Genomic DNA, 461,373 nt, shown 5'->3' on the forward strand with positions numbered 1-461,373 from the left:
TTTTTAAAGAACATCAGCTTTTCGCTGTTTTCGTTACCGTTATTTCGTAACGAGGTGCGCATTATACAGAGGTTTTTCGTTCGGTCAAGCATCAAATTCATTTAACTTTAAAACGACTTTTTTGCTTGGTTGCGGGAACAGGATTTGAACCTGTGACCTTCGGGTTATGAGCCCGACGAGCTGCCAGACTGCTCCATCCCGCGTCCGAATCGACTAGTAAAACTTGTGTTGCGTCGAGAGGTGAGACTATAGCAAAGTTTCAAAAACAGTGTCAACAGTTATTTGCTAATTTCATGCATATTGTAGAGTGCGGCGTATTTGCCGCCAGCCTGCATGAGTTGCTCGTGCTGTCCCTCTTCCACGATTTGACCTTGATCCATCACAATAATTCGACTGGCATGTTGTATGGTCGTTAAGCGGTGGGCGATCATGATGGTGGTTTTGCCCTGCATGAGCTGGTTTAAAGCCGCCTGCACTTTGTGCTCGGATTCGTTGTCCAGTGCTGAGGTCGCTTCGTCCAGAATTAATATAGGTGCATTTTTGAGCATCGCACGCGCAATCGAGAGCCGCTGCCGCTGGCCGCCTGACAGGCGCAGGCCGCGGTCACCAATATGGGTATCCAATTGTTGCGGCAGCTTTTCGATAAACTCCCAGGCATACGCTGCCTTGGCCGCAGCAATCACCGCCTCTTTCGTGACTCCACGCAAACTACCGTAAGCAATATTGTTATATATCGTGTCGTTAAACAGCACAGTGTCCTGACTGACCAGTGCAAATTGTTGCCGCAAATGTGGCAATGGCAGTTGCTGAATGTCGATACCATTGATCGTGATCTTGCCTTGCTGTATTTCGTGGAAGCGCGGCAACAGATTGACCAGCGTGGATTTCCCCCCGCCCGACATGCCCACCAGCGCAATACTTTCCCCCGCCAGGATCGTCAGATTGAGTTGCTTCAATGCCGCATGTTGCCCATAAGGATATTTAAAAGCCACATTCTGCAATTGAATCTCTTTAATGGGCGCCCCCAATAGCAACTGCCCCTGATTGCTTTCTGCCGGGGTATCCAGCACGGCAAATACACTCTGGCAGGCGGTCACCGCAATTTGTACATCTTCGTTGACAGAAGCAATGGCTTTCACCGGGCCAATCAACATCAGCAAGGCACCGATAAAGGCGGCGAACTCGCCGGCGGTGAACTCGCCGGCGGCATAATAAATGACCGTCCCCAACGCAATCGCTGCCAACACTTCGACAAACATACTATTCAAGCCGGAAATGCGCCCCAGCCTCACCATCATCTGTCGATTTGTTGCGGAAATATTACTGAAGCGCTGATATTCATAGGCTTGGCCATTAAATACCTTGACCACACGCTGGCCGCTAGCGGCTTCTTCAATGACTTGCGTCATATCAGTCATACTGGCTTGCACCTGCTTGCCGGAGTTGCGCAGCTTGGGCGTCATTTTCTTCAGGTAGCGGGTAATCAGCGGCGCCAGCATTAAAAACACCATGGTCAGCTTCCAGTCCAGGTACAACATATAAGCCACGATGCCGAGTATGGTCAGACTATCGCGGATGGAGGAAATAATGACTTTGGTGACCGCACTATATAGTTGCTCACAATCAAAGGTCATTTTGGTAGTGATGTTGGCGATGGCATGCTGATCAAAAAAACTGGCGGGCAGCGTGAGCATATGGCCAAACACATGATTGCGTACATCTTCAATCACTCGCCGCCCGACGATACGCATCAGGTAATTGGAACCAAACCCGGCCAGCGCCCGCACAAATAACAGGCCACACAGCATGGCAGCCAGATAAATGCGTGAATTATTTTCTGCGTGACCGGCAAAGCCTTCATCTGTCACATGCTTGATCGTACTCAAAAAGCCAGTATTACTGGCGGAGAGCACCACCAGGCACACCAAGGCCATGGCAAATGTCAGCCAATAAGGCTTGATATAGGCCATCAGCCTGGCTAATTGTGTGTAAGCGCTCTGCGTATGATTCATGAGGATTATTTATACCTGTTGTAGCTTTACATAGATGCTGGCCATGCACTTATTTGCCTGTTTGAAGCAGCAATGTGTGCAATCTATCCACCACTTCTTGCACGGTGATGCCAGAAATACTCTGTTGCGGATCCTGGATAAAATACGCCTGCGTGGACCACGGCAAGTAGCGCCCAGGGGAGCCTGGCCCGAACAGGGTGAAGGTAGGCAGCCCAGCGGCAGCAGCCATATGGCCTAGGCCAGAATCATTGCCCAGATACACATGGCATTGTTTAAGCAGTGCGTAGGATTGCGGCAGGCTCAAACGACCACACGCATCGTAGACCGGCAGGGTAGCCTGCGCAGTAAAGTGCTTTGCCAGTGAGCGATCAGCCGCACTGCCCAGCAAAACGATGCCATCAATGTGCGCAGCCAAGGCATTGGCGACGGCCACATAACGTTCAACTGGCCAGATTTTTCCGGCAAAATTTGCCCCGGGCCCAATCGCCAGCCAGCGCCCTGGTGTTGAAAACTGCGCGGCCACGGTTTGCTGATCTTGCTCGCTGGCCCATAACTGCACAGGCGACGTGCGACAGCCAACCAAGCCGTGTATGGCTGCCAGGTGTTTTTCTGCCGAATGTACATGCAAGGTATTTTGATTGGATAACTTTTTGAATTTCTGCTTTCCGCGTAGCAAATACAGCAGAAAGTCGGTGCGTAAATCCACAATGACGTCGTAATTCGTTTGCCTTAACGCAGCAATCAGTTGCCAATAGCCTTTCCAGCCGCTCTTTTTGTCCCGTTTAAACAGTCGGCCCATATAAGGGCATGGTTCAAACAAGGCTGATGAGCGGACATCACAGACCAGATCTATCCGCGCATCAGGATATTGGGCATGCAAGGAAGCCAGTACTGGCGTAGTCATGATGGCATCGCCTATATTCGAGAGTGTCACAACAAGGATGCGTGCGCAGGTCATAAAGGGACGTCCAACATCATGCAACCGGCAAACCGATGGCGTTAAGCGCTGACATGAGCTGCTGACGCAAACGGGTTTCTGAAAAATGCATTTGATACCAACCATGCGCAGCCTGCCCCTGGTCACGTGCACAACGCGACCACTGCACCACAGCCTCGGCCAGCGCAACCGGATTAGCGGCTTCAATTTGCCACAACCCTCGCGGCCTGTCATGGCTTAACTCAACCGGATAAGCCGCGCTTGCACGAGTAATCACCGGTTTTGCACAAGCCAGTGCTTGGAATACTTTATTGGGAATCACTTGTGCAGCTTTCTCCGAATCCCCAAACACGCCCAGCACAATATCCGCTTGCGCGATGCGGTGTGGCAGTTGCGTATAAGGAATACCCGCCTCAAACCGCACATTCGCCATGCCCACCGCCTGTTGTTGTGCACCGGCCTTTTCTGGCCCATCTCCCAGCAACACCCATTGAATATGGGACTGGCCAGCGGTCATTTTGGCGGCATTGATCACGGTTGCGACCCCATGCAAGGCAATAAAGCTGCCATAAAACAATACTTCAATCGCCGCCGGGCACGGCTCAACTTCCACCGGGGTAAACAAGGGCTGCTCAGCGCCTACATAAACACAAGCCGTTTTTGCCGGTGACAACATGAAGCGCTGCGTAAACATGTGCTGTTGTGGCTCGGTATCCAGCAATACCATATCCACCGCTTGCAGCCACTGTAACTCGCGGCGCAATAGTTGTTGGGCCTGCCTGCTATCAACCGCAAACTTCCGCCGCTCATACACCTGCTTTTGCCAGGCGCTAATTAGAGGGTCAAACAACACAGGAATATTTTTCTTGCGCGCCCATCGCGTGGCAGCTGCCACATCGCGATGCCGGAAACAGGGCACCCACACTAGGTCTGCGCGCAGGCCTTTTAACTGTGCCTCAATATCGGCCAGGGCACTGATGCGCGGTGAAAAATCAATCAGCTCATAGCCCATAGATTGCAGCAATTGCCGACAAATCCGGTTGCGCGAATAATTGCGGTCTGACCGCCCCCACCAAATCACCTTAGGCATGCCTGGCCTCAGCCAAATAAGGTAGGATGCGTTGCGGGGTGAGTTGTTGCATACAGCTATGATGGCTGCACTGCTTGGCATAACAGTTCTTGCACGGGAGGTCCAGTTGCACGGCCTGCACCTGCTGGCCTGGTGGTTTCACCCGCAAGGGATTGGTCGGGCCACAGATCACCGTCATGGGCGTGTGCGTCGCCGCGGCCAGATGCGCGGTCCCTGTATCATTAGCCATAATCGCGCTGGCATGCGCGCAGATGACGGGGACTTCAAGCAAACGGGTCTGCCCGCATAAGTTCACCACTTGTTGCGGATATGGGCTGGCAATTGCCAGGCACTCTTCCGCCTCATCACGTCCGCCAAGCAAAACCACGCGTTGGCCCTGCTGCAGATAATACTCAACTAAGGCGCCATAATTGGCAGCCCCCCAACGCTTGGTCAGGCCACTGGCATGGCTACCACACAAAAAAACCACAAACGATTTGGATTGCAAACCATGTTGCGACAACAACTGCTCGGCAGCCGTCACTGAAGATGGCGCAATATGTAACTTGGGACCATGCGTGTGCAAAGGAATACCGGCCGCCAGCAAGGTTTGCTGCATGATTTGGAAGCTGTGTGCCTGTGGCAGGCGCTGCGGCTGACGAATGGTGTAAGGGAAACGCGGGTGATTACCCAATAACCAAATTGGAGCCTTGCCCATCAAACGGAGCATCGCCAGCAAACCACGGCTTTTATCGTTGGTTTGCAGGTCAATAATCAAATCGTATTGCATAGAAACTACTTCTGCCAGCCACTGTTTGTAAGCGCGCCAGCGGCCTGGCGTTTGCTGCAAGTTCACGCACCACACCCGCTGAAACCTGGGATCATCCGCAAATAGTGATTGCCAGGCTGGCATGGTGTTCAAATGCAATTCGGCCTGTGGAAAAGCCTGACGGATATCCTCCATGATGGCGGTACTGATGACGATATCTCCCATACCGCCCCACTTCATAATGAGGACGCGCCTAATGGCCGGGTCGCGTGGCAAGTCGCGCACGACGGTGTGATCCAGCGTAGCGCTCAAACAATCAGCATCCTGGTATGACATCAACCTAGGTTGGATGGTCATCTTGGCTCCGCTCCAAGCTGGCAATAAACGCGCAAGCCAGTAACAGTAATACCGGAAACCACCACGGCACCAGCATTGGCTGTGTGGTATTGACCGGGAAGTAAAGCACCATCAACGGCAAGGCGTAAGGCCAGGCCTGAGATTGATCAGCGACTGTTGCCTGCCTGAACCAGCGTACACATAACACCACAATCGCCACCAACCCCAAACCGCCAACCAGTCCGGTTTCTGCCAGCCATTCGACATAAATATTATGGCTATGGGTAGGATTGTGGGCAAAAGGATCATCGGCCCGGCTGGTGTATTGTGCATAGGCACGCTTGTAGTTATTGCTGCCTATGCCGGTGATCGGTTCGGCTTGCCACATACGCAATCCGGTTTCCCACAAGTTCAGGCGATAACTGAGTGCATGATTCACCCGCTCAAAAGCGGATTGCTCAGCGGCAGCGATGGCCTGTGTATTCTGCAGTTTATATTTGGCTAACTGTGGATTTAGAAAGCTAGAACACAGAGTTACGACCAGTGGCACTGCCAAGACAAGCAGCCAGACTTTCCAGCTAGGCTGGCTACGCCATAGCCCCAGTAGCAACATCAGAAGATAAATATAGACATAACCACGTGCACCAGACAGCGCCACCACCACCCCGGCGCCCAGCAGCATTGCCCAGGCCAGCCAACCATATTTAGGCTGCCAGTGATAAAAAATAAGGGGTAACACAGCCAACATCAGGATGCCTTGGTGCAAATCGCTGAACATGCCGGTAATCCGGCCCTCAGGCGTTTTGGGCATGCCCAGCACATCCACCCCAAACAGGTATTGAATAGCACTATCCATTATCCACAGGGCAATGACCCAACTCAGCCAGCGCGCAAGTAATGGCCTAACCGTAGCCTGCTGCAATAGCATAATCAGGGCAAGTCCTGCCAGATACATCAGGCTAAACCAGGCAATAGCCGCTAATGTGGCTTTGACATCAAACGCATGCAGTAATGATAGCCACATAGGCAGCCATAACAGCAAAAAAACCGCTGTCCAGCGGCACACTGCGCGATGCTTGCGTAAATCTGAGAACCTCGCCAGCAACAATCCCGCACCAACAATAGCCAGTAACAAAGTAGGCAACCTCGCACCCCCAGAAAAAGGGCTCCAGGCGATGATCATCACAGCCAGCAATAAGCAAATGTGTGCTAAAGCCTGCGGTATGCCGAGGGGCTTATCCTGATGTAAAGACGCAATGGCATGCATGATTAATTCCCCTGCCCGGCATCGGCCATCACATCATGATAGACCGCCAGTGTTTTCTGCTGCATCACCGGCAATGAAAACTGTGTGTTTGGCAACACGGTAGGGGGGTGTGCCAACCAGTTCAGTGTCAGCATGGCGACTTCGGCCACATTGCCCACCGGCACTGCCCCTTCCGGCAATAGCGCGGCCAACTGCTCAGCCACACCTCCATGCTGGTAACCAATCACCGGCACGCCCAAACTCAATGCTTCCACTGTCGTCCGTCCAAAGGCTTCCGGCTCGGTAGATAAGGAGTAAACGATCTTGGATATGGCCATAATCTGTTTTACATCGCGGCGGTGGCCGGTCAGCGTGACGCACTCGGACAATCCGGCTACGTGTATCTTCTGCTGCAAACCAGTGGCAAAGGCCTGCTTGTCAGCGGCCACCTCGCCCACCAGCAAAGCGTGTACATCCTGATGCTGCTGGCAAACAATGCGCAACATGTCTATAAAATCTGCACCGCCTTTCCAGCGTGAGACCCTGGCAGGCAACACCAACAAGCGCTTGCCGCGTGTCTGCGGATATTCGGCAAACCACGCCTGTTGCCAGTTCACATCTGGCGCATAGCCAGGGGAGTACTGGGCGGTATCCACCCCGCGGTAAATCAGCTGCAATTTGCGCACATCTGCCTGATACTCGCGCTGTGCATAGGCCTGTATTGTTTTAGAAATGACGATAACCCGCTCACCACAAGTCATGATGCGGCTATACCAGCCAGGCCGGTAATAGCCATGTACCGTCGTCACCATGCGTGGTCGCTGCTCAGGAGGCAGGCCTTTCCAGGCCAGATATACTACCCAGGCCGGAAAGCGCGAACGCACATGCACAATGTCCACTTGCTCACGCCGCCATAGCGCCCGCAATTTAGGAATCAATCCTAATGTCAGCAACGACTTGCGGCCAATGGGAAAGGTGAAATGGGTACTGCCTGCCGCCTCTAGCTCAGCCACCATACGGCCACCCGCCGACATCACCAGCGAGCGGTGCCCTTGCGCAACCAGATGCGCTGCGACCTCCAGCGTGCCCCGCTCTACCCCGCCCGATTGCAAGGCAGGTAATACCTGTAAAACTGTCAGTCTACGCAAAACAGAACTTCAACCACTAGGTTAATCGTGATACCAGGCGACGCCTTGTAGAAGGTCGATGGAAATAAGCCAGCAAGGCATCGCTGCAACGGCTGGCCTCATTAAAGCCAATCACTGGCCGCATATATTGACGATACAAACCATAAGGGTCATACCTGGTCACCAGTTGACGATCTATTAATTTTTCCATGCCCCGACTGACGCGGCTCTTGCCTTTGGCTGAGAGGTTAATCAGCCCCACCGCGACTTGTGCCGTGAGCGCTTCATACACCATAGAAACAGAATCCTCGGTCACCCAGGCCGTAGACACGCGTGACAAGGTAGTTTGCACCCAGTCTTTATCGGTGTCGGCAATCGGGATAATAGTCAGGTTAGTTAACCTCACACGCTGCATGGCAGACACAAAGCTGGCTGGCGTGCGTCTGGAAGTGGTCAGGATGTAATTGACTTCAGTATGCTTGCGCACTAAGTCATAGACTTGCGCAACCACACCCAATTCATCCCAGTGAAAATGCTTGCTGGGCCCACCTATCATGATCAAAACGTCACTACTCTCTTTGGCGGCAGTACTGGGCTGAATATGATTAATGACACCGCGCGTCTCGATAAAACTGGAGAAACCACGGTATTGGTCGTGCTCAGGAATCAAACAAACATCAAACATTTCGGCAGGCAGGCTAGGCTGCATCATGCACACCGTTTGCCCACCATAAGCACGTTTGGCGGCCAGCATATGTCCGTGCGTGGCATGACCCGCGCCAATAATCATATCCGGTTTGGATAAGTGTTTGCCAGCTGGCCACACACCCGCAGCCAGGTATAACCAGCCTGCGCCACCACGGCCCACTGGCACATCGACCACTTGAACCAACATGCGTTGCTGCATGGCATTGACCAGACCAAGAGACTGATGCTCATGACCGGGTTTGCCGTCTAACAGACGCCAAACCACTAGCGCATTGCTTGAAGCCGGGGAATTGTTTGAGCGATTTTGACTAATCATGGGCATCACCTGCATATGCCGTGCAGGTTAAATGCCTATGATGACAAAATCATTAAAGTAAAAAGAAAGAATTATGTCGACACACCCGCGCCGACGCGCGGGTGCAATGTAGAAGCTGATGAGAGTCGGCTACTTGGCAGCACCAAATACCTTTTTGAGCAGATTACTGGCCTGGCCCATCGGGTCCTGGCGAATGGCAGCTTCTTCTTTGGCAATCATCAGGTATACACCATCCAGTGCTTTCTGCGTCACATACTGGTTAATATTGGCATCCTCTTTTTTAATCACGCCAAACTTGCTGCCCATCTCGGCATATTTATTATAAGTGTCTGCCAGTTGCACATTGGCCGTGGCTTTTTGCACGATAGGCAGGAACTTGGCCGCCATATCGGTAGAAGTCGTTTTCTTGAAATATTGCGTGGCGGCATCTTGCGGACCGGTGAGAATATTTTTGGCATCGGTCACACTCATTTGCTTAACCGAATTCACCAATAACGTTTTGGCCTCAGGCACGGCCTGTTCAGCGGCGCGGTTCATTTTTAAGATCAACTCATCGGCCTGGCTGCCCATGCCCACCATGCGCATGCCTTTTTCAATTTTCTTCAAAGAATCCGGCAACGGGATTTTGACCTCTTTATTGCCCATAAAACCATCGGTCGTGCCCAACAGGCCAACGGCTTTACTCACGCCCTGGTTAAGCGCTTGCTTGAGGCCGTCGCTGGTTTCCTGTTCGCTCAAGTTACTGACTGCGCTACTATTACCACCACTGCTACTGGACGAGCTACCACCGACTTTTTCAACAATATCGCCCAAGCCCTTGAGGTCCAACGCCTGTGCATCTGTGATTAATAAACCGGCCAACAATACCCATGCTGTGTTTTTCATGATAACGCTCTTTAACAAGTTAAATGCAGTGTACCCATAAAGCACAAAGCAAGTCCAGATGGACTTGCTTTGTTGACGCTGTCAGATAAAAAATCAGGCTTTAAATGGTGAAACCTGCCAGATACGTTGTGCGTAATCAGCAATCGTGCGGTCACTGGAGAATTTTGCCATGCGCGCCACATTTAAAATCGCCATGCGTGACCAAGCCTCTTCATCCTGATACAAGGCAGCCACTTTTTCCTGTGTGGTGACATAGGCAGCATAATCCGCCAGCAACAGGTATTGGTCACCCTTATGCAACAAGGTGTCGACGATGGCCTGGTAACGGCTAGGCTCTTCTACCGAGAAAAAGCCGTTACCTATCATGTCTATGACTTGTTTCAGCTCGCTGTTGCCATGGTAATAATCCCACGGGTTATAGTTGCTGGCTTTGAGTTGCGCGACTTCAGGCGTGGTCAGGCCAAAAATAAAGATATTCTCGTCGCCAACCTCTTCCTTGATCTCCACATTAGCACCATCCAGCGTGCCTATGGTCAACGCGCCATTCAACGCCATTTTCATATTACCGGTGCCGCTGGCCTCGGTGCCTGCGGTTGAAATCTGCTCAGACAAATCCGCCCCCGGGAAGAGGATTTCTGCCGCACTGACTTCATAGTTGGGGTAGAACACCACCTTCAACTTGTCATTCACGGCCGGGTCATTATTGATCATGGTCGCTACATCGTTAATGAGGCGGATAATCTGCTTGGCCAGCCAATAGCCTGGCGCAGCCTTACCGGCAAAAATGACCACACGCGGCGTGTGCTGGCTCACTTGTCCGCTACGGATACGGTTATACAAAGTAATGACGTGCAAGACATTTAATAACTGCCGCTTGTATTCGTGGATGCGTTTAATTTGCACATCAAACAAAGCATTGGTATTAATGGCGATGCCTGTTTTTTGCAGGATTTTGTCGGCCAGGCGTTGCTTGTTGGCTTTTTTAACCTCACGGAACGCTTTTCTGAACGCAGCATTATCAGCAAGCGGCTCAACCTTTTTGATCAAACTCAGGTCTTTCTGAAAACCAGCGCCAATATGCTTGGTTAACAATTCCGTCAGCAAAGGATTGGCCTGGTTTAACCAGCGACGCGGTGTAATACCATTGGTCACATTGGTAAACTTGCCCGGGTAGATTTTATTAAAATCAGCAAACAAGGTGGTTTTCAATAACTCACTATGCAGCTCGGCCACGCCGTTGACGGTATGGCTACCGACAATCGCCAGGTGCGCCATACGCACGCGACGGCCATGCGTTTCATCAATAATAGAAACGCGTTGCAACAAGGCAGTATCGCCAGGAAAATGCTGGTTAACCATCTGCAAGAACTGATGGTTTATTTCGTAAATGATTTCCAGGTGACGTGGCAATAACTGCGCGAATAAATCGACCGACCAGGTTTCTAGTGCCTCGGGCATCAGCGTGTGGTTAGTATAAGCAAACATTTTGGTGATCAACTTCCAGGCTTTGTCCCATGGCAAGTGATAGTGATCTACCAGTTGATGCATCATTTCCGCAACCGCAATCGCCGGATGCGTATCGTTTAACTGGATCGCCACTTTTTCCGGCAAGGTATTCCAGTCAGCGTTGTAGTTGGTGAAGCGGTGCAGAATATCCTGCGTTGAGGCAGAGACAAAGAAGTATTGTTGCTTCAGGCGCAATGCCTTGCCAGACTCAGAAGTATCGTTGGGATACAGCACTTGTGAAATGGTCTCGGCGCTATGGCGGCCTTCAACCGACTTCTCGTAATTACCTTCATTAAAGTGTGCCAGGTCAAACTCGTTCGTCGCCTTGGCCGACCATAACCGCAGATTGTTCACGGTTTGCGTGCCATAGCCAGGCACCGGCACATCATACGGCATGGCCACCACGGTTTCGTGGTCTACCCAGTGATGCTCAATGCCATGTTCGGTATGCACATGCAACACGCGGCCATAAAACTTCACCTCACAGGTATGCTCAGGGCGCTGTACTTCCCAAATGTTCTGGTAGCGCAACCAGTTGTCCGGGTTTTCTTTCTGCTGGCCGTTCTCAATCGTTTGTCTGAACATGCCATAGTCATAACGAATGCCATAGCCGGTCGCCGGAATATCCATAGTCGCCATTGAGTCGACAAAGCACGCGGCCAGTCTGCCCAGGCCACCGTTACCTAAAGCAGCATCCGGCTCCAGCTCGGCCACACCTTCGAGCTTTTGGCCAATCTCCTGCAAGCCCTCGCTTAGTTCCGGTGCAATGCCCAAATTAAGTGCGGCGTTAGACAGCATGCGGCCAATCAAAAACTCCAGTGAAAGGTAATACACGCGTTTGGTATTAGCATCACGGTAAGCATCGCGCGTATTCACCCAGCGGCTCATCAAGTGGTCACGCACGGTAAAGGCCGCAGTCTGGTACCAGTCGCGTGTCGTCGCCCATGAGTTGGACTTGCCTAATGAAAAAGTGAGATGGTTACGTAATGCTTGTGGGATAGGTAATTGTTCGAGTACGAATTCGTCAGCCGCTTGGGCACTGTCAGGTTGTTGAGCGTTTTTACGTGTTTTTTTCACATTGGCAGTCATACATCTTCCCCTGGGGTGTTGATCACAAATTTGCTTTAAGTGAGTCAAAAGCAAAAAGCAAGCCTACAACAAGAATGTGTCAGACATAAAAAAGGCCACAAAATTCATGTTGTGGCCTTTGATTATAACGCCCGAAAGCGGCGTCAATAAAAAAGTTTTACAGTTTCCAGGTATAGGCAATGCCCAGTGCATCCTGATACATCTTCAAATTAGCCTCACCACCACCAAAGGCAGCAGGAATCGAACCACTTCCATCCACTTTGTTTTCAAACGCATGCGTATAAGAGAATGACAGTTCAGATTGCGGGCTTAATACCCAAGTCGCGCCAAGTGATACGTGATCTTTCACCACTCCTGGCGCCAGGATATTGAGCAAGGTATCGCCACGGCGGATAGGCTGGTCGACATGGTTAAACCCTGCACGCAAGGTCAAGCTTGGGCTATATTGATACAAAGCACCAATCTTATACACCTTGGCGTCCTGCCAGTTAAAACCGGCACCATTGTCATTACCCAGGCCATTAAACAAATTCGTCAGCGAAGCATTACCCACCGCATCCACTTCACTATAGTTAATGCGCTGAAAGTCTGCCGCCAGCGTCAACGCCGGGGTCGCTTTCACTGCGATCCCCACGCCATAGGTAGATGGAATATCAAAGTCACCCTGTTCGGCAAACAGGCCTTTGTATTTATCAAACTTACTCATATAAGTACGGCTCTGGTAAGTCGCACCCAAAGTCACGGTATCGGTGATTTCACCCAACCAGCCAATATGCACGCCTGCCCCATATGAATTGTCATGCCCGTTATTGGTCACCCGCCCTGGTGCGGCGCTAAAGCTTGCATTATCAAAACCTTGCAAGCCTTTGGCCTCAAAGCGCTGATAAGCCAGATTTAATGACGCACCGATAATATGTTTTTCAGACACTTTCCAGGTAGCCGTTGGTGCCACAAATACCTGGATCAAGTCTACCCCGGCACGGCCCTGGCTTTGGAACAGTGGAATACCGTTTTTGTAATCCGTATTCATACCACCATTGCCATACACGCTCACACCCAGCGTCACGTCGTCAGAATATTGCTTGTTGTAGCCAAACTCAGGGATCAAGAAATTCTGCGTATCATTGCCTTTGTAAGTGCCATTGGCGCCCGGTGAAGGGCTGCCTTCCAGCTCAGACTCACGTACTGGCCTGAACCAGGTCACCCCTGCATCAATACGGTCACCAACTTTCCCCAGACCCGCCGGGTTAGCTGCAGCAGCCAGTGCATCCTGCGGCAAGGCAATACCTACACCCGCCACGCCCTGTGAACGCACGCCATAACCATGCGCAAAATAGCCGTCGGTTGCCCAAGCACTACCAAATGAAAACGAAACCAATAATGGAATCACTGCGGCCACACTGCGTATCATGACATTCACCTCTGTTTATACGGTTCTCGCCATGTACTCTAGCAAAGCCATTTAATATCAATAAATAATAAATATAAATATATTTATAACTTTTAGATATAAAAAATAAAGCCCGCCAAGGCGGGCTTTATCAAAGCTCATAACAAAACTACAAAATCAGGCTGTTCATGCGTTTGACAAAACTGGCCGGATCTTCCAGTTGCCCGCCCTCAGCTAACAAGGCCTGGTCAAACAACACATGCGCGTAGTCGGCAAATTTGGTGTCGTCAGCTTCGGCCTTGAGTTTTTCAACCAGCCTGTGACCAGGGTTAATCTCGAGGATAGGTTTGCTGTCTGGCGCTTTCTGGCCTGCAGCCTTCAGGATACGCGCCAAATTACCGGACAAATCATGCTCGCCAGCCACCAGACACGCTGGTGAGTCGGTCAGGCGATGCGTCACTTTGACTTCTTTGACACTCTCGCCCAGCGCGGTTTTAATGCGCTCAACTAAATCCTTAGCCTGCTCTTCAACCTGCTTTTGTGCTTCTTTGTCGGCTTCGTCTTCCAGTTTGCCCAAATCCAAATCGCCTTTGGCAATCGACTGCAGTTTCTTGCCTTCAAACTCGGTCAAGCCGCCCAGCAACCATTCATCTACCTTGTCCGACATCAGCAACACTTCAATGCCTTTTTTACGGAAGATTTCCAGGTGCGGTGAGTTTTTGGCGGCAGCAAACGTATCGGCCGTGATGTAGTAAATCGCTTCCTGCTCGGGTTTCATGCGCTCAATATAGGCCTTGAGCGACACCTCTTGTGCTTCAGTATCCGCATGGGTAGAAGCAAAGCGCAATAAACCAGCAATCTTGTCCTTATTGGCAAAATCTTCGCCCGGACCTTCTTTGAGCACGCGGCCAAACTCGCCCCAGAACTTGGCGTAATCTTCCGGTTTGTTTTCAGCCACATCTTCCAGCAAGCTCAATACTTTTTTCACTGAGCCATTTTTAATCGCTTCCACGTCGCGGCTGTCCTGCAAAATTTCACGCGACACGTTCAACGGCAAATCGGCTGAGTCAATCACGCCGCGCACAAAGCGCAGGTATTGCGGCATCAGCTTTTCCGCGTCTTCAAGGATAAATACGCGCTTCACATATAACTTGATGCCCTGACGGCGATCGCGGTCGTATAAATCAAACGGTGCCTTGCCCGGTACATATAGCAATGAAATATATTCCTGCTTGCCCTCTACGCGGCTATGCGTATACGCCAGCGGGTTTTCGTAATCATGCGAAACGTGTTTGTAAAACTCGTTGTACTCTTCTTCAGTGATGTCGCTTTTGCTGCGTGCCCACAACGCTGAGGCCTTGTTGATGGTTTCGTCTTCATTGGTGGTCACCATCTGGCCGCCTTCGCCGTTCTCGCCATCTTTCCATTCGGATTTCTTCATGACAATTGGCAAAGTAATATGGTCAGAATACTTGCGGATGATGGTTTTCAGTTTCCAGTCGTTGAGGAACTCATCTTCACCTTCGCGCAGATGCAAAATGACCTCAGTACCACGACCAGCTTTTTCAGTGGTTTCAATGGTGAAATCACCTTCACCGCCAGATTCCCATTTAATGGCTTCGGTTTCACCGGCACGGCGCGTAATCAGCGTCACTTTGTCGGCAATGATAAAGCTGGAGTAAAAACCCACGCCAAACTGGCCAATCAGGTTGGCATCTTTGGCTTGATCACCGGTCAGGTTCTGGAAGAACTCTTTGGTACCGGATTTGGCAATGGTGCCGATGTTGTTAATCACCTCTTCGCGGCGCATGCCGATACCGTTATCGGCAATGGTCAGCGTACGTGCGTCTTTATCAAACGTGATGTTGATCTTTAACTCGCTGTCGTTTTCATACAGGCTGCCGTTAGAGATAGCCTCAAAACGCAACTTGTCAGCCGCGTCCGATGCGTTGGAAATCAGCTCGCGCAACACGATCTCTTTGTTGCTATAGAGCGAGTGAATCATCAATTGTAGTAATTGTTTGACCTCGGCTTGAAAGCCCATGGTCTGTTTAAATTGCGATTCTGCTGTCGCTGTCGTCATGACAATTTCTCCAAAAACGGGTTGAACACAAAAATTTACGTTTAGATGGGGAAATAAAAACCGTTTTTCAAGAGGGGGATTTGAAGAGATTGCTTGAATGCAGCCTAACCTGTGATTAAAGCATACCGCCATTGCGTGCATAGAGACCACAACGCACGCCATTGGCTGCTTGTTCACCCATTCAAACTGGTCGATTCAGCACACTTTTTGCTAGCTATTTGTTAAAGCAGCATTCTTTGTTCAGATGTCAGGTTAGGAGAGTAGGTATGAATCTCTTTCACACGCTAATCGAGCAAATGCAGGTCATGAAACTGCCACTGTATGCAGTCACACTGACCGCCGTCCCGCGCGCAGATACACCTTTGCTACTCATGCTGCACTGGCATGGCTTCCGCAAACAGCCCACACCCGCCCTGCCCATGCTCAAACCCATCCTACAGCCCGTGCCCGGCTCAGCCTTGCAGATCAATGACCGCTGGCGGCAGCCAGAAGTGGTCGAAGAAGCCATACTCGACGCCGCCTGGCAATTAGGTGCTTGGGACGTGCAACGCGAAGAACACCGCGCCTGCACCTATGTCGGCGCCAGTGAACATGAAGCCCTCGCCTGCAAACAGGCGTTTGGCAAGTATGACGAAGAACTCGAAAGTGAACTACTGGTCAGTGAAGCGCCGGACCGTGACGAAATGTTGCAACTGGGTGCCAAAGTTGGGTATATCCGCTGGCAGTTTAGGCCAGTAAATGGCGGTGTCTGGCAATCGACGGCAGAGGATGACACCCTGCTAGAAGATGGTCGGCGTATCCCGCCCTGCCCGATTCGGCCATTGGCACTAAAAGGGGGCAAATTAACTAAGACGGCGTTTAGGTTGGGGCAGATTAATCGGATTATTTTGTTGAAATAGGTTTGATGACCAGATTGGAATGCTGGCGATTTTAGGAAACATTTCTTTTCGCCCTTTCGGCGAGTGACTTTTCTTTGCTTGCACAAAGAATAAGTAACCAAAAGAAATGCACCCCAGCTTCCGCTTGTTTCCTGCGTTGCTCGTCAAAATAAGCGGTCACGAAACTCAACCTGGTAGCTCACACAGAACGTGAGCTACTGCGGGATTCGAACAGTCGCTCCCTTCACCTTATTTTGCCTGCGCTACTCGGCGCGGCAGATGGGGACCCCGAACACCATGCGACTGCAACCATTCGCGAATTGAAGAAAAAGAATCTGGTTTTGGAACCGTCCAAACTTCTACTATGTGAGTTTGGCGAGAATAATCCCATCCCATCACGCTGAGTAGCGGAGACAAAATAAGAGTAGAGGGAGCGACTGTCTGAGCTCCGCAACAAGCCACGAAGTGTGTGGCTTGTCAGGGCGAGTTTCGTGACCGGCTTATTTTGTTGAGCAACGCAAGGGAGCCGCAGGCCGTGATGGCTGGGTGCCCTCCTCTTTGGTTACTTTCTGGGGGCAAGCACCAGAAAGTGACTCGCCAACAAGGCGAAAAAATACGACTAATAAAGAACCACCCGCTATGGCGTCCACCTCACCCCAATCGACAACCACTGTGTCTGACTATTGCCATTCACCTGCTGCCCGACCGTGCCATCAATCTGAAACACCTCCGGCACCAGCGAGTAACGCAAGCCCACTTGGTAGAAAGGATTTTGCGTATGGTCACCAAACACTTCAGCCACGCCTTTGAAGTTTCCACCCAATTTAAACTCGGAGCCGACACCCATATTGACCTTGTTGCGATCTTCCTGCCGGTCGCGCAGCATGCCAACGTTGACATGCACAATCACATCGTCATCACGCAGCGAGAAAGAAACCGGCACATAAAAATAGGTATTCCCCAACTGGTTGGGCCCAGGCTGAATATCCGGATGCATGACGCGCCCGGCGGCAAAGCCTATGCCCCAGCCATTGGTTTCCAGCGGTTTAAACAGGGTTTTAAACTGGGCGACCCAGTCTTCGGTGTGATAGTTGTCATCGCTGTTACGATAGCTACCGCCGCCCAGGGTAATTTCAAAATTCTCGCCGAGGTTGCATGCAGGCAGTGCCCATAGTTCATGACCGCCCTGATAACTGCGCATCCAGCTTTCCAACTGGCAGCCATGGGCATTGGTCAAACGGGCATCATCCGTGACCAATGGGCGTGCAGCATTGGCATTGTGGGCAATGCAAAGTAAGCATACGAGGTAAAATAAGTGACGCATAAATAGTATCTTAGAGTTTTTTGATGTTATTTTTTTGACATGACGATTTGATGAAATCAAGCCTGCCTATGCGGTTTCATTTTCATATTAGTTTCACTGGCCTCTGCCAACATAACGATTTATACTGTTTGCAGCATTTGTCTGGGGAGGCAAGCATGGCGACTATTGAGGTGACTGAAACCAGTCCGAACTCGTTTTCTGTCACGGTACATGGGTCGCACATCACTACGCATCAAGTCAGTGTCAAACCTGATTATGCGGATCCGTTGCTCGATGCCAAGCACAACGTTGCCGAATTGGTGGCGGCTTCTTTCCAGTTTTTGCTCGACCGCGAGTCCAATACCAGTATTTTGAGAAGCTTTGATTTAAGCGTGATTGAACGCTACTTTCCAGAATACCCCAAGGCCATTAACCGCTACCTTAAGTAACCTACCCGTATTATCGCATGCTAAATATTACTCATGACACCCAACTCGCTGCCGTAGATTTGGGTTCCAACAGTTTTCGCCTCGAAATCGGGCGCGTTGTGGACGGCCAGATTCTACGTGTCGACTATTTAAAAGAAGCTGTGCGACAAGGCGGCGACCTGGATGAAGAACGCAACCTGAAACCGCAGGCGTTTGAGCGCGGCCTGAAATGCCTGGCCCGTTTTGGCGAGCGCCTGAAAGGGTTTGCACCTGAGCATGTACGCGCGGTTGCCACGCAAACCTTGCGTGAAGCCGCCAACAGCGACGAGTTTATCAAGCAGGCACAAAAAGTACTCGGCTACCCAATTGAGATTATCTCCGGCGTGGAAGAAGCGCGCCTGATTTACCAGGGCGTGAGCCGCATGCTGCCGCAATCAGACGAAAAACGCCTGGTAGTGGATATCGGCGGGCGCTCTACCGAATTTATCCTCGGCCAGCATTTCAAGGCCAATGTTACGGAGTCGTTACGCTTAGGCTCTGTTGGCTGGTCACAAAAATATTTTGCCGATGGCCAGTTCAGTGAGCGCAACTTTGAGCGCGCCGAAATTGCCGCCGAGTCCATTATCGACATGATTGCCAACCGCTACGTCGGCCAGTCCGAAGTGGCCTATGGCGCCTCTGGCACCGTGGGTGCCGTCGCTGATGTATTGGCGGGTGCCGGTTTTGCTACAGACCGCATCGAACGGGCACAACTGGAATGGCTGAAGCAAATTTTAATTAAGGCCAAATCTGCTGACCGCCTGAATATGGAAGGCCTTAAGGACGACAGGCGTGCCGTGATTGGTGGCGGGCTGGCGGTATTGACCGCGGTGTTTGACACCCTGAAACTGGACACACTGATGGTGGCGAACGGCGCCTTACGTCATGGCGTGCTATATGACATGCTGAGCTCTGACCATGCGACCGAAGATTTACGCACGGCATCGATTGCGCGGCTGTGTAAACGCTTTGGCGTCGAAATGGACCACGCCAACAATGTGAGCAAGCTGGCCTTGTATTTTTATGACGCCATGCAGGCTTGCGATAGCCAAAAACCACTGTTGCACTGGGCTGCATTGTGTCATGAAATCGGCTGGGCCATTTCGCACACCGACTGCAATAAACACGGCGCCTACATCCTGGACAACACAGAACTGATGGGTTTTGCACAAAGTGAGTTGCATACCATCAGCCTGCTGGTACTTGGCCATCAGGGTAAATTACGCAAACTGGCCGCCGACTTTGACAACCAGGACCTGGTCTGCCAGTTGATGGCCTTGCGGTTAGCAGTGATTTTCTGCCATTCGCGCCGCCTGCCAGCGCTCAAACACTTGCAACTGGAGCGTCATAAACAGCAATTTATCCTGGCACTGTCGTCACAATGGGCCAGCCAGCACCCGCAAACCCATTACCTGCTGGAAGAGGAATGCCTGTTATGGCAAAAACTGGGCTGGCAGCTAGAGATCAGGCATAGCTAAATAAAATAGTTAAATAAAAAACGGGCATGTATGCCCGTTTTTTATTGTGTTGATGACAACTCAGTCTTTTTTCTTCTTGTCGCGTTTTTCGTCTTCTTCACGCAGCTTGACCACTTTATCGCGCCACTCCTGCAATTGCTCATCTTCAATCTCAAGCTGCAAGGCCAGTGCTTCTTCCTGGCTTAGTTTTTCCTTGATAAAACGCTTAGGCAATTTACCACCCATGCGTGACAGAATGCGTTCAGCCTCATCAGCGCTCAATTGTTTTACTTTATCCAGATACACCGGATTTACCTTGTCTTTCATAGCACTCCCTTTGATTCCCTGTTTGTCACAGGCTCGCTTTAACTGTTTTGCAGAATCCAGTCGGTGACCGGATTCCACTGCGCAATGTCGACCTCTTTCAAGCTGTTCGACAATTCAAAAATACTTAAGCCTTCCTCCGCTGCCGTCACATAAATTTGTGATGAACGCAGCATGGAAAGCACGGCAAAGCCTGATTCATCCATAAATGCTAGCAGGCGCTCTGCTGAGCGCGTGCGAGGCATCACACGCATGCCCACCAGGCCAACAAATGTCTTGTGCTTGCGCACGGCTTTTTCTTCAGCCAGCAGCTCCAAAAAGTCTTGCGTGGCCCCAATATCAAATGCAGATGGCGCAATAGGCACCAACACCAGGTCAGCCTCGGTCACCGCATCAGAAATCTTTTTGTCCCGCAGCCCGCCCGGCGAGTCAGTAATCACCCAATCTGCTTTCTGCAAGGCAGATTTACCAAGGTCTTCGGCATTAAACACGGTGGCAACATGCGATGGGCGGCGCGCCAGCCAGTCAGCTGAAGACTGCTGGCGGTCAATATCTTCCAGCACGATTTTGTGCCCCAGTTGCGCCAGATAGCCAGCAAGATTGGTGGCCAGAGTGGTTTTGCCGCAGCCTCCTTTGGTATTTGCCACCAATACCCTGCGCATCTCATACTCCCTGATTAAAGGTGCTGCATTTTGTCATGAAAAACAGCCTCTATAACACCACAAAAATATGAAATATTTATGACAATTGACGTCAGCAAAAAACGGTATAAACTGTTTTCACAATATCAATTCAGGAGAACCACATGGCCAGCAAACCAGTCGCCAAACCCTTGAGCACCAATAAACCAGCCACAGCAAAAACTAGCAACCCAGCCAAGCCAGTCGCAACCAAACCGGTTGCTGCCACGCCTGCCAGCGCGAAACCTGTTGCTGCAAAGCCCTCTACTGTAAAACCAGCCACGGCCAAACCTGCCATTAAGCCGATTGCCAAAGCCGTTGCAAAAACAGCGGCCGCTACGAAAAAAGTGGCTCCTGCCAGCTCAGCCATTAAAGTGGTGAACAAAACAGCGACAACGACTGAAAAGGACAAACCCAAAACCAGCAAGGTAAAAATGGAGCGCGATAGCTTCACCATGCCAAAAGAAGAGTATGCGCAAATCGCTACCTTGAAAAAACGCCTCGAAGGCCTGGCCAAACCAGCCAAGAAGAGCGAACTGTTGAGGGCAGGCTTGAAGCTGCTATCAGCAATGGATGACGCCTCTTTGAAAGCAGCGATGGCGGCCGTGCCAACGATTAAAACCGGCAGACCAAAGAAATAAGCCTGCATGCACCTGACTTAAAATAGCCAGGTCATAGCCACCGCTTACTCAATCAAATCGGGGCTTTGCACACTATATAATTTATAGGGTGGCCCCGATTTTGGTAGCCGCAACCACCACACGGCACCTTTCTTAATACTGATCTGCCCGTCTGGCATGCCCAGGCTTTGCGCTGCCAGTTCCCCTATCCAGGGCTGGTGGCCGACCAGCATCACAGTCTCAAACGGACTTTGCGCCAGCAACTGCAATAAAGGCTCCAATGGCCTTTCGGGCGCCAGCCGACTATCCTCCTGCCAATCATCGCCCCAATAAGCCACGGTTTCACGCGTACGCACCGCAGGGCTCACCAGCACATACGTCTGTTTTGGCAGATACTTCTTGAGCCAGCTCGCCATTTGCTTGGCCTGTTTATGCCCTTTTTTGGTCAGCGCGCGCTCAAGGTCAGAGGCGCCGTGCAATAACACTTCGGCTTCGGCATGACGCCATAAAATCAAATTTTTCACTGACATCGCGCGGCACTACATGGAATGATATTGTTGCAATAACAGGTTCTGGCAAGACAGCGGCTCGGCATCCTGCGCCAATTGTGCCACAGGCACATACTGGCCTTTTTCTGCCAATTGCCAGGCATCCTTGTTGTCTTGCAGGTAAAGCTGCAGGCTTTCCTGGTAAATGCGGCTTTGCATGGCCGGGTCTTTAATAGGCCAGGCGAGCTCAACCCGCCGCATCATATTGCGGCTCATCCAGTCAGCGCTGGATAGCCACATCTGCACTTGCCCATCCAGCTCAAAATAAAACACGCGTGAATGCTCCAGCAAGCGACCGACGATAGAACGCACGCGGATCCGACCTTTGACTGCGGGTGAGTCGACCGGCAAGATGCAGGCACCGCGCACAATCAAGTCAATCTCCACGCCTGCGCTGGCAGCCTTCATCAAAGCGGCCACCAACGGCACATCTGTCAGGGCGTTCATTTTGGCAATCACCCTGGCTGGTTTGCCCTGTTTCGCCAGGCGCTGGGCCTTCTCCAGCTGCTTGATCATGCTGTTTTGCAGGGTAAATGGTGCCACCAGCAAATGTTTCAGGGCCGGAATCGGCAACTCGCTGGTCAGGTGGCGGAACACCGTTTCCATTTCGCGCGTCAGGTTGGCATCCGCAGTCAGCATGCTCCAGTCTGTGTATAAACGCGTGGTTTTCGGATTGTAGTTACCGGTAGAAAGGTGGCCGTAACGGTGAATCACTTTGCCTTCGCGACGCATAATCAGCAACATTTTTGCGTGCGTTTTCAAGCCCACAACACCATATACCACTTGCGCGCCGACTGACTCCAAGGCCTCCGCCCAGTTAATGTTTGCCTCTTCGTCAAAGCGCGCTTTGAGCTCCACCACCACCAGCACTTCTTTGCCACGACGCACGGCCTCTTGCAGCAAGCGCAACATGCGTGGATCCGCACCGGTACGGTAAATCGTCATACGGATAGCAAGCACCTGATCGTCTTTGACCGCTTCTTCCAGTAATTGGATGACCACCTCAAAACTCTCGTAAGGCTGGTGAATCAGCAGGTCTTTTTCACGCATTTGTGCCAGCAAGGAGGTATTACGTTTGATATGTCGTGGCCAGTGCGGTTGGAAAGGCACAAACTTGAGGTGGTCGCCCTTGGCCATGTCTGGCAACTGGATCAAACGCCCCAGGTTTACCGGCCCGTTAACGCGATAAAGCGCGAGCGGCGGCAGGTTAAACTGCTTAAGCAGAAACTCGGCCAGCGTGTCATCACATTCCTGTGTGACCTCCAGGCGCACGGCTTCACCATATTGACGATGCGCCAGCTCTTCACGCAAGGCCGTACGCAAGTTGATCACATCATCCTCATCTACCTCAAGGTCACTATTACGCGTGACGCGGAACTGGGAGAAATGCAGGATGCTGGCGCCCTGGAACAGCACTTCCAGATTGGCGCGGATAATACTGGTCAAGGATACAAAGCATTGTTCGCCTTTGCTGATGGACGGCGGCAACTGCACCAGCCGCGGCACCACACGCGGCACACGTACAATCGCAATTTTCTCTTCGTCATCAACAGCAATGCGCACAATAAAATTGAGAGACTTATTGGCAACTTGCGGGAACGGATGCGATGGATCCAGCGAGACTGGCATTAAAAACGGCAGCACTTCACGCTTGAAGTAATTAGACACCCAAGTGGTTTGCTCTGGTGTACGCACACCACCAGAGACCAGGTGCACGCTTTCTTTCGCCAGCGCTGGCATCAGCGCATCATTAAACAACTGGTATTGTTGCGCCACCAGCGCCTGTGCCATGGTAGCCACTTGTTCACAGGTCGTGGCTGACACTGGCCCGCTGGTCACACCTTGCTGATACGCCTCCATCTGCAAGGGCATGCGCACCTCAAAGAACTCATCAAGATTGTTAGAGACGATACATAAAAAACGTAAACGCTCGAGTAGGGGATAGTCCTCTCGCTGCGCTAAAGACAGTACACGGGCATTAAAACTGAGAATGCTAAGGTCTCTGTCAAGCAGAGCAGGCGTGGTATTTTTCATGGCGATTATTGTATCGACTCAACCTGTGTCAAATGTGACAGTTTTATGAAATTAAACAAACGTGTTATTACAAATACGCCAATTGCTGCAACCGTTGCTCAGCAAGTGTGCCAAGCGCTACCCGCTCATCTGTAGTCATCTTGGCAATATGTTTGACCATGAGCCGCGTACGTGGATTGCTCGCCAGCCAAGCCTCATGTTTGATTAAAAACGCCCAATACAACGTCGTCAACGGACAGGCACGCTCCCCTGTTTTTTGCTTGGGGTCGTATTTGCAACCCGCACAATAATTGCTCATGCGCTGAATATAAGCGCCACTCGCCACATACGGCTTGCTGGTAAAACGGCCACCATTGGCAAACAAAGCCATGCCTACCACATTCGGCAACTCGACCCACTCGACGGCATCCACATACACCGCCAAAAACCAGTCAGAGACCTGCTGTGGCGACAGTTGCGCCAGGGTCGAGAATAGCCCAATGACCATCAGCCGCTGAATATGGTGGGCATAGCCCGTTTGCAAGGTTTGACTGATGCACTGCGACAAACATTGCATCTGCGTCTCACCAGTCCAAAACCAGCCTGGCAAATCCCGCGTATGCTGAAAATAATTGGCTGACTTTAGCCCCGGCATCTCCAGCCAATAAACCCCACGCACAAACTCGCGCCACCCCAATATCTGGCGAATAAAGCCTTCAACACTGCCCAATGGCGCCTGACCGCTCACATAGGCTTGCTCGGCAGCGGCAATCACTTCGCGCGGATTGAGCAATTTAAGGTTAAGCGCTGAGGCCAGCAGTGAATGCCATAAATATGGCGTGTTTTGCCACATGGCGTCTTGATATGGGCCAAATTGAGGTAATTTCTCGGTGATAAAGTGCGTAAGCAAGGTGAGTGCTTGCTCACGCGTGACTGGCCAGGCAAAAGCCTCCAGTTGGCCCGGGTGATCTGCAAAACGCGCCTTGACCAGCGCGAATACTTCCAGGGTGATTGCATCTGGTGTAAACCCCGGCGCTGGCACCAGCGCTTGCGGGCCTTGCCTGCCTAGTGGTTGCCGATTGTCATGGTCGTAATTCCAGTCACCGCCCGCAGGCGCATCGCCAGCCATTAAAATATTGTATTTTTTACGCATGCCGCGATAAAAAAACTCCATGCGCAAAGAAGTATTTTTTTCGCCATACTTCGCGGCCCAGCGTTTGAACTGGTCTATGCTGCACATAAAATGCGTGTCTTGCAGCACTTGTAAGGGCGTTGCATGTTGCTTAGCCACAGCCTGCAGGCTTTGCCAGACACGCCAATCACCGGGTTCACATACTTTGATTGCCTGTGGTTGATGCTGCTGCAACATGCGCTGCCAAATCGCAGGCAAATCCGGGTAGTCATGCGACGCGAGGCTAAAATAAGTGAGCGGGAATTGTTGGGCGCGCAACTGGTGGGCGAAGTGACGCATGGCAGATAAAAATAGTGTAATGCGCTGCCGGTGCGACCACACATGCTGAGACTCGTGAGCGACCTCTGCCATGACGATATGATCTTGCATGGGGTCAAACCCCTGTAATGCAGGGTTATCCAGCGTCAGCTGGTCGCCAAGAATAATGACAAGGTTTCTCATTTGACGTGTTTTGATGGCGTGCGGCGACAACGTTCAGAACAATATTTGACTTGATCCCAATTGTTAGCCCATGCTTTACGCCAAGTCATGGGTCTGCCGCATTGCTGGCAAAGCTTGGTGGGTAGATGGCTTTTATTCCCTTTATAGTTGCCAGTCATGCCTCAAACACGGGGACCGCTCGCGATGACTCACGCACAGCTGTTTTTTGCTGGTAGCAACGGCTGGCAATCTTGCAGATATCGACAAAATCTTCAGCAACCAGCGCGGCACGGCCCAATAAGCCACCATCTATATCTGGCATGCTGAGTAAACTGTAGGCATTTTTAGGCGCCATACTGCCGCCATAGACAATACGAATCTGCTCGGCAAACTCGCGGTCGCGCTCAGCAATCATCATACGGATAAACGCGTGCATGCGCTGTGCCTGCTCAGGCGTGGCATGCTCGCCGGTGCCAATCGCCCACACAGGCTCATAGGCAATGACCATATTGAATTTTTTGGCTAGCGCGAAGGCTTCATCATCCAGGCCATACACTACATTCAGCATCTGGTTGCGCACGATCAGTTCGGCCATATTGCCATCGCGCTCATCCTGGGTCTCACCGACACAAAAAATAGGCGTCAGCCCGGCATGCAAAGCATTGAGCAGGCGCTTGGTAGCGACCTGGTTACTTTCTAGTTTGAGGGCACGGCGTTCAGAATGGCCGATAATGGTATAGGTGCAGCCAAACTCGGCCACCATTTTGGCGGAAATACAGGAGGTAAACGCACCCTCTGTGAACTGGCTGACATTTTGCGCGCCCCAGGCAATCGTGGAGTCTTGCAGCAAGTCTTGCGCCTGATACAAGTACACATAAGGCAAGCAGACGGCAGTGGCTACGCCATCGAGGTCGTGCAACTCTTGCTTGAGCCTGTTCAGCAAGCCTTGATTTTCAAGCAAGCCGCCGTGCAGCTTCCAGTTACCAATGACTAGTTTTTCTCGCATGATGGGATTCCTTTGCTCATGCCCCCTCGATTTATAATTGCTTTTTTAGGCTGTTTATCTCATGTTGCTAATAGATAGCTGCCATTTTTTCCAGCGAAATTACTTTTATCTTACTCGCTTGTCCGGCACTACCAAAGGCCTCAAAGCGTTCTTTACACAAATGCTGTGCTGCCGTGGTTGCTTCTTTGAAATATTTGCGTGGATCGAACTCCTCAGGATGCTCAACCATATAGGCACGAATCGCCGCCGTCATCGCCAGGCGAATATCAGTATCAATATTAACCTTACGCACGCCATTTTTAATGCCTTCTACAATCTGTGACACCGGCACGCCATAGGTTTCCTTGATATTGCCGCCATAATGCCGAATTTGCTCCAGCAGGGATTGCGGCACACTGGATGAACCGTGCATGACCAGATGCGTGTTAGGGATTTTGGCATGGATTTCGCGAATACGTTCAATCGAAAGCGTATCGTCTGAAGGTGGCCGTGTGAATTTATACGCGCCATGACTGGTCCCAATGGCAATCGCCAGTGCATCGACCTTGGTCGCCTCGACAAACGCAGCGGCCTCATCCGGGTCAGTCAATAATTGTGACTCATCCAGCTTGCCTTCTGCGCCTACGCCATCTTCTTCGCCTGCCATACCGGTTTCCAGTGAGCCCAGCACGCCCAGTTCACCCTCAACCGACACGCCAACTGCATGCGCGAACTCGACGACACGACGTGTCACCTCAACGTTATATTCATAACTCGCAGGCGTTTTTCCATCTTCCCGCAGCGAGCCATCCATCATCACGCTGGAGAACCCACTGCGAATCGCCATCTGGCAGACCTTGGGTGACGCGCCATGATCCTGATGCATGCAAATGGGAATATGCGGATATTGTTCAATCGCCGCTTCAACCATTTTGCGCAAAAAAGACTCCCCGGCATAACCACGTGCGCCTGCTGAGGCTTGCAAAATCACCGGACTGTCGACTTCGTCGGCAGCCTTCATAATGGAGAGAATCTGCTCCATATTGTTGATATTAAACGCAGGCAGGCCATAGCTGTGTTCTGCGGCGTGGTCGAGTAATTGCCTGAGCGAAATCAATGCCATGTCATACTCCTTTATTATTTTGAAACTTGCTGATGATAATCACGCAAGCGCTGGATTTCCTGTTTAGCGCCTAACAAGACCGGCACACGCTGATGACATGCCGTCGGCTGAATCGCCAGCACATCCTCCAGCCCGTCTATACTTGCCCCACCGGCCTGCGTCACCAGCAAACTCATGGGGTTAGCCTCATATAATAATCTCAAGCGACCTGCCTTGACTGGCTGCTTGCTATCGCGCGGATACAGAAACACGCCGCCACGCGTCAGGATACGATGTACATCCATCACCATACTGGCGCACCAGCGCATATTAAAATCGCGCCCACGCGGGCCTTCGCTGCCTTGCAGGCATTCAACAATATAGCGCTGAACGGCAGGTTGCCAATAGCGCTGATTACTGGCATTAATGGCAAACTCAGACGTTTCCTCGCTCATCTGCACGGTTTGTTGCGTTAATACAAATGATTGAGTCGTTTGGTCCAGCGTAAATACATCCGTGCCCTGGCCAATGCTGAGCACCAGCAAGGTAGCAGGACCATACATGATATAAGCCGCGGCACGCTGGTCCTGCCCCGGTTGCAAAAAGGCCTGATCACCCAGCGTAGCCACGCCGAGATTAGGAATCACCGAGAAAATACTACCGACGACCCCGTTAATCGCCAGGTTGGAAGACCCATCCAGAGGATCCATGCTGACCAGGAATGGTGCATCCAGCGTCTCGAACAATACCGGCGCATCCACCTCTTCTGACAACACACCCGCCACCACCGCCGAAGCCCGCAAATGAGCCACAGCCACCTCGTGACTGCGAATGTCCAGTTGCATCTGCGTTTCGCCCTGCACATTGGTACTGGTCATTTTTTCAGTGACGCCTTCCAATGCACCCTGCTTGATCAGGGCAGCAATTTCAATCCCCGCCTCGGCAATATGCCAGACCAGCACATTCAAGGCATGGTTGATAGAAACCTTCTTTAAAAACACATCCAATTGCATGGCAATCACCTTTAATGGATTAAGCGTACTTGGGCCATATGACACTGTAACGGATAGCACCGTCGCTTGAAGTCATGATGACAAGCTGAAAACCAGCGCATTTAAAAGTTAAGTCTGGATGGTTTCCGCGCGGTTAATGCACGAAAACATGCAATGTTTATGCCTGGCTTTTTAAAATAGACGCCACCATGCCCACATTGTTCAACCTGATTGGCCGATGGCGTGCCGCGAGCACTGAATAGACTTAAGTGCGTTAAAGCGCAATCAATTGCTGAATCGCTTGTTGTGCCGCGACAAACCCGGCACTGGCCGTCACGCAGATACTGGAGCCATAGCCCGCACAGTTGAGGCCAGTCAGCCCTGCCGACGACGTTTCACAAGCCTCTTCAGGCCGCTCTACCGGCTCATCCGAATACACGGCCACAATGCCAAATTTGGCTGATTTTTTATGATCCGATGCTTTAGGGAATCCATGGTCTCGTCGCAACTGGTTGCGGACCTTGGCCAGCATGCGATCTCCCTGTACATGTGCCAGGTCAGCCAGGCGTATGCGCGTCGCATCCAGCTTGCCGCCTGCACTGCCCACCATAATCAACGCCAATTGCTGCTGTTTGCAATAAGCTGCCAAGGCAATTTTGGCCTTGGTGTCATCCATGCAATCCACCACCACATCCGGTCGTTCGGCCAACATCGAGGCAAGATTTTCGGGGGTTACAAAATCCTCAATCTCAACCACCTCACAAAGCGGATTAATCGCAGCAATCCGCTCGCGCATGGCAGTCACCTTGGCCTTGCCCAACGTATCTTCCAGCGCATGAATCTGGCGATTCATATTCGACTCGGCAATATTATCTAAATCGACCAGGGTTAACTTGCCAACCGCATTACGCGCCAGCGCTTCAACCGCCCACGAGCCGACACCACCAATACCAATCACCAGCACATGCGCTTGCTGCAAACGGGCCACCCCTTGCTCGCCATACAAACGGCGTACGCCACTAAAGCGGCGCTGAATATCCACTAACTGATCTGCGGTCATGCTGTTTGGGTCGTTTCCAGCACGACATAGGCCAGTGCCAGATTTTTTTCATCACTGATGCTGATATGCGATTGGTAAATATGATGCTGTTTGAGAAAAGCTTGCAGTGTCGATGACAGCTGTAACAAAGGACGCCCTAGCGCATCATGGGTGACAGCAATATTCTGAAAGCTGACATCACCGCGGATGCCGGTACCAATAGCCTTGGCAAACGCTTCTTTTGCGGCAAAGCGTTTGGCCAGAAAACGGGCTTTGAGTTTGCTGGCTTCATAATCTGCCCATTCACTGCTAGCCAGAATCCGTTTGGCAAAGCTATCACCGAACTGATCCAGTGAGGCCTCGATCCGTTCAACTTCGACAATATCTGTGCCTATGCCGTAAATCATTGATGTTCTCCACAATGATTGTGTAATTGCATCATTTAGGTGAAAACTCTTTCATCAGCGCCTTCATCTCACGCACGGCGCTATCCCAGCCTACAAACAAAGCATGCGCTACAATGGCGTGACCAATATTGAGTTCCTCAAAGCCTGGCAGACGCGCAATATGGTGCACATTGTGATAATGCAAACCATGTCCGGCATTGACGACCAGACCCGCCGCTTTCGCATGCTTGAGTGCAGCGTCAATTTTTTCCAGTTCATCCAACTGATCTTTTTCTGTTTCAGCATCGGCAAAAGTCCCCGTATGCAGTTCAATCACCGGCGCCCCCATTTTTGCCGCTGCATCAATCTGCGCCAAATCTGGCGCGATAAACAGTGACACGCGTATGCCTTGGTCAGACAGTTTCTTCACCGCATGCTCTACTTTGGCGTAGTGTGTGAGCACATCCAAACCACCCTCAGTTGTACGCTCTTCGCGGCGCTCAGGCACCAGGCAGACGTCCTGCGGGTTCACCTGAATCGCAATATCAATCATCTCACTGGTGACAGCGCACTCGAGGTTCATTTTGGTTTGCAGCAAGGGCCGTAAAGCAAAAATATCTGCATCCTGCATATGGCGACGGTCTTCGCGCAAATGCAAGGTAATACTGTCTGCACCAGACTGCTCAGCGCGCAGTGCGGCCTGCACCACGCTGGGATATTTAGTGCCACGCGCCTGACGAATGGTTGCGACGTGATCAATATTAACGCCTAGTTTTAACATAGCTCTCTTTGTAATTGGGTGAATGACGATATTTTAACTGTTGATGATGGTAAACCAAATTAATCGCGCGAAAAATAGAAAGATATTCCTGTTTAGACTTAAAGGCTTCCAGACAAACAGACATGCCTCTCCCAAATCCATGTTTGTTTACCAGTTGCTTGAAAGTATCTTCGCGTTTAAAGGTGGATATTCTTTCCCCTCTTGGCGAGTCACTTTCTGGTGCTTGTCCCTCAGAAAGTAACCAAAGAAGAGGGCATCCAGCCATCACGGCCTGCGGCTCCCTTGCGTTGCTCAACAAAATAAGCCGGTCACGAAACTCAACCTGGCAGCTCACACAAAACGTGAGCTGCTGCGGGATTCGAACAGTCGCTCCCTCTACTCTTATTTTGTCTCCGCTACTCAGCGTGATGGGATGGGACTTATCTCGCCAAACTCATATAGTTGAAGTTCGGAAGGTTTGAAAACCAGATTCGTTTATTTAAATTATCAAACGTTGCGCTCACTTGGGTTTCGGGGTCCCCATCTGCCGCGCCGAGCAACGCAGGGTTGACGGGAGTCTTCGGCCATCGGCTGTCCGAGTTCCGCAACAAGCCACGTTCTGTGTGGCTTGTCAGGGCGAGTTTCGATGGACGCCCGGCAATTCGAGTAGCGCAGGATACAAGCGGAAGCTGGGGTGCATTTCTTTTGGTTACTTATTCTTTGTGCAAGCAAAGAAAAGTAACTCGCCTAAAGGCGAAAAGAAACGCTCAGACAATTAAACGCCTTTAAAACCCCTGCAAATCCACCAATAACTGCCTAGTATGCAACGGCTTCTCACCCAAATAATGCTGCAACAAATAGCGCATCAATTGCTTGCTTTGTGACTGCGTCGTCACATTCGAGTAGTTACCCCGCGCCATTTCCAGCAGCGTTGCACCTTGTATCAACAAACCATTGCGGGTTGCCGATGGCGAGCAGGCGCCATAATCCGCTTCAAAACGATAGGTTTCATCCGCATGGATAATTTCACCGTTTTCGTCATGTGTGAGCGGGACGGCATAGCCTAGCTCTTGCAACATTTTGAGTTCAAACCGACGCAGAATTTCGGCGAGCTGACCACTCCCTACATCCTGTTGCAAGGTCGAGAGTAATTGTATGGTTTGTGCGTAATATTCGAATAGTTGCGCATGAGCGTCATCGCGTGGCAGCAAGCGCAGCAGTAACTCGTTCATGTAAAAGCCGCACATGAGCGCATCACCGCGCAGCAGCGTAAGGCCGGTCATCCATTCTAATTCATGCAGGGTTTTGAGTTCGTTTTTACCTGACCAGGTGCCAGCCAGTTGCTGAAAAGATTGCAACATGCCGCGCATGGCAGAAAGTGGCCGCCGTGCACCTTTGGCCACAGCGGCAATGCGCCCGAGGTCGCGGCTGAACATTTCAACCACGAGACTGGTTTCTTTAAAAGGATAGGTGTGGAGAATGAAAACCGGTTGCTGCGATTGCTTGTGGCTACCGGAATCGGGGGATTTTACTGCCATAAAATGCCAGTAGTGAATCTGCTATTAGAAGCCCAGACTTTTCAGTGCACGCGCATCGTCTGCCCAGCCGCCTTTTACCTTGACCCATGTTTCCAGGTAGACTTTGGAGCCGAACAGCTTTTCCATGTCCTGGCGGGCTTCGGTGGAAATTTGCTTGAGCTTTTCGCCACCTTTGCCAATGATCATCGGCTTCTGGCTATCTTTGTCGACAATAATGGCGGCAAAAATACGGCGCAGGTTTTTAACCGTTTCAAACTTCTCGATCTCTACCGTCACAGAGTATGGCACTTCGTCACCCAGCAGACGGAAGACTTTTTCACGCACCAGCTCGGCGGCCAGGAAGCGTTCATTCTTGTCGGTCAATTCATCTTCAGCATAGATGGCAGGCTGTTGCGGCAAGTGCTCGCGCACGGCTGACAGCAACTCATCGAGGTATAAACTCTTTTTGGCGCTAACCGGGACAATGCCGGCAAAGTCAAACAGCAGGTCAAAGTCCTGAATTAAAGGCAGCAAATTACCTTTGTCGCCCATCAAGTCAGCCTTATTCACGACCAGTAATACCGGTTTATTTTTAGGCAGCAGTTTGAGGACGATTTCATCTGCTTCACCCAATTTCATCGGCTCAATCACAAACAGCACTACATCTACTTCAGTGAGTACCTGAGTGACGGTTTTGTTGAGCGTTTTATTCAGCGCGTTGATATGTTTTTGCTGGAAGCCAGGCGTATCCACAAACAAAAACTGCGTATCGTCTGTGGTATGAATGCCCAGCAGCCGATGGCGCGTGGTCTGCGCCTTGCGTGAGGTGATCGCCAGCTTCATGCCTAAAATATGATTTAGCAGTGTGGATTTACCGACATTGGGGCGACCCACAATGGCAACGGTACCACAACGAAAATCGTCTGTAGCGGGGGTAATTTCTTCTGTCATGATTGAATCTCGTCCATGGCCAATTTGGCCGCTTGTTGCTCCGCCACACGGCGACTGGTGCCCACGCCAGTGGTGGTCAGCTTGAGCTTTTTAATAAAACACTGCACGGTGAAGGTTTGCGCATGCGCCTCACCTTCAATAGAAACGACCTGATACTCCGGCAGATCCATTTTCTTGCTTTGCAGATATTCTTGTAATTGTGATTTGGCGTCTTTGTCGATCGCTTTGGGGTCTATGGTTTGCAGCTTGTCGCGATACAACAATGCTACCACTTGTTGGGCAGCGTCAAAACCGCCATCCAGGTAGACCGCGCCGACAATCGCTTCCAGCGCATCAGCCAGAATAGAAGGACGGCGCCAACCAGCGCTTTTGAGTTCGCCCTCCCCTAGCTTCAGTGCGTCACCCAAGTGCAGGTCGGTCGCAATTTCAGCCAGACTGGCTTCACGCACCAGCTTGGCGCGCAAACGGCTTAAATCGCCTTCTGGCAAATGCGGAAACAAATTAAACAGCTGGTGCGCAATAATAAAGTTGAGCACGCTATCACCTAAAAACTCCAGGCGCTCGTTATTCGTGGCAGAAAAACTGCGGTGGGTAAGCGCTTGTTGCAGTAAGGCAGGCTGCGTAAAGCTATAACTAATTCTGGTTTGTAGTACCGGGAGTGCGTTCATTTAAATACGATCAAGCCAGCCATTAAGGCTTGCTGGCGGCATCAAAGTCGATCAACAACGTCATGGTGTCTGTCAGTGGGATTTTTTTCTGGTAGCGCATGGCCACCGTACCGCCACTGATGTCCAAATCACGGCCAGTCACCTCACGGATGCTGTCGACTTGCATCTGATGATCAAACGCAGTGCGCATATCACTGTCGCTTTGCAGCAAAGGATCATGTGCAATACGATTCACGGTCGCCTGGATGGAATAGTACTCCATATAAGATGGCAATGCCTTCAAGGCGACGGTGCCCAGGATGCCAAACGCCGTTAATACCAGCAAAAAGCCGATCAAGCCGATACCGTGTTGGTGAGCGCTCTTTGAGTCATTCATTATACGATCCCTCAAGAAGATGTCTGTTTCCACACGGTTCACCGTGCACTTAACCAATACTTTGCCCGATACGGCGCCATTGGTCAAAGTTAAACCAGATAAAGAATGCGCGGCCAACCAGGTGCTTTTCTGCGACAAAGCCCCAGACACGACTGTCTGAACTGTTATCACGGTTGTCGCCCATGGCAAAGTACTCACCTTCTGGCACGATGATGGTTTCCCCTTGCATCAGGCGGTCACCCGCGCTGCCAGGGCTATACTGGTTCATGATGTCATGAATCAATACATCGTGTTTCACGTCGCCCAATTGCTCGCTCAAGCGGGATGCAGTCACATCCACGGCGCGCGCATTACCGCTTTCGTCATTCACATTCAGTGCATATTGATACGGCTGCACAAAATCCAGGTTGATGACTTTACCGTTAATAGTTAACTGCTTGTCTTTATATTGAATCTTGTCGCCTGGCAGGCCAATGACGCGCTTGATATAGTCAATCGAGGTGTCGGGCGGATAATGAAACACGAATACATCGCCACGCTTAGGCAGGCTCACCGGGTAAAACACATTATTGAGGATAGGCACGCGCAAACCATAAGTGAATTTATTCACCAGGATGTAATCGCCTGCCAGCAGGGTTGGCATCATGGAACCGGAAGGAATCTTGAATGGCTCGACCACAAAAGAACGCACCATGAATACCAGCAAGATAACAGGGAAAAAGCTTTTACTGTATTCCACATACCATGGGTCGGCAACATCGCCCAAGGCACCTGCCTGGCGTTGTTTGCGCAAGACTAGAATATCGAGCAGCCAGATCACGCCTGAGACCAGCAAAATCACCAACATAAAGATTGCAAAATACATGCTTGTTTCCTGAGTAAGCTATTGCACTAAAAGTGACTATTTATCTTCTACACGCAAGATGGCAAGGAAGGCCTCTTGTGGAATTTCCACGTTACCCACCTGCTTCATACGCTTTTTACCTTCTTTTTGTTTTTCCAGCAACTTGCGCTTACGCGTAATATCACCGCCATAACATTTGGCAATCACGTTTTTACGCATGGCCTTCACTGTTTCACGCGCAATAATGTTGGCACCAATCGACGCCTGAATCGCGATATCAAACATCTGGCGCGGAATCAATTCGCGCATTTTAGACACCAGTTCACGGCCGCGATACAGGCTATTGGCGCGGTGCACAATCAGGCTCAATGCATCGACACGCTCGCCGTTGACCATAATATCCAGCTTGACCAGGTCCGCAGCACGGAACTCAAGAAACTCGTAGTCCATGGAGGCATAGCCACGTGACACTGACTTCAGCTTATCAAAGAAATCCAGCACCACCTCATTCAACGGCATCTCGTAGCTCAACATGACCTGGCGGCCCATGTATTGCATATTGCGCTGGATACCACGCTTGTTATTACACAAGGTCATCACCGGTCCCACATAGTCTTGTGGCATCAGCAAGTTCACCACAATCATGGGCTCACGAATTTCTTCCACCCGCGAAGGCTCAGGCAAACGTGACGGGTTCTCTATTTGTACTACTTCACCACTTCTAAGTAACAGCTCATAAATCACTGTAGGCGCAGTGGTGATCAAATCCATGTCGTACTCGCGCTCCAGGCGCTCCTGTACGATCTCCATATGCAGCAAACCCAAAAAGCCGCAGCGGAAGCCAAAACCCAGCGCAGTCGAGTTTTCCGGCTCAAACTGCAAGCTGGAGTCATTCAACCTCAGCTTTTCCAGTGCAGTACGCAAGGATTCGAACTGGTTGGACTCCACCGGATACAAACCCGCAAACACTTGTGGCTTCACTTCTTTAAAGCCAGGCAGTGGCTCAGCAGCAGGTTTACCTGCCAGCGTTACCGTATCACCCACTTTAGCCGCTGCCAGCTCTTTAATACCGGCAATCACAAAACCCACTTCACCCGCGCTTAATTGCGTACGCTGTAGTGATTTAGGTGTAAACACACCGACTTGCTCACACAAGTATTCAGCACCCGTCGCCATCAAGCGGATTTTTTCTTTGGCTTTTAGAGCACCATCCACCACACGCACCAGCATCACTACGCCCACATAGTTATCAAACCAGGCGTCAATCACCAGGGCTTTCAACGGCGCATCAATATCACCGACTGGCGGTGGTACCTTGGCAACCACCTCTTCCAGCACATCGCGCACGCCTTCACCAGTTTTGGCGGAACAACGTACGGCGTCAGTCGCATCCACACCGATGACGTCTTCAATTTCTTGCGAAACGCGCGCTGGGTCGGCAGATGGCAAATCAATCTTGTTGAGGACAGGCGTCACTTCGACACCCAGGTCAATCGCGGTGTAGCAGTTGGCCACACTTTGCGCTTCCACCCCTTGCGAGGCATCCACTACCAGCAAAGCCCCTTCACAAGCAGACAGCGAGCGGCTCACTTCGTAGCTAAAGTCGACGTGACCGGGGGTATCAATCAGGTTGAGCTGATAAATTTCACCGTTATTGGCCTTGTATTGCAGGGCCGCCGTTTGTGCCTTGATGGTGATGCCGCGCTCACGCTCGATATCCATGCTGTCCAGCACTTGTGCTTCCATTTCACGGTCGGCCAAACCACCGCACAATTGAATAATGCGGTCTGCCAGTGTCGATTTGCCGTGGTCAATGTGAGCAATAATCGAAAAATTACGAATATTTTTCATGTTCAGTTATGCGTTATTTACAAGCAAGAAAGGCGCTTGAAGCGCCTTTCAAATGGGGTGCATTTTACAACAAATGCATGAATATCAGTGATTTATTTTCCGTCCAAGCCCAGGCAGGCAACGTTAATCTCGACCTTTAAAAAAACAAAAAGACAGGCTGACCTGTCTTTTTGTAACATCAAAACAGCCCTTACTTGATTTTAATCGGCACGTACAAGGTATTTTCACCTCGTTGTACCAGCACGGCCACGGTTTTACCTGCAGCCACGGCATTGATCTGTTTGTTAAATGCATCCACGCTTTGGCTTTCATTGTTATTCAAACCAAGAATGACATCACCACGGCGAATACCGGCTTGTGCCGCCGCACCGCTACTTTCAATCACCAGCAGGCCATTTTTGCCATTTAGCTTCTTCTTCTGCAACGCAGTCAGCTCGCGCAACGTCAGGCCAATTTTATTTGCCTCAGGCTTGACCGGCTCTTTACTGGATGCAACCACTTCTGGTTGCTCGCTAGGCATTTCGCCCACCCCCAATTGCAGCGTTTTGTTGGCACCTTTGCGCACAATCTCCACGGGCACCACTTTGCCTGGCTTGGTGGTCGCCACCACACGCGGCAAATCACTTGAAGTCGTAATTGGCTTGCCATCAAACTTGAGAATAATATCGCCCGCTTCCAAGCCGCCCTTGTCTGCCGGGCTGTTTTTCTCAATGCCTGCGATCAAAGCACCGCTGGTTTGCTTGAGACCAAACGAATCAGCCAGGTCTTTGGTCACTTCCTGGATACCGATACCTAACCAGCCACGCGCAATGCGGCCAGTCGCCTTGAGCTGATTGGAAATATCAATCGCAACATCAATCGGGATACTGAAAGACAAGCCCATGGAACCGCCACTCTTACTGTAAATCTGCGAGTTCACGCCCACCACTTCGCCACGCAGGTTAAACAACGGGCCACCTGAGTTACCCGGGTTAATCGCCACATCGGTTTGAATAAATGGTACATAGTTTTCTTGCGGCAGCGCACGACCCTTGGCACTGACAATACCGGCGGTCATGGTGTTTTCAAGGCCAAAAGGCGAGCCAATCGCTGCCACCCACTCACCGACCTTCAATGCGTTCGGATCGCCAACAGTCACCTTGGGCAAGCCAGTCGCTTCAATCTTGATCAAAGCGACGTCGGTACGCTTATCTGCACCAATGATTTTTGCCTTGAATTCACGCTTGTCATACAGCTTGACCAACACTTCATCTGCTTCATTCACCACATGTGCGTTAGTGAGAATGTAACCATCGGCACTGATAATAAAACCAGAACCCAATGACTGCGTTTTATAGTCCTGACCACCGTCCTGGCCTTGCCCACCAGGCATGCCGGGGATACCAAAGCGACGCAGAAACTCTTGCAGATTTTCGTCATTTGGCATGCCAGGAAAGCCAATATTGCCACCATGCACCACAGAGGTAATGCTGATATTGACCACCGCAGGCCCTTGCTTTTCTGCCAGCTCAGTGAAGTCCGGCAAATCCTTGGCCTCTACGGCCACCACTGGCATAGCGATGGTGATTGCACATGCCAACATCACGCCAGAAATCCATTGTTTCATCATGATTATCCTACCATTTAATGATTAAAAAAATCGTTTACGCCATCCTGCTAAATGCAGCACGGGAATATTGATACTTGAAAGCGTCACCATCATTACATGGCGACGTTGTAGAGAAATACAAGTTGCGGAGAGATTGGATGCGCACCATATCATTGAACTGGCTGAATGATTGTTCACCAGGATGAAAATTATTTTTTAAATGTCACCTGCTGTGCGATTTGTTCAACCGTTTGCGCAGGCACTTCGCCCACCACGACCAACTGGTAACCATTCAATACATGCGCATAGACATTGGTTGACCCCATGGTTTTCTTACCAACGCGGGGCTGCATGCCCTTCGCCATGGGCTCCACAAACAGCGATACGGACGCCAGGCCATCAGAGAAAATCAACTGTTGCACCGGCGCAGTCCTGCCGGGTACTCTCAACTGGATTTGATCGACTTTTTTGTAGCCCGTGGGCAAATTTGCCACCACTAGATTATCCACGGTATGCGTCAAATCAGTGGTGTCATCCATGACATATGGTTTGGTCGCATCGATCTTGGGCTGAAACCAGTCCAGGTCTTTGGTGTGCAGCATGGCCACCTGGTTAAAACCTATCTGCTCCAGCGTATGGCCTTGCATATCAAGCATGCTCATTTTGAGCAACAAACCATATTCGGCATCCGACCAGATGCGATACTGATAACGCAGATTATCATTCGGCACCATATCGATGACTTGCGCCAGCCGCCCGGCAATGCGCTCCTGGCCGACAAATTTCAGCTTGTAATTTTGCTTGAGGGGGTATAACTGTGTGGGCAACATGGCCGGAAACAGATTCTGGCCACGCCGTTTCTCGATCACGACTTTGTCATTTTTGGCATTGAAGATGACGATATCATCGCCTTCACTGAAGACCTCGCGCGGCCTGCCATCCAGCACCACATTGCGGGTAAACTCGCGCCCACCTTCATAAATATGGGTAATCTGCACCGAGCGTATCATCGCCCCATTGTGATACACAAACAGGCCCTGGTAATTCAATTCACGGGCAGCAGAAGCGGTTTTCTGCATGGTTGCCCAGAGGTCCTCTTCGGCAAATGCTGGCAGGCTGATCGCAGCCAGACACAAGACAGGCAGAAGTGCCCGCAGGAAATCATTCTTAGGTGACATACAGTAACGACAGTAAGGTTATTCGCCAGCGTTGTAAGCTACATTGTGCATGTAATAAGTGGCACTATTGGGCGCATAATTATGATGCGCGACGACATACTGGTCGGTGTCGTTATCCGCAATTTGTGTTGGTGCACCAACCTCAGGCTGATTGAGCACGAACATGCCGACAAAGAAAGCGGCAGCCACAGAAGCGGCAATTGACCAGCTATATTTACTGAAACGCGGGCGGATATGGGTCACTTTGTCAGAGACAGTCACGGCTTGCGGCACCAGCATGGTTGGCTCGTCATCCAGCTGCGCCATAATGCGGCTGGTCATATCAGATTCCACCCAACACTCTTCACGAAGCACATCACGAATCACATGATAGTCACGCCAGGCCTGGGCAACCTCGCCCGTAGATTTGGCTGCGAGAAAAATATGTTCGCAGCGTTCAACATCGACTTCACCGTCGACCAATGCAGATAATTGCTGCTTCATAATAACCCCAAGTCAATCAATGTTTTTATGTTAGCATTTAACAAAAAATTTGTCATAACACCTACACACCCGCTACCGTTTTGTAGCAAATATCGCGCGATTACCAACGTTTATGCTGAGGCGTATCCAACAATGGTCTCAGCTTTGCTGCAATCGTTTCGCGCGCCCTAAAAATACGTGAACGTACGGTACCAATCGGACACTGCATCACGTTTGCAATGTCTTCATAACTCAAGCCTTCCAACTCGCGCAAAGTAATTGCGGTGCGTAACTCTTCAGGCAATGCGGCAATCGCATCGTTCACCGTTTGCGCAATTTCTTTTGTCATCAGCGAGGTCTCAGGCGTTTCCATCGTACGCATATCATCGCCTTCATCGAAGTTTTCTACATCTTCGATTTCCACATCCTGCATCACCTGTGGCTTGCGCCCCAAAGACACCAGATAATTTTTGGCCGTGTTAATACCAATGCGGTATAACCAGGTATAGAACGCGCTATCGCCCCTAAAACTGTGCAATGCACGATAAGCCTTGATAAAAGACTCCTGCACCACATCTTCAACTTCGGCCTGGTCACGAATCATGCGCGACAACAGGCGTCCAAGCTTACGGTGGTATTTTTCTACCAACAATCCAAAGGCGCGTTTATCGCCTTGCTGAGCGCGCTCAACCAGCATTTGGTCAAACTCTTTATTCTCTTGCTGTTTGGCGTTCGCCGCCTGAACAGTCATATCGCGATGACTCCCTTGGGTAATTTTATGATTGGGAGTAGTATACGCTTTTGTGTTATTTTCGACGAACCCGGTGCGCGTTAACGCCTCTAAATTTGCTGTGTGTAACATCGCCTCATCCCTTATTTTTGCCTGCCACTGCAACACGCAATACAGACAATTATGTGACCCTGCATTCCCTTCAAAGTTCCATTGATCTCAAAACAATATGAATAAAGTGTTTGATGTCCTGATTATTGGCAGCGGGCTGGCGGGTCAATCGCTGGCGTTACGCTTGGCCGATCAACACCGGGTATGCATCTTAAGCAAGCGCGAACTCACCTTGAGTGCCAGCAACTGGGCACAAGGTGGCATTGCTGCGGTACACAACAGCGAAGACTCCATAGAAGCACACATTAAAGACACCCTGGATGCAGGCGCCGGACTGTGTGACAGCGAAGTGACCCGCATGGTGGTGACCAATGGCCGCGCCAGTATTGAGTGGTTACTAGAGCAAGGCGTAAATTTCACCCGTGAAGCCGACGATGACCGCTTGCACCTGACGCGCGAAGGTGGCCACAGCCACCGACGCGTGGTGCATGTCGCTGACGCGACGGGTCAGGCAGTACAAACCACGCTGACAGATCGCGTGCGCGAACATCCAAACATCACCATCCTTGAACACCATATCGCGGTTGACCTCATCACCACGCACAAACTGTTCAAACAAACCGCCAGCGATGGCCCCAACCGCTGCCTAGGCGCCTACGTGCTCAACAACCAGACCGGCAAAGTGATCACACTGTCTGCACAATATACCGTCACAGCGACAGGCGGCGCGGGCAAAGTTTACTTGTATACCACCAACCCGGACATCAGCACCGGTGACGGCATCGCCATGGCCTGGCGCGCAGGCTGTCGGGTGGCAAATATGGAGTTCGTGCAATTTCACCCGACCTGCCTCTACCACCCGCATGCCAAATCGTTTTTGATCTCAGAAGTATTGCGTGGTGAAGGCGGCTTATTGCTGTTGCCTGATGGCACGCGCTTTATGCCGTGGCATGACGAACGCGCTGAACTGGCGCCACGTGATGTCGTCGCGCGCGCGATTGACTTTGAAATGAAAAAGCGCGGCCTGGATTGCGTTTACCTGGATATCAGCCACAAACCAGCCGAATTTATTCAATCGCATTTCCCCAATATTTATCAACGTTGCCTGCAATTGGGCATTGATATCACCAAGCAACCAATTCCCGTGGTCCCTGCCGCGCACTACACCTGTGGCGGCGTGATGACTGACATGCATGGCCGCACCGACATTGATTGCCTGTATGCAATTGGTGAAACGGCGTGCACCGGCCTGCACGGGGCGAACCGCCTGGCGAGCAACTCATTACTGGAATGCCTGGCCTTTAGTCAAAGCTGCGCACTGGACATAGAAGCGCAAGGCTTGCAGCCAACCATTTCATTGCCTGACTGGGATGAAAGCCGCGTCACCGATGCCGACGAAGAGGTTTTGATTACCCACACCTGGGATGAGCTACGCCGCTTTATGTGGAACTACGTTGGCATTGTGCGCACCACCAAGCGCCTGAGCCGCGCCCTGCATCGCATCCACATGCTCAGGGACGAAGTGGGTGAGTTTTACAGCAATTTTAAAGTCAGCCACGACCTCATCGAACTGCGTAACTTGCTACAAGTGGCCGAGCTGATTGTGCGATGTGCCATTGACCGCCATGAAAGTCGCGGTTTGCATTTCAGCAAAGACTACCCTGACTTGTTGCCAGAGGCGATTCCCAGCGTACTGACGCCAGACAACTACACCAGCTTGCTGGATTAGCGTGCCATGATAAAAACCTGGCTGCCAATTGGCCTGCTGCTGGCAAGCGCTTATGTCCATGCAGCGCCTGCGCTGGTCAACGTCATTGATGGTGACACAGTTATCATTCGTGACAACAGCCTCACCTACCACTTACGCCTGCTGGATATAGACGCCCCCGAGCGGCAACAGGCCTTCGGCATCCAGTCCAGGCGTAGCCTGAAACAACTCTGCGAACACGCAAACATCGCCGTCCACCTGCAAGGCCGTGATATGTATGGCAGGACACTGGGGCATTTGCATTGCAACAACACTGACGCCAGCCAAGCACAAATTGCGCTAGGCATGGCCTGGTTTAACGCACGTTATTCAAAACGTTTTGAGCTGGATGCGCTACAACACCAGGCGCAGCAACAGGGCCTAGGCCTATGGCAAGATGCCCAGCCCATGCCGCCCTGGCAATGGCGAAAACTTTATGGTCAATATTATCGTCGGCAAGAATGACACATGCCGACAATATCCTTTAGAATACTGTTTTACCAAAGAACTTTAGGACTTTAGACATGCAAGTAGCGATGAACACCGTGGTCACCATGACCTATAAACTGCAAAATAGCGATGGCGACACCTTGGAAGAAAGCAAGGATCCGGTTGCCTATCTGCATGGCGGTTATGACAATATTTTCCCGAAAGTGGAAGAAGCCATGCACGGCAAAAACGTGGGTGACGTGGTGGAAGTGAGCCTGGATCCGGAAGATGCTTTTGGTGAATACGACGATGCCTTGGTGCAAATCGAACCAGCCAGCGCATTCCCAAGCAAAGACCTGAAAGTGGGTATGCAGTTTGAAGGTGAAGACGAGACTGGCGACGTGATTTTGTACACCATCACTGACATTGCAGATGGCAAAGTCGTGGTTGACGGCAACCATCCATGGGCTGGTCAACGCCTGCTGTTTACTGCAACTATCGCCAGCGTACGCTCAGCGAACCAGGAAGAAATTTCTCACCAGCACGTGCATGGTGCCGGTGGTCATCACCACTAACTTTTCGCGTTAGTTATAAACACAGCATTACTGAGCGAGCGGGATGAAGTACCAGGCGCACGGCACGCAGAAACCGGAATGTACTCGAAGTACATGAGGATTTCGAGTACCGTGCAACGCCGTGATTCGCCCGCGCAGCCACTAATCAACAACCTGGCGCAAGACTCCTTGCGCCAGCGTTAACACCTCATCGGCGACCTCCGCCACTTCATCCCCCACATGGCTGACGTACAGCGTTGGCAAACCAAACGTTGCAATCACCTGCTTGATATAAGGTAAGACTTGTTGTTTGAGCTGATCATCCAGGCCACTCAATGGCTCGTCCATCAACAGTACCGACGGCTGGCGCAACAAAGCACGCCCGATGGCCACCCGCTGTTTTTCACCGCCAGACAACTGGCTGGGCTTGCGTTTAAGCAAGGGCTGGATAGCGAGTACATCCACCACCTCGGGTAACACGATCCGGGCCATGCCTGCGGGCATGCCATAGCGTAAATTCTGCTCTACGCTCATATGCGGAAACAAGCGGCCATCCTGGAACACCAAGCCCACCGGGCGTTGCCATGGCGGTAATTGAATCGCCTGTTTATGATCGAACCAGAGATGATCACCACTGCGGATCACGCCGGAAGACGGCATCAACAACCCAGCAATACTATGCAGTAAAGTGGTTTTTCCTGAACCTGATGCGCCCATGATTCCCAGGCATTGACCTGGCGCCAGCGCGAAGCTTGCCTGCAGGTTAAATGCAGTGCTTGCCGCATAAGGCTGCTGTATCTGGATATCCACCGTAAACATCAGCGCTGACTCCTGAGTAGACGGCGCTCCAGCCACTGGCTTGCCAGCAAAGCGAATACAGAGACCAGCACACTCAATATCACCAGTCGCAGGGCGGCAGCATCCCCTTCGGGTGACTGGGTAAGGCTATAAATCGCCAATGGCAAGGTACGGGTTTCACCTTCGAGGTTACCCGCAAAGGTAATCGTGGCACCAAATTCACCCAGACTACGGCTAAATGCCAGAATACCGCCAGTGAGTACACCGTGATAAGAAAGCGGCAGGGTAATTGAAAAAAATGTCTTGATGGGTGTGGCACCCAACGTCTGCGCGGCCTGCTCCAATAAAGGATTTACCTGCATCAGCGCCTGGCGAATAGCACGCACCATCAGCGGAAATGCCATCACGGCAGAGGCAATTACCGCCCCCCACCAGTGGAAGGTCAGCTGTATGTGAAACTGCTCATACAGCCAGCTGCCAATCCAGCCGCGCCGTCCCAGCAATACCAGTAACATATAGCCCAGCACCACCGGCGGCAAGACCATGGGAAGATGCACCAGCGCATCCACAACAGCATGTCCCCAGAACTGCTTTCTGGCCAGCAGCCAGGCCATGGCGATGGCTGGCAACAACAACACCAGCACACAGCAGGCAGCCACTTTCAGTGACAACAGCACGATGTCGATTTCAACAGGAGACAACGACCACATAACAGTCACAAACAGCTTGCAGATTAATCGTTGAACAAGGGTTTAAAACCGTAAGAGAGTAACAGTTTTTTAGCTTCGGCAGATTGCAGGTAGTGGTAAAAAGCATTGGTTTCTGCTGTCGCCTGTGGCAACAATGCCATCGGGTAAATAATCGGCACATGACTGCTTTCAGCAAACTCCCCAGCCACTTTAACCTTGCTGGACGATTGCGCATCGCTGGCATAGACAATGCCCACATCGCATTCATCACGCTCAACCAGGCTCAGGGTTGCTCGCACGTCCTGTGTGCTCACCAGGCGGGTTTTCAGCTTGTCCCACCAGCCCAGAGCGGTCAGTGACTGTTTGGCATAAATTCCCACCGGCACCGACAAGGTATCACCCGTGCACCAATAGCCCGGAGCTTGCTGGTTCACATCTACATTGGCATCAGCCTTGATCGTTAACGGTTTGTTTTGCGGCGTAATCATCACCAGGCGGTTACCCAGCCATGGTTTGATCGTTGAGATCTGCACCAATTGCTTATCCTTCAGGTATTGCATCCACTTTTCGTCTGCGGAAATAAACAGGTCACCTGGTGCGCCCTGCTCCAGCTGTTTGGCCAACGTGCCCGAGCCTCCATAGACAGGCACGACCTGCACACCGGTTTGCTGGCCATATTGCTTGACCAGCACGTTCATCACATCGGTCAAACTTGCCGCAGCAAATACCTTGATTTTCTTGTCTTCCGCCTGCGCCAATACGCTGATCAGGCACAACCCCAGCCACACCCACTTTTTCATTACGATCACCCAGTTATCAATTCATCATACATATGCGATGCTACCATCGTTATACCCACATATGCATTACGATAATTAAAAAAATCAGTCTTTCTTCAAATGCTGTGTAATTAAATGCAATTCGTCCGCAGCCGCTTGCGCTGACTTTTGCAGAATCTGCTGATAAGCCCCTATCAGTGCCTGGCCAAACTCGGTCACTTGCGCGCCACCGCCATGAGAACCACCCGCTGAACTCACCACCACCGCCTGGTCAAAACAGCGGTTCATCATGTCTACCAACTCCCAGGCACGGCGATAAGACATGCGCATCTGTTTGGCGGCCGCGGAGATTGAACCATGCTGCGCAATATGTTGCAAAAGCTCGATCTTGCCCGGCCCGAGCGCAGTGTTGCCTTCGTGGTTGATTCTGATTTTAAGTAGCGACGCTTGCATAATCTATCTTACTCCAGCGGGATTTCTGTTTGCGCAAACGCTTCAAAAGGCGGCAATTCCGCCAGCGAACGCAAGTTCAAGTCATCCAAAAAATGTTTGGTGGTTGCATACAACGAAGGCCTGCCCGGCACTTCACGTTGCCCGACCACATCTATCCAGTCACGTTCCTGCAGTTGGCGGATCACATTGGGATTCACGGCCACGCCACGAATCTGCTCAATATCACCGCGTGTGACGGGTTGCCTGTAGGCAATAATCGCCAGCGTTTCCATCACCGCCCGCGAATATTTTGGCTGACGCTCAGGGTTCAAGCGCGACAAATATTCGCCGTACTCCGCTTTGGCCTGAAAGCGGTAACCACTGGCCACCTGCACCAGATCCAGCGTTTTCTCTACCCAGTCCGCTTTCAGTTCATCCAGCAACATGCGCAAGGTCGCACGCTCCATGCGACCAGCAAATAACTTGAGCAAGTCGTCTAGCGCCAATGGTTGCGGCGATGTCAGCAATGCAGCCTCCAGAATACGCTTCATCTCTTCTATGCTGTCAGGTTCACGCATGCAATCGCCTTCTAGCCTGTACTATTGGCTTGCACATAAATAGTGCCAAACGCTTCTTGCTGCGTGATACGCACCAGGCCCTCTTTGGCCAGCTCCAGCATGGCCAGGAAATTGACCACCAACTTAGGTACACCCTCGGTTTCAAGGTCGAATAACTCATCAAACCGCAGCACCTGCACGCTACTTAACCTGCGCAATAGCAAGCTCATATGCTCACGCACAGAAAGCTCGGCACGCCCCAGCTTGTGGTGCTGATTCAACTTGGCGCGTTTGAGCACATTGCGCCAGGCTTCCACCAGATCGTCCAGGCTCACTTCCGGCGGCTTCACCAGGCTGATCTGCTGGTAATACGCTGCCGCCACATCAATCTCTTCACCCACTTTGGGCATCGCATCCAGCCGCTGTGCCGCCAGTTTGATCGCCTCGTACTCCATCAAGCGCCTGACCAGTTCCGCGCGCGGGTCCTCTTCCTCTTCCACCTCAGCCGGTTTGGGTAACAACATGCGCGACTTGATCTCAATCAGCATGGCAGACATCAATAAATATTCTGCTGCCAGCTCGAGGTTGACCGCTTTCATCTTATCCACATACGCCATGTACTGCACCGTCAGGTCAGCCATGGGAATATCCAGGATATCCAGATTGTGCTTGCGGATCAGGTATAGCAACAAATCCAGCGGGCCTTCAAAGGTCTCCAGGTAGACTTCCAGCGCGTCCGGTGGAATATACAAATCCTGCGGCAGCGCCGACAGCGGCTCGCCTTTAATTTTGACAGGACTGTGAGTGGTAAACTCCATGCAAGGATTGTAACGATTTGCCGCTTGGGGTTAAAGGTTATTCTGCATAAGGATTCACAAAGCCCAGCTTTTGCATGACGGCGACTTCCATCGCTTCCATCAAATCGGCCTGCGCATCCACCTCATGGTCATAACCGTGCAGATGCAGTACGCCATGCACGGTCATGTGGGCATAATGGGCAAGCAGCGGCTTGCCCTGCTCCATTGCCTCTCTGGCAACGACGGGCGCGCAAATCACAATATCGCCCATCAGCATAGGCTCTTCAGTAAGCGGGAAAGTCAGCACATTAGTGGCATAATCCCGACCGCGGTATGCGGCGTTTAACTGCCGCCCTTCTGCCTCATCCACGATCCGGATAGTCAGACTGGTATCCACCCGCAGTGCGGTACGCACCCAGCGCTTAAATTGCGCAGCCGCAGGAATATCCGCTGCGTCCGAGGCCAGTTGTAAGGAAAAATCTAATGCGGGCATAAGGTCAAGTTTTCTGTAGAATATCCGTCATTATAGAAAGAAAACCCGCAAAGGAAACGGTGTGATGACAAATCGCCCCAAGCTGGTGGTTGCCAACCGCAAAATGCACGGCAACTTGCCAGACAACCAGCAATTCATGCAAAGCCTGTTGCAACAGACACGGCATCACCGCGCCCGTTATGCGGTATGCCCGCCACACCCTTATTTGTACCAAGCCCAGCAAGTGCTGCAAAACAGCCATATTAGCTGGGGCGGACAAAACATGAGCCGCTATGAAAAAGGGGCTTACACAGGCTCAGTATCACCGCTCATGCTGAAGGAGTTTGGCTGCACCTATGTGATTATTGGCCATTCTGAGCGTAGGCAGCGCGGTCATGATAGCGATGAAACCTGTGGTGAGCGCTTTGAGGCTGCCTTAAAAGCCGGGCTAACGCCTATTTTGTGCATAGGTGAAACACTGGATGAATACGAACAGGGCGAAACTGACCTGGTAGTGGTACGGCAACTAAACCCGGTGATTGCCCATGTGGGTATCCATGCCTTATCAAAAGGGGTGATTGCCTATGAACCGGTATGGGCCATCGGTACTGGCAAGGCCGCCACACCGCAACATGCACAGGCTATTCTGTCTTTTATTCGCGGCCATATTGAATTGCTGGATGCACAGGCAGCGGAAGAGATTTCCTTGTTATATGGCGGCAGCATGAACCCTGGTAATGCTGCGCAATTACTCAGCATGCCAGATGTCGATGGCGGATTGATTGGCGGAGCGGCATTGGTCGCAGAAGACTTTATCCGTATTTGCCAGATTGCAAATGAGTTAACCCCACTCAAAAGCGCTGCCTGACAGGCCACCATTTTTAGCTGTGATTGCAGCACAAATAAAAAAGCCGACTTTCGTCGGCTTTTCTACATCTAAGCAAGCTTGGATTTTAAGTGAATCTTTTAAGTAAACCAGATCTAATTAAAACCAGATTACTCAAGTCTGAATTACTTAGCTTCTTCAGCTGGAGCAGCTTCAGCAGGTGCAGCTTCAGCAGGTGCAGCTTCAGCAGGAGCAGCTTCAGCAGGAGCGGCTTCAGCAGCAGGTGCCTCAGCTGGAGCTTCAGCAGCTGGAGCTTCAGCAGCAGGTGCCTCAGCAGCAGGCGCTTCTTCAGCTGGTTTTTCACCACAAGCAGTCAAAGCCAAAGCCAACAATGCAGCCAACAATGCAGAACGTGTCATCTTTATTTCCTTAGTATGTATGAGCAAAAAATTATGTACGGTCAATCCCCTAAACGCAGAACCAGCCGAGTGAAAAAATTGTATCAGTAATTTATTAAAAAAAGAACGTAAATCCAGTGAAAAACAAAGGATTTTTTTGTGCAAGAACAACATCCCTGTGTTTTTTTCACAAAAATCCAGCCTAAATCATTTGTTACCAATGCAATTAAGCCGCATTTTCTGCCAAATGTACATAACCTGACAGGTACATGTCATGCAGCCACGGCAACAGGCAAGTAACCGCCGGGGCCTGGCACAAAGTGACGGCCAACTGACGCTGATTGGCCAATACATTGAGCAAGGACGCGCCCTCGACAGGCGCAGCAACCGCCTCACCATTGATAAAATATTGCCCTTGCCAATGCAGCATCTGCGTTTGCAAGTCCATCACTACCCCATGCTGTGCCACTCGCTGCGTAAACTTGTCCAGGCTAAGTTTACGATTAGGCGAAAAAACCACATATGCCTTGGGCTCAGAAAAATACTTGGCCAAAAAAGGCCCTAATTGTTCAGTTTGCCACGGTAAACGGCGCAACATGGCGGCCACATTGCCAACCATGTCAGCATCTACCGCGGCGGCATCTGCCACTGGCTGCAATTGAGGGTCACGATATAACTCGTCCGGCAGGCTATCCTGGCGGCATGCCTCGAGAAACTCTACCGCCAGTTCCCGGGCAGCTGGCGCGCGGAAGCCTATCGAATACGTCATGCAATCATCATCTTCGGCGATCCCCCAGTGCGCTACATTGGGCGGCAGGTAAAGCATGTCACCGGGCTCCAGCACCCACTCCTGCTCACTCACAAAATGCGACAGGATGCGTAAGGGTGCATCAGGAATCAAGCGTAAGTCGGTTTGCTGGCTGATGCGCCAGCGACGCTTGCCCGCGCCTTGCAGCAAGAACACATCATAACTATCAATATGCGGCCCGACGCCACCGCCGGTAGGCGCGTAACTAACCATGACGTCATCCAGCCTGGCCGTCGGGATAAAGTTAAACTGGGACAGCAAGGCTTGTGCTTCCGGCAGGAGATGGTTCATGCCCTGCACCAGCAGCGTCCAATGCTGCGCTGGCAATGCCGTAAAATCATCGTCTTCAAACGGTCCTTGTCTGACTTTCCAGCCATCCCCGTGCTGTGCCCGATCAGGATCAAACTGTATCAACCTGGCAGGCACGTCGCTATCGCAGGCAATCCCGGCTAATTCTGCAGGATCAAGCAGGCCCTGGAAGCCCGGCATTGCGCCACGAATCAACAATGGTTTTTTTTGCCAGTATTCCGCCATAAACTCGGCGGGGGTTAAGCCATTAAGTAAGGTCAGTGCTTGTTGCATGATTCAATTTATCTAAAAGGGAGAAAAGGCGCCGTGGTAATACTTTGCGTCAGGCGCGAAATAAAGCGTTGCGATTTTTCAGCCAGGGTCAGCGCCAGTAAATCGGTGCGGGCAATCAACTTGCTAAACTCGCGCTCAAAACTGAGATTTTGCACCTCACCGGGCTGGCTGTTGGTGAGCAGCAATAAGTCGCCTTGCGCATTTCTGGCATTGGTCAGCTTCCATACTGCAATTTCAATATTCCTGGCCGCATTATACAAACTTTGCGGCTCTATGCTGTCGGTGAGGAAAAAAGCTGATTTATTACCATGGGCGCGGAACAGCATGGACTGGATGCCAACCACCAGCGCCAACACGCGGTCTCCACTATATTGCGCATTGAGTGCGAGTTTAATCGCCGCGGTGTCTTGCGCGCCACTCAGCGCATCAAACCGCCAGTGATGCACACCTGTTTGCTCAAACACATAGCTGGCAATTTGCTCTGGCGACCCCAGCCCTGATTTTTGTGCTTCGGCCGGGTTGCGCTTGTACATTTTGAGCATGAGCAAGCGCAAGGTGCTGACATTTTCACTATATTCAATATCGGCCAGGCGATCGAGGTCAGTCTTGGCCAGTTGATGCAAGGTATTGCGGTCTTGCCGCACAGGCACCGGCCGCCCGTTAGGCGAATCCACATAGCCGCCATCCGGCGTCGTGCTGCATCCGGCCAGCAGTAAAATGATCACCCACCAGCCGGGACACCTCATGCAGGCAATACCCGCTGGGCTGGAAACACAATCTGGAAGCGACTACCTTGCCCTGGCTCACTTTCAACCTGCAAGCTGGCCTGATGATGATGCAAAATATGCTTGACGATGGACAAACCCAAGCCGGTGCCGCCGGTGTCACGGCTGCGGCCGCTGTCGACACGGTAAAAGCGTTCAGTTAACCGCGGCAAATGATGTGACTCGATACCAATGCCGGTATCTTGCACGCTGAATACAGCATCTTCACCGCGCATTTGCCAGTAAATATCAATACGGCCTTGCGCCGGTGTGTAGCGTACCGCGTTGCTGGTCAGGTTACTCAGGGCACTCAATAGTTCATTGTAGCTGCCACGAATATTGACCCCGGTTTCCATATGCAGCGTCACTGTATGCTGGCCCTGGCTCAGCGCCTGCGCATCTTTCTGCAACTGCTGCAGCATGGCAGGCATGGCAATATCGGTTTCATCTTTAAGCGTGACGTTATTTTCCAGGCGCGACAAGGTCAACAAGTCTTCAATAATGCGGCGCATACGTGTCGTTTGTGACTGCATCATGTCGAAATAAGGCTGGATATCCGGTGAGACCTCACCTTGCATGTCGCTAATGGTTTCGAGGAAGCCGCCAATGACCGTCAGCGGCGTGCGCAACTCATGCGACACATTGGCTATAAAATCGCGGCGCATGACTTCGGTTTTTTCAATGGCCGACACATCGCGGCAGATCAGCAAACGCTGTTTGCTGGCAAACGGAATAATCTGTAACTCCAGCGTCACGTCCGGGCTACGCCAGGACTTGAGTTTCAGCGGCTCGCTGTAATCCTCTGCCTGCAAATAGGTGACAAACTCGGCTTGCCGCAGCAAGTAATAAATCGGCTGATTTTCATCATGATGCCGCTTTAAGCCTAAGCGTTGAATCGCGGGTTCGTTAAACCATTCAATTTCGTTACGGTTGTTGAGCACCACCACGCCATCCGGCAATGCACTGGTGGCATGACGCAGCCGTTCCAGCGTGCTGCTCAGTTGGCTTTGGCTGCGCGAATGACGGCGCATTTCATGATAGAGATTGGCAAAGATGTCTTCCCAGATGCCTTTGCCGTTCGGCATAAAATTAAGGCTGGGTTTAAGTGCCCACTGATACAGGCGGTGTATCCAGTAAATATGCGCAGCCAGATAGGCCAATGCACCGACTGTAAATAATAGCCATGCTGTTTCCGCACCGCAGAACCAGCCAACCATCAGGCAGCAAAATGCCCAAAACAGCAGGCTCCAGAACGCTTTCCAACGAATATCTTGCACAAGCCATTCTCAACACATCAATGTCGGCGATTATACGACACATCTGCGCGCAGGCAATGACAGGATGATGACAGCAGCCCAGAGGCCCGCAAACCAGTTACTCAGCCATGACCGGAGCACTTCTGGCATAGGGCTTGGCCAGCGGCTCGCCGACAAATACACCTTGCATCGGCCATTTGACGCTCTTCCAATAGGCCTCAATCAAGGTTTCACCTGACAGGTAATGCGCAATCACAATTTGCGGATTGGGAAATTTTTGCCAGTAATTACAGGGCTCGGAAACCGTGCCATAACTGCCGGTGACGCCAGCATCCAGCCAGCGTGACGCTGGCATCTGGCCGTTATAACTCGCCAACACGCCACCCGCAGAAGTCAGGTGATCGGCAATCGCGCCCGGCAAGTAGGTATTGGTCAGCATGAAATCCACCTGCTTCTGCCCGGTAAAATAAAACATCACCGAGCCCTGGTTTTCAATCGACTCCTGGGGCAAGGTATGCAGGGTGAGTTTCTTGGATTTAATGGTCATGCCATCTTGCGGGAAAAATGGCTCACGCGGTTTGGAGCGCGCAACATCGCGCGTTTTGAGGAAGTAACCATCGGCGTCATTTAAGCTAAACTCACTCAGCACACCACGGTCAATCAAGGCCTTGGCGGCCTCTACGCTGCTAATCGGCAGCAACATGGACAAGCGGATATGATGATCTGCCCATGGCCGCAATGACAGGCTATTAAAGTAAGGGCTATCACGGCCGGGGTCACAGGTTTTGCGGCACTGATTTAAATCCAGCCCCAAGGTCAGCGCACTGGTGATGCTGTTGCACTGCACGGCAAACGGCGTGCGCCACACCAGCAACAATACTTGCTGATTGCCCAGCTTGGCATCTAGCTGCGCTTTTAACGACTCAAACTCCGGCACGGTCAACGCATCCTTGGCATGCCTGGGCAGCTCCACGCCAATCAGGTTTTCTGCAGGCACTTGCCTCGCTTGTAAATAATACCGGGCAATTTCTTCACTCTGCGCATCATTGACGTTGTAAACCACTGCGACATCTTCTGGCTTTAATAAAGAAGGCCTGAGCGGAATTCTTTTACTGACATCAACAGCGCCCGCCATCGCCTGTGTGACCAGCAACATGCAACACAACCCAATCCAGACTCGCACCTGACTCAAACGATGACTAACACCCATCCACTCAACACTCCGTTGCAATTGCAAAAATACCACCCTGGCAAACAAACCAGCGTAAAATTCAATCATATCCCAGATTCAATGGATTCAAGAAAACGAGGCAAATAATGACGACACAAACGATTTTAATCACAGGTGCCAACCGTGGCATTGGGCTAGAATACGTCAAACAATATGCTGAAAGCGGTCAACAGGTATATGCCACCGTGCGCGACCCGGCCAAGGCGACCGCGTTGCAGCAATTGGCGGCCAAACACACGAACATCCAGGTATTGGCGCTGGACGTAAGCGATGTGAGTGCCATTCGTGATCTGGCTGGGCAATTATCGGCAGTCACCATCGATATTTTAATCAGTAACGCTGGCACCTACCCTGATAGTGCCTTCGGTAAAACCGACCCACAAGCCTGGCTGCACGCGTTCCAGGTCAATACGCTGACCACTTACTATCTTGCAGAAGCCTTTTTACCGCAACTACGCCGCGCCAACCAGGCGAAACTGATCGCCATGACCAGCAAAATGGGCAGCATAGAAGACAATGGCAGCGGAGGGGAATATATTTACCGTAGCAGCAAAACTGCTTTGAATATGGTGGTGAAAAGCCTGGCGCTAGACCTGCGCGAATTCAATATTCAGGTAGCAGCTTTGCACCCGGGCTGGGTGCGTACGGATATGGGTGGGCCGAATGGATTGATTGATGCGGAAACCAGTGTGCGTGGGTTACGGCAGGTGATTGAAGGCTTAAACAGTGCGCAATCGGGTGAGTTTATTGCTTATGATGGGAAAAGGATTCCTTGGTGATTGGTGGTGAGTGGCAACTCGTAGGATTGCCTTTCGCCTGTAGGCGAGTTACTTTTCTTTGCTTGCACAAAGAATAAGTAACCAAAAGAAATGCACCCCAGCTTCCGCTTGTTCCCTGCGTTGCTCGTCAAAATAAGCGGTCACGAAACTCAACCTAGTAGCTCACACACAACGTGAGCTACTGCGGGATTCGGACAGTCGCTCCCTTTCTCCTTATTTTGCCTGCGCTACTCGGCGCGGCAGATGGGGCCCGAAAGAGGCACCGTTAGAGCGCTTAAGTGGCATCTGGATACTTAATCTTATCGGCGTTCATCTGTGTTTATCGGCGGTCAACTAGCCTTGTAAGGACTACGCTCTTCAAGCTCATCGACATAGTCCTGCATGGTGCTGGCTTCGCGAACCAAAAAGCGTGCCACGCTCTGGTGAAAATCGGGGTGACTTAGCCAGTGATAGGAGCAGGTCGTATACGGGGTGAAACCGCGTGCCAGTTTGTGTACGCCTTGCGCACCACCTTCAAAATAGCGGATGCCGTGGCTGATGCAGAACTGTTGCGGCTGGTAGTAACACAACTCGAAATGCAGGCACGAAATATCACGCAGGCTGCCCCAGTAACGGCCATACAAGGTGTCTTCACCCCAAATACAGACACTAGCAGCGACATCTTCACCCTCTTGCGCGGCAATAAACAGCCTGAACTGTTCAGGCATGTCACGGCTGATTTGCTCAAAAAATGCCAATGATAAATAAGGGCTGCTGCCATGCCGGTGATAGGTATTGCAATAACATTGATAAAACAACGCTAGTTCTGCCGGGCTGACGTCATGCCCGCTCAGTACGCGGCAATGCACTCCTTGCTGGGCGACCTTGTTGCGCTCCTGACGTATTTTTTTACGCTTGTCGCGGCTAAGCACGGCTAAAAACGCCTCCCAATCGGCGTAACCAGGATTCTCCCAGCGAAACTGCACGCCATGCCGACGCAAGCCATCTGCTTCGGCGCATGCACGCGCCGAAGTGGCATCCGGGAACAACACATGCAGCCCGGACCAGGCCTGCGCCTGACAGACGTCACGCATTTGCGACAACATCGCCGTTGCCAAAACCTGCGGCTCAGCGCAATCAGGGTGAATTAACAGCCGGGGCCCTGTGACCGGCGAAAAAGGAATCGCTGAAATCAGTTTGGGGTAGTACTGGCCGCCCGCCTGTTCATAAGCATCGGCCCACGACCAGTCAAACACATATTCGCCATAGGAGTGGGTTTTAATATAACAAGGCGCTACAGCAAGCAGTTGCTCGCCATTAAACACTGCTAAATGATAGGGAATCCAGCCCGTTTGATGATCCACGGCTGCCGACAACTCGAATGCCCGCAAAAACCGGTAATCCAGCATAGGGTGAGATCCAGCCAATGCCTGCCAGGCCACGGCGGGGATATCCTTTAAGCCGCGATACCAGACAAACGATAATTGGCTGATATCCATATGGCGTTAAGCACCGATGAGACGCAGATGAGAAAAAAGACACGCCGGGGCTGAGGTTGGCATGTAGATAGACATAGAACAGCGGCTTAGCTATTGTTAGCTAGGGCGTTTGCGTATGACCGAAACGTCTTTGCCGGTGGAGTTCACCGTACTGTTGGCAGGAATCACTGCAGAAGGGGATTTAGATTTATTTTTGGATTTATCCGTGTCTGAATCCGACACAATAGCTTGCTGTGCCTGAGTTTTCGCCTCAGCTTCGCGTTGCCGCTCCACCATCTGCGCATAAGCATTCTCCAGCTCATCCAGGGTGATGACACCATTGCCATCAAGATCAACATAAGAGAAATGTCGCGCGACCTGCGGCAAACAGAGGGTGGCTTCTTCGCGATCCAGCGAGTCATCGTTGTCGCGGTTACACTCATTAAATCGCTGGGAAATACTGTCGTGCATCACCTTGCGCTTTTGCAGCATGAGTTGGTGATCAGGGTCGGTGTTACGGGCATAATCAGACAGTGCCTTGCGTAAACGCGCACGGTCTTCAGGACTGAAATTATGTTCCAGGGTTTTGGAGAGGCCCGCATCATCATTATCGATCATGCGATTATCCGTCAGCCGAATAGGTAACTTAAGGTCGGCAGACACAGGCGATGCCAGCAACATGGTCGTTGTTAGCAAAAAAACCTCTTTCAAATGTTTGTTCGCTTTACACATCCACATCCAAACGTAATACCTTCATTCTTGTTTCACTAATTCTTGCTTCACTTAAAGCTTTTTGAAACACAAGCTTTTGAAAAACACTCTTTTTCAAGTAGAACCAAGCACGATTAACATGACAGATATTGCCTGACTTTAAAATCAGGCTGCCTAACATAACGCAACTCTGGTCGCGGCATCAACTGATTTAACAAAAAATAGCGATTCTTTCATCGCCATGACTGTCAATTTCAGGCAGTCATCTTGCAACAGGATTGTAAATGCAATATTTCATCCCCCGCGCTATTTGTAACCAAGTTGTAACTACCCCACTTCATGCAAGATACGGCTTGGAGTATAATGATGAAGATAAGTTTTATGGCTGAGCCGTTTTAGCATTTGATGTCAGGTCATCCTGATCACGGCCAGACGCGTTAACAAAACGCACGCTTCTGTGTAAAAAGGTACGTATGGCAGAACAGTTAAAAAAAATATTGATGGTTGATGATGATTTGCGTATGCGCGAACTTTTACAGCGCTACCTGACTGAACAGGGATTCAATATCAAATCCGTGTCCGATGGCAAAGAGCTGGATAAAGCCATGTCTGCCGAAAGCTTTGACCTGCTGATTCTAGACCTGATGTTGCCTGGCGAAGATGGCCTGGCCATTTGCCGCCGCCTGCGCGGCGCCAACCACATGACGCCGATTATCATGCTGACCGCACGTGGCGATGAAGTGGACCGCATTGTTGGCCTGGAAATGGGGGCTGACGACTACCTGCCCAAACCATTTAATCCACGCGAATTACTGGCCAGGATCAATGCCGTATTGCGTCGCCATGAAATCACCCCTAAACAGGCGGTTGAAGAAAAAAGTGCTGCGTTTCAGTTTGGTGAATTTGTGTTTGACATCAACACACGTAGCCTGACCAAAAACGGCGCGCCGATCACCATTACCAGTGGCGAATTCACGTTATTAAAAGTATTTACCGAGCATCCGCGCCAGCCACTGTCGCGTGACCGTCTGATGCAACTGGCACGCGGCCGCGAACTGGATGTATTCGACCGCAGTATTGATGTGCAAGTATCGCGCTTGCGCCGCATTATCGAGCCAGATCCGGCACATCCACGCTACCTGCAAACCATGTGGGGCTTTGGTTATGTGTTTATTCCAGATGGCGAAGCGCCGCAATAAGCGACCTGCCTAAGCCTCATTCACGTGCGCTTACTGCCTCGCCGACTATTGTCCCGCATCATGTTACTGATTGCCATTTTGTTGGCCGTCAGTATCTATGCCTCGCTCAAAATCTTTGATTATTTTGACCGCGAACCACGCGCAACAGCGGCCGCCTTACAGGCAGTCACCATCGTCAACTACACCCGCGCCTCGCTGATTGCCTCGCATGAAAATCGCCGCCTGGCCTTACTATCAGAACTGTCCGGACGCGAAGGCGTACGCGTCTATGCGGCCGACTTCCTCGAAGACATTGAGCCGCTGCCGCTAGACCCGTTTATCAACCTGGTCGCACAAAAAATCCGCGAACGCCTGGGTGAAGAAACCATTATCACCGTCAATCATTACGACATTCCCGGCCTCTGGATCAGCTTTAATGTTGGCCAGGATGACTTTTGGGTGGTGATTCCCAAAATCCAGGTTGACCGCCCTTTCCCTTGGCACTGGCTGGGCTGGGCCGCCGTGGTAGGCTTGCTGTCACTGGTCGGCGCCTACCTGCTGACTGCGCGTATTAACCGTCCACTGACCATGCTGGTGCATGCAGCCGAGCGTTTGCGCAATGGCGAACCAGCGCCCAAACTGCCGGAAGACAGCGTGGAAGAGTTGCGTGAAGTGACGCATACTTTTAACGAAATGGCCGAATCACTGGCGCGACTGGATGCAGAGCGCACCTTATTATTGGCGGGGGTGTCGCATGATATCCGTACGCCTTTGGCACGCTTGCGGCTGGCGGTAGAAATGTTGCCGCCTGATGCTGACTATATGAAACACGGCATGATTGAAGATATTTCCGACATGGACAATATCATTCACCAGTTCCTGGATTTTGTGCGAGGCGTGGAAGGTGAACCCACCCGCATGATGGACATCAACGACTTGTTACATGCGCTGGCTGAGCGTCAACGCCGCGCAGGACGTGAGTTAAAAGTATCCCTGGGGCCTAAATATTTTATTCCTATCCGGCCGCTGGCCATGCAGCGCCTGCTCGACAACCTGGTCGGCAACGCCTACAACTATGGTAAAGGCAAGGTGGAAGTGCGCAGCCAGGTCATGGCAGACAAGATCGTGATCAGCGTACTCGACAACGGCCCCGGCATTCCACCAGAACATGCAGAACGTTTGCTGCGCCCGTTTGAACGCATGGATAGCGCGCGCAACAAATATGAAGGTGGCAGCGGCTTGGGGCTCGCCATTTGCAACCGCATTGCTACCCTGCATGGCGGCCAGCTGGCGCTACTTAACCGTAGCGAAGGCGGCCTGGAAGCCAGATTATCACTCCCTATCCTACCTAACGCCTGATTTATTCGCCGTCTGGCGTAAACCAGTTCAGGCGTGAGCGTAGCTGCACGACTTCACCAATAATGGTCAGACTGGGTGGCTTCAACCCGGCCGCGGCCACATCGGCTGCCAGGTTTTTCAAGGTAGACTCCACCACACGTTGCTTTTGCGTGGTGCCCTGTTGAATCACCGCTGCAGGCATCTCAGGTGACACGCCTTGCGCTATCAATTTGGCACAAATTTGCTCCAGCCCCACCAGGCCCATGTAAATCACGACTGTTTGCCTCGGGCGCGCCATGGCCTGCCAATCCAGGTCTATGGTGCCGTCTTTGAGATGGCCAGTAATAAACAAACAGGCTTGCGCATAATCGCGGTGCGTCAGCGGGATGCCCGCATAGCTTGAAACTCCGTTTGCCGCCGTGATGCCAGGCACCACCTGGAAGGGGACGCCATGCTGCATCAGGGTTTCAATCTCTTCGCCGCCGCGACCAAAAATAAACGGGTCGCCGCCCTTGAGGCGCAACACACGCTTGCCTTCTAGCGCCAGCCTGGCCAGCAATTGGTTAATTTCCTCTTGCGGCAAGGTATGCTGGTCGCGTGATTTACCCACATAAATCAGCTCCGCATCACGGCGCACCAACTCCATCACCTCTTTACTGACCAGCTTGTCATAGACACAGACATCACATTGCTGCATCAGGCGTAACGCGCGGAACGTCAGCAAGTCAGGATCTCCTGGGCCGCCGCCCACCAGATACACTTCGCCGCGTGTGGGCGCATCTTCGCTTTGGCTTAATAACTCACAGAGCAACTCACGCGCTGCCTGCTCCTGGCCAGACAACACACGCTCAACCAAGGGACCGTTGAGCACATCCTCCCAAAAACGGCGGCGCGCAGGCATATTGCTGAATTTGGCTTTCACCTGCTCGCGAAACTCACCCGCAATCGCCGCAATCCGTCCATAGGCCGCAGGCAACATGGTTTCAATCTTGCTGCGGATATGCCGCGCCAATACCGGCGCATTCCCTTCACTAGAAACAGCAATCACCACCGGGCTGCGGTCTATGATAGAACCCATGGTAAACGTGCATAATGCCGGTGCATCGACCACATTGACCGGGATATTCAAGCGTTTGGCGGCAACAGACACCGCTTCATTGACGGATTCATCATCAGTCGCCGCAATCACCAAACAGGCACTAGTCAGTTGCTCAGGCTGAAACTCAGTCTCCACATAATCAATCTCGCCCTGCTCAAACAACACGCGCAATTCATCACACAAAACAGGTGAAATCACCGTGACCTGACCTTGCGCTTTGCGCAGCATCAGCACCTTGCGTGTCGCCACATCACCGCCGCCAATGACGATACACAGGCGTTGCGCAATATTGAAAAAAATCGGTAAGGCTTGCATGAAACAACGCTCAAATGAAAGATGTCTATTTTACCGCAGTCGCCAAGCGCGCTGGGGTTTCATCTACAAATACGCTAAAATACTGTTTTTGTGAGAAATTTAGCGTGCAATGAAGCAGGACAGCGGTAAAAAAATATTCATCAAGTCGTTTGGTTGCCAGATGAACGAATACGATGCCTCACGCATGGTGGACTTGATGCGTGAGCACGACGGCATGACCCAGACCGACAACATGGAAGAAGCCGATGTCATCCTGCTCAACACCTGCTCGGTACGCGAAAAAGCCGAAGAAAAAGTATTCAGCCACCTCGGCCGCATGATTCCGCTTAAGGAAAAAAACCCCAACCTGGTGATTGGTGTCGGCGGCTGCGTCGCCAGCCAGGAAGGCGACGCCATTATCAAACGCGCGCCTTATGTGGACGTGGTATTCGGCCCACAAACCCTGCACCGCCTGCCAGACCTGATTAAAGCCAAACAGACCGAAAACAAGCCGCAAGTCGACATCACCTTCCCCGAGATTGAAAAATTTGACCACTTGCCGCCACCACGCATCGAAGGCGCGACTGCATTCTTGAGCATTATGGAAGGCTGCAGCAAGTATTGCAGCTTTTGTGTGGTGCCTTACACCCGCGGCGAGGAGTTCTCGCGCCCGTTTGAAGACATCCTGACCGAAGCCATCCAACTGGCCGAACAAGGCGTCAAGGAAATCACACTGCTGGGACAAAACGTCAACGCTTACCGCGTACAGTATCAAGGCATAGAGGCCGACCTCGCCATGCTGATTGAAACCGTGGCTGAGATTCCGCAAATCGAGCGCATCCGCTATACCACCAGCCACCCCAACGAGATGAACGAACGCCTGATTGCCTGCCATGCCAATGTGCCCAAACTGGCTAATCAATTACATTTACCAGTACAAGCTGGTAGCGACCGCATTTTGATGGCGATGAAACGCAACTACACGGCGCTGCAATACAAAGGCCTGATCCGCAAGCTCAAAGCGGCCAACCCGCAACTGACGATTACCAGCGACATCATCGTCGGCTTCCCTGGCGAAACAGAAAAAGACTTCCAGGCGACGCTCAAGCTGATGCGCGATGTGGGCTTTGATTATAGCTTTAGCTTTTTGTATAGCCCGCGCCCGGGTACGCCAGCCAGTTACCTGCCTGACGAAACGCCGCAAGCCGACAAAGCCGCCTGGCTCAAGCAACTGCAAACCGAAAACGAAACCAACGGTGACGCCATCAGCCGTGCCATGTTAGGCACGGTGCAACGCGTGCTCATTGATGGCCCGTCATGGAAAGATCCTAACCTGCTGGCAGGTAAAACTGACAATGGCCGTGTTGTAGATATCGCCGCCGATGCGCGCTTTATCCACCAGATGGTGCAAGTCAAAATCACCGACGTCTACAACCCCAAACGCCTAGTTGGCGAAATTGTGAATTAAGCATGGAAATTACGTTAAGCCCTGAAGACAACCTGATGCTGGCCAACTTATGTGGCCCGCTGGACGAGAACATCCGCCAGTTAGCGAACGGCCTGGACATTGACATCAACCGTCGTGGCAGCACGTTTTACCTGAGCGGCACACAAACCAATATGCGCTTGGCCGCGCAAATGCTGGAAAACTTTTACGCACGCTCCAAAAAACCGATAGACCTGGAAGACATTCAACTGGGCCTGGTAGAAATCGACAAACTCAAACCAGAAGAAGTCAGCTCCAGTGCCATGCCCACGCTGATGACCCGCCGTGGCGACCTGCATGGCCGCACCCCGCGCCAGGTCAGCTATTTGCAACAGATACAGGATCACGACATCACGTTTGGCATTGGTCCTGCCGGTACCGGTAAAACCTACCTGGCCGTCGCTAGCGCGGTGGATGCTATGACACGTGACCGTGTAAAACGTATCGTGTTGGTTCGTCCTGCCGTAGAAGCGGGCGAACGCCTGGGCTTTCTGCCAGGTGACTTGAACCAGAAAGTCGACCCTTACCTGCGTCCACTATACGATGCGCTGTATGACTTGGCCGGTTATGACACCGTGAACAAGATGTTTGAACGTGGCGCCATTGAAGTCGCCCCGCTTGCCTATATGCGTGGCCGTACGCTCAACCAAAGCTTTATTATTCTGGATGAAGCGCAGAACACCACTCCAGAGCAAATGAAGATGTTCCTCACCCGTATTGGCTTTGGTACCAAAGCCGTCATTACAGGTGACGTCACGCAGATTGACTTGCAGCGTCATCAGAAAAGCGGCTTGGTAGAAGCGCAGAAGATTCTCAAGGATGTGAAGGGCATTGCCTTTACTCAGTTTATGTCGCAAGACGTAGTGAGGCATCCGCTAGTGCAGAAGATCATTAATGCTTACGAGAAGTTTGAACAGAGTACACAGAAAACTGACTAAACACTTCTGATATTTAAGTGTTGTGCATTTTAGCATCAGATTGTTTCGCCTCTCGGCGAGTCACTTTCTGGTGCTTGTCCCCCAGAAAGTAACCAAAGAGGACGACACCCAGCCATCACGGCCTAAAGGCTCCCTTGCGTTGCTCAAATTAGGGCTTTCGTCCGTTGCTTTGCCGGACTTAGGCATAAGCCGGTCACGAAACTCAACCTGGCAGCTCACACCCCCCCGTGAACCGCTGCGGGATTCGGACAGTCGCTCCCTCTACTCTTATTTTGTCTCCGCTACTCAGCGTGATGAATGGGATTTATCTCGCCAAACTCACATTGGCGAAGTTTGGACGGTTCAAAAACCAGATTCGTTTATTAAAACCACCAACCATTGCGCTCACTTGGTGTTCTGGGTCCCCATCTGCCGCGCCGAGCAACGCAGGGTTGGCGGGAGTTTTCGGCCATCGGCTGTCCGAGTTCCGCAACAAGCCACGTTCTGTGTGGCTTGTCAGGGCGAGTTTCGATGGACGCCCGCCAAGCCGAGTAGCGCAAGGAAAAAGCGGAAGCTGGGGTGCACTTTCTTTTGGTTACTTGTTCTTTGTGCAAGCAAAGAAAAGTAACTCGCCGAAAAAGGCGAAAAACGATGTCACCCAAGCCCACTCAGCAGAATGACTTTCTTAAGCAATGTCCACTCAGCCGATACTGACTATGTCGACTCAATATATGTTGGAAACTTCCGCATAATCTGCACAAACAACGCACTTTCCAGCCAACCGTTTAACCAAGCACGCAATTGCGGATAAGCACTACCAGCAAACCACTCAGCATCCACCGCCGCAAACTGGCGGATAAACGGAAAAATCGCCACATCCGCTACACTGGCAGAATCACTCAACAAAAAACGATGTTGCTGCAAGACTGTTTCCAGCGCTTGCAAGAACTGCTCGCCTTGCTGGCGGTAAAACAATTGCTGTTGTTCCGGATAACGCTCTGGATATTTATAGCGGTCGAGGGCTTTTTTAAAATCACCATCATTGATACTAATGAAGTGATTAACGGCTTCACGGTCAGCATGTAACCAGCCTTGCGGATCATGCTGCGCTAATGCCCACTGCATAATATCCAGACTTTGCTCTAGCACCGTGTCATCTGGCAGTTGCAAGACTGGCACCGTGCCTTTGGGGGAGATTTGCAATAAATGTGCAGGCTTGTCGCGCAATGACACTTCACGCACTTCAAACTGAACTTGCGCTGCCCATAGGGCCATACGGGCACGCATGGCATATGGGCAACGGCGGTAGGAGTAAAGAATAGGCAATGCCATTAGAGCAGTGCTTTGCGGCAATCCTTGATGAGTTGTGGCCCTTTATAAATCAGGCCACTGTAGAGCTGCACCAGGCTGGCACCTGCGGCTATTTTTTCTTTGGCATCGTCGCCATTTAAAATGCCACCTACACCAATAATAGGCAAACTGCCTTGCAGTGACGCCGCCAGGGTTTGAATCACGCGTGTAGAGCCTGCTTTCACTGGCGCGCCAGATAAGCCACCCGTCTCTTCTGCATTTTTTAAACCTGCCACAGCATCACGTGCCAGCGTGGTGTTGGTGGCGATAACGCCATCCAGGCGGTGTTGCATGAGTAGCTCAGCAATTTCCTGTACTTGCTCTGTGGTCAAATCTGGTGCAATTTTGAGGGCGACAGGTACATATTTGCCATGCACTTGCGACAGGATTTTTTGTTCGGATTTAAGCGTAGCCAGCAATTGGCCTAGCGCATCTTTTTCTTGCAAGGCGCGCAGGTTTTTGGTGTTGGGTGAAGAGATATTCACGGTGATATAGCTGGCATGGCTATACACTTTGCGCATGCAGGTCAGGTAATCCTCAGCCGCCCTGTCGTTAGGCGTGTCAAAGTTCTTACCAATATTGATACCAAGGATGCCTTTAAACTTGCTGGCTTTTACGTTCTGGATGAGCTGATCCACACCCAGGTTATTAAAGCCAAAGCGGTTAATAATGGCCTGAGCCTCAGGCAAACGGAACAAGCGCGGCTTGGGGTTGCCGGGTTGCGCGCGCGGCGTGACCGTGCCGACCTCAATAAACCCGAAGCCTAGCGCTGCCATACCATCAATCACGGCGGCATTTTTGTCCAGGCCTGCGGCCAGGCCTACCGGGTTAGGAAAAGTCAGTCCCATCACTTGAGTAGGCTGATCGGGTAAACGGCCTGCAGCCAGTGTTAACAACCCGAGTTTTTCAGCGCGCTTGAGCGATTGCAAGGTAAGGTCATGTGCCTGTTCTGCATCCAGTTGAAATAGCAGCGGTTTAAGCAGCGGGTAAATATTCATACGTCACTTTTCCTGAATCTTTTTTTAATGCGTGGCAATGGTCGCTTATTTCAGCGCTTGTTGCCTGCATCACTTTTGCGTTACATCAAAAACCATGTTGATCATAGGGTTCAAAATATTCCTCAGATGCATTGCTTGCCAGATAACTAGCTTACAGGAGGAAACCCCATGAAAATTTTGATTGATTTGTTATCTACTGACTATGGTTTGATGAGTTTTATCGTGATTGCCATTATCTTTGTGGTCATGACCTGGGCAGGCATTTATGTCTACCTCAAGGCACGCCAGCAATAAGTAGCTGACACGGCTCGACCACTAACACAAACCCCGCTTGCGCGGGGTTTGTGTTGTTTACAGCAGCACTTTTTCAATGCCGCCGTTATTGGCTTTCTGGATATAATTTTCCATCCAGTTTTCACCCAGCACATGCTTGGCCATTTCCACCACAATGTAGTCGGCTTCAATACCAGTGTCATCACCGTAGCGTGACAAGCCTTGCAGGCAGCTTGGGCAAGAAGTCAGGATTTTGACTGGCTGCTCAGGAGCACCCACGGTCAAGCCCATTTTTTCCATGCCTTTTTCCAGCTCTTCCTGCTTGCGGAATTTGACCTGGGTCGCAATATCAGGACGTGCCGCGGCGAAGGTGCCAGACTCACCGCAGCAACGGTCATTCAGCGCCACGTCAGTGCCCATGAGCTTGTTAGTGACTTCCATCGGCTTGTAGGTCTTCATCGGCGAATGACAAGGGTCATGATACATATACCGTGTACCCGTCACGCCTTGCAGGCGCATGTCTTTTTCCATCAGGTATTCGTGGATATCGAGCAAGCGGCAGCCCGGGAAAATCTTCTCGAACTCGTATTTCTGCAACTGATCCATACAAGTCCCGCAAGACACAATCACAGTCTTGATATCCAGGTAATTCAGCGTATTGGCGACACGATGAAACAGCACGCGGTTATCCGCCGTAATCTCTTGGCCTTTGTCGTGATTGCCAGAGGCTGTTTGCGGGTAACCGCAGCACAGGTAGCCAGGTGGCAATACGGTGATCGCGCCTACTTCGTACAGCATGGCTTGCGTGGCCAAGCCGACGTTAGAGAACAAGCGCTCGGAACCGCAGCCTGGGAAGTAGAACACGGCTTCCGAATCCTCGGTCACTTTTTGCGGATTCCGGATGACCGGAATCATGGTGTCGTCTTCCACGCCCAGCATGGCGCGCGAGGTCTTGGACTGCATCTTCTTCGGCATCGGGCGATTAATAAAGTGAATCACCTGCGCCTTGATTTCAGGCTTGCCTACGGTCGCTGGCGGCGCTTTTTTATCCTTGAGCAGGCCAAATTTCTTGGCCAGGCTATTGGCAATATTAATCGCTTTATAGCCCATGCCTATCATGGTACCGCGCAGCAATTTAATGGTGGCCGGATCCTTGGCGTTCAGGTACAGCATGCCTGCTGCCGTGCCAGGGTTAAATTTCTTTTTACCTTGCTCGCGCAGGAAGTTACGCATCTTGACTGACACGTCACCGAAGTCGATATTGACCGGGCACGGCTTTTCGCAACGGTGGCAGACCGTACAATGGTCAGCCACGTCGTTAAACTCATCAAAATGCTTGAGTGAAATACCGCGACGCGTCTGCTCTTCATACAAGAAGGCTTCAATCAGCAACGAAGTACCCAGAATCTTGTTACGTGGCGAGTACAGCAAGTTGGCGCGTGGCACATGCGTAGAGCATACTGGCTTACACTTGCCGCAACGCAAGCAGTCAGAAATATCATCGGCAATCTCGCCAATGGCAGACTGCTCCATGATGATGGACTCTTGCTCCAGCAAACCAAAGCTAGGCGTATAGGCGTTTTCCAGCCCGGAACCCATTAACAATTTGCCTTTGTTAAAGTGGCCTTTCGGGTCTACCTTGTTTTTGTAAGCGGCAAAGGTATCAATGGTGGCCTGGTCCAGGAACTCCATTTTGGTGATACCAATACCGTGTTCGCCGGAAATCACACCATTAAGGCCTCGTGCCAAGTCCATCACACGTGCCACGGCGGCGTGTGCGTCCTGCATCATGCCGTAGTCATCGGAGTTGACCGGGATATTGGTGTGCACGTTACCGTCACCAGCGTGCATATGCAGCGCAATAAACACGCGGCTTTTCAATACGGTTTTCTGGATTTCGTCCAGTTTATCCAGGATTTTCTGGTATTCGCGGCCAGCAAAAATATCCGCCATCGGGCGCTTGAGCTCACGCTTCCAGGACACGCGCAGATCATACGACTGCACGGCACGGAACACGTTGTCATATTGCGAAAACGCTTTACCAAGCTCGCCCAGTACGGCCACAGGTTCATCCAGCGTATTCAACAGCAAACGCCATTTGGCACGCACGTCGCGCAATAATTGCAGCGCAATATTCTGCTTGGATTTCACACCTTCAGGGTCGGCGTTACCGTCTTCGTCCGGCTGCAATGGCAGGTCGCCAGACACAAACGCTTCCAGTTCATCGACCAGGCGCAATTTATTTTGAATCGACAATTCAATATTGATGCGCTCAATGCCGTCTGAATACTCACCCAGGCGTGGCAATGGAATCACCACGTCTTCGTTAATTTTAAAGGCGTTGGTGTGACGCGCGATCGCCGCTGTGCGTGAACGGTCTAACCAGAATTTTTTACGCGCCTCAGCCGAGACGGCAATAAAGCCTTCACCGTTACGGGCGTTACACATACGCACCACGGCAGACGCCACTTCACCAACAGCGTTTTCGTCATCAGAAGCGATATCGCACAACAACACCATTTTAGGGCGTTGCTGACGCGCAGCCTTGGTCGCGTAACCCACAGCCTTCACATAGCGCTCGTCCATGTGCTCCAGGCCAGCCATGATCACAGCTGGGTCTTGTTTGGCGGTCGCATCCAGGTAGTCTTTGATTTCAACAATGGCAGGCACCGCGTGCGATACATTGCCGAAAAATTCCAGCGCAATGGTACGCACGTGCTTGGGCATGCGGTGCAGAATAAAGGTCGCAGACGTAATCAGGCCGTCACAACCTTCTTTTTGCACGCCAGGCAAACCAGACAAAAACTTGTCGGTCACGTCTTTACCCAGGCCAACCTTACGGAAGCTAGGACCAGGAATTTCGAGAATCTCTGGCTCGGACAGCAGGTTCTTGAAGTCGATGTCGTAGCGGCTGATTTTAAAGCGCGCCATGTCGATGTCGTGAATCTTGCCCAGGTTATGGTCCAGGCGCTCCACTTCCAGCCATGTGGCGTCAGGCGTCACCATGCGCCATGAGGCGAGGTTATCCAGCGCGGTGCCCCACAGCACGGCTTTTTTACCACCGGCGTTCATGGCAACGTTACCGCCAATACAGCAGGCATCCGCAGAGGTTGGGTCGCAGGCAAATTCCAATCCGGCCGCAGTGGCTGCGTCCATGGCACGGCGTGTCACCACCCCGGCACCACACTCAATGGTGGCTACCTGGCGTGAGACACCCGGCAAGGTGCGCATTTGCACACCGGTGTGCTGATCCAGTTTTTCGGTATTGATGACGGCAGACAAAGGTGTCAACGGCACGGCACCACCGGTATAACCAGTACCGCCACCGCGCGGGATAATGGTTAACCCTAATTCGATACACGCACGTACCAGGTAAGAAATTTCGGCTTCTGTATCCGGGTTAATCACCACAAAGGGATACTCGACACGCCAGTCGGTCGCGTCGGTCACATGTGAGACGCGTGCCAGACCATCAAACTGCACATTATCTTTGCGCGTAAACTTGGTCAGTTTGGCCATGGCTTTTTTGCGCAAATCGGCGGTTTGCTTGAAGTCATCCGCAAATTTTTCTACCGCTTTGGTAGCTGCAGTCACCAGCTTCTGCACTTTGTCATTACCGCTACTGCGTTCATCAATCGCAGAAATTCGGTGATACAAGGCCTCGATCAGGGCTTTGCGGCGCTTGGGATTCTCCAGCAAGTCATCTTGCAGGTAGGGGTTGCGGGAAACCACCCACAGATCGCCCAGCACCTCAAACAGCATGCGTGCACTACGTCCCGTTTTACGCTCAGCGCGCAAGGCATTCAAAATGCCCCAAATTTCTTCACCCAGAAACCGAATGACAATTTCGCGGTCTGAGAAGGAAGTATAGTTGTACGGAATTTCGCGTAAACGCGTGAGAGGAGTAGAATTGTGCTTTAACAAATCTGCGTTAACAGGTGCGTTCATTGATAATTTATCAAAAACAAAAGCTAATTATACCACGCCACATTCGGCACAAACACGGTACAACGGCTAGGGTTTTTGAGTAATCAGGTTTTAAGATGTCTACATTCAAATCCAAATGTAAAAAATGGGTAGTACCACTGGTCGCATTAGCCTTGTTTGCGGGCCTGGCAGTTGCGGTGATGCAAAAGCCACAAGCCCCGGAAGTCACATTCACCACGTTAACTGGTGAAAAAATCAGCATGCAGTCACTACGTGGCAAAACCGTACTGGTCAACTTCTGGGCCACGGACTGCCCTGGCTGCATCAAGGAAATGCCAGAGTTGATCGACACTTACCAGCAATACAAAGACAAAAACCTGGTCGTCATTGCCGTCGCCATGCCTTACGATCCACCCGCCCAGGTTGCCAATTACACTAAAGAAAAAGCCCTGCCTTTTAACGTCATGCACGATGGTTACGGCGAAATGGTGAAGGCCTTTGGCGATGTCAACCTCACCCCAACGACCTTTATTTTTGACGCCCAGGGCAACCGCGTACAAAAAACCATAGGCGAACTCAACTTCCCCGAGCTGCGTAAACTACTCGACCAGAAAGCCAGCTAAATGTTGTGGGTGAAAGCGTTTCATCTCATTTTTGTCACCAGTTGGTTTGCCGGGCTGTTTTACCTGCCGCGCATTTACGTCAACCTGGCGATGGAGCAAGATCCGCAAGCTCAGGCACGCCTGCTGCTAATGGCACACAAACTCTACCGGTTTATGCAGCCACTGATGTTGCTAGCCTTGGCATTTGGGATTTGGTTATGGTTAGGTTACGGTTTCAAGGGCGGCTGGCTGCATGCAAAGCTGACCCTGGTGGCGTTACTGATAGGCTACCACCATGCCTGTGGCAGCCTGTTGAAAAAATTCAGCGCCCAGCAAAACCGCCGCGGCCATGCCTGGTTCCGCTGGTTTAACGAAGTCCCGGTACTGATCCTGATTGCCGTCGTCATCCTGGTCGTGACCAAACCGTTCTAAGCACATGCTGGACGCATTGCTGCAATCCGAATGGCTAATCCGCATGCTGGACAAATCCGGCAAGCGGGCCGTACACAGGTTACTGGCAGTATTCAGCATTCTCGACGACCTGCTGTCCAGCCCGATAGCGCAACCGCTACCTGACACGACAGCAACCCTCAATCCGCCAGACAGACTACAACATTACCTGAGCACCCAGGCACAACTGGCAGGAGCAAGGCTGCCGGACATGCTGGCCAATCAGTTGTATTTCATGGCACTCAGCGCCTGCCAGGAAAAGCTGCTACATCCACAATCCAGCGCACTGCAGCACGCCAGGCAAGCCGCGCAGGCACTGGTGGACGTACAAACCAGGCGCGAGATCAACTGGCTAGCTATCCGCAATTATGGCGTGGTGATGGCGACATTATTTTTTGGCCTCATGGGTGGATATTACTGGCATATGCAGGTCACCCCTACGCCTGTATTACAGGCAAAGTCACCGGAATACCCACCGACTGCACATCCGCTATCTCACGAAGCCAGCCCATCCGAAACTGCCGCCATTTACAGCCGCCTGGAAACCATGAAACACGGCGATTGCCGCCTGCTGGAAGCCATTCAACTGCCAGAACGACTGAAAAGTATCTATATCGAAAACATCATCAACGGCCATGTCACCACCAATCGCGACGAACAAGTACTCGTCAACCAGTTGCTCGACCAGGTGAAATGCAATTACACGCCCAAGCTGATGGTGAACTCCAAATAAAAAAGCCGTCGCAATCACGACGGCTTGATGAGCACTACTTAATTACTGGAACAATGTTTTCAGCTGGTTCAAACCACCATCATAAACGCCCTTGATGGCATCAGAGGCAGCCTTTTCATCGGCCGGTGCTTTAGGCAAGAAATGGCTTTCCCACACCACCACAGACTTGCCATCGCCATTGCTATGCACGCTCACAGTAGAGGCGTACTCATTCACCGGCAACACGCCATCAGTGATTTTGTATGAATAGCTTTTGGCTTTGGCGTTATAGGCGGTCAATGTTTCGTTGATTCTTCCGCCATCTTTCAAGGTTAATACACGCTTGGCACCGGCATTGTTGTTTTTACCGGAGACAATCTCGGTTTTGGCCACTGCCGGATGCCAGGCACCCAAATCGCCAAAGTCAGCGACTTTTTTCCAGACCACATCCACCGGCTGATTCAACTCAACCGACTTGACCACAAATAACGGCTCCGCCGCAAATACGCTGCCAGCAGTTGCCAAGAATGTTGCTAATACCAATGATTGTAGTTGACGCATGATGTTCTCCTGTTGTGATTGATTGACCATAAAACTATACTATACGGTATAGTATATTTAACATGATAATAAAAACTAAATCAATAGGATTTATTCCTTGCACCTTGGCTTACCTCTATACAAGGCGGTATAGAGTGCTATAATCAAAGCATGAATACTTTAAAGCAAAAGATTCTTCAGGTTTCCACTGACCTGTTTCAGACGCGTGGTATCAATTCCACCGGCGTGGACACGATTGTGGCCGTAGCCGGCACCACCAAAATGACGCTTTACAAGTATTTTGAAACCAAAGAAGAACTGATTCTGGCAGTGTTGCAGCAAAGCCATCAGGACTTTCAAAACTGGATGAATGAAAAACTGGGTGGCCTCGGCGGCAGCCCGAATGAAAAAATCCAGAAACTGTTTGAATTCATTGAAGAATGGGTGACTTCGCCCTCCTTCACCGGCATCGCCTTCATTAAGGCCTCAGCAGAATTCCCCAACGAAGAAAACCGTATTCACCAGCTGTCTTCACAGCAATCGCGCGAGTTCCGCCAATTTATTACCAAGCTGGCGCAAGACGCCAATATTAAAGATGCCGAAGGCCTGGCGCTGCAATTGTCCATCCTGTTTGAAGGTGCGGTGCAGGCCGAGCAAATCAAACGTGGCTCAGGCGCCATCAAATCGGCTAAAAAAGCCGCCAAAACCTTAATCGACATTGCCATCAAGCAATCCTGAGCCTCATCAGGCTTTCAGCACTTGCCAGCAGCCAGCCTGGCGGCAATAATAGCCTCACTTTCAATTAAAGACTTTAAGCGTTCATGAACATTCTAATTTGCGGCTCACTGGCCTACGACACCATCATGGTGTTTCCTGACCAATTTAAAAACCATATTCTGGCAGACAAAATCCATAAACTCAGCGTAGCCTTTTTGGTGCCGGAGATGCGCCGTGAATTTGGCGGCACCGCAGGCAATATTGGTTATAACCTGCAATTGCTGGAAGGCCAGCCACATATCATGGCCACCGTGGGCGATGACTTTGCCCCTTATCAGGCCTGGTTGGAGCAAAATAATATTGATCCACGGCATATCACCACCGTGGCAGGCACTTACACCGCACAGGCGTTTATCACGACCGATATGGATGACAACCAGATCACCGCCTTTCACCCAGGCGCCATGCAGCATGCGCACGCCAACAGCGTGAATGATGCGCGGGATATCAAACTGGCGATCATTGCGCCCGATGGCCGTGATGCCATGTTCCAGCACGCCAAAGAGTGCCATGATGCGGGCATTCCGTTTATGTTTGACCCTGGCCAGGGCTTGCCGATGTTTAATGGCGAAGAACTGCTGCACTTTATTGAAATGGCCGACTACCTGGCGGTGAACGATTACGAGTCCCAAGTCATCCAAGACAAAACAGGACTATCATTAGAGCAACTGGCGGCTAAAGTCAAAGCGCTGATCGTGACGCTGGGTAGCGAAGGTTCACATATTTATGCCGATGGTCAACGCCATGATATTCCGTGCGTTAAAGCAGAGGCCTTGGTGGACCCGACTGGCTGTGGCGATGCTTACCGTGCCGGCTTGCTATATGGCATTGTACGTGGTTGGGACTGGAAAGCCTGTGGCCGCCTGGCATCGACCATGGGGGCGATCAAGATTGCCAGCCGCGGCGGCCAGAACCACCAGCCAAGCCGGGCAGAAATTGAAAACATTTATAGCCATGCACTGGTGCAGGATGCGCTCAAAGAAGACCCATCCCTGCGCCAGAGTGCCAGCTAAACAATACATAGATATAAGTGATTGACGTTAAATAGTGAAGTGATGTGTGTAAATACTAGGAGAGAAAAATGACAACACGCGTATTAAAATGGATGGCTGTCGCAGTAATCACCGGGGTATTGGCGGCGTGCGCTAGCTCAAACTCTGGCAATGTGTATTCACGAGACGAAGCGCGTAAAGCACAAACAGTCAAAACCGGCGTGGTGGAAAGCGTGCGCTCCGTGAAACTGGAAGGCACCAAGTCACCTGTCGGGACCATTGCCGGTGGCGCCATTGGCGGTATCGCGGGTAGCTCGGTCGGCGGCGGCAAAGGCAGTGCGATTGCTGCCGTGATTGGCGCAGTGGCCGGTGGCCTGGCAGGCTCTGCCGCAGAAGAAGTGGCGACACGTAAAAACGCTTACGAAATCACAGTCAAGCTGGATGGCGGTGGTTTAGTCGCCATTGTGCAAGAGGCTGACGAGCAATTTAACGCAGGTGACCGTGTGCGTATTGTTGAAAACGGCGGCACTTCACGCGTATCGCACTAAGCACATAAATAGTTTCATTTAAAAGAGCGGCCATGGGTCGCTCTTTTTTATTTAGTGCATGCAGTTTATTAGTCACTGGCGGCGTCACACAACTGTCACACCAACGTCACCAATCGTTCATGTGACACTCCTAATATCTCGCTAAACCTCAACCAAGGAGTTGCGTGATGTTAGAACGCCATCTGCAAGAACACGGCACATACCAGACCGAGATTCAATCGCCAGCCAGCACCGCCCGTAAGCCAGCTTCAACCCTGAGCGTGGCACTGGCCACCAGCGCAGAAGAGATCATGGAAGCACAACGCCTGCGCTACCAGGTGTTTGCCGAAGAAATGGGCGCACAAATCAAAGGCCAGCAAGGGCTGGATGTCGATGGTTTTGATGCCTTTTGCGACCATTTGCTGGTACGCGACGATGCGACCCAGCAAGTGGTTGGCACTTACCGCATATTGAACCCGATGCAAGCCATGCTGGCAGGGGGTTACTACTCCGCTGGTGAGTTTGATTTAAGTCGCTTGGCCCCCCTGGCTGATCGTACGGTGGAAGTTGGCCGCGCTTGCGTACACGCAGACTACCGTAGCGGCGGCACCATCACCATGCTATGGGCAGGCCTGGCAAAATACATGATGGCGCGCCAGTATGAGTATATGATCGGCTGCGCCAGCATCTCCATGCACGACGGTGGCCATACGGCAGCGTCATTGTTTAACAACTTGCGTGACGACTATTTATCGCCTGCAGAATACCGCGTGTTCCCACACAATCCATTGCCGATTGACGCCCTGGATCAATCCCTGACCGTCACTTGCCCGCCACTGGTCAAAGGCTACTTGCGACTGGGTGCTTATATTTGCGGCGAACCGGCCTGGGACCCGGCTTTTAATACGGCAGATATGCTGGTATTGTTACCCCTGTCTCGAATGAATCCCAGATATGCTGCGCATTTCTTGAAATAACTTGCCACAAACTTCAATGATCGTTCGCGGGTGGCGCATCACCCGCATCACACTGCATGTCCTGACAGGTGTTACCTTAGCCGCCATTGTGCTACCGGTATGCAATCGCTGGATGCGGCTCGGCCTGATTCAATGGTGGTGCAAGCGCCTGCTGCACTGTTTTAACCTGCGCGTGACCACCAGCGGCGAATTACCCGATATCCGCACCCACGGCGTGTTGTTTGTGGCCAACCATATTTCCTGGTCAGACATCCATGCCATCAACAGCATCATCCCGGTGCGCTTTGTCGCCAAGCTGGAGATCAGAAACTGGCCGATCTTTGGTTACCTGGTCAGAAAGTCCGGCACCATTTTCATCAATCGTACACGTAACCGCGATGCGGCGCGCGTGGTGAATATTTGCAGCCATGCGCTCAAATTGAATGACAATTTATGCGTGTTCCCGGAAGGCACTACCACCGAGGGCCTGAGTGTACTGCCGTTTAAAAGCAGCCTGATTCAGGCGGCTATCGAGGCCAACACTAAAATCATCCCGGTGGCGATTCACTATCCGCTGCCTGATGGCCAACCGAACCTGGACGCAGCTTACGCTGGCGACACCTCGATCATCGAATCGATGAACGCCTACCTGAAAATGCAGCAACCGGCGGTGCACTTGCATTTTGGTACGCCGATTGCGGCCAGCGGACAATCACGACAACAGCTGGCTCAGCAAGCCCATGCGCAGATTACCGCAACATTATTTGGTTAAATGGCCGGCGCCCTAGCGCAGCCATTGCACCAGCATCCCCACCACTGCATACGCCGCGATCACGGCAATCACATTCAGTTTAAAGCGCGCTAACGCCAACCATGCCACAACGGCCAGGCCGATGGCTAGCCAGTCTATGCCAGGGAACCATGTGCTCTGCAAAAACACATGGTAAGCAAAAAACAGGGCCAGATTTAAAATCACACCGACCACGGCAGCAGTAATCGCGCTCAATGGGGCCGTGAGACGTACATTGTCACGTGTATTTTCAATCAGCGGCGCACCGCTAAAAATAAATACAAAACTGGGCAAAAAGGTGAAAAAAGTCACCACCGTCGCCGCTAAAAAGCCCGCCAGCAATGGCCCATCTGCTGCCAGCGCCTGGTTGAGCCAACCGCCAACAAAACCGACAAAGGTCACCACCATAATCAATGGGCCTGGCGTGGTTTCGCCCAGGGCCAGACCATCCATCATCTGCGCCGGGCTGAGCCAATGGTAATGATCGACCGCACCCTGATATACATAAGGCAAGACGGCATAGGCGCCGCCAAAAGTCAGCAAGGCCGCTTTGCTGAAAAACCAGCCCATTTGCGTCAACGCCCCCTGCCAGCCGAAGTGCCACCACAAGCCAGCCATCACCAATAGCCAGAGTACCACCCCCGTGACTGCAATGCGCACCATGCCCAGCCAGCTAAAACGCGCATGTGCCGGTGTAGGCGTATCATCATCAATCAGGGCACGGCCAAAATGCTGTGTGGCCGCACCATGCCCGCCCACGGTAAAGAGCGTTGGCGCCAGGCGCGCACCGATCAAGCCCAGGCCTGCAGCAGTCAATACGATCAGAGGAAACGGCAATTTGAACAGGAAAATCGCCACGAATGCCAAGGCAGAAATCGCCCACATGACGCGATTTTTTAGCGCGCGCGTGCCAATGCGATAAGCCGCAAACAGCACAATCGCTACCACCGCCGGTTTTATGCCGTATAAAGCGCCCGCCACCGTCGGTACGTGACCATAAGCCATATAGACCCAGGCCAGCAACACCAGCATAAAAAACGAAGGCAAGACAAACAACACCCCGGCGATCACGCCGCCCCAGGTGCGATGCATCAGCCAGCCGATATAGGTGGCCAGTTGCTGTGCCTCTGGTCCAGGCAACACCATGCAGTAATTAAGTGCATGTAAAAAACGTTTTTCCGAGATCCAGCGTTTTTGCTCCACCAGGTCGTGATGCATGATGGCAATTTGCCCGGCCGGGCCGCCAAAGCTAATCAACCCGAGTTTAAGCCAATACCAGAAAGCTTGCCTGAGCGACACTGGCGCAGGCGGCGTGTGTGTATCGGTGGGAGATGTCATATCAGAAGAAGAATGTGCGTGCATAAGGCCTCATTTCATAGGGGTATGCTCACGACTAAGCATGACCCAAGATTTGAGCAGTCCTTGGACGCAAGGCGTCTTGAAGCGGGGAGGCTGCTGAATCCCCAGTGCGCATCATAGCATATATACCGCACCCACAATGGTAGCCGACGCAGTCATAAGGCCTGTCAGCGCACATAGGCATCCACACCTGTTTTTAAAATGAGTAGTGAGACCACCAGCATAAAGACCCGACGCACCAATCCGGCGCCATGTTTGAGCGCCAGAGACGTTCCCAGCACGCTGCCCGCAATATTCGCCGCGGCCATCACCAGCCCCACCTGCCACCATACATGGCCCGTCGCCGCCAGCATCAGCAGTGCGGCAAAATTCGTGGTCGCGTTCAATACTTTGGCCGAGGCAGAAGCGTGTAAAAAGTCCTGCCCCAAGCAGCGCACCAGCAGAAAAATAAAAAAACTGCCCGTACCCGGTCCAAAAAAACCGTCATACCAGCCAATCAATGCGCCAATTACCAGTGCCAGCCACAAACGTGTTTTGGCGCTGTGTTGTGTCCTGCCATGTTGCAAGCCAAATTGGGGATATTTGAACGTATAAACCAACACCAGCAGCAATACCCAGGGCAACAGCTTGCGCAAGAACTGCGAATCCATCCAGGTCAGCGTCCACGCCCCCAGGCCAGACCCGGCAAACGCGAGCAGCGCCGCTGGGGCCAGCCAGCCCCACTCCAACTGTACACGACGACCATAACGCCAGGCGGCGACCGTGGTACCAAACACGCTGGAACATTTATTCGTGCCCAGTAATAATGATGGCGACGAGGCAGGATAAGTCGATAACAGTGCGGGCACCGACAGCAGGCCACCACCGCCGACCATCGCATCCATGACCCCGGCCACGAATGCTGCCACCACCACTAACCACACTTCCATCACAGGCGCACCAACTACTCGCCAACCGTGCCTGCTGGCCGGTCGCGCGGATCTAAGGGCACTTGGGTAAATGCACCTGTTTCCAGCGTATAAGCCGTCAACTGTCGCCCCCATAAACAACCTGTATCCAGGGCAACAACGCCCTCGCCTTGATACAAACCAAGGGCTGACCAATGTCCAAACAGAATGGTTTGGCTGGCTTGTGCAGATTGCCGTGCAGCCACTTTGAACCAGGGCTGATAGCCTGCCGGAATATCCTGCACCTCGCCTTTAAAGGCAAACTCCATTGCACCGTCATTATCCAGCAAGCGCATGCGCGTCAGGCCATTGGTAATCGCGCGCAAGCGATCAATGCCGGTCAAACGATTATCCCAGGCAGCCGGGTGGTTGCCATACATCTGCTGCAAAAAGTTTAAATAATCTGCTGACCGCAACACAGCCTCGACCTCGGCCGCCAGCGCCCTGGCCTCTGGCAAGGTCCATTGCGGATAGAGCCCGGCGTGCAGCATGGCAAAATCGTCTTCCAGCACCATCATCGGCTGTTGGCGTAACCAGCCGAGCAACGCTGCACCATCGTCGGCAGAGAACAATGCCGTCAGCGTATCAAAGCGATGCGGTGGCCGGATATGATGTGCCACGGCAATCGCGTGCAGGTCATGGTTACCCAGCACCAGCCGCACATGCTCGCGGTGCGTGTATACCCAACGCAGCACATCCAGAGAGCCGGTACCGCGATTAATCAAATCCCCCACCAGCCACAGGCTGTCACGGCCAGGCTGAAAGTCCACCTGCGCCAGTAAATGCATCAGGGAGTGGTAACAACCCTGGATATCACCAATTGCGTATCTCGCCATGGATTCTACTTTGCCAGAAAAACGAATTCACCAATAAAAAAGCCGCTTGAATCAAGCGGCTTCTCACATTCACAGCAATTACTTCTTCAAGCTGGCAGGATCAAACTTTGCACCAGCCTGATTTGCCATATAAGCCACGGCATCTGCCACTTCATGGTCGCTCAGGTCAGCCGCACCGCCGCGTGGAGGCATGCTGCGGATACCTTCTGTGGCGTGTTTCACCAAAGTTTCATAGCCTTGTGCAATACGTGGACCCCAGTCACCGGCGTTACCGATTTTTGGTGCACCCAGTGCGCCTACACCGTGACAGGCGACACAAGTGCCTTTCACAATCTCTTCACCACTTTTCTCAACGTGGGCACCCGCGGCTTCGGCCACTTCAATGGTCGCCACCGGTTTGATGTTTGCCACGACTTTTTGCTCGACTGCGTCAGTTTCTTCTTTGGAAGGTGCTGCTTTTTCACTGCCAAACACGCCAAACAGGTAAGCCAGTAACGAAACCAGCAAAGTAAAACCAACAATGGCACCTGGAATCGCAATAATTAACTCTTTAATGCTTGAACCTTGTTTGTAATCCGACATATCCGTATCCCGTTGCGTTAGAAAAAATATCCCCGCGATTATAACGCAGAACGACTACGCAGCAAACGCGCATACGGGCTTTTCCATGCGCCAAAAGCAAACAGCCGGGCATGTTGCCATGCCCGGCTGTTTATTGACAGAATGACCGATTATTTCTGACGGCGGCGCATCGCAGCCATCGCCACCAGGCCCAAGCCCAGCATCGCTGCAGAACCTGGCTCAGGTACCGCACTGATACGGAACAAGGAAGTCGTGTTGGAACCTTCGTTGGCAAATGCCAGGAAGATAGCGCCGTCTTTTTCAAATGCAACCAGGCCTTCTGGCGCCAGATCGCCATCAGACACGATCATGTCGATAAAGCTGACCTTAGTCGGGTCGGTAACATCAAACAGCGCAATCGCACCTTTCAGGGTTCTTTCCAGACCCACCGCCGCAATGGTACGGCCACCCAGCGTGAACAAATCTACACCTTCTGGCTCCACACCTTTGTCACGGCTACGGCCATCATCGTAAATGCCACGTGCAAACGCTTCTTTATCAAGGATGTCGCCACTGTCGTACACCAGGTTGCCATCGGCATCACGGATGCTGAAAGAGCGTGCGCCTGCTGCGTACAGATCGTCTGGAGATGAGTCTGTATTCGACACACGGATATTAGCCAATTCGCCAGTCGCGCCCAGTGAGCTTGCTGCAGAGCGGTCACCGTCATCTTCACGGAAATCGCCTTCGTTTGCCGTCACCAGGTAAGTCTTGCCAGCCACGTCGTAGGTCGCGATACCGTCAGGCATGTACAAGCCCTTTACGTTAGCGCTGATAAAATTAACGCTGCCATTATTGAGCGGGTCTATCGTGTTACCTGGCAAGCTGAAATCTTTCACGCCCAGGCCCACCACTTTTGTGAAAGAGTTTGTGTTCAGGTCCAGAATACCAATCGCGTTGGCTTCTTGCAGGGTGACATAGGCTTTGCTGCCATCGGCACTGACTGCAATATATTCCGGCTCGAAATCCATGCCGGTATTGGTACGTATATGGCTGCCAGAAGTTGGCACACCAGCCAAAGTGGCCGTCGCAGCCACAGTGCGGCTGGTCACATCAATAATCGTGACGCTACCGACCGGGTCATTGGCAGATGCGCCATACACGCGTGGTACGCTGTTGCCGATACGTGAACCATAGACATTTGGCGTGCCTTCGTTGGCGACCAGGATTTTGCTGCCATCTGGGGTGAATGTCAGCATGTCTGGCAATGCACCCACGGTAAATGTGTTGGTGCCTGCGGCCAGGCTTCTGCTGGAAGTGTCATACAACTGCACGATACCTGCATTGGTACGTGTATTGTTTTCAATGGCAAATGCAGCCATGCCATTGCGGATGCTCACGCTGTTGATACTGCCATAAGCACTGGTATCAATGCGTTGCAGCAAACTACCAGTGTTCGCATCCAATACGTCCACCCCTTTTACGCCCGCCACCCACAAAGTGTTGGTAGTCGCATCAAAGGCTGGGATTTCAGACAAATAGCCACTACCGCTGTGGGCAAATGTCCACTCTTTGCTAATCTGGTACGTTGTTGCCGCTTGTGCCATGCTCATGCTACCGAACAGCAAGCCCATCATTAAAGTCATTTTTTTCATGTGTTTACCCTCTCCTCAAAACTCCAGAGAGCATAGTCACCCAACATGACAAATCCTTGACGCTGGCATGTCAGAAACATGGCAGCGGACTACGTACTACAGTCTGGCATACGCGTAATTTTGCGGATAAACCACTTTCTCGCGCGCATCGGTCCAGATAATGTCGCAATTGTCATCATCCATATGCACCATGCGGCCATTGCGGTCGACACAATACTCGCCGCACACAATGCGGTCTTCAATCGCATAGCCCTGGGCAATACGCGTGTAATCAAACAAAATCGAGCGAATCACCGTGCTGTCGCGCTGGATATGGCAACCGGAGTTAATCCAGGTCGGGCCGACAATCCGGGTATTTTTATCAATGCGCGAGCCTGAGCCGATATACACCGGCCCCTCAATCTGCGTGTGCTCCCAATCAATATGCACATTCAGCCCCACCCACACACCAGGTTTGACCTGCTTGCCCGGAATCGGCATGGACGGGAAAAAACCCTGCATCATTTGCTGCATCACCAGCCAATAATCGCTCACCACGCCAATATCAATCCAGTTAAACGGATGCTGGATCGCGTAAAACGGCAGGCCGCGCTGCACCAACAAAGGAAACAAATCCGAGCCAATATCAAATTCGCTGCCGGAAGGAATCAGGTCTAATACTTCAGGTTCGAAAATATAAATCCCGGTACTCGCCCAGTTGGAGCGCGCCTCTAACTGACTAGGCTTCTCCTGAAAAGAAATGATACGGCCTTCATTATTAGTCACCACCACGCCATAGCCAGACACCTTATCCATAGGCACCTGCATGGTCACCAGGCTTGCCAGCGCCCCCTTCTCCTTGTGCTCTTTCACCGCACGCGTAATGTCGAGGTCAATAATCGCATCACCGCACAACACAATCGTCGTGTCGTCAAAAAAGCCGCTAAAGTCCTGAATCTTGCGCATGCCACCTGCGGAGCCCACCGCATGCGGCACAATCTTGCCATCGACAATATCGCCCTCAAACGAATAGCCAATATTCACGCCAAAGCGATGACCATCTTCAAAGTAATCCTGAATTTTCTGGTGCAGGTAACTCACATTCACCATGATATCGGCCACGCCATGCATGGCCAGATGCTCAATCAAATACGCCATCACCGGCTTACCCAACACCGGGATCATCGGCTTAGGCAATTCATAAGTCAGCGGCCGGACACGTGTGCCTTTACCCGCGGCCAAAATCATGGCTTTCATAGTGCAATACCCTTAAATAACTTAACGTTTACTGGCTAAGCATAGCCACGCACTATGACAACATTATTTCAGCAGCGTAGCTGCCAGGTGGACAAGAAGAGAAAATAGCCCGCAGGTGCGCCAAGCCAGCGCGACTTATTTGCTATAATGGCAGGATTGCGCCCGTAGCTCAGCTGGATAGAGTATTGGTTTCCGAAGCCAAGGGTCGTGGGTTCGACTCCCGCCGGGCGCACCAGTCAGAAAAGCAAAGCCAAGATAGTTGTCACTAGAGTGATGACTTGGCCGTAAAGGCCACTTTATGCTTCCATTTCAGGACGGACATTTTATGGTTCCGTCTCATTGGGCTGCGCAAAATATGTATATCATTTGAGTCGTAACGCATTTAACACTAAAGTAAAGGCAGGTGAAGGTTGTCGCCTACTTGGATAGTACAAATGGTATCCACCAAAAGTCGGACACCAATCCTCCAAAACCTTCACTAATTTACCTTCCCGTAACGGTTCTTCTATCTCATCTTCTGGAAGCAGGACTATCCCCAAACCCGCAATAGCAGCGTCAATTTGAGGGTAAACCGTATTAAATATTAGTTGACCATTAACCCGCACATTCAATTGCTGACTATCTTTGACAAAATCCCACACATATAAACCACCAGATGTCTCCATTCGCTGATTGATACAGTTATGGGTAGTCAATTCTTGAGGGCTTTTCGGAGGAGGATGTTTAGCAAAATAGCTAGGTGATGCCGCAACTACAAATCGAAGTGCGGGGCCAATCGGAATCGCAATCATATCCTTGTCTAAAGTAGCGCCAAGCCGAACACCTGCATCAAAACGTTCGCTCACAATATTTACTAAACCTAGATCGACATCAAACTCAATATTGATATCAGGATACTCTTCGAGTAAAGGGGCTAGTTTTGGTAATAGAATTGAGCGTAGCGAAGTTTCACCACAAGTGATCCGCACAGTACCTGCGGGTTTGTCACGTAATGCAGTCAAAGCATCCAGTTCAGTTTGAATATCATCAAATCTATATCCGATAGCATCAACCAAACGCTGCCCCGCTTCAGTAGTAGATACCCCTCTAGTTGTCCTTGTTAGAAGTCGGATATCTAACCTCTCTTCCAAACCTCGCATTGTCTGGCTAAGAGCAGATTGAGTAACGCCCAATTTGGCAGCTGCCTTAGTAAAACTCTTTTCTCTGGCAACCGTAACAAATGCCAGCAAATCATTCAAATTGCGCTTCATTGCCTCAAACAACCCCAATCATTTATTAGATTTTCTAATAAGCCATTTAAGCATTCATTATCTACCAATATAACTGAGATGTCTTCAGAATTGCATCTCAATCAATTTAGCCATTAATACAATCCAAATTTATGTCAGTGCCTGTTAGCAATTCAAAGAACTCTCCAAATGAGTCTCAAGGACAAGTGAACTCAGTTAATTATTGGGGTGGTGTATTTGCGATGAGTATGTGTGCCTTTGCGCTCGTAGCAGCCGAATTTATGCCTTTGAGTTTGCTAACGCCAATTGCATCGGACTTTCGAGTGACTGAAGGATTAGCTGGTCAAGCCATTTCTATCTCAGGAGTCTTTGCATTAGTGACAAGTCTTCTGGTTTCTTCTGCGGCTGGGAACATCAACAGAAAAACCCTCCTTCTAGGAATGACCGCAATGATGGCAATCTCAGGTGTCATTATTGGCTTCGCCCCTAATTATCCGATCTATATGCTTGGCCGCATTTTTATTGGAATTTCTATAGGTGGCTTCTGGACAATGTCTGCCGCAACAGCGATTAGGTTAGTAGATAAACATAAAGTCCCCAAAGCACTGGCAATTTTGAATGGTGGAAACGCACTAGCTACTGTTGTAGCCGCACCAATTGGAAGTTACTTAGGTGATCTTGTCGGATGGAGAGTGGCATTTCTTTGCTTGGTACCTACAGCTGTTATTGCATTCATTTGGCAGCTAGTCAGCTTGCCTAGCATGCAGGCAGTGCAAACAACAACAAATAAAAATGCATTTCTTCTACTCAAGCAACCGGCTATCGCATACGGGTTGATTGGCGCAAGTTTCTTCTTCATGGGTCAGTTCACTCTTTTTACGTATTTAAGACCCTTCCTCGAAACAGTCACGCATGTGCATGATCATCAGCTTTCTTACATCTTGCTGTTGATTGGAAGCATGGGATTTGTAGGCACGATCATTATTGGCTCGTTCTTAAGTCGTGGCTTTTATAAAACTCTAATTTCAATCCCACTGATCATGGCTTTAGTAGCAATGCTATTGATTGTGTTTGGAAATAGCTTATCCATGGCAATGGCGCTATTAGCGATTTGGGGATTGGTAGCAACAGCTGCGCCCGTTGGTTGGTGGACATGGGTGGCTAATACAATGCCCGCCGATGCTGAGGCCGGCGGCGGATTACTGGTCGCAATTGTGCAATTAGCAATTGGTTCTGGCTCTTTTCTGGGTGGAGTCATGTACGACTATAAAGGATTTGAATCCACCTTTTTATTGAGCATTGCAATGTTGGCTATCGCCGCATTTATGACACTACAAACATCTCGTCTTAACAAACTTCATCAGTCAACACACCAAAGGAATCATTTATGAAAACACTCCTAAGAAACAGTTTATTGCAGACAACGCTAATAGCCAGCATGGCCATCGCAATGAGCTCTCAAACAGCCTTAGCCAATTTATCACTTCCGTTGAAAGGAGATAAAAACGTGAAGTTAACTCAAAAATGGGATAAAACATTTCCGCAAAGTAGCTTAGTCGAGCACCAGAAAGTAACTTTTAAAAACAGATTTGGCATTACTTTGGTTGCTGATGTTTATGTGCCCAAAAAGCGCAGCTCTGGCAAGTTACAAGCTATCGCCATTAGCGGCCCATTCGGAGCGGTTAAGGAGCAATCATCGGGTGTCTATGCGCAAGAGCTGGCAGAACGTGGGTTCTTAACCATTGCTTTTGATCCTTCTTACACCGGTGAAAGTAGCGGTGAGCCAAGGAATATTGCTTCCCCAGACATCAATACTGAAGATGTCATGGCTGCTGTTGATTACCTGGGCTTATTGGACCTAGTAGATCGCAATAAAATTGGATTGCTTGGTGTTTGTGGTTGGGGCGGTCTAAACCTGAGTGCAGCGGCAGTTGATAAGCGTATTAAGGCTGTTGCAACGACCGTGATGTACGATATGTCCCGTATTTTGAGTCAAGGTTTTAACGACAGCTATACACCTGAACAGCGTACCAAGTTATTAGAGAATCTAAGTTACCAGCGCTGGGTAGACGCAGAAAATGGTAAACCAGCTTACGGTAGCCATGCCCCTAGTTTTGATAAAGCTGGCAATGTGGTTCGTGATGTGCGCACACTACCTGAAGTTTTACCTGAAAATGCTCACCCGATTACGGCAGAGTTCTTCGATTACTACAGAACAAAACGGGGATTCCATCAACGCTCGCCCAATTCAGCTGGCGCATGGTCAGTCACTACACCGATCTCGTTTATGAACTTTCCTCAGCTCACTTATATTAAAGAAATATCGCCACGACCAGTATTGATTGTCACAGGTGAAGTAGCTCATTCCAGATACTTCGCTGAGACCGCTTATAAAGAAGCCTCTGAACCAAAAGAGTTGGTAATTGTGCCAGGTGCTAATCATGTTGATTTGTATGACAAACAAAGCGGTAAGATTCCGTTCGACAAGTTGGAAGCATTTTTCAAAAGCAATCTGAAATAAATGTATCAATGCAGGGGGAGGCTTTCTGATGCCTCCCAAATAGTACTGTCTCACGGCCAAGTCATGCCTCCATTTCTGGACGGACATTTTATGGTTCCGTCCCATTGCCATTTTATGGTTCCACTTTCGTCACACGGCCATTTTATTGTTCCGATCTTGAAGGAGTTACAAAATAAAATGTGGAATAAAACTGTTAAAACGGCCAGTTTATGGTTACCTTCGAGGTTGGAGGACTTACCTAAGTACAATAGTGATTACTAGCTTGGCTTTTTTGTGTCCAGAACGGAAAGTTAGGTCAGTCTGTAGGTTTTCCTTTGAATAGCTATCACAGTCATCCAATCATCGCCGTTTATGGCCTTAGACCTAAGCCAATGTAGCCAGCATTGCTTCAAAATCAAGTCTTAGCATTAATGACCATGGTGAGGTTTTAGCACCCGTTTTTATGGGATGAAAAAACAGAATATCGGATCTATTGTGCGCTTCAACAAATGATCTTCCTTCGCTAATGGCTTTTTTAGCCTCCGGCGTAAGATCATGAGCAGGCTTGCCCACACGCTCCACATCAGGATGTGTGATATAAGACCCCGCATTTGAAATCAGGGCATATGAGCCAATCCCGTAAGGTTTAAGCTGACTTAAATCTTCCTGAAATTTATTAAGCGCGAAATCAATCGCCGATACCCCGATAAACTTGCCTGCAGACATAATCACCACGACCATCGTAGCCACTTGTACGGCCTGGCCGTTACTTAACACATACTCAAAAGGCTCTGTCATCAAATTCTTGCCCAGTCGCCTTGGTTGGTCATACCAATGATTCATCCCGGACGCTTCATAGGCTTCTAATTTGTCACCTACCATTGCGCCACTAGCGCGATTCCAATAAGGAATAAAGCGGCCTGTCTCATCATGCCCTTCTTTGTTGATATATTCGTTATCCAACCCATCGAAGGCATTTGGCTCAAAACAACAGGCGTAACCTAGCACATCAACATCGGCTTTTAGATTCGCCATCAAGAGCGCATTCACTACATCACGCTTTGGCCTAATGCGGGACGCTCTCATTCCTTCAATCAGATTTTTAATGCCTGACAGACTGGTTTCCAGCTGCATAAAACGCATTTCAATCTGCATTGCTTGCGCCGCCACAACAAAAGAAGCGCTTTTTAACAGTGAGTCTTTCTCTGCACGCAACACTTCAAGGCTGGCTTTCACCGAGTCATTTTTAATCGAGGAAACAATACGACTGATTTCAGTCGCTGCTTTGGATGATTGCTCAGCCATCACGCGCACTTCGCCTGCAACAACGGCAAATCCAAGACCGGCCTCGCCTGCCCTTGCAGACTCGATGGTTGCATTCATTGAAATGAGTGTTGTTTGTTTAGCAACCTGCTTAATAATGTCAGCGACTTTGCCGATTTCATTTGAACTGACCTCTAGGCCTTTGACGAGATTTTTGACCAGCTCAATCGTCTGGCCTGTGCTCGAATCATTTAATTGGATACTCAATTACTTTACCTCTCATTCAACCCAAAGTGAGTTACCCCCATGAAGGGGAGTAAATAAGAAAGGGGGCTGGTGCCCCCTTTAGCTCTTACAAACAATCCATGGTAATGGACCGCAGAGCTTATTATTTCGCCCTTATGAGGCTAAATGACTCGTAAAGTACACAATCACTCCAGCAACAATCAACGCAACGTAAGGAAGTACACCTGCGGTCGTTTTCTGATCACCGTCCAAAAGCATGTCTTCTTGCATTTCCTTAGGTAACACCCCTTTATCCACGATGTAATGTCTCCAGATAAAGATCGGGAATACCAGTCCTGCCATCACCAAACCGCTCATTAATGTACCGGCACCCCAGATGTTGGCGCCCAGCCCCATGAGGGTGACGTTAACAAAAGCCAGGAAAGTACCTAATACGATCAAAATGGTCGGCGCTTTGTAAGGGCGCTCCCAATTAGGTCTATCCATACGGTGAATCCAGCCCGCGTTCAGGTTCAGGAAGTTGAAAATGACGTAACTGACATTGGCGGCAGCAAGCAAGAACATATAATCAGACATCATCAGCAAGACGAAGTTGAAGATCATGTTGGCCCACATGGCGCTTGTTGGTGCGCCATGCTCGTTCACTTTGGACAGGAACTTTGGTAGCAAGCCATCTGCGGAACCTTGATACAAGGTGCGTGAAGCACCAGACATGGTGGTCATGATTGAAAGCAGCAATGCCAGGATCAGCATCACCACAACCAGATTGGCAATAAACGCGGTATTACCTAGAATACCAGACAGGGCTTTTGCAACGCCCATACCGCTATAAATATCAGGCGCCAGCATGCCGTCATACACAGCGGCACTGGTCACATTACCAGCTGCATCGGTGACTGCTGGTGTAATCAGTTGCCCCAAGCCCAAATGGCCCTGGAATGCCAATGGCACCAATGTGAACACGCCCACACAGAGCAAGCCAGAATAGAAAATGGCCTTGAAAGTATCAGTTTCAGGATTTTTAAATTCGCGGGTGTAACAAACGGCTGTTTCAAAACCGTAGGTTGACCAGGCAGCGATGAACAGGCCACCTGCCATCAACACCCAACCATCAAGATTCCACAGCCCGTCAATGACGTTGCCTACACTATCGTAAGCCAATGGGGATAATGGGAAAAAATGCTCAGAAGGCATATCCCCTGTGATCAGCGGCACAAGCCCGATCATGATCAGCGGGATCAAAGCTGCAACGCCCAAAATCATGGTAGTTCTGGCGGAACGCAGAATGCCGCCATTCTGGATGAAGTAGACCAGTAACAGTAAGGCGGAGCCAATGACAAAAGTGGCATTGATACGTAGCGTCAGTCCCTCTTTCAACATGCCCAAATCCAGGAGTGTCAGCTGCCAGGTATTGATGGCGGCATCGGGGGCAAACATTGCCGTGAGAATATACCCTGCCGCCAACCCTGAACCGATTGAAAGTACCGGCGTCCAGGCGACCCAGTTACACCAGATTGAAAGCGGTGCGACAAACTTGCTGTAACGAATCCAGGCAACAGCGCCATACACGGATGCACCACCCGTTTTGTGTGGAAACAAGCCGGCAATTTCTGCATAGGTAAATGCCTGAATAAAGCCAAAACCAATGGAAATCATCCATACCAGCCAGGCTGGTTTACCCACCGTGGCCGCAATGGCTCCCATTGAAAACAACACTAAAGCGGGCACCCCGCTGGCAACCCAAAATGCACCAGTCCAGCTAATTGTGCGATGTAGCGAGGCATTTCCAGCCACTACATCGTTGCTGACATCTGCGGTGATTGCATCTGTCACTTCTACCGTTTTTTGCACACAAACCTCCCTTGAATTGAATCTGCCTAACCCCACCCAATAATCGCGGTTGCTCCATCAGTTTTTATAGGCGACCCATCATTTAAAAATTAATAAATAGCGCTTCACGATACTGATTCATGGAAATAAACAATTTCCGTTTATCGCATCGCCGTCAATCATAGCGACGTGAAAAGTGACTTTCTATTACCACTTAGGCTTACCTCATAAGTGGTAGCTGGTAGCTAATTAACAGTAGGTAAACTGCGAATCAAAACGGCGGAATAGATCAATTGACTGATTGGAAGGACTGGGGCTTAAATCAATTAAAGCGGTTTTTTCAGGTTGAGTGTCATCGCAAAACACCTATCTGGCACAGGCTTGAAATTGAGATTGTGCTTTCGCGATGAATGGTGACTCGGGTGATGTTCTACTGGTGGCTTGCAAAGAAAAGCTAGGGACGTAAGGGTTCAGAAGCGATATTAACGATAGATGACAATCAGGCGTTAGCTCGTATAAAAATCAAAGGCATCAGCTGCCGAGGTGGCCGTTGAATGCACCTATTGATCAAATCATGACAAAACGCCTAATGTCTTCAAACGCCCTAAACCACCTTTTTAGTGTGTGCCCATACGGCAGCTTCTAAGCGGCTGGTTAATTTAAGCTTACTGAGCAGATGCTTGATATGCACTTTGACAGTGGTGTCGCTGATACCCAAGTGCCTTGCGATGGTTTTGTTATTGAGGCCTTTTGCCAGGCACTCCAGAATCTCCCGCTCACGCTCGGTGAGGGAAACATCATCGTCTTGCTTGTTCAAGGTCGGATTCACCAGCGCATTCTTCAGAATATCTGTCAGGCTTTCATGCAACACCGTGATGCCGGACATGGCTTTTTTCAAGCTTGCACACAAGTCCTCAGGCTCCATATCTTTCAATAAGTAGCCATCGGCGCCAGCACGTAAAGCTTCCAGCAGATCATCCTCAGCATCAGAAACCGTCAACACAATACATTTCGTATCAAGTTTGGCTTCTTTGATCCGCGTCAGTGTTTCTATGCCATTCATGACCTTCATATTCAGGTCAATTAAAGCCAGCCCAGGTTTTAGCTGCTCGACCAGAGACAGCCCCTGTAACCCGGAGGCAGCCTCCCCAATCACATCGAACTCGGGATCCGAGGAAATCATCTGCATGACGCCTTTACGGAATAATGCGTGATCATCAATAATTACGACTGTCGTTGCCATTTTCTAACCCCATCTTTATTGTTTTATACCCTCATTTTTTGGTCGGAACACTAATCTCACCCGTGTTCCGCCTAATCGGCGAGGGATCACCTCAATTTCACCACCCAGACAATGGGCGCGTTCGGTCATAATCGCCAGCCCATAATGGTGTGGCTTAGACTCATCAAACGCGGGACCAATCCCGTCATCATCCACCATGACAATCACTTCGCCCGTGGACTGCAGTACTAACGACACTTTGACTTTCTCAGCGCCTGAGTGCCGCACAATGTTCGACAATGCCTCCCGGATAACGTGCAGCAAATGAAACTCTTCATTCACAGTCAGCCGGCAATCTTGCAATCGGTTATCCAGCGCAATCGAGAGATTAGAACGGCTGGAAAACTCGCTAATGGTTTCCTCCAATACGTGATCCAGACCTCGCACATCCATTTGCACCCGGAATGTCGTTAATAACTCCCGCAATTCTTTGTAGGCATTATCCAACCCTTCACGGATATCATTTGCAATTTCCGCGGCGTCTGAACTCACCCCCTCCTGATTGAAGATGCTCTGCAACCGTGCAAGCTGAAACTTCATATAAGACAACGACTGGGCGAGGGAATCATGTAACTCCCGCGCAATCACTGCGCGCTCCTCAAGCAAAGCCACACGCCTTCCCTCCTGCTCACGGGCCTGAAACCCCATGGCCATCGCCACCATCTGCGAAGTGACTTCAATCAGCTGGATTTCCATGTCCTCAAAATAGTGGTTGGCATCGGTCTCGATGAGCAGAATACCTAGCCAGCCATTGGAGCTTGGCAATGGCACTGTCGTGTATTGAATGCACTCCCCCTGGATAAGCTTGGTCTCATGCGTCACTTCAAACATTTGCAGATCTTGATCAAACATACTTTTATCGAAAGATAGCGGCGTATACCCCGAAAAAAGGGCCCGATGTGAAGAAAAGCGTGAGCCGATATCACTGAACATTAAGGCGACGTTCTTCGCATCCAATGTTTTTTCCATCGAATAAAGCACCTTTTTCAGGGTGATTTCATTCAAGTCAGAATTTGCGATCAACCTCGCCAACTTAAGCAGGAAGTCTTGAGATAACAGTGTTTTTCGCGCTTTCTCAGTACTGATCTTATTGGTCCAGTTGCTCTCCGCCTGATAGCCCTCAATGCGGGCCGACATTTCTGCGGTGAGTTTCTCCAACTTTTCTAACTCATCGCCATAATGAAAATCTTTGCCCTCATTGATTAGATCACTCGGGATCAGCTCATAGATGCGTCCCAAACGGGTAATCAGGATACGCCAGGCAGTGAGCATGATGCATGCACCAATACAAATAGCCAGAAAGACGCAAGCCAATTGCATGATTTGAACGACTGCCTGCTTGGCTTCTACATCGTCTTTTGACGCCTCAATAAACTCATCATAAGCCTCAACAATCAGTTTGCCTTTCAGCAGCGTCTGCTCTTTAGAAGCGCCATACAAGCAACACTTAACAAACGCTTGGTGCAAGTGGCTGAGCTTTTCATAGGCAGCGGCCAAGCGGGTATCACTCTGCTTCCTACTCCAGGCATACGTTGCATCATCAAAATTACTGATACTCAGGGAAATTTTGTAGGGTTCTGCGCCAACTTGAGTGGCAGAAGTCTCCAACTTATAGAGCTCTTGCTTCCATAACATTTGCTCGTTATAGGCTTGGGTGATCGTTGCCAAATGATTGGGGACATAATCAAATAAAAATAACGAGGTCGCCTGCATCAGCACGACGACAATCATCAATGAAGCAACGAGCACATGCATGCTGGCATATAGCTTGTGGCTATTGACATACCTCTTTAATTTTCTAAAAAACACTAAAATATTTCGCATATCACAAGCAGATTTTCTTATACTGATATTTTGATGTAACTAGGCAGCAGCATATGAGCATCTTTATATTTTCAACGATGATTATCAGTATTATTTACCTAATCGTCCTGGGTGCATGGCACAGCATTGAAGGTCCTTTTTTAGCACACTTGGCTATTCTGGTGACAATTGCCATCGCGATCTTTTCAGCAGCGCTGGTTTTTATTGTTCAACCCCTGTTTACCAAAGCCAGCACCAATAAAAAAAGTGAGTCTACACAACAACTTTCCTGGTTAAGAGAAACCTCCAACGCCTTGTCTTCCCCCGCTGTGCTGCTGGATGGCCTGATTGTGAAATTTGCCAATACGCCCTTCCTGCGCACACTCGGTTTGGTCGGCCTCGAAGACCAGATCAAGGGCATGCCGTTCACCAACATCATTCATCCCGCTGACCACCAGATCTTTGCTGAACTCAATGCGGAGGCAGCCACCGGAAAGACCAAAAATGAATCCACCAATATTCGCCTGATTTCACTCGATGGCTCAGCTATTCCTTCCAATGTCAGCCTCACCAAGATGCGTGAAGACAGGGATGCAAACCTCACTTTATTCCAATTTACACCGCTTTCTGCAGAACATACACTCAGCAGCCACTTTGACCCTCAATTTAACTATCATTTCATCATCGACAAACTCGAGCAGATTGTTTTCCAGCTCAACTTTGAAGGCAAAATTGTCTTTTTAAACCCCGCCTGGGAAAGCTTTCTTGAGTACACGATCAAGGACAGCCTCAATAAAACCATTTCTGACTTTGCGCACCCTGAAGACAAGCTCATGGTGGAGTCCAGACTTGAATCCGTTGCCTACGGCAGAAAGCCAAGTTTCACCATCGACTTGCGTTTAATCTCCCTTCAGGGAGAGTCCAACTGGTTCCGTTTGAGAGCCAGATCCTCTTCAAATATCTCTGGCGAAAGAACCAGCGTTGTCGGCACCATTACCAATATTCAAGACATCAAGGATGCTGAAGCACAACACTCGGCAAACCGTCGTGCCGCCAATGCCCTGCTCAGCCATATCCCGGGGATGATTTATCGTTGCAGACATGACAGATCATGGACCTTCGAATATGTCAGCGAGGGCTGTATTGACATCACAGGCTACGATTCACTGGATTTACTGCACGACCCTAGTCTTACCTATAACCTGATTATCCACCCGACGGATAGAGCGGCGGTTTGGAAGTTGATTAATCAGCAAATCGCCGAAGATGAAACCTTCAATATTGTCTACAGGATTATTACCCGCAAGGGCGAAACAAAACTGGTGCAAGAAGTTGGGCGTGGCGTATTTTCAAGCACCGGCGAGCTGTTGGCACTGGAAGGATTCATCACCGCGGTGCCTGACAAACAACACCACGTTTCCACACTATCCTGACCATACAACGTCCTTGTACAAAGACCAGGCCTGATCGACACGAAGACCTGCCTACTGGATCTGCGGCCAGCTAAAGCCGCACGATCTCCCTTGCAAACCCACCACACGTGGCAGCTAACCTAATTTAAGCTAATCACTAGCACACTAGCCCTTAGCTTAAGTCATGCTCGCGTTCGTGTAACCATCAAAGCTAAACGTGCCGGAGGGATTCGGGAGGCAATGAATATTGCCTCCCTGGCAAGCCCATTCTCGTTTGTACTGTCACTTGAGAGAGGTAAAGTACAGTGAACTTGTGCTTTTATTTTCAGGCTTAAGCAGGCGGGGGACAATTCCCACTTAGGATTACTCCCTTAGGAGTATTTACATGCAGAACGTAAGATGGGCCTGACTATTTTTAAAAGCAAGACCGCTTAGAAAGACGATGAATCTACAGAACATCCGTCAGCGACATGTGACGGATGCCTGAGATGCTGGAGTTACCTGGCGGATGACAACGGCACGGGAGCAGCCTATTGATGTCTTGCCAAGCGCAACGCTAGAAGCTGCGTTTGGCGAGTGCGTGCAATTTGAGGGCTTTTTGCGACTGGAGATCGTTCCCCCTGAAGGTCGCATCTTGCCATGCCGTGTCTGCTGCAGCACTCGTACGTTTGGGCTGTTGATAAGGCCGCTTACTCAAGTTCTGCATCTGCGTGGAATACATCGCAGATTTCACATAGACAGCATCAGCAGCATTTGTAGATTGCATCCCACCCAAAACCATGATTGATGTTGCGATAAAAACATGTACTTTCATCATTTTTTTCCTATGTCGTTGATATGGCGTGACGAACACCCGTCTTGTCATTTATTCCGGATGTGACCCGTACGCCAATACTTCGCCATCATCAAACTGTGCAAGCCAGTCAATCACATAGCGGTGATAACTCGTCATCCCCTTGTATTCAATCAAGTCTGGATGCAGGTCTTTTTGCACGCGGTGCAGACGCTTAGCCCATCGTGGATAGGTAGTGATATCTTTCAGGCTCATGAGGTAACACCTCACGCCAAATACAATCGCATTGCTACGCGGCAACCTGAACAGGCTTTGCAACTCAACGCGCAGGTTCACCAGGTCACCGACCGTCTCGTTATTGACCTTATTGCGGTCTATCGCCCATAGCGGGTAATTCTCTGGAGAAGTATCCAGCCGTGGATTCACGGTCATGGTCCAGTTCAGTCTACGCACGGGATTCCCCACTTGCAGATTCAGCAGGTATTTCAGGGCTCTATCCAACACGCCCAGCTCAGTCACCTTGGGCACTGGGCCATGCCATTCCTGCCATGACATGCCGGTATTAAATGCCAATGACCAGTCCGCCTGACTGGTTACAATGCCAGCATCCGAATACAGGGTGCCATCCCGCTGATCCAGCAAGACAAAATCACCTTGCATTTGACGCCCCATATATTCGAATGGCTCTGAGGGCAGCGTGCTGGCATCACCAAAAGTGAAGGTATCCATGATGTCTAAAGGGCGATTTTCCCAGGTCCAGACGTTGCCATTTTTGGTGAGCGTGAAATACTCAGGATAATCATTGGCCATGGAGGTCATCGCGAGTTCGAGAAAGTCCCACTGCGCATCCATCATGTGCGGCAAGGCACTGTAACGGCCAGGGTCTTGTTCCAGTGTGATGATCTTGTCCAGGCACTCGGACACATAATGCTCATCCACATCAAATGTGAACTCATACACGGATCCCTGCGCACCTTTGGTATGTGGCTCGATATTGACCGAATACATATAATGATCTTCGGCAAAAGGGAAAGGGAAACGCTTGATGGCTCCAGGGGAGTTTTTGTAACTATAGTCATCCCGGAATGACTCATCATTGAAATTTAATTGCATGTTTATCGCCTTAATTCGAATAAGAAATGAATGGTGTGCAGGGCTTATAAATCCAATACCAAGCGTTTACCTTTGGTACGCGAAACGCATGGCATGATGCTTCTACAGGACACTTTTTCCGAGTCAGACAAATAGTGATCATGATGCTCGATACCACCATCCGTTTCGAGGACAGTGAGTTCACAGCGGCCACAAACGCCCCCGCGGCAGAGCGAATCCGCTTTGACACCCGCCGCTTCAATCGCCTCCAGCATACTCATTTCCGCGGGCACCTGAATTTCGATATCAGACTTGGCCAGTTGCACCTTGAACGGTTCGCCTACAGGCGGCGAGGAGAATTCTTCGTTATGAATATTGTTCTCAGGCCAACCCAGGTTTCTGGCAGTCTCCAACACAGCAACCACCATGGGAGACGGACCACACACATAGACATGAGAGCCCAGTGGCTGCTGGCTTAACAGCGCATTCAGGTCAATACGCTCGCCTTGACTGTCGGCATAGCAATGCAAGTGGCCCTCACACATTTCTTCCAGTTCATTGACAAAAGCGGCCTGCTCATAAGCGCGAAATGCGTAATGCAGTTCATAGTCTGCACCTACCCTTTTGAGGTCTTCTATTTGAGACATGAAGGGGGTAATGCCGATGCCACCTGCGATCAGGATATGCTTATGCGCCAACTTGGACAGTGAAAAAAGGTTCACCGGGTGTGTGATCTTCAGGCGCATGCCGACATGCACATGCTCGTGCATAAACAAGGAGCCGCCACGTGAGCTTTCCTGGCGCCGCACAGAAATATGATAAGCCTGGGTATCTGTAGGTGACCCCATCAGGGAATAGGGATTCCTGTATGTTCTCCCCTCTGCATCCATCGTCACCACGATATGGCTGCCACCTGAGAATGAGGGCAGCTCAGAACCATCTTCATGCACCAGGGTAAAGTGCTTAATTAACGGTGTCACGGCCTCAATGGCAGCGACTTTTACATTGATTGTACTCATGGATAAATCTCCTCAATCGCAGGTAACTCCCCTGGAGACTCTGCATCAACCATCAAGCCCATATATGCGCCCAGATTTCTTGAAAAATGGTCACGCACAAACAGCATGCGCTCACAGCCACAGCAGGCAGTAATATTGGTTGTGACATACTTGGAAATGGTTTTGCAGTGCACACAGTACACACTGCGGGCCAGGGTATCGGCCTGCTCTTTCATGATTTCCATTTCCTGAATACCAAACGGTTTAGCCGCCGCGACCACATCCCAGATAAACCCTTCTGAACCGGCCACATAGATTCGCAAGCCCATTTGCGCATCGCGCAGTTCAAGCTGAAACTGCGTCAACAAGGCGTCGTCAAATTTATGTATATGCAGACCTTCGGGCACAACCATCTTTAAGGTGTCTGAATAATCGGCTTCCATCTGCCCATATTTTCCATACAGTACTTTGACCGGTTGTGTCGGGTGCATTTGCTGAAACAACTTGAGAACTGCCATACCGCCTATGCCAGTGGCAAGCACCAGATGTGAAGTCGCCTTCTCATGCCACTTCAAAGATGTATAGACAGGTTTACTTTTAATCCAATACCCACGTTCCATATTTATCTCTTCAATTAACCATACGCTGAGCACCGCGCCAGAGCCAACCATCGTGAATGTGGCATCTGAGATATCCGCAGCACCTTTGCAGCAAGACTAAAGCAAGCAGGTGTTGGCGAAAATTATCTTGAAGTTGTACTCCCAAAGGGGTAGCCATTTTTGAAGGATTGATGGCAAAAAAGAAGGGCACTTAGTATGTGCCCCTGTGAAGGATGGTTGAACGATCCCTGCCGTATGAAATGCAGTCTAAATGCAAACCAATGCTGACGAAAAAGCATTGTGACACGTCAAGAGTAAGCTCATTGTGCCCACTTGCAAATGATCATGAGGTTGTACTTCCAAAGAAGTATTTCCTCATGATGCAGATAAAAAAAGGGCACTAAAAAGTGCCCCAAAGTCAGACCACTCAAAAAAAATTACTATGCTGCAAGCTGGGCTTTCAGTTCTTCCTCTATGTCAAAAATATCAGCCACAATGCCATATTTGGCGATGGTAAAGATTGAAGCACCCGGGTCGGTATTCACCGCAATAATCGTAGGGACATGCTTCATGCCAGCCATATGCTGGATGGAACCTGAAATGCCCATAGCGACGTAAAGCTTGCATGACCCAACCACCTTGCCTGATTGACCCACCTGCCTGGATTTAGGTAACCAGCCAGCATCCGCAATCGGGCGTGAGCAGCAAAGGGTTGCGCCTGCTTCGTCTGCCAACTCGCGGAATTGCTCCACGTTCGTTTCTTCGCCAATCCCGCGGCCAATCGACATGATGAAATCAACGGTGGTGATATCAATATCATTACCGCCGCCGACTTCTACGTAGTCTTTGTTTTGACTACGTGACTGCACAGACGGTGCATCCATATGAGACACGGCTGGACTACCTGCCCCATCCAATGGCTTGAATACGCTAGGGCGGATCGTCAGTACCACGGTTGACTTACCTGGGAAATCAACTTCAACGTTAACCTTCTGGTTGTAGCCACCACGGGTGGCAACAAGTTCATCCCCTTGATACTCCACAATATACACATCCGTGGCAAATCCATAACCGGCCTTACTTGCCAAAGAGGAGGCATAGCCCAGTGAATCCACGGAGTGCGGCAGCAATACGACAGCCGGATTGTGAGCCGCAATCAATGCCGAGACGGAAGCTTCAAACACATCTGGATCGAAATCAGCCGATGGCCCTTTGACAACCACAAGCTCATCTACCCCATTGACCGATAATGCAGGTACAAAAGCGTCTGCCTGGCTACCAATCACGGCCACCAAGACTTTGTCATCGGCACTTTTCTTCAGGCCATTTGCGGCGCCGATCAACTCCAATGAGACGGGACGTAAATCGTTACGGCGATGTTCTGCAATCACCAATATTTTACTCATGACTATGCTCCTTTGAATTCATTAATGATTTGAATGATTTTTGCCGCCTGCTCAGAAATAGTGCCTTCAATCATGGTGGCACGGCCTTTTTCCGGGATGTACATGCGACGTACGCGTGACATGGATTGGGCAGCACCGACATCATTTGCAGAGAGTCCAATGTCAGCCAGGGAGACTTCCTCAATCGGCTTGGTCGCGGCTTGCTTGATCCCGCGCAGCGACGCATAGCGCGGCTTGTTAATGCCAAGCTGGATGGTCAGCACGGCCGGGCAATTGATTTCAACTTCTTGCAGCATGCCGCCTTCAAGTTCACGACGGATGACGGCTTTGTTGTCACCTGGCTTGTATTGCAAGTCGGCGACCACTGCCGCATGTGGCCAATTCAGATAAGAAGCGACTGAAATACCGGTAGAGGCATACGCCTGGTCAGAAGACTGCACACCGGCAAACACCATATCCGGCGCTTCTTTCTTGATCACTTCAGTCAAAATGCGGCCAACCACGATGGCGTCAGAACCCTCTGCAGCGCCATCCCAGACTCTGACCGCGCGGTCCGCTCCCTTGGCCAGGCACTTGCGCAGGCTTTCATCTACACGATCCGGACCCACAGACACTACGACCACCTCAACCTCGGTATCGCTAGACTCTTTGATCTTCATCGCCTCCTCTAGTGAGAAGTCATCCCACTCATTCAGGTCATACATCATGAAATCTTCATCGACGTCCAAACCGTCGTCTCGAATTTCAAAGTCTTCTTCCAGTGCTGCGGTCTGTTTTACTGCCACTAATATCTTCATACCTTCGTCTCCTTCATTACTTCGTTACTAGAAATGTATCGGGCATTTTCAGGCAGATATTTGCTGCCCACCGATATACCGAAAACCTGACCTGGAAGTCTGGATCATCCCGCAGACTCCACTTGTCCTGTGCTTGCAAATGAGGGTTGTGTACGAGCAACACGCGGTGCAAGTAGTAAGGGTCCTCAAGTAAGGGCAGCAAGGTATTGCGTGCCGCTGACTTGTTTAAAATCACCCCCCTCCTTACATCTGCTTCATTTGAACTGACCAACTCCTTCAAAATACTTTGTGGCGTATTAGGGTTGTTTGCCACGCCACTTAATACATCCACATCCTTGTCATCCGCCAGCTTCATCAGGATTCTTTGTGATGCATTCGCCTGATAAGCCACCCCAGAACGTACCCAGGCATTTTTGTCCTCCGCGAGCATATTGAGCAAATGCACCGTACTCATTGAGTTACGTGCTACGGCCCGCCTGACATCTGCGACTGCATCCACAGCAAGCCGGTACAACACATCCAGTGATGTGGTCGGGCTGCGCGCAATTCTCTGCCTGACCCAGATGTCATCATCTCTGGACAAGGCCTCAATGTGCTCTTCCGACAAATCAACACGCGAAGCCACTTCACGCCTGACCAGCTCACTTTTATCCTTAATCAAGTGACGAAAGAGGGCGACTGGCGTTAAGGCGTTAGCCGCAACGCCCGCCCTCACGCCTGCATCCTCACAGGCTGCATAACGTTGCAGGCTCTCCTTGCTCACCCGACGGTTCCTGGCCAGCACGCGCATCATCAATACCTCTTCACTTGCCGCAGCTTTCGCAATCAACCAAGCCAGACAATTGGCATGTCCAAGGATGGCCGCCTGCGTATAGACATCCGATGCATCAAATATCCTTGTCAGCAACTCGGCAGAGGCCGATGCGTTCTGGGCAATATTCTTGTGGATGGCCACTGCGATATCACTCCCAGAGGCACGCTCCGACAACTCCGCCAGCACCTTGGCATTCGCTGCGGGGTTTTTACTCAACGCTAACAAGCATTCACTATCGTTGGCGTGGAGTGCGATCCTTCTTAAAACCTCCGTCCCACTGTTTAAATGTTGCGCGATGAGCTTGGTGAGTCCGGCCTTGTCCTTGCTGCGCGCCTCTTCGTACAGGCCGGATAGCACGCTGGATGACGTTCCAGGGTTTTTATCCAGCCGGAGTTCAATCGCCTCATCGTGAACGCCTGCTAATGCGGTGAGTACCGATGCCGGTGTATGCTCCCAGCGGGCAATGGCTAACGCCGTTCGCCTTGTGCCGCAAATCAGCGCTTCTAATTCGAGCTTTGTGATCCCTGTTGCCAGCTCATGCACAGCAGCGGCAACATAGGGGTCTCTCGATTTAATCGCTAACTGCACCAGCGCATCAGCACTCCCAAACATCATGCATCTCACTCTGAGGTTGAAATAACCTCGGCCACACCGGTGATGTCGACAACGTCGTACTCAATACACTCATCAATCAGCTCAATCAGCTCTCGCACCACGAACTGACCTTCAAAGCCTGATGTTTTAAGGGCATCCTCGAACATCGTCAGATCTTTAGGGCATGACACGATGAACACGTCCAGGCCCTCAATTTGTCCAGCTTCACGCATACGGTTTGCTGAGGGTTTCTCAATACCTACCGGATCCGGAATCCAGATACGGCCGCCGCCAGCACCACAACAGAATGAGTTATCGCGGTTACGGCCCATCTCCACCAGTTCGCAGCCCAACAGCTTGATCACATCGCGAGGCGCGTCATAGCCTTTGTTATAGCGGCCTAAGTGGCATGGATCGTGGAAAGTCACACGGTAATCGAGCTTTTTCTTCAGTGTGATCTGACCAGATTCAATCAACTGTTTCACCAAGGTGGTGTAGTGATTGATTTCAAACTCACCGCCAAAGTCCGGATACTCGTTACGGATGGTGTTGAACGAGTGCGGGTCAGTGGTGACAATCGACTTGAAATCACATGACTGCAGCGTGCCGATGTTCGAAGTCGCCAGGTGTTCGTACAAACCTTCTTCACCCACACGGCGGATGTCGTTGCCTGCATTCATTTCGGCTTCAAACAACAAACCAAAGTTGATACCGGCTTTATTCAACAGTTTTGCAAATGATCTTGTGACTTTCTGGTTACGTGGATCAAATGACGCATAGTCACCCACAAACCAGAGAATATCGACAGGCTCAGCCCTGGCATCCTTGATTTCAAATGGCAGGTCTTTGGCCCAGGCTGCGCGCTTGCGCTTTGACTCACCAAAAGAGTTGCCTGTTTTATGAATGGTTTGCAATGTTTTCTCGAGGATAGGCTCCATCTCGCCTGCTTCCACCAAGTTGCGACGCATTTGCACGATGATAGGCACATGCTCAACGGCAACAGGGCAAATCTCGACACACGCCAGACAAGTACGGCAAGACCACAGGGTTTCCTGCATGACCTGGCCTGGAGATTTACCATGAATATCCAGCTCAGCCTCTGCCGGCAGTTCTTTGGCATTCAGCGTCTTGTTCGCGAACTCACGCAGAGACAGAATCACGTCACGTGGTGACAGTGGTGCCCCTACGGCATTGGCAGGACACGCCTCCTGACAGCGACCGCACTTGGTACAAGCATCCAGATGCAACAGGTTTTTCCAGGTTAAATCAGTAATGGTTTTATAACCGGCATTCGCCTGCTCAACCGGAATGATGGGCAATCGTCTGCCCACCAGCGGGCTCTTGAACATCAGAGAGGCAGCGGCGGTGAAGATGTGCTTGATTTTGGTGTAGGGAATACACGCAATAAACGTCAGTGACAGCAAGCCATGGAACCACCACAGGTATGGGCGGAATGCGCCCGCACCTTCTGCAGTCATGCCCAGCCCTGCCATCAGATGCGCAAGGATGGCACCTACCGGTGACCAGAAACGATGATCCCAGACCGAAGGGGTTTCACTGAGCCAGACCAGACGTGTCGCTTCCAGAATAAAGCCAGTGACACCAATCAGGATGAATGACCACAGGAAAGCCCAGTCTTCGCGACGGTAGCCGCTACGATCATAGTCCGGATCGCCGACTTGCCTGTCCACACGCTTGTAATCAAGCTTGGGCAAATGCATCCACTTACGGCGATACATCATGTAAAGCAGACCCGCGATCACGCCGAAACCGGCGACATCCAGCACTAAAGAAAACAGTAGGTAAAAGTTACCGTACCAGAATCTCACACCGAATAACGGCTCAAGAATATCGTACTCCAACGTAATGGTGGCAGTACCGATGAAGAGTAAAACAAAACCAAAGAAAATCAGGCCATGCGCACGGCCCGCTTTTTTGTCACGACGTACCAAAGTACGATGTGAAGCCATGGTCTTAACCATGTCCCAAAAGCGTTTGAAGATTTGGTTCCAAGATTCATCTGGCTTACCGCGGCGATATTTACGCACCTGTACATAACAGCCGTGAATAAAGATCGCAATCGCAAGATAACCAAATGCATAGAATAGATAGATTGCCTTCGGGTCAAAGTCCTGGAAGAGTATTCGAGTGATTTGTGTAGGATCTGTCATTGTTATCACCTGTTTCTGAATGAATGAGTTCCATTAGCCCATGGGCAACGTGTAACTTGTATGTCGGGATTAATGCGTTGAAGCAAGGTCGGCGAGCTTGTGCTGCCGACCTTACACTCATCAGGCGTTAAACTTTGTACTCAATTTTGAAATTACCACCTGGCATATGCGGCGTGCCCCATGCGATGGTTTCACGCTTGTATGGGATGGCAATTTGTGGGTTTGCTTCTTCAATTTCACGGGCCACGCGGTGACCCGTAAATGTTGCATCAGCAATCAAACGAGGCGCTTCAGCATCACCAATCAGGTAGATACCTTTAATATCGTTCTCAGCCCACTCAGATTCACGGGCTTTTAGCTCATTCCAAAGCGTGCACTCTGAATGACGGCCTGTCACCAGCACCAGGGAATCAAACTCAATCCAACGATGCGAGGTATTGGCATCACGAGGAGAAACGCCTGGGCCACGGTAAGTACGCTTGGAACCATCACCCCAGATGTTGTAAATTTCCATACGACCCGGTTCGATGCGTGAGCAGAAGTGATCGCCCAGCTCCTCAACATGCAGCTCGTGCAAACGACGCATCATGTTTGGATATTCCAGCGTGAAGTGCATGTAGTTAGCCAGGTGCACGCCAGACACAATGGTTACTTCGTGACCGGCTGTCGCCAGCTTCTCAGCCAGGCTAGGCGCCATGAAATAAGTATCCGCATTCAGGATCACCACACGCTTACCAATTTTCTTCTTGCCTTCCATGACTTGCTCTGGTGTCAGTTGATCTGGCAAGGAAGCATCTGCCCCGGGAATTGGGTCATGCGTCAGGCAGTTGGTACCATCGGTATTCCAGCGCGCACCGGTAGCGATGATGACTTTGTCAGCACCATATTGCAGCACGTCGTCAGCCGTCATTGGTTTTTGACCCAATGCCAATTGGCTTTCTTTGTTCTTCTTCAGCAACTTGGTGATTTGTGTTTCACGATAGTCACGGTGATAGCTCCACTCACCCAAACCTGGCAGCGCTGCTACCTGGTTCAAGTGACCACCGATTTTCTCTGCGGTATCGGTCAAGTGCACGGTATAGCCACTTTCCATCAACACGCGGGCGGCTTCAGAACCGGATGGACCAGCACCCACGATCAATACAGAATCCTTGTTCTTGGTTTGACGGAATTTCTCTGGATGCCAACCACGACGGTACTCTTCACCTGCTGTCGCATTCTGCGTACAAATCATTGGAGGACCACCGATTTCCCAGCGGGAAATACACACGTTACAACCGATACACACACGGATATCGTCATAACGACCCTGCTCAACCTTTTGTGGCAAGAACGGATCAGCAATCGAAGGGCGTGCGCAACCAATAATGTCGGCATAACCTTTGGTGACGATTTCGATCATTTTCTCAGGATCGGTATAGCGACCAACACCCAATACAGGCTTTTTGGAAACCTGCTTGACCAGCTTGACCCAAGGGATGGTATGACCTTGTTGGTAGAAACGTGAAGGTCCTGCATCTTCACCCCACTCAGCGATATCGCCAATCGTGATGTCCCACATATCGACCAGTGAGTCAGCCATTTCAACAAATTTCTGGCCATCCACTTCAGCTTCGATTTGACCTGGGCCATACACAGTATCCACGCCAAAGCGTGTCGCAATGGCACAATCCGAACCCACGGCATGCTTCACTTTTTCCAGGGTTTCCAGCCAGAAACGCGCACGGTTCTCCAATGAGCCGCCGTATTTATCAGTACGTTTGTTGTAGTAAGGATTCAAGAATTGCAGTGGCAGATAAGAGTGCGCACCGTATACGTAGACAATGTCAAAACCAGCATCGCGTGAGCGCTTAGCTGCATCAACGTAGAACTGCTGTACCTGAGCGATATCGCTCAAATCCATCTCTTTACAGTAGGACAGCGTTTCGAACTCTGAAGCATATTGGCTAGGGCCACGTGGGGTCGCGCGTGACTCCATGTTAGGTGCGTGTGCACCGCCGTACCATAACTCGACCCCGGCCAATGCCCCGTACTTGTGCACTTCGTCGGTCATGGCTTTCAGGTTACGTACATCACCTTCGTCCCAGATACGTGCAGACAAACGGTGCGTATCATCTGACTCAGGGTTGATGGAGCAATATTCAGTGTTTAGAGCAGCCCAACCACCTTCAGCTTTAACCGAACGGTGTGCAGATTGAAAGCCAGGCTTATCGGATCCAGCACCGATACAATGCGGTACTTGGTAAAAGCGATTGCGTAATGTTTTGGGTCCAATTTGTATTGGCTCAAACAAAATGTCATGTTTAGGATCGCGTGCCATTTTATAAGTGTCTCCTTGAAATTTATGGGATCAAACTATGTGTCATTTTCATAGTGATACCCAGGAGAGACAATTACACTCATGGCTTACTACTTAGGTGTTACTCAGTAGCGCTTGACTTTTAAGCATGCAATGCTGGTGAAAATATTGCTTTAAACTTTGCGCATCAGAGGGGTTAAAGTTGGTCGGTATACCAGACCACAAGAATGGCAACGGCAATGGTGACGTAAGGCAGGTGCTCGAAGAATTTTGTATATCTTGGCCGATTCACTTGTACCTGCATGTCGCTTAGCAACTGCGTCGGGAATACGCCTTTATCTTCAAAATAATGGCGGTAAATGAATAAGGGCACGATGAGAGAAGAAAAGAAGAGCCCAGTCCTTAACGTGCCCTCGCCCCAAATTTCCGTACCCATCCCCATGATGGCCAAATTGAGGTAGCCAAGCAGCACGCCTGCGCCCATCAAGATATTTGGTGTTTTATAAGGCCGCTCCCAATGCGGCCTGTCCATGCGATGGATCCAGCCGGCATTCAACACCAGAAAATGATAGATGATATACGCCACGTTGGAAGCCGCTAGCACAAACACATAATCCGACATCATGAGCAGGATGAGGTTATAGGAAAGGTCTGTCCACATCGCCCTGGTCGGAGAACCATTCTCATTGACCACAGATAAATACTTGGGCAACAAACCATCCACTGAGGCTTGGTAAAGTGTTCTGGCCGAACCTGACATGGTGGTCATAATCGCCAGCAGCAAGGTGATGATGAGCATCACCACCATGATATTGGCGATGATTGCGCCGCCACCGACAATGGAAGCCAGCGCACTGGCCACCCCATTCCCCTTATAAATATTGGCAGCGAGCATGCCGTCGTACATGGCCGGTGACTTCACTTCCCCTGCATCCCCGATCACAGCAGGCACCACCAACTCCCCTAGCCCCAAGTGACTTTGAAACGCGATTGGCACCAAGGTAAACACGGCCATACAGAGCAATGCGGAATAAACAATCGCCTTGAAGGTATCCGCCTTGGGATCCTTAAACTCACGCGTGTAGCACAATGCCGTTTCAAATCCATAAGTGGACCATGCTGCTACAAATAATCCGCCCGCCATCAGCTTCCAGCCATCCAGATTCCAGTCGCCATCAATGACATTGCCGTCCATGTCGTATGCTAATGGCGTGAGCGGAAAGAAATGTTCGCTGGCCAGGTCGCCAGTGACAAAAGGCACCAGTCCAATCAACAACAATGGGATGAGCGCCACCAACCCCAACACCATGGTGGTGCTGACTGAGCGTAAAATACCACCGTGCTGCACGGCGAACACCAGCAATAGAAAGGTGGCACCCAGAATGAAGGTTGCATTGATCCTCAGGCTGAGGCCCGCCTTGATCGTACTTAAATCCAGCAACGTGATTTGCCAGGTATTGATCAGCGAGTTTGCATCAAACAGGATGCTTAAAGAGTAGCCTGCGGCTAAACCTGAGCCAATCGCCAGTACCGGCGACCAGGCGGCCCAGTTACACCATACATTCAACGTAGCAATAAACTTGCTGTAGCGTATCCAGGCAACCGCACTATGGATGGACAACCCGCCAGACTTATGTGGGAACAGCCCGGCAATCTCCGCATAAGTAAAAGCCTGGATAAAACCAAAGCTAATCGAGACCATCCACACCAGCCAGGCCGGTTTACCGACGGTTGCCGCGACAGCGCCTAGGGTGAATAAGACCAGCCCCGGCACCCCGCTTGCAATCCAAAAGGCGCCCTTCCAGCCAATGCCTCTATGCAAACCAGTTTGGGCTGCAGGTGCCTGACTGGGGAGATCAGCCGCAACGGAATGATCAGAAGAGGATAAAGTCACTGTGGGTGGCCCAATAGGCGATGCTGGCGTAATCCATGCATTCAGAACCGTCTGCGTTTTTGGTTAATTTAGCGGATGAACAAATTCAAATCATACCGCTTTCTGCCAACTGTCCCTAGTCACGAAATCGGTGACGCTTAAACCAAAACCAGACATGCTTGGTATTTTGCGCGGTTCAGCCATTAAGCGCATATTCAAAACTCCCAAATCTCTAAGTATTTGTGCACCAATCCCATAATCTTTGAGCGTATGCTGGTTGTTTGATGGATAAGCTGCTGAGTGAATTGCATTGATAACATCTCCATTTTTCTCTTCACGCCTTAACATCACAATCACCCCTTCGCCGACCTGACTGATTTTGCGCATCGCATCAGGCAAGCTCCAGCTATGGTGCTTGCTACTCGCGTCCAATACGTCCAGCACAGACAAGGGCTCATGCACTCTGACTAATATACTTTTCTCTTTATTCATCGTGCCTTTCACCAAGGCCAAATGCAGTTCATTCGCCAATGACTCTTGATACGCAATCAGCTGAAAGGGTCCATAAGGGGTTTCAATGAGCCGCTCGGCGACACGCGATACCAGGCATTCTGTTTGGCTTCTGTAACTAATCAAGTCTGCGATCGTGCCAACCTTCAGGTCAAATTGCGCCGCAAACTCCAAAAGATCGGGTAAACGTGCCATTTCGCCATTATCTTTGAGGATTTCACAAATCACGGCAGAGGGGTCCAGATTTGCCAGCCTGGCGATGTCACATCCAGCTTCAGTATGACCTGCGCGTACCAACACCCCTCCACTCTCGGCAATGAGTGGGAAGACATGCCCGGGGCTCACAATATCCAATGGTTTTGCATGTGCCTGTACAGCGGTTTTAATCGTGTGCGCCCTGTCAGCCGCTGAAATACCCGTGGAAACCCCTGCTGCGGCCTCAATAGAGGCCGTGAAGTTAGTGCCCATTTTTGTGCCATTACGGGACACCATCGGGCTGAGGTTGAGTTGTCGCCCACGTTCAGGTGAAATCGTTAAGCAAATCAAACCACGCCCATGCTTAGACATGAAGTTAATCGCCGCCGGAGTCACATGCTCAGCCGCCATCACCAAGTCGCCTTCATTTTCCCTATCTTCATCATCCAGCAGGACAACCATGCGACCGGCCCGGATCTCTTCGATAATCTCAGTAATGGGACTAATGAGCTTTCTGGTTTTTTTATAAGTGACAGAGGCCTTGACTGATGTAGTCTGGTTTAACAAGGCACTTTCTACCGGAATATTCATGATTGCCCTCCTACAGGTCCTGGCTCGTAATACAGGCGTACGCCGAATGATTGTGAATAGACTCAAAGTTTTCACACTCAACAACAAAACTCTTGATACGGGCTTCCTTGTAAAAGGCCGTGGCAATATCCCGCACCATGTCTTCGACAAACTTAGGGTTGTCGTAGGCGAACTCCGTCACATATTTCTCGTCAGGTCGTTTTAACAACCCATACAGTTCAGAAGACGCCTGCATTTCTACTAAACGGATGACATCTTCAACCCACATCAATGTATTGAAAGACACCGTCACCGTCACATGGGAGCGTTGATTGTGCGCACCATAGGCAGATATCTTTTTTGAACATGGACACAGGCTGGTCACCGGAATGACGATGCGTACCTTTAAATCGTGCCCGGCTTCCGAAATCTCACCGAGAAAAGTCACTTCATAGTCCAGCAGGCTTTTGACACCTGACACTGGCGCCGCCTTGTTGACGAAATAGGGAAACGCCATTTCAATGTAGCCGGACTTCGCTTCAAGCTTGAGCGCTGTTTCATGTAACAGCAGGTAAAAATTTTCAAGCGAGATTTCGTGCTCATGATGATTGAGAATCTCGACAAACCTGGACATGTGCGTCCCTTTAAGGTGCTGCGGCAATTGCACATACATATTCAGCAGTGCAATCGTGCCTTGCGTGTCACCAGATTTATCCTTGACCTTAATCGGGTGACGAATCGCCTTAATGCCTACCTTATTGATGGCCAATTGGCGACCATCAGCAAGGTTTTGAACATCTTCTATGGGCAATGGCAGTGGTGAATTCAAGATAATGCTCTTTTCTCAATCAAGTGATTGTCAGTGACGAGGTCTTTATTGCTTTGATATCCATTCCTGTACACCCCCAAAAAAATGGGGAGGCCAACTGGCATTAGCCTCCCCTCTTAGTGCAAGTTCAACTCGGATGTGAGGGGAAATCAGCTTGTTTCTGAACTTGAGATTGAATTTTCAAACTTGTGCGCAAGCATGACAATTGCCATTAAGGATTACTCCGTAAGGATTACTTAGATCTTGATTGCCAGAATCGATTAGGCAGGATAGAAAGAGAGGGCAGAAACGAAACATTCCACGTAATAGGCCATTACGTGGAATGCGGATCAGGAGGTGAAACTTGAAGCGTTATTACAGAGGCGCACGTTGGCCAGTGAAGAAGCCAACTGCTTTATCTGGTGTGCTGAAAGTCACATTGCTGCCTGCTGGGAAATACAATACATCACCCACGGTTGCAGTCACTTTTTGACCGGTGTCATCAGAAATGATGAAAGTGCCTGCTACTACGATTTTCATTTCTTCGTAATCATATGAGTAGCTTAATTCATTACCGGCATGCAGGTGGAAGAAACCAGCACAGATGGTTTTGTCTTTATCTTGAGACACGAATGTATCACCCAGGAACGCTGGTACATTCGGCACATTCATTGAAGGCTGGTCATCTTTAATAGCCTGTTTTTTAAATTGAAACGGTTTACTCATTACAGTTCTCCTTTGGGGTTACTTGAAAAGTGTTTGTATTAAATCGTTTTCAAAATGAACCGACAATTACACCTAAGGGGTACTCTCAAAGAAGCATAAGCAAGCACGCGCTGTTGAATCGAATAGGATGGCTTTGACCGGCACGTAAATAGAGAGCAAGGATGGACGGCATGGCCTGAGTCAAGCCAGCCAGACGAAAAAAGGCCTCCTGCTGATGAGAAAAAGCGCAGGAGGCCAGGGAAAAATCGTATGAATGAAGATTGCGTTAGCGCTTAGAACGTATGCTTTATGTAGCCATAGAACCTGCTTTTATCAAGGTCGTCACCCGACGCATCGACATACCAGCCTTTTTTGGTAATAGAGTGGATGTAGCTAATACCGGCATTCCACCCCTTCGAGCCGGCAAATTCGAATGCGCGACTAATCCCGACTGACATATCCGTGTAGTTGCCAACGCTGTAATTTTCAACCACCTGATGTCCGATGTGAATATTATAGTTGGTATCCGTGGTGGGGACTTTGCCGGTGTAATTGACATCAATGTAGTTTGTTCCTCTTGAGCTACCATGCCCGACAGGCTTTCCTCGGTAGGTGGTTGTGCCAAGAGAATTGGTGTTATAGCCGAACCAGTCCGTCAATGCCTGGTAGTACTTCACATTCAAGCCTTTATAGTCGACCTTTAGAATCATCTCGACCACGTCGGAATTTTCACCGGTGAACGTATAGCCTTGGGGATAGGTAAAATTGAAAATCTCGCCAGTAATCGCAAGGTCTTCTGTAATGGCCTTTCTATACCCAACATAATAATCCGTTTCATAGGTGTTGCCGTAAACCGCATCTCTATGCACAGTCCCGTAACCAAACCCGGCATAAAATCCACTGTCATGCGAATAATCGATGCTCGCATAAAACTGACCGTGTTTTGCGAATGACAAGCCCCTGAACAAGTAATCGCTATACGCGCCCGCCGTCATCGACCAGTGGTGCGGCGAACTCTTTGCCCCACTTTGCTCTTCGTTATCGCGCTGCACGGCCTCTTCAGCCAGTGCTACCGAACTTCCTCCAAATGCCAGGAAGAAGCTACAGACTATGATTCCTTTACTCTTTTCCATGTACTCCCTTTCAAATCGCATATCATATTTTTAATAATTACTTATTACTGACCGATGCCTAAAAGGTGAGGCTATTCGCCAAGATTGATTATTTGAACTACGTTGAATACTTTTATTTTTTGAACTTGTACTCACTTCATCTTTTATTGAATATCCTCAACAACGCCTGATCGCCATCAGCAAATAAATAGTGCAATGATGCAATTCAACAATAGCGAGGTTATTTTTTTAAATATAGAAAGAACTGGCATGCAGTTGCATTTAGAGCTACCGCGATGACTGTGATGCCACTTTTTACTACCACCTGCCGGTTTTTACCATTCCCACTAAGTCTTAATACCTTTGAAGTATTGCCGGGGTGTATTTTTCGAGATAAGTTAACCCTCCTACATAGATCAAGACACCGGATATCAAAACACTGAGCGTCCTGATAAAAACAAAAAGAGCTAACCAGCTGAATTCATGAGAGAAATCAGCGAACAAAAGCTCATGCATATGACGGGTGTTGTCAATTAGGAGCAAAAACATGGGGAATTGTGACTTTTTAGAACGAACTGACATCATTGCCAGTACAGACTTTCATTTGATTAAGCGTGAGTCTTCCGATGTCATTGAGCAAGCAGAAGCTTTACCCTTTTGGTCGCAGGATTACACGCAGCTTGGAAAGGGCGGATTCTCAGGCTCCATCAAGAGCATTCATCACAGCGGTATCCAGATTTTTAGCGAGAAGATGAACCGCGCGGTCGACCAAATTGCCAGCGCGCCTAAAGATTGCCTGGTCATAGGATTGCCCACCATCGTTGAGGGTGACTCAACCTGGGGACTGCTACCTGTGAAACCCCTCTCTTTAATCACACTAGGGAAAAATACCGAGTTGTATTTCAGAACTTCTGCCAACTCTGAAATCATTGCAGCGGTGATTCCCATCAGCAGGATGCAAGCCTTCGCAAAGAAAATTGAATGGTCAGGATTTGAAGAGGCCGTCAGCACCATCAAACCTGTAGAAATGCTACACAACGAAGCCTCCGGTCGCCTGTTAAAAACACTCACATACGGGCTTCACTCTGTTTACGAGGACTCAAATAAAGCGCACCGGAATGAAAGCTGGGAAAACTATGAAGAGGATTTACTCGCCTCATCTATGCATGCTCTCATGCTGGCCAGCAAAAATGCTCATCCATTCTATTTTGATCACAAGATTCCAAGATATATCGTCAACCGGGTCAGGCATCTCACTCTATCGAGAGACGGCTTCCCGTTAAGCATTGACGAGATATGCGACCATTTGCGCATTCGGCGTAGAACGTTGAACTCAGCATTTGCACGCGCATTAGGCATTACACCATTAACCTATATGCGGAATCTCAAACTCCATAAAGTACGCATGGATTTAATCACTTACCCCAGTGAAAAAGCCAGCATTTGCGAAGCGGCCTCAAGATGGGGCTTTGTCCATATGAGCCTTTTCTCAAAGTACTATAAAGAACTGTTTGGAGAGTACCCAACTGAAACACTGCAGCGAGTGAGGACAAAAGAATAAGTGTCATCACTGTTAAGCACGCGCCGAGAATTAGCGGTGAAGATCATCCTGCCATCAAAGGATGGTCAACTGAGGATGACCATTGCTCACTTTCATCCGTTCCGGCGCACCATCAGCAACTTATCCACCCCTAATACGCGCGTGCCGCATGAACAGAAAATCTGCTTGGTGTTTCCATATGTCGTGGCGTGATTGATTTCGGCTTTAAGAACGCATCAATCGCAGCCGCTAAACGTTCAGGCTCATCATATGGCAGCCCATGCCCGACATCAGGAATGAGTTTGTATTGCAGGTCTGGGTTAAGTGCATGCAACTCACGGGCGGTTTCGGCAGAGACGATGCCTTCGCTGCCCAGTACCAATAAAGTAGGGACGTAAATATTGCGTACCAATTCATCAAATTCCGGGTGCGGCGGAATCAGCACATCGAAAGCACGCGGATTGGTGCGGAACCTGGCTTGTACAATATGTTCCAGCATCTCAGATGAACGATAGCGATATTTGGCTTTGGCTTCTTTAAATAACTCTGATTTACTGGAGCGCAATATCTGGCGGTGCTGTTTCACTGCCTCACGTTCATCCAATTGGCCCTGCCACTCAGGGCTGATGAATGTCGGGTCTGCCAGCACGATGCCTTCAATCGCAAAGCCTAAGCGGCTGGCAACCATGGCGGCGGTCATGCCGCCCATTGAGTGGCCGAGCAGGTAAGGCGATTGAATGTCTAGCGTTCTGATCAGTTCGATCACGTCATTGGCGTGGTCTTGATAGGTGTATCCATGCAGAGGGGCACTTGACTGACCATGGCCGCGCGCATCCGGCATGATAATGTCAAAGTGGTCTTCAAGCTCACGTGCCAATTGTGACCAGCACGCGCCACTGGCGGTGAGATCATGCAGCGCAATCAAGGTGGGCTTGTTGCCGCCTGTTCTTAAATAGTGAATATTGATGCCGTTTGCCCGGCACACGGCATTCGTCCAGTTGGCTGAAATAATGTTTTTACGTGTCATGATTAAAACTTTCTGAAAGATCCGGTGACAACACCCCAGATGGCGAACTGCATGCGGCCCTGGATGAGAATGGGTTCATATTTACCTGAGGAGTTGGCCGGCAATAACTTGGGATCACCGTTCTTCTGCTTGGCTAAGGTCTTGATCGTGAACTCACCATCAATCATTGCCAGCACGATGTCACCTATCGAGGCCTGCTTTCTTTTATTCACAATAGCCTTATCGCCGGGGAGCAAGCCCGCTTCGATCATCGACTCCCCCTGGATCGTGACAAAAAAGGTATTTGTCGGGTCATCAATCAGGTAGCCATTGGGGTCCATCCGCGACTCTTCATCGCTATCTGCCGGGGATGGCAACCCAGCGGGCACCTTGGACTGATACAGTGGCAGGCTTAAGTTATCCAGCTCTTCACATAGCTGTGTAAACTCCGCGACACTATCCAGCTGGCCTTCCAGTTGTTGAAGGCGCTGCTTCTTCGCATACGCCTCCAGAAAATTGGCGATGACCGGCTTTTGGCTGTCAGGCACACGAATGACACTGGTATTTTCCTTATAGGTACCCGTCCCAAGCTTGCGTCCTGAACCAGGCCGTTTGCCACCATTTTTTTTGTCTTCACTGTCCATGGATTTTATTGTAACAACAATCAGTTTTTATTGTAACAAAAATCAGATTATTTTATGTAAATAGTCTGACATCAGGCGAGAACGGCAAATCAAGACTGCAAAAAAATCAATGCACTCACAGCCAGACTCCTTTAAATAGTGGCCTAGTTGTGAGGTTTTAATATTATTAAAAACTGAAAATCGTGTACCCGTCATGTGATAACTGGGCGATGCTTGGCAGTCCGGAGGTTCCTGGCACACTGTTATCAGTGACCAGATGAAAGCCGTTTAGCTCCGCATCCTCACGCGCACCGAATACATCTGCACATCCGCATGAAACACCGACGACCACATCGGAGACTGCCGCGTAAAGTTGATATAGCGGATGACCAACTTTGGTGACATGGCTGACCCAACGCGTACCCGTACCTTGAAAATAAATAGCGACTTCTATGTTTTTCTGCTTGAAGTCGTAGGCGGCGGCCAGGCCATTAAATGCGCGGCCTAGTGCGTCTTCGCCGCCGTGTGTTGGGTCTGAAAAAATAATGATGGCTGCTTTCATGTGGTTCTCCTTTGATCAGGTAATGTCGTGATTGACACCAGAATTTTAGGAGTGGAAAGCAACTGGAAAAACGACTCAGCGAGAAATGGATTGTTTCGCTGAGCGTAATATCATTTGGGATTTAAAGTTGGCTGACGACGTAAATACTCCACCATCTCATCTATAAAACGACGGACTTTAGAAGAACCTAATTTGTCTTCCCGGTGCACCACATGCACCGGCCATGGCGCTTCTTCAAATGGCTCAAGGATCAGGCGCAAGGCATCACGATCTACCTCGTTCCATACTTGATATGACAGCAGGCGCGCGATGCCTAGTCCACCTGTTGCAGCAGCTAAAGCCGCATCATTGCTGGTGACAGTCAGGCGCGGATCCATCCTGACCAATAAAGGCTCGCCATCGGATTGAAAGCGCCATTCGGTATGCGGTGAAACGGCACTTGAGGCGATAATGGCATGCTTGGCCAGGTCAGCGGGCAATTGCGGCGTACCAAATTTTTCGAGATAAGCTGGCGATGCGCATAGCACGCGTCTGACCTGCCCTACTTTAATGGCCCGCAACCCGGAGTCAGGCAAGTGCCCGATACGGATGGCCACATCCATGCCTTCATCGACCAGATTGGTCACGCGGTCGACTAAATGCGCAATCATTTTTACCTGCGGATAACGTTGCATGTAATCAATCATGCAAGGCATGACAAACAGACGCCCGAACATCACCGGCGCGGTGATGGAAAGCGTGCCGCGTGGTGTGGTGTTACTGTCTGCGACCGCTTCATTGGCCTCTGCAATACTGGCCAAAATGGCCCGCACATTGTCGTAATACTGGCGGCCCGCATCGGTGAAGCGCACATTACGCGTCGTTCTTTGTAATAACCTGGCGCCAAGTTGTTCTTCCAGCGCCACAATCGCACGCGTCACTGCAGCCGGAGAAATATCCAGTTTGCGTGAAGCAGCCGCAAACCCACCCTCCTCGGCAACACTCGCAAACACTCTCATTAAGTGAAACTGGTCGATGGTCTTTCTCCCATTACGTTCTCCGGGCGAAATAATGTATTGCGGCTAGCCCTGATTCTCTCATTCACATTATTGACTAAAATTTGCCCATGCGTAAACAAAGCCAGGAGAAAATCATGACGACACATTTGGTTGCAGATTTAGTATCACCCAGCGATATCGTGTTCACCCCGGCGGTGAAAGCCAGACAAGAAGAAAATGGCTCAAGAGCAGGTTATGCGAAATTCGAGAGCACACGTGGCTGGGAGTCTCGCGTGACGCCTGTGCTTGCCGAGTTTATTGCTGAGCAATCCAGCATGTATATGGCGACTGCCAATGCCCAGGGGCAACCTTATATGCAGCATCGCGGCGGCCCGCGTGGTTTTTTACATGTGCTCGACGAACAAACACTGGCCTTTGCGGATTATGCCGGTAACAAGCAATACATCACCGCAGGCAATCTGGATGAAAACCCGAAAGCACAGCTATTTTTGATGGATTATGCCAATGCGCAACGCATCAAAATCTGGGGAGAAGCCAAGGTGGTGACTGGCGACCATGACTTGGCGGCCCGCGTCTCTTCGCCGGATTACCCGGCCAGGGCGGAGCGTGTGATTGTGTTTACGATCAAGGCCTGGGATGCGAATTGTCCTAAACATATCCCCAAGCTTTTAAAAGTAGAGGATGTCATGCCCGCGATTCAGGCGCGTGATCAAAAGATTGCCGCCTTGGAGGCACGACTGAAAGAGTTAGAGCAGAAACTCTCGGGGTGATAAGTGTCCGTTTTGCATCGGCCTGTGCTTCATGATTGAATGGCTGCGGAAAACGCAGCCATTCAACAATCTCAAATAGTGCCTAGCTGGCATCGCCTCTTAAAGCAATCGCCACATTCAAAGCTGTGAGCACGTTTTCTGCATCCAGACTGCTTTCACTGACTAGTGCCTGGTGCTCACCTGCTGGCGTGTGGATGACGATTGAATATCTGGGAGTGGCCAGGAACCATAGCACACCTCCATAAATAATGGAGAAGATACCAACGAGCGGCAGGCTGCCGCTACCAAACAACAGCGCCAGGCCACCGAATAGACAGACGCGGGCGAAGCCGAGTTGGGGCTTGAGGATTCTGCGCTCTATGGTGGTCACGCTTTTAATGGCGATGGTTTTACCGTTAACAATAAAGCGACTGTTACTGACGCTTACGCCTTGATGGCTGAAATAGATTGCTTCTTCCATAGCGCATCTCCATTGTTATCGAGGAATAAAATTTTAACACTAAAATGTCAATAATTAACTATTGATAACAATTAAGTGAGGATTTTTGGTGACGAGTAACCGCTATACTGACCTTGAATAAGGTGCAAACCCTGTGTTGGCACAGACATAAAGGATACCGATATGCATCAAAAAACGTTTCTGGCAAAAGATGGCCAGACTTACACCCTAAATCTCAACGAAACAGGCGAGGAAATTGTTGTCTTACTCAATCGCGAGCAGGTTGGTGTGATTGATTTTCAGTTTAGCAAGGGCATACAAGGTGCCGAGAGCTACCTGATCACCGTGCTGGACCTGGAAAAGTGTAAACGCAAAGGCATAGGCGAGGCGTCACTCAGGTTTCATCAAGCCGTTTTCCGCCGTCCGTTAAGGGCCAATGGCGACATTCGGGAAGGCAGGCAATCGCAAGAAAGCCAGCTAACAAAAGAAGGCAGCGGCTTTATTGGCCATATGCGCGCCAAAGGTGTGATCGAACTGATCGATTTTCACGGCGCCTTCAGTGAAGACGAGTAGCAAGTACCGCCTCACTCAATAAGTGGCGGTGACATCGGCGGAAAATCCGTATGCGTGACGTGAGATGTCCCTCGCACATGCGCAGCGCCACTCACCGCAGATACGCCTCGATTAATCAACGCCGCATCCAGCGCCCGAATGACCTGCTCAATATAGCGGCTATTGTTATCTTTCAGTACCTTATGCTCGCCCGTGGCAGTCTTTATCACCACAACATAGCTCGTTTTGACAAATAGCCAAGTCATCGCACCAAGCGCAATTAAACAACCGCCCACGACAAATAGCGCGCCTTCGGTCAGCAGAAATAATAATCCGATAGAGAGAATGAAAACCGCCAGACTTCGCGGCGGCTCAACCACACCCAGCTGCACTGAAATAATGTCACGTATGTTGTATATATAGCCGCTGGCGATAAAGCGGCTGTCGCTGATGATGACACCACCATCACTGAAAAATACTTTTCTATCCATGGTTTGCTCCTTTAGAGCTATCTAGACGGGGGCGAGTCAGGGATAAAAGAGCAGCAATCACGAAGACACCCACGCACACTACGTGTTACGTTGTGAATCTATACGACTACAAACGCATGCCACTGAAGTAAAAGCGCTACTAGGGAAGCACGAGAAAGAGGCTTAAAACGACAACTAAAAACAATGACTTAAGTGAGAAGACCTCAAACAACCACAAAGAGGAGAAGGTAAAGGGGGGTTCCGAGAGGGTTTGGATTAACTATACGCCCATGCAGGACGCCATGTATATTATTTTCATACGTTAAGATCACTGGCAGTGGCAAGTCGAACCTGCCTCAATAACGACCTACACCGTTTCAACCATAAACACGCCATTTTTGCCGTTTTTCTTGGCTGTGTACATGGCTTTGTCCGCTTGCCGGATCAATTCGGTCGGTTGCGTCTCTTGAGAATGCTCACTGGTGTAATAGGCGATACCGATACTGACGGTGATATTTAAGGTCACCTGGTTAAAATGAAACGGCTCAGAAATCGCACGCAGCACTTTTTCTGCAATCCTGCTCGCGTCAGCGACCTGGCCCACCCCCTCCAGCACAATGATGAACTCATCACCGGCATAGCGGGCCACCGTGTCAGACTGGCGCGTGGACTTGTCTATCCTGTTGGCCACTTCGCGCAACAGCATGTCGCCCACATTGTGGCCATAGGTATCATTGACTGCTTTAAAGCCATCCAGGTCAACAAATAAAATAGACAGCGTGGTTTGATTAGCTTTAGCGCGCTGCACGGCAATAGGCAGAATTTCTTCCAACTTGCGCCGGTTCGGCAGGCCGGTTAATGGGTCATTGCGAGCCTCATTTTTGAGCAAGCTTTCGAGTTGTTTTCTATCGGTAATATCGCGCAAAAACGAGGTGAACAGGACTTGCTCATTGATCTCCAGCACGTTCACTTGCAGCTCAATCGGGATACGTACGCCATCCTTCCTGATCGCCTCCAGTTCGATGCGCTTGCCCATCATGTCAGATTTCTTTTCCAGCGCGAACCGCCGCATGCCTGCACGATGCGCCTGCTGCAACTCATTCGGGATAATCAGTTTATCCAGCTTGCGGCCGATCGCCTCTTCATCGCCCCAACCGAAAATATGCTCAGCCTGCTTATTCCAGGCTTTGACAATCCCGTCAGCATCCATGCATACATAAGCATCGTTGGCATTATCCAAAATGGTGCGCAGCTCTAGCTCTGCGTTTTGCAACAACTGCTCCGAGGCCGTTTTTTCCTGATAGGCTGCCAGCATGGCCTTGTTTGCCTGCTTGAGCTCTTCGGTACGCTGGCTCACTTTATCCTCCAGCGTTTTACGCAGCAATGTCAGCGCGATTTCTGTCTCTTTGGCGCTTTGAATATCTCTGACAATCGCCACAAAGTAATCCAACCCACCAGTAGCGGTGAGCTGCTTGGTCACGGTCAGCTCCACCCAAACCACGGTGCCATCTTGTTTAATATATCTTTTTTCGAGCTGATAACAATCTAACTTGCCAGCGACTAATTGATCCAGCAGGTTTAAATCAGTGTTTAAATCCTCAGGTAAGGTAATATCCTGAAACGTCAGCGTCAATAAATCCGCCCTGGAATAACCAACAATGCGGCACAACTCCTCGTTCACTTCTAGCCAGCTGCCGTTTGGCTTGACCATGGCAATGCCGATGGCCGCATTTTCAAACAGGGTTTTAAACTTGCTTTCGGAGGTTTGAATCGACTGCTTGGCTTCCAGCATACGCTCACGGAACTGCAGCTCCCTTGTGGCAAGATGCGCCAGGTCATTCAGTGCCGCTAACTCTCTTTCAGTGAGTTTCTTGGGCTTTTCATCAATGACACAGAGCGTGCCTAGTGCATAACCTTCCAGGCTTTTGATCGGGATGCCCGCATAAAAACGGATATTGGGCGCATTCAATACCAGCGGATTATTGGCAAAGCGTTCATCAGTCAGCGCATTCTCTACAATCAGCTGCTCACCGCTTTCAACGGCATGCGTGCAAAAAGAAATGTCGCGCGCGGTTTCTGATACCTCAACCCCATGCTTGGATTTAAACCATTGCCGATGTTCATCCACCAATGAAATCAGAGAGATCGGCGTCTCAAGAATCGTTGAGGCAACGCGGGTAATAGTGTCGAAGAAATCTTCAGGCTCAGAGTCGAGTAACCCTAACGCGTAGAGTTTTTCCAATCGTCGCTGTTCATCATTCAACATTTTTGCGCTCACATCTTGTTCGGTATTCAATACCTGAAATAACGTCACAGAAACGAAAAAATTAACGCTTCTTAGCTAAAAGTCATGGTTTATTGACTGAAAAACAGACTCGCGTCCGCCACAGGCATAAAAAAACGGGGCAAAAGCCCCGTCAGAATGGAGATCAACCATTTTCTTATAAAGAAGTAATCCACTGCACCACTTCTTTGAATTCGTCATCGCTCAACTTGCCCGCGTTAGGTGGCATAGGCAACACACCCCAATTACCACGGCCGCCAGTTTTAATTTTTTCGATTAATGTGGCCTGTACATCCTGGCCTTTATATTTGGCAGCCACGTCTTTAAATGCCGGACCAACCTTGCGGCTATCGACGTTGTGACAAGCCAGGCAACCGCCTTTGTCGGCCAGTGCTGTGCCATCAGCCCAGGCGGCTTGTGAGGTCAAACCCAGCGCGGCAATAAACAGCAAGCTGGTAAGGCCAGGCATGGCTAACCATGCATATTTTGATTGAGTGTTCATCATGAAATCCAGTGTATTTGGTAAGAGAATTCTAATGGTCAATACCGATGTCTGATGGCAAAAATCGGCATCACCTACCAGCATTGTCATGCGCCTGAAACAAGCTGTTAGTCACTGCTGACGACGGGGATCCCTTTAAAGGCACTTGTTTTTTTAAAACTCAGGTTCATGGCGAGTGCGCCGGTGGAACACTGGTCCAGGCAAGCCCCGCAGCGGGTACAATCACCATGCGTGACATACGTTGCTTTTTTAGAAACCACTGGCGCCAGCACATGCGGCTCAGGGCAGACTTTGATGCATTCGGCACAGCCGTGGCAGGCGCCTGCCTGTGTGGCTTTGACGCGTAAACGGCCTACCCGGCCCAGCTCGGAGTAAAACGCACCTACCGGGCAAATATGGCTGCACCAGCCACGGCGCGTGACAAAAATATCGAACAGGAAAATACTGGCCAACACGGTGGCACCGGCGACGGAACCCCACATCAGTTCGCGCTGGAACAAGGTAATCGGGTTAATCGTCTCCCAGGCCAGGGTGCCGGAAAGCAGCGACAGCAGTAGCGATAACACCAAAATCGCCACCCGCAGGTTCTTCGACAAGGTGTAATTGCTTTTGATATTGAGCTTTTGCCGCAGCCAATAAGAAAGGTCAGTCACCAGGTTAATCGGGCACACCCAACTGCAATAAATACGGCCACCCAACAACAGGTAAAACACGGCCACAATGACCACACCAATCAGGGCAGCTTTGCCCAACGGCGCCCCGGCAAACAACGATTGTAGCCAGATATAAGGGTCAGTGAGGCCAATGCCGAACCAGACACTGGAAGACAAATTACCTTGCGCAAAATAACCGCCCGCAGCTAACTCAACGGCAAAGGCGGCAATAATCAGCAACTGCACGATACGCCGGCTGAATAGCCAGCGATTGCGATAGAGCACGGCTTGCAGGCGTCGCATAGGTTTACCAGCGTCCTACCGATTGCGCGCCTTCAACGCCTAAACCTAACTCACGTGGCAGCACGCGTATGGCCGCTTCCGAGAGCACACAGTGTTTTTCACAGGTGCCGCAGCCGGTGCATTTGCTGCTATCGACGGTGGGAATCTGCAATACGCCGCGTTCATTTTTAATCGACTTGAGCGAAATCGCCTCACCAATAATCGGGCAGACGCGCACACAAATACTGCAAGTGAGGCCTTTGTAATTGAGACAGGTCTCATGCCCGACCAATACCGCCACGCCCATATCGGCTTTTTTAATATCGGTCAGTAATGGGCTCAATGCCCCTGTCGGGCAGGCACGTGCGCACGGGATATCCGGACACATGCGGCAAGGGTCCCTGCGGCCAACAAAATAAGGCGTGCCGGTCGGTGCCGGATCACTCCAGCTGGCCAGGTGCAAAATATCATAGGGACAGGCTTCTACGCACAAGCCACAGCGGATACAGGCGGCATTAAACTCCGGCTCAGGCAAGGCGCCTGGCGGCCTGAGTACGCTGGCGGCACGCGCCGGACGTGAATCGAGCACCGCTTTACCAAACATGGTAATGACGGTCGCCGCGCCTAACTGGCGGAAAATTTTGCGAAAAACTTTACGCCGTTCAGGCTCGGCGATTTCTGCTGCTACAAATGTTTTGTCGGCCATATAGAACCTCCTGACGGGTGAGCCTGGGTGAATCAGACTTGGAAACAGAAGAGGACACGTTCACAGCATTTACCAGCAAATTGGCGCGAATAATCGGATGTATCCAGCATTGCAGCACAAACTCGCCTTTGGCATCGGCGGGCACTTGCCAATGGACAGTGGTGCCCGGGGTTTGCACCCCCAGATTCACCATGGTGCCGTCCGGGTAAGTCACATAAATGCTGTGCGAAATATCCGAACGGTTGCGGATGGTGATGGTGTCGCCCGGTTGCGGCTCAAAATCCACAGGCGCAAACTCATGGTCAGACAGCGTCATGCGATGACTATGCGCAGGATCACCAGCAGACTGTTTCAACGGCGCGTGACTCGCCGCGCTACAGCTGGCGAGATACAGTGCCAGCAACACCAGCAAGGCATACAGGCCTATCCAGGCGGACAGTTTGCGCGATGCGCTCATTAATCCAGGCAAAAACGTTTTCATCTACCCACCACCCTCACGACCATTCAACGATTGCTATTCAGGCATCACTGGTGCCTGCACCTTCAGGGCACCACCGTCCAGACTTTGGATAAAAGCGATCAGGTCACTTTCTTCCAAGTCTGACAGTTCAAACTTTTGCATATCCTTGGAAAGGCTCTCGCGCTGGATGGCCTCACTTTTGTAATGCTTGATCACGGTTTTCAGGCCACGGATGGAGCCATCATGCATATAAGGCCCTTCAATCGACAGGTCGCGCAAAGAGGGGGTTTTAAACGCATGCTGCATCAAGGTCACTTGTGCAGGTACTTTGGCGCCCCGGCCTAGATCTTTGCTCGGCAGGCCAATGTCATGAAAGCTATCGTCGGTAAACCGCCATGAACTATGGCAAGCCACACAATTGGCTTTATTTTTATCGTTAAACACAGCAAAGCCACGTTTGGCGGATTCGCTGATGGCCTCTTCGTCGCCTGCTACCCAGCGGTCAAACGGGGCAATATTGGACACCAGCGTACGCTGGAAACTGGCCAGGGCCTGCGTGATCCGCTGCTGGCTAATACTGTCATCGCCAAAGGCCTGGGTAAACAAGGGGCGATAGCCCTGAATTTGCTGTAAACGACTCACCAGACTGGCGAGGTCAAAATTCATTTCGTGTGCGGTGGTGATTGGCAACACGGCCTGTGCTTCAAGGGTGCTGGCGCGGCCATCCCACATGAGTGCACTCAACCATGCACTGTTTAATACTGTCGGCGTGCGACGGGCATTGCTGACGCCTTCTGCCTGCAATGGCAACGTGCGGCCATCACTCCAGCGCTGGTCTGGGGAGTGACAAGTGGCACAAGCCATCCCGCCTGACCTTGAAAGGCGCTGGTCGAAAAACAGGGTTTTTCCCAGCGTGGCTTTTTCCACGGTCAGGGGGTTAGACAGGGGTGATGGAATACTGTCTGGCCGCTTGAATTTTTCCCTCGGAGGAAGATTTGCGGACCAGGCAGTATTCGCCACCATCAGCGTGCTTACGATTAGAACCCAATTTCTAAACAAGATTAAGCTTCTAAACCACATACTGATTTTTCTTTGACAACAAGCGCTAGCTTGCTTTACCCACAATCGGTGAAATGGTGCAGTGATACGTCATGGCATCATTGTCAGCACCAAAGCACCAGACGATATCGTTGTTGAACTCAGGGCGGTACACCGGCAATTCACCTTGTGTATTCACGCAGTTACAACGGCCGCAAGTTTGCTTACCACAGCAGTCACGGTAGGCAATCAGGTAAGTCTGCTGATCACCCGGGTTGTAACAACTGGCCACCCATGAGCTTGGTGACAGACTGCTGCCTGGTGGGCAAGACGTCAAAGTACCGCCGCAGCAGTCACACAGGTTGCCGTCGATCGTACAATGGCGCCAGTAGTCACAAGCCTTGGGGTCTTTGTCCTGCGGCTTGAAGCCACTTCTGGTCAGGTTACCCGTGGTAGCTGCCTGCACTTCACCACCCAGGCGTGAGCGGCGGTCTACCGGCAACAATGGTAACAAGGCAGAACCGACCAGGAAGCCACCCAGGCGGCCGATAAAGCCACGGCGGCCGGTTTTGCTGGCGGTGGTCCGTGCCAGCTTCTCAATTTTTGAGTCAAACCCAGTTTCTTTTTTCATTTCGTTTACTCTCTCCGTAATCAAGACGTGAACCAGCGCTTAATGCACTTTGTTCGCGGTCACTTGTTTAAATTTAGGGGCAGTGTTTTCATCCTTGAGGTAGTTCTGCAAGGTTGAGTGGCCATGACGGATAGTCTCAAACAGGCTTTCTACATGCTCACGGGTATTGCACAGGCCTTTAGCCAGGATTTTGCCGTCCTGATCCAGCAACACGCCGTAAGGTACTTTTGATACTTGGTAGCGCATGCCAATCTCGGCAGAAACCACATACAACTCACCATCCAACGGGTGATCCTTGAGGAACTGGCGATGCTCAGCCTGGGTACCGTCACTGATCAGAATCACGTCAGTCTCTTCAATCGCTGCCACTGAGCGAATGATAGGCAACAGTTTCTGGCAGATCGGGCAGGATGGGCCGGTAAACATCAGCAAGCTTGGGCGGCCCGGGGTGATGGAGCGGCCGACCAGCACTGGCTCGCCGTCGAAGGTGTTCACGTTGAAAATCGGTGAACGTTCGCCGACATCCGGACCGTGGTCTATCATCATGGCGCCCAGCGGTGCTGAACGTTCATGTAACAAGCCAATTTGACGGATCACGCCCAGCATTAATGCTGCCAATGCCAAAAATGCTCCCCACAACAGCACATTTGATGCAATCAAGATTCCACTAGTCATTTGAATTTCCTTTATAGATTTCTAATTTATGTTTGGTCGCTGGAAAGCCAACCATCAGGTCTGCCGCCATGTAAATCAGTGACAGCATGACGGCCGAAGCCAATGCAGTCAGGGCTGATTCGATGCTAATGCCAGATATCTCCAACGGCACTGCAGCGACATACAAGCTCATTCCAGCCAGGGCCAAGGCTCTCAGCACGTGAAACATACCGATACGGCTCATGCTGGTCGGGCGGCGCACACAACCACAATCAATGTGGGTGCGGCCACGGCCGACATTCACCGCAATGGCGAAAGAGAACAGCATGAACAGCCCGGCAGCCACACAGGCGGCCGTGGTGCGTAGTGAAGGCACCAGCAAGGCGATTGCGCATCCCAGTTCCACCCATGGCAATAACTTGGCAAAAGGTGCAACCAGAAAATTAGGCAAAAGCTTGTAGTTGGCCACTACGCCCAGGAACTCATCCTGACTGCGGAGCTTGGGAATTGCTGCTGCTGCGAGAATCAGCGCCACAAACAATGACGCGAATATCGCAACGGTAGGATCATTCACCATCGAGTCCATATCGATCTCACTTATCCGCAATGAAAATCATGGAAGGTGCACGGCCCAGTTCATCAATACTGGATAAGGCCTTGCCGCTCACAGCATCAAAAGTGAACAGTGTTTTCGCTTCTTCAGACACCGCGTACAAGTACGGCTTTTCATCCTGGCTCACAGCGATAGAGTTGATTTCATGCTTCAACTCGATACGACGCAGGCGTTTGCCGGAGGTCGCGTCAACCACAAACACATAGCGGCTAGGCAATTTGTGCGTCCATTTTTCGCGTTGGTCTGCCAGCAAATACAGCTCATTACGTGCTTTGTGGTAAGTTAGGGTTTGCCAGCCACCTGGACGCCATTTGTCCGCTTTTTCCTTGTCGGTAAACACTTCAATTGGTTTGAGGAACTCGGCACCGGTCTCAGATAATTTCGCCTGAAAAATCTTGCCTTCGTACGTCGGCCAGGCCAGGTGGTTATTTGAGTTTGAGTAGTACGGGTTATTCAGCAGATACTCTTTTTCAGTATGGAATACCTTGGTTGGCTTCTGCTTGGTATTGCCCTTGTTGTCATAGGTGAACTGCATCAAAGAACCATCACGACAGTGCATGAAGAAGTTCTGGTTTGCCGTTGGAAAAATATGGTAGCAATCCGGCACATTCATGATTTTCACGAAGGCTTTTTTCTCCAGGTCCACCAGACCGACACCAGGTGAAGGTGAGAACTGCTGGAACAGCAAGTGCTTGTCATCAACACTCAAACCAGCCGTACGCTCGAACACACCGGTCAGGAAGCGGCCTTCTGGAATATCGATATCGGCAATCGGCTCATGCGTTCTGGTATCAATTAACTCCAGATAATCATCACGCTTGCCACGGGCCACGCGGGAATACATGGTATTGGCGATGGCTAAAAACTTGCCATCTGACGCCACCATAACGTTAGGCAATTTACCGGCATCGGTCATGCCGAGCAGCTTGCTGGATTTGCCATCTATTGAATAAACAGTAGATGTCATATGGAAGTTACCTGGATCCATCACGTAAACACGTTTGGAATCGCTAGGTGGTGCCACTGCGATAGATGTTTCATCCTGCAACTTGGCAGTGATCTCTGAACCGAGCTGGTTTGGCGTTGCATCCGCCATGGCCAGGCTGCTGGATAGCATGAGTGCTGCCAAAACCAGCCCCCCCGCCAAGCCTGTCGGCTTAGCTTGACGAATCATCGATGGATGATCGAATGTTGTCATAAATCCTCCTAATATTTTTAAATGGATAGAACTTGCTATTGCGTCTGGTGTTGCTACCGGCTTACAGCATCACCAGCATTAAAGCTGCTGAAGCGATCGCCAATAACAGGAAACCATCAACTTCAACTGCACTTTCCTGCCAACGGGCCAACCAGGCTTGAACCGACTGATCCTTAACAGGTAAGAAGTTAACTGCCACTGGCAAGCAGCGACCGATATTGAATACGGCGATCACGGCAATGCCCGCCTTGACACCACCACTGAGCAAAGCCACGCCAGTCACGATGTACAGCATCGGCGTTTGCACATAAGTCAGGTAGTTCATGCCCAGCGAGAAGCCATACAGCAGGCCAATCACAGAGGAACGGAAGCGGAAGCGTGCATCATGTGGTACTTGCGCACGGCGTTGCGGATAAGGCATCTTCAAAAAGCCAAACTGGTGCAAACCGTAACCAATCGCCAGCACTGCCAGGCCGATCACCGAGTACTGCAATGGCACTTCGGCAAACAGCAGCCAGCTGACACCACCCAGCGCGCCACCGAGCACCACAGCACCGATGGCATAGCCCACGGCATGCGTGAAAAAGGTAGGCGCCCAACGGGCAACCGAGCCGAATGAGTAGCGGCCTGCCGGTCTCAATAAACTTAAACTTGAATAACCGCAAGGAGACCAGGTAGACAGCAAGCCGCCGACAAAAGCCAGCAACACAAACAAGCCAGTGAGTGCCATCTCCACCGACATCGCGCTATGCATGACGCGACCGGCAAACACACCGGCGGCAATCGCGGTGAGCATCATGATGAAGCGCGTACCGGTCGATTGTGATTTTGAAAAATGATACGCATCAGGGACACAGGTCTCAGCTGCGTAAGTTTGGGACGCATGACTGATGGCAGCAGTCCCTATGTTCATACTCATATTTCCTCCTTTGGCCTGCTGGCCTAAGCTTTGTTTTGAATGAAGCATGAATATAGCGGCCTTGATTCACGGGCTTTAGCAAAAATCGGCATATCCCTTTTGGGAGCGTTTTATGAAGGCCAAGTCATGCCAGTTTTTACTATTGAGAAAAAAGCCCCTTCTTTGTGAAGGACATGTTGGAGATATCTGGAAGGGGCTATAAACCGGGAACAGCTGGCCCGGCGAGCCAGCTAGCAGGCGAAAAATCCGCGACTACATATTCAGGCGGATATAGCCAAAGAACTTGTTTTGAGCGGTTTTATAGCCATCTGCAGCTGTGTACCAGTCATCGTTGGCATCAATCGCCACATAACTGACCCCTGCGTTCCAGCCTTTCACACTACCAATGGAGAAGTCTTTATTGAGGCCAACCGAGTAATCGGTGTAATTGCCGATGTAATAGTTTTTAACCACCTGGTGGCCAACATGAAACACACAGTTGATGCCGGTATTGGCTAATGGTGTGGTGTAACTCGCCTCGACATAGTGACTGCCTTTGGAGCCGCCCTCGCCCATCTCGTGATTGCCTATCATGGCGTGCCCCATAGACACCGTATTGACACCAAACCAGTCTGTCAGTGAATGTGAGTATTTAAGATTGAACTGATGGTAATCGACAGCGATATTGGCTTCTGCCACATGCGGATGCTGGCCAACATAGTGCCGGTTTTGCGGGTAGTAATACTCAATAAAGCCGGCCGTCACTGTGGCATCATTAGCAAACGTTTTTTTAAAGCCGCCATACAGATCGATCTCGTAGGTGTTGCCATAAATCGCATCTTTATTGACATTGGTATAACCCAGCCCCAGGAACCAGCCACTATCATGTGAATAATCCACGGCCGCCTGAAACGCGCCACGGCCACGGCCATACGAAATGCCTCTGAACAAATAATCGCTATAAATGCCCACATTGCCATTGAGATGATGCGGGGATGCAGCTGACTCAGCCGGCCTCCCTTTATCCAGGCTGATCCCCTCTTCTGCGTGCGCCGGACTGGCCAGCAGGGTAAATAACAACCATGCGCCAAGCTGGCGCTTTCTTTCCTTGTGCATAGATTTCCTCTCTCATCGCTCTTTAATTTTTTAGTGTTGATGCATCAACCGGGCTAGAAAGAAAGGCAGGGAAATTCAGACATAAAACCGCATGTCATGACTGGTGTTTTGCAACATTGTTTGTCATGATGCAAACACCGTGGTCACCCATGGTTACCCCCTGCCTAGCACTAGCGGCTAGTTGATTCGTTTCAATTTGAAGCGATGTGACAATAGCGACGATGCAGAAAGCGATGTAGCAAGAATTGGCAAAGCTGCGAAAAAATGCAGAAAAAGCCTGCGTGTTTTGCCGTTTATTGCTATCCATCTGGACATTTCCGCTCTAAAGTGGCACTTACAGGCAGTTTTTCTGTCATAAAAAATAATAAAACCGGGTGTTTAAGGCCTAAAAAGCAATAAAAATAATAAAAAACAATGAATTTAGTCCGAATATTTATATAAATGGACTTTCATGGATATCCCCACCGCACTCTCTAAAGCGGTGAATATCAGGAGCGATTAAAATGGGGTTTAGAGAAACAATACTGGGGCTGGACCAGCTGGTCAGCCCTGACTTTCACTTGGTGAAACGCAACACCGGCGATGTGCTGGAACAGGCAGATGCTTTGCCGTTTTGGTCACAGGACTATACGCAGTTGAGTAAAGGTGTTTTTTCAGGGGCCGTAAACAGTGTGAGCTGTAACGGCATCCAAATCTTCACTGAAACCATGAACCGGGCCGTGGACCAGATTGCCAGTGCACCGCAAGACTCTTATGTCATCGGGCTCACCACGGTGGTTGAAGGCGAAGCCAGTTGGGGATTGTTGCCGGTGCGGGTCAACTCGCTGATTACCCTGGATAAAAATGCCGAGCTGTATTTCAGGACATCGACCATTTCAGAAATTACCGTGGCGGTCATCCCGGCCAAACGACTCGAAGCCTATGCAGAGAAGATAGACTGGATGAACTTCAGCCAGGTGATGGGGACGATCAAACCGGTAGAGTTACTGCCAGCGAATGTCGCCAGGCTATTACTCAGCGCACTGCAATATGGCTTGCAATTTGGCGCCGAGCAGGAGCAACAGCTGGATAACCGGCAAAAATGGGAAAGCTTTGAAGAAGACCTGATGTCGGCCTGTTTGCATGCACTGTTCCACGCCAGTGAAAATACGCATCCGCACTTTGATCACCGCATTCCGCGTTATATTGTGAATCGCGTCAGGAGCTCAACCTTAACCAACCCGAGCTTTCCGCTCACCATTGAAGAGCTGTGCAAGGCTTTAAAAGTCAGCCGTAGAACCCTGAACCATGCGTTTATCCGGGTGCTGGGAATCACCCCCGTCACCTATATGCGCAATGTGCGACTGCAACGCATCCGCATCGAATTGCTCAATGCTTCAAAAGATGTTTCCAGCATCGCCCACGTCGCCAGCAAGTGGGGCTTCTGGCATATGAGCCTGTTTTCGCGCTATTACCGTGAACTGTTTGGGGAATGCCCGATAGACACCCTGCAAAGAGCAAGAGGCCTGAAGTAGGCCTCTTTTTTACACTGCCCATCACTCTTAATGGTTCGGCAGCATCGCCATTTCTGCACGATTGCGACGGTAAATCAATACACGCGCCACCAGCAAACCCAGCTCATATAACAACCACAGCGGAATTGCCAGCATGCATTGCGAAATGATATCGGGCGGGGTAAAAATAGCCCCCACGACAAATGCGCCGACAATCACATAACCGCGGCTTTCTTTCAAAGTCTGTAATTCGACCAGTCCCATGTAGGCAATCGCCACGACGATAATCGGTGTTTGAAAAGACACCCCAAATGCCAGCGTGATGGAGATGAGAAAATCCAGGTAATTCCCAATTTCCGTCATCACCGCCACCCCTGCTGGCGCGCTGCCGATAATAAATTTGAACACTACCGGGATCACCACATAAAAGGCAAAACAGGCGCCCAACATAAATAGCGACAAACTGGCCAATACGCCCAGCACGCTCATGAACTTTTCTTTTGGATACAGCCCTGGCTGCACAAATTTCCACAGTTGGTACAAAGTGTGCGGCAGGCTCAATACAAACGCCACATACAAGGCAATCTTCAGCGGAATCATGAACGGAGACGTGACAGAAGTGGCAATCATCCTGCCCCCTGCTGGCAACTGGCTCAGCAAAGGCGCCACAAAAAACTGATGCAACTCATTGGCGAATGGCACGGTCATGCATGCGGCCAGCAACAGGCCAAGCAAGATGCGGATAAAACGCGTGCGTAACTCGTAAAAATGGCTGAGGGTATCGGTGTGTCCCATCTTGGTTTTACTTTAAAGCGACTGGCTCGGCAACTGGCACCGGTGGTGCCGGTTTGGTGGCAGCTGGCGGCAGCACCATATCCTCAATTTCTGTATGCACATCAATCAAGGTAGATTGCATAGACAGCAACTTCTGCTGCGCATCAGCCGTGGCTTTCTTCATGGTATCCAGCGCCACCTGACGGTCAATATCCTGCTTCACGCCAGAGATATAGCGTTGCACACGGCCATACAGCAAGCCATAAGTCCTGGCCAGCTTCGGCAGTTTGTCGGGGCCGATCACAATCAACGCCACCACGACGATGACGATAATTTCAGAAAACCCGACCTCAAACATGCTTGGATTGATCCTCGATGGCAGCGGGTTGCTCGTTCATGGCTTCTTTAAAGCTTTTCACCGCGCCACCCACATCGCCCCCCAGGTTACGCAACCGCTTGGTGCCAAACACCATGGTCACGACGGCCAACACAATGACCCAATGCCAAATACTAAAACTGCCCATGTCAAATCCCCTGTTATGTGTTCATAGATGGTTGCTGCAATCATCCGCCATAACAAGCGCTTGAGTTAGTAAAAATTGGCATAACCTTCACCCGCGCTTCTGTCTGGCGCATAAATCCACGCCTCAAAAGAACAAAGCCCTCATGACAAACATCATGAGGGCTTTAAACAACCTATTGCCGGTGCTAGGCGACTGCGCGCAAATTGCTTGCGCCGGATTTTCCACGTACCAGCGGCAACACTTCTTCGCCGACGCGGTATGCTTCTTCCAGATGTGGCGTGCTGGCCAGGATAAAGGCATCCGTACCCAGTTGCACCAACTCATCCAACCTGGCCGCAACGTTTTCATAGCTACCGACAATACCCAGGGTCTGACCACCGCGCAACAAGCTGAAACCGGTCCAGATATTAGGCGATAGGATAAAGTCCTTATAGCTGTTAATGGTTTGCGGTCGCAGGCCGCGCTGACGGTTGGCACCGACAGAATCGCCAGCGTTTTGTGCTATATAGCGGTCCAGTATCTCTTTCGGAATATTTTCAAAGCCGCGGCTGACTTCACGCCATGCTTCTTCCTCGGTTGGACGCGCGACGATATCGACACGAATGGAGCACTTGATCTTGCGGCCCAGATGATCAGTTCGCTCTTTGACACGGGCAAATTTTTCTTTGATTAAATCCAACGGTTCCAGCCATGACAAATAGTAATCCGCATGTTTAGAGGCCGACGCCAGCGCTGCATCAGAAGAGCCGGAGAAGTAAATCTCTGGGTACTCTTCTTTAGATAACGGGTCAGGCAGGCCTGCATCTTCAACCTGGTAAAACTGTCCATTGTAAGAGAATGGACCACCTGCCCAGATACCTTTAAGTACATCCAAAAACTCAGTGGTGCGGCCATAACGGTCATCATGTTTCACCGGGTCACCCCACCACAATTGGGACGGGCCACCGCCACCGGTAATGACGTTATACAGCGCACGGCCGCCGGTGGCACGTTGCAAACTGGCCGTCATGCGCGCGGCTACCACCGGGTTGAGGAAGCCTGGCTGGAACGGGATCATGAAACGGAAGTTTTTAGTTTCACGCGCCAGGAAAGCAGAAATCACCCAAGGCTCATCTGTGTTAGGGAAAGAAGGAATCAAACCACCCTGAAAGCCGGAAATTTCAGCGGCACGCGCGATCTCGGCCAGATAGTCGATATAGGTAAAACCATCGTCCCCGCCGCCTCCCAACCCACTCAGGGTTTTATTGTCGTTGCCAGGAAACCAGTCGCCACGAAACGGATCTCTTGCCCGATGTGAACCGGGTTCGCCATGCGTAGGTATTCTCCAAAAAACATCTATGCTCATTCTTTTCTCCTTATCAATACTTAAGCAGCTTGCTTGTGCGCAGGATTGGTTAACTGGCGTACCAGTGGTAACACATGGGTACCGACACGGTAAGCCTCTTCAAAATGCGGCACTGCTGCCAGCACAAATTGCGTCACGCCCACATGCGCGTAAGCGGCCAATGCAGCAGCCACTTCATCGTAACTACCAATCAACGAAGCCTTGGCGCCTGTATGCTGCTCAGCAAACCCAGGCCATAACAATGCGGAATCATCGGCAGGAATCGTTGCGCCCGTTTGGGTTAAAAACCGCGTGGCATCTTCTAACGCCTCTTCGCGTGTTTCACGCGCCAGCACATCAATGCGCAACGAAAACGCAACTGCGCGGCCTTGTGCCAGCTTATGATAGGCGGCGATTTGCTGCGCAATCGCTTCATGACTCGCCGCATCCAAGACATGCACATCTGCGTGCTTGGCAGACAATTCAAGCTGTTCTGCACTGTTGCCGCCTAAATAAATGCTGGGCACTTCACGGTCTGATAATGGCCCTTGAAAACCACCATCTTGCACCTCAAAAAAACGGCCCACAAAATTGAATGGGAACGTCGTCAGCACCCCTTTGGCCACTGTAATAAACTCGTCAATGCGCGCCAGAATATCGGCTTTAGGCACAAAGTCGCCCAATTGCTTACGCGTATGTTCGTCGCTGCTACCTTCGGTGATATGCCAGGCAAAACGGCCACCGGTATACCGCTGGAAACTCACGGCATTTTTGGCGGCATAGACAGCTGAGCCGCGTGAGGCATCAAACTGGGTGAGTAATTTCAGGCGTTGCGTACTGCGTCCCACATAGCCAGCCACAATCCATGGCTCTTCACCATCAGGGTTATCGGGAATAAACACGCCCTGAAAACCGGCGAGATCCGCCGCTTTGGTCACTTGGTGGATGTAATCGAAATAGCTGAAGGCATTGCGGCGCGGGTCAGTGATCCCATTGCCGAACACAGGATAGTGTGGATCCGAGGCTTCACCACGACGCTGTTTGGTGGCATTGCCATAGCGCGCATCCCCAGATGTGGGTAGTTGCCAATAAAATTGATTCGCCATAAGTGTCTCCTTTGTTTCGCAGGCTCTGCGCCTGCCTATTGCAAATAGGTCTCTACAAAGGGTTATTGGCATGTTCCGTGCCAACTGCCAGCGCACAGTTAAAAATGAGCAAAAACTGCTCTATCTCCTTGAATATGAATTAAATTTAGTCTTAATGAGCAGAGTCCACCAACGCTAGACCTTCGTCAAACGAAACAGCATTGTTGGTAAAGCAACACCTTGCATGTCGCAAGTGTTGTTATACCAACTTGGAGACGCTCCCAGCAAAAGCGACCGCAAACTCCTTACGCACTTGCGGCTCAAGCACACCAACAATCACCTCAACCCCTGCCGCCCTGAGAACGCCAACGCCCGCACCGGCATGACGCGGATCCGGATCAAGCGTGGCGATCACCACACGCTTGATGCCGCTGGACGCCAGCACTTGTGCAGACGATGGCGTTTTGCCATGCAATACACATGGTTCCTGGGTCATATAGACAGTGACCTCAGACAAATCACCTGTAAATCTGGCAAGCGCCATGACTTCCGCATGCGATTTGCCGGGTGGCTGGGTATAGCCGCTGGCGACCACCCTGCCCTCTTTCACCAGTATGCAACCAACAGGCGAGGCGGGGCTGCAGGCAGGCCATGCCTGACGGCCTACCCGCAAGGCATGGTGCATAAAATATTCGCAGAATGAGGACACAACAATGATGCTCCCGTGAAATGATTATTCAGCGAAGCTAAACTTGCCTTCAGCAATAAACCTTTCGACAGGTTTTCTCGGTGTAGGTTGTTCGCGCTCATGAAAGTCTTCTGGCAACACAGATTTATCCGCTTGTTTACCCACCGCAATGAGGATTTCTACCTGGTAACCTTCTGGCACGCCTAATACTTCTGGCGCGGCGTCACGGTTAAAGCCACCAATTGCCCGTGTGCGCCAGCCCAGTTGATAGGCCTGAAAAGCCAGGCTTGCCCAGGCTGCGCCTGCATCTAAAGAATGATTTTTTAACGGGGATGGTACTGTTTCGCCCGGCCGCACATGTGTTTTTTTAGATACCAGCGCAATCAGCACAGCCGCACGATTGACCCAGCGCTGATTGTTTTCGTTGAGTAATGCAAACAAATCCCCCCAATGTGCCGAGCCATTTTTGGCATAAATAAAACGCCATGGCTGGGAATTATTGGCTGAAGGTGCCCAGCGCGCGGCTTCAAACAGGCTGAGCAAGCTGGCGTCATCAATCGCCTCACCTGTGTAGGCACGCGGTGACCAGCGGTCGATAAAGATTGAATCCACTGGATGTGGCGCATGTCGATTAGATAGTTGTGTCATATGACTCTCCGGATGTCATCTCAAAATAGGTCAAATTGCATCACTCGCGTATCCCATGAAAATGTCGTGTAATCATCATCAAACTTATTCATCTGAAACCAGTTCTCTGTTTTTGGGTTGACTCACGAGATGCACTTTCAATAAAAAATCGGAGCCAAGTGACCTTGCCCCGACTGACAGAGAATGAAATCAAGCCGCTTTTTGCTTGAGCAGGTCAGCAATAAAACGACCTGAATACTGCTTGGCTTTTTCTACCAGGCCGGTGCGCTTCCACTGCACCTCAAGTGCGCCTGGGGTGTACTCTTTGGCACCACCAATTTGCTCGGCCAGTGACTGGAAGCGGGCAGCTTCTTCAATCAGCAGAACCAATTGCGAAGTACCGATAATGCCTTTGCCCCAGATATTGGCGCCGCCGTTGGATTCCAGCAAAGCAGGTGGTGGTGCCAGCTCAGGATGTTGATCCAGGCGCTCGGAAATAATCGATAACACGCTGCGTGTACGGTCGAGATGATTAGGAATCTCACGCGCCAGCAAATAACGCTGGGCAGCCACATACAGAATGGGGAAATTGATTTGCGCCAGTGACCACGCCGCCAGGTAAGGCGTATGTGCGTGAATCACAGTGTCGGCATCAATGCGCGACTCGTGCAGGATATGATCTTTCTTTTCAGAGAACGTATCAATACTCACGACCGGATCACGCGAACGCTCCCATGGCCATGGAAAGCGGATATTCAGCAACTTATCCTGGCCAGGAATTTTGTGCGTGATATGGTAAGTCCAGGTCGCCGACAAGGTGCCGGTTTCTTTCAGAAAGTTGAACGAATGCAAAGCGTCAGCTTTGGCCTGTTCTACATATTTAATTAAATCTGCTTCTGTGACGATGTCGCTCATGGTGAAGTCTCCTGTTTAATGATGATTTGATCTGCTCGGCCGCAAACAACAGGACTCACCGCAAACAACATGCCAACTGCATGCTCGTCTATCAGACGCATGGTGACATACCCATATCTGCATGATTTTTAATACCTATTGGTACCTGGAATCATTCAGCATCCGCCAGGCAAACAGCATCAACAACAACATCACACTGCTTAGAGGGCAACACAACATACCCTCTTTTGTTGCTCACGCAACAAATATCCACACCAAAGGCTGGCATGTCGCTTGCTCAAGCAAAACATCGCCTGTTTCCATCTCTAACTAAGGACTTTTATCATGTCAGCATTACCAGAAGCTTCGCTCAAGCAACTCTTTACTGCCGCTCATAGCGAACATTTCTTCAACAATACACCGGTGACTGATGACATCATCCAGCAGTTATACGACCTGGTGAAATTGGGGCCTACCGGCTTCAACGCGCAACCGGCCAGATACCTCTTTATCCGTAGCCGTGAGCAGAAAGAAAAACTCGCACCACACCTCGCTTCTTCAAATCGTGAGAAGACGCTGGCAGCACCGCTGAACTTGGTTGTGGCGTATGACTCACACTTTCATCATCAACTGACCGAGCAGTTCCCGGCCTATGATGCACGCAGCTTCTTTGAAAAATCGCCAGATTGGATTACGCCCACTGCCACATTAAATGCTTCATTGCAGGCGGGCTACCTGATTATCGCCGCCAGGGCTTTGGGACTCTCTGTCGGCCCTATGTCCGGATTCAACGCCGCAAGCGTTGATCACACATTCTTTCCAGATGGCCAGTACAAGTCCTTCTTGTTGTTGAATATAGGGTTTATTGACGCGCCTACCAACCAGAAACGTGGCCCACGATTAGCCTTTGAAAAAGCCGTTCACATTATTTAAAAGTGTTTGCAAAGCAACATTCCACCGCACAACTGTTTGGATGGGATGTTGCTGACAAAACAATTCACACCACTCCCCCCACGCCTCAAAAAATTATTTTTTTATAAAAATCATAGTGTTAAAAACATAAAAAGTGATTGGCACGATTCATGCCCCTGAGCTTTCAACACTTTTGTTAAGTGCACCATCTCAACTCAAGGGAACATTATGAAAAGAACCAGTGACTCCATCGGCGCGCAACAGCCGAGCAATATATGGAAACAACGAACGGTCAAAGCTGCCGTATTAAGCGCTTTTGCCGGTTCATTGGCATTGAACCCCGCCTGGGCGGCCGAAGAAGCAAAAGTCGTTGAAAGCCAGGAAGCACAAACCTCAGAAACGGCCGAGAACAACGATAGCAGCAAAAAAACCGAAGAAACCCAGGCGCAAGAATCTTCACTGGGCAGTGTGACCGTGACCGCCAACAGACGTAAGGAAAACGCGCAAAAGATCGCCACACCGATTACGGTACTCAAAGGCAAAGACCTGCTTGACCAAGGCGTTGGCCGCTCAGCACAGGAAGTATTCAACTATGTCCCTAACGCCACAGCGGTAGGCCAGCAACATGGCCGTCCACGCTGGTGGATCCGTGGCGTAGGTGCAGGCCAGCAGCAATTAGACTTGGCTAGCCCCATTGGCTTTTACCTGGACGAAGTCTATATCAGTAACGCATCTGCCACCGGTTTCCCGCTGTTTGACCTCGAACGTGTAGAGGTATTGCGCGGCCCACAAGGGACCAAATATGGCAAAAACACCACGGGCGGTGCCGTGAATATTATTTCGCAAAAGCCATCATTGAAAGAAGGAAAAAATGATGACTATATCAAAGCAGACTACGGCACATTTAACGACAAAGTGCTGCAGGGTGGTTTCAACATTCCGCTGATTGAAGACCGTCTGGGCGCACGTATTTCGGTCTATCAAGAAGACATTGATGGCCGCTTTAACAATATTTTCAACGGCACCAAGGACGGTGGCCTGCAAGACGGTGCGATTCGCGGCCAATTATTGGGCAAGATTTCTGATGATGCAGAAGCCTTGCTGAATGTGCACTACCGCAAATACAAAACGGATGGCACCATTATCAACACCAAAAGCTATGCTGCCAATGGCGTATTACGCAATGGTTACGCGCCAAGTACGGGTTATAACGATGTCAGCACCAATGCCGATAACTGGAGCAACACCTCGCAAACCGGCGCCAGCCTGAACTTCAAATGGAATGTAGGCAGGTTAGCACTCACTTCCATTACCGGGTTTGAAGGCTTTAAAAATGAAACGCTTACCGATAACGACAACACGCCATTAGAGCTCTCCCGTCAACACGTAGACAGCGAAACACGCCAGGTATCCCAAGAATTCCGCATCACCTCACCACGTGAAGACCAATGGAACTGGTTGGCTGGCGTACACTTATTTAGAGAAAACATTGATAGCGCCACACAAACGGGCAAGTTGCCAGCCTCACAAGTCGCGAACTCCAGTGTTTCAGGCTCTAACGCCTCAGTGACCTACAATGCTTCTGACCTCAAACATGAAACAACCAGCTTCTCTATCTTTGGTAATACCACCTATAACTGGACAGAGGATTTTGCAACCTCGGCTGGTTTAAGCTGGAGCCGGGAACGCAAAGAATATGAGTTAAGCCGCGTAGGGACAGGCAATACCGGCGTGAATGGGAGCTATGGCAACCTGGCGCAGTGGTGGAACACATTTACACCATCCACCACCCCAGGCCTGGGCTATACACCGTCGGGGACCTTGGCATCTGGCACATTCAGTACCAGCGACTCTGCCACCTGGGACCGCTGGAGTTACGACTTCACCCCGGAGCTCAAGTTATCTCCAACAGACCGGGTATTCTTTAAGTATGCGCATGGCATCAAATCGGGTGGTTTTAACACAGCAGCAACCAACCTGGCCGCCGTTAACCAAGTCAAGCCTGAGCAACTGGACTCCTACGAGTTAGGCTATAAATCTGAATGGCTGGCAGGTCGTCTTAACTTTAATGCCACAGCGTTCTACTATGACTATCAGGACATTCAGGTTAACGTGGTGGGCTTTAACGTACTGGCAAGCTCAACCGTCTCCTATCTGCAAAACGTAGATAAAGCCAAGAGCTACGGCCTGGAGTTGGAAGTGCAAGCCCTGCCCACTAATGACTGGTTTGTCAGCGGTAGCTTAGGTTTATTGAGCACCAAGTTTGAAGATGCCCAAATCCTGAATAATGGCGGTAATTTTGATGGCAACCGCCTGGTACGCGCACCTAACGTCACTGCCAACTTGCTGACTAACTACACATTCCACGTCGATAACGGTGCAAAAGTTGTTGTGGGGGGGGATGCGCGCTTCCTGTCCAAGCAATACTACTTTGTGACACCTCAGGGCGTAGACAGCAATGGCGTATACCGCTCCGGACTTGAGCAAGGTGCCTTCACCATTGTGAATGCGCGGATTTCGTATGTCACACCAGGCAATAAATATACTGTGACGGCTTACGCCAATAACCTGTTCGACAAACATTATCTGCAACATTCAACCCCATCATACAGCGCCGGACAGGGTGTGTTTGGTGACAACATCTACCAGGGTGCGGTCAGAACTGTAGGTGTGTCTTTCGCAGCCGCGTTCTAACGCTTTTAAATACCTTTGTCAGCGCCAGAACACCTCGTGTGTTCTGGCGTTTTTGATTGAGTTTCTACAAAGGAGGGCTAGTTGAAGTCCTACATTCATACTGAAGAAAACGGGTTGCAGCCACCATCGTCGCGCGCCCCCTCGTTTCAATTAAAACAACCCTTGCTACGCTGCCTGGCTTTGTACGCCTACATGCCGTGGCAATTCAGCTTCACCGCCATGCTGTTTATCCTGGTCAATGCGGGCATGGCATGGCAACTCTGGCTGGTCGGCCAGATTGTGCAGTCCATCCATCTCGGCGAATTCGTCACGCGCAATGCCCAGGGCCTGCTGGACTTTTCCCATGCCCGTCACTGGCTGACGTTATTGATTGGTGTGGCGGTTGGCCGCGCGGTCTTACAATATGTGGGCGGCGTGATGTCACTGATCATTGGCCAGGAGTTGCTCTACATTCTGCGTGAACGCATTTTGTACCAGGTGCAACGGTTAGACCTGGCCTATCACTGGCAACATGGCATCGGTGAAATCGTCACGCGCACCACGCGGGATGCGGACAAGGTGCGCGATGCCCTGATTAACTTCTGGCGACAGGTATTCGAAGCTAGCATCTGGGTGCTGATCTCTGTGACTGTCCTCAGTGTTTATCACCCATTGATCGGCCTGGGCACACTATTACTGGTGGTGGCTGGCATGTGGTTGTTCGTCAAGCACACCAACACCCTTGTCATTCTCGACCGCGAAGTCGGCAATGCCTACGACCAGGTCAATCAGGAGCTCAGTGAGGGCGTCAATGGCATCCGTGTGATTAAGGCGTTCGGGCTGGAATCTCCCCGTACCCAACACTTTGCCAGCCTGGTCGATACTTTTGTCACCCATGCGCATACCGCACTGGCATTTGCCGCCAAAAGAATTCCTTTACCGCAGATTGTGATTGGCTTTAGCCAGGTGTGGATCCTGGCGTTTGGCGCATACCTGGTCAGCCAAGGGGCTTTGAATATTGGTCAATTGGTGGCTGCCTTGCTGATCGCCAATGCCCTGGTGTTCCGCGTCGAAGGCATAGGCCGCGTGATGCAGGTGTTTGCTGACGCCCGCTCATCGGCCACCCGCATTTGGGAGCTGCTGGATGAAGAACCACATATTCTGCCTGGCCCGCACACACTGGCGACGCAGGCGCTAGGCTTCCGTTTAACCAATGTCACCACGCAGGCACCTAACAGCGACCAGGCAATATTGCATCATTGCAGCCTGGAGGTCAGCCCGGGCGAAACCGTGGCCATTGTCGGCGCCACCGGTGCCGGTAAAAGCTCACTGGCCGGATTATTGCCGCGACTGCTGGATGCCAAGCACGGCAGTGTAGAGGTCGGCTCGGCCTGGGCAGGTTGGCATAACGTGAAAACCTTACAACTGCAACAGCTGCGTAAATCTGTGCATGTCGTGCCGCAAGAGAGTTTCTTGTTCTCTGACACGCTGGCGGCCAACTTACGCCTGGCTAAACCGGATGCGACCGATGAAGAGTTGTTGCAAGCGTTGCATCTGGCCGCTGCCGATGAGGTGCTGGAAAAACTCAGCGATGGCCTGCACACCAAAATCGGTGACCGTGGCATCACACTGTCTGGCGGTCAACGCCAGCGCATCAGCCTGGCACGCGCCTTTTTATCGGCGCCATCAATACTGGTCCTGGATGACTCAACCAGCGCACTGGATGCGATTACCGAGCGCAAAGTGCTAGACAACATCCGCAACCTGCGCCACAGCACAGGCAAAAATATCACCGTGCTGATTATTGCCAGCAAGCTATCGACTATTTTACTGGCAGATCGTGTCGCCATGCTGGCAGAAGGACGCATTATCGCCGAAGGTACACATGAAGACCTGATACAAACACATGTCGCTTACCGCGACTTAGTTGGAGTGCAACATGGCTGAAAAATTAAGACAAGAGCGTGCCCTCAATGACATTGAACTGGAACAGGCGCTGGCAAAAAAAAGCCTGGACCGCAATATGTTCTGGCGCCTGCTGCCATTACTGAAACAGGTTTCAGGTAAAGTCACCGCCGTGATTTTGCTCGAGGCCTTGCTGGTAGGCGTGATTTTTATCCGTCCCTGGTTTTTACGCGAGGTGATTGACCACGGTTTCATTCAATCGGCGCAAGGCATCGTCCTCAATACACCATTGCTAGTGTGGATGAGCATAGGCATGGGCCTCAGCTGGATCGTGCGTTTTGGCGTTTCCGGCTTGTCGCAATACCTGTCCGGCAGCGCGGCTGTGCATATTCTTAACAGCTTGCGTGTGCAGGTGTTCGCACACTTGCAACAGTTGAGCATGCGCTACTTCGACCAGACCAAAGCCGGGCGCATTATCTCGCGGGCTGATCGTGATATTGACGCACTGGAACCGCTACTGATTCAAGGGCCGCCAGAGTTGTTATCAGCGTTGTTGCGCTTTATCGTCGCCAGCGTCGCCTTGTGGGTGATTTCACCTAAGTTGCTATTGGCCCTGGCCAGCATTGTGCCCGTGCTGTTTGCCGCCACCTGGTTATTCAAGCGTATTTCGGAAAAAAACTGGGCCAAAGTGGCCGAAGCCAGGGCGCGCTTCACGGCCCATCTGGTAGAAACCGTGTCTGGCGTACGCATTATCAAGCAAACCGTGATTGAGGATGATAACGCCACCCGCTACCGCGCGTTGTTGCACGACTTCAATACCATTTTGATCAAAGGCAACCTTAAGTCCAGCTGGTTTTTACCGCTGACACAAGTGCTGAGCACCGTGGGCATGGCGTTTCTGCTGGCCACCGGCAGCCTGGGCATTGTCGAACACGAGATGACGGTTGGCCAAATTGCACAGAGCCTGTTTTACATACAACTGTTTCTAGGCCCATTACAAGAATTGAATGACCTGTTTGAACGTTATTCTACGGGCGCATCTTCAGCGCAACGTATTTTTCTGTTGCTGGATACCGAGCCGGAAATTGTCGATCCGGCAACTCCACAACTACCTGCAGCACGTGGCCATGTTGCTTTTAACCATGTGCATTTCAAATACAACCCGCAAGCCTCTCACTACGTGATCCAGGACCTGAGCCTGGAAATCCCGGCCGGACAGGTGCTGGCCATTGTCGGCCCGACCGGCCATGGTAAGAGCACCATCGTGCAACTGCTGACGCGCTTTTATGAAGTGAATGCAGGCGAAGTGCTAGTCGATGGCGTGAATGTCAAAGACTACGAACAAACCAGCCTGCGGCGTAAAGTCGGCCTGGTATTACAGGACAATGTGCTGTTCAGCGGCACCGTGCTGGAGAATTTACGCCTGGCCGCGCCCGAGGCCAGTGATGCGGAACTGATACACGCGGTGAAAGAGCTAGGCGCTGACGAGATTCTGGAACGCCTGCCACAAAGCTATGCCACGCAAGTCGGGCCATTGGGTGCATTCCTCAGTCATGGCCAGCGGCAACTGGTGTGCATAGTCAGGGCCTACCTGGCCAACCCGGCCATCCTGGTGCTGGACGAAGCCACGTCAGCCGTCGACCTGCAAACAGAACGCAAAATCCAGACTGCTTTCAGGCGCTTATGCGAGGGCCGCACGGCCATCATCATCGCGCACCGTTTATCAACCATCCGTGATGCCGATGCCATCGCCGTGATTCGCGATGGACAGGTGGTAGAAAAAGGTTCGCATGGCCAGCTGATTGCACTGGACGGTCATTATTCAGGACTATACAAAGCCTACCAACAAGCCTCAGAGGCCACCCTGGCCGCTTGATGCTGTCAAACCAACAGTTAGCCGGGAGCGGATGTTGCACTGGCAACAAAATGCCCGCTCCCGCGCAACACAAAAACAACTATCCCATTGATTATTAATAGAATTACCTGCTGGCACGCTTCCTGCAATTAAGTGAGTTCCCAAGTCGTATTCACTCACAATCAGGAGACAAGCATGTCCGCAGATAACAAAATTGATAGCATTTGGTACACCCGCTGCCCGGTGCCCACCCCACTTGGCCTCGCCGCACGCGAAGGCTGGATCAGCAGCGAATTTGTGCAAGATGGCATCGCCATCAATACCTTGCAGGAAACCCAGGATCCAGAGTTGCTGGAGTCACACTACGACCACCGCTTGCCGCACTCTTTCCGCCAGGGCGGCAATGTACCAGCCATCTGGGCCAAAGCCAGAGGCACAGATACTAAAGTCATCGGCCTCAACTGGGTAGACGAAGCACAACTGATCGTCACGTTGCCAAACTCCGGTATTAGCAAACCAGAAGACCTCAAAGGCAAACGTATCGCCTTGCCTAAAAATGACATCAGCATCGACCACCAGCGCGCCAGCGCTTTGCGTGGCATTGTCGTGACGCTGGAAGTCGCCGGTTTGACGCCAAAAGACGTAGAGCTGGTCGATATTGCCGTGCCAAAACAAGCGCCAACAATAGGCTGGTCATCTGGCACACGCGTGGCTTACGCGCCAGAATATGAAGCCTTAAAAAGTGGCGAAGTCGATGCCATCTATGTCAAAGGCGCGCGCGGCTACGAAAGCGTAGACAAGCATGGTGTGACCATCATTTACGATGTGCGTAACCATCCGGACCCGAAAGTCAGAGCCAACAACAGCGCCCCACGCCCGATCACAGTGGATGCCGCCTTGTTGCGCGACCGTCCTGACCTGGTCGTCCGCTTTTTGAGCCGTGTAGTTGATGTGGCTGAATGGGCTGCCAAACACGAAGCCGACACCGTAGCTTATATCGCCAAAGAGTCAGGCTCTACCGATGAATGGGTACGCAAGGCTTATGGCAATGATGTACACCTGCACCAAGGTACCAACCTGGATGCTGAAGCGATTGCTGCACTGGAAGGCTATAAAAACTTCCTGCTGGAGTGGGGCTTCCTCAAGGGTGACTTCGATGTTAACGCCTGGGTCGACCCGGCACCATTGGCAGAAGTGTTCCGCCTGAAGAAAAAAGCCGCTTAATTCATTCGCGCATATCAGCAGGTATTTCCGGTAGGAAATACCTGTGAACAACATAGAACACTATCTGTCCATCCTAGTACAACGAGCAGATTGGGCAGCTCACCGTGCCCACTGTCATTAGGACTGCGTGCTGCTGCTCAGGCCAGTCCCAACCACCGAACAATCATATGAAGCAAAAGGAGTTTTATCATGACACTCAGACTAGGTGACATTGCCCCCGACTTTACCCAACAGTCTAGCCAAGGCCCAATTTCTTTCCACGAATGGCTAGGCGATAGCTGGGCCATCCTGTTTTCACATCCGGCAGACTACACGCCCGTGTGCACCACTGAGCTCGGTGCCACCGCCAAACTGGCCAGTGAATTTAAAAAACGTAATGTGAAAGCCATTGCGTTATCAGTAGACCCAGTTGAATCACATCATGGCTGGATCAAAGACATTAATGAAACACAATCGACAGACGTCCAGTTCCCCATCCTCGCTGATGCTGACCGTAAAGTCTCGACCTTGTATGACCTGATCCACCCCAACGCCAGCACCACGGCCACCGTACGCTCAGTATTCATTATTGACCCGCACAAAAAAATCCGCCTGACGCTGACCTACCCGGCTAGTACCGGGCGTAATTTTAATGAGTTGCTACGTGTGATTGATTCATTGCAGCTGACTGAATACCACAGCGTCGCCACCCCGGCCAACTGGGAAGACGGCCAGGATGTGGTGATTTTGCCTTCAATCACCGACCCGGTCGTGCTTGAAACCAAATTCCCCAAAGGCTACAAAACCGTCAAGCCTTATCTGCGCCTCACGCCGCAACCCAATAAGTAATAAATCATTGCGCAAGGGTATAAACCCTAGCGCGAATAAAAAACGGCCCGAGGATCAATCCCGGGCCGTGATCAAGACACTACACTGGGTATTATTATTCTTCGATCCTAAAGCCAACTTTAAGCGTGACCTGAAAATGCGCGACTTTGCCATCGGTTATGTGGCCCCGTGTTTCTACGACCTCAAACCAGTTCAGGTGGTGCAGCGTTTTTGCTGCACGTTCGATGGCATTTTTAATGGCATCATCACTGCTGATGGGTGAAGACCCAACCAGCTCAACAACTTTATAAATATGCTCTGACATGATTTTTATCCTTTATGTGGTTGAAGGATTTGCTTAACTGCCATTTGATTATACTGCTTGCCAGACACGGCCGGGGGCACTCTGGTTGGGATTACCTTCAATGCGGATCAGCTTGGCCGGGCCATCGCGTCGTGGTGAGTGAATTTCGTTTTCGTTGTAGACGCGGACATTGCCAGGCTTGAGTTCAATAGAATCCCGCAGTTTGACGGTGCCGGGCTTGCCGCCAGGTTCGGCTGGCTCAATCACATCCCATCCATCCATGGTGGTGACCCCTGCGACCTGGCCATAAATCGCCCAGGAGACACCGTGGTCATGCGGTTGCGTTCTTCTGGCCTCTTTAAACACGTGGCCCAAAATTGCAAAGCCTAAGTCCGTGTCTTCATACAACACACGCCGCTGTGGCTGGGTATCATCCAGATATTCACTGGCAAACGCCTGGTCAGAGACCACGTCTTGCAGATAGACACGTACACGCTCACGTCCGGCTGGACCGTTATCTTCCAGCAAAAAAGTGCGTACCTGCTGCGCGACAGAATCAATGGTAAAAGCCATGCTTGCTCCTGAAAAAGAAAGATGGCACGTGCAAGACACGCGCCATCATTGTGTTAAGCAGCCAGTTTGCCACCCTGTTCGTTAGCCAACAGTTGTTGTAACGCCTGCTGTGCATCGGCCAGCGGTCTGGTGTCTATCCAGGCATCAAAATCAAAGTCGCGGTCCAGAATGCCATAGGTGAGCAGGAAATTTTTCTGCTGACGGAACAGCTCGATGCGCTCTGCGGACAAATCAGGCGCCAGCGACAGATGGAAGCCATTACGGTAAGCGGCAGCTACGCCCTCAGCGGTGCCACCAGTTTCGCTTTGCAGGATTTCATGCACACCGGCCAGGTTGGTTTTGGCCCACTCTGCCGCGCGCAAGGTTTGCGTTAAAAAGCGCACGACATAATCGTAGTGATTTTCCAACAGGTAGCGGTGGACAGTAATCGGGCGTGGCGTACCGTTATTCACGCGGAAACGCTTTTCCGGCAAGGCATCGAGATCAATGCCCACCAGCAGACCCTGGTCACGGGCACCATCCTGTGCCGCAGCACCTTTCACGTACACCGCATCTACTTTGCCTTCAAGCAAGGCATTAAAACTGGACTGCCAGCCGCCATAACGACGGCCAGACGCGGTCACTTCGTTTTGACCGACCTCGACCAGCTGGATGTCATCCAGTGTCAGGCCAACGGAATCCAGTGCGCCTTTATAACCATGCAGGCTGCTATGACGTGTGATGGTCCGGCCGCGCTTGTTCTCAATCACATCTTTGGGGTTATACGCAGGCAACCCCAGGCGCTTGCCCTTGAGGTCTTCCGGGCGGCGGATATTGGAATCCGGGCGCACAATAATGGATTGTGATTCTTCGATCCAGGTCAAGCCGATTAAACGGGTTTCAGCGCCCTGCGCCTTGGCCGGGATGGCAAACAGGTTACCGCCTTCGCGGATCAGGGTTTGCAGGCCATGATCGTAATGGTGATGCCTGAAATCAGCGCTGTCGTCGTCCTGCAATGCACGCAGGCGAATATTGTCTGAAGAAAACTCCTCTTGCAACCAGCCCAGTTTGAATGCAATGCCAGAAGCCGTTGGCACGCCTCCTTGGCCGTTACCGGCACAACGCGTGAACCAAAGCGTATTGTCAGGAAGTTGTTGTTGGTGACTCATAAATACATTCCTTTAGTAAATAAAATGATTTTCATGGCGGGTCAAATGCATGACATTTGCCGCCAGCCTTTAGCACATGATGACCTCTGCCAACATACACAAGACTCGCCTGGGAACACCATTCTTGCAGTACATCTCCCATTCATCCCTGTGCTTGTTCAGCAGTTCGTGTAGTCTTCTGCACAAAATATGCCAAATGCAAAGAAAATTAAATACCCAATAAAATTCAATGAGTTACATTCAATCACCAACACTGATAACAAGAGGGGTGTGTGCTATTGAACAGTCGTCTGATTTAATTTCAACAGTGACATGCTCTGATCAAAGCTGCTCACCCGCCTCATAGGCGTGATACAACTCGGCATATTTACCCTGCTGCTGGATCAGTTGCGCATGCGGACCGAGTTCAGCCAATTCACCGTGATATATCACGGCAATCAGGTCAGCATCGCGGATGGTGGCCAGGCGGTGGGCAATAATAATGGCAGTACGGCCTTCGCATAAACGCCGCAACGCGTGCTGGATACGTCGTTCGGTTTGTATGTCGACGGCCGACGTGGCTTCATCGAGAATCAGGATAGTGGGATTGGCCAGATAGGCACGTAGCAAACACACCAGTTGGCGCTGGCCATGACTGAGATGTGAGCCTAATGCGCCAACTTCGGTATGGTATCCGTGCGGCAGGCGGCTGATCAGGTCATCAATGCCCAACTCGGCCGCGGCTTGTTCAAAGTCAGCCAAGGTAGCTTCAGGTTTTGCCAGGTGCAGGTTATCTATAATGCTACCGCTGAACAGCACGTTATCTTGCAGCACCACGCCTACATGCTGGCGCAGGTTGCGCTGGCTCAGCTGGCGAATATCGACCTGGTCGATGAGCACTTGCCCTTGCTGCACATCATAAAAGCGCGTCAATAACTGGATGAGGGTGCTTTTGCCATGACCAGTGGGGCCAACAATGGCCAGCACCTGCCCAGCCGGGACCGTTAAATTGAGATGCTTGATAACAGGTTTGGACTGGTCTGGTAAATAAGAAAAACTCACGTCTTTAAACGCTACCTCGCCCTGAATCGTCGGCAAGGCAATGGCATCTACGTGGTCTACAATTTCCGGCTTGGTATCCAGCAATAGAAACACGCGCTGTGCCGAGGCAACCCCATTGGTATAGCGCTCAACCAGGTCACCCAATTCTTGCAACGGCCCCAAAAACATATAGACATAAAACAGGCTGGCGGCAAATTGGCCCAGAGTGAGATGGCCCAGCGTGACCTCTTCACCACCGGCAACTAACAGCAGCATCAGGCCCAGTATCGTCAGCACGCCCGTGAAGTGTGTGAACCAGCCCGAAGCAATATTGCTGCGGACCAGTGAATGAATAAAGGCATTGACCAGCGCGCGGTAGCGCTGCAAGTTGCTCTCTTCCTGCACGGTTTGTTTGATAATGCGCACGCCTGCCACGGTCTCGACCAGGTGCGCGGTAAAACGGGTACGGTTTTCAGCCACACGCGCAAAATGCTGGCTGGATAATTTCCGGAATAGCGTGCTGGAAAGGATGAGCAAGGGAATCACCAGCGCCAGGTGATAAAACAGCGTCGGCGACACCCACAACAATATGCCAGCGGCCATGACGAACCTGAGCAAGGCAGAAAATATCTCCGGCGGTCCTTGAATCAACAGTGGTTCCAGGGCATCAATATCCCGATCGACCCTGGAAATGATGCGGCCAGACTTGGTACGGTCAAAGTAAGCCACGCTTAGTTGCTGTACGTGACTAAATAGGTCTATGCGCAACTGGTTCAAAATGCGGATAGCCGCCGTGCCGGAAAAATATTGTGACAAGCCTGCCAGCACAAAACGTGCGGCCCACATACCGGCAAGGCCAAGCATGGCGACATTAATCACCTGCCAGTTCAAGCCAACCACGGCACCACGGTCAGCCGCAGACTGTGACTCATACAGCAACCCAAAATCAATGGCCTGCTGAATAAAATAAGGGCGCAAGAACACAAAGCAAACCAGGGCCAGCTCGAGCAGCATGGCACTCACAATATACTTGCGCACCGGCTTGAGTAGCGGCAGCAGGCGCCAGAACATATTGCGGTTCAGTTGCTGCTTGGCCAGGGTTTCTTCGAGTTCGATATCAGACAGGACCTTGATATTCGGGTTACGTTCAGCGGCCATCATCCAACCCCATCAGTGCACGATAACGTGCATTATTTTTCACCAGCGCCTGGTGTGTATCCGCAGCGATAATGCTGCCACCTGCCAGGAATAACACTTTATCTGCCAGCAAAATGGTAGACAACTTGCTGGCAATCACCAGTACCGTCGTTGCACGCCCTTGTGTTTTCAGGGCGCGGATATTGTTTAATACATTGCGCTCAGTCACCGCATCCAGCGCACTGGTGGCGTCATCCAGCACCAGGATACGCGGCTGCCCGAGCAAGGCGCGCGCCAGGCAGACACGTTGCCGCTGACCACCAGACAAAGTCACACCACGGTCACCAATGCGGGTTTCCAGGCCGTCACTCAAACTCAGCAGTAGCTCTGACGCACTCGCCATTTGCAGCGCCCATTCCAGGTCTTCGTCAGTAGCTGACGGCGCCGCCAGCCGCATATTGGCCGCCAGCGTATCGGAGAACAAAAAGGCCTCCTGCGGTACGGTATGTACCTGTTTGCGCAATTCGGCCAGTTGCAGGTCTTTGACGTCCAGCCATTGGCCATCACTTCCCGCAATTTCGACCCGGCCATGGCTGACTTCTGCCAGTCTGGGCACCAGACCGGCCAGCGTACTTTTTCCCGATCCGGTGGTGCCCACCAGCGCCACAATTTCACCGGCTTCGATATCAAATGTGCAATCACTGAGTACCGGATTACCGCCTTCTGGCGGCAACACCGATACCTGTTTAAAGTGTAGTGATAATGGCCCGGCCGGTAAGGCCTGCGTGCCGGATGTGATATCTGGTTCAGCATCCAGCAGGTCCCAGATGCGGGCCGCCGAAGAGCGCGCATCGGCGAACACCTGCATGACCCGCCCCACACCTTCTACCCGAAACACCAGGGTATTCACCATGAGTAAAGCAGCAATCAACTGACCAAGATTGAGCGCGTGCGTATAAACCAGGTGGCAGCCAAACCCCAGCACCCAGACTTGCCCTAGCGCGACCACAAATTGCGGCAAGGGAATACGTGAGGTATAGAACGACAGGGCGGCAAACGCCTGTGTCATGAAGCCCTGCACCTGTTGCTCAAAACGTTTGATACGGCTGGCTTCCAGCGCAAAAGCTTTAATCACGCGTACGCCATTGACGCCTTCGGTCAGGTCCTGGTTCACGGCATCGTAGGCCTCGCCCACTGCCCGATCGAGTTTAACCAGGTGTTCGGTTTGCAACAGCAAAATACCAAACCCAATCAGGCACAACAGCAGCGGCACCAGGCCCAGCCAGAAGTCATACCAGAATAAAAAGCCCATGGCGGCGCTGACCACCAAGGCCGTATCTACCACCTGGCGCCAGAAGCTGATGAGCGCATCTCGCAACTTGTCAGAGTCGCGCGTGGTGCGCGTCACCAGTTCGCCTGCGCCATGTTGCCAGTGATAGCTTTGATCCAGTCGCTGCACCTGAATCAGGATACGCTCGCGCAAATGGCCAATCAGATTCTGCTGGATAATCAGCGATAACCAGCCAACAAAATACAAAATCGCGGCACGTGCCAGCGCAATGCCGACAATCACCAATAGCCAGTGCCAGGCCACCTCACTATTCAAAGCGCCAGTAACCGTGCGCACAATGGCTTTGCCATGCTGCACCTCATCAATGGCCCGCGCAATCAGGCCTTGCTGTAATGCCAGCAGCACATTGGCCGCTGCAAACAGCCCGGTACAGAGCCAGAACCTGACCGGGGTTCGGCTATACAGCAGCAGACAGCGGATCAGCGGGTAATGGTGGCGATTAAAGGCAAAAAATGCAGGCCAGGGTGGCTGGCCTGACTGCGGTAATACAGGTTTGTTTTCAAGAGAGTGTTCAGTCAAAGGATTCAACTTCTATCTATAAATCTTGATCTTTGCGTACAGCATCACGCTGCGATTTCTGCGCCAAGATCTATCTATTGAGTGCGGCGATGGCTTATGGTGATGGTTGCGGATGGCGCTAGCCGACCTGACGCCATTTGAACAGGTGATTACTCGCCAGCTTAATCAGCAGAGACATCCCATAACCGAGTACGCCAATCACAAAAGTCACAATAATCAGGACATCCATCCGGGAAGCTTCCTGTGCGTTCATCATTAAATTGCCCAGCCCGGCACCAGCGGTAAACAATAACTCGCTACCGATGGTGGATAACCAGGCAAACGCCAGTGCCAGTGAAAAGCCGGTGAATACCTGCGGCAAGGCAGCGGGCAAGGTGATGCGGCGATAGATCTGCCAGCGGCTCAAGCGATACACCTGGCCGACTTCATTAAAACGGCGGTCAACTTGCAACATGCCTTCAAAAGTTGATAACACCACCGGGTAAAACGCCGACAGGCTGACCACAATCAATTTTGAGGTATCGCCATTGCCAAACCATAATGCGAACAATGGCACCAGGCCCAGCAAAGGCACCTGGCGGATCGCATGGTAAATCGGCGTAATCAGGATATTGGCTGTGCGCGATACAGCCACCAGTGAACCCACCAGGAACCCCGCACTTGCACCCAGCAACAGGCCAGTGAGCGCACGCTGCACGCTGGCCTGTACATTCACTAGCAACTCGCCACTGCGGCTGAGCTCGACCACGCCTGCCCAGATCTGCCCCAACGAAGCAAAGGCATACGCATGATTGGCATCCAGGCGCGACATCGCATCCCAGGCCAGAATCACCAATATCGGCAATACCCAGCCACGCCAGTCGGGGATCCATTTATAAAAAGAATTTTGCATACGGATATCTATCTATTCACTTGCGGTTGATTGCGGGCTTAGGCTTTCACGGCAGCCTGCCAGGGAATCAGGCGGATCTCGGCCCACTTAAAGAGTTTGTCTATGCTAAATCCGACCAGGCCGGTGATGACGACGCCGACCATGACCACGTCCAGGCGGAACATTTCGCGGCCCAACTGCATCATTTGGCCGATGCCGCTATCAGCCGCCAGCAGCTCTGCCGCGACCAGGATGGTCCATGAGCGCGAAAAAGCGATCCTGAGCCCGGTGAATACCGGCGGCGTAATGGCCGGGATAATCAGCTTGCGATACAGCGTGGTTTTAGGCAGGTGATAAATGCGCGCCACCTCGAAATAATTTTTCGAGACACCTTTGGTCGCATCATAGGCGGCCAGCGCCACGGTCAGAAAAGCGGCTTTGGTGACAATAATGACCTTGAAAATCTCATCCACACCCAGCAACAAGATCAGGATAGGAATCAAGGCAATGGTAGGCACCTGACGCAGGCCCTGAAACAAGGGCAAGGCAAACGCTTCCACACGTGGCGAGATCGCCATCCAGATACCAAACAGCACACCGGTGAGTGCACCGAGGCCAAAACCAGTGAGCAGGCGGAAAAAGCTGGCTTTGAGGTGTAAGGCCAGCTCGCCATTCGCGGTGAGCTCTTCCAACGTTGCCACAACGGCACCCGGCGAGACTAGTACGTCGTCAGAGTACCAGCCTGCCGCAGCTACCCACCACCAGACCACCAGCAGCAAGAACGGCGAAATCAGGAAAGGGAAAAATTGTTTCCAGTCACGTGTCATACACTTACACCCCTAGCCTCTTCACTACTCGCCTTGCGTCAGCACAGCCACGCGCGTAATGCCGGCGCGCTCAATCGCCGCCATCACCTTGGCCACTTTGCCGTAGTTCACGGCTTCATCTGAACTCAAGTGCAAGGTCACATCAGGGTTGCTATCGTGCAAACGTTTCAGTTCTGGCTCTATCGTTTCCAGTGGATATTCCTGGCGGTCGATAAACAGCTTGCCAGCAGCATCTACCGACACCGTCACCGGTTTTTTCTGCTCGGGTGCTTTGGTGGCAGCTGTTTTAGGCAAGTTGACCTGAATGGCATTGTTCATCAATGGCGCGGTGACAATAAACGCCACCAGCAAGACCAGCATGACATCAACCAGGGGCGTAACGTTGATCTCACTCAAGACGTCATCATCAGCATTTGTAGAAATAGCCATTATGCAGTGGCTCCTTTCAGGTTACGCACCACACCAGCGGTGCCAGTGGCAACGAACTCGCCTGGTTTGGTCGCATCTGTGGCTTTTCTAAAGGTCACGCGGCGGGAGACTTTGATCAGGTCTTCGGCAAAATCGTCCAGGTTGTTGCTGCTGGTTTTTAAACGGCGCAGGAAGAAGTTATACGCCAGCACCGCAGGAACCGCGACAGCAATACCAATCGCTGTGGCCACCAGGGCCTCACCGATCGGCCCAGCCACCACTTCCAGGCTGGCAGTGCCTAGTTTGCTGATATCCGTCAGCGCATGCATGATGCCCCATACTGTGCCCAACAGGCCGACGAACGGTGCGGTACTGCCGATACTGGCCAGCACCACCAGGCCTGCTTCACGCAAAACTTTTTCTTTCTGGATTTGTTGACGCAAGGCGCGCTCCAGCACCTCCTGGCGGTCACCACTATGACGCAAATCATCTGCCGCTTCGGCATCCAGGTCTTTCAAGGTTTCAAAGCCAACTTGAGCCACACGGTATGCCGGGCCACTATGGCCTTCAAGCGTAGACGCTTCCTGCAAACTTTTCGCACCCCAGAACGCGGCCCTGAATTTAACGTTTTGCTTGCGGATCAGCCAGACCTGGAACGACTTGGCCAAAATAATGGTCCAGGTCACGCCTGAGGCCACCAGCAAAGTAATCAATACACCAAGCACCACTGGGGATGCACTTTGATAAGTTTCTAAACTAAACATACACTTTCCTTTTCAAAATAAAAAATTACTGCAGCTTGAACTCAACCGGGAATATGGCCCAACCTTCAACCGGGGTATTCCCACGTTTTGCCGGGGTAAATGCCCAGCGTTTCGCTGCAGCAACCGCAGCATCATCCAGTATGCCGTGGCCACTGGACTTCTTGACTTTGACCTCACCTGGCTTACCATTCGGCAAGACTTTTACCCGCAACACCACCGTGCCTTCCAGGCCTTGATCAGCAGCAAAGTCCGGATACTCTGGAGAGGGATTATTTAAGTGACCAACACCGCCTTTGGCCTCAACCAATGGCTCCTCTTTAATGACGGGCGGCTGCGGTGCCGGTTCTGGCGTGGGCTCAGCCACCACCGGGCCGCTGGTTTTCGCCGCCGTGGTGTTTTCTTGCACCACAATATCGCTAGGCGCAATATGCTGATCAGCAGGGGCGGTTCTTAATGCCGCAGGCTTGGCGGCCTGTGGCGGTGGGTTCGCGCGCTGCACCTTGGGTGGCGGCGGTGGCGGTGGCTTTGGCGGCTCGATGACTGGCGGCGGAATCACCTCAGGCTTAATAAACTCGACAATCACTTCGGTTTTCTTCGGCTTGACGATACTGGGCTGATGCAAGGCATTGATAAACCCCGTCAGCCCGATAATATGCGCCAGCACCACCACAGCAATCAGTGCCAGCAATTTGTTGCGTGGAATGATCTGATCGACACGATTCCATTGACTGACGACACGCTCAGATAACTTGTCAAAGTCCTCACTGGTCGCAACCAACCGCCTGGCCTTGCTTTTATCTGACAGGGAATCCCAAATCGTGGAATGCTGCGCGGGCGTTTTTAGTGCCGTTGTTGACATACAAACTCCTAAATACTCTAACTAATCTCGATGAAGTCACTTAAGACATCATCTTTAATATGCTGAAACTCGGCTGAAGTACGGTGCCGTGGCCTAGGCAAATCGACGTCGACGACACGCTTGATACGTCCGGGATTCGCTTCCATCACTACCACACGATCACCCAGAAACACCGCTTCTTCCACGTCGTGCGTAACCAGGATGGACGTCGTGCCTTCGGTTTCCCACAGACGCTGCAACTCTTGCTGCATCTTCAGGCGGGTCAGGGCATCCAGTGCGCCAAACGGTTCATCCAGCAACAGCAAGCGCGGTTTAAGCACCAAGGCCCTGGCGATGGCGACACGCTGTGACATACCGCCGGAAATCTGGTGTGGGTAAGCCTGGGCAAACCCACTCAAACCAACCAGCTCAATCTGGTGTTTGACGCGTGCATCAATCTCCTGCTGCGTCAACCCGGACGATTCCAAGGCCAGCGCTACATTCTGCTCAACGGTCAGCCATGGAAACAATCGATGCTCTTGAAACACCAGCCCTCTATCGAGCGAGGTGCCAGACACTTGTTCACCTAGCCAGACGATGTTGCCGTCGTAGCTGCTATCCAGACCGGCAATCAGTCTGAGCAAGGTGGACTTGCCGCAACCACTGCTACCGACAATCGAAATAAACTCGCCTTTGCTGACGGCCAGCGAAAAGTCAGACAACACCGTCAGCGCTTTACCGTTGAGTTGGAAAGTTTTGGAGACGCCCTCTACCGCCAGCACAGCGGAGGCAGTTGCCAGTGACAGATGCTGCCCCCCACGCAGGCCCGATGATCTGACCGAGGTCAGGCCGTCTCCTGGATGATCAGCGTGTGCTTCGTTAATCACACTTAAAGCAGTTTTGGGGCGACTCATGTTTTATCCTGTACAAATAACTAGGTATCTATAGGCAATCGCTGTGCCAAGTTGAAAATTAATATTTATCATTTAATAATCATATGGTTATGAATAAAATGGCGAATACCCCATATTGAGCAATGTTGTATATCCATCATTTGATTGATGCCTGCTGCTGGCATAGCAACAGACATAAAAAAACAGATGGCGGGAGACCATCTGTTATCAGGGATTGCCGGGAGGCAATGAGGGTTATTATTGTGAAGCGACGCGGGCAGGTGCCCAGAACGTTTCCAGGTTGAGCTCTTTCAAGGCTTTGTCGACAAAGCTGGAATTGAGCAGCTGCTGAATATCAATATCGTTGCGAATCAGGCCGGACTCACGTGCATAAGACGCGGCACGCTTGTAATGATCTACCAGCGCCTGGTCATATAGCGGTGACCAACGATCACGCCAGCTCACACTATCGTCCTCATAATCACGCCTGACCACACTCTCGGGCTGCACCAGGCTGGCATACTCTTTGAGATAGGTTTCTTTGTGTGCCTCTTGCGCGGCCCAATGGTTGGCTTTAATAAACGAGGTCACGATGGCCTGGGTGAGTTCAGGATGCTCTTTGACAAAGTCATTGCGTGCCCACAAACCACCCATCAGTTTCCAGTCTGGTGGTGCATTCTTGGTTGACCAGATAATCTTACCCACGCCTTTATCCACCAGGTTATAAGCATCGCTTAACGAATAGAAGGCATCCACTGAGCCGCTTGCCAGTGCCGCAGCACCCACTTGCGGATTTACATTGACGATTTTGAAATCGGTCAGCTTGAAGCCATTTTTTTGCACCAGGTTGGCAAATGGGATCTCCCATGGACGGCCTCTATGCAAGGCAATGCGCTTGCCTTTGAGGTCGGCAATGCTTTTCGCCGTTGAGTTGGCGGGCACCACAAGATAAGAGTTACCGCTACGCCCCCACGGTGACACCAGTTGCACGCGCGGTTTGGAGCCGTTCAAAATAATCGGCGGCAAATCGCCATAAGCAGCAAAGTCTATGCTTTTGTTGGCAAAGGCTTCATTAACAATCGGCCCAACCATGGCGGTGGCCGCTGGCACCCACTCCAGCTTGACGCCGCGTTTGGCCAAGGCCTCTTCGAGACCGGTTTCACTGGCCAGCTCGGTGCTGCCCAGGTAATGCGTTTTGCCATTGAGGTTATAGGCCACGGTGGCAATCCGAACCACTTTCGGGTCGGTTTCAGCATGCACCATGGGCGCAGCCAGCGCCGCCACGGTCAACACTGATAATACATATCGTAAAAATCTCATACTACTTACTCCTTGTTTATTCTTAAGCTTGGCGAACCAGGCTTTAGGCAACCGCAGCATATTGATGCAATTGTTGCTCGGCATCCCGCAATGGCCTGAAATCAATCCAGTCATCCAGGTCAAAATCTTTGTCCAACAGGCCGTGCACCAGCATGAAGTTCTTTTGCTGGTGGAACAGCGCTACACGTTCCGGGGACAAATCAGGGGCCAGTTGCAGATGGAAGTTTCCCCCATACGCCGTCGCCACGCCATCTTCGCCAGAGCGGGTTTCGGATTCCAGAATCTCGCGCACACCTTTGAGGTTACTTTTGGCCCAGTCTGCCGCACGCAAGGTCTGGTAAAGGAAACGCACCACCAGGTCATAATGATTGTCCAGCAATGACTGATGCACGGTAATCGGCCGTGGCGTGCCATTATTGACGCGGCTCGACAACTCGGGATAACTGTCGAGGTCTATGCCCACGACCGCACCAACGCGCTTGGCGGCATCGACCGCAGACGCGCCTTTCACATACACTGCATCGACTTTGCCTTCGATGAGCGCATCCAGACCAGACCACAACTCGCCCAGATTATTACTGTTATCACGACCATTGCGGTTACCACGACCAGACGGCACCTCTACCAGACTGACATCATCCAGCGTCAAGCCAGCAATGTTCAGCGCGCCTTTATACCCATGCAAACTCATGCCTCGCGCGATACTGCTACCACGCACATGGCTGGCAATCGGGTGCTCGATAAACGCCGGCAACGCCAGGCGCAAGCCCTTCAACTGCTCAGGCTGGGTGATGCCGCTATCCGGCCGCACCAGAATCGCCTGCCACTCGTCAATCCAGGTCAGGCCAATGAGTTTGGTCGGCGCACCCTGGGCTTTGGCGGCCAGTGCCAGCAAGTTACCCCCTTCGCGGATCAATGAAGGTAATTCATGATCATAATGATGCTTGGACAGCTCTTTCGGCGCCTCCTGCAAGGTGGCGATGTTGATGTTGTCCCGCGCGAACTCTTCATTGAGCCAGCCCAATTTATAGGCCAGACCAGTGGCGGTCGGCACCGGGCAACGCGTGAACCAGAGTTGGTCGATAGTGTGTGCTGTGGTCACTTGAACGCTCCTGTAATTACAAGTCAGATGGTCGCAACAAGCCTTCTTCTTTGGCTTGCTCATAAAGCTTGGCCATCTTCCATTGCTGCTTCAACACCCCTGGACCATACTCGCGTGAACCACCCAGCGCTTCTGCCAGGGTTTGCAACTTGGCGCCTTCTTCCAGCAACAAAATAAACTCGGCCAATTTACGCAGGCCCTCTTTACCCCACACCGTCGAGCCACCGTTGGCTTCCAAAATCGCGATGTTATGCGGATTAATCGCTATCTGATCAAGGATGAAATCCACCTCCTGCTGACGGCGGTCAATATAAATCGGGATTTCTTTAATCAGGTTAAAGCGCTGTACCGGCACATAGCGGATAGGCAGGGTGCGATGCGTTTGTGCCCAGGCACCCAGATAGGTGGAGTGTATGTGTGAAATAGTGGTCACTTCGGGACGCACCTGGAACAACTTGGTGTAGCGGCCAGCGCCTGCGCCACTGCCCTTACCAGAATAAACGGTGCCATCAAACCCCACTACGGTGGCTTCAATGGCCTTGCCTTTGTTAAACGGGCCGGGATCATTCACGATGATCAATTTGTCCTGGCCTGGCACGCGGTGTACAAACCCCACGGTGCCATTGGCGGTGATGGTGTCCGTCTCACGGAACACGTCAAATGCCAGTTTGGCTTCTGCCACAGTCTCGCTCACGTAACGTTCCAGATCCAGTTCGGTATTAATAGTCACGACAGTCATTGTCAGTCCTTTCAAAATACATGTGAAAACAACACGGACTATTTTGCAAAGACTGTGCCACCTGCAACATTGAAAATTTACCTATAAAAATCATCATGTTAATAAAATCACAATCATCAAACGCCTGTTGCCCAGGCAACAAGTGTTGCGATTAACACAGCAAAATGTTGAATTCCCATCCCTCACCAAGGCCGCCACCAATATAACCAATATGAATATTGTTATAATTTATAGAACTTTGACTTATTAATGATCAATGTAATATAGTGACTCGCCTGTTAAATAAGGAGTCAATGATGAGCGCACAACGATGGGATATCCGTGATTCGTACACCGAACGTACCGATCATGTGATCACACACCCGAATCCGTCTGCCGTCAGCTTGTCCGTGCGGGCAAGTGCACTGGTGTTCAGCGATCCCAAGTCACAAAATTTGCTGTCCTTAATCGAAAGAATTGCGTCCAGCAATGCAACCGCGCTGATTATTGGCGAAACCGGGACCGGCAAGGAACTGATTGCCCGCCACATTCACTCACTGAGCAACCGTAGAAACGGCCCGTTTCAGGCGATTAATTGCGGCGCCTTCTCCGAAACACTGGTAGAAAGCGAGTTGTTTGGCTATGAAAAAGGCGCATTTACCGGCGCCAACACGTCCAAAGTGGGCTGGTTTGAAACCGCCAATGGTGGCACGCTGTTCCTGGATGAAATTGGTGATTTACCGCAGTCTACCCAAGTAAAATTATTGCGCGTGCTGCAAGAACGCGAAGTGGTACGTGTAGGCGCCAGAAAGCCGATTCCGATTGATGTGCGCCTGATTGCGGCGACCAACGTTAACCTCGAAGAAGCGGTGAAAGCCGGGCGTTTCCGCGAAGATTTGTACTACCGCATTAAAGTCGTCCCGGTAGAACTGCTACCCCTGCGCGAACGCCGTGGTGACATTTTGCCGCTAGTTGAGCACTTTTTAAATGTATATCGCAACAAATTAAATACATCTAGCCACACATTAGCACCAGAAACCACTTCGTTGCTCATGGACTATCCGTGGCCAGGCAACATCCGCGAACTGGAGAATGTGATCCACCGCGCAGTCTTGGTGAGTACCTCCAACACGCTGTACCCGAAAGACCTGAACCTGCCCAAGATCAGCTTTAACCGGCCAGAATTGACGACTGAGGATGACAGCGGCATCACAGCACCGATTCCCAGCCGCATCAGTTACGAACGCCAAAGCGCGTTGTACAAGCTGGAGAGCGTGCTGGAGGAATTGTTTGAGCAGGCACCAGAAAATCTGTACGAACTGATCAATGGCACCACGGTAAGCAAGGCTTACGAGCACAGCAAAAACAACCAGGTACACACCGCCAAACTGCTAGGCATCAGTCGCAATATCCTGCGCGCCAGGTTAAAAGAGCTTAACCTGATCGCATAAAAAAAGAGGGGTTTGATACCCCTCTTTTTTTATGCAGAACGCACTCAAACAGCCTGCATTAAGCCACTAGCGTCTCTGGCAGATGCTGCTTGATGAGCACCGCAGCCTGCGCCAATGCCTGCTCAATACGCTGTTCAATCACGGCGCTATCCAGTTGATAGTTGGTAAACTCAGCATCCCTGGCATAAATCGTGGTCGGGATGGTATAAATACCAAAAAAGCTGGCCAGACTTCTCAAGTGCGACTCCAGTACCAGCGCATGGTGATCGCTGCCACCAGTGGCAACGAGGATCGCCACTTTACCCGTGAGTTTTTTCGGGTCTATCAGGTCGAAAAAGTGTTTGAGCAGGCCAGTATAAGAAGCTTTATACACTGGCGTACCAATGACGATAATATCGGCCTGGTGCAATTTGTCATAGGCTTGCGTCAACGCTGGCGGAAATTGGTTGAACGACACAGTAGGCCCTAAGTCGGCGGCCAGTTTAGAGATATCGATCACCTCACCCGGGCTATGAAACTTCTGACTGGCTTTGGCCACGGCAGCTTCTACCAGTGACAGCGTTCTGGAAGGAGCGGTGATATTCCCGGAGACTCCAACAATTCTTGGCATTTTGATTTCCTGATTAAACAATGTCCTTGTTTAACAGCAAATTAAATGCCAGATTTAAATCATTTAAAATCAATCACATGCAAAACAGATGCTGCCTAATCAACAATCAAATCCCCTCAAATGTTGGGAATGCAACACATCAGACCTGCGCGACCCTGGCGACTAGGTTTTAATTTTGCGCGTGGGGCGCGCAGGTGTCATGTGTTCAGCGTACATATTAATCAGGCTACGCTGGCCACTACCGTCACCACACGACTGAAAATGAATCAGGTAGCGTTTGCCGATCTTGATAAACTGGTGCGCGGCCTGAATTTCTTCCAGCGACAACACCGGGTTCTCGCCGACGTTGGTCGCAATATCGAGCTTACGCCCCAGCCAGTCAACGCCAATTTTCTCCGGCGTCATGCCACTCTCGCTGTAAGCCACGGTTTTCACGGTCGCCACCGTGACTTGCTGTTGGCAATCAGGTAACACTTCATCCATGCTGACAAGCGCAACGACTGCCGGTTTGGCCGCTGTTTTGCTGCCGGGTAACGGTGCATGTATCACTTTAGCACTGTCACTGGCGGCCAACACCAACGCTGGCAACAGACATGGCAGCATCATGAGCAAGCAAGCCAGGCGAACACTGGCGGGGATGGTGGTCGAACGCATGGCACGCTCCCTTCATTGAGGATGCTTTTTATTTAAATAGGCAGATGACATCTGCCAATATAGCGCATTTGGTAAACAGGCGAAGAGGATTAACCTTTGTAAAACGCGACCCCGTAGGCAAATTCTGACCAGCAATTTAGCAAAGCACCGATAGGACTAGCCTGCCCGGCCTTTTAAGATGCCAACATCCTCCCTGTCTAAAACGAAAGGTCAGACCTATGCTTTATTATGCATTGCTGTTTCTTGTGATCTCTTTTGTGGCTGGTTTACTGGGTTTCAGGGGCATTGAGTCTGGTGCCGCCACGATCTCTAAAGTATTCTTCTTTATTTTCCTGCTGCTGGCGATTGGTATTGCCCTGGCTGCAGCGTTGGGTATCAGCCTGTTTGCATAACAGCTGATCCAAATCACGCGCCCTGACCATTGTCATGGCGCGTTTTAGCTTTACGCTCATGCGCAATCGCGGCGATAATACTTCATGGTTTCAGTCAGCCGCCCCGCACACACTCCTATTGCCAACGATCCTCAGGCGCTCGCCGCATGGATTGCGTCTTTACCGTCCCGTTTTACCCCCCATGAATTAGCGCAGATTCGCCAGGCCGGTGAGCTGGCTGCCACGCTGTATCGTGAAAAATGCGCCATGAACAGCAGCCCCTTGCTGCAACATGCGTTGGAAACTGCCGCCATCCTGACTGAGATGAATATGGATGCAGATAGCCTGGTGGCTGCGATCTTACAGGCAATGCCTGACTGCTTAAGCGATTGGTCAGTTGAGTTGTCCAGCCAGTTCGGTCCAACGGTGGTGAGCTTGGTCGAGGGCATCGCCCGTATGTCACAGATCCAGGCCTTGAGCGAGGTCGATAGCGCACAGCATGACCGTGCACAACAGCTGGAAGCCCTGCGCAAAATGCTGCTGGCCATGGTGCAGGATATCCGCGTGGTCCTGATCAAGCTGGCAGAACGCACGCAATTACTGCGACACCTCTCTGGGGCCAGCCCCGAGGTACAGGCGCAGGTGGCTCGCGAAAACCAGAGTATTTTTGCCCCTCTGGCCAACAGGCTGGGCGTGTGGCAATTGAAATGGGAGCTGGAAGATTTATCGTTGCGCTACCTGGAGCCACAGCTCTATAAAGAAGTGGCGAAGATGCTAGACGAGCGGCGTGTTGACCGCGAACAATACATTGCAGACGTGGTCGCCCAACTGCAACACGAACTCACGCTGGCGGGCGTCAAGGCGGAAGTCAGCGGTCGGCCCAAGCATATCTCCAGCATCGTCAAAAAAATGAAGAGTAAGCATTTGCAGTTTAACCAGCTGTATGACGTGCGTGCCGTGCGCATCATGGTAGACGATATCAAGGACTGCTATACCGCACTCGGCCTGGTGCATCACCTGTGGCAGCCGATTCCGGGTGAGTTTGACGACTATATCGCGCGCCCGAAAAGCAACAATTACCGTTCATTGCATACGGCAGTGAGTGGCCCGCGCGGCCTGGCGCTGGAGGTGCAAATCCGCACCTTTGAAATGCACCAGCATTCGGAGCTAGGCGTGGCAGCGCACTGGCGCTATAAAGAAGGCGCCAAGTCAGATGCCAGGTTTGATGAAAAAATTGCCTGGTTGCGCCAGATTCTTTCCTGGAAAGACGACGTGGCCGACCACGGCGATTTGCTGGAACAATTTAATAGCGAACTGTTCCAGGACAAGGTGTATGTGCTGACGCCACAAGGCAAGGTGATTGATTTGCCGCACGGTGCTACGCCGATTGATTTTGCCTATGCCTTGCATACCGACCTCGGGCATAGAACCAAGGGCGCCAAAATCAATGGTCAAATCGTGCCGTTACACACGCGGCTGGAGAACGGGCAACGGGTGGAGATTCTCACCGCCAAACAGGGCGCCCCCAGCCGCGACTGGCTGAATGCATCATTGGGTTTTTTGCAAAGTCCGAGTGCGCGCGCCAAGGTCAGGCACTGGTTTAAATACCAGCACTTTGACGAAAATGTCGCCCAGGGCCGCGCCAAGCTGGATAAAGAACTGCATAGAGCCGGGGCAGGCAGCCTGCCACTGGAACGTATCGCGCAAAAATTGCAATTCCAGAAGCTGGAAGATTGTCTGGCAGCGATTGGGCGCGGTGACATTAGCGAGCACCAGATTGCCATTACCATCCAGGGCGAAATCGCCCCTGCCGAACCGGCACCCGCACCGCCACTGGTCAAACGCCCAACCGCTTCGCAGGTCAACCATGCAGGCGTCACCATTGAAGGCATAGGCAATGTGCAAACCACCATGGCCAGATGCTGCAAACCGGTGTCGCCAGAGCCCATCGTCGGCTACCTGACACGCAACCACAGCGTCACCATCCACCGCCAGGCCTGCACCTTTATTAGCCGCCTGGCCGAGATACGCCAGAATCGCTTGCTGGCCGCACAATGGGGCAACAGCCAATCAGGGTTATCAGAAGTGGATATTGTGCTGGAAGCCAATGACAGGCAGGGCTTGCTACGCGATATCAGCGAACTGTTTGCGCGTGAAAAAATCAATACTACCAAGGCCAATACGCTGAGTCGCAACCATGTGGCCCTGATGCAATTTACGGTAGAACTCACCGACATTGACCAGTTGCAGCACTTGCTGCTGCGCTTACAACAGGTGCCAGGTGTGATCTCGGCACAACGAAAAACCTGAAAGAGGCCATATGTCTTATCTTGACGACCCACGTGTGTATTTTGCTGCCGAACGCACCTTGCTGGCCTGGCAACGCTCAGCAATTGCCTTGATGGGGCTGGGCTTTGTGATTGAGCGCTTTGGCCTGTTTATGCAACTGGTGGCACACGATCACCCGCTGCCACATGCACAAAGCGCGTTATCGCTGTATATCGGGGTCGGTTTTATTCTCATTGGCGCCTGTACCGCCATATTGTCTGCGGGTCAGTTCCTGGTATTTTGCCAGTCGCTGAATCCACAGGAAAAACCGCGCGGCCATGTGTTGTGGTTACCGCCTGCGGTCAATCTGTTTCTGGCCGTCACTGCGGTGGCCTTAAGCGGCTGGCTGATACTCACGCGCTAATAATACGCCCCGCCCCCTTACTTGGGTGCATCTGCGCCTGCGGCAATATTCACCAGCACACCATCCGTCACGCCATCTGGCGGATTCTCAATCACCTGGTCCTGGCTGGTCAGGCCAGACTGCACTTCCAGCGTTTTGCCGAGGTCTCGGGCAATGGTAATCGTCTTTAATACCACTTTGTGATCCTGGCCAACGGTGGCGACCTTCAGCCCGTTCTGGTCAAAAATCAGCGCACTGGCCGGAATACTTAAGCGGCCAGCGGCATTATTCAATGCCAGGTTCACGTTCGCAAAGCCGCCTGGCAGGAAACGGCCAGCCGCATTATCCACCAGCAATTGCACCAATGTCGTTCCAGACGACGCATTGATAGCGCCCGAGGTCGATTGTATGGTGGCCTCAAACACGGCATCCGGCGAATCTGGCACCGTAAACTGCGCTTTGCCGCCTGGCTTGATCTGGCTGACATAGTTTTGCGGCACATTGATGTATAAACGCAGTTTGCGGGTATTGGACACTTCAAACAATGGCTGTGCCGTCGTACCGCTATTGCCCGCATTAATCAAGGCCCCGGTATCGGTATTACGCGCAGTCACCGAGCCATCAAAAGGCGCCAGAATTTTAGCGAAGCTCTTGAGCGCAAGCAGGCGGTTCACATTGGCTTCAGCTGCTTTCACGATCGCCTGCTTGCTTTGGTAGTCGCCGACCTTTTCATCCACTTCCTGCCGTGCAATGGATTGCGTTTTCAGCATATCCTGCCAGCGCTTGGCCGTGGTTTCCGCCAGCGCAACATTGGCCTGGGCACTAGCCAGGTCGGCTTTGGCCTGCAATAGCTCCTGGTCCAGGTCCGGCGTTTCGATTTCGGCCAGCAGTTGTCCACTTTTGACACTACCACCAATATCAACCTTCCAGTTCTTCAGATACCCGCTGACCCGCGCATAAATAGGCGCGCGTGCATACGCTTCAAAGCGGCCAGGCAGGTTCAGGCTGCCGGCTTCTGCGCCATGGTCAGGCTGGCTGACACTCACGGTCGCCACGGCCTGCTTGTCTGTCCAGGCCTTGAGTTTTTCGTGGTTACCCGCGCGACTGGTCACACCAATCACCACAATCCCAATCGCAGCCAGGGCCAACAGCAGGCCACCCAGTTTAAGTCCACGGGAAGTCCCCGTCGTCGCATTACGCATGTACATCTCCGCTAGAAACACTGACAGGGCGCGGGTAGTGCTTTTTGTGGATGGTGTTAAACACCACCGGCACAAACAGCAGCGTGGCCACCGTCGCAAATAATAGACCGCCAATCACGGCACGGCCCAATGGGGCGTTCTGCTCGCCGCCTTCGCCCAGGCCCAAGGCCATCGGCGTCATGCCGATCACCATTGCGAGTGCTGTCATTAACACCGGGCGGAAGCGCACAAACCCTGCATCAATCGCTGCCGCAGTGGCATCTTGCAGCTCGGCCAGGCGTTCACGGGCAAAGCTGATCACTAGCACACTGTTGGCCGTCGCCACGCCCATACACATAATGGCGCCAGTCAGGGCGGGCACCGATAAGGGGGTGTAGGTCACAAACAGCATCCAGACGATGCCTGCCAATGCTGCAGGCAAGGCAGAGATAATCACAAACGGGTCACTCCAGGATTGCAGGTTGACTACAATCAGCAGGTAAATCAGCACAATCGCCCCCAGCAAGCCAAAAAACAGGCCGGTGAATGCATGGTCCATGGTATAGGCCTGGCCCAGCATGACCACAGTCGCCGCCTTGGGCACCTGGTCTTTGGTCTCTTCCAGTATCTTGCGGATATCGGCCGCCACGGCACCGAGATCGCGGTCCTGCGTACTGGCATGTACTTGCACCATCGGCTGGATATCGTACTGGCTCACCACGGCATTGCCGACACTGCGTTTAAAGGTGGCAATCCCGCCCAGGGTCTGCAACGGGCCGTCACTACCGCTGATCGGCAAATTGGCCAGTGCATTCAGGCTATCCAGTTGATATTGTGGCGTTTGCAGCACGATAGGATAAGTGACGCCATTGGCCGGGTTGAGCCAGTAGGTGGGTGAAACCTGCGAGCTACCGGCCATATTAATCACCATGCTATTGGTCACATCGCGCGTACTGATGCCGATTTCCTGCGCGCGGGTCTTATCAATGGCGATATCAAATGACGGACGGCTGCGTGACTGCTGGATACGTGCATCGACCACGCCAGGCACCTGACGCACCTTGGCCAGTAGCTGGTTGGCATAAGTAAAATCGTCAGCCAGTTTGCCACCACGAATCTGGATATCAATTGGTGCAGGCGAACCAAAGTTCAGGATCTGGCTGACAATATCGGCAGGCGGAAACGAAAAAGTGGTATCCGGAAACTGCTTGGGCAACACTTCGCGTAGGATGCGGACATAATCGGCCGTCGGCGCGTGATGTGCTTTAAGTGCAATCTGGATATCGCCATCATGTGCACCTGTTAACCCAGTATTGTTATAGGTCATATTGATACTGCTGATCGGCATGCCGATATTGTCGACAATGGTCAGGATTTCATCTGCTGGAATGACCTTTTTAATCGCCGCCTGGATATTGGCAAAGCGGTTGGCCGTGTCTTCAATCCGCGTCCCCACCGGTACGCGTGCATGCATGAGGATTTGCCCGCTATCAACACTGGGGAAGAAGTTGCTGCCCAGCATGGGCAGCAATAAAAACGACAGCATGACCACCGCCATAAAACCAACCATAAACAAACGGCTATGGTCGACAGCCAATATCAGGATAGCTTTATAGCCATGACGGATGCGCTCAAACCGGGCTTCAAACCATTGCTGAAAACGTACCAGCGGGTTACGGCTGACGGCTCTGTGTTCTTCGTGCAGATGCGGTTTAAGCAGGTAATTTGCCATGGTCGGCACCAGCGTACGCGACAAGATAAATGAGCTAACCATGGCAAACATCACCGCTTCAGCCATGGGCACAAACAGGTAGCGCGACACGCCTTCGAGGAAAAACATAGGCACAAACACGATACAGATACACAACAGCGACACAAACGCGGGCGTGACGATTTGAGCTGCGCCATCGAGGATAGACTGTTCGACCGGCTTGCCCTGCTCCAGGTGCCAGTTGATGTTTTCGATGGTGACTGTTGCCTCATCCACCAGCAGGCCTACCGCCAGTGCCAGGCCACCCAGGGTCATGATATTCAGCGTTTCGCCGATGGCGGACAAGCCAATGATCGCCCCCAGGATAGACAGCGGAATGGAGGTCGCAATAATCAGCGATGAACGCCAGCTGCCCAAAAACAGCAAGATCATGAGACTGGTTAAAATCGCCGCCAGCACACCTTCAAACACCACGCCATCAATCGCGGCACGCACAAAAATAGACTGGTCATTGATCGGTGTGGCAACCAGCGTCTCTGGCAAGCCGGGTTTGATTTCCTCCAGTTTAGCTTTGATACCGTCAACAATGGCCAGCGTCGAAATCGCGCCATTCTTAAGGATGGTCATCAGCACCGAGCGGTTACCATCCACATGCACGATGTTGGTTTGCGGCGGGTTACCGTCACGCACCTGGCCGATATCACGCATATACACGGTGGCGCCATTGACCACTTTCACTGGGATATTAGCCAGGTCTTCAATTGCCGCGGCGGCATTATTGAGGTTTAAGGTGTATTCAATGCTGCCGATTTTTTGCGTACCAATCGGCACCACCATATTATGAGCAGCCAGCGCATTCGAAATATCCTGCGCAGACAGGCCGCGTGCCTGCAACGCAGCCGGGTTCAGGTCGATCTGGATTTGGCGACTCTTGCCACCATAAGGGAAAGGCACGCCCGCCCCCGGCACGGTCACCAGGCGGATACGCACGGCGTTCAGGCCGAGGTCAGCCAGGTTTTGCTCGGTCAGGCCTTTGCCAGACAGGGCAATCTGTAAAATCGGCACCGTAGATGCGTTGTAATTCAGGATCAGCGGTGGCGTGGTGCCGGTTGGCATTTGCCGCGTCACCGTTTGCGAAATCGCCGATACCTGCGCATTGGCCGTCGCGATATTCACCCCGGCGTGAAAAAAGATTTTAACGATGGCGAAGCCGTTGTAAGAGTTGGCCTCGATATGCTCAATATCATTGACGGTGGTCGTCAGCGTGCGCTGGTAAAGCGTCGTGATGCGGCCTGCCATATCATCCGGCGGCAAGCCGGTATATTGCCAGGCAACTGCCACCACCGGGATACGGATTTCGGGAAAAATATCGACCGGGCTGCGCATGGCAGACAAGGTGCCAAAAATTAAAATCAGCAAAGCCATCACCACAAAGGTATAAGGCCGTTTGAGCGCAATGCCCACCACGTTAAACATGTAACACTTTCTCCACCTCTGTGGTGCTTACCTCAAACCCGGCATCGCGCCAGGCATCAATGCCGCCACTCAATGGACGGATATTGCGATAACCGCGGTTAATCAGTTTTTTGGCCACCTTGGCCGCCGTCACTTCATTCGGGCATGAGCAGTACAACACCACGGGCGCATCTTCGTCGATATCCAGCACCAGCTGGTCCACTTCGTCCAATGTGACAAACTGTGCGCCTGGAATCCAGCCATCATCCACCAGGTGTTTGGCACGCGTATCCAGGATGACGGGCGCAACGCCCTGGCTCAACATGTCATTTAATTCCTGCACGCTGATACGCGCCATGCGCAGGCTCTTGATAAACCGCTGCCTGTCCCACCACTTAGAGGCGATGAATGCAGCCAGTAACACCAGTACCAGCAAGGTGCCCCACTTACCCATTTCAACCAGAGTGAGCATCAACTCATCAATCGCCGAACTGAACAAATTACCCAGCCATAGCGCAGAACCTGCCCATAACAATGCACCCAGGCCATCCATGAGCGCAAACAGCCAGTAGCGTGTGCCCGACGAACCGGCCAGTGCACTGGAAATTGAGGCAAAGCCGGGAATGAATTTACAGACCAGCAAGGCAGGCGGGCCAAATTTCAGGTACAAGGCCTCCGTTTGCCGCACACAGGTATCCGGGGATAAAGAGATTTTGCACAACTTGCCCATCACGCGTTTGCCATATTTGCGACCGGCGCGATACCAGATGGAATCTGCCACCAGCGCAGCACCCACGGCCACCAGCAGCATGGCTGCCCACGAATACTGGCCATTACCGATCAGCACACCTGCCAGCAACAAGGTCGGGTAGGCCGGTAAAGGCAAGCCCATTTGCTCGAGGAACACACTGGCAAACACGATCAGCAATCCATATTGCTGTATCAACTCAAGAACGGTATTCATAAAGGATGATTAATTCGCGACAAACATTATAAAAACAACACTACATACCCAAAGCGGCCAGCATGGCAAAGGCCATAAATAATACAAAATGCGTCATGCCTTCAATGGCATTGGTTTCACCATCATGCAAATTGATGGTCGCGACAATCAGTGTCAGGAACGTCATCACCATCTGCGTCGGCGACAAACCGACAATCAGCGGCCGGTCTTCGATCAGGGCAATGGCCTCAATCACCGGCACAGTCAGGATCACGGTCGACAAGGTGGCCCCAAGTGAAATATTCACCACGGTTTGCATGCGGTCATTCACCGCCGCCTTCAACGCCGTGAGTACTTCCGGGCTGGCGGCAATGATGGCCACCACAATGGCAGCCACAATCGGTGGCACACCGCTGCCGGTTAAACCGGCATCCATATGCATGCTCATCTCCTCAGACAGGAAACCGATGGTAATGATGCCGGCCAACATGTAAAGAATGGAAAATCTGACATCTGCGCTCATCGCGCCAGCCGACTGCCCGGTTTGTGCCTGATGTTGGTCGCGGTAACTGAAATAGTTACGATGCCGCCCGGTTTGCATTTTCAGGAACAATGCATAAAACACACTCATGGTGACGATGGTAAACATCGAATACAAGCGCCAGTGTTCGGGCGGCAAAAAAGCAGGCAGTGCCATGGAGATGCCCAGTGCCGTCATGATCATCACGATATAGGTATTGCCGGAGTTGACGTTGTACTCCACCTCACCATATTTGATGCCACCGACAATCGCACACAAGCCGAGGATACCGTTGATATCCAGCATCACCGCCGAATAAATCGCATCCCGGGCCAGCGTAGTCGACGAGGTATGGCTGAGCATCATGACAATAATCACCACTTCAATGATGACCGCGCTGATGGTCAGGATCATGGTGCCATAAGGCTCTTTGAGCCGTTCGGCCACATACTCCACCTGGAACGACAGCTGGAAAGCCAGGTTGATAATCAGCAGCACAAACAGGATGGAAATGGTCAGCGATTCGGGCTGGCCGATATGCATGACTTTGTCAGCTTGCGCCAATGCCAGGTAGGCGACGATGGAAATAATCAGGGACAGCAGCCCCGCGGGCGGTTTTTCGGTAAGCATGCGCTTAGATTGTGATCAATGAATAACCATCTTAACAGAGACTGTCGGGTTCTGTTGCATGTGGCCCTGCTTATCCATGCCTGATTACCACCGAACATGTCATCCCGGCGACCAGTGGCATGGCTGCCGGAATCTGGTCGAGGTGGATACGCACCGGGATGCGCTGTGCCAGTCGCACCCAGTTAAAGGTCGGGTTCACATTGGCCAGCAAACGGATGTCGGTCGGGTTATCACGGTCGGTAATGCCGTGGGCAATGCTTTCGACATGACCTTTGAGCGTGGCGTGGCTGCCCAGCAACTGCACTTCGGCCGCGTCACCCACCTGGATCATATTTAATTTATGTTCCTCAAAATAGCCATAGACCCAGAATGAATGCTGGTCAATCACCGCCAGCTTGGCCGCACCTACCTGGGCAAAATCACCCGGGCGCACCAGCAGGTTAGACACCCAGCCATCCACTGGCGACCGCACCACGGTGCGCTCGAGGTCGAGTTTGATTTTCTCCACCTGGGCCACGGCGGCCTCATATTCAGCTTTGGCGGCCATGGCACCCAAATCGGTATCTTCACGGTTTTCGCGTGAAATCACTTCATCATCCAGATGCGCACGGCGGGCAGATTGCTGTTTCTTCATCTCCCACAGGGACTTTCTCTGCTGGGTCAATGCAGTCGCCTCCGCCAATGCATGCTGATAATGCATGGTGTCTATGCGGAACAGCACGTCGCCTTTGTGTACATACTGGTTATCACGCACCGGCACTGCGGTCACCAGTCCGGCCACATCCGGCGCAATATTCACCACATCAGCCCGCACGCGGCCATCTCGTGTCCATGGGTAGTCGGTATAGCGCACCCACAACTTGTATGCCAATAACCCGGCCGCCACCGCGATTGCCAGCGTAATCCCGACACGCAGGATACCTTTTGTTGCCTTAAACCAGATACGTTGCGTTTGCATGATTCAACCTTTCAATACACCATTAAACCAAACACGGAAAACAAGCCAAAAAACAAGGAAACCCTTAACAAGGCCGGATACCACACCAAGTCGTAAATCCCCCAGGCAGCCAATGCTTTATCAATCAGCCAGATCGCGGCAGCGGCAAGCAAAAACGCCACAAACAAGGTGGGCACATGGGCATCCAGAAAAGCAAACTCACGCGGAATCCATTCATGCATCATGTGTCAGCTCCGGTTGACGTTGAAGCAAGGTCCTGCAGCAGCTCTGCCGCGATGACCAGCCTGATAAAATGCAATTGCGTGGTGAGCTTTCGCGCTTGTGAAGATAGGAGTGCATCGGCATACTCCCCGCCTTGTAACCAGGCCAGAAAATGATCCAACCATTGCAACACTGCCTGCTGCTGCGCCAACCCTGGCTGCTTGTAATAACTGGCGACCAACGTCAACGTGCGTTGCACTAATTGGTAAGGCTGTGCCGATAGCCCCCTGGCAACCGCACGCAACGCCAACACGGCATGTCCTACCTCTAGCGCAGCACACAAGGCCTCGACGACACGCACACTTTCAGCCTCTTGTGGACGATGCACACTGCCGGAACGCTGGATCAAGTCGCGTGTGCGCATTTCAAAAAGGGGCGCTGTCATGCTTGTATGCAGACAGGCATCGACCACTAATTTGCGTAATTGGGTAAACACACGGGCCTTGGCCCAGGGACTCGCCGCATAATCCGTCAGGCTGAACATGATGCCGGACACCACCAGTGCCACCATGAGTGCAATAGAGTCGTTAAAATATTTGACTGGGTTATCGCCCAGCGCCTGGTTGAATCCCACCATCAAAAAGTAAGCAATGCCCAACCCTGCGCCCACCAGGGTGGTGGCTGGCCGTGCACTTAGCCAGGCGGTGAGCAAAACTGCAGGCGTAATCACGATACAGAGCATGACATAATCATGTGCCGCGGTGAGCCAGAATACATTGCTGATGTACACCAGCACGATGCCCAGCAACACCCCTACTGAGAATTGACGGATAGTGGCCATTGGCGCCGGACTAGCCGCAAACAAGGTGCTTGTAATCACCCCCAGCGTCATGGCCAGGATACCGGAGGGCCAGTCTATGGTCATCCAGATGGCCGCCAGGATCAGCAAGGTGAGTGCGCCACGGGTCGCAGCAATCGACACCGGCAACCAGTCAATGTGCATATGCAACTGCTCAGCGGTGAATTCACGGCTCGCCACCTTGCGTGCACGTGGCTGTGCCACTAACAAAGCATAAGTCTCCAGGTAGGCAGTCAACTCTTTTGCCAGGCGCGACAGCAATTCACCACCGGTTTCCACCTCTAGCTGATTGACCTCCGGATGCATCATCAAGTGTTGTAACTGCACCGCCAAGTGCGCATCAAAATCATGTTGAAACGCTGCGACAGCTTGCTGCACCCGGGTGATGGCTTCAGCATGACTAGCAGGCTGCCCGTCTATGAGCACCGCGGCAGATAAGGGCTGCATCAAGACCTGCAAAGCGTCTGCTTCCTTTGACGCCACACGGGTTTGTAAACGCTGGATCAGCCGCTGCAAGACGACATAGGTCGTAGAAACTGCCATAAACTGCACATTGAGCCGGTTGATGGTTGCACTGTGTACCCGCGCATCATCCGTTTCAAACTGCGCAGACGAACGAAATGCCTCCAACTGATAAATATCTTGCATGAACTTTAAAAACGGCTGATTGAGCCCAGCAGGTGCGCCGGTGCCCAGTAATACGCTGAAATCGCGAAACTTGCTGCGCACGACTGCCTGAATGTTCTCCCACAGGCGTTGCGGCAGCACCAGCTCACTGACCAAGGTCGCACTTAATAAACCGACGCCAATTTCAGACATGCGGGTTGAGGCGATTTGGAAGGTATGCCAAGGCGTCAGTGTCGCAGGCAAGCCGACAATACACAAAGTATAGCCAGCCAAGACAAATCCATAAGACTGGAAGTTACGATATACCAGCGAGCCTGCCGTACACATGCCTATCCAGAGCGCTGCCGCAATAAAAAATGGAAAGCGGTCTTGCGCAAACCAGGCCACCAGCAACATGGAAAACAAAATCCCGATCACGGTACCGATCAGACGGTAATAACTTTTGGTGATCACCATGCCGGAGCGGAAATGCATGACGATCACCACCGTCAGCAAGGCCGTTGCCGGTTGATCCATCTCCATTTTCAAGGCCACCCACAGCGCCAGGAAAGCGGCCAGCAGGTATTTGAACAAATAGCCGATCAGCGGAAAGTCCTGACGGTACCAGTCGGCGGCAGCCTGTTGCAGGCATACGGCTGCCATTCGCACGCCTTGCTCGAGCGCGGTCAAGCCAGCTAGCAATCGTTGTATCCCGCGATTAATCTGTTGCGTGTTCAGCATCAATCACCCCTCCACCCAGCGCCAGCATCAATGCCGCATAGGCTTCCAGCCGCACCGCCTCCTGTTCCACCAGAACGCTTTTTTGTTGCAATACCAATGCGTTGGTTTGCAGGCTTTCCACCAGGTTGCTTAACCCGGCGCGATGATTCTTCACCGCTAACCTGTGCGCCTGTTCGGTTTTTGCCAGTGCCTGCTGCGTATTGTCAGTTTCGGTCGCCACCGTATTCAAGATGGAAAGCTGATTTGAAATGCTTTCCAGTGCCTTGAGTATGGTGGCGTTGTAATCCTCTACCGCCATGTCATACAGCGCCGTTTCTGCCGACAGGTTAGCCCGGCGCTTACCGCCATCAAAAATAGGCAAGGACATGGCCGGGCCTAAATTGCCGACTAAACCGGCACTGGAAAACAGGCCGGAAAATGCCAGCGCCTGAAAACCGATGTAGCCCAACAAATTGATATTTGGGTAAAACGCTGCCTTGGCACTTTGAATATGTTTTTGCGACGCTTCAACCCGCCATCTGGCAGCGACAATATCCGGGCGGCGGCCAACCAGGTTGGCAGGCAAATGATCAGGCAAACCGATACTGGCGGACAAACGCAATGTTGGGCGCTGTAGACTGTCACCCGCACCCGGCCCTTCACCACTGAGTGCTGCAATCTGATTTTTTAATAATGTCAGGTGCAACTCAATTTGCACCAACTTGTTTTGTGCCGCAGGCAATTGCGCCTCCAGGCGGCTCAGGTTTAATTGCGTATTCAGCCCGGCAGCCAGCGCTTTTTTAGCAATGGCAATCTCATGGCGCACATCGTCCAGTTCCTCTTCTGCCAGGTCGCGCCATTGATATTCTGCCGCCAGCCGGATGTAGCTTTTCACCATGGCCGCCGTCAACTCAATCTTCACCTGCTGCATTTCAGCTTCACTGACATGGGTCTCATCCAGCGCCGCCAGCCAGGCTGACTTCTGTTGCTTCCATAAATCCAGGTTGTAAGACATGTCTACCGTCGCCTGGTTGTTCCAGTTAAAGCGGCCCGCCCACGGCTTGGGGATAAAACTCAACTCGGTAAAACGTTCACGTGACGAGCTCACTTTGCCGCCAACATTCGGCAAGGTCGTCGCATGTGCCTGCTCAGCCATGGCGATGGTCAAGGCGATGCGCGCTGTGGCTTTTTTCAGGTCAGGATGATCATGCAGGCTTTTCTCCACCAGGCGATCCAACTGTGTATCCTGATACGCCTGCCACCAGTGCTCAGTCGGCCAGGCAATGGCGGAGGCATCCTCTATCGCCTTGCCCAGTGCCAGTTTATCTTGCACCAGCGGCTGCGACGCGGGGATGATACCTTTGGAACTGATGCAGCCATTTAATAGCAGAGCCAATAACCAGACACCCCAGCGAGACACTCTCAGGGGTTGGCGCGGCAATATGGCAATGATAGTCAATGGCATAAACATAAAGTATGGTTATTGATAGTATGGAATCAAACTAAATAACTAAAAAATTTTACTGGATCAACTTACTTGATTAAATCGACCCGACTGGCCAACGTGGCGAGATCGGCAATCAAGGTATTTCTTTCCGGCTTGCCCAACACATTCATAAACTGCGTGACGCATTGCACATATACTGGCATCACTTCGTCCAGTTTCTGCTGTCCGGCCACCGATAAGCGGATAAGGAATTTGCGTCTGTCATTGGTATCCATAAAACGTGACACCAGCCCTTCGCGCTCCAGGCCGTCAATAAAGCCAGTCATTGTCGCCTTGGTCACACCGGCCTTGTCAGCCAGCTCTGAAGGGGAAGAGGTCAAGTCGTCCTGGCGCATAAGCAATACCAGCACCCACCAGCGACCTTGTAACAACCCATGTTGGGCTAGCAACGCATCGAGCGCAGACGAAATATCCGACGCTGCACGCAAGATACTGACAAAGTCAGAAATGGCCGAGATGTCTGTGCCGGGATAACGCGTCACAAACTTTTCCAGGCTTTTGGAGGTAGGTAATTCTTTAAGCAGCAACATAATACGGATCAATATAGTATGGAATCAAACTAAATGCAAGTAAAAAATATACTTTGCCAAGAAAATGATCAGGTCATTGATATGATTTTTCTGGTTTAATGAAGCGTATCTTCAGCTTCTTCAACGCCTGGCATCCTATTCATCTGTGAACCTGACAAATTCCCCCATCCCGCAGAAAGCCGTCCGTTTTCTGTTTTTGTATATCACGCGCCGCCCCTGGTTGTTTGGCTCAGTGTTCCTGATCATCATCGGCGCCGCCAGTGCAGCAGTTGGTGTGCAATATGCCATGAAGCTGCTGGTGGATGCCATGGACAGTTCGGTACGAGCCACCGCCCATGTCTGGGCACCTTTATTCCTTTTCCTGGGATTGATCACCGTCGAGAACCTGTTGTGGCGTTTGGGTGGCTGGCAAGGTTCCCGCGCCATCGTCGCCAGCGGAGTCGATATCCGGCTAGACCTGTTCGAGCATCTGACAGGCCATTCGATGCGCTACTTCAACCAGCACTTTTCAGGTGCACTGGGCAACCGCATCACGTCTACCGCTGCGGCTACCGGTGAGATATTTGCCACCATGTTCTGGCGTATCTTACCGCCGATCACCGATTTTCTCGGTGCCATTCTTGTACTGACGACCATACGCTGGCAAATGAGTTTGGGCTTGCTGTTTTCAGTGTTGTTTGTCGCTGGCCTGCTCATCCTCTTCGGCATCCGCGGCCGCAGGATACATGACAATTACGCCAGGCGATCCTCCGACGCCAGCGGCAAAATGATCGACGTAGTGGGTAATGTGTGGACAGTGAAAGCGTTTTCCGCCCGCTATCGCGAAAAACACAGGCTATCGCGCGAATTGAACAGGGAAGCCAAAGCGCACAGGCGCAGCTGGATGTATGTAGAACTGGCGCGTGTGATCCATGACATGTGCCTGGTCGTGACCGGTGCCGGCATGCTGGTCTGGGCCATATTACTCTGGCGCGCCGGCAGCATCAGTACCGGCGACGTGGTCATCGTCAGTACCCTCACCTTCAGGATATTGCATGGCTCACGGGACCTTGCTCTTGCCTTGGTCGGCACTGCCCAACAATTCGGCATCATCAATGAAACACTCAAAGTGATTGCGCAGCCACACTCGGTCAAAGACCCGGATGCATCCTCGCAACTGACAGTTGAGCGCGGCAATATCCTGTTTGACAATGTGTCTTATAGCTATCCGGATGGCCACAAGGTATTTGATCAGCTGTCATTTGAGATCAAAGCTGGTGAGAGAGTCGGCCTGGTGGGGGCTTCCGGTGCCGGGAAGTCGACCTTGATCAGCCTGATTCAGCGCCTGGATGATATTCAGGGCGGTCAGATCTTGATTGACGGCCAGCGTATCGACCAGGTCTCACAAGACAGTTTACGGGCAAACATCTCCGTCGTCCCGCAAGACATTGCCCTGTTCCACCGCTCGGTGTTCGAAAATATCCGCTACGGCCGCCCAGAAGCCTCTAACGAAGAAGTGTATAGCGCGGCACGCGATGCCTATTGTGACGCCTTCATTCGCGGCTTGCCCAAAGGCTATCGCACGATTGTGGGTGAAAAAGGCATCCGCCTGTCTGGTGGACAAAGGCAACGTCTGGGCATCGCCAGGGCTTTTGTCAAAGACGCGCCCATCTTGATATTGGATGAAGCCACGTCTGCGCTGGACTCCAAGTCTGAAAAAGAAATCCAGTCAGCGTTAGCCTCGCTGATGCAAGGGCGGACCGTGTTGGCCATCGCGCACCGGCTTTCTACACTGGCCTCATTCGATAGAATCATCGTGCTGAAAAATGGGGTGATTATTGAAGATGGCCCGCCAGACGTGTTGCGCGCGAATGGCGGCCCATTTGCTGAGGCATGGCAACTACAGGCTAACAGTCTTGACCCGCAGGCAACCGATAAATTGGCAACCACAGATCCTAGCTGAAAATAAGCTGTGGCCTCCATAAAAAAGCCCTGCTCAACCGAACAGGGCTTTTGCTAAGCGTTTGCTTAAGCTTTCATTGAGTTGATATCAATCACAAAGCGGTATTTCACATCACTCTTGAGCATGCGCTCGTAAGCATCATTAATGTAGTTAGCATCGATCATTTCTACATCGCTGACGATATTATGCTTGCCACAGAAATCGAGCATTTCCTGGGTTTCGGCGATGCCACCGATCAGTGAACCGGCGACATGGCGGCGCTTGGTAATCAGGTTGGCGCCATGCACTTCGACCGGATCCAGCGGGCCGACCAGCACGATGGTTTTATCGCGCTTGAGCAGGCCGATGTAAGGATTGAGGTCATGTGCGACTGGCACGGTATCAATAATCAGGTCAAAACTGGCAGCATGCTTGGCCATGTCATCGGCGTCTTTTGAAATCAGCACCTCATGCGCACCCAAGCGGGTCGCGTCCGCGGCTTTACTGGCAGAGGTGGTAATCATCACCACATGCGCACCCATGGCGGCAGCCAGTTTAACACCCATATGGCCCAAGCCACCGAGACCGATAATACCGACTTTTTGGCCGGGTTGTACATTCCAGTGCTTGAGCGGCGAGTACAAGGTAATGCCCGCACACAATAATGGCGCCACGGCTTTGGTATCCAGGTTTTCCGGCACGCTGACAACAAAGTTTTCATCGACGGTAATACGCTCGGCATAGCCACCAAAGGTCAGGCCACCATGCTTGGTGTCTTTGGCATTGTAGGTAAATACCGAGCTATCACAATATTGCTCTTCACCGGCATGACATTCTTCGCAGTGGCGGCAGGAGTCGACCATACAGCCGACCCCAACCAGTTGCCCCAGCTTGAATTTGGTGACATGACTGCCGATACTTTTCACACGGCCGACAATTTCGTGGCCAGGCACCATGGGATACAGGGAACCACCACCCCATTCGTTACGCGCCTGGTGAATATCCGAGTGGCAAATACCACAGTACTCGATATCAATCAGGACGTCGTGTGGCCCCGCTTCGCGGCGATCAATACTCATGGGTGCGACCGGTGAGGTCGCATTTTGTACACCATAGGCGGCAGTTTTCATAGCATCTCCATCATCTATTGTTACGTGTTAAGCAATGGCAAAACAACGCCACCGTATTGCCAAACAGTCTAAACATGATCACCCAAAAGTGCTTGCCTGCTTTTATCAAATGCTTGCCTAATCCTCTGCGATGTCGGCATATTTAACGCAAGAAAAAGTGATTTCATTGTCACAATGACCGTTTTACTGTTGAACAGTCACATACTGGTCAACCACCTGATTGGCGACAAATTCGCCAGGTGACGTGATCAACGCACTGCGCACGGCACTCACCTCCTCCATCGGGCTTTTACCAAACATGCGCTTGAACTCACGGCTGAACTGCGAGGCACTCTCGTAGCCGACTTTGGTTGCAGCCAAGGTTGCATTAATACCGTCTTGCACCATCAGCAAGCGGGCCTTATGCAAGCGTGTCTTTTTCAAATATTGAATCGGCGAGGTAGCCGTCACATCCCTGAATGCAGCATGAAAAGACGGCACGCTCATGGCAGACACTGCCGCCAGCGTATCGACATTGAGTTCATTGGCATATTCGGCGTGAATCAAGCGTAGCGCTTTGCTGATTTTGCCCATATTGTTGTGCGTGCTATGTGCAGCCAGGATCGCCGACGCCTGCGAAGACTGCAGGATGCGGTAATGAATCTCGCGGATAATCGACTGCCCAAGCACAGAAGCCTCAACTTTGGATTGCAAACACTCCAGCAATCGCACCACGGCATTCGACAGTTGCTTATCCAATGGCGTGGAGCTGATGCCGCTTTTACCGTTGATATTCATGGGCGCATCATGTGCCACACTTAATAACAGTTCAGAAACCATGGACAGGTTGATGCGGATGGAAATCGCCAGCAAGGGCTCTTCTGCCGAGGCGATAGTTTCACTTTCAAATGGCAATGGCACCGACAGGATCAAGAACTGCTGCGGGTTATATTGATAAACCTCGCCACCCAGGTAGCCCACTTTGCGGCCCTGGCATACAAAGACAATGCTGGGCTCATAAAACACCGGGCTACGTGGAATGGCCCGGTTCCAGCGCATGAGTTTGACGCCATCCAGCGCGGTGAGGGTAAACCCCTCCGTCGGCGTCAGTGCTGAAAGCAGCGCAATCGTGCGGTCTTTGTCGTGCGCATGCCAGCATTCGTTATTATTCATAATATGAGTGCGAATAAAATAATTAGGCATTTATATTACTCCTAATTAGCAATAACCATCACTACCGTCATAGAATTAGGCAATCATTTCATATTTTTTAACTTTTCACGACGGACGCAACTGCTTACACTGGGCTTATTGCAATTGGATTGATTGCAATACTTTTGGAGAAAGGGATACCAATGAAAAAGAATCCACTGATCACAGGCCTGGTCAGCGCCATGTTCGCCACACTGGCCACCTCTGCCTGGGCAGATATTAACGATGTACGCGCAAACCTGAGCAAGCTGCATGTGCCAGAAGGCTTTCATGTTGAAGTGTATGCAGAAGTACCCGGTGCCCGCCAAATGGCGTTAGGTACCAACGGCAATGTGTACGTCGGCACGCGCGGCAGCAAAGTATACGCCGTGGTTGATAAAAACAAAGACCATAAAGCCGACCAGGTCGTCACCATTCTGGATGACCTGAACGTAGGCAATGGCGTGGCCATGGTGGATGGCCATTTATATGTCGCTGAGCAACATCGCATCACGCGGTATGCCGCCCCCGATTTCGATTTAACTCTGCCGTTCAAGGCCATGCGTGAAATCATTTACGACAAGCTGCCAGACAAGGCACACCACGGCTGGCGCTACCTGGCAGCAGGCCCGGACAACAAGTTATATGTCACCTTGGGAGCACCATGCAATATTTGTGACCCGGTCGGCATTGAAGCCTCGATTATTCGCATGAATGCCGATGGCAGCCAGGTAGAAACCTTTGCCAAAGGTGTGCGTAACTCGGTAGGCATGGACTTTCAGCCAGGCACTAACACCCTGTTTTTCACTGACAATGGTGTCGACCTGTTAGGCGCCGATGTGCCACATGACGAACTGAATGCAGCGCCTAAAGCCGGTTTGCATTTTGGCTTTCCTTACTACGCCGGTGGCGATGCGCGTGACCCGAACTGGAAAAACAAAACACCACCAGCTGACGTGACCAAACCAGTCGCCGAATTCCAGGCACACAGCGCCAACCTGGGCTTTAAGTTTTATACTGGCAAACAGTTTCCGGCCGAATATCAGGGCAATGCCGTGATTGCGCAACATGGTTCCTGGAACCGTAAAGTACCGGTCGGCTACCAGTTGGTACGCGTGACGTTTGACGCGCAGCACCAGGTCAAGGAAACCAAGCCATTTATCGACGGCTGGCTGAGCGCTGAAGGTGAAGTCTGGGGCCGCCCGAATGATGTGCTGCAATTACCGGATGGCTCTTTACTAGTATCGGATGACTACAATGGTGTGATTTATCGTGTCAGCTATGATGGCAAAACACACAGCGTAGCAACAACTGGCGCAGCAGCATCCACTGCCAGCGAAGCCAATACCTTGAGTGGTTTCGTCATGCCGGAATCTGTCTTTGCCACTCCGCAAGGCGTGACTTACATTTCTGAAATTGGCGAATTTGGCAAACTGGGCGATGGCAAAATCACACGCATTGCCGCTGACGGTACACGTACCACCTTGGCCGATGGCCTGAATGACCCCAAGGGCCTTGATCTGTTTGATGGCCAGTTGTATGTCGCCGATATGGACCGCGTGGTACGCATTGATGCCAATAGTGGTGCACAAACCGTGATTGCTGGCGCCAGCGCTTTCCCGCAAAAACCAGTGTTTTTAAATGACATTGAAATCGACGGCCTGGGCAATGTGTATGTCTCTGACAGTGGCGATGATCATGGCAATGGCGCAGGCATTTTCAAGATTGCGCCAGATGGCAAACTGACGCAGGTGCTTAAAGCCAAAGCAGGCATCAAGCGCCCGAATGGTTTACTGATGGATGGCCCGGATCGTTTACTGGTGGCTGATTTTGGCACCGGCAAATTGTTCAGCGTGCAAATCGGCGGCAAGAAATCCAATGTTACATTGCTGAACCAGGGTTTTGGCGGCGCAGACGGCCTGGTGCGGGATGCCAATGGCTTGCTGTATGTCAGTGATTGGGCAGGTGGTAACGTCTGGCAACTGACTGAACCTAAAGCGACACCGCAACGCATTATCCAGGGCTACCAGTCTGCCGCAGATATCAGCCTGTCGGCAGATGGCAAATCACTGTTGATTCCTGACATGAAAGCGGGCACTTTACATATCGTGCCTATACATTAATAACGTCATATTCATCGCAACAATCGCCCGGTACTTCACCGGGCTTTTTTATTTCCAAAACCATTTTGCTCTGTGTCACAATGACAGCACAGGTTCGCCTGCGGGCGGCCTCAAACTCGAATAATGCTTACTTTTTGTTTGGAGACTTTCATGAATAAACTGCTGATTACATTGTTGCTGTCCTGTATCTGTATCTCTGCCAATGCGGGCCCGCAGCAGGAAAAAATGAAAACCTGTAATGCCGATGCGAAAACCAAAGCGCTGGCAGGCGAGGAGCGCAAAGCCTTTATGAAAGAATGTTTATCTGCAGATGGCGCCAGCGCTGGCTTGACTGCACAGCAAAACAAAATGAAAACCTGTAATGCCGATGCAAAAACCAAAGCGCTCGCAGGTGATGAACGTAAAGCGTTTATGAAATCCTGCTTGTCAGCCAAATAATTTCAGCAACACACCTCAGCCATCGCCTGTTGTCCTGCAACAGGCGATTTTTTATTATTTTTTTAAATCCACTCTAAAGTTTCTTTATATTCGTCCGTTAATTGAGATAGCCCTTGTTGTAGCCGCTAAAACTGGCGTACAAATACAAGGCCTCAATTGTGCTCCAATACTGGGACAGAATGGTATGAATACCACTATTAAAAGACTGGCTGGCAAACTGATCCCCGCCGTTTCGGCGCTAATGCACCAGACTGCGGTAGCCGTGCCAGTCCATGCGGCATCCACGCACAACAGCTCGTTTAACCACATGATGGTAACCACCAGCATCACGGCATTCTCTATCGTGTGCGTATTACTGCTGTATCAATTCTGGCGTTTCTACCAACGCGCGCAGCGCAGGGAAGCCGATATTCGCCAGCAACTCTGGCGGCAGGCCAATTATGATTACCTGACGCAACTGCCTAACCGCTACCTGCTGCAAAAATGCCTGGAAGAAGCGATTATTGATTGCCAGCAATCGCAGCAACAATTGGGCTTATTACTGATAGACCTGGATGGGTTTAAGGATGTGAATGATATTGCCGGTCATGCGGTGGGGGATCGCTTATTGCAAAATGCGGCGTTGCGCATACAGTCATGCGCACGCAGTGGCAACACCACAGCCAAGCTGGGCGGGGACGAGTTTGTGGTGGTCATCCCCAAGCTACGGGATATTCAGGTGCTGCACGAGATTGGTGCCAAGATTGTAGACACCATACGCTCCCCATTCTACATTGAAGACAACCAATACTTTGTCACTGCTAGCATTGGCATTGCCGTGTTCCCCGACCACAGCAGGTCCGGCGAAGAGTTAATGATGTTCGCCGATCAGGCGCTCTATGCCGCCAAACGTGCCGGCAAAAATCAATATCAGTTTTTCACGCAAACCATGCAGCGGGAAATACGCGACCGCATTTCGCTCACGCATGACTTGCGCTCAGCGGTCGCCAATGGTGAGCTACATTTGGTTTACCAACCCATTTACCGCCTGAGCGACTTGTGCCTGATTAAAGCGGAAGCGTTAATCCGCTGGCAACACCCGACACGCGGTGCCATCCCGCCCGATGTGTTTATTCCGCTGGCAGAAGAATCCGGTGTGATTATCGAAATTGGCAAATGGATTTTTGATGAGGTGCTTCATGACTTATCCGCAATTGACCTGTTACGTCTGCAAGGTACACAAATTAGCCTCAATATTTCACCAGTCCAATTTGCGCATCCGCAGCACCTGATGGCTTTTATCAAGCGCCTGCAACGCTCCAACATCCCGTGTGAACGCTTCTGCTTCGAGATCACAGAGGGCCTATTGCTCGAGCCCTCCAAAGTCACGCAAGATACTCTAAAAAATGTGAAGCAGGCAGGCATCAAACTCTCGATAGACGACTTTGGCACAGGCTACTCTGCGCTCGGTTACCTCAAAAAATACCAGATCGACTACGTCAAAATTGATAAGTCATTTATTAAAAATCTGGAGGTCGATAATTATGACTTTATTCTTTGCCGGTCCATCATTCAGATGGCACATGAATTGAATATCAAACTGATTGCAGAGGGTGTGGAGAATGCCCGTCAGGAGAGCATCCTCAGGGTAATCAACTGCGACTTCATCCAGGGCTTTTTACACGGCAAACCTGCGCTGTTCAGCTCACTGCTAGAGCAGGTGTATCAGCAGACTGCCCACCAACGCGTACATAGCCTGATAAGCAGTGAAACCAAACACTAGGGTAGAAAAAAGGTAGCGCATTTGCGCTACCTGGCTCCCACTATTCAGCAGCCCACGACTCAACTACACCAGGTAATGATCCAGCAGCAAGGCGGCGAAGATCAGGCTCAAGTAAAGAATAGAATATTTAAAGGTGGTTTTGGCCAGCGCATCTGAGTAGTGTCGATACAAACTGACCACATAATACATAAACACAAGATTCAGCACAGCTGCTGATGCCAGGTATAGCCAGCCACTCATGCCCAGTCCATAAGGCATCATGGAGACAACCACCAGAATCACGGTATACAGCACAATATGCAGCAAGGTGAACTGTTCGCCATGTGTGACCGGCAACATCGGCATGCCGACTTTGGCGTATTCTTCGCGGCGGTATAAGGCCAGCGCCCAGAAGTGGGGCGGCGTCCAGGCGAAAATAATCAGGAACATTACCAGGGATTCTGGCGACACGGTATTGTTCACAGCAGCCCAGCCCAGGATAGGCGGCATGGCACCGGAGGCCCCGCCAATGACGATATTCATCGGCGTGGCAGGTTTGAGAAACACGGTATAAATCACGGCATAGCCGACAAAAGTGCCCAAAGTGAGCCACATCGTCAGCGGGTTAACCCAGTAATAGAGAATGCTTAAGCCTATGCCGCCGAGTACGCTGGCAAACAGCAGTGTTTCCATCTGCGACAGTTGACCAGTTGGCAAGGGGCGCGCGCGGGTACGCGCCATCATGGCATCAATCTTATGCTCGATGAGGCAGTTAAACGCCGCCGCCGCCCCCGATGCAAAGGCAATCCCCACCGTCGCGGCCAGCAATACCGAGAGCGGCACCATGCCTGGCGTCGCCATCAACATACCGATAATGGCAGTAAACACGATCAATGCCGTCACGCGCGGCTTGCATAGCGCATAAAAACTGCGCATCCCCATGCTGGCTGAGGCCAACTGTGTCATCCATGCTGCTTGCATACTGTTCCCCTATTTTTTATATGACATTTCATGATGTATTCAACAATCTGGCATTGATGGCTACCAGCCATACGCCCAATAATGCGGCTCCTGCGTTATGCAGCACCGCCAGCACCAACGGCAGTTGCAACAGCAGGTTACCAACCCCAATCGCCACCTGACACAGTACAATCGCCAGCAGCCCCCAAGCCAGGCGACGTGAAACAGGTCGTTGCAGCAAAAATCTCACGCTCACCAGCATCCAGCCCAGCACCACGAACGCACCCAAACGATGTATCCATTGAATGGCTGTCAGCGCATTCAGGTGCAACTGTCCGCCATCGCGGCTTTCCCCCAAAGCACGCGTGAGGTGAAATGCCTCACCGACATCCATGTCCGGCCACCACAAGCCATGACAGGTCGGAAAATCCGTACAGGCCAGGGCCGCATAGTTACTACTGGTCCAGCCACCCAATAACACCTGTGCAATCCAGACTAACAGCGCAACACGTAGCCACCATTGCTGGCTGCCTGGTAACGCAACGTCCTGCTTGCTGCCATGACGAAAGGCAATCCAGCTAAGCAAGGCTAAAGTCGTCATGCCACCCAGCAAATGCAAAGTCACGATCACTGGCTTTAATAACAAGGTCACCGTCCACATCCCCAGCAAGGCTTGCAGAACGATCAACACCACCAAACCGGCAGATAACTGCCAGGATGTTGTAATGGTATGCCGTTGACGATACGCCAACACGGCCAAAGCCACCACCATCAAGCCTAAACTGCCTGCTAGGTAGCGATGTGCCATTTCCTTCCAGGCTTTGGCATGCACAACGGGCTTGTCGGGATAAGCCTGCTGCGCCGACAGGATCGCTGACTCACTCTGTGGCACCGTCAAAGCCCCATAACAACCTGGCCAATCCGGGCAACCCAAACCAGCATCTGAGAGCCGCACATATGATCCCAGCACCACCACACAAAAAGCCACAATAGCAGCCAATACACTTAACGCTTTAAACATGTACTAACCTGCCCATGAAGCCTTTAACAATTTCACCAGATCCTTGCGGATCCACTTAGCCTCCATCTCGGGACCATACTGCATCATGACATTGCCCAGCGGATCAATAAAATACACGCGTTGTGCATCCAGTGTATTCTGGCCGCCGCCACTCAACATACTGCCAAGCATGGCCACTTGTTCAGCCTGGCCATTAATAATCAGCAAATCCGGATAGCGGGCGCGAATCGCCGTGGTATCTGCTTGTTGTGTAATCAATACACGCTGCACACGTATCATGTCTTTGTATAACGAGACATAAATCTGCCTCATGTCGTACAAACGCTGTATGCAAGGCGCATCACACTCACGCGCAATCAGCGCGATATTCCATTTATCCTGCCAGAATGCTGGCAATGCCTGCTGCTGGTCACTCACCCAATGGGTTGTGTGGGCAATGGAAACGGGCGGTTGAATTAATTGACCATAGCTCTTGCCAGTAGGACGCCAGTCAAACTTGATCATCGCCACCACCACTAATAGCGGCACGGTGAAAAAAATTGCCAGCAACAAAAAAATCATGCGCCCTTTACGCTGCTGCACAGGATCCAGCACCACTAAAGGATTCGTTTCTTCATGGGTCATATTCAAGCCCGTTTCTCCACCATTTGAGTCAATCCAATCACCAGGCTTGCCACCGCAAAACCAAACCACTGGTAAGCATAACTAAGGTGCTTCTCCACTTGCCCGGCAGGCACATCCCAATGCCGCACATAACCCTCAGCAACCGCCGGGGCGAGTTTGAGGATTACATCCGGAAAAACATAAGGCACATGCTGACGCAAGTAAGCAAAGTCGAGTACGGGTTGTACAGACTGCCAGGTCTGGCCAGGCTTATCCAGCCTGAAGCCAACTTTCGTTTGCTGCCAGAACAAGCCCTTAATCACTTGCTCAGCTTGCGTGGTGGAAATTTTGGGTGTTTGTTGATGATCAGCAAACCCGGCTATCCAGCCACGGTTCACCCAGATCACATGCTGTTGGTCACTGAGCAAGAAAGGCGTGATGACATGAAATCCGGCTTGGCCTTGCTCCACCTGATTATCAAGAAAAAAAGCATATTGAGGCAGGTAATGCCCTTTGAATGCAACTGTCTGCAAATGCAAAGTATCGACTTTAGCCTGGGAATCCAAGTCTTGCGCTTGCGGCCAAACCGCATCGCCATGATGCGTTAATGCGCGGGTAATTTCCTGCTTTTGTTCTGCCTTGTGCCATTGCCACAAACCAAGCCGGACACAACCCCAGATTGCGACTACCATGACACACACCACCAGCCAGCGCACACGAACGACATAATTTCCCAAGGGTATTTGCATTTTCCAGCTTACAGCCCATAATGTGAGCAACTTAACGCGAGATCACATCATGTTCATTAAAATTGTCACCATTTTGATACTGACTGTCATTGTGGGCAGCCTGTTTTCCGCCTTGCTGTTTTTGCTCAAAGACAAGAGTGGTTCCGATCGCACCGTGAAAGCCCTGACCATGCGTATCGGCTTATCCATTTTCCTGTTTCTGGCTTTGATTCTCGCAGCGCATTTCGGCTACATAGGCCATACACTTTAACAATATTACGCTTGCTAAAAAGGGCGCCCAGTGCGCCCTTTTTGATTCATCAGAGCATGTAAACAAAGATATACAGGCCCAACCACACGACATCCACAAAGTGCCAGTACCAGGCCACACCTTCAAAACCAAAGTGATGCTCAGGCGTAAAGTGGCCTTTAATACTGCGCAACCAAATCACAATCAACATCAGGGTACCAATCGTCACGTGGAAACCGTGAAAACCGGTGAGCATAAAGAAAGTTGCGCCATAAGCCCCTGATTTCAGCGTCAGGCCCATTTCTGTATAAGCATGGTGATACTCAGCGGCCTGGCAGCACAGGAAAGTCACACCAAGTGCAATGGTCAAGAACAGGCCAATAATCAACTGCTTGCGATTATTCTTGATCAACCCCCAATGCGCCCAAGTAATGGTTGCGCCAGAACTCAACAGCAACAAGGTATTGATCAGCGGCAAACCACTCCAGGTCATGGGGTGAAATGATGCGTCTGGCTTGTAGGTTTCACCCAGTACGACACCGCCTGGACCTTGAGATGGCCAGGTGCTTAAAAAGTCTTTATACGGTGTAATATCCGGTGCGTAAGAAGCCAGGTCAGGTACCGACAGCACGCGCATGTAGAACAGCGCGCCAAAGAAAGCTGCAAAAAAAGCCACCTCTGAACAGATAAACACGATCATGCCGATGCGGAAAGATTTATCTTCCCATTTTTTATATTGGCCGGTAATACTTTCGGTGACCACGGTACTCAACCACTTGAACATCATGGTGAGGATAATCGCCAGGCCCAAGTACATCATGTATTTGCCCGGGGTTGCGAGGTAAGACAGTGCCGGATTCTTGAAGGAGCCATCCAGGCGCGTATCCGAACCGGTAACATTAAAAACAAAACCACTGGCCATAGACAGCAAGCCGACGGAAATCAGCGCCGGATAAATACTGCCATGCGGGACAAAATAGTGATTTTCTGAATGACTAGCCATGCATTAACTCCCTATCCTTTAACTTAGTGCTCATAATTATTGTTTACTGACTTGCCGGAAAAAACGAATACGACAAGGTCATTTCTTGTACATCTTTTGGCAATTCTGCACTGACAAAAAACCGCAGTGGCAGCGCCTTTACTTCCCCAGGTTTGAGTGTCTGCCTGACAAAACAAAAACACTCAATCTTCTTTAAATGTGCCGACGCTTTGCCTGGCGTCACGCTTGGAATTGCCTGCCCGGCGACTTCCACATTGGTAATGTTTTTTGCTTCAAACATCACCGTCGTCACCTGGCCTGGATGCACCACCACACTGCTTTGCTTGGGGTAAAAGTTCCAGCCCAACCCTGGCATCACAGAAGACACAAACTGCACAGTGACTTCGCGCTTCAAGTCGACGACCGCCTTGGCCGCACTTTCTGCCGTATTTTTTGTCTTGCCATTCAAGCCAGTGACCGAACAAATCACGTCATACAACGGCACCAGCGCAAAAGCAAACAGCAATGCACCCGCAATAATCCAGACCAACTTCAACGCCAATTTTTTATTGGCTGCTGCTTGCGCTTGTTCTAATGCCATAACCGTTGCAAGCGCCGCTTACTTCCAAATCGTAAACATCGAAATCAGGTACCAGATGATAGCCACGGCGGCCAACAGCCAGGCAATCTTCCTATTATTTGACCGCTTGGGATCACTCAAAATACATCCACCTTTAACACAAAGCCAATCAATCAAAGACTGATTGGCTTTCAACATATAGTTACTTGACGACAGGCTGCTCGGTAAAACTGTGGTAAGGCGGAGGTGAAGGCAAGGTCCACTCTAAGCCCTGCGCACCTTCCCACACTTTATCAGTGGCCTTTTTGCCGCCTTTGACACAGCTGATAATGATGTACACGAACAGCAGTTGTGACAGCCCCAGCACAAACGCGCCTACCGTAGAAATCATGTTGAACTCGGCAAACTGCAATGCATAGTCAGGAATACGACGCGGCATACCAGCCAGCCCAACAAAGAACTGAGGAATAAAGGTCACGTTGAATGAAATGGCGGTTAACCAGAAGTGTGTTTTACCTAACTTCTCGTTATACATATGGCCGGTCATTTTTGGCAGCCAGTAGTACACGCCCGCCATAATGCCCATGATGCCACCCGCAAACAGGGTGTAGTGGAAGTGCGCCACGACGAAATAACTGTTGTGGTATTGCGCATCCGCAGCCACGTCAGCCAGTACCAGACCAGTCAAGCCACCGATGCCGAACAGAATAATCCAGCCGACAGTAAACAACATTGGTGTTTCAAAGCTCATGGAGCCTTTCCACATCGTGCGGATCCAGCAGTAGAACAACACGGCCAATGGCAGTGAGATCGCCATGGTGCTATACATAAAGTACAGCAAGGCTGGCACAGGCATACCCGCAGTAAAGAAGTGGTGCGCCCAGACGACGACAGCCAAAGCACCAATCGCCCACAGTGAATAGACTTGCGCTTTATAGCCATACATTGGTTTGCGGCTGAATGTTTGCAGAATCTGAGGAATGAAACCCCACACTGGCAGCAACAGAATATAGACCTCTGGGTGACCAAAGAACCAGAACAAATGCTGGAACATGATCGGGTCGCCGCCACCAGCTGCGTCAAAGAAGTGGGTACCAAAGTGACGATCAGTCAACAACATGGTCACCGCACCGGCCAGTACTGGAATAGTCGCAATCAGCAAGAAGGCTGTAATCAACCAGCCCCAGGCGAACATCGGCATTTTCATTAAAGTCATGCCAGGTGCGCGCATGTTGTAAATCGTCACAATGATGTTGATAGAGCCTAATACTGACGAAATACCCAGCAAGTGCACAGCAAAAATAGCGAAGTCGACGCCAATCCCGCCTTGCACGGACAACGGTGGGTAAAAGGTCCAGCCAGTCGCCAACGCGCCGTCACCGACACCAAACAAGGCCAGCGTGAATGGCAGTGTGAGCAAAATAGCTGACGGTGGCAGAATCCAGAAGCCCCAGTTATTCAAACGCGGCAAAGCCATATCAGGCGCACCGATCTGCAAAGGCAACATCCAGTTGGCAAACCCCGTTGCTGCAGGCATTAATGCCGCAAAAATCATGATCAGCGCATGTACACCAATCAACTGGTTAAAAAACTCCGGGTTCATTAATTGCAAACCTGGTTTGAACAGTTCGGCACGAATGCCCAAAATCATCGAACCGCCGACCAAAAACATCACCAGTGAAAACGTTAAATACATGGTGCCGATGTCTTTATGGTTAGTCGTCGTTAACCAACGCATAATCCCGGTCGGATGGTCGTCGTGATGCTCATCATGATGTGCTACGGTTGTAGTACTCATAGTGCTCTCCTAAAATCGCTCAAATATTATTCGCGTGCAGCTTTAACTTGCGCTGGCTGCACCAGTGCATCCACAGCTGCCGTATTACCCAGCGCATTGCGCTCGTAGGTAATCACCGCAGCAATTTCCGTATCGTTCAATGTGGCCTTCCAGGCAGGCATCACGCCTTTACCATTCAGCACACGATCCAGATGACTGTCTTTTTGATATTTGCCATCTGCGCCAAAAATCGGGCCAGTGGCGATTTTGCTGCCGGTGAGTGCCGGAAAAGCCGGAGGCAACCCTGCACCCGTTACCTGATGGCACACAGCACAGTTTTTCTCGTAGACCACTTTACCCTGAGCAAGCAACTCATCCTTGGTCATTTCTTTGACATCATTCGCGGCTTTTTGCTCATCTTGTTTTTTGTTCGCCCATTGCGCGAATTCTTCTTTAGACACTGCATTCACCACCACTGGCATATAGCCGTGACCTTTACCGCACAGCTCTTTACATTGGCCACGATACACGCCCGCCTTTTCAACCTGTACCCAGGTTTCACGGATAAAACCAGGCACAGCCACACGTGAGGAGCCAAACTGCGGCACCCACCAGTTGTGTAACACGTCAGAAGCTGTCATCAGAATGCGTACTTTTTCGCCGACAGGCAGTACCAGCGGGTTATCAACCTCTAACAGGTAATGTTCACCTTTATCGGCTTCGTTATGCATTTGGTCATTGCTCGTGGCCAGGTTGCTGACGAACTTGATGCCCTTGGCATCGCCATCCAGGTATTCATATTGCCAGCGCCACTGTGAACCGGTGATCTTGATCACCATGGTCGACTGGTCACGTGTATCCTCCATCATCACCACGCTGTGGTAAGCCGGGATGCCCATGATGACAAAGTCGATCAGCAGCAAAATCGCAAATGGAATCAGCGTCCAGAAAATTTCAACCGCAGTTGAAGGCGCCTTATCGGCTACAGGTTTGTAGCCCTTGCTGTGACGGTGAGTCACAATGGAGTAAATCATGATTGCCAGCACTGCCACAAAAATGACGGCAGTAATCAGCATAAATTTGTTATGTACGTGGAGGGTATCCAAAGCCATCGGCGTAACCGGCTCCGGAAAATTCCAGGTGAAATCAGCACGTGCACTTAAAGACAAGAACAATGCAACCGCACCAACCCCGAGTTTCTTCATCCCTTGCATCTAATCGCTCCAAAATCCAGTTATTTAGTTTTTAGAAGTACCCGCTTGAGATGAGATGCCACTTGTTCGCGTTGCGCGTTATCCATGGTATCTCGACCAAACTCAACTTCTTGATCATGGGACCCAATCCACAGTGACGTCTTACCGTTCTCACCTTCCCTGAGCGTTATCCGGGTCCAATAGCATTGAAAGCGAACGTGTTTTATTTTTCCCAGCACACTTTGTTCGATCTCAACATGATTCTCAACGAAGGTGATTTTTTCGTAATCACCGCTGTGACGTAACACCACCACAAACGCCAGAACCACCAACACCAATTCCAGGCCAGCAAATGGCAACACCATCCAGGCACCCACATGCAAAAAACCCATGGCAATCAGCCCTGAAAACACCCCCAAACTCAGCAACAACTTGAACACACTCTCTGTAGAAGCAGATGCATTCGGCTTGGTGATGCATTGTGTTTCGCAAATAGATAACATGCTTGCCAACCCAGAATTTAGCCTGTAGCAACTAAATTACGTTTAGTTACAAATTTGTTACATGTTGTAAATTAGCACAAGACAACCAGAGTGACAAGACAAAAAATCGGGATTGATCCTGTCATCAATGTAAATTTATGGTGACCAGAAGTTAAAGAACAAACACTGGTTTGCATCAGCAAATGCGGCCGTGCGCAACGGCATCGGCCCATCAATGCAGCCCAATCAAGTGATTTCGCCGCGCACAAACCATGTCAAAAAAGATGAAAAACAGACTTCTGCCAGCGCAGATTTTTTGTGGTAGATTTTAAAAAAGCCATCAGAATGACCTGCGATATGTCACTCGTAAGTATGAAATTTAGATGGTATGCTAGTTCTAAAAGTGTTTGTGTTGATCGATGTAAAAATGCAGTAGTGACGATTGGCCCCGCATAAAAAGTGCACAACTCACGTGCCCAAATAAGCTAATCAAACTACTGGCAAGTAATTGATAGTGGCCGTAATTTAACCGGGGGCAACCACATGAGCATTCACAATTTACCCGCAACAAAAGTCAGCGCCGACGATGACATATCGATTCGCCACGTCAACGCCAACATCATCCTCGACTGGTTACACGCAGGCGTGACTGACATCCACCTCGGCGGCCGCGCCAGCCTGTTTTACGGCATTATTTTCGCGGCCACTGGCGTCATCATTCATGCAGTGTTTGCTGAAAATTACTGGTTATTGGCCGGGTCAACCACCGGCTTCTTTTTGCTTGGCCCCTTTTTGGCGATGGGCCTGTACGACCTCAGCCGACGCCTGGAATCCGGTGAGCCACCCGCCTTACGCCCGACGCTAACAGCCTGGATGCCCAACCTGCTTAACGTGATGCTATTCACTGTGTTACTGGTGTTTGTGTTTCTAGCCTGGGCACGCCTGTCCATGAGCATCTTTGCGCATTACTTTAGCGGTGCATTGCCAACCTTTGCTGACGTAGTCATCAACGTATTCACGTTTAAACAGCCTACATTTCTATTCGTCTATTTTTCTGCTGGCGCCGTGTTTGCCGCGTTTATTTTCAGCATCAGCGTCATCGCCATGCCCCTCATGCTAGACCGCAACGCCAGCGCCTGGACCGCCGCCATCACCAGCCTGCGCACCTGCGCCCACAATCCGGTGCCTATGCTGCTATGGGCATTTTGTATTGTCGTCCTCGTGGGATTTGGCCTGGCAACCAACTTTCTAGGTCTGATTTTGACCATGCCAGTGGTTGGACATGCTAGTTGGCATGTATATCGAGATCTTATCGCTATTAAGAATTAGCTCTCGCCTAGTAACAGGCAGCTCAAACGCAACCGCGGAACCACATGAAACAAGGCCCAGATGAAAGTCTAGGCCTTTGAATTCTTTACACTTTGAGTCTTTTCCGCATTGTCTTTAGAGCACTACAATTGCTCTAACAATACTCTTCTCAACACATTCACTTTACTGGATAACAGCCTTAGCTTTTAAACGAGCCTGAGCCCTCGCACACTTCTTAATTAGTTCGATAGCTGCCGTAGCTTGCTCTCCTTCGATCAACTCTCTTTTAATCACATCCGTCAGCAACAGATTCTTTAAGAAATCATCCTCAATTTTTGAAGTCGGACTTAATTTCTTGAGTTCTTTTTTGATGGTTAATAGCACAGCCTCTGTAGTCAGCAATGCGCCAATTGAATATTTGCTTGTCGCTTGCTGTTGTTGATAGAAGGCAGTCATGCTGGACTGAGTAAATCCTTCGCGGCTTAGGTTACCAAAGCACTCAATTAGCTGTGTATTTTTTGCTGTGGTTTGAAGAAGATCAACTTCAAAGATTAATGATTTATCAATCGGCTTATCAAAGTGAATTTTGTAAAACTGCCAGACAGCACCATTGGTTAATACCACCCACTCAATACCGTGGTTCGCTCCGTAATCAATAGCTTGTTTAACATGGTTTTCTTTTAGATCAATATTGATAGCTTTGACTTCAACTAAAAACCTAACATCATCCCCAACCTTAACAGCCAAATCAACATAGGTACCGCGTATTGCAAACTCAGTTGTAATTTCCAGATATTTTTTATAACCAAGCAGCTCAGCAAGCATGTCAGCAAGGATCACGACGGTATCTGATTCGCTGATGTCGCGATTTTTGGCATCCGCCAGGATAGTTTGGTAACGCTTCAGGTTTAGTGTTAAACGCTCAACTACTTTCTTTGGTAGTGCCATACATCTCCCCTTGCTGAAACTAATTATGAATAGTGAGTCCTGCCTTTTTTAAATACCTTATGTCACAAGTGAACAGATACCGGCTATTTAACGGGTATCTAGAAAGCTACTATAAGTTGTTTAGTGGCAGTGATAACCGCCGGTTTTCCTGTCGTGGTGACAACCGTTCTTGTCGGTACCTCCCGAGTGAGCGTAGCAATCTATAGAAGAAATAAAAATGACAGCTAACAAAAGATATCGCATTCGCCTCCCCCTCCAACCTGAATAAAATTATTTTTCTAATAAAACATATTGATTTTCATGTAGCTTACTTTGCAAATACAAGTTTATCAATACTGATAGAAGAGGGTAAGTTTTGTTACCGCCTAAGCGCTCCCTGTAAATCTGGGAGGCATAAAGCGACGGTATGATATGGAAAAAGGCCTAGATTTTCATCTAAGCCTTTAGAATTTATTCTGTTTTGAGTCTTTTCGGTACTATTTAAAGTACTTTTTGGTGCCGGGAGCCGGAATCGAACCGGCACGCCTTGCGGCGCTGGATTTTGAGTCCAGTGCGTCTACCAGTTCCGCCATCCCGGCATGGGATATAATGTTGGACATCTCAAAGACAGCTATTATAACCATAATTTTGATTTATGAAAACTCTAGATTTCGATTTTTATCTTCCCGCACACTTAATTGCACAACATCCTCTACCCAACCGTTCAGAAAGTCGCCTGCTGGAAGTCAATGCGATAGAGCAAACTATACAGGACAGTTATTTCCGCCAGATTGCCGACCACTTTGAGGCGGGCGATGTGTTAGTGCTCAATGACACCAAAGTCATCAAAGCCAGACTGTTTGGGCAAAAAGCCACCGGCGGCCAGATTGAGGTGATGATAGACCGCGTACTGTCTGAACAAGAGGCTTATGCGCAAATCAAGTCTTCACGATCGCCCAAAGCGGGCAGTTTGTTGCATTTGTCGGGCGACTATCAGGCTGAGGTGTTAGGCAGGCAGGCCGATATGTTTCATATCCGCCTGCTGGGCAATGAGTCATGGTATGACTTTCTGGAACAATATGGCCAGTTGCCATTGCCGCCTTACATTGAGCACAAGGCGGATGCCGCAGATGACACCCGTTACCAAACCGTGTTTGCCAAGCATGCGGGGGCGGTGGCGGCACCGACAGCTGGACTGCACTTTGATGAAGCCTTGTTACAGGCGCTCATCAACAAAGGCGTGCATGTGCGCTACGTGACGCTGCATGTGGGCGCGGGTACTTTCCAGCCAGTGAAAGTCGACAATATTGCCGAGCATCATATGCATAGCGAGGTTTATCATTTGCCTGAGGAAACGATTAGTACGATTCTCAACGCACGCGCCAATGGCAAACGCGTTACGGCAGTCGGCACTACTTCGCTACGCACACTGGAGAGTGCGGCGCATGTGGGTAAGCTATTTGCACATCATGGTGACACCAATATTTTTATTACGCCTGGGTTTGAGTTCAAGCTGGTGGATAGATTAATCACTAACTTTCACCTGCCGAAAAGCACTTTGATGATGCTGGTATCCGCATTTGGCGGCTATGATTTGATGCGCAAGGCTTATGCGCATGCGATTGACCAGTCTTATCGCTTTTTCAGTTATGGTGATGCCATGCTGATTACGCGCGTGCCGTCAGCAAAATCTTAAACTTGCACGTTAAAATAGAGTCTATCAATCACCAATAAAAACAGGATGACGGAGATATGCAATTCCCCCAAAAAACGTTGAGCGCACTGGCACTCTCTTGCCTGACGCTCACCGCCCATGCTGAGATTCTGCCTGAGGCAGAAGTCGGCGTAAAAATCCCGTTGGTCAAAAAGCCAACCACACGTCCAATGTCAGTGGCCTACCTGCCCAGCAATCAACACTATTACATTGCCGATGGTGGCCTGGCCCCGATGGGCAGTGAGTTCGAGGCGCCAATTTCAAAGTCTGAGGTGCATGCGTTTACGGCAGACGGCAGCTATGTCAACTCGGCAAAACCTGGCTATGACAATCGCTCTCTGTACTACAACCCGAATTCCGGCAAGCTGGAAACCATTACCTATAATATTTCCAGCGCGGTAGGTTTTTCACCCAACACTGGCATTTATAGCCTGGATGTTGGCGACAAAGGCGAGTTATTAGGCACCTCGGGCGATGTGGCGCAGTTTAACCCTGCCTTTGGCGATGCGGGCACCATGCCCAGCTACGACCCGGCCAGCAAGCATTATTATGCCAAGCAGGACAGAGGCAACCTGGTATTTGTCGTCGATGCCAAGCAACGTGAAAAACTGCAGGAAATCAAACTCGATTTCGCCAAAGCCCAAGTGGCGCACGACGATGTCAGTGATCATTACATTGCCTTTACAGGCGTGGCTGGCAATGAGCTAGCCTTGCTGGATGTCGATCACAAAGCCGTATTGATTTTTGACTTGAATGGTCAGTTTGTCGGCAGAAGTGCGCTGCCTGCCACCATGAAGTTACGTTCACAAAATCACTTCAACGGCTTGGGCTATACCAACGGCATGATGTTTATCTACCACGAGCCAGAAGGTGAGTTTGGCACCTACTATGGCTTTAAAGTGGTCAAATAGGTTTGAACGACAATAATAAAAAACCGCGCCTAGGCGCGGTTTTTTATTATCTGTTTTATTCGGTTATTGACTGGCAACATTCAGCTTGGGTGTATCTAAAGCAGGTGCATAATGCCAGTGATTACGCCAGGCACCCACCACCAGATTCGGATATTCAGGTTTGCCAAGGCTGCCGTTATAACGTCCCAGCGCGCGGTAATAATCACCACGTTCAATGTCCAGATAATGCCGCAATATCGTACAGCCATAGCGCAGATTTAAGCGCATATCAAACAGGTTATGTTCGTTGGTGCCTATCGACTTCACCCAGAATGGCATCACCTGCATATAACCGCGGGCGCCCACACTGGACACCGCATATTTTTTAAAGCCGCTTTCGACTTGAATCAGGCCTAATACCAACTGCGGATCCAAACCGGCACGCGTGGCCTCATAATGGACCGACTTGAGGAAGTCTTCGCGGTATTGTGCGTCGGGGATACGCTTGGTCAGGCGCGCAGACATTTCTTGCAACCAGAGTTGCGCCGCTTGCTCGGAGTCAAACAATAAGCGCGGCGCGGCCAGGTCGCTGACAGACTTTTGCATCAGCGCCTTGACGCTATTGGCCAGTGGCACCTCTTGCTGATTGCCAGCCATGGTCGGGGCTGACCATGCACACAGGCCAATCAGCACACACACAAAAGAGAAAAAGAATACTTTTTTCATCCCGTCCATTCTAAGCAATATGCACGCGCCAGAAGCGCAAAACAGAGGGATGAACGCCCTCTAATTACTGACCAAGTTTGTCACGCAAAAACACCACGCATTCAGACACTGGCAAGTTTTGTGCCTCCGCGTCAGTACGGCCTTTGTATTCTACTTTGCCTTCAGCCAAACCACGGTCACCAATCACCACACGGTGCGGAATACCCATGAGATCGCTTTCGGCAAACATCACACCCGGACGCTCGCCACGATCATCCAGCAACACATCCACGCCTGCTTGCTGCAATTGAGCGTAAAGGTCAAACGCCGCCTGTTTCACGGCCTCGCTCTTATCGAGGCCAATCGGGCAAATCACCACGGCAAATGGCGCCATGCTCAGTGGGAAAACAATGCCTTTTTCGTCATTGCCCTGCTCAATCGCCGCGCCCACAATACGTGACACGCCGATGCCATAACAGCCCATTTCCATCACTTGCGTCTGACCATTTTCGTCCAGATACGTCGCCTGCATGGCTTCGGAATATTTGGTGCGCAACTGGAAAATATGGCCCACTTCAATCCCGCGGCACAAATCCAAGGTGCCTTTTCCGTCCGGGCTGGCATCACCAGTCACCACGTTGCGGATATCAGCCACCACGGCTGGCTCTGGCAAGTCGCGGCCAAAATTGACACCTGCCAGATGGAATTTAGGCTTATTGGCGCCACAAACAAAGTCACTCATTAGGGCAACGGTTCTATCTGCCACCACGCGCACGTTGGCGTTGACGCCGACCGGGCCAATAAAGCCAGGTGGGCAGCTCAGGTTAGCGCGAATTTCTTCTTCGGTCGCCAGGCGGAAATCGTTCACGCCATCAATCTTGCCAAATTTCACTTCATTCAGTTGATGGTCGCCACGCAACAGGGCCAGCGTAAATACGTCATCCACCATCAGCGCAACAGATTTAACGGTTTTGCTCACAGGCACATCCAGCAACTTGGCGACGTCTTCGCAGCTCGTTTGCTTAGGCGTATCGACCTCGCGCATACTTTCGCTGGCGGCTGCCCTGCTACCGGTAGCAACCGCCTCGGCCAACTCGACGTTGGCAGCGTAGTCAGACTGCTCGCAATACGCCAGCGCATCCTCACCGCTGTCTGCCAGCACGTGAAACTCTTGTGAACCATCGCCACCAATCGCGCCAGAGTCGGCCTTCACTGCACGGAACTTCAAGCCTAGGCGCGTAAATACATTGCTGTAAGCCGTGTGCATGCTGTTGTAAGTATTTGCCAGACAGTCTGCACTGGTATGGAAAGAGTAGGCATCTTTCATCAAAAACTCGCGCGCGCGCATCACACCAAAACGTGGGCGGATTTCGTCGCGGAACTTGGTCTGGATCTGGTAGAAATTCAACGGCAACTGCTTGTAGCTGCTGATTTCCTTGCGCGCGATGTCAGTAATCACTTCTTCGTGGGTTGGGCCAAAGCAGAAATCACGCTCATGACGGTCCTGGATTTTCAGCATTTGTGGACCAAACACCGCCCAGCGACCGGTTTCTTCCCACAACTCTTTTGGCTGTACCGCTGGCATCAACAGCTCTAATGCGCCAGCCTTATTCATCTCATCACGCACAATATTTTCAACCTTGCGCAATACACGCAAACCCAACGGCATCCAGCTATACAAGCCACTGCCAAGCTTTTTGATCAACCCGGCACGCACCATGAGTTTATGACTGATGAGTTCAGCGTCCGATGGAGCTTCTTTCTGGGTGGCGATGAAAAATTGTGAGGCGCGCATAAGAATAACTTTTAATTAAAATCCAAAAGCGGGATTTTAGCCTTATTCGCTGACGGCGTCACTCGCGCCTAGTCCGTGGCGAGCTCTTTTTGCTGTGGACGTTGCAGGATAGGACTGTCGGTAGGGATATACCCCTCTTTCCAGGTCGCCATGGGTAAGATGGTGGCCGGAAAGCCGTTATCGTAGAACCAGCTATCGACGGCGTATTCGGCCTTGGTGGCTTGTTCACGGATGGCGGCCGTACTATGTGGCCAGCCGGTAAAAAAGAACTTACGGGTGCGGGTATCCAGAATCTCGTGAAAGCGGATCAAACCGGCCTGTTGCATCAGGCGCATATAGGTCGTGCTATTGATGGCTTCGTCGTTGCAGTCTTGCTGATGCAGGTAGTCACTATTGTTGAAGGTGCCCGCGCGGTCAGCGGCAGTGCCGATCTTGGTGCCCACCATGTCTTCGAGCGCACCGATTGCCTTTGAAATCGCCTCACGCTCTGCCTCTGCATTGGCTGGCAGCGGCGAGAATATCTGCACGACATTGTCCCACTCTGCCTCAGTCAGTTGCAAGATGTCGGACTGTACACAGCCTCCGCCCTGGCAAATCTCAAATGCAGTCAGCACAGGCTTGGTGTGGTAAATACGGTAGATATCATTCAGGTCAGCGTGTGCTGGCGTGCCCACAAACAGGCACACAAACAAGAAGCTGAGTACACGCGCGCTAGAGAATGAGGACGCGGTTGGAGAGTTCGTTACGAGGCACGGCCTCGGGCGGAAAATGTGTTGCCAGTTGCTCGCCAATCGCTTGTATGCCATGCACCACACCTGCTTCAAACTGCCCACTTCTGAACATCCCTTCCATGTGCTGGCAGATTTGTTGCCAGCCTGCGTCTCCGACGTGCCGGTGTATGCCACGGTCGGCCACGATTTCAACATCGTGGTCAGCTAGCAGCAGGTAAATCAACACGCCATTATTATGCTCGGTATCCCAGATATTGAAATGACCAAACAAATTGATCGCGCGTTGCCGCGGTTTCAAGCCTCGAAGGATAGCATACGCAGGTAAGCCAGATTCAATCACGACGCGAATTTCACCTGCGTGGTGACGCTCACTTTGCGCAATCGCTTGCTCTATGTGGCCGAGTGCCTGGTGAGAGAACAACGCGTCCACATGCCTTAGATGACTCCAGGCATGCTTTAACCAGCGTTTTAAAGGATGTGTCGGTTTCATAATATGTGTTACCAATCCCCGGAGGCACCGCCGCCGCCAAAGTCACCACCACCGCCACTGAAGATATCCGGGCCGCGGCTGCCGCCGGAATAGCCGCCCAAACCACCGGGATAACCGCCGTAGCCTGAACCGCCCCCGCGCCCGCCCATGGCCAGCGTGAACACAAAGGCCGCCAAGCCGATCAGCCCCATAATCAAGGCTGTCGCGCCTAACCAGCCCGCCAAGCCACCCAACAAACCGCCGGTCACCAGGCTACCAGGAAAATCGCCCAGCATGCCCTTAAAGATGGCACCGCCAATAATCGCCGCAAACATTAAAATAGGCAGCATGCTCATCCAGTCATCCGCATGCGCCTGACGCGCTTGTTTGGTGGGGGCTGGCAACTGCTCGCCTTGAATCAATTTAATCAAGGTATCTGTCGCCAGATTCAAACCCTGGTAAAACTGGCCTTGTTTAAACGCGGGCGTCATTTGCTCACTGATAATACGCTTGGCAATGGCATCGGGGATCGCGCCTTCCAACCCGTAACCCACTTCGATGCGCATTTTCCTGTCGTTTTTAGCGACGATAATAATGACGCCATCATCCTCTTTGTCACGGCCGACTTTCCAGGCGTCGGCCAACCGGATACCAAACTGTGCGATTTCTTCTGGCTGGGTAGTGGGCAACAACAATACGGCCACTTGCGAGCCAGCCTGTTGCGAAAACTGGCTGAGCTTTTGGTTGAGCGCCGCCTGCTCCTCAGCAGACAAGGTCTGCGTCAAATCCGTCACCGCAGTTTGCAGTGGTGGAATATCGACCAGGCCATCGGCTGCCTGGCTGGATGCAATGCCAAACAGCAAGCACCCGGCAAGCAATAAAGATTTCCAGCGAACAGCCATGGTTAGCGATTACTTGCTATCACCAAAATCCACTTTAGGCGCAGATGAAATCGCTTTTTCGTTTTCAACCGAGAATGAAGGCTTAGGCTGGTAACCAAACATCATGGCAGTTAAATTATTGGGGAAACTACGCACCGCCACGTTGTATTGTTTGACTGACTCAATATAACGGTTACGTGCCACAGTCACACGGTTTTCAGTACCTTCGAGCTGCGCCTGCAAATCGCGGAAGCTGGCATCGGCCTTGAGGTTAGGGTAGTTTTCAGATACAACCATCAAACGTGACAAGGCGCTGGTCAACTGGCCTTGTGCCGCCTGAAACTTGGCAAATGCATCCGGGTCATTGAGCAACTCAGGCGTCACTTGCATGCTGCCCACTTTGGCACGCGCCTCGGTCACTTCGGTCAGCACTTTTTCTTCGTGGCTGGCATAGCCTTTCACTGTAGACACCAGGTTAGGCACCAAATCTGCACGGCGCTGATACTGGTTTAACACTTCAGACCAGTTGGCCTTGGTTTCTTCATCCAGACTTTGAAACTGGTTATAGCCGCAGCCAGAAAGGCTTAAAGTCGCTACCAGCAACAACATGTTTAATAATCGACGCATGTCAGACTCCAGTCAAAAAACATTAAATTCAAACAAAAACCTTATTCACCTGCTAGATGCGGGCTAGGCCAGATTTCTTCAAGCCGCCACTTCCGCATATTTCGCCAGCAACAAACACAGATCCTGCCAGACTTCCCGCTTTAACAAAGAATTTTCCAGCATAGCCTGCGGGTGATGGGTAACCACCACCTGCCTATCGCCATCAGTGAGTATTTTGCCGCGAACGGCAGCGATTTCAAGATGATCTGCCGCCAAAAACCGGTTAGCCGCATCCAGCCCAAACAGCACACAAAAACGGCTGTCTACCTGCGCCGAGACTAATTGTTGCTGATACAGCGTCACCACTTCCAGTGGCAGTTGCAAGGCACGCAAAATATTTTGCAGCAACTGCTGGCTCTGCGCATCCTCGGTCTGCGAGCAATAAAGCAGCCATGGCGTTTGCACCAGCAGCTCGACGGCGACTTCAGGCGGCTCATTCACCTCTGGCAAAGGCGCCTGTGGCGCCTGTTCAAATTCAATAGAGACTGGCACTTCCAGCTCAACCACTTCAGGCGTCACAGCCTCGACAACCGGCTCAGCAACCACCTCTACAGCGACCTCAGCCACCAACGGAGTCGCCACTGCTTCAACAACAGTTGCCGCCTGCAAGCTTGTAGGCGCAGGTACGCGCGCACGCCAAACTGGCAGCAACTCTAATTCACGCAACATATCTTCGCGGTTAAGACTCACCTGGCACTCCCGTTCACAAGGCCAACCCCATTAAGACGGCATCTTCACGACCGCTGTTGGTTGGATAATAATTGCGGCGAATACCCATCTCACAAAATCCCATGGACTCATATAAGGCAATTGCTTTGGTATTGCTGATGCGCACCTCGAGGAACATATTGGCCGCCTGATGGCGTTGTGAAACCGTGATCATATGCGCCAGCAAGATACGCCCCAGGCCCTGCCCCTGAAACGGCTTGGCCACACTGACATTCAGCAGGTGCGCTTCGTCCAGTACCATCATCACCAGGCCGTAACCCACAATCTCCCCGGCAATCTCCATCACCCAGGCGCTGTAGCCTGCATTCAGCGAATCGTTGAAATTCCCCAGCGTCCAGGGGTGACTGTAAATCGTCGGTTCAATGCGGCTAATCGCGGCCAGATCGTCATAAGACATCGGGCGGAATGTCACGTGATGTTGGGGCAAGGCGCTCATATCGCTTACAGCGTTTGTCCTTGCGCACGCTCGGCCGCAGTCAACGCCACACGGTTACGCACATACAATGGAGCAGCTTGCTGCGCAGCTTGCGTCTGTCCTGCAGCAACCAAAGGCTGAGCCAACGCCAACATGACGCTGGCCATAGGCATCACCTCGGGTAAGACACTGACAAGCTGCCCGGCATACTTTTCAGACAATGCCTGCTCAAAGACGCGCCAACCAGATCCTGCACCTACCCAGCCTGCGCCCTCAACCACAGGGACATCGTGCGGCTTGCACACTACAGGCGGCAATACCTCCAGCCAGCCATTCGCCTGCCGAACAAGTGCGGCGTGATAAACCTCGCCCATACGCGCATCCAGGCAAACCAGCACTTTCTCCGCCTGCGATGCCTGCCAGGCAGTCTCGGCCACCGCCTGCACTGAGCTAATGCCCACCACGGGTAAGTTAGCGCCAAAGGCCAAACCCTGCGCCACCCCCACGGCGACGCGCACCCCGGTAAAAGCGCCCGGGCCAGTACCATAAACGAGACCATCCAACGCAGACAACTTCACACCCGCGGCAGCCAGCAGGCGCTGGATTTCCGGCAAGATGCGCTGTGACGCCGCCGGGCCGGTGACTTCATCAAACGTGCTGAGCCCGGCCTCGGTTTGCAAGGCAAGCGATAGAGTTTCGGTGGAAGATTCGAGTGCGAGTAATTTCATCATAGAGGGCGCCAAGCCGCTATTTTGCCATAAGGAAGGCCCCTCATGCAGCGATTACTTGCGATCTCCCAACCTTGAACCAACACCCCCACCGTGATAATATTAATAATAATCAATCTCATTATCAAATTGATTGTTATTATTTAAAAAATATTCTATGGAGAGGTTCATGTATCGTCACTTATTCGCCACACTGGCATTTATCGCAACCATGGGGTTCACCGGGCAAGCTGCCGCGCTGACCACCCCTTACACAGAAACATTCATCGACGGTCTTTCCGGCTGGACCACTGGTGCCAACCCTAACCAGATCGTCGCAAGCGGCGGTGCTGATGGTGGCTCCTACCTGAGCACCACTGCCAGCCCAACCGCCAGCGCATTTGGCGCAGTCTCCGTACTGTTCCGTTGCGAGAGCGCAGCATGCAGCGATGGCGCCTTTCAGGGAGACTGGCGCGATGATTTGGTCTTAAGCTGGTATTTCCGTCACGATGCCGATATCGCACTGCAAGCCTATGCCCGCATTGCCGCCCCAAGCAACAACCCTGGCGCGAGCGCCATCGTCTCCACCTGGGTACAACCAAACACCTGGACACGCATTGACCTGGTCATTGATCCATCCAACCCGGCATTCACCAGCTTCTCAGGCCAATCATTTGATGCGGTATTTGATGAGGTAGGTCGCGTTCAGCTTGGCATCAGCCTGCCAGCGGGCTTTAGTGGCAGCAACCTGCATTTTGACCTGGACTCAGTGAGTATTTCTACCGTACCAGAGCCAGAGTCTTATGCATTGATGGCAGCAGGCTTATTGTTGATGGGTGTTGTGAGCCGTCGTAAGCAAAAATAATCATTAGCGCGACTTGAAAAGGCGTTGCAACAGCGAATATGCTGCTGTGACGCCTTTTTGTTTATTGAGGTGTGAGTAAGGTTATTGTTTGAATGTGACGCTAGTGGTTTGTCGCGATTCGTTTCGCCTCTCGGCGAGTCACTTTCTGGTGCTTGTCCCCCAGAAAGTAACCAAAGAGGAAGACACCCAGCCATCACGGCCTAAAGGCTCCCTTGCGTTGCTCAACAAAATAAGCCGGTCACGAAACTCGCCCTGACAAGCCACACACTTCGTGGCTTGTTGCGGAGCTCAGACAGTCGCTCCCTCTTCTCTTATTTTGTCTCCGCTACTCAGCGTGATGGGATGGGATTTATCTCACCAAACTCACATTGTGAAAATCTGAACGGTTCAAAAAAACAGATTCGTTTCTTAAAATCACTAACCGTTGCGCTCACTTGGTGTTCGGGGTCCCCATCTGCCGCGCCGAGCAACGCAGGATTGACGGGAGTTTTCGGCCATCGGCTGCCCGAGTTCCGCAACAAGCCACGTTCTGTGTGGCTTGTCAGGGCGAGTTTCGATGGACGCCCGGCAATTCGAGTAGCACAGGAAACAAGCGGAAGTTGGGGTGCACTTTCTTTTGGTTACTTGTTCTTTGTGCAAGCAAAGAAAAGTAACTCGCCTAAAGGGCGAAAAGCAAACTCTATCAATGTTGCCAAAAATAAAAAATCAGAAGAATGACCTTCTCAGTCAATCCAATCAACCAACGCTAGTAACTATGCTTAGCCTCAGGAAAGCTCCCCGCCTTCACTGCCTGCACATAATCTACCACCGCCTGCTGCACATTCCCCGCCTGCTGCAAGAAATTTTGCGCGAACCTTGGTGCTTTGTAGTCTTGTGGGGCTTTATCTGCCGGACCAGTATATATTCCCAATAGATCCTGCAACACCAGCACCTGGCCACTACAGCCAGCGCCTGCACCTATGCCTATCGTTGGTACACCAATACGCTGTGTGATATGCGCAGCCACCGCCGCAGGTACCATCTCGAACAGCACCATATCCACCCCGGCCTGCACCATAGCCTGTGCATCGGCCAGCATAATTTGCACACTTTCTTCAGTCTTGCCCTGAATTTTATAGCCACCCAGTTTTTCAACTGACTGCGGCGTAAATCCCAGATGCGCGCAGACAGGCACACCGTTTTCAACCAGGTATTGTGCTGTAGCAACCATGTCGCCACCGCCTTCGATCTTGACGATATGCGCACCTGCCGCGATTAATGTCTGCGCATTAGTGAGTGCCGTGGTTTTATCATGTTCATAACTGCCTGCCGGCATGTCACTCATGATCACGGTGGCTGGCGCGCCTTTAGCCACCAGACGGGTGTGGTAAATCATGTCTTGCATGGTGACGTCCAGCGTATTGGCAGCGCCTTGTACAACCATGCCCAGTGAGTCGCCCACCAACAGCACGTCTACACCAGCCAATGCCAGCAATTTGGCAAAGGTGGCGTCATAGCAAGTGAGCATGGCAATTTTCTCGCCCGCACCTGCTTTTGTGAGAAGGGTATTCAGCATCTGTTTCCGCCATCAACCTGTCAACACGGGCCGATGATGGTGGCCCACACCGCCAGGTTGAATTAAAAGTTGGGGTTAAAGTATTCGCGGCTGCTCTTAATCTGGCCAATACGCTCGATCAGCAAGTTAAAGGCTTCCGGGTCTTTAATAATATTGAGCTTTTCGTTATTCACGATCAGCAACGGTGAGGCATCGTAGCCGTGAAAAAATTCACTATAAGCTTCAGCCAGGCGGGCAATATACTCACGCGGCATATCTTGCTCGTAGCTGATATTGCGCTCTTCAATGCGGTCCATCAGCGCATCGACCGGCGTTTGCAAATACACCACCAGATCTGGCTTGGGCGCCTTGAGTTGCAAGTGCTGGTAGATCTGGTGATAGAGCGAATACTCTTCGTCATCGAGGTTGAGGCGCGCGAACAGTGGGTCTTTTTCGAGAAAGAAATCAGACACGGTGGGCTGGCCAAACATATCGCGCTGTGCCATATCTTCAATCTGGCGCGAACGCTGGAACAAAAAGAATAACTGCGTAGGTAGGGCGTAACGCTGCGCATCCTGGTAAAAGCGGGTCAAAAACGGATTGGCTTCAGCTTTTTCAGACAGCAATTCGACTGAAAACTTGTCGGCCAGCATGCGCGCCAATGTGGTTTTGCCACTACCAATCGGCCCTTCAATCACAACATAAGGAAAACGGGTAAACATGGTGGTTGCTCGTTCAGCGGATTTAATTCGGATTCAGTTTGCGCACGTCATCGTGCGGGTGTTCTGTTGTCCATTCTACAACAGTCTGTCCTTGTGGCAGCACAAAGTCGGGCACAATTTCAGCCAGTGGCAAAATGACAAAGCCACGCTCATGCATGCGTGGATGCGGCAATTTGAGCAGTTCGGTATCAAGCTGTATGCCGTCATAATCCAGCAAGTCGAGGTCCAGAATACGTGGCGCATTAGGAAACGGGCGCTCGCGACCAAAGGTCTGCTCAATATCAAGCAACAACTGCATCAATTGCGGCGCCGGCATCTCGGTCGCTACCTGCACCACGGCATTGATAAAGTCTGGCTGGTTGTCATATCCCACTGGCGCTGTCGCGTACAGGCTGGAGGCTTTTATCAAGCTTAAGCCAGGCGTGCTGGCCAATACCGCAATGGCTTTGCTGACCTGCGTTTCCGGTTGCTGCAAGTTGCTGCCCAGTGCAATCAGGGCAGTCGCCATCAAGCAGACTCCCCGCCCACAGGCTTTTTCTTGCGCGGTTTGCGGCGACGTTTTTTCGGCCCGCTTTCCGGCAGCAACATTTCTGTACGCTCATCGGTGCCTGCATCGGCAAAGCGTGTCCACCAGTCGCCCAGCTCTTGCGGCAATTCGCCAGAAGCGCAACGCAACAAGAGGAAGTCATAACCTGCGCGGTATTTCGGGTTGGTGAGCAATGCATAAGGACGCTTGCCAGAACGCTGTTCAAAGCGCGGTTGCATCACCCAGATTTCCTTCATAGTCGCGGTATAGCGATTGTGAATCGCCATTTTTTCGGCCTGCTTATCGATCACTTCATTCATCGCCTCATGCAAGGCCGGAATGATATGCTCGCCACGCTTCTGGTTTTCTTGCCAAGCCTGCAACACCTCATGCCACAGCAAGGTTGCGAACAAGAAGCTCGGGTTGGAAGACTTACCGGACAAAATACGCTCATCGGTATTTTTCAGCGCCAGCATGACAAATTTCTCACCCAGCGGCTGTTCCAGCACCACGTCCAACAACGGCAGCAAACCGTGATGCAACTGCTGAGCGCGCAGGGCATTGATGCTCTCAATCGCATGACCAGACAAGAACAGCTTGAGCATCTCATCAAACAAGCGGCTAGGCGGCACATCTTCGAGCAGGTCAGCCAGTTTGCGTATCGGTGCTTCTGTAGAGCGCTCCAGCTTCAGACCCAATTTGGCCGACAAACGTACCGCGCGCAACATGCGCACCGGATCTTCCTGGTAACGCGTGACGGGATCGCCAATCATGCGCAAGGTTTTGGCGCGGATATCGGCGACGCCATGATGAAAGTCCAGCACTTCCTGGCGTTTGGGGTCGTAATAGAGCGCATTGGCAGTGAAGTCACGACGTACCGAGTCTTCCTCAATACTGCCGAACACGTTGTCGCGGATGATGCGGCCACTGTCGTTGGTCTCAGCATCGCCATCACTCAGGTGATGGCCGCGAAAGGTCGAAACTTCTATCGTCTCATGTCCCCACAGCACATGCACCAGCCTAAAGCGGCGGCCAATAATGCGCGAGCGTCTAAACACCTTGTGCACCTGCTCAGGCGTGGCATTGGTCGCCACGTCGAAGTCCTTGGGCGGATGATTGAGCAACAAATCTCGCACCGCGCCGCCGACAATATAGGCCTGAAAACCGGCCTTCTGCAGTTGGTCGCAGGTCTTGAGTGCCGCCTGGCTAATATGCTTCTGGTTGATCTTATGTTTGCCCACCGGGATGATTTGTGCCGCGGGCAGTTGGGTGTGGGTATTCGCGCTGGCACGACGACGGAATACTTTTTGCAGTAATTGTTTAATCATTCGTTTTTTGCATTTCGAGCGCCAGCCTGGGCTGCGCTACAGTTTATGTTGGTTATTCCACAATACGTCCGGCACACCTGCCTGCCGGTTAAGCGTGCGACAGAGGACAAACAGTAAATCAGACAAGCGGTTCAGGTATTGCAACGACACAGGTGTTACCGGCGATTGCACATGCAAGGCATGCAACACCCGCTCGGCGCGACGGCAAACCGTACGCGCCAAATGACAGACGGAGGCTGCGCGGCTGCCACCCGGTAAAATAAATTCTTTTAACGGGCTAAGGTCTTCATTCCAGGCATCCAGCGTCAGCTCTAAAAACGTCACTCGCCCGGCCTGGATAAAATGATGTCCCGGCATACATAACTCACCACCTAGGTCGAACAAATCATGCTGAATCGCCAGCACACTGTCACGCACATCCTCTGCAACATCCTCAACCAGCAACATGCCGAGCACCGCATTCAGCTCATCGACATCGCCCATGGCCTCCACACGCAAGTCAGATTTTGCCACGCGTGAGCCATCGCCCAACCCGGTGGTACCGCTATCGCCAGTACGCGTGTAAATCTTGCTCAGCCTGTTGGCCATGCCTGACACCTGTCTAAAATCCGATATAATCCGGTCATTATAAATCATACCGTGCCATTTCGATGTGCTCAGCGATTGCAGTCAGTGCCCCAGTCGGGGTGATGGATTCCGGGGTCGGCGGCCTCAGCGTGCTCAAGCACCTCACAAGCCAACTTCCACACGAGCATTTCATCTACTTTGCTGATAGTGCACACGCCCCCTACGGCAACAAAACCGCCACAGAAATCCAGCAACGCTGCGAAATTGTCGCCAACACCCTGATCGCCCAAGGCGCCAAAGCCCTGGTCGTCGCCTGCAACACCGCCACGGCCGCCGCCATCGGCAGCATGCGCCAACACTACACCCTGCCGATTATCGGCATGGAGCCCGCCGTTAAGCCCGCGGCAGCCGCCAGCAAAAACGGCATCATCGGTGTACTCGCCACCACTGGCACCTTGCAAAGTGCCCAATTCGCCGCCTTGCTTGAGCATTATGGCCAGAACGTGCAAGTCGTCACCCAAGCTTGTGTTGGATTAGTGGAATGCATAGAACAAGGCCAATTGGATGCACCGCAGACACAAGCCTTGTTAAAACAATATTGCCAACCACTCATGGCGGCCGGTGCGGATACCATCGTGCTCGGCTGCACGCACTACCCGTTTGTGAGTCAATACATTCAACAAATAGTTGGGCCTGATGTCACCTTGATCGATACCGGCGCTGCCGTGGCCAAGCGCTTGCAACAGGTGTTAGAGCAAAGACAAATGCTCAATGCAGCAACGGAAGCTGGCGATTATGTGTTTTTAACAAGTGGAACGGAAGAGACACAACGGGTGATGCTGCAATTGTGGAGTCAAACTGCTTAGTTCAACTCAAGTTAAAGTGTAATAGAAAGAGATTCTGTTGAATTTGCATGCTTTGGCGAGCTTCAGCTAGCATTTTCTTTCGCCTTGTTGGCGAGTCACTTTCTGGTGCTTGCCCCCCAGAAAGTAACCAAAGAGGAAGACACCCAGCCATCACGGCCTGCGGCTACCTTGCGTTGCTCAAATTAGGACTTTCGTCCGTTGCTTTGCCGGACTTAGGCATAAGCGGTCACGAAACTCAACCTGGCAGCTCACAAACCCCGTGAGCTGCTGCGGGATTCGGTCAGTCGCTCCCTCTACTCTTATTTTGTCTCCACTACTCAGCGTGATGGAATGGGATTGATCTCACCAAACTCACATTGTAGAAATCTCAACGGTTGGAAATCAGATTAATTTGTTCAGTCCGACCATAGTGGCGCTCACTGGTTTTCGGGGTCCCCATCTGCCGCGCCGAGCAACGCAGGGTTGACGGGAGTTCTCGGCCATCGGCTGTCCGAGTTCCGCAACAAGCCACGAAGTGTGTGGCTTGTCAGGGCGAGTTTCGATGGACGCCCGGCAAGCCGAGTAGCGCAGGAATCAAGCGGAAGCTGGGGTGCACTTTCTTTTGGTTACTTGTTCTTTGTGCAAGCAAAGAAAAGTAACTCGCCAAAAAGGCGAAACAAAATACCAAATCAACCGGTCAATGCCCCCCCCCCTAAAGAATAATTTTTTACAAAACATCCAATAAAGCCAGAACGCTGTTCCACGCGACAATCAATCCAACAAACACAGGCTATTCAACCATCCAAAGAATCATTTTTTCAAACCTGCCCAATTCACGCGCAAAACCCATAAACAAAAAACCCACGCAATGCGTGGGTTTTTTCTACTTAATGGTGATGCACCTGCGTCCCGGGCTTCAACTTATATTTAGCCCCACAATACGGACAAGACACCTGCCCCGTTTTCGCCACATCCAGAAACACCCTTGGATGTGCATCCCACAAAGGCGTATCTTTGGTCGGGCAATGCAATGGCAAGTCTTTGCCGTCTACTTCAAACTCTTTGACATCAGACATTCAAACTCTCCAGCAAACAGGCAGTTGCCAATCAGTTAAACCAAAGTCAGCCAATGTGCGTACTTGGCATTTTTGCCTTTCACCACATCGAAATACAGGCTTTGCAGTTTTTCGGTGATCGGACCACGCGTGCCAGCACCAATCGCACGGTTGTCCAGTTCACGGATAGGCGTCACTTCAGCCGCAGTACCAGTGAAGAAGGCTTCATCAGCGCTGTAGACTTCATCACGGGTAATGCGTTTCTCGATCACTTCCAGGCCCAGCTCTACTTTCGCCAGGTGGATGATGGTGTCGCGGGTGATGCCTTCCAGCGCGGAGGTCAGGTCTGGCGTATACAGTTTGCCATTACGGATGATGAAAATGTTTTCACCGGAACCTTCAGCGACGAAACCGTCTACGTCCAGCAACAGGGCTTCCTGGTAACCATCTTGTGCGGCTTCCTGGTGCGCCAGGATGCTATTCATGTAGTTGCCGTTGGCCTTGGCCTTACACATGGTGATGTTCACGTGGTGACGTGCAAATGAAGACGTCTTCACCCGGATACCTTTGGTAATCGCTTCTTCACCCATGTACGCACCCCAGCTCCAGGCACCGACGATGACGTGCGTGGACAAGGTTTTGGCGGAGATACCCATGGCTTCTGCACCGTAAAACGCCATTGGGCGCAGGTAGGCAGATTCCAAGTTGTTTTCACGCACCGCAGCTTTTTGCGCTTCGGAGATCGTCTCTTTATCAAACGGCATTTTCATGCCCAGGATATGCGCACTGCGGAACAAGCGGTCAGTGTGCTCTTTGAGGCGGAAAATCGCGGTGCCCTTGTCGGTTTTGTAGGCACGCACCCCTTCAAACACGCCCATGCCGTAGTGCAGGGTGTGGGTTAATACATGGGTGGTGGCGTCACGCCAGTTGACCATTTTGCCGTCGTACCAGATAACGCCGTCACGGTCTGCCATCGAACTCGGTATTGCCATTTAAACTCGCCTTTAATCCGTCAGTCATCAAAAACCAGTATTGTAAACTAATCTGCGCCCTTTTCGCCTATGCTAGAATCCATTTCAATGATGATTTACAAGGATTTTTTGCATGTCTGTGCGTTTTAAGTGGGTTTATCTGGCATTCATCCTACTGACCAGCCTGTTGGTCGCTTGCCAGCAGGGCAGTTCCGCCAGCTTTATCGGCACCGATTTAACCGGCACCCAGTTTGGCAAACCGTTGTCACTGACTGACCACACCGGCAAGTTACGCAGCATGGAAGACTTTAAAGGCAAGGTCGTCGTGCTGTTTTTTGGCTACACGCATTGCCCGGACGTGTGCCCGACCACCATGAGTGACCTCAAGCAAACCATGAAACTGCTGGGCGACAAAGCCAATGACGTGCAAGTATTGTTTGTGACGGTAGATCCTGAACGCGATACGCAAGAAGTGCTGGCGCAGTTTGTACCGGGCTTTGACCCGCGCTTTATTGGCTTGCGTGGCACCGAGGCCGAGGTCGCGGCCAACCTGAGTGAATACAAAGTGTATGCCGCCAAAGTCAGCGAGCCAGGCAAATCTGGCTACACCATGGACCATAGCGCGGGACTATATGTATTTGATAAAACCGGCGCACCGCGCATTTACCTGGGATACGGCGAAAAACCGGAGAATATTGCCCATGATTTGCAGCTGTTGCTGTAAGCCTTGAATGCTGTCAGGAATCTATCCCACCAAGCACATCAAGAACGATTTTCATTTAGATTTTTATTTAAAATATTATTTAAAATCAAATAGTTACGTCAATATTTTTAATTGCATCATTTCTGTTTTCCTGTATGATGGCTGCATCAAAAATGCAAACAGGAGCCGGAAATGAAAGGCGATAAAAAAATTATAGACATTTTGAATGACTTGCTGGCGGGCGAATTATCCGCCACCGACCAATACCTCATTCACGGTGAAATGTATGCTGACATGGGGCTCAGCGTGATCTCAGAGCGCATTCTGCATGAATCCTTACATGAACGCGAACATGCTCGTGCACTGATCCAGCGCATCCTGTTCCTCGAAGGCAAACCCAACCTGGCCAAGCGCGATGCGCTCAACATTGGCAAAGACGTGAAGTCCATGCTGGAGTCTGACCTGGCACTGGAATATACCGTGGTCAAACACCTGAAAAAAGCCATCGAAGCCTGTGAACAAGCGCAAGACTTTGTCAGCCGCGAAATGCTGCTGGTGCAGCTGGATGACACCGAAATGGATCATGCTTACTGGCTGGAAAAACAACTCAGCCTGATCAAACTGGTCGGCATGGAAAACTATTGCCAAAGCCAAATGAATAACAGCCCGGCGGCAGGATAAGGAGTTCGCATGAAAGGCGATAAACAAATCATCGTCACCTTGAACAAGGTGCTTAAAAACCAGCTGACCTCGATTAACCAGTATTTTTTGCATGCGCGCATGTTTAAAAAATGGGGCCTGGAAAAACTCAACGATTACCAATACAAACAATCCATCCGCGTGATGAAAGAAGCCGATGAAGTGATTGAGCGCATCCTGTTTCTGGATGGTCTGCCCAACTTGCAAAATCTGGGCAAGCTGCTGATTGGCGAAGACGTGGTGGAATGCCTGCAAGGCGACCTCAGCTTTGAAAAAGAAGTGCAGCACCCGCAGCTGGTTGAAGCGATTGCTGAAGCAGAGAAACTGCAAGACTACGTGACGCGCGATTTGCTGACCGAGTTGCTGGAAGCCTGCGAAGAAGCCGTCGACTGGCTGGAAACCCAGCAACGCCTGATCACAGATGTGACCTTGCCAAATTATCTGCAATCACAGATTGAGTCCGACTAACCCCCGGCCTGTATATAAGCTGTTGAATTAAGCCGCGAAAGCGGCTTTTTTCTTGGCTGTCAGGAACCAATTTAACCTTGACAAACTCTCAATAAATGATAATAATTATCATTAGTAATCTTAGAGAGGCAATATGTACGTTTGCGTGTGTAATGCAGTAACTGAGCGTCAAGTTCACCAGGCGGTGAGAAATGGTGCAAAAACCGTGAAGCATTTGAAAGAACAATTAGGCGTTGGAGCGGAATGCGGCAAATGTGCCAGCTGCGCAAAGGCCTGCCTGAAAGAAGCGCACGCAGAACAGCATCCCGGCCTGGTTAAAAAACTGATTCAGTTAACACCCGTACAATTAGGCGCTGCCTGATTCATCCAGTTTAAAAAAAGGGGCGATCAGCCCCTTTTTTATTTCACCAAACATGCTTTGCTGCTAGCCGCATTGCCTACTACAATCTGCGCTTGTCCATCATTCCCTCATAGGCATGGCAAACCCCTCAAACACCAAATTAGACTGGCGCACATTAGTTCTATTATTGCTACCGCCGCTGTTCTGGGCCGGTAACTTTATCGCCGGGCGCGCTGTCAGCGCCGATGTCCCGCCAGTGGCGTTATCACTAATCCGCTGGGGGCTTGCCACACTCTGCCTGCTACCGTTTGCACTCAAGCCTTTTTTACGTGATCGTACCCACTACCTGGCTTATCGCTGGCATGTGCTGGGCACAGCGATTACTGGCGTTGCCACCTTTAATTTGCTGGTATATTGGGGCTTGCATACGACCAGCACGACCAATGGCATTATCCTCAATTCATTCATTCCATTCCTGGTGGCAATTTTTGGCTTTCTGCTTTATCGGCAACATTTGCCGGGCAATCAATTACTCGGGCTACTGGTCTCACTCGCTGGCGTACTCACCGTTGTCTCTCACGGCGATTTGCAGGTACTACTCACACTGGCCTTTGCACCCGGCGACGTGATTATCTTTTTAGCCATGATTTGCTGGGCACTATTCACTTTGTGGCTGAAACAGATTCCTGCCACGATAGACCGCAGCGGACTGATGCTCTGCCAGGTGCTCATCGCTTTAGCATTGCTGCTACCGCTCTATGCCTGGGAAAGCCAAACCACCACTGCCCATATCGAACACGCGCAGACCATATGGACGCTGCTATATATCGGCATTTTCCCGTCGGTGATTGCCTTTCTGGCCTATGCAAAGGCGGTCAGTCTGGTGGGCTCGGTACGGGCCAGTGTCTTTATTCATGCCATGCCGATTTTTGGCTCGCTGCTTTCCAGCCTGTTGTTAAAAGAGCCTTTTCATGCCTATCAACTAGCGGGCATGCTGACCATCTTTTGCGGTATCTGGCTAGCAAACAGGCAGGTAAACACATCCCCCACCAAACTTTAAACATTTAAAAAGGTCTGTTTTTATAGACCAGCTTTGACAGCCTATTTACCCACAAGGAGAAATGAAATGTCGATCACGCTTAATCCGGCACTCGACCTGGTTTTGGAAAGAGAAGTCGATGTCTCCCCGGCTGAAATCTGGCAGGCATGGACAACCCCTGAGCATCTTAAGGCCTGGTTCTGTCCACGCCCCTGGAAAACGGTAGACTGCGAAATCGACCTGCGGCCAGGCGGGGCGTTCCGCACCACGATGCAGTCGCCAGAAGGGCAGAGTTTCCCTAACAGCGGCTGCTACCTCGAAGTGATTCCCAACCAGAAACTGACTTGGACCAACGCCCTTGAAGCCGACTTCAGGCCGGTAAAAATCCCCGAGCAAACGCCTGGACATGAATGTGCCGAACTGATGATGACGGCCAGCATCGTGTTGACACCCTCGGCTCGCGGGACTTTATATACAGCGTACGCCTTGCATGCAGATGCCGCGTCTAAACAACGTCACGAAGCCATGGGATTTCAGGAGGGTTGGGGAATCGTACTCGACCAGCTAGTAGCCGAAATCAAAAAAGCCAGGTAAACGGCAATACACTCAGGCCATACGATGCAATATTGGCGACAGCGCTTTTAAATCCTTCTCGGCCTGCACATAGCGTGGGAACAAGCTGGCCTGTACGGCATAAAACCTGGCCGAATGGTTCATTTCTTTCAAATGTGCCATTTCGTGGCAAACCACATATTGAATGACATGGGGCGGCGCTTGAATCAAGCGCCAGTTCAAGCGGATTTGCTTGCGGCTGTTACAACTGCCCCAGCGCGACCTGGCATTGGAAAGACCGACGGCGCTGACTTTCTCGCCCATTTGCGCGGCGATGAGCTCTACCCGGCGCGTGAAGTCTGGCAGCGCTTGCTGCGCATACCATTGCAGTACTTTGCGGGCGACAAAGGCTGGCTGGTCGATCTGCGGCGACCTGACCAGCAACTGGTTGCCTTGTAGCGTCACTGCTTTATTGGTGGCATGGTGTTGTAGCGTCAACACGATATCCTGCCCCATAAACAACAGCGGCTCGCCATCCTGCCATTGCATGGGCGCGACCTGATTGGCTTCACGCAAGGCCAGCTTTTGCTGTATCCAGCCGGATTTTTCTAACAGGACTTGCTGCAGCTGCGTGGCTGAAATACGTTTGGGGGCGTGCACTACCAGGCCATTGGCAGTGATTTTAAGGCCGATGGTTCTGCGTGCGCGCAGGTCGAGCAGGTATTGGATGCTTTGCCCATTGGGCAATTGCAAGCGTTGCTCAATCACAGGTTTAACATCTCGGCTTCAATCCAGTCTTCAACCTGTTTATTGACCGCATCTGGCTTGAGGCCTTTGGTATCAATTGGCTGGCCGATGACCACCTGGATCACACCTGGATATTTAAGGATGGAATTTTTGCGCCAGAAGCGCCCGGCATTATGTGCGACTGGCACCACGGTGGTTTCGCTATGCGATGCCAGCCAGGCGCCACCGATATGATATTTACCACGATGACCAGGTGCTGTACGCGTACCTTCCGGGAAAATCACCACACTCAAGCCTTGCCGCAAACGGTCTTTGCCATTGTTGACCAGTTTTTTCAATGCCTCGCGGCCAGCACTGCGGTCAATGGGGATCGCATCCAGCGCCCAGAATGCCCAGCCCAGAAAAGGGATCATCAGCAACTCTTTTTTCATCACCCAGATTTGCGGCGGAAAAATGCACTGCAAGCCGATGGTCTCCCAGGCAGACTGGTGTTTGGACAGAATAATATGCGCGCTGGCAGGAATATGCTCACGCCCGGTGACGGCATAACGCAAATTGCACGTCACCTTGAGCCACCACAACACGCTATATGCCCAGCCACTGACCCAACGCGAACGCGTCACTGCCGGTAATGGCCTCAGCACAATCGCCAGTAAAGAAAAAGGAATCGTCAGTGCTACCAACCCCACATAAAACAGCAAGGCGCGCGCATACAACACGGCTTTTTGCATTATCTGTCACCTGCAATAATGTCTTGAACAGCCGCCGCCAGATCGGCAACGACGATAGTACTCTCGGGGACATCAGCCAGGTTATAGGTTTCTTCACCCTTACCCGTGCGCACCAGATAGGGCTGACAACCGGCTTTGGCAAACGCCTGCAAATCACGCAATGCATCGCCCACGCCAGGCACCTGGGTCAGCTCGACATTAAAACGGCGGCTGATCTCCTCCAGCATACCGGTATTGGGCTTGCGGCAATCACAATGGTCATCGGCGGCATGCGGGCAGTAAAACACGGCATCAATGCGGCCGCCCACTTGCGCCAGCGCTTTATGCATTTTGTCGTGAATGGCATTCAGCGTGGCCATATCGAAATAGCCACGCGCAATGCCGGATTGATTGGTCGCCACGGCTACGCGATAACCATGCTGATTGAGCCGCGCAATCGCTTCCAGGCTGCCAGGAATCGGAATCCACTCGTTGGGATTCTTGATAAAGGTCGCGCTGTCGCGGTTAATCACGCCGTCACGGTCGAGAATGACTAATTTCATGCATAAACTCCTGACGGCAAGAGATTAACTGGCCAACTTGGACAAGTCAGCGACACGATTCATGGCCTGATGCAAGGTCGCCAGCAAGCCTAGGCGGTTGGCCTTGAGTGCTGGATCATCTGCATTCACCATCACGGCATCAAAGAATGTATCGACTGGGGCCTTCAACACCGCCAGCGCTTGCAAAGAACCCGTGTAATCACCGGTTTCAAACAGCTGATCCGCTTTAGGCTTGGCCGCTGCCAGCGCCTGATGCAAGGCTTGTTCAGCAGGCTCTTGCAATAACTCGGCCTTCACCTCGGCTTTCACGTCACCTTCTACCTTTTTCAGGATATTAGACACACGCTTGTTGGCAGCCGCCAGCGCAGGCGCCTCGGCCAAATTGGCAAAGGCCTGCACTGCGCTTAAACGGCGTGGCACTTCGGCTAACTGATTCGGTGACAATGACAATACCGCATCCACCTCTTGCGCACTCGCGCCCTGGTCACGCAGGTTCACGGCCAAGCGGTCAAAACAGAAGGCTTTGATAGCTTCAGCCACTTCTTGGCTACCATTAAACACACTCAGGGTTTGTGCAATCAACTGGTCAAAAGCTAATGGCAAATCGGTTTCCATCAGCATGCGCAAAATGCCCAGTGCCTGCCTACGCAAGGCAAACGGATCCTTGTCACCGGTCGGTTTTTCACCGATGCTGAACAGGCCAACCAGCGTTTCCAGTTTATCGGCCAAGGCCACCACCACACCGACCTGGCTACGCGGCAATTCGTCACCGGCAAAGCGTGGACGGTAATGGTCTTCAATCGCATAGGCCACGTCATCGGCCAAACCCTCATGCTGGGCGTAGTAACGGCCCATAATGCCCTGCAACTCAGGGAACTCACCGACCATATCGGTCAGCAAGTCAATCTTGGACAAACGGGCGGCTTGCGCCACTTTGGCGACAAAACCGTCACCACCAATCTGCTGGGCCATGGCAGACGCAATCGCCACCACGCGCTCATTGCGCTCACCTTGCGAACCGAGCTTGTTGTGGTACACCACCTTACCCAGGCCTGGCAAACGGCTTTCCAGTGTTTTTTTACGGTCCTGGTCAAAGAAGAACTTGGCATCCGCCAGGCGCGGACGTACCACGCGCTCGTTGCCACCGATGACCTTGCTGGCATTAGCGGGATTGATGTTAGAGACGATTAAAAACTTATTCGTCAGCTTGCCGCTCGCATCCAGCAACGGGAAATATTTCTGGTTGGCCTTCATGGTCAGGATCAGACACTCTTGCGGCACAGCCAGGAACTCTTCTTCAAACTGGCCCAGCAACACGTTAGGACGTTCCACCAGAGCAGTCACTTCATCCAGCAACGCCTCATCTTCAATTGGCTTCAGGCCTTGCTTGTCAGCAGCGGCTTGCAGTTGTTTCACAATCTCGGCACGACGCGCATCAAACCCGGCAATCACCGCACCTTCATCGGTCAATTGCTGCGCATAAGTGTCAGCAGAAGTGAGGGTAACGACTGGCTGCTTGGCCTCAAAGCGGTGACCCTGGGTCGTATTACCCGCAGACAAGCCCAGCACAGACACAGGCACAACGACATCACCATGCAATGCCACTAGGCCATGCGCCGGACGCACAAAGTTCACACTCTGCCAGCCATCATTAATCTGGTAAGTCATCACTTTGGGAATAGGCAATTTGGCCAGCGTCTCATCCAGCGCTTTTTGCAGACCTTCATGCAAGATAGCCCCGGCTTGTGTCGCATACAGGAACAACACATCCGCCTTGCCATCATTTTCTGTGCGCAGCTTGGAGACGGCACTTTCATCCTCGCCCAAGGCCTGCAGTTTTTTCAGCAAGGCGGGCGTGGCGTTGCCATTGGCATCCAGGCCAACCGTGGCTGGCATCAGTTTTTGTGCGACTTGTTTATCGGCCGCTTTTGCCGACACCTGCGTAATATGCGCAGCCAGGCGACGCGGTGAAGCAAAGGTAGTCACCGCGCTGCCATCCACCAACAGGCCTGAAGCTTTCAGGCTGTCAGCCAGCACACCACTGAAAGACTCACCCAGTTTTTTTAATACTTTGGGTGGCAGTTCTTCTACAAATAATTCAACTAACAGGTTGCGGGTACTCATGCGGCGGCTTTCTTGTTTTGTTCGGCTTGTTCGCTCTCAATTTTGGCGATGACTTCATCAGCCCAGGCTTTAGGCGCCATCGGGAAGCCCAGGCGGGCACGGCTATCCAGGTAACTGGCGGCCACAGCGCGGGCCAGGTTACGGATACGGCCGATGTATGCGGCACGCTCAGTGACGGAAATAGCACCACGCGCATCCAACAAGTTAAAGGTGTGCGCCGCTTTCAATACTTGTTCATAAGCAGGTAAAGCGAGTTTCACTTCCATCAGGTGCTTGGCCTGTTTTTCATAAGCATTAAAAGCGGTGAACAGGAAGTCAGCATCCGAGTGCTCAAAGTTATAGGTCGATTGCTCAACCTCATTCTGGTGGAACACATCACCGTATTTGACGCCAGGCGAATACTCCAGGTCATAAACGTTTTCCACACCTTGCAGATACATGGCCAAACGCTCCAGGCCATAAGTGATCTCACCAGTAATCGGCTTACAGTTAATGCCGCCGACTTGCTGGAAGTAGGTAAACTGCGTCACTTCCATGCCATTGAGCCAGACTTCCCAGCCCAGGCCCCAGGCGCCCAGTGTCGGATTTTCCCAGTCATCTTCCACAAAGCGGATGTCGTTCTCTTGCAGATTAAAGCCCAGCGCTTCGAGTGAGCCCAGGTAGAGCTCGAGGATATTGGCCGGGGCTGGTTTCAGCACTACCTGATATTGGTAGTAATGTTGCAAACGGTTAGGGTTCTCCCCATAGCGGCCATCTTTCGGGCGGCGGCTGGGTTGCACATAGGCAGCTTTCCAGGGCTCAGGGCCCAATGCGCGTAAAAAAGTCGCGGTGTGGCTGGTGCCTGCGCCGACTTCCATATCGTAAGGTTGCAACAAAGTGCAGCCTTGTTTGTCCCAGTATTCCTGAAGCTTTAAAATAATTTGTTGAAAGGTCAGCACCATCGCGCCTGATCCGTTTGATTGTAAAACGAATATTTTACCTGATTCAGACTAGGTTAAGAAATCGCATTGCTGACCCGTTATAAGAGTTAGATGGTTTTTTTACGGTTTTTTGCGATTGTGGCATCACATAAAATTTGGTAGATTGAGCACATGAAATCCTACCGCACATGGGTATTGTTGCTGACGTTATGGTTTGCCTTGCTGCAAACCATTGCGCCGCTGATGCACGCCCATGCGGCAGGCGATACGGCGGCTGACGATGGCCCGCACATGCACATGGTGGATATTCCTGCACTGCATGATCAGGCCGAAACTTCCAAACACCCGTTTCACTGGCATATGCACTCAGATAAATCGCATGGTCAAATTATAGGTTTGGGCCAGGCCATCAGTGAAAGTAATACCTTATTGTCATTGATTGATGCGCTTGCGAGCCTTTGGCTGCCCGCACTGATACCTGCCCTCCTGTTATTGTCCTTAGTGCTAGCGCTGCCACGTCGCCAATTTGAACGACAGCAACACGACAGCGTCCTTCATCCGTCCCCGCTTAGCCGCCATAACCCTCGCGCGCCCCCTCACGCCTGAACAAACACCTAACGCATCGGTTGGCAATCGCCATCCGTTTGCCTGTTTTGTTCAGGAGAATCTATGTTTCATCTATCTCGGGGAGTGCTTCACTCCCGGTTAATCGCATGCGGCATATGGCTGATGATGAGCCATGCCATGGCCGAAAGCATGGCCAACCTGGCCAGCGATCACGAAGACACGGTTGCAGCCAATCCGCGCTTGAGCCTGCATGAGGTCTTGCAGCAGGTTGTCGCGATTCACCCACAGCAATCCTTGCTGGCCGCGCATCAGCAGATGGTGCAGGCGCGCCGCACCATGGCCAACAGCTGGTTGCCGCAAGCACCGTCAGTCGGCTTCTCGCATCAAAACGATGCCTTGATGAGCAACCGTGACGAGCGTGAATGGCAAGCGCAAGTACAAATCCCGATCTGGTTACCCGGCCAGCGCCAGGCGCGCAGCCAGGTCGCCAGCCTGGCCGATGACAGCCTGTCACAAGACCGAGCGGGCTTGCAGCAACTGGCCGCAGACCTGCTACGCAATGCGGTCTGGGATATCGCCATGCGCCACAGCGACGTCGACCTGGCTGATGCCCGCCGCAACACCATGCGCAGCCTGACCGAAGATGTACAAAAACGCTTTAAGGCTGGCGAAGTAGCCAAGCTGGAGGTGATGCAGGTAGACCAGGAAACCCTGCAAGCCGAACGTCTGCGCGTGACTGCCCATGCCGAGCTCATGCATGCGCAATTCCGCTACCAGCAACTCACTGGACTAAACGAAATTCCGGCAAAACTGGAAGAGTCACTATCGACCCGTGAAGACTACGCCGACTCGCCTTACTGGCAGGCCGCGCAAGCCAAGGTCAAGCTGGCAGAAGGCCAACGCGACCTGACCATGATAGAGCAGCGGCAAAACCCGCAGCTCACACTCAGCACGCGTACCATCCAGGGCGGCTTTGATTACGCCTACAACTCCAGCATGGGCGTAGCGATCAATATTCCGCTACAAAGCGAAGTGCAACGCGCCCCCCTGTTGGCCAATGCCGAGCAGAACATCGGCGATGCGCGCACCCAGCTGGAAACTTTGCGCCGCCAGTTGGAAAACAACCTGCACGAAGCCGAGCATAACCTGCATGTCAGCCGCCAGGAACTCACCCTGATTCAACAGCAACAAGCCATCGCCAGCGAAAACGCAGCCCTGGCGCGCAAAGCCTATCGTTTGGGCGAACTCGATCTCAACCAATTATTACGCCTGCAATTACTGGCCTTTGAAGCTGAACGCAGCTTAAGCAGCCAGCAGCTACAAGTGCAATGGAACATTGCCAAATACAACCAGGCCGTAGGAGTCCTGCCATGAAAAGAATTCTGTTTTTAATCAGCTCAATTTGCCTGTCGTTGCACACCTCGGCAGCTACCCTATTACCGCTCTCACCCGCACAACTCAAACAGATGCAAGTGCAATGGGGCCATTTGCAAGCCCAGCAAGAGGGCCTATCCGCCAGTTATCCGGCAGAAGTGGTGTTACCGCCGACACAAACCCGCATCGTCACCGCGCCACAGGGTGGCTTGATTACGCGACTCATCGTCAGCGTGGGGGATAGCGTCAAACAAGGCCAGGTCATCGGCCAACTCAGCAGCCCGGATTTAGTGGCCTTGCAAAGCAACTATTTGCAAAGTGACACCCAGGCCAGGCTGCACGAGCAGGCGCTCAAACGCGATCAGGAATTGTTTAAAGATGGCATTATTGCCCAGCGCCGCATGCAGGAAACACAAAGCGCTTATGAAACCAGCCAGGCACTGATGCACGAGCGCAAACAGACCTTGAAACTGGCGGGCATGAGTGACGGCCAAATCCAGCAACTGGCGCAAAAGCGCAGCATGCAAAATGGCATGGCGATTATCGCGCCTATCAGCGGGCAGATTATGGAGCAGCAACAGCAGGTAGGCGCACGCGTGGATATGGCGATGCCGATCTATACCATCAGCAACCCGACACCCTTATGGCTGATGATACAAGTACCCATCGCGCAAGCCCAGCAATTGCGCCCCGGTGCCGCAGTGCGCCTGCCTAAGCACAACTTGACGGCCAAGGTTGACACCGTATTACGGCAGTTGAATAAAAACAACCAGACGACCCAAGTGCGGGCCACGATCAGTCAGGGCGCAGAACAGCTCTCCGCGGGGCAAGTGGTCGATGTGGCGCTGGTGGAACAAACCACACAAGGCAGTTTTGCCGTGCCCAGAAGCGCAGTGGCCAGACAAGGCGAGCAAGCAGTGATCTTTGTGCAGCAGGCCAAGGGCATAGCGGTGACACCAGTGAAGGTCATGCTGGAACAAGACCAGCAGTTAACCGTACAAGCCGATTTACGTGGCAACGAGACCATCGCCGTGCAAGGCGTGGCCGCGCTGAAAGGCCACTGGCTTGGCCTGGGTGGGGAGTAGATCATGCTCAATTGGCTCATAGAAACCTCGCTCAAGCAAAGGTTGCTCATCTGCGTCTTTGCCATCGGCTTGCTATTCGCTGGCTGGACCGCGTATCAAACCATCCCGATTGATGCGTTCCCGGACGTCTCTTCCACGCAGGTCAAAATCATCATCAAATCGCCCGGCATGACACCGGAAGAAGTCGAGGCGAGGATTACCGCGCCGATTGAAGTCGAGATGCTGGGTATCCCCAAGCAAACCAGTTTGCGCGCGGTGGCCAAATACGCACTGACCGACATCACTATCGACTTTGAGGACGGCACCGATATTTACTGGGCGCGCCAGCAGGTCACAGAGCGCCTCAACAATGCCTGGCCCAATTTGCCCGCCCAAGTCTCCGGCGGTATCGCGCCCATGACCACCCCGCTGGGTGAGATGTTTATGTTTACCATTGAATCAGACACGCTGAGCCTGCAGGAAAAACGCTCCCTGCTCGACTGGGTGATTCGTCCGCGTTTGCGTACTGTGCCTGGTGTCGCTGACGTCAACGCGCTGGGCGGCTTGGTCCGCAGCTTTGAAATCGTGCCCGACAATGCCAAATTGCAGGCGCGTGGCATTGCGCTTAGTGAGTTGCAGCTAGCGATCAGCGACAATAACCACAACGATGGTGCGGGTCGCCTGCAAGATGGCGAAGAGTCCTTGCTGGTGCGGGCCGAAGGCGCCTTCAAGACGCTGGATGATGTGCGTAACACCGTACTAAAAGGTCACCCAGGTAGCCCAGTACGCATAGGCGATGTGGCAGAAGTACGCATCGGTGCCTTGACGCGCTATGGCGCCGTTAGCCGTAATGGCAAAGGCGAAGCCGTCGAAGGCCTGGTGTTGGGATTGCGTGGGGCCAACGCCCGGCAAGTGGTAGAAGGCGTACGTGCCAAACTGGCGGAAATCGCCCCCGCATTGCCTAAAGGGGTCAAAATTGAAGTGTTTTACGACCGCGGCAACCTGGTAGAACAGGCCGTACACACGGTGAATAAAGCGTTGATGGAAGCCGTCGTGCTGGTGCTGGTGTTGCTGGTATTGTTTTTGGGTAACCTGCGTGCCGCACTTACCGTCGCCTGCGCGCTGCCACTATCCATGCTGGCAACGTTCTGGCTGATGCAGCGCTACGGTATGTCAGCTAACCTGATGTCATTAGGCGGCCTGGCGATTGCCATCGGCATGCTGGTCGACTCTGCCGTGGTGGTGGTCGAAAACATCGTCGACCATCTGGCGCATGCGCAAAAAACGCCTGAGCAAAACAAAGTTAGTATTATCCTAGCCGCCATGCGTGAGGTCAGCGTGCCGGTCAGTGCAGGCATCGTGATTATTATTACGGTGTTTTTACCCCTGCTCACCTTGCAAGGGCTGGAGGGCAAACTGTTTGCCCCAGTCGCGCTTAGCATCATGTTTGCGCTCGGTTCCTCGTTGCTGCTCTCACTGACCATCATCCCAGTGCTGGCATCGTTCCTGATCCAGGACCATGCCGCTGAAGACCCATGGCTAATCCGCCACCTCAATCGCTGGTACGCCCGCAGCCTGCGCACCACCATGCAACACAAACGCCCGGTGCTGCTAGTGGCCGCCATCCTGCTGGCGCTGACCGTGGTCATCTATCCACTGATAGGCAAAACCTTTATGCCCACCATGGACGAAGGCGATGTCATTATCGGCACCGAAAAACTGCCTTCGATTTCATTAGCACAAAGTGTTGCCACCGATAGCCACCTGCAACAAACCCTGCTGCAACAAGTGCCGGAAATCCAGGGCGTTTATTCCAGAGCTGGCTCGGACGAACTTGGCCTGGATCCCATGGGCATTAACCAGACCGACAACTTCCTGCTACTTAAACCGCGCGCGCAATGGCAAGTTGCCGATAAAGCAGCACTGATCGAAAAACTGCGCCACGTCATGCAAAGCGTGCCTGGCTTGGATTACAACTTCACGCAACCGATTGAAATGCGCGTCAACGAAATGATCCTCGGCGTACGCGGAGATTTAGCCCTGAAGATTTTTGGCACCGACCTCAAAGTGCTTGACCAGAAAGCGCAGCAAATCATCAAAGTACTAGAGTCTATCCCTGGCAACCAGGATGTCTACACCCCGCAAAACAGTGGTGTGCAATACCTGCAAATAAAAATAGACCGCGTGGCCGCAGGCAGGTTGGGACTCAGCGTGTCTGATATCAACGCCCTGCTGCAAAGCCAGCTCGAAGGCAAACTGCTGGGCATCGTGCTCGAAGGCAACCGCCGCACGCCGATACTGCTGCGTGGCAGCCAGGTGGTACGTGAGTCCGCTTCAGACTTCAGCCAGCTCATGCTCGCACTGCCACAAGGCGGCACTGTGCCACTGTCCAGCGTTGCGAATGTTGTGCGTGAAGAAGGTCCGGTCAAAATCGACCGTGAACGTGGCAACCGCATGGTCGTCGTCACCGCCAACGTCAAAGATCGCGACCTGGTGAGCTTTGTCGAAGAAGCCAAACAGAAAGTCACACAACAAATCAAACTTCCCGAAGGCTACTGGCTGGTATGGGGCGGCCAGTTCGAGAACCAACAACGCGCCGCGGCACGTCTCAGCATCGTTATCCCGATCGCGATTGTGCTGATCGCACTGCTGCTATTCATGACTTTTGGTTCATTCCCCAAAGCGCTGCTCGTACTCGCGAATATTCCGTTCGCCATGATAGGTGGTGTGTTTGCCTTGTGGCTCTCGGGTGAATACCTGTCAGTGCCCGCCTCCGTGGGCTTTATTGCTTTGCTAGGCATTGCTGTGCTTAATGGTGTGGTCATGGTGAGCCACTTCCAGCATCTGGCAGAGCAAGGCATGGCTGCGAGCCATATCGCTTATGAAGGCGCCAAACGCCGATTACGGCCAGTGCTGATGACCGCCAGTATTACCGCGTTTGGCCTGATTCCACTATTGTTTGCAACAGGACCGGGGGCGGAGATTCAACGGCCATTGGCGATTGTGGTGATTGGCGGGTTGATTACAGCAACGTTTTTGACGTTGTTTGTATTGCCGATTTTGTATCAGCATTTTTTTGGTAAAGAGAGAGTGGATTAAATGAGAAATTAATTCTTTGGAGCTTTAGAATGGAGCGTTAAACAAACACCTTTTTCGCCTGTTGGCGAGTCACTTTCTGGTGCTTGTCCCCCAGAAAGTAACCAAAGAGGAAGACACCCAGCCATCACGGCCTACGGCTCCCTTACGTTGCTCAACAAAATAAGCCGGTCACGAAACTCATCCTAGCGGGCTGCAAACTACGCAGCCCACCGCGGGATTCGGACAGTCGCTCCCTCTTCTCTTATTTTGTCTCCGCGACTCAGCGTGATGGAATGGGATTGATCTCGCCAAACTCACAGCGTAACAATTTGAACGGTTGGATAGTCCAACCATCGTGGCGCTCACTGGTTTTCGGGCCCCCATCTGCCGCGCCGAGCAACGCAGGGTTGACGGGAGTCTTCGGCAAGCAACTGTTTGAGCTCCGTAGGAGCGAGTTTTTGATTGCCGCCCGTCAAGCCGAGTAGCACAGGAAATAAGCGGAAGCTGGGGTGCATTTCTTTTGGTTACTTGTTCTTTGTGCAAGCAAAGAAAAGTAACTCGCCAATAAGGCGAAAAGAAACCTTCCCTACACGAACAAACCTAACAATTACCGTCTAAACCCAATCCACAACAAGCCACCAATACTCAACACCAGAAACGCCCAGTTCCCCCAAAAAACATAAGGCGTCTGCCCACGATAACTCTGCGCTTCACCAGTCAAAATTACTGCCTTATCATGTGCGGCATGCTGCAGTACCTGGCCATTTTTATCGATAATCGCCGTCGCCCCGGTATTAGTACTGCGCAACACCATACGCCCTGTTTCTATCGCACGCACCTGACTAAATTGCATATGCTGGTCCGCCGCAAACGATTGTCCGTACCAGGCATCGTTGCTGATATTCACCAGTAACTCGGCTTGTGGCAGTTGCTGGGCAATCTCTTCGCCAAACACGTCTTCGTAGCAAATATTGACGCCGACTTTTTGTCCGGCGATCAGCAGTGGTTGTTTGGAGGTGCCGCGGGATAAATCACTCAGCGGCATATGCAGCCAGTCGCGATAGATCCAGCCAAACACGCTTTTGAGCGGAATAAACTCGCCGAATGGCACCAGGTGGCTTTTGGAATAGGATTGCGTCACTGACGCCCCTAGGCTGATGGCACTATTAAAGTATTCACCTTGCTTGCTCTCAACCACCCCGACCAGCAAATCGCCTTGCTGTTTTTGGGCGTGTTGTTTCAGCGCATCAAGGTACACAGGAGCAAGCTGTTCAAGCAATACAGGTAAAGCGGTTTCCGGCAGGACGATTAACTGCGCGTTGGCTTGCTGCACCATGTCAAAATATTGGCGCAAGGTTTGTTCGGCATGCTCGGGCGACCATTTGATGGTTTGGCTAATATTGCCTTGCAGCATAGCAACGCTGACTGGCTTGCCCGTAGGCTGTGTCCACGGCACTTGCGTGAATAGACTGCCGCCGACGAGTAACAGAGCCAGGATGCCCGCTGGGCGTAAACGCTGAGCAGATGTCATCGCACTGACCAAACAGGCCGCAAACAACATCACCAGCGCAGAGACACCATAGACACCCAGCACGGGTAAGAACCCTGCCAATGGGCTGTCTGGCGCCTGACTATAACCCAGCGTTAACCAGGGGAAACCGGTAAAAATCCAGCTGCGTACCCAGTCTGACAAGGCCCACAATAACGGCGCAGCCCATAACAAATGGCCCAGCCGCTTGGCCAGATAGCCTGCGGCTGCCGGGAACAGGGCCATAAACGCACACAGGCACAAAGTGCAGAATCCGGCGAACCACCAGGGCATGCCGCCAAAGGTATGCAGACTAATATAAATCCAGTAGATGCCAAACCCATACAGGCCGAGACCAAAGGCCAGCCCCAGTTTAAAGACTTGTGCAGGTGTGGCCGCCTGTTGCCACAAGCAAAGTAACGCTGCCAATGTTAGCCAGGGCAGCCAGAACAAACCATAGGGCGCAAAACCAAATACGCTAAGCGCGCCTATCAATAGTGCCACTATAGCGCGTTGCCACATGGGGGCATGGCTTGCCCAAGCGTGAACAAAACTCAATGCGACCCTTTCACGATGCGCCTTTAACAGCTTGTATATCCGCCATGGTCAGCCAGGCAGAAAAGTCGGCCGACTGCATGACTTGCCATTCAATCATCCTGGCGATGGCAATCGGGTCACGCGGATCAATGACTTGTGTCGGGCGTGCCGGATGGCACATCAGGACGGGGGGCAGGTCTTTTTCAGGGATGTCCAGTTGCTTGAGCTGTCTGGCCCAGTGTAACCAACGCGCCTGATAGGCTGCGGCATCCCCCTGGAAATCATATACGCCCAACAATATGGGTGACACCCGGAACCCTGCCGCTGCGGCAAGTTGCTTCAGCTTTTCTGCCCCTAGCCAATGGATTATTCGGGCCTTGAGGCCACTGCCTACCGGGGGGCTGGATATGCGCAACCATGGCCGCTTGGCCGGGGCCAAGTGGCTGTATCGATGTTGCAAAATGGTGAGCAGTGCCTCGCGGATGATGGGCAGCTGATGGACGTGTAAATGGCCATCAATATAATCCGGCGGCGTATGCAACGCATCTTCAAACGCATCTAGCTGTTGCTTGATATTGGCCATCACCTTTTGCGTGCTAAGCAAGCCAGTCAAGCTACGTAACACCAGCACTGGGTGAGAAACTCGCATGCTGCGCGAAAACTGGGTAAAGTCGAGGTGCAGGCCAAGGTCCGCCTTGGTGCGCAGTTGCGGGGTGAGCTGCCGGGCACTCTCCGGCCAGCGGGGGCTGAGCGTCATGCAAGAGGTGGCAGTCAATATGCCACGCTCAATCAGCGTCAAAATGGCAGCATCAATCGCGGCTGACTGGGCATAGTCATCTGCACAAATAATCACCTTAGCCATGTAACACCTTAATCATGCTGAAAAGCCCAGAAGCGGCTCAGCAGCCAGGTGCTGATTGCGATCAACACCATCACCACGCCAAGCGCAAACCAGAATGGCAACGGCGTGTAAGTCAGAGCCAGCCACAACAAGGCCTGGTTGCCAAAAAAACCGAGCAAAGCCACTGCCAGAAACTTGAAAAATGCGGCAAGATGGCTTGCCTGTGTGCCACGAAACGACCAGCGGCGATGCCCAACATAGCTCACCGGGAAGGCGCATAAAAAACCTAGCCAATTGGCCTCGGCAGGCTGCCAGCCCCAGGCGTGCATCAGCAATGCCACGATGTAATGTACGCCAGCCGCCAACGCACCCACACTGACAAACCCTAATACCGAGGCGCGCATATATGCCTCAAGGCTGATCGCTGGCTGCAGCTGGAGCAACCACTTCAGCCACAATATAAGGTGGACGACCTTTGACTTCGTCATAGACACGGGCGAGGTACTCGCCCAGCACACCAATAAATAACAACTGCACGCCAGCAAAAAACATCATGCTGGCCACCACGGTTGGCCAACCAGGGACAGACTCATGGAAGAATAAGGCATCTACGACCACCACGGCGCCATAGGCAAATGCCAATAAGGCCAATGTTGCACCCGTTAAGCTGGCCAGTCGCAAAGGCAAGACCGAGAAACTGGTAATGCCCGTCCACGCCAGAGCAATCAATTTGAGTTTTGAATAGGCACTCTCGCCGTGTAAACGTGGCAAGGGCGTATAAGGAATGCCAATCGACTTGTAGCCGACCCAGGCATAAATACCCTTCATAAAACGGTTACGCTCAGGCAGTGCACATAATGCATCCACCACCGCGCGGTTCATCAGGCGGAAATCGCCTGCATCACGCGGGATTTCCACGTGGGTACTGGCGCTCATCATGCGGTAAAACAGGCGCGAACCCCATAACTTGAAGGAGGACTCTTGCTCACGGTCCTGGCGTACGGCATACACCATGTCGTAGCCTTCACGCCATTTTTCCAGCATGGTGAACATGAGCTCTGAAGCATGCTGACCATCTGCATCCATGCAAATCACCACATCGCCTTTGGCATAACTTAGGCCGGCGCTGATGGCGTTTTCCTTGCCAAAGTTACGCGAAAACCTGACCAGGGTCACATGACAATCCTCGACCAGTGACTGTACAACCTGTGAAGTCTGGTCCCGACTGCCATCATCAACAACGACGATGTCCCAATGCGGTGACATCTGCTGCAATACACTGCGAATATTTTGCAGTGTATGCGCAATGTTTTTTTCTTCATTGTAAGCAGGCACCATCACCGTGATATGCGGTTGGGCGGTGAGGCGGTGAGATTCAACTGTTGTCATGGCAATCAGATTAGCAGGTTCGATGCGGTTATTGTAGCGGATTGCTACTAGTTTTTGGCCGGAGTGGCCAGGCGGTCAGCCCCTTGTAACTGGCGACGGTCTTTAATCACTGCCAGCCACATGCCCTGCCGCTGTACACCACCGATGAGCTTGCCCTTCATTACTTCGTGGCAATGCATATTAGTGGTAGACAAGAAAAAGTCGGCCTCTTCCCAACGACGGGTGACACTAAAACGGCCATCGAGGTAAGGTTCGATTTGTGGCGTATCAACACAGGCCGCCACCCAGTAAGGTTTGGTGCGCGCAGGCAAATGCATCTCGGTGAGCTGATCAGTCGCCACACGTAAAGCGCTGGACCAGTAATCGCCCTCCCATTTAAATTGGGCCTGGGCTTGATCGCCTGCCAGACGGTTAAGTCTGGCGTATTGGTACGGATGCAATTGCACAATATCGACCAAAGTCACCAGCATCAGGCCGCCAATCACGCCAGCCCAAATGGCCTGATAGGCCACTTTTGCATGCAGATCACTGTGCGCCAACGCCTGCAATACGGCCACGATAGCCCAGGCGGAGAAGATCGCTAACAATGGCAATAAAAAGGTAAAGTGACGCACGCCGTTATACAAAGCAGGCCGGTCATCCATCACAAAGACGAGTGGAAACAAGATACCCACCAACAGGGTGTACATAACTATGCGTGTAGACTGATCAGCCAAGCGCAAAGATTGTCTGCCAGCAAACCACAGCAAAGGCAGGCTGAAGATGCCTAACAAAGCCGCCTCAGGCAATTTAACCGCCAGATACTGAAACAGATAACTGCGTGGCACTTCGCTAATGTTGTAGACCACACCATTGGCAATAGTCTGCATATTAAAGTCAAAATGCGAGAAGGACTTGGCGGCTTCCAGCAAATTGTCCGGCTCAATCACACTCCACGGCCAGCACATGGCCATGAATACGAATGCCAGCACCGCCGCAGGCAGCAAAACAACCACCATACGCAGCAAGCGCGACCAGATCGGTGTGCGTTGATACTTGTGGTCAAGCAAGACCCGTATAAGCACCAGCAACACCAGGTAGATCACGGCAAAGGCACCACCCACGCGCAAGCCTAACGCACCACCGACTGCGAACCCAAGCAGCACAATGGCTTTACCACTGACATTTTCCATATCACGCACCACCAGCGCCGTGGCATAGAGCGCCCACAACATGCACGTGGCGAAAGGCACGTCTTTGGTATGCGTAAACATGGTGCCAGACCATGACACGGTGAGGAACAGCAACGTCATCGCCAGCAATGCCAGTCGCTCGCCGCCCAGTAAATGCGCAAACCTGGACACGCCGTAAAAACCCAGCAAACCAAACAAGGCCGAGAGCAAATGGCGGATATCCCAGATCATGATCGGGATATAGGGGTCCAGCGCAGCGGCAATAATGTCAAACAGGCCGCCATACAGATAGAGATTCCTGTAGTGGAACGCGTCCTGGTCTTTAAAACCGGACTGATACCAGTCGAGCAGCATCTGGCCATAAGTATGCTGCACATACTCGTCGTTGCTGATGCCGTGCTGGCGGAAAGTGAGGGCTACCCAAATGATTAATGCCAGCCAAAAGAAACGTATCAACCAGCGATACGTAGCAGCTGAGCAAGCTTGGGTAAAAAGGTGTTTCATGGGTTATTTAATCGTGAAAAATCAACACGCGCAAGCGTATCACGACACCCTGCCTGAGGATAGAGCGCGACGCCTGTCACGCTCAAATAAATCTTGGCCAGGCGAAAGCGGCTTAATTGCCAGGATCAGTATGCACTGAGAAGCGATAGCCGGAACCACGCACGGTCTGGATCATTTCCTCATGCTTGGAAGCTACCAGTGCATTGCGCAGGCGGCGAATATGCACATCGACCGTACGGTCTTCAACAAACACGCGGTCACCCCACACTTTATCCAGCAGCTGTGTACGGCTATGTACGCGCTCAGGATTGGTCATAAAGAAGTGCAGCAATTTAAACTCGGTCGGGCCGAGTGGAATATGCACATTATGACCAGTCACGCGGTGTGTGGTCGGGTCCAGGTGCAAACCGGCGATCTCAATTGGATCATCGGTCATTTGTGGTGCGCGTCTGCGCAACACGGCTTTGATACGCGCATTCAACTCACGCGGGCTGAATGGCTTGGTTACATAATCATCTGCACCCACTTCCAGGCCGCGCACTTTATCAAACTCGTCGCCACGTGCAGTCAGCATGATAATCGGTACTTCTTTGGTCAGGCTGTCAGATTTCAGACGGCGGGCAAACTCAATACCACTCATGCCTGGCAACATCCAGTCCAGCAAGATCAGGTCTGGCATGGTTTCACGTAACAACATTTGTGCATGTTCAACGCTGGTGGCACGGATAGCATGATGCCCCGCCTGCTTGATATTTAACGCCAGCAATTCCTGAATCGCCGGTTCGTCTTCTACCACCAAAATATTCGCTGCTGCCATGACGCTCCCTTTAAGCAATATGAGATCAAAGTATTGATTGAATGCTCGCCAGTTTATGAATGAATTATGACATTTTAATGACAACATCACATAAATTTAATTTTGCTGTTATTGCCTTTTAGGCCAAATTGTAACAAGATGTAACGGCAAAAAATAAAGGGGTTTTTAATCTTGCTTAATCTTTCCAAAGAACACATCACCGCTGGCAGCCATTTCAATCGCTGGCTGGTACCACCGGCAGCACTGGCAGTACATCTCTCTATCGGCATGGCTTATGGCTTCAGCGTATTCTGGAAACCGCTGGGCAATGCGCTCACTGGGCCAGATGGCAAACCAGTGGCAGCCTGCGCCGCGGGGGCAAGCACCTTTGCAGATAAACTGGCAGGCACCGCCAAAGCGCTGACCGCTACCGACTGCAACTGGACCCAATTTGACCTGGGCTGGATGTATACCTTGTTTTTCGTCCTACTGGGCTGCTCTGCGGCCGTCTGGGGCGGCTGGCTGGAGCGTGCAGGGCCACGCAAAGCAGGCCTGGTTGCCATGCTTTGCTGGTGTGGTGGCTTGCTCATTTCCGCCCTCGGCGTCTATCAACACCAGCTATGGATGATGTGGCTGGGCAGCGGCGTCATTGGCGGCATCGGCTTGGGGCTGGGCTATATTTCACCGGTATCCACCCTGATCAAATGGTTTCCTGATCGCCGCGGCATGGCCACAGGCCTGGCCATTATGGGCTTTGGCGGCGGCGCCATGATAGGCTCGCCACTGGCCACCAAACTCATGAGCATATTCGCGACGCCCACCGCCCCCGGCGTGTGGCAGACCTTCGTCGTACTGGCCGTGATTTATGCAGTGTTCATGACCTGTGGCTCACTGGGTTACCGCGTGCCGGCCGCCAACTGGAAGCCTGCTGGCTGGACACCGCCAGATACCCAGCACAACCGCCTGGTCGCCACCCGCCACGTGCACCTGAAAAACGCGCACAAAACGCCACAATTCTGGTTATTGTGGCTGATCCTGTGCATGAATGTGTCTGCTGCCATCGGCATTATCGGTGCCGCAGCGCCTATGTTGCAGGAAACGTTTGGCGGGGTACTGATCGGCCAGCCAACGCTTGGTTTTGCCGACATCAAGGCAGATGAAGCGCTGACCGCCGCAGCCGCAGCGGTGGGCGCCGGTTTTGTCGGGCTGATTTCACTGTTTAATATTTTCGGCCGCATCGGCTGGGCCACTTCGTCAGACAAACTGGGCCGCCAAACGACCTATTTCATCTTTTTTGTACTCGGCATCATGATGTATGTCTGCGGCACATACGCAGCCAACCATCATCAACTGGCCTTGTTCCTGCTGGTGTTCTGCATCATCGCCTCCATGTATGGCGGCGGCTTTGCCACCATTCCGGCTTATCTGGCTGACTTGTTCGGTACGCAGTTTGTAGGCGCCATCCATGGCCGCTTGCTCACCGCCTGGTCAACAGCAGGCATCCTGGGCCCGGTCATCGTCAACTACATGCACGATGTACGGCTGGAAGCCAATGTGCCTTATGCCGATATTTATGCGCCGATATTTATGACGCTGGCAGCCTTGCTCGGTGTCGGCTTTGTTGCCAACCTGCTGGTGAGGCCAGTGGCTGACAAATACTTTATGTCAGACAGTGAATTGGCGTTAGAGCAAAGTGGTGGCAAAAAAACCGGCCAGCAGGCCGCGAATATCAAGCAGGACGACCAGAAAACGCCTGATATCCTGGTCAAACTGGCATGGCTGGCAGTGCTGATTCCCATCAGCTATGGCATCTGGATGACGGTACAAAAAGCCTGGTCACTATTCGCATAATCCGTAACGTAGCCGTTTGGGTTAAAATAGCGCTTTATGTTTTAACCCACGGACGCACAAGTGAACAAAATTGCTCAAAACCTGGACGGTAACGGTAAAAAAATCGGTATCGTCCTCTCCCGTTTTAATGAAAACATTGGCGCAGGCTTGCTGCAGGCCTGCGAACAAGAACTGCTCAAACTGGGCGTCAACGCTGAAGATATCACCCTCGCTACCGTGCCTGGTGCGCTGGAAACCCCGCTGGTGCTGTTGCACATGGCCATGACTGAAAAGTATGATGCCTTGATCGCGCTGGGCGCCATTATCCGCGGTGAGACCTACCACTTCGAAGTGGTTTCCAATGAATCTGCACGTGGCATTTCAGAAGTGCAACGCGATACAGGCGTGCCAGTTGCCAATGCAATCCTCACCACAGAGAACGATGAGCAAGCTGAAGTACGCGTAGCGGTAAAAGGCGCTGAAGCTGCCCAAGCTGCCATTGAAATGGCGAATTTAGTGAGCGCACTATGAGTGAAGATAAAGCAGCGGTGAATCAGGAAAAAGCAGCGCCAGCCAAAAGCAAAGGCAGCAAAAACCGCCGCAAATCACGCGAACTGGCGCTGAAAGCGCTGTACCGCAACCGCATGAATGCGGGCGATGTGAAGCAACTGCGCCTGGACAGCCTGGACGACCCGGATTACTTCAAGGCCGATGAAACCTATTTCAAGCAATTGCTGACTGGCGTGCTTGATCACACGACAGATATTGATGCCATGATCGGCCAATTTATTGACCGTCAACTGGAAGAACTGAGCCCGATCGAGCATGCCATCTTGCGCATTTCCGGCTACGAGCTGATGTTTGATGTGAGTATTCCTTACCGTGTGGCGATCAACGAAGGCGTTGAATTGGCTAAGGCCTATGGCGGCATTGATGGCCACAAATACATCAACGGTGTATTGGATAAAATCGCAGCCCAGGTCAGACCGCACGAATTTAAGCGCTAGACGCCTAACCGTAGTGACCAGATATAAAAAAGCCCTGCATGCAGGGCTTTTTTATTGCACAGCGCATGAGCACGGGCTGTTTGTTATGCAGAATAGACGTGGTACCCATTGCGCCCAGCCCCTTTGGCTTCATACATGGCGATATCGGCCTGCTTCATCCACTCAGTCACCGTCACCTGCGTCCCTGCAGCACAAACAGCCAGCCCAATACTGACGCCAATATGAATACTGCGTTCATTTACTTGCACTGGCAATACAAAGCTATTGAGGATTTTTTGCGCCACATGTTCCGCATCGTCACGCTGCGTGAGCTCCGGCAACAGCATCACAAATTCGTCACCGCCCAGCCTGGACACCGTATCACTTTGCCGCAAACAGCCCTGCAGACGCGTGGAGACCTCTTTTAAAATCACGTCACCAACATCGTGGCCGAGCGTATCGTTAATCTGCTTGAAATGGTCAATATCCAAAAACAGTAACGCAGCGGATTGCGTCGCATGTGGCAAGCGCGCATGCACCTGATGCAGCCTGCTGAGCAGCATACGGCGGTTGGGTAAACCAGTCAACGCGTCAAAATACGCCTCTTGTGTGACTTCATCATACTGGTGTTTACGCGCCGTAATATCTTCGATCTGGGCAATAAAATATTGTGGCGCATGCTCTTCATCCCGGAAAATAGATACCGACAACTGCACCCACACCACGGCCTTATCACGGCGGATATAACGCTTCTCCATTTGATAGGCATTTATTTTGCCATCCAGCAGCTGCTGCACATACTCCAGGTCTTTGGCCAGATCATCAGCATGTGTGATCTCCTGGAATGTCGTCGCCACCAAGGCATCGTTGCTATAGCCCACGATGTTGCACAAGGCCTGGTTGACCTTGGTGAAACGTCCTTCCAGCGAGACAATCGCCATGCCAATCGGCGCAAACTCCATAATCTCACGGAAGCTTTTTTCACTTGCCCGCAACGCAGACTCTGTTTTTTTACGATTGCTGATATCATCAAATACGACCACTGCACCGCAAACCTGTTGATCACGGATAATTGGCACTGAGGTCACATCAATATGGATAGGCTGGCCATCCCGGCGCCACAGCACCTCATCCGAGGTTTTCACCGCCTGCCCGCTGTTCATCACATTACATAGCAAACACTCATGCTCAGCATAATGTGAGTGATCAACCTTCTTGTAATGGAACAGGGCATGTGCACTTTTTCCTATCAAATCGCGCTTGCGCCAATCCAGCAAACGCAATGCCTCGGGATTGATAAACGTGATGACACCCGACATATCCGTCACATAAATGCCTTCACCCAGGGTATCGGTAATCTCCTGGAACCTGGCAGCACTTTCCTTGAGCGCCAGCGTCTTTTCATTCACCTGTGCGACCACTCTCGCCGTATAGCCCGTTCCCATGAGCAAAATGGCGCCGACCAGGCCGGTACAAAAGATACCCACCGCCAGCATACTCCAGCTTTGCCAGCCCCTATGCTCGGCGTAATAACGGGCAGAGGGAGAGAGGTCCAGCCGGTAATGCTTATCACCAAACCTGAACTCACGACTAAAGACAATATCAGACGCTTGATCTGTCATTGCGACATAGATTTCCGCCTGGCTTTCTTTCTCGACCAGACGCACATTGAGCAAGGGCTGTGTTCGAGCAAATATGGCACCAAAAAAGTCTTTGGATATCAGTACGGTTTGCACGACACCATCATAACGGTGCCCATGCACCGGATACATCAGCAACAATCCCATCTGGCGACCAGAACTCAAATAAAGCTTGATGGGTGACGTGACCGCGGCCTTGTTTTGTTTAAATGCCTGCAATAGCGTAATTTTACGGTTATCCATGGAAGCCAAATCAAACCCTATCGTGCGTTGGGTTTGCGCGTTTGCAGGCTCAATATAGGTTAATGGAAAGTAATAGGAGCGGTCTTTTACAGCTTGCCATTGATTATTTTCGCCAGGCTGTTTGATATAAAAACCAGGGAATTCTGATTGCATCTCTGCAATAAAACTGTCGCGACGCGCGTGGCTAATTTTAGGTACCCATTCCAGCGCGTAAATCATCGGATATTTGTCCAGCGTCACTTTCACAAAATTGTGAAAGTCCTCCTGGCTCACATCTGACTGCTGATAGGTAAACAAGGCACTGATTTGTGCCAGAACGGCCTCTTGTGATTCCAGCCGAACACGCAACTGCTCGGACAATTGGCTGGCCAGGCTATCAAACTCGGTCAGCGACTCTTTACGCTCCCATTTACTGGCAGTGACAAAAGCGGCCACTAGCAAGGAAAACAGCAACAACATAGGCACAGCGACGGTTTGCAGCCGCTTTTTCCATAAGGCACGCGGCTGGCCCAGCATCACCAGTGTCAAAGGCAGCATGACAATCAGGCCGAGAAAATCGCCCACCCACCATGACACCCAGCTTGCCAATACACTGTGCTGATCAATCAAACCGAGTGCGAGTAACCCGGCCACAGAAACGCTGGCGCTCACCAGGCACAGCAAAGGCGCCGATACCAGGAAACGAACGACATCAGCAGGAGCATCCAATGTGGTAGGAAAAGCAATATTACGCCGCAGCCAGGCGCCGCCTAACCGGGCTTGCAAAGACGAAGCTACAGCAATCAGCAGTGCAACCACAAGGCCAAGCTGGCTGAAATGATGATGGGTACTGTAATCCACCCAGAGATTGAGTATCAACGAACCAGCAAAAATGGCAGGGATGATGCGCTTACCAAGCAGATAGCTAACCGCAATGGCAATCCCGGCAGGCGGGAAGATGGCCGATGCGTAACCAGGCGGCACCGCCAGCATCAGGCCAAGCTTGCCGGTAATGATATAAATCACCACCAAGGCCAAGCTAAAACGAATGCTTTTGCTGTAAGTAGGGAGTCCTGGCAACATCAATAAAAATATTCAAACAGGATGCACATGCGTCATCAAACAGTAGAAAAATCTACTTTGACGTCAATCTTACCAGCGATGCTCGCGCACGCATGACAAGAACTAAACCGATAAATAGCCGTTATTTCCAGACTACGTGCGCAACGCCGATGTCAGCGCGGTAGTAACGATAAAGTCTGTAACTGCAAGCCCTGCGTATCCCAGCGTGCACACACCGCCTGGTCATGCCAGTCACCCAGCACCATGCGTTCGCACTGGTGGCCATCCACAACGAATGGATGACGGCCAGGCCGGTGAGTGTGTCCATGCAACAGCACATCCGGGTAATCATATGCACGCAACAGGGCGACCACGGCCTCCGCGTTGACATCCATAATATCCATGGTTTGTACGGCTTTATTCTGCGCGCTGGTGCTGCGTGCCTGCGCGGCAAACGCCAGCCTAGCGGCCAGCGGCTGGCTAAGAAAAGCCTGTTGCCATTGTGGGCTGCGCACTTGTGCCCGAAACTGCTGGTAGGCAACATCGTCCGTGCATAACGCATCGCCATGGCTCAACAAGACGCGTTGACCGCCCAGCTCAAGCAACGTGGGGTCAGGCAGCAATTGCAACCCGCAGGCTTGCGCAAAGCCCTCACCGATTAAAAAGTCGCGATTTCCATGCATAAAGTACAGACGCACGCCTTGTGCCGACAAGGCACGTAGCGCCTGCACGATAGGCAAAAACTCGGCGCCATGTTGCGGGTCGTCGAGAATATCGTCACCCACCCACACCTCAACAAAATCGCCCAAGATATAGAGCGCTTCAGCCTTCGCGACTTCGGTATGCAGCCAATGCAAAAAAGCCTGCGTTACCGCAGGCCTTTGCGCACATAAGTGCAGATCAGAAATGATCCATGTGGTCATGCCTTAGGCAACCACAACGGCTTTTTCAATGATCACTGGTTCCACTGGCACATCCTGGTGACCAGCGCGATTGGTCGTTGGCACTGCTTTGATTTTATCAACGATGTCCATGCCTTCAACCACTTTACCAAATACACAGTAGCCCCAGCCCTGAGTCGTTGGTGCAGAGAAGTTGAGGAAATCGTTATCTTTCACATTGATAAAGAATTGTGCAGAAGCAGAGTCAGGCACCATGGTACGAGCCATGGCCAAGGTGTATTTGTCGTTAGACAAGCCATTGTCAGCCTCGTTTTTGATGGTGGCGTCGGTCGCTTTTTGCTTCATATTGGTGTCAAAACCGCCACCTTGAATCATGAAGTCGTTAATCACGCGATGAAAAATCACGCCATCATAAAACCCTTTTTCAACGTAGCTCAAAAAGTTAGCCACGGTAATCGGGGCTTTTTCTGCGTTGAGTTCAATCGTAATATCGCCAAAATTGGTAGTCAGTTTGACCAAAATATTCTCCGTTTATTGAGGATGATGATAGTTATTTGCTAACCATTACTTGCTAGTCACTATCGTTGCACGTTTAATGATGACCGTACGAATCGGCACATCTGAAAAGCCGCGTTGGTTGCCAGTAGGCAAATTGCTGATTTTAAACACCACGTCCATGCCAGACACCACTTTACCAAACACGCAGTAACCGATTCTGTCTGGTTCCGGGCTGCTGTAATCCAGAAACTGGTTGTCGGCAACATTGACAAAAAATTGCGCAGTGGCTGAGTTAGGATCTTGCGTACGCGCCATGGCGATGGTGCCGGTCTGATTGACAAGGCCATTACCAGCTTCATTGATAACCGGTGCACGCGTTGGCTTTTCTGTCAGCTCGCGATCAAAGCCACCGCCCTGAATCATGAAACGGCCAATCACGCGATGAAAAATGGTATTGGTATAAAAACCATCTTTCACATACTGCAAAAAGTTTTCCACCGTTTTAGGCGCTTTGTCCGCATATACCTCGACGGCAAAATTACCCTGATTGGTTTCAAACAGCACTTGCGTTGCCGCATTGGCCATACCCACAGCAGCCAACAGGCAACCCCCTAACATCCAAGACAACACTCGCATCACGCTGATCCTTCGTACAAAATTTTCCATTCACCGTTTTCCTGCACCCAGTATTGTCGTTTTTTCATGACATTACGTAATGCAGCGCTCACATATTCCTGCTCAAAGTCTACGACCACCATGTTGCGCTTGGAGTTCGGATAAGTGAACATGCTCACTTCAGACAGGTTGACGCTCACCTTGGGCTTGGACGCCTGAATCTGGCGCTTGTAGCTAGACCATCTGGACAAGTCGCCTTCAGAATAAAAGAAGTCGCTGGTGTAATGAGACAGGTAAGCATCGGTCTTTTGCGCGGCCCAGTCTTTGCGCCATTGCTCAATCGCTGATTTCAGCGCTGCTTTGTCACGGTCCTGATGACGCACAGAATCTGGATTCACCCACTGAAAGTTAACACCAATCACGACTGGCGTATTGCCTGCCTGCAACACTTCCTGCAAAGCTTTCATGTCCGGGTTAGACAGCACCACACAACCATCACTGGCACGTGGCGGACGACTGTAGGTATCCCTGGGTGTGCCATGAATCCAGATGCCGGAACCGGTTTTGCGCTCGTAGCTGTCAATCTCATTTGGATAATTCAGCGGATAGGCGGCATCGCCATACAAATCCGGCAACGGGCGATTGAGTTTGCGCGAGGCAAAATAGACACCGATAGGCGTACGTTTGTCACCCTGGTCTTTTTTACCAATACCATTTTTACCGATGGTGACATAGTAGTCGGCGATATAACGCAATACATTGCCCTCACCTTTTTCATACACATACAGGCGGGAACGCGCAGTATCCACAAACAAGACGTGGCTTTGCTTTTCAGATAATTCAACCAGCATATTCGGCTGGGTCAGGCCGCGGTTACGGTCAAAGTAATTGCGGATACGGATTTCCGCTTCTTCTTTGAAGTCCTGGATACGGGTGACATCTGCCGTATTAGCATCACCAAAATTGTTTAAGATCCTGGCTTTGGCAGAGAGTAAATCACCGTGAATCAGGTGCGCGAGGGCAAAGTTGGGAGAGATCGTCAGCAACTGGTCCACATAATCCAGCGCCTGTTGCAAACGGCCTTCTTTAATCGATTGCAGAGTTTGCACCAGCATGCGTTCAACCGCATTGGTGTTTTTGTTTTGGACGAACAAACGCGCAGTTAACGCTTCATGGTTAACCGCGGTTGCATTCCAAGGCAATAACGCAGCACTGACAAACGCAATATAGCAGTACTTTCTTAAACTCCTCATACCGATATTATACATTTGTTTAATTAAAATCTTGCGCGCTTAACCAGCCAAATTCGCCCCTTATTTAGCGATTTTAAAGGCGCGCCGTCGAACAGCGCATGCTTTAAATTTAGCTTAAAACAACTTTAGAACTTACCGACGCGCTCTTGCTGAATCAACCAGCGACCGCCCTCTTTCACCAGATTCAGTGTTTTGTTCGAGTTTGCATCCAGGCCAGTGGCTTTATACGCCTGACGGAAGGTCACTTTGGCGGCGCTATCGCTCTCGATTTTGACTGACAAGTTGCTCAGCTTGACCGAAATCTTGCTTGGGCGACTCACGCGATCACGACGGGTCGATTCCCACTGTTTGCGTGACTCACCACCAGGGGTTTTAAAATCTTTGGCGTAGCTATCCAGATACTTGTCTACATTTTGCGCTGCCCAGGCATCCGCCCACGCATTCACAGCATCCAGCACCACACGCTCCTGGTGATCGGTCGATGGCTTTGCTTCCACAGGTTTGGATTCAACCACAGATGGTTTCTTGGTCTCGGCGACCACAGGCGGCGTGACCGTTGGCGGTGTCGATGGCTGCGCTGCTGAAGGTGGCGCAGCAGGCGGATTCACCGGCGCTGTATTGGCTGGCGGCGTGACTGCAGGCGCTGCTGCTGGCGGCACAGTCGTTGCAGTGCGCGCCACAGAGCGCTTACCGCCAAACAAATCAGTAATCATAGCCAGCTTGCTTTGCGCACGACTATTGGAGGTGTCGAGCTTCAGCGCCTTATCATAGGCTTCTGATGCCAGACGCGCATAAATATCGCCCAGGTTCTCATGCGCAGTGGCGTAGCTTGGATGCGTTTTGATCGCAGATTCCAGTGCCTTTCTGGCTTTATCATACTGACCCTGATCCGCGTACAACACAGCCAGGTTGTTATAAGGCTCAGGCAAGTTAGGGTATTTTTCTGTCAGTTCGGTAAATGACTTGATCGCATCATCACGCTTACCCAGCTCTACCAAAATCACGCCGCGCATAAACATGGCCTCAGCGTTTTTAGGGTTGGCAGACAAGTAAGTATTTACACGCTCCAGCGCGGCAGCCTGATTCCCCTGTTCGGACAACTGGTTAATTTCACGCAGCTCCACATTGGTTTGGCCCGCCAAAACAGAATGAGACAAGGTGACCTGACTTAAAAGGACACCCAACACCAGCAAAGATTTTTTTAATGTTGCGTTCATGAGTTTATTACCTGAGCAATCGTTGATTTTTAGCAGTATGTTATACTTGGATTGTACAAGAGACAGTGCGTATTTAGGTGATTATTACGCGATGATTCAGCACCATTTTGTGTCCTGCGTGGTTTACCTGACTATAAACAATCAAGCAATGGCAGCCCTCGCCGACGCAAAAATAACAAGCACCACACGTGTTAACATAAATTAAACACTACAATATTTCTGCTAATTTTATCACGCATTAATCCTTTTTACATTTCGTTAGCATGTTAAAACTACACAACACCCTTTCCCGCAGCAAGCAAGTCTTCCAGCCCATCACAGAAAAAACCGTCAGCATGTACGTCTGCGGCATGACCGTATATGACTTTTGCCATCTGGGCCACGCTCGTGTCATGGTGGTGTTTGACATGGTGGCACGCTGGTTTCGCGCCAGCGGCTACAAGGTGACTTATGTACGCAACATCACCGATATTGACGACAAAATCATCAAACGCGCCAACGAAAACAACGAAAGCATCCAAAGCCTGACGCAACGTTTCATTACTGCAATGGACGAAGATTCAGCCAAACTCGGTATTATCCGCCCTGACCTGGAGCCACGCGCCACCGAGCACGTGCAAGGCATGCTGGACATGATCAGCCAGCTCATAGAAAAAGGCTTTGCCTACCAGGCCAGCAATGGCGATGTGTTTTACAAAGTGCGCAGCTTCAACGACTACGGCAAACTGTCCGGCAAATCACTCGAAGACCTGCGCGCAGGTGAGCGTGTCGATGTCGACACTTTCAAGCAAGACCCGCTAGACTTTGTATTATGGAAATCCGTAAAACCGGGCGAACCCTACTGGGAATCCCCCTGGGGCAATGGCCGCCCAGGCTGGCATATTGAATGCTCAGTCATGAGCGCGGCACACCTTGGTGCACACTTTGATATCCATGGCGGTGGCCAGGACTTGCAGTTCCCACACCACGAAAACGAAATCGCCCAGTCTGAAGCCACCCATGATTGCACCATGGCCAACTACTGGCTGCATAATGGCTTTATCCGTGTCGATGACGAAAAAATGTCCAAGTCACTGGGCAACTTCTTCACCATTCGCGAAGTGCTGGAAAAATACGACCCGGAAGTGGTGCGCTTCTTCATTCTGCGCGCACATTACCGCAGCCCGCTCAACTACTCCGACAAACACCTGGACGACGCCAAAGCCTCTTTGACACGTTTATATACCGCATTGCGTGGCATAGACGTTGCCGACAGCGCCATAGACTGGGATCAGCCACAGGCCGCCAAATTCAAGTCAGCCATGGATGACGACTTCAATACACCAGAAGCCATCGCCGTCTTATTTGAACTCGCCAACGACTTAAACAAAGACAAATCCGCCGCCACTGCCGCATTATTGAAACAATTGGCTGCGATTATCGGACTGTTGCAACGTGACCCTGAAAGCTTTATGCAAGGCGAAAGCGACGGCGCGTTCGACGTCGAAGGTTTAATTGCAGCACGTATCGCTGCCAAAACAGCCAAAAATTACGCTGAAGCTGACCGTATCCGTAAAGAGCTGGCCGATGCAGGCATCGTATTGGAAGACTCTGCGCAAGGTACTACTTGGCGCCGTGCATAATTGAAAGGCCTCAATATGCGCTTTCCAAAACACATAGCGTTATTGCTCATCGCACTGACAACCACAATCAATGCTGAAGAAATAAGTTATCAGCACTCGATTGCGATGGACATTCCGGCGTTTTTAGAAAAAGTCGATACGTTACATGTCATGACGCATACAAGTAAATTCAGCATTTTTCCTGTATCGCGCCACAACGCGGCATATATTACGACACCCCAGGTCCCAGGCGCGGACCCCATCTCATCATTGGTTGGGGCGCTGATTGCAACCAGCATCATCAACAGTCAAAACTCAAAAGAAAACGACGCAACAGCCAGGTTTACTGCAGAGCTCAGCGCGATACTGCAAACAATAGACATTAGTCAGGAGTTTAGTTTAGCGTTAAAACGCACGTTATCGGAACGACTGACAAATGCGCAATTCGAGTTTGAAAGTGTAGAGTCCAGAAATACACTCAATCAGGCAGGATTACTTGTCAGAATCAAACAAAACTACATCTTAACCTTCGAAAACCGCATCTACTTTGATAGCAAACTTCAATCGCTTTGCTTTGAAACCAGCCCCCGCTTATGGATCAAAGATAAAGTCAATCCATTCTATTTATCCGAGATCAAATACATCTCTCATCAGGTCATCAGCCAGGACAAAAGCCTGTTAAAAATAAGTTGGACGCAAAACGATGGTGAACGCCTGAAGCAATCCATCAGAGATGGCGTACAAGCATCTGTGGACATGTTCACCCAAGACTTTCTGGACAAGACTTGGAAAACCGGGCCGGAATCAATTGCCAGAGAAGTGTCTTTTATTGACACGCATTCCGGTAAAACAACCAAAAACAATTTATTTCCGTTGGTAGAAACATCCGACCGGATTGCTGGCCGGATGTTTGCACACAATGCCGCTCAACTCATTTCGATCCCTAAATCACAAATCATTAGCCAAGCAGCGCCTTAATTACTTCAAATTACCGCCAAAAAAGGCGTTACCAAGACTATCAATCCCTCGATCCACATTGGTACTTACCGCAGTAGTGACATTCTGAAAGCCTGGTGCCTGATCCCAAGGCTCAGAAATAGGCATATTGCTCACATCATCCACGTACCACTTGAGTTCGTTTGTATTTAAATCAACCAAAAAACCCTTGTACTTAAAATCAGCCATTGGGGCACCGGTAGGCATGAATCCATAATAGTTTCTAATCGTGCCAACCCGTTCGACGGCCAACAGCAACACATAATCAACATCATTCGATTTCAAGCTACGGAAGTCGTACTCCGCATATTGAACAGTCTCAGATTTACCGGAAAACTTTTGCATCTTTTGCAAATCGATTGCCTGATCAATCTTTTTAACCTGAAATCCTCTAGCCTGCAATTGCACCACAAATTCGCTATCCATTGCTTGCACCTTGGACGTATCAAGCTTTTCCAGATGCGTCACCAGCGACTTTGCGTTACCACGATTAATCGCTATATCCAGTAAACCCATATTACCCGTCATAAATGCATCCGGTTTTGGTACTGTTGTTTTCGCCAGTCCAATCACCGGTTTACGGTTCTCCCAGAAATGATTATCCAAAGCAACGGGCTTTTGTACTGTCGCACACCCGACAAGCCCAAGCATCAATACTATCGAAACTACTCTTCTCATTTTTCTTCCATTTTTATTAAGATTAATCGACCGTCAAAACTTGCTTACCTGTTAAATTTTAACAATTAAAGGTTACCACAGCACTAGCAATAATTTAAAACCGTGCTGCCTATATGTGTGCCTATCCTCTCAACTGAAAACGTTTTCCGTCACAATTCTCTTGTAAAATATCAAGCTGCTTAAAAACCAAATCCATGTGAGAAATCGAATGCCCGTCAAACTGTCTGCCCCTGCTGCCGAAACGTTATTGCCCGTCAAAGGCGTACAACTGGGTTTTGCCCAGGCGCATATTCGCAAACCCAACCGCAAAGATGTGCTGGTCATCACCGTGCCTGAGGGCAGCAGCGTCTCTGGCGTATTTACGCTTAACCGCTTTTGCGCAGCGCCGGTCACAGTATGTAAAGAGCATTTGCAGCATAACAAAGGCATCCGCGCCCTGCTGGTGAACACCGGCTGCGCAAACGCGGGCACCGGCCAGCAAGGCCTGGATGACGCACGCGCCAGCTGTATCGGCGTCGCACAGGCATTGAATATCAGCCCCGAGCAAGTATTACCATTCTCAACCGGCGTCATCCTGGAAACCTTGCCCATGGACAGACTGCTGACAGGCATCGCCCCGGCTGTCGACAACTTGCAAGAAGACAACTGGCTGAATGCTGCCGAAGCGATCATGACCACCGACATTGTCGCCAAAGGCACGTCGCGCACGCTGACGATTGATGGCAAACAAGTCACCATCACGGGCATCAGCAAAGGCTCAGGTATGATTCACCCCAATATGGCCACCATGCTGGGTTATATAGCCACTGATGCCGCCATCAGCCAGGCCGCGCTCGACAGCATCATCCAGCACGCCGTGAATAAATCATTTAACTGCATCACGGTCGATGGCGATACCAGCACCAACGACAGCCTGATCTTAATGGCCACCGGCCAGGCAGGCAACTCGACGATTGACGAACAAAGTGCAGACTTTGCCACCTTGCGCGACGCCTTAACCGATGTTGCCACCGAGCTGGCTCAAGCCATCGTGCGCGACGGTGAAGGTGCTACCAAATTCATGACCATTCAGGTTGAAGCCGGCAAAGATGCAGAAGAGTGCCGCAAAGTGGCTTACGCGATCGCCCACTCGCCCCTGATTAAAACCGCCTTTTTCGCCTCAGACCCAAACCTGGGCCGCATCTTGGCCGCGATTGGCTATGCCGGCATTGATGACCTGAACGTGAATACTATGCAGCTGTATCTTGGCGATGTATTGGTCGCTGAAAAAGGTGGTCGGGCAGCGAGCTATGTCGAAGAACAAGGCGCAGCCGTGATGAAGGAAAGCGATATTCTGGTGCGCGTGGTGTTGAATCGTGGCGATGCTGATGCCACGGTGTGGACCTGCGACTTTTCTTATGATTATGTGAAGATTAATGCGGATTACAGATCGTAATACGCAGAGATGAACATGTTTTGAGTTCATCAAATGTACGAAGAAGCCACCTTAACGCTTAGTCAGTTTTGGTGGCTTTTTTATTTCGCCTTGATGGCGAGTTACTTTTTTTGCTTGCCCCAAAAAAGTAACCAAAAAGAGGGCACCCAGCCATCACGGCCTGCGGCTCCCTTGCGTTGCTCAACAAAATAAGCCGGTCACGAAACTCGCCCTAGCAGCTTGCACACGACGCAAGCTGCCGCGGTGCTCAAACAGTCGCTCCCTCTACTCTTATTTTGTCTCCGCTACTCAGCGTGATGGAATGGGATTTGTCTCATCTAACTTGCATTGATTTAGTTCGGACGGTTCAACAACCAGACTCTTTTATTAATTCGGCCAAACGATGGCGCTCGTAGGTTTTCGGGGTCCCCATCTGCCGCGCCGAGCAACGCAGGGTTGGCGGGAGTTCTCGGCCATCGGCTGTCCGAGCTCCGCAACAAGCCACGTTCTGTGTGGCTTGTCAGGGCGAGTTTCGATGGACGCCCGGTAAACCGAGTAGCGCAAGGAACAAGCGGAAGCTGGGGTGCATTTCTTTTGGTTACTTATTCTTTGGGCAAGCAAAGAAAAGTAACTCGCCGAAAAGGCGAAACAATATGCCTCACCAAAGCACAAACCTAAGAATGACCTTATTATCAATCATCCCCGACAACCCTACCCCTCCCCTGCTTCACCACCCCGCGTTGCATCTTCCCCGCTACCCGCCGTTTCTTTGACGCCAGCGTCGGCCGTGTCGCATACCGCACCGCATGCACGTGGCTAGCCGCACGTACAATCTCATGCAAACGCGCAATCGCATCCCGTTTATTGGCCTCTTGCGTACGGTATTGCTGGGCTTTGATCACCAGCACACCTTCCGCCGTGATGCGTTGGTCTTTGCTATGCAACAACCTTGCTTTAATCACTTCACTCAGGCTAGAGCTGTGAATATCAAAGCGCAGATGAATGGCTGAAGAGACTTTATTGACGTTTTGACCACCCGCCCCTTGTGCACGTATGGCGCTGAGTGTGTACTCGTGGGCGGCAATCGTGATCATGCTTGCAGGGCGTTATTGATGTAAGTAAAAAAGTCATCCACTTCTTGCTGCACGCGGGTGCGCCTGAAGGGTGGCAGGCTTTGCCAGATACGGCGCCCGTAAGGTTTATCGACCAGGCGTGGATCGCAAATCATCAGCACACCGAAATCCTGCTCATCGCGAATCAGGCGCCCGGCACCTTGCTTGAGCGTGATCACGGCATAAGGCAATTGATAGTCCATAAAAGCATTTTTGCCTTCGGCGTTCATTTTTTCGATGCGCGCAGAAAGCACCGGGTCGTCTGGCGGCGCAAATGGCAACTTGTCGATAATGACGCATGACAAGGCTTCACCACGCACATCCACACCTTCCCAGAAACTTTGCGAGCCGACCAGCACGGCGTTGCCGTGGGCGCGGAATCTATCCAGCAATTCGGTGCGGTTACTCTCGCCTTGCATAAGCAGCGGATAGTCCATGCCTTGCTCTTCAAACGCCTGTTTAAGCAGCGCATGCACTTCGCGCATGGCTTTGAGCGAGGTGCATAACACAAAGGCACGACCGCGGCTGGCTTGCAATACTGGCAAACTCATGGCCGCTACTGCCGCCGTGTACGCGCTGCTGTTGGGCTCAGGCATGCCGGAGGGCACGTAGAGCAAGGCCTGCTGGCCATAATCAAACGGACTTTGCCAATGTTTGGTCTGTGCTGCCAGCAAGCCCATCTGGCCTTGGTAGTGGGTAAAATCACTTTTCACCGCCAGCGTGGCCGAGGTAAAAATCCAGGCGCGCGGCTGCGCATTGAGTTGTTTGCCAAAGCCATCGGCAACACTGAGCGGCGTGGCATGCAACTGCACACTTTGGCTGAATACCTCTACCCAGCGCACCAGGTTGGCGTGATTGCCTTTTAACCAGGCCTCCAGCAACGCCAGCAAGGCTTCGCCACGCTGCCAGCATTTTTCCAGCAAGGGGTCCCGGCCGGCTTGTGTTTCGAGCACAGCGGTCAGGGCGCCCAAGGTTTCCAGCAGGTGTTGGTAGGCAGAATCAAAATTTTTTAATGCCTGCGCCTTTTGCACCGGCATACGTGACCCTTCAAACTGGAAAACCAACCTGAAATCACGGCAGGCTTTCTCCAGCGGCGGCACGGCCTCACCCAGCGGCACGCAATCTTTGGCCAGCGTCAGGTAAGCCATCTGGCTATCGCGTGCCAGGTCCATCAATTGTGAGGTAGAAATATCTTCGCCAAAAAACAGCCCGGCCACTTCCGGCAGTTGGTGCGCTTCGTCAAACACCACGGTATTGGCACTCGGCAACAGCTCGGCCACGCCTTCGTCGCGCAACATGACGTCAGCAAAAAACAAGTGGTGGTTGACCACCACCACATCGGCGGCCAGCGCCTGTTTGCGCGCCTCCATAACAAAACACTGCTTGTAAAACTGGCAGTCCTGGCCCACGCAGTTATCACGCGTGGAGGTCACTTGCTGCCACACAGTGGCTTGCTCTGGCACCTCGACCAGTTCGGCTTTATCGCCTGTCTGGCTGTGTTCGGCAAAGGTTTGCAAAATAGGGATATATTGCGCATCTTCACGCGATTGAAAGCGGCCTTCCTGGCTGGCACGTTGCAAATGATAGTGGCAGATATAGTTGGCACGCCCCTTGAGCATGGCCACAGAGACTGGCACTTTTAACGCTGCCCGTATCGCAGGCAGGTCGCGCTGGTAGAGCTGGTCTTGCAGCGTTTTGGTGCCGGTAGAAATAATTACCTTACCGCCAGACAATAAGGCAGGCACCAGGTAAGCATAGGTTTTACCGGTGCCGGTGCCCGCCTCAGCCACTAATTGCTGTTGCTGTTCGATGGCTTCTGCAATCGCCTGTGCCATTTCCTGCTGTTGCGGACGGCTACGGAAATCAGGCATGGCCTGCGCTAAAGACCCATTCTCTGAAAATGCGGAACTGACTTGCTGCTGTAAAGACATACATTAATTATCCCACGAGCCACCATAAATCAGGCAGGCATTTTTCAAGAAATGCGTGGGCTCATGGCGGCAGAAACGGATTAAAAAAGCCCAAAAAACTTGCGCATGTTGTTAAAGTATGGCAAGGTTTAGGCCGTAGTCACTTCTGTGTCATCAAAAAACCTTTTCTCCAAGCCCTTGATTGTGATGAATAAATCGTTTATCCGGCTGGCTGCTTTACTGGTCAGCGCGTTGTTATGCCAATGCAAAAGCGTCGCCGCACCCGGCGATGATACGCGCTGGAAAAACGCCTACAGTTACTCACAAGAGCAAGTAATGGAAAGCCAGTCTGGCATTGCTGGCTCCTGGTCAGAAAAAGTAGAAGAAATCATGATTCGCGCCTTGAGCCTTACTGGGGTCGACTATAAATACGGCGGCCGCAGCCCGGAAACCGGCTTTGATTGCAGCGGCTTTGTACAATACGTGTTTAAACACGCCGCCCAAATTTCGCTGCCACCTTCTGCGCGCACCATTAGCGAAATGGGCAACACGGTTAAACGTGAAGAGTTGCAGCCCGGCGACCTGGTATTTTTTAACACTCTGAAATCTGCGTTTTCGCATGTGGGCATTTACGTCGGCAACAATCAGTTTATCCACGCCCCCAGGGCAGGCGCTAAAGTCCGCATCGAAAACATGGACGAACGCTACTGGAGCACACGCTACAACGGCGCCAAACGGCTGGAAGTCGAAGCGTCAAAATAACCGCCTTACTCCCCTGCGCCTTTGACTGGCGTATCACTATGACCCAGAGAGCGTTCCGGATCAATCAGGTCACGAATCAATTGCTTTAACTCTTTGGACTCAGGAAACCTCCCTGCTTCTTTACGTGAAAAAATCACAGCACCATCGCAACGCACTTCCAGGATACCGCCGGTGCCCGGCACCAGATTGACCGACTTTAAATCGCCATCAAATGTGGTCAATAACTCCTGCGCGAGCCAGGCGGCGCGCAACAACCAACGGCACTGTGTACAAAATTCAATTTCTACGATAGGCTTTTGCATATTTCACTCTAAACATTTATTTGCGTGAAGAGTATAGTCAATTTTATTGAAATAGCGGAAAATGAACTTAACAGCGTTCTGTCCACTCTCTGCAAACAGGCTGTCATCAACAGATGCAACTTGACTCTTATTAAAGTAATATTCTTCGCTTAAATTGATCACACAAGGCATGGTATGCGTTCCAAATTAGAAAAATTCAGCTTGCTGGGTGCAGGCGTGTTTGTAGGTATCCTGGTGAGCATCAACATTTCCGCCTGGGCAGACAGAACCTCCGTGTCGCAACTGCCCATAGACGAACTGCGCGTGTTTGCCGAAGTGTTCGCTAAAGTCAAATCTGACTACGTTGAGCCGGTTGAAGACAAAAAACTGATTAACGAAGCCTTGTCTGGCATGCTGCAAGGCCTGGATCCACACTCTACCTTTATGGACGCCGACGCTTACAAAGAGCTGCAGGCTGGCACGCAAGGTGAGTTTGGCGGCCTGGGCATTGAAGTTGCGATGGAAGACGGCCTGGTCAAAGTGGTCACCCCGATTGAAGATAGCCCAGCCTACAAAGCGGGCCTTAAATCTGGCGACCTGATCATGAAACTGGACGACACCCAGGTGCGCGGCCTGACCTTGAATGATGCAGTAAAACGCATGCGTGGCACACCAGACACCAAAATCGTATTGACGGTGATTCGCAAAGGTGAGGACAAACCTCTCACATTCACACTGACCCGCGCCATTATCAAATCACAAAGCGTGAAAAATAAATGGATTGAGCAGGATTACGGCTATGTGCGTATCACCCAGTTCCAGGAACGCACGGGTGAAGACCTGGCCAAAGCCCTGAAATCGCTGCTGGCTGAAAACAAAAAACCACTCAAGGGTTTGGTACTGGACCTGCGTAACAACCCAGGTGGCTTGCTGGATGCGGCTGTAGGCGTATCTGCCGCATTTTTACCAAAAGATGATCTGGTCGTTTACACAGAAGGCCGTGTGGTGGATTCAAAAATGCGCTTGAATGCAACACCAATGGACTACGCACGCCGCGGCAAATCAGACTACCTGAAAGACCTGCCTGAAGAGTTCAAGTCTGTGCCTATCGTGGTACTGATCAACGCGGGCTCCGCTTCAGCATCCGAGATTGTGGCCGGTGCATTGCAAGACCACAAACGCGCGACAATCATGGGCATCCAGAGCTTTGGTAAAGGCTCAGTACAAACCATCTTGCCTATGAACAATGGCAGTGCGATCAAGCTGACTACCGCGCGTTACTTTACGCCCAATGGCCGCTCAATCCAGGCCAAAGGCATCGTGCCGGATGTGACCGTAGATGACGGCTCTGACCCAAGCCTGAGCTTGCATGAAGCCGACCTGAAACGTCACCTGTCCAACCCGACCGATGCCAAAGGCAATGTAGACAGCAAAGCAGCGGATGAAGCAAAAGCACGTGCTGCGGCTGAAAAACTGAAAGAAGAGAAGCATGCTGAAACGCGCGGCCCGATTGAGCCTGCCAGCAAAGATGACTTCCAGTTTACGCAAGCCATGAACTTGCTTAAAGGCCTGCCAGTGCAAAAAGCACAAGAACCGGCTAAAGTAAGTACCGCCAAGCCATAACACCGCCCCGGTTTGCGCAGCCGACCAGCTGCCGCCGGGATACACATGGAGCGAATGATGTTGACACTACCGCCACTAAGCCTGGACAAAGCCATACACGTGCTGGATATGGGCTTGCGCACAGTGTTTAGCCCGGCGATTGCCAGCCGCCCCTACCCTGCTGCTGGCACGCTCGGTGACGCCAAGCTTAGCGATGACACACAACATAGTGAAGCCACACTGACCGACAGCGAGCGCAAACATGCTGCCGCCCTCATGCGCATCAATCATGTGGGCGAAGTCTGTGCGCAGGCCTTGTATAGCGGGCAGGCATTAGTGTCGCGCGACCCTGCCAATGTAGAGGCGCTCAAACAGGCCTCGCGTGAAGAAGTAGACCATCTGGCCTGGTGCGAACAGCGCATTCACGAACTCGGCGGCCGCAAAAGCCTGTTGAACCCACTGTGGTTTGGTGCCAGCTTTGGTTTAGGTGTCACCGCAGGCTTGCTGGGCGACAAATGGAACCTGGGATTTTTGGCAGAAACCGAACACCAGGTTGCTGCGCACTTGCATAGCCACTTGCAAGAATTGCCTGCGCAAGACCATGCTTCGCGTGCCATTGTGTCGCAGATGAAAATAGACGAGGAACATCACGCAGAGACGGCCGAACACCTGGGTGGCGCAGCACTGCCTGCCCCAGTAAAACTGGCGATGCGACTGGCCTCAAAAGTGATGACGCGTACAGCGTATCGCTTGTAAGATTTGTAGTAACCTAGAGTCAACCATGCAAAAATTTAGTGACAACCTTCTCGCACTGGACAATGCCGATCACGTGAAACGCATTGAACTGTATGATGAAAACAATCAGCCTGTGGGCGTGCTTGAAAACAAGCCAGGCACCCAAGGCTCTATCAAGGTATATCATCACCTGTTTAAAGTATTTGGTGAGATTAATACCGATGCGGCGGTAGAAGGCTTAGCCCTTTATGCTGAACATACCGAGGATGCCGAAGACCATCCGGGTAAACACCCTAATATTGACCGCTTGCTGAATGTACTGGATAAAGAGCAAACGCTTTCAATCAAATTAATTACTGAGTAAGCTAACCTCAGTGATAAAAAAAGCCTCCATAAACTGGAGGCTTTTTCTTTTCTTGCGATTCAACCACATCACTCACTCTGCAAATGGCGGCTGATCGGCGGATGATAAATAAACTCCAGCAAATGGCCTACGCTGTCCAGGCAATAAAATCCGCGCGAGCCATCGCGATGACTTTTCGGCGCTTCGGTAATGCGCACACCATGGGCGACCATGTGCGTATACCAGTCATCCACGGCCTGTGCATCGGTGAGCACAAAACCGATATGATCCAGCCGCTGCAACGGATCTGCTTTGTAATCCACGCGATGCAGGGCAAATACATCCCCATGATTGGTTAAATACACATTATCCGGATCAGGCTGCCACTCAATATGCATACCAACTATCCGCGTATAAAAATCAATCGCAGCCTCAAGCTCTTTGATAAACAACGCCACATGGCGGATGCCGACCATGCCTTTAGGAGTGCTCATGTGACTCCGTTACTCAAAGCTTGGTGCTTTGATTTCATAGCCGTGCGTAATCTCGCACGCCTTTTGCAGCATGATGCTGGCAGAGCAATACTTCTCGGCAGATAGTTTCACTGCACGCTCCACCTGTGACTCATTCAAGCCTTCACCGGTCACCACAAAATGCACGTGAATTTTGGTGAACACCTTAGGCACCGTGTCAGCACGCTCGGCACTGATTTCGGCTACACAATCGACAATCGGCTGACGGGACTTTTTCAATATGGTCACCACATCAAACGAAGTACACGCGCCCATGCCGATCAGCAGCATTTCCATTGGGCGCATGCCAATATTGCGGCCACCGTTTTCTGGCGCGCCGTCTAATACAACAGCGTGACCCGTTTCGGATTCACCGACAAAACTGACACCATCTATCCATTTCACTTGGACTTGCATTATGACTTTCCAATCATTGAGTGTTTATCTATCGCCAACATTCTCTACTTGGAGGTAATGCACCATAGAGACAAGCCACACAAAGTATTGCTGCCCACCAAGTTGTGCGATAAACAGAATTATTTTTATTTCACGCCTAGTAGTTCAACATCAAATACCAAGGCCGCATTCGGTGGAATCACGCCACCTGCACCACGTGCGCCATAACCCATATCAGAAGGAATAATCAGCGTACGCTTGCCGCCGACTTTCATGCCTTGCACACCGACATCCCAGCCCTCGATGACCTGACTGCCACCTAAAAAGAAATTGAATGGCGAATTACGATCCAGGCTGCTATCGAACTTTTGGCCTTTGTGGTCTTGTTTGCTGGCGTCATACAGCCAGCCGGTGTAATGCACGGTGACGTTAAAGCCGACTTCCGCTTCACGGCCAGTGCCGACCACCGTATCAATTTTTTGTAATTCAGTCACATTGGCAGACATTTGTGCAGATTCCTTCGTATTTGACGAGTTAGATTGCGCTTGGCAACCTGTCATGGCCAGCAGCAATACGCTGAGGCCGATTAGTTTGATTGCAGATTTCACTTGTTTACTCCCAGAAAACGACCATTATTTTACGCGTTTTTAACGTCAAATTATCAGACACAGGCTAACGGCCTTCAATCAATTGTTTAAGCAAGGCATCCTGCACCGCGCGCACTGCGGAAGCACGTGCGTGATTGGCAATCACCACCAGCACATAACGTTTACCAGCCATATCCTGCACATAACCTGCAATGCTGCTCACACCTTCCAGCGAGCCGGTTTTGAGGTAAGCCATGCCTTTGCTACTCCCCTCGGCCAAGCGCTTTTTAGTGGTGCCATCCAGACCCAGTATGGGCATGGAGGCCATAAGTACCGGCATCACCGGGCGCTGGTAGGCTGTGACGAGCAATTGTGCCAAATGTTCCGCGCTCACGCGCTCTATGCGAGACAAACCGGAACCGTTTTCGAGTACCAATTCAGGGAACTGCAATCCACGTTGACGCAGCACCTGTTTAAGCGCCAGCACCGCACCCGCTTCATCGGCAGGGCTAAATCCAGCCTCCAGCGCGATCGTCAACAGCAGTTGGCGCGCCATCACATTGTTGCTCCACTTGTTGATATCGCGCACCACGCTATCCAAAGGTGGAGATAACCAGGTCGTCACCAGCGTATTGGCGTCCGTCGCTGGCGCCAGCACTAACTGGCCGTTGAACTGCCCACCCAATTGCGCCCACAATTTTTTAAAGCTGAAAAATACATATTGCGTGTCGCTAAGCACGCTTAACTCCAGGTAGCGCTCATCGCACTGGTCAGGCAAGGTACCGCTAAACGCCACCGTCACGCCATCCGCTTGCGGCGTGATGCTGTAATGCAAGTCGCCACGCCAATCGTTACACGCCCCTTTGCGCGTCTGCATGGTATTAATCACACGGATTTGCGGCAACTCGAATTCTTGCGAGATTTGCACTGCGGGCTTATTGCCTGCATTTGCCACAGAAAAACGGAAACTGGTGTTGCGGCCATTGAGCAACAAGGCGCTCGGATTAGCGTTATAGGCACGCCAGGGCTCGTCGTCCAGCACGGGCCGCTGGCTGACTTCTGGCGCATACACGGACAAGTCCAGAATGAGATTGCCTTTGACCTGACGGATGCCTTGCTGCTGCACTTGTTGCAACAGGCGCCAAAACTCAGTGATATTCAATGCGGGGTCGCCATAGCCCTTGATGATTAAATCACCATCGAGCACGCCCTGATTCAGTGTGCCATTGCGATAAACCTCTGTTTTCCAGCGGTAAGCGGGCGTGAGTGCTTCAAGTGCTGCATATGTGGTGACCAGCTTCATCACGCTGGCCGGATTCATGGCTTTGGCGGCATTATGGCTGATGATAGGCCCGCCGCCATCCACAGGCTGCACCACGACTGCCACGCTATCAGCAGGCAATTGTGCTTTGTTTAACGCCTCTTGCAAGTTGGTTGGTAACACAGCGTGGGCCACGGTCACCCAGCAACCACACAATATCAGCAGCCAGCGCATTACAAGCTCTCCACGATGGCGGCTCGCGTTGTTTGTACCAGATGCGCAATATCGGCTGCGGTCAGGCAATAGGGCGGCATCCAGTACACCGTGTTGCCTATCGGCCTTAACAGCAAGCCATGCTTCAAGGCAGCGGCATAGCAGTCACGGGCAAATTGCTGGTTCTGGGTATCCACTTCAAATGCAGTAATCATGCCGCGTTGCCGCACATGCCCCAGCGGTAAATCATATCCTGTGGCCGCCGACCATAATTGCTGCGCAGTGTGCTGGTTATCACCAAGTACATCACGCGTTTCAAACAGTTTCAAGGTTGCCAATGCGGCGGCACACGCCAAGGGATTACCGGTGTAGCTGTGACTATGCAAAAAACCTTTAACCGTCTGATCATGGTAAAACGCCTGGTAGACGTCATCTGTCGTCAACACCACCGACAACGGCAAGTAACCGCCAGTAATGCCTTTGGATAAACAGATAAAATCAGCAATATCACTGACTTTACCGCCAGCCTGCTCACAGGCGAACAAGGTGCCCGTACGTCCAAAGCCCACGGCGATTTCATCCGCAATGACATGCACCTGGTAGCGGCTACACACCTCACGCGCACGACTTAGATAGACCGGGTGATACATGCCCATACCTGCTGCACCCTGCACCAGCGGCTCGATAATAAACGCAGCCAGCTCAGCGTGATGTTGAGCCACATAGTGCTCAAGCGCTTCTGCACAACGTAACGCGTAAGCTTCTTCCGACTCACCATGCGTAGCCAAACGGCTATCCGGACTAGGCATTTGCGCCGATTGCAGAATCAGCGGTGCATAAGTGTCTTTAAAAATCGCCACATCGGTGACACTGAGGGCACCCAGCGTTTCACCGTGATAACTGTTTTGCAGGCTGATAAATTTAGTTTTTTGCGGCTGCCCGATATTGCGCCAGTAATGAAAACTCATCTTGAGCGCGATCTCGGTTGCACTCGCACCGTCTGAGCCATAAAACGCGTGGCCCAGGCCAGTTAATGCAGACAATTTTTCTGATAACGTAACCACAGGCTCATGCGTAAATCCGGCCAGCATCACATGCTCCAACTGGTCGAGTTGCGCTTTGATCGCATCTTTAATCGCCGGCTGGTTATGCCCAAACAGATTCACCCACCAGCTACTCACCGCATCCAGATAAGCTTTGCCTTCGCTATCGAACAGCCATGCACCTTCGCCGCGGGCGATAGGCACCAGCGGGTAACGTTCGTGGTGTTTCATTTGCGTGCAAGGATGCCAGACGGCTTGCAGGGAGCGAGACAGAAGAAATTGATTTGATAAAGGCTGGCTATTATTTTTCAAGAGCTTTGAGTTCCATGACTTGAGCGGCAGTAGGTAACACCATGTGCATGCGACTAATGGTAATCATTTTCCCGCTGGTGTTTGATCGCAAGAATGAGTACTTTATGTTCCAGCCTGTCGTAATGGTAGCTGGCCACATATCCAGTCCTTCCGTGAGAAATCACTAGCTCTCTCAATGCAAGTCCGACTAAGCGACCGGCCAACGGGTGGTCTGCAAGCATTGCTATCGCACTTTTGATAATTTCAAATACGTCCAAGGCCGCTTCTGGATCTTTTTCAAACAGAAAAAGACTTAATCTGAGAAGGTCACTTTGTGACTCTAACGAGTATTCAAGTGTGGCTTTAGCAACCATTATTTCTTATCTCTTACCGGGATAAGCGCTGGCAGTGGTTCACCCTTGAGCTTTGCATAGATGTAAGCATGCACATCCTCTGCAGCGTAAGAAATACCAGTTTCTTTGTAATGTTTGAGCGAAGCTTCTGCACGCGCCAAAAATGCTTGATCTTCTTCGATGCGCTGAGCCTCCGTCGCGATCGCATCCACCATGAATGCATGCGCACTTTTGCCACTCGCTTCTGCAAGTTTCGCCACGCGCTCTTTAAGTTCTTCCGAAAGCTTTAAACTGGTTGTAGCCATTGCAAGGCCTTTCACATACAAAAGTGTTACCAAGGTAACACCTCAACCTTTACCTGTCAAACGCCGCTTTGTGATATAGTTCGCATCTTATTGATTTATATGCATAATCCATGCAAAAAACCCGCAAACATCTCGAACTGCTCGCCCCGGCCAAAAATGCCGATTATGGCATTGAAGCCATTAATCACGGCGCCGATGCGGTGTATATTGGCGGCCCGGCCTTTGGCGCACGTGCCAAGGCGCCGAATACAGTGCAGGACATTGCGCGCCTGGTACAGCATGCGCATAAATTTCATGCTGAAGTGTTTGTCGCACTCAACACTATTTTTCACGATAACGAGCTCGAGGGCGTACGCCAGTTGGTGCATCAATTGTATGACAGCGGCGTCGATGCCCTGATCGTACAGGACATGGGTTTGCTGGAACTGGATTTACCGCCTATCCAGCTACACGCCAGTACACAAACCGATATCCGCACCGTTGAAAAAGCGCAGTTTTTAGACCAGGTGGGCTTTAGCCAGATCGTACTGGCGCGCGAGCTGGATATTGCCACGGTGCGAAAAATTGCCGATGCCACGACGGCTAACCTGGAGTATTTTATCCATGGTGCCTTGTGTGTCGCCTTCAGTGGCCAATGCTTTATCAGCCATGCGCATACTGGCCGCAGCGCCAACCGTGGCGAGTGCTCGCAAGAATGCCGCTTGCCTTATACGCTGGAAGACCAGAAAGGCCGCATTATCGGCAAAGACAAACATTATCTGTCGATGAAAGATAATGACCAGAGTGCCAATTTGCGTGCGCTGATCGCTGCGGGTGTGAGCAGCTTTAAAATTGAAGGCCGCTACAAAGACCTGCCGTATGTGAAAAACGCCACGGCACATTACCGCCAATTGCTGGATGAGATTCTGCAAGACATGCCGCAATACAGTAAATCTTCCGCCGGGCATGCCACTTACACTTTTACGCCGCAGCCAGAAAAAACCTTTAACCGCAGTGCAACCGACTACTTTGCCAATGGCCGTCAGGCAGATATCGGCGCATTTGATACCCCCAAGTTTTCGGGTGAAGAGTTGGGCAAAGTACGCAAGGTGGGCAAAGACTTTATCGATGTTGCCACTGACGTTGAATTACACAATGGCGATGGCGTGTGCTTTTTTGATGTGCACAAAGAGTTGGTGGGCTTACGCGTCAATACTGTTCAAGCACTGGATAAATATACCCAACGGCTGTTCCCCAATGAAATGCCTGCCGACATCCGCAACAACACGCTGCTCTATCGCAACCGTGACCATGCCTTTATGCGCTTGCTGGAAAAAGACTCCGCCACACGCAAAATCGCGGTGGATGCCGTTCTTTATGAAACCCGTGACGGTTTTGCACTGACAGTTACCGACGAGCAAGGGTTTATTGCCACCGCGCAAGTAGCGGCCGAAAAACAGCCCGCCAACGATACCCAAAAGGCTGAAGCCTCCCTGCGGGAAAATCTGGCCAAACTGGGCAATACGGATTTTGTGGCAACAGAAATCAGCCTGGAGCTGACCCAATGCTGGTTTTTACCAGCGTCCGTGGTCAATCAATTGCGTCGTGATGCGGTAGAGCAACTGATCGACATCAGGACGCTCGCCTACGAGCGCCCGCCATTGCGAGCCGCTGCCGAACCACCGGCCATTTATCCGCAAGACTCCTTAAGTTACCTGGCCAACGTCTACAACCAGAAAGCACGCGACTTTTACCACAAGCATGGCGTCAAATTGATCGCCAGCGCTTATGAAGCCAATGAAACACTGGATGAAGTGCCGGTGATGATCACCAAGCATTGCCTGCGCTTTAGCCACGGCCTGTGCCCGAAAGAGGCCAAAGGCGTGATTGGCGTACAAGGCACGGTGACCGCTGAGCCGATGACACTGATTAGCGGCAATGACCGGTATACGCTCAAATTTGACTGCAAACCGTGCGAAATGCACGTCATGGGCAAAGTGCGCAAACACATTTTGCAGATTGCGCCACCGCAACCGATTACGTTTTTTGATAAACGTCCGGCATAAAACCAATCGGCCCTGGCAAATTGCCAAGGCCGCTTTTTTCAGGCAAGCTGCAAGCACATCCACCCTGCTTATCGCTCATGACTGAATACGCCTACCTGCTCAAAGTGGCGATCGCCTTAATCGCCATCGTCAACCCCATCGGTTGCCTGCCTATTTTTATCAGTGCCACCAGCGGCTGGAGCAAAGCAGAACGTGCCAAAACTGCACGCACGGTCGCCATGACGGTGATGATTGTATTGTGTGTCTCAGCCTTTATCGGCGACCTGATTCTCGACTTTTTCGGCATTACCATTCCGTCATTTCAGGTCGGCGGCGGTATCCTGCTGCTGCTGATTTCAATCTCCATGATGCATGGCAAACAAGGCGGCACGCGCCAAACTGCCGAAGAAGCGCAGGATATGGCCGAGCGCGAGGTGATTGCGATTGTGCCGCTTAGCATTCCCTTACTGGCTGGCCCAGGTGCGATTTCCAGCATGATACTCACTGCGCAGCAGCACCCGGGATTCTGGGGCCATTTAAGCCTGATTATCCCAGTAGCACTGATTGCGCTATTTATTTGGGGCTTGTTGCAACTCGCCGACGGCATTACGCACTACCTGGGCACAATAGGCATCAACATCGTCACCCGCCTGATGGGTATTATCCTGGCCGCCATGTCGGTGGAGTTTATCGCGCATGGCTTAGCAGGGTTATTTCCACAATTAATAGGTCAACAATAATTATGACTTTAGAAGAAACGCAGCTTTTTAATGACTTAATTAAAGTAGGCCTTCCAATTATGGGCACTCTATTGGGGGGGCTCATTGGAGCAACTTCAACCTTTATGATTACAAAGCTCAATCACTCTAATGAGCGTATTAGGGAAATAACTCAAAAACGCTTAGACCTTGTGCTACAAATAGCTAATGATGTTACAGAGTTTGAACATCTGATAAGTACATACGCAACAGCTATAAGTAATCATTTACAAGGACTCGCATCTATCGACATGGAGGATGCTCGAAAAGCAGTCATTAATCGCAACCAACCTCTCAGACGAGCCAGAATGAACCTTAAACTCTTGAATTTAAAAGAAGCAGAGAATTATTTAGAGGAGTATGTTGAGTTGACACGAGAAGTGATAAGCAAAGGGCCGAACTTAAAAGTATCAAGAGCATCCGAACTGACTAAAACTATAACGAAAGGCCCTATTCAGTTCTACTCTTCTCTTGCATCAGAGTTCCCCAAGGGATAATTGGAAGATAAAATCATAATTTCTAAAACGCTCCCCCAATCAATCACTTAGCGGTAAAATAGCGCTTTTAACGAAACCTGCGCATTTTGAATTCCACTGTTTCAAATCCATCGAAATCCTCCCAGCAATGGAAGCCTAACGTGACCGTAGCGGCTATCATTGAGCAGGATGGCAAGTTTTTATTGGTTGAAGAAACCACGGACCGCGGCAATCGCTTTAACCAGCCTGCCGGGCATCTGGAAGAAAACGAGTCCATTATCGAGGCGGCAATCCGCGAAACGCTGGAAGAAACCGCTTACGATTTCACGCCAGAGGCGCTGGTAGGCATTTACCACTGGCAGCATCCGCTCAATGGCATCACTTATTTGCGCTTTGCTTTTACCGGCAAACTGGGCACGCATTACCCTGAGCAGGCATTAGATGATGGCATCATTCGTACGGTATGGAAAACCGAAGCCGAGATCGCGGCTGAAGGCGAGTTGATGCGCAGTCCGCAAGTATTGTTGTGCGTGCAGGATTACCTGGCAGGCAAGCGTTATTCTTTAGACATTTTGAAGCATTTGGGCCAAGCACTATGAGTAAGCCACATGTCATCGTCGGGTTGTCCGGCGGTGTTGATTCTTCCGTCACTGCCTTGTTGCTGAAACAACAAGGTTATCAAGTCACCGGTTTGTTTATGAAAAACTGGGAAGACGATGATAATGATGAATATTGTTCTTCACGCCAGGACTTAATCGACGCCGTTTCTGCGGCCGATAGAATCGGTATCGACATTGAAACCGTGAATTTTAGCGCCGAGTATAAAGAGCGAGTGTTCGCTAACTTTTTACAGGAATACCAGGCTGGCCGTACGCCTAACCCGGATATTTTGTGTAACGCCGAAATCAAGTTTAAAGCGTTTTTGGACCACGCCATGGGCATGGGTGCTGACCTGATTGCCACTGGCCATTATGCGCAAGTACGTGAAAACCCGATTCAGCCAGGCAATTTCCAGTTACTTAAGGCCGATGACGGTAGCAAAGACCAGAGCTATTTTTTGTCACGCCTGAACCAGGCACAGCTGTCAAAAACATTGTTCCCGCTGGGCAAATACCTCAAGCGCGAAGTGCGTGAAATTGCACGTGAACACGGCCTGGCCAATGCCGAGAAAAAGGATTCAACCGGCATTTGCTTTATTGGCGAGCGCCCGTTCCAGGAGTTTTTGCAACGTTATCTGCCACGCCATCCTGGCGTGATGCGCACGCCGGAAGGCAAAGTAGTCGGTGAACATGAAGGCCTGATGTACTACACCATCGGTCAGCGCCAGGGCCTGAAAATCGGCGGTAGCCGTGAGAGCAATGGCGAGCCATGGTTTGTCGCCGCCAAACATATGGCGGATAACGAGCTGATTGTGGTGCAAGGTCATGATCACCCATTGTTACAAAGCGATGGCTTAAAAGCCGGCCAGTTACACTGGATCAGCGGTGAAGAACCTCAAACTAACTGGGTATATGCCGCCAAAACGCGTTACCGCCAACCAGATGCACCTTGTGAAGTGGATGCGGTGAATGCTGAGGAAGCCACCATCCGTTTTGGCCAACATCAATGGGCGATCACCCCCGGCCAGAGCGTGGTGGTATATGAAAGCAATGTCTGCCTGGGTGGCGGTATTATCACCGGCGCGATTTAACCCACTTTTAAGGCATGGTTATTGCTTCTGCTTGCATAATATAATGACAACACGCCGCCAAGTGACGAGGAATGACACCGTATGGCCTACGTATTAAAAAATAATGAAGGTGTAATTATTGCTGCCAGCCCGCATACGCAGATTGCTGCAGACTGGGTAGCCATTGAAAACACGGATACTGAATATCTGTGCTTTTTAGATGATGAACTGAAAAAACACCATACTTTCCGTGAAAGCGACATTCAACTGGCACGGGTGCTCGAAGACCTGATCGGTATTTTGATTGATCGCAGCGTGATCAGTTATACCGACTTCCCAAGCCCAGCCCAAAAACGCCTGAACGAACGACAAACCTTGCGTCACAAAAACAACCTGCACCTGCTGGGTGAGGATGACGTGACACCGCTCTAACTATCCCTTGTCACCCCCTGATGGACGCACGACTGCTGCTTTGCCGCCTGCCGCGTCCTCGCCTCATATATACCAAGCATTTGCGCCTGCCCAGCCAGTGACGTAATCCGTCTACCGGTTTCTCCATTCAACACCTACCGAGTCATACACACGGCATATATCCTTCCATCCCATCCACAATCGCAATTGACAATCATTCTCATTATCAAATAGCATATTACCTCACTAATACATATAACCATGAGGAGAGGATGAGATGATGCGTTTAACCCGCACATTGCCTGCACGACTACACATTTTAGCGCCACCACTGGCTATGCCGCCTGAAAGCATACCATTCAGCAGCGAACACACAGGGGCCGCCCATGATGCACAGACTTAAACACGTGTGTTACGCCACACTACTCGCCTGTACGTTGCCTGGTAACGCCTGGGCGGGTTACTACCCCATGTATGCCAGTTGGGATCAGCCCAATGGCCAGGGCTCAGACATCACGCTGACTTACAGCTTTAGTAACCTGTTTAACGGTGATGTAGTAGATGCTCATGGGCAGCCATTCTCGGTAGACGTCATGCGCAGTGCTTTTGAACAAGCCTTTAGCGACTATGCGACTGTGCTGCCAATTCACTTTATAGAAGTCGCTGACACTGGTCCGCTCCCGGAAACCGGTGAGTATGACCCAACAGGCCTGGCAGATATCCGCATTGGTGTCGTGCCCGCTATAGACGATGCCAACGCCTACGCTTACTTTCCGCAAGAGACGACAACCAGCGGCCTGGCAGGGGATGTGGTATTTAACGGTGAGCGTTTCGGGTTGGGCTGGACGCCCATATTTTTCTACGCAGTCGCACAACACGAGCTGGGGCATTCACTAGGGTTGGGACATTACATCAACGACGAAGCGCCCACCGAAACGACGTTTGCTAACGCCACTTACAACGGCCCGATTTTACCCCTGAACAGCCTGACTATCTCCGCCCTGCAAGCGGTCTACGGTGCGGGTAGCGGATCGGTGACGCCATTGTCTGCCGTCCCAGAACCTGTCAGCAGCGCCTTATGGCTCGCTGGCTTATCCCTGTGTTTTGTTAGCAGAGAAAGAAAATACAAATGAAGCGATTACACCATGCATTAGTGCTGGCTGGGCTCATACTCACGCAGCCAGCACAGGCATTAACCATTGAGTTTGACTACACTTATGACACCAAAGGCTTTTTTACCGATCTGCTAACGGGCGCGCCCGTCATTGAACGCCGAGCAATACTGACACAGGCAGCTTCGTTCTATAGTGGATTCACTGATAGCCTCAGCGCCATTACGCCACAGGCCGGTGACCAATGGTCAGTGCAAATCACACACCCAAGTTTGGGCGGTGGTGCCATCACACTCAGCAATCTCGAGATTGCTGCCGACACCCTGCGTATTTATGTGGGCGGCTCAAACTCGGCACCAGGCGTGCTCGGGTTTGCTGATAGCGGATACAACCTCATCGCCAGCGGCTCAGAGGCGTTTATTGATGCGGTTGCTACCAGAGGGCAAGAAAATGCCGTCGGGGCAGCCGCGACCGACTATGGCGTTTGGGGTGGCATGATCTGGTTCAATGCTAACAACAGTTGGTACTTTGGTAGCGATGCAGCGGGGCTGATGCCCGGAACGCCGGATTTTCTGACCACAGCGACCCACGAAATCGGCCATATTCTTGGCTTTGGCTCGGCAGACTCTTGGTGGGCACAGACTGACAATGGCTACTTCACTGGCACAAACGCTGTCGCGGCTTATGGTGAGGCCATTCCACTGGATCGTTTCGGCGCCCATTGGGCCACAGGTACCATGAGTACGGTGGATGGTGCGCCACAAGCCACCATGATGGACCCCAGCACCCCTGCAGGAAGCCGCGAATTACCTACGCTACTCGATTATGCAGCGTTTGCTGATATTGGTTGGCAAGTCACGGCAACCGCCGTGCCAGAGCCTGGCAGCTATGCCATGTTGACGGCAGGGTTCGCACTCATCACCTTAAGCGCCAGCCGCAGACGGGCACTCTAAGCACTGATCGTTACAAACAAAACGCCCCGATACCTTCGGGGCGTTTTGTTTACAAGCTAGATTAGAAGCGCTATCAATAAGTTAACTCGACCAAAAACTTCACATTTCTCCCTGGCCCATACATGCCTAACCCTCCCATCGTACCATCCAGGCGATACAATTCATTTTTAAGGTTTTCACCAATCAGACGAAATGTTAACTGCTCATTCACCTTATAGCGAGCGCCTGCATTCCATAGTTCATAGCCATCCTGGACGCCAAATACATAAGCACTGGTTGGCGTCCCGTCGCCACTAATTAGGATATTACGATCAGAAACCTTACGATAGGTTAGGTTTACATCCAGACTCTTAGTCAACTCGGTACCGAGATTAATATTTAAAGCATTACCAGGTGCGGTATACAAAGGCACACCCACAAGTCCGGTAAATATTTCACCGTTAATTCTTGAATAGCCGCTACGTAGGTACCAGCTTCGGTATTGCATAAAACTCTCTACCTCCACCCCATTTCTGCGCTCCCAACCATTTTGGGTAATGCGTCCAGACTCCTCACGTAGTGAGGATAATAACTGTGAGGTGTAGATGTGATAAAAATTCAACTTGCCAGAAAACCATACATCACTACCCAACAAGTGCGGATTCTGATAGCTAATGCCTGCTTCCGTAGACTCTGACAATTGTGGTTGATAAAGGTCACCACAAATACGTGATGCAGGATAAATATTAGGTACAAAGGGAGGACGGCAGCGGCCAAACGCTCCTTGTGTAAAATACTCATCAATCAATGGTGGCCGAAAACCCTGCCCATAATTGGTGTAAAGCGTCAGTTTCTCCGGATTATTTTTGGCCAGCACATCATATGACAATCCTAAACTCCAGGTTTCTTCCTTGAGTTTGATTTTGCTTGCTTGCTTATAAGGGGCTAATAAAGCAAGCGTTCCACCTGCAGCCTCCACCTCATAGCGATCTTGCCGATAGCCCGGAATCACCGTGAACTGACCAAGCTCAAATGTAGGCTGTATATAAATCGCATTAAATGACTTACTACCTGGTGGCGCCGATGCATTGAATCCATTGGTAGGATTAAAGTATGGGTTGTCATAAAGACGAGTCACATCACGCTCACTAGAGTTATATTGATAACCGGTAAGCAGTGAAAAATTAAAGAACCCCTTTTCCGTAAAAACTGCCTGATTACTAATATCTACGGTACGGGTTTTATATTGATAAGTATCTCTGGCATCACCGCGGCATCTGGTCACATCTGAAGGATTGGGGGTGTAGACAGTACCGCTACATCCGGCTGGCGCATTAGGATTAATCACAGGTGACAGGCCTGGCGGCGCCAGATCCTCAAGATTGGTGTGACCAGCGCCGACCGTAGCTTTCAAATTAACCCATGGATGCTCGGGATTATATTTCACCGTTTCAGACCACGTCAGGTCATCAATGGAACGAATAACGTAGCCAAAAAAACCAGGCGTCGCAGAGTTAGCATCGTACTGCTGCAAGCCGATGTCATCGAATTTAACAACAGAGGTCACAAACTCCAGATCTTCAGTTGGAAATACACTTACTTTCAATAAATGAGAAATGGACTCAATGGCAGAATTCTCCAGCTTACTGCCATCACCCAAAGTAATGTTATTTGCTTGACGGTTAGAATAGTTATAAAGAATATCCACACGCTCGTCCGGGCGCGCATATAACAAATAAGAGCGTGAATACTCATCACTGTTATTGCCATAGCCAAACTTGACCTTGCCGCCATACTTCTGGCCAGGTTTTAAAAAGTCTTCTGCATTTTTAGTCGTTGCATTGATAGTGCCCCCCAGTGAACCGGAACCGCTGGTGATTTGTGGGCCGCGTTGCACTTCTATGCTTTTAAGCAATTCAGGCTCGATAAACGTGCCTCCCATGCGATACTTCTCAAAGCCCTTCGGTACGCCATCCACTTTCACCATCACATCTTCATTATCAGCATAGCCACGAATGCTAAATGTCATGCCACTAGGGCGTGGACCACCAGAAATAGACACTCCTGGGACAGACCTCACCGCATCAAAAATATTGCTGGGTTGCGCTCTCTGTAACTGCTCGCTGGTAATCGTAGTGATTGGCAATGTACGGTTAATACCGGTGTCTGGTGTTTTGATCTTGGTATCAGTCACCGAAACCTCAGGCAAAGTATCAACGTCGTCTGAATCCGCCTTTTTCGCAGCTTTACTTACGGGAGCAGAGACTGCTTCACTCACGGCCTCATTAACAGTTTGGGCGTCGGCATACGCCAGCTGCAAGCATGCAATCATCACCAACCAGCAGACGGCTATACTGCCGACCGATCTGAGCATTGCATTCTTCTTTTTAATATGTTGTAACCAGGAGTCGTCAGAGCTTGCCATCATGAAGCACTCTTTTATTCATTCATAGGATAGAAACAAAGGGGCTATTTAGCCCCTTTGTCATGGTCGCACTAACGGGGAATTAGGCTTTGTTGCGGCGTGCTGCAAAAGCCATCAAACCCAAGCCCAATGCCATCATGCTGAAGGCTTCTGGCTCTGGAACTGGTGTGACTGTTGGCACAGAAACAGCCGCCAAAGCCAACTGATCCAAGCTCATGCTGGATGAAGTGGAAGTGAATTTGAATGTGTACAGGCTAGCCGCGCTGACGCTAGTCCATTTCCAGTACAACTCTTGCTCTGCTGTCGCGCCGCCCATCACAGTGCCTTGGTCTTCATTGAACTGCAGTACTGAAGTCGCTGAAAGACCGTTCAATGTCGCAGTCGTGTTCGCCAAGGTACCCAGCGTACCAATACGCAGGTACACATCGAACAGGCCACTGGTGGAGCCACTCAACGTCGCAGTAAATGATGTAGCGCCAGAGAAGCTGTAAATATTACCGCCACCAGTTACAAATGAACCGCCACTGGTTTCCACCACTGAAGCTGTCGTGCCAGCCGTCACAGCAACATCAGGTGAACTGTCGCTAGTACCGTTAAAAATATTCCACTCAGCGTAGCTGGTTGGTGTCGCTGTACCCCATGGATTCGTTGAATTCCAAACTGCTTGTGTCGCAAATGCAGAGCTGCTGAACGCCATGCCTAAAGTAAGTGCTAATACTGAAACTTTCATGATTTTAAATCTCCTCAACAAGCGCTTGTTCCCCTTCCTCTCGAAGGCCATTGCGCTACCTCTAAAATAAGTCTCACGGACCCACACCGTTGAGTATTTCAATCTCCATGCTGTCAACGCATGGTTAAAAACTGAAATTGAGAGAATAAATTTATTTTTCTATGGCGGTTGCCGTTTCAAAATCGACCACAAAGCGGTATTGCTTGCCACAGTCGATAATGACTTCTTTTTGTCCGCGTTTTAACAAGCGGATATCCACCTTGATACTGCCAAAACCATCATGCGCAATCAGCTCATCAAGTAATTCGAGCAATCTCTTTTTGACGGGGGCATTCATTGCTTGCATAGAATTTATTCATCATTTGTTTTGTTTGTTCCTAAATGATAACAATTATCATTTGCTTTATCAATAAAAAATAGGCAAAACGCATGCGTAAAGAATAGTTAATGGCAGAAATCGCTATTTCAGAGAAAAAACAAAACAGAACAATAGCTTGGATGAATACAGGCATGCCTTGCGCATACCGTCGGCATAAGGGCGGAGAGAGAAAAGTAAGCAGAATACCCGCATGCATGCGCGAGATTCTGCAAAAACCGCAAATTAGGGTTGCGGCATGGTTTGTTTAAAGCTGGGGCGCTTGACTAACACACCATAGTGTTTGGCCAGGTTAGGAAACTTCTCCTGCCAGTATTTGCCTTCCCACTGAACGCTTTTAAAACGTAAATCCAGGTAGCCCAGCGCAGTGCCCAGCGCAATATCGGCCAAGCTGAAGGTTTCGTTCACACACCACTTTTTCTTCAGCAAATCATCATCCAGTGTGGTCAATCCGGCGGTCACTTTGGCAAATTGCTTTTCAATCCAGGCCGCAGATTGCTGCGCTTCCGGTTTGCGCTGCTCCAACATCGTCGCCACCGCGGCATCACAGACGCCATCGGCCAATGCTTCCCAGCGGCGTACTTTAATTTTCGCAGAGTGATCTTGCGGAATCAGGTGCGCCACCGGCGTACGGTGATCCAGGTACTCAACAATCACCCGCGAGTCATACAAAGCATCACCATCATCGAGCACCAGCACAGGCACTTTGCCTAATGGGTTATGCTGGCTCACCGGACAGTCTGGTGCCGACAGCACCACCTCAGTCAGCGTTAAATCAACATGTTTTTCAATGGCCACAATACGCACCTTGCGTGCATAAGGACTGTTTACCGTATATAAAAGCTGCATAGTGTGATGTGAGCCAAAAGGTTAGATACTTTTCCCGAAAAAATACCCCATGACAAAAAGCGCATATCCAAACATCGCGTGTCTTGGGGTAGTTTTATTATAATAGCTTTTGGCATGGGCTTAGAATGGTCACATGCATAATTTTTAACCTTGCTGGCAACCTAATGACCACATCTGCACTTTACCAACACTTACCCGCTTATTTGAACGCCGCCATCATCAGCCAACAGGTAAGCCTGGCCTTGTCAGAAGACATGGGCAACGGCGATCTGACCGCGGCCTTGATTCCGGCAGGCACACAAGCCAGCGCCACCATCATCAGCCGCGAAGCCGCCGTGATTTGTGGTTGCGCCTGGTTCGCCCAATGCTTTGCGCAACTGGATGCGGACATACAACTGGAATGGCTGGTCAAAGATGGTGACCAGGTGACGCCTAACCAGCCACTGGTCCATATTCAAGGCGATGCGCGCGCCATGCTCAGCGCCGAGCGCCCGGCACTCAACTTTCTGCAAACCCTGTCTGCCGTGGCAACGCATACCCGCCGCTATGTCGATGCGATTTCCGGCTTGCCAACACAGATTCTCGATACCCGCAAAACCCTGCCAGGGCTGCGTCTGGCACAAAAATATGCCGTACTCACCGGCGGTGGCACCAACCAGAGGCTCGCTTTATACGACGGCATCCTGATTAAGGAAAACCATATTGCGGCCGCAGGCTCTATCGCCGCAGTACTCACTGCCGCTTTTGCCTTAAAGCAGACGAATAATATCCAGATTGAAGTGGAAAACCTGGATGAACTGCAACAAGCATTAAGTGCCGGCGCGACCAGTATTTTGCTGGACAACTTTACGCTGGAAGACCTGCGGGAAGCGGTAGTGATTAACCAGAAACGCGCCTTGCTGGAAGCCTCAGGCAATGTCGATTTAACCACTGTGCGGGCGATTGCAGAAACTGGGGTGGATAGGATTTCGATTGGCGCGCTGACTAAAAATATACAGGCAGTGGATTTGAGTATGCGGATTCAGATGAAGCTATAGATCAGCTTAAAAGTAATTCATTGAGCAGAAACTCCTTTTCGCCTCTCGGCGAGTCACTTTCTGGTGCTTGCCCCTCAGAAAGTAACCAAAGAAGAGGGCACCCAGCCATCACGGCCTTCGGCTCCCTTGCGTTGCTCAACAAAGTGGGCGCCCATCGAAACTCGCCCTAGCGGCTTGCAAACCCCGCAAGCCACCGCGGAACTCGAACAGCCGATGGTCGACCACCCCCACTTTGTCTCCGCTACTCAGCGTGATGAATGGGATTTATCTCAATTTAAGCAACAGTGTAGAAACTGGAACGGTTAAAAAAACACATTCTTTTTTCTTCCATTCGCTAACAGTGGCAGTCGCATGGTGTTCGGGGTCCCCATCTGCCGCGCCGAGCAACGCAGGGTTGACGGGAGTCTTCGGCAAGCAACTGTTTGAGCTCCAAAGGAGCGAGTTTTTGATTGCCGCCCGACAAGCCGAGTAGCACAAGGAAAAAGCGGAAGCTGGGGTGCACTTTCTTTTGGTTACTTATTCTTTGGGCAAGCAAAGAAAAGTAACTCGCCGAAAGGGCGAAAAGCAACATCACAAAAACAACCCTCTTTTGCAATCCCGCCCTCTATAAAACACTCAATAAAACACACATACAGTGACCATTCCTGCCACTTTTCCATGGCATGATTCTTGCACCATATGCTGGTACTCCTGCCCAGATATGACATGAATAGCCCAATCCCATTTTCACTGCCGAAAACCCTAGAAAGCCTGCGTCTAGGCGATTTGCTACGCATGCTGGTTTCCGATGGCCGCATCGAAAAAGCATGGGCAGAAAAACTGCATCAGGACCGCAAGCGCGACAGCTCGAAAATCCACCCGATTGTGATTGTGGCCGAACAGAAATGGACCGACCAGCGTCAGCCGTCACAATTGCTGACGGTGGACAGCCTGAGCCGTTATGTGGCGGAAAAGGCGGATGTGCCTTATTACCAGATTGACCCACTGAAACTTGATTTCAGCGCGGCGGCGCAAATCGTGTCACAGGCCTATGCCGAACGCTTGCGCATCATGCCGATCACGATCAAGGATGGCATCGCCTCGATTGCGACGGCCGATCCGTTTCACCAGGAGTGGCTGCATGACCTGGAGCGTTTGCTCAAGCTAAAAATTCAAGTGGTGATGGTCAACCCGCTGGATTTACAGCGCTACCTGCCTGAGGTCTATCAGCTGTCTGCCGCGATTCAATCGGCCAATGCGGCTAAGGCCGGGCAGATTGTAGGCGTACAAAATTTTGAACAGTTGATTGAGCTGGGTAAAGACCGCCAGCTCGATGCAAATGAACAGCATGTGGTGAACATTGTTGACTGGCTGTTTAAATATGCGTTTGAACAACGTGCCAGCGATATTCACCTCGAACCACGCCGCAATATGGGCTTGATGCGCTTCCGTATTGATGGAGTGTTACACCAGGTTTACCAGTTGCCCAGCAATATCATGAACGCCATTACCAGCCGCATTAAGCTGCTGGGTCGTATGGATATGGTAGAAAAGCGTCGTCCGCAGGATGGCCGCGTCAAAACCGTGGGCACAGACGGCAAGGAAATCGAGTTACGATTATCGACCATGCCAACCGCATTTGGCGAGAAGCTGGTGATGCGGATTTTCAAGCCGGATATTCTGGTGCAGGACTTTCAGCTACTGGGCTTCTCCAAACGCCAGAGCGAACAGTGGGCGCAATGGACGCATCAACCGAATGGCATTATTTTGGTCACCGGGCCTACCGGCTCGGGCAAAACCACCACTTTGTACACCACGCTCAAGCAACTGGCGACAGATGAGGTGAATGTGTGCACGGTAGAAGACCCGATTGAAATGATAGAACCTGCGTTTAACCAGATGCAGGTAACGCAGAATATCGGCCTAGGTTTTGCCGAAGGCATACGCACGCTGATGCGGCAAGACCCGGACATTATCATGGTTGGCGAGATTCGCGATCAGGAAACCGCGGATATGGCCATTCAGGCTGCATTGACGGGCCACCTGGTGCTGTCTACCTTGCATACCAATGATGCGCCTTCCGCCGTCACGCGCTTGCTTGACCTGGGCGTGCCTGCTTACCTGATCCACTCCAGTTTGCTCGGCATTATGGCGCAGCGCCTGGTGCGTACGCTATGCCCGCATTGCAAAACCGAGGCAGAGATTTCAGACGATGAATGGGCCAGCGTCACGCACCCGTTCAAGGCCAAGAAACCGGCCAAAGTCATGCAAGCTGTCGGCTGCCAGGAATGCCGCCAGACTGGTTATCGAGGGCGCACAGGCATTTATGAAATGCTGACCTTGACGCCCGCCTTGCGCAAGCTGATTACCCCGGAAACCGATTTGCTGCAGTTACGCCAGACCGCGACTAAGGCTGGCATGCAACCCTTGATGCTTAATGGCGCAGAAAAGATTGCCGCGGGACTGACCACCGTGGCAGAAGTGTTAAAAGTCGCCCCGCCGATTGAAATGGACTAGCCATCACGCGTTGCGTTTTTGCAAAGCCTATTGATAACGCAGCGCCTCAATCGGGTTTAACCTGGCTGCTTTTCTGGCTGGATAAAAACCAAAGAAGACGCCGATACTGGCGGCCACACTAAAAGCAATCAACACAGAAGCACTGGAAACAATCACCTCCGCCTGCGTAAACACACTCACCAGCACCGCCCCCGTCACGCCGATGACAATGCCGATCAGGCAACCGACAATGGAGATCATGATCGCCTCCAGCAAAAACTGCATGAGGATATCGCGTTCACGCGCACCGATCGCCATACGGATACCGATTTCGCGTGTACGTTCCGTCACCGACACCAGCATGATATTCATAATGCCGATGCCTCCCACCAACAACGAGACTGAGGCAATCGCCCCTAGCAGCAAGGACATGGTACGCGCAGTTTCGGCCGCCGAGTTGGCAATCGCCGTCAGGTTACGCACCGAAAAATCACTGTCAGCGCCTTCGCGAATATTGTGGCGCTGGTTGAGCAGGCTATTCAACGCATCCTCCACCATGCTCATAACGTTATCAGACTCAGCTTGCACCATAATCTGCCGCACGGTGCCCGGCAGCTGGTTACCAAACAGTTTGCGCTGCGCGGTGGTGAGCGGCACAATGATGGTGTCATCCTGGTCACGTCCATCCAGTGTTTGCCCTTTGCTATCCAGCACGCCCAGCACCACAAACGGCCGCTGGTTGATACGGATAGTTTTGCCGATAGGGTCCACGTCATCCTCCTCACCAAACAGGTTTTGGACTACCGTTTTACCTAGCAGCGCCACGCGGGTGGCAGAACGGGTATCCGAAGTGGAGAACGGATAACCAGCCGACAATCCCCAGCCACGGATATCCATATACTCTGCTGTCGTGCCAATAATATCGGTATTCCAGTTATTGCTGGCATAGACCACTTGCCCCTTACCCATGGTCACCGGCGCGACGCCCACTACGCCATACAGCTCCCCAATAGCATTCGCATCACGCACATTAAGTGAAGGCGCGTTACCAGTCGCGGTGCGCGCGCCACCCATCCGTGGCGGCCCTGAAAGCACGACAAATAAATGGCTACCCATGGCACTGATTGAGCGTTTGACTGAAGCCTCAGCCCCCTGGCCGATGGCCATCATCAGCACTACTGCACCTACACCGATCACCATGCCTAACATGGTCAGGAAGGTACGCAAACGGTTAGCGCCCATGGCATGCCAGGCTTCGCCTAACATGGCGCTAAACATGGTCATGTCCTATGACAGTTGATGCAACAGCGCCAGTGTCCTGCACAATACGCCCATCCAGGAATCTCACCTGCCGCTTGGCGTGCTCGGCAATATCAGTTTCATGCGTCACCAGCACAATGGTGATGCCTTCCTGGTTCAAGCCATCAAAAATAGCCATAATCTCTTCACTGGTGGTGCTGTCCAGGTTACCGGTGGGTTCATCTGCCAGAATCAAGCGTGGCTGATTCACTAGCGCCCGGGCGATAGCGACACGCTGTTGCTGGCCGCCGGAAATCTGGTTTGGGTGGGAATGCATATGCTTGCTCAAGCCCACCTTTTCCAGCAATAGGCTGGCACGGGCATGACGCGCTTCTTTACTGACCCCGGCATAGACCAATGGCAAAGCCACGTTATCCAGCAAGCTGGCGCGTGCCAACAGGTTAAAGCCCTGGAACACAAAGCCTATGGTCTGGTTACGCACTTTAGCCACCTGGTCCGCCGCCATGGTGGCCACGGCGTAACCATCCAGCACATAATTGCCAGCGGTAGGCATATCCAGGCAGCCCAGAATATTCATAAAGGTCGATTTTCCCGAACCGGAAGGGCCCATGATGGCGACATAATCGCCAGCCAGCACCTGTAAATTGACATCCTTTAATACCGGAAAATCCCCTGCGGCCGTTTGATAGGCCTTGTACAGATGGTTCACCTCAATGACAGACTGTTGCATGCGTTTAGAACATTCTCGGGCCGCGCGGGCCGTTATTGTTGCCCTGCCCTTTATTAGGCGCATTGTCGCTTTGCAACTCGCTCACAATGACTTTATCGCCCGCCGCCAAACCATCGCCTGAGACCACGGTGGAACGGCCATCTGTAATCCCGGTATGCACGCGTACCATGACTGGCTTCCCAGCCTTGAGTACATAAATCTTGCCCATGACACTGCTGGCAGCAGTGCCTTGGCCTTCACCTTTCGCGCCATGCTTGCGCCAGCCACGCTTACCTTCCCCGCCACCGGCTTCTGGTTTTGATCTATCAGGTGTTGCAGCGTTGTCCAGCTTGGGTTTATAGCGCAAGGCAGCATTGGGGACGAGCAAGGCATGCCGGGCTCTATCCACAATAATATTGACGTAGGCTGTCATGCCCGGCAGCAGTGTTAAATCCTGGTTATCGACGGACACCACCACGTTATAGGTCACCACATTCGAGGTGTTGGTCGAGTTTAAACGTAGCTGCTTTACTACCCCTTCAAAACTGCGGTCCGGGAAGGCATCCACATTAAAATTCACTTTCTGCCCTTCTTTGATTTTGCCGATATCCGCTTCGGCAAAACTGGTATCTATCTGCATCTTGGACAGGTCTTGCGCAATCTGGATCAGGGTTGGCGTCTGAAAACTGGCAGCCACCGTCTGGCCCACGTCGACCACCCGGTTAACCACCACGCCCGACACCGGCGAACGAATAATACTGAAATTAAGGTTAGTCACATCACGCGCCAATAAGCCACGTGCCGTTTCCAGTTGCGCCTTGGCTGACTTTAATACCTGTACGGCCGTATCCAGCTCCTGTTTAGAGACATACTCCTGCGCATACAACTGGCGCATGCGTTTTTCATTGGCAATCGCGAGCTCTACCGCCGCCTCGTTGTTCCTGACACTGCCTTGTGATTGTGCAATCTGCGCGTTAAACAAGCGGCTGTCCAGCTCCAGCAACACCTGGTCTTTTTTAACCACATCATTAAAGTCAACATACATTTTGCGCACAATGCCCGATACCTGGGTACCGACACTAATCAGGCTGACCGGATTCAGTGTGCCATTTGCCGATACGGTTTGCTCAACATGCCCTTGTGTCACCTCATCCAGCCGGTACAAGTCTTCCGGCTTGGGTTGATGGGTGTGCTTGTAGTACCAATACGCCGCGGCGGCGATCGCCACTAACAGCAACAACACCAGTATGTTTTTGATGCGCTTCATGAATGTGTGTCCATTTATTTTATTGACCAGGCGTTTTCACACCGGGCAAATTATCAAGAGGTGCCTGGGCACCAGGTAATGATTGAATCATGGCATGGTCGAGCACGCCTATCGCTTGCGCCAACGTCGCGCGCGAGATATTAGCGTTAAGCCCCGCCTGGATGTTTTGCTGGCGGGCCACGGCCAAGGCACTTTGTGCATTCAAGGTGTCGATGATATTGCCAACGCCAGAGGTATAACGGCCGAAAGCCACCCGGTAAGATTGCTCCGCACTTTCAAGCAAAACCTTGCTGGCAGTGACTGACTGCAAGGCCGTGCGCAGGTTCTGATAAGCACTCCACACATCCAGTGAAATCTGCAAACGCAGACGGTCACGCTGGGCGAGGCGTAAATCAGCCGTGGCCTCTGCCGCACGGATACGGTAGGTAGGCGCATAACCGGCAAACAAGGGGATGGAAACCGTGACGCCCAATGTGGTAGCGCTGTTGGCGGCATATTGTGAGCCATCCTGCAGGTTATTGGAGACGCCCATGCTAATGGTCGGTTTGCTGGCCGCTTTACTGGCAGCAATGCCGGCCTCGGCGGCGCGCACCTGTGCCTCACTGGCCAGCAAGTCTGGGCGGCGCTGCCCTGCCTGTTCAATTAATGTGCTTACATCGTCCAAAATGCCTGGTGGCACATCAGTACTGCTGCTCGCCAGCCTCACGCTACGGTTAGCCGGCCAACCCATCAGATTCACCAGGTTACCGTAGGCCACACGCAATGTGCCTTCGATGGTAATACGTTGCAAGGTCAGTTGCGCATACGCGGTGTGTGCCTGCAACTTGTCTGCCGGGGTTGCCACGCCCGCCTGATAGCGTGCATTGGCAGCCTTGAAACTCTCTTCTGCCGCACGCTCAGCCTGCTGGGCCGCCGTGAGTGCTGCCATATTGGCTTGCACCTGGTAATAGGCAATGATGGTATTCAGCAACACCGCTTGCACGGTACTGCTTTGCGTCGCACCCGCTGCCAACAGCAGCTGGCGCGCACTCTCGACATTGGCCTTGCGGTTACCGAAGTCATATAACAGGTAACTCGCGACCAGGCTATTGGAAAGATTGAGGTTAGGGTTGCCACGCGTGGCCGACTCAGGATTGAGCACACCCATATTGCTGGAGACTGTATCGGTCACGCTGGGTAAATAGGCAGACTTGGCCACGCCTAGTTGCGCAGCTTGCACACGCGCACTGGCCCACATTTCACTGGTTTGCGGGTTATGGCATAAACTGATCTCTGCTACCTCTGCCAGCGTCAATGCTTGTTGCCAGTCCACTTCGCCGCAACCAGATGCACTCCCCCAATACGCGCCCGGGACCTTAGGCAGGATTTGTACTTGCGTGTCTAAAGGATCACCATCGTTGTAAAACAGCGACTCTTGCGCCTGCAAGCAAGCAGGGGGGAACAGCATGAGGATCCATAACAATATGCGCATGTCATTCCGCATTTAATCAACCAGACAGCACAATAAAACCAAGGTCATACACATCATTCCAATCAGCAGATGTGCCATCTTAAATGAACCCTGCGTGAGACTAAAGAGAGCGATACATTTTGATACTTTTAAGCGCGGAAAAAGTAGATAAGACGCAGGAGGAAAATAGGGTTAAATGCCAGCGACTGCCAGCATTCAGTGTGACTTGCTTTTTATTGGCGCCGAACGCCCATGTATCATTTGTGCTAACAAATGCTGGCCAGATAGCCGCGACACCACAACCACCGCCAGCACATGTACCGCCATCAGGCCAAGCAAGCTCAGGCTTAGGGCAGCATGTAGATCCACTGGCCAATCCTCACCCCAAAGGGCATCCGTGCGACTCAACCAGCCAGTCAGCGCCAGCGCGGCAATCAACAACCAGATCAGGTACACAGCCCACTGGCCGAACGGATTATGGCCACGATGCGCGGTGATATGACCCTGCCGCAATTCGGCAATATGTGTGCGCAATGCACGCCAGCCGGGCAGGTAGAAACGCGCACTACTGACTTTGCTCAGACAGCCCAGCAAAATACGCACAACCACCATGGTGATTACCGCATAACCGACTGCACGATGCAGCCAGTCGGTTTCATACCAGACATAACTCATAAGCCACAGCGAAATCACCCCTGCCGCTACCAGCCAATGGCTCAGCCGCACCCACCACGGCCACAGCATCTCAGCGCGTGTTTGCATCCGCGTGACTAGTCTTTCAGGCCAATGGCTTTCACGATGGCCAGCGTTTTCATGTCGAAATAAATCTCGACCTTTTTGCCTTCTTTGCTACGGCCATAAATCTCATAACAATTACCGTCAATTTTAAACTTCTTGATCGTATAGCCTTCTGCTTCCATCGCTTCTTTCAGCGTGTCCTCTGAAGCCCACTCCTCTTTAGGGTAGGACTTGCAATCAGCCGCAGCAAACGCTGCCTGAGAGCCCAACAGACCCATGGTCAATAAGAGTGAAAAACCAATTTTTTTCATGTTTGCTTCCTTTCTGTTACGCATACAATTCGACCTGGCGAATCTCGGCAAGATTCGAGACACCTGTCAGTGCCATGGTCATTTCCAATTCATCGCGCAGGGTGCGGATGACTTTGGCCACCCCCATCGCGCCTTCTGCCGCCAAGCCCCAGATGTAAGGGCGGCCGATACATACGGCATCAGCCCCCATGGCCAGTGCTTTAAAGACATCCTGCCCGGAGCGGATGCCGCTATCGACCAGGATTTTACATTGTCCACCCACCGCTGCCACGATATCCGGCAACACAGCGGCGGCTGACGGCGTACTATCGAGCACACGCCCACCGTGATTAGAGACAACGATACCCTCACAGCCCAGCGCCACCGCCTGTTTAGCATCATCCACATGCATCAGGCCTTTAATCAGCAGCGGAATCTTGACCTGCTGCCGTAGCCAGGCCACATCGTCCCAGGTTGGTGCCTGCGTCATCCAGCCATCAAATACCTGGCTCTGGCCAGGTTGCAAGGCTTGCATCGCCAGCGGCTGGGCTAAATTCACCGCAGAAATACCTGCGGGTAAGTCGATCAACGCCTGCTTGACCGGTGCATCGACGGTAAACACGATAGCGCTGACACCCGCTGCCAGCGCTTTTTGCAACAACACCGCTGTGCGAGCACGGTCACCCTGCCAATAGAGCTGGAACCATAACGCTTGCTGCGCCTGTTTCACAATGTCACCAACGGGCTGGCTGGCGAGGCTACTCACCATCATCTGCCCTTGCTGGGCATTACAAGCCACTGCGGTGCCGATTTCACCATCGGCATGAAACAGTTTCTGGTAAGCCACTGGCGCCAACATGATGGGGTGCGCCCATTGCTCAGCGAATAAAGTGCATTGTGTGTTGGGGGTTTGCAAAGCCTGCAATGGGCGCGGTATCAGTTTTAGTGCCTGCCACCCAGCGTCATTGGCTTGCAATTGCGTACCATTACCTGCATCAGATTGCAGGTAATGCCAGATATTGGCCGGCAGTTTGGCTTGCGCCTGCTGCGCAAAATAAGGTAACAACGGTAAGGCTTGCATGCTTAGAGCGCCCACTGGCGTAACAGGTTATGGTAGATACCAGTCAACTGAACCACCTCAGGCGTTTCCCCATGCTGCTGGCGCAACCTGACCAACGCCATATCCATATCAAACAACATGCGTCTGTGTGCAGCATCGCGCACCATACTCTGGATAAACATAAAACTGGCCAGACGTTCGCCACGCGTGACAGGCGTCACTGCATGCACTGAGCTGGAAGGATAGATAACAATAGAGCCCGCTTTGAGCTTGATGCGCTGGTCGCCGAACACATCCTGCACCACCAGCTCACCACCCTCATATTCGTCAGGATCATTAAAAAACAAAGTGGCAGACACATCTGCCCGCACACGCGCACTACCATCCGGCATGCTGCGCATGGCACTATCGACATGGAAGCCGTAATGATTGGTTGCCCCGACATAGCGATTCACAAACGGTGGCAAAATCTTATCCGGCAAGGCTGCCGAAAAAAATAAAGGATCGCGATGCAATGCCTGCAACACGATCCCTCGAATGTTTGCCAGCAACGGATCCTGTTCGGCCAGTTGCTGGTTATTTTTGACTTGTGCTGCCTGCGCCCCGGCGGTATTGCGACCATCTACCCATTGCGCCTGTTTCAGCAGGCCTCGGATGGTAGTTAGTTCCTCTTTCAGCAATACATCCGGTAACGTCAGCAGCAAATCAACTCCTAGAATTTATACTCAGTGGTAATGATCGCCTGGCGACCATTACCAGGAGTCACCAAACCACCATTGTCATACACTGCGTCATAATACACTTTGTTGAGCAAGTTTTTGACATTCAAGCGTACCGCCCATTTAGGCTGTTCGTAAGTTGCCATCAAATCGACGCGCGCATAACCTGGTGCTTTGTTAGGATCAAAAACACCAGTTTGAAACACACCGCCATTCGCTTCCGTTTGTCCCCGCGCGGTGCCTCTGGCTGCAGAGGGAACATAAGCATAACGCTCCCCCTTTGCCTCAACTCCGCCACCAATCTTCCAAGCATCAGTCAGCGCATAAGTTGTCCACAAATTGAAAGTACCGATCGGTGTATTCCTTGCGCGCTCACCTTCGAATCTAGTGTCAGCAGTAGTCAAGACATTACCCACATAGTTTTGCGCAACATTGATAATTCGCGCATCCAGTAAAGCAAACCCAGCAAACATATCCCAACGATCGGTAATTTTGCCTGTCACCTCAAACTCAACACCATTGGTACGGCGACGCTTGGTTAAGATAGATGCAGTCGACTCCAGATCAGTATTTCGTTCCCAATCTTTAGTTGTCGTGAATACGGCTGTACGCACAGCCAAGTCACCATCCATAAACAACCATTTAGAACCTAACTCCAATGTACGTGCTCGCTCGGCAGGCAAAGGCTGTACGGTTAGTTGATACAAATCCGCTGTTGGACTGAAAGAGTCACTGAAAGTCAGGTAGTAATGACGATCAGCATTTGGCTGCCATGACAAGCCAGTACGGTAGCTATTCTCGCCATAGCTTAGCTTGGTGTTTGTTGCAGAGGAATAATTTGCATGCATTTCGTCACGACGAATACCTGCCAACACAGTCCAATGAGGAATAAACTCAATACTATCTTGAACGTAAACAGCATAATTATCCGCATCAAACCTATTGGGTGCCGCTGTGATATTGGCAAAGTTACCACGGAAAGCAACCCCATTAGGATTCGCAAGAATAGCATTGGTTAATGTATCTCCCGTTTGTGTATAGATGGCACCAGTGACTGGGTCATAAGGCTGCAACGTGCTTCTATATGAGTTTTCTTTCAAATACTCAACACCTGTCAGAACAGAATGCTTCATACCTGCCAAGTCAAATTTAGTACTAAAGTCAGATTGCAAATTGACAGTCTCATAGTCCATCACCCTCGTCACGTTACCACCAACTCGATCATTCACCAGTGGTAGCGCATCAGCAGGCGTTTTAGCCCAATAGCTGCGTTTGTATCTTGCATGACGCAATTGCGTTCTTAATTGCGTATCATCATCAAACTTGTGGGTGAAAATACCAGTAGTGATACGTGTATCGCTATCATCGAAGTTATTACTACTACCCCAGAAAGTGCGATCTGAACGCCCATTTGTACCATTGCTCAAAGGGCGCTTGTTTAAGAAACGGATACCAAAATCTGGCACATCGCGCGTTTGTGTGTAGATATGATTCAGGAAAAATTCATTTTCCGTACCAATACCGGCACCAAAGCTAATCGCAATGCCTTGTCGATCAAACTCTGGTCTATCCCCTGTCGTTGGGTTCTTGCGATAGGTTTCATCATGCCGATCCATGACATTGACACGAATTGCCGCTGTCTCTGTCAGCTGTTTATTAAAATCCCCTGTGAGCTGATGATAATCATAATTACCAACGCTGCCCGTAACGGTATTCTTATCACGTAATTCAGCCATCTTGCTGACTTGGTTAATCACACCACCCGCCTGGCCGCGACCAAACAACATCGCTGCGGAACCACGCAATACATCCACCTGCTCCAGATTAAATGTTTCGCGGTTATACTGCGCCGTATCACGCATGTTATCCAGATAAATATCACCAAAGGTATAAAAACCACGCAGGTTGAAGTTATCACCTGCACGACCACCCTCAGCGGCGTTGACAGACAAACCAACCACATTACGCAAGGCTTCGCGCAATGATCCCACTTGCTGATCATGCAGCAACTCCCTGGTCAATGTCGTCACGGCCTGTGGTACATCTTGCGGATCCTGATAGGTTTTACCTACGCGGGTTTTTGTTGCTTGGTAGCCTTTATTAGGCGCATCTTGAATACGTTGCGACTTGACCTTTACCTCGGTCATCGTTTGCGCAGCATCTGCCTTTTTTTCTTCATCAGCCGCCATTGCAACTGCTGGTAGCGCCATCATCAGCGCCAATGTCATGGTTTTTTTGTTAAAGCCGGATGGCATAATCTTTCCCTAATTCACTCTTGTGTTATTTGGATTGCTGGCTACTGGAAACAATAGTCGTTGGCTTGCAAATTGCTTAATCGCTAATGATAACAATTCTCATTTTTGAAAGCAATTAAAGATAGCTTGCTAGTATATTGATATACATAGAAATAGTCTGCTAATTAGCAGACTATTGAGGGAAGTGATTAACGAGCCAACCGCTTTGATCTATGCGCCCCAATGAACGACTCCCGCACAATGACCTTTGAAACTTGCCTGGCTTTTCGCTTCTTCCACCAGAGATAAATACCTGTTACTGACAACATCGCGACCACCAGCCCCATCACAGAGATCAGCACCCTACCCGGCACGCCAAGAATACGGCCAGAGTGCAATGGAAACTGCGCTTGTACGATGACATCCCCCACCGTGCCTTCCCATGGAATACGCTTACCTACAAAATGTCCGTCCACACCATCGTAATACAATCGTTTATGCCCCGCGCCAGCAACGCCATGGTCCGCCTCAGGATAATAAAAATCGACATTAAACAGCTGGAAAGCCGCGCTGTATGAAATGCGTCCCACAGGCTCTTGCCAATGTTGAACTCGCGCCTCCTCTACAGCCAATGCCAATATCTGTTCATAACTCACTATTGGTGGCAATTGCTGTGCAACGGGTAAGCGCGGACGCAAATCAGAAGGCGTTGGCGTCAACGTAAAAGCAGACCTCATCACCGGCATAAAGACTTCCCGCCGCAGGTTCAGCGCCAAGGCTGAAAATGCCAGAATAATCAGCAATATCCATGTCCACAAGCCAAATGCCCTATGCAAGTCAAAGTAACGTTTGTGTGTACTGCTGTTCCAGCGCATTTTCCAGGCTGGCCACCAGCGCTGCCAGAATGTTGCTTGATGAGGATGACGTTGTGCTTTGTGCAGTTTGGTCTTGGGTTTATTGGCAGACTTGGGCAAAGTGAGGTAAAAGCCCACAAAACTATCAATGAGCCAGATGATCGCCACTCCACCCAATAACCAGATACCCCAGCGGTCTATGCCCCACATTTCGGGCAAGTGCAGGCTGTAGTGCAATTTATACAGGAAAGAGACAGCATTGGTACGATCCACAGGCCACACCGCACCCCATTCACGCTTACCCAACTCTTCACCAGTCACCGGGTCGAGAAACACCTGGTTAAAGGTGACAGGCTCAAGGCCATTAGGAGGGTTAGGTAAAGGCCTGACACCGATCGCTAAGGTATGCCCTGGTTCAACCGTTAGCGGAATGGAGCTGACTTGCACTTGCGGATAGCGCTCGGCTACCTGTTTTGCAAGCACCAATGTTGATTGATGCAAGCCTTGCGACTCGCTATGCATCCAGGCAGGATTCAGCCACTCGTCTAACTCATGATCCCAGGAAATCACTGCACCGGTCAGGCCGGTGAGCAATAAGAATAAGGCGCTTGCCAGGCCTAGCCAGCGATGAATCAATAACAAAGACGAACGCAAATCACGTTACCTCACACTAGAAATCAAGTTGTGCACTAATCGTCACAGTGCGTGGAGCGCCTAATACCAAATACCCAGAATTAGAGGTAGTACCAGCATAACCACCTGCGGAAGCCCAATAATCTCGGTCTGTTACGTTATCAATACGACTGCGTACAGTCAATAAATGCCCTTTAATTTCGGTTGCATATCTCGCTCCGATATCTAACCGAGTCCAGCCTGGAGCACGTTGCGTATTATCACTATCGACATATACATGACCAGTAGCAATCACGCGCGCATCAAAAGTTAAACCTGGCACCATAAATGCATCCCACTCCATCCCCAGATTAGCTTGTCGATCCGGCACACCGATAGTTTGCTTACCTTCAGAAGCAGTATCACCAGTGTTTTTCTGCTTAGCATCCAACCAGGTAATCCCGCCTAGCACACGCAGGCTTGGTAAAATTTGACCATAAGTCATCAACTCAACCCCTTGATGCTCCTCTTTACCTTGTGAGGTAAATACATCCGCCGCATTGACAAATCCACGTGGCTTCTCAGTTGTAAAGTAAGCGGTAGTCACGCGAACCTTACCAAAGTCAAACTTAGCACCCACTTCTTTTTGTTTGGATACATAGGGAGCAAGCGTCTGCCCAGGGTTTGAGATTGGCTGAGACACTGTTGATGCCGGTGCAGTCGCGCCTTGCGATAAACCTTCAATATAATTGGCATACAGGGAGATACCGTCCCAAGGTTTTACCACGGCACCCAATACCGGACTTAACTTGCTCTTATCATAAGCATCATCAAACACGCCATCGTAGGTATAAGTTGTACCGACTATTTGCTGATGTCTCACCCCCAACGTCAGCAATAGCTGATTGTCCAGCATAGACACTGTGTCACCCAGTGCAACACTTCGCAATATCGTTCTGCCTGTCGTCTTTGGATTATTGAGCACACCGCCTGAACCAGCAGTTGCAGTAAAGGCCGGCAGTGAGGCGTAAACTGGCGAATATAAATTAGTACTGACTGAAGTGCCACTAAAATCAAATGTATAAGCTGCTTTTTTCTCAAAGTGATATAAGTTCGCATTCAGAACCACATCGTGCCCAATCGAACCTGTTTCAAATTTGCCCTTGACGCCTACTTCACCAGTTCTCACAGAGTCTTCTCTGGTATTGTCAAATCGATACAGGCTACCTGCACCTGTTGCAGCATTACTAACCGTCAAGTTAGCCAGAGAGTTGGCTTCATGTGATTCACGGAATCCGCCAGCAAAATAAGCAGTCACTTTTCCGGTCAAATCATACTCACCACGCAAGCTCCCGAATGTGTCTCTCTCATTAGAATATGACCATGGCTGTGCCCAGTTCGTATCACTTTTGGGGGCACGAGGTACATTTATACCTGACGCCAGAGAAACATTGGTGCGCGTTTGCTTTAAGTGGTTATCCTGATAACCAATATCACCAGACAAGCGTAATTTTTCACCGCGCCAATCTAACGCCAGTGAAACCAGATCCACATCAGCATGTTCTTTATTAACCGCTGTACCGCCATCACGCTTGGAGACATTCAGTCGAACACCAGCACGATCATCTGGCCCAAAGCGCCTGGCCACATCGGCAGAAATTAACTGCTGGTTACCAGAACTCCAGCCAGCATTCACCACACTTAGTGGCTCATTTGGCGCACGCTTTGGCAATAATGAAATAGAACCACCGATGCCATCGCCATTAGGGCTGGCGCCATTTAAGAATGCAGAGGCACCACGCAACACTTCTACACGCTCAAACAGCTCTGCTGCAATATATTGCCTAGGTAGCAATCCATATAAGCCGTTATAAGCAACGCTATCTGAATACAATTGAAAACCACGAATAAAATAAGATTCCTGGAAGTTACCAAATCCACGTGCCACACGCACAGACGGATCGTTCAATAACACGTCACCCACGCTTTTAGCTTGCTGGTTTTGAATGAGCTCATTGGTGTAAGCATTGATTGAAAAAGGCGTATCCATTGCATCCTGGTTGCCCATCACACCAACACGGCCGCCTTTGGCCACCTGGCCACCAGCATATGGCTTCATCAGCCCTTTGGCATTGGCATCTGCCGACGCTTTTACCTTTACCTCTTCCAACGTGTCTACTTCAGACTCTTCAGCAGAAGCATCCATAAAAACCATTGCATATATGACTGCAATCAGGATTTTTTTATAAGCATTCATCAAGACAACCTCAAAAAGTTAACAGCCAAGCACTGGAGCTTGCTTGGTTGTTAGTATGAATTCAGCGTTAGCAGGTACAGCTGACAGAAAAGACCGCATTCTGGTAGCCCACCTTCACCAAACAATGCGGATTACTGGAAAAACTTATCGACTAGCCATCAACCTAATCGTTAATGATAACAATTCTCATTTTTAAAATCAACAACTTATCGAAGTCATTGATTGATCTCAATGGAAAAACAACGCCCTACCAATTGGCAGGGCGTTGTTGGGCTTTAGAGAGATGCCGCCACTTAAAGCAGCAGTGACAACTCACATTAATACTTCCACGTGAGCGTAGCCATCGCACTGGCGGGCGCAGCGTAATAGGCTTGACCAGCACTGGCGTATCTTAAACTAGACAGGTATTTTTCGTTGGTCACGTTATACAGGTTGACGGCCGCATCCCAGTGGTTGTCGATTTTATAATTAGCCATCAGATTCAGCGTTGCATAGCTATCTTGCTTATACCGGACGACTGCGGCACTAGGCAGTGTAATATCCACGTGGGTATCACTTTGCCAATTAACGCTTGCGCCCACTTTGAGGTTTTCAACAAATGGGACTTTATAAACTGTCGTCAAATGGACAAGATGCCTAGGCACAAATGGGTTTACATTTTGATTATTATCACCTTTCACACTCATCAAACGCGTGTAACCGGCATTAACACTTAATCCATCCATTACCTCACCAGAGACGTCAAACTCATAGCCTTTGGTCGTCGCCTTAATGCCTTCATAAGTGTTTATTATGCTCCCATTAAAAGACGCTGTTCCAATTGACTGCGCCTGATTCTCTTGCTCGGTTCTAAACAACGCAAACGAGCTATTCAACTTTTTGTTAAACCACTCACTTTTAACACCCGCCTCATAGTTTTTGCCTTCTAATGGGGCGAGTGTTTTCAAGCTGGCACCCCGCTCGACTTGTGGCTTGTAGATACCTGCATAACTCGCGTACAGAGAATGCTCATCGCTCAAGTCGTAAACAGTACCCACGTAAGGTGTGAATTTATTATTCTCTTTTGCTATCTGGTCAACGTCATAAGCAACACCCTTTAACTCGTAACTCAGCAAACTGCCGCCCACGGTTATCTTCAAGGCATCTATTGGATTCAGCTTAGCCGCTGTATAAATATTGGTAATGGTATTCTGGTAATCTGAGCTTTTACTTTTATCACCAAACGTTGGCATTGGAAACTCGCCTAGATCATCAAAGCTGCTAATAAAAGTGCTGCCAAGCGTACTGCCTGTGCGCGAGTACTCCTTCATATACGATCTACTCCAGGTCGCCCCCACCACCAACTCATGCTTACGGCCAGCCAGTTCAAAGGGTCCATTGGCATAAATATCAGCAACGTGGTCTTTGGTTGCAAAGCTGTAAATGTAAGGATAGCTCTTATAGGTACCCAAACCCGTAGTGCGGTCCTCGTAACCATCAACATAGTTATAGCGACCTTCAGATGCGGTATCTTTGTGGGTTAACTGCGCTTTGACTTTCCAGTCATTATTAAAATAATGGGTCAACTCAACAAAGCTGACATGCGTGCCTACTCTCATATAGGCCCAATCAGTAGCTGGAGAATCAGAGACTTTATAATGACGCTTGGTACCATCAGAATACAGCAATGGCAAGCTACCAAAGTTATTGCCGCTGGAATCATTTTTCTGATAAGTGTGGCCAATGGCGAGATTGGTGCTCTCGCTTAAATCTGCTTCAATCACACCATACGCCACATTTCTTTCCGTACTGTAGCGGTCAAGATAAGAGTTTCTATTTTGATTCGCCACAACCAAACGCCCACGTACACTCCCATCCCCGTTCAAGGCGCCAGAGACATCGGCATCCAGGCGGCGATTATCCCAAGAACCTAAGGAGGCCGTGGCTTTTGCCTGGAAGTCTCTTGTTGGTCGTTTGCGAATAAAATTGATGGTGGCAGAAGGGTTACCCGTACCAGCGACTAAACCATTGGCACCACGTAACACTTCGATGCGATCATAGACTGCCATATCCAAATCGCCATAATTTGTTCCACTAAAACTAATCGGTGAATTCAGACCATCTATTTGAAAACTGGTAATGTTTAAACCACGTGCAGTATATTCAGTACGGTCTGTTTCAAACTGTTCGACTTTAATACCCGTTGCGTAAGACAGTGCATCATTCACACTGAGCACACGAAAATCATCCAGCAGTTCACGGGTAATGACTGAGATAGATTGTGGCGTCTCGCGGATGCTGGTGTTTAAACGCGTAGCACTTGAAGTAGAGTTTACCGTGTAAGACTTGGTTTTTTCTGAGGGTCGATCTTTCTCTACCTGGGAGGTAACCTTCACCTCCGGCAGAGACTCTACCTCTTCTTTGTGCCCAGACTCTTCGGCACTTGCCAGATAAGGAATAGCCAGCATTAGCGCGGCTACCAGGCTACGATGACGGAATGAATATTGTAATTGTGGACTGTGCACGAGACTCCCCTGTGAGTTAATTGCTGGCTACAGGAGAAAAACTCGTTGGCTTGCACTAAAGCCTCAAATGATAACAATTCTCATTAAAAACATCAAGGGGACAAGATAGGCGAGAGTCATGCGCCCATGTAAAACCGTGCTAACACTCAGCCACAACCTTCCGTTGCAGGCTAGGTGCGACAATCATTTCGCCCTCTTCGGTCACGGCACAGGCCAGGTTAACGTCATACAAGGCCTCTAGCAATGGCAAAGTGACATGTGGGGTTTGATAGTCACCTACCATAGCGCCATGCTTGATAAATATCAAACGCTCAAAGCCTTGCAAGGCCTGATTAATATCATGCAAGATGGCCAGGATGGCGTGTCCACGTTTGGCGGCAAACGTATAAATCGCTTCCATCAAACTGAACTGCAAGCCGGGATCCAGCGCGGCCAACGGTTCATCTACCAGCAACAAACCCTGCTCTACGTCCCATAGCTGTGCAAACACGCGCGCCATTTGTACGCGTGCTTTTTCACCGCCTGACAACGTGTCAAACCGGCGACCCAGTAGATGCGCGGCGCAGGCCTGCTCGGCCGCTTGCTGCACAATGGAGGCCAGCGATGGATCATGCATGCGCGACACACGGCCCAATCCAATGACCAAGTCTACGGGCAACCCGAATGCGACCTCATGCGACTGCGGCAAGATGGCACGACGGCGGCTTAAATCTGCCAGCGACCAGCCTTGGAGTGGTTGCTGGCAAAAGCCTGCGTGGCCACTCGCCGGGCTTAACTCACGCGCAAGCAGTTTAAGCAAGGTCGACTTGCCCGCCCCGCTGGGGCCCAATACGGCCACACGCTCTCCGGGCTGAATGGCAAATGAAAAAGGGCCGAACGTACGTTGACCGAGTTTCACGGTGACACGGTCGAGTGACAACATACTGTGACTTTGTACGGTATGGATCATGTTAGCCTCCTTTTCTGACACTGGTGAGCAGCACAAGAAAGAAAGGCGCGCCTAGCAGGGCAGTAAAGATGCCCACGGGGATTTCTGCCGGGATAGCCACGGTTCGGGCGGTAGTATCCGCCACCAGCAGAATGATGGCACCCACCAGCATGGCCAGTGGTGCCATGCGGCGTTGGTCAGGCCCGACCACCAATCGCACGATATGCGGTGCAACCAGGCCGATAAACCCGATGACACCACACCAGGCGACCGCAAAACCAGATAACAGCGCGACCAGGATAATTACGCGACGGCGCAAATGCCGTACATTAATACCGACGTGCGCAGCGGCGGCTTCGCCCAGCGCCAACGCATTCATGGCACTGACCAGCCGCCGTACATACCAGATGGCCGCCAGCAGCAGCACCGACAACGTTCCCACCAATGGCCAACTGCCGCCCGCCAGGGAGCCTAGCGTCCAAAAGGTCAGGCTGCGTAATTGTTCGTCTGTGGCCAGGTAAGTACACAAGCCGATAATGGCTGCAGCTAATGCATTCAAGGCAATACCCGTCAACAACAGGCCAGCGATAGAATCTGCCGTGAGCCAGCGCGCGACCGTATCCAGCAGCAAACACACACCCACAGCACCCGCAAACGCCGTCAGCGGTAGCACCCAAAAACGCCAGGCAATTGGGATATCAATGCCGCTGCCCGCGAGCACCACAATGGTCAAGGCGGCGGCACAGGCAGCGCCACTGGTAACACCCAACAGACCAGGATCAGCCAGCGGGTTACGAAACAGGCCTTGCGTTAATGCGCCAGACAAGCCAAGCACTGCACCCACCAAAGCCGCAAACAAGATGCGCGGCAAACGCAGGCTCCACAGCACATAGGCACCACTGGTGAGCGGCTCTTCGTGACGCCACAACACGCGCCAGTCATCCGCCGTGACCGGCACTGCCCCCGCCCAGGCCGCCACCCAAAAACAGAGCAGCAACACCAACCATAAAAACCAGACCGGCCTGTTGAGCAGGCCGGTGGTGAAACGCGAAGTCAAGGATATCGCTCCTGCCACCGCACTCATGTACTCATCACCTTCAGCAATGCGTTATCCAGCGCAATCAGTGCTTGCGGCATACGCGGACCAAAGCCCAGCATAAACATCGCCTCCAGCGAGGCCACGCGACGCTTTTGTCCCGCAGGTGTTTGCGCCACGCCCGGCAGTTTCAATACGCCATCAATCCCGCCGACAATGCTCAAGCCCTGGTCAGTAAACAACACCACATCCGGCTGGGCCGCAATAACTGCCTCGGGCGTCAATGGCTTGAAGCCATCGAATCCCTGCACAGCATTTTGTGCACCCACATAATGCAGCATGGCTTCGGCGCTGCTGCCCTTGCCGCCAACCATGACCTGGCCCGGGCTATGCGAAAGGATAAAGAGCACACGTGGCGCAGGCGATTTGCGGGCCAGGATAGGCTCACGTGCACGCTGCCAGTCAGCTTTCATTTTTTCGACCAGTTGTGCTGCCTGTGTTGGGCGGTCAATCAAGATGCCCAGTCGAGCAACGCGATCCAGCACGCCTTCAAATTTATCATTCGCGGCCAAAATAGTGACCGGCACACCCGCCGCACTAATCTGGCGCAGCACCGCAGGCGGCCCGGCATCCTCAGTCGCAATCACGTGATTAGGCGCCAATGCCAGAATGCCCTCGCTGGATAAAGTGCGTGCATAGCCCACACTCGGCAGCTTGGTTGCCGCCTCTGGATACAGCGAGGTGGTATCTACCCCCGCCAGCTCCTGACTAGCTCCCAAGGCATAAATAATCTCCGTCAGCGCACCACCGATACTGACAATACGGCGTGCAGATTTTTTATCAGCCGCCCACAGGGTTTGCGGCAAGCAAACACTGGCAGCCAGCGCTCCTGCCTGCAACAAGAAGGTGCGGCGAGCGGCTGTGGTTGCCAGATCGTCTTGGGACATATTTAAAAATGACATATTTAACTCAGACATAACGCATTATCATTGAGCAGATCTTCAACCAATGTCCGCCATGTAGCAAGCTCTGGTTTGCCAGGTTTGCGCTCACCAAAAAACATCGCAATCACTTCGCCATGCTGGTCAAACAACTCGAGTGAAGTCACCAAGCCATCGACGGTTGGCTTACGCACAATCCATGCACTGGCAATATGGTCTTCACGCAAATGCAGGTTAAAACCGGGATCCAGCACATTGAGCCACGGGCCCATCACCGCAATCTTTTTTACCAGGCCAGAGTGAATCTGGATCATGCCCGGATTACCGACAAAAATCATGATGGCGACGTTGTCACTGGCAGCCGTTTCCAGCAATTGACGGGCACCGGCGGGATTGATTTGCTGCACAAAACGCTCTTCGCCCAGGCGCATGCTCTGCAGGCGTGACACACCAAACTTTTTTAACAAGGCAAAAAAATCATGCGTATCCTGCAACGCTGCCCAGGCCGCCTGAAAACCATCGACATCAATACTGTCATCAGGTTGCTCGGCAACTGGCGTGGCGACTGGCAGGGGCACCAATCCAGGCTGTTGGTCTGCATCTGCAAACTGCGCCACAAAAGTCTCATAGGCTGCCACATGGCTTTGCGGTTTGATAAACACCTTATGAATAGCGGTGCCGCTGGCATCAAAAAACTGCAAACTCTGTTGAATACCGTTTTCGCCAGTTTCTGACACGGCAAAGCCATGCGCCCATTGACTATAAAACGCGCGCAAATCAATTTCTGCCCCCAGCACCAGCCCCACGTGATTGCTATCACTCACATTGGTATAAACGCCAGTTTTTTCATGCACACACGAAAGATTACGCGTTAAAGCCATCACCTCGCCCAATGGCTCCAGCGATTTGATCAACGTTGGCCACACAGGCTGCAGGCGGGTCGCGCGCATCATGGGCTCCTCATGTCCGGCACCCACGTGCGCAGCAATCAGCTCGCCTTCAGAAATCTGCAGCTTTTCTGCAATATCGCGATGACGCGCCTTGCCCGACTGGCGCTCCATGACAAATTGCTGACGGATAAACGCACTCGTGTGACTCATGACGGCATCTCTCAGGCTTAAGCCAATTCGTCCAGTTTTTGCTGGCTGGCCTGGTCTGGCGCAGCATGGCCTTGATCATTCCGGTGTGTAATTTGCAGCAAATCCTGGCCATTCAAATGGTAGGCCTTAGCAAAGCCAGCCACATAACTGCCATGCGTTGGCGTCAATTCCACCATATGAAAATCGGTCAGTTTGCCAATCGCATCCATGAACTTGCCAAACTTGCCATAGAACAAGGCCATCACTTCATCAAACTTGGCGGTATTTCTGGCCACTTCCTGCGTGTCACACTTGAACACCAGGCGTTTTCTGGCAAACAGGTGACCAGCGTCTTTTTCGCTCTCGATAAACATGGCTGAACAACGGCCAGTTTCACGCAGATTAGCGCAATGCGTCGCCAACTCACTCACGTAGACATAAAACTTGTTATCGCGCTCAACAAACGCGGCATAACTCGCCTCGGGAATGCCCTGGGCATTGGTCGTCGCCAACTGCACAGATTTAAACAAGCCTTTAAAAGCAATGGCTTGTTCGCCCACGGATTGCAACTTTTCGTTCTCGTTCATGCAACTTCTCCTATTGTTCATGAAGCAATACACTGCGTATTGTTTTTATTCACACAGCGTTTGCTGACACTGCGACAGACCATCACAGAAATTAATGATATTCTATATGATAATCATTATTATTTACAATAATGATTTAATGCTCCCCAACAGCAGGCTCAAGCAGGTCTTTATGAAAAATCAGGGCGTCATGGCAGCTCTTGCGCAAAAGCAGCCGCCAGCAATTTAACGACGTGTGATGAGTGGCTGTAGCCAATAGAAAAAGATAGCGACCAGCACAGGGATGCCAATGGCGGCATTCGCCAGCCACTCACGCGCATCGTCATACACGAGGGCAAAAATCAGCCCGGCCAGTGAAATCACGGCGATCAGCAAGGGCCAGAAAAAAATTTGGGAGAGTTGTTTATTAGGCATAAATAAGTGCGTCACCATATTGCTCAACCTCCACAGAAAAACTGCGTTTCATAGGCTTCACTCGTTTGATCAGTGTCGCTTTAGCAGGCTTTGCTTTTTAATAAGCCTCGCTTAGCGTAATTCTTGAACGAATATCCGGCACATACTGATGTCGCTTTTTCCACCACAGCATCAAACCGGTCCACAATACAATAATCGTGATCACATCCAGCACCGCCCATAACCATTTCAAAGTGGTGCCACCATAATCCCCAAAATGCAGTGGCTGCGAAATCAGCAAGGCCACCAGGTACCACGGCAAGTCACGGCTATCGGTCAAGGTTGCCGTACGTGCATCGACCAGCACAGGTTTAAACAGGCGCTTGGTGATTGGTGAATCGCCACGCATAAAAATACCGTAATGATGCGGACTGGCATAGGCCGTGCCGGGGAAGGCAATAAAGCCCAATTGCATGTCGGGTTCGGTTTGTTGCGCAACCTGTACAGAGGCCTGTAATGAGGCAAATTTTTCCGGCGGCGGCAGATTTTTGTAAGGCGCAATCATTTGCGACATCTGGTCAAACTGCCAATATTTCACCAATAAATCTGACCAGGCATTTATCACCCCCGTCGCAGCGACCACCAGCGCCCAGCTTAAGGTCACAATACCGAGGAAGTTATGGATATCCAGCCGCTTGAGTTTTTTGCCACGCTGACGGCGAATTTCACCAAATGCCAGCTTGCGCATAAACGGCGCATACAGCACCACACCCGACACAATCGCGATCACCAGCAAAAAGCCCATCAAGCCCAGAAACAGCATGCCCGGCAAGCCTGCGAACAAGTCGACATGCAACTTGAACATGACATACATAAAGCCCTCTTCTACCGGTGGCTCACCCAACACTTGTGCCGTGCGTGCGTCCAGCACCACTTGCCTGAACCCGCTCTCGGCATCCACCGTTTTAGCCATGCTAATGACCCATTGCAGCGGCTCGTCCTCTTCACGGTACATATACAAAGGCACCATGCCAGGTTGCTTGCTTTTGGCCGCTGCCAGCAAGGCATCCATACTAGCCAGCGGCCCCTGGTGCGCAATCTGCGGCGTCTCAACATGATTGCCTAACCAGTCACCAATCTCATGGTGAAAGATCAATGGCAGGCCGGTCAGGCATAGCAATAACATAAACACCGTGCAGACCAGGCTGGACCATTTATGCACCCACGCCCAGGTACGGATAGAGGACTGCGTCAACATAGAAATACTCAGTTTGCTGACTTATGGTTGTGGCTGGCTGACAAAGCCTACTTTTTTCATGCCAGCGGTTTGCGCCTTGGCCAACACTTCAGCCAACACCTGGTAACGTGTGTTTTTATCAGCGCGTATCTGCAATTCCGGCTGTTGTTGCTTGGCCGCTTCATCTGTCATACGTGCAGATAAATCAGCAACGGACACTTCGCTGTCATTCCAGAAAATCTTGCCATCCACATCGACCGCGAGGTCGATCACTCCCGGCTTTTCTTCCAGCGGCTGCGAAGTCGCTTGTGGCAAATCAATCTTCACTGCATGTGTCAGCAATGGCGCAGTAATAATGAAAATTACCAGCAACACCAGCATCACATCCACCAACGGCGTGGTGTTGATTTCACTCATGGGCTGAGTGTGCTCACCTGCGCTAAATGGATTTTGCCCCATCATACATTGCCACCTTTATTGGCTACCTTGGCATGCAATTCGGTAACATTAGCTGGTTTTGCTGTGCTTTTAATCACCAATGGCGCACCGGTTGTCAGCAATGTATGCAAATCTTGCGCAAAGCTTTCCAGTTCAGCCATGATGCCGCGGTTGGCCTTGATAAAAGCGTTATAAGCCAGCACCGCAGGAATCGCCACGGCCAGACCAATCGCCGTCATAATCAAGGCTTCACCCACCGGGCCAGCCACTTTATCAATGGTGGCTACACCGGATTGGCCAATGGCTGTCAGCGCGTGGTAAATCCCCCACACCGTACCGAACAAACCAACAAATGGTGCCACACTACCCACAGAAGCCAGCACGGACAAACCACTTTCTAACGCTGCCTGCTCTTGTGACAAGGTACGGCGCAATTGGCGTGCAATAAACTCATCCTGGCTGCAAGCTGCGCCCAATGACTGGCTAGCGTATTGCTGGTGATGCTGGGTAGATTCAGCGGCGGTCACTGCCAGGCGAAATGCCGGGGACTGCAGTTGCGGCTCTTGCAGCGCTTCCTGCAAAGTCGCTTTACGCCAGAACTGGCGCACATAGGCAGACACGTCACGCTTGCGCTTGAATACCTGCCAGGTTTTGACCAGAATGAAATACCAGCTCAGCACTGACATCGTCAGTAAAATCAGCGCCACCAAAACCGACACCACACCGCCTTCGGTGATAAAAGCCAAACCACTTGTTGATTGCATCAAAAATTCCCTTTCACTTGAAACTTAACTTAACTCTTGAAACTTGCTTATTCTTGCGTCAGCGAGAATGACAACGGTACATTTACGTAGGCACTGACTGTCTTGTCACCTTTGCGTCCGGGCACGAAACGCCATTGTGTGACCGCATTAACAGCCGCCTTGTCCAAACGTTCAAAACCACTACTACTAACAACATCCACCGACTCTGGACGCCCGTCAGGAGACACGAGTACCTTCATCAATACTTTACCCTCCTCACCAGCTCGCTTTGACAGTCGCGGATACTCAGGTGCTGGATTATGCAAGTAAGCCACGCCAAATTTTGGCGGCTCTTCTTTTTCTACAACCTCCTGCTTGGGAGGTGCAGAAACAACCGGCGCCGGTTTGCTCGGTGCCGCTGCCACAGGTGTCTCCAGCGGTGGCGCAGAAGGTTGCGTACTGGCCTCAAAGCGCGGCTGGTCTGGCGTGGTTTCCACAATACGCTCCACCACAGGCGCCGGGCGCTCTATCGGCTTCACTGGCGTTTCTTTAGGCTTCACCACGGGCTTCACAACCGGCTGCTGCTTGATAATAGGTACCACTTCTGGCGCAGGCGCTTCTTCTTTTTTGGCCGGCAACGTAATCAGGGAAACTGTCATCGGCTCCGGCTTAGGCTCAATGATGACAGGCTCTTGATGCATGACCAGCCAGGCAATGACTGCCGCATGCAAGGCGACCACCAGCAACATACCCAAGCCATGCCAGTCCTGGCGCTTATCGCGTTGCAGCCAATCCTCGGTCGCCAGCACGGACCAGCGGAAAATACCTGCCAGCTCACCCAACTGGCGGCGATGCAGGCTCAACTCAGGCAATTGGGGCGCTGACGCACGTGCGGGCTTTAACGACAACCCCTGCAAAGACTCACGCTGCACCATTCGCATACTCCTCAATCAAAACCACAAAAGGCAACCCCAGGTTGCCAGTATTACATACACAGTTCACGCAAAACCTCTACTAATCTTGTTGCACCAGTGCTTGTTGTGCCTGCGATGACACCGCCAGCGCATGACACTTGGTCAACAGTAATTTATTCTGCTTGGTACGGGTCAACTGATAAGTATCACCACCATGCACAATGGCCAATACACCGGCCTCGCCCAGCAATTGACTCGCCTCAATGGTCGGCACACGATGCGATGAAACACTGGCCGCATTTTGCGCTTTACCTAATGATGATTGCAAGCGATTGGTCATGCATTCACATCCAAATTAAAAAAAGGCCGACTTATATGCAAAAGCATCGCGGCATAGGATTTCAAGGAACACCCTTACCAGGGGTAATTTGGCGCATGAATAATCACGCCTAATTTGAGCAATGACATGTTGGGGTTAGGAGCATTGCTCAAATGCTTTACCAACAGCCCTGATGCATCAGGACCGCCAGTGAAATTAAACGCGGTTAGAGTAATACTCAACCACTTGCTGCACATCAATCGGGAACGGCACATCTTCAATAGACGGCAAATGACCGATTTTTGCGCTTGCAGACGCTGCTTCTACCGACAACCACTCAGGAATCGTCAAGCTAGGCGTTGCCATGGCATCGACCACCATTGGGATCTTGCGGCTCTTTTCTTTCACCGTCACCACATCACCCACTTGCAAACGAATGGACGCAATGTTGGCTGATTTACCGTTGAGCAGCACGTGGCCATGGTTCACCAGTTGACGCGCAGCAATGCCTGTAGGCGCAAAACCCGCACGAAACACCACGTTATCCAAGCGGCGCTCCAGCAAAGACATCAATTTTTCACCAGTTGGCTCGCTGCCTTTACGCGCTTCCAAGATCAGGCGACGCATCTGCTTTTCGCTCACACCATAGTTAAAACGAATCTTCTGCTTTTCAACCAACTTGACTGCAAAGTCAGAACGGCGGCGGCGTGACGCCTGCTGCCCATGCTGACCTGGTGGATTAGGGCGATTTTCAATCGACTTACGTGACAACCCGGGCAGCTCTACGCCCAATGCACGCATAATCTTCAGTCTGGGTCCTGTGGTTCTTGCCATGAATCTATAGCCTTTCTTGATTTATCTTTTATTACTATCTTTTAAATTTACCGTCAGCCGCTTGTTACTGCAGCGTAGCTGGCTGCGCCACAAAATCAGTCACCGCCTGCTGCATCGCAAACTCCTGATGCGCCTGCAGCAAGGCTTGCCAATCCTGCAACAACTGCTTGGCTGCGGATTGAATCAACCCGCTTTCCGCATACTCAGGCGCTGTCAGCGTCTGCGCCAGGCTACAACCCAACAAAGCCAGGTCCTCAGAAGGATTCACCGCATAGCGCGTGGCCACACAACTCAGTGAAACCAATACCGCACTGGCAGTAGGCAAATCCGGATCAAACAAATGACTGGCTGGCGCTGCGTAATCAACTTGCATTGCAATGACTTTCATTTAATCGTTTATGCAAATGATAATGTTTCTCATTTATAATGTCAACTACTGTTTGTAATCACCAGCAACGCCCCTCCTGCTATTAGGCATACACCCAACATCCTGGAGATAACAACCCGCCCGATTGATCGACAATCTTGACCAAATTAGTAAAGCAAGCTAATGTATAGGGTTCAACAATTATTAGCCGAAAAATCAAGGTTTTATGGACGCTTCAGCCCACTCCGCGACAGACACCCACGCCAAATCCATGACAGGTGCGGACATCGTTGTCTCCTGCCTGAATGAGGAAAAAGTCAAATTCGTCTTTGGCTATCCAGGTGGTGCGGTCTTGCACATTTACGACGCACTCTACAAACAGAATGGCTTCAAGCACATTCTGGTGCGCCACGAACAGGCAGCCGTACACGCGGCAGATGCTTATTCACGTGCAACAGGAGATGTAGGCGTCGCCTTGGTCACCAGCGGCCCAGGTGCCACCAATGCGGTAACGGGTATTGCCACGGCTTATATGGACTCCATCCCTATGGTGGTCATCAGTGGTCAGGTACCCGTACCGGCCATTGGCATGGATGCATTCCAGGAAGTCGACATGGTTGGCGTGACTCGCCCCTGTGTAAAACACAACTTTCTGGTCAAGCATGTCAAAGACATTGCGCCTACCATCAAGAAGGCATTTTTCATCGCCAAAACAGGCCGTCCAGGTCCGGTCGTGGTCGATATTCCTAAAGATATCACGGCGCACGTGGCAGACTTCATCTACCCGAAAACGGTAGAGATGCGCTCTTACAACCCAATTTTGAAAGGCCACAGCGGCCAGATCAAAAAAGCAGTCAAGTTACTGCTAGGTGCCAAACGTCCGATGATTTACACCGGCGGCGGCCTGGTATTGGGTAATGGCGCAGCCGAGCTGGTGAAACTGGCCAAGGCGCTTAATTTCCCAGTCACCAACACGCTGATGGGGCTGGGCGGTTATCCCGCCACAGACCGGCAGTTTGTCGGCATGCTGGGCATGCACGGCACCTATGAAGCCAACATGGCCATGCAGCACTGTGACGTGTTGCTGGCGGTAGGCGCGCGCTTTGACGACCGTGTGATTGGCAACCCAAAACACTTCTCCGGCCAGAAACGTACCATTATTCATATCGACGTTGATCCTTCCAGCATCTCCAAGCGCGTGAAGGTTGATGTGCCAATTGTGGGCGATGTGCAGTCCGTATTAGCTGACATGAATGAAATCCTGTCACAGGAAGAAAACCAGACCACAGATACCGCTGACTGGTGGACACAGATTAACGAATGGCGTGGCATCCAGTCACTGGATTACGCCTATTCAGACACGGTGATCAAGCCACAATACGTGGTACAAAAACTGTGGGAAGTCACCAAAGGCGAAGCCTATGTGACGTCTGACGTCGGCCAGCACCAGATGTGGGCTGCGCAATACTACAAATTTGACAAACCACGTCGCTGGATCAACTCCGGCGGCCTGGGCACCATGGGTGTGGGCTTGCCCTACGCCATGGGCTGTCAGTTTGCAGATAAAAATGCGCAAGTAGCCTGTATCACCGGCGAAGGCAGCATCCAGATGAACATCCAGGAGCTGTCCACCTGTGCGCAATATGGCTTGCCGATCAAGGTCATTCTGCTCAATAACCGTTACCTGGGCATGGTGCGCCAGTGGCAAGAGTTCTTCTACGAGAACCGCTACTCCGAGTCTTACATGGACAGCCTGCCCGACTTCGTCAAACTTGCCGAGTCTTATGGTCACGTTGGTATGAACATTACCAACCCTGCCGATGTAGAAGGCGCGCTCAAAGAAGCATTTGATAAAAAAGACAAGTTTGTGTTTATGAACTTCTTAACCGACCAAGCTGAAAACGTCTTCCCTATGGTTGAAAACGGCAAGGGCCTATCCGAAATGGTATTGAGCCCACGCACGGCCAGCCGCCTGAAAGGGGAAGAATAATGCGTCATATTATTTCACTGCTGATGGAAAACGAAGCAGGCGCCCTGTCACGCGTGGCAGGCCTGTTTTCCGCACGCGGTTACAACATTGAATCACTCACGGTCGCGGTCACCGAAGACCCGACACTGTCACGCATGACTATTGTGACGACAGGCTCCGATGATGTGATTGAACAAATTATCAAGCAACTCAACAAGTTGATTGACGTGGTCAAAGTGCTGGACCTCAACGATGGCAAGCACATTGAGCGCGAACTGATGCTGGTCAAGGTCAAAGCCACCGGCGTCCATAAAGACGAAATGAAGCGTATGTGCGACATTTTCCGCGGCCGTATTATCGATGTGGCCGACAATAGTTACACCATTGAGCTTACCGGCTCTTGCAGCAAACTGGATGCGTTTATTGAAGCCATAGACCGCAGCGCGATTCTGGAAACCGTGCGTACCGGCGCGTCCGGCATTGGTCGTGGCGACCGCATCCTCAAAGTTTAATCGACAGTATTTTCAAACTATACCTAAGCATTTGTATTGAAAGGCAAAAGCAGACATGAACGTTTATTACGACAAAGACGCCGACTTAAGCATCATTAAAGGCAAAAAAGTGACTATCGTGGGCTACGGTTCACAAGGCCATGCACACGCAGCTAACCTGCGTGACAGCGGCGTGAACGTCACCATCGGTTTGCGTAAAGGCGGCGGCTCATGGGCTAAAGCTGAAGGCGCTGGCCACACCACTCTGGAAATCGCAGCAGCAGTTAAAGATGCTGACGTAGTGATGGTATTGCTGCCAGATGAAACCATGGCAGAAATCTTCCATGCTGAAATCGCTCCTAACCTGAAAAAAGGCGCTGCACTGGCATTCGCCCACGGTTTCAACATCCATTACAACCAAATCGTGCCACGTGCTGATCTGGACGTGATCATGATCGCACCAAAAGGCCCAGGCCACACCGTGCGCTCCGAGTACCTCAAAGGTGGCGGCGTACCTTCACTGATCGCTGTTTACCAAAACGTGTCTGGCAAAGCGAAAGACATCGCATTGTCATACGCTGCAGCTAACGGCGGCACCAAAGGTGGCGTGATTGAAACTGACTTCCGTGAAGAAACAGAAACTGACTTGTTCGGCGAACAAGCTGTGTTGTGTGGTGGTGCGGTTGAGCTGGTTAAAGCTGGTTTCGAAACCTTGGTTGAAGCTGGTTATGCACCAGAAATGGCCTACTTCGAGTGCTTGCACGAGCTGAAACTGATCGTTGACCTGATGTACGAAGGCGGTATCGCCAACATGAACTACTCCATTTCCAACAACGCGGAATATGGTGAGTACGTGACTGGTCCACAAGTGATCAACAGCCAATCTAAAGATGCAATGCGTCAGTGCCTGGCTAACATCCAGAACGGTAACTACGCTAAACAGTTCATCCTGGAAGGCCGCACTAACTATCCAGAAATGACTGCACGTCGTCGTTTGAACGCTGCTCACCCAATCGAGCAAGTGGGTAACAAACTGCGCGCCATGATGCCTTGGATCGCGAAAAACAAACTGGTTGATCAATCCAAAAACTAATTTTTGGAATTTAACCAAGCTGACCGCTGTTTAATTAAACAACGGTAGGCAAAAAGCACAGGCTGATATATCGCCTGTGCTTTTTTATTTGTAAAATCACAAACAAATATATGATAAAAATAAGTTTCTGCAACACACTGGAACTGCTTAAAAAGGGATAGAAGTGAAACTCGCCATTCTGCTGCAATACATCGCCCCCAAACAATTACTGACTGCCGCCGCTGGCAAGCTGGCACACTGGCAAGCTGGACGCCTGACCACGGCGTTTATCGGCTGGTTTGTCAACAAATACCACGTCAATATGGAAGAAGCGCTCAATGGCGATATTGGCAGCTACGCAACGTTCAATCTATTCTTCACCCGCCCACTCAAACCAGGTGCCAGACCACTAGCAAATAATGCTTTTGTCTGCCCGGTAGATGGCGCTATCAGCCAGTTTGGCAACATTGAAAACGGCCAGATTTTCCAGGCCAAAGGGCATCATTACACAGCGCAGACACTCGTCGGCGGCGATGCGACACTGGCGGCTAATTTCGATAGCGGCAGTTTTGCCTGCCTGTATTTAAGCCCGAAAGACTATCACCGCATTCATATGCCATGCGAAGGCAAACTATTGAGCATGACTTATGTGCCAGGGGATTTATTCTCAGTGAATCCGCTCACAGCCGCCAACGTGCCCGGCCTGTTTGCGCGTAATGAGCGCGTGGTGTGTACGTTTGAATCTGCCCAGCATGGCAAGTTTGTATTGGTGCTGGTCGGCGCCACCATTGTTGGCAGCATGGCCACGGTTTGGCACGATGCCAAAGACCGCATCATCAACCCGCCACGCCCTGGCAAAGTGGTGCAATGGGATTACAGTGACCGCAACATCACCTTAAAACAAGGCGAGGAAATGGGCCGTTTCCTGCTCGGTTCTACGGTCGTGATGCTGTTTGAAAAAGACGTACTCGCGTTCAATGATAGCTGGCATGCAGGCAAACCAATTCGCCTGGGTGAAGCGATGGGAAGTTAGCTGGCTACGAGTTAAACACCGCTCAACAGAAAATCCATTGCAGCAATAATCTCAAGCCTCGCATCAGCGAGGCTTTCTATTTCCTCACCGAGTTCACGTTTGGCGATACCAGCCAGCTGAGGAGTCATCATCAGGTACTGGCCACCCCGCACCGTCAATACCGGCGTTAATCTACCCATCGCATGATAGCCAACCTTGGTAGCCAGTGTTAATGGCACCACAACACAGGTTTGCAATATGTCCAATAAATCATTCTGCACATTCAATAAATATGGGAATTGATCGCGCGTAGCAGCATTATGATTGGCATAGACACTAAACTGCGCCATTAAAACGCCCTCAAAGAGTCGCCAAATAAACCATTCGCCTCAACTTGTTGGTTGTATAACTCAATGGCATGCTTGTTTTTTTCAAGCCAGGCTTGTTGCTTTTTTTCGACAACCAACGCGGAAAGTGTTTCTTCAAAAGCCGCAGAAAGATTGATATCCAGCTCACGCGCCTGACGCAACAGATCACTGTTCACGCTCAGGTTAGTGGCACGTTTTGGCGCTTGCGGATTGAATAACATGACTTTCCCCACCATCATTGATGCGCACAATATATGCGCATCAATGATGCATGTCAATCTCATACCCCCACCAAAAAGCCTTAGCCGTTCAAACTCTTACTCACCACCTCAAACACATCGCCAGACAGGTTAGGCGTCACCAGGGCAAAGACTCAGGGGTAGAGTAAAAAAGAATCTCACCTTTACTCTGACCCCATCGATTCAATACATTCAGCATCTATTTGCCAAATAGCTTTTTCAACCAACTCACTTTAGGTTCTTCACTCACAGGATGCGTGGTTGGGCCATCTGGTCTCAGCAAATCGCCAGGGTAGTGTTCATGGCCCAAGCACAAACTGTCATCCAATCCAAAGGCTTTCACAGCGGCTACGGCTTCGATGCACCAGCGGCCAAAGTAGCCACCTTTTTCCAGCGGGTATTTGCCCGGATCTCCGTAGACGTACCACCACAGTTCTTGATTACCTTTGCGCTCTAATTCGGCATACCAGTGGGTTACAAAGTCGCGTAATAGCTCTGCTTGCTGGGTTTGAGGTAAGCCTTTATCGTTTGCTTCAACCGCTTTTAGCAAACGGGCATAGGGTTTCTTGTGAAGCAGTTTTGTTCCTAATTTACGGTTTGGCTGGCGATAGGCAATCACTCGGTCAAGTAACACATCTTCGCCTTCACCACCGATCAACGCCAGCAGACGTTGCCATTGGTCATCGGGGATTTCCAACGCAAGTGCCAAACCGACCAACCAGAAACACCAGTTGTAGTGGTTGATCCAGCTTAGTTCAAATATCCATGAGCGAGGATCGGTGTGTCCGCGCGTATCTTTGATCGGAACAGGGGCTGTCACCAGATGCCGGTGACCCCAACCCTCGCCGGGCTTGAGATTGGCATTGAGTTCAGCGGCTAGTTTATTGGAGAGTTCCCATGCGTCGAGCAAACCTACAAATGGTTGGGCAAGATCACGGATGACATCGCCGCGGGAGTAACGGCGGAGTATGTATCTAAAAATGGTGCTTTTTGCAGTATCAAATGTAAATTGAGGGTCGTAGGCAGGATTTTTACTAGGCTGTCTAATCAGTTCCCATTTTTTGGGGATCTGATTTTCACCATAAGAAACCCCCTCATCCCAATATTTTTGGTCACCCATCGGCGCACGGATCATGGCTGACCACCTGCTTTGCCGACTGTTAAAATTTTAGAAATGTCATCGGTCACTTTTTTAACATTACCCGCACCATCGAGTACCTGTAATTTGGTGCTTCCATCTGGCAAAGTACGAACAACCCATGTTTCCGTTCTGTCGGCTTTGATAGAGGCCAGAATTGAATCAGCTTCTTTTTCAGACCCCACCGCCTTCTCAATCCGCCCATTACCCGTAATCCAGCTAAGCGAGCCCTGTTTACCATCGTTAGTACTTCCCAACGCAGACTTATCAAACTTATATTCAATCACCACATAATCCACATCAGGTCGGTTTACTTTGTAAAGATCATCAATCCCATTGCTGCCAGTTTCTGCCCATCAGGGATAATCTGGTTTACGGTGTTTTCACCAAACAGCTCACCCATCACACGTTTCTGGTCATTCGTCAGCGATTTCATGTCCAGGATCGGGTTGCCAATGATATCAAATTTGCCGCCAGATTTAAGCAATGCTTGTTCTGCGACACTATCAAGCTGTTTTGATACATGTTTAGCAACATCATCGAGCTTGCTACTCACTGCCTCTGTGACTTTACTACCCGCGGTTGTACCGGCCTTGGCTGTCGCACTGGCACCTGTGATGGCTAAAGCTACACGTATGGCAAATTCGGCTTTTTGTAATCCGGCAACATCTGACCCATAAATAGCATTGAGCTTTTGGCTCAAGTCGGCATTGAGCGCAACGGCTGCACCTTCCCCTAGGGCATTACCTGTTTCTTTAAAACTGTCTATTACTATTTGCGGTGAGTTTGTCACCACATTCCAGACACCATTTAGCACAGCCATTGTCGCCTGACCAGGGTTGGCTTTGGCATAGCTGGTAATGTCGGCAGCCGTTTTAAGGCTGTTTAAGCCGATATCTTTAAACTCTTTAGCCAAGCCTGAGCTTAGGTCACGAGTAATGCCTGACTGCGCAAAGTTCTGATAAAACTTGGGGTCTGCACTGTCAACAAACATTTCCGGGCGTAACAGTTGATTGGTAGGGGCTGTAAATAGTGTTTGCTGCTCACCTAGTTCATTAGTAAATGTTTGCTTGGAGCTACTCAAGAATGCTTGTGCAGCAGTATTATCACCATCACTGAGTTGTGCACGCCAAATAAGATCAACATCTTTTAAAGCTTGCTGTGTCAGTTCACTCATGGCTTGTGTTTCTGAAATGCCACGTTGTTGGGCGTATTTCTTGGCATTAGCCTTAATCCAGTCTTCTTCAACCGGGTGCAACTGCCTATTATTCGTATCCACGACCAAAGCAGTACCAGCGCCACCTGTTCCACCTACACTCGCACCTAAGCAACCACTTATTCAGTATTAAATCCGCCTAACTCTAAAGAAAACTCTGCTAGCGCTTGCTCAAACACTGGATATGATTGAATATCTGTTTCAAATAACCAGTAACTAAGCTGCAGTTCTCTGGACTCATTAATAGTTCCATTTTTAGCGTCTAAAATGGCGGCAACCAGTGGCTGGTAAGCAGACAGTCTCTTAATATCATTTGATATCTTCGAGTATTCAATAAATGCTTTTTCGAGGGCTATAGCCTTTTCTTTGAGCGATTGCTTATTCATTACTTGGCTCCTTTTATTTCACCAATTTTTGTTGGAGCAGTCCAAAGCTCGCGGTCAGGTACGATTACTTGCTGTGCACCGCCTGCGGCTGAATACTCACCTTGTTGAATAGATGCACCACTTTAGGCGTTACAACCCATCTTCCATTTCGTTGGCAAACTCTGCAGCAGCCTCGCAAAGATCAAGATAAGCTAATAAATTATTATCCCCTCTGAAAAATATCCAGCCGTATTCAAATTTCGTAGGTTTAGAAACCTGACCAGCATCAACTGCATCAAGAAAAGTTGCTATTCGCTCATAGGCTTCTTTTACATCACTATCAGCACTAGCGTACTTTCCAAGTAAAAGGCGTAATGCACACGCTTTAGCTTGTAACTTTTGTACATTCATCACTTAACTCCTGTAGTGCGCAAACTAAATGGATTCACAGCTATAGGCGTTGTCCATTGATTTCTATTGGGCACAATCACCTGTTGCGCTCCTCCCGTCATACTAGTCGTGCCTTGACTGGTTTCTGCAACACTTGATACAAACACATTGGCCGTGATACCAGGTTTAGGCGTTATGGCATAAAAGTCTAAGCCATTTTTTTGAATGTTGGTCGCTTGGCTAGCTGGTAACCCCAGTACTTGACTGGCTTGCTCTGGTGTCATTGTCGCAATTGCTCTTGCCTGCTCGGGACTCATCCAATAACCGGTAAAAGCGCTTGGTGATTGGCCAGCTGGCATTACTTTAACTAACACACTGCCTTGCGTTGCAATTGCTGGGTTAGGTAGCATCAATCCAGACTCAATATAATCCTTTGTGAGCTTTTCCACGATACCTTGTGGCATATTAGGATTCCCTGCCTGAATTTCTTTAATAAGTGCTTGCACCTGCGGCGTTGCCATCACTTCTGTGCGCTGTTATTGCTATTAAAGGTGGTGCTTTCTACCTGGATATCATTGCCTGCATTGAGGGTGAGTGCTTGTTGTGCACTGATGCTGCCTTGATTTAAATGTTGTTTAGAGCTAGTTCGGTTCAACTTTTAACTACATATATCTGCTTCGCATATTCCACAGCCCGATCAATCATCTCTTTTGTAATATATGGTACAAATCCCAGCCTATCTCCTTGTTCAAAAGACTGCTGATATTTCAGCAAAGTATCTACGTTCCCATGACAAGCCAGAGCGGCAAGATGCAAAAAGGGTCTGCTCCCAGCAGAATCTGTAGGTAACGCTCTATACTTTTTGAGCCCTTCCTCAATATCAGCCGCATATGCCCAATCGACTAAAGCAGGAATGAAGTTAATGATATCTTCTGCCACAATGGATTCTTTTTGAATCTTTATCGCGTTTGGGTCAAATATATTTGTAACAATTGGATACCCTCCTTTATCTGTTGGATCTATGATCGAAAGTGTATGATTAAACTCTTCAGTTGTAACCGAGTGTATACAACTAAAAGTTTCCACCATTGAGATGTAGGTCTTATCAACATAGGTTTTTTTCAAAGTAGGGATAATATCCAAAATTCGATCTTTCAAAGGCAAGATAAGAATTAAATCACCTGCTTCGTCCCTCCTTGACAACCAGCCCTGAGCTTTGAATAGCTCGCGCACCTCTTTCATTTTTATCATTTAGTTCTTCCCGTAAAATTCCTAACTTCAATTGGTATGCCATCTGGGTAGTTTTGCTCTTTTAATGGTATAGGCCTCAAACCTAATCTTCTTGCTACTTCTCCTACAGGGATAGAGTCCCCATTTGCAATTTGGGGGTAAATTTCAGTTTGTCGGATACTTAGATCTGCACTACCAGTTTTAACCTCAATCAGCTTTATTTTTCCATCTTGCGACACCGCAAAAATATCTGGCCTTGTTCTACCATTACCAGCCGCCGATCTAAAGCTGACCTCTCTATTGCTAACATCGTAACCTTGAGATCTCAGTTCAGACTTAACATCTGCCACTTTTTCATCGTGATAAGCTTTATTCTCTTGTACAGAAAGCAGAATCTGGTCTTTAATACTCTGCTGCTCGCCTGCGGGATATATCTTAACAAAGTCATCCAGCCATTTGTTGACATCCTCTGCCGGGTAGCCAATCAACACCTTGTCCACCCAGCTTGCCATTTCTTCAGGGTTGCCGAACGGCGGTAAGCCATATTCCTTCTTGGCTTCAATCGGCGTAATCATGGGCGGCGTCACAATAGGCGTAATCGGCTTACCCTCAGGATGGTTGCTTGCCACATCAATACCCATCGCGACCGCCACAGTGGCCACAGACTTGATGCCAAGCTCAGCCGCTTTTTGGCGGCATACCGGATTAGTCGCACAATATCTCACCGCAGCTGCTGTACCAGCAATAGCGCCATCTATTGCAACCTCAACCGCGGGAATTGCCAGAAATAAGGCATTGTTTTCAGTTTCTATCTGTGACGCGATTTGCGCAGTTGCGGCATCGCCGCCCAGCGTCGCGGTGGTGCCAGTGATAATGGTGTTGAGCAGTCTGGCCCTGGCTTCTTTTTCGGCAGGTGTCAGGTTTATGGCGGTTTTGCCCTCAACACCATCCAGTAACGTATTTATCACGACACCTGCACTTGATGCCAACGCAGCAGTTCCGCAATCACTCCCAGCCGCGCTAGCTCCGCCACACGCCAAAATGGCGTGTAAGGCGGTATGCGCAGCACTACCTTCTCCACCAAGCGCGTCTGCCATGTTCTTGATCTGCTGTGCGCCTAGCGATTGCAGACTAAAGAGAGTGGCGTTTTGCAACAGGTTACTGGTGGTGCCGGTCACATTGCCGCTCAAAGCCCCAGTGATTGCAGTAAGCGCAATCCGTCCAGTGCTACCTACATCCCATATCTGGTTGTCTTGTAACACTTTCACTGATTGTTCTATCACTGCAAGATTACGCGTGCCCTCAGGCTTTTTCAGCTCCGCTTCCAGCTTGGTTTGTGCCTCTGTGCTTTCTTTCACACGATTAGCGAGGAAGGTGCTGGATTCATTGGTGAAGGCGTGCACAATCTCGAAAGCAGCGCTGATCTCCTTGCGTTTTTCTGCATCGAAGATCGGCGTCACAGTCGCTGCCGTACTATTACCCTGCCTATCTACCGCACTCCCTTGGTCATCAACATGGACATCCCGATTGAGGGTGGCAATGGTTGTTGTTGCGTCCTTGCCTGTTTTGCTTTGCTGTACAACATTGTCTTGAATCGTGACACTGCCGCCACTGATAGCACTGACAGTGGTAGAACTGGCATCATCACTGGCTTTCATGGCAACCGGAACAGTGGCAGAGAATCCACCCAGACTAGGCAGTGTGGTGCCGGGCACGCGGTCTCCACCAGAAGATGCTTGCCCTTGCTGGTTCTTGCCTACACTGCCATAACCAGCCCCCAAGCTCGTAGAACTAGCCTTGTATTCCGCCTTGTTCTCAATATTGCTGGTAGTAAGTGTGTTGGTGGTGAGGCTGTTCTTGTTGTCCTGAATCGCTTTGTCAGTACTCGCGATTACTGCGCCCTTGAGGTCTGTGTCGCCATTCACATTGACCTGAAAGCCGCCATCCCCGGCGTAAATACCAGACTGCTCATTGACACTGGCGTAATCGCTGTTGATTTTTGAATTGCTGGCAGACACCGAGCCACCAGATGCGCCTGCGCAGAATGGTGGGACGCATATGCCTGCACTGATGCCAGCACTGCTTTGTTTGCTTTTATAGGCGCTGGTGTCTTGCAAGCTCTCTACATTGAGATTGCCCTGGCCAGAAGTCCCTACATCGGCAACCACCTGCTTGCCCCTGACTTGTGCGCCAATCAGGCTGGTATCGGTGCCGCTTTGCAATGTAGCCTTATTGCCTGCTTCTACCTGCGTTTCAGTCCAGGTGGTGTCGCTACCATCAGTTTTTCCTTTGTTACCAGAAACACCAGCTTGTAAAGTAAAGCCATTTTGTGATCCACCAACACTGAAACCTATGCCTACGCTGGCGCTACTGCCTTTGTTTTTGCTATTGAGGGTGTCGGTGTTTTTTGCGGCAAGCAGGTTGACCTGATCATCTGCTTTGAGAGTAGCGTTTTCTCCGGCCTTGATCTGGCTGCCAATCACGGTGATGTCAGATTGTTCACCAGCGCCAGTTGCAGTGATGCTGATGTTTTGACCAGCAGTAACCTGGCTGCCTTGTGCTGTAGTTGTGGTCTGGGTAGAGGTGCTACTACTCTTTGAGGTGCCTATAGAAAGGCTGATATTCACTCCCCCGGCTTGTTGTGCAGCGTTGGTACCAGAGCTTGCCATGCCTGATTTCACCGCATCATAGGCATTCTTGCCAGACAGGGCTGCCGTGCCTGCCGCGAGCGCTTGCATGCGGCTATCACTGGTGTTGCTGGCGGCCTCTTTCATCTGGTTAACGGTTTGGATCGCATTGATCACCGGGTTGGAGATACTTAACGAAATGCCGCTTTGTTTGTACTTGGTCTCGGTGGTTTGTTTTGAGCTGTTTGCTGCCGATGTGATATCTACCTTTTGGGCGGTGATATCAATATCGCCTTGCGGGGCGATCACATCACTGGCGGTTTGGGTGTAGGTCTTGCCTGCTTCAATGACTACATCGCCCTCAACACTACCGACTGTGCTGGCTGTTTGCGTGGTGGAGGTGCTATCTACATTCTGGTTTAGCTTGCTCTTGCTATAACCGATACTGGTGCCGCTGGCACCAAAACCACTCTTCTTGACCTCTTTGCTATGGGTTTCGCTTTGCGTATTGGTGGCCGAGGTGATGGCAATATCACCATCGGCTTGTAAAGTGGTGCCGCTGGTGGAGACGATATTGCTGCCCTGGACTGCAATATTGCCTTGCCCGCTACCATTCGCTTGCAGAATGACCTTCTCACCACTGATATTACTGCCAATCGCCGTTTCATCATGCTCGGTATCCCGCCGCTGGGTTTTACTGCTGCTCATAAAACCAGACTTGCTGGTTTTGCGGTATTGGTCGCTATCCAGGGTGGCTTTACCGGCTTTGATATCGATCTCACTGGCTTGTGCGCTGATGCTGCCTTGCTCGCTGGTGATATTAGCAGCACGCATTTCCAGTTTATTGCCTGCTTGCAGTTGCATATCACCTGCAGTGTTGATCTGGGTACCGACTTCTTCAGTGGTGCTGCGTTTGATGTAGTTTTTGGCCGCCCCGGCACTGGTGCTTAAGCCTGTATTTTGTGTGGTGAGGTCTATATTGTTGCCAGCCGTGAGTGCGGTGACGCCGTTTGTGCTGTTGTTGGTGATTTGTGCGGCATCGAGCTTGATATTGCCGCCTGCCATGGCAACGAGCACGCCGTTGGCGCTGTCAGTGACATAAAGGCCAGCCACGCGGTCTATGCCGGTACGCTCAGAATAACCGAGTGTTCCGCGTTGCAACCCGGTTTGTGCACTGTTATTGCTATTAAAGGTGGTGCTTTCTACCTGGATATCATTGCCTGCATTGAGGGTGAGTGCTTGTTGCGCGCGGATACTGCCGCCCTGGTTCAGGATGTCTTGTTGCGCCTTGAGGCTGACGGTTTTACCCGTGATTTGACCTAGCAGGTTTTGAATATTATCGGCCTGGATTGACAGGGCTTGCTGCCCGGACAAGGTACCGCTATTAATGAGGATATTTTGCCCAGACTGCGCAGTATTGAGGTTGATATTAAGGGTTTGGCCGGAAATCAGGCTACCGGTATTGCTTAAGTCACCGGCAGTTAAGCGTGTATACACTTGCGGCACCAGCGCTTGCGTGGTGCTGCCATCTGGCAGCGTGACGGTTTTTGTGACCAACCAGACGATATCACTGGTGAGTTGTGCCACTTGTGCCTCGCTCAAGGCGACACCTGGCAACAGTTGATGTGCGGTGGCAAAGGTGATGCCATTAGTCATTAATGCCTGGTATTGTGTCTGGTCGTTGCTGTAACCAGACAAAAAGCGCCTGCCGGTGAGCTGGTTAATCTGTTCGCGTACCAGCTTTTGCTCGTAAAACCCATCGCCCAGGCGCTTGGTTTGATAGGCGGGGTCGTAACTGAGTTGGCTCAGCATATAATCAGAACTTAACCATTGGCCGACATTCGCAAAGCGGGGGCTGGTTTCAATCAGGTAATCAGCACCGGGGTCTGTCTGGCGATATAAACTGGTGAGGGTGTTTAAGCGCACTTCGTCCGGTCGTTGGTTGCCCAGGGTATTGGTATTCAGGCTTGCTACCTGGCCATTGCTGGTGGTGACCGTATTGGCCAGGTATTGTGTGGTTGGCAACGGCGTGGTGGTCACCGCAGGGGCAGGCTGATAGGGATAACTGTCAATATCGTAATCAAAACCACCACCGCTGCCATCATAGTCATAGTAGTACGCGGTACCACGATAGGTCGTGGTGGTGTCGCCCGTGGTATTGAGGTTATTCAAACTGCCGCCGCTGTGTGTTAAATCGCCACCCGCAATGATACGACTATCACTGTTAGTGACATTACCCAGCAGGGTCAGGTTGCCGCCAGCGATGATTCCGGCGGGTTGGCTAGAAACAACGCGTGTCTCAAAAGTAGTCCCGTGGTAAATATAGCGCCAGTATTCGCGAAAATTAAACGGTAAGTTGTAAGTACTGCCATAACGCCAGGAGATATTTTCGTTGCCAATTTGCCACAACGGATAATCCTGGCTGTTATACAAACCACCTTGGCCTCGGGGAGTAAACTGGTCATAACTGACGGTGCCCGTCTCCACAGATTCCGTCGTCACTCCTGCATTCAAGTTCTGGATAGAGGCCATATTGAGTTGCATATTGCCATCGGCTTCTATGGTGGCATCGCTATTCACCAGACTATCACCCTGGCCTGTTGCGCCATGCTGTGCATCCAGTTCGCGACCGATAGACAGTTCGCCCAGACTGAAAATCATGCTGCCGGACTGATTGACCAAGGCCTCAGACACGCCAAGTTCAAGACGCTCACGGGCAGCGATGGTGGCAGCATCACTGACACCGTTCACGGTTTGCGCCAGGTTATTTAAGCGGCGAGCTTGAATCGCCACATGGTCACCAAAGATTTGGCCCGTACCCTGATTAGTCAAGGTATCTGCTTGAATAAACGTATTGCTGCCATCAATCAAACCCGTGTTCATCAAGGTATCGATGATCGTCAATTCGGTATCCGCACCGCTTAACTCACCGCTATTGTTTAATCGATCAGCCTGAATCAGCAGCGTGTTTCCTGCCAGGATGCTGGTCTGATTCACAATGGCGCCAAGGGAAGATAATGACAGATCGCCATCGGCCTGCATCAAGCCTGTGGTTTGCAGGTAGTCTTGCTGCAAGTTGGCGGTGAGGTTGCCGCCAGCAATCACCCGGCCATCACCAGATAATTGATTAGCAGTCATATTCATATCCTGCCCGGCAGCCAATAAGGCGTTGGCATTGCTGATGTGGTTGGCATTCACGGTCAATGACGTAGCTGCAATGATTTTATTCTGGTTGTTTAAATCACCAGTATCAATGTGCATGTCAGCACCAGACAACACCTCGCCAGTGTTTTGCAGGCTGCTACTCTTCAGCGCCATATTGCCTTGCGCCACGAGGCTATTGTGGTTGCTTAACTGCCCGTTGATATTCATACTCAACTCACCTGTGGTAGCAGCGATCACGCCCTGGTTATTTACCCCCAAACCCAATTCAGTGCCTATCAGGTGTATCTTGCCTGCATACATCCCGCCCAGCGCGGCGACATCCAGCGCCACCTGTGGCACAGGCTCATTGCGGGCAGCAACAGGCGTCAGGGTGCCGATATCGCCATTGCTGGCGACATTCACCTGCTGTGTGCCGAGTACAACATTCAAGGTTTTGGCCCACACCCCTGCATTAGCCACCACGGCGCGGCTGATGATATCGGTGTAGTCCATCGCGCTGGTATCCATGCCTGTACCAAGAAACTGGATCACACCACCGGTGACGCGGTATGCGCTTAAATCGCCACCAGTAAACACCGGGGTGCCCGTGGTCAATGTGGCACGCCAGGCATTAATAAATCCACAACCATTGCAGCTAATACCTGCCGGGTTAGCCACAATGACTTGCGCACGGCTACCGGCGACTTCAATAAACCCATTCAGCAGGCTGGGCTGCGTAGAATTCACCTCGTTCAAAATCGTGCGCGCCGTGCCTGTCGCCAGATTTGGGTTGCCCTGCACCCAGCCACCTAGCTGGGTCTGTACATTGGTGCGGCTATTGTTGAGAATCACACCATTTTGCATCACGTCAAACTGTTGATAGGTATTGTGCGAGAGCCCATGACTATCGGGTGTTTGGATATTAACCAATGGCACGCCGTTCGCGGCGTTGGTCAGAAAGGGCTGCTGTGATGCCGGTGCGCCTGGATCAGCGACAATATCAGCTTGTGCGGTCACGAACGCCATGCTGCCAAACGCTAGCAAGGCCCACTGTGCCGTACGTGTCAGCGCGAATGCTTGCTGAGGAAGCGCACCCTTTGACGCGCTGCGCTTTTGGCTGCTTTTAAGTTTGCCTCTTGTGCTGACGACTTCGGCCACCACCATCCACATACCACGCAACTGGTTAAAAACAATACGATACATGTGTGTGTTCATTGCAATCTCACTTTGCCTTGCTTGTGATTGTTAGCAGCTAAAAGCTGACATTCAGGTTAAATCCGGTCACGCTGCCATCGGCCTGCATGCCCTCTGGCACATGCAGTGGCTGCCCCCAGAACAGGTCGTAATTGAGTTGAGCGGCCTTGACGGCAATATTGCCGCGCAGGCCGAGCACGGCACCGGCCAGTTGCTTGCCCGGCAAATAGCGTGTGGATTGCCCGCCCACTTCACCGTAATCGACGCCTAGATAAACGGCGTGGCTGCTACTGGCAAATGGCACCAACAACTCGTTGCGCAAAAACCAGCCGTGGTCACCGAGCAACAATTGCTCGCCATTAAAACCGCGCACGGTATAGCGGTTACCCAGGCTGAAACGGTCTTGCGGCGTGAGCGGGGTGAGGTTACTTTGCGCCCTGAGATTGGCACCGTATTGCAAGGCTTGAGCGCCCCACGGCATGTGTAATTGAAAAGGGGCTCTGAAATTTATATCGGCCAACCATAACCGCATGCGCGAAGTGCCCTCACCAAACGCCTGTTCTGGTGCCGCCAGACTGTGATAAGCCCCAGTGCCCCTGCGGTAAGCCAGGCGATAATCAAGCACTGCAGGTCCTAAATACCAGCTTTGATCCAGCCCATATTCAAAACCAGCCACACGGCGGTGCTGCGCCTCAATTTCGGTCTCGTTAATGTAGTTGCTAGAGCTGCGTAAAAAGGTTTTGACCGAGAGCGAGGTCTTATTAAACGCATTACGAAAAATCAGCCGTGCCAACTTGGCCTCAACGCTTTCGCTATCACCGCTAAAAATATAGCTTTGGTTGATGCCTGCCACTTGCTGGTAAAAATGGCTATTAGAAGCGGTCACGCCCAACATCCAGTAATCCCAGGGGATGGAGTAACTGACTGTAGTGCTTTCATTACCACGGCGACCGTCCTGCCCGCCACCCAGGTCCTGGTTATGGCTCACATACAGTAAATCATTCAGCGTGGTCACACTATCCAGCGACACGGTCACGCCGCCCTGGTAGCGGCCGGTAGAACGCGTGCCGCCATCGTCTGCACTCAATGTCACCCGTGCTGGAAACTGCCGCTGGTACTGGATCACCACATCGCTTAACCCAGGCGTAGAAGCATCTTCTGCGGCGGCGGGCTCAATGCGGATATCCGCGTCAGCCGTTGGCACGCGTTTGAGATTCTCGAGCGCCTGCTCAATATCACGCAGATTCAACAAGTCGCCCGCTTGCATGGGTAAGGCATTCCATAACGACACATGCGGATTAGCATCTGCCGCCAGCCTGATCTGATGAATACGGCCGGGGATCACCGTTAACACTAGGTGGCCGCCACTCAAATCCTGCGGCCCGACCAACACGCGCGTAGTGACGTAGCCACGCGCGATAATGCGATTTTGCACGCGCGCCAATAAAGCATTAATGCCCTCGACACCCAAGCATCGCCCGAGTAAAGGCTTGCCTTTTTCGCCGGCTTTAAGCGTTGCATCAAGCGCAAACTGAAAAGCTGCCACAATCGTTTGATCGGTTGAGCTTAAACTGACTTCCTGAATCGCAAAACAAGGTAACTCTTCAATGGGCATGACCTCAGAAGGCTGCATCGCCGATTTTTGCAATTGGGAAGTCGCCTCGCGCGTATCCACATGCGGCTGTTGCTGTTGTTGCTGTTGTTGCAACTGCCGTTCGCGCTCTAATTGACGCTGGTATTGCTGCGCATTCTCATTCGGCAGATTCAACGGCTCTGCAGCACTAGACACGTCTGCATAGGTAGCAAGTAGCAAAAGCAAGCCAATTGAGTATCCCGGAAAACTTAATGTTGAAAAATGGGGCAAGACCTTAGATAACCGCTGCCTTGCTGAGGAGAATAACTCACGCATACCAAAGTTAATATTCGTTAAAACAACAAATATTAACATTAGATAATATCAATAACCAATATTAACAACAGAAAAATAGAATTGGTCACGCGCCTGCGCCGTACCAAAACAAAAGGGAGGCGTCCGCCTCCCTTTTTAAATACCTCGCAGCGGTTAACCGTTCAAGCTCTTACTGACTACTTCAAACACATCGCCAGACAGGTTAGGCGTCGCCAGAATCGCTTCCAGCGCCGCTTTCATCTGCGCTTGTAACGCAGGTGTATAACGCTTCCACTCGCGCAATGGCGTCACCATGCGTGCGGCAATCTGTGGGTTAATCGTGTTGAGCTCGATAATCGCATCACGCAAAAAAGCATAGCCTTTACCGCTTGGGTCGTGGAATTTGACCGGGTTATTAATTGCGAACGCGGTATACAGCGAGCGCACGCGGTTTGGGTTCTTGATATTGAAATCCGGATGCTTGCGCAACATGGCCAGGTCATCAAAAATCGCATCGCGATTCGCCAGCGCTTGCAGCGAGAACCACTTATCGACCACCAGCGGATAGTTTTCAAATGCCTGGTAGAAGTCAGCAAACACTTCTGCGCGTTGCGGCTGGGTACTATCGGCCAGGCAAGCCAGCGCGGCGACCCTGTCGGTCATATTATCTGCCGCATCATAATGCGCTTTTGCACGTGCAGCGCAACCCGTGCCATTAGTGACAGTGAGGATTTCCAGCACCGCATTTTGCAACGCACGGCGGCCCATCGCCTCTGGCGTGACCGAGAATGTGCCCGGATTGCTATTCGCGTCGTACAGCGCCGCTAATGCATCTTTATGGGCACGTTTAATCTGCGTCAGGATGCTGGTGCGCGCCGCATCAATCGCTGCCGGGTCTATGACGGGCAGATACTGCCCGATCACGCCTATCATCGGCAAACTCAGGGCCCGCGCCAGCAGCGCTTTATCACCCTGCCCGCTCAAGCCTTGCGCAATCAATGTCCCTACATCTGCAATAAACTGGCTGATATCCGCTTGTGGGTCTGCCATCACGCGCTGAATGGTACGCAATGCCAGTGTCTGGCCCGCCTCCCATTTGTTAAAACCGTCAGTGTCATGCACTTGCAGCAAGCGCAGATCATCATCACTTAAATCCGTTTCCAGCTTCACTGGCGCAGAGAAGCCACGCAAAATGGAAGGTACAGGTTTACCCGGCAAATCGACAAACGTGAATGATTGCTCGCGCGCAGTGACTTCCAGCACGCGGGTCGGCAGAATCTCTTTGCCTTGTGCGTCCAGCAAACCAATTGCCACTGGAATATGCAGTGGTTGCTTATCGGTTTGTCCAGGCGTATCAGCTTGTGATTGCTTGAAAGTCAGCGTATAGCTTTGCTTTGCTGCATCGTACTGACTGCTGACTTGCAAGGTCGGCGTGCCCGCCTGTTTATACCAGCGGAAAAATTGCGACAAATCACGGCCAGAGGCATCCGCCATACATTGCACAAAATCATCACAAGTCACAGCGTGACCGTCATAACGGTCAAAATACAAATCGGTGGCTTTGCGGAACGTCTCCGCGCCCAGCAAGGTATGCTGCATGCGGATGAGTTCGGCGCCTTTTTCATAAATGGTTTTGGTGTAAAAGTTGCTGATCTCAATAAACTGGTCAGGCTGTACCGAGTGTGCCAGCGGACTGCCATCTTCAGCAAACTGCAAGCGACGCAAACCGTTCACATCGTCGATACGCTGCACCGCACGCGAGTTCAGGTCCGAGCTGAACTCCTGGTCACGGAACACGGTAAAGCCTTCTTTCAGCGACAGCTGGAACCAGTCACGGCAAGTCACGCGGTTACCGGTCCAGTTGTGAAAATACTCGTGACCAATCACGCCTTCCACACTCATAAAATCGCTGTCGGTCGCGGTTTCCTGATGCGCCAGCACCAGCGCCGTATTGAAAATATTGAGCGAGGTGTTTTCCATCGCGCCCATATTAAAATCGCTCACCGCGACGATATTGAACAAGTCGAGCTGATACTCGCGGCCATACACTTCCTCATCCCACTTCATCGACTTTTTCAGTGATTCCATCGCATGGTCGCACTGCTTTTCATCACCAGCCCGCACATAAATATGCAAATCCACTTTGCGGCCAGACATGGTCGTAAACGTATCCGCCACACGCTGCAAATCGCCCGCCACCAGCGCAAACAAATAACAAGGTTTAGGGAAAGGATCATGCCAGACGCGGAAATGACGGCCATCCGGCAAAGCGCCCTCTTCCTGCAAATTACCGTTAGACAGCAACACTGGATACAACTTGGCATCTGCCTCAATGCGCACGGTGAACACACTCAGCACATCAGGGCGATCCTGATAGTACGTAATCCGCCTGAAGCCTTCCGCCTCGCACTGCGTGCAATAGTTACCCTGTGATTGATACAACCCCTCCAGCGCCGTATTCGCTGCCGGGTCAATCTCACTGACGATGGTTAACGTGAATTCATTGCCTAGATTCGTTATCGTCATTTGCCCATCAGCCACGGTGTAAGCATCAAATGGCTGACCATTCAAAGTAACAGAAATGATTTTCTGATCTTCACCATCCAGCACCAGATCATTCGACACACCCGCCGGATTTTTCACATATTTCACTTCAGAGGTGACAATGGTTTTACCCGGCAACAGGTTAAAACTCAAATTTACCTGCACAGCGTGATAAGGCGCAGGTGTGTAGTCCTTGAGGTAGATGGTTTTTGGTGCAACGGCGTTTTCGGTTCGCATTTGGATAACCTGAGAATAGGAAATATAAGGGATTATATTTGAGAGTTGGCTCAGGCCAATTGGTTTAATGCAATTGCATGCAAATGTTGCTACGAATTATCATGAATCGGGCAGCAGCTGCCCAGTTTGGCTAGGCCACGCTGCTATTTGCTAATTTCAATCTCATCCACAATACCGTCATTCACGACAAACTCAGACACTGGCTGGCCGCTCTTATACAGTAATGCCGCATTGGCTTCAGTTGCTGGCACAGTGATGCGGGAGTTATTGATCATAAAAACGGTAAAGTACTTATTCGCATTTTTGTCGAAATGCTCCCATACCGAAAATACATCTTCCAGATACAGTCCAACAATACTCAAGCCATCCAGCGTTAAATCAGTTTTATTCAGATTGTTCATTACATTCACTTCAGAAACTTGATTTGGCGACAGCAAAACTGCGCCTATCTTAGCTACGGGAAATATCCTTAGTTCGGGTGTGTGAAACCGCTTTTAATATACCTATACCGGTGAGTATCACTGAAGCAATCACAATGTACAAATGCGGCACACCCGCCTCAACCAGCGCCCATGCAATCCCGCCAATCAGAATAGCGAACCCGATAAGATACAGAACGAACGATGACATACAGCCTCCTCATCTAATTTAAATTTTTAGTAGTTAAATGATAATTTCTGAGAAAGATAGCGGTATCAGACAGTTACTGAAAACAGTGTAGGAATAGTGGAAATACATTTAAGCTTCAATTGATGTGTGGCACCAAATTAACATGCTCGCGTTTGGCCATTGCGATAAGCGACAACGTTTTCGACCAGAAGATATATGCCTATAATTAAAACATTATTCGCTATTAGCGAATAATGTTTGACACAAGAAGTTTAAATATGCTTTAATCATTTCGTGGTTAAAAGAGCAAAACCGCTTCGTTGTACTGGCTGAGGAATCAGCTGTGGAGCCTAGGCTCTAACGTGTATCCCGCTCATGTACTGACCAAGTAACATTCCAAGTTACGAACGTAGTCTGACTCGATGCAGGCACGTCTGAAAAACGGTTTCAGACGTGCATTTGGATAAGAGGTTAAAACTTGATGCTAGCTCTTCAAGGTTATGTAAGCGGATCGTTTGCATGGTGCAAACGAGATAACCAAGGAGAATTGCCATGTGCAGTCCTAAACCCACAAAGCGTCAAGGGTTGGCTAGCAAGGTTAAATCGTGGTTTCGAAGGCCGATTATTTTTAGGATTGCTGTATTTGCCCTAAACATATTCAATCTGGTTCTGAAAATCTACGATCACTTTGCGGGCTAACACCCTCTTATTTTTAACGGTGAAATCATGCTGAACAGAGCACTTAAATTACTCAGAACATATCATCAATACAGCCAAACAGATTTGGCTAAAAAACTTGATATTTCCAACTCCTACCTTTGCGAAATTGAAAAGGGTGAAAAGACTCCTGGTATTGATTTGCTTACAAAGTATTCAATTACCTTCAAGATGCCTGTTTCTTCGATAATGCTGTTTTCTGAGCAACTTGGAAACTCATCATCGACTCAAAAGTTAAGAATCGCGGCTGCAGATAAAATTCTGCGGTTACTTGAATGGATTAATGAGAAAGAAACATTAGAAGAGAATGCGTAAGCAATATTCAATCGATCAATCTCCTCTTTACGCAATTCGCGGCAAAAAGCAGCTTGAATCAGTATTGCATATTCATCTCAATAGACTGGATAAATTACTTAAACCAGAATCCTATCGCACTTTCACTAATGAAAAAAACAGAGAAATCCAACACCCTATCGGCTGGTTAGAAGAGGTACATAAAAGAATAGCGAGATACTTCTCAAGAATAATCACACCAGATTATGTTTACTCTCGAAAGGGGCGCTCATATGTGGAAAATGCGTATGAGCATAGAGGATATCATCCCTTAGTCAAAACAGACATCTCGGGATTTTATCCAAACACTTCAGCTCATAAAGTCAAAGAGATGTTTGTTAGAGAGTTTAAGTGCGCAAACGATATAGCGATGATACTTGCGAATATCTGCTGCTTTCAGCAAAAGTTTCTACCTACCGGCAGCTCGATTAGCGGCTATGTAGCATTCTTCGCGAATAAACCCCTCTTCGATAATGTAAATGATCTCGCAAAGAAAACAGGCTGCACGTTCACTCTGTACGTGGATGATCTAACTATTTCAGGCACAAATGCATCAAGAGAACTCATCAATAGAGTTACAAGACTGATCAATCGCCATGGCTATAAATATAGTAAAAAGAAAACTATTACTTATACCAAATCAGCAACTAAGATTGTTACTGGCGTAGCGGTACACTGCAATCAATGCAAAGTGCCGAATGAGAGACTACTCAGCATTACGGAGGCGCGAAAAGCAATCGCCACCTCAGTACCTTCAGAGCATAGGTCCGCTCTAATTAAGTCCCTAAAAGGCAAGCTGCAGTTTTCCCAGCAAATTAAAAAAGTGAATGATGGTGTCGACTGCAATACCCCCTTAAGATATTCATAATCAACTCATTACGAAAACAGAGATAGTCATAAAGCTATTTCTAAGCTACGAACGGATTTAGTCGGATTATTAAGCCTTTTTCACAAATTCCGACTTCAACTTCATCGCCCCAAACCCATCAATCTTGCAGTCGATGTCATGGTCACCATCGACCAGGCGGATGTTTTTTACTTTAGTACCCACTTTCACCACTGACGAAGAGCCTTTGACCTTCAGGTCTTTGATTACGGTAATGGTATCGCCATCTTGCAGCACATTACCGTTGGCATCACGCACGACTTTTACTTCTTCTGAATCTGCCGCTGCGACCTTGCTCCATTCATTTGCACATTCTGGGCAGATGTAGTTATCACCGTCTTCATAGGTATATTCAGATTGGCATTGCGGGCAGGCTGGTAATGTAGACATACGGACTTTCTTGGTGCAAACAATAAAACCATATATTTTACAGGGTTATTATTGAATACCCTAGTTCGCTTGTCGCGCAAAGAGATTTCGCAATATCAGATATAAAAAAAACCGCCTCATTGGGCGGCATTTAAACCTGATCGTAAATGCTTGAACGGTGACCGACCTTAATCACCAACACCACCAACCTATCGTCGTGAATCTCATAGACAATGCGGTAGAGCCCTTGCCTGACACGGTAGCAATCATGCCCCGTGAGTTTGATGCAGCCATCTGCACGAGGATCTTCTGCCAAGGTATTAATACGGCTGAGTATACGTGCCACATCCGGCTTGGGGATGGCACGCAGGTCTTTGGCAACCGAGGCTTTAAAACTAATACTATATTTTGCCATCTTGCTTTAAAGCATTGAGCATCGCTTCGTAGCTTATCTCCGGCTCGTTCGCGCGCTGATTGATGGCATCCAAATCCTCTTGGTCTTCACGCATTAACAGTCTCACAGCTTCATCTACCAGTTCAGAAAGTGAGCTGTGATTGGTGGCTGCTTTTAAGCGCAAAGCTTGATGAATAGCTGGGTCAAAATAGACGGTTGAACGTTTGGACAATTCGGCCATTTGAGTTCTCCTGTGAATGAATTTTCAGACATTATAGCATCATAACGTTATAACGCCATTTAGGCGTGAACGTAAAAAAACCGCTTCACTAGGAAGCGGTTTTTTATAGCGACTGCTCTAAATTACAGAACAGATTTCACTGTGTTCACAACATTTTAGCTCCGGCATAACCTAAAGGTTAGCCTTCACTGAAACTTCGTCAACAATTACAGTACGGACTTAACTGTGTTGACTACGTTTTCAACTGTGAAGCCGAAGTGTTTGAACAGTGCGCCGCCTGGTGCGGATTCGCCGAAGGTATCGATACCAACAACTGCACCTTCAATACCTACATACTTACGCCAGAAGTCTGGGTGAGCAGCTTCAACAGCCACGCGTTTAACGCCTGGAGTCAATACGCTGTCTTTGTAAGCTTGGTCTTGACGGTCGAATACGTTAGTGGATGGCATGGAGACCACACGCACTTTAGTACCAGCAGCGTTCAATTCAGCAGCCGCTTGAATGGCCAGATCCAACTCGGAACCGTTAGCGATGATGATGACATCAGCTTTACCAGCAACGTCAGAGAATACATAGCCACCCTTGCGGATCAGGTCGAAGTCTTTAGCGTCGTGCTTGATGCCTGGCACAGCTTGACGGCTCAATACCAAGCTGGTTGGGCCTTCAGTACGCTCTACTGCAGCAACCCATGCAACGGTTGTTTCTGTAGAGTCAGCTGGGCGCCATACATCCATACGAGGAATCATACGCAAACCAGAAGTATTTTCTACTGGTTGGTGTGTAGGACCATCTTCGCCTTGACCGATAGAGTCATGGGTCAATACGTAAACCACACGTTGATGCATCAACGCAGACATACGCATGCCGTTTTTCATGTAGTCAGAGAACATGTGGAAAGTACCGCCGTATGGCAACAAGCCACCGTGCAATGCCATACCGTTCATGATGGCAGACATACCGAACTCACGTACACCGTAAGAGATGTAGTTGCCAGGCTCTTTACCACTCACGTGTTTGAAGTCTTTAGATGCTGTCAGGTTAGAACCTGTCAAGTCAGCTGAACCGCCCAGGAATTCTGGCAAGATTGGAGCCAAAGCAGTAATTGCTTTTTGTGAAGCTTGACGAGTAGCCAATTTCTCAGCTTTTTCGTTAGTTTCAGCAATGATTGCGTCAGTCAATGCTTTCCAGTTAGCTGGCAATTCACCTGCCATACGGCGTTTGAACTCAGCAGCTTCAGCTGGGAATGCAGCTGCGTAAGCAGCAAATTTAGCGTCCCAAGCAGATTCGCGCTCAGCACCTTTAGCTTTTTGATCCCAGCCAGCGTATACGTCAGCAGGAATAACAAACGGCTCGTGTGGCCAGCCGATTTCAGCACGTGTTGCAGCAACTTCTGCGTCGCCCAGTGCGGAACCGTGGCAGTCGTGTGAACCGGATTTGTTTGGTGAACCTTTACCGATGATTGTTTTACAGCAGATCAGTGATGGTTTGTCAGTCACTGATTTAGCTTCGTCGATTGCTTTTTGAATCGCAGCCTGGTCGTGACCATCTACTGAAACAACGTGCCAGCCGTATGCTTTGAAGCGGCCTACGGTGTCGTCTGTGTACCAGCCTTCGATGTGGCCGTCGATAGAAATACCGTTGTCATCCCAGAAAGCAACCAGTTTGCCCAGGCCCCAAGTACCAGCCAGTGCACATGCTTCGTGAGAAACGCCTTCCATCATACAACCGTCGCCCAGGAACACGTATGTGTAGTGGTCAACGATGTTGTGGCCTGGCTTGTTGAATTGGTCAGCCAGCAGTTTTTCTGCCATGGCGAAACCAACGCCGTTAGCAATACCTTGGCCCAATGGACCTGTAGTGGTTTCAATGCCTGGTGCGTAGCCGTACTCAGGGTGGCCAGCACAGCGGGAGTGCAATTGACGGAAAGTCTTGATATCTTCAATACCTAAATCGTAACCGGTCAGGTGCAGCAAGGAGTAGATCAACATAGAGCCATGGCCGTTGGACAATACGAAACGGTCACGGTTAGCCCATTGTGGGTTAGTTGGGTTGTGGCTCAGATTGTGGTTCCACAATACTTCAGCAATTTCAGCCATGCCCATAGGTGCGCCTGGGTGGCCGGAGTTTGCTTTTTGTACAGCGTCCATGCTCAGAGCACGGATGGCGTTGCACAAGTCGACACGAGTTGCCATTGTTTTCTCCCTAGAGTGAAAGTGAGCGGTCTTACACAAAAAGCTGCAAAACCTTGATTGAATTCTTTAAAAAGCCCGGAAAACCTGCCTTTTACGGAAAGGCTAGATTATTCACTAGAACCCGTTTTTCTTCAAGCGTTAATCACCTTTTTCTCATGATGGTTTTGCTATGGCTGACCTATGAAAAAGGTCATTCTACTGCCTGCAAGGGTAGCTTTCAGTGAGGGTTTCCCCTACCATGACAAAACATTGATAGCAAAGGAAGTAATGATGTCTGACGAACGAATTATCATGCGTGTAGGTGAAGCACTGGTCGCTGGCGGCCCACCCGGCACGGCCGCAGAACCCGAAGTCGCCATTGGCGAAATGAATGGCCCTATGGGCACGGCATTTGCCAACCTGCTGGGTGACCAGGTCAAAGGCCACACCCGTGTGCTGGCGATTATGAATACCGACATTATGGTGCGCCCGGCGACCTTGATGGTGAGCAAAGTGACGGTGAAAGACCCACGTTATACCAATATCTTGATGGGCACCGTGCAAGGCGCGATTGCCAACGGTGTGCTGGATGCGGTGCGTAGCGGTGATATCCCGAAAGAAAAAGCCAATGACCTGGGCATTATCGTCTCCGTGTGGCTAAGCCCGGCGATTCTGGAACAGGAAAAAATCGACCACAAAGCCCTGTTTGATATTCACCGCGAAGCGACTTTCAAGGCGATCCAGAAAGCCTTGCGCAATGAGCCTAGCATTGATTGGTTACTGGAAAACCAGGAAAAAATCGTGCATAAGTATTACCAGATGGGCTTAGATGGAAAGATCTAAAAGCACGGCAAGATTTAAATAATAAAAAAGGATGCTGGGCATCCTTTTTTATTGAGCTCACTTTAGCGCTTTAACGCGGTGATCACCGCTTCAATCGCTTTGCAATTGCCACGCGCATCATCAAACGTCAGCAAAGGCGCTTTGCCATAAAGCACGCAATCACTAAAGTGTTCAATCTCTAAATTAAAGTGATTGGCTTTAGGCAACACGATAGTTTCTGATTTACCACCGGCCTCCCAGCTAATCACCGGGTCATCACCTGGGTACGCCCACATATTGTGGCACTTGATCCAACCCTTATCGCCAATGATTTCATACTCAGCTTTGCGGCCACGCTCGAAGCTGACGTCAAAGTTGCCAAAACGCGCACGACCTTGCGCATCCGGCCCAAAATCGAGCACGCCACTGGCCACCACATCAGCACCATGTTCATTCAGTTTGCCATAAGCCACCACATGTTGCGGTTCGGCAGGCACATTGTCTTTGCCAAAACACCAGCGCAAAGCGTGTATCGCATAAGGCCCAATATCCCACATCGCTCCGCCACCGTTTGCCATATCACGGTTGATACGGTACATACGCGACGGCGCCATCAGGAATGAAAAACTGGCGCGGCAGGACAGCACATCGCCGATCAGGCCGGAGGCCACCAGCTCGACCACTTTGGCATGCTGCGGATGAAAGCGGTACATAAAGCCCTCCATCACCGTCAGGCCTTTGGCTTTGGCCGCAGATTCAATGGTATCGATATCGGCCAGATTGGTGGTCATCGGTTTTTCAATCAGCACATGTTTGCCCGCCTGAATCGCCTTCAGCGCCCATTCGGCATGCTCCTCGTTGGCCATCGGGCAGTACACGGCCTCCACATTGCTGTCCGCCAGCAGGCTATCCATGTCGTCATAGCAAGTGACGCCACCCAGGTTGGGTGCATATTTATCCAGCGTGGCCTTGGCTGCCCCGGCACGGCGGCTGGCGATGGCCACCAATTGCGAGTTACTGGCCTCTACGATGGCGGGTAACAAACGTTCATTGACCCGCGCAGCACCGAGAATGCCCCACTTGAGTTGTTTTTGCATGCGAACTACCTTTCCTGCGTGACGCTAAAGAACGTCATTCTAACGCCAGTTGGTGAATGATGCTGCCTTTACATGCTAGGCAGCCTGACTCAGGCTTTCCGGGCCGAACACTTCGCGGTGGATGTATTGCGGTGGAATCCCTAATGCCAGTAAGGCTTGCCACTGCTCTATCATGAATGGCAGCGGGCCACACAGGTAATATTGTGCATTCAGGTCAGCATTGAATGCCCACTCGTTCACACGCATGCGGCCCTGATGCACCAGGCGCTCTGTTGCAAAACCGGGTTTCTCTTCAATATATAAACCCAAGTGCAGTGATGACATTTGCTCGCAACTGGCAATCAGTTCATCCAGGTGTGGCACATGCTGCATGGTGCGCGCTGCATGCAAAAACCACACCTCGCGCTTAGCCTGCGCTTGCTGTAGTGTTTTCAACATGGACAGCATAGGCGTTATGCCCACGCCTGCTGAGATCAGCACCAGTGGTGTGCTGGCTTGCAAAGCTGGCGTAAATTCGCCATAAGGATGGCTGATCAGTAACTGTCCGCCAACCTTGGCGTATTGATGCAACCAATTGGACACCGTGCCTTGCGGTGTTGGCATATCCCCAGCCTCGCGTTTGACGCTAATGCGGTAAGTGTCTTTTTGCTCGGCATCTGACAGGCTGTATTGACGGATCTGGCGCGCACCATCCGGCAGGGTGACGGCGACACTAACATATTGCCCGGCCTTGAACGCAGGCAATGCATGATCTTCTGCCGCCAGCACAATCGACAGGATACCTTCTGCGGCGGGCGTTAACTCTGTGATACGCGCCGCTATCCATTGGTCTGCGGCATAACCGGTGCTTTGATATAAGCGGGCTTCTGCGGCGATAAACTCCCCTGCCAGCAACCAGTAGGCCTCATCCCAGGCGGCAATCAGTGGGGGCGTGGCCGCGTCACCCAACACTTCAGCAATCGCGCCCAGCAAATGGCGACCCACAATCGGGTAATGCGCTGGCTTGATGCCTACCGCAGCATGCTTATGCACGATACGCTCAATCACCGGTTGCAGTGCCGCTGCATTATCAATATTGGCAGCATAGGCGAACACGGCAGCAGCCAGTGACTGCTGCTGGCTACCATTGGCCTGGTTGCCCATATTAAACAGGTTTTTCAACTCAGGATGCGCGTTAAACATATTGCTGTAAAACGTGGTGGTAATGGCCACGCCATGCGCCTGCAATACGGGGACACTGGCCTGGATATACGGACGGGCACTACTGGATAACATAAACACTCCTTTTAAATAGCATCTAAAATGCAACTTTTAACATCAAAAAATAGCCTGCTTTCACAGGCCGCACCCCACTTAGGCCGCGTGGGTTTTATGCATGGAAATAATTTTTTCCCTGGTGTTGTGATTGACGATATCGAACAACCGGTGCTGGTTCATATGCGCATAAAACGACTCCAGCCCGGCTTGCAAAGCCCCTTTGAGCAGGCAGTCGCCATGAAATCGGCACATCGGTTTTTCGCAATTAATCAGCTCAGTCGTATTCTCAAGCTCGCGCAAAATATCACCTATACGCAACTGCAGTGACTCCGGATTCAACTCCAAGCCACCATTGCGACCACGTGTTGCCTTGATCCAACCCAGTTTGTTCAGGCGCGTAATCACTTTAATCAAATGGTTGCGCGGCAGATCAAACGTGCTGGCGATCTCGTCTATGGTCACTTGCTGGTCAAAGCGCGACTGTGACAAATACATCAAGACGCGCAAACCAATATCGGTAAATTTGTTTAGCTGCATGATGTGCATTCTAATATATGTTTCATTTACAATGCAACTTTAAATTGCTATGCTGAGATCTATTATCAGATTGACAGGAGTTTCCCTATGCAGCCGCTGATTCAAATCTCTCCGCCCAGCCGCAAACTACCCACGCAAGGCTTTGCTTTATTCAACCTCGGTTTCCGGCCTTTCTTCCTGCTGGCGGCCACCTTTGCGACACTGTCTATGGCGGTTTGGATGGCGCGTTATTTTCAATATAACGCACAATCTTCCACAACTATTTCAGCCTCACAATGGCATGCCCATGAAATGCTGTATGGCTTTGCTTTTGCCGTAATTGCGGGATTTCTGCTCACCGCAGTGAAAAACTGGACCGGCATACCAACCCTGCATGGCCGCCCGCTACTAGGTCTTGTTGCCTGCTGGGTCATTGCCCGCGGTGTAATGTTGATTGCCCCAGACTATGTATTATTGGCCGCGATCTTCGACCTGCTATTTAATGGCTGGCTGATTGCCGCTGTCGCGCAGCCAATCATCAAAGTTAAACAGTGGCGACAACTCGGCGTGCTGTCAAAAGTGGTACTTCTCACCATGGGCAATGTGGCGTTTTACACCCAGGCGCTGGGCTGGACAAGCCATGGCGCACACGCGGCGCTATGGATAGGCCTGTTGCTTAATGTGAGCCTGATTATGGTGATCAGCCGCCGCATCTTGCCGATGTTTATCGAACGTGGCGTCAAAGAAGAAGTTGCTCTGAAAAACAGCGCCTGGATAGACCGTTTGCTGATGGTGTGCCTGGCAGCCTTGCTGATCAACATCCTGACCGTTAATGCCGGAATACTGAATGCAGTGTTAGGGCTCACTATCACTTTGAGTGCTGGTTTCAGATTATGGCGCTGGCATACGCCCGGTATCTGGCAAGTGCCTTTATTATGGAGCTTCTACTGTGGACTGTGGCTGATTAACCTCGGTTTTCTACTCTATACGCTGAGTTTCCTCGCAGGCAGTGTCCCCGTCATTTTAGCGATTCACTGCTGGGCCATTGGCGGCATCGGCGTGATTACACTGGCTATGATGGCACGCGTCTCATTAGGTCACACCGGCCGCAATATCCACACCCCACCGCGCAGCGTGGTCTGGATATTTGGCCTGGTCATTGTCGCCACCCTGAGCAGGGTGCTCCTGCCCATCGTACTACCAGAGTTTTATCGCCTATCGGTGATGCTAGCCGCCAGCAGCTGGATCGCCGCATTCACGCTATTTGCTATCGTCTATTGGCCGATACTCAGTCAACCACGCATTGATGGCACACCGGGTTAAGCGTTACTCTTTCCACTTAATCGAACAACCGATACTTGCGATCTGTTCCTGTGGCCCTCTCCCGGTTTCGGCCACCAGCCTCATGGCATTAAACAGGTCGCGCGTACTTTCAGGCGCGGTTTCCTTGCGGCTTTCATCAAAACGGCCACGGTATTGCAGCTCGAAGTTTTTATTAAAGCCGAAGAAATCAGGCGTACAGACCGCACCATAAGCTTGCGCCACAGTTTGCCGCTCATCCCACAAATAAGGGAAAGGAAACTGCATCTCGGTGGCAATTTTTTGCATGTTTTCAAAGCTATCTTCAGGATATTCGAAGTCATCGTTACTCGAAATAGCCACGGTATTGATGCCCAAGGCTTGCAGCTCGCGCACATCAGCAATCAGCCGCGGCAATATGGCTTTAACATACGGGCAATGATTGCAGATAAACATCACCAACAAGCCGTTTGAGCCCATGCTATCGCTGATGCTGACCGCCTTTTTATCAGTGCTAAACAGATTAAACAGAGGGGCTTTCCAACCAAAATCACATACGGGTGGGCTAATACTTGCCATCAGAATACTCCTGCCATTAAATTCAAAGCATTATGGTACGTGATTAAGGCGCCGAGGTGAATCTTGTGGACAGCGCGCCCGCATCGCCATGCGCACCACGCTAGCGCCATAAATAGTGGCATTTTGGTTACAATGCCAATCATGAGTAATTTACGATTTCATAGCCCGATCGCATTAACTGTCGGCCAGCAAGCCCCGTTGAGTGAAAACGCCATGGCGCATGCAGTGAGGGTGATGCGGCTCAAGGTGGGCGATACACTGACCCTGTTTTGTGGCGATGGCTTTGACTACCAGTGCGCACTCACCAGCATAGAGAAAAAGTCCGCCCAGGTTGAAGTACTCAGCCACGTGCAAGTCAGCAACGAATCACCACTTGCGATTCGATTGCTGCAAGGGATTTCCAGCGGTGACCGTATGGATTACACCATCCAGAAAGCAGTCGAACTCGGCGTGACCGAGATTTACCCGCTCAGTACTGAGCGCTGCGTGACCAAACTCAGCGGCGACCGTGCCGAAAAACGCACTGAACATTGGCAAGGCGTCGCCATTGCCGCCTGTGAACAAAGCGGCCGCGCGGTGGTGCCCACCGTGCATGCACCACTCTCGCTGGCGCAATGGCTCAGCCAGCACGCCACGCCAGACACATTAAACTTATTGCTGAACCCGGTTGGCGCCAAACGGCTAGCTGCTTTGAGCAAACCAGCGAGCGCCATTCAACTGCTGATAGGCCCTGAAGGCGGCCTAAGCCCGGCTGAAATCGAACTCGCCACACAACACCACTTCCAATCCATCGTCCTCGGCCCCAGAATTTTACGTACCGAAACCGCCGCGCTCACCGCCATCGCCAGCATGCAGTCGCTGTGGGGCGATTTTTAACTTCGCTAGCCAACTAAAGGAGTTACCAGATGGAAACCCGTCCACCATTACCGCCATTCACACTGGAAACCGCGATACAGAAAGTGCGCCTGGCGGAAGACGCTTGGAACAGCCGCGACCCGGACCGCGTGATCCAGGTGTATACCGAAGACACCATTTGGCGTAACCGCGCCGAGTTTCCAGTTGGCCGCCAAGCAGTGCATGGATTTCTATCACGCAAATGGGCGCGCGAGCTGGATTACCGACTGATCAAGGAAATTTGGGCTTTTCTGGATAATAAAATTGCCGTGCGTTTTGCCTACGAATGGCACGATGACTCTGGCCAGTGGTATCGCAGTTATGGCAATGAAAACTGGCTGTTTAATGAGGCCGGACTCATGATGCAACGTCACGCCAGCATCAATGACTTGCCCATCAAGGCAGAAGACCGGAAATTTTTCTGGCCGCTGGGCAGGCGTCCGGATGACCATGCCGGGCTGACCGAATTGGGGTTGTAACCACACATGCTAGCAGTGATGTTACAAATGGCGCTGATGATCGCCGCCGGCATGCTGTGGCAGCGATTGGCGCCTGACCATATGTCTGCACTTGCGCACCGCCGCGCGCTGACGGACCTGGTGTTTTACATATTGCTGCCTGCATTGGTACTGGATATCTTATGGCAGGCGCCGTTTGACGCCAGCACACTCAGCATTGCGCTCACCGCGCTCAGCCGCCTCACAGTGGCGGCCTTGTGCATGTGGCTGACGCTGCAATTGTTGCAACGCGTCATGACTGTTTCGCGCGCGCAACAAGGTGCATTAATGCTGGCTGCCACGTTCCCCAATGCGACGTACTTGGGCCTGCCAGTGACCAGCGAGGTCCTCGGTGACTGGACGCATGAAATTGTGCTGAAATTTGACCTGTTTGCCTGTACGCCGGTATTGCTGACGCTAGGCATGCTGATGGCGCAGACCTATGACCAGTCCGAACACAAGTCACACCCGGTCAGGGAGTTGATGCGCGTGCCGCCGCTATGGGCATTGCTGCTGGCAACTGTGTTGAACGTTGGCCATATACCGCAACCTGTCATGATCAGCCATGCGCTGCACACGCTGGCAGGCGGCGTAGTGCCCTTGATGCTGATTGCCCTCGGCATGAGCATCCGCTGGGACACCTTTAAACTCAAACTGATTCCCTTATTGCTGCCTGTGTGCGTGATCGGTTTGCTGATTGCACCATTGGCGGCGCAACATGTCGCCATCGCGTTAGGCCTGCATGGCGACCAGCTCACTGCTTGTATACTGCTCGCCGCCATGCCTACCATGGTGTTTGGCATTGTCATTTGCGAACGCTACCGGCTGGACGGCGCCTTGTACGCCGCAGCCGTGTTCATGAGCACCCTGCTCAGCATCGGCAGCCTGTCACTCTGGTTTGTCATCTTACAGCCATAAATTCAATATTATTTCGCGTATTAACACATGAAATCACGCATTTCGTGTGAATTTTTATGATGCATGCTGTCATACGTCATATGACGAGTTGTCAGCGGCGACGTCTGTTTTTAAGATGCTGCTAAACCGTCACTCTTTCGCTTTGTGTTATTTGGGATTATCAGAAGATCATGCCGAAAACCACGACCAATCAATATATACCTCCACAACCCACGCCTCCCGAGACGCTAGTCAGCCTGCTCGCTGAAACCGGCGTCACCATCAATGGCAATGCGCCTTGGGATATCCAGGTGTATGAAGAAAGCGTTTACCGCGACGTGTTGACCAAGGGTACGCTGGGGCTGGGCCAGGCATTTATTGAAGGCCGCTGGGACTGCAAACGGCTGGATGAGTTTTTTCACCGTGTGATGCGCGCCGACATTGATGAAAAAATGGGCGGCATGGCCAAGCTGAAACTGCTGGGCGAAGTCATCCGTCACACGCTGTTTAACCTGCAGGCGCCGCATCGCGCCTACCAGGTGGCACAACAACATTACGACATTGGTAACGACGTGTTTGAAGCCATGCTGGACAGCAGCATGAGCTACTCCTGCGCCTACTGGCAACATGCCAACACGCTGGAAGAAGCACAATTCAACAAGCTGGACATGATATGCCGCAAGCTGGATTTGCAGCCAGGTGACAACGTTCTGGAAATCGGCTGCGGCTGGGGCGGCCTGGCCAAACATATGGCACAACACTATGGTGCACAGGTGGTCGGCATTACCGTCTCGGTCGAACAACAAGCCTTCGCCCGGGCGCGCTGTGCGGGGTTGCCTGTCGATATCCAGCTCAAAGACTATCGTGAATTGCATGGCCAGTTCGACAAAATCGTGTCTGTGGGCATGTTTGAGCATGTCGGCCCCAAAAACTACGAGACTTATTTTGCCACCGCACACCGCCTGCTCAAAGATAACGGCTTGTTTTTACTACACACCATAGGCAACCACAAAACTGCGCTACACACCGATGCCTGGATTGATCGCTACATATTCCCGAATGGCAAGCTGCCTTCAGTCAGCGAAATCAGCAAAGGCATTGAACAAAAGTTTTTAATTGAAGACTGGCACAACTTTGGCCATGATTACGACCGCACCCTGATGGCATGGTGGGATAAATTCAATCGCGCCTGGCCAGAATTACAGTTTAAGTATGATGAAAGTTTTTACCGGATGTGGAAATACTACCTGATGTGTTGTGCAGGCTATTTCCGCTCCCGGCAAGGACAACTCTGGCAACTGGTATTGAGCAAGCGGGAGAGCACCCGTATTTACCGCTCAATGCGCCCGGCGCCAGCAAGTTGATGTAAACGTAGTCCTCTCTGTCCTTCCTTATTGACGGCGCAAGCCGTCATTTTTTTATGATCAAACATCTCCTCCCTTGCAGATAAATTTGCAATAAAAACCATATTTAATTATTATTTTGCAAAATAAATGCGAAAAATCATATTATGATCGGTTCAAACATTAGAGATTTGCGCAAATCGCAAAATCTAACTTTACAGCAATTAGCTTCTCGCATGGGGACTGACGCCAGTAATTTGTCGCGCATTGAGCGCGGAGAGGTGGGCATTTCCGAGACCCTGCTGCGCGCCGCCGCCCAAGCACTGAGCACCACGCCAGGACGCTTATATGATGCCAACCTGACACCGATCTCGCTCACGAATACACCACCAGCGATCCTCTCCAGCGCCAACAGCAAAGACTTTGTGCACTGGTTCCGCTCCGCAGCGCCGTATATCCATGCCTTTGGTGGCAGCACGTTTGTCATTGCGTTTGGCGGCGAAGTTGTGAGCGAGCAACAATTTGTCGCACTTTCGCACGACCTCAACCTGCTCGCCAGCCTGGAAGTAAGGCTGGTGCTGGTCCACGGCGCCCGTCCGCAAATTGAACAGCGCCTCAAACGCGACAACCTGACGCCCAAATTGCACAATGGCCTGCGGATTACCGACGATGCCGCCATGGAGGCCGTAAAAGAGGCCAACGGTGCCATCCGCGTTGAAATTGAATCCCTGCTCTCGATGGGCATTGCCAACTCGCCCATGGCAGGCAGCGATATCCGCGTCGCCAGCGGCAACTTTGTTACCGCCAAACCACTAGGCGTGCGCGATGGCGTCGATCTACAACATACGGGAGAAGTGCGCAAGATTGACGCTATTGGCATACAGAAGCGGTTAGATGACGGCGAATTGGTGCTTTTATCCCCAATGGGCTACTCCCCCACTGGTGAAACCTTCAACTTAACCCTGGAAGACGTGGCCGTGAGTGCGGCAAGTGCGCTGGATGCGGAAAAACTGATCTTCCTGATGGACTCAGAAGGTGTGCATAACCTGCGCGGCGAACTGTTACGTGAAATGACTTCGGCCAAAGCCAAAAACCTGCTGCGCAATGTGCAGGAGAGCGATGTGCCTATTCATTATTCGGAAGACGTCAATTACTACCTGCCTGCGGCCGTGCGTGCCTGCGAGCATGGCGTGACCAGGACACACCTGATCTCGCGCCATATCGATGGCGCCATTATTCAGGAGCTGTTTACGCGACAAGGTATAGGCACCATGATTACCGAGCTACCGCTGGAAACCATGCGCCAGGCTAATATTGATGATGTCGGCGGTATCCTGATGCTGATTGAGCCATTAGAGAACGAAGGCATCCTGGTGCGGCGCGGGCGCGAACGCATCGAGATGGAAATTAATTATTTCTATGTGATGGAACACGATAACCGCGTCATTGGTTGTGCTGCGCTGTATCCGTTTGCCCAGGAAAAAATGGTGGAATTTGCCTGCCTGGCGATAGACCCGACCTATCGTGGCGGTGGCCGGGGCGATAAATTGTTTAACTATTGCCAGGAGCAAGCCAGCCAAAAAGGCTTTAAAAGGCTATTTTGCCTGACCACGCGCACTGAGCACTGGTTCCTGGAGCGCGGCTTTACCGAGCAAAATGTCGACCAATTACCGCACGAAAAACAAAAACTCTATAATTTTCAAAGAAAATCCAAAGTTTTCATCAAATCGTTATGAGTTTTTAGCTAAAATTCTGCCTGTACCCGATTGACTGCAATCGCCTGATGATTGAATGAAAGTTTGACCTATGCAAACCTCGACCTCCAGCCAAAAAGCACAAACCCTGTCTGAAGCGCTACCGTATATCAAACGCTTTTTTGATAAAACCATTGTCATTAAATACGGCGGCAATGCCATGACTGACGAGCGCCTGAAAGAGTGCTTCGCACAAGACGTGGTGTTACTCAAACTGGTGGGCATGAACCCGGTGGTGGTGCATGGCGGCGGCCCGCAAATTAATGAAATGCTGGATAAGCTAGGCAAGAAAGGCGAGTTCATCCAGGGCATGCGCGTGACTGATGAAGAAACCATGGACGTAGTGGAAATGGTACTCGGCGGCCAGGTGAACAAAGAGATTGTGAACCTGATTAACCGCCATGGCGGCAAAGCCGTGGGCCTGACCGGGCAAGATGGTAACTTTATCCATGCGCACAAACTGCTGATGGAAGACCTCAAAGACCCAAGCAAGATGATTGATGTTGGCCAGGTGGGTGAGATTACCGCGATTGATCCGAGCATCATCAACTTTTTGGACAGCGGCGATTTTATTCCGGTCGTGGCGCCCATTGGCGTCGGCCGCGACAGCGAAACGTATAACATCAATGCCGACGTGGTGGCCGGTAAACTGGCAGAAATCCTCAATGCCGAAAAACTGATTCTGCTCACCAACACGCCTGGCGTGCTGGATAAAAGCGGCCAACTTTTAACCGGCCTGACACCCAAGCAAATTGACGACCTGGTGGAAGATGGCACTTTAAGTGGTGGCATGTTGCCAAAAATCAGCTCGGCTTTAGATGCTGCGCGTAGTGGCGTGAAGTCTGTGCATATTATTGATGGCCGCGTTGAGCACGCCTTGTTGCTGGAAGTGCTCACCGACGAAGGCGTGGGTACTTTAATCAAAGCCAAATAAGTAAGCAGTTACTTTCTTTTATTATCATGTCGCGCAGGGTGTGGATTTTCGATCTCGATGACACCCTGCACAATGCCTCCGCACATATCTTCCCGGTCATGAATCAAGCCATGACGCGTTACATCATGCAGTCGCTGGATATGGAAGAAGCGGCAGCGCACCAGCTACGCCAGCATTACTGGCGCATTTATGGCGCAACACTGAAAGGCCTGATGCGGCACCACGGTGTGAACCCGCATCATTTTCTGGCCGAGACCCATGCCTTTTTGACAGATGACATGGTGCAAACCACTAAGCAATTACGACAACTGCTGCAGCGCCTGCCCGGGCGAAAATGTATTTTCACCAACGCCCCGCGTGCCTACGCCATGCGCGTACTCAACGTGCTAGGCATTGCCGATTGTTTTTCACTGGTTTTCAGCGTCGAATCCAGCCGCTTTCATGCCAAACCCAGCGTGCGCGGTTTTCAATTGCTGTTGCGGCAACTGCAATGCCGGGCAGCCGATTGCACGATGTTTGAGGACAGCCTGCCCGCCTTGATGACCGCTAAACGCTTAGGCATGCGCACCGTGTGGATCAGCCGCCGCCTGCACAAGCCAAACTTTGTGCAATATAGGTTATCGCATGTGTTGGCACTCACTCACAGTCCGTTAAAAAAAGCAGCGCATGCATTTCCGTGCTGAGCGAATGCGGTTAAAATAGCCGTCAAAATAACAACACTCACTTGGGTTCGGTTCTGGAAATCACAATGGCAACCATCAATAAAGAAGCACGCGCAAACCGCAAACAACAAATTTTGGAAACCCTGGCAGGCATGCTGCAAACACCGCGTGGTGAAAAAATCACCACCGCCGCGCTGGCAGCCAAACTGGATGTTTCAGAAGCAGCCTTATACCGTCACTTTGCCAACAAGGCCAAAATGTTTGAAGGCCTGATTGAGTTTATTGAAGGCGCGCTGTTTGGCGTCATGAATAAAATCACCACCGACGAAACCGACGGCCTCAAGCAGGTACAACTGATGCTGCAAACTATGCTCAAGTTTGCCGAGCGCAACCCGGGCATGTCACGCGTGCTGATAGGTGATGCACTGGTCAACGAAGACGAAGCCCTGCAAGCACGCATTAACCAGTTACTGGACCGCCTGGAAGCCAGCCTGAAACAATCATTGCGTATTGCCGAAGCACAAGGCAATAAAATCACCGACGCGGGCATCGCCGCCAACACAATGATCAGCTTCGTGCTTGGTCGCTGGCATGCATTTGCCAAAAGCGGCTTTAAACGCAAACCTAGCGACAACCTTGAACAGCATGTCACACAACTGATTACCGGCTGTTTGCAATAAAAAAGATGTAGAAAGTTTTAATCGATGGAAACCACCGTTTTTGGCATGAATGAAGCCCAGCTCACCGAGTTTGGCATGAGCTGGGGCCTTGCCGGGCTGATCCTGTTCATTGTATTTATTGTCGGCAACCTGGCCTGGAAATCAAAAGCAGGCAAAACCGGGACATTCGCGCTGTTTCTCGCCCTCACCTTAGGCATGGTGGGTTTTCTGGCCAAACTCGCCATTCAGCATTACCTGAATATCCACTAATTCCAGCCCGCACGGCCAGCGCTACAAATAGCCGTGCCACCCAAAATATCCCGTATGTGCATACCCATGTTGCACATACGGTTAACGCTTTATTACGTTTATGACACCCATGGGCTATTGCGGTGCCTGCCGCAGTCCGCTACCCTAAGTCATACATAGTGATAAATACTTGCCTGATATGGACAATTCCCCTCCCAACGACAGTGATGTCTACAAAACTTTGCTGGAGTCGACCAAGGCCATCCCGTGGAAGATTGACTGGGCGTCCAAGCAATTTGCCTACATCGGCCCGCAAATCGAACCCCTGCTAGGCTGGTCGCCAGAAAGCTGGCACTCGGTGGAAGACTGGGTTAACCGCATCCATGAAGAAGACCGTGAACGCGTGTTCAATTTTTGCGTACAACAATCGCTACAAGGGCTGGACCATGAGGCGGACTATCGTGCACTGGCGGCAGATGGCAGCTTTGTCTGGATCCGAGACGTCGTGCACGTGATGCGCACGCCGACTGGTGAACCTGAAGCATTGATAGGCTTTATGTTCGACATCAGCGAACGTAAAAAAACCGAAGAGCAATTGCTGATCATGCAAAAGCAACTGGAAGAGCTTTCTTACAAAGATGGCTTGACCGGCGTGGCCAACCGCCGCATGTTCGACACCGTGCTGGAACGGGAATGGCTGGAAGCCAGGCAACATCAGCACCCGCTGTCACTGATCATGATTGATATTGACTATTTCAAGCAATTTAATGACTTTTACGGGCATTTGCAGGGCGATGAAATACTCAAGCAAGTGGCGAAGACACTGGCGCAGGCCGGGGTGCGGACCAAAGACTTTTTTGCCCGCTTTGGCGGTGAAGAGTTTGCGCTGATTTTGCCAGAGACCAACGAAGTATCGGTCAGCAAAATTGCCGAGCGCTGCCGCAACCTGATCTTCAAGGAGCAAATTCCGCATGCCAAGTCTGAAGTCAGCCAGATACTGACTATCAGTGTCGGCGCTGGCAGTATCACACCTAGCCAGACGGACGACCTCAAAACCTTTGTTGAATCGGTAGATGCGCTGATGTATCAGGCCAAACGCAATGGCCGCAACCGTATCGTGGTGAACGGCGCCTGAAACTAGCGCGATTAACGCAGTATCGCCTGTATGGCGTGGATACGCGCCTCGGCCACGGCCTGTTTGATGTGCGCCGGTGAGCCGCATTGTTTGGCAATGGCCCCGGCATCCACCGTGAGTGCCGCCTGCAATGCCATGGCTAAATGTTCCGCATCGGCCAACGGGCAATCCTCCAGCCCTAAACGGCCGCGGCTGTCACATTCACAAGCCAGTAAAAAATCTTCGAAGCGCATACGCTGACGGAATGCATCCAGCTCTTCCAAAAACTGTAATAAGGTGCTGGCCTTCATCTGCCGGGCCGCGTGCAATTTTCCATGATATTTGGCCACCACCAGCGCCAGGTCCTTGCAATCATTGGGCACACGTAGGCGGGCCACCACTTCACGAATCAAATCCACGCTGCGCAATTCATGGCCGATATGTCGCGGTAAGACGTCAGCAGGCGTTGTGCCCTTACCTAAATCATGGGTCAAGGCAGCGAACCTGACCGGCAAGCTATAGCCTTGTTTGGCCGAGTAATCAATCACCATCATAACGTGAATACCGGTATCGACTTCAGGGTGGTAAGTGACAGTTTGCGGCACGCCCCACAGGCGATCCAGCTCAGGCAAGATGACTTTTAATGCGCCACACTCGCGTAGCATTTCAAACATGCGGCTGGGTTGCTTTTCCATCAGACCCTTGGCAATTTCCTGCCAAACACGCTCAGCCACCAGTGCGTCGACCTCTCCGGCAGCCACCATCTGCCGCATCAGCAACATCGTTTCCGGTGCCACGGTAAACTCGGTAAAACGCGCCAGGAAGCGTGCAGCGCGCAGGATACGCACCGGATCTTCACTAAAAGCATCCGTCACATGTCTAAGCAGTTTTTTCTGGATATCTAACTGGCCGTGAAAAGGATCGATCAGGCTGCCATCATCGGCTTCTGCAATGGCATTGATGGTGAAATCACGGCGGGCAAGATCTTCTTGCAGGGTCACTTCTGGCGACGCATAAACACTAAAGCCTTTGTAGCCTTTGCCTGTTTTGCGCTCGGTGCGCGCCAGCGCATGCTCTTGCTGGGTATCTGGATGCAGGAATACCGGAAAGTCTTTGCCAACCGCACGGTAGCCCGCCGCCAGCATCTGCTCGGGCGTGGCGCCAACCACGACATAATCCCTATCCTTGACCGGCAGGCCAAGCAGGCGATCGCGGACCGCGCCTCCTACCTGATAGATCTGCATGGCGGAATACTCACAGCCAGGCATTAACGCCTGGCGTTGATGACGCGACCTGCGGCAGCACGAAACTGGTCGTAAGCACCACGTGGATTGTTTTTGACCAGATAGCCAGAAATGACGGCAAACATATCGGTTGGCACCACACCCAGCTCATTGGCCATGGGTTGCTGACAGACATTATCGACCTGCATGGATTTGACGTTGTCACGCGAGAGGAGCTTGATCGGCAACAACTGCATAAAGCTGCCTTGCAACAAGGACATATTGAGGCTGAGGCCCATGATAGGACGTTGCACATGGATGGTTTTCATCACTGCTTCCATGATTTGCTGCAAGGTCATGATGGCTGGGCCGCCTAGCTCATAGGTCCTGCCATAGGTAGCAGGCTCATTCACGGCATTGACCATGGCTGCGGCAACATCCTCTACCCAGATGGGCTGAAATTTGGCTTGCGGCATCGCCAGCGCCAAGACTGGGATCCATTGAATCAGTTTGGCAAATAGGTTAATAAAGCGGTCGCGCGTACCAAAAATGACCGATGGCCTGAAAATGGTGACATGCAGTTTTTTGCTGAACGCCATGACAGCCTGATCACCCGCCGCTTTTGTGCGCAGGTATTCGCTAGGGGCATTGGCCGAGGCTTGCAAGGCACTCATATGCAACAGGCGCGGAATAGCCAACTGTTCGCATAACTGTGCCACCTGGCGCGGAAACTGATGATGCATTTGTTCAAAGGTGTTGGTGCGTGTCTGATGCAAAATGCCCACCAGGTTAATCACGGCATCACTCCCTTGCAGGTGAGTTTTCAAAGCCGCTTCGTCATGAACATCACACTCGACCACTTGCACATTCGGCAACAAAATCAGGTGCTTGGCCTGCTCGCGGCGGCGCGTCAGCACTTTCACCTGATACCCGGCCTGGTCCAGCCTGGCAACCACACTACTGCCTACAAAACCGCTACCACCTAATACAGTCACTGTCTTCATCATGCTTTATTCCTGAGTACGTCTTGCGTTGAACCGTATTGTACCGAAAAACGGCGACGACACTTCAATCTTGCTTAAACCAAGAGTTTACTCTTGCTCTGAAATGCTGATTGTCGTCGTGACATTCTCGGCATCTGCTGTGCTGCGGGCCGGGATCGTGCCGAGGCGCTTTTTAAGCGTCAACATAGGCAAACCCAGCCTGGGCGCGTACATATGCGCATTGGCCAATACTTTTTTCACATAATTGCGCGTTTCGCTAAATGGGATGGTTTCGGCATAAATAGCCCCTTCCAGCGGCGCATTGGCGGCCCAGCGTCTGGCGCGACTAGGGCCAGCATTATAGGCCGCAGTCGCCATCACTTCCTGGCCGTTAAACGTATCCAGGGTGTAGCGCATGTAATAGGTGCCCAGGTTCACGTTGGTATCAATATCATGCAGCATGCCATCATGATAGCCATTCAGCCCCAGTTTTTTTGCGATCCACTTGGCCGTGGCAGGCATCACCTGCATCAAGCCACCCGCACCTACCGACGACTTGGCATAATGCATAAAGCGGCTTTCCTGGCGAATAATGCCATATACCCATGCCTCATCAATTGCGCGGCTACGTGAGGCTTTTTGCAAATAATCCCGATAGGGTGTCGGGTAACGTAATTCAAAATTGTGCGTGCGGCTGGTTTTATCTGCCGCCAGCACCGCCAGGTCATACCAACCCTTGAGTAAGGCATATTGTGCGGCGACGATGCGGGTCGAATCATCCAGCGCTTCCAGCAGATACATCCACTCCAGTCGCGCTTCGTAGCGGGCCTCCACATCAAACAAGGCTTCCATGCGTTTCACTGCCGGTTGTTTGGCAAACTGGCGCACCTCATCATCACCCGGCTGGTAAGTCGCCATGGGCTCACCGGCTACCGGGCCTAAATCTTCTGCCGCCAGCCAGCCGTAGAAATGACGTTCCTGCGAGAGTTTCGCCAGAATCTGGTTCGCCTCGGCCACCTGGCCTTTGGCGATGAGTGCCCGTGCCTTCCAGTAACGCCAGGCGGACTCTTCCGCCAATGCCGCAGGCATCTCGTTAATCACTTTAAGCACCTGATGCCAGTCTTGCTGACGCAAGGCACTGCGTGCATACCACTCCCATTGCTCGCTGCTCAACAAGGCAGTGTTGACCTTAGCAAAGCCCTGCATGGCTTCCGGTTCATGTTTGCGTGCTGCCTCCAGGGCCATATAAGCTTGCACCAGTTGCTTTTCATCGTTATCGAGAAAGCCGCTGTATTTCTGGTAGCTGGTTTTGGCCACGGCCAGGTCTGCCTTGGCTTGCCGGTGTATCGCATACATATACAGCGCACGGCCATAGCCTGAACGCTCCTGTATGCTGCCCCTTTTCAAGGCCAGTGCCGGGTTCTGGGCCACATCGTCAATCTGCCTGGACAGGCTGTTATCGGTTTTGCTGCTACGCTTGGCCAGCACTTTTGCCAGGCCGGTTTTATTGCTGAACAAGGCATCACGATACAAAGTCAGCAGCAGCTTTTCATCCAGCACACCGACTTGCTGCAAGGCTTCCATCATGCCCTGGCAATCAGCGGGCAAATCCTTGCCAGCCAGCAATAATTTCTTGCCATCCTCATAGGCATTAGGGTCATCCAGCGCAATGCCTGCCTGCACCTGGTAACACTGGTTACCCGTATCATTGATGCTGTAATACATGGGCATTTGCGCCCGCATTTCAACAAACTGATCCCAGAACTGCACACGACCCAGTCGTTTGAGCCATAACTCGCGTACGCGCTGCGACAACAGGGACTCGTTGTTTTCCTGCAAGAACGCCTGTACCTGATAGTAAGACAATTGATCCATGGTCAGGATCATTTGCCAGTATTGCAGGTAAGGGAGTAACGGTGAACGGCGCTGCTTTAAAGTTTCGGTCGCCTCGGCCAATTGCGGCAGGTTACGCGTCTGGTAGGCCTGCTTGGCCTGCAGATACACTTCAGCATCTCCCGCAAAGGCCAACGTGGACGTGCCTAGCAGACAGGCAGCAAAAAAGAGGAGGGAAAGGAATCTAGTCTTCATGCGTCAACAATCACGTGCATCACGTGATGACAATCAAATTCTGGCCAAGTGACTCAGAAAGAAAAACAGCAACAGCAGCAGTAATACAATAAAGCCACCACGCCAGACCGTTTTCAGCCAGCGCCAGTAACGTGCTTGCCCGGTTTGCCAGCCTAATAGCACCAACACCAGGGTGCTAATCACCAACACGGTAAATAAAATGCGTATCCACCACATATTAATCTGCCTGGCGCATTATGCGGGCAACAAAGGGGCGGGACTAAAGTAGTCGCGCTGTTTAAGAAAGCCTACCGGTGCCTGCGCATCGTTATCAAACGTGCAATATTCCCAAGCGCTTTCATCTGCCAGCAAGGCGCGCAACAACTGGTTATTCAGCGCATGGCCAGATTTAAAGGCCGTAAACTGGCCAATAATCGGGTAGCCCAGAATATACAGGTCGCCAATCGCATCCAGTACCTTGTGTTTGGCAAACTCATCGTCATAGCGCAAGCCACCGCCATTGAGGACTTTATACTCATCCAGCACAATCGCATTATCCAGGCTGCCACCTTTCGCTAAACCATTCGCGCGCAGGTATTCCACCTCGTGCATAAAACCAAACGTGCGGGCACGGCTGATTTCGTCGACGTAACTCTGGCTATCGTAATCAATGGTCACGGTTTTGCCGGAGAACTCAAACACAGGGTGTGCAAAATCAATGGTAAATTCGGCTTTAAAGCCATGGTGCGGCGTAAATTTTGCCCATTTATCGCCATCAATCACTTCTACCGGTTTAAGGATGCGCACAAACTTCTTGGGCACTTCCAGTTCTTGCAGACCAGCAGTCTGCAGCAAATAGATAAACGGCCCTGAACTGCCATCCATGATGGGCACTTCAGCGGCCGTCAGTTCTATCAGCACATTATCTACCCCCAAACCGGCGAGGGCAGACATCAAATGCTCCACGGTAGCAACGCGCGCACCTGAAAACTCTAGGGCGGAGCTCAGGCGAGTGTCATTCACTGCCGTCGGGGCGACCCGCATGGCAGGCGTATCGGGCAAATCGACACGCTGGAACACCACTCCGTGATCAGCGGGCGCAGGTTTGAGCGTCAGCGTGACTTTCTCACCGCTGTGCAGCCCAACGCCCGTGGCGCTGATCGATTGTTTAAGCGTGCGTTGCTTTAACATGGTTTTCTCTGTGTTAATGAATCACTATTATTATAAGCCAATCCGTTACCAGCCATTTAATCGCATGGCAAGATTGCACCAGCCTTTGCTGGTCAGGCAATCCAACCTTAACGATTAATCAGCCTGTTTACGCAAAAACGCTGGAATATCATATTCTTCAATCCCGGAGTTTTTCATGGCTTCAACCTGGGCACGACGGCTGTTGCTGGTGAATACGGCTGGCTCATCTTCTTCAACTGCACTGAAGATAGGCTGGTTAGTCGTACCATCACGCAATGTCGTCATGACCTTCAATTCAGGCTTGGCCTGACGCTTGCCCAGTGAACCGTTCAAACCGGTAGCCACCATGGTCACACGCAGATTGTCGCCCATGCTTTCGTCCATCACATTACCCACAATCACCGTCGCATCTTCTGCGGTGAACTCTTTAATGGTGTTCATCACATCATAGTATTCACGCATTTTGAAGCTGCCGCTGGCGCTGATGTTGACCAAGACACCACGTGCATTCGCCAGGTTGACGTCTTCCAGTAACGGGCTGGCCACCGCTTGTTCAGCCGCGATACGTGCACGGTTAGGGCCGCTAGCTTCAGCAGAACCCATCATCGCCATGCCCATTTCAGACATCACGGTGCGTACGTCAGCAAAGTCCACGTTGACCATACCTGGACAATTGATGATTTCAGCAATGCCAGAAACGGCGTTATGCAATACGTCGTTGGCAGCACGGTAAGCTTCTACCACGGTCACATCTTCGCCCAACACGTCCATCAACTTTTCGTTAGGGATAACGATAAGAGAGTCGACATACTGTGAAAGTTCTTCCAGGCCTTCTTGCGCCACTTTGGCACGCTTGCCTTCAAATGCAAAAGGCTTGGTCACCACAGCCACAGTCAGGATACCCATTTCACGCGCCACTTCGGCAATAATCGGTGCCGCACCGGTACCAGTACCACCACCCATACCCGCTGTAATAAACAACATGTCCGCACCATCAATGGTTTCTGCAATGCTGTCGCGGTCTTCCAATGCAGCTTCGCGGCCGATTTCCGGCTTGGCGCCAGCGCCCAGACCTTTGGTGATATCAGAACCAATTTGCAGCACGACTTTGGCATGGCTCTTCTTCAGTGCCTGCATGTCGGTGTTGGCGCAAATAAACTCAACGCCAGTCACGCTCTTGGTCATCATGTGCTCAACGGCGTTACCACCGCAACCACCGACACCAATTACCTTGATTACGGCGCCGTCATTCTCTTTGTCAAAAATCTCAATCATACTAACCCTCCATTGCCTATTATTTGAGTGCTTGGTTTGCCCCGCACACTCGCCCTAAAACAGTTTAAAAAACGACTAAAAATTACCGGTAAACCAACTCTTCATGCGTTCCAGCAATCTGCCTACTGACCCAGACTGCAAGTTACCCACCATTTGTTTTTCTACCTGTTGCTTGGCCATCAGCAACAAGCCTATGCCGGTGGCATAACGTGGATTGCCCACTACTTCGGACAATCCTTCCACACCCCTGGGCACGCCCAAGCGTACCGGGGTATGGAAAATTTCTTCACCCAACTCAACCATGCCGCGCATCTGTGCCGCGCCGCCAGTAATGACGATGCCGGAGGCAATCATGGACTCCATGCCGCTGCGGCGCAGCTCTTGCTGCACGAATTCATAAATCTCTTCCACGCGGTCTTCAATCACCTCGGTCAAGGCCTGGCAAGACAGCTGGCGTGGTTCACGGCCATCTACCGCAGGCACTTCCACCACTTCACGCGGATCCGCCAGCTGGCGCAATGCACAGCCATGCTTGACCTTGATTTCTTCTGCTGACTGTGTCGGCGTACGCAAAGCCACCGCGATATCATTAGTAATCTGGTCACCGGCAATCGGAATCACGGCCGTATGCCGAATGGCGCCATTCTTGAACACAGCCAAATCAGTCGTCCCGCCACCAATATCCACCAGGCACACACCCAGTTCTTTTTCATCATCAGTGAGCACAGACTCACTCGACGCTAACGGCTGTAAAATGAGGTCACTCACTTCGAGCCCGCAGCGCTTGATGCACTTGACGATGTTCTGTGCCGCCGCAATGGCGCCAGTGACAATATGCACACGCACTTCGAGGCGGATGCCGCTCATGCCCAGTGGCTCGCGTACATCTTCCTGGCCGTCGATAATGAATTCCTGGGTCAGGATATGCAGAATCTGCTGGTCCGCAGGCAGGGCAATCGCGCGGGCGGTTTCCACCACGCGGTCGATATCCATCTGCGACACTTCGCTCTCTTTAATCTTCACCATGCCATGTGAATTCAGGCTCTTGATATGGCTGCCAGCAATGCCTGAATACACGGTATTAATTTTGCAATCCGCCATCAGCTCGACCTCTTCAATCGCGCGCTGAATCGCCTGCATGGTGGAGTCAATATTCACCACCACGCCTTTTTTCAAGCCACGGGAAGCATGCTGGCCGACACCAATCACCTTCAATGTGCCTTCCGGCAATATTTCAGCCGCAATCGCAACAATCTTCGAGGTGCCGATATCCAGCCCCACGATTAAATTTTTATCTTCTCTGACTCTACTCATGTCTCTTCCTTGACCTTTTTTCTGGCAGTCTTATTCTTAGGCGCTACCGCGCGTTCTCAGGCACCACCGCGCGGCATGCGTAAGGCAAAGCCGTTGGGGTAGCGCAAATCGGCATAACGCCAGTCACTTTCCGCGATACTTGCCTGCTGGCGATACGCCGCCACAAACTGTTGTAATCGCTGCTTGGCCGCTTCGCGACCCAGCATCATTTGTCGACCATCCACGGTCTTGATTTCCCAGGCACGGCGTGAGGACAAACTCAACTGCTGGATCTGCAGGGGGGTATCCGTCAGCATCTGGGCAAAACTGGCATAGCCTTGTGCCACTTCTTTGATCGCATCGCCTGGGCCGTAAAAAGTCGGTAATTGTTCATCAGACGCGGCCTGGAACAACTCGCCATGACGGTTGACCAGCGCCACGCCACCCCAGCGGCCCAAGGCCTGATGTTCTTCAATCTGCACGACAATGGTGTCCGGCCATTGGCGACGCACACTCACCTTGCGTGCCCAGGGCAATTTTTCAAATGCGGCGCGTGTGCGCTGCAAATCCAGTGTGTAGAAGTTACCTTTGAGGTACTTGCTGACGATCAACTGAATCTGCTCATGATTCACATGATCCAGATTGCCTTCGACCTGCACCTGCTTGACCGGGAAGATAGGCAAATGCAGCACCACAAACAACATGGCGTACAGCAGCATCACCACTGCCAGTGAAAACAGCAGGTTGGCGATCCAGTTCAGCAATGTTGGTCTATCCCACATCGTCGCAGTCGTCCTCTTTACACGTCACGCAACGTTTGTTGCAAAATACGTATGACCAGCGCATCAAAGTCCATGCCGGCCGCTTTGGCGGCCATCGGCACCAGGCTATGGTCGGTCATACCCGGGCTAGTATTCACTTCCAGGAAGTAGTGTTTACCGGCTTCATCCATCAGAAAGTCAACGCGGCCCCAGCCACGGCAACCCAGTACGTTAAAAGCCTGCAAGGCTTCGGCCTGGATTTGCTTTTCCTGCGCGGCAGACAGGCCGCTCGGGCAGCGATACTCGGTGTCATCACGCAAGTACTTGGCTTCGTAATCGTAATATTCATTTTTAGGCACAATGCGCACGATAGGCAATGCAGTCTCACCCAGGATGCCGACGGTATACTCCCCACCGCCGACAAACTGCTCGGCAATCACCAGTGGGTCTGACTGTTTGGCCAGGCTATAAGCCGCCATTAAATCGCCCGCCTGCTTGACCTTACTCACCCCAATGCTGGAGCCTTCGTTCGCCGGTTTTACAAACAGCGGCAAGCCAAGCGCAGTGACCACATTTTCTGCATGCGTACTGTCATCCATCAGCACATAGTTAGGCGTGGTGACACCAGCAGCTGTCCACAACAATTTGGTACGCCATTTATCCATGCCCAGCGCAGAAGCCATGACGCCGCTGCCGGTGTAAGGAATATCCATCAGCTCCAACGCACCTTGAATCGTGCCGTCTTCACCGTAGCGGCCATGCAAGGCGATAAAGGCGCGGTCAAACGCTTTCAAGGCAGACAGGTCCTGGCTGGCCGGATCAAACGCATGCGCATCCACGCCCTGACGTTGCAATGCCGCCAAGACAGCAGAACCACTTTTGAGCGACACTTCACGCTCGCCAGAACGGCCGCCAAACAGTACCGCGACCTTGCCAAATGACTGTTGACTCACACTCATACTTTTAAAACACCTTCCCCAATCACTTTCACTTCCTGTATCAACGCGATCCCTTGCTGTTCAAGCACCGTGGTTTTGACGTGCTCAATCAAGGTTTCAATGTCAGCCGCTGTCGCCTGACCCAAATTCACAATAAAGTTGGCATGCTTTTCAGACACCTGCGCCCCACCAATGGTGGTGCCTTTGAGTCCTGACGCTTCTATCAACCTGGCAGCAAAATCACCCTCAGGATTCCTGAAGGTTGACCCTGCGCTCGGCATATTCAGTGGCTGGCTCGCCAGGCGTTTTGCCAGCAACTGCTTGATCTGTTCGGCAGACGCCTTACCATCGCCTGCGGGTACCGCAAACCAGCTGCCCAGAAACCACTCGTCTGCCGCCGGATGCACCACATGGCGATAAGTAGGCTGGTATTCGGCCTTTGCACGCACTTGCACCACCCCGGCACGGTTAATGGTTTTCACCTCATCCACCCACTGCCAGGTTTCGCCACCATAACAACCAGCATTCATCGCCAGCGCACCACCCACCGTGCCTGGAATACCCGCCATAAACTCGGCACCCGCCTTATTATGGCTGGCAGCAAAACGGGCCAATTTGGCGCAAGTCACACCAGCATCGGCGTACACACGCTCACCCTGCATCTCCAGTGCTTGCAGCGCCTGGTGCATGACCACGACGGTGCCGCGCACACCGCCATCACGCACCAGCAAGTTGCTACCCAGACCAATAAAGGTCAGTGGTTCGCTGGCGGGCAACTGCTGCAAAAACTGCTGCAAATGTTCTACGCTATCAGCCAGCACCAGGCGATCGGCCGGTCCACCCACGCGCCAGCTGGTATAGCGGGCCAATGGCTCGTTATTCAGCACTTGCAGGCCAGCCGCTTTTAATCCTGAGGCGCTCATACGCTAGCCAACTCCCTGGTTTTCGCTGCAACGCTACCAATATTGCCAGCGCCCATCACCACCACCACATCACCCGGTTGTACACTTTCCAGGATGGTGGCTGGCAGCTCATCTGTGGTTTCCACAAAGCGTGGCTCGACCTTGCCATTCACCCGAATCGCACGAATCAGGCTACGCGTATCTGCCGCCACAATCGGCGCTTCTCCTGCCGAGTACACTTCTGTCAGCAACAAGGCGTCGACGGTGGACAACACTTTGACGAAATCTTCAAAGCAGTCACGCGTGCGCGTATAGCGGTGCGGCTGGAACGCCAGCACCAGGCGACGGTCTGGGAAAGCCCCACGCGCAGCCGCAATCACCGCCTGCATCTCAATCGGGTGATGACCGTAGTCATCCACCAGGGTAAAGTGACCGCCATTGGCCGGGATTTCGCCGTAGCGCTCAAAACGGCGACCAACACCGCGGAACTCTGCCAGCGCTTTCAGGATGGCGGCATCCGGCACATTCAACTCAGTGGCAATCGCAATCGCTGCCAGCGCATTCAGCACATAATGATGACCAGGCAAGTTCAGCGTCACTTCGTTGCGCACGGTGATGCCGTTTTTACGCACCAGCGTGAAATGCATCTTGCCGTTATCGGCCACAATATTCTCGGCGCGAATTGCAGCCTCTTCATGTGTGCCGTAAGTGGTGACCGGACGGGTCACGCGCGGCAGGATTTCACGCACATTGGCATCATCAATACACAACACCGCCATGCCCCAGAACGGGATCTGCTGCAAAAATTCGACGAACGCGGTTTTGAGCTTTTCAAAACTGTGTTCATAGGTATCCATATGGTCTTGATCGATATTGGTCACCACCGCCATGATCGGTGTCAGGTGCAAGAAGGACGCATCCGATTCGTCAGCTTCCACCACAATCCACTCGCCGGTGCCCAGACGTGCATTGGCGCTGGCGGCTTCCAGTTTGCCGCCGATGACAAAGGTCGGGTCCATATCTGCTTCGGCCAGAATGCTGGCAATCAGGCTGGTGGTGGTGGTTTTGCCATGTGTACCCGCCACGGCAATGCCCTGCTTGAAACGCATCAGCTCGGCCAGCATCACCGCCCGTGGAATCACGGGCACTTTGCGCGCACGCGCAGCAATGATTTCCGGGTTTTCTTCGTTAATGGCACTGGAGACCACCACCACGTCGGCGTCATTCAGATGCTCGGTGGCGTGGCCTTGAAACACGGTGGCACCAAAACCTTGCAAACGCTTGGTGGTGGCATTGCTGGCCAGGTCAGACCCACTGACTTCAAAATCCAGGTTCAGCAACACCTCAGCAATGCCGCTCATGCCTGAGCCGCCGATGCCGATAAAGTGAATTTTTTTAACTTTATGTTTCATACTAAACCTGGTTTCCGTTAGTCTTCTTTGCCGCCAGTTGCTGGCAAACCTCTGCAACCACTGTAGTGGCTTGCGGCCTCGCCAGCGCACGTGCTTTTTGCGCCATAGACAAACAAGCTGGCCTATCCAGTGTTTGCAAAATCGCCGCCAATTGAGCGACATCCATATCACGCTGCTGTATCAACAACGCCGCACCTGCCTGCTGCAGGTAAGCCGCATTCGTCGTCTGATGGTCATCCACTGCAAACGGGAACGGCACTAAAATACTGGCAGCGCCCACGTTAGCCAATTCAGCCACCGTCAAGGCACCAGAACGGCAAATCACCAAATCAGCCCAGGCATACACTTCTGCCATATCGTGAATAAAGGCACGGCAATCTGCGGCTACACCGGCATCGGCATAGGCTTTTTTCAGCGCTTCAAACTGTTTTTCACCGGCCTGGTGAATGATCTGCGGACGCGCATTGGCAGATAACTGGGCAAAGGCCTGTGGCAACAAGGTATTCAAGGCGACCGCACCCAGGCTGCCGCCCACCACTAACACGCGCAACACGCCATGATGGTCGGCAAAACGTTGCTCCGGTGTGGGCAAGGTCGTAATGCCTTCACGCACCGGATTACCGACCATCTCGCCTTTTGCGCCCAAAGCACCAGGGAAACCGGTTAATACACGGCTAGCGATCTTGGCCAGCACTTTATTGGTCAGGCCAGCAATGGAGTTTTGCTCGTGTATCACCAGCGGCACACCTGCCAGTTTGGCCATCACACCACCCGGGAACGCCGCAAAGCCGCCCATGCCCAACACCACATCCGGCTGATGTTGACGGATCGCCTGCCTGGCTTGTGCAAAGGCACGCACCAGCTTCACCGGCAAAGTCAGCCAGCCTAGCAGGCCTTTGCCACGTACACCGCGCATGGTCATCATGGCTTTGTCATAAGGTTTGTCGGCAATCAGGCGGTTTTCCATACCGCCTTCAGTGGCCAGCCAGACAATTTTCCAGCCTTGCGCCTGCAGCGCGTCGGCCACAGCCATGGCTGGGTAAACGTGACCACCCGTGCCGCCCGCCATCACCATCAATGTGTATGAACGGCTCATCAGTTCAAGCCTTTCTGCAAGCGACGGTTCTCAAAATCGATACGCAGCAGCACCGACAGCGCAATGCAATTCGCCAGGATGCCGCTACCACCGTAAGACAGCAATGGCAGGGTCAGCCCTTTGGTCGGTAACAGGCCCATATTCACACCCATATTGATAAAGCCTTGCACGCCCATCCACACACCAATGCCTTGCGCCAGCAAGGCAGAGTAATAACGTTCGTTAGCCACCGCTTCTTTGGCGATACTGAAGGCACGGATCACCAGCCAGGCAAACAGCAACACCACCACCAGCACGCCGACATAGCCCAGCTCTTCTGCCACCACTGCCAGCAGGAAGTCGGTATGCGCCTCTGGCAAGTACAATAATTTTTCCACGCTGCCACCCAGGCCAACACCCCAGAACTCGCCACGGCCAAATGCGATCAGCGCATGCGACAACTGGTAACCGGTATCAAACGGGTCATCAAACGGATTCAGAAAGCCTTTCATACGTTCAAGACGATATGGCTCCATCACCACCAGGCCGATCACGGCCAATGGCAAGGCGCCCAGTAGGCCCAGGAAGATTTTCAGGTCTACACCACCCAGCCACATAATGGCAAACGCAATAGACGCCGTCACGGCAAAGGCGCCAAAATCTGGCTCGCGCAACAAGAGCACACCCACAAACGCCATCACGCCCAGCATGGGCAAGAATCCTTTTTGAAAACTGTGCATATTGCTGGCTTTGCGCACCACATAATCGGAGGCGTACATGGCAATAAATAACTTCATAAGCTCTGAAGGTTGCAGGTTCATCACCAGCAGAGAAATCCAGCGGCGGCTACCGTTCACCACTTTGCCGATGCCTGGAATCAGCACCATGATGAGCAGCACAATGCCCATAATGAACAGGTAAGGCGACATTTTCTGCCACCAGGCCATGGGGATCTGGAACACAATCACGGCTGCCACCAGGCCGACCACGATATACAGAGCCTGACGCACCAGGAAATAGGTGCTGTTATGGCCAAACATCTTGCTCGAATCGGCATAGGCAATCGAGGCGGAATACACCATGACCATGCCAAATGCCAGCAAGGACAACACCACCCACAACAACGACACATCGTAGTTGGGGGAGTTGTAACGCTCGCGGTTCATCATTAACGGCCCAAGCATGCGGCCTCCATGGCTTTGACAGCCTCGACAAACACCTGCGCCCTGTGTTCGTAATTACGGAACATATCAAAGCTGGCGCACGCCGGTGACAACAGGACGGCATCGCCTTCTTCAGCCAGCGTTTTGGCAATATGGACGGCAGCAGTTAAATCGACTGCATCGACCACCGGCAATTGCAGGTTATGCAAGACTTGCTGGATTTTGGGGGCATCGCGGCCGATGAGCACCACGGCCCTGGCATGATGCAAAATCGCTTCACGCAAAGGTGTAAAATCCTGGCCCTTGCCGTCACCACCGGCAATCAATACCACTTTTTGCGGCTTGCCCTGCTTGAGCATGCCACTGATAGCCGCGCAGGTCGCGCCTACATTGGTGCCTTTGGAGTCATCGTAGAAATCCACATCGTCGATATTGGCCACCCACTCCACGCGGTGTGGCAAGCCAGCAAACGCCTGCACCGTATGCAGGATAGAGACTTTGTCGATACCGATGGCTTGCGTCAGCGCAATGGCTGCCAGCGCGTTGGCGATATTGTGTTTGCCGCGAATCTGCAAGCTGTCAGCTTCAATGTAATGACGGTTGCCCGCGCATAACCAGCCCGCGTCGTTGAGGCCGTAATCATTAATGGACGGTGCCGGATTCACTCCAAACGACACCTGTGGCAACTGACCTGCCAGGGCCGCACTGGCAGGGTCATCACGATTGACCACGGCAATGCGTGCGTGCTGGTAAATGCGCGCCTTGGCTTGCGCGTAGCCTTCCATGCCGTCGTAGCGATCCATATGATCTTCAGACAGATTCAGGACAGTGGCTGCATCCACTTGCAATTGATGCAGGGCTTCTAATTGGAAACTGGATAATTCCAGCACATAGACATCAGGCGCGGTCATCTGCAAGGTATCCAGCACCGGCAAACCGATATTGCCCGCCACAATGGTGTTCAACCCGGCCTGTTTGCAGATTTCACCCACCAGCGAGGTCACGGTCGTTTTACCATTGGAACCCGTAATCGCAATCACTTTGGCATAAGGGGCGCGAAAGCGTGCAAACAGCTCTACATCGCCGACCACCGCTTTGCCTTCCGACATGAGTTGCGCGATGACCGGCTCGTTTAATGAGACGCCAGGGCTTGCCACAATTAAATCCATGCCAGCTAACAATGCATGGTTAAACGGACCCAGGTGGCACTCCACCTCAGGAAACTCTGCATGCAATCGATCTTGCCCGGCCGGGTGCAGGCGTGAGTCGAACATCACGACGTCTGCGCCCATATGTCGCAGCCAGCGCAAGGCTGAGAAGCCGGTATCACCCAGTCCCAGTACCGCAATCCGCTGTTGTTCAAACTGTTTTTTCATGTTCACGCCCGACGATTGTTCCGTGCCTTATCGCAATTTCAGGGTAGATAAACCGACCAGCACCAGCATCATGGTGATAATCCAGAAACGCACCACGACCTGTGTCTCTTTCCAGCCTTTTTGCTCATAGTGATGATGCAAAGGCGCCATGAGGAAAATACGTTTACCGGTCCCGGTCATCTTTTTGGTGTATTTGAAATAAAGGACTTGTGCGGCCACCGAGAAGGTTTCCACCACAAACACGCCGCCCATGATGAACAACACGATTTCCTGGCGCACAATCACCGCCACCACACCCAGTGCAGCCCCCAGCGCCAACGCGCCAACATCGCCCATAAACACTTCTGCCGGATAAGCGTTAAACCACAGGAAACCCAAGCCAGCACCGGCCATCGCCGCACAAAACACCATCAACTCACTGGCACCGGCGACATATGGAATGCCCAGGTATTTAGAAAACACCGCATGCCCGGCCACATAAGAGAAAATCGCCAGCGCACTGCCTACCATCACTGTAGGCAAAGTCGCCAGGCCATCCAGGCCGTCAGTCAGGTTGACGGCATTGCTGCTACCTACAATCACCAGGTAGGTCAACACAATGAAACCCACCGCGCCCAGCGGGAATACCAGGTGCTTAAAGAAAGGTACGATCAACGTCGTTTCAACCGGTGTGGTCGACGTGGCATATAAAAACCCTGCTACCCCCAGGCCAACCAGGCTTTGCCAGAAATATTTAGCTTTGGCAGACAGGCCTTTAGGGTTTTTGTAGACCACTTTGCGGTAATCATCGACCCAGCCCACCGCGCCGAAACCCAGTGTCGTAATCAGCACTACCCAGATAAAGCGGTTATGCAGGTTGCCCCACAACAAGGTTGAAATTGAAATCGCCACCAGGATCAGGGCGCCGCCCATGGTTGGCGTCCCAGCCTTGACCAGATGTGTTTGCGGACCATCATCACGCACCGCCTGGCCAACTTTGTATTCAGTCAGCTTGCGGATCATGGCTGGCCCGACCAGGAACGAAATAGCCAGCGCTGTCAGCGTCGCCAGTACGGCACGGAACGTGATGTAATTGAATACATGAAATCCGTGTACATCTGATGCCAGCCATTTGGTCAGTTCTAATAACATATGCTTCCCTATTTCCCCACTAATTCAGTGGTTTGCGATTCCACCAACGATTCCACTAGCGCATTCACCACGCGCTCCATTTGCATAAAGCGCGAGCCTTTGACCAATACCACGTCATTCGCCGTTGTTTCAGCCTGCAAAGCGGCCACCAAAGCCTCCAACGAAGCAAAATGCTGCGCCTGTGCACCAAACGCCTGTACCGCCGCCGGCGTGAAATTACCCAGGGCATACAGCTTGCCGATACCATGTTCTTTGGCATAACGGCCGATTTGCATATGCATGGCCTCAGCATCTGCGCCCAGCTCACCCATATCCCCCATCACAAACACCGTGTTTGTACCGGCATGCTTCAGTACATCCAGCGCGGCCTTCATGGAGTCAGGGTTGGCGTTATACGTGTCATCAATCACTTTGGCGCCGTTGGCCGCTTGCTTCACCTGCAAGCGCCCTTTAACCCCGGCGAAACCTTGCAGTCCCTGGGCAACGTCGGCCAGGCTAGCCCCTGCGGCTAAACTCGCAGCAGCCGCCGCCAAGGCATTCATGATGTTGTGCACACCTGGCACGGACAGCGTTAACGTCACAGCCTCGCCCTGATAATGCAATTTGAAGCTGGATGCATCGCCCAGCACTTCACCGCGAACATCAGCGGCCGGATGCATGCCAAATGTCAGCACCTGCCGACCAGCGTTCAACCCGCGCCAGTAGTCGGCAAACTCACTGTCGGCATTGATGACGGCGATGCCATCCTGGCTCAGTCCGGCAAAGATTTCGCCTTTGGCTTTAGCAATATTTTCGCGCGAACCCAGTTCACCAATATGCGCCGTGCCAGCGTTATTAATCACCGCCACATTGGGGCGTGCAAGGCGGGTCAGGTAATCAATCTCGCCCAGGTGATTCATGCCCATCTCGATCACGGCGCAGCGATGTGTTGCTTGCAAACGCAGCAATGTCAGCGGCATGCCAATATCGTTGTTAAAGTTACCGGCCGTGGCTAACACCTTGTCAGCGCCACCGACATGCGCCTGCATGATGGCCGCGATCATTTCCTTGGTGGTGGTCTTGCCATTGCTACCAGTCACGGCAATCAGCGGCAAAGCCAGCTGTTGGCGCCACCAGCTAGCCAATTGACCCAAGGCCAGGCGCGTATCTTTCACCAGTACGGTCGGCAAGCTACTCGTGACCGATTTACTCACCAGCGCCGCTACGGCGCCTTGATTGGCCACTTGCGGCAGGAAGTCATGACCGTCAAACTTTTCACCCGGTAACGCCACGAATAGCTGACCTGGCAGCACACGGCGGCTATCGGTATCTACCGAAGTCACAGTCACCTCTGCGCCCTGCTGCAAAGTGCCTTGTAAAACGTCAGCGATGGTTTTCAGCGCGATCATGCCTGTGCCTTCCGATTCGAAGCATCTTGATTCAATGCGCTCTTTTTCAAAGCGTTTTGTACCCAATCGGCATCACTGAATGGATAGCGTATGCCCTGAATCTCCTGATAATCCTCATGGCCTTTACCTGCCACCAGCACCACATCGCCCTTGCCGGCCTGACTCACAGCCAGCGCAATCGCCTTGGCGCGGTCTGTTTCCACCGTCGCCTCACGGGCCATGCCTTCAGCAATCGCCGCGATAATGGCGTAAGGGTTTTCACTGCGTGGATTGTCATTGGTGATGATGACGCTATCGGCCAACTCGTCAGCAATACGGCCCATTTCGCTACGCTTGCCACTGTCGCGGTCACCACCACAGCCAAAGACACACGCCAGTTTGCCGCGTGCCTGGGTACGCAGGGTATGCAAGGCCTTCTCCAGCGCATCTGGCGTATGTGCGTAATCCACCACCACCAGCGGCAAGTCTCCGCCGCCAAACATCTGCATGCGCCCGGCCACCGGCACCAGGCCAGACACGGCTTGCAGGGCAGCAGGTAGCGCCACTTCGTTCACCAGCAGGCAAGTCAACACGGCCAGGGCGTTATAGACGTTGAACTGCCCCAGGGCATGTAACTGAATATCGCCAGTGCCTTGCGCTGTGCGCACCTGAATTTCAAAACCGGTAGCATGCATGGTCACAGCCGTTGCACACACATCAGCCTGCGCATGCAAGCCATAGCTCAATACTTTTTTACCTTGCTTGCGCAAATCTTCAATCAGCGCCAGGCCAAACAGATCATCTGCATTGACGACTGCCGCTGACAGGGTTTGCCAGTCAAACAGTTTGCGTTTGGCCGCCTGGTAGGCTTCCATGGTCAGGTGGTAATCAAGATGGTCGCGCGTGATGTTGGTCAGCACAGCAACATCAAAAGCCACGCCATTGACACGGCCTTGATCCAGGCCATGGGAAGACACTTCCATGGCCACCATGCGTACGTCATCCAGCACAAATGTCGCCAGCATTTTTTGCAGTTCTACCGGGCCAGGCGTGGTGTTTTGTGTCGCTTGCAAATCTTCCAGCGCGCCATTACCTAATGTGCCGATGACAGCAGATTTTTGCTGCAAAAAGCGATACGCCTGCGCCAGCCAATGCGTCACCGTGGTTTTTCCGTTGGTGCCAGTGACACCCACGCACCACATCTGCTCGGATGGGTCTTTGTAAAACTGGCTGGCGATATGGCCGACCTGGGACTTGAGGTCAGCAATGGCGATGTTATGCACCTGCCATTCAGGCTTCCAGTCAAAACCCTGGCTATCCCAGATCACCGTATTGGCACCTTTGGCAATTGCATCTTCAATATAATCGCGACCATCGCTGTGCTGGCCCGGATAGGCCAGAAACAAGCCATGCTTTTCCACCTGGCGGCTGTCTGCAGTAATGCCGTGCACTGGCGCTGGAATAATGTATTTACTCACATCGCCTCCTTCACTTCAGCCGCATCAGCAGGGGTGGTCGCTGGAATGGCATTACCATCTTGTGGAATCACCAGCATACGCAGCACATCATTCATCACTGCGCTAAAGACCGGCGCAGCCACGCTGCCACCGTAGTATTCACCATTGCTAGGCTCATCAATCATCACCGCCATAATCAGGCGTGGATTAGAGGCAGGCACCATGCCAACAAAAGAACCGACGTATTTGTCATGCTCGTAACCATGATCGCCCAGCTTGTGCGCAGTGCCTGTTTTGCCCGCGACACGATAGCCGGTGACCTGTGCTTTCAAAGCGGTACCGCCTGGCTGCACGACCAGTTCCAGCATGTCTTTGACTGAATTAGCCACTTTGGCAGAAAACACCTGGCGACCAACTGGTGGTTCAGACAACTTGGTCAGCGTGACAGGGAGTAACTCGCCTTCATTGGCAAATACGGTGTAGGCGCGTGCCAATTGCAACAAAGTCACGCTAATGCCGTGACCGTAGGACATCGTCGCCTGCTCAATCGGGCGCCAGGTTTTGTAATCACGCACCTTGCCAGAGGCTTCACCAGGGAAACCAATTTTGGTGGCTGAGCCAAACCCCAGTTGCACATAGGTGTTCCATAGTTGCTCGCGGTTTAAATCGAGCGCCATCTTGGCCGAGCCAACGTTGGAGGATTTCTGGATTACTTGCGACACAGTGAGCACCTGGTTCGGGTGTGCGTCATGAATGGTGGCCGTGCCTATACGCAAGTAGCCCGGTGCGGTCTGGATTTTGGTATCAGGTTGGTAAGGGCCAAACTCCATGGCGGCGGCCGCAGTCACCGGTTTCATGGTCGAGCCCGGTTCAAAAATATTCACAATCGCCGAGTTGCGCAATTTGCTGGCCACATTGACCGGATTATTGGGGTTATAAGTCGGGATATTCACCAGCGCCAGCACTTCACCGGTTTTGGCATCCAGCACCACAGCCGCCGCCGCTTTGGCCTTGTGTTTTTCAACCGCACGTGACAATTCACGGTGCACCACATATTGCACGGTACGGTCTATGCTCAGCACCAGATCCTGGCCATCGTGCGGTAACTTCACGGCCACAAGGTCTTCCACCACATGGCCTTTGCGGTCACGCACAAAGTCACGCTTGCCCGCGCTGCCGGACAATACGTTGTTACGGTAAAGCTCCATGCCTTCAACACCGGTGTCATCCACGCCAGTGAAACCGACGATATGCGCCGTCACTTCTGCCGCCGGGTAGAAGCGTTTGTATTCCTTTTGACTGAATACGCCGGGCACTTTCATCGCCATCACCTGTTTTGCCACATCGGGCGCCACTCTCCGTTTGATATACACAAATTCTTTTTTCTTTTTTTGCAGCTTTTGCTGCAATTCCTTGGCTGGCATTTCCAGCAACTTGGACATTTGCTTTAACTGCGCAGCCGTCACCTGCACGTCAGTCGGGTTCGCCCAGACTGACTCCACCGGCAAACTGATCGCCAATGGCTTGAAATTACGGTCATAAATCTTGCCGCGATGCGGCATCAACACCACTTTGCGCCGCGAAAATGCTTCACCCTTTTTAATCAGGTAATCTTTATGCAAGGTTTGCAGGTAAAACCCGCGCCCCAGCAGCAAGACAAAACTCAACAGCAGCAACACCAGTAGCGTTCTTCTGCGCCAGGCCGGCAATTTCACCAGCTTGTGTTGACTCTCTTTAAGCAGCATGACCATTCACTCGCAATGACTCCGGTTATGGCGCAGGCGGCACATCAACCATAATCACTTGTGTTTGCTGCATGCTCGGGCTATGCATATGCAAGCGCGTGGTGGCAAAGTCTTCCAGCCGCGAATGCATGGCCCAGGTGCTTTGCTCGATCTGCAACTGGTCATATTCCGTCATATATTGCTTGGTCAACACTTCTTGCCTGTCCAGCTCAAAATACAATTTGCGCGCCTTGTATTGCGCCGTCACCACGCCCAGGGCCATGGCAATCGTCAACGCAAACAAAATCAAATTCAGCCGGACCATGAAACAACCTATTGCACCTGCGTGCGTTCAGCCACACGCAACACCGCACTGCGTGAACGTACATTAGCCGCCACTTCGGCCTTACCAGGCTTGATAGCTTTACCCACTGCCAGCAAGCGCGGCTGCGGCAAGTCCTTAGCGCGCACCGGCAACCCGGCAGGCAGGTTATCCCTGTCCACTTCCGACTGGATAAAGCGCTTGACGATGCGGTCTTCCAGCGAATGGAAGCTGATCACCGCCAACCGACCTTGCGGACGCAACAACTGCAAACAATCTGGCAACACTAGCGAGAGTTCCTCAAGCTCTTGATTGACGAAAATCCGTAAAGCTTGAAATGTGCGCGTTGCAGGGTTCTGGCCCGGCTCATTCTTGGGGATGGCGCCTGCCACGATCTTGGCAAGTTGCCCTGTAGTGGTGATGGCATGCCCATCTTCGCGCTCTTTAACAATCGCCCTTGCAACCTGCTTAGCAAACCGTTCTTCACCATAATCCCTAATCACCTCAGCCAATTGTTTTTCAGACATCGTCGCCAACCACTCTGCGGCGGTTTTGCCCCGACTTTGATCCATGCGCATATCCAGCGGCCCGTCAAAACGGAAACTGAAACCGCGCACACCCTCATCAATTTGCGGTGACGAAATACCCAGATCGAGCAAAATCCCGTCTACCGCCTGCACGCCCAGCTCAGCCAACACTGTTGCCATGGCCGAAAAATGCGCATGCACCATCGTAAAACGCGCATCGGCAATCGTTTGCCCATGCGCCACTGCCGCCAGATCGCGATCCAAGCCGATCAGACGCCCTTTGCTACCCAATTTGGAAAGAATAAGACGGCTGTGCCCACCACGCCCGAAGGTGCCATCGACATACACACCATCGGCCTGCACATTCAGCGCATCCACCGCTTCATGCAACAACACGGTGATATGACTGGCGGCGACTGGTGACACTGACGTTTCCGTCAAGGACGCGGGCGCTGACTTCGCGCCCCGCGTCATAGCGAGAATCCTTCTAGCTCTTGCGGTATCTGCAACTGGTCGGTCGCCATCAGGCTTTCCAGTTGCTGATCCCATGCGGCAACATCCCACAACTCAAAATGACTGCCTTGCCCGACCATCATCACATCTTTGTCGAGCTTAGCGAATTTGCGCAGTACGGCATTCACCAGCAAACGGCCCGCTGAGTCCAGATGCATCACATCTGCCTGGCCAACGATCATGCGCTGAATACCACTGGTTTGAGGATTAAAACTGGACAAACTGGTCAGCTTAGTTTCAATCGGCTCCCAAGCTGCTTGTGGGTACAAAATCAGGCAGCGGTGCGGATGAGCCGTGAGCACGACCTCGCCCTGCCCGCCAGCCGTCAGGGCGTCGCGATGCTTGGCCGGCACACTGAGCCGTCCTTTAGCATCCAAACTTAACTGTACCGCCCCGCGAAACATCAATATTGACCTTTATCCATTCATTTTGTTTAAAAGCGGGATAAATTTCCCACAATTCAACACAAAATTACCCTTTTGCACACTATAGATAAAAAAAAAGTGCTTGGCAAGCACTTTGGGAGAAAAAATCCCTTTTAAAGACAACGACTTAGAGCATTTTAACAAAGCAATTCAAATCAATATATTGGCGCAATAAACACATAAAGTTGTTTAATAAAAATAGCTATCTCATTGAAAATATTGAATAATTAAAAAATGTTATTTTTTGATGATTCTTTGTGCAAAAAATAGGTCAACCTCAGCATCCCCTCACGCTTAATAGACTATTGCGATGCAGCTTTCTCCACGATTGAAATTCCTGATCATAGGCACCGTGATTTTGCTGGCCATGGAATGGCGTACCTGGTGGCTCTACCTGAGTCCACCGCCAGACTTTAGCCATGGGCAAGTGGTGCTCTACGCCACCGACTGGTGCCCGTATTGCGAAAAAACACGGGCGCTGCTGGCAGCCAAAGGTATCCCATATCAGGAAATGAATATCGAAACCTCGGCAGAAGCACGCAGCCAATACCAACGGCTGGCCGCGAACGGTGTGCCAGTATTACTGGTGGCAGGGGATGTGGTGCGAGGTTATCAGCAGAAAAAAATGGAAACTTTACTGGATCACTGGCAACGACAAGCAGCCAGCCCTGCTAAATAGCGGGTGAACATCACAGACAGGCCGTCATCATGAGCGCCCGCGATCGTCAGGCCGTCACAGCTGACTGGCGCGACCGTTTATTTTCGTACATGCGCTCATCCGCCAACTGCATGAGTTCGGTGATGTTCTCAGCCTCATAGTAATAGGCAGACCCTGCGCTGGCACCAGAAAACTCAAACCCCTCCAGGCGCACGCTTTCAATTGCTTTTTGCAGTGCCTGCTCAACCACCCGCACCTCGCCTTTGTGTGCCAACACGGCAAACTCATCCCCTCCCAGTCGGTATAAGACGAGATGGCTACCCAAATAGTGCTGATAGTGTTTTGCGAAACTCACTAGCAACGCGTCACCACGCGCATGACCATAATGATCGTTGTAAAACTTGAGTCCATCCAGATCAATAAAGGTCATACTGCCATGCATGGGCATCTGTTCCAGCGCTTTGACAAAAGCATAGCGATTCGGCAGGCTGGTTAAGGCATCCGAATTTGCCACCTTCTCTGTCATGCCCAGCGCCTCCAGGGCTTCTTCTTTTTCTTTACGCAATTGGGAGAACTGAAAGGAAAGCACCAATGCCAGCAACACCACCTCAATAGCAACACTCAGCAGCCCCAGATGTTCGATATACAAATCAAATTGCTCATGCAGCTTGCTGAGGCTAATGGTAATAATGCCACAGACAAAAAACAGGCTAATCGCGATGAAATAGCGTTTTGCCGTTGCATTTTTACGTTGGCTGAGCCTGATTGCCGCTGCCAGTCCGAAACATAAAAACAGTCCAACCTCATAGCGGCAAAGCTGCAATGCCCAATTGGGGTAGGCGATTGCCAGCAACAGAAACACCCCCATTACCACCAGAATGACCACGCCGGTGTAATAAAGTCGCCGGTGCTGATAACGATTGATTTCCAGCAGATGTATCACAAACAACATGTAAGCCATGCTGGACACTAGCACAGGCATCGACACCCAATAGATGGCGTGCAAATTGAACAGGTCCGAGAGGACAAGCAGCGCCGCACTGTTGTAAATAAAATTACCGGCAATAAAAATTGCATACATGGCTTCCACGCTACGATTACGACTCGTCGCGAGCACCGCATAATAGATTCCCAGCCCACAAAAGATGCCCAGGGCAAACAGCGTCAGCGCATTACCACGCTTGATCGCTTGCATATACCCTGCCTGGTCTTGCAGATAAGGCTCAGGAATTGCCAGGTAATTGGTAGAGATCACTTGTGTGGCCAGGACGTATTTGCCTGGCGCCAAACTGACACTGCGGCCATGCCGCAAGAAAAAAGGATTCTCTATTTGATGACCAATGCCACCCTCGAGGCTTGCCACTTCACGCCCTTGCTGGTCATACAGCTGATGCCGGAAATATTCTATCGTACTGGTATTTTTGAAATCAAAAACGTACGCCTGCTGTTTATTGACTTCAAAAGAGGCAACATAAAGATAATGACCGCCTGTCAGGCTGACAGCGTCAACGTGAGAGTATTTTTTATGCAGCGGATCAGCAAGAAATTGATGGTGACTTTGCGCGCCGCCATACGGGCGTACAAGAGACCAATCACCCTCTATAGATTGGGGAGAGGCCTGCGCCAAGCCAGCGGACAGCACAGCGATTATGACCGCCATTAACACCCGGCCCAAGGTACTCAACATATAAAATCACCGCTTATTTAGCCATTCATACGCATGAACTATACAAGAAAGTGACTCCATCGCCCAGTTTAACGAATCGCACTCCCACCAATCTGGGACCTCACAAGTTTTTACGGCGGCATGCGCAGCCTGATTCAAGCTTGGGAAGAAGCCTCGTAAAGCCGTTGTGAAGCGAGAGAAAGTAAAGCCAACCGGTAAGCCGGGTTCTGTATCCACTTGCGTGGCGACAGTCATTCATCTAGGCGTGCAATTGCTCACACGCTCAAGCTATCTACCCGCTGGCAGCGCGAGCCACGCCTTATTACTTGCGTAAAGTGCCAGCCTATTTGATATTGCTGCAGATGGAGGTTACCGCGTTTCACCCGTTTCGACGCAAGTTCGCAACAAGTTGCTCACTGGTCGAACCGACTCGTCTCTGTGGCCCTATTCCTCACCTTATACTGTTACCAGCTTTCAGCGTACGGCCGTTAGCCGTCATCCCGCTCTGTGCAGCCCGGACTTTCCTCCCCCTGTTTACACAGGCGGCGACTGTCTGGTTGGCTTCAATGCCATTTTACCACGCCGACCGTAACACCCTATAATGTGCAACGTCTTTATTGATTGACCCACCATGACCACACAAGAAAAACCTGGCCAATTAGACCCTTCCTGGCAAGCCGTGCTTGGCGCAGAATTTGACAAGCCCTACATGCAGTCGCTCAAAGCCTTTCTGCAACAGGAAAAAAGCGCAGGCAAAACCATTTTTCCGCCAGGCCACCTGATCTTTAATGCGTTTAATCACACCCCTTTCGACAAAGTGCGCGTGGTCATTATCGGCCAAGACCCTTACCACGGCCCCGGACAGGCGCATGGCTTGAGTTTCTCAGTGCAGGCTGGCGTGGCATTGCCACCGTCATTGATGAATATTTTTAAAGAGATTCAATCGGACTTAAACATCCGCATGAGTGGCAGCGGTGATTTAACGCCCTGGGCGGACCAAGGCGTATTACTCCTCAACGCCACCCTGACCGTGCAAATGGCAAATGCAGGCTCGCACCAGAACCGCGGCTGGGAAACCTTCACCGACGCCGCCATTGCCGCGCTCAACGCGCAACGCGAAGGATTGGTGTTTGTGCTGTGGGGAAGTTATGCGCAAAAAAAAGGGGCCGTGATCGACCCCAATAAACATCTTGTTCTTAAATCCGTACACCCGTCGCCATTGTCGGCGCACCGTGGTTTTTTTGGCACTCGCCAGTTTTCCCAGATGAATGACTACCTGGCTTCACGTGGGCAGGCGCCCATTCGCTGGCAGCTTTAATTAAGGTTTAACCACCAAGGCGTTTTTGACCGACTTCACGCCATCCACACTGGTGGCAATCTTCTCAGCGCGCGCCTTTTGTTCGGCACTATCGACAAAACCGCTCAGAATCACCGTATTGTCTTTGGTTTCCACACTGATTTTGAAACTGCTGAGATTCTTCTCCACCAGGTATTTGGATTTGATTTTGGCAGTGATGGCACTATCCGCCGCTGCCTGTTTATTTTCCGCACCATCCACCTTGGATTTATAAGCGGCAAACTCGTCTTGATCCAGACTACCATTATGGTTTTTGTCCGCCCTGGAAAAGGCATTTTTGATGTCTTTATCTTTAGTCGCTTCCTTTTTGGACAGCTTGCCATTGCCATCACTATCAAGCGCTTTAAACGCTTGTGCATACGGCGCCTGCTCACCACGCATCTCATCAATCGTGACCGCAAAAGCCTGAGTATTTAACATGACACCGAATACTGCAACCAACCATGTGTTGTTCATCGCTTATTCTCCAATGTTTTAAAGTGTTACACCAACTTCCATGCAATCGTTTGCCCGGCGCGCAATGGCACCAGCACATCATCGGCAAACGGAATGCTTTCCGGCACCAGCCAGCCTTCTTTGCGCAAGGTCACTGTATCAGTGTTGCGCGGCAAACCATAAAAGTCTGCGCCATAGAAACTGGCAAAGCCTTCCAGTTTATCCAGCGCACCTGCCTCCTCAAAGGCCTCAGCATACAATTCAATCGCCGCGTGGGCGGTATACATGCCCGCGCAACCACAGCTGGCTTCTTTGGCCGATTTAGGATGCGGCGCACTGTCTGTGCCCAGGAAAAACTTGCTTGATCCGGAAATCGCCGCTTTCACCAAGGCCTCACGATGTGTTTCTCGCTTGAGTACGGGCAAACAATAATGATGTGGGCGGATACCGCCAGTAAACATGGCATTACGGTTCATCAGCAAATGGTGTGCGGTAATGGTTGCGGCCAGATTGGCCGGGCCGGCGGCCACAAACTCAGCCGCATCTTGAGTAGTGATATGTTCAAACACCACTTTAAGGCCAGGAAAATCTTTTAACAGCGGCTGCAAATGACGTTCGATAAACACTTTCTCACGGTCAAACACATCCACATCTCCATCGGTCACTTCACCGTGAATCAGCAAAGGCATGCCTTGTTTTTCCATCTCGGCCAATGCAGCAGCACATTTATGCAAACTGGTGACGCCAGAGTCGCTGTTCGTGGTCGCGCCAGCGGGATACAACTTCACCGCCTGCACCACACCACTTGCGCGGGCCGCCGCTATTTCTTGCGCGGGCGTATTGTCGGTTAAATACAACGTCATCAACGGCTCAAAGCTGAGCCCGGCAGGCAAGGCCTGCTTGATACGTTGGTAATACGCCAGCGCTAGTTCGGCGGTGGTCACCGGTGGCCGTAAATTCGGCATGACGATTGCGCGCGCAAATTGCTTGGCGGTGTCCGGCAACACCGACTGCAGACCTGCACCATCTCTGAGGTGCAAATGCCAGTCGTCAGGACGGGTCAGGGTGATTTCAGTAGTCATACGCTATTACCTTTTAATCTTGGCTTGCCGCTTTAAGCGCAAGCGCTGCTTCATATAATTCGTTTTTCTTCTGGCCTGTAATATCGGTTGCCAGCGCCACCGCCTGCTTGAGTGGCAACTCCTGCAATAGACGCTGCAATATCCTTAATGTCTCTTCATCCAGGCCATCGGGTTTTGCCTGCAGATCCGGATGTACCAGCACCACAAACTCGCCGCGCTGCTGATTGGTATCTGCATTTAACCAGTCTACCGCGTCTGTCAATAGGCAGGTATGGATGGTTTCAAAGGTTTTGGTCAGCTCGCGCGCCAGCGTCAATTGCCGTGCGCCACCCAACACATCATGTAAATCTTGCACGCACTCGACAATGCGGTGCGGCGCTTCGTAAAACACCAGCGTAGACGGAATCACTTTCAGCAATTGCAAGCGCTTGCGGCGCTGCGAGCCACTGGCTGGCAAAAAGCCTTCAAAATAAAAACCAGACTGGGCAATGCCTGCCGCCGACAATGCCGTAATCACCGCACTCACACCCGGCACCGGCACCACCTTAACGCCTGCCTGCCGAACAGCCTGCACCACCACGGCACCTGGATCGCTCACTGCTGGCGTACCGGCGTCAGTAATTAGTGCGATGGAGTCGCCCGCCAGCAAACGTTTAATCAAGCCTTGCGCAGACTGCTGTTCGTTATGCTCATGCACGGCCAGCAAAGGCTTGCTGATGCCAAAATGGCGCAACAAACCGACACTATGGCGGGTATCTTCAGCCGCAATCGCATCAACCTGTTGCAAAGTTGCCAATGCGCGCTGGGTGATATCGCCCAGATTGCCAATAGGAGTCGCCACTACATACAATGTACCAGTTTCATTCATACTGTTATTTTAAGACATCGTACCGGTTTCGCTAAGCACTAAAGTAGACGACAAAAGCAGACAGACCATGAAACTCAACCCAAACAACCAGGGACTGGCCGCAGAAAAAGCTGCTGCGCTGTTTTTACAGCAACAAGGATTGTCCCTGCTGGCGCAAAACTATAGTTGTCGCTATGGCGAAATTGACTTGATTATGCGCGAAGGCCAGACACTGGTGTTTATTGAAGTACGCTTGCGCAGCCACCACGGCTTCACCAGTGCCGCAGACAGCATAGACCAGCGCAAGCAGCAAAAACTTATCCGCGCCGCCCAGTATTACCTGCAACACCACGACCTCAATTGCCCCTGCCGCTTCGATGCCATCCTGTTCGACAACACACATTACCAGTCACCCAACTGGATTCGTAATGCAATCGACACATAAAAAGCGTAGAATTTTATTTATCATCTGCTGTCACACCCAACATCTTTAGTTTTTCTCGTAGATCAAGGAAGTTTCATGACTCAACACATTTTCACCAGAAAAGTCTCGGCTATTGCTTTGTTATTAATCAGCACCCAATTGAGTGGCTGCTTTCCAGCAGTGGTGGGCGGCGCAGCCGCTGGTGGCGCGATGGCAGCAGATCGCCGCACTTCAGGCATTTATGTCGAAGATGAAAATATCGAACTGAAAACACTGAAACGCTTGTCTCAATATATGGATAAGGCCTCACACATCAATGTCACCAGCTACAACCGTATTGTGCTGCTGTCTGGCGAAGTACCCAACGCAGGCCAGCTGACACAAGCAGAAACGCTAACGCGTGAAATCTCCAATGTACGTAATATCCACAACGGGTTGACGGTAGGTCCCGCTTCATCGATTGGCGACCGCAGCAATGACACCTATTTAACCACCAAAGTAAAAGCACGCTTTGTCAGCGAAAACCTGTTCCCGGCCAACGTGGTAAAAGTCGTCACCGAAGCGAGCGTGGTTTACCTGATGGGGATCGTCTCTGAAAAAGAAGCCAATGACGCGGTGGAAATCGCCAGAACCACAGAAGGCGTGACTAAAGTCGTCAAGGTTTTCGAATACACCAACTAAATTATTAACTTCGTTCTCAAGGAATTTGAATGGAAAATCAGGAAATCATTATTCAGGGCATTACATTGGCTGGAAAGCCTTTTCGCCCCAGCGACTGGGTGGACCGTATGTGCAGCACCTACGCCACGTTTGGCGATGACAAAAAGTTGCGCTACTCGCCCTACCTGAAGCCAAAGCTGGTGAACAACGTGCGCAGCCTGTCTGTGGACATGAAGTTGAAAGACGTGAATCCGGCCGGTTTTGAGCAACTGATTCAATTCGCCAAAGAGAACCAGCTCAGCGTGATCAATCCAGCTGGCGAAGCGGTCACCATTTAGTTTTAAACCTTATTTAGGCGCAGACGCGGCCTCCTTAAGCTGGTTTTCCAACCATTGCCTGCTTAAGGCGCCGCGTTTCACTTTATAAAGCGAGCCATCCGGCGCATAAATATAAGTCGTCGGTAGCACCTCCGGAGCGGGTATGGCAATTTTTTGCGCCTCCCCCAGCACAATCGGATAAGAAATCAGCATATCGTCAGCATACTTTTTCACGCTTTGTACGGATTCGTATTGCACAGCCACCCCTAGTACCACCACACCCGCTTTGGCATGCGCATCATAAAAAGTCACCAGTTCAGGCATTTCCTCCAGGCAAGGCGGACACCATGGCGCCCAGTAATTCACTACCACCCAACGCCCCGAATACTGTGACAACTGATGTACATGACCTGCCATATCACGCATAGTCCAGCCTGCTACTGGCGCCGCTGCCCAGGCCGTGCTCGTCAACAACCAGGCCACAACGACAATGAACAGTCTTGACCACAGGCCAGACCACTTGTTTTTAGTCAAAATACGCCCCATATTGAATAACGTAGAAGGAAAAACTTGATTATGCTGGAAAACTGTTGCTATACTAGTTGTTATCTCGTTTGGTAATTTCATCTTTCAGCAAATTACTAATTCAAACAATTTTTAGCCACACTTTCAAAAAATTTCTGTTTAAATCCATCTTCGATTTGATTTAAATTCTCCACCATTCTTACGAGGCAATAATGAGCGACAATATTACCCATTTAAGCGACGCCAGCTTTGAACAAGAAGTATTGCAGTCCACGATTCCGGTACTGGTTGATTACTGGGCTGAATGGTGCGGTCCTTGTAAAATGATCGCCCCGATTCTGGACGACATCAGTAAAGAATATGCTGGCCGCCTGAAAGTGGCTAAACTGAATATTGACGATAACCAGAATACACCGCCAAAATACGGCATTCGTGGCATTCCAACCCTGATGTTGTTTAAAAACGGCAATGTAGAAGCGACCAAAGTCGGTGCATTGTCCAAGTCTCAACTCAGCGCGTTTATCGACAGCAACATTTAATCTACTTACCCGGCTTCCAGTCTGCGAAGCCGGGTTTTCTTTTCAATCTCTCCGGCGTTTCTCAGTCTAGCGAGTTACTCATGCACTTATCCGACCTTAAACATCTCCCCGTGACCGAACTGGTCGACATGGCCATTGCCAATGACATTGAAAATGCCAGCCGCATGCGCAAGCAAGATCTTATCTTTGCGATCCTGAAAAACAAGGCTAAAAAAGGCGACAGCATTTTTGGTGACGGCACGCTGGAAGTATTGCCAGACGGGTTCGGCTTTTTGCGCTCCCCAGATACGTCATACCTGGCTGGCCCGGACGACATTTATGTGTCGCCGTCGCAAATCCGCCGCTTCAACCTGCATACGGGTGACAGTATTCAAGGTGAAATCCGCACGCCTAAAGATGGCGAGCGCTACTTTGCCCTGGTGAAAGTGGATAGCGTCAACAACGAAGCGCCTGAGAACACCAAGCACAAGATTCTGTTTGAAAATCTGACACCGCTGTTTCCAACAGTACCACTGACCCTGGAACGTGAAATCCGCGGCGAAGAAAACATTACCAGCCGCGTCATCGACATGATTGCGCCGATTGGTAAAGGTCAGCGCGCACTGCTGGTGGCCAGCCCGAAAAGTGGTAAAACCGTCATGCTGCAGAATATTGCGCATGCGATTACCGCCAATCACCCTGACTGTATCATGATCGTACTGCTGATTGACGAGCGTCCGGAAGAAGTGACAGAAATGACGCGTTCTGTACGCGGCGAAGTCGTGGCATCCACCTTTGACGAACCAGCGACCCGCCACGTGCAAGTGGCCGAGATGGTACTGGAAAAAGCCAAACGCCTGGTAGAACACAAGAAAGACGTGGTGATCCTGCTGGATTCGATTACGCGTCTGGCACGTGCTTACAACACGGTAATCCCTTCATCAGGCAAGGTGTTGACTGGTGGTGTGGACGCTAACGCCCTGCAAAAACCCAAGCGTTTCTTTGGTGCCGCCCGCAACGTGGAAGAAGGCGGTTCACTCACGATTATCGCAACAGCGCTGGTGGATACCGGCTCGCGTATGGATGACGTGATTTACGAAGAATTTAAAGGTACCGGCAACATGGAAATCCATCTGGATAGACGTATGGCCGAGAAACGTACCTACCCAGCCATCAACGTCAACAAATCTGGCACTCGCCGCGAAGAGCTGCTGCTGGACAAAGACGTGCTGCAAAAAATCTGGGTATTGCGCAAATTGCTCTACCCGATGGACGACCTCGAGGCGATGGAGTTCTTGCTCGACAAGATCAAGGCGACCAAGAGCAACAACGACTTCTTCGACAGCATGCGTCGCGGCTAATACTGTCCTGGACGCAATTATTTATCGCCCAGCTATTGATAAATCAATAAAAATCATAGATAATCGCGCGTTTACTGCAACTGCTTAAAGATTAGAGAGAAAGCATGAAAGCTGATATTCACCCAAATTACCCGGAAATCAACGTCACATGTAGCTGTGGCAACAAATTCCAAACCCGTTCAACCACAGGCAAAGACCTGAACATTGAAGTATGTTCACAATGCCACCCGTTCTACACTGGCAAACAGAAGATCGTGGATACTGCTGGTCGCGTTGAGAAATTCCGCCAAAAATACGGCATGTAATTTCGGCGAATATGGTCCAGAAAGGCAGCATGGCTGCCTTTTTTGTTTTTATAGCTAGGCATTTCAGGGGTAATATCACACTCTAAGAATGCGTTTATCCAGCGACCCACAACCCACCCATGCAGTTTTACATTGATCACGACTGGCAAGAAAACATGGCCACTCCGCGCGCCAAGGTCGGCGAGCGCGCCAAAACACATCTGCTGATTTTGCTATGCGCCATCTGGCTATGCGTCGGATTGATCGGTCACTCGCCATGGAAGCCATTTGAATCGCAATCTGCCAGCATCATTCAAAACCTGATCGAGCACCCATTCCTGTCTGCTGCCAGCTGGACACATGGCAACTGGATTGCCCCGGTCTCAGCCGGACATCCCTTACTGGAAACACCGCCTTTGTTTTACTGGGCCGCCACCGGTTTTGCCCATTTACTCTCACCTTTGCTGCCAACGCATGATGCCGCCAGGCTCAGCGTAGGCCTCTGGATGCTGGTCACCCTGATCATGACCGGGCTCAGTGGTCGTGAATTATGGAATCTGGGCGTAGGCCGTCAAACCAATTTTATTTTTATCGGCTGCCTGGGGCTGGTCGTCAGTGCCCACACCATGATGCCAGCTGTCGCTGCACTCAGCGGCATCACCATGGCCTTTTACGCGCTGGCACTGGTGATGCGCAAACCGATACGCGCCATGTGGTTGCTATGCACAGGCCTATTAATCGCCTTTCTGGCAGGCGGGGTCGTCCCTGCACTCACCATTATATTGTCTGTGCTTGGCCTGCTACTCGTGCCCGCCATTCGTCAGCACAAACCCACCTACCGGGCCATGCTGGCTGGCACCTTACTGGCCATGCCCGGTATCTGGTTATGGTGCTGGCTATGCCAGCAATGGGCGCCTGGCCTGTGGCACGCCTGGTGGCAATCGCAATGGCAATTCCAACTGCCGGGCAATCATGGCTACTTCTTAAGGACGCTGGCCTGGTATGCCTGGCCAGCTTTACCGTTTGCCATGTGGGGCGTTTGGCGCTTCAGGCAATCAGTGCTCAGCACCTACCGCTTTCAATTAGGTCTGATTTTCTTCGGCATTGCTTTTATCTTAATCGGCTTCATGAGTGACCGCAGCGAGGTCAGCGCACTGCCGCTGCTGGTGCCATTAACCGTACTGGCTGCGGGCAGCATAGAAACACTGAAACGCGGCGCCGCCGGTGCTTTAAACTGGTTCGGCCTGATTTTATTTGGAATTTTGATTGCCATCGCCTGGCTAGGCTGGTGGGCCATGCTCAACGGCTCGCCAGTGAAGCTTTATCAGCGCCTGAGTTACTTGTCAGGACTGGAAACCATCAGCTTCAGCCTGCTCTATGGTGCAATTGCTGTAGCGGTGACACTCATTTGGCTATCCATCGTGTTGCGCGCCAAACATTCCAACCGCTCCAGCGCCACCAACTGGGCCATCGGCATGACTTGCGCCTGGACGGTATTCATGAGTTTGTGGCTGCCAATGATAGAAGCCGCACGCACCTACCAGCCGCTGTTTGAAGACCTACGCAAACACTTGCCAGCGCATTACAACTGCATCCACGCACAAAATATCGGCGCGTCACAAGAGGACTTGCTGCACTATCATGCGGGCATACACCTGTATGCGGTCATACCTCCAAGAAACCAGGAGCAAGCCAAGTCTACGCAATGTGATTTGTACCTGATTGAAGACCAGCCAGGTAAGCGCCATGTATTACCAGGGGATGAATGGCGAGTGATTTGGGAAGGTGAGCAAACCCGCCAGAACCGGGAATCCTTCAGGTTATTGCAACGCCATTAAAAGCGCTGATGGGATGTCGGCAGCGCTGTTTAGTCTGGCGCCCATCATCCGATGGGCACATGCTGAAAAGGTTTATGCCTGTACGTGTTGCTGAATGGCCGCGATCACCCGCGGATGCAGGCCCTGCCCTTGATGTTGCTGCACATGCGCAACCAGTGAGTTAATCATGACTGAATTCCAGAATTTCTTCAGGTGGCTGGCAATCTCCAGCTTTGCCTCTTCCACATCAGGATTCGCCTCGAAAAAATCGCCAATCTGGTTGGCCATTTTAATTAGTTTTTCCACTTCCATAGGCTTACACTCTTTCTAGCAAGACTCACGTGCGTCAGTTTCTGACAGGGCGCCGCTATACACCACGCACTGCCCGATTTTGGCAAAACCAACCAACAAAAATCCATATTCCTGCGCCAGGTTGACAGCCAGTGCAGTGGGCGCAGACAGGGCAATCAGTGTCCGCCCGCCACACATCGCCACTTTCTGTACCATTTCGTAGCTGGCCCGGCTGGTGGTCAACACCCAGTGCTGGGCCCAGAATGTCGAAAAATCATATCCCTGGCGCAACAAACTACCGACCAGTTTATCCAGTGCATTGTGCCTGCCAACATCTTCGCGCACGCACACCACCTGCCCTTGCGCATCTGCAATCGCACTGGCGTGGGTAGCGCCTGTCAGTTGCTGCAATGGTTGCTGTGATTTCAAGCCAGTCAGCGCTGCATCAATGGCCGACGATGACACCGTCACCAACGGGCTGGTGGCTGATTTGGGCTGCTTAAATACTTGCTGCAAACTCTCGGCACCACACAACCCACATCCAGTACGGCCAGTTAAATTGCGGCGCTGCGCCTTCAGCAACGCAAACTGTTCTGTGGCCAATTCAATATGCAACTCTATGCCTTGTAATTGTCCGTTCGCATGAAATAAGGCTTTGGCATCTACGCCGTAAATCTGGCGACGATGCGTGATAATGCCCTCAGTAAACGAAAAACCATAGGCAAAATCCTCAAGGTCAGCCGGTGTCGCCAGCATGACCACATGCGAAATGCCGTTATATACGAGCGCAATCGGCACCTCTTCTGCCACGGCATCCGGCAAGGCGGACGACTGCCCCTCGCGCCAACGGGTCACATGCAGTGTACTGACAGCCTGTTCGGCAGCGATCGACTGCCATTCGCTGCTGGCTGGCAGCGGGCAATCCTTCACATCCATTTCAACGTTCATCAAGCTCAACTGCCATCAAGAAACAACCGTATTCGGATCCATTCCCGACAATTCAACTTGGGTGTCACTAAATGCACGGTAATGTTGCTGCCAATCCGACAGCTGATTGACTTTAGACACTTGTACTGCCGTCACCTTGTATTCCGGGCAATTGGTTGCCCAGTCTGAGTTGTCGGTGGTAATCACATTCGCGCCAGACTCTGGATGATGGAAGGTGGTATAGACCACGCCCGGCTGCACACGCTCGGTAATTTTGGCACGCAATACGGTTTGACCTGCGCGGCTGCTAATCCCAACCCAATCGCCCTCTGCAATGCCACGGTCTTCAGCATCGTGCGGATGGATTTCAATCACATCCTCATGGTGCCAGGCCACGTTTTGGGTACGACGTGTTTGCGCCCCCACGTTGTATTGCGACAGGATACGGCCAGTCGTCAGGATCAGCGGATACTTCAGGTTCACGCGCTCCGTGGTCGGCACATATTGGGTAATAAAGAACTTACCCTTACCGCGCACAAATTCATCGACGTGCATGGTCGGCGTGCCTGTCGGTGCTTCATCATTACATGGCCATTGGATACTGCCCAGTTCATCGAGTTTTTTGAAGCTGACACCGGTAAAGGTCGGCGTCAGCGCAGCAATCTCGTCCATGATTTCGCTGGCATGCACATAATGCATAGGGTAGCCAAGAGCGGCTGAGAATTTAGCTGTAATCTCCCAGTCTTCCATACCGGCTTCATGCTGACCATGGTCTCTGAGACCATTCTTAGGCGTCATCACTTTACGTACGGGTGAAATCCGGCGTTCGGCATTGGTAAAGGTGCCATTTTTCTCAAGGAAAGAAGCGCCAGGGAAGAACACATGGGCAAACTTGGCTGTTTCGTTGAGGAACAAGTCCTGCACAATCACACATTCCATACTCTCAAGCGCATGCGTCACGTGCTGGGTATCTGGATCTGACTGGGCAATATCTTCACCCACACAATACACGGCTTTAAAACTGCCTTCAGCCGCCAGGTCCAGCATATTAGGAATACGCAAACCAGGGTCAGCACTTAGTTTCACACCCCAGGCCTGCTCAAACTGCGCACGCGTTGCGTCATCAGACACATGACGGTAGCCTGGGAACTCATGCGGCATGGAGCCCATATCACAAGAACCTTGCACGTTGTTTTGACCGCGTAACGGGTTAACACCCACGCCTTCGCGGCCAATGTTGGCCGTCGCCATGGCAAGGTTGGCAATCCCCATCACGGTGGTAGAGCCCTGGCTGTGCTCAGTGACGCCCAAACCGTAGTAAATCGCCGCGTTCCCGCCGGTGGCATACAAGCGTGCAGCTTCGCGTACCGTTTGCGCTGGCACACCCAACTCTTTTTCCAGTGCTTCAGGGGAGTTTTCTGGCTTGGCGACAAAGTCACGCCAGGCGACAAAAGAATCCCATTCACAACGCGTTTTGACAAAGTCTTCCTGCACCAACCCTTCAGTCACAATCACATGGGCAATGGCAGAGATCATGGCCACATTGGTGCCAGGACGCAACTTCAAATGGTAATCCGCACGCACATGCGCTGAATTAGACACCAGGTCAATTTCACGCGGGTCGACCACAATCAGCTTGGCGCCTTCACGCAGACGGCGTTTCATGAGAGAGCCAAAGACAGGGTGACCATCGGTAGGGTTTGCCCCCATCACGAAAATGACGTCAGACTTCATCACAGAATCAAACGTTTGCGTACCTGCAGATTCCCCCAAGGTTTGCTTCAAGCCATAACCGGTCGGGCTATGGCAAACACGGGCGCAGGTATCTACGTTGTTAGTGCCAAACACCGCACGAATCAGCTTTTGTGTGACATACACTTCTTCATTGGTACAGCGGCTGGAGGTAATGCCGCCCACTGACTCTTTGCCATATTTGGCTTGAATGCGCTGGATTTCACTGGCGGCGTAATTAATCGCCTCGTCCCAGCCCACTTTTTGCCAAGGGTCATGAATGCTTTTACGGATCATAGGCGTGGTAATCCTGTCAGCATGGGTGGCATAGCCCCAGGCAAAGCGACCTTTGACACAACTATGCCCATGGTTGGCGCCACCTTCTTTGGTGGGCGTCATGCGCACGACCTGCTCACCTTTCATTTCTGCATCAAAACTGCAACCCACGCCACAATAAGCGCACGTAGTCGTGATTTTGTGCTCCGGCGTACCGGCGTCAATCACGGTTTTTTCCATCAAGGTCGCGGTCGGGCAGGCTTGCACACAGGCACCGCAAGACACACACTCAGACTCAAGGAAATCTTTGCCCCCGGCAGAGACTTTGCTGTCAAAGCCACGGCCCTGAATCGTGAGGGCGAATGTGCCTTGGGTTTCTTCACAGGCGCGTACACAGCGCGAGCACACAATACATTTAGACGCATCAAAAGTGAAATAGGGATTGGATTCGTCTTTCGCCTGGCCGAGGTGGTTTTCACCGTCGTAACCATAACGTACTTCGCGAAGCCCCACCGCGCCCGCCATGTCTTGCAGCTCGCAATCACCGTTAGCAGCACAGGTCAGGCAATCCAGCGGGTGGTCTGAAATATAGAGCTCCATCACGCCACGGCGCACATCGGCCAGTTTAGGCGTTTGTGTTTTGACCTTGAGCCCTGGCGCCACAGGTGTAGTACAAGAAGCCGGATAGCCACGGCGGCCTTCAATCTCGACCAGACACAAACGGCAGGAGCCGAACGGTTCCAATGAGTCAGTCGCACACAGTTTGGGCACGGTCACGCCGCCCAGTTGCGCGGCATGCATGATAGACGTCCCGTCAGGCACAGTCACGTCTACGCCGTCTATGTTCAGCGTCACCATGGTGGTGCTGTCAGACTTGGGCGTGCCGTAATCGGTATCCGCATTGTACTTAGGGGCTTGCGGCTGTGCAGAGGTATATTTGATGTCATCCATAACGTCATCCTTTGCTGCCCTTAGGCAGCAGCTTCTTTATTACTTAGACCAAAATCTTCAGGGAAATGATTCAAGGCACTGAGCACCGGGTAAGGCGTCATGCCGCCCAGTGCACACAAAGAACCATTGAGCATGGTGTCGGACAAATCGCGCAGCAACTGCACATTTTGCGGGTGATTTTTACCCAGCACAATCTTGTCCATGACTTCTACGCCGCGCGTGGAACCAATGCGGCACGGCGTACATTTGCCGCAACTTTCAACGGCACAAAACTCAAAGGCATAGCGCGCCATCTTGGCCATGTCTACCGTGTCATCAAATGCCACAATACCGCCATGGCCGAGTACGGCCCAAATCTTGGTGAATGCTTCGTAGTCCAGCGGCGTATCAAACTGGCTCTCGGGTAGATAAGCCCCTAATGGGCCACCGACTTGTACGGCACGGATAGGCCGACCCGACGCAGCGCCTCCGCCATAGTCATACAGTAACTCACGCAAGGTCGCACCAAAAGCCAGCTCGACCAATCCGGTCTGTTTTAAATTGCCTGCCAGCTGGATAGGCAAGGTACCACGCGAACGGCCCATGCCGTAATCGGCATAATATTGCGCGCCCTTGTCCAGAATAATCGGCACCGTGGCCAGTGAAATCACATTGTTGACAATGGTCGGCTTACCAAACAAACCTTCAATCGCAGGCAATGGTGGTTTAAACCTGACTAGGCCACGCTTGCCTTCCAGGCTTTCCAGCAAGGAGGTTTCTTCGCCACAGACATAAGCGCCAGCAGCACGGCGCACTTCGAGATGGAAAGTATGGCCCGAGCCCTGGATATTTTCGCCCAGGTAGCCCGCTAAATTCGCTTTACGGATGGCCTCATTCAGTGTTTTCAGCGCATGCGGATATTCGCTGCGCAAATAGATATAGCCTTGTGTTGCGCCCACGGCAATGCCGGCAATCGTCATGCCCTCAATGAGCACAAAAGGATCATCTTCCATGATCATGCGGTCAGAATAGGTACCAGAATCGCCTTCATCGGCGTTACACACCACATACTTCTGCTCAGCCGGGGCATTGAGTACAGTATTCCACTTGATGCCGGTGGGGAAAGCCGCACCACCACGACCTCGCAAACCAGAGTCGGTGACTGCTTTAACAATATCGGCACCAGACATGGCCAAGGCATTTTTGAGGCCTTGATAACCATCATGTGCCAGGTAATCTTCGAGCGAAAGCGGGTCAGTGATGCCCACGCGGGCGAAGGTTAAACGTTGCTGTTTTTTCAGCCAGGCCAGTTCATCGGTCAAGCCCAGATACAAGGGATGCGCTTTGGCTTTGTCAGCAAGTGCATTGGTAAACTCTGCATTAAACAAGCCAGCCACGTCTGAGGGCTGCACCGGGCCAAAGGCGACGCGGCCTTGAGCGGTTTCAACTTCCACCAACGGCTCCAGCCAGAACAAGCCACGTGAACCATTGCGCACTAGCGTGATTTCCACACCTCGCGCTTGCGCCTCTTGCACGATCTTTTTAGCTGTACGCTCAGCGCCCAGTGAAAGTGCGGTGGAGTCTATGGGGACATACACCTTAACCATGACACACCTCGCTAATTAATGCAGTGACCTTGTCGGCACTCATGCGGCCATACACCTCATCATCCAGCATCACGGCGGGCGAACAGCCACAGTTACCCAGGCAATACACTGGCAACAAAGTGAGATTACCGTCGGCAGTGGTTTGATGGTAATCGACACCTAACTTCGCTTTCAACTCGGCTTCGAGTTTGGCAGAGCCCATGGACTGGCAGGACTCAGCGCGACAGACTTGCAACACATGTTTGCCGATGGGATGGCTACGGAAATGATGATAAAAACTGACAACGCCATGGACCTCGGCCACAGACAGGGCCAGCGCTTTGGCGATCTCTGGATAAACGGTTTCCGGCACATAACCGATATCGTCCTGAATCGCATGTAACAAAGGCATCAGCCCACCCGGCACATGCTGGTGTGCTTGAATATGCGCCTGTATTTGCGCGTGTTGCTCGTGGCTTAATGTGTTATCCAAACCGACCTCACATTTAACTAGTTACAATTTAGTTACATTCTATCACCCTCGAATCATATCCTCTATTTATGCCTTGTGAAAGCCTAAAAAGGGCATAAAATACGAATTACTTTAGACCTTCATACTGTCATGCAAACAACGGCCACCATTCCCTCACAATTGATCGACCAGTTTGGTCGGCGGGTGGACTATATTCGCCTGTCTATCACTGATCGTTGTGATTTCCGTTGCCAATACTGCATGGCAGAAGACATGACTTTCTTGCCGCGCGATGCCGTGTTATCACTCGAAGAATGTGCACGCCTCGTTAAACTATTTGTCCGTATGGGCGTGCGTAAAGTTCGCATTACCGGTGGTGAACCTTTGGTACGCAAAAATGCCATGTGGCTGTTTGAGGAAATCGGCCATTTGCCCGGGCTGGATGAGTGTGTACTCACCACCAATGGCAGCCAGTTGGATAAATACGCAGCAGCGCTGAAAGCTGCTGGCGTCAAACGCATCAATATCTCTATCGACAGCCTGCAAGAACACCGTTTTAAAACCATCACCCGTGTGGGCGAATTCTCAAAAGTGCTCACCGGGTTAGACGCAGCCAGGTCGGCAGGCTTTGACAATATTAAAATCAACACCGTGCTGATGCGTGGCATCAACGACGATGAAGCCGAGTCCCTGGTCAATTTTGCGATTGAAAAACAGGTCGATATCAGCTTTATTGAAGAAATGCCGCTAGGGGCCGTGGCGCATGACCGAGAACAAAGTTGTGTCAGCAATACCGAGACACTTTCCCTGCTAAAAAGTAAGTTCTCACTCACGCCTAGCACCCACAGGACAGGCGGCCCTGCACGTTATTGGCAAGTCAATGGCCAGCCAACCAGGATTGGCTTTATCTCACCGCATAGCCACAACTTTTGCGAGAGTTGCAACCGCGTGCGCATTACCTGCCAGGGTGAATTATTCCTGTGTCTGGGCCAAGACCATCAAGTCAATTTGCTGCCGCTCCTGCGTGCACATCCTGACAACGACCAACCTTTGGTTGATGCCATTCTGCATGGTATGCATATCAAGCCCAAAGGACACGATTTCGATTTAAGGCGTGCAGCACCTGCGGTCGTGCGCTTTATGTCACATACGGGTGGTTAATGCAGATTACTGCTGTCATTCTGGCCGGCGGGCGCGGCACACGTATGGGCGGTGCCGATAAAGGCCTAGTGAGCTACCAAGGCAAGCCCCTGGTCGCACATGTGCTGGAACGCATACAGCCGCAAGTCGATCACGTTATCATCAACGCCAACCGCCATTTAGACCAATACCAGGCATTTGGCGTGCCTCTCGTCACCGATGACAACGACCAGTTTGATGGCCCACTGGCGGGCATGCAAGCGGGCATGCGTCATGCCAGCACTGACTGGATACTCAGCGTTCCTTGCGACTCACCATTGCTGCCACTGGATTTAGTAAGTCGACTGTGCCATGCAATCCGTGACGCCGCGGCGATTAACAAGACCCCCACCATGCTGGCCATTGCACGCAGTGCTGGTGGTACGCACCCGGTATTTTGCCTGATGCCGCGCCAACTGAGCGCCGACCTCGATGCTTTTCTGCAACAAGGCCAGCGCAGAGTCAGTGCCTGGCAAGCGCAGCACCCCCATGTATTCGTGAGCTTTGAAGATGAGCAAGCGTTTACTAACATCAACCATCTCCCCAGCCATCATGACTAACCAAGCCCTTTTGCAACAACTGGCCAGCAATCCTTCCTGCGCAGATGACTATGACCCGAATGCCATGTCGGTGACGCAAGCACGCCAGTATATCCAGCAATTCTTGTCGCCGGTCCAAGACGCCGAAACCATTAACATCAGGCACGCGCTGGGACGCACATTATCAACCGCTGTGACTTCAGGCATGAATGTGCCTGGCCACGACAATTCGGCCATGGATGGTTTTGCTTTTAGACATGCAGAAGCCACTCAAGCACTGAACATCGTCGGCACCGCATTTGCGGGCAATCCATTTACTGGTGAGTTACCGGCAGGCGCTTGCGTCAAAATCATGACCGGCGCGGTGATTCCAGCTGGTGTGGATACCGTCGTCATGCAGGAGCACACCGCTACTGAAGGAGACAAGGTCACAGTGCTCAAAATTCCGGCCCGAGGTGCCAATATCCGCCTGACCGGCGAAGACATCGCCACCGGGCAAACCGTGCTGGTGCGGGGCCACCAAATACAACCCGCAGACATGGGCCTGCTCGCATCTTTAGGCATTGCCGAGATTCAAGTCTACCGCCGCCTGAAAGTAGCCTTTTTCAGCACTGGCGATGAGCTGGTGAGTGTGGGGCAGCCATTGCAGACTGGCCAGATTTACGACAGCAACCGCTATAGCTTGTGGGGCATGTTGCAAGCCTTGGGGGTAGACGTGCATGACCTAGGCAATGTCGCCGACGACCCCGCCGCGCTTGAAAAAACCTTGCTAGCGGCGGCGGCCAAACATGACGTGGTGATTACCAGTGGCGGCGTTTCGGTAGGCGAAGCAGATTTTATGAAGCACCTGCTAGCCACACACGGCCAGGTACTATTCTGGAAAATCAATATGAAACCGGGCCGTCCGCTGGCCTATGGCAAAATCGGCCAGGCGCATTATTTTGGCTTGCCCGGCAACCCTGTGTCTACCATGGTGACCTTTTACCAGTTTGTCCAAACGGCGCTCAAACACCTGATGGGAACAAATACACTGGCGCAGCCCTCCTTCAAGGTCGAGTGTGTCAGCGCGATTAAAAAGGCCCCGGGGCGGACTGAGTTCCAGCGCGGCATCTTATTCAAAGAAGGCGACACCTGGAAAGTGAAAACCACTGGCGAGCAAGGCTCGGGGATTTTGAGCAGCATGAGCCAGGCCAATTGCTTTATTGTGCTGGATGACCAAACCAGTGCACTGGCCACGGGCACATTGGTTGAAGTACAACCATTTAGCGGTATTTGCTAACCTCACCTTCTGCGCACGCTGGCATGAATCATAAAAAATAGCTTATAGTGTCGGGTCGCAGTGGGGGTTTAATCATAAAGGTGTTGGCGTGCAAGCCGTGTTAAAAGAGTCTAAACAGTTCAATCATGTATTAGAGTGGTGCCTGATCGCTTCACTGCTTATCCATGCTGCGATCATGTTTACCATGCCTAAGCCAGACTACGACCTGCCCCCCCCAAAAAAGCAGGAAATCCGCATTGAACTGGTGAAAGAACAGCCACCTGAGCCCGCATTGCCTAAACCTGTCGTGCCTGTGGCGCAACCAGAGCCTACACCGACACCACCCAAACCTGAACCAGTCAAGCCACAGCCGGCCAAACACGAAGCTAAACCGGTTGAGCAAAAACCAGTCACGCCACAAAAGCCATCCACAACCCCGGAACCCCCTGCAGAAACGGCGCACCCGGTGGTTGAAGCGCCTGCCCCGGCAGTGATTACTGCTAAACCGAGCGTCAGCGAAGCAAAGCCGGAAATGGTTGCACCACCTCCAGCCCCGCCTGCTCCCCCACCTGAGCCGGCGAAAGCGACAGGCCCGAGCGAAGGTGATATTGACGCGGCGCGCAACGCGTTTAAAGAAGCTGCGCAACGTGAAATCCAGAAGAATCTGCGCTATCCGAGAATTGCGCTGGAGCGCGGTATAGAAGGAGTGACTAACCTGCACATCACCTTTGATGACCACGGCAATGTCACCAGCATTGAGGTGGTGGAATCCAGCGGTAACAAGGCGATTGATGAAGCAGCCATTGCCACCATCAAGAAGTCGCAATTGAAATCGCTGTTTAACGACATCCTGCGTGGCAGGCTGAAATCGACCAATGTACCGGTCAGCTTCAAGCTGGCAACTTAAGCGGCCATGTTCTTCAAGCGCACATCCTTGGATACCTCAAGCAGAGACAAACCACTGCGGCACCTGCTGCTGTTTCATGACCTGTATTTTATTGCCTTGATCGTGCTGGCGGTTGCCAGCGGCGGCTATGGTATTTACCTGTGGGACAAGGCTTCCAAGCAATCACAACGCATTAACTTCGTGATCCAGGAAATCTACCTGGTGCGCGGCGACCTCTATCGCCAAACCAAAGAGTTGTTTGATGCTTTCTTCTTGCAAGAAGAAAATGCATTACATGAATACAACCAATACACCACCTCCATCCTGGATCACCTGGAGCGACTGCAAAACATCGCGATCGACCAGGAGGAACGCGATGCGCTGATGGACATCGAGCTGAAATACCGCAACCTGGTCAATGAAGCCCCCGCCCTGTTTTACCGCTACCAGAACAACCCAGACCGCAAGGCACAGAAATCTATTTACCAGGATATTGAAACCGGCATTTTCAGGCACTATGAAGAGGTTTCCAAGCGCGCCGAAACCCTGCTGTTTGTAAAACAAGGCGAAATCAAGCACCGGCTGGATGATGCCAGAAGCAACTCGATTGCCGTGCTGTCGCTGCCGCTGATCCTGGCGTGCATCCTGATCGTGTATTCGCGCCGTATCCTGAAAAACTCCATTGTCAGGCCGATTAACGACATCATGCAGGCCACCAATGCCATCAGTACCGGCAACCTGAGTCATCAGGTGCCGGAAGCCGGTGCAGAGGAATTGGCGGTGCTGTCGAGAGAAATTAATAAAATGGCCGAAGACCTGGCCGCCAGCCGCGATGCGCTGGTTAAAAGCGAGAAACAGGCGGCGCTCGGCCTGCTGGTGCCCATGCTGGCGCATAACATCCGCAACCCGCTGGCCAGCATACGCGCCACCGCACAAGTGATTGACGACCCGCTGCTGGATAAAGATACGCAGGAATCGATTCAGGGCATTATCCACACAGTGGACCGCCTGGAGCGCTGGACAGGCAGCCTGCTGTCTTACCTGCACCCGATCAAACCCATGCTCAACCAGTTACTGCTTTCGTCTATTGTGCAGGGCGCGATCTCAACCTTGCAGCCAAAGCTGAACGAAAAACAGATCAAGGTCATTGAAAACAGCGCAACCATCAAACGCCTGGTGCTGACAGATGAGCACTTGCTGGAACAAATGCTGTACAACCTGCTTCTAAACGCTTCAGAGGCTTCGCCCAAGGGCACCGAAATCCAGTTAAGCTGCACATTAGCCAACAACCTGCTCACCATTACCATGATAGACCAGGGGCCAGGCATGCCGTTCAAGCCCGAACCACATGCGCTGACCCCAGGGCCTACCACTAAACGCTTTGGCACTGGCCTGGGCATCCCGTTTGCATTCAAGGTTTGCGAAGAACTGGGCGGTGCCATGGCCTTTGACAGCGAGCCCGGCAAAGGCACGCGCATCACCATCACGCTGCCGCAGTAACAGGCAAGCCCTGCGGTTGCATGAGAATTTTCGTTTTGTGCTTGCTTAATTTTGTATTTTTATCAACAATGTGATTAAGTGATTGTCATGACTACTATGTTGAATTCACCTGTTCCAGAACTCTCCTTACCGGCCACCTCCGGCCTGCAATTTAATAGCAAAGACTATTTAGGTAAGTTTCTCGTTCTCTATTTTTACCCCAAAGACGCTACGCCCGGCTGTACGACCCAAGGCATGCAGTTTCGCGATATGCATGAACAGTTTGCTGCAGCCAATGCCGTGGTCTTTGGCATTTCACGCGACAGCCTGAAATCGCACGAAAATTTCAAAGCCAAGTACACGTTTCCATTTGAGCTGATTTCTGACAGTGAAGAAATCGCCTGTCAGGCTTTCAACGTCATTAAAATGAAAAACATGTATGGTAAACAGGTACGCGGCATTGAACGCAGTACATTCCTGGTCAACCCACAAGGCATCATTGTCCGTGAATGGCGTGGTGTCAAAGTGGATGGTCATGCCGCTGAGGTATATGCCAGCATTCAGTCTTCCCACTCATAAAAGTGATTTTCTATGGCCCGTGCTCCACACACCAAGCTGTTTGTTCTTGATACCAACGTTCTGATGCACGACCCGTCGTCGCTGTTCAGATTTGAAGAGCACGATGTCTATTTGCCAATGGTGACATTGGAAGAACTAGACAACAACAAGAAGGGGCTGACTGAAGTCGCCCGCAATGCCCGTCAGGCCAGCCGCTTTCTGGAAGAAATCATCGGCAGCATAGACACGGACAAACTGGAAGAAGGCTGTCCACTGGGTATTCAGGGCAATCGCCACCTGACCGGCAAGCTGTTTTTCCAGATGGAACATGTGCCAACTGACCTGCCGGGCCTGGCAGGCAGCAAGGCGGATAACCAGATCATCAGCGTTGCCCTATCCCTCAAAAAGCAGTTTGCTAAACGCAACGTCATCCTGGTCAGCAAGGATATCAATATCCGCATCAAAGCCCGCGCCATGGGTGTGCCATCTGAAGACTACTTCAATGACAAAGTGCTGGAAGACAGCGACATGCTGTATACCGGCCTGCGCGAACTGCCGGAAGACTTTTGGGAAACACACAGCAAGGACATGGACTCATGGCAAGAGTCAGGACGCATGTTTTATAAAATCAGCGGCCCTGTCGTCAAATCCCTGTTGGTGAACGAATTTGTGTTTTATGAATATAACAAACCGTTCCATGCCATCGTACGCAAAATAGAAGATAATTCCGCCGTGCTGGAAGTGGTGCAAGATCACCAGAACCCCAAACATAGTGTCTGGGGCATCACCGCTCGCAACCGCGAGCAGAACTTTGCCTTGAACTTGCTGATGGATCCTGACATTGATTTTGTCACCCTGCTTGGCCAGGCTGGTACTGGCAAAACCCTACTGACACTGGCCGCCGCGCTGACTCAAACTCTGGACAAAAAGCGCTACTCTGAAATCATCATGACGCGCGTCACCGTGCCGGTCGGTGAAGATATCGGCTTCTTGCCAGGCACAGAAGAAGAGAAAATGGCGCCATGGATGGGCGCGCTGGAAGACAACCTGGATGTGCTGAACAAAACGGACGAGGATGTGGGTGAGTGGGGACGTGCAGCGACCCAGGACCTGATCCGCACACGCATTAAAATCAAGTCACTGAACTTTATGCGCGGCCGCACCTTCCTCAACAAGTTTTTAATTATTGATGAAGCGCAAAACCTCACGCCCAAACAAATGAAGACCTTGATTACACGTGCAGGCCCAGGCACCAAAGTCGTTTGTTTAGGCAACATCGCGCAGATCGATACCCCCTACCTAACTGAGGGGAGCTCGGGCCTGACGTATGTGGTCGATCGCTTCAAGAACTGGTCGCATAATGGCCATATCACGCTGGTTCGTGGCGAACGCTCACGCCTGGCAGATTTTGCAGCCGAGGTCCTGTAGACGCAGTCTGCTTGAATGTGATGGTTAAAGGCTTTTATACCTTACTGATTGCCCAGTTCTTATCGGCAATCGCTGACAATGCACTCCTGTTTGCAGCCATTGCGCTGCTGGCCCAACTGAACGCACCAAGCTGGCACGAACCGCTGTTACGGGAGTTCTTTGTCATTTCCTATATTGTGCTGGCGCCGTTTGTCGGCCCATTTGCCGACGCCCTGCCTAAAGGTCGCGTGATGTTCCTAAGTAACGGCCTGAAGTTTATCGGCTGTTTAATGGCGTTGGTCGGCGTGCCGCCCCTGTATGCTTACGCCATGGTCGGCGTCGGCGCTGCTGCCTACTCCCCGGCAAAATACGGCATCCTGACCGAAATGCTGCCGTCAAAGCTGCTGATCAAGGCCAACGCCTGGATGGAAGGCACCACCGTGACCGCCATCATCCTCGGCCCGGTGCTCGGCTCCACCCTATCAATCAACAATCCCTATATCGGTATCGCCTGCATCATGCTGCTGTATTTACTGGCGGCGGGCTTTAACTATTACATCCCCAAGGTGCCGATTGACCACAAGGTTGAGCAAAAGACCCTGCGCTTCTTGCTCAAGGACTTCTGGCACGCATTTATTACGCTATGGAAAGACCCACAAGGGCAAGTCTCGCTGGCCGTGACCACGCTCTTCTGGGGGGCAGGTGCAACCCTGCAGTTTGTGGTGTTGCAATGGGCAGATGTCAGGCTGGGATTCTCCCAGCAGCAAGCCACGTATTTGATTGCCATCCTGGCGGTGGGTATCGCAGTGGGTTCAATCGTGGCCTCACGCTACGTCGAGTTGGAGAATGCGGTAAAAGTACTGCCCGCCGGGATCTATATGGGTATTCTGGTCATCAGCATGATGGTGATCCACAGCCCCATACTGGCTGGTATTTTGCTGTTTGTGATTGGTGTACTGTCAGGTTATTTCCTGGTGCCACTTAACTCGCTGTTACAGCATAGAGGACATCATCTGCTGGGTGCAGGCCACTCAATAGCCGTGCAAAACTTTAACGAGAACATCGGTATCTTGTTATTGCTGGGTGCCTACACCTGGATGGTCGGTGCGAAGCTCGAGATCAACACGATTGTGGCTATTTTTGGTGTATTCATTATCGTGAGTATGTCTTTGATTACCCTGGTTTACCGCAAACAAATTCAGCAATAATCTTAAACACACACCCAATAAAAAAGGCGCTTGAAGCGCCTTTTTTATTGCCATCAATTAGTGCAGTTTCACATGCGGCTCGGTACGCCTGGAGATAATGCGTCCAATCGTATGCACAATCACCGCCATGATGCCGTGCAATGCCATCAAGTGCATTTTGTACAACGAACGATACATCACTCGTGCAAACAGGCCTTGAATATACATACTGCCACCCGCTACTGCGCCCATCAGGCTACCAACGGTAGAGTATTTGCCCAGGTTCACCAATGAACCGTAATCGGTATAGTGGAACTCTGGCAACTGTGCTTTACCAGCCACACGTGCCTTGACTGTTTTCACCAGCAACGAAGACTGCTGGTGCGCAGCCTGTGCGCGTGGTGGCACGGTTGTATCGTGTCCCAGCCATGGGCACGCCGCACAATCACCAAAGGCGAAAATGTTCTCGTCACGCGTGGTTTGCAGATGCTGGTTCACCACCAACTGGTTGATACGGTTAGTTTCCAGGCCATCAATATCCTTCAGGAAATCTGGCGCCTTGATGCCTGCAGCCCACACCACCAACTCAGCGGGAATGGTACGGCCACTGTGCGTCGTAATGCCTTTGGACGACACCTCAGTCACACGTTCCCCGGTAAACACATTGACACGCAGCTTACGCAACTCAACGTCTACGGCATAGGATAATTTAGGCGGTAACGCAGGCAAGATACGGTCGCTGGCTTCGATCAGTGAGATTTTCACATCGCGGTCCGCATCAATCTTATCCAGACCATACGCCGCCAACTCACGCGTCGTATTATGCAATTCTGCAGCCAGTTCAACCCCGGTGGCACCCGCACCCACAATCGCCACTTCCAGTTGACCTGGTTTGAGTGGCTCAGGCTGAGTTTGTGCACGCAACAGGGCATTGTGCAGATAACGGTGGAACTTCTGTGCTTGTGACTGGGTGTCCAGCGCAATTGAAAACTCGCGCGCACCCTTGATCCCAAAGTCATTGGTCGTACTACCGACGGCAATAATCAAGGTATCGTACTTGAACGAACGACGCGCAATAATCTCGTTACCATCTTCATCATGCACAGGCGCCAGCAGCACTTCACGTGTGCTACGGTTCAGGCCATCCATGCGGCCCAGACGGAATTTGAAATGATGCCAGTGCGCTTGTGCCAGATACTCCAGCTCATGACGATCCGGGTCCATGCTGCCCGCTGCAATCTCATGCAGCAATGGCTTCCATACATGGGTTCTGGTGGCATCAATCAGCGTAATTCTGGCCTTTTTCTTTTTGCCCAGAGAATCGCCCAGTTTGGTTGCCAACTCCAGGCCACCAGCACCACCACCTACAATGATGACATGGTGCAAATCATTTTCGTCTGTTACGCTCACGCTTAATCCTTCAATAAAAAAGCGCGCCTGCCGTACTGCCAAGCGCGCACAACATCTCAATTATACCGTTATTCGTTACCAGTGATTTTGGCATGGCTACGAATAAAGGCGATGACTTTCAACACGTCATCCGGTTTCAAACCATCATCCGGTGCCATCAAGCCGAAGCCTTTGGCTCCCATCCCACCATTGGTACCATGCCAAATGGTTTCAAACATGCCTTTGTTGGTTGCATTCTTGGCATAACGGAAATTTTCACCAATCAAGCCTGGACCAACTGCCCCTTCTCCATGACCACCGTGGCAAGCCACACAAGAGAACAGGTTGAATCTTTTTTTGCCTTCCTTAATGGCTTCTTCGTTGCCAATATAAGGGTTTTTACCCGTCGCCAAAAATTCTTTTGCAGCAGGTGTATCAAACATTTTCTGGTCAATTTCCATCGGCTGACCATCTTGTGTTGTCACAAACTGAATCGCCTTGATATCACCACCACCGGCTTCCGCTGCCGCACCAGATTGGCCACCGTTATTACAGGCTGCCAACATTGCGGCAAGCAGCGTTGTTAAAAGCATACTTCTCATGATTACCCCCATCTTTCCTAAGATCCATGTTCTTTGAAATAAAACGGTTTTTAATTGTTTTTTATAATGAAACCGACTGCATTTATTGTGCCACAAAAACAAAAAACGGTCACCTCAGTGACCGTTTTTATTCGTAACGAATTATTCGTTACCTGTCATGCCTACGTTGCTATTGCTACGAATGAAAGCAATCACTTTCAGCAGTTCGTCTGGTTTGATACCATCATCTGGAGCCATCAAGCCAAAGCCTTTAGCACCCATACCACCGTTAGTACCGTGCCAGATTGTTTCAAACATACCTTTGTTAGTTGCGTTTTTCGCATAACGGAAGTTTGCACCGATCAAGCCTGGACCTACAGCGCCTTCACCTTTACCACCGTGACAGGCTACGCAAGAATACAGATTGAAGATTTTTTTGCCTTTTTTAATGGCTTCTTCGTTACCGATGTAAGGGTTTTTACCAGTCGCTAAAAACTCTTTTGAAGCATCTGTATCGAACATTGCTTTGTCGATGTTGAGGGTTGAGCCGTCTTGAGTAGCTGAAAAAGTGATATCAGCCATCGCACCTGTGGCAAAAGCCATCAAGGAAATCAACAATGCTGATTTAAATGTGTTGCCTAACATGTTTTCTCCTAATCCTAAACAAAATGAGCGACGTTAACATCAAGACCCAACCAATATTAACGTATGCTCATTTAACGAATCGTTCCAGAAACGGTTGACGAATATTTCCGAATTAAATTACAGAATAATTCACTGAGCCATCTCAAAACAAGGCCACGATTCTACTGTGTTTCTTTTACCTTGTCATTAGCAACTGTCTGTTTTTAAAACTTTTTCACCATGTGTGTTACTTTTTATACACACTGTCGCCTTCAACGACCGGCACGGTTGGAATGCCGTAATCTTTCAGGATCGCATCAATCTTGTCTTTATTGCGTTCCAAGGCCTCATTGATCATCTTGATACGCTCTTTATCCTTCATACGCACGGCCACGGAGATGTTCCAGTATTCCTTGCCTTTGAGGTTGACCTTGTTGTACTCAGGAATCATGCGTACTTCTAACGGCACCTTGGACTGCTTGGCAAAATAGCCTGCAATCGGCCCCCACATCACAGCGACATCAATGTCACCTTTCACCAGGTCATCGATAATAAAGCTGGTCGGCAAATTCAGGTCACGTTGCAAACGATAAGGACGGGCATTCGTCATCAAGTCGTAGTCGTTTAAAGGAATGGTTGCTGGGCTTTTATCGACAATGCCAATAATCCCTTTTTTCAGGTCTGGGGAATCCCAGTTATTAATGTCATAGTTACTGTCTTTACGCCAAACGAATACATGGCCGGAACGATAGTAAGGTTTGGAGGTTCTCAAGCCGTCAAAGTCAGAGGTCATGCCGATAATGACATCACAGCGCATGGCATTGATGGTGTTACGCAAGAAGCCCTGGCGATTATAGGCATATTGAAAGGTCAACTTTTTACCCAGATCATCCGCCAGCACTTTGGCAATCTTGTCTTCAAAGCCTTCCAGTTTGATATTGGAGTAAGGCATATTGTCCGGGTCGGAACAGACCTTAAACTCGGATTCATCGGCGACACGGCGTACTTCACCGATACGGCCTTCGTCCGGGTTGATGGAGGGGATATCAATTTCTTCGGCAAACACCACACCTTGTGTGGCAAACATCATCGCAAACGCACCCAGTATATTCCATGTAGTTCTCATTTTGACTTCATCCTTGTTGTGATTGTTTCCTGTCGTTTTTGGAGCCTTGCCTGGCACAAAAGTTCTGCCAACCAACGACAAACTGAATCATCTTATCGTGAATGCGTTTTCATTTGTAGCCAAAACACATTTAATTTTATTGCGACACTTTTGAATCATGATATTCATGAAAAAAAACACCCTGCCGAAGCAGGGTGTTAAGGAGTCAACGTATTACTACGTGTAACTTAAGCTAAGCTCAAATTACAGTGAGAAAACGTTCAGTGCACCGCCGCCAGGAGCAGCATTGTACTTAGTCAACTCTTTGTAACCACCAGCAGCACCCAGTGCGTCTGTGTCGTTGGTCATGCCCAAGTTCATCGCAACACCAGCCCAACCGCCGATACCGGACAGTACGCCAACGTATTGTTTACCCTTGTTGCCGTATGTGAATGCGTTACCAATCACGCCGGAACCAACTTGGAATTTCCACAGTTCTTTACCGTTTTGTGCATCAACAGCTTTGAACCAACGATCCAAAGTACCGTAGAACACGATGTTAGAAGCTGTAGTCAGAGCACCGCCCCATGCAGAGAATTTCTCTTTGTTGTACCAAACTTTTTTGTTGGTCATTGGATCATAAGCGCCGAAGCCACCCATTACGCCGTCAGGACCAGCAAACATAGTCAAAGTAGCACCAACCCATGGTTGACCAGCAACGTATTTAGACTCAACTGGCTCGTATGTCATACATACGTGGTTCAATGGTGTGTACACCAAACCAGTTTTTGGAGAGTAAGCAGCAGGCTGTTGGTCTTTAGTACCCAAAGCAGCTGGGCAAACACCCTTAGCGTTGTAGTCTTGGTGAGTAGAAGCAGTTGCCAATTTGTTTGGCACACCTGTTTTCAGGTCAACATCAGTTGCCCAGTTAACGAATGGGTGTACTTTTTCAGCTGCAACCAATGAACCGTTATGAGCGTTCCATGTGTAGATGAAACCGTTACGGTCATGGTGCCATGCGTAAGTTTTGCCACCTTTGTCGAACAGGATTACTTCGTTAATACCATCGTAGTCCCACTCATCGTGTGGAGTCATTTGCATGCCCCATTTAGCCACACCAGTGTCCAAATCACGAGCGAAAATTGTCATAGACCATTTGTTGTCGCCTGGACGTACATCTGGGTTCCATACGGATGGGTTACCAGTACCGTAGTAAACCAGGTTTGTACGTGCATCATATGGCCACCAGCCCCATACGGAACCGCCACCATGTTGCCAGCCGTCTTTAACAGCTTGTGGTTTCAACCAGGTACGTGTACCCAGGTCTTTTTCACCAATTTTCAGGCTGTCGTTAGCCAGTTTTTTGAAAGAACCACCTTGTTTGTTACCGCCGTTTACATCTTCGTAAACTGACAGAGCGTTGTATGATGGGTTTTCTTTGTTGAAGTCAGCACCGATCAATACTTCGCTGTCTGGACCTGTAGAGTAAGCTTTCCATGCCAGAGAGCCATCTTTCAGGTTGTATGCAGCGATAAAGCAACGTACGCCGAACTCAGCACCTGAGCAACCGGTCAATACTTTGTCTTTGATTACGTGTGGAGCGTTAGTGTTAGTTGCACCAACTTTTGGATCAGTGTTCTTAACGTCCCATACTTTAGCACCGGTTTTTGCATCTAAAGCAACCAACATACCGTCGTTTTGTTGCAGGTAGATTTTACCGTCGCCGTAGCCCAGACCACGAGAAACGTTGTCACAGCACAGAACTGCTTGAACGCTTGGGTCTTGTTTAGGGAAATAGGACCAAACGATTTTTTGATTGTCGTTCAGATCCAGAGCGTATACGTTGTTTGGGAAAGCTGTGTGAACGTACATCATGTTGCCCACAACAACTGGAGAACCTTCGTGACCACGGTTTACACCAGTAGCGAATGTCCAAGCTGCTTTCAGGTTTTTAACGTTACCCTTGTTGATTTGTGCCAAGGCGCTGTAACCGTTGTTGTTGTGTTGACCACGTGGATGTGCCCAGTTGTTGGCATCTTTCAACGCGGCTTCTTGGTCAGCTGCTGCGAAAGCAACCAATGGCAATGCTGCTACCAGACCCAAGGCCAGTTTGATTTTGTTAACTTGCATATTGATCTCCAAAGTTAGAACTAAGGGTTTAATATTAAGTACACGTTAAATTCTGCCAGCACTAGGATTGGCAAACCAAATTTCCCGCATACTTTTCACTCCAGAGACAAGGGAAAAACTCCTGAAACGCTTTAGAATTTATCACTTGCCGCATGTGAGGATTGCAATATAGAACAATTTGTTTTCAATTGCAACAGTTTGGTTACAAATCGGTTACAAATATTTCGAAATATTTTTTGTTAATTTTCCGCAAGCTGACAACAAAATAAATTACTATTAAAAATCATACAGTTAAGAAAATAATTTATGAACACTCTCTACCTCTATCCCGAATGCCAACCGTTCACAAATACACATATTGACGTCAATTCGTTACATTCAATCTATGTTGAACAATGTGGTAACCCGCACGGCGTGCCCGTTATTTTTTTGCACGGCGGCCCTGGTAGCGGTTGCAATCCGGGACAAAGACGCTTTTTCGACCCAGCGCATTACCACATTATTTTGTTCGACCAACGTGGCTGTGGCCGCAGCCTGCCAGCAGGCGAGACCACAGACAACACCACGCAAGACCTGGTTGCAGATATAGAAGCGATCCGCCAACATTTGAACATTGACCGCTGGCATGTGTTTGGCGGCTCATGGGGAAGCACGCTGGCATTGTCTTACGCAAACAGCCATGCACAACAAGTGATCAGCCTGACATTGCGCGGTATCTTTTTGAGCAGACAGCATGAAATTGATTGGTTTTTGGGCCAGGTCGCATTATTTTTCCCGGAAGCCTGGCAAACACTGCTGGCAGTGGTGCCAGCCAGCCACCAGGAAAATGTCCTGGATTACTATGCGACCCGGGTGTTTCACAGCGATACGGCCATCAGCATTCCAGCTGCCATCCGCTGGAATGCGTTTGAATCCAGCATTATGAGCCTGATCTCCAAAGCCGACAGCGCCGAGGTCAATGGCGCGGTTGAGCTGGCGCGTGCACGTGTACAGATTCATTACATTCAGCATTTATGCTTTGTCGATGGCGATCAAATGTTACAAGCAGCCGCGCAGCAACTGCAATCCATCCCGACGACCATTGTGCAAGGTCGTTATGACATGGTGTGCCCACCACAAACCGCCTGGGAGTTGAGCCAGGTATTACCGCACGCCACATTGGTGATGGTGCCGGACGCCGGCCATTCGGCGATGGAGCCAGGCACTTGCCAGGCACTGTTGAATGCCACGGAACAATACAAGCAACTCAGCGTCTAGCAATCACCAGCAATGAAAGCGGGATGTATGCCGACGTTATGGACGACACTACAAACACAGTGGCAAGGCCTGAAGCAGCAATTACTGGCTTATAGCTATTGCACGCCACTGTTTGTGCTGAAAACGACCTGGCAAGGGGTGGCCAGGCACCGGTTAATGGGGCTGTCGGCCGCGCTGTCTTTTTATGCACTGTTTGCCTTGATCCCGCTGATCGTGCTGATTTTCTTTTTAATCAGCCACCTGGTGTATTCGTCTGATTATGCCATTGTGAAACTGGCCATTTTAACCAGCAACCTGCTGCCCGAGTTCAGCCAGCGCATCATGGTAGAGGTCTATGAAAACACGCGCACCAAAGCCGCCTGGGGCGTAGTTGGTTTTTTGGTATTGTTGTGGACCATCACCCCATTAGCGACGCATATGCGCGCCAGCTTTCACCTGATTGCCAGCCGCAATGACGTATCTTCTTTCTGGCATAAAAAGTTACGCGATGTGCTCGCCGTACTCGGCGTATTGCTGGTGTTCTTCTTGTTCACCGCGGCTGGGTTTGTGCTGGAGTCCATCATTGTGTTCCTGGCCAATCATTTGCCATCCGCCTCCATCAATGTAGTCGGTTCGCTGCTATCGCTCGCCTTAACTACTTTGTTGATTGCCGGTTTTTACCACACCTTTTGCCCGCTGAATGTGCACTGGCGCCATTTGCTGTTATCCGCCCTGCTCACGGCCACCTTGTGGATGCTGATGCGCCCGGCCTTCGGCCTGTTTCTCAGTGTGAATAAAAACTTCGGCGCCGTGTTTGGCAGCATGAAGGCCATGTTTGTCTCCATCAGCTGGCTCTACCTGAACTTTGCCGTATTCCTGGTGGGCATAGAATTAATGGTCACGCTGAGGCAAAAAGATGTGCTGCTGCTGAAAGGCCTGTTTGAAGATATCCCTAACCAGCAGCACTATTTACAGGCATTGATGGGCAAATACGGCAAGACCTATACGCAAGGCCACTATGTGCTCAAAGAGGGTGAAACCAGCCATCACTACTATATGGTGGTTGAAGGCAGCTTGCATTTAACGCAACGACAAGCTGACGGCAGTGAAAAAACACTGCGCATCCTGCAGTATGGCGACTTCTTTGGCGACATTGCCTTGTTCTCAGCGCAACCCGTCACAGCCAGCGCAGTCGTCGCCTCGCCGGAAGCATCGGTCATAGAGATTTATGCCGACTGCATGGAAAACCTGCTACAGGAAGACCCACAGATTGCCGTGCGCCTGTTAAAACAACTCTCTCATCATGCGCAGGTAAAAAATACATTTGCGCCATCCAGCGCTGCATAAACCGCCCAGCGCCTGATAAACAGCATAGATCCGCAGCGTTTTGCGCTAAATCAATCCACACAACCATTGCAGAATTGTAAGATGTGTTACAAAATTGTAACTATCTTTGGAATTTCGCACGATGGCACTCCCACTTTCGCAAGAGATCAATACGCTGATACAACAGCTGAATCACGGACAATTTGCTGCTGTCATTCAACGGGCACGCCCATTAGCAGCGCAACACCCGCGAGAGTTTGTATTGCATCACCTGCTGGCGCTGGCGCTAGACCAAGCCCAGCAATACCCGCAGGCGGCACAGGCCTATGAAGCGGCCCTGCAACTCAACCCGCAAGCCGCAGAGCTGTGGTTTAACTACGCGATTGTACAAACGCAGCTGGGCGCAATGGCCGCCGCGGAACAGGCTTACTGTAAAGCCATCGCCCTGAATCCGCAATTTTTTGAGGCGCATGGCAACCTGGGCACAGTACTGCAAAAACAGGGCAAACTGGATGAAGCTATGGCCAGCTACCAGCAAGGTTTACGCATCCAGCCACAAGATGCGCGCGGCCATTTCAACCTGGGCACGGTATTGCGTGACAAAGGACAACTGCAGTCCGCTGTGCAAAGCTACGAGCGCGCGATCGTACTCTTCCCCAATTACACTGACGCCTATAACAACCTCGGCGAAACCTGGCGCGACCAGGGCGATATGACCAGGGCGGTGCAATATTATCAGCAGGCGCTGCAACGCAATCCACAGCATCCTGGCGCCAATTACAACATGGGCGAGTTTTTATACCTGGCCAAGCGGTTCGAAGAAGCGATTCCTCACTTCGAGGCTTCACAATTGGACGACTGGCAATCCCGTGTACTTTACTGTTTATACCGTGCCGAGAAATTCGAGGCGTTCAAACAGTTACGCGACAACATTATCAAGCAGGGGCCGCATACTGCACCGTTTATTGCCACCCTGTCCACACACTACAGCCTCAACCACGGCGAGGCAGACCCTTACCAGTTTTGCCCGGATGGCCTGTCGTTTGTTTACCACCGCAGCCTGCCTGAGCTGGCACCCGGCAGCCCCTTGCTGGAAGAACTGCTGGACAATATTGCGCAAGCCGATATTGCCGAGCGCAAACAGGCACGCCTGACCAATGGCAAGCAATCTGCAGGCAATCTATTCAAACGTCCCGAAACCGCCTTCAGGACGCTGGGCGAGCTGGTCAAACGTGAGTTTCTGCAATACCAGGCACAATTCCAGCAGGCCAACTGCGCCTTAATCTCCCATTTCCCCAAAGCGCTTGAGTTCACCAGCTCATGGTATGTCAAGATGCAAAAAGGCGGCCACCTGGATGCCCATATCCATGAAATAGGCTGGCTCAGTGGCGCGGTTTACCTGGCCATGCCAGAGACCGCAGATCCCAAGGAAGGCGCATTCGAATACGGCACACATGGTGACCAGTACCCGCAATTACACGACAAGTTCCCCACCCGCTACATCAAGCCCGCCGTAGGTGATATCGTGTTATTTCCATCGTCGCTGTTTCACAGGACGATTCCCTTTCACGCCGAAGCAGAGCGCATTTGTGTTGCCTTTGATTTAAAACCAGCCGCACACCTGCCAACGGCACGCAGCCAATATTAAGCCAAGGTACACGACCATCATTTAACCGCCGCAACAAGGTTGTGCCTTGCTTATCAAACTGATACAGAATTTATCAAAATTGCTGATTGTAGATTGCATGGCGCAAGGTATGATACTTGATGAGGAATCGTTATTTAAACTGGGATAGAAACAAGGGTTGCCGATGCAATCGCCCGGGAAAATCGCGCCGCAGTTCACCTCGTCTCAGGTCATCCCAACCAACCCTGATGGAGTCAGACCAATATGATTTCAGTGCGCCGGACCTGTTTGCTTCTCCCCTTGCTTGGCCTGGGTACCAGCGGCTTGTCGCAAGCGGGGCCTGAACAAGCCCGTGAAACCAAGAGTGAATTACTTTTCAACCTGGCCCTGCTGAGCCAGATGCCTAACCGCCAGCCACAAGACACCTATGCAGTATGTGCATTTGAAGAAGACATCGGCCATTTGAAGGCCACAGCGCTGGAATCGCAAAAATTACAGAATTTACAGATATTTTTGGTCACAGTGAAAGCGCCAACCGACGTCAAGCGCTGCAATCTGTTATATATTCAGGACTACGGCGCACAAAAGCCGCTAGAATTACAACAGATCATCCAGAAAGAGTCCGTATTGACCGTTGTATATAACGGCAACAAGTTTTCTGAGTATGGCCATGTGGAAATCAGCGAGCAGGACAAACGCTACCAGTTCGCACTGCACCTGACATCGGCCAAACAGGCAGGCATTGTGTTTGACACGCGACTGATGAAACTGGCGACCAATATTGTTAATTGATTGTGTATGTTAAGACTACTTCCACACCTCAAGATTGCGCACAAACTACTGCTCACCGAGCTGGTGATGACATTGAGCATGCTGCTGGTATTTATTGTCTTTGCATTCGGCAGCCATTACCACAGTCTGCGCTCCCACCTGATCCGTGACATTCTGGTACAAATGAATGTGGTGGCAAACTCGATTGGCCCGGCCGTGATGTTTGGCGAGGTGAGCTCTGCCGCCAAAACACTGGAACCGCTGACAGATAACCAGAATATCCGCAGCGTCGTCATTCTTAATCAGCAACAACAACCCTTGCAAAGCCTGCATCCTGAGCACCCGCAAAACCCGGCAGGCTGGCAATGGCTGTATCCCTACTTTACCGACATGGAAGTCTCGACGCCGATTGTCGTTAATGATAAAACCGTAGGCACGTTGCATGCCACTATCAAGCAGGAACAAATTGTCGATGTATTAATCGGCTTTGCCTGGTCGAATGCCATTGCCGTGCTAGCAGCGGCATTGGCAGGCTGCCTGATTATGTGGCGACTGAACCGCAATATTGTCGATCCGATTCACGCGCTACAAAGCTTCGTCAGCAAGATCACGCGCAATCACCATTACGACCAGCGTATCAAAGTGACCAGCGCCGACGAAATCGGCATGCTGAGCCATGATATCAACAACATGCTGGAAAGCATCCGCCAACGGGATGACCGGCTGCAAGCCGAACTGGAACACCGCAAGGTGATTGAAGAGAAACTGCAGTTTTTAGCGCACTATGATAAAAACACCCAGTTATTGAACCGCCACGCGTTTGAAGAAGCCATCACACGCAAGATCACCGCCCCGCTGGATGACCGCAAACACGTTTACCTGCTGCTACTGGACCTGGACCGTTTCAAAATCGTCAACGATGCCTTTGGCCACAACACCGGCGACAAGCTATTACAGCAGGTGGCGCACAGACTGCGCGGCAATATGTCACAGGAAGATGCCATTTTCCGCCTGGGTGGAGATGAGTTTGCCATCCTGTTGGATGCGCCTGCGCGCAATCTGATAGAGCAGGTATGCAAACGGATTATCCAAACCATTTCTGCACAATTTATCGTCGATGACCATGAAATCCACATCGGGGTCAGTATTGGGATTGCACAGCTGCGGCCCGGCTTTGACTCCAAAACCGAAGTCATGAAGAATGCCGACGTGGCGTTATACCAGGCCAAAGATGCCGGGCGTAATACCTACCGCTTTTATAGCGAAACGGATGAGGCTAATACCTCGGAGTTGCGCAACCTGCGTGAAGAGCTGCATTTTGCCTTGCAGAATCAGGAGCTGGAGTTGTATTACCAGCCGATTATCCATACCCAGCTACTCAAAACCATCGGCTTTGAGGCACTGCTCAGATGGCGCCATCCAAGCAAAGGCTTGCTGACGCCAGACCAGTTTATCAACCTGGCAGAAGGCTCAGGACTCATCATCAGCATAGGCGCCTGGGTGATCCACCAGTCGCTAAAGCAACTGTCCATGTGGCAAGAAATGTTTGACCCTGACCTGTTCATGAACGTGAACATTTCATCACGACAACTGGATGATGACAGCTTGTCTGACACTATCCGCCATGCGCTGGATTTTTACCACGTCTCGCCACGCACACTTAACCTGGAAATTACCGAATCCATGGTCATGCGCAACATTGAATCGGCCAAACAAATTCTTTATTCACTCAAACAATTGGGTATAGGCATTGCAATTGATGATTTTGGCATCGGTCACTCATCCATGAATTACCTGAAGCAGTTGCCGGTCGATATCCTCAAAATTGACAAGCAATTTACGGCTGGCATTCCGCAAGACAAGGTCGATATTGCTATTGTGGATGCCCTGGTTGCACTGGCAGTGAGCCTCAATTTAAAAGTCGTTGCTGAAGGCGTAGAAAGTGCGATCCAGTTTGAATACTTGCAATACAAACTTTGCCATCATGTACAAGGCTATTTATTTAGTGCAGCCTTGTCTGCCAGCCAGACAACAGCGTTTATGGCCGAATTTCCAGAAAGCATTCCAACTGTTTTTCGTAAAATTGCCGGGGCCGAAAGCTAACACTCATAAAGTTAGCCTGGATACTTAAACCTAGATAAATAGCATTGCAATCACACAGATAACAACAAGTCACACAGAGAGCGTTCAGGGGAACACATGTTACGTTTCAAACCATCTTACCTACTGGTCGGCCTGGCACTGTCAGGCTATCACCTCAACAGTACAGCAGCGGGCTTCGCCCTGTTTGAACAAGGCGCAAGCGGCCTAGGCAATGCCTATGCCGGTGCTTCAGCCATTGCAGAAGATGCGAGCACCATTTTCTTTAACCCGGCTAGCATGACTTACCTTGAAGGTCGCCAGATGGTCGGCGCCTTGCACCTGATCAAGACCAATGGTGATTTTGATGACAAAAACAGTACACATGTCGCAGCTTATGCACGCGGAGGAGAAGGTGGAAATGTTGGTAGCCTCGCGGCCATCCCCAACCTGTTTTACAAACAAGATCTCAACGAACGATTCAAGTTTGGTTTAGGTATCAGTACGCCATTTGGCCTCAAAACTGAATATGACAAAAACTGGCTGGGTCGCTTCCAGGCAGTCAAGTCCGAGCTAAAGACCATTAATATCAACCCGTCTCTAGCATGGAAACTGAATGACCAATGGTCATTTGGTGTTGGCGTCTCAGCCATGTGGGCACAGGCCGAACTCACCAGCGCAGTCAATCTTTCCACTCTGGGGCTACCGGAATCATCAGTCAAAAATAAGGGCGACGATTGGGGCTTTGGCTACAACCTGGGGGCTATTTACCAAGTCACCCCTGACACCCGATTAGGTTTGGCATTCCGTTCAAAAGTGGAACAACACCTGAAAGGCGAAGCCACATCCCCTTTCACCTTGGCCAATGGCAATCCAATACGGACACTAAATACCAATATCACAGCAGACTTAACTCTTCCCGAAACGCTCTCCTTCAGTAGCTTTAGCCACCTGGACGACCGTTGGGATTTACTGGCGGACGTGACCTGGACGCGCTGGAGCCAATTCAAGACACTCACAATCATGCGTGACAATGGCTCCAATACAGAAGTAGGCTCAACCCAAGAACACTGGAACAACACGCTGCGCTATTCTCTGGGCGTCAACTATCGTTACACAGACACCTTAAAACTGCGTACCGGTGTTGCTTATGATGAAGAGGCCATTGATAACAATCACAGAACACCGCGTATTCCTGGCAATGACCGCATTTGGCTGTCATTTGGCGCCAGCTGGCAATATAGTCCGCAGACTAAATTTGACGTCGGCTACGCGCATCTTTTTATCAAAGAAGCGCGCATTTATGACGATCAGCAAAGCCCTGCGCCTGGCAAAGGAATTATTGCAGGTAAATATGACGGCAGTGCCGACATCCTCAGCATGCAATTCACACACCAGTTCTAAGCCGCTCTGGGCCTAGCAATACCACACGCCAGCCGTGATTGCCAATGGCATCACGGCTGATTCCCGCGCCATGTCAGCAGCGTATCTTTCACCTTGTAAGTTTCATGTAAGCCGGTTGTCATTTAAACTTCATCTACCAGATTGAAAATGCGTGTCTTGAAACAACCCGAAACACCGCTTTTTAGGATAGAAGATGACCATAGCGCACTTTTTCAAACTGGCTTTACTGCCGCTGGCAATTAGCCAGGCATTCGCAGCCCAGGCAGCAGACCAAGCCAGCACGACTTCACAAGAATCCCCTTCTCTTGTGTCCCGTTTCATGAATGATGACAATCCGTTCCGCATCAATTTCGATTTGGGCGACCATCCTTCTTACTTCCAGATATATGGCCTGGTCGATATCGGCCTGACCCATATCAATCACTCTCTGCCTGAGAACTATGAGTTAGCAAACAACTTCTACCCTTACTCAGGTGCAAAAAAGACAGACAGAACCACCTCAAGAACTAACTGGGTGAATGGCGGCTGGCAAGGTTCACGCCTGGGCTTTAAAGGTGAGGTCGCCAAGCTGCAAGCATGGGACCACGATTTCAAGTTTATCTACCAACTGGAAGCCGGTTTTAATACGCTGGACATGAAACTGCACGATGCTGCACAAACCCTGGCTGATAACTCCGGCACCAATGCCAACTCCAGCGTCAGCGCCAACTCATCCATGAACGGTGAATTGTTTACCCGCCAAGCCTGGGCAGGGATTGATGCTGGCTCATGGGGTAAATTGACTTATGGTACGCAATACAACCCGTTCTTTGAAATCACCGTGACCTATGATCCTAACGGTAAGGCCGACAGCTTTTCACCACTGGGTGAGAGCGGCACCGTGGGTGGTGGTGGTGGCGTATCTGAAAACTCACGCATGAAAAACTCCATCAAGTATGCAAATACTTACGAGCTGGAAAGCCATGACAAAATCAATTACGCCGTGATCAACCAGTTCGGTAACTCAGCAGGCACCTCGCACGGCAACGGCTACACCACACAATTAGGCTACGAAAGCAGCGCATTCGGCGTGCAATTGGCTTATGACAGATTTTTTGATTCAGTGAAGTCAGGCATTGCTGGCGCTGGCAATCCTTTGGCCAATGACACTATTGCAGTATCCCTATATAACACTCAGGCGGTATTGCTGACCGGCAGATGGATGCCGACCAAAGACCTGAAAATCATTGGTGGTGCGGAGTGGTATCAATTACAACCATCCTCCTCACGCTCGATTGATTATCACTCTATCTATGATCAAACCGTGTTTGGTGGCGTAGCTAACTCGGCATTGAAACCAGGCTACAAACAGGATAACTATGTATATTACCTGGGTGCCAACTTTGACTTTGCGCAACGCGTGCCTGCCCTGGCTGGCCTGACCACCTCCATCGGCTACTACCTGACAAAAGCGGACGCCATTGACGGCCCTACCGTTTCAACCAACTCACAGGGCAAGATTGATACCTGGACCGCCATGTTGGACTATAAACTGAACAAGCGTTTCGATACTTATCTGGCTTATACCACCAACCACTTTTCAGGTGATAAATATCCAAGCGCTTCGAATTACACGAATGTGACCAGCTACGGTGCTGGGTTACGCATGAAGTTCTAACACAAGCGTTGAAACAAAAAAGACTCAAGCATGTGCTTGAGTCTTTTTTGTTGCCGGGCGCCTATCAGACGAGAGACTGACGTCTGCGTGCCAACAGACCAACAAACGCCAAACCAGCCAGCAACATGCCATAAGTTTCTGGTTCAGGCACTGGGGTTACCACCAGGCCGGTGATTTCTGTGGGTTTGAACATACCGGTCACATTGACCTGGGTATTGCTATTCCAAGTCTTGGCAATCACATTGCCGTTAATTGCGCCATTATTACCCGTAATCTCTGCCAGCGGCGCCAGTATAGTCCCTGTCGCACCAGAGCCAGTACTCAATGCCGTGGCTTGATAAAAGTTATATACCACATTAAAACCATACTTGCTAAAGTCGGTGCCGGTGCCGCCATTAAAGGTCAAGCCAAAGCCTGAAATATTCAAGATAATGGTCTGGCCGTTAGCAAAGCCACTGAATGTTGTATTGTTTGCAGCGCTGAAAAAACTGCCATCAATGTCAAAAATCTGTGCATCCGTGTTGTTGCTGGCGGTCAGTTGCAAACCACCGTAGTTGTAAGTCGCAGTCCCCGTATTCGTCAGGGCATTGAGACTGGTAGACAGATTTTGCAAATAAGTACGCTCATTGGCAAAATTGATTGGGTCGCTGTCAGTATAACTGCCGCTGAAACCAAAATTTGCAGTGCTACGCGTCCCGCCGACATCAATATTACCGTTCTTCACGCTACCATTTTTAAAGGTCAGGTCATTTGCGACCACCAGCGCATTGCCAGCCACCGCTTTATTGAGCTCATTCACAGAGTAATTGGCAACATCAAAACTGCCGCCAACAGCGACGGCGCCCTCTACATCGCTCGCTCTGCTAGTAAAATCTTCAAATACAAACACATTAAACTGGCCAGCTACGCCAAAATCCAGCACATCGGCCGAGGCTGCCATGCTTTGCATTGCAAGTGTGGCAATAACCGCGCTTTTGAACATCCAATTCATACATCACCCTTTAATAGCCAAATAATCGTCATCATAAATAATGTTTTATGATCGTTTAAGTGACTTATAACACTTTTACTTCTGGCCTCAGATAGCCCATTCGGGTAAATCCGTTTCTACACAGGCAGTTAACTACCTGGCAATGGCCGCTTCGCGAGACTGCTGCACCAGCATTTGCTCAAAAGCATCCGCTGGCACTGGCGGTGAATAGAAGAAACCTTGTGCATAGTCGCAATGAATATCCATCAGCAAGTCACGCTGTAGCGCAGTCTCTACACCTTCGGCAATGACTTTCAAGCCCAATTTATGCGCCATCACAATAATCGCTTCGCAAAGCACGTAGCTTTCATTACCTTCGTTAAGGTTTCGGGTGAATGACTGGTCAATCTTGAGATAGTCAATATCAAACTTGCTGAGATAGGAAAGCGAAGAGTAGCCAGTACCGAAATCATCAATCGCGACCTGGATGCCCATGTCCCTAAATTGCAGCAAACGCTCTTCGACCACTGGATCCGGATTAAGCAGCAAGCCTTCGGTGATTTCCACCACGATACGCTTACCCTCTACGCCCATGGCACGCAAAGCGTGTACCCAGTCATTCTGCAAATTGAATTGCTCAACAAACTGCACCGGCGATTTATTGACACTGATGGCAAAGTCATCGCCCATCAATGGCTGCCATTGTATGGCGCGCTGCGCGGCCTGATGGAAAATCCAGTCGCCCATGGCAATAATGTCACCGGTCTCTTCTGCCACCGGGATAAACAAAGCAGGGCTAATCAGGCCGCGCTCTGGATGCTGCCAGCGCATCAGGGCTTCGGCCTTGATAATCTTGCCATCATGCAAACTGACGATAGGCTGGTAGTAGTCACGCAACTCATTATTTTCCAGCGCAGTGCGCAAATCACGCGCAAGGTTGACGCGTTGTGACAACGCATCCCTGATGGCCAATGAGAAGAAACGCACACTATTACGGCCGCGGCTTTTGGCATCGTACATGGCCTGATCGGCATGCTGAATCATTTCTTCAGCGTGTACAGCATCATCAGGATATTGGCTGATGCCGATACTGACTGTCACAAACACGCGTTCGCCACCTAAAATATAGGCCTTGGAAATATCCTGCATCAGTTGGCTACACAAGGCATGCAGGTCGGCATGCAGGCCTTCCGGCACAATAATGGCAAACTCGTCGCCCCCCAGCCTGGCCACCGTCGCCGCTGCGAGCACGCACTGGCGGATACGTTGCCCGACCTCTGCCAGCAACTCATCTCCGCGTCGGTGACCCAAGCTGTCATTAACTTCCTTGAAGCGGTCAAGATCGAGCAACAGCAAGGTTAAACGCTGCTGCGTGGCAGTGGCTTCTGCCAATGCCTCTTTTATTTGCTGATGAAAATAGTGCCGGTTAGGCAATTCGGTCAGGCTATCGTAATTGGCCTGACGCCAAATGGCCGCTTCGGCCTGTTTTTTATCCGTGATATCAATATGCGTCCCGCGCATCATCGCAGGCTCACCTGCCGGCGTGCGTGAAATCAAACGGCCACGATCGACAATCCACACCCAATGCCCCGCTTTATGCCGCATGCGGATATCGCACTCATAAAACTCGATTTCTCCCTGCAAATGGCGTGCGACTAGCGTCATCGATGTTTGCCAGTCATCAGGGTGCGTCAGGCGCTTTGCTGTTTCGAGATTATGCGGAATCAACTCCTCGAGGCTATATCCGAGGATCTCTGCCCAGCGCCGGTTAAACTGAAACTGGCCAGTCTCCACATTCCATTCCCAAGTCCCGGCCCGGGTCGCATCAATAATATCGGTGAGGCGCAAACGCTCAAGCTCTAACTCTTCACGCTTATTTTGTATTTCAGCCGTTTTTCTTTTGACAGCTACCCGCAGCATGACAATCAGCAAAACGAGCGTCAACGCCACAACGACAATCAGCACCAGCACAATCTTTACCTGCCTGGAAGTCTCGCCGCGCTGCAAAGGGCTGCCTTTCCATTTAGCTTCCAGTGCAGCCATGTCTGCCGGGCTGATTGCATCTGCACCACGCGCAATCAGGTTCAGCATTTGGGTATTGCCCTTTTTCACTGCGCGATGAAATTTTCCCTGATACAGCGTAAATGCACGCAGAATCTGGCTATCAGCATCCATGCGGTACAAATAGTAACTGGCAGGATAATCGTCCATGCAGACGATTTTGACCTGGCCGTTTAAGGTCGCCTGAATAATCTCTTCATAATTGTTATACAGTCGGAACGACTTCACACCAGCGTCTTTGAGCCTGAAGATGCATCCATCGCCTTTTTGCACCCCGACGGTGAATCCGCTCAGCCCGCCTGGCGCCACCAATCCACTCAGGCTCTCATGCACATAGATCCCAACCGGAACGGTGGCATAAGCAGGGGTAAACGTATAAGTCTGCTCTCGCTCCGGGTTGCGGAAGATCATTTCAATCACATCGGCATGACCGCTTAACAATTGCTGCTGCGCCTGCTCCCAGGCGGTCGAGAGCAGCGTCACCTTGACGCCGGTCCGTTGCTCCCACAGCTTCCAGTAATCAACCACGATGCCCACCGTATTGCCATTGGCATCCTTGAATAAATAGGGCGGATAATTATCGTCACTGATCACGGTGATGGCATTGTCTTCTGCCCATACCGTAGACGCGACGATGCCTACGCCCAGCAGGACGCAGCAGAGCAAGCGGCAAAACCAAGACAGAACGCGATAGACACGGCGCCGTGCAGGCCTGGCTGCAAAGTTATTCATGGGTAATGAGGTGTACACCCTGCAATTGGTCAAAAAGACGGTTATGAGTATTATCGACAGAATAATACAAACATTTACGACAATTGTCTTTTACAGTACGTTAAACGGGCACAGATGAACGCGAACTCCAATCAAAAAAGGCGCCAGGAAAATCCTGAACGCCTTGCTGAAACGGTGTTAAGAGCAGTTGCAGCGGATGCTACACATCTGGTGCGCCGGCTTTGATTTTTGCGATCCAGTCTTCTACCTGGATAAAACCAGCCGCCTGGGCCTTTTGGGCATCCTCTTCAGAAATCACATCCTGCACAAACTCCAACCGCTTCCACTCAGCCAAAGGCGTTTTACATTGGGCACTGGGCACATAGCGTGAAGCACTGTCTCGTGTATAGCGGTGAATATAGCGCGGGCAGTTCTGCCACAGCTCGGACAACGTCACTTTGACCACAAATTCAGCTTCCTGGTACAAAGCCAGCAGCACAGGGTCTGTGGATACCTGGCTCACTCCTTGCAAGCGTATGCGGTGCGGGCGCTCAAAAGACATAAACAACATGCCAATATCTGCATTCTCGACCATATTGCCAACCGAAAGCTGCATACCATTACCGTTGTATATCGGAAAAATCAGTGTTTTGTCATCAATCACGCGCACAAAACCAGTAAAGCCACCTTTATATGAGACGGTTGGCCGTCCGTTATGATCCACCGTAGACAGGAAAAACATATCCAGCGACTCTATAAATCCTTTGGCATCGTCATCAATCTCCGTCTTGCAGGCGATTTCTTCAATGCGGTCAGCCAGCTTCCTGGTGCCTTGCTCATCCTGCACCTTGCGATGCGTTTCTCCAAACAAACGACTCATATTACCCTCTCCAGAATCATGAATAATGTGCGTTGCCAGTTCTTGCCAATGTACTGGACGCTGAGTTCAAACTCACCTCAGACGGGACTATTGTAGGAGCTTCAGGCAGGACTGTCATTAAAACACCCGGATTAACCGGAAACTCCACAAACGTTGCGTTTTATCCGGATGATCCAGCGTAGACCAGGCGGTGCCCAACTGCACCGTGTAAGACTGGCTGGCATCATAATGCAGCTGCGGCGTCAGCCGGTAGCGCCAGGTGCCGCCACTACTCACTTCCTGGTTCAGTTCCAGGCCCAAGGTCAGACGCGGCGAGACGTCATAGAAAACGGTGTTATTCAACAAATAATCCACTTGGGCACTGCGGTTGATGTCGTGCACACGCAGACCCAGCATACTCAACGACGACCATTGGCCCTCCCATTTCAAGGCATGAATATACGTCGCATCAGCAGACACGGCTTTAGTATGCTTATTGACGTCGACAAATGCCTGCCAACCGTTGGCCATGCCTTGCGCTTCATCAATGTTCAATGTTTGCTGAATCGCCACTTTATAACGTTCATGGCTGGCATTCTCAAACGGCAGCTCGATCTCAATCGCCAGGTCATCTGCCAGGCCGTACTCTAACTCTGGCGCCCAATTAATATCGCCGGTATAGGGGTTATAGTCACCCAGCGCATTGATTTCCATTTCGCCCTGCCTGACGCCCAAAGGACGCACCAGGTCGTAGACCATGGGCTCCGGAATGCGAGACAGCCGCGTACTATGCGCAGCATCAGGCTCGGCAAAGCGTGGTTCAAGATTGATATCGGAGGCGTAAAGCGGCGAACAGGCCACCAGGCTGGCAACCAACAGAACATCAGTGCACTTCATCAATACATTTACATCAATAAAAATGCCATACTAACACGCTGAGCGCGTGCAATAAACGTTGGTTTATTTCCAGAGGCTGTAAGTATTCCTGCCGGTATGCTTGGCCTGGTAAAGCGCCATGTCCGCTTGTTTAAGCAGTTGCTTTAAGGTGACATCCGATAAAGGATCATACAAGGTGAGTCCAACACTCAGGTGCACGGCGATTTCATGATCATTAATCAGCATCGGCACATTGAAAATATCCAGCAACTTGGTTGCGACTTTGATCAGGCCTTGCTCGGACAATTGATCTTTGACCACAATCACAAACTCGTCCCCTCCGAGACGGCTGACTGTATCCATGTCACGGATATTGGATTTCAACCTGACAGCGACCGCTTTAATGACTTCATCGCCCACATCATGACCATACTGGTCGTTAATAGCTTTGAAATGGTCTACATCCAGCGCCATGAGGCCGAATCTTTTGTGATCGCGTTTGGCTTCTGAGTGTGCATAGTTCAGGCGGCTTTCGAGCAGACGACGATTGGGCAAGCCGGTCAGGCTGTCCATTAATGCACCCTCGGACAAATAATAACGCTCCTGGGCAAAGAAGTAGGCGATGCCGCCTACCAGCAGGCTTAACAATACACTCAAGACGATACCGAGGCTGCGCCCGGGCAGGTCATGGCTTCTTTTATTCTCAATGGCCCATTCCCATTTGCCATTGGGCACTTCGCTTTGCTGAATGAAGATGTTTTTCTGACTAAACAACGCCGCATCGCCATGAAACACGCGCTTCTGATCCGCAGTCCTGATCGCAAATGAGAATTGGGGATTTTGCACATTCTGAAAAGCGGCTTGCAAAAAACTATGGGTATCAATCACCGTCGACATAATGCCCCAGTAGTGACCATCGACAAAAATCGGGAAGCGGTAAATCATGCCGTTACCGCCCTGTATCAAATCCAACGGGCCATCCAGCACGCCTTGACGAGAGTCAATCGCCAGTTTCACTTTAGGCCACTGCGAGGCAACCTCACGATAATCGATGCCGATAATCTGCTCATTGCCCTTTTCAGGATAAACATAGGTGAGCTTGTAATTCACAGCCACGGCCAGGTTTCTGACATGATGCGCATTGGACCAGAGATCAGCGAGTATCGCCTGCATCTTCTCCTGCTCTAATTCGTTCCGGTAGACCTTGATAAAACTGGACAAGCCATTAGAAATAAATAGCAGGGAATTTAATTCACGATCCAGCTCAGCACGCAGCAGACTGCCATAAGACGCGGCTTCAAGATAAGCTTCGCCCTCAGCTTTCTGGCGCTGGTAATCCAGCAGGAAATGCCAAAACAAAAAAGCCAACATTGCCGCAAATGTAGCAATCAGTTGGCTTTTAAATGTTTGGCTAAGTTTCGGACGCACTGGCTCACTTCACAAAAAGGTTCCATTTTGCATTCTACGCTAAGCTCATCCGACTCCTTTTGAGAAAGAGCAATAGGTTTACTCTTTAATCATTGAAAATGATTCACGCGATCACTATCTCTTCAAGAAGTGTTATCACGAAGATCATTGTGCGTTAAAAATCAACGAAACCAATGGCAAACGCCATCATAATCAAGACGGCGATCAACAGGGTCAACGCACGTCCTGGATCCATACCCCAACTCACGCGGTAAAGACCGGTACGAAAAGCATGGATTAAAGCAAGCGTGAAAATCACTATCAGCAGCGTCCCCAGCATATCGCCCTCCTGCAATCAAGCCTCCACGACAGCACGGTCAGCGAGAGGCATCTAATGGTTGAAGCAAGGAATAGTTACATCTATTACAGGCTTCATTATGGCGCATCGCCTGGCGAAAAACGAGGTGACTTATACTGAATCCATTGTAGGAATGATCGGACAAAGATGTGAGACGTAAGTGCCCACATACTTAACAGGCTATCAGCGTTCCAGGGACGCTTTAAAAAGTGAAATAAACAGCCATTTACTGATGCTGTGCATGAAATTCTGACAGGCGTATCAGGCACATACGGATAAAAAAATCGCCTGCGGCTCAGTAATGTGAAGTGTCCTCTCAATATCCTTATGGAGTTTGATATGTCTACGATTCATATCCTGCATCAGCATGACCAGGCTCAGCAACAGATCAACCCGCACCCTGCATTTCCAGAAGAGACACATAAACCGATCAAACCGGACCCTGACACACCTTACGAACCAATAGAACCTGCAGAGCCAGACGTGCAACCCGACATCATCGATGATGTTTAACACTGGCTGCAAAATAGCCGGCTTTGGTCAACCGGAATGCTTCATGTAGCGGATCGACCCATTGTTGTGTTTTGGCATAGGCAGTGCCTTGTAACAAGTCCTGCTGGCTTTTCTGTTGTGCATACCATACCCCGCTTAATTGCTTAACGTTCAAGGCTTCTCCTGCCAACCGCTGAAAATGATGTACAAAAATATCCAGCAATAAGCGTGCACTCCCCTCAGCAGGCTGCATGCCTTTTTGCCTACCCTGATTTGTATATTGATTCATTTGCATCTCGCCATGCATCTCTTATCCTCCAGAAAATGTCAGCAGCAACAATGCCAACAGCAACAAACCAAAGCCACCACTTGGGAAATAACCCCAGTTTGCACTATGGGGCCAGGCGGGCAAAGCACCAATCAGTGCGATAACGAGAATAATAATGAGGACAGTGCTGAACATCATGCGCTCCAGTCATCGATTCAAACCGGCCACAAAAGCAAGCCTGAATACCAAAGTGAGTAAGGCTTCATCATGCCGTCATCACCTGATGCTGACCATGACACTGTGGCTGAATTTGCTGTAGGAATGAATAAGGCACTTTTTTTTCATCGTCGGCATAGCTGGTTTTTCCTACAACAAGTGCATCTGGCGCTGATAAATACCCTCGCCTTATTTTTGTACACTCTCTGCACATCATTAAATGTGGCGAATGAGATGGATACAGCGGCGTTCAGCTTAAGCGTTCCCCTGTGGGAAATCGTGATTCGAGGATCTATCGTCTATTGGTTCCTGTTTTTTATTTTCAGATCCATCTTGCGCCGGGATATGGGCAGTGTCGGCGTCGGGGATTTTTTGTTTGTGGTCATTGTGGCCGATGCCTCCCAAAACGCTATGAGCGGGGATGCCAAATCGATCCTGGACGGCCTGGCATTGATCAGCGTATTGGTTTTCTGGAATCTGTTGATAGACTGGCTGAGCTATAAAAACGAATGGGTCAGACGCGTGATGGAAGCGCCGCCGCTGGTACTGGTCCGCCACGGCGTACTGCAAACCCGTGCCATGCGACGCGAATTCATTAGCAAAGACGATATTCTGGCCAAGCTGCGAGAAGAAGGGATTGAGCATTTATCCGCAGTAAAACAAATGCAATTAGAGTCAGATGGTCAGCTCAGTATTATTCACGACGATAAGTAACAATGACTTTCTTCAAATTAACGTTTATTCTCACGCTGTAAAAGTGACGCAGCTTCATGTGCCTCTCACCGCCTCAAGATCGATATTCAAATAACACTAACGAAAAGAACTATGCTTATCATTCTTGCACTCCGCGCCCGTTCCATGACCTTCAGGTTGCATACACCTATCCCATGACCCATCGGCCAGCCACTACACGCTGGCCAATCTGTAAGGATAGCGATGAAACTGACTGTTGGAAGGAGGCATCACATGGATCACCTATTAAAGAAAAGCTGGCGTAACAAAAAAATTGTCACTGGCATTACCGTTCTACTGATTGCCATCACCGCCTCCATTTCCATCTTTCTATCTTTAATCATTGCCCATAACCAGGCGGTTTCAAAAGAAACCAAACACCTGCGGGAAATCACTTCCGGCGTATTAATGCGCATGAGCACTACACGGCAACAGTTTGCCAATGTGGTGAATTACTTTTCTTCTATCGCCGAACAGGACGCTTGCCTGCCACAACAGGTACAAAAGATGCAGGAATTCAATGTGTCAGGATTCTTCTTGCAGGGCGTGGCACATATCCGTGACAACAAAATCCTCTGCTCATCTATTTCCGAATTGCTGGATGGGATGGAACTCGGTCAGCCCTACCGGACTGAGCCCGATGGCACCAAGGTATGGTCCAACATCAAGATTGCAGACTGGCAAGACCGGCATCTGGTGATTTTCGAAAAATCCGGCTGGGCCATCATGTTTGTACCCAGCCACGCCATAGAAGCCCTGGATAACTCCGAGGTTGCCATCGGCGTGTTCAGCATTCAGTCGCACCGGCTATATACCAGCAAGGGAGAGATTGCAACAGCCTGGCTACAAAGATACCAAGGTAAGCAAGCACTTACTTTTATTGATAAAGAGCGCCAGATGCTGGTGTATATTGCACCCAACCAGCTGAATGTCACCGCAGTGGTGGCCGCCATCCCACTTAAGGATATCAATGATGATATCGTGACTTTTATTCAAATCCTGATCCCGCTGGCCATCATTGTCGGCCTGTTATTGGGCGGGCTATTTGTCTATATGCAGCGCACCAGGTACTCGACTAAATCGGCCATTTTGCGCGCGTTAGCAAATGATGAGTTTTACCTGGAATATCAGCCCATCATGCATTTGCATCACAATACTTGTGTCGGCGCCGAAGCATTGATTCGATGGCGAACGCCGGATAATACCTTCATCAGTCCGGACACGTTTATCCCCGCCGCCGAAGCGGCAGGCGTCATTTGCCAAATCACGCAACGCGTGTTTGAACTCGTGGCGAAAGACATGCGCAATGCATTTAATACCCATCAGGATTTTCATGTCGGCATCAATATTTCCTCGCACGACATTCGCTCAGGCCACTTATTATCACTGATTAAAAACCTGACCAAATCCAGCGGAGCATCAGGCGGGCAACTCCTGATTGAAGTCACCGAACGTGGTTTTCTCGATGATGACGATGCGCTCACGACCATCAAGGATATTCGCGATTGCGGTGTACGTGTAGCGATTGATGACTTCGGGACAGGTTACTCCAGCCTGTCTTACCTGACCAAGTTCCAGCTGGATTACCTTAAGATCGATAAGACTTTTGTCGACTCCGTGGGCACCGACGCGGTCACCAGCCACGTCGCTTTTCATATTATTGAAATGGCGAAAACGTTACAGCTGGATATGGTGGCTGAAGGCGTGGAAACGGCAGCGCAAGCAGAAATCCTGCAAGCACGTGGTGTCAAATATGTACAGGGCTGGTTATTCTCAAAATCACTCAAACGAAAAGATTTTTACGCTTACCTGGACAAACACCCACCGATCACACAGGCCACTTAAGATATAAAAAATCTATTTTAAAACGTAAGCAAGCGCTCACACCATACGTGATTATTTTTGAGACTGACGGATTTCAGCCAGCGTCTGTGCAAGTTGAGATTTTAACTGTTGATTGTCCCCGGCCAAGGCGAGCCCTTTCTCGGCAACCGTTTCTGCCTGAGTGATGTGCTTTTGTGCAAGCAGCACATTGGCTAAATTATTATAAGCGGCGGCTGAAGCAGGATGTACGTCGGTCATATGCTGGAAAGTGGCCGCAGCCAACGGCAAATCATTGTCGGCATAGGCCGCATTACCCAAGCCCATCAATAGCACCGGGTGATCGGGCCACTGATTGACGGCGGCCTGATACGCTGTTTTTCGCGCAGTTACTGAGGTGTTCTTCTCATAAGCCACCAAAGCCTTGGCGACATCGTCTGCGCCTACACTGACGGGCAACCTGCCTGGGGCTAATGCCACAAATGCCCAATGCTCACTCCGTGCCCATGTGCGCTGAAATGCACTGAGCGACATTTCAAAACGCTCATAAGTACCTGAGCGCAACCACAACAACTCTTTATCCAGATCATAACCAACGACGACGGCATAATGCCATGAGGGGACCCACGAAAAACCAAGGTTCTGCATGACTACCACCACATTGCCCGCAGCCACCTCCTGCATCACAGCATCCAGTTGCGGCGGGATTTTTACCGCCACTGCGCCGTGCCGTCTGGCAGCAGCCAGCATTTCAATCTGCAGGCTGCCCTGACGGCTGGGTACATATACCTCAGGGGTCAGTTGCGCTGGGGTCACTTGAATATTGGCCGCCCCCAATGCCGTTGCCAGCGCGGCCGGGCCACACTGGTATTGTGCCTGCGGGAAAAAAGGCGTGTCCGTCAGTTCGGCATGGCGTGGCAACTGGGTATTGTGCGTGGCTTCACGCACCCCTGTCGCCGCACATGCGCTTAACAGGCACAAAAAAGCCAGCAGGCTTAGGTGGCGCAAACTGGCTTTGATGGCACTCATAGACATATCCAGAGGTACGGTCTTAACGCACTGAACGTGTGAATGGGAAGATTTTTGTGAAGCCTAAAATATCAGTCAGCAACAATACAAAGAATACGAGCACAATCGCACCAATAATGCCGCCGCCAGCAGGTGCTTTATCCAGTTGAGAGGCGAGGTTATTCGCTTCGTCATCGGTCAATGCCGCCACGCGTGATTTGGCTTCTGCAGGATCAATACCACGCTTCACCAACTCAGACTGCACCTCATCGCGTGAAAGTATCTCTACGATTTTGGCTCGGTCTTGCGCGCCTTTGGCCGATATCGTCGATTCAGCGACTTGATCAGTGCCAATCATGGCTGCCTGTACAGCTTGCATAGACCCAGTAAATAAGAGCGAAGCTGCTAAAAAAATACTTAAAAAACGTTTAGCCATCATCATGATCAGTTCCTTTATGTAGAGATTGAATTGGGCACACTTACCACCGTAAAACCACCTCAGGCGCACGAACTATAGCCGCCCCGTGAGCGCAAGAATCAGCAATATCAGAATGATCAAGCTCAGGCCGCCACTTGGGTAATAACCCCAACCAGCACTGTAAGGCCAGGTAGGCAAGGCACCGATTAAAGCCAAAATCAAAATCACCAGCAGCAGGGCTCTCAGCATAGCATGTACTCCTCAGGCAAACGATTGCCAGTGATACTGTCAATCAGCGTATTGGTATTAAATGCGTGAGGCTCCATCATGCGGACAAACCATCCCTAATAACATGTCACAACGGCTGAATTTATTGTAGGAATAGTCCGATACAGGGCGTTGCTTGGAATAAAACCTTGCTAGCAACATGCAATGGTGGAGAAAAAAGACCATCCCCTATCCAGCCGGCATTCTCTCAGGCTCAAGCATAAAAATATAACAGACACGCAAAGAGTTCTCTCATTCCGCCATGCAATGCTTTACTATCACATACAATTTAATTTGTATAAAAGAATGTATCCTGGGAGAGAATGGATGAGGCTGAATGCCGCAACACATCCATGTTCAGCATGATCAAACAATGCATTTTACTTATGGCAACATGCCTGTCATTGTCACTGCCTGCGCAAGAAATTCTGCCTGGTAGCCTGTATGCCGCAGACAATTTGCAACGACTACATTTTTCAGCACAGGAAACCGACTGGATAAAACAGCATCGCAATATACGCGTTGCAGTGAGAAATGGCTGGATGCCGATTGAGTTTCAGTTAGAGAATCAAAAACATAAAGGCGTTTCGATTCAATATCTGCAAAAAATTAGCCAGCTCACCGGTTTGAAATTCACCATTGTCGATTACCACGACAACATCACCAGCAACGAGGCTTCACTCGTGACCGGTATCCGCGGCAAGCAGATGCCCGTGGGCTTCAGCCTACTGGCCACGCCTTACCTGGAAACGCCTAACGCCATTTATGTCGCGTCCCACAACAAACTTTACCAGAGCGAGATTCAACTGGACCAGCTGACCCACAAAACTGTGGCCGTTTTCAGAAACGGGCCTTTATCTCAAAGGCTCAGCGAACTGGTGCCTGGCATCAAAATCAAACTGGTCGATATTGCAGATGAAGCCTTTGAATACCTGGATGCCGGGCTGGTAGATGCTTACGTCGGCAATGAGCTGGTACTTGACTACCACCTGGACTTCCACAAAATAAAGGCCATCAGGAAAAGTGGTGTCACCGCGATCACCAGTACAGTATTTATGGCAGCCAGTGACACTGAGCCCATGCTACGCAGCATTTTGAATAAGGCCTCTCTGCAGATTGGCACCAATCCGCCAGATATTCTGGAGGCGTGGCGCAGATCACCCGAAAATCCACTGACCAAATATCTGGTGTCAGCCCTGTCTTTTTTTGCCGTGCTGTTACTGATCCAGTTATTTAAACTCTACCAGGCCAATAAAAAACAAGCCGTAGCGGCACAACATGCCATCTGGTTCCAGGCTAACCATGACTTTCTGACCAAGCTGCCGAACCGGTTTCAACTCAAAGATGAGCTTGACCAGGCACTACAGGCAGCCATGCGACACCCCAACACACTGGGTGTGATGATTATTGACCTGGACAATTTCAAGGAAATTAATGATACGGCAGGTCATGCTGTGGGCGATGAAGTGCTGATTAAAGTGGCTGCGCGTATCCAGTCTATCATCTTGCCACCCAACTTCACTGCCAGGTTTGGCGGAGATGAGTTCTTAATTGTGATTCAACAGGACGCCAGTGAAGAGAAGCTGCGCCAGCTTTGCGATCAACTGATTGCTGTCATGGCAGCGCCATTTACGATTCAGCAAAAATCTTTCGTAGCTTCCATCAGCATTGGTGTGTCGCTGTTTCCCGACAACAGCCTGCAAGCGGAAGAGCTCATCATGTTTGCCGACCAGGCGCTTTACCAGGCCAAGCGCACGGGCAAGAACAAATTCATTCTATTTAACGAAGGCATGCACGATGCCTTTACCAGAAGAACGCACCTCAGCAATGAATTACGCTATGCTGTACAAAAAAATCAGCTACATCTGCAATATCAGCCCATTTTCAATTTAACTGATTTACGCTGCGACAAAGTTGAAGCATTATTACGCTGGCAACATCCTGAATTTGGCACCCTCTCGCCAGAAGCTTTTATCAGCATCGCAGAAGAGAACGGCTATATTATTGAACTTGGCGAGTGGGTATTCCAGCAAACCATCAGGGACTTCGAGCAGATTAACCAGCGCTTTGGCCAGGTAGAAATCTGCATCAATATTTCACCGTTACAACTCTCGCATTCAGCCCCCATTCACCATTTCATCTCCAATCTGGCTGCCCGCAGTATATCTGGCGACCACTTTTGCTTTGAAATCACCGAAGGGCTACTGTTAGAGCCTTCAGGCAATGTGATTGAAACGCTCAACAGCATTCATGAACACGGCATCAAACTGGCGATAGATGACTTTGGCACAGGCTATTCTTCGTTGGCCTACCTCAATAAATTCAAGATTGACTACGTCAAAATTGATAAATCGTTTATCAATCAGATTACGTCCAATCTGAACGACCAGGCTTTATGCAAAACCATTATCTTCATGGGTAAACAGCTGAATATCAAACTGATTGCCGAAGGCGTTGAGACACTGGCACAGGAGAACATGCTGAAGGAAATGGGCTGCCAGTACTCGCAAGGCTATTACCGGGCACGGCCATCCGACCTGGATGATTTATAACCCATAAAACAAAAAAGACGCCTGAAGCTGGCGTCTTCTCCTCACAGAGCTCACAGACTAACGGTTAGAAACTCTGCTCGCGAGAGGCGTGCAATTTATCCAACTCGCTATTATTTTCTGCGGCGTGACACTCCAAAATATCGACGTCACCTTTACTAAAAGTCAGCCGTTCAACGGTGTTGATATTACCGGCAAATTTATTGTCGAGTTCGCCGCACTTTTTGGCCCGGTGATTCACAAAATTCAAATAATCTTTTTTCCTGGCCTCCAACTGTGAAGCCGGGATAGAGCTATCGTTCATCACGTTCGTGTAAGCACTTCTTAATCGCAGCTCAGACACACTCCAGATATTAAAAACCAGCATTTTTCTGGAGGTTTCTTTTTGCTGCACAGGCTCGGCCACCGGCAGTGCCTGGCTGGCATGGATCTCTACCACTGGAGCCTGGGCCGGTTCAAGTTCACTGCTATCAGTTTTTCTAGATTTTTTGCTGCCCGGCTTGGACGCAGATTTTGCAGGGGCCACCGGTGCCGCTGCTGCCTCATCTTGCACTGCACTGGTAGTGGCCGGCGCTTCAGCCTTCACATCAGACACATTCACCTCAGGGCCAGCCTCTGACGCAATCTGTGTCTGCATGCGCATTTCCTGGCGGGAAAGGGCGGTATTGCCTTCTTCCTTGGATAGCAAACCAAATAGAATGACCACGATCAAACCGATCAATATGACATTGACTTTGCCGATATCAACCGAACCGCGCTCGCAACTTGGCGACTTCACGGAGCGTTTTTCATCTCCCGCCAACCACGGCGCTGAGGCACGGCTAGCATGTGTGTTTCCAGGATGAAGCATATGTCTCATAAATTCTGTTATATGGTGTGTTGATACCAATCTTCCGCTCAATGTCGAACAATGCACTAAAACTGCCCAAGATTCAAGAATTTGTACTGACTGTATATCTTTCGGGCTTCATGTATCCAAGCCTGCATGAAGCAGGCCGTTAAATTCTGGTTACTCGAGACTTCTCTGAGACAAACTGCATGGACATCGGGTTAGCAAAAATACGCGTCGCTTTTGCCGCAGGCTGACCATATCCTTGGGCTGCCGCGGCAGAAGGGCTATGCGCATCTTCCCGCAGCAAAGCATCCATAAAGTGCCCTTTTTCCGCTTTGTGCGCTGGCTTAGCGGCACGCGCGGCCTTGCCAAACGACGCATCGGCCACCAGTACCTGGCTTGCCCCCACGGAGTCAGTCAAATGTGCGGCATGCATGTCACTTGGTGCACTGGATCCAATCGAAACGACTGTCATAAAAAATCCGATAAACATAATCACCAGCGCAGCAGATACTGTGCCCGCCGTGATCGCGATCAGAGACATAGCGCTGGTTGCACCTTGTCTTGATGTACCCTGCAATGTTGATGCATTTGGCACTGGATTGGATTTTTTCATGAGCAGCCTCCCGGTTTTAGATTTTGGTCAAATCAATACAGGTGCCATCATGCCGCACCGCCCAGTCACGCCCTATCCCACTCACGCTGAATCTGTTGTAGGAATTATCGGACACAACATCCCCTCGGAGGCGATGCGCCTATGCCGTCATCCTCGCTCTCGTTTTATAATAAAGGTCACACAGCCACATCTGCACGAGGAAAACCATGGACTTCAACGTTCTGTCTGCATTTTATCTAGTACCGCTGTTTATCTCAGCGATAGGCGGTTTAATTGAGTTCAGGAGCTGTGAGTTTGATACACCAAGGCACGCCTTGAGCAAGGCATTTTTCCTGGCTTTCAGGAGCATGGTGCCTGTCCTGAATATCTTTTCGGCGATTTTGTACCTGATTACCTGCGGTACTTTTACCTTGAAAAAAACAGGTGCCTGGAAACAAAACGGCGGCTGGAAGAAGTCTGCAGCCCCAAAGAAATAATTGAGGAAAACAGTAGATGCTTAAATATTGGTTGTTTTTGTTCGCGGCGATTCTCAGTGAAGTGACTGCGACCTCTTCACTTAAAGCCAGCGCAGGGTTTACCAAAGTAATCCCGTCTGTCATCGTCGTGGTCGGTTATGGTTTGTCGTTCTACTTTTTATCGCTGGTATTAAAAGCCATCCCTATTGGCATTGCTTACGCGGTGTGGGCCGGCCTGGGCATCGTGCTATTAGCCCTGGTCGGGTGGATATTTTTTGGCCAGGCGCTGGATACCCCGGCCCTGATTGGCATCGCGCTCATTCTGGCCGGGGTGATTATCATGAATGTGTTTTCAAAAGCGGTTGCACACTAAGAAGGCTCAATCGCCTTCTTTGCCGTTGATGTAGGTAGGCAACCCATCAATACTGGTGTGATTTTTTGCCTGCCAGTAGGCCTCAATCCCGGCCTCACCTTTCGCCGCTGCCCAATGGTTGAGCTGCTCCCGCTCCCCGACATAATCCATGTAGGGCACAGACATGCCACAAGAGGTTTGCACCAGCTCAATATTCAACTCAAATATCTGCCGCGCGCCGGGCAAAGGGTCAAACTGGCCAATCAATGTCTGCCACGCCGGGTCATGCTTGTGGATGACGTTGGCCTGGCCGTATAAACGCAGAATTAAGGGATCTCCTGATAAGGCCATAAACATCACCGTCATCCTGGCATTCTGTTGCACATGGGCGGCTGTCTCATTACCGCTGCCCGTCACGTTCAACCACATCACCTGCTGGGGAGAAACCACTTTTAAGGTGTTCATGCCTTTAGGTGAAATATTGACTCGCCCCTGATCCACGGCGGTGCCGACAAAAAACACTTTCTGTTCGGCGATAAACTGCATATGTGCCGTACTTAATGCCTGAAACTGCTTACCCATGGCCACTCCCGAATATCATCTGCCCATATTATATGATCAGCCTGCTACCGTTGCACTCACCAGCCTGACAACGAGCGGTCTCACCAATTGCAGAAAAACAAATGCCGTTGGCATCGCCAGCGCATAGGCTTGGATGACCCTGATGAAGTAATGTCCATCGACACCCGTATTGATGGCAACAATCACCATGCACATCAATAAGGCCATGACTGCCGACATATAAAAAGCAAATACAACCGGCGTATATTGACGTGGTAGTTTGTAACGCATATTCATTCCCTCCATGTTAGTTAACGCACTCATTTGAGCATCTCAGCGGCCAAAAACAGGCACAGGCCAAACATGCCATGGTTAAACAGGCTTCTGAGGCAGTTCATCAGTGGCTGCGGCGTATTGCGAAATGCCAGGCCGCCGCCCATGCCTGGCTGCATGATCAACAGCGGAAAAACCACCGTCAGCACCCCCACCACCAGCGCAGCGCCAATCTCCGGCTCGCGTAACCACTGACCACCATACACCAGCAGTAACAGCTCGGCGATCAATATGCCAATCGCATAATGCGCCACCATCCCGATGCCCCATTCATTGGCCAATGCCGGGGCTTGCCCGATATTGGCATGCACGAATTTCATCTGTGTGAAATGCCCGATCCAACGGCCAAGATAGGCAAAATTGAGTGCTCTGCCCCCCAGCTGTTTCTGCAACCACAACCAGCCATCAAACAACGCGGTTGCCACCACCCCCAGTAAAACGCCATTCAATACAATGATGATCTGCATATTTCTATCTCTCCTTTTCTTGACGCATGTACATTGTGTAAATCACTATACAAGTTCAAGTTAACTTGAGGTCAAGCGATTTATGAACATTTCTGAAGTGGTCAAAAAGACTGGGATCAAAGCATCGACGCTCAGATATTACGAAGAGATAGGCTTAATCAAATCCCTGGGCAGAAAAGGACTGCAAAGATACTTTGCAGCAGATGTCATCGACCAATTGGCACTGATATCCCTGGCCAAATGTGCTGATTTCTCCTTACAGGAAATCAGCGCCATGTTTGCTGCCAACGAACAACCTCTGGTAGATCGCAATAAGCTCCTGGATAAAGCAGCGCATATTGACGAGACCATTAAACGACTCACCCTCATGAGCAACTGCCTGAAACATGCCGCCGTGTGCAAGGCGCCATCACACCTAGAATGTCCTTCGTTCAGGCGGCTGATGAAAGCCGCCATCACAGGCAGGCTGACCGGTAGCACTTAGATGGCAAGACCTGCACTGTCACACTGGCGGCCCCGATGGATGCTAGACCGGACTAATCACACAATTTGCTGCACACTGACAGGCACAGCCCTACAAAATGCAGCATAATAAGCACACCGTCGTGCGATAAATCGTTGGCATCCGGAGTGTGCAGTGTCTACCCCTGACCTTCGCCACATTCAAATAATCAACGCATTAGAACAGGATAGAACTTGGTCAATAAAACAAGAGAAAGTGCCATCAAGGCTCTGGAGTTCAATCCGCATGATCTTGCCTGTGAAGAACTGCGTCATGTTTACCGCGGCAAAAACAGTGGCAAGCTGATTGTATTGTTTAGCGGCCTGGTGGCCGCTGCCATGCTGGCCTGGGATATTGGCGTGGTATATGCAGGCGCGTGGTATGCCTGGCTGCTGCTTGCACATGCCTGGCACTGGTGGCTGGGGCGGCTGGACTTTATCTCAGCCAACGTCAGCATTGAGCTAGCGCGCATCAACCGCCATGTCATGGCGGCTGGCATGGCAGGCTTGGGCTGGGGTGCCCTCTCTATCGCACTGCCGCTACTGGATCGTTCTAGCAAAGCGGCCATCCTGATCATCATGCTCATTGCGGTCATCGTCGCACTGCCGCGACTGGTCGTGTTCCTGCCCATTTTCTTTGCTTTCGCAATTGGCGTATATGCGCCGCTGCTGCTGGCAACACCGTTTCTTGATTTTGAAACCTTACATATGGTGCTCGTCATCCTGGTCGTTGTTGGCGCGACACTCTGGGCATCAGCAAGCGAGGTGCGCAAAATCCTGATTGATGTATTGCTCAAGCAGATTTCATCGGAACAGGCTTCCTGGGAGGATAGACTGACGGGCATTGGCAACCGTCGAAGTTTTGATGCCAACATGGCGACCACCTGGGCCCAGGCTTCGCGTGCCAAAGTACCGCTATCACTGATGATGGTGGATGTGGATTTTTTTAAAAAATTCAATGACAGCTATGGTCACCAGGCAGGCGATGAATGCCTGAGGCAAGTGGCGGCAGCGCTGGATAGCTGCGCACGCAGGGCGGGGGATGCTGTCACCCGTTATGGTGGCGAGGAGTTTGCCGTCGTCCTGTTTCACACCCCATTGAACGAAGCTCGCAATATCAGCGAGAGTATGCTGACGGCGGTGCAAAAACTCGGTATCCGCCATGAACAATCCCCACATGAAATCGTCACCATCTCGATGGGGATTGCGACCATCGTCCCTACGGCTGAACACGGCATACAACAGTTTATAGAAGAGGCAGATAAAGCGCTTTACCGTGCCAAGGAAAATGGGCGCAATCGCGCTGAATGGCAAATTTTGAGCCCGCCAAAGGGCGACGAAACGGCTTAAATGCCCGCCAAGGTTACAAAAAATTTTACATCCCTGTCATATTTTGTCATCCCTGAACAAAAATTGTAAATCACATGCCTGCATTTCCAGCCATAAAAAAATGACGGTTTTCAACAAAAACAACTAAAAATCATATAGTTATAAAAAATTCACTTAAATAACGCGCATTCCAGTTGTAAAGTGGGCACATTAGTTGCTATAAAAATTACATAAATGTTTTTTTGGGTAAAGTAGCTAAGGGTCACGCTCTGTTTCAGCAACTACAGTCGCTCTTTAGAAGTTGATTTTTGTCATTTGTAAAATTAATTGGGGCTATGTCGGCAATTCAGTCAACACAAGCACCCAAAATACACGGGGAACCAAAATGCAAAACACGATTAAAGCAATTATTTCCAAATTCTTGCGCGACGAAGAGGGTGCCAGCGCGATTGAGTATGCATTGCTTGCCGCCATGGTAGCCATTGCACTAGTCACTTTCGTGAAACCTATCAATGGCCTCATTTTCGACATTTTTACGCAAATTTCAACAGCGCTCACCCCATAACCATCGCGAACATCAGGCGAATGCACACTGAATGCAGCCTATGCCTATCGCTGAAACACTCATTATTGCCTGGTGCCTGGGCATCGGCCTAGCGGATCTATATACAAGGCGTATCCCAAACATACTTGCGTTTGGGCTGGGCTTGATCGCTATAGGCTGGTTGCTACTGACCGGGCAAGCCATGCTTGGTGCAGACTGGCCGTCAGTGGCGCTTGGCGTCGTTGCCAGCCTGCTACTCACATTGCCAGCCTATGCAGCACGCCTGCTGGGTGCCGGTGATGTCAAATGCCTGCTAGTGATTGCTTTACTCGGTGCCTGGCATATGACGCTACTCGTCTTTGTGATCGCAACCATGTTGGCAACTGTATTCGGACTGGCACATATGCTGTTCATGCGATTCAGCTCACATCACACAACGCCCAAGCGGTGGATTCCTTTTGGGGCGGCTTTAAGTGCCGGATTACTGTGTGTCATAGGAATAGTGTAATGATCATAAAACCAATCAATCACATTTTCCGGCGACCGCTAAGCGCCCAAAAAGGATCCGTTGCAATTGAGTTTGTGATGCTGTTTCTTATTTTCTTTGCGCTGTTTTACGCCATGGTCAATTACGCCATTGTGATGCTGATGCAATCTGCTTTTATTCATGCGGTGGAAGAAGGCGCACGAGCCGCGATTGCGGTGGATCGCCTGGCATATGCCAATAACTCGGCTTACCTCAGCAATGGCGTCGACCCAAAAGTCAGAAGTGTAGTGGGTAATTCACTCAACTGGCTGCCTCCCAAGCCTAAAGACAAAGTGCTGGGCTCCGCTAACAGCAAAGTGCAATTATCCATGAACGGCAATCAGCTCACCGTACGCGTCGTATATAGCAGTTATGCCAATGACCCCTTGATTCCCATGTTGACCCTGCCCGTCATCGGCCAGATTCCCAAAGTGCCAACCGACCTGGCGGGCACGGCAGTGATAGAACTTTAAAAAAACAGACACGGAGGATGACATCATGAACAGTACATTCCTGCGTATATTGGCGGCCCTGATGGTGATCGCAGCCATCGTCACTGGCTACCTTGGTTATCGCATCAGTAACAAAAAACCTGCGGATACATTAACCGTGATTGTGCCCTCCTACACCCACGTGCTGGCCACAAACGATATTGCGGCGGGTCACGTGCTGACCGCAGACGACCTCAAAGTAGCCACGACGCCACAGCATGACACACAAAGCTTCAGCGACCCACAACACCTGATCGGCAAAGCGACCACCAGCGCGGTCATGAAAGATGCTCCGTTCAAGGCCACGCACTTTCCGGCCAAGAATGTGTTTGGCCAGGGGCTTGGCCCTGATGAGCGTGCCGTCGCGATTAAGGTCAATGAAGTCATCGGGGTTGGCGGTTTTATCAAGCCTGGCGATCATGTGGACGTTTTGCTCTACCTGCATAGAGACCAGGAGACCGGACAAGTAAGCTCAAGCCAGGTGGTACTGACTGATGTGAAAGTGCTGGCCTACGGCACCCTCACCACTGAAGCCGAACCCAGCCCTCAAGAGACCGTCACGCCAGAAACACCAAACAAACTGGGGCTTAGTAATAGCCGGATGGATAGCAAGAGCGCAAGAGATAGCCGCTCTGCCATTCTGGCCGTACATGCACAAGACACTTCAAAACTGATGCTGGCAGATAGCACCGGCATATTGCGTTTAGCGCTGCGCGGCGAATCACTGCCCGGTGCAAACGCTGCAGCAACAAACAATCAGTTTGTCCGCCTGGGCGAGGTGTCACAGCCATCAGGCATCGCGCTCGACACGCCGGTCAGCAGCATAACCGCGGCACCCGTGGACGTCGCAGTAAAACCGCACAAAACTGCCGCAAAACGGACACGTATCATCATTCATCACGGCGAGCAGGTAGAAGTGGTCAACGTGAAAAAATAACAATAAGAAGCCAAGGACACATCATGCAAACAGTGAAATATGCCTGGTCAATGCTGCTAAGCTGCCTATGCAGCCTGGCTCTGCTGGCTCAGGCCGAAGAGCCGAGTGAGTTGAGCCTGGTGGTCGGCAACCAGCAGGTCTATGTCCATGCCAAAGCCGTCAAACGTATCGCCGTAGGTAACCCTGACGTCGCCAACATCGCGATGCTGACATCGCACAACATCATGATTACAGGCAAACAGGCGGGCGCAACAGAAATTTCAATCTGGGAGAGTGAGCAGGCTGCAGCGCCTGCTAAGCAGCTCAAGGTCACCGTCAGCATTAGCACAGCGGTCGAAAAACAAAAGCTGCAATTTTCAAAAAGCATCAAACTGTTACCTGCGGGCAACCAGGTGGCCATTACAGGTGATGCAGACTCTCTGGAAGAACACGCCTTAGCACGCCAGGCAGTGGATAAAAAGGCCGAGGCGCCGATGGACGCCACTGCAAGCAGCTTTGACAACCAAGTACAGATTGACATCAAGGTGGTAGAAGTCAGCCGCCAGAATATGATGCGCGCAGGTTTTTTCCTGGGTAAGAATAGCCGTAACTCCACCATTGCTCTTGGGTCTCCGGGCAATCTGAGTGGGGTGCAAACCGGGGATAACGGATTTACGCTGAATAGTGCCTCAGGCTTTTTACCGAATGCCAGTGCATTCAATTTTGTGGCCGGGAATGCCAGCCGGGGGTTACTCGGTACACTGAGCATTCTGGAGGCCAATGGTTTTGCCTACACACTGGCGGAACCCAGCCTGACCGCATTCTCTGGCCAAAGCGCGAGCTTTCTGGCGGGTGGAGAGTTTCCGGTCCCTATCCGCGCGGGCGCCGGTGGTGATAGTACCGTCACCATACGCTACAAGGAATACGGGGTGCGCCTCATGCTGACGCCGACCGTGCTGGATGGCAACAGAATTTTCCTCAAAGTATCCCCGGAAGTCAGTGAAATCGATTTTTCCAATGCGGTACAAAGCGGCGGTGTGGCCGTGCCTGGCCTGCGTGTGCGCAGGACGGACACCAGCGTAGCACTGGGCAATGGCGAAAGCTTCGTGCTGAGCGGGCTGGTTAGCCGCAATACGCTGCAAAACGTAGATAAGCTGCCAGGCCTGGGAAATTTACCGATCATAGGCGCTTTTTTCCGCTCGACCCGCTTCGAGCGCGAAGATAAGGAATTATTGATGATCGTCACCCCACACCTAGTGCGGCCCATCGCCAAAGATGCCGCCATGCCCGCGTTGCCAGGCGGCAATCTGCGTGACTACAACCCCAGCTTCAGTGATTTGTTCTTCCAAAAAGGGCCCCAGCCAGATGCAGGCATCCCTACCACCGGTTTTTCGAGGTAATAAAAGATGAGTGAACGCAACTGCTACATTGCCATCACCCAGTCCCAGGAGTGCCTGCAATGGTTAACCCAATCCCTCCGGGATGAAGGCGATGTGATTCCTGCAGACTCCCCGGCGACAGAGCGCGTGGTGCAACTCTCGGATGCGGTGGGAGCGGCTACCATTTTTATACAACTGAATCCAACAGACTATAGGCAAGAAGCGCTGCTGATTGAGGGCATGATTGCCGCCAAGCCATTTCTGCCAGTGATTGTTGTCGCAGACTCTTTTGACCAGGACCTGCTATTGACTGTGATGCGTCTGGGTGCGCGCGACTTTATCAAAACGGGCACCCGTGCCAGTGAGGTGGTGGCTGAGGTCAAGCGCCTGACACCACGCGATGCGGCCCTGCATACCACGCAATCAGATCATGGCGGCAAAATTACGGCAGTAATCAGTGCGCGGCCAGGCAGTGACTCACCCATGCTTGCACTGCATCTGGCGCTGGCAATTCAAGAAACCGAACCCACGCTGTTGCTTGACCTGGGCGTCCCGCATGGGGATGCCATGTTATACCTGGGGCTGACTTCGTCTTACAGTTTTATTGACGCCATTCGCAGCTTGCGCAGAATTGACTCTACGTTGATCCAGACCGGCTTTGGCCGCCATAAAAGCGGCCTCACCGTATTATCAATGCCAGAAGACCCTTGGGCCGGTGCGCAATTCACGGCAGCAGACGTCTGCGTGTTGTTACGCAGTCTGCGTCGGCACTTTCCCAGAATTGTCATCAATCTTGGTGGCATGGTTGGCTCAGATTTCCTGCTGCTGTTACTGGGCAATGTCGATCAGATGCTGTTATTAGTAGAGCAAAGCGTCCCTAGCTGTCGACAGAATATGCAATTAATCAAACATCTGCGTGAAGAGAAAGTGCTGTTGAGCGGCGCAGGCGTGGTGGTAGACCACTATCTCTCAAAAATGCCGCCAGATGCCGAAAGTATTGCCCAGTCCTTTGGCTTGCCGCTGTTTGGCACGCTGTCTTCCTCAGGCATGGCCCGCCTGGCGACCATGAATTCGGGTGAAAGCATGTTTGAATTGTCTCCCAATGACCCATACAGCGTGAGTGTGCGCAAACTGGCGGACAAACTGCTGGATGCCCCAGTCACCGCCTCAGAGAGAAAAGACGGCCTGCTTTATAAACTGATCACGGCTATCACGCCTATGCGTGAAAAACTCTAGAGGGTGAAAAATGAATCTTCAGCTACGTGGATTTGATTATGGCCTGAAACAGGCACAGGACTATCAGGAGCTCAAGTTTCAACTCCACCAGCACCTGATTGCAGAAATTGAACGCGACCATATCGGCCTGCTTGACCTGGCACGCAGCGACATCGCCGATTATGTGCGGGAGAAAGTGATCAGTTATGTCGCCGAGCGGCATTTGCCCATCAGTGGTTACGACCTGGACAACCTGGTAGAAGAAGTGGTCGATGAACTGGCAGGATATGGCCCGCTGGAGAGCCTGATCAAGGATGACCGCATTAACGATATCCTGGTGAATGGCCCCAAGAAGATTTTTGTAGAACGGGATGGACGCCTAGAAACCACCGAGTTACGGTTTATTGATAACGAGCATGTGTTACGCGTGATCCGCCGCATTCTCGCCCATCTGGGGCGCCGTATTGATGAAGCCAGCCCCATGGTGGATGCGCGCTTGCCGGATGGTAGCCGGGTCAATGCGATTATCCCGCCGCTGGCGCTTGATGGCCCTTGCCTATCCATTCGAAAATTCCGTAAACAACCCTTGCTCTCTGGCGATTTGCTGCAATACGGCACGCTGGATAACGATATGCTGGCATTCCTGACCACCGCAGTTGAGCGGCGCTGCAACCTGATTGTCAGTGGCGGTACAGGCGCTGGCAAAACAACCTTATTGAATGTCCTGAGCCGCTTTATTCCGCACAGCGAGCGCATCGTCACCATCGAGGATGCTGCCGAATTGCAACTGGAACACGAGCACGTGGTGAGGCTGGAAACCAGGCCCTCCAATATCGACGACCATGGTGAAATTACTGCGCGCGAACTGGTCAAAAACTCCTTACGTATGCGGCCTGACCGTATTGTGCTGGGCGAAGTCCGCGGCGAAGAAGTCATGGACGTACTACAGGCGATGAATACCGGGCATGACGGATGTATGAGTACCGTGCATGCGAATAGTCCGGAGGACGCCATGCTGCGTTTCGAAATGCTGGCAGGCCTGGCCAAGTTTCATGGCACAGAAGCCACCCTGCGCAAAATGATCGCGGCCGGGATTGAACTGGTGGTGCAAATTTCCCGCATGCCCAACGGACAGCGCAAGGTGATCTCCATTACCGAGATTGCGGGGGTGCGGGATGGTCATTTCGTGCTGAATGAACTCTACGCTTATGACGCCAGCACCGGGCATTTTGCGCATCCTATGGTACGCCCCTGCAATAAAAAATTACAAGACCTGGCGTTCAGGAAATTGTGATGAATACACTGGCCATCTGGTTTATTGTCGGCGCCATCGGTATGCTGTTACTCGCCGTGTGGATGCTCAGGCATAGCAAGCAGAAACGCTTGCGCGAACGCATGATGCTCCATTTCCGGGAAGTGCTGCCGTATGGCAGTACCGTCTCAGGCGTCGCCCCGGGTACCCAGCAAAGCTACTGGCACCTGCTGAAAGTGCGTGCCTCCATCTATGCCGGATTCGAGCTGCAAAAAAAACATGTCGTTGGCATCCCGGTCGCCTTTTTTTTCACCGGCATGGTGGGATGGTTCATTTATGGTTTGTTAGGCGCCGTGCTGATTTTCAGTGCAGCCATCTTTGTGTTCGGTTTTTTGCTGCCATACAGCCGCCTGCATCGCCGCCGGGCACAAACCGTGGCCCAGATTCCTCTGTTTATTGACCAGGTGTTGCGCAGCCTCAGCACCGGCCGCAGCCTGGAAAGTGCCATGCGTTTTGCTGCCAATGAGTCGTTGACACCATTGCGTGACGTAGTGGATCGCGTGGTGCGCGCAGCTGACCTGGGCGCAGACATGATTGAAAGCCTGACAGAAGCGGCCAGGCTACATAACCTGCGTGAACTGAACCTGATTGCACTGGCCATGCGCATCAGCAATCATCATGGCAGCAGCCCGCGCGATATGCTGGAGAGCGTGGTAAAAATGGTACGCCAACAGGAACTTGCGCGGCGAGAGCTCGCTGCCATGACAGGGGAAACCAGAATGTCAGCCTGGGTGCTGGGATTGACGCCACTGGTGATCGCCGCCTACATCATGTTAACCAATCCCAACTACCTCAACATGTTGCTAGAAGATGCCTCAGGACAAAGCATGATCGTGACAGCCATGGTATTGCAAGGGCTGGGCGCCATCATTCTCTGGCGCATGCTGCGGAGTGTTTGACCATGAATATAGCCTGGTCAATCTCCATCCTCCTCATGCTACTGGCAGCAGGGCTGTTGCTTTACAGTGCCCAAAAGAATAGCCATCCAAGACATATCCAGCGACGCTTCCGCGAAGCCTTGCACCAGGAAGGCATACATATTTCCGCCCAACTCGGCTCACTCGATCTGGAGGAAGCCCTGCAAGACATGCTAGGCAAAGTGTCGCGCAGTGAAATGGAAGAAATGCAACGTTTGCTGTTACAGGCTGGCTGGCCGGGCGCCAAGGCAAAATGCACCTTTTTGCTCATCGCCTGGGGGCTGCCCATGGTACTCGGTATCCTTGCCGCCATTTATGCCATCCTGAACCAGGACACCCTGATCAATATACTGTTTCATTTTCTGTTTCTGTTTGCCGCCACGTTTGTGCTGATTCGTCGTTTACTGCGCTGGAAAGCACAAAACCGGCGCGATGCCATTCGTAAAGAAGTGATTCCGTTTTTACATCTGCTGCGCATGTTGTTTGAGGCTGGCCTGGCCATGGAGCATATTTTGCTAGTCATTGAGCAACAGGGCAAAGACCTTATTCCCAATCTTGCCGAAGAACTGCACCAGGTCATCAAGCGCATACAGACAGGGCAAGACCGGTCGGATGCACTGGTGGAAATGGCGGCACCATTAGAAGTGATGGAATTGAACGACACGATCGCCATGCTGAAACAGGTCACGCGTTATGGCGGCAATATCAGGGACTCCCTGACTGAATATACTGTGCTGATTGAGCAACGCCAGGTTTCGGAGTTACGAGAATATGTCAGCAAACTCTCGGCAAAAATGACAGTTGTCATGATTTTGTTCTTGTTCCCAGCACTGATGATTTTCCTGGCCGGGCCAGGGTTCATCGGGCTGGCCAAGGCATTGAAAGGAGCAAACGGCTTATGAAATCGACCACCCTCATGATGGTATTGGCATGGCTATGCATGCATGGTTTGCCACACGCGCTTGCGGCTGACACCGATACAAAGTCGTTGCGGCAAATAAAAAATACCGAGAATCAAGCTTGTTCAGCAGTATCCCCTGAAGAAACCACGAAACTGGGGCTGATCCAGCAGATGCTGGCAGAAGGCAAACCGCATGCCGCACTTGCACACCTGGAGGCCGCCAACATTAAAAATGAACAGGCAGCCTTGCTGCGTGCCCATGGCTTACGCCAGACCGGGCGCGCGTTGCAGGCCCAGGCAATTTATGAACAGTTAGTCACCAGTTGTGTTTCCGGCTACGCCTACCGCGGCCTGGGGCTCATCGCCAGCAATGCCGGAAACCTGCAGGAATCTCTGCGCTATCTGCAAGCCGCCAGTAATGCGTTGCCAACCGAACATACCATCCGCAATGATCATGGCTATGTCCTGATGCAATCTGGCGCCACCGAGCCTGCTTTGCATGAGTTTCTTACAGCGGTCGAACTTGCGCCGGACTATCGGCAAGCCGCCCACAATCTCATCCTGCTGCTATACCGGCAGGGAGACATCAACCGCGCAGAAGCTTTTGCCAGGCAGTTTGGTGTCGATGCAACAGAAATGCAGCAACTCAAGAAAATGACTGCGGATAGCCATAGCACAAACCCTTAAACCGCAAGGAGTCCCTCATGAAAAGCATTCTTACGCTAGCGCTATGCGGTTTTTTCAGCATTCACCACGCCATGGCAGAAGACCGCCAGACATCCGTGGAGACCACAGTGCAGACTACAGCAAAAACACCAGCACGCACGCTAACGCCAACGCAACAATGGCTGGAACTGCAACGTTCAGGCAAAGCCGCCTCCCCCCAGGCCCAGCCGGTTTCCGGCGAGGTGATGGATAAAGTGCATAGCCGCTACATCAAGAGCTTTGAGAAACCCATCCCAGAGTACTATGAGCATGCGATGCCCACCACCCGCTAGCGCGCACAGCCAGCGCGGCGCGATTGGTCTGGCGGGAGGCTTGCTCCTGCTAATGGCATTATTCTTCACTGCGCTAGTGGTAGACAGCGGCCGCTTGTGGATGCAGCAAAAGCAATTGCAATCGATAGCGGATATGTCCGCCATTCACGCTTCACGCTATCTTGGCTGCCAGGCCAACCTGCAAAACATCATGCAAATGGCGCAGCAAGCGGCCGTCAATAATGGCTATGACGGGCAGCTTGCCAGCAACCCCAACCAGGTCTTGCTTGGCAGACTAGATACGGTGCAAGGCATACGGCAATTTACCGCTGACGGCAGCAATCAGGCAATCTATGTCAGGGCAACCAAAGAAGTGGCCAAAAGCCTGGTCGCCGGCGGACTGATGGGCGGCACCATGACATTGCGGGCGGAAGCTGTCTCGGCATCCGACCCACCATTGGCGGTCTTTGGGGTGGGCAGTTTTACGGCAAGCCTTAGCAGCCAGCAATCCGTGCTGCTAAATGGGCTGCTCGGCGGCATGCTGGGCGGACCACTTAACCTGGATGCAGTGACTTATCGTGGCATCGCTGCCACCAAAATCACCTTGCACGACATCTTAGCCGTGTCCGGACAGGCGGGGACGCTGGAAGATCTGTTGAATACCAATATGCAAATTGGCGATTTACTCGACCTGATCGCCAGCGCGGCGGGCCAGAGTGGTGTTGCGAACCTGCAAGCAGTGTCGGCCATGCAGAGTATCGCGGCGATTGCCGTGAAGAATGTGCCCATCAGGCTGGGCGATGTGCTGGCGGTGACCACGCCTGACCCTAATGCCGCCACCGCCGTGGCCCTGAATGCATTATCCCTGATTACGACAGCGGCCATGATCGCCAATGGCACCAATGCCATCAGCCTGCCATTGGCACTCAATATCGCCTCTATCGCCAACGTCAATGCACTAGTAACGGTGATTGAGCCACCGCAACTGAGCGTAGGCCCGGCAGCAGGCAATGGCAACTTATGTGCGATTGCGCGGACCGCGCAAATCAGGACCAAGGTTGGCGTCCTGGTCAATATTCCATTACTGGCACGCATAGACCTGGCATTGAATACCGAGGTCGCACAAGGCACTGCCGGACTGCGTCACATTCAGCAAAATGATGGCGTATCGGAGGTTGAAATAGAGGCCAGCCCAGGCATCGCAGCGCTCACACTCACCAATAACGCTGGCACCGGGCCCGCCAGGGTGTCGACTTTGTTGAGTATCCCCATTGCAGATATAGGCTTAAACCTGCCCATCCAACCGGGCAATGCGCAAACCCTTGAATATTCAGTGGCTAATCCGGTGGAAAGTCACTTACCCCAAACGCAATCCGTCTCCAGCTCCGTAGGCAGTAGCCTGGAAAACGCCCTGGCCAAACCGGGGTCATTAAATATCACCATTCTGAGTGTGCTGAACCTGGGCCTAGTGAATACGGTCATTTCCACCATTGTCAGCCCGCTTTTAGGCGAGATTGGCCGTGTATTGCTAGACCCGCTGCTGACGCTATTAGGTATCCAGGTGGGTGGCATGGATGTCACCCTCGAGGATTTGCAATACCGTCAAGCCAAACCGTTGGCCATCTAAGCAGGCTCTCATTGATGAGCTCAAAATAATGTTACCGCAGGAGAATCAAGTGACCCATCGCAAGGTACTAGTGGCTGGTGCAACAGGCCTGGTAGGCTCGCATATCTTGCAGCGCCTGCTGCAAGACGACACAGTCTCAGAAATTCATCTGTTATCCAGACGCAAACTGCCACTCCAGCATGCCAAGCTTCACATGCACCTGGTAGACTTTAGCCACTTACCCAAACTGCCGCAGCTAGATGAAATCTACCTGGCGCTAGGCACCACCATTAAACAAGCCGGTAGCCGACAAGCATTTGAAGCCATCGACCTGGATGCGAATCTCGCTGTTGCAAATGCCGGGCTCGCAGCTGGCGCAAAGCGTATCGGATTGGTCAGTGCTATGGGCGCAGATGTCGACTCACTGCTCTTTTATAACCGCATCAAAGGCGAGCTCGAAGCTGAGCTATCAACACTGCCTTTTGAGGCATTAGTCATCGCACGTCCGTCTTTTTTGCTGGGGGATCGCGAGACATTAAAGCAACCGCAACGCCGTGCCGAGAAACTCGGCATTGCCATGTTCAAACTGTTAGCGCCGCTTTTACCCAAACACCTGCGTGCTGTAGAAGCCTCTAAAGTGGCGGCATGCCTGGCGACACTGGTGCCTGTAGCATCGGGCGAGCGAGTCATCCTCTCTGGAGATATCCAGCACTATTGATGCACCGCGCTGAAGGAAAGCACCACGCCCCACTCACCACCGCCAAATCCTCACGAAGAGTGGCGCATTTTTAGTGATACACTCGCCTGTGGTGTCACATAGTGACCTTAGACTAATAATTTAGATCTATCTGAGAACGACTAAACATGCATTCAAAACAATCCTTAGTCCTGATGGCTTTTACCATCTTAACCATGTCTGGTTGCACCACACAATCATGGTACGAAGGCGTCAAAGAAGGGGCAAGAAACAATTGCCGCAGCCAGCCGCCAGGTGAAGTCGAGTCATGCCTGGAGAAGCTGAACACCAAAACCTATGAGGAATATGAGAAAGCGCGCTCGGGTCAGAACTAAGCGCAGGCAGAGCATTGATAGCTCTACTCGGTAAAGGCTGGCTATCTCGCCATCACCGACTGAATCAAGGTTCTATTTTCTGACGAGACGTCCAGAAACTCCAGGTTGGTTCTAAAGCCTTTCATGCCACACAGTGATGAAAAAATCACCCGGCAATTAAACCGGTAATTGCGCAGTGCCGAGCCGACAAATACCGGTACATCGATATTGCATATCTGCCCTGGTTTATATTGCTTGTCAGCGAAAAGACTCATTCCCATAAGAGAAATATCATGCGTGAAGACGATATATTTATCGCCCGTACTATCGACTAGCTGCGATTTTTTGTGCCACGAGCGACGATTTTTGTCTATTGAGGTATTGTGCAAACTACTGGAAGACATGGCCTAATGCTGCTTACTTAACTGCCCGGCATTATATGATAGGCACTTGTTAAAAAGTTTGAATTTTCCGCTCAGGTAAATCAACTTTACGCATCCTATCCCGCCATAACAAATACATTAATAATGCATTAAAGTATCGAGATTCGTCATACACTTAAATCACACGCTCAATCGAAAATAAAAATGAATTTCCTTTTACCTATCACCCTTGGCGCAATGTTCATTATGGCAAACACCAGTTTAGCGGCCGAAGAAACACCTCAAGCAGCGACGATCAGATTGCCCGGCATTTATCACGTATGGGGAAAAGACACGCAAGACATGCCAGCCATCACGTTTGATGAGTTGGAGCAATGCATGAGCACGGATGCCACCATCAGGCAGCAATTTGACAGTTTTCAACTTGAAACTAAACGCATGAACGACGAAGTACTCAATGCCGAAAATCTCGTTCAGGCCAACCAGAATGCACGGCTTGTGCTGGAGAAAGAAGCAAGCGGCGTGCAGGCAGAAATTGTAGACATGAACGCACGCAATGACGCGCTCGCGAAAAGAAAACAAGTGCTCTCTTCCCAGACCCGCCAGAGAGTAGATGCCGAGACCGCCAAAAAAATCAATCAACAAGTCGACCAATTTAATAAAGACACGCTGCAATTTAATGCAGACTCATCCGCGCTCACAGAAAAAGCGCAGCAATTAAAAGCCAAACAACAGCAATTCAATGGCAGCCTGGAAGACTTAAAAAACCAGCTGGATCAGGTCAATGCCAAAACCAGTGCGTTTAATGAACGGAAAAAGACTTTTAACAATACGCTAGCCGCTTACAAAGACAAATGTACCGGTGCACATAAGCTAGAAAAGTAAAAAGGCACCTCGGAGGAGATGCCTTTGGCATTGAGATCAATATGCAGTTAATCGAATGCGGGTAGGGAATGTTTTACCCCGTTTAAAATAAGTCGCGCAAATATCACGCATCAGTTTAAACGGTCCTAGTGGCAAAGCACGCCCTGAACTGAATCATGCAGCGAAGCGGCCATTTTTCATATGGGAGATATTCCCTCATATGTCGGGAATACGCCCTAAGGCGCATGCATCACGTTCATCACCTGCAATCGCCGCGACTCCCCATTAGGGAATGGCCAATCAATTTCCTGGCCGACTTTTAACCCAAGCAAAGCAGTTCCCACCGGTGAAAATACAGAAATCTTGCCCTGCTTCAAATCAGCCTCGTCAGGAAAGCATAATTCCACTTCCCTTTTTAAATCGTTGCTTTTATCCAGGTAAATCACGCGTGAGTGCATTCTCACCACATCCTCAGGCACCTGATCCGCAGCAACGACCACCGCCCTGCCTAACTCATCCCGTAACAACTCATCATTTGCAAGCATGGATAAGCGTGCGTAGTCCTGATCCGACAATATTAAGTTTTCAGATTCCATATTTTCCAACCATACCAAATGCTAATCATCCCTGAAGGGCAAGCCAACAGAATAATCGGGACAGATGGAAAAAATAAGCCTGTTTAATAGAATATAACTGTTTCCAATCGAGCTACAATTACTTTGCGACCTGACAAGCTAATCTTTATCCCAATAAGGTTCTGCGCCAAATCGTTCAGACAGATAGTCGATGAAAACGCGGGTTTTCAACGGCAGATTACGCTTGGGTAAATACAATGCGTAGACATGTTGCTCGACAGGTATGTATTCAGACAACACCGATTTCAGGCGCTTGGCCTGCAGGTCTTTACCAATAATAAAGGTCGGCAATAGCGCTAAACCAAAGCCGCCCAATACTACTTGCGATAATGCTTCATCGTCATTGATTCGCAATCTGCCAGAGACATTTACCGTGACCTCGCCTTCAGGTCCATTAAAGCGCCACAGGCCTTTATCGCCAGAGTGAATATAGTCGAGGCAATTGTGATGGACTAACTCTTGCGGGACGACCGGGATGCCATGACGCTCAAAATATTTGGGCGTTGCGCACAGGTTTCTGCGGATCGGCGCCAGCTTTCTGGCCACCAGACTTTGCGGCAAATCCCTGGTGATCGCAATCACGACGTCGTAACCCTCTTCAGTCATATCCACCAAGCGGTCAGTAATCGTCATATCGATTTCCAACTGCGGGTATCTATCCATAAACTCAGCAATGGCAGGCGCAACATGCAAAGTGCCAAAAGCCACAGAGGCAGCCACTTTGAGCACGCCTCTGGGCTGCGCATTCAGGCTTTCAATCATCTGCTGCGCTTCTTCGGCTTCATCACGGATGCGCGTGCAATAGTCATAAAAGCTGGCGCCAATTTCGGTCAGGCTGAGATGCCGGGTACTACGATTCAACAAGCTCGCGCCCAGCGCATGCTCTAGCTTGGCAACCGCCTTGCTCACCGACGACTTGGTCATACCCAGCTTTCTGGAGGCCGCCGAAAAGCTTTGCTCATTGACCACATGGGCAAAAATGATCATTAGGTTCAAATCATACATACGCCGATTGTATCCCAATAAGAAACAGTTATATGCAATCTGAAGGACTAATTTTATCCACAGAAATGTATACCATACGACTTGAATGCATTTTCAACATGACGCATAAACAAGGATTCTGAGCCATGTATAAAGTCTTTTCTAATACCAGATTATTCATCATGACTTATCTTGTCCTGGCTTTGCCAACCTATTTGGCTGACACCGGCATGATCGCAAACAGTTCGCTACTGTATGCATTGTCTATGGTGGGGATATGGGCAATCTGCCTGATCAGAGGCACCATCATCGGCAAACATTGGCTGGTGCTCATCCCTTCCGTCGCCTTTGTGTTCGATTTAACGCCAGCCCTCGCTGCAATTACATTTGTGCCTTATTTGTATCACGCCCTGGCCATCCTCCTGGGCGCGGCCTCTCCTTCCATCGCCCTCTCCCATCGCGATACTTATAAAATGAGATGAATGTCATTCAACATGGCATGAGGGGCAATAGAGGCCCCTCTGTACCTCGCTCATCATCGAGCGAATATCACGCACCCTGCACTCAAACTGCCGTTCAACCAACGACTCCCATCAGGGAATCCTCCGATACCAACACCTCAGCCCCCTTGCATTAGCCAAAAAAAATTTATACACTGCGAACAGACCTGTCTGCCTTATGTTGGTCAACATCATCATATGAGGGTTTTGAATGAAGCCAGGTCAGGCGGCTTAAAGGCTATGCTTAATTAAAACAAAGACGGTTAGGGGAAATAAAAAATGAATCAAGATAAACATGCTGGCAATGTCATCTTACTGAGGACAGCCTGTATTACATTACTTGCGGGATTAGTGCTGGCCTGGTGCCTGGTAATGACCCGCGGCATGAAAATTCCTTACATGCTCAATCTATTTACCAGCACAGAAAACCTGTTGTCCGGCCACTTGGATTACTTGATGATGACCATGTTGTTATTAGGTTTTTACGCGTCAAAAATCCCCTTGCCTAAGTTTGTCCTCTGGCCGATGGCACTCGGCTCCATAGGCAACCCAACGGCTTTCCTGGTGCTGGCAATTGCCCCCAAAATCCATTCATTGCCATATATTGTGTTTCTCTACACGACCCTATCGTTAACCACGTTTGGGTTTGGCATGGCCGCCATTAAAACGCTCAGATACTCCCTCAAGTAAATGCGCTCTGGAGCAAAACAATAATCTGAAGGGCCCGCCACGATGAGCATGCATCTCAAAAACTCGCAAACACAATATGGGTTGATCGCCAGAGTTTTGCACTGGAGCAGTGTTGCGATGCTATTGACGCTCATTGTGGTAGCTAGCCAGTTTGCAGATAAAGATCCCGGCCCTGAGAAGTCAGGGCTCATCTCCCAGCACTCCTCCATTGGCATGCTGTTATTAATACTGATGCTGGCCAGATTGACATGGCGAAATCTGAATCCGAATCCCATTCACTCTTACAGCATCAAAACCTGGCAAAAACTGGTGGCGATTTCCCTGCATCGATCCATATACCTCATCATCATGACACAATGTGTTTTAGGTATCTTGATACTGTTAACCAGCGGCGAAGCTATTCATTTTTTTGGTCTATTTGAATTACCGCCATTGTTTGAGCGGGCTCATCCCATTCACCAGACAGTCTTAGGGATTCACTATCTGATCTCGGTCATGATTTACCCCTTGTTCGCGGTCCACATTACGGCGGCCATCTACCATCAAATTTTTGGCCTGATAGAAGACCATTAATGCATAAAAACATCCTGACGGCAGTGTTTAAAAAAAGACCCCGGTACGAGGTTTATTTTCATATGTCAATCAGCCCCGTAGATAAAAAACCCTCGGTAAAAATAATCTACTATAAACAGCTAATGTAATGGCGCCTGGTAGCGAAACGATCCCGGGGTAACACCCATCCACTCTTTGAACGCTCTATTAAAAGAATTTACATCCTGGAATCCGAGCAGATACGCAATCTCCCCGTGAGCCATGGTTGGTTTCCCAAGATAGTAAATGGCCAACTCCTGGCGGGTTGCGTTCAATATAGTGGAAAAGCTGCTTCCTTCATCACTTAACTGACGCTGCAAAGTGCGCGTGCTGAGCGCAAGCTGCTTTGCAACATGACCGATAGCAAACTGCCCCGCAGGTAAACCTTCCAATAGCGCGGCTTTTACCCGTTCACTAATGCTGGCAGTTGAATCCAGCTTTGCCAGGCGTTGGCGCAGACCATCCTCAAAGAATTCCCACATTGACTCATTAGCCGTCATAAATGGACGAATACCCTCCTGACTAGAGAAAGATATTTTGATATCAGCATGTTTGCTTTGTTTAGGTTTGACGCCAAAGAACGCTGTGTATTTATCCAATTGAGCTGGCAGTTCGGGTAGAAGGACTTCTTCTGGTTTGACCAAATAACGGGTGCCTAACCTCACTAACTGCGTAATAAATACCAGCTCAGTAACTGCTAGATTGCGAGGGATCATTAGATCCTGACCATAGCACTCCAATGAGATTTCCGTGGCCTTTGTATTGACTGCCACATGCAAATACATGGGACCAACCAGCCGCTTAAAAGCGGATAGTCTTTGCAGTGCAATATTCAAATTAGGACTGCATAAACTGGCAAATACAGCCGGGTCAAATCCTTCAACTGAAATAATTTGGCCTATCCTTAGAGGCAAATCCTCAGTCCCATCGGCACGCTCAAGCGCATCCCATAACTGAAAATACTGCTTGGCATCGACTGCCGCATCTTTACGGGAAAACAGGTCTAGCGGGAGGCCTGCTAATCGCAGCACATCCTCGGGATTAATGCCAAGGTCACTGATTAATAGGCGCCAGCCTGGTTGCACAGTAAATTGCACGACTCTTTTCAATGCGTGGATCCTTCTGGGTTAGCGTCTCTTTGGTTGAGGGATTTGGCCATGATCAATGAGCTGTTGGAACATGGCATTGACGGTTTCATCCATCGGTCTATAGGACATTCCTAACTCTCGAATACTCTTTTCGTTACTAGCATGCCACGAATAACCTACATTGCGGGCAACAAATTTCCGTGTCGTGGTTTTGTCAGCCAGTGGGCCAATTAACCATATCAACCATTTTGGTAACGTTTTTGACGGAATGGGATATTCACTATATCGATGCTGTAATGTTTTGGTAATCCCCAACAAAGAGGTATTTTGCCCTGAAATAATATTGCGGCCATTGGCATTAGGCAGATATGCAGCTCGCACATGAGCATCCGCTAAATCCCTCACATCAATCACACCCACGCCAATGTCTGGTAGGCCAGCTTTTAATCGGCCATTACCCACTTGTCTGAGCAAATTAAAACTTTCTGAATTTGAATGCGGAATAATCCCCGGCCCCAATACAAAACTGGGATTAATAACGACCAACCGCCACCTGTCTTGTTTGTTTGCAATCTCCCAGGCTAATTTCTCCGCCATGGTCTTTGAAAATGAGTACGGTTGATGTTTAAGTGTCGAGGTTGTGTTCCAATGTGACTCAGTGAAAACACCGCCAGGAATCAACTCTTTGTCGGCAGTATCACCATAGATAGCCGCACAACTGCTGGTCAAAACAACTCTCTTTACCGATGCCGTTTTATTCGCTGTTTCGAGCACATTACGGGTACCTTCTACTGCTGGAGTGACCAGGTCTTTTTGAGGGTCTTTGATATTCAGCGTAAAGGGAGATGCCGTATGAATGACAACCTCGCATCCTGCCATGGCTTCTTGATACGAGCCAGTATCCAGTAAATCAGCCTCGAACAAAATAAGCTTACCCGGTTTGTTATGAGCAAGCTGAGTAAGATGTGCAACTTTTGAGAGGTCAGAGGGATTTCGAACTGCGGCATGAACAGTCACACCTTCTTCCAGCAGCCGCTTCACGATCCAGCCAGCGACATAACCAGTCGCACCAGTCACAAGAACTGGTTTTGATTTATCAATTTTAACCATACATGTCCCTTTTCAATTGAGGAAATTTGTATGGTTGATTATCTGGAAGATTGCTAGGCACACATAAATCTAAACGCGCCATTCAATATTCAAAATGCGCCAAAGTGCGTACTAATACCTCCAAGCTAAGCAGCTAGAAGCAAGTGGGCTATGGATCAAGTATTACAGTTGCATTCTGTGTCGAAATTCAGAAAATTAAACACCTGCTGCTGATTGAATCTGCCTGGAGCTGAGCACTCACTGACAAATGGACACATACTGTGTCATCGATGGATCACTGTGACCAAGGATTTTTTGAACCGTGCACAGAGACTGGCCATCATTCACCAAAAAGCTGCCAAACTGATGCCTCAAATTGAGTATGCGCAGCTTGGGTAAGCCAGCTTTATTTCGCAGATCTTCCGAGATTTTTGCAATATGCACATATCAGCAATGGCTAGCTGCAGATCAACACCAATGGTTGAAAAATCTCCAGCTCAATCTTTTTGGCGTGCTGCTTATCCAAGCCATGCAGAGGCTTCAAGATAATCCCTCGATTGAGAGTTCGTGAAATCAATCATTTTGGATATGATTGTTACGGGGTCGGCACCTTTAGCTTTTTCGGAGTTATAGATTGCCAGCCGTTGGGCATCAATATGGGCTGCTTCGGTGGCGAATTTTTCCTTGAAGGCATCATCAATAATGCGCCCTGTTGTGGAGAGTTTATTTACCGGGTCTCCACCACCGACGCCGCGAAGGTCATAAAAAATGGTGCTTGGAACATTTGCCATGTCATAAGCGATTTTCTCCGCACTTTGAGGGTCATCACTTGCAGACGTCAATAGCTTCTGTTGTGCCGCTGTTATGGACTGTGTGGCACCGTTGCCACCAGCAGCAATAGCCTTGGCTGCATTGGAAATGGTCACTGTATCGGCAGATTTTGCTGTTGAGGTTGGCACTTCTTGCCGCTGACTGACCGATTTTGGGAGGGCGCTATACATTGAAGCCGCACCGCCAAGTCCTTGGATCATCATTTTTCTACTCCTTTCACCATAAAATGCTAATAAGTGTAACCAGTGAAAAACAAGAACCAGGCCAGAAAAAGAGCCTTGTTCCTGCCACTTTTCTATCACTGGGGAGTGATTCGCCCCGTCACACCCACATCTCAATTCGTGATGCTGGATTGGGGTCTGAGATGACACTCCAACATGCGGCGAATGAGCTTAATATGATGCCAGCCCCTCATTCATCAGCTTTGCATGAAACTTCTGGATTTGCAGTCGAGTAACGTCATTGAGACGACGATGACCAAATGCAGGCCGAATGCGTAAGCGATAAAGCTCTTCATCGAATTTGATTATCAAAGCTAGTCACTCCCGCTTGCATAAATCCGACTTTCCTCGCCAAACCATCATACTGGCCAACTATTGCCACCGGGATTACCGTTGATCAGCCAGTCCCTGATTGCTTGGCTATGGCTCAAGGCGAGCGACTATTAGTAGTGGGGTACGAACGTGCAAGATTCGACGTTCTGAGGAAGTAGTTAATAATAAAGTGTCAGATGCAAAAATTCTGAACCACATGCATCTGTTGTGCTATCCACCTCATAAAATGAAACCTTTCAGTCAAATTAGCAATTTCTGTCAGGCATGGTCTTCTATGAATCATCATACTTCTGTGCGTGGTTAACCCTTTTTTCATATAGTTTTAGTTATTACATATTGGTCACCAAGCTACTACGAATTTATGTCTTCTTTATTAAAAATGACTAGTTCACCCCAAAACAAAAAAGACCCAAAGGGTTAACCTTAAGTCTCTCATCTTGAACTGCCCACCTAACAATCGAATCTGATTATCAACGGTAGAGTCTTCCTGCTAAACAAATCTGACTTCCTACGCCAAGCCAACATAACGGCCAACGATTGCCACCGGGATGACCGTCGTATCAGCCAGCCCCTGATTGTTTGGCTATGGCTCAAGGCGTGCGACTATGGACACCAGCTGTGGCTGGCAAGTATGTGAATCTCAGATTGAAAATAAAACGTCTTAGTTTAATAATATGATTTAACAAATCACTAGATTATTGCTGCTATGCACATTTTGAAATTAGTTAGATATTTTTTATTCGTATCAACTTTCTGGAGTTTTGGGAACATAGCGATGGCTGAAGGCAGTGCGGTTATCACGTTAGAACAACTAAACCAGATGTTTCAAGAAATGCGAGCAAATCCTGCGTACAAGAAAGGGAGTATTGACGGTAAGTTACTTTGGGGGTATTTCTTTACTGACCCTAGTCCCAAGAAACTTGAGTCGGTTGCTGACTACTTAACAAAGAACGGGTATCGCTATGTCAATATTTACCCAACTGAAGACAAATCAACCTTTTTTCTTCATATGGAAAGAGTCGAACACCACACACCTGAATCACTCAATGTTCGTAACCATGAGTTCTACAAGCTCGCAGAGAAATATCATATTGAATCATATGATGGAATGGATGTTGGCCCAACTAATTAAGGCCTTTTTATCGATAAACCCAACTCCCACGCCAAGCCAACATAGCGGCCAATTATTTGTGCCGGGATTACAGTCGTATCAGCCAGCTCCTGATTGCTTGGCTATGGCTCAAGACGTGTGACCATGGGCAGGGCTTGTGGACGGGGTCGGTGAGTTTAGAAGTCGAAGTGCGGGCAACTGGCTAAAAATCCTGAAACACTGGAATCCTGAAAAACCGCTAAAACTGCATCTGCTGGAAAATAGTGAGAAACTGAAATCTGAAATTCTGAGTCGCCGTTCGGCATTGAGAAAAGAAAAACGGCTCACATTTCTGCAAGCCGTCTTTTATATTTTGGTAGGGTGTGCTGGGATCGAACCCACGACAAACGGATTATGAATTCAATTTTTTGCGTCTTTGAACAAAGCCTATTAATCCTAATCCTGCCATCAACATTGTAAAAGTTTGAGGCTCTGGCACTGGCAATGTATCCCCATTTCTGACGAGCATTACATTTAATCTGTTAATTGCAGTTGAGCTACCTAAACTAATGGTCCCACTAGTATTGACATAAGATGCAGTACCGTTACCGCCAATACTGTCTAACTGAGATGTTAACCAAAATGCGTCATCATAAAATGACTGCGCATTAAATAGATTGATTGTATTGGTATTTTCCTGAGTTGGTGTTTTCCCATATCCGAACCCTTCACTCATCAAATACTTCAATTCATTAGTAAAATTCCCCAATTTGTCGAAGTATAAATTTCCAGCTATACGCCAATCATCAAACCCACCTAAACTAACATAATTAGCAAATGCAGCTGCTCCAAATACTGTCATACGCTTGCTACCAAAGTCATCAGCTGTCAATGTGTAATTGGTGAGCACACCATTAGGACTGGCAACGTCGTATGAAATATAGCCAGAATTAGCAATGGTTGGAGTCTTAGCAAGAATCTTGCTTACTATATTTTGATCATTGGCAAGCAATGTAGAAAATACGCTTAAATCTGCGACCCAAGTTATGTTTTGCTCAGTGTCATAAACAAAATTATTTCCGCGATCGATGAACTCTGCCTGCGCGACTACACAGTTGGTTATCATTAAGCAGCCAAAAATAAATTTAAACATTACACTGAAGTCCTACATTTATTGGGAATTTCAAAATATAGATATCCATCAAAGCTGTCAATTGCCCAATACTACTATTGATAAATAATTAAATTACAACAGGTCTCTCAACTAAGACAAAAAACCACCCATCTTGATCCGCTCCCGCCCGGAATGATCTAACATCAAATACCAAGCCAACTAACGGCCCACGATTGCCATTGGGATTACAGTCGATCAGCCAGTCCCTGATTGCTTGGCTATGACTCAAGGCGAGCGACTGTGGGTGGTGTTTGAAGCTGCGAGTTGGTGAGCTTCGGGACGTGAGCTGAAGTTGCGATTCGGTCCCGCCCTCAGGCTGTAACCTGCGCCAGGCTGCTGAAATAAACAGGCCTAAAAGGGCTATTCCCGCAATAAGTTCCCACGGTTATGATTCGCACCACTTGTTAGCAACTTACAGCTGACTAAATATCAGTTTAAAAAATCAACAAAAAGAAAGATGGGAACGTCTATGTCATTTATTCACAAGATTATCTTTGCCGCTACATTTACTTTTGCCTCCTCCATTGCGCAGGCAGCCTTGGTGCAAGTCAATTTTGACTACGCCCCGAACAATGCAGCGGCAACCGTGAAGTTATCTGGACAGTTTACTTATGATTCTACAAACATTGGATCAGACAACTTGGTAAATGCGAGTGATTTGAAAAGCTTCAACTACACGATGTCAAATAATGTAACGTCACTCACAACCGATCTTCAACTATTAAACAAACCCTCAAGCACATTCACTTTTACCTATGACCCGATAATTCAAGCTTTTTTATTAGGCGCCGGTCAGCAGCTATGGGCACCCGATAGGTCCGATGGAAAAACTGACTTGGTTACCCAAGCTGGAAGGCGTGGAAGTAATATTGCTATGCGACTAAACACCCTTGTAAATGGAGCAGCCCTTCAAATTTTCGTCGAGTCTGAAAACGCAACTGCTGCCGCAAACAAGTTTAGTTATACCGTCACTGCAGTTCCAGAGCCTGAAACCTATGGCATGCTGATTCTGGGTATGGGTTTGATTGGTGTTGTCGCCCGTCGTAAACAAACAGTGTAGATTTATAACCATCATCAACATTGGGTTGATTTCATAAACCAAACGCATGTTGGCCTAAAGAAGGGTTGCGAGGTTCGTAACCCTTTTTCATTGAGACGCTCTCGTACCTCGCATTTAGTTTACTTCACCACAAAACAAAAAAGACCCAAGGCGTTAACCTTGAGTCTCTTTATAAATGGTGGCCCCTCTGTGAGTCGAACACAGCACCAACGGATTATGAGTCCGCTGCTCTAACCAAGCATGAGCTAAGGGGCCGAAAAGCGTTCGATTATAAACTAATCTTGTCCGTTTTCTAAGAAGCTGCGCAGGCGTTCGGAGCGCGTTGGATGGCGCAGTTTACGCAGTGCTTTAGCTTCAATCTGACGGATACGTTCACGGGTGACATCAAACTGTTTGCCCACTTCTTCCAGCGTGTGGTCAGTGTTCATTTCGATACCAAAGCGCATACGCAGTACTTTTGCTTCGCGCGGGGTCAGTGATTCCAGCACTTCACTTGTAGCGTCGCGCAGGCTGGCGTAAACCGCTGCATCCATAGGTGCCAGTGTGGTGTTGTCTTCGATAAAGTCGCCCAAATGGGAGTCTTCATCGTCACCAATCGGCGTTTCCATCGAGATTGGCTCTTTGCTGATTTTGAGGATTTTGCGGATTTTTTCTTCCGGCATTTCCATTTTTTCAGCCAGGGTGGCCGGATCAGGTTCGAGGCCGGTTTCTTGCAGAATCTGGCGGCTGATACGGTTCATCTTGTTGATGGTTTCGATCATGTGCACCGGGATACGGATGGTACGTGCCTGGTCAGCGATCGAACGCGTGATGGCCTGGCGAATCCACCAGGTTGCATAGGTAGAAAACTTGTAACCACGGCGGTATTCAAATTTATCCACGGCTTTCATCAGGCCGATGTTGCCTTCCTGGATCAGGTCGAGGAACTGCAAGCCACGGTTGGTATATTTTTTAGCGATGGAAATCACCAGACGCAGGTTGGCCTCGATCATTTCGCGTTTGGCGCGACGGGCACGGGCTTCACCGGTGGTCATTTGTTTGTTGATTTCACGCAGCTCTTTGATTGGCAAGCCCACACGGTTTTGCAGGTTTTGCAGGCGCTCTTGCTGGTCAAGAATCGAGTGTCTGAAACGGCCTAAACGCTCTGCGTACGCTGGATTACCTGCCAGTTCGCCATCTAACCATTCCAGGTTGATTTCGTTGCCGACAAAACTCTTGATGAATTGCTGACGCGGCATGTTGGCTTTATCCACGCAGAAATCCATGATTTTGCGTTCATGCGTGCGCACTTCTTCGACCATGTTACGCACCTGGTCACACAGGGCTTCTACTTGCTTGGCAGAGAAACGGAACGCAGTCAGTTCGTCCAGCACTTGTTGATGCAGGGTTTTGTATTCTGCATCATTGGTACCCTTGGCTTCGCGGATGCTGTTCATTTGCGTGTTAGCCGCGCGGATCACGGCAAAGCGAGACAGGACTTCGTCTTTGAGTCTGGCCAGCGCTTCAGCGGACAAGGCGGATGCTTTCGCATCGCCATCTTCGTCGTCTTCATCCTCTTCTTCGTCAGCGGCTTCCTCTTCTTCAGCGTCAGCCACCGCCAAGGCGTCATCCAGGCCGAGGTCGCTATCGATCAAACCGTCTACCAGCTCATCGACGCTCATCTCGTCTTTTTCAACTTTATCAACCATCTCCAGCAACTGGGCGATGGTGGTTGGACAGGCGGCAATGGCCTGCACCATGTGTTTGAGGCCATCTTCGATACGCTTGGCGATCTCGATTTCGCCTTCACGTGTCAACAGGTCTACCGTACCCATTTCGCGCATATACATACGCACCGGGTCTGTCGTACGGCCAAACTCGGAGTCTACCGTGGCCAGGGCCTGCTCGGCTTCTTCTGCTGCATCTTCGTCAGTCACTGCAGGTGGCGCATCAGACATCAGCAACACTTCGGCATCCGGCGCTTCTTCATAGACCTGGATACCCATGTCGTTGATCATGCCGATAATGCTCTCGATCTGCTCGGAGTCTTGCACATCGTCCGGCAGGTGGTCGTTAATTTCGGCGTAGGTCAGGTAACCACGTTCTTTACCCAGAACAATCAGGGTTTTCAGGCGGGTACGGCGCGCCTCGGCATCCATTGCCTGGGTGGCGGGGTCTTTGTGTGTTTCGACTTCGTTGATTCCGAGTTCTTTGTCTAAACTTTTATCTGCTTTGGGTCTGGCCATGGCCGATTCCACCTCTAAAATGATTGATGCCGAGTGCTGGCGACTACTGCTGGCACATCACTCGATTTAACATTACGGGAAACCCTTTATTTTACCAGATTTTTGCACGTTTTTTAAGCATGCCCACACGGTTTTTAGGGAATAGTGCCGACTAGCGCTTGCTGGTTAACTGCCGCAAGGCCTCACGCTCAGCATCCGACAGCGTAGAAAATGGCTTTTCTGTCAGCCGCCCCAACAGGGACTTTTCACGCGCGATGAGCGCCATGTCTGATAATTGGGTACAAGCCCCTTCAAATTCAAGCGTGAAGTCCAGCGTTTCGTCCAATAAAGACAACTCGCGCTGCAATTGGTGTCGCAAGACTTCAGAAATATAGGGGGCGATCATTTGCAGCAGAACAACTGGCCGCGATTCTGGCTTGGCGATTGCAGCCCTCACCACCACGCGCAGCATCTGCTCCTCATCACCCTCGCCAACAATCTCAGCCATCAATTCAGGCTTAGCCCATTGCGGCCGCATGAGCAGCATCAAGGCCAGGCGCACATAGAGCGACAATGGCGTGCGTGAACGCTGGCGCACGGCTTTTTCTTTGGTTTTAACCGGATCAGGCAATTTGAGCATGCGCTGCATTTCACCGCCAGCCAGACCGGTCATCTCGGCCACTTTTTTACGCAGCAGCATGGCATAGCGCGGCGCCTGGATCTGCTTGAGGATAGGTTCAGCATCATTCAAAAATTGCAGCTTATCCTCTTGCGAGGCCATCGGGTTATGCTCGCTCAAATGCTGAATAATGTATTGCGACAGCGGCATGGCTTTATCCATTTCAGCCTCAAACGCTTCCTTACCAAATTCACGCACAAAACTATCGGGGTCATGCTCGGCAGGCAAAAATAAAAAGCGCAACTTGAGACCATCTTTAATCGCAGGCAAAGCGTTCATCACCGCACGCCAGGCGGCGGTACGCCCAGCTTTGTCGCCATCAAAACTAAAGACAATTTCATCGGTTTGCCGCATCAATTTGGCAATGTGAAACGGCGTCGTCGCCGTGCCCAGTGCAGCCACGGCATATTCAATGCCATATTGCGCCAGTGCCACCACGTCCATATACCCTTCCACCACCAGCACGCGGCCTGCATCGCGGATAGCGCGGCGCGCCATAAACAAGCCATATAACTCATGGCCTTTTTGAAACAGCGGCGTTTCTGGCGAATTGTAATACTTGGGCGTATCTTCGGGATTAATCACGCGCCCGCCAAAACCAATCACTTCGCCTTTTTGGTTATGAATAGGGAAAATAATACGGTCACGAAAGCGGTCATAACGCCGCCCTTGCTCGTTCTGCACCACCAGCCCAGCCGTTTCCAGCGCTTCAGCATCATATTGCGGAAACACCGTTTGCAGGTTTTGCCAACCCGCCGGGGCATAGCCCACCTGGAACTTGGCCGCCACCTGCCCGCTTAAACCGCGGTTTTTCAGGTAATCAATGGCGCGCGGTGACTGCTTCAACTCAGCTTTGTAGTAATTGGCCGCCTGCTGCAAGGTCTCCTGCAAGCTCAACAGCACAGCCTTTGACGGCGGCGCCGGTTGATTCGGGTCGCGCTGCTCTTGTGGCACGATCATGCCAATCTGCCTGGCCAGGTCGTGTATGGCCTCGACAAAACTGAGGCCGTTATATTCCATTAAAAAGCTCAAGGCCGAGCCATGTGCGCCACACCCAAAACAATGATAAAACTGCTTGGTCGGGCTGACGGTAAAACTGGGGGATTTTTCGTTATGGAACGGGCAACAAGCCGAGTAATTGGCCCCGGCTTTTTTCAGCGGCACTGCCTTGTCGATGACTTCGACAATATCTACACGATTCAGCAGTTCTTGAATAAAACTTTCGGGGATCATAGATGCAAGTATCGCTTATGCGCACTAAAAAACAAAGGGCGCCAAATGCGCCCCATTGTTTATGCGGTTAAAGACTGATTAACCTAAAGCAGCCTTGATCAGGCCAGAGACTTTTGCCATATCAGCCTTACCTGCCACCAGCGGCTTCACCGCACCCACCACTTTACCCATGTCTTTAGCGCCCGCAGCGCCAGTCTCAGCCACCACTTTGGCGATGATGGCGTTGATTTCATCCTCAGACAATTGTGCTGGCAGGTAGGCCTGCAACACAGTGACTTCAAACTTCTCCTGATCTGCCAGGTCGTGGCGGTTAGCGCCTTCAAACGCAGCAATCGAATCACGGCGCTGCTTGAGCATTTTCTCAATCGCAGCAATCACGGCATCATCATCCAGCTCAATACGCTCATCGACTTCGCGCTGCTTGATCGCAGCTTGCAACAAACGAATCACACCCAGCTTTTGCATGTCTTTGGCACGCATGGCGGTTTTCATGTCTTCGGAGATTTGTGCTTTCAGGCTCATAGAATTATCTTTATCTGAATAAACGGGGCTCAAATGTAGGCCGTATAAATAGCTAAAGGTTGCGGAAATCCACAACCTTCGCATCATCGGTTAACCAACACGTGGTTAACCATTCACATCCACCAAAAATTAGTAGAGTTTTGTCGGCAACTGTTGGTTGCGCAGACGGCGGTACTGACGTTTAACCGCAGCAGCAGCTTTACGTTTACGTTCCCAAGTTGGCTTCTCGTAGAACTCGCGTGCACGCAAGTCGTTCAACAAACCGGTTTTTTCAATCAAACGCTTGAAGCGGCGCATTGCAACGTCAAACGGTTCGTTCTCTTTCACACGAATAGCGGTCATGTAAATCCCTATCCTTCAAAAATGGTTGGTAACTTGTTAGTCGATTTAGTGCTTGCGGATTGATGCAGCACTGAAAACCGCGTATTCTATCGCGCTTATTTGGATTTATCAATCATTTCCGCAAAATATTGTCTGCGAGTAAACACATATGTTGGTATTAGGCATTGAATCTTCTTGTGATGAAACCGGGGTCGCTCTGTATGACACGCGCCGCGGCCTGCTGGCGCATGCCCTGCACTCACAAATAGACATGCATGCCGCCTATGGCGGCGTGGTGCCGGAACTCGCCTCGCGTGACCATATCCGCCGTGCATTACCACTGACCCAACAAGTCCTGGCAGAGGCCGATAAAACCCTGCAAGACATCGAAGGCATCGCTTATACACAAGGCCCCGGCCTGGCTGGCGCCTTGCTGGTCGGCACCAGCATCGCACAATCACTGGCAATGGCACTGAATGTGCCTTCTATAGGCGTCCATCACCTCGAAGGTCATTTGCTGGCACCTATGCTGGAGGAAAACCCACCTGCGTTCCCGTTTGTCGCCTTGCTGGTTTCGGGTGGCCACAGCCAACTCATGCGCGTAGACGGCATAGGCCAATACGAGCTATTAGGCGATACCCTGGATGATGCTGCTGGCGAAGCGTTTGATAAAACCGCCAAATTATTGGGATTAGGCTATCCTGGTGGCCCGGCTGTCTCCAAACTGGCAGACCAGGGCAAACCGCACTTTCAACTGCCACGCCCCATGCTCAACAGCAAAGATTTGAATTTCAGCTTT

General features: G+C 51.1%; 459 protein-coding genes, 4 tRNA genes and 1 other RNA gene (1 of these 464 only partly in view). 155 read left to right on the forward strand and 309 right to left on the reverse strand.

Annotated elements, in window-relative coordinates; genetic code table 11:
* Positions 1–126 precede the first annotated feature (126 nt).
* The 12 genes from INP79_RS12360 to htpG all read right to left on the reverse strand — a co-directional run bounded on the left by INP79_RS12360 (position 127) and on the right by htpG (position 15,473).
* A tRNA-Met gene (locus tag INP79_RS12360) sits at positions 127–203 on the reverse strand.
* Between the two features lie 75 nt (positions 204–278).
* The gene (msbA, locus tag INP79_RS12365; RefSeq protein WP_194754587.1) at positions 279–2,012 is read right to left on the reverse strand and encodes a lipid A export permease/ATP-binding protein MsbA; all 1,734 of its coding nucleotides are present in this window, start codon (positions 2,010–2,012) and stop codon (positions 279–281) included.
* Between the two features lie 49 nt (positions 2,013–2,061).
* Positions 2,062–2,970: a glycosyltransferase family 9 protein gene (locus INP79_RS12370; protein ID WP_194754588.1), complete on the reverse strand. Its 909-nt coding sequence runs from the start codon at positions 2,968–2,970 to the stop codon at positions 2,062–2,064.
* Between the two features lie 16 nt (positions 2,971–2,986).
* A complete protein-coding gene (locus tag INP79_RS12375) occupies positions 2,987–4,039 on the reverse strand; it encodes a glycosyltransferase (RefSeq protein ID WP_194754589.1) in 1,053 nt (350 codons plus the stop codon).
* Entirely contained in the window at positions 4,032–5,144 is a 1,113-nt protein-coding gene (locus tag INP79_RS12380; protein WP_194754590.1) for a glycosyltransferase family 9 protein, read from the reverse strand. The genes INP79_RS12375 and INP79_RS12380 overlap by 8 nt, the downstream gene beginning before the upstream one ends.
* Entirely contained in the window at positions 5,128–6,390 is a 1,263-nt protein-coding gene (locus tag INP79_RS12385) for an O-antigen ligase (RefSeq protein WP_194754591.1), read from the reverse strand. Before INP79_RS12385 ends, INP79_RS12380 begins: the two co-directional genes overlap by 17 nt.
* Before the next feature lie 2 nt (positions 6,391–6,392).
* Positions 6,393–7,517: a glycosyltransferase gene (locus INP79_RS12390; RefSeq protein WP_194754592.1), complete on the reverse strand. Its 1,125-nt coding sequence runs from the start codon at positions 7,515–7,517 to the stop codon at positions 6,393–6,395.
* A gap of 16 nt (positions 7,518–7,533) precedes the next feature.
* The gene (locus tag INP79_RS12395; RefSeq protein WP_228519967.1) at positions 7,534–8,520 is read right to left on the reverse strand and encodes a mitochondrial fission ELM1 family protein; all 987 of its coding nucleotides are present in this window, start codon (positions 8,518–8,520) and stop codon (positions 7,534–7,536) included.
* Between the two features lie 129 nt (positions 8,521–8,649).
* Positions 8,650–9,405 (reverse strand): DUF4197 domain-containing protein, encoded by a 756-nt coding sequence (locus INP79_RS12400; protein WP_194754594.1) that lies wholly within the window; start codon positions 9,403–9,405, stop codon positions 8,650–8,652.
* Positions 9,406–9,498: 93 nt separating this feature from the next.
* Positions 9,499–12,000, reverse strand: coding sequence for a glycogen/starch/alpha-glucan phosphorylase (locus INP79_RS12405; protein WP_194754595.1), 2,502 nt, complete (start codon positions 11,998–12,000; stop codon positions 9,499–9,501).
* A gap of 157 nt (positions 12,001–12,157) precedes the next feature.
* Complete coding sequence (locus INP79_RS12410) at positions 12,158–13,411, reverse strand: OmpP1/FadL family transporter (protein WP_194754596.1); 1,254 nt, start codon at positions 13,409–13,411, stop codon at positions 12,158–12,160.
* Between the two features lie 148 nt (positions 13,412–13,559).
* Entirely contained in the window at positions 13,560–15,473 is a 1,914-nt protein-coding gene (htpG, locus tag INP79_RS12415; RefSeq protein WP_194754597.1) for a molecular chaperone HtpG, read from the reverse strand.
* Positions 15,474–15,739: 266 nt separating this feature from the next.
* Between htpG and INP79_RS12420 the strand changes: the two genes are divergently transcribed.
* On the forward strand, positions 15,740–16,372 hold the full coding sequence (locus INP79_RS12420) for a diguanylate cyclase (RefSeq protein WP_194754598.1): 633 nt from the start codon (positions 15,740–15,742) through the stop codon (positions 16,370–16,372).
* Between the two features lie 616 nt (positions 16,373–16,988).
* Here INP79_RS12420 and INP79_RS12425 read toward each other — a convergent pair.
* A complete protein-coding gene (locus INP79_RS12425; protein ID WP_194754599.1) occupies positions 16,989–17,675 on the reverse strand; it encodes a hypothetical protein in 687 nt (228 codons plus the stop codon).
* A gap of 155 nt (positions 17,676–17,830) precedes the next feature.
* On the opposite strand from INP79_RS12425, the gene INP79_RS12430 reads away from it, so the two are divergent.
* Positions 17,831–18,103 (forward strand): hypothetical protein, encoded by a 273-nt coding sequence (locus INP79_RS12430; RefSeq protein WP_228519969.1) that lies wholly within the window; start codon positions 17,831–17,833, stop codon positions 18,101–18,103.
* A 17-nt stretch (positions 18,104–18,120) separates the two neighbouring features.
* Positions 18,121–19,599, forward strand: coding sequence for an exopolyphosphatase (locus INP79_RS12435; protein WP_194754600.1), 1,479 nt, complete (start codon positions 18,121–18,123; stop codon positions 19,597–19,599).
* Between the two features lie 60 nt (positions 19,600–19,659).
* Here the strand turns inward: INP79_RS12435 and INP79_RS12440 are convergent, their stop codons facing one another.
* Together INP79_RS12440 and INP79_RS12445 are read right to left on the reverse strand one after the other, a co-directional pair.
* On the reverse strand, positions 19,660–19,905 hold the full coding sequence (locus INP79_RS12440) for a hypothetical protein (protein ID WP_194741681.1): 246 nt from the start codon (positions 19,903–19,905) through the stop codon (positions 19,660–19,662).
* A 38-nt stretch (positions 19,906–19,943) separates the two neighbouring features.
* Positions 19,944–20,564, reverse strand: a complete 621-nt coding sequence (locus INP79_RS12445) for a ParA family protein (protein ID WP_019883106.1) — start codon at positions 20,562–20,564, stop codon at positions 19,944–19,946.
* A 143-nt stretch (positions 20,565–20,707) separates the two neighbouring features.
* Here INP79_RS12445 and INP79_RS12450 point away from each other — a divergent pair, with 143 nt between their 5' ends.
* On the forward strand, positions 20,708–21,223 hold the full coding sequence (locus INP79_RS12450; protein ID WP_194754601.1) for a hypothetical protein: 516 nt from the start codon (positions 20,708–20,710) through the stop codon (positions 21,221–21,223).
* A gap of 44 nt (positions 21,224–21,267) precedes the next feature.
* On the opposite strand, the gene INP79_RS12455 is transcribed toward INP79_RS12450, so the two are convergent.
* The 21 genes from INP79_RS12455 to rpoE form a co-directional block, all read right to left on the reverse strand.
* Positions 21,268–21,732 carry a histidine phosphatase family protein gene (locus tag INP79_RS12455; protein WP_194741679.1) on the reverse strand — a complete coding sequence of 155 codons (465 nt, stop codon included), beginning with the start codon at positions 21,730–21,732 and terminating at the stop codon, positions 21,268–21,270.
* Positions 21,733–21,741: 9 nt separating this feature from the next.
* Positions 21,742–23,784, reverse strand: a complete 2,043-nt coding sequence (ppk1, locus tag INP79_RS12460) for a polyphosphate kinase 1 (RefSeq protein WP_194754602.1) — start codon at positions 23,782–23,784, stop codon at positions 21,742–21,744.
* A 67-nt stretch (positions 23,785–23,851) separates the two neighbouring features.
* The gene (locus tag INP79_RS12465; RefSeq protein ID WP_194754603.1) at positions 23,852–25,396 is read right to left on the reverse strand and encodes a cryptochrome/photolyase family protein; all 1,545 of its coding nucleotides are present in this window, start codon (positions 25,394–25,396) and stop codon (positions 23,852–23,854) included.
* The gene (locus INP79_RS12470; protein WP_194754604.1) at positions 25,393–25,554 is read right to left on the reverse strand and encodes a DUF2256 domain-containing protein; all 162 of its coding nucleotides are present in this window, start codon (positions 25,552–25,554) and stop codon (positions 25,393–25,395) included. Before INP79_RS12470 ends, INP79_RS12465 begins: the two co-directional genes overlap by 4 nt.
* On the reverse strand, positions 25,551–26,381 hold the full coding sequence (gene tpiA, locus INP79_RS12475) for a triose-phosphate isomerase (RefSeq protein WP_194754605.1): 831 nt from the start codon (positions 26,379–26,381) through the stop codon (positions 25,551–25,553). The genes INP79_RS12470 and tpiA (INP79_RS12475) overlap by 4 nt, the downstream gene beginning before the upstream one ends.
* Positions 26,382–26,448: 67 nt before the next feature.
* Complete coding sequence (gene fba, locus INP79_RS12480; RefSeq protein ID WP_194754606.1) at positions 26,449–27,483, reverse strand: class II fructose-bisphosphate aldolase; 1,035 nt, start codon at positions 27,481–27,483, stop codon at positions 26,449–26,451.
* A gap of 14 nt (positions 27,484–27,497) precedes the next feature.
* Positions 27,498–28,475: a class 1 fructose-bisphosphatase gene (locus tag INP79_RS12485; RefSeq protein WP_194754607.1), complete on the reverse strand. Its 978-nt coding sequence runs from the start codon at positions 28,473–28,475 to the stop codon at positions 27,498–27,500.
* 253 nt (positions 28,476–28,728) lie between these two features.
* Positions 28,729–29,514 carry a ThiF family adenylyltransferase gene (locus INP79_RS12490; protein WP_194754608.1) on the reverse strand — a complete coding sequence of 262 codons (786 nt, stop codon included), beginning with the start codon at positions 29,512–29,514 and terminating at the stop codon, positions 28,729–28,731.
* Positions 29,511–29,900, reverse strand: a complete 390-nt coding sequence (gene acpS, locus INP79_RS12495; protein ID WP_194754609.1) for a holo-ACP synthase — start codon at positions 29,898–29,900, stop codon at positions 29,511–29,513. Before acpS ends, INP79_RS12490 begins: the two co-directional genes overlap by 4 nt.
* A 31-nt stretch (positions 29,901–29,931) precedes the next feature.
* Complete coding sequence (pdxJ, locus tag INP79_RS12500; RefSeq protein WP_194741670.1) at positions 29,932–30,660, reverse strand: pyridoxine 5'-phosphate synthase; 729 nt, start codon at positions 30,658–30,660, stop codon at positions 29,932–29,934.
* Complete coding sequence (locus INP79_RS12505) at positions 30,641–30,994, reverse strand: hypothetical protein (RefSeq protein ID WP_194754610.1); 354 nt, start codon at positions 30,992–30,994, stop codon at positions 30,641–30,643. Before INP79_RS12505 ends, pdxJ begins: the two co-directional genes overlap by 20 nt.
* A 430-nt stretch (positions 30,995–31,424) precedes the next feature.
* Positions 31,425–32,177 carry a DNA repair protein RecO gene (gene recO / locus INP79_RS12510; RefSeq protein WP_194754611.1) on the reverse strand — a complete coding sequence of 251 codons (753 nt, stop codon included), beginning with the start codon at positions 32,175–32,177 and terminating at the stop codon, positions 31,425–31,427.
* Positions 32,178–32,201: 24 nt separating this feature from the next.
* Positions 32,202–33,107, reverse strand: coding sequence for a GTPase Era (gene era / locus INP79_RS12515; protein WP_194741668.1), 906 nt, complete (start codon positions 33,105–33,107; stop codon positions 32,202–32,204).
* A complete protein-coding gene (rnc, locus tag INP79_RS12520) occupies positions 33,104–33,775 on the reverse strand; it encodes a ribonuclease III (protein ID WP_194754612.1) in 672 nt (223 codons plus the stop codon). The genes era and rnc overlap by 4 nt, the downstream gene beginning before the upstream one ends.
* 22 nt (positions 33,776–33,797) lie before the next feature.
* On the reverse strand, positions 33,798–34,151 hold the full coding sequence (locus INP79_RS12525) for a DUF4845 domain-containing protein (RefSeq protein ID WP_194754613.1): 354 nt from the start codon (positions 34,149–34,151) through the stop codon (positions 33,798–33,800).
* Positions 34,152–34,200: 49 nt separating this feature from the next.
* Entirely contained in the window at positions 34,201–35,016 is an 816-nt protein-coding gene (lepB, locus tag INP79_RS12530; protein WP_194754614.1) for a signal peptidase I, read from the reverse strand.
* Between the two features lie 36 nt (positions 35,017–35,052).
* Positions 35,053–36,846 (reverse strand): translation elongation factor 4, encoded by a 1,794-nt coding sequence (gene lepA / locus INP79_RS12535; RefSeq protein WP_194754615.1) that lies wholly within the window; start codon positions 36,844–36,846, stop codon positions 35,053–35,055.
* A gap of 190 nt (positions 36,847–37,036) precedes the next feature.
* Positions 37,037–38,455 carry a DegQ family serine endoprotease gene (locus INP79_RS12540; RefSeq protein ID WP_194754616.1) on the reverse strand — a complete coding sequence of 473 codons (1,419 nt, stop codon included), beginning with the start codon at positions 38,453–38,455 and terminating at the stop codon, positions 37,037–37,039.
* Between the two features lie 188 nt (positions 38,456–38,643).
* Positions 38,644–39,612 (reverse strand): MucB/RseB C-terminal domain-containing protein, encoded by a 969-nt coding sequence (locus tag INP79_RS12545; protein ID WP_194754617.1) that lies wholly within the window; start codon positions 39,610–39,612, stop codon positions 38,644–38,646.
* A gap of 18 nt (positions 39,613–39,630) precedes the next feature.
* The gene (locus INP79_RS12550; RefSeq protein WP_194754618.1) at positions 39,631–40,095 is read right to left on the reverse strand and encodes a sigma-E factor negative regulatory protein; all 465 of its coding nucleotides are present in this window, start codon (positions 40,093–40,095) and stop codon (positions 39,631–39,633) included.
* A 100-nt stretch (positions 40,096–40,195) separates the two neighbouring features.
* Entirely contained in the window at positions 40,196–40,825 is a 630-nt protein-coding gene (gene rpoE, locus INP79_RS12555; protein ID WP_019883135.1) for an RNA polymerase sigma factor RpoE, read from the reverse strand.
* Between the two features lie 208 nt (positions 40,826–41,033).
* On the opposite strand from rpoE, the gene nadB reads away from it, so the two are divergent.
* From nadB to INP79_RS12570, 3 genes are read left to right on the forward strand one after another with little or no spacing between them, the layout of a single operon-like run.
* Complete coding sequence (gene nadB, locus INP79_RS12560) at positions 41,034–42,644, forward strand: L-aspartate oxidase (RefSeq protein ID WP_194754619.1); 1,611 nt, start codon at positions 41,034–41,036, stop codon at positions 42,642–42,644.
* Between the two features lie 6 nt (positions 42,645–42,650).
* The gene (locus INP79_RS12565) at positions 42,651–43,127 is read left to right on the forward strand and encodes a thermonuclease family protein (RefSeq protein WP_194754620.1); all 477 of its coding nucleotides are present in this window, start codon (positions 42,651–42,653) and stop codon (positions 43,125–43,127) included.
* Positions 43,128–43,186: 59 nt separating this feature from the next.
* Positions 43,187–43,666: a peptidylprolyl isomerase gene (locus INP79_RS12570; protein WP_194741658.1), complete on the forward strand. Its 480-nt coding sequence runs from the start codon at positions 43,187–43,189 to the stop codon at positions 43,664–43,666.
* A gap of 141 nt (positions 43,667–43,807) precedes the next feature.
* Here the strand turns inward: INP79_RS12570 and INP79_RS12575 are convergent, their stop codons facing one another.
* From INP79_RS12575 to ybeY, 7 genes are all read right to left on the reverse strand, one after another.
* Positions 43,808–44,464, reverse strand: a complete 657-nt coding sequence (locus tag INP79_RS12575) for an ATP-binding cassette domain-containing protein (RefSeq protein ID WP_194754621.1) — start codon at positions 44,462–44,464, stop codon at positions 43,808–43,810.
* Positions 44,464–45,153: a molybdate ABC transporter permease subunit gene (gene modB / locus INP79_RS12580; protein WP_194754622.1), complete on the reverse strand. Its 690-nt coding sequence runs from the start codon at positions 45,151–45,153 to the stop codon at positions 44,464–44,466. The genes INP79_RS12575 and modB overlap by 1 nt, the downstream gene beginning before the upstream one ends.
* 23 nt (positions 45,154–45,176) lie before the next feature.
* A complete protein-coding gene (gene modA, locus INP79_RS12585) occupies positions 45,177–45,932 on the reverse strand; it encodes a molybdate ABC transporter substrate-binding protein (protein ID WP_194754623.1) in 756 nt (251 codons plus the stop codon).
* 84 nt (positions 45,933–46,016) lie between these two features.
* Positions 46,017–46,364, reverse strand: a complete 348-nt coding sequence (locus INP79_RS12590; protein ID WP_194754624.1) for a winged helix-turn-helix domain-containing protein — start codon at positions 46,362–46,364, stop codon at positions 46,017–46,019.
* 8 nt (positions 46,365–46,372) lie between these two features.
* Entirely contained in the window at positions 46,373–46,921 is a 549-nt protein-coding gene (gene scpB, locus INP79_RS12595) for an SMC-Scp complex subunit ScpB (protein ID WP_194754625.1), read from the reverse strand.
* A gap of 11 nt (positions 46,922–46,932) precedes the next feature.
* Entirely contained in the window at positions 46,933–47,718 is a 786-nt protein-coding gene (locus tag INP79_RS12600) for a ScpA family protein (protein WP_194754626.1), read from the reverse strand.
* Positions 47,719–47,755: 37 nt separating this feature from the next.
* Positions 47,756–48,190, reverse strand: a complete 435-nt coding sequence (gene ybeY / locus INP79_RS12605) for an rRNA maturation RNase YbeY (protein WP_194754627.1) — start codon at positions 48,188–48,190, stop codon at positions 47,756–47,758.
* Positions 48,191–48,254: 64 nt separating this feature from the next.
* On the opposite strand from ybeY, the gene tpiA (INP79_RS12610) reads away from it, so the two are divergent.
* Complete coding sequence (gene tpiA / locus INP79_RS12610; protein WP_194755048.1) at positions 48,255–49,037, forward strand: triose-phosphate isomerase; 783 nt, start codon at positions 48,255–48,257, stop codon at positions 49,035–49,037.
* Positions 49,038–49,180: 143 nt separating this feature from the next.
* On the opposite strand, the gene INP79_RS12615 is transcribed toward tpiA (INP79_RS12610), so the two are convergent.
* The 5 genes from INP79_RS12615 to INP79_RS12635 form a co-directional block, all read right to left on the reverse strand.
* Positions 49,181–49,558 (reverse strand): hypothetical protein, encoded by a 378-nt coding sequence (locus INP79_RS12615; protein WP_194754628.1) that lies wholly within the window; start codon positions 49,556–49,558, stop codon positions 49,181–49,183.
* 61 nt (positions 49,559–49,619) lie between these two features.
* Complete coding sequence (locus INP79_RS12620; RefSeq protein ID WP_194754629.1) at positions 49,620–50,783, reverse strand: cupin domain-containing protein; 1,164 nt, start codon at positions 50,781–50,783, stop codon at positions 49,620–49,622.
* Between the two features lie 8 nt (positions 50,784–50,791).
* On the reverse strand, positions 50,792–51,508 hold the full coding sequence (locus tag INP79_RS12625; protein ID WP_370583269.1) for a hypothetical protein: 717 nt from the start codon (positions 51,506–51,508) through the stop codon (positions 50,792–50,794).
* A 17-nt stretch (positions 51,509–51,525) separates the two neighbouring features.
* The gene (phoR, locus tag INP79_RS12630; RefSeq protein ID WP_194754631.1) at positions 51,526–52,824 is read right to left on the reverse strand and encodes a phosphate regulon sensor histidine kinase PhoR; all 1,299 of its coding nucleotides are present in this window, start codon (positions 52,822–52,824) and stop codon (positions 51,526–51,528) included.
* Positions 52,825–52,921: 97 nt separating this feature from the next.
* Complete coding sequence (locus tag INP79_RS12635; protein ID WP_194755049.1) at positions 52,922–54,013, reverse strand: TIGR03790 family protein; 1,092 nt, start codon at positions 54,011–54,013, stop codon at positions 52,922–52,924.
* A gap of 107 nt (positions 54,014–54,120) precedes the next feature.
* Here INP79_RS12635 and INP79_RS12640 point away from each other — a divergent pair, with 107 nt between their 5' ends.
* Positions 54,121–54,813 carry an SDR family oxidoreductase gene (locus INP79_RS12640; RefSeq protein ID WP_194754632.1) on the forward strand — a complete coding sequence of 231 codons (693 nt, stop codon included), beginning with the start codon at positions 54,121–54,123 and terminating at the stop codon, positions 54,811–54,813.
* Between the two features lie 329 nt (positions 54,814–55,142).
* Here the strand turns inward: INP79_RS12640 and INP79_RS12645 are convergent, their stop codons facing one another.
* The 3 genes from INP79_RS12645 to INP79_RS12655 form a co-directional block, all read right to left on the reverse strand.
* On the reverse strand, positions 55,143–56,291 hold the full coding sequence (locus INP79_RS12645; protein WP_194754633.1) for a GNAT family N-acetyltransferase: 1,149 nt from the start codon (positions 56,289–56,291) through the stop codon (positions 55,143–55,145).
* 96 nt (positions 56,292–56,387) lie between these two features.
* Entirely contained in the window at positions 56,388–56,966 is a 579-nt protein-coding gene (locus INP79_RS12650) for an EF-hand domain-containing protein (protein ID WP_228519973.1), read from the reverse strand.
* A gap of 28 nt (positions 56,967–56,994) precedes the next feature.
* On the reverse strand, positions 56,995–57,162 hold the full coding sequence (locus INP79_RS12655; protein ID WP_194754635.1) for a hypothetical protein: 168 nt from the start codon (positions 57,160–57,162) through the stop codon (positions 56,995–56,997).
* Between the two features lie 292 nt (positions 57,163–57,454).
* On the opposite strand from INP79_RS12655, the gene ompR reads away from it, so the two are divergent.
* A complete protein-coding gene (ompR, locus tag INP79_RS12660) occupies positions 57,455–58,180 on the forward strand; it encodes a two-component system response regulator OmpR (protein ID WP_194741642.1) in 726 nt (241 codons plus the stop codon).
* 24 nt (positions 58,181–58,204) lie between these two features.
* Positions 58,205–59,518 carry an ATP-binding protein gene (locus INP79_RS12665; protein WP_370583270.1) on the forward strand — a complete coding sequence of 438 codons (1,314 nt, stop codon included), beginning with the start codon at positions 58,205–58,207 and terminating at the stop codon, positions 59,516–59,518.
* 1 nt (position 59,519) lies between these two features.
* Here the strand turns inward: INP79_RS12665 and cysG are convergent, their stop codons facing one another.
* Positions 59,520–60,911, reverse strand: coding sequence for a siroheme synthase CysG (cysG, locus tag INP79_RS12670; RefSeq protein WP_194754636.1), 1,392 nt, complete (start codon positions 60,909–60,911; stop codon positions 59,520–59,522).
* Positions 60,912–61,020: 109 nt separating this feature from the next.
* Here cysG and miaB point away from each other — a divergent pair, with 109 nt between their 5' ends.
* Complete coding sequence (gene miaB, locus INP79_RS12675; protein WP_194754637.1) at positions 61,021–62,358, forward strand: tRNA (N6-isopentenyl adenosine(37)-C2)-methylthiotransferase MiaB; 1,338 nt, start codon at positions 61,021–61,023, stop codon at positions 62,356–62,358.
* 2 nt (positions 62,359–62,360) lie between these two features.
* The gene (locus INP79_RS12680; RefSeq protein ID WP_194754638.1) at positions 62,361–63,314 is read left to right on the forward strand and encodes a PhoH family protein; all 954 of its coding nucleotides are present in this window, start codon (positions 62,361–62,363) and stop codon (positions 63,312–63,314) included.
* A 693-nt stretch (positions 63,315–64,007) separates the two neighbouring features.
* Here the strand turns inward: INP79_RS12680 and INP79_RS12685 are convergent.
* Both INP79_RS12685 and INP79_RS12690 read right to left on the reverse strand, forming a co-directional pair.
* Positions 64,008–64,625, reverse strand: coding sequence for a glutathione S-transferase (locus INP79_RS12685; RefSeq protein WP_194754639.1), 618 nt, complete (start codon positions 64,623–64,625; stop codon positions 64,008–64,010).
* Positions 64,625–65,641 carry a quinone-dependent dihydroorotate dehydrogenase gene (locus tag INP79_RS12690; RefSeq protein WP_194754640.1) on the reverse strand — a complete coding sequence of 339 codons (1,017 nt, stop codon included), beginning with the start codon at positions 65,639–65,641 and terminating at the stop codon, positions 64,625–64,627. The genes INP79_RS12685 and INP79_RS12690 overlap by 1 nt, the downstream gene beginning before the upstream one ends.
* Before the next feature lie 168 nt (positions 65,642–65,809).
* Between INP79_RS12690 and INP79_RS12695 the strand changes: the two genes are divergently transcribed.
* Complete coding sequence (locus tag INP79_RS12695; protein ID WP_194741635.1) at positions 65,810–65,935, forward strand: DUF3149 domain-containing protein; 126 nt, start codon at positions 65,810–65,812, stop codon at positions 65,933–65,935.
* 57 nt (positions 65,936–65,992) lie between these two features.
* Here INP79_RS12695 and INP79_RS12700 read toward each other — a convergent pair whose 3' ends face one another.
* Positions 65,993–69,862 carry a DUF3683 domain-containing protein gene (locus INP79_RS12700; protein ID WP_194754641.1) on the reverse strand — a complete coding sequence of 1,290 codons (3,870 nt, stop codon included), beginning with the start codon at positions 69,860–69,862 and terminating at the stop codon, positions 65,993–65,995.
* 95 nt (positions 69,863–69,957) lie between these two features.
* On the opposite strand from INP79_RS12700, the gene INP79_RS12705 reads away from it, so the two are divergent.
* From INP79_RS12705 to INP79_RS12715, 3 genes are read left to right on the forward strand one after another with little or no spacing between them, the layout of a single operon-like run.
* Complete coding sequence (locus INP79_RS12705; RefSeq protein ID WP_194754643.1) at positions 69,958–70,464, forward strand: peroxiredoxin; 507 nt, start codon at positions 69,958–69,960, stop codon at positions 70,462–70,464.
* The gene (locus INP79_RS12710) at positions 70,465–70,875 is read left to right on the forward strand and encodes a CopD family protein (RefSeq protein ID WP_194754645.1); all 411 of its coding nucleotides are present in this window, start codon (positions 70,465–70,467) and stop codon (positions 70,873–70,875) included. It abuts the gene before it with no gap.
* Between the two features lie 4 nt (positions 70,876–70,879).
* Complete coding sequence (locus tag INP79_RS12715; RefSeq protein ID WP_194754646.1) at positions 70,880–71,626, forward strand: hypothetical protein; 747 nt, start codon at positions 70,880–70,882, stop codon at positions 71,624–71,626.
* Positions 71,627–71,668: 42 nt separating this feature from the next.
* On the opposite strand, the gene INP79_RS12720 is transcribed toward INP79_RS12715, so the two are convergent.
* Complete coding sequence (locus tag INP79_RS12720; RefSeq protein ID WP_194754647.1) at positions 71,669–72,166, reverse strand: SRPBCC family protein; 498 nt, start codon at positions 72,164–72,166, stop codon at positions 71,669–71,671.
* Positions 72,167–72,316: 150 nt separating this feature from the next.
* Between INP79_RS12720 and INP79_RS12725 the strand changes: the two genes are divergently transcribed.
* The 5 genes from INP79_RS12725 to INP79_RS12745 all read left to right on the forward strand — a co-directional run bounded on the left by INP79_RS12725 (position 72,317) and on the right by INP79_RS12745 (position 76,169).
* The gene (locus tag INP79_RS12725; protein ID WP_194741629.1) at positions 72,317–72,883 is read left to right on the forward strand and encodes a TetR/AcrR family transcriptional regulator; all 567 of its coding nucleotides are present in this window, start codon (positions 72,317–72,319) and stop codon (positions 72,881–72,883) included.
* 83 nt (positions 72,884–72,966) lie between these two features.
* A complete protein-coding gene (locus tag INP79_RS12730; protein WP_194754648.1) occupies positions 72,967–73,935 on the forward strand; it encodes a carbohydrate kinase family protein in 969 nt (322 codons plus the stop codon).
* 68 nt (positions 73,936–74,003) lie between these two features.
* Positions 74,004–74,462 carry a glycine zipper 2TM domain-containing protein gene (locus tag INP79_RS12735; protein WP_194754649.1) on the forward strand — a complete coding sequence of 153 codons (459 nt, stop codon included), beginning with the start codon at positions 74,004–74,006 and terminating at the stop codon, positions 74,460–74,462.
* A 167-nt stretch (positions 74,463–74,629) separates the two neighbouring features.
* Positions 74,630–75,418: a GNAT family N-acetyltransferase gene (locus tag INP79_RS12740; protein ID WP_194754650.1), complete on the forward strand. Its 789-nt coding sequence runs from the start codon at positions 74,630–74,632 to the stop codon at positions 75,416–75,418.
* Positions 75,419–75,434: 16 nt separating this feature from the next.
* Positions 75,435–76,169, forward strand: a complete 735-nt coding sequence (locus tag INP79_RS12745; RefSeq protein ID WP_194754651.1) for a 1-acyl-sn-glycerol-3-phosphate acyltransferase — start codon at positions 75,435–75,437, stop codon at positions 76,167–76,169.
* 12 nt (positions 76,170–76,181) lie between these two features.
* Here INP79_RS12745 and chrA read toward each other — a convergent pair whose 3' ends face one another.
* The 6 genes from chrA to INP79_RS12775 form a co-directional block, all read right to left on the reverse strand.
* On the reverse strand, positions 76,182–77,549 hold the full coding sequence (gene chrA / locus INP79_RS12750) for a chromate efflux transporter (RefSeq protein ID WP_194754652.1): 1,368 nt from the start codon (positions 77,547–77,549) through the stop codon (positions 76,182–76,184).
* A 164-nt stretch (positions 77,550–77,713) separates the two neighbouring features.
* The gene (locus tag INP79_RS12755) at positions 77,714–78,475 is read right to left on the reverse strand and encodes a TSUP family transporter (RefSeq protein ID WP_194754653.1); all 762 of its coding nucleotides are present in this window, start codon (positions 78,473–78,475) and stop codon (positions 77,714–77,716) included.
* 14 nt (positions 78,476–78,489) lie between these two features.
* Positions 78,490–79,329: a symmetrical bis(5'-nucleosyl)-tetraphosphatase gene (locus INP79_RS12760; RefSeq protein ID WP_194754654.1), complete on the reverse strand. Its 840-nt coding sequence runs from the start codon at positions 79,327–79,329 to the stop codon at positions 78,490–78,492.
* 78 nt (positions 79,330–79,407) lie between these two features.
* A complete protein-coding gene (locus tag INP79_RS12765; RefSeq protein WP_019883185.1) occupies positions 79,408–79,911 on the reverse strand; it encodes a cytochrome c5 family protein in 504 nt (167 codons plus the stop codon).
* A gap of 149 nt (positions 79,912–80,060) precedes the next feature.
* Positions 80,061–81,545 carry a choice-of-anchor I family protein gene (locus tag INP79_RS12770; RefSeq protein ID WP_194754655.1) on the reverse strand — a complete coding sequence of 495 codons (1,485 nt, stop codon included), beginning with the start codon at positions 81,543–81,545 and terminating at the stop codon, positions 80,061–80,063.
* A 96-nt stretch (positions 81,546–81,641) separates the two neighbouring features.
* Positions 81,642–82,781, reverse strand: coding sequence for a sugar phosphate nucleotidyltransferase (locus INP79_RS12775; protein WP_194754656.1), 1,140 nt, complete (start codon positions 82,779–82,781; stop codon positions 81,642–81,644).
* A 158-nt stretch (positions 82,782–82,939) separates the two neighbouring features.
* Here INP79_RS12775 and INP79_RS12780 point away from each other — a divergent pair.
* Positions 82,940–83,016 (forward strand) — tRNA-Arg (locus INP79_RS12780).
* A gap of 127 nt (positions 83,017–83,143) precedes the next feature.
* On the opposite strand, the gene INP79_RS12785 is transcribed toward INP79_RS12780, so the two are convergent.
* Positions 83,144–84,031, reverse strand: a complete 888-nt coding sequence (locus INP79_RS12785) for a LysR family transcriptional regulator (protein ID WP_194754657.1) — start codon at positions 84,029–84,031, stop codon at positions 83,144–83,146.
* Between the two features lie 131 nt (positions 84,032–84,162).
* Between INP79_RS12785 and INP79_RS12790 the strand changes: the two genes are divergently transcribed.
* On the forward strand, positions 84,163–85,401 hold the full coding sequence (locus INP79_RS12790; RefSeq protein WP_194754658.1) for an MFS transporter: 1,239 nt from the start codon (positions 84,163–84,165) through the stop codon (positions 85,399–85,401).
* Entirely contained in the window at positions 85,398–86,531 is a 1,134-nt protein-coding gene (locus tag INP79_RS12795) for an alpha/beta hydrolase (protein ID WP_194754659.1), read from the forward strand. The genes INP79_RS12790 and INP79_RS12795 overlap by 4 nt, the downstream gene beginning before the upstream one ends.
* A 363-nt stretch (positions 86,532–86,894) precedes the next feature.
* Here the strand turns inward: INP79_RS12795 and INP79_RS12800 are convergent, their stop codons facing one another.
* From INP79_RS12800 to INP79_RS12815, 4 genes are all read right to left on the reverse strand, one after another.
* Positions 86,895–88,040, reverse strand: a complete 1,146-nt coding sequence (locus tag INP79_RS12800; RefSeq protein ID WP_194754660.1) for a methyl-accepting chemotaxis protein — start codon at positions 88,038–88,040, stop codon at positions 86,895–86,897.
* A gap of 132 nt (positions 88,041–88,172) precedes the next feature.
* Positions 88,173–89,870 (reverse strand): APC family permease, encoded by a 1,698-nt coding sequence (locus INP79_RS12805; RefSeq protein WP_194754661.1) that lies wholly within the window; start codon positions 89,868–89,870, stop codon positions 88,173–88,175.
* 583 nt (positions 89,871–90,453) lie between these two features.
* Positions 90,454–91,092: a two-component system response regulator NarL gene (narL, locus tag INP79_RS12810; protein ID WP_018987043.1), complete on the reverse strand. Its 639-nt coding sequence runs from the start codon at positions 91,090–91,092 to the stop codon at positions 90,454–90,456.
* 15 nt (positions 91,093–91,107) lie between these two features.
* The gene (locus INP79_RS12815; protein WP_228519974.1) at positions 91,108–92,955 is read right to left on the reverse strand and encodes a histidine kinase; all 1,848 of its coding nucleotides are present in this window, start codon (positions 92,953–92,955) and stop codon (positions 91,108–91,110) included.
* Between the two features lie 53 nt (positions 92,956–93,008).
* Between INP79_RS12815 and INP79_RS12820 the strand changes: the two genes are divergently transcribed.
* The gene (locus tag INP79_RS12820; RefSeq protein ID WP_194754662.1) at positions 93,009–94,367 is read left to right on the forward strand and encodes a PAS domain-containing protein; all 1,359 of its coding nucleotides are present in this window, start codon (positions 93,009–93,011) and stop codon (positions 94,365–94,367) included.
* A gap of 535 nt (positions 94,368–94,902) precedes the next feature.
* Here the strand turns inward: INP79_RS12820 and INP79_RS12825 are convergent.
* The 14 genes from INP79_RS12825 to INP79_RS12890 all read right to left on the reverse strand — a co-directional run bounded on the left by INP79_RS12825 (position 94,903) and on the right by INP79_RS12890 (position 111,703).
* Complete coding sequence (locus tag INP79_RS12825) at positions 94,903–95,163, reverse strand: hypothetical protein (protein WP_228519976.1); 261 nt, start codon at positions 95,161–95,163, stop codon at positions 94,903–94,905.
* 48 nt (positions 95,164–95,211) lie between these two features.
* The gene (locus tag INP79_RS12830) at positions 95,212–96,252 is read right to left on the reverse strand and encodes a DUF3445 domain-containing protein (RefSeq protein ID WP_194754664.1); all 1,041 of its coding nucleotides are present in this window, start codon (positions 96,250–96,252) and stop codon (positions 95,212–95,214) included.
* Positions 96,253–96,296: 44 nt separating this feature from the next.
* The gene (locus INP79_RS12835) at positions 96,297–97,250 is read right to left on the reverse strand and encodes a PDR/VanB family oxidoreductase (RefSeq protein ID WP_019880638.1); all 954 of its coding nucleotides are present in this window, start codon (positions 97,248–97,250) and stop codon (positions 96,297–96,299) included.
* Positions 97,247–97,849: a dimethylamine monooxygenase subunit DmmA family protein gene (locus tag INP79_RS12840; RefSeq protein ID WP_228519978.1), complete on the reverse strand. Its 603-nt coding sequence runs from the start codon at positions 97,847–97,849 to the stop codon at positions 97,247–97,249. Before INP79_RS12840 ends, INP79_RS12835 begins: the two co-directional genes overlap by 4 nt.
* 419 nt (positions 97,850–98,268) lie before the next feature.
* Positions 98,269–99,234 (reverse strand): electron transfer flavoprotein subunit alpha/FixB family protein, encoded by a 966-nt coding sequence (locus INP79_RS12845; protein ID WP_194754666.1) that lies wholly within the window; start codon positions 99,232–99,234, stop codon positions 98,269–98,271.
* A gap of 2 nt (positions 99,235–99,236) precedes the next feature.
* On the reverse strand, positions 99,237–100,031 hold the full coding sequence (locus INP79_RS12850; protein ID WP_194754667.1) for an electron transfer flavoprotein subunit beta/FixA family protein: 795 nt from the start codon (positions 100,029–100,031) through the stop codon (positions 99,237–99,239).
* A 16-nt stretch (positions 100,032–100,047) separates the two neighbouring features.
* Positions 100,048–101,460, reverse strand: a complete 1,413-nt coding sequence (locus INP79_RS12855) for a hypothetical protein (protein WP_228519980.1) — start codon at positions 101,458–101,460, stop codon at positions 100,048–100,050.
* A 5-nt stretch (positions 101,461–101,465) separates the two neighbouring features.
* Positions 101,466–103,610, reverse strand: coding sequence for a heterodisulfide reductase-related iron-sulfur binding cluster (locus INP79_RS12860; RefSeq protein WP_194754668.1), 2,145 nt, complete (start codon positions 103,608–103,610; stop codon positions 101,466–101,468).
* A gap of 127 nt (positions 103,611–103,737) precedes the next feature.
* Positions 103,738–105,930: an FAD-dependent oxidoreductase gene (locus tag INP79_RS12865; protein WP_019880646.1), complete on the reverse strand. Its 2,193-nt coding sequence runs from the start codon at positions 105,928–105,930 to the stop codon at positions 103,738–103,740.
* A 175-nt stretch (positions 105,931–106,105) separates the two neighbouring features.
* Positions 106,106–107,803, reverse strand: coding sequence for an APC family permease (locus INP79_RS12870; protein WP_194754669.1), 1,698 nt, complete (start codon positions 107,801–107,803; stop codon positions 106,106–106,108).
* Positions 107,804–107,893: 90 nt separating this feature from the next.
* Positions 107,894–109,078 (reverse strand): bifunctional 3,4-dihydroxy-2-butanone-4-phosphate synthase/GTP cyclohydrolase II, encoded by a 1,185-nt coding sequence (ribBA, locus tag INP79_RS12875; RefSeq protein ID WP_194754670.1) that lies wholly within the window; start codon positions 109,076–109,078, stop codon positions 107,894–107,896.
* Positions 109,079–109,088: 10 nt separating this feature from the next.
* Complete coding sequence (folE2, locus tag INP79_RS12880; RefSeq protein WP_194754671.1) at positions 109,089–109,886, reverse strand: GTP cyclohydrolase FolE2; 798 nt, start codon at positions 109,884–109,886, stop codon at positions 109,089–109,091.
* Between the two features lie 354 nt (positions 109,887–110,240).
* A complete protein-coding gene (locus tag INP79_RS12885; protein ID WP_019880650.1) occupies positions 110,241–110,591 on the reverse strand; it encodes a cupin domain-containing protein in 351 nt (116 codons plus the stop codon).
* 272 nt (positions 110,592–110,863) lie between these two features.
* On the reverse strand, positions 110,864–111,703 hold the full coding sequence (locus INP79_RS12890; protein ID WP_228519982.1) for a TorF family putative porin: 840 nt from the start codon (positions 111,701–111,703) through the stop codon (positions 110,864–110,866).
* A 526-nt stretch (positions 111,704–112,229) separates the two neighbouring features.
* On the opposite strand from INP79_RS12890, the gene INP79_RS12895 reads away from it, so the two are divergent.
* Complete coding sequence (locus tag INP79_RS12895) at positions 112,230–113,243, forward strand: helix-turn-helix domain-containing protein (protein WP_194754673.1); 1,014 nt, start codon at positions 112,230–112,232, stop codon at positions 113,241–113,243.
* Between the two features lie 130 nt (positions 113,244–113,373).
* On the opposite strand, the gene INP79_RS12900 is transcribed toward INP79_RS12895, so the two are convergent.
* The 4 genes from INP79_RS12900 to INP79_RS12915 all read right to left on the reverse strand — a co-directional run bounded on the left by INP79_RS12900 (position 113,374) and on the right by INP79_RS12915 (position 116,411).
* Positions 113,374–114,249, reverse strand: coding sequence for an alpha/beta fold hydrolase (locus INP79_RS12900; protein ID WP_194754674.1), 876 nt, complete (start codon positions 114,247–114,249; stop codon positions 113,374–113,376).
* A gap of 2 nt (positions 114,250–114,251) precedes the next feature.
* Positions 114,252–114,872, reverse strand: a complete 621-nt coding sequence (locus tag INP79_RS12905) for a LexA family transcriptional regulator (protein ID WP_194754675.1) — start codon at positions 114,870–114,872, stop codon at positions 114,252–114,254.
* Between the two features lie 166 nt (positions 114,873–115,038).
* Positions 115,039–115,413 carry a DsrE family protein gene (locus tag INP79_RS12910; protein WP_194754676.1) on the reverse strand — a complete coding sequence of 125 codons (375 nt, stop codon included), beginning with the start codon at positions 115,411–115,413 and terminating at the stop codon, positions 115,039–115,041.
* 110 nt (positions 115,414–115,523) lie between these two features.
* Entirely contained in the window at positions 115,524–116,411 is an 888-nt protein-coding gene (locus INP79_RS12915; RefSeq protein ID WP_228519983.1) for a LysR family transcriptional regulator, read from the reverse strand.
* 134 nt (positions 116,412–116,545) lie between these two features.
* On the opposite strand from INP79_RS12915, the gene INP79_RS12920 reads away from it, so the two are divergent.
* Positions 116,546–117,181 carry a pyridoxamine 5'-phosphate oxidase family protein gene (locus tag INP79_RS12920; protein ID WP_194754677.1) on the forward strand — a complete coding sequence of 212 codons (636 nt, stop codon included), beginning with the start codon at positions 116,546–116,548 and terminating at the stop codon, positions 117,179–117,181.
* A gap of 82 nt (positions 117,182–117,263) precedes the next feature.
* Here INP79_RS12920 and INP79_RS12925 read toward each other — a convergent pair whose 3' ends face one another.
* On the reverse strand, positions 117,264–117,641 hold the full coding sequence (locus INP79_RS12925; RefSeq protein ID WP_194754678.1) for a DUF6232 family protein: 378 nt from the start codon (positions 117,639–117,641) through the stop codon (positions 117,264–117,266).
* 162 nt (positions 117,642–117,803) lie between these two features.
* Between INP79_RS12925 and INP79_RS12930 the strand changes: the two genes are divergently transcribed.
* Positions 117,804–118,193: a hypothetical protein gene (locus INP79_RS12930; protein WP_194754679.1), complete on the forward strand. Its 390-nt coding sequence runs from the start codon at positions 117,804–117,806 to the stop codon at positions 118,191–118,193.
* An 11-nt stretch (positions 118,194–118,204) separates the two neighbouring features.
* Here INP79_RS12930 and INP79_RS12935 read toward each other — a convergent pair whose 3' ends face one another.
* From INP79_RS12935 to INP79_RS13000, 13 genes are all read right to left on the reverse strand, one after another.
* Complete coding sequence (locus tag INP79_RS12935; protein ID WP_194754680.1) at positions 118,205–118,663, reverse strand: DUF6232 family protein; 459 nt, start codon at positions 118,661–118,663, stop codon at positions 118,205–118,207.
* 346 nt (positions 118,664–119,009) lie between these two features.
* On the reverse strand, positions 119,010–120,908 hold the full coding sequence (locus INP79_RS15515) for a PAS domain S-box protein (RefSeq protein ID WP_228519985.1): 1,899 nt from the start codon (positions 120,906–120,908) through the stop codon (positions 119,010–119,012).
* 175 nt (positions 120,909–121,083) lie between these two features.
* Complete coding sequence (locus INP79_RS12950; RefSeq protein WP_370583285.1) at positions 121,084–121,428, reverse strand: c-type cytochrome; 345 nt, start codon at positions 121,426–121,428, stop codon at positions 121,084–121,086.
* Positions 121,429–121,535: 107 nt separating this feature from the next.
* Complete coding sequence (gene napH / locus INP79_RS12955) at positions 121,536–122,384, reverse strand: quinol dehydrogenase ferredoxin subunit NapH (protein ID WP_194754682.1); 849 nt, start codon at positions 122,382–122,384, stop codon at positions 121,536–121,538.
* 4 nt (positions 122,385–122,388) lie between these two features.
* Positions 122,389–123,069, reverse strand: a complete 681-nt coding sequence (gene napG, locus INP79_RS12960; protein ID WP_194754683.1) for a ferredoxin-type protein NapG — start codon at positions 123,067–123,069, stop codon at positions 122,389–122,391.
* Positions 123,026–123,550, reverse strand: a complete 525-nt coding sequence (locus INP79_RS12965) for a methylamine utilization protein (protein ID WP_194754684.1) — start codon at positions 123,548–123,550, stop codon at positions 123,026–123,028. Before INP79_RS12965 ends, napG begins: the two co-directional genes overlap by 44 nt.
* A gap of 33 nt (positions 123,551–123,583) precedes the next feature.
* The gene (mauG, locus tag INP79_RS12970) at positions 123,584–124,588 is read right to left on the reverse strand and encodes a tryptophan tryptophylquinone biosynthesis enzyme MauG (RefSeq protein ID WP_228519989.1); all 1,005 of its coding nucleotides are present in this window, start codon (positions 124,586–124,588) and stop codon (positions 123,584–123,586) included.
* 46 nt (positions 124,589–124,634) lie between these two features.
* On the reverse strand, positions 124,635–125,198 hold the full coding sequence (gene mauA / locus INP79_RS12975; protein ID WP_019883212.1) for a methylamine dehydrogenase (amicyanin) small subunit: 564 nt from the start codon (positions 125,196–125,198) through the stop codon (positions 124,635–124,637).
* A 39-nt stretch (positions 125,199–125,237) separates the two neighbouring features.
* Positions 125,238–125,873, reverse strand: coding sequence for a methylamine dehydrogenase accessory protein MauD (gene mauD, locus INP79_RS12980; protein WP_194754685.1), 636 nt, complete (start codon positions 125,871–125,873; stop codon positions 125,238–125,240).
* Positions 125,866–126,438 carry a MauE/DoxX family redox-associated membrane protein gene (locus tag INP79_RS12985; protein WP_194754686.1) on the reverse strand — a complete coding sequence of 191 codons (573 nt, stop codon included), beginning with the start codon at positions 126,436–126,438 and terminating at the stop codon, positions 125,866–125,868. The genes mauD and INP79_RS12985 overlap by 8 nt, the downstream gene beginning before the upstream one ends.
* Positions 126,439–126,445: 7 nt before the next feature.
* Positions 126,446–127,663 (reverse strand): methylamine dehydrogenase (amicyanin) large subunit, encoded by a 1,218-nt coding sequence (mauB, locus tag INP79_RS12990; RefSeq protein ID WP_228519991.1) that lies wholly within the window; start codon positions 127,661–127,663, stop codon positions 126,446–126,448.
* Positions 127,664–127,724: 61 nt separating this feature from the next.
* Complete coding sequence (locus INP79_RS12995; RefSeq protein WP_228519993.1) at positions 127,725–128,582, reverse strand: methylamine utilization protein MauF; 858 nt, start codon at positions 128,580–128,582, stop codon at positions 127,725–127,727.
* A 252-nt stretch (positions 128,583–128,834) separates the two neighbouring features.
* A complete protein-coding gene (locus INP79_RS13000) occupies positions 128,835–129,677 on the reverse strand; it encodes a TorF family putative porin (protein ID WP_194754687.1) in 843 nt (280 codons plus the stop codon).
* A 503-nt stretch (positions 129,678–130,180) separates the two neighbouring features.
* Between INP79_RS13000 and INP79_RS13005 the strand changes: the two genes are divergently transcribed.
* On the forward strand, positions 130,181–131,191 hold the full coding sequence (locus tag INP79_RS13005; protein ID WP_194754688.1) for a helix-turn-helix domain-containing protein: 1,011 nt from the start codon (positions 130,181–130,183) through the stop codon (positions 131,189–131,191).
* A 27-nt stretch (positions 131,192–131,218) separates the two neighbouring features.
* On the opposite strand, the gene tatC is transcribed toward INP79_RS13005, so the two are convergent.
* The 8 genes from tatC to INP79_RS13045 form a co-directional block, all read right to left on the reverse strand.
* Positions 131,219–131,965 carry a twin-arginine translocase subunit TatC gene (gene tatC, locus INP79_RS13010; RefSeq protein ID WP_194754689.1) on the reverse strand — a complete coding sequence of 249 codons (747 nt, stop codon included), beginning with the start codon at positions 131,963–131,965 and terminating at the stop codon, positions 131,219–131,221.
* A gap of 7 nt (positions 131,966–131,972) precedes the next feature.
* Positions 131,973–132,302 (reverse strand): Sec-independent protein translocase protein TatB, encoded by a 330-nt coding sequence (gene tatB / locus INP79_RS13015; RefSeq protein ID WP_194754690.1) that lies wholly within the window; start codon positions 132,300–132,302, stop codon positions 131,973–131,975.
* The gene (gene tatA / locus INP79_RS13020; protein WP_047516589.1) at positions 132,295–132,468 is read right to left on the reverse strand and encodes a Sec-independent protein translocase subunit TatA; all 174 of its coding nucleotides are present in this window, start codon (positions 132,466–132,468) and stop codon (positions 132,295–132,297) included. Before tatA ends, tatB begins: the two co-directional genes overlap by 8 nt.
* 184 nt (positions 132,469–132,652) lie before the next feature.
* On the reverse strand, positions 132,653–133,813 hold the full coding sequence (locus INP79_RS13025; RefSeq protein ID WP_194754691.1) for an LLM class flavin-dependent oxidoreductase: 1,161 nt from the start codon (positions 133,811–133,813) through the stop codon (positions 132,653–132,655).
* A gap of 20 nt (positions 133,814–133,833) precedes the next feature.
* Positions 133,834–134,898, reverse strand: a complete 1,065-nt coding sequence (locus INP79_RS13030) for an LLM class flavin-dependent oxidoreductase (protein ID WP_194754692.1) — start codon at positions 134,896–134,898, stop codon at positions 133,834–133,836.
* 238 nt (positions 134,899–135,136) lie between these two features.
* Positions 135,137–135,562: a bifunctional diaminohydroxyphosphoribosylaminopyrimidine deaminase/5-amino-6-(5-phosphoribosylamino)uracil reductase RibD gene (locus INP79_RS13035; protein ID WP_194754693.1), complete on the reverse strand. Its 426-nt coding sequence runs from the start codon at positions 135,560–135,562 to the stop codon at positions 135,137–135,139.
* A gap of 48 nt (positions 135,563–135,610) precedes the next feature.
* The gene (locus tag INP79_RS13040; RefSeq protein ID WP_194754694.1) at positions 135,611–136,213 is read right to left on the reverse strand and encodes a nitroreductase family protein; all 603 of its coding nucleotides are present in this window, start codon (positions 136,211–136,213) and stop codon (positions 135,611–135,613) included.
* Between the two features lie 189 nt (positions 136,214–136,402).
* Positions 136,403–137,107, reverse strand: a complete 705-nt coding sequence (locus tag INP79_RS13045) for a class II aldolase/adducin family protein (protein ID WP_194754695.1) — start codon at positions 137,105–137,107, stop codon at positions 136,403–136,405.
* 324 nt (positions 137,108–137,431) lie between these two features.
* Between INP79_RS13045 and INP79_RS13050 the strand changes: the two genes are divergently transcribed.
* From INP79_RS13050 to INP79_RS13075, 6 genes are all read left to right on the forward strand, one after another.
* Positions 137,432–138,019, forward strand: coding sequence for a malonic semialdehyde reductase (locus INP79_RS13050; RefSeq protein WP_194754696.1), 588 nt, complete (start codon positions 137,432–137,434; stop codon positions 138,017–138,019).
* A 207-nt stretch (positions 138,020–138,226) separates the two neighbouring features.
* The gene (locus tag INP79_RS13055) at positions 138,227–140,692 is read left to right on the forward strand and encodes a TonB-dependent receptor (protein ID WP_194754697.1); all 2,466 of its coding nucleotides are present in this window, start codon (positions 138,227–138,229) and stop codon (positions 140,690–140,692) included.
* Positions 140,693–140,773: 81 nt separating this feature from the next.
* Positions 140,774–142,618, forward strand: coding sequence for an ABC transporter ATP-binding protein (locus INP79_RS13060; protein WP_228519995.1), 1,845 nt, complete (start codon positions 140,774–140,776; stop codon positions 142,616–142,618).
* The gene (locus INP79_RS13065) at positions 142,611–144,452 is read left to right on the forward strand and encodes an ABC transporter ATP-binding protein (protein WP_194754698.1); all 1,842 of its coding nucleotides are present in this window, start codon (positions 142,611–142,613) and stop codon (positions 144,450–144,452) included. The genes INP79_RS13060 and INP79_RS13065 overlap by 8 nt, the downstream gene beginning before the upstream one ends.
* A gap of 174 nt (positions 144,453–144,626) precedes the next feature.
* A complete protein-coding gene (locus tag INP79_RS13070; protein WP_194754699.1) occupies positions 144,627–145,655 on the forward strand; it encodes an ABC transporter substrate-binding protein in 1,029 nt (342 codons plus the stop codon).
* A gap of 189 nt (positions 145,656–145,844) precedes the next feature.
* Positions 145,845–146,483 carry a peroxiredoxin gene (locus tag INP79_RS13075; protein ID WP_194754700.1) on the forward strand — a complete coding sequence of 213 codons (639 nt, stop codon included), beginning with the start codon at positions 145,845–145,847 and terminating at the stop codon, positions 146,481–146,483.
* A 94-nt stretch (positions 146,484–146,577) separates the two neighbouring features.
* Here INP79_RS13075 and INP79_RS13080 read toward each other — a convergent pair whose 3' ends face one another.
* The 14 genes from INP79_RS13080 to INP79_RS13145 all read right to left on the reverse strand — a co-directional run bounded on the left by INP79_RS13080 (position 146,578) and on the right by INP79_RS13145 (position 160,276).
* Entirely contained in the window at positions 146,578–146,787 is a 210-nt protein-coding gene (locus tag INP79_RS13080; RefSeq protein ID WP_194754701.1) for a dodecin, read from the reverse strand.
* A gap of 48 nt (positions 146,788–146,835) precedes the next feature.
* Positions 146,836–147,339 (reverse strand): hypothetical protein, encoded by a 504-nt coding sequence (locus INP79_RS13085; RefSeq protein WP_194754702.1) that lies wholly within the window; start codon positions 147,337–147,339, stop codon positions 146,836–146,838.
* 53 nt (positions 147,340–147,392) lie between these two features.
* Positions 147,393–148,487: an ABC transporter substrate-binding protein gene (locus INP79_RS13090; protein ID WP_194754703.1), complete on the reverse strand. Its 1,095-nt coding sequence runs from the start codon at positions 148,485–148,487 to the stop codon at positions 147,393–147,395.
* Between the two features lie 321 nt (positions 148,488–148,808).
* Positions 148,809–150,668, reverse strand: a complete 1,860-nt coding sequence (locus INP79_RS13095; RefSeq protein WP_194754704.1) for an ABC transporter ATP-binding protein — start codon at positions 150,666–150,668, stop codon at positions 148,809–148,811.
* A complete protein-coding gene (locus INP79_RS13100) occupies positions 150,655–152,523 on the reverse strand; it encodes an ABC transporter ATP-binding protein (RefSeq protein WP_228519997.1) in 1,869 nt (622 codons plus the stop codon). The genes INP79_RS13095 and INP79_RS13100 overlap by 14 nt, the downstream gene beginning before the upstream one ends.
* Before the next feature lie 109 nt (positions 152,524–152,632).
* Positions 152,633–153,406, reverse strand: a complete 774-nt coding sequence (locus tag INP79_RS13105) for an ABC transporter permease (protein WP_194754705.1) — start codon at positions 153,404–153,406, stop codon at positions 152,633–152,635.
* A gap of 38 nt (positions 153,407–153,444) precedes the next feature.
* Positions 153,445–154,212, reverse strand: a complete 768-nt coding sequence (locus INP79_RS13110; RefSeq protein ID WP_194754706.1) for an ABC transporter permease — start codon at positions 154,210–154,212, stop codon at positions 153,445–153,447.
* A gap of 24 nt (positions 154,213–154,236) precedes the next feature.
* Positions 154,237–154,641, reverse strand: a complete 405-nt coding sequence (locus INP79_RS13115; protein WP_194754707.1) for a biopolymer transporter ExbD — start codon at positions 154,639–154,641, stop codon at positions 154,237–154,239.
* Positions 154,641–155,384, reverse strand: coding sequence for a MotA/TolQ/ExbB proton channel family protein (locus tag INP79_RS13120; protein ID WP_194754708.1), 744 nt, complete (start codon positions 155,382–155,384; stop codon positions 154,641–154,643). The genes INP79_RS13115 and INP79_RS13120 overlap by 1 nt, the downstream gene beginning before the upstream one ends.
* Positions 155,385–155,409: 25 nt before the next feature.
* Entirely contained in the window at positions 155,410–156,243 is an 834-nt protein-coding gene (locus INP79_RS13125) for an energy transducer TonB (protein ID WP_194754709.1), read from the reverse strand.
* A gap of 17 nt (positions 156,244–156,260) precedes the next feature.
* Complete coding sequence (locus INP79_RS13130; RefSeq protein ID WP_194754710.1) at positions 156,261–157,136, reverse strand: ABC transporter ATP-binding protein; 876 nt, start codon at positions 157,134–157,136, stop codon at positions 156,261–156,263.
* A gap of 237 nt (positions 157,137–157,373) precedes the next feature.
* A complete protein-coding gene (locus INP79_RS13135; RefSeq protein ID WP_194754711.1) occupies positions 157,374–158,435 on the reverse strand; it encodes an ABC transporter substrate-binding protein in 1,062 nt (353 codons plus the stop codon).
* A gap of 43 nt (positions 158,436–158,478) precedes the next feature.
* Positions 158,479–159,537 carry an ABC transporter substrate-binding protein gene (locus INP79_RS13140; protein ID WP_194754712.1) on the reverse strand — a complete coding sequence of 353 codons (1,059 nt, stop codon included), beginning with the start codon at positions 159,535–159,537 and terminating at the stop codon, positions 158,479–158,481.
* Between the two features lie 16 nt (positions 159,538–159,553).
* Positions 159,554–160,276 carry a class II aldolase/adducin family protein gene (locus INP79_RS13145; RefSeq protein WP_194754713.1) on the reverse strand — a complete coding sequence of 241 codons (723 nt, stop codon included), beginning with the start codon at positions 160,274–160,276 and terminating at the stop codon, positions 159,554–159,556.
* Positions 160,277–160,572: 296 nt separating this feature from the next.
* On the opposite strand from INP79_RS13145, the gene INP79_RS13150 reads away from it, so the two are divergent.
* Positions 160,573–161,706, forward strand: a complete 1,134-nt coding sequence (locus tag INP79_RS13150; protein WP_194754714.1) for a sigma-54-dependent Fis family transcriptional regulator — start codon at positions 160,573–160,575, stop codon at positions 161,704–161,706.
* Between the two features lie 58 nt (positions 161,707–161,764).
* Here the strand turns inward: INP79_RS13150 and INP79_RS13155 are convergent, their stop codons facing one another.
* The gene (locus INP79_RS13155; protein WP_194754715.1) at positions 161,765–162,316 is read right to left on the reverse strand and encodes an NAD(P)H-dependent oxidoreductase; all 552 of its coding nucleotides are present in this window, start codon (positions 162,314–162,316) and stop codon (positions 161,765–161,767) included.
* Positions 162,317–162,478: 162 nt separating this feature from the next.
* Entirely contained in the window at positions 162,479–162,970 is a 492-nt protein-coding gene (locus INP79_RS13160) for a hypothetical protein (RefSeq protein WP_194754716.1), read from the reverse strand.
* Between the two features lie 218 nt (positions 162,971–163,188).
* Between INP79_RS13160 and INP79_RS13165 the strand changes: the two genes are divergently transcribed.
* The 3 genes from INP79_RS13165 (at position 163,189) to INP79_RS13175 (ending at position 166,033) form a co-directional block, all read left to right on the forward strand.
* Complete coding sequence (locus tag INP79_RS13165) at positions 163,189–163,362, forward strand: DUF1328 domain-containing protein (RefSeq protein WP_194754717.1); 174 nt, start codon at positions 163,189–163,191, stop codon at positions 163,360–163,362.
* Between the two features lie 84 nt (positions 163,363–163,446).
* Positions 163,447–165,651, forward strand: a complete 2,205-nt coding sequence (locus INP79_RS13170) for a bifunctional (p)ppGpp synthetase/guanosine-3',5'-bis(diphosphate) 3'-pyrophosphohydrolase (protein WP_194754718.1) — start codon at positions 163,447–163,449, stop codon at positions 165,649–165,651.
* A gap of 10 nt (positions 165,652–165,661) precedes the next feature.
* A complete protein-coding gene (locus tag INP79_RS13175; RefSeq protein ID WP_194754719.1) occupies positions 165,662–166,033 on the forward strand; it encodes a YidH family protein in 372 nt (123 codons plus the stop codon).
* A 17-nt stretch (positions 166,034–166,050) separates the two neighbouring features.
* Here INP79_RS13175 and INP79_RS13180 read toward each other — a convergent pair whose 3' ends face one another.
* The 9 genes from INP79_RS13180 to INP79_RS13220 all read right to left on the reverse strand — a co-directional run bounded on the left by INP79_RS13180 (position 166,051) and on the right by INP79_RS13220 (position 177,833).
* Positions 166,051–167,214: an efflux RND transporter periplasmic adaptor subunit gene (locus INP79_RS13180; RefSeq protein ID WP_194754720.1), complete on the reverse strand. Its 1,164-nt coding sequence runs from the start codon at positions 167,212–167,214 to the stop codon at positions 166,051–166,053.
* On the reverse strand, positions 167,207–170,380 hold the full coding sequence (locus INP79_RS13185) for an efflux RND transporter permease subunit (protein ID WP_194754721.1): 3,174 nt from the start codon (positions 170,378–170,380) through the stop codon (positions 167,207–167,209). The genes INP79_RS13180 and INP79_RS13185 overlap by 8 nt, the downstream gene beginning before the upstream one ends.
* Positions 170,373–171,323: a DedA family protein/thiosulfate sulfurtransferase GlpE gene (locus INP79_RS13190; protein ID WP_194754722.1), complete on the reverse strand. Its 951-nt coding sequence runs from the start codon at positions 171,321–171,323 to the stop codon at positions 170,373–170,375. Before INP79_RS13190 ends, INP79_RS13185 begins: the two co-directional genes overlap by 8 nt.
* Before the next feature lie 40 nt (positions 171,324–171,363).
* A complete protein-coding gene (locus INP79_RS13195; protein WP_019883281.1) occupies positions 171,364–172,452 on the reverse strand; it encodes a calcium:proton antiporter in 1,089 nt (362 codons plus the stop codon).
* Positions 172,453–172,522: 70 nt separating this feature from the next.
* On the reverse strand, positions 172,523–173,410 hold the full coding sequence (locus INP79_RS13200; RefSeq protein WP_194754723.1) for an efflux RND transporter periplasmic adaptor subunit: 888 nt from the start codon (positions 173,408–173,410) through the stop codon (positions 172,523–172,525).
* Between the two features lie 11 nt (positions 173,411–173,421).
* On the reverse strand, positions 173,422–173,634 hold the full coding sequence (locus INP79_RS13205; protein WP_194754724.1) for a DUF1656 domain-containing protein: 213 nt from the start codon (positions 173,632–173,634) through the stop codon (positions 173,422–173,424).
* The gene (locus tag INP79_RS13210) at positions 173,631–175,817 is read right to left on the reverse strand and encodes an FUSC family protein (RefSeq protein ID WP_194754725.1); all 2,187 of its coding nucleotides are present in this window, start codon (positions 175,815–175,817) and stop codon (positions 173,631–173,633) included. The genes INP79_RS13205 and INP79_RS13210 overlap by 4 nt, the downstream gene beginning before the upstream one ends.
* The gene (locus tag INP79_RS13215; RefSeq protein WP_194754726.1) at positions 175,795–177,267 is read right to left on the reverse strand and encodes an efflux transporter outer membrane subunit; all 1,473 of its coding nucleotides are present in this window, start codon (positions 177,265–177,267) and stop codon (positions 175,795–175,797) included. The genes INP79_RS13210 and INP79_RS13215 overlap by 23 nt, the downstream gene beginning before the upstream one ends.
* A 62-nt stretch (positions 177,268–177,329) precedes the next feature.
* Positions 177,330–177,833: a MarR family winged helix-turn-helix transcriptional regulator gene (locus INP79_RS13220; RefSeq protein WP_194754727.1), complete on the reverse strand. Its 504-nt coding sequence runs from the start codon at positions 177,831–177,833 to the stop codon at positions 177,330–177,332.
* A 145-nt stretch (positions 177,834–177,978) separates the two neighbouring features.
* On the opposite strand from INP79_RS13220, the gene INP79_RS13225 reads away from it, so the two are divergent.
* A complete protein-coding gene (locus INP79_RS13225) occupies positions 177,979–179,775 on the forward strand; it encodes an ABC transporter ATP-binding protein (protein WP_194754728.1) in 1,797 nt (598 codons plus the stop codon).
* Between the two features lie 65 nt (positions 179,776–179,840).
* On the opposite strand, the gene INP79_RS13230 is transcribed toward INP79_RS13225, so the two are convergent.
* The gene (locus tag INP79_RS13230; RefSeq protein WP_194754729.1) at positions 179,841–180,884 is read right to left on the reverse strand and encodes an NAD(P)-dependent alcohol dehydrogenase; all 1,044 of its coding nucleotides are present in this window, start codon (positions 180,882–180,884) and stop codon (positions 179,841–179,843) included.
* Positions 180,885–181,067: 183 nt separating this feature from the next.
* Positions 181,068–182,036: an AraC family transcriptional regulator gene (locus INP79_RS13235; protein ID WP_228520001.1), complete on the reverse strand. Its 969-nt coding sequence runs from the start codon at positions 182,034–182,036 to the stop codon at positions 181,068–181,070.
* Positions 182,037–182,218: 182 nt separating this feature from the next.
* Between INP79_RS13235 and INP79_RS13240 the strand changes: the two genes are divergently transcribed.
* The 3 genes from INP79_RS13240 (at position 182,219) to INP79_RS13250 (ending at position 186,377) form a co-directional block, all read left to right on the forward strand.
* Positions 182,219–184,177: an SMP-30/gluconolactonase/LRE family protein gene (locus tag INP79_RS13240; RefSeq protein WP_194754731.1), complete on the forward strand. Its 1,959-nt coding sequence runs from the start codon at positions 182,219–182,221 to the stop codon at positions 184,175–184,177.
* 150 nt (positions 184,178–184,327) lie between these two features.
* Positions 184,328–184,615 (forward strand): PsiF family protein, encoded by a 288-nt coding sequence (locus tag INP79_RS13245; RefSeq protein ID WP_194754732.1) that lies wholly within the window; start codon positions 184,328–184,330, stop codon positions 184,613–184,615.
* A gap of 184 nt (positions 184,616–184,799) precedes the next feature.
* Positions 184,800–186,377, forward strand: a complete 1,578-nt coding sequence (locus tag INP79_RS13250; protein WP_194754733.1) for a bifunctional diguanylate cyclase/phosphodiesterase — start codon at positions 184,800–184,802, stop codon at positions 186,375–186,377.
* A 63-nt stretch (positions 186,378–186,440) separates the two neighbouring features.
* Here the strand turns inward: INP79_RS13250 and cyoE are convergent, their stop codons facing one another.
* The 4 genes from cyoE to INP79_RS13270 are packed head-to-tail and all read right to left on the reverse strand — an operon-like array spanning position 186,441 to position 189,689.
* Complete coding sequence (gene cyoE, locus INP79_RS13255) at positions 186,441–187,337, reverse strand: heme o synthase (protein WP_228520002.1); 897 nt, start codon at positions 187,335–187,337, stop codon at positions 186,441–186,443.
* A gap of 28 nt (positions 187,338–187,365) precedes the next feature.
* A complete protein-coding gene (locus INP79_RS13260) occupies positions 187,366–188,337 on the reverse strand; it encodes a heme A synthase (RefSeq protein WP_194754734.1) in 972 nt (323 codons plus the stop codon).
* A gap of 3 nt (positions 188,338–188,340) precedes the next feature.
* Positions 188,341–188,961, reverse strand: coding sequence for a hypothetical protein (locus tag INP79_RS13265; RefSeq protein WP_194755061.1), 621 nt, complete (start codon positions 188,959–188,961; stop codon positions 188,341–188,343).
* Between the two features lie 2 nt (positions 188,962–188,963).
* Positions 188,964–189,689 (reverse strand): SURF1 family protein, encoded by a 726-nt coding sequence (locus INP79_RS13270; protein WP_194754735.1) that lies wholly within the window; start codon positions 189,687–189,689, stop codon positions 188,964–188,966.
* 49 nt (positions 189,690–189,738) lie between these two features.
* On the opposite strand from INP79_RS13270, the gene INP79_RS13275 reads away from it, so the two are divergent.
* Positions 189,739–189,939, forward strand: coding sequence for a twin transmembrane helix small protein (locus INP79_RS13275; RefSeq protein ID WP_194754736.1), 201 nt, complete (start codon positions 189,739–189,741; stop codon positions 189,937–189,939).
* A gap of 49 nt (positions 189,940–189,988) precedes the next feature.
* On the opposite strand, the gene INP79_RS13280 is transcribed toward INP79_RS13275, so the two are convergent.
* The 5 genes from INP79_RS13280 to INP79_RS13300 form a co-directional block, all read right to left on the reverse strand.
* Positions 189,989–190,921 (reverse strand): cytochrome c oxidase subunit 3, encoded by a 933-nt coding sequence (locus INP79_RS13280; protein ID WP_194754737.1) that lies wholly within the window; start codon positions 190,919–190,921, stop codon positions 189,989–189,991.
* A 43-nt stretch (positions 190,922–190,964) separates the two neighbouring features.
* Positions 190,965–191,501 carry a cytochrome c oxidase assembly protein gene (locus INP79_RS13285; protein ID WP_194754738.1) on the reverse strand — a complete coding sequence of 179 codons (537 nt, stop codon included), beginning with the start codon at positions 191,499–191,501 and terminating at the stop codon, positions 190,965–190,967.
* Between the two features lie 181 nt (positions 191,502–191,682).
* A complete protein-coding gene (gene ctaD, locus INP79_RS13290) occupies positions 191,683–193,278 on the reverse strand; it encodes a cytochrome c oxidase subunit I (RefSeq protein WP_194754739.1) in 1,596 nt (531 codons plus the stop codon).
* A gap of 26 nt (positions 193,279–193,304) precedes the next feature.
* A complete protein-coding gene (gene coxB, locus INP79_RS13295; protein ID WP_194754740.1) occupies positions 193,305–194,471 on the reverse strand; it encodes a cytochrome c oxidase subunit II in 1,167 nt (388 codons plus the stop codon).
* Positions 194,472–194,491: 20 nt separating this feature from the next.
* Complete coding sequence (locus INP79_RS13300; protein ID WP_194754741.1) at positions 194,492–194,953, reverse strand: DUF2244 domain-containing protein; 462 nt, start codon at positions 194,951–194,953, stop codon at positions 194,492–194,494.
* Between the two features lie 522 nt (positions 194,954–195,475).
* Here INP79_RS13300 and INP79_RS13305 point away from each other — a divergent pair.
* Complete coding sequence (locus INP79_RS13305; protein WP_194754742.1) at positions 195,476–196,261, forward strand: DUF2189 domain-containing protein; 786 nt, start codon at positions 195,476–195,478, stop codon at positions 196,259–196,261.
* 162 nt (positions 196,262–196,423) lie between these two features.
* On the opposite strand, the gene INP79_RS13310 is transcribed toward INP79_RS13305, so the two are convergent.
* The 3 genes from INP79_RS13310 to INP79_RS13320 form a co-directional block, all read right to left on the reverse strand.
* A complete protein-coding gene (locus tag INP79_RS13310) occupies positions 196,424–197,188 on the reverse strand; it encodes a type I restriction enzyme HsdR N-terminal domain-containing protein (protein ID WP_194741488.1) in 765 nt (254 codons plus the stop codon).
* Between the two features lie 120 nt (positions 197,189–197,308).
* The gene (locus INP79_RS15605; RefSeq protein WP_194754743.1) at positions 197,309–197,431 is read right to left on the reverse strand and encodes a YHYH domain-containing protein; all 123 of its coding nucleotides are present in this window, start codon (positions 197,429–197,431) and stop codon (positions 197,309–197,311) included.
* Positions 197,432–197,681: 250 nt separating this feature from the next.
* A tRNA-Leu gene (locus INP79_RS13320) sits at positions 197,682–197,766 on the reverse strand.
* Positions 197,767–197,822: 56 nt separating this feature from the next.
* Between INP79_RS13320 and queA the strand changes: the two genes are divergently transcribed.
* Together queA and INP79_RS13330 are read left to right on the forward strand one after the other, a co-directional pair.
* Positions 197,823–198,863 carry a tRNA preQ1(34) S-adenosylmethionine ribosyltransferase-isomerase QueA gene (queA, locus tag INP79_RS13325; RefSeq protein WP_194754744.1) on the forward strand — a complete coding sequence of 347 codons (1,041 nt, stop codon included), beginning with the start codon at positions 197,823–197,825 and terminating at the stop codon, positions 198,861–198,863.
* 56 nt (positions 198,864–198,919) lie between these two features.
* Positions 198,920–199,792: a hypothetical protein gene (locus tag INP79_RS13330; RefSeq protein ID WP_194754745.1), complete on the forward strand. Its 873-nt coding sequence runs from the start codon at positions 198,920–198,922 to the stop codon at positions 199,790–199,792.
* A gap of 63 nt (positions 199,793–199,855) precedes the next feature.
* On the opposite strand, the gene INP79_RS13335 is transcribed toward INP79_RS13330, so the two are convergent.
* From INP79_RS13335 to tsaB, 9 genes are all read right to left on the reverse strand, one after another.
* The gene (locus INP79_RS13335; RefSeq protein ID WP_194754746.1) at positions 199,856–200,497 is read right to left on the reverse strand and encodes a lytic transglycosylase domain-containing protein; all 642 of its coding nucleotides are present in this window, start codon (positions 200,495–200,497) and stop codon (positions 199,856–199,858) included.
* A gap of 64 nt (positions 200,498–200,561) precedes the next feature.
* Positions 200,562–202,271, reverse strand: coding sequence for a proline--tRNA ligase (locus tag INP79_RS13340; RefSeq protein ID WP_194754747.1), 1,710 nt, complete (start codon positions 202,269–202,271; stop codon positions 200,562–200,564).
* A 68-nt stretch (positions 202,272–202,339) separates the two neighbouring features.
* Entirely contained in the window at positions 202,340–202,957 is a 618-nt protein-coding gene (locus INP79_RS13345; RefSeq protein WP_370583273.1) for a hypothetical protein, read from the reverse strand.
* Between the two features lie 25 nt (positions 202,958–202,982).
* The gene (locus INP79_RS13350; protein WP_194754748.1) at positions 202,983–203,492 is read right to left on the reverse strand and encodes a TPM domain-containing protein; all 510 of its coding nucleotides are present in this window, start codon (positions 203,490–203,492) and stop codon (positions 202,983–202,985) included.
* An 8-nt stretch (positions 203,493–203,500) separates the two neighbouring features.
* A complete protein-coding gene (locus INP79_RS13355) occupies positions 203,501–204,373 on the reverse strand; it encodes a YgcG family protein (protein ID WP_194754749.1) in 873 nt (290 codons plus the stop codon).
* A gap of 9 nt (positions 204,374–204,382) precedes the next feature.
* Complete coding sequence (locus INP79_RS13360) at positions 204,383–204,979, reverse strand: LemA family protein (protein WP_194754750.1); 597 nt, start codon at positions 204,977–204,979, stop codon at positions 204,383–204,385.
* A gap of 78 nt (positions 204,980–205,057) precedes the next feature.
* On the reverse strand, positions 205,058–205,708 hold the full coding sequence (locus INP79_RS13365; protein ID WP_370583275.1) for a hypothetical protein: 651 nt from the start codon (positions 205,706–205,708) through the stop codon (positions 205,058–205,060).
* 13 nt (positions 205,709–205,721) lie between these two features.
* Positions 205,722–206,183 (reverse strand): ribosomal protein S18-alanine N-acetyltransferase, encoded by a 462-nt coding sequence (gene rimI, locus INP79_RS13370; RefSeq protein ID WP_228520006.1) that lies wholly within the window; start codon positions 206,181–206,183, stop codon positions 205,722–205,724.
* Positions 206,184–206,188: 5 nt separating this feature from the next.
* On the reverse strand, positions 206,189–206,890 hold the full coding sequence (gene tsaB, locus INP79_RS13375; protein ID WP_194755064.1) for a tRNA (adenosine(37)-N6)-threonylcarbamoyltransferase complex dimerization subunit type 1 TsaB: 702 nt from the start codon (positions 206,888–206,890) through the stop codon (positions 206,189–206,191).
* Between the two features lie 169 nt (positions 206,891–207,059).
* Between tsaB and INP79_RS13380 the strand changes: the two genes are divergently transcribed.
* Both INP79_RS13380 and INP79_RS13385 read left to right on the forward strand, forming a co-directional pair.
* A complete protein-coding gene (locus INP79_RS13380) occupies positions 207,060–207,734 on the forward strand; it encodes a PEP-CTERM sorting domain-containing protein (protein ID WP_194754751.1) in 675 nt (224 codons plus the stop codon).
* A 342-nt stretch (positions 207,735–208,076) separates the two neighbouring features.
* Positions 208,077–208,451 carry a hypothetical protein gene (locus INP79_RS13385; RefSeq protein WP_228520008.1) on the forward strand — a complete coding sequence of 125 codons (375 nt, stop codon included), beginning with the start codon at positions 208,077–208,079 and terminating at the stop codon, positions 208,449–208,451.
* Positions 208,452–208,479: 28 nt separating this feature from the next.
* On the opposite strand, the gene panB is transcribed toward INP79_RS13385, so the two are convergent.
* The 5 genes from panB to INP79_RS13410 all read right to left on the reverse strand — a co-directional run bounded on the left by panB (position 208,480) and on the right by INP79_RS13410 (position 212,432).
* Complete coding sequence (gene panB, locus INP79_RS13390; protein WP_194754752.1) at positions 208,480–209,289, reverse strand: 3-methyl-2-oxobutanoate hydroxymethyltransferase; 810 nt, start codon at positions 209,287–209,289, stop codon at positions 208,480–208,482.
* Between the two features lie 62 nt (positions 209,290–209,351).
* Positions 209,352–209,990 (reverse strand): deoxynucleoside kinase, encoded by a 639-nt coding sequence (locus INP79_RS13395; protein WP_194754753.1) that lies wholly within the window; start codon positions 209,988–209,990, stop codon positions 209,352–209,354.
* Between the two features lie 22 nt (positions 209,991–210,012).
* Positions 210,013–210,498, reverse strand: a complete 486-nt coding sequence (folK, locus tag INP79_RS13400) for a 2-amino-4-hydroxy-6-hydroxymethyldihydropteridine diphosphokinase (protein ID WP_194754754.1) — start codon at positions 210,496–210,498, stop codon at positions 210,013–210,015.
* Entirely contained in the window at positions 210,498–211,844 is a 1,347-nt protein-coding gene (pcnB, locus tag INP79_RS13405) for a polynucleotide adenylyltransferase PcnB (RefSeq protein WP_194754755.1), read from the reverse strand. Before pcnB ends, folK begins: the two co-directional genes overlap by 1 nt.
* Positions 211,845–211,880: 36 nt before the next feature.
* Entirely contained in the window at positions 211,881–212,432 is a 552-nt protein-coding gene (locus tag INP79_RS13410) for a cob(I)yrinic acid a,c-diamide adenosyltransferase (RefSeq protein ID WP_194754756.1), read from the reverse strand.
* A 62-nt stretch (positions 212,433–212,494) separates the two neighbouring features.
* Here INP79_RS13410 and murI point away from each other — a divergent pair, with 62 nt between their 5' ends.
* A complete protein-coding gene (murI, locus tag INP79_RS13415) occupies positions 212,495–213,277 on the forward strand; it encodes a glutamate racemase (protein WP_194754757.1) in 783 nt (260 codons plus the stop codon).
* 866 nt (positions 213,278–214,143) lie between these two features.
* Here murI and INP79_RS13420 read toward each other — a convergent pair.
* Together INP79_RS13420 and INP79_RS13425 are read right to left on the reverse strand one after the other, a co-directional pair.
* Positions 214,144–214,332, reverse strand: coding sequence for a zinc-finger domain-containing protein (locus tag INP79_RS13420; protein WP_019883330.1), 189 nt, complete (start codon positions 214,330–214,332; stop codon positions 214,144–214,146).
* A 35-nt stretch (positions 214,333–214,367) separates the two neighbouring features.
* On the reverse strand, positions 214,368–215,285 hold the full coding sequence (locus INP79_RS13425) for a branched-chain amino acid transaminase (protein ID WP_370583286.1): 918 nt from the start codon (positions 215,283–215,285) through the stop codon (positions 214,368–214,370).
* A 130-nt stretch (positions 215,286–215,415) separates the two neighbouring features.
* On the opposite strand from INP79_RS13425, the gene INP79_RS13430 reads away from it, so the two are divergent.
* The 6 genes from INP79_RS13430 (at position 215,416) to INP79_RS13455 (ending at position 219,125) form a co-directional block, all read left to right on the forward strand.
* Positions 215,416–216,006 carry an SCO family protein gene (locus INP79_RS13430; protein WP_194754759.1) on the forward strand — a complete coding sequence of 197 codons (591 nt, stop codon included), beginning with the start codon at positions 215,416–215,418 and terminating at the stop codon, positions 216,004–216,006.
* A gap of 171 nt (positions 216,007–216,177) precedes the next feature.
* Positions 216,178–216,666: a bacterioferritin gene (gene bfr, locus INP79_RS13435; RefSeq protein WP_047516385.1), complete on the forward strand. Its 489-nt coding sequence runs from the start codon at positions 216,178–216,180 to the stop codon at positions 216,664–216,666.
* A 9-nt stretch (positions 216,667–216,675) separates the two neighbouring features.
* Positions 216,676–217,152 carry a bacterioferritin gene (gene bfr, locus INP79_RS13440; protein WP_047516383.1) on the forward strand — a complete coding sequence of 159 codons (477 nt, stop codon included), beginning with the start codon at positions 216,676–216,678 and terminating at the stop codon, positions 217,150–217,152.
* Positions 217,153–217,285: 133 nt separating this feature from the next.
* Positions 217,286–217,513 (forward strand): bacterioferritin-associated ferredoxin, encoded by a 228-nt coding sequence (locus INP79_RS13445; protein WP_019883336.1) that lies wholly within the window; start codon positions 217,286–217,288, stop codon positions 217,511–217,513.
* A gap of 115 nt (positions 217,514–217,628) precedes the next feature.
* Complete coding sequence (locus INP79_RS13450) at positions 217,629–218,552, forward strand: DMT family transporter (protein WP_194754760.1); 924 nt, start codon at positions 217,629–217,631, stop codon at positions 218,550–218,552.
* A gap of 66 nt (positions 218,553–218,618) precedes the next feature.
* Complete coding sequence (locus INP79_RS13455; RefSeq protein ID WP_194754761.1) at positions 218,619–219,125, forward strand: SRPBCC family protein; 507 nt, start codon at positions 218,619–218,621, stop codon at positions 219,123–219,125.
* Positions 219,126–219,137: 12 nt separating this feature from the next.
* On the opposite strand, the gene INP79_RS13460 is transcribed toward INP79_RS13455, so the two are convergent.
* The 5 genes from INP79_RS13460 to glyQ are packed head-to-tail and all read right to left on the reverse strand — an operon-like array spanning position 219,138 to position 224,165.
* The gene (locus INP79_RS13460; protein WP_024930671.1) at positions 219,138–219,851 is read right to left on the reverse strand and encodes a M48 family metallopeptidase; all 714 of its coding nucleotides are present in this window, start codon (positions 219,849–219,851) and stop codon (positions 219,138–219,140) included.
* Positions 219,848–220,561: a 1-acyl-sn-glycerol-3-phosphate acyltransferase gene (locus INP79_RS13465; protein WP_194754762.1), complete on the reverse strand. Its 714-nt coding sequence runs from the start codon at positions 220,559–220,561 to the stop codon at positions 219,848–219,850. The genes INP79_RS13460 and INP79_RS13465 overlap by 4 nt, the downstream gene beginning before the upstream one ends.
* Positions 220,561–221,103 (reverse strand): D-glycero-beta-D-manno-heptose 1,7-bisphosphate 7-phosphatase, encoded by a 543-nt coding sequence (gene gmhB / locus INP79_RS13470; protein ID WP_194754763.1) that lies wholly within the window; start codon positions 221,101–221,103, stop codon positions 220,561–220,563. Before gmhB ends, INP79_RS13465 begins: the two co-directional genes overlap by 1 nt.
* 24 nt (positions 221,104–221,127) lie before the next feature.
* Entirely contained in the window at positions 221,128–223,227 is a 2,100-nt protein-coding gene (gene glyS, locus INP79_RS13475; protein ID WP_194754764.1) for a glycine--tRNA ligase subunit beta, read from the reverse strand.
* Positions 223,224–224,165 carry a glycine--tRNA ligase subunit alpha gene (gene glyQ / locus INP79_RS13480; RefSeq protein ID WP_024930667.1) on the reverse strand — a complete coding sequence of 314 codons (942 nt, stop codon included), beginning with the start codon at positions 224,163–224,165 and terminating at the stop codon, positions 223,224–223,226. The genes glyS and glyQ overlap by 4 nt, the downstream gene beginning before the upstream one ends.
* Positions 224,166–224,318: 153 nt before the next feature.
* Here glyQ and INP79_RS13485 point away from each other — a divergent pair, with 153 nt between their 5' ends.
* The 4 genes from INP79_RS13485 (at position 224,319) to INP79_RS13500 (ending at position 230,251) form a co-directional block, all read left to right on the forward strand.
* Complete coding sequence (locus INP79_RS13485) at positions 224,319–224,753, forward strand: hypothetical protein (RefSeq protein WP_194754765.1); 435 nt, start codon at positions 224,319–224,321, stop codon at positions 224,751–224,753.
* 123 nt (positions 224,754–224,876) lie between these two features.
* Positions 224,877–226,088 (forward strand): TolC family protein, encoded by a 1,212-nt coding sequence (locus tag INP79_RS13490; protein ID WP_194754766.1) that lies wholly within the window; start codon positions 224,877–224,879, stop codon positions 226,086–226,088.
* Complete coding sequence (locus INP79_RS13495) at positions 226,085–227,173, forward strand: efflux RND transporter periplasmic adaptor subunit (RefSeq protein ID WP_194754767.1); 1,089 nt, start codon at positions 226,085–226,087, stop codon at positions 227,171–227,173. The genes INP79_RS13490 and INP79_RS13495 overlap by 4 nt, the downstream gene beginning before the upstream one ends.
* A gap of 3 nt (positions 227,174–227,176) precedes the next feature.
* On the forward strand, positions 227,177–230,251 hold the full coding sequence (locus INP79_RS13500; protein WP_194754768.1) for an efflux RND transporter permease subunit: 3,075 nt from the start codon (positions 227,177–227,179) through the stop codon (positions 230,249–230,251).
* 586 nt (positions 230,252–230,837) lie between these two features.
* Here the strand turns inward: INP79_RS13500 and lnt are convergent.
* The 6 genes from lnt to phoB all read right to left on the reverse strand — a co-directional run bounded on the left by lnt (position 230,838) and on the right by phoB (position 237,018).
* Positions 230,838–232,280: an apolipoprotein N-acyltransferase gene (lnt, locus tag INP79_RS13505; protein WP_228520010.1), complete on the reverse strand. Its 1,443-nt coding sequence runs from the start codon at positions 232,278–232,280 to the stop codon at positions 230,838–230,840.
* Positions 232,281–232,326: 46 nt separating this feature from the next.
* Positions 232,327–233,157 carry a ChbG/HpnK family deacetylase gene (locus INP79_RS13510; RefSeq protein WP_194754770.1) on the reverse strand — a complete coding sequence of 277 codons (831 nt, stop codon included), beginning with the start codon at positions 233,155–233,157 and terminating at the stop codon, positions 232,327–232,329.
* 8 nt (positions 233,158–233,165) lie between these two features.
* Entirely contained in the window at positions 233,166–233,540 is a 375-nt protein-coding gene (locus INP79_RS13515) for a GtrA family protein (RefSeq protein WP_194754771.1), read from the reverse strand.
* A 7-nt stretch (positions 233,541–233,547) separates the two neighbouring features.
* Entirely contained in the window at positions 233,548–234,525 is a 978-nt protein-coding gene (locus INP79_RS13520) for a glycosyltransferase family 2 protein (protein WP_194754772.1), read from the reverse strand.
* 47 nt (positions 234,526–234,572) lie between these two features.
* Positions 234,573–236,201 (reverse strand): hypothetical protein, encoded by a 1,629-nt coding sequence (locus INP79_RS13525; protein ID WP_194754773.1) that lies wholly within the window; start codon positions 236,199–236,201, stop codon positions 234,573–234,575.
* Between the two features lie 112 nt (positions 236,202–236,313).
* Positions 236,314–237,018, reverse strand: a complete 705-nt coding sequence (gene phoB, locus INP79_RS13530; protein ID WP_019883356.1) for a phosphate regulon transcriptional regulator PhoB — start codon at positions 237,016–237,018, stop codon at positions 236,314–236,316.
* A gap of 267 nt (positions 237,019–237,285) precedes the next feature.
* Between phoB and INP79_RS13535 the strand changes: the two genes are divergently transcribed.
* Genes INP79_RS13535 through nusB form a run of 3 tightly spaced genes read left to right on the forward strand, consistent with a single transcriptional unit; the run spans position 237,286 to position 239,834 of the window.
* Positions 237,286–238,848, forward strand: a complete 1,563-nt coding sequence (locus tag INP79_RS13535; RefSeq protein ID WP_228520104.1) for an OFA family MFS transporter — start codon at positions 237,286–237,288, stop codon at positions 238,846–238,848.
* A 60-nt stretch (positions 238,849–238,908) separates the two neighbouring features.
* Positions 238,909–239,358 carry a 6,7-dimethyl-8-ribityllumazine synthase gene (gene ribH / locus INP79_RS13540; protein ID WP_024930656.1) on the forward strand — a complete coding sequence of 150 codons (450 nt, stop codon included), beginning with the start codon at positions 238,909–238,911 and terminating at the stop codon, positions 239,356–239,358.
* Entirely contained in the window at positions 239,355–239,834 is a 480-nt protein-coding gene (gene nusB, locus INP79_RS13545; RefSeq protein WP_194754774.1) for a transcription antitermination factor NusB, read from the forward strand. Before ribH ends, nusB begins: the two co-directional genes overlap by 4 nt.
* Before the next feature lie 83 nt (positions 239,835–239,917).
* Here nusB and INP79_RS13550 read toward each other — a convergent pair whose 3' ends face one another.
* The 6 genes from INP79_RS13550 to INP79_RS13575 form a co-directional block, all read right to left on the reverse strand.
* Positions 239,918–242,758, reverse strand: a complete 2,841-nt coding sequence (locus INP79_RS13550; RefSeq protein WP_194754775.1) for a diguanylate cyclase domain-containing protein — start codon at positions 242,756–242,758, stop codon at positions 239,918–239,920.
* Positions 242,759–242,910: 152 nt separating this feature from the next.
* Positions 242,911–243,660: a UDP-2,3-diacylglucosamine diphosphatase gene (locus INP79_RS13555; protein WP_194754776.1), complete on the reverse strand. Its 750-nt coding sequence runs from the start codon at positions 243,658–243,660 to the stop codon at positions 242,911–242,913.
* 3 nt (positions 243,661–243,663) lie between these two features.
* Positions 243,664–244,158, reverse strand: a complete 495-nt coding sequence (locus tag INP79_RS13560) for a peptidylprolyl isomerase (protein ID WP_194754777.1) — start codon at positions 244,156–244,158, stop codon at positions 243,664–243,666.
* A gap of 45 nt (positions 244,159–244,203) precedes the next feature.
* The gene (locus tag INP79_RS13565; protein WP_194754778.1) at positions 244,204–244,773 is read right to left on the reverse strand and encodes a peptidylprolyl isomerase; all 570 of its coding nucleotides are present in this window, start codon (positions 244,771–244,773) and stop codon (positions 244,204–244,206) included.
* On the reverse strand, positions 244,773–246,020 hold the full coding sequence (locus INP79_RS13570; RefSeq protein WP_194754779.1) for a L,D-transpeptidase family protein: 1,248 nt from the start codon (positions 246,018–246,020) through the stop codon (positions 244,773–244,775). The genes INP79_RS13565 and INP79_RS13570 overlap by 1 nt, the downstream gene beginning before the upstream one ends.
* A 110-nt stretch (positions 246,021–246,130) precedes the next feature.
* Positions 246,131–247,222: a tetratricopeptide repeat protein gene (locus INP79_RS13575; RefSeq protein WP_194754780.1), complete on the reverse strand. Its 1,092-nt coding sequence runs from the start codon at positions 247,220–247,222 to the stop codon at positions 246,131–246,133.
* Between the two features lie 263 nt (positions 247,223–247,485).
* On the opposite strand from INP79_RS13575, the gene cysS reads away from it, so the two are divergent.
* Positions 247,486–248,844: a cysteine--tRNA ligase gene (cysS, locus tag INP79_RS13580; RefSeq protein WP_194754781.1), complete on the forward strand. Its 1,359-nt coding sequence runs from the start codon at positions 247,486–247,488 to the stop codon at positions 248,842–248,844.
* 15 nt (positions 248,845–248,859) lie between these two features.
* Complete coding sequence (locus INP79_RS13585; protein ID WP_194754782.1) at positions 248,860–249,801, forward strand: hypothetical protein; 942 nt, start codon at positions 248,860–248,862, stop codon at positions 249,799–249,801.
* Here INP79_RS13585 and INP79_RS13590 read toward each other — a convergent pair whose 3' ends face one another.
* The gene (locus INP79_RS13590) at positions 249,802–250,497 is read right to left on the reverse strand and encodes a hypothetical protein (protein ID WP_194754783.1); all 696 of its coding nucleotides are present in this window, start codon (positions 250,495–250,497) and stop codon (positions 249,802–249,804) included.
* Between the two features lie 208 nt (positions 250,498–250,705).
* Here INP79_RS13590 and argJ point away from each other — a divergent pair, with 208 nt between their 5' ends.
* Positions 250,706–251,932, forward strand: coding sequence for a bifunctional glutamate N-acetyltransferase/amino-acid acetyltransferase ArgJ (argJ, locus tag INP79_RS13595; protein ID WP_194754784.1), 1,227 nt, complete (start codon positions 250,706–250,708; stop codon positions 251,930–251,932).
* Between the two features lie 671 nt (positions 251,933–252,603).
* On the opposite strand, the gene arfB is transcribed toward argJ, so the two are convergent.
* Together arfB and INP79_RS13605 are read right to left on the reverse strand one after the other, a co-directional pair.
* Complete coding sequence (arfB, locus tag INP79_RS13600; RefSeq protein ID WP_194754785.1) at positions 252,604–253,005, reverse strand: alternative ribosome rescue aminoacyl-tRNA hydrolase ArfB; 402 nt, start codon at positions 253,003–253,005, stop codon at positions 252,604–252,606.
* The gene (locus INP79_RS13605; protein WP_194754786.1) at positions 253,002–254,954 is read right to left on the reverse strand and encodes an ATP-dependent DNA helicase; all 1,953 of its coding nucleotides are present in this window, start codon (positions 254,952–254,954) and stop codon (positions 253,002–253,004) included. Before INP79_RS13605 ends, arfB begins: the two co-directional genes overlap by 4 nt.
* 186 nt (positions 254,955–255,140) lie before the next feature.
* Here INP79_RS13605 and INP79_RS13610 point away from each other — a divergent pair, with 186 nt between their 5' ends.
* Entirely contained in the window at positions 255,141–255,695 is a 555-nt protein-coding gene (locus tag INP79_RS13610) for a C40 family peptidase (protein WP_194754787.1), read from the forward strand.
* A gap of 5 nt (positions 255,696–255,700) precedes the next feature.
* On the opposite strand, the gene INP79_RS13615 is transcribed toward INP79_RS13610, so the two are convergent.
* Positions 255,701–255,997, reverse strand: a complete 297-nt coding sequence (locus INP79_RS13615) for a SelT/SelW/SelH family protein (RefSeq protein WP_194741435.1) — start codon at positions 255,995–255,997, stop codon at positions 255,701–255,703.
* A gap of 174 nt (positions 255,998–256,171) precedes the next feature.
* Between INP79_RS13615 and INP79_RS13620 the strand changes: the two genes are divergently transcribed.
* Genes INP79_RS13620 through INP79_RS13630 form a run of 3 tightly spaced genes read left to right on the forward strand, consistent with a single transcriptional unit; the run spans position 256,172 to position 258,677 of the window.
* Positions 256,172–257,599, forward strand: coding sequence for a S41 family peptidase (locus INP79_RS13620; protein ID WP_194754788.1), 1,428 nt, complete (start codon positions 256,172–256,174; stop codon positions 257,597–257,599).
* A gap of 57 nt (positions 257,600–257,656) precedes the next feature.
* Complete coding sequence (gene coq7, locus INP79_RS13625; protein ID WP_194754789.1) at positions 257,657–258,334, forward strand: 2-polyprenyl-3-methyl-6-methoxy-1,4-benzoquinone monooxygenase; 678 nt, start codon at positions 257,657–257,659, stop codon at positions 258,332–258,334.
* A 25-nt stretch (positions 258,335–258,359) separates the two neighbouring features.
* Entirely contained in the window at positions 258,360–258,677 is a 318-nt protein-coding gene (locus tag INP79_RS13630; RefSeq protein WP_194754790.1) for a DUF2322 family protein, read from the forward strand.
* 68 nt (positions 258,678–258,745) lie between these two features.
* On the opposite strand, the gene INP79_RS13635 is transcribed toward INP79_RS13630, so the two are convergent.
* The 7 genes from INP79_RS13635 to INP79_RS13665 form a co-directional block, all read right to left on the reverse strand.
* Complete coding sequence (locus INP79_RS13635; RefSeq protein WP_194754791.1) at positions 258,746–259,150, reverse strand: VOC family protein; 405 nt, start codon at positions 259,148–259,150, stop codon at positions 258,746–258,748.
* A 9-nt stretch (positions 259,151–259,159) separates the two neighbouring features.
* A complete protein-coding gene (locus INP79_RS13640; RefSeq protein WP_194754792.1) occupies positions 259,160–259,585 on the reverse strand; it encodes an OsmC family protein in 426 nt (141 codons plus the stop codon).
* A 125-nt stretch (positions 259,586–259,710) separates the two neighbouring features.
* Complete coding sequence (locus tag INP79_RS13645; RefSeq protein ID WP_194755067.1) at positions 259,711–260,124, reverse strand: FKBP-type peptidyl-prolyl cis-trans isomerase; 414 nt, start codon at positions 260,122–260,124, stop codon at positions 259,711–259,713.
* A 112-nt stretch (positions 260,125–260,236) separates the two neighbouring features.
* Positions 260,237–261,646, reverse strand: coding sequence for a D-alanyl-D-alanine carboxypeptidase/D-alanyl-D-alanine-endopeptidase (gene dacB, locus INP79_RS13650; protein ID WP_194754793.1), 1,410 nt, complete (start codon positions 261,644–261,646; stop codon positions 260,237–260,239).
* Positions 261,646–262,899: an adenosylmethionine--8-amino-7-oxononanoate transaminase gene (gene bioA, locus INP79_RS13655; protein ID WP_370583276.1), complete on the reverse strand. Its 1,254-nt coding sequence runs from the start codon at positions 262,897–262,899 to the stop codon at positions 261,646–261,648. Before bioA ends, dacB begins: the two co-directional genes overlap by 1 nt.
* 134 nt (positions 262,900–263,033) lie before the next feature.
* Positions 263,034–263,333 carry a type II toxin-antitoxin system RelE/ParE family toxin gene (locus INP79_RS13660; protein ID WP_019883388.1) on the reverse strand — a complete coding sequence of 100 codons (300 nt, stop codon included), beginning with the start codon at positions 263,331–263,333 and terminating at the stop codon, positions 263,034–263,036.
* Positions 263,333–263,617, reverse strand: a complete 285-nt coding sequence (locus INP79_RS13665) for a CopG family ribbon-helix-helix protein (protein WP_019883389.1) — start codon at positions 263,615–263,617, stop codon at positions 263,333–263,335. Before INP79_RS13665 ends, INP79_RS13660 begins: the two co-directional genes overlap by 1 nt.
* Before the next feature lie 110 nt (positions 263,618–263,727).
* On the opposite strand from INP79_RS13665, the gene INP79_RS13670 reads away from it, so the two are divergent.
* From INP79_RS13670 to INP79_RS13705, 8 genes are all read left to right on the forward strand, one after another.
* Positions 263,728–265,662, forward strand: a complete 1,935-nt coding sequence (locus INP79_RS13670; RefSeq protein ID WP_194754795.1) for a U32 family peptidase — start codon at positions 263,728–263,730, stop codon at positions 265,660–265,662.
* A gap of 77 nt (positions 265,663–265,739) precedes the next feature.
* Entirely contained in the window at positions 265,740–266,381 is a 642-nt protein-coding gene (locus INP79_RS13675) for a YchE family NAAT transporter (protein ID WP_194754796.1), read from the forward strand.
* 2 nt (positions 266,382–266,383) lie between these two features.
* Positions 266,384–266,896 (forward strand): hypothetical protein, encoded by a 513-nt coding sequence (locus tag INP79_RS13680; RefSeq protein ID WP_194754797.1) that lies wholly within the window; start codon positions 266,384–266,386, stop codon positions 266,894–266,896.
* Positions 266,897–267,036: 140 nt separating this feature from the next.
* Positions 267,037–267,474, forward strand: coding sequence for an NUDIX hydrolase (locus tag INP79_RS13685; protein ID WP_194754798.1), 438 nt, complete (start codon positions 267,037–267,039; stop codon positions 267,472–267,474).
* Positions 267,471–268,565, forward strand: a complete 1,095-nt coding sequence (mnmA, locus tag INP79_RS13690; RefSeq protein ID WP_194754799.1) for a tRNA 2-thiouridine(34) synthase MnmA — start codon at positions 267,471–267,473, stop codon at positions 268,563–268,565. The genes INP79_RS13685 and mnmA overlap by 4 nt, the downstream gene beginning before the upstream one ends.
* Positions 268,566–268,646: 81 nt before the next feature.
* Positions 268,647–268,976, forward strand: a complete 330-nt coding sequence (locus tag INP79_RS13695) for a hypothetical protein (RefSeq protein ID WP_194754800.1) — start codon at positions 268,647–268,649, stop codon at positions 268,974–268,976.
* 365 nt (positions 268,977–269,341) lie between these two features.
* Positions 269,342–270,088, forward strand: coding sequence for a matrixin family metalloprotease (locus INP79_RS13700; protein WP_228520016.1), 747 nt, complete (start codon positions 269,342–269,344; stop codon positions 270,086–270,088).
* Positions 270,085–271,020, forward strand: a complete 936-nt coding sequence (locus INP79_RS13705) for a PEP-CTERM sorting domain-containing protein (RefSeq protein ID WP_194754801.1) — start codon at positions 270,085–270,087, stop codon at positions 271,018–271,020. The genes INP79_RS13700 and INP79_RS13705 overlap by 4 nt, the downstream gene beginning before the upstream one ends.
* Before the next feature lie 73 nt (positions 271,021–271,093).
* Here INP79_RS13705 and INP79_RS13710 read toward each other — a convergent pair whose 3' ends face one another.
* From INP79_RS13710 to INP79_RS13725, 4 genes are all read right to left on the reverse strand, one after another.
* The gene (locus INP79_RS13710) at positions 271,094–273,427 is read right to left on the reverse strand and encodes a TonB-dependent receptor domain-containing protein (protein ID WP_228520018.1); all 2,334 of its coding nucleotides are present in this window, start codon (positions 273,425–273,427) and stop codon (positions 271,094–271,096) included.
* A 79-nt stretch (positions 273,428–273,506) separates the two neighbouring features.
* Complete coding sequence (locus tag INP79_RS13715) at positions 273,507–274,154, reverse strand: PEP-CTERM sorting domain-containing protein (RefSeq protein ID WP_194754802.1); 648 nt, start codon at positions 274,152–274,154, stop codon at positions 273,507–273,509.
* Positions 274,155–274,305: 151 nt separating this feature from the next.
* Positions 274,306–274,500 (reverse strand): hypothetical protein, encoded by a 195-nt coding sequence (locus tag INP79_RS13720; protein WP_194741420.1) that lies wholly within the window; start codon positions 274,498–274,500, stop codon positions 274,306–274,308.
* A 255-nt stretch (positions 274,501–274,755) separates the two neighbouring features.
* Positions 274,756–275,379 (reverse strand): glutathione S-transferase family protein, encoded by a 624-nt coding sequence (locus tag INP79_RS13725; RefSeq protein ID WP_194754803.1) that lies wholly within the window; start codon positions 275,377–275,379, stop codon positions 274,756–274,758.
* Between the two features lie 164 nt (positions 275,380–275,543).
* Between INP79_RS13725 and nadC the strand changes: the two genes are divergently transcribed.
* A complete protein-coding gene (gene nadC / locus INP79_RS13730) occupies positions 275,544–276,416 on the forward strand; it encodes a carboxylating nicotinate-nucleotide diphosphorylase (protein ID WP_194754804.1) in 873 nt (290 codons plus the stop codon).
* Positions 276,417–277,121: 705 nt separating this feature from the next.
* Complete coding sequence (locus INP79_RS13735) at positions 277,122–278,912, forward strand: GspE/PulE family protein (protein ID WP_194754805.1); 1,791 nt, start codon at positions 277,122–277,124, stop codon at positions 278,910–278,912.
* A 27-nt stretch (positions 278,913–278,939) separates the two neighbouring features.
* Here the strand turns inward: INP79_RS13735 and INP79_RS13740 are convergent, their stop codons facing one another.
* The 17 genes from INP79_RS13740 to INP79_RS13820 all read right to left on the reverse strand — a co-directional run bounded on the left by INP79_RS13740 (position 278,940) and on the right by INP79_RS13820 (position 299,416).
* The gene (locus INP79_RS13740) at positions 278,940–280,169 is read right to left on the reverse strand and encodes an ABC transporter permease (RefSeq protein WP_194754806.1); all 1,230 of its coding nucleotides are present in this window, start codon (positions 280,167–280,169) and stop codon (positions 278,940–278,942) included.
* Positions 280,162–280,881 carry an ABC transporter ATP-binding protein gene (locus INP79_RS13745; protein ID WP_194754807.1) on the reverse strand — a complete coding sequence of 240 codons (720 nt, stop codon included), beginning with the start codon at positions 280,879–280,881 and terminating at the stop codon, positions 280,162–280,164. The genes INP79_RS13740 and INP79_RS13745 overlap by 8 nt, the downstream gene beginning before the upstream one ends.
* A 4-nt stretch (positions 280,882–280,885) precedes the next feature.
* Positions 280,886–282,127, reverse strand: coding sequence for an efflux RND transporter periplasmic adaptor subunit (locus INP79_RS13750; RefSeq protein WP_194754808.1), 1,242 nt, complete (start codon positions 282,125–282,127; stop codon positions 280,886–280,888).
* 19 nt (positions 282,128–282,146) lie between these two features.
* Positions 282,147–283,598, reverse strand: coding sequence for a TolC family protein (locus tag INP79_RS13755; RefSeq protein WP_228520020.1), 1,452 nt, complete (start codon positions 283,596–283,598; stop codon positions 282,147–282,149).
* 195 nt (positions 283,599–283,793) lie between these two features.
* Positions 283,794–284,339: a cytochrome b/b6 domain-containing protein gene (locus INP79_RS13760; protein WP_194754809.1), complete on the reverse strand. Its 546-nt coding sequence runs from the start codon at positions 284,337–284,339 to the stop codon at positions 283,794–283,796.
* Between the two features lie 8 nt (positions 284,340–284,347).
* A complete protein-coding gene (locus INP79_RS13765) occupies positions 284,348–284,626 on the reverse strand; it encodes a PepSY domain-containing protein (RefSeq protein WP_194754810.1) in 279 nt (92 codons plus the stop codon).
* Between the two features lie 16 nt (positions 284,627–284,642).
* The gene (locus INP79_RS13770) at positions 284,643–285,686 is read right to left on the reverse strand and encodes an alpha-hydroxy acid oxidase (protein ID WP_194754811.1); all 1,044 of its coding nucleotides are present in this window, start codon (positions 285,684–285,686) and stop codon (positions 284,643–284,645) included.
* A 2-nt stretch (positions 285,687–285,688) separates the two neighbouring features.
* Positions 285,689–286,369, reverse strand: coding sequence for a Fe2+-dependent dioxygenase (locus INP79_RS13775; RefSeq protein WP_194754812.1), 681 nt, complete (start codon positions 286,367–286,369; stop codon positions 285,689–285,691).
* Between the two features lie 8 nt (positions 286,370–286,377).
* Positions 286,378–288,639: a TonB-dependent siderophore receptor gene (locus tag INP79_RS13780; protein WP_194754813.1), complete on the reverse strand. Its 2,262-nt coding sequence runs from the start codon at positions 288,637–288,639 to the stop codon at positions 286,378–286,380.
* A gap of 188 nt (positions 288,640–288,827) precedes the next feature.
* Positions 288,828–290,126: a PepSY domain-containing protein gene (locus INP79_RS13785; RefSeq protein WP_228520021.1), complete on the reverse strand. Its 1,299-nt coding sequence runs from the start codon at positions 290,124–290,126 to the stop codon at positions 288,828–288,830.
* Positions 290,127–290,142: 16 nt separating this feature from the next.
* The gene (locus tag INP79_RS13790; protein ID WP_194754814.1) at positions 290,143–292,341 is read right to left on the reverse strand and encodes a TonB-dependent siderophore receptor; all 2,199 of its coding nucleotides are present in this window, start codon (positions 292,339–292,341) and stop codon (positions 290,143–290,145) included.
* Between the two features lie 317 nt (positions 292,342–292,658).
* A complete protein-coding gene (locus INP79_RS13795) occupies positions 292,659–294,788 on the reverse strand; it encodes a TonB-dependent siderophore receptor (RefSeq protein ID WP_194754815.1) in 2,130 nt (709 codons plus the stop codon).
* Between the two features lie 196 nt (positions 294,789–294,984).
* On the reverse strand, positions 294,985–295,794 hold the full coding sequence (locus INP79_RS13800; protein ID WP_194754816.1) for an ATP-binding cassette domain-containing protein: 810 nt from the start codon (positions 295,792–295,794) through the stop codon (positions 294,985–294,987).
* A 1-nt stretch (position 295,795) separates the two neighbouring features.
* Positions 295,796–296,830: an iron ABC transporter permease gene (locus INP79_RS13805; RefSeq protein ID WP_228520023.1), complete on the reverse strand. Its 1,035-nt coding sequence runs from the start codon at positions 296,828–296,830 to the stop codon at positions 295,796–295,798.
* 23 nt (positions 296,831–296,853) lie between these two features.
* Entirely contained in the window at positions 296,854–297,771 is a 918-nt protein-coding gene (locus tag INP79_RS13810) for a hemin ABC transporter substrate-binding protein (protein WP_228520025.1), read from the reverse strand.
* Between the two features lie 2 nt (positions 297,772–297,773).
* Positions 297,774–298,850: a hemin-degrading factor gene (locus tag INP79_RS13815; RefSeq protein ID WP_194754818.1), complete on the reverse strand. Its 1,077-nt coding sequence runs from the start codon at positions 298,848–298,850 to the stop codon at positions 297,774–297,776.
* 17 nt (positions 298,851–298,867) lie between these two features.
* Positions 298,868–299,416, reverse strand: a complete 549-nt coding sequence (locus tag INP79_RS13820; protein ID WP_194754819.1) for a HugZ family protein — start codon at positions 299,414–299,416, stop codon at positions 298,868–298,870.
* A 106-nt stretch (positions 299,417–299,522) separates the two neighbouring features.
* On the opposite strand from INP79_RS13820, the gene INP79_RS15550 reads away from it, so the two are divergent.
* Positions 299,523–299,645: a hypothetical protein gene (locus tag INP79_RS15550; protein ID WP_255520558.1), complete on the forward strand. Its 123-nt coding sequence runs from the start codon at positions 299,523–299,525 to the stop codon at positions 299,643–299,645.
* Here the strand turns inward: INP79_RS15550 and INP79_RS13825 are convergent.
* The 8 genes from INP79_RS13825 to INP79_RS13860 all read right to left on the reverse strand — a co-directional run bounded on the left by INP79_RS13825 (position 299,642) and on the right by INP79_RS13860 (position 304,682).
* Positions 299,642–299,830, reverse strand: a complete 189-nt coding sequence (locus tag INP79_RS13825; protein WP_228520027.1) for a hypothetical protein — start codon at positions 299,828–299,830, stop codon at positions 299,642–299,644. The genes INP79_RS15550 and INP79_RS13825 overlap by 4 nt on opposite strands.
* Before the next feature lie 97 nt (positions 299,831–299,927).
* Complete coding sequence (locus INP79_RS13830) at positions 299,928–301,067, reverse strand: PepSY domain-containing protein (protein ID WP_194754821.1); 1,140 nt, start codon at positions 301,065–301,067, stop codon at positions 299,928–299,930.
* Positions 301,068–301,088: 21 nt separating this feature from the next.
* Positions 301,089–301,505 (reverse strand): biopolymer transporter ExbD, encoded by a 417-nt coding sequence (locus tag INP79_RS13835; protein WP_194755073.1) that lies wholly within the window; start codon positions 301,503–301,505, stop codon positions 301,089–301,091.
* Entirely contained in the window at positions 301,505–302,248 is a 744-nt protein-coding gene (locus INP79_RS13840; protein WP_194754822.1) for a MotA/TolQ/ExbB proton channel family protein, read from the reverse strand. Before INP79_RS13840 ends, INP79_RS13835 begins: the two co-directional genes overlap by 1 nt.
* Before the next feature lie 47 nt (positions 302,249–302,295).
* A complete protein-coding gene (locus INP79_RS13845) occupies positions 302,296–303,168 on the reverse strand; it encodes an energy transducer TonB (protein ID WP_228520029.1) in 873 nt (290 codons plus the stop codon).
* Positions 303,169–303,241: 73 nt separating this feature from the next.
* A complete protein-coding gene (hemP, locus tag INP79_RS13850) occupies positions 303,242–303,481 on the reverse strand; it encodes a hemin uptake protein HemP (RefSeq protein ID WP_194754823.1) in 240 nt (79 codons plus the stop codon).
* A 195-nt stretch (positions 303,482–303,676) separates the two neighbouring features.
* Positions 303,677–304,294 (reverse strand): 30S ribosomal protein S4, encoded by a 618-nt coding sequence (gene rpsD / locus INP79_RS13855; RefSeq protein ID WP_194754824.1) that lies wholly within the window; start codon positions 304,292–304,294, stop codon positions 303,677–303,679.
* Between the two features lie 64 nt (positions 304,295–304,358).
* Positions 304,359–304,682, reverse strand: coding sequence for a hypothetical protein (locus INP79_RS13860; protein WP_194754825.1), 324 nt, complete (start codon positions 304,680–304,682; stop codon positions 304,359–304,361).
* Between the two features lie 205 nt (positions 304,683–304,887).
* On the opposite strand from INP79_RS13860, the gene ilvB reads away from it, so the two are divergent.
* The 4 genes from ilvB (at position 304,888) to asd (ending at position 309,226) form a co-directional block, all read left to right on the forward strand.
* Positions 304,888–306,651 carry a biosynthetic-type acetolactate synthase large subunit gene (gene ilvB / locus INP79_RS13865; protein ID WP_194741395.1) on the forward strand — a complete coding sequence of 588 codons (1,764 nt, stop codon included), beginning with the start codon at positions 304,888–304,890 and terminating at the stop codon, positions 306,649–306,651.
* Positions 306,651–307,142: an acetolactate synthase small subunit gene (ilvN, locus tag INP79_RS13870; RefSeq protein ID WP_018987330.1), complete on the forward strand. Its 492-nt coding sequence runs from the start codon at positions 306,651–306,653 to the stop codon at positions 307,140–307,142. Before ilvB ends, ilvN begins: the two co-directional genes overlap by 1 nt.
* A gap of 55 nt (positions 307,143–307,197) precedes the next feature.
* On the forward strand, positions 307,198–308,214 hold the full coding sequence (gene ilvC, locus INP79_RS13875; protein WP_194754826.1) for a ketol-acid reductoisomerase: 1,017 nt from the start codon (positions 307,198–307,200) through the stop codon (positions 308,212–308,214).
* A gap of 163 nt (positions 308,215–308,377) precedes the next feature.
* Positions 308,378–309,226 carry an archaetidylserine decarboxylase gene (gene asd / locus INP79_RS13880; RefSeq protein WP_194754827.1) on the forward strand — a complete coding sequence of 283 codons (849 nt, stop codon included), beginning with the start codon at positions 308,378–308,380 and terminating at the stop codon, positions 309,224–309,226.
* A gap of 11 nt (positions 309,227–309,237) precedes the next feature.
* On the opposite strand, the gene INP79_RS13885 is transcribed toward asd, so the two are convergent.
* From INP79_RS13885 to INP79_RS13950, 15 genes are all read right to left on the reverse strand, one after another.
* Positions 309,238–309,555 carry a CcdB family protein gene (locus INP79_RS13885; protein WP_194754828.1) on the reverse strand — a complete coding sequence of 106 codons (318 nt, stop codon included), beginning with the start codon at positions 309,553–309,555 and terminating at the stop codon, positions 309,238–309,240.
* On the reverse strand, positions 309,555–309,794 hold the full coding sequence (locus tag INP79_RS13890) for a type II toxin-antitoxin system CcdA family antitoxin (RefSeq protein WP_228520031.1): 240 nt from the start codon (positions 309,792–309,794) through the stop codon (positions 309,555–309,557). Before INP79_RS13890 ends, INP79_RS13885 begins: the two co-directional genes overlap by 1 nt.
* A 217-nt stretch (positions 309,795–310,011) precedes the next feature.
* Positions 310,012–310,947 (reverse strand): PoNe immunity protein domain-containing protein, encoded by a 936-nt coding sequence (locus tag INP79_RS13895; RefSeq protein ID WP_194754829.1) that lies wholly within the window; start codon positions 310,945–310,947, stop codon positions 310,012–310,014.
* The gene (locus tag INP79_RS13900) at positions 310,944–311,237 is read right to left on the reverse strand and encodes a hypothetical protein (protein ID WP_194754830.1); all 294 of its coding nucleotides are present in this window, start codon (positions 311,235–311,237) and stop codon (positions 310,944–310,946) included. The genes INP79_RS13895 and INP79_RS13900 overlap by 4 nt, the downstream gene beginning before the upstream one ends.
* Before the next feature lie 23 nt (positions 311,238–311,260).
* Entirely contained in the window at positions 311,261–312,229 is a 969-nt protein-coding gene (locus tag INP79_RS13905) for a hypothetical protein (protein WP_194754831.1), read from the reverse strand.
* A gap of 56 nt (positions 312,230–312,285) precedes the next feature.
* Positions 312,286–312,552: a hypothetical protein gene (locus INP79_RS13910; RefSeq protein WP_194754832.1), complete on the reverse strand. Its 267-nt coding sequence runs from the start codon at positions 312,550–312,552 to the stop codon at positions 312,286–312,288.
* A 129-nt stretch (positions 312,553–312,681) separates the two neighbouring features.
* The gene (locus tag INP79_RS13915; RefSeq protein ID WP_194754833.1) at positions 312,682–312,942 is read right to left on the reverse strand and encodes a hypothetical protein; all 261 of its coding nucleotides are present in this window, start codon (positions 312,940–312,942) and stop codon (positions 312,682–312,684) included.
* Entirely contained in the window at positions 312,942–313,442 is a 501-nt protein-coding gene (locus INP79_RS13920) for a hypothetical protein (RefSeq protein WP_194754834.1), read from the reverse strand. The genes INP79_RS13915 and INP79_RS13920 overlap by 1 nt, the downstream gene beginning before the upstream one ends.
* Positions 313,442–313,576, reverse strand: coding sequence for a hypothetical protein (locus INP79_RS15555; protein WP_255520559.1), 135 nt, complete (start codon positions 313,574–313,576; stop codon positions 313,442–313,444). Before INP79_RS15555 ends, INP79_RS13920 begins: the two co-directional genes overlap by 1 nt.
* Positions 313,573–314,172: a hypothetical protein gene (locus INP79_RS13925; RefSeq protein WP_194754835.1), complete on the reverse strand. Its 600-nt coding sequence runs from the start codon at positions 314,170–314,172 to the stop codon at positions 313,573–313,575. Before INP79_RS13925 ends, INP79_RS15555 begins: the two co-directional genes overlap by 4 nt.
* Positions 314,169–321,125, reverse strand: coding sequence for a hemagglutinin repeat-containing protein (locus INP79_RS13930; protein ID WP_194754836.1), 6,957 nt, complete (start codon positions 321,123–321,125; stop codon positions 314,169–314,171). Before INP79_RS13930 ends, INP79_RS13925 begins: the two co-directional genes overlap by 4 nt.
* A 49-nt stretch (positions 321,126–321,174) precedes the next feature.
* The gene (locus INP79_RS13935; RefSeq protein WP_228520035.1) at positions 321,175–322,935 is read right to left on the reverse strand and encodes a ShlB/FhaC/HecB family hemolysin secretion/activation protein; all 1,761 of its coding nucleotides are present in this window, start codon (positions 322,933–322,935) and stop codon (positions 321,175–321,177) included.
* A 243-nt stretch (positions 322,936–323,178) separates the two neighbouring features.
* Positions 323,179–325,785 carry an aminopeptidase N gene (gene pepN, locus INP79_RS13940; protein ID WP_194754837.1) on the reverse strand — a complete coding sequence of 869 codons (2,607 nt, stop codon included), beginning with the start codon at positions 325,783–325,785 and terminating at the stop codon, positions 323,179–323,181.
* Positions 325,786–325,928: 143 nt separating this feature from the next.
* Positions 325,929–326,186 (reverse strand): hypothetical protein, encoded by a 258-nt coding sequence (locus INP79_RS13945; RefSeq protein WP_194754838.1) that lies wholly within the window; start codon positions 326,184–326,186, stop codon positions 325,929–325,931.
* A gap of 49 nt (positions 326,187–326,235) precedes the next feature.
* Positions 326,236–326,415 carry a hypothetical protein gene (locus INP79_RS13950; RefSeq protein WP_019883446.1) on the reverse strand — a complete coding sequence of 60 codons (180 nt, stop codon included), beginning with the start codon at positions 326,413–326,415 and terminating at the stop codon, positions 326,236–326,238.
* Between the two features lie 705 nt (positions 326,416–327,120).
* Between INP79_RS13950 and INP79_RS13955 the strand changes: the two genes are divergently transcribed.
* Positions 327,121–327,426, forward strand: coding sequence for a helix-turn-helix transcriptional regulator (locus INP79_RS13955; protein WP_194754839.1), 306 nt, complete (start codon positions 327,121–327,123; stop codon positions 327,424–327,426).
* The gene (locus INP79_RS13960; RefSeq protein ID WP_194754840.1) at positions 327,419–328,312 is read left to right on the forward strand and encodes a reverse transcriptase family protein; all 894 of its coding nucleotides are present in this window, start codon (positions 327,419–327,421) and stop codon (positions 328,310–328,312) included. The genes INP79_RS13955 and INP79_RS13960 overlap by 8 nt, the downstream gene beginning before the upstream one ends.
* Before the next feature lie 69 nt (positions 328,313–328,381).
* Here INP79_RS13960 and INP79_RS13965 read toward each other — a convergent pair whose 3' ends face one another.
* The 4 genes from INP79_RS13965 to tkt form a co-directional block, all read right to left on the reverse strand.
* Positions 328,382–328,720 carry a zinc ribbon domain-containing protein YjdM gene (locus INP79_RS13965; RefSeq protein WP_194754841.1) on the reverse strand — a complete coding sequence of 113 codons (339 nt, stop codon included), beginning with the start codon at positions 328,718–328,720 and terminating at the stop codon, positions 328,382–328,384.
* Positions 328,721–328,850: 130 nt separating this feature from the next.
* Complete coding sequence (locus tag INP79_RS13970; protein WP_047516220.1) at positions 328,851–329,114, reverse strand: type II toxin-antitoxin system RelE/ParE family toxin; 264 nt, start codon at positions 329,112–329,114, stop codon at positions 328,851–328,853.
* Entirely contained in the window at positions 329,101–329,334 is a 234-nt protein-coding gene (locus INP79_RS13975; protein WP_024930593.1) for a hypothetical protein, read from the reverse strand. The genes INP79_RS13970 and INP79_RS13975 overlap by 14 nt, the downstream gene beginning before the upstream one ends.
* Before the next feature lie 206 nt (positions 329,335–329,540).
* Complete coding sequence (gene tkt, locus INP79_RS13980) at positions 329,541–331,526, reverse strand: transketolase (protein WP_047516217.1); 1,986 nt, start codon at positions 331,524–331,526, stop codon at positions 329,541–329,543.
* Between the two features lie 270 nt (positions 331,527–331,796).
* Here tkt and fae point away from each other — a divergent pair, with 270 nt between their 5' ends.
* On the forward strand, positions 331,797–332,348 hold the full coding sequence (gene fae, locus INP79_RS13985; RefSeq protein WP_019883452.1) for a formaldehyde-activating enzyme: 552 nt from the start codon (positions 331,797–331,799) through the stop codon (positions 332,346–332,348).
* A 62-nt stretch (positions 332,349–332,410) separates the two neighbouring features.
* Here fae and INP79_RS13990 read toward each other — a convergent pair whose 3' ends face one another.
* From INP79_RS13990 to INP79_RS14000, 3 genes are all read right to left on the reverse strand, one after another.
* Positions 332,411–333,424: a Gfo/Idh/MocA family protein gene (locus INP79_RS13990; protein ID WP_194754842.1), complete on the reverse strand. Its 1,014-nt coding sequence runs from the start codon at positions 333,422–333,424 to the stop codon at positions 332,411–332,413.
* Between the two features lie 75 nt (positions 333,425–333,499).
* Entirely contained in the window at positions 333,500–334,699 is a 1,200-nt protein-coding gene (locus INP79_RS13995) for a globin domain-containing protein (RefSeq protein ID WP_194754843.1), read from the reverse strand.
* Positions 334,700–334,777: 78 nt separating this feature from the next.
* Complete coding sequence (locus tag INP79_RS14000; RefSeq protein WP_194754844.1) at positions 334,778–335,218, reverse strand: Rrf2 family transcriptional regulator; 441 nt, start codon at positions 335,216–335,218, stop codon at positions 334,778–334,780.
* Positions 335,219–335,305: 87 nt separating this feature from the next.
* On the opposite strand from INP79_RS14000, the gene INP79_RS14005 reads away from it, so the two are divergent.
* Positions 335,306–336,520 (forward strand): NnrS family protein, encoded by a 1,215-nt coding sequence (locus INP79_RS14005; protein WP_194754845.1) that lies wholly within the window; start codon positions 335,306–335,308, stop codon positions 336,518–336,520.
* A gap of 3 nt (positions 336,521–336,523) precedes the next feature.
* Here the strand turns inward: INP79_RS14005 and INP79_RS14010 are convergent, their stop codons facing one another.
* On the reverse strand, positions 336,524–337,075 hold the full coding sequence (locus INP79_RS14010) for a thioredoxin family protein (RefSeq protein ID WP_194754846.1): 552 nt from the start codon (positions 337,073–337,075) through the stop codon (positions 336,524–336,526).
* Between the two features lie 141 nt (positions 337,076–337,216).
* On the opposite strand from INP79_RS14010, the gene INP79_RS14015 reads away from it, so the two are divergent.
* The 10 genes from INP79_RS14015 (at position 337,217) to INP79_RS14060 (ending at position 346,099) form a co-directional block, all read left to right on the forward strand.
* Positions 337,217–337,951 carry a 16S rRNA (uracil(1498)-N(3))-methyltransferase gene (locus tag INP79_RS14015; protein ID WP_194754847.1) on the forward strand — a complete coding sequence of 245 codons (735 nt, stop codon included), beginning with the start codon at positions 337,217–337,219 and terminating at the stop codon, positions 337,949–337,951.
* A gap of 29 nt (positions 337,952–337,980) precedes the next feature.
* Positions 337,981–338,448 carry a nuclear transport factor 2 family protein gene (locus tag INP79_RS14020; RefSeq protein ID WP_194754848.1) on the forward strand — a complete coding sequence of 156 codons (468 nt, stop codon included), beginning with the start codon at positions 337,981–337,983 and terminating at the stop codon, positions 338,446–338,448.
* Between the two features lie 6 nt (positions 338,449–338,454).
* On the forward strand, positions 338,455–339,384 hold the full coding sequence (locus INP79_RS14025; protein WP_194754849.1) for an AEC family transporter: 930 nt from the start codon (positions 338,455–338,457) through the stop codon (positions 339,382–339,384).
* A 170-nt stretch (positions 339,385–339,554) separates the two neighbouring features.
* The gene (gene cfa, locus INP79_RS14030) at positions 339,555–340,727 is read left to right on the forward strand and encodes a cyclopropane fatty acyl phospholipid synthase (protein ID WP_194754850.1); all 1,173 of its coding nucleotides are present in this window, start codon (positions 339,555–339,557) and stop codon (positions 340,725–340,727) included.
* 146 nt (positions 340,728–340,873) lie between these two features.
* Positions 340,874–342,442, forward strand: a complete 1,569-nt coding sequence (gene argA, locus INP79_RS14035; protein ID WP_194754851.1) for an amino-acid N-acetyltransferase — start codon at positions 340,874–340,876, stop codon at positions 342,440–342,442.
* Between the two features lie 70 nt (positions 342,443–342,512).
* Complete coding sequence (argB, locus tag INP79_RS14040) at positions 342,513–343,394, forward strand: acetylglutamate kinase (protein ID WP_194754852.1); 882 nt, start codon at positions 342,513–342,515, stop codon at positions 343,392–343,394.
* Positions 343,395–343,420: 26 nt separating this feature from the next.
* Positions 343,421–344,077, forward strand: a complete 657-nt coding sequence (locus INP79_RS14045; RefSeq protein WP_194754853.1) for a pyrimidine 5'-nucleotidase — start codon at positions 343,421–343,423, stop codon at positions 344,075–344,077.
* 65 nt (positions 344,078–344,142) lie between these two features.
* Positions 344,143–344,736, forward strand: a complete 594-nt coding sequence (slmA, locus tag INP79_RS14050; RefSeq protein WP_194741360.1) for a nucleoid occlusion factor SlmA — start codon at positions 344,143–344,145, stop codon at positions 344,734–344,736.
* A 24-nt stretch (positions 344,737–344,760) separates the two neighbouring features.
* Complete coding sequence (locus INP79_RS14055) at positions 344,761–344,985, forward strand: DUF2788 domain-containing protein (RefSeq protein WP_194754854.1); 225 nt, start codon at positions 344,761–344,763, stop codon at positions 344,983–344,985.
* A gap of 178 nt (positions 344,986–345,163) precedes the next feature.
* Positions 345,164–346,099 carry a sensor domain-containing diguanylate cyclase gene (locus INP79_RS14060; protein WP_194754855.1) on the forward strand — a complete coding sequence of 312 codons (936 nt, stop codon included), beginning with the start codon at positions 345,164–345,166 and terminating at the stop codon, positions 346,097–346,099.
* 11 nt (positions 346,100–346,110) lie between these two features.
* Here the strand turns inward: INP79_RS14060 and INP79_RS14065 are convergent, their stop codons facing one another.
* The 21 genes from INP79_RS14065 to mraZ form a co-directional block, all read right to left on the reverse strand.
* Positions 346,111–347,322: a multifunctional CCA addition/repair protein gene (locus INP79_RS14065; protein ID WP_194754856.1), complete on the reverse strand. Its 1,212-nt coding sequence runs from the start codon at positions 347,320–347,322 to the stop codon at positions 346,111–346,113.
* Positions 347,323–347,345: 23 nt separating this feature from the next.
* Positions 347,346–348,308, reverse strand: a complete 963-nt coding sequence (locus INP79_RS14070; RefSeq protein WP_194754857.1) for a complex I NDUFA9 subunit family protein — start codon at positions 348,306–348,308, stop codon at positions 347,346–347,348.
* 84 nt (positions 348,309–348,392) lie between these two features.
* A complete protein-coding gene (locus tag INP79_RS14075) occupies positions 348,393–350,372 on the reverse strand; it encodes a transglycosylase SLT domain-containing protein (RefSeq protein ID WP_228520036.1) in 1,980 nt (659 codons plus the stop codon).
* A gap of 33 nt (positions 350,373–350,405) precedes the next feature.
* Complete coding sequence (locus INP79_RS14080) at positions 350,406–350,588, reverse strand: hypothetical protein (RefSeq protein WP_194754858.1); 183 nt, start codon at positions 350,586–350,588, stop codon at positions 350,406–350,408.
* Between the two features lie 18 nt (positions 350,589–350,606).
* The gene (gene lpxC / locus INP79_RS14085) at positions 350,607–351,542 is read right to left on the reverse strand and encodes a UDP-3-O-acyl-N-acetylglucosamine deacetylase (protein ID WP_024930573.1); all 936 of its coding nucleotides are present in this window, start codon (positions 351,540–351,542) and stop codon (positions 350,607–350,609) included.
* A gap of 114 nt (positions 351,543–351,656) precedes the next feature.
* Positions 351,657–352,817, reverse strand: a complete 1,161-nt coding sequence (gene ftsZ / locus INP79_RS14090; protein ID WP_194754859.1) for a cell division protein FtsZ — start codon at positions 352,815–352,817, stop codon at positions 351,657–351,659.
* Between the two features lie 75 nt (positions 352,818–352,892).
* A complete protein-coding gene (gene ftsA / locus INP79_RS14095) occupies positions 352,893–354,131 on the reverse strand; it encodes a cell division protein FtsA (protein ID WP_019883476.1) in 1,239 nt (412 codons plus the stop codon).
* Between the two features lie 56 nt (positions 354,132–354,187).
* Positions 354,188–354,892, reverse strand: a complete 705-nt coding sequence (locus INP79_RS14100) for a cell division protein FtsQ/DivIB (RefSeq protein WP_194754860.1) — start codon at positions 354,890–354,892, stop codon at positions 354,188–354,190.
* A gap of 17 nt (positions 354,893–354,909) precedes the next feature.
* Positions 354,910–355,830: a D-alanine--D-alanine ligase gene (locus INP79_RS14105; RefSeq protein WP_194754861.1), complete on the reverse strand. Its 921-nt coding sequence runs from the start codon at positions 355,828–355,830 to the stop codon at positions 354,910–354,912.
* Positions 355,827–356,732, reverse strand: coding sequence for a UDP-N-acetylmuramate dehydrogenase (gene murB, locus INP79_RS14110; RefSeq protein ID WP_194754862.1), 906 nt, complete (start codon positions 356,730–356,732; stop codon positions 355,827–355,829). The genes INP79_RS14105 and murB overlap by 4 nt, the downstream gene beginning before the upstream one ends.
* On the reverse strand, positions 356,729–358,123 hold the full coding sequence (gene murC / locus INP79_RS14115) for a UDP-N-acetylmuramate--L-alanine ligase (RefSeq protein ID WP_194754863.1): 1,395 nt from the start codon (positions 358,121–358,123) through the stop codon (positions 356,729–356,731). The genes murB and murC overlap by 4 nt, the downstream gene beginning before the upstream one ends.
* A 1-nt stretch (position 358,124) precedes the next feature.
* A complete protein-coding gene (murG, locus tag INP79_RS14120; RefSeq protein WP_194754864.1) occupies positions 358,125–359,219 on the reverse strand; it encodes an undecaprenyldiphospho-muramoylpentapeptide beta-N-acetylglucosaminyltransferase in 1,095 nt (364 codons plus the stop codon).
* Entirely contained in the window at positions 359,219–360,382 is a 1,164-nt protein-coding gene (gene ftsW, locus INP79_RS14125; protein WP_228520038.1) for a putative lipid II flippase FtsW, read from the reverse strand. Before ftsW ends, murG begins: the two co-directional genes overlap by 1 nt.
* Positions 360,367–361,737, reverse strand: coding sequence for a UDP-N-acetylmuramoyl-L-alanine--D-glutamate ligase (gene murD, locus INP79_RS14130; RefSeq protein ID WP_194754865.1), 1,371 nt, complete (start codon positions 361,735–361,737; stop codon positions 360,367–360,369). Before murD ends, ftsW begins: the two co-directional genes overlap by 16 nt.
* A 27-nt stretch (positions 361,738–361,764) precedes the next feature.
* On the reverse strand, positions 361,765–362,868 hold the full coding sequence (mraY, locus tag INP79_RS14135) for a phospho-N-acetylmuramoyl-pentapeptide-transferase (protein WP_194754866.1): 1,104 nt from the start codon (positions 362,866–362,868) through the stop codon (positions 361,765–361,767).
* A gap of 8 nt (positions 362,869–362,876) precedes the next feature.
* Positions 362,877–364,256, reverse strand: a complete 1,380-nt coding sequence (gene murF / locus INP79_RS14140; protein WP_194754867.1) for a UDP-N-acetylmuramoyl-tripeptide--D-alanyl-D-alanine ligase — start codon at positions 364,254–364,256, stop codon at positions 362,877–362,879.
* Positions 364,253–365,713 carry a UDP-N-acetylmuramoyl-L-alanyl-D-glutamate--2,6-diaminopimelate ligase gene (locus INP79_RS14145; protein ID WP_194754868.1) on the reverse strand — a complete coding sequence of 487 codons (1,461 nt, stop codon included), beginning with the start codon at positions 365,711–365,713 and terminating at the stop codon, positions 364,253–364,255. The genes murF and INP79_RS14145 overlap by 4 nt, the downstream gene beginning before the upstream one ends.
* Entirely contained in the window at positions 365,710–367,437 is a 1,728-nt protein-coding gene (locus INP79_RS14150) for a peptidoglycan D,D-transpeptidase FtsI family protein (RefSeq protein WP_370583280.1), read from the reverse strand. Before INP79_RS14150 ends, INP79_RS14145 begins: the two co-directional genes overlap by 4 nt.
* 25 nt (positions 367,438–367,462) lie before the next feature.
* A complete protein-coding gene (gene ftsL, locus INP79_RS14155) occupies positions 367,463–367,741 on the reverse strand; it encodes a cell division protein FtsL (protein ID WP_194754870.1) in 279 nt (92 codons plus the stop codon).
* An 8-nt stretch (positions 367,742–367,749) separates the two neighbouring features.
* A complete protein-coding gene (gene rsmH, locus INP79_RS14160; protein WP_194754871.1) occupies positions 367,750–368,739 on the reverse strand; it encodes a 16S rRNA (cytosine(1402)-N(4))-methyltransferase RsmH in 990 nt (329 codons plus the stop codon).
* A complete protein-coding gene (gene mraZ, locus INP79_RS14165) occupies positions 368,736–369,182 on the reverse strand; it encodes a division/cell wall cluster transcriptional repressor MraZ (protein WP_194754872.1) in 447 nt (148 codons plus the stop codon). The genes rsmH and mraZ overlap by 4 nt, the downstream gene beginning before the upstream one ends.
* 331 nt (positions 369,183–369,513) lie before the next feature.
* Here mraZ and INP79_RS14170 point away from each other — a divergent pair, with 331 nt between their 5' ends.
* The gene (locus INP79_RS14170; RefSeq protein ID WP_228520040.1) at positions 369,514–369,882 is read left to right on the forward strand and encodes a glutaredoxin family protein; all 369 of its coding nucleotides are present in this window, start codon (positions 369,514–369,516) and stop codon (positions 369,880–369,882) included.
* Between the two features lie 46 nt (positions 369,883–369,928).
* Here the strand turns inward: INP79_RS14170 and INP79_RS14175 are convergent, their stop codons facing one another.
* A complete protein-coding gene (locus INP79_RS14175; RefSeq protein ID WP_194754873.1) occupies positions 369,929–371,224 on the reverse strand; it encodes a diguanylate cyclase in 1,296 nt (431 codons plus the stop codon).
* Here INP79_RS14175 and INP79_RS14180 point away from each other — a divergent pair.
* Positions 371,195–371,524: a hypothetical protein gene (locus INP79_RS14180; RefSeq protein WP_194754874.1), complete on the forward strand. Its 330-nt coding sequence runs from the start codon at positions 371,195–371,197 to the stop codon at positions 371,522–371,524. The genes INP79_RS14175 and INP79_RS14180 overlap by 30 nt on opposite strands.
* A gap of 203 nt (positions 371,525–371,727) precedes the next feature.
* On the opposite strand, the gene rnpB is transcribed toward INP79_RS14180, so the two are convergent.
* Positions 371,728–372,092: RNase P RNA component class A (rnpB, locus tag INP79_RS14185), an RNA gene on the reverse strand.
* A 66-nt stretch (positions 372,093–372,158) separates the two neighbouring features.
* Between rnpB and ung the strand changes: the two genes are divergently transcribed.
* A complete protein-coding gene (gene ung / locus INP79_RS14190) occupies positions 372,159–372,845 on the forward strand; it encodes a uracil-DNA glycosylase (RefSeq protein WP_194754875.1) in 687 nt (228 codons plus the stop codon).
* Here ung and INP79_RS14195 read toward each other — a convergent pair whose 3' ends face one another.
* From INP79_RS14195 to rsmI, 3 genes are read right to left on the reverse strand one after another with little or no spacing between them, the layout of a single operon-like run.
* Positions 372,846–373,340: a BON domain-containing protein gene (locus INP79_RS14195; RefSeq protein ID WP_194754876.1), complete on the reverse strand. Its 495-nt coding sequence runs from the start codon at positions 373,338–373,340 to the stop codon at positions 372,846–372,848.
* Between the two features lie 26 nt (positions 373,341–373,366).
* Complete coding sequence (pyrC, locus tag INP79_RS14200) at positions 373,367–374,401, reverse strand: dihydroorotase (RefSeq protein WP_194754877.1); 1,035 nt, start codon at positions 374,399–374,401, stop codon at positions 373,367–373,369.
* A 13-nt stretch (positions 374,402–374,414) separates the two neighbouring features.
* Complete coding sequence (rsmI, locus tag INP79_RS14205; RefSeq protein WP_194754878.1) at positions 374,415–375,269, reverse strand: 16S rRNA (cytidine(1402)-2'-O)-methyltransferase; 855 nt, start codon at positions 375,267–375,269, stop codon at positions 374,415–374,417.
* A gap of 67 nt (positions 375,270–375,336) precedes the next feature.
* Here rsmI and INP79_RS14210 point away from each other — a divergent pair, with 67 nt between their 5' ends.
* The 3 genes from INP79_RS14210 (at position 375,337) to INP79_RS14220 (ending at position 376,670) form a co-directional block, all read left to right on the forward strand.
* Positions 375,337–375,693 (forward strand): YraN family protein, encoded by a 357-nt coding sequence (locus INP79_RS14210; protein ID WP_194754879.1) that lies wholly within the window; start codon positions 375,337–375,339, stop codon positions 375,691–375,693.
* Between the two features lie 75 nt (positions 375,694–375,768).
* Positions 375,769–376,353 (forward strand): BON domain-containing protein, encoded by a 585-nt coding sequence (locus INP79_RS14215; protein WP_194754880.1) that lies wholly within the window; start codon positions 375,769–375,771, stop codon positions 376,351–376,353.
* A 29-nt stretch (positions 376,354–376,382) separates the two neighbouring features.
* On the forward strand, positions 376,383–376,670 hold the full coding sequence (locus INP79_RS14220; RefSeq protein WP_019883505.1) for a DUF3579 domain-containing protein: 288 nt from the start codon (positions 376,383–376,385) through the stop codon (positions 376,668–376,670).
* Between the two features lie 9 nt (positions 376,671–376,679).
* On the opposite strand, the gene INP79_RS14225 is transcribed toward INP79_RS14220, so the two are convergent.
* Complete coding sequence (locus INP79_RS14225; protein WP_228520042.1) at positions 376,680–377,183, reverse strand: TlpA disulfide reductase family protein; 504 nt, start codon at positions 377,181–377,183, stop codon at positions 376,680–376,682.
* Between the two features lie 203 nt (positions 377,184–377,386).
* Between INP79_RS14225 and trxA the strand changes: the two genes are divergently transcribed.
* From trxA to INP79_RS14245, 4 genes are all read left to right on the forward strand, one after another.
* A complete protein-coding gene (gene trxA / locus INP79_RS14230) occupies positions 377,387–377,713 on the forward strand; it encodes a thioredoxin TrxA (protein ID WP_018987391.1) in 327 nt (108 codons plus the stop codon).
* A gap of 80 nt (positions 377,714–377,793) precedes the next feature.
* On the forward strand, positions 377,794–379,053 hold the full coding sequence (rho, locus tag INP79_RS14235; protein ID WP_194754882.1) for a transcription termination factor Rho: 1,260 nt from the start codon (positions 377,794–377,796) through the stop codon (positions 379,051–379,053).
* Positions 379,054–379,157: 104 nt separating this feature from the next.
* Positions 379,158–379,358 carry a 50S ribosomal protein L31 gene (gene rpmE / locus INP79_RS14240; protein ID WP_019883509.1) on the forward strand — a complete coding sequence of 67 codons (201 nt, stop codon included), beginning with the start codon at positions 379,158–379,160 and terminating at the stop codon, positions 379,356–379,358.
* A 119-nt stretch (positions 379,359–379,477) separates the two neighbouring features.
* A complete protein-coding gene (locus tag INP79_RS14245) occupies positions 379,478–381,175 on the forward strand; it encodes a glycosyltransferase family 39 protein (RefSeq protein WP_194754883.1) in 1,698 nt (565 codons plus the stop codon).
* Positions 381,176–381,247: 72 nt separating this feature from the next.
* Here INP79_RS14245 and INP79_RS14250 read toward each other — a convergent pair whose 3' ends face one another.
* The 5 genes from INP79_RS14250 to INP79_RS14270 are packed head-to-tail and all read right to left on the reverse strand — an operon-like array spanning position 381,248 to position 387,388.
* The gene (locus INP79_RS14250; protein WP_047516126.1) at positions 381,248–381,466 is read right to left on the reverse strand and encodes a formate dehydrogenase subunit delta; all 219 of its coding nucleotides are present in this window, start codon (positions 381,464–381,466) and stop codon (positions 381,248–381,250) included.
* 15 nt (positions 381,467–381,481) lie between these two features.
* Positions 381,482–382,393 carry a formate dehydrogenase accessory sulfurtransferase FdhD gene (gene fdhD, locus INP79_RS14255; RefSeq protein WP_194755079.1) on the reverse strand — a complete coding sequence of 304 codons (912 nt, stop codon included), beginning with the start codon at positions 382,391–382,393 and terminating at the stop codon, positions 381,482–381,484.
* Positions 382,394–382,408: 15 nt separating this feature from the next.
* On the reverse strand, positions 382,409–385,330 hold the full coding sequence (fdhF, locus tag INP79_RS14260; RefSeq protein WP_194754884.1) for a formate dehydrogenase subunit alpha: 2,922 nt from the start codon (positions 385,328–385,330) through the stop codon (positions 382,409–382,411).
* A 20-nt stretch (positions 385,331–385,350) separates the two neighbouring features.
* Positions 385,351–386,916 (reverse strand): NADH-quinone oxidoreductase subunit NuoF, encoded by a 1,566-nt coding sequence (locus INP79_RS14265; protein ID WP_194754885.1) that lies wholly within the window; start codon positions 386,914–386,916, stop codon positions 385,351–385,353.
* Positions 386,909–387,388 carry a formate dehydrogenase subunit gamma gene (locus INP79_RS14270; protein ID WP_194754886.1) on the reverse strand — a complete coding sequence of 160 codons (480 nt, stop codon included), beginning with the start codon at positions 387,386–387,388 and terminating at the stop codon, positions 386,909–386,911. Before INP79_RS14270 ends, INP79_RS14265 begins: the two co-directional genes overlap by 8 nt.
* Before the next feature lie 129 nt (positions 387,389–387,517).
* Here INP79_RS14270 and moaA point away from each other — a divergent pair, with 129 nt between their 5' ends.
* The 8 genes from moaA to lplT all read left to right on the forward strand — a co-directional run bounded on the left by moaA (position 387,518) and on the right by lplT (position 395,881).
* Positions 387,518–388,528 carry a GTP 3',8-cyclase MoaA gene (gene moaA, locus INP79_RS14275; protein ID WP_194754887.1) on the forward strand — a complete coding sequence of 337 codons (1,011 nt, stop codon included), beginning with the start codon at positions 387,518–387,520 and terminating at the stop codon, positions 388,526–388,528.
* Positions 388,528–389,106 (forward strand): molybdenum cofactor guanylyltransferase MobA, encoded by a 579-nt coding sequence (gene mobA / locus INP79_RS14280; protein WP_194754888.1) that lies wholly within the window; start codon positions 388,528–388,530, stop codon positions 389,104–389,106. The genes moaA and mobA overlap by 1 nt, the downstream gene beginning before the upstream one ends.
* Positions 389,099–390,364, forward strand: a complete 1,266-nt coding sequence (gene glp / locus INP79_RS14285; protein ID WP_194754889.1) for a gephyrin-like molybdotransferase Glp — start codon at positions 389,099–389,101, stop codon at positions 390,362–390,364. The genes mobA and glp overlap by 8 nt, the downstream gene beginning before the upstream one ends.
* Before the next feature lie 88 nt (positions 390,365–390,452).
* Complete coding sequence (locus INP79_RS14290) at positions 390,453–391,250, forward strand: TonB family protein (protein ID WP_194754890.1); 798 nt, start codon at positions 390,453–390,455, stop codon at positions 391,248–391,250.
* A 6-nt stretch (positions 391,251–391,256) separates the two neighbouring features.
* A complete protein-coding gene (locus tag INP79_RS14295) occupies positions 391,257–392,729 on the forward strand; it encodes a HAMP domain-containing sensor histidine kinase (RefSeq protein ID WP_194754891.1) in 1,473 nt (490 codons plus the stop codon).
* A 96-nt stretch (positions 392,730–392,825) separates the two neighbouring features.
* Positions 392,826–393,287 (forward strand): peroxiredoxin, encoded by a 462-nt coding sequence (locus tag INP79_RS14300; RefSeq protein WP_194741722.1) that lies wholly within the window; start codon positions 392,826–392,828, stop codon positions 393,285–393,287.
* Positions 393,288–393,299: 12 nt separating this feature from the next.
* The gene (locus tag INP79_RS14305) at positions 393,300–394,694 is read left to right on the forward strand and encodes a PhoH family protein (RefSeq protein ID WP_194754892.1); all 1,395 of its coding nucleotides are present in this window, start codon (positions 393,300–393,302) and stop codon (positions 394,692–394,694) included.
* Positions 394,695–394,714: 20 nt separating this feature from the next.
* Positions 394,715–395,881 carry a lysophospholipid transporter LplT gene (gene lplT, locus INP79_RS14310; protein WP_194755080.1) on the forward strand — a complete coding sequence of 389 codons (1,167 nt, stop codon included), beginning with the start codon at positions 394,715–394,717 and terminating at the stop codon, positions 395,879–395,881.
* 57 nt (positions 395,882–395,938) lie between these two features.
* Here the strand turns inward: lplT and INP79_RS14315 are convergent, their stop codons facing one another.
* The 5 genes from INP79_RS14315 to INP79_RS14335 all read right to left on the reverse strand — a co-directional run bounded on the left by INP79_RS14315 (position 395,939) and on the right by INP79_RS14335 (position 401,689).
* Complete coding sequence (locus INP79_RS14315; protein WP_194741321.1) at positions 395,939–397,270, reverse strand: NAD(P)/FAD-dependent oxidoreductase; 1,332 nt, start codon at positions 397,268–397,270, stop codon at positions 395,939–395,941.
* Between the two features lie 68 nt (positions 397,271–397,338).
* Positions 397,339–397,815, reverse strand: coding sequence for a cytochrome c (locus INP79_RS14320; RefSeq protein ID WP_370583287.1), 477 nt, complete (start codon positions 397,813–397,815; stop codon positions 397,339–397,341).
* Positions 397,816–397,992: 177 nt separating this feature from the next.
* Positions 397,993–398,475: a cytochrome c gene (locus INP79_RS14325; protein ID WP_194741320.1), complete on the reverse strand. Its 483-nt coding sequence runs from the start codon at positions 398,473–398,475 to the stop codon at positions 397,993–397,995.
* A gap of 226 nt (positions 398,476–398,701) precedes the next feature.
* On the reverse strand, positions 398,702–399,580 hold the full coding sequence (locus INP79_RS14330; protein ID WP_194754893.1) for a quinoprotein dehydrogenase-associated putative ABC transporter substrate-binding protein: 879 nt from the start codon (positions 399,578–399,580) through the stop codon (positions 398,702–398,704).
* A 243-nt stretch (positions 399,581–399,823) separates the two neighbouring features.
* Positions 399,824–401,689, reverse strand: a complete 1,866-nt coding sequence (locus INP79_RS14335) for a PQQ-dependent dehydrogenase, methanol/ethanol family (protein ID WP_194754894.1) — start codon at positions 401,687–401,689, stop codon at positions 399,824–399,826.
* A 306-nt stretch (positions 401,690–401,995) separates the two neighbouring features.
* Here INP79_RS14335 and pip point away from each other — a divergent pair, with 306 nt between their 5' ends.
* The 7 genes from pip (at position 401,996) to INP79_RS14370 (ending at position 411,789) form a co-directional block, all read left to right on the forward strand.
* A complete protein-coding gene (gene pip, locus INP79_RS14340; RefSeq protein WP_194754895.1) occupies positions 401,996–402,946 on the forward strand; it encodes a prolyl aminopeptidase in 951 nt (316 codons plus the stop codon).
* A 27-nt stretch (positions 402,947–402,973) separates the two neighbouring features.
* Positions 402,974–404,272 (forward strand): YhjD/YihY/BrkB family envelope integrity protein, encoded by a 1,299-nt coding sequence (locus INP79_RS14345; protein ID WP_228520044.1) that lies wholly within the window; start codon positions 402,974–402,976, stop codon positions 404,270–404,272.
* 121 nt (positions 404,273–404,393) lie between these two features.
* Positions 404,394–405,899: a tetratricopeptide repeat protein gene (locus INP79_RS14350; protein WP_194754897.1), complete on the forward strand. Its 1,506-nt coding sequence runs from the start codon at positions 404,394–404,396 to the stop codon at positions 405,897–405,899.
* A gap of 243 nt (positions 405,900–406,142) precedes the next feature.
* Positions 406,143–406,670, forward strand: coding sequence for a YfiR family protein (locus INP79_RS14355; RefSeq protein WP_194754898.1), 528 nt, complete (start codon positions 406,143–406,145; stop codon positions 406,668–406,670).
* A 6-nt stretch (positions 406,671–406,676) separates the two neighbouring features.
* On the forward strand, positions 406,677–408,752 hold the full coding sequence (locus tag INP79_RS14360; RefSeq protein ID WP_194754899.1) for an EAL domain-containing protein: 2,076 nt from the start codon (positions 406,677–406,679) through the stop codon (positions 408,750–408,752).
* Between the two features lie 96 nt (positions 408,753–408,848).
* A complete protein-coding gene (locus INP79_RS14365) occupies positions 408,849–410,132 on the forward strand; it encodes an OmpP1/FadL family transporter (protein WP_194754900.1) in 1,284 nt (427 codons plus the stop codon).
* Positions 410,133–410,325: 193 nt separating this feature from the next.
* Positions 410,326–411,789, forward strand: coding sequence for a porin (locus INP79_RS14370; RefSeq protein ID WP_194754901.1), 1,464 nt, complete (start codon positions 410,326–410,328; stop codon positions 411,787–411,789).
* Positions 411,790–411,853: 64 nt separating this feature from the next.
* Here the strand turns inward: INP79_RS14370 and INP79_RS14375 are convergent, their stop codons facing one another.
* The 6 genes from INP79_RS14375 to INP79_RS14400 all read right to left on the reverse strand — a co-directional run bounded on the left by INP79_RS14375 (position 411,854) and on the right by INP79_RS14400 (position 419,013).
* Positions 411,854–412,780 carry a choice-of-anchor A family protein gene (locus INP79_RS14375; RefSeq protein WP_228520046.1) on the reverse strand — a complete coding sequence of 309 codons (927 nt, stop codon included), beginning with the start codon at positions 412,778–412,780 and terminating at the stop codon, positions 411,854–411,856.
* Between the two features lie 132 nt (positions 412,781–412,912).
* Entirely contained in the window at positions 412,913–415,552 is a 2,640-nt protein-coding gene (locus INP79_RS14380) for an EAL domain-containing protein (RefSeq protein ID WP_194754902.1), read from the reverse strand.
* A gap of 199 nt (positions 415,553–415,751) precedes the next feature.
* Positions 415,752–416,411, reverse strand: coding sequence for a pyridoxamine 5'-phosphate oxidase family protein (locus INP79_RS14385; protein ID WP_194754903.1), 660 nt, complete (start codon positions 416,409–416,411; stop codon positions 415,752–415,754).
* Positions 416,412–416,528: 117 nt separating this feature from the next.
* Positions 416,529–417,287 carry a hypothetical protein gene (locus tag INP79_RS14390; protein ID WP_228520048.1) on the reverse strand — a complete coding sequence of 253 codons (759 nt, stop codon included), beginning with the start codon at positions 417,285–417,287 and terminating at the stop codon, positions 416,529–416,531.
* A gap of 63 nt (positions 417,288–417,350) precedes the next feature.
* Positions 417,351–418,637 carry a diguanylate cyclase domain-containing protein gene (locus tag INP79_RS14395; protein ID WP_228520050.1) on the reverse strand — a complete coding sequence of 429 codons (1,287 nt, stop codon included), beginning with the start codon at positions 418,635–418,637 and terminating at the stop codon, positions 417,351–417,353.
* Between the two features lie 211 nt (positions 418,638–418,848).
* The gene (locus INP79_RS14400; protein ID WP_194754905.1) at positions 418,849–419,013 is read right to left on the reverse strand and encodes a DUF3309 family protein; all 165 of its coding nucleotides are present in this window, start codon (positions 419,011–419,013) and stop codon (positions 418,849–418,851) included.
* A 357-nt stretch (positions 419,014–419,370) separates the two neighbouring features.
* Between INP79_RS14400 and INP79_RS14405 the strand changes: the two genes are divergently transcribed.
* On the forward strand, positions 419,371–419,544 hold the full coding sequence (locus tag INP79_RS14405) for a hypothetical protein (RefSeq protein WP_194754906.1): 174 nt from the start codon (positions 419,371–419,373) through the stop codon (positions 419,542–419,544).
* On the opposite strand, the gene INP79_RS14410 is transcribed toward INP79_RS14405, so the two are convergent.
* Together INP79_RS14410 and INP79_RS14415 are read right to left on the reverse strand one after the other, a co-directional pair.
* Positions 419,528–419,812: a hypothetical protein gene (locus INP79_RS14410; RefSeq protein WP_194754907.1), complete on the reverse strand. Its 285-nt coding sequence runs from the start codon at positions 419,810–419,812 to the stop codon at positions 419,528–419,530. The two genes, INP79_RS14405 and INP79_RS14410, sit on opposite strands and share 17 nt — an antisense overlap.
* A gap of 21 nt (positions 419,813–419,833) precedes the next feature.
* Positions 419,834–419,989: a DUF3309 domain-containing protein gene (locus INP79_RS14415; RefSeq protein WP_370583281.1), complete on the reverse strand. Its 156-nt coding sequence runs from the start codon at positions 419,987–419,989 to the stop codon at positions 419,834–419,836.
* A 102-nt stretch (positions 419,990–420,091) separates the two neighbouring features.
* Here INP79_RS14415 and INP79_RS15670 point away from each other — a divergent pair, with 102 nt between their 5' ends.
* Together INP79_RS15670 and INP79_RS14425 are read left to right on the forward strand one after the other, a co-directional pair.
* The gene (locus INP79_RS15670; protein WP_370583282.1) at positions 420,092–420,721 is read left to right on the forward strand and encodes a DUF421 domain-containing protein; all 630 of its coding nucleotides are present in this window, start codon (positions 420,092–420,094) and stop codon (positions 420,719–420,721) included.
* A gap of 252 nt (positions 420,722–420,973) precedes the next feature.
* On the forward strand, positions 420,974–422,584 hold the full coding sequence (locus tag INP79_RS14425) for an EAL domain-containing protein (RefSeq protein ID WP_194754908.1): 1,611 nt from the start codon (positions 420,974–420,976) through the stop codon (positions 422,582–422,584).
* Positions 422,585–422,635: 51 nt separating this feature from the next.
* Here the strand turns inward: INP79_RS14425 and INP79_RS14430 are convergent, their stop codons facing one another.
* From INP79_RS14430 to INP79_RS14440, 3 genes are all read right to left on the reverse strand, one after another.
* On the reverse strand, positions 422,636–423,589 hold the full coding sequence (locus INP79_RS14430; protein ID WP_228520052.1) for a PA2778 family cysteine peptidase: 954 nt from the start codon (positions 423,587–423,589) through the stop codon (positions 422,636–422,638).
* A gap of 22 nt (positions 423,590–423,611) precedes the next feature.
* Positions 423,612–424,010 (reverse strand): PA2779 family protein, encoded by a 399-nt coding sequence (locus INP79_RS14435; RefSeq protein ID WP_194754910.1) that lies wholly within the window; start codon positions 424,008–424,010, stop codon positions 423,612–423,614.
* A 69-nt stretch (positions 424,011–424,079) separates the two neighbouring features.
* The gene (locus tag INP79_RS14440) at positions 424,080–424,235 is read right to left on the reverse strand and encodes a DUF3309 family protein (protein WP_194754911.1); all 156 of its coding nucleotides are present in this window, start codon (positions 424,233–424,235) and stop codon (positions 424,080–424,082) included.
* 404 nt (positions 424,236–424,639) lie between these two features.
* Here INP79_RS14440 and INP79_RS14445 point away from each other — a divergent pair, with 404 nt between their 5' ends.
* A complete protein-coding gene (locus INP79_RS14445; RefSeq protein ID WP_228520054.1) occupies positions 424,640–426,805 on the forward strand; it encodes an EAL domain-containing protein in 2,166 nt (721 codons plus the stop codon).
* A gap of 64 nt (positions 426,806–426,869) precedes the next feature.
* On the opposite strand, the gene INP79_RS14450 is transcribed toward INP79_RS14445, so the two are convergent.
* Positions 426,870–427,661, reverse strand: coding sequence for a hypothetical protein (locus INP79_RS14450; RefSeq protein WP_228520056.1), 792 nt, complete (start codon positions 427,659–427,661; stop codon positions 426,870–426,872).
* Positions 427,662–427,800: 139 nt separating this feature from the next.
* Complete coding sequence (locus tag INP79_RS14455) at positions 427,801–428,250, reverse strand: hypothetical protein (RefSeq protein ID WP_194754912.1); 450 nt, start codon at positions 428,248–428,250, stop codon at positions 427,801–427,803.
* A 206-nt stretch (positions 428,251–428,456) separates the two neighbouring features.
* On the opposite strand from INP79_RS14455, the gene INP79_RS14460 reads away from it, so the two are divergent.
* Positions 428,457–428,726, forward strand: coding sequence for a hypothetical protein (locus INP79_RS14460; RefSeq protein WP_194754913.1), 270 nt, complete (start codon positions 428,457–428,459; stop codon positions 428,724–428,726).
* A 16-nt stretch (positions 428,727–428,742) separates the two neighbouring features.
* A complete protein-coding gene (locus INP79_RS14465) occupies positions 428,743–429,078 on the forward strand; it encodes a multidrug efflux SMR transporter (protein ID WP_194754914.1) in 336 nt (111 codons plus the stop codon).
* A 6-nt stretch (positions 429,079–429,084) separates the two neighbouring features.
* On the opposite strand, the gene INP79_RS14470 is transcribed toward INP79_RS14465, so the two are convergent.
* Genes INP79_RS14470 through INP79_RS14480 form a run of 3 tightly spaced genes read right to left on the reverse strand, consistent with a single transcriptional unit; the run spans position 429,085 to position 430,418 of the window.
* Complete coding sequence (locus tag INP79_RS14470; RefSeq protein ID WP_194754915.1) at positions 429,085–429,639, reverse strand: pyridoxamine 5'-phosphate oxidase family protein; 555 nt, start codon at positions 429,637–429,639, stop codon at positions 429,085–429,087.
* 36 nt (positions 429,640–429,675) lie between these two features.
* Positions 429,676–429,909 (reverse strand): DUF2798 domain-containing protein, encoded by a 234-nt coding sequence (locus tag INP79_RS14475; protein WP_370583283.1) that lies wholly within the window; start codon positions 429,907–429,909, stop codon positions 429,676–429,678.
* 29 nt (positions 429,910–429,938) lie between these two features.
* Complete coding sequence (locus INP79_RS14480) at positions 429,939–430,418, reverse strand: DUF2938 family protein (protein WP_194754916.1); 480 nt, start codon at positions 430,416–430,418, stop codon at positions 429,939–429,941.
* Between the two features lie 82 nt (positions 430,419–430,500).
* Between INP79_RS14480 and INP79_RS14485 the strand changes: the two genes are divergently transcribed.
* The 16 genes from INP79_RS14485 (at position 430,501) to INP79_RS14560 (ending at position 444,103) form a co-directional block, all read left to right on the forward strand.
* The gene (locus INP79_RS14485; protein WP_194754917.1) at positions 430,501–430,902 is read left to right on the forward strand and encodes a helix-turn-helix domain-containing protein; all 402 of its coding nucleotides are present in this window, start codon (positions 430,501–430,503) and stop codon (positions 430,900–430,902) included.
* 212 nt (positions 430,903–431,114) lie between these two features.
* Positions 431,115–432,269: a diguanylate cyclase gene (locus INP79_RS14490; protein WP_194754918.1), complete on the forward strand. Its 1,155-nt coding sequence runs from the start codon at positions 431,115–431,117 to the stop codon at positions 432,267–432,269.
* A 364-nt stretch (positions 432,270–432,633) separates the two neighbouring features.
* Positions 432,634–432,813, forward strand: coding sequence for a Flp family type IVb pilin (locus INP79_RS14495; protein ID WP_194754919.1), 180 nt, complete (start codon positions 432,634–432,636; stop codon positions 432,811–432,813).
* 31 nt (positions 432,814–432,844) lie between these two features.
* Positions 432,845–433,300 carry a prepilin peptidase gene (locus INP79_RS14500; protein WP_194754920.1) on the forward strand — a complete coding sequence of 152 codons (456 nt, stop codon included), beginning with the start codon at positions 432,845–432,847 and terminating at the stop codon, positions 433,298–433,300.
* Entirely contained in the window at positions 433,300–433,791 is a 492-nt protein-coding gene (locus INP79_RS14505; RefSeq protein WP_228520058.1) for a TadE/TadG family type IV pilus assembly protein, read from the forward strand. Before INP79_RS14500 ends, INP79_RS14505 begins: the two co-directional genes overlap by 1 nt.
* A 25-nt stretch (positions 433,792–433,816) precedes the next feature.
* Positions 433,817–434,746, forward strand: a complete 930-nt coding sequence (gene cpaB, locus INP79_RS14510) for a Flp pilus assembly protein CpaB (RefSeq protein WP_194754921.1) — start codon at positions 433,817–433,819, stop codon at positions 434,744–434,746.
* 23 nt (positions 434,747–434,769) lie between these two features.
* Positions 434,770–436,125: a type II and III secretion system protein family protein gene (locus INP79_RS14515; protein ID WP_228520060.1), complete on the forward strand. Its 1,356-nt coding sequence runs from the start codon at positions 434,770–434,772 to the stop codon at positions 436,123–436,125.
* 6 nt (positions 436,126–436,131) lie between these two features.
* On the forward strand, positions 436,132–437,340 hold the full coding sequence (locus INP79_RS14520; protein ID WP_194754922.1) for a hypothetical protein: 1,209 nt from the start codon (positions 436,132–436,134) through the stop codon (positions 437,338–437,340).
* 10 nt (positions 437,341–437,350) lie between these two features.
* Positions 437,351–438,613, forward strand: a complete 1,263-nt coding sequence (locus INP79_RS14525; protein ID WP_194754923.1) for a CpaF family protein — start codon at positions 437,351–437,353, stop codon at positions 438,611–438,613.
* On the forward strand, positions 438,613–439,530 hold the full coding sequence (locus tag INP79_RS14530; protein WP_194754924.1) for a type II secretion system F family protein: 918 nt from the start codon (positions 438,613–438,615) through the stop codon (positions 439,528–439,530). The genes INP79_RS14525 and INP79_RS14530 overlap by 1 nt, the downstream gene beginning before the upstream one ends.
* A gap of 2 nt (positions 439,531–439,532) precedes the next feature.
* Entirely contained in the window at positions 439,533–440,450 is a 918-nt protein-coding gene (locus INP79_RS14535) for a type II secretion system F family protein (protein ID WP_194754925.1), read from the forward strand.
* Positions 440,447–441,136, forward strand: a complete 690-nt coding sequence (locus INP79_RS14540) for a hypothetical protein (RefSeq protein ID WP_194754926.1) — start codon at positions 440,447–440,449, stop codon at positions 441,134–441,136. The genes INP79_RS14535 and INP79_RS14540 overlap by 4 nt, the downstream gene beginning before the upstream one ends.
* Before the next feature lie 17 nt (positions 441,137–441,153).
* Positions 441,154–441,447 carry a DUF3613 domain-containing protein gene (locus INP79_RS14545; RefSeq protein WP_194754927.1) on the forward strand — a complete coding sequence of 98 codons (294 nt, stop codon included), beginning with the start codon at positions 441,154–441,156 and terminating at the stop codon, positions 441,445–441,447.
* Complete coding sequence (locus INP79_RS14550) at positions 441,425–443,053, forward strand: TadG family pilus assembly protein (protein ID WP_194754928.1); 1,629 nt, start codon at positions 441,425–441,427, stop codon at positions 443,051–443,053. Before INP79_RS14545 ends, INP79_RS14550 begins: the two co-directional genes overlap by 23 nt.
* Before the next feature lie 49 nt (positions 443,054–443,102).
* Positions 443,103–443,750, forward strand: a complete 648-nt coding sequence (locus INP79_RS14555) for an NAD-dependent epimerase/dehydratase family protein (RefSeq protein ID WP_194754929.1) — start codon at positions 443,103–443,105, stop codon at positions 443,748–443,750.
* Positions 443,751–443,896: 146 nt separating this feature from the next.
* The gene (locus INP79_RS14560) at positions 443,897–444,103 is read left to right on the forward strand and encodes a hypothetical protein (RefSeq protein WP_194755110.1); all 207 of its coding nucleotides are present in this window, start codon (positions 443,897–443,899) and stop codon (positions 444,101–444,103) included.
* A gap of 41 nt (positions 444,104–444,144) precedes the next feature.
* Here the strand turns inward: INP79_RS14560 and INP79_RS14565 are convergent, their stop codons facing one another.
* Entirely contained in the window at positions 444,145–444,486 is a 342-nt protein-coding gene (locus INP79_RS14565; RefSeq protein WP_194754930.1) for a PilZ domain-containing protein, read from the reverse strand.
* A gap of 225 nt (positions 444,487–444,711) precedes the next feature.
* Between INP79_RS14565 and INP79_RS14570 the strand changes: the two genes are divergently transcribed.
* Positions 444,712–445,350 (forward strand): hypothetical protein, encoded by a 639-nt coding sequence (locus tag INP79_RS14570; RefSeq protein WP_228520062.1) that lies wholly within the window; start codon positions 444,712–444,714, stop codon positions 445,348–445,350.
* A gap of 215 nt (positions 445,351–445,565) precedes the next feature.
* Here the strand turns inward: INP79_RS14570 and rnk are convergent, their stop codons facing one another.
* Together rnk and INP79_RS14580 are read right to left on the reverse strand one after the other, a co-directional pair.
* Positions 445,566–445,925, reverse strand: coding sequence for a nucleoside diphosphate kinase regulator (gene rnk, locus INP79_RS14575; protein ID WP_194741295.1), 360 nt, complete (start codon positions 445,923–445,925; stop codon positions 445,566–445,568).
* Positions 445,926–446,063: 138 nt separating this feature from the next.
* On the reverse strand, positions 446,064–446,969 hold the full coding sequence (locus tag INP79_RS14580; RefSeq protein WP_194754932.1) for a LysR family transcriptional regulator: 906 nt from the start codon (positions 446,967–446,969) through the stop codon (positions 446,064–446,066).
* A gap of 125 nt (positions 446,970–447,094) precedes the next feature.
* On the opposite strand from INP79_RS14580, the gene INP79_RS14585 reads away from it, so the two are divergent.
* From INP79_RS14585 to INP79_RS14595, 3 genes are all read left to right on the forward strand, one after another.
* Positions 447,095–447,430 carry a hypothetical protein gene (locus tag INP79_RS14585; RefSeq protein ID WP_194754933.1) on the forward strand — a complete coding sequence of 112 codons (336 nt, stop codon included), beginning with the start codon at positions 447,095–447,097 and terminating at the stop codon, positions 447,428–447,430.
* A 297-nt stretch (positions 447,431–447,727) separates the two neighbouring features.
* Entirely contained in the window at positions 447,728–448,138 is a 411-nt protein-coding gene (locus tag INP79_RS14590) for a hypothetical protein (protein ID WP_194741292.1), read from the forward strand.
* A 48-nt stretch (positions 448,139–448,186) separates the two neighbouring features.
* Complete coding sequence (locus INP79_RS14595) at positions 448,187–448,711, forward strand: cytochrome b (protein WP_228520064.1); 525 nt, start codon at positions 448,187–448,189, stop codon at positions 448,709–448,711.
* A gap of 119 nt (positions 448,712–448,830) precedes the next feature.
* On the opposite strand, the gene INP79_RS14600 is transcribed toward INP79_RS14595, so the two are convergent.
* From INP79_RS14600 to INP79_RS15680, 5 genes are all read right to left on the reverse strand, one after another.
* Entirely contained in the window at positions 448,831–449,838 is a 1,008-nt protein-coding gene (locus tag INP79_RS14600) for an AraC family transcriptional regulator (RefSeq protein ID WP_194754935.1), read from the reverse strand.
* An 18-nt stretch (positions 449,839–449,856) separates the two neighbouring features.
* Positions 449,857–450,927: an aldehyde reductase gene (locus tag INP79_RS14605; RefSeq protein WP_194754936.1), complete on the reverse strand. Its 1,071-nt coding sequence runs from the start codon at positions 450,925–450,927 to the stop codon at positions 449,857–449,859.
* Positions 450,928–451,164: 237 nt separating this feature from the next.
* Positions 451,165–451,350 (reverse strand): tyrosine-type recombinase/integrase, encoded by a 186-nt coding sequence (locus INP79_RS15675; protein WP_194754937.1) that lies wholly within the window; start codon positions 451,348–451,350, stop codon positions 451,165–451,167.
* A gap of 74 nt (positions 451,351–451,424) precedes the next feature.
* Positions 451,425–451,940 (reverse strand): hypothetical protein, encoded by a 516-nt coding sequence (locus tag INP79_RS14615; RefSeq protein WP_194754938.1) that lies wholly within the window; start codon positions 451,938–451,940, stop codon positions 451,425–451,427.
* A gap of 189 nt (positions 451,941–452,129) precedes the next feature.
* On the reverse strand, positions 452,130–452,270 hold the full coding sequence (locus INP79_RS15680; protein ID WP_194754939.1) for a hypothetical protein: 141 nt from the start codon (positions 452,268–452,270) through the stop codon (positions 452,130–452,132).
* 796 nt (positions 452,271–453,066) lie between these two features.
* Between INP79_RS15680 and INP79_RS14625 the strand changes: the two genes are divergently transcribed.
* Both INP79_RS14625 and INP79_RS14630 read left to right on the forward strand, forming a co-directional pair.
* Positions 453,067–453,423 (forward strand): ribonuclease E inhibitor RraB, encoded by a 357-nt coding sequence (locus INP79_RS14625; protein WP_228520066.1) that lies wholly within the window; start codon positions 453,067–453,069, stop codon positions 453,421–453,423.
* A gap of 136 nt (positions 453,424–453,559) precedes the next feature.
* Positions 453,560–453,799 (forward strand): hypothetical protein, encoded by a 240-nt coding sequence (locus tag INP79_RS14630; protein WP_194754940.1) that lies wholly within the window; start codon positions 453,560–453,562, stop codon positions 453,797–453,799.
* Here INP79_RS14630 and INP79_RS15525 read toward each other — a convergent pair.
* Entirely contained in the window at positions 453,794–454,534 is a 741-nt protein-coding gene (locus INP79_RS15525) for a PEP-CTERM sorting domain-containing protein (protein WP_228520068.1), read from the reverse strand. The two genes, INP79_RS14630 and INP79_RS15525, sit on opposite strands and share 6 nt — an antisense overlap.
* 490 nt (positions 454,535–455,024) lie before the next feature.
* Between INP79_RS15525 and INP79_RS14640 the strand changes: the two genes are divergently transcribed.
* Positions 455,025–455,615, forward strand: a complete 591-nt coding sequence (locus INP79_RS14640; protein ID WP_228520069.1) for an FxDxF family PEP-CTERM protein — start codon at positions 455,025–455,027, stop codon at positions 455,613–455,615.
* A 176-nt stretch (positions 455,616–455,791) separates the two neighbouring features.
* On the opposite strand, the gene INP79_RS14645 is transcribed toward INP79_RS14640, so the two are convergent.
* From INP79_RS14645 to rpsU, 5 genes are all read right to left on the reverse strand, one after another.
* Positions 455,792–455,870: transfer RNA gene (locus tag INP79_RS14645), tRNA-Ile, on the reverse strand.
* A 20-nt stretch (positions 455,871–455,890) separates the two neighbouring features.
* Positions 455,891–457,840, reverse strand: coding sequence for an RNA polymerase sigma factor RpoD (rpoD, locus tag INP79_RS14650; RefSeq protein ID WP_194754942.1), 1,950 nt, complete (start codon positions 457,838–457,840; stop codon positions 455,891–455,893).
* Between the two features lie 151 nt (positions 457,841–457,991).
* Positions 457,992–459,731 carry a DNA primase gene (dnaG, locus tag INP79_RS14655; RefSeq protein WP_194754943.1) on the reverse strand — a complete coding sequence of 580 codons (1,740 nt, stop codon included), beginning with the start codon at positions 459,729–459,731 and terminating at the stop codon, positions 457,992–457,994.
* 78 nt (positions 459,732–459,809) lie between these two features.
* On the reverse strand, positions 459,810–460,253 hold the full coding sequence (locus INP79_RS14660; RefSeq protein ID WP_194741280.1) for a GatB/YqeY domain-containing protein: 444 nt from the start codon (positions 460,251–460,253) through the stop codon (positions 459,810–459,812).
* Positions 460,254–460,382: 129 nt separating this feature from the next.
* A complete protein-coding gene (rpsU, locus tag INP79_RS14665; protein ID WP_018987466.1) occupies positions 460,383–460,595 on the reverse strand; it encodes a 30S ribosomal protein S21 in 213 nt (70 codons plus the stop codon).
* Positions 460,596–460,743: 148 nt separating this feature from the next.
* On the opposite strand from rpsU, the gene tsaD reads away from it, so the two are divergent.
* Positions 460,744–461,373, forward strand: partial view of a tRNA (adenosine(37)-N6)-threonylcarbamoyltransferase complex transferase subunit TsaD gene (gene tsaD, locus INP79_RS14670; protein WP_194754944.1) — the 5' portion only. 393 nt of this gene lie beyond the right edge of the window; the window shows 630 of its 1,023 coding nt (coding positions 1–630); its start codon is at positions 460,744–460,746; the stop codon falls past the right edge of the window.

The sequence above is a fragment of the Methylophilus sp. QUAN genome, assembly GCF_015354445.1.
Classification (GTDB): Bacteria; Pseudomonadota; Gammaproteobacteria; order Burkholderiales; family Methylophilaceae; genus Methylophilus.

Excerpts from the sequence above, each read along its gene's own strand:
- msbA (WP_194754587.1), bottom strand. The coding sequence starts at position 2,012 with ATGAATCATACGCAGAGCGCTTACACACAATTAGCCAGGCTGATGGCC.
- INP79_RS12370 (WP_194754588.1), bottom strand. The coding sequence starts at position 2,970 with ATGACCTGCGCACGCATCCTTGTTGTGACACTCTCGAATATAGGCGAT.
- INP79_RS12375 (WP_194754589.1), bottom strand. The coding sequence starts at position 4,039 with ATGCCTAAGGTGATTTGGTGGGGGCGGTCAGACCGCAATTATTCGCGC.
- INP79_RS12380 (WP_194754590.1), bottom strand. The coding sequence starts at position 5,144 with ATGACCATCCAACCTAGGTTGATGTCATACCAGGATGCTGATTGTTTG.
- INP79_RS12385 (WP_194754591.1), bottom strand. The coding sequence starts at position 6,390 with ATGCATGCCATTGCGTCTTTACATCAGGATAAGCCCCTCGGCATACCG.
- INP79_RS12395 (WP_228519967.1), bottom strand. The coding sequence starts at position 8,520 with ATGATTAGTCAAAATCGCTCAAACAATTCCCCGGCTTCAAGCAATGCG.
- INP79_RS12400 (WP_194754594.1), bottom strand. The coding sequence starts at position 9,405 with ATGAAAAACACAGCATGGGTATTGTTGGCCGGTTTATTAATCACAGAT.
- INP79_RS12405 (WP_194754595.1), bottom strand. The coding sequence starts at position 12,000 with ATGACTGCCAATGTGAAAAAAACACGTAAAAACGCTCAACAACCTGAC.
- INP79_RS12410 (WP_194754596.1), bottom strand. The coding sequence starts at position 13,411 with ATGATACGCAGTGTGGCCGCAGTGATTCCATTATTGGTTTCGTTTTCA.
- htpG (WP_194754597.1), bottom strand. The coding sequence starts at position 15,473 with ATGACGACAGCGACAGCAGAATCGCAATTTAAACAGACCATGGGCTTT.
- INP79_RS12420 (WP_194754598.1), top strand. The coding sequence starts at position 15,740 with ATGAATCTCTTTCACACGCTAATCGAGCAAATGCAGGTCATGAAACTG.
- INP79_RS12425 (WP_194754599.1), bottom strand. The coding sequence starts at position 17,675 with ATGCGTCACTTATTTTACCTCGTATGCTTACTTTGCATTGCCCACAAT.
- INP79_RS12430 (WP_228519969.1), top strand. The coding sequence starts at position 17,831 with ATGGCGACTATTGAGGTGACTGAAACCAGTCCGAACTCGTTTTCTGTC.
- INP79_RS12435 (WP_194754600.1), top strand. The coding sequence starts at position 18,121 with ATGCTAAATATTACTCATGACACCCAACTCGCTGCCGTAGATTTGGGT.
- INP79_RS12440 (WP_194741681.1), bottom strand. The coding sequence starts at position 19,905 with ATGAAAGACAAGGTAAATCCGGTGTATCTGGATAAAGTAAAACAATTG.
- INP79_RS12445 (WP_019883106.1), bottom strand. The coding sequence starts at position 20,564 with ATGCGCAGGGTATTGGTGGCAAATACCAAAGGAGGCTGCGGCAAAACC.
- INP79_RS12450 (WP_194754601.1), top strand. The coding sequence starts at position 20,708 with ATGGCCAGCAAACCAGTCGCCAAACCCTTGAGCACCAATAAACCAGCC.
- INP79_RS12455 (WP_194741679.1), bottom strand. The coding sequence starts at position 21,732 with ATGTCAGTGAAAAATTTGATTTTATGGCGTCATGCCGAAGCCGAAGTG.
- ppk1 (WP_194754602.1), bottom strand. The coding sequence starts at position 23,784 with ATGAAAAATACCACGCCTGCTCTGCTTGACAGAGACCTTAGCATTCTC.
- INP79_RS12465 (WP_194754603.1), bottom strand. The coding sequence starts at position 25,396 with ATGAGAAACCTTGTCATTATTCTTGGCGACCAGCTGACGCTGGATAAC.
- INP79_RS12470 (WP_194754604.1), bottom strand. The coding sequence starts at position 25,554 with ATGACTGGCAACTATAAAGGGAATAAAAGCCATCTACCCACCAAGCTT.
- tpiA (WP_194754605.1), bottom strand. The coding sequence starts at position 26,381 with ATGCGAGAAAAACTAGTCATTGGTAACTGGAAGCTGCACGGCGGCTTG.
- fba (WP_194754606.1), bottom strand. The coding sequence starts at position 27,483 with ATGGCATTGATTTCGCTCAGGCAATTACTCGACCACGCCGCAGAACAC.
- INP79_RS12485 (WP_194754607.1), bottom strand. The coding sequence starts at position 28,475 with ATGCAATTGGATGTGTTTTTAAAGAAGGTTTCTATCAACCATGCCTTG.
- INP79_RS12490 (WP_194754608.1), bottom strand. The coding sequence starts at position 29,514 with ATGACCGCAGATCAGTTAGTGGATATTCAGCGCCGCTTTAGTGGCGTA.
- acpS (WP_194754609.1), bottom strand. The coding sequence starts at position 29,900 with ATGATTTACGGCATAGGCACAGATATTGTCGAAGTTGAACGGATCGAG.
- pdxJ (WP_194741670.1), bottom strand. The coding sequence starts at position 30,660 with ATGTTAAAACTAGGCGTTAATATTGATCACGTCGCAACCATTCGTCAG.
- recO (WP_194754611.1), bottom strand. The coding sequence starts at position 32,177 with ATGGCAGTAAAATCCCCCGATTCCGGTAGCCACAAGCAATCGCAGCAA.
- era (WP_194741668.1), bottom strand. The coding sequence starts at position 33,107 with ATGACAGAAGAAATTACCCCCGCTACAGACGATTTTCGTTGTGGTACC.
- rnc (WP_194754612.1), bottom strand. The coding sequence starts at position 33,775 with ATGAACGCACTCCCGGTACTACAAACCAGAATTAGTTATAGCTTTACG.
- INP79_RS12525 (WP_194754613.1), bottom strand. The coding sequence starts at position 34,151 with ATGAATGACTCAAAGAGCGCTCACCAACACGGTATCGGCTTGATCGGC.
- lepB (WP_194754614.1), bottom strand. The coding sequence starts at position 35,016 with ATGTATTTTGCAATCTTTATGTTGGTGATTTTGCTGGTCTCAGGCGTG.
- lepA (WP_194754615.1), bottom strand. The coding sequence starts at position 36,846 with ATGAAAAATATTCGTAATTTTTCGATTATTGCTCACATTGACCACGGC.
- INP79_RS12540 (WP_194754616.1), bottom strand. The coding sequence starts at position 38,455 with ATGATGAAACAATGGATTTCTGGCGTGATGTTGGCATGTGCAATCACC.
- INP79_RS12545 (WP_194754617.1), bottom strand. The coding sequence starts at position 39,612 with ATGTCACCTAAGAATGATTTCCTGCGGGCACTTCTGCCTGTCTTGTGT.
- INP79_RS12550 (WP_194754618.1), bottom strand. The coding sequence starts at position 40,095 with ATGAAGCAGCAATTATCTGCATTGGTCGACGGTGAAGTCGATGTTGAA.
- rpoE (WP_019883135.1), bottom strand. The coding sequence starts at position 40,825 with ATGACTGTTCAGGCGGCGAACGCCAAACAGCAAGAGAATAAAGAGTTT.
- nadB (WP_194754619.1), top strand. The coding sequence starts at position 41,034 with ATGAATAAAGTGTTTGATGTCCTGATTATTGGCAGCGGGCTGGCGGGT.
- INP79_RS12565 (WP_194754620.1), top strand. The coding sequence starts at position 42,651 with ATGATAAAAACCTGGCTGCCAATTGGCCTGCTGCTGGCAAGCGCTTAT.
- INP79_RS12570 (WP_194741658.1), top strand. The coding sequence starts at position 43,187 with ATGCAAGTAGCGATGAACACCGTGGTCACCATGACCTATAAACTGCAA.
- INP79_RS12575 (WP_194754621.1), bottom strand. The coding sequence starts at position 44,464 with ATGTTTACGGTGGATATCCAGATACAGCAGCCTTATGCGGCAAGCACT.
- modB (WP_194754622.1), bottom strand. The coding sequence starts at position 45,153 with ATGTGGTCGTTGTCTCCTGTTGAAATCGACATCGTGCTGTTGTCACTG.
- modA (WP_194754623.1), bottom strand. The coding sequence starts at position 45,932 with ATGAAAAAGTGGGTGTGGCTGGGGTTGTGCCTGATCAGCGTATTGGCG.
- INP79_RS12590 (WP_194754624.1), bottom strand. The coding sequence starts at position 46,364 with ATGCAAGCGTCGCTACTTAAAATCAGAATCAACCACGAAGGCAACACT.
- scpB (WP_194754625.1), bottom strand. The coding sequence starts at position 46,921 with ATGCGTGAACCTGACAGCATAGAAGAGATGAAGCGTATTCTGGAGGCT.
- INP79_RS12600 (WP_194754626.1), bottom strand. The coding sequence starts at position 47,718 with ATGGAGTTTACCACTCACAGTCCTGTCAAAATTAAAGGCGAGCCGCTG.
- ybeY (WP_194754627.1), bottom strand. The coding sequence starts at position 48,190 with ATGCCCGCATTAGATTTTTCCTTACAACTGGCCTCGGACGCAGCGGAT.
- tpiA (WP_194755048.1), top strand. The coding sequence starts at position 48,255 with ATGACAAATCGCCCCAAGCTGGTGGTTGCCAACCGCAAAATGCACGGC.
- INP79_RS12620 (WP_194754629.1), bottom strand. The coding sequence starts at position 50,783 with ATGCAACAAGCACTGACCTTACTTAATGGCTTAACCCCCGCCGAGTTT.
- INP79_RS12635 (WP_194755049.1), bottom strand. The coding sequence starts at position 54,013 with ATGGGTGTTAGTCATCGTTTGAGTCAGGTGCGAGTCTGGATTGGGTTG.
- INP79_RS12640 (WP_194754632.1), top strand. The coding sequence starts at position 54,121 with ATGACGACACAAACGATTTTAATCACAGGTGCCAACCGTGGCATTGGG.
- INP79_RS12645 (WP_194754633.1), bottom strand. The coding sequence starts at position 56,291 with ATGGATATCAGCCAATTATCGTTTGTCTGGTATCGCGGCTTAAAGGAT.
- INP79_RS12655 (WP_194754635.1), bottom strand. The coding sequence starts at position 57,162 with ATGTTAGGCAGCCTGATTTTAAAGTCAGGCAATATCTGTCATGTTAAT.
- ompR (WP_194741642.1), top strand. The coding sequence starts at position 57,455 with ATGGCAGAACAGTTAAAAAAAATATTGATGGTTGATGATGATTTGCGT.
- cysG (WP_194754636.1), bottom strand. The coding sequence starts at position 60,911 with ATGCAAGCCTTACCGATTTTTTTCAATATTGCGCAACGCCTGTGTATC.
- miaB (WP_194754637.1), top strand. The coding sequence starts at position 61,021 with ATGAAGCAGGACAGCGGTAAAAAAATATTCATCAAGTCGTTTGGTTGC.
- INP79_RS12680 (WP_194754638.1), top strand. The coding sequence starts at position 62,361 with ATGGAAATTACGTTAAGCCCTGAAGACAACCTGATGCTGGCCAACTTA.
- INP79_RS12685 (WP_194754639.1), bottom strand. The coding sequence starts at position 64,625 with ATGGCATTGCCTATTCTTTACTCCTACCGCCGTTGCCCATATGCCATG.
- INP79_RS12690 (WP_194754640.1), bottom strand. The coding sequence starts at position 65,641 with ATGAATATTTACCCGCTGCTTAAACCGCTGCTATTTCAACTGGATGCA.
- INP79_RS12695 (WP_194741635.1), top strand. The coding sequence starts at position 65,810 with ATGAAAATTTTGATTGATTTGTTATCTACTGACTATGGTTTGATGAGT.
- INP79_RS12700 (WP_194754641.1), bottom strand. The coding sequence starts at position 69,862 with ATGAACGCACCTGTTAACGCAGATTTGTTAAAGCACAATTCTACTCCT.
- INP79_RS12705 (WP_194754643.1), top strand. The coding sequence starts at position 69,958 with ATGTCTACATTCAAATCCAAATGTAAAAAATGGGTAGTACCACTGGTC.
- INP79_RS12710 (WP_194754645.1), top strand. The coding sequence starts at position 70,465 with ATGTTGTGGGTGAAAGCGTTTCATCTCATTTTTGTCACCAGTTGGTTT.
- INP79_RS12715 (WP_194754646.1), top strand. The coding sequence starts at position 70,880 with ATGCTGGACGCATTGCTGCAATCCGAATGGCTAATCCGCATGCTGGAC.
- INP79_RS12720 (WP_194754647.1), bottom strand. The coding sequence starts at position 72,166 with ATGCGTCAACTACAATCATTGGTATTAGCAACATTCTTGGCAACTGCT.
- INP79_RS12725 (WP_194741629.1), top strand. The coding sequence starts at position 72,317 with ATGAATACTTTAAAGCAAAAGATTCTTCAGGTTTCCACTGACCTGTTT.
- INP79_RS12730 (WP_194754648.1), top strand. The coding sequence starts at position 72,967 with ATGAACATTCTAATTTGCGGCTCACTGGCCTACGACACCATCATGGTG.
- INP79_RS12735 (WP_194754649.1), top strand. The coding sequence starts at position 74,004 with ATGACAACACGCGTATTAAAATGGATGGCTGTCGCAGTAATCACCGGG.
- INP79_RS12740 (WP_194754650.1), top strand. The coding sequence starts at position 74,630 with ATGTTAGAACGCCATCTGCAAGAACACGGCACATACCAGACCGAGATT.
- INP79_RS12745 (WP_194754651.1), top strand. The coding sequence starts at position 75,435 with ATGATCGTTCGCGGGTGGCGCATCACCCGCATCACACTGCATGTCCTG.
- chrA (WP_194754652.1), bottom strand. The coding sequence starts at position 77,549 with ATGCACGCACATTCTTCTTCTGATATGACATCTCCCACCGATACACAC.
- INP79_RS12755 (WP_194754653.1), bottom strand. The coding sequence starts at position 78,475 with ATGGAAGTGTGGTTAGTGGTGGTGGCAGCATTCGTGGCCGGGGTCATG.
- INP79_RS12760 (WP_194754654.1), bottom strand. The coding sequence starts at position 79,329 with ATGGCGAGATACGCAATTGGTGATATCCAGGGTTGTTACCACTCCCTG.
- INP79_RS12765 (WP_019883185.1), bottom strand. The coding sequence starts at position 79,911 with ATGTCGGATTACAAACAAGGTTCAAGCATTAAAGAGTTAATTATTGCG.
- INP79_RS12770 (WP_194754655.1), bottom strand. The coding sequence starts at position 81,545 with ATGAAAAAAATGACTTTAATGATGGGCTTGCTGTTCGGTAGCATGAGC.
- INP79_RS12775 (WP_194754656.1), bottom strand. The coding sequence starts at position 82,781 with ATGAAAGCCATGATTTTGGCCGCGGGTAAAGGCACACGTGTCCGGCCG.
- INP79_RS12785 (WP_194754657.1), bottom strand. The coding sequence starts at position 84,031 with ATGAAGCGCAATTTGAATGATTTGCTGGCATTTGTTACGGTTGCCAGA.
- INP79_RS12790 (WP_194754658.1), top strand. The coding sequence starts at position 84,163 with ATGTCAGTGCCTGTTAGCAATTCAAAGAACTCTCCAAATGAGTCTCAA.
- INP79_RS12795 (WP_194754659.1), top strand. The coding sequence starts at position 85,398 with ATGAAAACACTCCTAAGAAACAGTTTATTGCAGACAACGCTAATAGCC.
- narL (WP_018987043.1), bottom strand. The coding sequence starts at position 91,092 with ATGGCAACGACAGTCGTAATTATTGATGATCACGCATTATTCCGTAAA.
- INP79_RS12815 (WP_228519974.1), bottom strand. The coding sequence starts at position 92,955 with ATGCGAAATATTTTAGTGTTTTTTAGAAAATTAAAGAGGTATGTCAAT.
- INP79_RS12820 (WP_194754662.1), top strand. The coding sequence starts at position 93,009 with ATGAGCATCTTTATATTTTCAACGATGATTATCAGTATTATTTACCTA.
- INP79_RS12825 (WP_228519976.1), bottom strand. The coding sequence starts at position 95,163 with ATGATGAAAGTACATGTTTTTATCGCAACATCAATCATGGTTTTGGGT.
- INP79_RS12830 (WP_194754664.1), bottom strand. The coding sequence starts at position 96,252 with ATGCAATTAAATTTCAATGATGAGTCATTCCGGGATGACTATAGTTAC.
- INP79_RS12835 (WP_019880638.1), bottom strand. The coding sequence starts at position 97,250 with ATGAGTACAATCAATGTAAAAGTCGCTGCCATTGAGGCCGTGACACCG.
- INP79_RS12840 (WP_228519978.1), bottom strand. The coding sequence starts at position 97,849 with ATGGAACGTGGGTATTGGATTAAAAGTAAACCTGTCTATACATCTTTG.
- INP79_RS12845 (WP_194754666.1), bottom strand. The coding sequence starts at position 99,234 with ATGAGTAAAATATTGGTGATTGCAGAACATCGCCGTAACGATTTACGT.
- INP79_RS12850 (WP_194754667.1), bottom strand. The coding sequence starts at position 100,031 with ATGAAGATATTAGTGGCAGTAAAACAGACCGCAGCACTGGAAGAAGAC.
- INP79_RS12855 (WP_228519980.1), bottom strand. The coding sequence starts at position 101,460 with ATGATGTTTGGGAGTGCTGATGCGCTGGTGCAGTTAGCGATTAAATCG.
- INP79_RS12860 (WP_194754668.1), bottom strand. The coding sequence starts at position 103,610 with ATGACAGATCCTACACAAATCACTCGAATACTCTTCCAGGACTTTGAC.
- INP79_RS12865 (WP_019880646.1), bottom strand. The coding sequence starts at position 105,930 with ATGGCACGCGATCCTAAACATGACATTTTGTTTGAGCCAATACAAATT.
- ribBA (WP_194754670.1), bottom strand. The coding sequence starts at position 109,078 with ATGAATATTCCGGTAGAAAGTGCCTTGTTAAACCAGACTACATCAGTC.
- INP79_RS12885 (WP_019880650.1), bottom strand. The coding sequence starts at position 110,591 with ATGAGTAAACCGTTTCAATTTAAAAAACAGGCTATTAAAGATGACCAG.
- INP79_RS12890 (WP_228519982.1), bottom strand. The coding sequence starts at position 111,703 with ATGGAAAAGAGTAAAGGAATCATAGTCTGTAGCTTCTTCCTGGCATTT.
- INP79_RS12895 (WP_194754673.1), top strand. The coding sequence starts at position 112,230 with ATGGGGAATTGTGACTTTTTAGAACGAACTGACATCATTGCCAGTACA.
- INP79_RS12900 (WP_194754674.1), bottom strand. The coding sequence starts at position 114,249 with ATGACACGTAAAAACATTATTTCAGCCAACTGGACGAATGCCGTGTGC.
- INP79_RS12905 (WP_194754675.1), bottom strand. The coding sequence starts at position 114,872 with ATGGACAGTGAAGACAAAAAAAATGGTGGCAAACGGCCTGGTTCAGGA.
- INP79_RS12910 (WP_194754676.1), bottom strand. The coding sequence starts at position 115,413 with ATGAAAGCAGCCATCATTATTTTTTCAGACCCAACACACGGCGGCGAA.
- INP79_RS12915 (WP_228519983.1), bottom strand. The coding sequence starts at position 116,411 with ATGAGAGTGTTTGCGAGTGTTGCCGAGGAGGGTGGGTTTGCGGCTGCT.
- INP79_RS12920 (WP_194754677.1), top strand. The coding sequence starts at position 116,546 with ATGACGACACATTTGGTTGCAGATTTAGTATCACCCAGCGATATCGTG.
- INP79_RS12925 (WP_194754678.1), bottom strand. The coding sequence starts at position 117,641 with ATGGAAGAAGCAATCTATTTCAGCCATCAAGGCGTAAGCGTCAGTAAC.
- INP79_RS12930 (WP_194754679.1), top strand. The coding sequence starts at position 117,804 with ATGCATCAAAAAACGTTTCTGGCAAAAGATGGCCAGACTTACACCCTA.
- INP79_RS12935 (WP_194754680.1), bottom strand. The coding sequence starts at position 118,663 with ATGGATAGAAAAGTATTTTTCAGTGATGGTGGTGTCATCATCAGCGAC.
- INP79_RS15515 (WP_228519985.1), bottom strand. The coding sequence starts at position 120,908 with ATGTTGAATGATGAACAGCGACGATTGGAAAAACTCTACGCGTTAGGG.
- INP79_RS12950 (WP_370583285.1), bottom strand. The coding sequence starts at position 121,428 with ATGAACACTCAATCAAAATATGCATGGTTAGCCATGCCTGGCCTTACC.
- napH (WP_194754682.1), bottom strand. The coding sequence starts at position 122,384 with ATGCGACGCCTGCAAGCCGTGCTCTATCGCAATCGCTGGCTATTCAGC.
- napG (WP_194754683.1), bottom strand. The coding sequence starts at position 123,069 with ATGGCCGACAAAACATTTGTAGCAGCAGAAATCGCCGAGCCTGAACGG.
- INP79_RS12965 (WP_194754684.1), bottom strand. The coding sequence starts at position 123,550 with ATGAAAACGTTTTTGCCTGGATTAATGAGCGCATCGCGCAAACTGTCC.
- mauA (WP_019883212.1), bottom strand. The coding sequence starts at position 125,198 with ATGAAAAAAGAAACTGGGTTTGACTCAAAAATTGAGAAGCTGGCACGG.
- mauD (WP_194754685.1), bottom strand. The coding sequence starts at position 125,873 with ATGACTAGTGGAATCTTGATTGCATCAAATGTGCTGTTGTGGGGAGCA.
- INP79_RS12985 (WP_194754686.1), bottom strand. The coding sequence starts at position 126,438 with ATGGACTCGATGGTGAATGATCCTACCGTTGCGATATTCGCGTCATTG.
- mauB (WP_228519991.1), bottom strand. The coding sequence starts at position 127,663 with ATGACAACATTCGATCATCCATCGATGATTCGTCAAGCTAAGCCGACA.
- INP79_RS12995 (WP_228519993.1), bottom strand. The coding sequence starts at position 128,582 with ATGAGTATGAACATAGGGACTGCTGCCATCAGTCATGCGTCCCAAACT.
- INP79_RS13000 (WP_194754687.1), bottom strand. The coding sequence starts at position 129,677 with ATGCACAAGGAAAGAAAGCGCCAGCTTGGCGCATGGTTGTTATTTACC.
- INP79_RS13005 (WP_194754688.1), top strand. The coding sequence starts at position 130,181 with ATGGGGTTTAGAGAAACAATACTGGGGCTGGACCAGCTGGTCAGCCCT.
- tatC (WP_194754689.1), bottom strand. The coding sequence starts at position 131,965 with ATGGGACACACCGATACCCTCAGCCATTTTTACGAGTTACGCACGCGT.
- tatB (WP_194754690.1), bottom strand. The coding sequence starts at position 132,302 with ATGTTTGAGGTCGGGTTTTCTGAAATTATCGTCATCGTCGTGGTGGCG.
- tatA (WP_047516589.1), bottom strand. The coding sequence starts at position 132,468 with ATGGGCAGTTTTAGTATTTGGCATTGGGTCATTGTGTTGGCCGTCGTG.
- INP79_RS13025 (WP_194754691.1), bottom strand. The coding sequence starts at position 133,813 with ATGAGCATAGATGTTTTTTGGAGAATACCTACGCATGGCGAACCCGGT.
- INP79_RS13030 (WP_194754692.1), bottom strand. The coding sequence starts at position 134,898 with ATGGCGAATCAATTTTATTGGCAACTACCCACATCTGGGGATGCGCGC.
- INP79_RS13035 (WP_194754693.1), bottom strand. The coding sequence starts at position 135,562 with ATGCACCATGCCTTGCGGGTAGGCCGTCAGGCATGGCCTGCCTGCAGC.
- INP79_RS13040 (WP_194754694.1), bottom strand. The coding sequence starts at position 136,213 with ATGACACAACTATCTAATCGACATGCGCCACATCCAGTGGATTCAATC.
- INP79_RS13045 (WP_194754695.1), bottom strand. The coding sequence starts at position 137,107 with ATGAGCGACATCGTCACAGAAGCAGATTTAATTAAATATGTAGAACAG.
- INP79_RS13050 (WP_194754696.1), top strand. The coding sequence starts at position 137,432 with ATGTCAGCATTACCAGAAGCTTCGCTCAAGCAACTCTTTACTGCCGCT.
- INP79_RS13055 (WP_194754697.1), top strand. The coding sequence starts at position 138,227 with ATGAAAAGAACCAGTGACTCCATCGGCGCGCAACAGCCGAGCAATATA.
- INP79_RS13065 (WP_194754698.1), top strand. The coding sequence starts at position 142,611 with ATGGCTGAAAAATTAAGACAAGAGCGTGCCCTCAATGACATTGAACTG.
- INP79_RS13070 (WP_194754699.1), top strand. The coding sequence starts at position 144,627 with ATGTCCGCAGATAACAAAATTGATAGCATTTGGTACACCCGCTGCCCG.
- INP79_RS13075 (WP_194754700.1), top strand. The coding sequence starts at position 145,845 with ATGACACTCAGACTAGGTGACATTGCCCCCGACTTTACCCAACAGTCT.
- INP79_RS13080 (WP_194754701.1), bottom strand. The coding sequence starts at position 146,787 with ATGTCAGAGCATATTTATAAAGTTGTTGAGCTGGTTGGGTCTTCACCC.
- INP79_RS13085 (WP_194754702.1), bottom strand. The coding sequence starts at position 147,339 with ATGGCTTTTACCATTGATTCTGTCGCGCAGCAGGTACGCACTTTTTTG.
- INP79_RS13090 (WP_194754703.1), bottom strand. The coding sequence starts at position 148,487 with ATGAGTCACCAACAACAACTTCCTGACAATACGCTTTGGTTCACGCGT.
- INP79_RS13095 (WP_194754704.1), bottom strand. The coding sequence starts at position 150,668 with ATGATGGCCGCTGAACGTAACCCGAATATCAAGGTCCTGTCTGATATC.
- INP79_RS13105 (WP_194754705.1), bottom strand. The coding sequence starts at position 153,406 with ATGCAAAATTCTTTTTATAAATGGATCCCCGACTGGCGTGGCTGGGTA.
- INP79_RS13110 (WP_194754706.1), bottom strand. The coding sequence starts at position 154,212 with ATGACACGTGACTGGAAACAATTTTTCCCTTTCCTGATTTCGCCGTTC.
- INP79_RS13115 (WP_194754707.1), bottom strand. The coding sequence starts at position 154,641 with ATGGCTATTTCTACAAATGCTGATGATGACGTCTTGAGTGAGATCAAC.
- INP79_RS13120 (WP_194754708.1), bottom strand. The coding sequence starts at position 155,384 with ATGTTTAGTTTAGAAACTTATCAAAGTGCATCCCCAGTGGTGCTTGGT.
- INP79_RS13125 (WP_194754709.1), bottom strand. The coding sequence starts at position 156,243 with ATGTCAACAACGGCACTAAAAACGCCCGCGCAGCATTCCACGATTTGG.
- INP79_RS13130 (WP_194754710.1), bottom strand. The coding sequence starts at position 157,136 with ATGAGTCGCCCCAAAACTGCTTTAAGTGTGATTAACGAAGCACACGCT.
- INP79_RS13135 (WP_194754711.1), bottom strand. The coding sequence starts at position 158,435 with ATGAGATTTTTACGATATGTATTATCAGTGTTGACCGTGGCGGCGCTG.
- INP79_RS13145 (WP_194754713.1), bottom strand. The coding sequence starts at position 160,276 with ATGACTGTCGTGACTATTAATACCGAACTGGATCTGGAACGTTACGTG.
- INP79_RS13150 (WP_194754714.1), top strand. The coding sequence starts at position 160,573 with ATGAGCGCACAACGATGGGATATCCGTGATTCGTACACCGAACGTACC.
- INP79_RS13155 (WP_194754715.1), bottom strand. The coding sequence starts at position 162,316 with ATGCCAAGAATTGTTGGAGTCTCCGGGAATATCACCGCTCCTTCCAGA.
- INP79_RS13160 (WP_194754716.1), bottom strand. The coding sequence starts at position 162,970 with ATGCGTTCGACCACCATCCCCGCCAGTGTTCGCCTGGCTTGCTTGCTC.
- INP79_RS13165 (WP_194754717.1), top strand. The coding sequence starts at position 163,189 with ATGCTTTATTATGCATTGCTGTTTCTTGTGATCTCTTTTGTGGCTGGT.
- INP79_RS13170 (WP_194754718.1), top strand. The coding sequence starts at position 163,447 with ATGGTTTCAGTCAGCCGCCCCGCACACACTCCTATTGCCAACGATCCT.
- INP79_RS13175 (WP_194754719.1), top strand. The coding sequence starts at position 165,662 with ATGTCTTATCTTGACGACCCACGTGTGTATTTTGCTGCCGAACGCACC.
- INP79_RS13180 (WP_194754720.1), bottom strand. The coding sequence starts at position 167,214 with ATGCGTAATGCGACGACGGGGACTTCCCGTGGACTTAAACTGGGTGGC.
- INP79_RS13185 (WP_194754721.1), bottom strand. The coding sequence starts at position 170,380 with ATGTTTAACGTGGTGGGCATTGCGCTCAAACGGCCTTATACCTTTGTG.
- INP79_RS13190 (WP_194754722.1), bottom strand. The coding sequence starts at position 171,323 with ATGAATACCGTTCTTGAGTTGATACAGCAATATGGATTGCTGATCGTG.
- INP79_RS13195 (WP_019883281.1), bottom strand. The coding sequence starts at position 172,452 with ATGCTTACCGAAAAACCGCCCGCGGGGCTGCTGTCCCTGATTATTTCC.
- INP79_RS13200 (WP_194754723.1), bottom strand. The coding sequence starts at position 173,410 with ATGCAAACGCAACGTATCTGGTTTAAGGCAACAAAAGGTATCCTGCGT.
- INP79_RS13205 (WP_194754724.1), bottom strand. The coding sequence starts at position 173,634 with ATGATGCATGAATGGATTCCGCGTGAGTTTGCTTTTCTGGATGCCCAT.
- INP79_RS13210 (WP_194754725.1), bottom strand. The coding sequence starts at position 175,817 with ATGCTGAACACGCAACAGATTAATCGCGGGATACAACGATTGCTAGCT.
- INP79_RS13215 (WP_194754726.1), bottom strand. The coding sequence starts at position 177,267 with ATGTTTATGCCATTGACTATCATTGCCATATTGCCGCGCCAACCCCTG.
- INP79_RS13220 (WP_194754727.1), bottom strand. The coding sequence starts at position 177,833 with ATGTTGCTGCTTAAAGAATTACCTACCTCCAAAAGCCTGGAAAAGTTT.
- INP79_RS13230 (WP_194754729.1), bottom strand. The coding sequence starts at position 180,884 with ATGAAAACTGCCGCCTATGGTGTACAAAATGCGACCTCACCGGTCGCA.
- INP79_RS13235 (WP_228520001.1), bottom strand. The coding sequence starts at position 182,036 with ATGAATAATAACGAATGCTGGCATGCGCACGACAAAGACCGCACGATT.
- INP79_RS13240 (WP_194754731.1), top strand. The coding sequence starts at position 182,219 with ATGAAAAAGAATCCACTGATCACAGGCCTGGTCAGCGCCATGTTCGCC.
- INP79_RS13245 (WP_194754732.1), top strand. The coding sequence starts at position 184,328 with ATGAATAAACTGCTGATTACATTGTTGCTGTCCTGTATCTGTATCTCT.
- INP79_RS13250 (WP_194754733.1), top strand. The coding sequence starts at position 184,800 with ATGAATACCACTATTAAAAGACTGGCTGGCAAACTGATCCCCGCCGTT.
- cyoE (WP_228520002.1), bottom strand. The coding sequence starts at position 187,337 with ATGCAAGCAGCATGGATGACACAGTTGGCCTCAGCCAGCATGGGGATG.
- INP79_RS13260 (WP_194754734.1), bottom strand. The coding sequence starts at position 188,337 with ATGTTTAAAGCGTTAAGTGTATTGGCTGCTATTGTGGCTTTTTGTGTG.
- INP79_RS13265 (WP_194755061.1), bottom strand. The coding sequence starts at position 188,961 with ATGACCCATGAAGAAACGAATCCTTTAGTGGTGCTGGATCCTGTGCAG.
- INP79_RS13270 (WP_194754735.1), bottom strand. The coding sequence starts at position 189,689 with ATGCAAATACCCTTGGGAAATTATGTCGTTCGTGTGCGCTGGCTGGTG.
- INP79_RS13275 (WP_194754736.1), top strand. The coding sequence starts at position 189,739 with ATGTTCATTAAAATTGTCACCATTTTGATACTGACTGTCATTGTGGGC.
- INP79_RS13280 (WP_194754737.1), bottom strand. The coding sequence starts at position 190,921 with ATGGCTAGTCATTCAGAAAATCACTATTTTGTCCCGCATGGCAGTATT.
- INP79_RS13285 (WP_194754738.1), bottom strand. The coding sequence starts at position 191,501 with ATGGCATTAGAACAAGCGCAAGCAGCAGCCAATAAAAAATTGGCGTTG.
- ctaD (WP_194754739.1), bottom strand. The coding sequence starts at position 193,278 with ATGAGTACTACAACCGTAGCACATCATGATGAGCATCACGACGACCAT.
- coxB (WP_194754740.1), bottom strand. The coding sequence starts at position 194,471 with ATGCAAGGGATGAAGAAACTCGGGGTTGGTGCGGTTGCATTGTTCTTG.
- INP79_RS13300 (WP_194754741.1), bottom strand. The coding sequence starts at position 194,953 with ATGTTATCTATTTGCGAAACACAATGCATCACCAAGCCGAATGCATCT.
- INP79_RS13305 (WP_194754742.1), top strand. The coding sequence starts at position 195,476 with ATGAGCATTCACAATTTACCCGCAACAAAAGTCAGCGCCGACGATGAC.
- INP79_RS13310 (WP_194741488.1), bottom strand. The coding sequence starts at position 197,188 with ATGGCACTACCAAAGAAAGTAGTTGAGCGTTTAACACTAAACCTGAAG.
- INP79_RS15605 (WP_194754743.1), bottom strand. The coding sequence starts at position 197,431 with ATGCGATATCTTTTGTTAGCTGTCATTTTTATTTCTTCTATAGATTGC.
- queA (WP_194754744.1), top strand. The coding sequence starts at position 197,823 with ATGAAAACTCTAGATTTCGATTTTTATCTTCCCGCACACTTAATTGCA.
- INP79_RS13330 (WP_194754745.1), top strand. The coding sequence starts at position 198,920 with ATGCAATTCCCCCAAAAAACGTTGAGCGCACTGGCACTCTCTTGCCTG.
- INP79_RS13335 (WP_194754746.1), bottom strand. The coding sequence starts at position 200,497 with ATGAAAAAAGTATTCTTTTTCTCTTTTGTGTGTGTGCTGATTGGCCTG.
- INP79_RS13340 (WP_194754747.1), bottom strand. The coding sequence starts at position 202,271 with ATGCGCGCCTCACAATTTTTCATCGCCACCCAGAAAGAAGCTCCATCG.
- INP79_RS13350 (WP_194754748.1), bottom strand. The coding sequence starts at position 203,492 with ATGAAACCGACACATCCTTTAAAACGCTGGTTAAAGCATGCCTGGAGT.
- INP79_RS13355 (WP_194754749.1), bottom strand. The coding sequence starts at position 204,373 with ATGGCTGTTCGCTGGAAATCTTTATTGCTTGCCGGGTGCTTGCTGTTT.
- INP79_RS13360 (WP_194754750.1), bottom strand. The coding sequence starts at position 204,979 with ATGCGTCGATTATTAAACATGTTGTTGCTGGTAGCGACTTTAAGCCTT.
- rimI (WP_228520006.1), bottom strand. The coding sequence starts at position 206,183 with ATGAGCGCCTTGCCCCAACATCACGTGACATTCCGCCCGATGTCTTAT.
- tsaB (WP_194755064.1), bottom strand. The coding sequence starts at position 206,890 with ATGAAATTACTCGCACTCGAATCTTCCACCGAAACTCTATCGCTTGCC.
- INP79_RS13380 (WP_194754751.1), top strand. The coding sequence starts at position 207,060 with ATGTATCGTCACTTATTCGCCACACTGGCATTTATCGCAACCATGGGG.
- INP79_RS13385 (WP_228520008.1), top strand. The coding sequence starts at position 208,077 with ATGGGATTTATCTCACCAAACTCACATTGTGAAAATCTGAACGGTTCA.
- panB (WP_194754752.1), bottom strand. The coding sequence starts at position 209,289 with ATGCTGAATACCCTTCTCACAAAAGCAGGTGCGGGCGAGAAAATTGCC.
- INP79_RS13395 (WP_194754753.1), bottom strand. The coding sequence starts at position 209,990 with ATGTTTACCCGTTTTCCTTATGTTGTGATTGAAGGGCCGATTGGTAGT.
- folK (WP_194754754.1), bottom strand. The coding sequence starts at position 210,498 with ATGGCGACTGCCCTGATTGCACTGGGCAGCAACTTGCAGCAACCGGAA.
- pcnB (WP_194754755.1), bottom strand. The coding sequence starts at position 211,844 with ATGATTAAACAATTACTGCAAAAAGTATTCCGTCGTCGTGCCAGCGCG.
- INP79_RS13410 (WP_194754756.1), bottom strand. The coding sequence starts at position 212,432 with ATGGCCAACAGGCTGAGCAAGATTTACACGCGTACTGGCGATAGCGGT.
- murI (WP_194754757.1), top strand. The coding sequence starts at position 212,495 with ATGTGCTCAGCGATTGCAGTCAGTGCCCCAGTCGGGGTGATGGATTCC.
- INP79_RS13420 (WP_019883330.1), bottom strand. The coding sequence starts at position 214,332 with ATGTCTGATGTCAAAGAGTTTGAAGTAGACGGCAAAGACTTGCCATTG.
- INP79_RS13425 (WP_370583286.1), bottom strand. The coding sequence starts at position 215,285 with ATGGCAGACCGTGACGGCGTTATCTGGTACGACGGCAAAATGGTCAAC.
- INP79_RS13430 (WP_194754759.1), top strand. The coding sequence starts at position 215,416 with ATGTCTGTGCGTTTTAAGTGGGTTTATCTGGCATTCATCCTACTGACC.
- bfr (WP_047516385.1), top strand. The coding sequence starts at position 216,178 with ATGAAAGGCGATAAAAAAATTATAGACATTTTGAATGACTTGCTGGCG.
- bfr (WP_047516383.1), top strand. The coding sequence starts at position 216,676 with ATGAAAGGCGATAAACAAATCATCGTCACCTTGAACAAGGTGCTTAAA.
- INP79_RS13445 (WP_019883336.1), top strand. The coding sequence starts at position 217,286 with ATGTACGTTTGCGTGTGTAATGCAGTAACTGAGCGTCAAGTTCACCAG.
- INP79_RS13450 (WP_194754760.1), top strand. The coding sequence starts at position 217,629 with ATGGCAAACCCCTCAAACACCAAATTAGACTGGCGCACATTAGTTCTA.
- INP79_RS13455 (WP_194754761.1), top strand. The coding sequence starts at position 218,619 with ATGTCGATCACGCTTAATCCGGCACTCGACCTGGTTTTGGAAAGAGAA.
- INP79_RS13465 (WP_194754762.1), bottom strand. The coding sequence starts at position 220,561 with ATGCAAAAAGCCGTGTTGTATGCGCGCGCCTTGCTGTTTTATGTGGGG.
- gmhB (WP_194754763.1), bottom strand. The coding sequence starts at position 221,103 with ATGAAATTAGTCATTCTCGACCGTGACGGCGTGATTAACCGCGACAGC.
- glyS (WP_194754764.1), bottom strand. The coding sequence starts at position 223,227 with ATGAGTACCCGCAACCTGTTAGTTGAATTATTTGTAGAAGAACTGCCA.
- INP79_RS13485 (WP_194754765.1), top strand. The coding sequence starts at position 224,319 with ATGAAATCCTACCGCACATGGGTATTGTTGCTGACGTTATGGTTTGCC.
- INP79_RS13490 (WP_194754766.1), top strand. The coding sequence starts at position 224,877 with ATGATGAGCCATGCCATGGCCGAAAGCATGGCCAACCTGGCCAGCGAT.
- INP79_RS13495 (WP_194754767.1), top strand. The coding sequence starts at position 226,085 with ATGAAAAGAATTCTGTTTTTAATCAGCTCAATTTGCCTGTCGTTGCAC.
- INP79_RS13500 (WP_194754768.1), top strand. The coding sequence starts at position 227,177 with ATGCTCAATTGGCTCATAGAAACCTCGCTCAAGCAAAGGTTGCTCATC.
- lnt (WP_228520010.1), bottom strand. The coding sequence starts at position 232,280 with ATGTGGCAACGCGCTATAGTGGCACTATTGATAGGCGCGCTTAGCGTA.
- INP79_RS13510 (WP_194754770.1), bottom strand. The coding sequence starts at position 233,157 with ATGGCTAAGGTGATTATTTGTGCAGATGACTATGCCCAGTCAGCCGCG.
- INP79_RS13515 (WP_194754771.1), bottom strand. The coding sequence starts at position 233,540 with ATGCGCGCCTCGGTATTAGGGTTTGTCAGTGTGGGTGCGTTGGCGGCT.
- INP79_RS13520 (WP_194754772.1), bottom strand. The coding sequence starts at position 234,525 with ATGACAACAGTTGAATCTCACCGCCTCACCGCCCAACCGCATATCACG.
- INP79_RS13525 (WP_194754773.1), bottom strand. The coding sequence starts at position 236,201 with ATGAAACACCTTTTTACCCAAGCTTGCTCAGCTGCTACGTATCGCTGG.
- phoB (WP_019883356.1), bottom strand. The coding sequence starts at position 237,018 with ATGGCAGCAGCGAATATTTTGGTGGTAGAAGACGAACCGGCGATTCAG.
- INP79_RS13535 (WP_228520104.1), top strand. The coding sequence starts at position 237,286 with ATGGCTTATGGCTTCAGCGTATTCTGGAAACCGCTGGGCAATGCGCTC.
- nusB (WP_194754774.1), top strand. The coding sequence starts at position 239,355 with ATGAGTGAAGATAAAGCAGCGGTGAATCAGGAAAAAGCAGCGCCAGCC.
- INP79_RS13550 (WP_194754775.1), bottom strand. The coding sequence starts at position 242,758 with ATGTTGCCAGGACTCCCTACTTACAGCAAAAGCATTCGTTTTAGCTTG.
- INP79_RS13555 (WP_194754776.1), bottom strand. The coding sequence starts at position 243,660 with ATGACCACATGGATCATTTCTGATCTGCACTTATGTGCGCAAAGGCCT.
- INP79_RS13565 (WP_194754778.1), bottom strand. The coding sequence starts at position 244,773 with ATGCGAGTGTTGTCTTGGATGTTAGGGGGTTGCCTGTTGGCTGCTGTG.
- INP79_RS13570 (WP_194754779.1), bottom strand. The coding sequence starts at position 246,020 with ATGTATAATATCGGTATGAGGAGTTTAAGAAAGTACTGCTATATTGCG.
- INP79_RS13575 (WP_194754780.1), bottom strand. The coding sequence starts at position 247,222 with ATGAACGCAACATTAAAAAAATCTTTGCTGGTGTTGGGTGTCCTTTTA.
- cysS (WP_194754781.1), top strand. The coding sequence starts at position 247,486 with ATGTTAAAACTACACAACACCCTTTCCCGCAGCAAGCAAGTCTTCCAG.
- INP79_RS13585 (WP_194754782.1), top strand. The coding sequence starts at position 248,860 with ATGCGCTTTCCAAAACACATAGCGTTATTGCTCATCGCACTGACAACC.
- INP79_RS13590 (WP_194754783.1), bottom strand. The coding sequence starts at position 250,497 with ATGAGAAGAGTAGTTTCGATAGTATTGATGCTTGGGCTTGTCGGGTGT.
- argJ (WP_194754784.1), top strand. The coding sequence starts at position 250,706 with ATGCCCGTCAAACTGTCTGCCCCTGCTGCCGAAACGTTATTGCCCGTC.
- arfB (WP_194754785.1), bottom strand. The coding sequence starts at position 253,005 with ATGATCACGATTGCCGCCCACGAGTACACACTCAGCGCCATACGTGCA.
- INP79_RS13605 (WP_194754786.1), bottom strand. The coding sequence starts at position 254,954 with ATGTCTTTACAGCAGCAAGTCAGTTCCGCATTTTCAGAGAATGGGTCT.
- INP79_RS13610 (WP_194754787.1), top strand. The coding sequence starts at position 255,141 with ATGAATAAATCGTTTATCCGGCTGGCTGCTTTACTGGTCAGCGCGTTG.
- INP79_RS13615 (WP_194741435.1), bottom strand. The coding sequence starts at position 255,997 with ATGCAAAAGCCTATCGTAGAAATTGAATTTTGTACACAGTGCCGTTGG.
- INP79_RS13620 (WP_194754788.1), top strand. The coding sequence starts at position 256,172 with ATGCGTTCCAAATTAGAAAAATTCAGCTTGCTGGGTGCAGGCGTGTTT.
- coq7 (WP_194754789.1), top strand. The coding sequence starts at position 257,657 with ATGTTGACACTACCGCCACTAAGCCTGGACAAAGCCATACACGTGCTG.
- INP79_RS13630 (WP_194754790.1), top strand. The coding sequence starts at position 258,360 with ATGCAAAAATTTAGTGACAACCTTCTCGCACTGGACAATGCCGATCAC.
- INP79_RS13635 (WP_194754791.1), bottom strand. The coding sequence starts at position 259,150 with ATGAGCACTCCTAAAGGCATGGTCGGCATCCGCCATGTGGCGTTGTTT.
- INP79_RS13640 (WP_194754792.1), bottom strand. The coding sequence starts at position 259,585 with ATGCAAGTCCAAGTGAAATGGATAGATGGTGTCAGTTTTGTCGGTGAA.
- INP79_RS13645 (WP_194755067.1), bottom strand. The coding sequence starts at position 260,124 with ATGACAGGTTGCCAAGCGCAATCTAACTCGTCAAATACGAAGGAATCT.
- dacB (WP_194754793.1), bottom strand. The coding sequence starts at position 261,646 with ATGCGCTGGCTGCTGATATTGTGTGGTTGCTGGGTGACCGTGGCCCAC.
- bioA (WP_370583276.1), bottom strand. The coding sequence starts at position 262,899 with ATGAAACACCACGAACGTTACCCGCTGGTGCCTATCGCCCGCGGCGAA.
- INP79_RS13660 (WP_019883388.1), bottom strand. The coding sequence starts at position 263,333 with ATGGTTGCTAAAGCCACACTTGAATACTCGTTAGAGTCACAAAGTGAC.
- INP79_RS13665 (WP_019883389.1), bottom strand. The coding sequence starts at position 263,617 with ATGGCTACAACCAGTTTAAAGCTTTCGGAAGAACTTAAAGAGCGCGTG.
- INP79_RS13670 (WP_194754795.1), top strand. The coding sequence starts at position 263,728 with ATGCAAAAAACCCGCAAACATCTCGAACTGCTCGCCCCGGCCAAAAAT.
- INP79_RS13675 (WP_194754796.1), top strand. The coding sequence starts at position 265,740 with ATGACTGAATACGCCTACCTGCTCAAAGTGGCGATCGCCTTAATCGCC.
- INP79_RS13680 (WP_194754797.1), top strand. The coding sequence starts at position 266,384 with ATGACTTTAGAAGAAACGCAGCTTTTTAATGACTTAATTAAAGTAGGC.
- mnmA (WP_194754799.1), top strand. The coding sequence starts at position 267,471 with ATGAGTAAGCCACATGTCATCGTCGGGTTGTCCGGCGGTGTTGATTCT.
- INP79_RS13695 (WP_194754800.1), top strand. The coding sequence starts at position 268,647 with ATGGCCTACGTATTAAAAAATAATGAAGGTGTAATTATTGCTGCCAGC.
- INP79_RS13700 (WP_228520016.1), top strand. The coding sequence starts at position 269,342 with ATGATGCACAGACTTAAACACGTGTGTTACGCCACACTACTCGCCTGT.
- INP79_RS13705 (WP_194754801.1), top strand. The coding sequence starts at position 270,085 with ATGAAGCGATTACACCATGCATTAGTGCTGGCTGGGCTCATACTCACG.
- INP79_RS13710 (WP_228520018.1), bottom strand. The coding sequence starts at position 273,427 with ATGATGGCAAGCTCTGACGACTCCTGGTTACAACATATTAAAAAGAAG.
- INP79_RS13715 (WP_194754802.1), bottom strand. The coding sequence starts at position 274,154 with ATGAAAGTTTCAGTATTAGCACTTACTTTAGGCATGGCGTTCAGCAGC.
- INP79_RS13720 (WP_194741420.1), bottom strand. The coding sequence starts at position 274,500 with ATGCAAGCAATGAATGCCCCCGTCAAAAAGAGATTGCTCGAATTACTT.
- INP79_RS13725 (WP_194754803.1), bottom strand. The coding sequence starts at position 275,379 with ATGCAGCTTTTATATACGGTAAACAGTCCTTATGCACGCAAGGTGCGT.
- nadC (WP_194754804.1), top strand. The coding sequence starts at position 275,544 with ATGACCACATCTGCACTTTACCAACACTTACCCGCTTATTTGAACGCC.
- INP79_RS13735 (WP_194754805.1), top strand. The coding sequence starts at position 277,122 with ATGAATAGCCCAATCCCATTTTCACTGCCGAAAACCCTAGAAAGCCTG.
- INP79_RS13740 (WP_194754806.1), bottom strand. The coding sequence starts at position 280,169 with ATGTTTAGCGCCATGTTAGGCGAAGCCTGGCATGCCATGGGCGCTAAC.
- INP79_RS13745 (WP_194754807.1), bottom strand. The coding sequence starts at position 280,881 with ATGCAACAGTCTGTCATTGAGGTGAACCATCTGTACAAGGCCTATCAA.
- INP79_RS13750 (WP_194754808.1), bottom strand. The coding sequence starts at position 282,127 with ATGAAGCGCATCAAAAACATACTGGTGTTGTTGCTGTTAGTGGCGATC.
- INP79_RS13755 (WP_228520020.1), bottom strand. The coding sequence starts at position 283,598 with ATGCGCATATTGTTATGGATCCTCATGCTGTTCCCCCCTGCTTGCTTG.
- INP79_RS13760 (WP_194754809.1), bottom strand. The coding sequence starts at position 284,339 with ATGCAAACACGCGCTGAGATGCTGTGGCCGTGGTGGGTGCGGCTGAGC.
- INP79_RS13765 (WP_194754810.1), bottom strand. The coding sequence starts at position 284,626 with ATGAAAAAAATTGGTTTTTCACTCTTATTGACCATGGGTCTGTTGGGC.
- INP79_RS13770 (WP_194754811.1), bottom strand. The coding sequence starts at position 285,686 with ATGCAAGCCTTACCGTTGTTACCTTATTTTGCGCAGCAGGCGCAAGCC.
- INP79_RS13780 (WP_194754813.1), bottom strand. The coding sequence starts at position 288,639 with ATGCCATCCGGCTTTAACAAAAAAACCATGACATTGGCGCTGATGATG.
- INP79_RS13790 (WP_194754814.1), bottom strand. The coding sequence starts at position 292,341 with ATGAATGCTTATAAAAAAATCCTGATTGCAGTCATATATGCAATGGTT.
- INP79_RS13795 (WP_194754815.1), bottom strand. The coding sequence starts at position 294,788 with ATGCTGGCTATTCCTTATCTGGCAAGTGCCGAAGAGTCTGGGCACAAA.
- INP79_RS13800 (WP_194754816.1), bottom strand. The coding sequence starts at position 295,794 with ATGATCCATACCGTACAAAGTCACAGTATGTTGTCACTCGACCGTGTC.
- INP79_RS13810 (WP_228520025.1), bottom strand. The coding sequence starts at position 297,771 with ATGTCATTTTTAAATATGTCCCAAGACGATCTGGCAACCACAGCCGCT.
- INP79_RS13815 (WP_194754818.1), bottom strand. The coding sequence starts at position 298,850 with ATGAGTCACACGAGTGCGTTTATCCGTCAGCAATTTGTCATGGAGCGC.
- INP79_RS13820 (WP_194754819.1), bottom strand. The coding sequence starts at position 299,416 with ATGAACGAGAACGAAAAGTTGCAATCCGTGGGCGAACAAGCCATTGCT.
- INP79_RS15550 (WP_255520558.1), top strand. The coding sequence starts at position 299,523 with ATGATAATCATTATTATTTACAATAATGATTTAATGCTCCCCAACAGC.
- INP79_RS13825 (WP_228520027.1), bottom strand. The coding sequence starts at position 299,830 with ATGCCTAATAAACAACTCTCCCAAATTTTTTTCTGGCCCTTGCTGATC.
- INP79_RS13830 (WP_194754821.1), bottom strand. The coding sequence starts at position 301,067 with ATGTTGACGCAGTCCTCTATCCGTACCTGGGCGTGGGTGCATAAATGG.
- INP79_RS13835 (WP_194755073.1), bottom strand. The coding sequence starts at position 301,505 with ATGGGGCAAAATCCATTTAGCGCAGGTGAGCACACTCAGCCCATGAGT.
- INP79_RS13840 (WP_194754822.1), bottom strand. The coding sequence starts at position 302,248 with ATGCAATCAACAAGTGGTTTGGCTTTTATCACCGAAGGCGGTGTGGTG.
- INP79_RS13845 (WP_228520029.1), bottom strand. The coding sequence starts at position 303,168 with ATGCGAATGGTGCAGCGTGAGTCTTTGCAGGGGTTGTCGTTAAAGCCC.
- hemP (WP_194754823.1), bottom strand. The coding sequence starts at position 303,481 with ATGACCAATCGCTTGCAATCATCATTAGGTAAAGCGCAAAATGCGGCC.
- rpsD (WP_194754824.1), bottom strand. The coding sequence starts at position 304,294 with ATGGCAAGAACCACAGGACCCAGACTGAAGATTATGCGTGCATTGGGC.
- INP79_RS13860 (WP_194754825.1), bottom strand. The coding sequence starts at position 304,682 with ATGAAAGTCATTGCAATGCAAGTTGATTACGCAGCGCCAGCCAGTCAT.
- ilvB (WP_194741395.1), top strand. The coding sequence starts at position 304,888 with ATGGACGCTTCAGCCCACTCCGCGACAGACACCCACGCCAAATCCATG.
- ilvN (WP_018987330.1), top strand. The coding sequence starts at position 306,651 with ATGCGTCATATTATTTCACTGCTGATGGAAAACGAAGCAGGCGCCCTG.
- ilvC (WP_194754826.1), top strand. The coding sequence starts at position 307,198 with ATGAACGTTTATTACGACAAAGACGCCGACTTAAGCATCATTAAAGGC.
- INP79_RS13885 (WP_194754828.1), bottom strand. The coding sequence starts at position 309,555 with ATGGCGCAGTTTAGTGTCTATGCCAATCATAATGCTGCTACGCGCGAT.
- INP79_RS13890 (WP_228520031.1), bottom strand. The coding sequence starts at position 309,794 with ATGTTATTCAATCCGCAAGCGCCAAAACGTGCCACTAACCTGAGCGTG.
- INP79_RS13895 (WP_194754829.1), bottom strand. The coding sequence starts at position 310,947 with ATGATCCGTGCGCCGATGGGTGACCAAAAATATTGGGATGAGGGGGTT.
- INP79_RS13910 (WP_194754832.1), bottom strand. The coding sequence starts at position 312,552 with ATGAATAAGCAATCGCTCAAAGAAAAGGCTATAGCCCTCGAAAAAGCA.
- INP79_RS13915 (WP_194754833.1), bottom strand. The coding sequence starts at position 312,942 with ATGAATGTACAAAAGTTACAAGCTAAAGCGTGTGCATTACGCCTTTTA.
- INP79_RS13920 (WP_194754834.1), bottom strand. The coding sequence starts at position 313,442 with ATGGCAACGCCGCAGGTGCAAGCACTTATTAAAGAAATTCAGGCAGGG.
- INP79_RS13925 (WP_194754835.1), bottom strand. The coding sequence starts at position 314,172 with ATGATAAAAATGAAAGAGGTGCGCGAGCTATTCAAAGCTCAGGGCTGG.
- INP79_RS13930 (WP_194754836.1), bottom strand. The coding sequence starts at position 321,125 with ATGTATCGTATTGTTTTTAACCAGTTGCGTGGTATGTGGATGGTGGTG.
- pepN (WP_194754837.1), bottom strand. The coding sequence starts at position 325,785 with ATGCGAACCGAAAACGCCGTTGCACCAAAAACCATCTACCTCAAGGAC.
- INP79_RS13945 (WP_194754838.1), bottom strand. The coding sequence starts at position 326,186 with ATGAACAATCTGAATAAAACTGATTTAACGCTGGATGGCTTGAGTATT.
- INP79_RS13950 (WP_019883446.1), bottom strand. The coding sequence starts at position 326,415 with ATGTCATCGTTCGTTCTGTATCTTATCGGGTTCGCTATTCTGATTGGC.
- INP79_RS13955 (WP_194754839.1), top strand. The coding sequence starts at position 327,121 with ATGCTGAACAGAGCACTTAAATTACTCAGAACATATCATCAATACAGC.
- INP79_RS13960 (WP_194754840.1), top strand. The coding sequence starts at position 327,419 with ATGCGTAAGCAATATTCAATCGATCAATCTCCTCTTTACGCAATTCGC.
- INP79_RS13965 (WP_194754841.1), bottom strand. The coding sequence starts at position 328,720 with ATGTCTACATTACCAGCCTGCCCGCAATGCCAATCTGAATATACCTAT.
- INP79_RS13970 (WP_047516220.1), bottom strand. The coding sequence starts at position 329,114 with ATGGCAAAATATAGTATTAGTTTTAAAGCCTCGGTTGCCAAAGACCTG.
- INP79_RS13975 (WP_024930593.1), bottom strand. The coding sequence starts at position 329,334 with ATGGCCGAATTGTCCAAACGTTCAACCGTCTATTTTGACCCAGCTATT.
- tkt (WP_047516217.1), bottom strand. The coding sequence starts at position 331,526 with ATGGCAACTCGTGTCGACTTGTGCAACGCCATCCGTGCTCTGAGCATG.
- fae (WP_019883452.1), top strand. The coding sequence starts at position 331,797 with ATGTCTGACGAACGAATTATCATGCGTGTAGGTGAAGCACTGGTCGCT.
- INP79_RS13990 (WP_194754842.1), bottom strand. The coding sequence starts at position 333,424 with ATGCAAAAACAACTCAAGTGGGGCATTCTCGGTGCTGCGCGGGTCAAT.
- INP79_RS13995 (WP_194754843.1), bottom strand. The coding sequence starts at position 334,699 with ATGTTATCCAGTAGTGCCCGTCCGTATATCCAGGCCAGTGTCCCCGTA.
- INP79_RS14000 (WP_194754844.1), bottom strand. The coding sequence starts at position 335,218 with ATGCAGCTAAACAAATTTACCGATATTGGTTTGCGCGTCTTGATGTAT.
- INP79_RS14005 (WP_194754845.1), top strand. The coding sequence starts at position 335,306 with ATGCAGCCGCTGATTCAAATCTCTCCGCCCAGCCGCAAACTACCCACG.
- INP79_RS14010 (WP_194754846.1), bottom strand. The coding sequence starts at position 337,075 with ATGGCAAGTATTAGCCCACCCGTATGTGATTTTGGTTGGAAAGCCCCT.
- INP79_RS14015 (WP_194754847.1), top strand. The coding sequence starts at position 337,217 with ATGAGTAATTTACGATTTCATAGCCCGATCGCATTAACTGTCGGCCAG.
- INP79_RS14020 (WP_194754848.1), top strand. The coding sequence starts at position 337,981 with ATGGAAACCCGTCCACCATTACCGCCATTCACACTGGAAACCGCGATA.
- INP79_RS14025 (WP_194754849.1), top strand. The coding sequence starts at position 338,455 with ATGCTAGCAGTGATGTTACAAATGGCGCTGATGATCGCCGCCGGCATG.
- cfa (WP_194754850.1), top strand. The coding sequence starts at position 339,555 with ATGCCGAAAACCACGACCAATCAATATATACCTCCACAACCCACGCCT.
- argA (WP_194754851.1), top strand. The coding sequence starts at position 340,874 with ATGATCGGTTCAAACATTAGAGATTTGCGCAAATCGCAAAATCTAACT.
- argB (WP_194754852.1), top strand. The coding sequence starts at position 342,513 with ATGCAAACCTCGACCTCCAGCCAAAAAGCACAAACCCTGTCTGAAGCG.
- INP79_RS14045 (WP_194754853.1), top strand. The coding sequence starts at position 343,421 with ATGTCGCGCAGGGTGTGGATTTTCGATCTCGATGACACCCTGCACAAT.
- slmA (WP_194741360.1), top strand. The coding sequence starts at position 344,143 with ATGGCAACCATCAATAAAGAAGCACGCGCAAACCGCAAACAACAAATT.
- INP79_RS14055 (WP_194754854.1), top strand. The coding sequence starts at position 344,761 with ATGGAAACCACCGTTTTTGGCATGAATGAAGCCCAGCTCACCGAGTTT.
- INP79_RS14060 (WP_194754855.1), top strand. The coding sequence starts at position 345,164 with ATGGACAATTCCCCTCCCAACGACAGTGATGTCTACAAAACTTTGCTG.
- INP79_RS14065 (WP_194754856.1), bottom strand. The coding sequence starts at position 347,322 with ATGCAGATCTATCAGGTAGGAGGCGCGGTCCGCGATCGCCTGCTTGGC.
- INP79_RS14070 (WP_194754857.1), bottom strand. The coding sequence starts at position 348,308 with ATGATGAAGACAGTGACTGTATTAGGTGGTAGCGGTTTTGTAGGCAGT.
- INP79_RS14075 (WP_228520036.1), bottom strand. The coding sequence starts at position 350,372 with ATGAAGACTAGATTCCTTTCCCTCCTCTTTTTTGCTGCCTGTCTGCTA.
- INP79_RS14080 (WP_194754858.1), bottom strand. The coding sequence starts at position 350,588 with ATGTGGTGGATACGCATTTTATTTACCGTGTTGGTGATTAGCACCCTG.
- lpxC (WP_024930573.1), bottom strand. The coding sequence starts at position 351,542 with ATGTTAAAGCAACGCACGCTTAAACAATCGATCAGCGCCACGGGCGTT.
- ftsZ (WP_194754859.1), bottom strand. The coding sequence starts at position 352,817 with ATGATTGAGATTTTTGACAAAGAGAATGACGGCGCCGTAATCAAGGTA.
- ftsA (WP_019883476.1), bottom strand. The coding sequence starts at position 354,131 with ATGAGTAGAGTCAGAGAAGATAAAAATTTAATCGTGGGGCTGGATATC.
- INP79_RS14100 (WP_194754860.1), bottom strand. The coding sequence starts at position 354,892 with ATGTGGGATAGACCAACATTGCTGAACTGGATCGCCAACCTGCTGTTT.
- INP79_RS14105 (WP_194754861.1), bottom strand. The coding sequence starts at position 355,830 with ATGAGTGTGAGTCAACAGTCATTTGGCAAGGTCGCGGTACTGTTTGGC.
- murB (WP_194754862.1), bottom strand. The coding sequence starts at position 356,732 with ATGAGCGCCTCAGGATTAAAAGCGGCTGGCCTGCAAGTGCTGAATAAC.
- murC (WP_194754863.1), bottom strand. The coding sequence starts at position 358,123 with ATGAAACATAAAGTTAAAAAAATTCACTTTATCGGCATCGGCGGCTCA.
- murG (WP_194754864.1), bottom strand. The coding sequence starts at position 359,219 with ATGAGCCGTTCATACACATTGATGGTGATGGCGGGCGGCACGGGTGGT.
- ftsW (WP_228520038.1), bottom strand. The coding sequence starts at position 360,382 with ATGCTTGGGCCGTTAATGATGAACCGCGAGCGTTACAACTCCCCCAAC.
- murD (WP_194754865.1), bottom strand. The coding sequence starts at position 361,737 with ATGAAAAAACAGTTTGAACAACAGCGGATTGCGGTACTGGGACTGGGT.
- mraY (WP_194754866.1), bottom strand. The coding sequence starts at position 362,868 with ATGTTATTAGAACTGACCAAATGGCTGGCATCAGATGTACACGGATTT.
- murF (WP_194754867.1), bottom strand. The coding sequence starts at position 364,256 with ATGATCGCGCTGAAAACCATCGCTGACGTTTTACAAGGCACTTTGCAG.
- INP79_RS14150 (WP_370583280.1), bottom strand. The coding sequence starts at position 367,437 with ATGCTGCTTAAAGAGAGTCAACACAAGCTGGTGAAATTGCCGGCCTGG.
- ftsL (WP_194754870.1), bottom strand. The coding sequence starts at position 367,741 with ATGGTCCGGCTGAATTTGATTTTGTTTGCGTTGACGATTGCCATGGCC.
- rsmH (WP_194754871.1), bottom strand. The coding sequence starts at position 368,739 with ATGACGCGGGGCGCGAAGTCAGCGCCCGCGTCCTTGACGGAAACGTCA.
- mraZ (WP_194754872.1), bottom strand. The coding sequence starts at position 369,182 with ATGTTTCGCGGGGCGGTACAGTTAAGTTTGGATGCTAAAGGACGGCTC.
- INP79_RS14170 (WP_228520040.1), top strand. The coding sequence starts at position 369,514 with ATGCAGCTTTCTCCACGATTGAAATTCCTGATCATAGGCACCGTGATT.
- INP79_RS14180 (WP_194754874.1), top strand. The coding sequence starts at position 371,195 with ATGACCAATGCCACCCTCGAGGCTTGCCACTTCACGCCCTTGCTGGTC.
- ung (WP_194754875.1), top strand. The coding sequence starts at position 372,159 with ATGACCACACAAGAAAAACCTGGCCAATTAGACCCTTCCTGGCAAGCC.
- INP79_RS14195 (WP_194754876.1), bottom strand. The coding sequence starts at position 373,340 with ATGAACAACACATGGTTGGTTGCAGTATTCGGTGTCATGTTAAATACT.
- pyrC (WP_194754877.1), bottom strand. The coding sequence starts at position 374,401 with ATGACTACTGAAATCACCCTGACCCGTCCTGACGACTGGCATTTGCAC.
- rsmI (WP_194754878.1), bottom strand. The coding sequence starts at position 375,269 with ATGAATGAAACTGGTACATTGTATGTAGTGGCGACTCCTATTGGCAAT.
- INP79_RS14210 (WP_194754879.1), top strand. The coding sequence starts at position 375,337 with ATGAAACTCAACCCAAACAACCAGGGACTGGCCGCAGAAAAAGCTGCT.
- INP79_RS14215 (WP_194754880.1), top strand. The coding sequence starts at position 375,769 with ATGACTCAACACATTTTCACCAGAAAAGTCTCGGCTATTGCTTTGTTA.
- INP79_RS14220 (WP_019883505.1), top strand. The coding sequence starts at position 376,383 with ATGGAAAATCAGGAAATCATTATTCAGGGCATTACATTGGCTGGAAAG.
- trxA (WP_018987391.1), top strand. The coding sequence starts at position 377,387 with ATGAGCGACAATATTACCCATTTAAGCGACGCCAGCTTTGAACAAGAA.
- rho (WP_194754882.1), top strand. The coding sequence starts at position 377,794 with ATGCACTTATCCGACCTTAAACATCTCCCCGTGACCGAACTGGTCGAC.
- rpmE (WP_019883509.1), top strand. The coding sequence starts at position 379,158 with ATGAAAGCTGATATTCACCCAAATTACCCGGAAATCAACGTCACATGT.
- INP79_RS14245 (WP_194754883.1), top strand. The coding sequence starts at position 379,478 with ATGCAGTTTTACATTGATCACGACTGGCAAGAAAACATGGCCACTCCG.
- INP79_RS14250 (WP_047516126.1), bottom strand. The coding sequence starts at position 381,466 with ATGGAAGTGGAAAAACTAATTAAAATGGCCAACCAGATTGGCGATTTT.
- fdhD (WP_194755079.1), bottom strand. The coding sequence starts at position 382,393 with ATGAACGTTGAAATGGATGTGAAGGATTGCCCGCTGCCAGCCAGCAGC.
- fdhF (WP_194754884.1), bottom strand. The coding sequence starts at position 385,330 with ATGGATGACATCAAATATACCTCTGCACAGCCGCAAGCCCCTAAGTAC.
- INP79_RS14265 (WP_194754885.1), bottom strand. The coding sequence starts at position 386,916 with ATGGTTAAGGTGTATGTCCCCATAGACTCCACCGCACTTTCACTGGGC.
- moaA (WP_194754887.1), top strand. The coding sequence starts at position 387,518 with ATGCAAACAACGGCCACCATTCCCTCACAATTGATCGACCAGTTTGGT.
- mobA (WP_194754888.1), top strand. The coding sequence starts at position 388,528 with ATGCAGATTACTGCTGTCATTCTGGCCGGCGGGCGCGGCACACGTATG.
- glp (WP_194754889.1), top strand. The coding sequence starts at position 389,099 with ATGACTAACCAAGCCCTTTTGCAACAACTGGCCAGCAATCCTTCCTGC.
- INP79_RS14295 (WP_194754891.1), top strand. The coding sequence starts at position 391,257 with ATGTTCTTCAAGCGCACATCCTTGGATACCTCAAGCAGAGACAAACCA.
- INP79_RS14300 (WP_194741722.1), top strand. The coding sequence starts at position 392,826 with ATGTTGAATTCACCTGTTCCAGAACTCTCCTTACCGGCCACCTCCGGC.
- INP79_RS14305 (WP_194754892.1), top strand. The coding sequence starts at position 393,300 with ATGGCCCGTGCTCCACACACCAAGCTGTTTGTTCTTGATACCAACGTT.
- lplT (WP_194755080.1), top strand. The coding sequence starts at position 394,715 with ATGGTTAAAGGCTTTTATACCTTACTGATTGCCCAGTTCTTATCGGCA.
- INP79_RS14320 (WP_370583287.1), bottom strand. The coding sequence starts at position 397,815 with ATGTTGGCAGCCTGTAATAACGGTGGCCAATCTGGTGCGGCAGCGGAA.
- INP79_RS14325 (WP_194741320.1), bottom strand. The coding sequence starts at position 398,475 with ATGTTAGGCAACACATTTAAATCAGCATTGTTGATTTCCTTGATGGCT.
- INP79_RS14330 (WP_194754893.1), bottom strand. The coding sequence starts at position 399,580 with ATGAGAACTACATGGAATATACTGGGTGCGTTTGCGATGATGTTTGCC.
- INP79_RS14335 (WP_194754894.1), bottom strand. The coding sequence starts at position 401,689 with ATGCAAGTTAACAAAATCAAACTGGCCTTGGGTCTGGTAGCAGCATTG.
- pip (WP_194754895.1), top strand. The coding sequence starts at position 401,996 with ATGAACACTCTCTACCTCTATCCCGAATGCCAACCGTTCACAAATACA.
- INP79_RS14345 (WP_228520044.1), top strand. The coding sequence starts at position 402,974 with ATGCCGACGTTATGGACGACACTACAAACACAGTGGCAAGGCCTGAAG.
- INP79_RS14350 (WP_194754897.1), top strand. The coding sequence starts at position 404,394 with ATGGCACTCCCACTTTCGCAAGAGATCAATACGCTGATACAACAGCTG.
- INP79_RS14355 (WP_194754898.1), top strand. The coding sequence starts at position 406,143 with ATGATTTCAGTGCGCCGGACCTGTTTGCTTCTCCCCTTGCTTGGCCTG.
- INP79_RS14360 (WP_194754899.1), top strand. The coding sequence starts at position 406,677 with ATGTTAAGACTACTTCCACACCTCAAGATTGCGCACAAACTACTGCTC.
- INP79_RS14365 (WP_194754900.1), top strand. The coding sequence starts at position 408,849 with ATGTTACGTTTCAAACCATCTTACCTACTGGTCGGCCTGGCACTGTCA.
- INP79_RS14370 (WP_194754901.1), top strand. The coding sequence starts at position 410,326 with ATGACCATAGCGCACTTTTTCAAACTGGCTTTACTGCCGCTGGCAATT.
- INP79_RS14375 (WP_228520046.1), bottom strand. The coding sequence starts at position 412,780 with ATGAATTGGATGTTCAAAAGCGCGGTTATTGCCACACTTGCAATGCAA.
- INP79_RS14380 (WP_194754902.1), bottom strand. The coding sequence starts at position 415,552 with ATGAATAACTTTGCAGCCAGGCCTGCACGGCGCCGTGTCTATCGCGTT.
- INP79_RS14385 (WP_194754903.1), bottom strand. The coding sequence starts at position 416,411 with ATGAGTCGTTTGTTTGGAGAAACGCATCGCAAGGTGCAGGATGAGCAA.
- INP79_RS14390 (WP_228520048.1), bottom strand. The coding sequence starts at position 417,287 with ATGAAGTGCACTGATGTTCTGTTGGTTGCCAGCCTGGTGGCCTGTTCG.
- INP79_RS14395 (WP_228520050.1), bottom strand. The coding sequence starts at position 418,637 with ATGTTGGCTTTTTTGTTTTGGCATTTCCTGCTGGATTACCAGCGCCAG.
- INP79_RS14400 (WP_194754905.1), bottom strand. The coding sequence starts at position 419,013 with ATGCTGGGGACGCTGCTGATAGTGATTTTCACGCTTGCTTTAATCCAT.
- INP79_RS14405 (WP_194754906.1), top strand. The coding sequence starts at position 419,371 with ATGTCTACGATTCATATCCTGCATCAGCATGACCAGGCTCAGCAACAG.
- INP79_RS14410 (WP_194754907.1), bottom strand. The coding sequence starts at position 419,812 with ATGAATCAATATACAAATCAGGGTAGGCAAAAAGGCATGCAGCCTGCT.
- INP79_RS14415 (WP_370583281.1), bottom strand. The coding sequence starts at position 419,989 with ATGATGTTCAGCACTGTCCTCATTATTATTCTCGTTATCGCACTGATT.
- INP79_RS14425 (WP_194754908.1), top strand. The coding sequence starts at position 420,974 with ATGGATCACCTATTAAAGAAAAGCTGGCGTAACAAAAAAATTGTCACT.
- INP79_RS14430 (WP_228520052.1), bottom strand. The coding sequence starts at position 423,589 with ATGAGTGCCATCAAAGCCAGTTTGCGCCACCTAAGCCTGCTGGCTTTT.
- INP79_RS14435 (WP_194754910.1), bottom strand. The coding sequence starts at position 424,010 with ATGATGATGGCTAAACGTTTTTTAAGTATTTTTTTAGCAGCTTCGCTC.
- INP79_RS14440 (WP_194754911.1), bottom strand. The coding sequence starts at position 424,235 with ATGCTGAGAGCCCTGCTGCTGGTGATTTTGATTTTGGCTTTAATCGGT.
- INP79_RS14445 (WP_228520054.1), top strand. The coding sequence starts at position 424,640 with ATGGCAACATGCCTGTCATTGTCACTGCCTGCGCAAGAAATTCTGCCT.
- INP79_RS14450 (WP_228520056.1), bottom strand. The coding sequence starts at position 427,661 with ATGAGACATATGCTTCATCCTGGAAACACACATGCTAGCCGTGCCTCA.
- INP79_RS14455 (WP_194754912.1), bottom strand. The coding sequence starts at position 428,250 with ATGAAAAAATCCAATCCAGTGCCAAATGCATCAACATTGCAGGGTACA.
- INP79_RS14460 (WP_194754913.1), top strand. The coding sequence starts at position 428,457 with ATGGACTTCAACGTTCTGTCTGCATTTTATCTAGTACCGCTGTTTATC.
- INP79_RS14465 (WP_194754914.1), top strand. The coding sequence starts at position 428,743 with ATGCTTAAATATTGGTTGTTTTTGTTCGCGGCGATTCTCAGTGAAGTG.
- INP79_RS14470 (WP_194754915.1), bottom strand. The coding sequence starts at position 429,639 with ATGGGTAAGCAGTTTCAGGCATTAAGTACGGCACATATGCAGTTTATC.
- INP79_RS14475 (WP_370583283.1), bottom strand. The coding sequence starts at position 429,909 with ATGCGTTACAAACTACCACGTCAATATACGCCGGTTGTATTTGCTTTT.
- INP79_RS14480 (WP_194754916.1), bottom strand. The coding sequence starts at position 430,418 with ATGCAGATCATCATTGTATTGAATGGCGTTTTACTGGGGGTGGTGGCA.
- INP79_RS14485 (WP_194754917.1), top strand. The coding sequence starts at position 430,501 with ATGAACATTTCTGAAGTGGTCAAAAAGACTGGGATCAAAGCATCGACG.
- INP79_RS14495 (WP_194754919.1), top strand. The coding sequence starts at position 432,634 with ATGCAAAACACGATTAAAGCAATTATTTCCAAATTCTTGCGCGACGAA.
- INP79_RS14500 (WP_194754920.1), top strand. The coding sequence starts at position 432,845 with ATGCAGCCTATGCCTATCGCTGAAACACTCATTATTGCCTGGTGCCTG.
- INP79_RS14505 (WP_228520058.1), top strand. The coding sequence starts at position 433,300 with ATGATCATAAAACCAATCAATCACATTTTCCGGCGACCGCTAAGCGCC.
- cpaB (WP_194754921.1), top strand. The coding sequence starts at position 433,817 with ATGAACAGTACATTCCTGCGTATATTGGCGGCCCTGATGGTGATCGCA.
- INP79_RS14515 (WP_228520060.1), top strand. The coding sequence starts at position 434,770 with ATGCAAACAGTGAAATATGCCTGGTCAATGCTGCTAAGCTGCCTATGC.
- INP79_RS14520 (WP_194754922.1), top strand. The coding sequence starts at position 436,132 with ATGAGTGAACGCAACTGCTACATTGCCATCACCCAGTCCCAGGAGTGC.
- INP79_RS14525 (WP_194754923.1), top strand. The coding sequence starts at position 437,351 with ATGAATCTTCAGCTACGTGGATTTGATTATGGCCTGAAACAGGCACAG.
- INP79_RS14530 (WP_194754924.1), top strand. The coding sequence starts at position 438,613 with ATGAATACACTGGCCATCTGGTTTATTGTCGGCGCCATCGGTATGCTG.
- INP79_RS14535 (WP_194754925.1), top strand. The coding sequence starts at position 439,533 with ATGAATATAGCCTGGTCAATCTCCATCCTCCTCATGCTACTGGCAGCA.
- INP79_RS14540 (WP_194754926.1), top strand. The coding sequence starts at position 440,447 with ATGAAATCGACCACCCTCATGATGGTATTGGCATGGCTATGCATGCAT.
- INP79_RS14545 (WP_194754927.1), top strand. The coding sequence starts at position 441,154 with ATGAAAAGCATTCTTACGCTAGCGCTATGCGGTTTTTTCAGCATTCAC.
- INP79_RS14550 (WP_194754928.1), top strand. The coding sequence starts at position 441,425 with ATGCGATGCCCACCACCCGCTAGCGCGCACAGCCAGCGCGGCGCGATT.
- INP79_RS14560 (WP_194755110.1), top strand. The coding sequence starts at position 443,897 with ATGCATTCAAAACAATCCTTAGTCCTGATGGCTTTTACCATCTTAACC.
- INP79_RS14565 (WP_194754930.1), bottom strand. The coding sequence starts at position 444,486 with ATGTCTTCCAGTAGTTTGCACAATACCTCAATAGACAAAAATCGTCGC.
- INP79_RS14570 (WP_228520062.1), top strand. The coding sequence starts at position 444,712 with ATGGCAAACACCAGTTTAGCGGCCGAAGAAACACCTCAAGCAGCGACG.
- rnk (WP_194741295.1), bottom strand. The coding sequence starts at position 445,925 with ATGGAATCTGAAAACTTAATATTGTCGGATCAGGACTACGCACGCTTA.
- INP79_RS14580 (WP_194754932.1), bottom strand. The coding sequence starts at position 446,969 with ATGTATGATTTGAACCTAATGATCATTTTTGCCCATGTGGTCAATGAG.
- INP79_RS14585 (WP_194754933.1), top strand. The coding sequence starts at position 447,095 with ATGTATAAAGTCTTTTCTAATACCAGATTATTCATCATGACTTATCTT.
- INP79_RS14590 (WP_194741292.1), top strand. The coding sequence starts at position 447,728 with ATGAATCAAGATAAACATGCTGGCAATGTCATCTTACTGAGGACAGCC.
- INP79_RS14595 (WP_228520064.1), top strand. The coding sequence starts at position 448,187 with ATGCATCTCAAAAACTCGCAAACACAATATGGGTTGATCGCCAGAGTT.
- INP79_RS14605 (WP_194754936.1), bottom strand. The coding sequence starts at position 450,927 with ATGGTTAAAATTGATAAATCAAAACCAGTTCTTGTGACTGGTGCGACT.
- INP79_RS14615 (WP_194754938.1), bottom strand. The coding sequence starts at position 451,940 with ATGATGATCCAAGGACTTGGCGGTGCGGCTTCAATGTATAGCGCCCTC.
- INP79_RS14625 (WP_228520066.1), top strand. The coding sequence starts at position 453,067 with ATGGCTGAAGGCAGTGCGGTTATCACGTTAGAACAACTAAACCAGATG.
- INP79_RS15525 (WP_228520068.1), bottom strand. The coding sequence starts at position 454,534 with ATGTTTAAATTTATTTTTGGCTGCTTAATGATAACCAACTGTGTAGTC.
- INP79_RS14640 (WP_228520069.1), top strand. The coding sequence starts at position 455,025 with ATGTCATTTATTCACAAGATTATCTTTGCCGCTACATTTACTTTTGCC.
- rpoD (WP_194754942.1), bottom strand. The coding sequence starts at position 457,840 with ATGGCCAGACCCAAAGCAGATAAAAGTTTAGACAAAGAACTCGGAATC.
- dnaG (WP_194754943.1), bottom strand. The coding sequence starts at position 459,731 with ATGATCCCCGAAAGTTTTATTCAAGAACTGCTGAATCGTGTAGATATT.
- INP79_RS14660 (WP_194741280.1), bottom strand. The coding sequence starts at position 460,253 with ATGAGCCTGAAAGCACAAATCTCCGAAGACATGAAAACCGCCATGCGT.
- rpsU (WP_018987466.1), bottom strand. The coding sequence starts at position 460,595 with ATGACCGCTATTCGTGTGAAAGAGAACGAACCGTTTGACGTTGCAATG.